We start from the raw sequence: 461,373 nt of genomic DNA, 5'->3' as shown, positions 1-461,373 counted from the left end.
GAACACCCCGTAGTTGTTCAGCGTGAACGTCCCGCCGGTCAGGTCCCCGGGGGTCAGCGTCCCGGCCCGGGCGGCCTCGGTGAGCCGCGCGAACTCCTTGCTGAGCGAGGCCGCGTTACGGGCGTGCGCGTCCCGCACCACCGGCACGACCAGGCCCCGCTCGGTCTGCGCGGCGAAGCCCAGATGCACCGAGGGCAGCCGTACGATCTCCCGCGCCGCCGTGTCCACCGTCGAGTTCAGCTCGGGGTAGCGGTCCAGCGCGGCCGTGCAGATCCGGGCCAGCAGCGCCAGTACGGAGATCTTCGGGCCGCCCACCGCGTTCATCGCGGCCCGCGCCGCCATGAGCTCGGTGGCGTCCGCGTCGACCCAGCATGTGGCGTCCGGGATCTCGGTCCGGCTGCGTGCCAGCTTGTCGGCGACCGCGCCCCGTATCCCGCGCAGGGGTATGCGCGTCCCGGCAGCGGCGGGCTCGGCCGCGACCGGTACCGGCTCGGGCTCGGCCCGCAGCGCCGACTCCACGTCGGACCGCAGGATCAGCCCGTCCGGCCCGGACCCGGTCAACTCCCGCAGATCCAGCCCGTTCTCCCGGGCCAGCTTCCGTACGAGCGGCGAGATGACCGCCACCGGCCCGCCCTCCACCGGCGCACCGGCGGCCCGGGAAGCAGACGCGGACACCGGCGGCCCGGCGGGCACAACCGGCACAGCGGCAGGCGCGCCCACCGGTACCGGACGCACCCGGCGCCGCCGCCGCACGGCCTCCCCCGTCCCGTACCCCACCAGCACGTTCCCGGAGTACTCCGACGACTCGGCCTCTGCCGCGGCCGCGCTCGGCTCCCCGACCGCCACCGTCAACAGCGGCGCGCCGACGGGCAGTTCCGTGCCCTCCTCGCCGAACCGCGCGGTCACCACACCGCCGTACGGGCAGGGCACCTCGACCATCGCCTTGGCGGTCTCGACCTCGACGACCGGCTGGTCGATGGCGACGACGTCGCCCACCGCCACCAGCCAGCGAACGATCTCCGCCTCGGTGAGGCCCTCGCCGAGGTCCGGCAGCTTGAATTCCAGGACCTGGGCCATCAGCTCTCCGCCTCCCACTGCAGCCGCGCCACCGCGTCGAGCACCCGGTCGACGCCCGGCAGATGGTGCTTCTCCAGCATCGGCGGCGGGTACGGGATGTCGAACCCGGCGACCCGCAGCACGGGCGCCTCCAGGTGGTGGAAGCAGCGCTCGGTGATCCGGGCCGCTATCTCGCCGCCGGGGCCGCCGAAGCCGGTCGCCTCATGGACGACGACCGCCCGGCCGGTGCGCCGCACCGACGCGCAGACCGTCTCGTCGTCGAAGGGCACCAGCGAGCGCAGGTCGACGACTTCGAGGTCCCAGCCCTCGGCTGTCGCCGCCTCGGCCGCCTCCAGGCAGACCGGCAGCGACGGGCCGTACGTGATGAGCGTGGCGCTGCGGCCCGGGCGGCGCACGACCGCCTTGCCTATGGAGGCGACGTGCGCGGGCGCTTCCGGCAACCAGTCGGCCTTCGACCAGTAGAGCCGCTTGGGCTCCAGGAAGATCACCGGGTCGTCGGAGGCGATGGCGGCCCGCAGCAGCCCGTACGCGTCCTCGACGGTGGCGGGCGTGACCACATGGAGCCCGGGGGTCGCCATGTAGTACGCCTCGGAGGAGTCGCTGTGGTGCTCGACGCCGCCGATGCCGCCGCCGTAGGGCACCCGCACCACCAGCGGCATCGCCATGGCGCCGCGCGTGCGGTTGCGCATCCGCGAGACATGGCTGATCAGCTGCTCGAACGCGGGATAGGCGAACGCGTCGAACTGCATCTCCACCACGGGCCGCAGCCCGTACATCGCCATGCCGACCGCCGTGCCGAGGATGCCGGCCTCGGCGAGCGGGGTGTCGGTGCAGCGGTCCTCGCCGAACTCCTTGGCGAGCCCGTCGGTGATCCGGAAGACTCCGCCGAGCGTGCCCACGTCCTCTCCGAGGACATGGACCGAGGGGTCCTCGGCCATCGCGTCGCGCATGGCGCGCTGCAGCGCCTGCGCCATGGTGGCGGGCTTCGCCGCGACCGTGGTCATCGCTCCCCCTCCTCGTGCGCCGCCAGCTCCGCCCGCAACTGGGCTTCCTGTTCGCGCAGTTGGGCCGTCTTCTCGGCGTACACATGGGCGAAGAGGTCCATGGGGTCGAGCTCGGCGTCGGCGTTCATCCGCTCGCGCAGGGCGGCGGCCATCGTCTCGGCGGCCTCGGCCGCAGCCCGTTTCTCGCTGTCGTCGAGGAATCCGCGGCTGGTCAGCTCGGCCTCCAGGAGCCGGATCGGGTCGTGGTCGCGCCACGCCTCCACCTCGGCGTCGACGCGATAGCGGGTGGCGTCGTCGGCGTTGGTGTGCGCCTCGATCCGATAGGTCACGGCCTCGATCAGGGTGGGGCCGCCGCCGCGCCGGGCGCGCGCGACCGCGTCGGCCAGCACCTCGTGGACCGCCGCCGCGTCGTTGCCGTCGACGAGCCGGCCCGGCATGCCGTACCCGACGGCCTTGTGGGCCAGGGAGGGCGCGGCGGTCTGCTTGGCCAGCGGCACGGAGATCGCGAAGCCGTTGTTCTGCACCAGGAAGACGACCGGGGCCTGCCAGACGGCCGCGAAGTTCAGCGCCTCGTGGAAGTCGCCCTCGCTGGTGCCGCCGTCGCCGACCATGGCGAGCGCCACCACGTCGTCGCCCTTGAGCCGGGCCGCGTGCGCCAGGCCCACCGCGTGCGGGAGCTGAGTGGCCAGCGGGGTGCACAGCGGGGCGATGCGGTGCTCGTGCGGGTCGTATCCGGTGTGCCAGTCGCCGCGCAGCAGGGTAAGGGCCTGTACGGGGTCGAGCCCGCGGGCGACGGCGGCGAGGGTGTCCCGGTAGCTGGGGAAGAGCCAGTCCTGCTCCTGGAGGACCAGCGCGGCCGCGACCTCGCAGGCCTCCTGGCCGGTCGAGGAGGGGTAGACGGCGAGGCGGCCCTGCTTGGTGAGGGCGGTGGCCTGCGCGTTGTACCGCCTGCCGCGGACCAGCTCCGCGTAGAGCCGCAGCATCAGGGCGCGGTCGAGCGGGGCGTCCGTGCCGAGCACGCGGTACGGCTCGGGGTCCGGGAGCAGCGGGGCGGGGTCGGTGCGGGGCCTCCAGGCAGGGGGAGGGGTGGGCCGGTAGGCGGCGGCACCGGCACCGGGCAGCTCTTGGACCGTCATGACGAAGCACCTCCTCTTGGGAGCGGAAGGAGGCACGGCAGTGTGATGCGCCTCACCTACCGATTGTTCGGTCGTGAGGGCATTTTGGCTACAGGCACCGCGAGCCTGTGGACAAACGGTTCTGCACAGCCTGGGATAGAGACAGGTCGTCCATGCTAGGGAGGCGGGGGGACATGGCAGCTGAACAAATGGCCGACGAGGGCCAGGGTGCGGGCGCACGGCCGCTGGACGCCGTGGACCGCGACATCCTGCGCATGCTCCAGACGGACGGTCGCGCGTCGATACGCTCCGTGGCCGAGCAGGTGCACGTCTCGCGCGCCAACGCCTACGCCCGGATCAACCGGCTCCTCGACGACGGGGTGATCCGCGGATTCACCGCGCGCGTGGACCACGAAAGGGCGGGGCAGGGAGCGTCCGCGTACATCACGCTCAAGATCGTGCAGAACTCCTGGCGCACGGTGCGCGAACAGCTCCAGGCGCTGCCGGGCGCCGCCCATATCGCCCTGGTCAGCGGCGACTTCGACGTACTGCTCCTGGTGCACTCGCCGGACAACCGGGCGCTGCGCGAACTGGTCCTGACCAAGCTCCAGTCGATCCCCGAGGTGCTGTCCACGCGTACGTTGCTGGTCTTCGAGGAGACCGACCTGGACCCAGGCCCCGGCGCGCCCTAGGTGCAGTACTTCTTGAGGAAGGCGAGCACCGTCGCCCAGTTCTTGGCGTCGCCGAGCAGCGAAACCCCGTGGTCGGCAACGCCCTTGAGCTCGTAGAGCCTGTTCTCCGGCGCCTTGGTGCTCGCCTTGCTGAGCTGCACGGCCGCGTCCCCGAAGGGGCTGTCGTCCGCGCCCGCCATGTAGAGCACCGGCGAGGTGAGCTTGGGCGCGGCCGCCAGCGCGTCGTCGGCGCCGTAAGCGGTGGGGCCGGAGAGCGAAACGACCGCGTCGGGCCTCGGCTCCAGCACGGTGGCCGCCTGGATGACGGCGGTCCCGCCCTTGGAGGCGCCCATCAGGAGCAGCTTCCAGGCGCCCTTGGCGCGCAGATAGGCGGCCGCTCCACTGACCTCGGCGACGTCGTCGCCGGTGGAGTTCACGGCGAGCACCTGGAAGCCCGCCCCGCCCAGCTCGACGGCCTTGTCCTTCCACTGGCAGACGTTGCCGTCCGCCTGGTGCGCGAGCACGATCCCCGTATTGCCGTGTCCCGTGAAGAAACCGGCCGTCCCGGCCCCGTCGGTGGCCTTGAAGACGATCGAGCCCGACTTCGCCTGTTCGGGCGTCAGACAGCCGAAGTCGTCGCCCTTCTTAAGAGAAGGGGCCGCTTGCGGGGATACGGTCGCCTGCCCGCTCACCGTCTTGTTCGGCGCCGTGTGCTTGTCGCCGCCGCCGGAACAGCCGGACACCGTCAGCCCCACGAGCAGCGTCATGGCGCACACGGACACAGCGGCAGCACGACCGTCCACGGCATTCATGACCGTGGATGGTGAGCTGGATCTACCGGACAGTCAACGGTCCGCGCACGTCAGGGACGGTTGCGCAGCCCGTCGAAAGCCATATGGACGACGGCCTCGGTGACCTGGGCGCGGTCCGCCTCGCCGTCGCGCTGCGGGCGGTACCACTCCACCAGCGAGTTCACCATGCCGAACAGCAGCCGGGTGGCCAGGCGTATGTCCATGTCGGAGCGGAGGTCCCCGTCCGCGGCGGCGGCCTTGAGCAGGTCGGAGACCCGCTGGTCGAACTCCCGGCGGCGCTCCATCGCCCAGCGCTCGGTCTTGGTGTTGCCGCGTACGCGCAGCAGCAGCGTGACGTACGGAACCTCCGCCATCAGCACCTCGACCGTACGGCGGGTGACGTACTCGACCCGCTCGATCGCGCGCCCGCGCGTGGCCCCCGGCTCGTCCAGAACGGCGAACAGGCCGTCGATGGCCCGGCTGACGGCCCGCCGCAGCAGTTCCTCCTTGCCGGAGACATGGTGGTAGATCGACGACTTGGAGATCCCCGCCGCCTTCGACAGGTGCTCCATCGACGTGCCGTCGTAGCCGCGCTCGTTGAAGACCCGCACGGCGACCGTGAGCAGGGTCTCCGGGGTGTATGTGTCCCGCTTGGCGGTGGTCATGAGGCGGTCTCCTCGCCGTTGCTGTACGACTGCCGGTAGAGCGCGAGCGAGGGGGCGTAGCGCCCGCCGGGGCAGCGCTGGTGCATTGCGGTGAGCAGGTCGTACGCCCAGTCCCGGCCGAGCCTGCGGTTCCATTCCACGGGCCCCAGCGGGTAGTTGACGCCAAGGCGCATCGCGGTGTCGACGTCCTCGGCCGAGGCGACGCCCCGGGCGACCGCGTCGGCCGCGAGGTCCGCGAGCATCGCGACCGTACGGGCGACGATCATGCCCGGTACGTCGCCGATGACGCTGACCTTCTTGCCCAGCTTCTGGAAGAGCCCCACGGCTTCGGCCACCGCGCGCGTGGAGGTGTCCTCGCTGGCGGAGAGCGCGGTACGGGTGGCGCCCCGGTAGTCGAGGGCGAGGTCGAAGTAGACGACGTCCGCGTACTCCACGGAGGTGCGCCCATCGGCCGGGACGAGCTGGCCGTCGCCGGGCAGAGCGATGTAGGGGCCGCCCGACTCGACCGTCTTCACGTCGATACCGGCTTCGCGCATCATCGCGACGAGCTCGGCGGCCGGACCGAGGTCGCCCACGACGGTGACGGCCGCGGGGGCCTCGGCGGGCTCGGCGGTGTGCGGCTCGGGCCGCACGGCGCCCTCCCCGTACGCGTACCAGCCGCGACCGCTCTTGCGGCCGTGCAGCCCCGACTCGACCAGGCGGCGCTGGGCCAGCGACGGGGTGAACTTGGGGCTGTGGAAGAAGGCCTCCCACACCGAGCGGGTGACCGCCTCGTTGACGTCCTGGCCGATCAGGTCGGTGAGCTCGAAGGGCCCCATCGCGAAGCCGCCGCTCTCGCGCAGCACGGCGTCGATGGTGGCCGGCTCCGCGCCGCGCTCCTCGTAGACCGCGAAGGCCTCCGCGTAGAAGGGCCGGGCGATGCGGTTGACCAGGAATCCGGGGGTGTCGGCGCAGCGCACCGGGGTCTTGCCCCACGCCTTCGCCGTCTCGTACGCGCGCGTGGCGGCCGCCTCGTCGGTCGCGAAGCCGCTGACCACCTCGACGAGGGGGAGCAGCGGCGCCGGGTTGAAGAAGTGCAGCCCGACGAACCGGCCCGGGTGGCGCAGGACGCCCGCGACGGCCGTGACCGACAGGGACGAGGTGTTGGTGGCGAGCAGGCAGTCCTCGGCGACGATGTCCTCCAGCGCCGCGAACAGCTCCTGCTTGACCGGCAGTTGCTCCAGCACGGCCTCGACGACCAGCGCGGCGTCCGCGAGCTCGCTCAGCGCGTCGGCCGGGTGCAGCCGGTCCACGGCGGCGTCGCGGTCGGCCGATGCGATCCGGCCTTTCTCGACGAGCCGGTCGAGCCGGGCGGCGACGGCGTCGGCGGCCTCTTGCGCCCGGCCCGGGACGGCGTCGTACAGCCGCACCGGATGGCCTGCCACCAGCGCGACCTGCGCGATGCCCTGCCCCATGGTCCCGGTGCCGACGACGGCGACGGCCCTGTTCGGCCCGATGGCCCGGCTCTCTTCGATGGCGGTCATGACGCGATCCTCCCCGATGAGTTGTCCACAGGTTCGACGGACCCCCTTGTCCCGACCGATCGTTCGGTTACTCTAACCCTGTCCGCCCGTCCCTGCCCAGCTCGAAGAGGAGTTGGTCCGTATGGCCGCTCAGCTCAGCCCCCAGCAGCTCACCGAGACCCACCGGACCACGCTCGACCAGGCGCTCGAAGCGATCCGCACGCGTGCGTACTGGTCACCGCACCCCGAGCACCCCAAGGCGTACGAGAACGACGGCAAGGCCGCCTTCGACGCGCTGCTCGGCGCCCGGTTCGACCTGGACCAGCCCGGCACCGACGACTGGACGGGCGCCGAAGTCTCCCCGTACGGCATCGAGTTGGGCATCACGTATCCGCACCCGGACCTGGACGTGCTGCTGCCCGCGATGAAGGCCGGCATGGGCGCCTGGCGCGACGCCGGTCCCGAGACGCGGGCCCTGGTCTGTGTGGAGATCCTGGCGCGCATCGGCGCCCGCACGCCCGAGCTCGCGCACGCGGTCATGCACACCAGCGGGCAGGCCTTCATGATGGCCTTCCAGGCGGGCGGCCCGCACGCGCAGGACCGCGGCCTGGAGGCGGTGGCGTACGCGTACCAGGAGCAGACCCGCACCCCGTCGGGCGCGGCTCCCTGGTCCAAGCCGCAGGGCAAGCGGGACCCGCTGGAGCTGAGCAAGACGTTCGTCCCGGCCGCGCGCGGCATCGCGCTGATGATCGGCTGCAACACCTTCCCGACGTGGAACGGCTACCCGGGCCTGTTCGCCTCCCTGGCCACCGGTAACGCGGTGCTGGTCAAGCCCCACCCGCGCGCGGTGCTCCCGCTCGCGCTCACCGTCAAGATCGCCCGCACCGTCCTCACGGAAGCGGGCTTCGACCCGAACCTGGTCGCGCTGGCCGCCGAGCGTCCCGGCGAGGGCATCGCCAAGACCCTGGCCGTGCGCTCCGAGATCAAGATCATCGACTACACGGGCTCCACGGCGTTCGGCGACTGGCTGGAGGCCAACGCCCGTCAGGCTCAGGTCTACACGGAGAAGGCGGGTGTCAACACGGTCGTCGTCGACTCCACCGACGACTACAAGGGCATGCTCTCCAACCTGGCCTTCTCCCTGTCCCTGTACAGCGGCCAGATGTGCACCACCCCGCAGAACCTGCTGATCCCGCGCGAGGGCATCACCACGGACGCGGGCGACAAGTCCTACGACGAGGTGGTGGCCGACCTCGCCGCCTCCGTCGGCGGGCTGCTCGGCGACGACGCGCGCGCCAACGCGCTGCTCGGCGCGCTGGTCAACCCCGATGTGAAGCAGCGCCTGGACGCGGCCCCCGGCCTCGGTGAAGTCGCCCTGGCCTCCCGGGAGATCAGCAACCCGGACTTCCCGGACGCGGTGGTGCGTACGCCGGTCATCGTCAAGCAGGACGGCGCGCGCAAGCAGTGGGAGGGCCCCGACACGGGCGCCGCCTACCTGTCGGAGTGCTTCGGACCGGTCTCCTTCGCGGTGGCGGTCGACTCCACGGCCGACGCGCTGGAGCTGCTGCGGCGCACGGTGCGCGACAAGGGCGCGATGACGGTCGGCGCGTACACGACATCGCGGGAGGTGGAGCGCGCGGTCGAGGAGGTCTGCCTGGAGGAGTCCGCCCAGCTCTCCTTGAACCTGACGGGCGGGGTCTACGTCAACCAGACGGCGGCGTTCTCCGACTTCCACGGCTCGGGCGGCAACCCGGCGGCGAACGCGGCGCTGTGCGACGCGGCGTTCGTGGCCAACCGCTTCCGGGTGGTGGAGGTCCGCAGGCAGGCGTGAGCCGGGCCCGGGCCCTGCTTTCTCAGCCGGTCGGGCCCGGGATCTCGGCGTAGCGCTGGATCCACGCGTGCATGGCGATCGCCGCGGCCGCGCCCGCGTTGATCGACCGGGTCGAGCCGAACTGGGCGATCGAGCACACGGCGGACGCGTGCTCGCGTGCCTGCTCGGTCAGTCCCGGCCCCTCCTGCCCGAACAGCAGCACACACCGCCGGGGCAGCTCGGTGCGCTCCAGGGGCACGGCGCCGGGCAGGTTGTCGATCCCGATGATCGGCAGCCCCTGCTCCGCCGCCCACTTCGTCAGCGACTCGGTGTCGGGGTGGTGGCGCACATGCTGGTAGCGGTCGGTGACCATCGCACCGCGCCGGTTCCAGCGCCGCCGCCCCACGATGTGGATCTCCTTCGCCAGGAAGGCGTTGGCGGTCCGTACGACGGAGCCGATGTTGAAGTCGTGGCCCCAGTTCTCCACAGCGACGTGGAAGTCATGCCGCCGGGTGTCCAGGTCCGCGACGATCGCCTCGCGCGTCCAGTACCGGTAGGCGTCGACGACATTGCGCCGGTCGCCGTGCGCGAGCAGCTCCGGATCGTAGCGCTCCCCCTGAGGCCAGGGCAGCGGATGCGGGCCGACGCCGATCTCGGGCGCGAAGCCGTCGTCGTACTGCGTCGGCTCGTCCGCACGGGCCTGGTCGGAAGAGGGAAGGCTGGGGCTGTTCTCGCTGCTCACGCCACGAGCGTACGGGGCCGCGGCTCTTCCTCCGTACGCCCCGGCTGCGGCGAGCGGGCGGGCAGCTTCTCACGCAGCCGGGCGACGCGGCCGCCGAGCCAGCGCAGGAAACCGGTCGGCAGGAAGACCGCGTCGGCCGCGATCATCGCCAGCGAGAAGAACGGCAGCCCGAGCAGCAGGGCGATCCCCGCGTGCTCCATCATCATCGCCACCAGCAGGACGTTCTTGACCCGCCGGTTGAAGAGCGTGAACGGGAACGCCACCTGGACGGCGACCGTTCCGTAGGTGAGCAGCATGACGATCAATCCGCTGCCGCCGAGCACGTCGGAGAGCGCGGGCCACGGCGAGAAGTAGTCCAGGTGCAGCGGGTAGTAGAGCGCGGTGCCGTCCTGCCAGCGCGAGCCCTGGATCTTGTACCAGCCGGCGGTCGCGTAGATCAGGCAGACCTCCGCCATGATCACCACCATGGTGGCGTTGTGCGCGAGGTTCGCGACGACGTCCAGGAGGTCGCGCGGCTCGCCCTGGGCGTACCGGTTGGCCGCCCACCACAGCGCCTGGGCCGTCCACAGGCCCCAGAAGATCAGCAGCCAGCCCCAGCCCGCGTCGGCGAGGAGAGTGACCGCGGCGAGCGCGACACCGAGCACCGCCCACAGCACGGGCCCCACCCGGTCCGGCACGCTCTCGCCCGTCTCGGCGCGGCGTGCGGCGGCGCGCCGCAGGCGCCGGGCGTCCAGCGACCAGACCTGCGCACAGCGCGTCAGGACCAGATAGATCGCCATGAGGTGGATGACGTTGTCGCCGCCGTCCCCCATGAAGACGGACCGATTCTGCAGCGACAGCACGCCCACCATGAACAGCACGGACATGGTGCGGGTGCGCCAGCCCAGCATCATCAGCGCGCTGGACACGACGGCCACGGCGTACACGATCTCGAACCAGACCGTGCTGTCGGTCCACAGCAGCGCCGTGAAGGCGTGGTTGCCGGAGACGAGCTTGTGGGCCATGTCCCAGCTCCACGGCCCGTCGGGACCGTACAGCTCACGGCGGTGCGGCAGCTCGCGCAGCAGGAACAGCAGCCAGGTCGCGGAGAAGCCGATCCGCACGACCGCGCTCTGATACGGGCCGAGAGCGGCGCCGGTGACCCGCCGCAGGGCGAGGGCGGCCTTGCTCTCGGGGACGGGGGGAGCCTGCGGCGACGCGGGAGACGCGTGCGGCGGCTGCGGGGTCTGCGGCGCGGGAGACGGGTGGGGTGCACGGGGCGCGGGAGTGCTCATCGGCTCACTCATCGAGTCGTTCTTCGGCTCGCTCATCGGCTGGCTTCCGTCCGTGCGTCGCCGGCTCCGGCACCGGCCGGGAGATCGGCGGGGGTCACGGTCCACCAGGGGACGACCCGGTAGTACGGCCGGGTGTCGATCTTCTCGTCGCTCCACCGCGGAGCCTTCACGGACGTCGTCACGGACCTGACCTGTACACGCTCGACGGTGCCGCCGTCACGGTGCGCGCCGAGGCGGAGCATCACGATCCGGTGGATGTAGCGCTCGGAGAGCTCGCCGCGCAGGCCGTTGGGCTTGTTGTCGTCGGTGTGGGAGGTCACGAAGAACTCCCAGCCCCGGCGCAGTTCGTTCTGCTGGGTGTGGCTCGGGAGCGGGTTGCTCCGGATGCCGGAGCCGTCCATCGCCGACAGATCGATCCACCCGGTCGTCTTGCGCGTCCCGTCCGGCATCACGATCTCGGCGCGCGCCTGGACCGCGATGTTCTGCTGGAGCGGGTTGGGCGCGAAAAGCTTCCAGTTCTGTTCGAACTCGGGATAGATCCAGTCGTCGACGACCTTGCCGTGCTGCTTCGTGACCGTGTTGGACGGCGCGACATGCAGAAACACCATCGCGATGTGGACGACCGCGACGACCGCGACGAGAGCGAGCGCGAGAGCACCCACGATCTGGTACGGGAGGGACAGCGCGGCGATGCCACGGCCGGGGACGCCGGGCTCGGGGATCTCCGGGGTCCCGGACGGCGTCACGTTTTCGCTGGTCGGATGGGGTGCGACGGCCTCGGCACCGACGGCTGGCCCGGCGTTTTCGGCAGCGGGCTCCGGCGGGCGGGGCTGCCCCTCCTGGCCCGGCACGTCCTTCTCGTCGTACGAATCCATCCCGCCCCGATCCCGGTCGGCTCCACTGGGTTATCCACAGGGTTGACACCCTACGGGCCGTCGACTCACCATTGAAGTCAATGAACCGAACGATCGGTCGGGAGCGAGTGGCCCGGCGGACCGCCCGTAATCGACAGCTCGGCAGGGGGCTCGGATGACGGCAGTGACCGCGGAGACCGGCACGAACACGCACGGCTCACAGGCGGCGGACGACAAGGACACGGCGGTGTACGCGGCGGCGTTCGACGCGGCCGTGGCCGCCGACGAGCGCATCGAACCGCGCGACTGGATGCCCGACGCCTACCGGGCCTCGCTGGTCCGCCAGATAGCGCAGCACGCCCACTCCGAGATCATCGGCATGCAGCCCGAGTCCAACTGGATCACCCGCGCGCCTTCACTGCGCCGCAAGGCGATCCTGATGGCCAAGGTGCAGGACGAGGCGGGCCACGGGCTGTACCTGTACAGCGCGGCCGAGACGCTCGGCGTGAGCCGCGACGAGTTGCTCGACAAGCTCCACTCGGGCCGCCAGAAATACTCGTCGATCTTCAACTACCCCACCCTGACCTGGGCGGACGTCGGCGCCATCGGCTGGCTGGTGGACGGCGCCGCGATCACCAACCAGGTCCCGCTCTGCCGCTGCTCCTACGGGCCGTACGCACGGGCGATGGTCCGCGTCTGCAAGGAGGAGTCCTTCCACCAGCGCCAGGGCTACGAGCTGCTCCTCGCCCTGTCCCAGGGCACCGGGGAACAGCACGCCATGGCACAGGACGCGGTGGACCGCTGGTGGTGGCCTTCGCTGATGATGTTCGGCCCGCCGGACGACGAGTCGTCCCACTCCGCGCAGTCCATGGCCTGGAAGATCAAGCGGCACTCCAACGACGAGCTGCGCCAGCGCTTCGTCGACATCTGCGTCCCCCAGGCCGAGGCGCTGGGACTCACCCTCCCCGACCCCGACCTGCGGTGGAACGAGGAGCGGGGACACCACGACTTCGGGACGATCGACTGGACCGAGTTCTGGGACGTCCTCAAGGGCAACGGCCCCTGCAACGAGCAGCGGCTCACCCAGCGGCGCCGCGCCCACGAAGAAGGCGTCTGGGTCCGGGACGCGGCAGCCGCGTACGCAACGAAGCAGCACAGCAACGGGGAGGCAACGGCATGAGCAGCACACACGACTGGCCGCTGTGGGAGGTGTTCGTGCGCTCGCGCCGCGGACTGTCCCACACCCACGCCGGAAGCTTGCACGCCCCGGACGCCCAGATGGCCCTGCGCAACGCGCGCGACCTGTACACCCGCAGGTCCGAAGGCGTCTCGATCTGGGTGGTGCCGTCCACCGCGGTCACCGCCTCCTCCCCCGACGAGAAGGACTCCTTCTTCGAGCCGGCCGGCGACAAGCCGTACCGCCACCCGACGTTCTACGAGATCCCGGAAGGGGTGAAGCACCTGTGACGACCTCGGCGAAGCCCACGAACACGGCGTCGACGGCCACTACCGCCGCGCTGCCCCTCGGCGACGACGCCCTGGTGCTCTCGCACCGGCTGGGGGAGTGGGCCGGACACGCCCCCGTCCTCGAAGAGGAGGTGGCGCTGGCGAACATCGCGCTCGACCTGCTCGGCCAGGCCCGGGTGCTGCTCTCCCTGGTGGGCGACGAGGACGAGCTGGCGTATCTGCGCGAGGAGCGGGCGTTTCGCAACCTCCAGCTGGTCGAGCAGCCGAACGGCGACTTCGCGCACACCATCGCCCGCCAGCTCTACTTCTCGACCTACCAGAAACTGCTCTACGGACAGCTGACCGCAGGCGACAGCGACCTCGCCGGGCTCGCCGCGAAGGCGGTCAAGGAAGTCGCCTACCACCAGGACCACGCCGAACAGTGGACCCTGCGCCTGGGCGACGGCACCGACGAGAGCCACCAGCGGATGCAGCGGGCGTGCGAGGCGCTGTGGCGGTTCACCGGCGAGATGTTCCAGCCGATCGACGGCGTCGACATCGACTGGCAGGAGACCGAAGCGACCTGGCTCGCCTCCGTCACCGCGGTGCTCCAGCAGGCCACACTGACCGTCCCCGAAGGGCCGAGGACCGGCGCCTGGGCCGCCGGAGCCGGCCGCCAGGGCCTGCACACCGAGCCGTTCGGGCGGATGCTCGCCGAAATGCAGCACCTGCACCGCAGCCACCCGGGGGCGACATGGTGACCGGCACGGCCACGGCCGAGATGACACCGCTGGAACAGGAACTGGCACGGCTCGCCGGCTCGGTCCCCGATCCCGAGCTGCCCGTGCTCACCCTGGCGGAACTGGGCGTACTGCGCGGCGTCCACCTGGAAGGGCCCGGCAAGGTCACCGTCCAGCTGACCCCCACATACACCGGCTGCCCGGCCATCGAAGCGATGTCCAGCGACATCGAGCAGATCCTGCGCGAGAACGGGATACCCGACGTCTCCGTGGTCCGCGTCCTGTCCCCCGCCTGGTCGACGGACGACATCAGCGCCGAAGGCCGCCGCAAACTCGCGGAGTTCGGCATAGCGCCGCCCCGGCCCCACGCCGCCGAAGGTCCGGTCGCGCTCACCCTGAGCGTGCGCTGCCCGAACTGCGGCTCCACCGACACCGAACTGCTGAGCCGGTTCTCCTCCACCGCGTGCAAGGCACTGCGCCGCTGCGTGAGCTGCCGCGAACCGTTCGACCACTTCAAGGAGTTGTAGATGTTCCATCCACTCCGGGTGAGCGAGGTCGAACGGCTCACGGACGACTCGGTGACCGTCACCTTCGACGTGCCGCCGGAGCTGCGCGAGGCCTACCGCCACCGGCCGGGCCAGCACCTCGCCCTGCGCCGGATAGTCGAGGGCGAGGAGATCCGCCGCACCTACTCGATCTGCGCACCCGCTGTGGAGCACCCGGCTCCGCCCGTACTGCGCGTAGGCATCCGCCTGGTCGAGGGCGGCGAGTTCTCCACGTACGCCTTCAAGGAACTGGCCGTGGGCGACGTCGTCGACGTCATGGAGCCGATGGGCCGCTTCATCCTGGAGCCGCGCGCCGGGTATTTCGTGTCCGTCGTCGGCGGCAGCGGCATCACCCCGGTCCTGTCGATCGCCACAACGCTGCTGGAGCGCGAACCGCAGGCCCGGTTCTGCCTCATACGCAGCGACCGCACTGTCGCGTCCACCATGTTCCTGGAGGAGACGGCCGATCTGAAGGACCGCTTCCCCGACCGGTTCCAGCTGGTCAACGCCCTCTCCCGGGAAGAGCAGCAGTCGGGTCTGCCGTCCGGACGGCTCGACCAGGAACGGCTCACGGAGCTGCTGCCCGCGCTGCTCCCGGTGGAAGAGGTCGACGGCTGGTACCTGTGCGGACCGTTCGGCCTGGTCCAGGCCGCCGAGCGGGCCCTGCGCGGACTGGGCGTGGCACGGGGCCGGATCCACGAGGAGATCTTCCACGTGGACGAGGCGCCGGTGCAGAGCACAGCAGCGGCATCGGCCCCGGCGCACGCCACGCTGACCGCGACCCTGCACGGCCGCTCCGGCACCTGGCCGGTCCAGGAGGGCGAGAAGCTGCTGGACACGGTGCTGCGCGCCCGCGCGGACGCCCCGTACGCCTGCAAGGGCGGGGTGTGCGGGACCTGCCGGGCGTTCCTGGTCTCGGGCGAGGTGCGGATGGACCGCAACTTCGCGCTGGAGGAGGACGAGACGGAGGCGGGCTATGTGCTGGCCTGCCAGTCTCATCCGGCTACGAAGGAAGTGGAGTTGGACTTCGATAGGTGAGGGGGAGGGGTTGGGGGGAGGGGGCGGGGGGGGAGGCCCCCAGGCTCTGCTCAGCATTCAGCGGCCTCAACATTCCGTCGCCCCCGCATTCCAATCCGCTAGAACCTGTTCTATCTTGACGACCCGTCAGATCCGGTGCGCGTGCAGGATTCGGGATGCGGGAGGACAGGGCTGTGGACTTCACCTTCACCGAGGAGGAGCAGGCGGCCGTAGAGGCGGCGCGGGCGGTCTTCTCGGGCGTCGCGCCCGACACGGTGCCCAGCCCCGCGCTCACCCCCGGCGCGGTGGCCGAGGACTTCGACCGGCCGCTGTGGGCCAAGCTCGCCGAGTCCGACCTGCTGAGCCTGGTCATCGGCCCGGAGTACGGCGGCGCGGGGCTCGATCCGATCGCCCTCTGCCTGGTGCTGCGCGAGTCCGCGAAGGTGCTGGCCCGGGTGCCGCTCCTGGAGACCAGCGCTGTCGCGATGACGGTAGAGCGGTACGGGAGCGCCGAGTTGGCGCGGGAGCTGCTGCCGGCCGTCGGCCGGGGCGAGCTGGTGCTCACCGTCGGCGCCAACGGACGCACCGGTCACGATCCCGCCGAGCTCGGGGTCACCGCTCGCCGGGAAACAGGCGAAAGCGGTAGTGGGGACGGCGGCTGGGTGCTCGACGGTGTGCAGACCGCCGTGCCGTGGGCGCACAACGCGGACCGTATCGCCGTGCCCGCGCACACCGGTGAGGGCCGCGCCGTGCTCGCCCTGCTCCCCCGCGTAGACGAAGGGCTCACTCTCGCCGAGCAGTTCTCGACCAGCGGGGAACGCTTCGCCGAGGTCAGCCTCGATTCCGTACGTGTCGAGGCGCGAGCGGTCATCGACGCCGAAGGCGCATGGGAGTGGCTGCGTGATCTGCTCGCCACCGGCACCTGTGCGCTGGCGCTCGGCCTGGGGGAGGGCGTGCTGACGATGACCAGCGAATACACCGGAAAGCGCGAGCAGTTCGGGTTCCCCGTCGCCACGTTCCAGGCGGTCGCCGTCCAGGCCGCCGACCGTTATATCGACCTGCGTGCGATGGAAGCCACGCTGTGGCAGGCCGCCTGGCGCATCAGTACGGGAGCCGGGGGCGCGCTTCCGGCGAGCGGCGACGTATCGGTGGCGAAGATCTGGGCCTCCGACGGGGTGCGCAGAGTCGTACAGACCGCTCAGCATCTGCACGGCGGGTTCGGCGCCGACACCGACTATCCCCTGCACCGGTACCACGCCTGGGCCAAGCAACTGGAGCTGTCACTCGGCCCGGCCGCGGCCCACGAGGAAGCCCTCGGCGACCTGCTCGCCGCGCATCCGCTCACCTAACTGGACGAGGGGGCCAGAAGGCCGCCGGGCTTTCGCCAGAACGTGCTCGTCAGAGCACGAAAGCCGGGGTGCCGTTGTCGGTGACCATCGGGCGCCCGGCGCCGTTCCACGCCTGCATGCCGCCGTCGACGTTCACGGCGTCGATGCCCTGCTGCACCAGATACTGCGTGACCTGCGCCGAACGCCCGCCGACCCGGCACATCACATACGCCCGGCGGCCGTCCTCGACAGCCTCGGTCACCTCACCGAACCGCGACACGAAGTCGCTGATCGGCACATGCAGCGCGCCCTCGACATGCCCGGCCGCCCACTCGTCGTCCTCACGGACGTCCAGCACCAGGGCGTCGGCCGGCACGGCGGCGACATCCACCGACGGCAGCTGGGCGAAATTCATGGGTCATGCCTTCTCTCGTACGTATCGGCAGGTCGGTCGTACCCGCAGGTCAGTCGCGTCGGCCGGTCACTTGTACCGACAGGCACCCGTACCGGCTGGTCACCTGGAACGCTACTGCACCAGCTCCGCGAGTTCCGCCTCACGACCGGCCACCTCGGCCAGCAGCTGCTCGGCGATCTCGTCGAGGAGGCGGTCCGGGTCGTCCGGCGCCATCCGCAGCATCGAGCCGATCGCGCTCTCCTCCAGCTCCCTGGCCAGCACGGCGAGCAGCTCCTTGCGCTGGGCCAGCCACTCAAGGCGGGCGTAGAGCTCCTCGCTCTCGCTGGGCCGCGCCTCCTCCGGCACCGGCCCGGCCGCCCACTCCTCGGAGAGTTCCCGCAGCATGGCCTCGTCGCCGCGGCCGTAGGCCGCGTTGACGCGGGCGATGAACTCGTCGCGCCGGGCGCGTTCGCCGTCCTCCTGTGCGAGGTCGGGGTGCGCCTTGCGGGCGAGTTCGCGGTAGAGCCTGCGCGCCTCCTCGCTCGGCCGCACCCGCTTCGGCGGCCGTACCGGCTGGTCCGTGAGCATCGAGGCGGCTTCGGGCGAGAGCCCGTCGGAGTCCATCCAGTCGTGGAACAGTTCCTCGACCCCGGGCATCGGCAGCACCGCGGCCCGTGCCTCGCGTGCCTTGCGCAGATCCTCGGGGTCGCCGGTGAGTGTGGCCTTGGCCTCGGCGATCTGGGCGTCGAGCTCGTCGAGCCGGGCGTACATCGGGCCGAGCTTCTGGTGGTGCAGGCGGGAGAAGTTCTCCACCTCCACCCGGAAGGTCTCCACGGCGATCTCGAACTCGATCAGCGCCTGCTCGGCCGCCCGCACAGCCCTGTCCAGCCGGGCCTCGGGCCGCTCCGCGTTCTCCGGGGCCTCGGCGGGGGCGGTCGGGGCGGTCGTCTCTTCGGCAGGTTCGTCCGTCACCGGTCCAGCGTACGGGCGCGGAGGGTGGGGCCCCTCCCTCCCCCCTCCCCCCCACCCCTCCCCGCCCCCGTCTCACACCCCCAGCTCCGCCTCCACCCGCCCATCCCTGATCGCGGCCAGCAGGGTCGCGTGGTCGGCCTCCGTGCGGTCGGCGTAGTGGACCGCGAAGCCGGCCACGGCTTCGTCCAGCTCTTCGTTCTTGCCGCAGTACCCCGCTATCAGCCGGGGGTCGGCGCTGTGTGCGTGGGCGCGGGCTAGCAGTGCGCCCGTCATACGGCCGTAGTCGTCCAGCTGGTCCGGGGCGAGCGCGGCCGGGTCCACGCTGCCCTTGCGGTTGCGGAACTGGCGTACCTGGTAGGGCCGTTCGTCGACGGTGGTCCAGCCCAGCAGGATGTCGCTGACGACCTGCATCCGCTTCTGGCCGAGGACCACGCGGCGGCCCTCGTGGCCCGCCTCCGGCGCGTGGAATCCCGCTTTCGCCAGGTGCGGCAGCAGGGCGGAGGGGCGGGCCTCCTTCACCTGGAGCACCAGGGGCTCGCCCCGGTGGTCGAGGAGCAGCACCACGTACGACCGTGTTCCGACGCTGCCGGTACCGACGACCCGGAAGGCCACGTCGTGTATCGCGTACCGCGCGAGCAGCGGCAGGCGGTCCTCCGACAGGGTGTTCAGGTACTCGCCGAGCGAGGCGGCGACCGCGGCGGCCTCCGCGTCGGGCACCCGGCGCAGTACCGGCGGCGCGTCGACGAAGCGGTGGTGGCCGTCGGGGCTCTGCTGGGTCGCCTTGGCGGCGAAGCGCGCGCTGGTGTTGTTGCGGGCCTTGGCCGACACCCGTTCCAGGGTGCCGAGCAGGTCCCGGGCGTCGGTGTGGGAGACCAGTTCCTCGTCGGCTATCGCGTTCCACGCGTCCAGCACCGGCAGCTTCGCCAGGAGCCGCATGGTCCGGCGGTAGGCGCCGACCGCGTCGTATGCCGCGGCCCGGCAGGTGTCCTCGTCGGCGCCCGCGGCCCGACCGGCCAGGACGAGTGAGGCCGCGAGGCGCTTGAGGTCCCATTCCCAGGGGCCGGGCACGGTTTCGTCGAAGTCGTTCAGGTCGATGACGAGTCCGCCGCGTGCGTCGCCGTAGAGGCCGAAGTTCGCGGCGTGGGCGTCGCCGCAGAGCTGGGCGCCGATGCCGGTGGTCGGGGTGCCGACCAGGTCGTGGGCCATCAGTCCGGCGGCGCCGCGCAGGAACGCGAACGGGGAGGCGGCCATCCGGCCGACCCGGATCGGGGTGAGCTCGGCCACCCGGCCCCGGTTCGACTCCTCGACGGCGCGGACGGCGTCTGGCCGGTCGGCGGAGAGGGCGAGCGCGTCGTGCGAGGAGCGGGGTACGCGGTCGCGCAGTGCCTTGCCGTCGCCCTTCGGCGAGCCGGGCGTGCGGTCCGCTCCCCGGCCGTTGCGGTGCCGGAAACCCGGTACTTGCGGTATCCGGATCTGCCCGCTGTCGGGCACCGCTCGCAGCACCGGAATCACCGCCTCGACATCGCTCATCGCGCGCCGCCTCCCCCGTCCTCGTACAACATCAACAGCTCGACTGCCATGACCGTACAGGCGGTGGGTGATGGGCGTCTCCCCCTGTGGATAACTCCCGTCGGCGGCCATACGGCAGGCCACCGGCGGGAGTTGTCCCCGGATTCTCTATGGAGTTGTCCGCTCAGACAGCGACCGCTTCCTCCAGCTCTTCCTCGACTTCTTCGTCCTCCCCGGCACCTTCCCGGGCCTCGCCCCGGCCGTCGGCGACGCCATCGCTCACCGCAGCCGCTCCCGCAACCGGCACCGCCACCGCGCCCCGCCGCGCTCGCGCCTCGGCCAGCGCCGCGACACCCACCAGCGCGATGCCTGCCAACAGCCACAGGGTCAGAACCAGCACGTGGCCGCCGAGGCCGTGGCCCGCGAAGTACACGTGGCTGCGGGTGCCTTCGACGAATCCGGCGCCGTTCCAGAACGCGTGCAGCGCCCCGAAGAAGCCGGGCTGGAGTTCGGGGCGGAAGATGCCGCCGGAGCTGGTGAAGTTGAGCATCACGAAGAGCACCATCACGCCGAGCGTGGTCCACCGCTTCAGGAACGTGTGCAGCCCGACGCCGATGAGCAGGATCCCGGCCGAGTACAGCCACGACATGGCCCACACGCCGCCGAGTCTGTGGTCGACGAGGTGGAACATCGGGCCCGCGAAGACCGCGCCGATGCCGCTGACCAGGAACGACATGCCCAGTGCCAGCAGCGCCCTGATCCGCAGCGGCAGGACCGCACCGGCGCCGCCGATCACCGCGACGGACGCGTACGAGCCGATGCTGAGCGCGACCAGCAGGAAGAAGATGCCCTGCCCGGTCGGGTCGCCCTTGGCGAGGTCGGTCACGTCGGTCACCTTGAGGGGCGCGTCCTGCGCCGCCGCGACCTTGGTGAAGACCTTCTCGACGGCGGTGGCGCTGGTGTCGGAGGAGGCGGAGGCGACGAGCAGTTCGGGCCTCGCACCGGGGATGTACGCGCCGAAGACCTGCTGCTGTTCGAGTGCGTGGACCGCCGCGGCGCGGTCGGGCACGGTACGGACGTCGAGCGCGCCCGCGCCCTTGTCCTGGAGGGTCTGGGCGAGCACCTGTGCGCTGGGGCCCGACCCGACGATGTCGACCCGCAGGTCGTGCGGCTGCGGGCTGTGGAAGGCCCCCAGGTAGGCGAGGCCCATCCCGATGCACATCAGCAGGGGGGTGAGGAGATGGCCGAGCACATGACGCAGGGGGCTGGAAGCGGTACCGGCGGACACCACGACTCCAATGGTTGGCTTATACAACTCATGCACGTTGTACTCTACAACCATTTATTTGAAAGGGCGAACGCCCAGATCAGAGCCTGCGTCCGGCCGCCACTGCCGACCGTTGACCCACGGCCCGCACCGCCGCTGTCACCCCCACCAACGCCGATGTTTCACGTGAAACCACGCACCGCGCGGCCACCGGCCGGGCCCCCGGAAGACCAAAGCCCCCGCCTGCCCACCCACTAGCTAGAGGGCCGCTACAACCCCGCGTCCCGCGCCAGCAGCGCCGCCTGCACCCGGTTCTCGCACTCCAGCTTCGCCAGGATCCGGCTCACATACGTCTTCACCGTGGCCTCACTCATATGGAGCCGCTTTCCGGCGTCCGCGTTGGACAGGCCCTCGCCGAGCAGCGCCAGTACGTCCCGCTCCCGCTCGGACAGCACGCCCACCCGGCGCCGCGCCTGCTCGCCCCGCGCCGCCGCGCGCCCCGTCGCCAGCTGGTCCACGACATGCCGGGTCGCGGCAGGCGACAGATAGGCGTCCCCGGCAGCCGCAGCCCGTACCGCGCGGATCAGCTCGGCCGGGGCGGTGTCCTTCAGCAGGAAACCGGCGCCCCCGTGCTCCAGCGCACGCAGCACGTTCTCCCGCTCGCCGAACGTCGTGAGGATGATCACGTGCACCGAGGGGGCCGTCCTGCGCAGCTCGGCCAGCGCGGTCAGCCCGTCCATCACCGGCATCTGGATGTCGAGCAGCACCACGTCGGCCGCGTGGGCGCGCGCCGCCTCGACGGCCTCGCGGCCGTTCGCCGCCTCCGCCGCGACCTCGATGTCCGGGTCCGACGTGAGGATCATCCTGATTCCCGCGCGGATCAGCGGTTCGTCGTCCGCGATTACGACCTTGATACGCGGACTACGCGGCCTCTGCGGACCCTGAGGCCCGTGCGCGCCCCGCGTACCGCCCGTGTCGCCCGGACCGAGTGGACCCGTCTGTGGACCCGTCACTCCTGCTCCCGTCCTGGCGCCGCGCTACCGCTCGACGTCGTACGCCTTCTTCTCGATCAGCTTGCCGTCCTTGAAGCAGAACCGGAACACCGGCTCGGTCTTCAGGCTGTCGCCGACCTCCGAGGACATCAGCACCAGGCACGTCGACCCGGCAGGCTCGACCGGGCCCTTGCCGGGCAGGCCTCTCGTGAGGAACGTGTCGCCCTTCGGCAGCCGGTTTCGTACGTCCTGTTCGGCCGTGCCCACCTTGATCTTCTCGTACTCGGACGGGTCGATTATGGCCTTGTCCGCCGATCCGGCGAGGAAGAAGAGCGCGAAGCCCGCGGCCACCACAAGCAACACCACCGCCGCGAACGCGATCCCGCAGCCCAGTGCGATGCCGCCGCCCCTGCTCCTGCTGCTCATGGCCAACTCCCTCTCCGCGACGTTCAGGTCGACGTCCCAGCCGTCGCGCCGGCCGGCCGGGTGCCGGCCGGTCCGCGTCGTACCGGCCGGACCACCGTCGCCGAGCGGGAACTCCCGCGGCTGCTGCCGGAAGTCGTCCCCCGCGTCGACGAAGGTCGCCGCCTCCGCCGCCCCGTACGGCAGGACGCCCGCCACCCGGAAGCCGCCGTCCTGGGTGCGCCCGGTGTGGACCATGCCGCCGACCAGCCGGGCCCGCTCGTGCAGCCCGGTCAGGCCCTGACCGCCGCTGACCACCTCGTCCGCAGGCGGCCCGGCCACCGGCTGGTTGACGACCTCGACGACGAGCGAGTCGGGCTCGTAGCGCAGTTCCACCGCGATGGGGGCGCCGGGAGCGTGCTTGTACGCGTTGGTGAGCGCCTCCTGCACGATCCGGTACGCCGCGTGGTCGGAGGCGGCGGCCAGTTGCCGGGGCTCCCCCGTCTCCCGCAGTTCCACCGTGGTGCCCGCCGCCCGCGCGGCCGTCACCAGGGCCTCGACGCCCGCCGTGCCCCGGGCGGCGCGCTGCGCCTCGTCGGCGTGGTCCGGGGCTTCGACGCCGTCGCGCAGGATGCCGACGACCTCGCGCAGTTCGTGCATCGCGGCGACCGACGCCTCCCGCAGCACGCCGACGGCCTCGCGCTGGCGGCCCGTCAGCGCGGGATCGACCTCCAGCGCCCCGGTGTGCACGGAGATCAGCGCGAGCTGGTGGCCGAGGCTGTCGTGCATGTCCTGGGCGATGCGCTGGCGTTCGCGCAGCCTCGCCTGTCCGGCGACCATCGCGCGCTCGCGCAGCAGCTGCGTGTTGCGCTCGTGCATGGTCTGCAACAGGGTGCGCCGCTGGTACCAGTAACGGCTGGCGAGGCCCGGCACGACGGCCGTCATCATAAAGAAGAGCGCCGCGAACAGGCCGAGGAGGAGCGGGGGCCCGTCCCCGTGCTCGGCGATCTGAGTGACCGCCAGATACGCGGCGAAGCCGCCGCAGAACGCGAACAGCGCCCGCCCCGCCCCGATGATCCGCCGCCCCGACGAGCAGGCCACGATCAACAGCAGCAGCGTGGCCGCCGGGCTGACCCCGCAGAGCGCGGACGTGGCGACCAGCACACCGGCGGGGAAGCGGCGGCGCAGCGGCGACAGGACGAGGATGGCGGCCGCCTCCAGGCCCGGCAGCACCACTCCGCCGTGGATCGCGAAGCTCAGCCCGCCGGCAAGGGCCGCGAGGCACAGGGCGAGCGCCGACTCGCCGACGATCCTGCGGCGCGTCCAGCGCTCCGGCCCGGCCAGCTGGCGTCGGGCGTCCCTGAAGCCGTCCCGGATTCTCGATGACACATCCACGCCCGCACCCTAGGCAGCGGACCCCGGCCCGGGCGGCTCTCTTTGGTCGCGCCCCGCCGAGACGAAAGTCTCCGTAGCGATCCACCCGACCGGTCCGCCGCGCCGATCCGTACGTACGGGAACATCACCGCGTACACAGTCACGCGCCACGCGCCCGCGAAGAAGCGCACACGAAAACGCGCATGCGAAAACGCGGAAGCCCCGCCGGTCATTGACCTGCGGGGCTTCCGTTCTGTGGGCGAGGGGGGATTTGAACCCCCACGTCCCGAAGGACACTGGCACCTGAAGCCAGCGCGTCTGCCGTTCCGCCACTCGCCCGAGTGGTGTCCAGTTCTTCGAACCGTTCCGGTCCGTTTCCCTGGCGACGTCGAGAAGATTAGCACGCTGCGCAGGGTGGATTCACATCCGTTGTTTCCGGCGGCCCTGGGGGGCACAAGAGGAGGAGAGGAGACGGGCCGACGCGACGGCAGGGGGACCCACAGGAACGTCACAGGGACCGCGGGGCAACCCATACCGTCGCCACCCACTCCTCCACGGTGCACCCCGGGTGCGGGACACTGTCAGGAGGCCACCTCTACGATCCGTGTGAGAGGTGACACTCGTCCACCGGTCACAGAAGGGGAACCAGCCGATTTCCCGACGCGTGGATACGATCAGTAAGCAGTACCAGGACGACATCGACGGAGGAGGTGCCCCATGGGAGTCCTGAAGCGTTTCGAGCAGCGTCTCGAAGGCCTGGTCAACGGCACCTTCGCGAAGGTCTTCAAGTCCGAGGTCCAGCCCGTCGAGATCGCCGGCGCCCTCCAGCGCGAGTGCGACAACAACGCGACGATCTGGAACCGTGAGCGGACCGTCGTCCCCAACGACTTCATCGTCGAGCTGAGCCCGCCCGACTACGAGCGGCTCAGCCCGTACTCGGGCCAGCTGGGCGACGAGCTGTCCGGCCTGGTCCGCGACTACGCCAAGCAGCAGCGCTACACGTTCATGGGGCCGATCAAGGTCCACCTGGAGAAGGCCGAGGATCTCGACACCGGCCTGTACCGGGTGCGCAGCCGCACCCTCGCCTCCAGCACCGACCAGCAGGACCTGCACAGCCAGCAGGAGCAGTTCGGCGGCCGGCCCCAGGGCCCCGCGCGTCCCGCTCCCGCCGCACCGCCGCAGTCCCCCCAGGGCCGCGGCGGCTACGGCTATCCGCCGGCCGCCGCGCCGCCGATGCCGGCCTCCCCGCCGCCCGGCGGGAACGGCGGCCCCGCCCGTCCGGGAGTGGACCGCCGTCCGGCGGCTCCGGGCCCCATGCCGGGTTCCCCGGTGCGGCGCTGGATCGAGATCAACGGCACCCGCCACCAGATCTCCCGCCCGACGCTGGTGCTGGGTCGCAGCACCGACGCCGATGTGCGGATCGACGACCCCGGCGTCTCGCGCCGGCACTGTGAGATCCGGACCGGAACGCCCTCGACGATCCAGGATCTCGGGTCCACCAACGGCATCGTGGTGGACGGGCAGCACACCACCCGCGCTACGCTCCGCGACGGCTCGCGGATCGTCGTGGGCAGCACCACCATCGTTTACCGGCAAGCCGAAGGGTGAAGCGGGGGCAATGTCAGAGCTGACCCTCACGGTCATGCGGTTGGGTTTCCTCGCCGTACTGTGGCTGTTCGTCATCGTGGCCGTCCAGGTCATCCGCAGCGACCTGTTCGGCACGCGCGTCACCCAGCGCGGTTCGCGCCGGGGCGGCGACACTGGCCGCCAGCAGACCGGCCGGCAGGCCGCCGCCGCTGCTGCCGCGCCGCCGCAGCAGCGCGGCCAGCAGCCCGCGCCCGCCGGCCGCCAGCGCCGCGGAGCCCCCACCAAGCTGGTGGTCTCCGAGGGCACGCTGACCGGCACCACGGTGGCGCTGCAGGGCCAGACCATCACGCTGGGCCGGGCCCACGACTCGACGATCGTCCTCGACGACGACTACGCGTCGAGCCGGCATGCCAGGATCTACCCGGACCGGGACGGCAATTGGATCGTCGAGGATCTCGGGTCCACCAACGGCACCTACCTGGACCGGACCCGGCTCACCACCCCGACCCCGATTCCGCTGGGCGCGCCGATCCGCATCGGCAAGACCGTCATCGAGCTGCGGAAGTAGTACGACAATGAGCGAGCGGAGCGAGCGAGCCGCGGCGGTCCGGACGACGGACCGGGGCGGACTCCCGACCGGAGGGTGGGCAGTGTGGCTCGACAAGACCGGCTGTACCCCGAGCCGACGGGCGAGGTGCGTATGAGTCTCTCCCTGCGCTTCGCCGCCGGATCCCACAAGGGCATGATCCGCGAGGGCAACGAGGACTCCGGTTACGCGGGTCCGCGCCTCCTCGCGATCGCCGACGGCATGGGCGGCCAGGCCGCCGGCGAGGTCGCCTCGTCCGAGGTGATCTCCACCCTGGTCACGCTCGACGACGACGTGCCCGGCTCCGACATCCTCACCTCGCTCGGTACGGCGGTGCAGCGCGCCAACGACCAGCTGCGCATGATGGTCGAGGAGGACCCCCAGCTGGAGGGGATGGGCACCACGCTCACCGCTCTGCTGTGGACGGGTCAGCGCCTGGGCCTGGTGCACGTGGGCGACTCGCGCGCGTATCTGCTGCGCGACGGTGTGCTCACCCAGATCACGCAGGACCACACCTGGGTGCAGCGGCTCGTGGACGAGGGCCGCATCACCGAGGAGGAGGCGACGACGCATCCGCAGCGCTCGCTGCTGATGCGCGCACTCGGCAGCGGCGACCACGTCGAGCCGGATCTGTCGATCCGCGAGGTGCGGGCGGGCGACCGCTATCTGATCTGCTCCGACGGTCTGTCGGGGGTGGTCTCGCATCAGACGATGGAGGACACCCTCGCCAGCTACCAGGGCCCGCAGGAGACCGTGCAGGAGCTGATCCAGCTCGCGCTGCGCGGCGGCGGCCCCGACAACATCACGGTGATCGTGGCCGACGTCCTGGACGTCGACTCCGGCGACACGCTGGCCGGTCAGCTCAGCGACACCCCGGTGATCGTGGGCGCGGTCGCCGAGAACCAGCTCCAGCTCAACGACGGCGGGGCGATGCAGACCCCGGCGGGCCGCGCCTCTGGCCTGGGCCGTCCGACCCCGCCGCAGGGGGGCTTCGGCCCGCCCGGCAGCGGTGACGACTCCGGCTACGGCGCCCCGCCCGAGGGCGCCTTCGGCGCCTACACGGACGACGACTTCGTGAAGCCGCGCCGCGGCAGGTGGCTGCGGAGATCCGCCTACATCGTGCTCGCGCTCGCCGTGGTCGGCGGCGGTCTGTACGGCGGCTACCGCTGGACGCAGACCCAGTACTTCGTCGGCACCAAGGACGAGCACGTCGCGCTCTACCAGGGCATCAGCCAGGATCTGGCGTGGGTGAAGCTGTCGAAGGTGGAGACCGACCACCCCGAGATCGAACTCAAGTACCTGCCGCCGTACCAGCGTAAGCAGGTCGAGTCGACGATCGCGGAGAGCAGCCTCTCCAAGGCCCAGGCGAAGATCACCGAGCTGTCGACGCAGGCGTCGGCGTGCAAGAAGGACGAACAGCGGCGCGCCGCCGAGAGCCAGAACCCGCCGAAGACCGGCACGACGGCCTCACCGTCGCCGTCCGGCAAGCCCGGTTCAACCAAGACCACCGCCACTCCCACGCCCGGCCCCAGCCTCTCGGAGGAAGAGCAGAAGCTGGTCCCGCAGTGCGGTAAGCAGTAGGCAGCCGTAGGGGGCCTTTCCACACCATGAGCGTTGTCACCAACACGACCACCATCGGCGCGATCGACGCACCGAGCCGCCGCAACACCGAGCTCGCGCTGCTCGTCTTCGCCGTCGCCATCCCGGTGTTCGCGTACGCCAACGTGGGCCTGGCCATGACCGGCAAACTGCCGTCCGGCATGCTCGGTTACGGGCTCGGCCTCGGGCTGCTCGCGGCCGTCGGGCACCTTGTGGTGCGCAAGTTCGCCCCGTACGCGGACCCGCTGCTGCTGCCGCTGGCGACGCTGTTGAACGGGCTCGGCCTGGTGATCATCTGGCGGCTGGACCAGTCGCCGCGCCTGATCCAGCTGGCCAAGAGGCAGTTCGGCTCCTTCCATCCGGACGCGCCCAAGCAAATGCTGTACACGGCTCTCGGGGTGGCGCTGTTCATCGCGGTGCTGATGCTCCTGAAGGACCACCGGATCCTGCAGCGCTACACGTACATCTCGATGGCGGTGGCGCTGTTCCTGCTGATCCTGCCGATGTTCTTCCCGGCGGTGAACGGCGCGAAGATCTGGATCTCGATCCCGGGCCTGGGCACGATCCAGCCCGGCGAGTTCGCGAAGATCATCATCGCGGTGTTCTTCTCGGGCTACCTGATGGTCAAGCGGGACGCGCTGGCGCTGGCCAGCCGCCGGTTCATGGGCATGTATCTGCCGCGCGGGCGTGACCTCGGTCCGATCCTCGTGATCTGGGGCGTCTCGATCCTGATCCTGGTCTTCGAGACCGACCTCGGTACCTCGCTGCTCTTCTTCGGCCTGTTCGTCGTCATGCTGTACGTGGCGACCGAGCGCACCAGCTGGATCGTGTTCGGTCTGCTGATGTCGGCGGTCGGCGCGGTCGCGGTGGCGTCCTTCGAGCCGCACGTGAAGCTGCGTGTGGACGCCTGGATGGACCCCTTCGCCTGCTACAAGACCACCGGCGCCTGCGAGCAGATCGGCCAGGCGATCATGTCGTTCGGCTCCGGCGGCACCATGGGCACGGGCCTGGGCCAGGGCAACTCCGACCTGATCGGCTTCGCCGCCAACGCCGACTTCATCCTCTCCACGGTCGGCGAGGAGCTGGGCCTGGCCGGGATGATGGCGATCCTGCTGATCTACGGCTTGATCGTGGAGCGGGGCGTGCGCACCGCGCTCGCCGCCCGCGACCCGTTCGGCAAGCTGCTGGCGATCGGCCTCTCAGGCGCGTTCGCGCTCCAGGTCTTCGTGGTCGCCGGCGGTGTCATGGGCCTCATCCCGCTGACTGGTATGACCATGCCGTTCCTGGCACAGGGCGGTTCCTCCGTGATCGCCAACTGGGCGCTGATCGGCATCCTCATCCGCATCAGCGACACCGCCCGGCGCCCCGCGCCCGCCCCCGCCCCGTCCCCCGACGCCGAGATGACCCAGGTGGTCCGACCGTGAACAAGCCCCTGCGACGGATCGCGATCTTCTGCGGGCTCCTGATCATGGCCCTGATGCTGCGCGACAACTGGCTCCAGTACGTCCGGGCCGACGAGCTGAACGCGCACAAGTACAACCGCCGCGTCCAGATCGAGCGGTTCGCCCATGAGCGCGGCAACATCATCACGGCCGACGGCCAGCCGATGACCTCCTCCAAGGAGACCCAGGGCAGCGACTTCAAGTTCAAGCGCGCCTGGAACAACGGCACCATCTGGTCGCCGGTCACCGGCTACAACTCGCAGGCCTTCGACTCCTCGCAGCTGGAGAACATCGAGGACAAGATCCTCTCGGGCAACGACGACCGGCTCTTCTTCGACCGGACGCTGTCGATGTTCACCGGCGAGAAGAAGCAGGGCGGCAACGTCGTCACCACCCTCAACAGCGCCGCCCAGAAGGCCGCCTTCGACGGCCTGGGCGACAAGAAGGGCGCGGTCGCGGCCCTGGACCCGCGCACCGGCGCGATCCTGGCCCTGGCCTCGACCCCGTCGTACGACCCGTCGGTGTTCGCAGGCAACGCCAAGGCCGACTCGGACGCCCGCCAGAAGCTGCTCGACGACAAAGACAAGCCCATGCTGAACCGGGCGCTGCGCGAGACCTACCCGCCCGGCTCCACGTTCAAGGTGGTCACCGCCTCGGCGGCGCTGGAGAACGGCCTGTACTCCAGCATCGACGAGGCGACCCGCTCGCCGCTGCCCTTCAAGCTGCCGCAGTCGACGAGCGAGCTGAAGAACGAGGGCAACATCCCCTGCGAGAACGCCACCCTCAAGGTCGCTCTGCAGTACTCGTGCAACACGGTCTTCGGCAAGATCAGCGATGACCTGGGCAACAAGAAGATGGTCGACGAGGCCAACAAGTTCGGCTTCAACGACCAGATCTTCACCCCGGTGCGGGCCGACGCCAGCATCTACCCCAAGGACAACCGCCCGCAGAACGCGATGGCGGGCATCGGCCAGGCCTCCAACCGCGCCACGCCGCTGCAGATGGCCATGGTCGCCGCCGCCGTCGCCAACGACGGCAAGCTGATGAAGCCGTACATGGTGGACCAGCTCCAGGCGCCGAACCTGGACGTCCTGACCAAGACCCAGCCGGAGAAGCTGAGCCAGCCGCTGACCGCGGCCAACGCCCAGAAGATCCAGCAGATGATGGAGTTCGTCGTCACGGACGGCACCGGCAAGAAGGGCGCCATCGACGGGGTCACCGTCGGCGGCAAGACCGGTACCGCCCAGCACGGCCTCAACAACAGCGAGAAGCCGTACGCCTGGTTCATCTCCTACGCCAAGACCGACCAGGGCTCCCCGGTCGCGGTCGCCGTGGTGGTCGAGGACGGCGACGCCAACCGCGACGACATCTCCGGCGGCGGCCTGGCGGCCCCGATCGCCAAGGCCGTCATGAAGGCGGTGCTCAAGAAGTGACGTGCGGGATGTTTCACGTGAAACGGTCGACGTTTCACGTGAAACGTCGCTCACGCCCTGTACCGGTCCGGTATCAGCTGACGGTCAGGGACGGATCCGCCACCGCTGCCCGGTAGCGTATGCGCGAACAGCACACCGCCGGACCACACACACGGGTGCGGTCGGGACTGACGGAGAGGGCTGGAACGTTATGGAAGAGCCGCGTCGCCTCGGCGGCCGGTACGAGCTGGGCCAGGTGCTCGGCCGTGGTGGCATGGCGGAGGTCTACCTCGCGCACGACACCCGGCTCGGCCGCACTGTCGCCGTGAAGACGCTGCGGGCCGACCTCGCCCGCGACCCGTCCTTCCAGGCCCGGTTCCGCCGTGAGGCCCAGTCCGCCGCCTCGCTCAACCACCCGGCGATCGTCGCTGTCTACGACACCGGCGAGGACTACGTCGACAACATCTCCATCCCGTACATCGTGATGGAGTACGTCGACGGGTCCACCCTGCGTGAGCTGCTGCACTCCGGGCGCAAGCTGCTGCCCGAGCGCACGCTGGAGATGACCGTCGGCATCCTCCAGGCGCTGGAGTACTCCCACCGCGCCGGCATCGTCCACCGCGACATCAAGCCGGCGAACGTCATGCTGACGCGCACCGGCCAGGTCAAGGTCATGGACTTCGGCATCGCGCGGGCCATGGGCGACTCCGGCATGACGATGACGCAGACCGCCGCCGTCATCGGCACCGCCCAGTACCTCTCCCCGGAGCAGGCCAAGGGCGAGCAGGTCGACGCCCGCTCCGACCTGTACTCGACGGGCTGCCTCCTGTACGAGCTGCTGACCGTGCGGCCGCCGTTCGTCGGCGACTCGCCGGTCGCGGTCGCCTACCAGCACGTACGGGAAGAGCCGCAGCCGCCGAGCAACTTCGACCCCGAGATCACGCCCGAGATGGACGCCATCGTCCTGAAGGCGCTGGTCAAGGACCCCGACTACCGCTATCAGTCGGCGGACGAGATGCGCGCCGACATCGAGGCGTGCCTGGACGGCCAGCCGGTCGCCGCGACCGCCGCCATGGGCTCGGTCGGCTACGGCGGCTACGACGCGTACACCTCGGGCCCCCAGGACCAGCCGACCACCGCGCTGCGCCCGGCGGACGCGGCGGGCCAGACCTCCATGCTGCCGCCGGTCAACCCGGACGACGGCGGCTACGGCTACGACGACCGCCCGGACCGCCGCCGCCAGAAGAAGTCGCACACCTCGACGATCCTGCTGGTGCTCGCGGGCGTCCTGGTGCTGGTCGGCGCGATCCTGATCGGCAAGTCGGTCTTCGGCGGAGGCGGCGACAGCGGCCAGGTGCCGGTGCCGCAGCTCGTCGGCGAGACCCAGAAGTCCGCGGAGACCCTGACGACGAACGTCGGCCTGAAGCTGACCGTCTCCAAGACGGAGCCCTGCGCGGACCAGCCCAAGGGCAACGTCTGCAGCCAGACCCCGACCAGCGGCAAGCTGAAGAAGGGCGAGGCCGTCTCGGTCGTCGTCTCGGCCGGCGCGCCCAAAGTCGAGGTGCCGGACGTCACGGAGAAGAAGCAGGACAACGCCAAGGAGATCCTCACCGGCAAGGGCTTCGACGTGAAGACCACCACGGTCGAGTCCGACCAGGAAGAGGGCACGGTCGTCTCCCAGGACCCCCAGGGCGGCCAGCAGGTCGAGAAGGGCTCCGCCGTGACCCTCTCGATCGCCAAGAAGAAGACGACGAAGCTTCCCGACGTCGTGGGCACCGACTACAACGCGGCGGTGGCGCAGCTCAACGGCCTCGGGTTCACGAGCGTGTCCCGCCAGGACGTCGACTCGGACAAGCCGGCGGGCCAGGTCGTCGACGAGAGCCCCAAGGGCAACACCAACCAGACGAAGGACGTCCAGGTCGTCCTGAAGGTCTCCAAGGGCCCGCAGACGCCCGCGCAGACCCCCGTGCCGAACGTGTTCGGCAAGACGGTCAAGCAGGCCACCGAGATGCTCAACGCGGCCGGGTTCAGCAACATCCAGTTCGCACCGGGCAGTTCGAACGACGAGAAGGCCAGGGTCACCTCGCAGACCCCGGCGGCCAACACCCCGTCCGACCCGGCCACCACCGCGATCGTCCTGACGACGCTCGGCGGTCAGAACCAGAACGGTGGCGGCGGCTTCCCGTTCGGCGGCCCGTCCGGCGGCTGACGGACGAGCGCGAGTCGGCAGCGAGAAGCCCCGGTCCCCTTTCGAGAGGGCCGGGGCTTTCCCATACGTACGACCGGGGCCGGGGCCTTCCCGTGCGGACAACCGGGAAGGCGAGGCGCTAGCTCAGCTCCGCCGGCTTGGTGCGCTTGTCGTCGACCTTCTGGGTGCGGACCAGCTCGCCCCACACGATGTAGCGGTAGTCGGAGGTGTAGACGGGCGTGCAGGTCGTCAGCGTGATGTAGCGGCCCGGCTTCTTCACACCGGACTCCTTGGGGACCGGCTGGAGGACGTCGACGTTGTACTTCGACGTCTCCTTCAGCTCGGAGAACGTCTTGTAGATGTACCAGGTGTCCTTCGTCTCGAAGACGATCGGATCGCCGGTCTTTATCTTGTCGATGTTGTGGAACTTGGCCCCGTGGCCGTCCCGGTGCGCGGCCAGCGTGAAGTTGCCGTTGCCGCCCGCCTGCGGCAGGACCGCCTTCAGCGGGTCGGTGTAGTAGCCCGCGACACCGCCGTTGAGGACGTCGGTGCCGGTGCCCTTCTTCACGAGCACTTCGCCGTTGTGCATCGAGGGGACGTGCAGGAAGCCGATGCCGCCCTTGGTGTCGAGGGCACCGGGGCCGCTGTTGGCCCAGTCGCGGCGCACGTCCTTGCTCTGCTTGGCGGCCTCGCGGTCCGCTATCACGTTGGTCCACCACAGCGAGTAGACGACGAAGAGGCCGAGCACCAGCCCGGCCGTGATCAGCAGCTCGCCGATGACGCTGACGACCCCGGCGACCGCGCTGCGGCGGCGCGCCTGCGGCGGGGCGGGAGCTTCGGTCTGCTGCTCGTCGTGCTCGGTCCTCACTGCCACCGCACCTGTCTGTCGTCTAGTCAGCCGGCGAGCGCGTCGGGCAAGCCCTTGCTGCGCGGTCGTTCGTCGACCATCTTGCCCCACACGATCATTCGGTACGTACTCGTGAATTCGGGGGTGCAGGTCGTCAGGGTGATGTAGCGCCCCGGCGCCGTGAACCCGGAGCCGACCGGGATCGGCTTGAGCACCGAGACGTTCTTGGGGCTCGTGGACGGGAGCGAGCTGGTGATGGCGTACGTGTAGTACGCCTGCTGCGTCTCGACCACCACGAGGTCGCCCCGCTTGAGGTGGTTGATGTAGCGGAACGGCTCGCCGTGGGTGTTGCGGTGCCCGGCGAGCGCGAAGTTGCCCGTCCTGTCGCCCGGCATCGCGGTCTTGAGGCTGCCCTGGCCGTAGTGGCCGACCATGCCCTTGTCGAGGACCTTGGTCTTGCTGGTGCCCTCGGCGATCGGCACGACCACGTCCAGGGTGGGGATGTGCATGATGGCGAAGCCCTTGCCGGGCTCGAACGCGCCGGGCGCCTTGCCGCTCGCCCAGTCGTGCGCGATCTTCTTCGCCTCGCTGCCCGCCTGCTGATGGGCGCGTATGTTCGTCCACCACAGCTGGTACGTGACGAACAGGAGCATCACCACGCCGAGCGTGATGAAGAGTTCGCCGATGACCCGGCTGGCGACGACGGCCGCGCTGTCCTTGCGCGCCTTGGCGGCGCGGCGGGCCTCGGCACGGGTCAGCGGCCGGTCCGGGGCGGCGGGCTTGGCGGCCGCGGCATGGGCCCGGTGTCCCCGGCCCTTGGCGGCCCTGCGTCTCTCCGCTCGTCCCCCGGTGGGCGGCGCCGGCGGCTCGGCTATTCGCTTCAGCGCCATGGTCGAGTCGTCGAGCGGGATGGGAACGGAAGCCTCGTCGAGCACCGGCTCGGCGTCCGGCACGCGCGCGTAGGTGTCGGCTTCCGGTGCCACTTCCGGCACGCGCGCGTAGACGTCGGATTCCGCTGCCTGCGACGCATAGCCGTACGCGTACGGCTCCGGCTCGGCCTCGGGCAGGTTGTCGGCCCGGAACCACGGCGACCCGTGCCGACCCGCCGGATGATCCGTCAGCGGGTCGTACTCGTGCTCGGGCCGGACCGCCGTCACGCCGCGGCCTTGCCCACCACCGGTGCCAGGCCTGCCGACCGCTCGACGGCTCCCATGTCCCCGCACCGCACCAGCCAGTTGGCGAGCATCAGATGGCCGTGCTCGGTCAGGACGGACTCGGGGTGGAACTGGACTCCCTCCACCGGCAGTTCACGGTGGCGCAGCCCCATCACGATCCCGTCGGCCGTCCACGCGGTGACCTCCAGCTCCGCGGGGAGCGTGGCGGGCTCGGCGGCCAGCGAGTGGTACCGGGTCGCGGTGAACGGCGAGGGAAGGCCCTGGAAGACGCCGGAGCCCTCGTGCAGGACCGGCGAGGTCTTGCCGTGCAGCAGCTCGGGAGCGCGGCCGACCACACCCCCGTACGCGACCATCATCGACTGCATGCCGAGGCAGACGCCGAAGACCGGCACCCCGGTGTCGGCGCAGTGGCGCACCATGTCGACGCAGACGCCGGCCTGCTCGGGCGCGCCGGGGCCGGGGGAGAGCAGGACGCCGTCGAAGCCGTCCTGGGCGTGCGCCAGGGACACCTCGTCGTTGCGTACCACCTCGCACTCGGCGCCCAGCTGGTACAGGTACTGGACCAGGTTGAAGACAAAGCTGTCGTAGTTGTCCACGACGAGAACGCGTGCGCTCACCGGGCTGCTCCCAACCCCTGGTCGACGGTGACATCGTTGAACGGCAGCAGCGGCTCCGCCCACGGGAAGATGTACTGGAAGAGCACATAGACAATCGCGAGTACGAGTACGAGCGAAGTGAACGCCCGTACCCACGCGTTGCCCGGCAGATGCCGCCAGATCCAGCCGTACATGCGGTCCGCTGTCCCTTCCGACGATCGTTACCGCACCAGACTAAGGGGCACGGCTGTGGGCGCGGGGTCAGCTGGCCAAAGCTTGGGGCTTGCCCTGGGCGACGGGCCGGGTGGAGTCGAGGTGCCCCCAGGCGATCAGCCGGTGGCTGCTTCCCCACTCGGGATCGCAGGTGGTGAGCGTCAGATAGCTGCCGGGCGAGCGGAACGGCGACTCGGCGGGCACCGGGTCGATGACGCCGACATCGCTCGGCAGGGTCCGGAACGGCTTGTTGTCGATGCGGTACGTGAACCAGGTCGTCCCGTCGGTGAGCACCACCGCGTCGCCGGGCCGCAGCTCCGGGAAGTCCTTGAACGGGTCGCCGTAGGTGCGGCGGTGCCCGGCGACCGAGAAGTTGCCCGGCTGCCCCAGGCGCGCGGTGGAGGCGTAGTGCCCGAGGCCCTTCTGGAGGTCCTTCACCCCGGTGCCCTCCAGGACGGGCTTGTGCCAGTCCTCGCCGAGCCGGGGGATGTACATGACGGCGAAGGACTTTCCGCCGGTGTACGGGGCGGGGGCGGGCGGCGAGGGGTGCTGGGGCGCGCCGGCGGCGGGCGTGCGCGCCCACTGGTGGTGCAGGGCGGATATCTGGCTGTTGGCGGCGCTGTCCGCCTTCACCCCGGTCCAGTACAGGACGTACACGACGAAGAGGACGATCAGGGCGCCGACCGTGATGCACAGCTCGCTGAACGTCCTGACGACCAGCCGCACCGAGACAACGGACACCGGCCCGCCCCCTCCCCGCGCTATCCCACCGGCTTCGCGTAGTGGAGATCCACTGTGCCCGAGTAGCCGGGCAGAGTCATCGCCTTGTGCTCGTCGACTTTCCAGCCGAGCCCGTACGCCTTCACATACAGCTGGTAGTTCTGGATCGCCGGGGAGGCGGTGAGCGCCTGGCGCAGCCTCCCGGTGTCGCCGACGGCGGTCACCTTGTACGGGGGCGAGTAGACGCGGCCCTGGAGGATCAGCGTGTTGCCGACGCAGCGCACGGCGCTGGTCGAGATGAGGCGCTGGTCCATGACCTGGATGCCCTTGGCGCCGCCCTGCCACAGGGCGTTCACCACGGCCTGGAGGTCCTGCTGGTGGATGACCAGGTCGTTGGGCTGCGGGGCGGGGTAGCCGGGGGCGGCCGTGGCGTTGGGCGGGGCGTCGTTGAGGGTGACGGTGAGCGCCTTGCCGGCGATCTTCTCGGTGCCCGCCGCGTCCTTGAGGGCGGCCAGCTGCTGGTCCTGCGCCTTGGTGGAGCCGTTGTCGCGCCGGGCGAGGGCGTCGACGTCGTCGCGGACGGTGGCGGTGGACTGGTCGAGCTCGGCGTTCTTGTGGCTGCGCTGCTGGATCAGGTCGGAGAGCTTCAGCAGTGAGGCGTCGGTGCGGATGTTGGTGCCCTTGGCCGTGTTGAAGCTGGTGACGAAGATCAGTCCGGCCAGCGCGAAGACGGCGGCGGAGAGCAGCCGGACGGGGCGGGCGCGGAAGCGGCGGCCAGGCCCGGCGGGCTCATCAGGGAGCCCTTGTGGGGTGTCGGCGGAATTGCTCAACGTACCCTTACTCCTTCGGCGCCACGGAAGCACTACGCTAACGGACGCCTGGGGGCAGCAATGATCCCCCGTTGCCCCTCCGCCGCCGCCCAGCCATCAGTTCCTGCGCGGTCACGCAGCGCATCGACAGGAGTGTTCCTCGTGCCGAAGTCACGTATCCGCAAGAAGGCCGACTTCACGCCGCCGCCGGCGGCCAAGCAGGCCACCGCCATCAAGCTGGGCAGCCGGGGCTGGGTGGCCCCGGTGATGCTGGCGTTCTTCCTGATCGGGCTCGCCTGGATCGTCCTCTTCTACGTGACCGAGGGCGACCTGCCGCTGAAGGCCTTCGGGAACTGGAACATCGTGGTCGGCTTCGGCTTCATCGCCGGCGGCTTCGGTGTCTCCACGCAGTGGAAGTAGCCCTTCCGCAGCCTCCTCGTCAAGCCTTGCCCACGGGTTATCCACAGCGCTATCCACACTGGGGAAAAGGTCAGACGATCTGTGGATAACCTCTGCCGTGTTGACGCCGGTGTGACTGCCACTGTTCCACACCGGCCCACGGCCCGCCCCTTGTCCCTGCTGGGAAAACCCAGGTCAGCGACAAGGGGCACAGTTGTTCCCCACCGGATGCACAAGATCCGGCACACACTGTGGACAACCTTGGGGGAAAGCCCGACTCCGTGTGCCCGCCCTGGCGGTCGCACAGGGCGGGGGCGGGCGGCGCGGCTCAGGTGAGCTCGGCGGTCCTGGCTATGACCGTGACCACCGCGGCAAGCAGCACCAGTCCACAGGTCCCCCACTGGACGAGCGCGCGGCGCTCGCGGGGCGCGTGGACCATGGCGTACGCGATCACCGTGCCCCCGACGAGGCCGCCGATGTGCGCCTGCCAGGCGATGCCGCCCCAGGGGTTGAAGGTGATCACCAGGTTGATCACCAGCAGCGCGACCAGCGGGCGCATGTCGTACTTCAGCTTGCGCATCAGCACGGCGGTGGCGCCGAACAGCCCGAAGATCGCGCCGGAGGCGCCGAGTGAGGGCTGGTTCGCGGCGGCCAGCCAGTACGTCAGCGCGCTGCCCGCCAGCCCGGAGACGAAGTACAGCGCCAGATAGCGCACCCGCCCCAGCGCCGCCTCCAGCGGGCCGCCGATCCACCACAGGCTGAGCATGTTGAAGGCGATGTGCGTGATGCCGCCGTGCAGGAACATCGCGGTGACCAGGCGGTACCACTGCCCCTCGGCGACGCCTTCCGGCGGCCCGCCGATCTCCATGGAGGCGTATCCGATCAGGCTGTACGCGTTGGTGAAACTGTCCCCGATCGCCTGCTGGAGCAGATACACGGCGATGTTGATCCCGATAAGGATCTTGGTGAGCAGATGCGGGTCGCCGGGCGCGAGCGCCGCGCCGGACATGGTGCGTGGCTGGTTCGCCGTCGGCGCGTGCCCCGTGCCGGAGCCGCCGCGCACGCATTCCGGGCACTGGAAGCCGACCGAGGCGCTGACCATGCACTCCGGGCAGATCGGGCGCTCGCAGCGGGTGCAGGTGATCCCCGTCTGCACGCCCGGGTGCCGGTAGCAGCTCGGCAGGCTGGCCTGGTCCATCGGGCTCCTTGTGCTCAGGTGCGGGTACGGCGTACTCGGGTGCGGGCTCCACGGCACCGCGCCGCCCCGCTCGTCACGTCATACGGACGGGCGGGGCGGTTGGTTCCCCTCGAACGGGTCGTTTCGGGCGTCAGCCCTCGCGGGACTCGACGACGACCGACTCGATGATCACGTCGTTGACCGGACGGTCGGTGCGCGGGTTGGTCGCGGTGCCCGCGATGGCGTCCACGACCTTGCGGCCGGCGTCGGTGGAGACCTCGCCGAAGATCGTGTGCTTACGGGTCAGCCACGCGGTGGGGGACACCGTGATGAAGAACTGCGAGCCGTTGGTGGCCGGCCCGGCGTTCGCCATGGCCAGCAGGTACGGCTTGTCGAACGCCAGCTCCGGGTGGAACTCGTCGGCGAACTCGTAGCCCGGGCCGCCGGTGCCGTTGCCCAGCGGGTCGCCGCCCTGGATCATGAAGCCGCCGATCACCCGGTGGAAGACCGTGCCGTCGTAGAGGCGGTCCGTGGACTTCTTGCCGGTCGCCGGGTGCGTCCACTCGCGCTCGCCTTTGGCGAGCTCGACGAAGTTCCTGACCGTCTTCGGGGCGTGGTTCGGCAGGAGCCGGATCTCGATGTCCCCTTGGTTGGTCTTCAGGGTGGCGTAAAGCTGCTCGGCCACGGTCTGCCTTCCTTTGGACTGCGCTGACGTCCCACGATCCTCGCACGGAGTGGCCCACTGCAAGGAAAAGCCGCGAGTGCCCGTCGATCCCCGTAGAACGGGCGCGCCCGTGGGCGAACCGTGGCATTGTCGAGCGCGAGCTCCCCTCGCACCGCCGTTGCGCCTTATCGCCCGCGCGTCACCCGAAGCCGCCCCGTTTGACCCGGATGCCTTTCCTCGCATGCCGGGTACTCGTCCGACAGGCATGATTTCGAGATGGGTGGAAAGGCGACACAGTGCTCATTCCGGGGCCATCTCCCTGGAGCGCCCCGCACCGCCCTGAACCCCGCCACCAAGGAGGAGGATCACGTGACCCGCATGGAGAGCGTGCGCGCCGCGACCGGCTCGGCGAAGGACAGCATCGTGCACGCCGCGGAAGTGGTGGCGCCCTACACCGACTCGGCCAGGAACCAGGCCGCCCACTACGCCCACGAGGCGCGCGTACGGATCGCGCCCAAGGTGTCCAAGGCCGCCCAGCAGGCGCGCGGCCAGGCCCACCTCCAGTACGACGCCTACCTCGCGCCGCACGTGCCGCCGAAGGTCGACGAGGTCGCCCGGCAGGCCGCCGCCCGCTCCCGCCGGGCCGCCCGCCAGGCCGCCGACTACACGGGCCCCCGCGTCAGCCAGGCGGTCGCCGCCGCCCAGCCGGTGCGCGAGGAGGCGATCGCGCGCTCCACGGCCGCCCTGGCGGCGCTGCGCGGCCAGGTGTCGCCGCGCCAGATCCAGAAGCTGGCGAAGAAGCAGCAGCGCCGGGCCCGGGCCGGACGCCTGGTCAAGGGCCTCGCGGTGCTCGGCGTCCTGGCGGGCGGCGCCGTCGCCGCCTGGAAGTGGTGGGACAAGCAGGCCAACCCGGACTGGCTGGTCGAGCCCCCCGCCCCCACCGAGGTCGCCGACCGCCCCCCGCTCTCCTCGGTGGACGGCGCCGACCGCGCGGTCCTGGACCCCGAGGTCGAGGCCAAGCAGGCCGAGGAGGAGGCCGAGTACGGCTCCGAGGACCGCGACGGCAGGCACTGACCCCTGCGGCTTCTTGTGGCCGTACCTACGACGACGGCGGGTGGCGTAGACCAGGGTCTACGCCACCCGCCGTCGTCGTGCTGTGGAGCCTAGGGGAGTCGAACCCCTGACATCTGCCATGCAAAGACAGCGCTCTACCAACTGAGCTAAGGCCCCGGAACGGTGATGCGCAGACCAGAGTACCGGGTGGAACGGGGTATCCCGCAAAAGGATTGGGACTCCCGGTCGGCGACCACTCTCCGTAAGATGCTCGTCGGGGTTCGCGACAGCGAAGCGCCTCAAGGGGAAGCGATGGGGAGACGCGCAATGGACGCAGCACAACAGGAAGCGACCGCAAGAGCCAGGGAGCTCCAGCGGAGCTGGTACGGGGAGCCGCTGGGGGCGCTCTTCCGTCGGCTGATAGACGATCTCGGCCTGAACCAGGCCAGGCTCGCCGCCGTCCTCGGCCTGTCGGCGCCCATGCTGTCCCAGCTGATGAGCGGTCAGCGCGCCAAGATCGGCAACCCGGCCGTCGTCCAGCGGGTCCAGGCCCTCCAGGACCTGGCGGGGCAGGTCGCGGACGGCAGCGTCAGCGCCGCCGAGGCCACCGACCGGATGGACGAGATCAAGAAGTCGCAGGGCGGCTCCGTGCTCACCAACACCGGTCAGACCACGACCAGTTCGGGCGCGCCGACGGTGCGCCGGGTGGTGCGCGAGATCCAGTCGCTGCTCCGCTCGGTCGCGGCCGCCGGAGACATCATCGACGCGGCCGACACCCTCGCCCCCGCCCACCCCGAACTGGCAGAGTTCCTCCGGGTGTACGGCGCCGGACGCACCGCCGAGGCGGTCGCCCACTACGAGGCGCACCAGAGCTGACGGCCGATGCGGGCGGGGGTGCCAGGTGGGTGAGGTCTTCGCCGGTCGGTATGAGCTCATCGACCCGATCGGGCGCGGCGGAGTCGGCGCCGTCTGGCGCGCCTGGGACCACCGCCGCCGGCGCTGTGTGGCGGCGAAGGTCCTCCAGCAGAGCGACGCGCACACGCTGCTGCGCTTCGTCCGCGAGCAGGCACTGAGGATCGACCACCCTCATGTGCTCGCCCCCGCGAGCTGGGCCGCCGACGACGACAAGGTCCTGTTCACCATGGACCTGGTGACCGGCGGCTCGCTCGCCCATCTGATCGGGGACTACGGCCCGCTGCCACCGCGCTTCGTCTGCGTGCTGCTCGACCAGCTGCTCGCCGGCCTCGGCGCGGTGCACGCCGAGGGGGTCGTCCACCGCGACATCAAGCCGGCCAACATCCTCCTGGAGGCCACCGGGACCGGACGGCCGCATCTGCGGCTGTCCGACTTCGGCATCGCCCTGCGCAAGGGCGAGCCGCGCCTGACCGAGACCAACTTCGTGATGGGGACGCCGGGGTACTTCGCGCCCGAGCAGGTCATGGGCGCGGAGCCGGACTTCCCGGCCGACCTGTTCGCCGTCGGGCTCGTCGCGCTGTATCTGCTGGAGGGTCAGAAACCCGACGCCCGGGCCCTGGTGGAGTACTTCTCGGCGTACGGGACACCGGGGGCGCCCAAGGGGATCCCGGAGCCGCTGTGGCAGGTCCTGGCGGGCCTGCTGCAGCCGGACCCGCACGCGAGGTTCCGGACGGCCACGGGGGCGCGCAAGGCGCTCGCCACGGCCGTGGAGCTGCTGCCGGACCCCGCGTCCGACGAGGAGCCGGTCGAGGTCTTCGACCAGATCGGGCCGCTCCCGGAGGGGTTCGTTCCGCGCCAGGTCCCGCGGGGTGCGCACCGTGCGCCGGACCCGCAGGGCTCGTGGGACGCGCAGGCCACGCCGTCCTCCGCACAGCTCCCGCAGGAACAGGCACCACAGCAGTGGGAGCAGCAACAAGCGCTGCCCGTACAGCAGTTGCCCACCCCGCCGACGGCCGACGTCCATGTCACCCCACCCCCGTATCCGCCCTCCTACGCACCAACGCCTGTCACCAAGAGCTACGTCTGGGAGAGCCCGCAAGTTCCCACTCCGACCCCGCCCGTTTCCGGCCCCGTTCAGCCCGTGGGGCCGATGGTGCCGGTGGAACCGGTGGGTCCCATGGGGCCGGCACCCCAGCCGCATGCCGGGCATTCCGGGCGCCCCGCCCCCACCGGCCCGCCCCGGAAAATCGCCGTCCCGGTCCTCCTGCTCGCGCTGCTCTGCTTCGCCGTCGGGTTCTGGGCGCTCAGCCAGGTCTGACCGGCAGCGCGCGGCGCCGGGCGAGCAGGGTCCACACGCCGAGCCCCAGCACCAGCAGCGTGCCCGTGCCGATCCCGGCGGCCGCGAGCAGCCGCATCCTGGTCGAGCCACTGTCGTGACGGGCGGAGGTGGAGGCGGCCGTCCCCGACGCGGGCCCGGTGCCGGTGGTCCCGAAGCCGGGCCCGCTCTCCTCGTACGCGGGCCCCGGCTTCGCCTTGCCGCCTACGTCCACCCGCAGCGTCACCCCGTACGGCCCGTTGCCGAGAGCGTCGGCGAGGGCGGGGCTGAGGCTCACCGCCAGGTAGTAGTCACCCTTGATGCGCATGGCGCCGGCCGGGCCCAGGTTGGAGTACCGGTTGCGGTAATCCACCGGCGCGAGCGGCTGGAAGCCGGTGGAGGCCGGGCTGCTGCCGTCGTAGCCGATGAACGCGTCGACGACCGGTCCGAGCGCCGGGTTGTAGAGCTGGAGGTCGAGCGCCTCCGGCACGTACTTGTTGCCGCCGTAGCGGGCCAGTACGGCGGTGGCGGACAGCTGCTGGCCCCAGTCGACCGGCACGCGGTAGAAGAGCGTGTCGCCGGGCTTCAGCCTGTCCCGCCACTCGCCCTGGGGCATGGAGCGCGCGTCGGCGAAGCCCGTACCGCCGTGGATGTCGCGCCCGCCGCCGGTGGGCGCGGGCGGCGACGCGGTGGACCACTGCGTCGGCGCGGTGCTCGGCCCGCCGGAAGCGACCCTCGACTCCCGGACGTGCCGCAGCTCAAGCCCCCAGGGGGCCGCCTGGTCGCCGATCCGTTCGATCAACACCGAGTACGTGCCCGCTGCCTGACAGGGTGTCTGCTGCCGGTTGAGGCCCCGGGAGACGTACGCGGCGATCGGCCTCGGGTACTGGGGAGTGCCGAAGAGGGCGCTGTTGGACTCGCAGGTGTTGCCGTCGCGGTCCCGCAGGGTCAGCTGGATGCCGTCGTGGAAGGAGACCTTCACGTCCGGCTTCGGCACGGCAACGGCTGACACATAGGCGTCGCCGCTGCCGTCGAGGTCGACCTGGAAGGAGATCTTGGCGCCCGGCCCGATCGTGGACCGGTAGACCGAACCGGCCTTGAGGCGGGGGCCGTCCTGGCCTCTCGTGACGCCGGTGACCGGCTGGGCGCCCGGGTCATAGCCGTACGAGCTGCTCCGCCCCTGCGCATCCGCTTCGACCTGCCCGTTCGCGGCCTGCGCCCGCCCCTGGCCCGGTAACGCGGTCAGCGCGCACAACGCGGCCACGGCGGCTGCGGCCAGGGCCTTCCCCCGCTGGTTCGTCATGCCGCCGCGCCCCCTTCAATTTTGCTTGTGCAAGCCATTGATTTGCGTAGGTAAACACGGGGGGCGCTGCCCCGGGCACATGACAGCACAGAGCCCCGGCCGCGTCGGCGGCCGGGGCTCTGCAACTGGACTCTGTGGGGCTCACACACCCGAACCTGCGGGCACGGAGTCGGTCGCCTCCGTCCACAGGTCCTGCTCGGCGCGATCCGCCTGGATCTGGCGGTACACGAGGAGCCCGCCGATGGCGGCCAGTGCGACCAGGAGGAGCTTCTTCACCGCGCGACCTCGTCTTTCCTTGACGTAAGGGACCTCTGCCGCCCGACTATACACACCGATCGATATCAATCGGTGATGGTCCATCCGAGTGCAGTTCATCGGAACATCCGCCCATAACGGTGCGTCGCACCCTCGCTCCGCCCCGCCCGTACACATCATGAGGTACATCGCAAATCGGGCAACCAAGAAGCGCACAGAAGCGAGGAAGTCATGGCAACCAGCAAGCTCACGACGTGGTGGACCGCACTCATCGGCGTGCTCGCCGCCCTCCTCGCCTCCCTCGGCTTCGCCTCCCAGGCCTCGGCCGCCGCTTCTGTACCGCAGCAGGCCGTAGCGCACAACCGGAGCGAAATCCCCACGGCCCGTACGCCGATCGCGCCCTGGGCCCTGCCCGGCCTCTCGGCGCTGCCGCCCACCATGAAGCAGCGCATCCGCGCCGAGGCCCATGGCTCCTCGCCCTCGACCCGGCACCTGCCGACCGCCAACGAGGACAGCGAGAGCGGCAACGGCGCGGACGGCAGTGAAGCCGACGACAGCACAGACGCCGCCGCCCCCGGCGCAGGCGCCCTGTCCCCCTGAGCCCCTCGAACCTCCCCGCGCCCGCCCGAGCGCACGAGCCCGGCAACTCCCCGAGTTGCCGGGCTTCTTCATGTCCGTACGAACTGCGCTTCTTCATGTCCGTACGAACCGCGTTGTCCCGTCGGTACGGCGTCGCCTTGTACGTACGTAGTACGTAGGGGGCGCCTGCCCCGGATCTGCCACCTGGACCTGCGAGGACCGCGAACACCCGCCCGCCGACAACGCGAAGACCCCCGGACGTGATGTCCGGGGGTCTTCGTCACTGTGGGGCTAACAGGATTTGAACCTGTGGCCTCATCCTTATCAGGGATGCGCTCTAACCAACTGAGCTATAGCCCCGCCGCGCTCTTCGGGGGTGTCCCCCGCGCGCTGACCTCTGAAGATTAGCGCACGTGGGGGCCAGTCCCAAAATCGATGACCGGCCCCCGTCCGACGTGCGGGAAACGCGCCTACTCGTCCTCGGCCAGCGTGAGCTCGATGCCGCCCACGAAACCGGCCGAGAGGTTGTAGATGAACGCGCCGAGCGTCGCCAGCGCGGTGGCGAGCACCACGTCGATGACCGCGATCACCGAGGTGAAGATCAGCACGCGCGGCAGCGACAGGAACGACTGCAGGTCGAAGCCGTTGGACTCGTTGGAGCCGGTGGCCTCGCTGATGGTGCCGCCGACGGAGGAGAAGACGCCCATGGCGTCCATGACCATCCACAGCACCGCGGACGCCACCACCGTGCACACGCCGAGCGCGATGGAGAGCAGGAAGCTGACCTTCATCACCGACCACGGGTCGGCCTTGGCCACCCGCAGCCGCGCCTTGCGGGTACGCGGCGTCGTGCGCGCCCCGGTGCGGGGCTGCCGGCGTGCGGTGGCGGACGCCTGCCCGCCGATGCGCTGCTGACCGCCCTGCGACCCGTTCTGGGGCGTCGGGTAGGCCTGCGGCGGATGGTACGGCTGCGAGGTGCCCGAAGCGGGCTTCTCGCGCTCGCCGGGCAGCGGACCGGCCGCGTACCCCTCCTGGTCGGACCGGGCCTGCGGCCCTCGGGTGTCGGTCACCGTTACCCCCTGGGAGTCCGCGGCAGGGCCACGGGCACCGTTCGCTCCGGAACTGGCCGATCCGGCGCCCGTGGCTCCACTCACGCTTTACTCCTCGTGCTCCCCGGCCGAGGGCTCGATGCCCTCGACTGCGGCCTCGGCAGACTCGCCCTCAGCCGCGTCGATCTCGGCCCCTTCGGGACCGTCGACCTCTTCAGCCTCGCGACCGGCCTCGGCGTTACGAGCGATACCGACCACGGCATCGCGCTTGCCCAGGTTGATCAGTTGGACGCCCATGGTGTCACGGCCCGTCTCCCTGACCTCGTTGACTCGCGTACGAATCACACCACCGCCGAGCGTGATGGCGAGGATTTCGTCCGTTTCCTCGACCACCAGCGCGCCGACGAGCGAGCCCCGGTCCTCGACGATCTTGGCGGCCTTGATGCCGAGGCCACCGCGACCCTGGACGCGGTACTCGTCGACGGGGGTCCGCTTCGCGTACCCGCCGTCGGTGGCGGTGAACACGAAAGTACCGGGCCGGACGACATTCATCGAGAGCAGCTCGTCGCCCTCGCGGAAACTCATCCCCTTGACACCGGAAGTGGCGCGTCCCATCGGGCGCAGCGCGTCGTCCGTCGCCGTGAAGCGGATGGACTGCGCCTTCTTGCTGATGAGCAGCAGATCGTCCTCGGCGGAGACCAGCTCGGCGCCGATCAGCTCGTCCTCGCCACCGGCCTCCGTCTCACGGAGGTTGATGGCGATGACACCACCCGAACGGGGCGAGTCGTAGTCCTTGAGCGAGGTCTTCTTCACCAGGCCGGACTTGGTGGCGAGGACCAGATAGGGCGCCGCCTCGTAGTCGCGGATGGCGAGGATCTGGGCGATCTTCTCGTCCGGCTGGAAGGCCAGCAGGTTCGCCACGTGCTGGCCGCGCGCGTCCCGGCCGGCGTCCGGCAGCTCGTACGCCTTGGCCCGGTAGACGCGGCCCTTGTTGGTGAAGAACAGCAGCCAGTGGTGCGTGGTCGAGACGAAGAAGTGGTCGACGATGTCGTCCTGCTTCAGCTTCGTGCCGCGCACGCCCTTGCCGCCGCGCTTCTGCGAGCGGTAGTCCTCGGTCTTGGTGCGCTTGACGTAGCCACCGTTGGTGATGGTGACGACGATGTCCTCTTCGGCGATCAGGTCCTCGATGGACATGTCACCGTCGAAGGGCACCAGCTTGGAGCGCCGGTCGTCGCCGAACTTCTCGACGATGGCCGCCAGCTCCTCGCTGATGATCTGGCGCTGGCGCTCCGGCGAGGCGAGGATCGCGTTGTACTCGTTGATCTTCGCCTGGAGCTCGTCGTGCTCGGCGACGATCTTCTGGCGCTCCAGGGCGGCGAGCCGGCGGAGCTGCATCTCCAGGATCGCGTTGGCCTGGATCTCGTCGATCCGGAGCAGGCCCATCAGGCCCTCGCGCGCGACCTCGACGGTCTCGCTGCGCCGGATCAGCGCGATGACCTCGTCGATCGCGTCGAGCGCCTTGAGCAGACCACGCAGGATGTGGGCCCGCTCCTCGGCCTTGCGCAGCCGGAACTTCGTACGCCGGACGATGACCTCGATCTGGTGCGTCACCCAGTGGCGGATGAACGCGTCCAGCGAGAGGGTGCGCGGCACGCCGTCGACGAGCGCCAGCATGTTGGCGCCGAAGTTCGTCTGCAGGTCGGTGTGCTTGTACAGGTTGTTCAGGACGACCTTGGCGACCGCGTCCCGCTTCAGCACGATGACCAGGCGCTGGCCGGTGCGCGAGCTTGTCTCGTCGCGGACGTCGGCGATGCCTCCGACCTTGCCGTCCTTGACCAGGTCGGCGATCTTCTGCGCCAGGTTGTCGGGGTTCACCTGGTACGGAAGCTCGGTGACCACCAGGCACTGACGGTTCTGGATCTCCTCGACCGCGACCACCGCGCGCATCGTGATGGAGCCGCGCCCGGTGCGGTACGCCTCCTCGATGCCCTTGCGGCCGACGACCAGGGCGCCGGTCGGGAAGTCGGGGCCCTTGATGCGCTCGATCAGCGCGTCCAGGAGCTCCTCGTGCGAGGCCTCCGGGTGCGCCAGGAACCACTGGGCACCGTCCGCGACCTCGCGCAGGTTGTGCGGCGGGATGTTGGTGGCCATACCGACGGCGATACCGGCGGAGCCGTTGACCAGCAGGTTCGGGAACCTGGCCGGCAGAACGGTCGGCTCCTGGTTACGGCCGTCGTAGTTGTCCTGGAAGTCGACGGTCTCCTCGTCGATGTCGCGGACCATCTCCATGGACAGCGGCATCATCTTGCACTCGGTGTACCGCATGGCGGCGGCCGGGTCGTTGCCCGGGGAACCGAAGTTGCCGTTGGAGTCCACCAGCGGCATCCGCATCGACCAGGGCTGGGCGAGGCGGACGAGCGCGTCGTAGATCGAGGAGTCGCCGTGCGGGTGGTACGTGCCCATGACGTCGCCGACGACGCGGGCGCACTTGTAGAAGCCCTTCTCGGGCCGGTACCCGCCGTCGTACATCGCGTACAGCACCCGGCGGTGGACGGGCTTCAGGCCGTCCCGTACGTCGGGCAGCGCACGCGAGACGATGACGGACATCGCGTAGTCGAGGTAGGAGCGCTGCATCTCCGTTTCGAGCCCGACGGGCTCGATGCGCAGTACAGGTTCTTCCTCGGTGGGTTCAGTGGTCGCGGGAGTGTTCTCGTCGGCCATTGCTGGTACTCAAGTCCTTTCGAAGCGGTCAGCGACAGACCGACTCAGATGTCGAGGAAGCGGACGTCCTTGGCGTTGCGCTGGATGAACGAGCGCCGCGCCTCGACGTCCTCGCCCATCAGCACCGAGAACAGGTCGTCGGCCTGGGCCGCGTCGTCCAGGGTGACCTGGCCGAGCACACGGTGGTCGACGTCCATGGTGGTGACGCGCAGTTCCTCGGCGTTCATCTCGCCCAGACCCTTGAAGCGCTGGATCGAGTCCTCACGGATCCGCTTGCCCGACTGCTTGCCGAGCTCCACGAGCGCGTCGCGCTCACGGTCCGAGTACGCGTACTCGAAGTCGTCCCGGCCCCACTTGATCTTGTAGAGCGGCGGACGCGACAGGTACACGTGCCCGGCCTCGACCAGCGGCCGCATGAAGCGGAAGAGGAAGGTCAGCAGCAGGGTGTTGATGTGCTGGCCGTCGACATCGGCGTCCGCCATCAGGATGATCTTGTGATAGCGGAGCTTCTCGATGTCGAAGTCCTCGTGGACTCCGGTGCCGAAGGCCGAGATCAGCGCCTGGACCTCGGTGTTCTGCAGGATCTTGTCGATGCGGGCCTTCTCGACGTTCAGGATCTTGCCGCGGATCGGCAGGATGGCCTGGTACATCGGGTTGCGGCCGGACTTCGCCGAGCCACCGGCGGAGTCACCCTCGACGATGAAGATCTCGCACTTCGTCGGGTCGTTGGACTGGCAGTCGGAGAGCTTGCCGGGGAGAGAGGCGCTTTCCAGCAGACCCTTGCGGCGGGTCAGGTCGCGCGCCTTGCGGGCGGCGACACGTGCCGTCTGCGCCTGGATGGCCTTGCGGATGATGTCCGCGGCCTCGTTGGGGTTCCGGTCGAACCAGTCGGTCAGGTGCTCGTGCACCACCTTCTGGACGAACGTCTTCGCCTCGGTGTTGCCCAGCTTGGTCTTGGTCTGGCCCTCGAACTGCGGCTCGCCCAGCTTGACGGAGATGATCGCCGTCAGACCCTCGCGGATATCCTCGCCGGAGAGGTTGTCGTCCTTCTCGCGCAGCAGCTTCTTGTCGCGGGCGTACCGGTTGACCAGGCCCGTGAGCGCGGCGCGGAATCCCTCCTCATGCGTACCCCCCTCGTGCGTGTGGATGGTGTTCGCAAAGGAGTAAACGCCCTCGCTGTACTGAGAGTTCCACTGCATCGCGATCTCGGCCGAGAGCATGCGCTCCTTGTCCTCGGCCTCGACGTCGATGACGGTCGGGTGGATCAGGTCGCCCTTGCGCGAGTTGAGGTACTTCACGAAGTCGACGATGCCGCCCTCGTAGTAGTACTTGACCGTACGGGCCTGCTCGTCCTCCGACTCCTCGGCGTTGTCCGCGCCCGCGGTGGCCTTCGCCGACTCGCGCTCGTCGGTCAGCTGGATCGTCAGGCCCTTGTTGAGGAAGGCCATCTCCTGAAAGCGCCGCGACAGGGTCTCGAAGGAGTACTCGGTCGTCTCGAAGATGTCGCCGTCGGCCCAGAAGGTGACCGTGGTGCCCGTCTCGTCCGTGGCCTCGTGCCGCTCCAGCGGCGCGGTCGGGGCGCCCCCCTTGTACTCCTGCGTCCAGCGGTAGCCGTCCGTCTTGATCTCGACGGCCAACTTGGTCGACAGCGCGTTCACGACGGACACACCGACACCGTGCAGACCGCCGGACACGGCGTAGCCACCGCCGCCGAACTTGCCGCCCGCGTGCAGGACCGTGAGCACGACCTCCACGGCCGGCTTCTTCTCCACCGGGTGGATGCCCACGGGGATGCCACGGCCGTTGTCGATCACGCGGACGCCGCCATCGGCCAGGATCGTCACGTCGATCGTGTCCGCGTGCCCGGCCAGGGCCTCGTCGACGGAGTTGTCGACGACTTCCTGCACCATGTGGTGCAGACCACGCTCACCGGTCGAGCCGATGTACATGCCGGGTCGCTTACGGACCGCGTCCAGGCCTTCGAGGACGGTGATCGCGCTGGCGTCGTACGAGGAGGTGACCTCGCCGTTCGCGCCGACGACAGTGGACGGGGTGTTCTCGTTGGGGTTGCCGGAATCGGCCACGAAGCGCCCTTTCTGGCACAGCACAGCCTTCCCCTGGGCAGGCAGGAGCAGCTGCGTCGTTCAGCGATGGTCAGCGTCGGGCGGTGCCGTGGTGGCAACATCCGACCGCGTCATTCGGTGGTTCCCGCGAGGAGGGCGGGATTATTGACCAGTCTACCGGTAGCGCCGACATGAATGGGGGTTTGCCGGTACCTGAGTCCGCATGTGCCGCCCTGAGCGGGCGGCTACCGACTCCCCATATCCAGGCAGGGGCTCTAAGAGCCTCACACGGGCGTTCAGCGCTTCGGCCTGTCAACCTCCGGCTACCGTGAGGGACGCCTCACCCGTACCGCCCGGTTTCCTGGCGCGCGGGGGCCGCCAACAGACGCCCCGGGCCGGTGTTTTTCGCGCCCGCGCCACGCCACGCGCGCACGCGCGCGCGTAAGGCCCGCGTGCGGCCATGGCCGGACCGGCGCGCAGGGCGACCGGCTTGTGACGGCGCGGCCGGGGGGCGGGCGCCGCCGCCTCACCCGTACGTGTCGCCCGGCCCCGTGCTCCCCGGGGCCCGCAGGCGCCCGTACCGCGTGGGCGGGCCTCCCGGCCCCAGGACCTTGATCATCCGGACCGTGCCATGGCCCAGGTCCGCGTTCAGCCGCGCCACCAGCTGGGGCGCGAGCAGGCGCAGCTGGGTCGCCCACGCCGTGGAGTCGCACTGCACGGTGAGGACGCGCTCGTCGGGGTCCTCGTCGTAGCGCAGCGGTACGCAGTGCTTGGCGAGGTCCTCGCCGACGATCTGGGGCCAGCGGCCCATCACGCCGCCCACCGCCGCCGGGGTCTCCCAGCCGCGCTCGGTGATGAGCCGGTTGATGGCGGCGCCCAGCGGCTGCGGGTCGCGGCCGTCCGCGCGCGCGCCCGAGCGCAGGCCGCCGCCGCGCCTCGCCTGCTTCTTCTGCTGCGCGGCGGCGCCCCGCGCCTTGGCCTGCTCCTTGGCGGCGCGCAGCGCCACGCGCGCGAGGTCGATGCCGGAGGACTCGGGAACCTTCGGCTGCGGTGTCTCGTTACCGGAGTGCTCGCTCATACCCGCCTCACCTCGCCCCCGGCGACCTCGTACCGCACCCCTGCGAGGATGCCCGGCACGTCGTCGTCCACGGCCGCCGTCACCAGCACCTGCTCGCCCGGAGCCACCAGCTCCGCCAGCCGTTCGCGGCGCCGGGCGTCCAGCTCCGCGAAGACGTCGTCGAGGACCAGGACCGGCTCGTTGCCCTCGGCCCGCAGCAGGTCGTAGGACGCGAGCCGCAGGGCCAGCGCGTACGACCAGGACTCGCCGTGGCTGGCGTAGCCCTTGGCCGGGAGCTGGCCGAGCTTGAGCAGCAGGTCGTCGCGGTGCGGCCCGACCAGGGTCACACCGCGCTCGATCTCCTGCTTGCGTACGTCGGCGAGCGCGGCCATCAGCTGCCCGTACAGGTCCTCGCGGGTGGTCGCCTCGCCCTGCGCCGACGGCTTGTACTCCAGGGCCACCGGGCCGCCGCCGGGTGCCAGTTGCTCGTACGCCTTGTCCGCGAGCGGCTGGAGGGTCGCGATGAGGTCGAGCCGCTGCGCGAGGAGTTCCGCGCCGGCCCGCGCCAGATGCTGGTCCCACACGTCCAGGGTCGACAGGTCCATGCCGCGGCCGCCGTGGCGCCGGGCCATCGCCGCCGACTTCAGCAGGGTGTTGCGCTGCTTGAGGACGCGGTCGTAGTCGGAGCGGACGGCCGCCATGCGCGGGGACCGCGCGGTGACCAGTTCGTCCAGGAAGCGCCGCCGCTCGCCGGGGTCGCCCTTGACCAGCGCCAGGTCCTCGGGCGCGAAGAGCACGGTGCGTACTATCCCCAGCACGTCACGCGGTCTGACCTGCGAGGATCGATTGATGCGGGCCCGGTTCGCCCGGCCCGGGTTGAGCTCGAGCTCGATCAGCTGGGAGCGCTCGCCCTGGGTCACCGCGGCGCGGATGACCGCCCGTTCGGCGCCCATGCGTACCAGCGGTGCGTCCGAGGAGACGCGGTGGCTGCCGAGGGTCGCGAGGTAGCCGACCGCCTCGACCAGATTGGTCTTGCCCTGGCCGTTGGCGCCCACGAAAGCGGTGACGCCCGGGTCGAGCGGGACCTCGACCCGGGCGTAGGAGCGGAAGTCGGCCAGCGAGAGATGCGTGACGTGCATGGTGGTGCGCCGACCTCCCCCGGCCCTGCCAACAGCCTGTGGATTACTTCTTGGACTCGACCGCGTGGCCGCCGAACTGGTTGCGCAGCGCCGCGATCATCTTCATCTGCGGGGAGTCGTCCTGCCGGGACGCGAACCGCGCGAAGAGCGACGCGGTGATCGCGGGCAGCGGCACGGCGTTGTCGATGGCGGCCTCCACGGTCCACCGGCCCTCGCCGGAGTCCTGGGCGAAGCCGCGCAGCTGGTCCAGGTGCTCGTCCTCGTCCAGGGCGTTGACCGCGAGGTCGAGCAGCCAGGAACGGATGACCGTGCCCTCCTGCCAGCTGCGGAAGACCTCGCGGACGTCGGTGACGGAGTCGACCTTCTCCAGGAGCTCCCAGCCCTCGGCGTACGCCTGCATCATCGCGTACTCGATGCCGTTGTGGACCATCTTGGCGAAGTGGCCGGCGCCGACCTTGCCCGCGTGGACCGAGCCGAACTCGCCCTCGGGCTTGAGCGCGTCGAAGATCGGCTTGACCTTCTCGACGTTCTCGGCGTCGCCGCCGTACATCAGCGCGTAGCCGTTCTCCAGGCCCCAGACGCCGCCGGAGACACCGCAGTCGACGAAGCCGATGCCCTTGCGGCCCAGCTCCTCGGCGTGCTTCTCGTCGTCGGTCCAGCGAGAGTTGCCGCCGTCGACGACCACGTCGCCGGGGGAGAGCAGCTCGGCGAGCTCGTCGACGGTGGACTGGGTCGCGGCACCGGCCGGAACCATCACCCAGACCACGCGCGGGCCCTTGAGCTTGCCCACCAGCTCTTCGAGGCTGTGGACATCGGCGACGTCCGGGTTGCGGTCGTAACCGATGACGGTGTGGCCTGCGCGGCGGATCCGCTCGCGCATGTTGCCGCCCATCTTGCCGAGGCCGACGAGACCGAGCTCCATCACATGATCCTTTGACGTTGTGGCTTTCGTACCCGCGTCCGAGACTACGCCCGGACACGGGCACACACCTGTGGGGTCGGCCGCTCAGACGTACGCCCCGCGCAGGTCAGCCGGACAAGCTCAGCCGGACAGGCGCACCGGCATGATCAGGTACTTGTACGCGTCGTCCGCCTCGGCATCCAGCGCGGGCTTGCCGCTCAGGAGGGCCGGCTTGGTCGAGGTGGTGAAGGAGAGCTGGGCGACCGGGGAGTCGATGGCGCTCAGGCCGTCGAGCAGGAAGGTCGGGTTGAAGGCGATCGAGATGTCGTCGCCCTCCAGGTTGGCGTCGACCCTTTCCACAGCCTGTGCGTCGTCGCTGGAACCGGCTTCCAGGATCAGCACGCCCTGCTCGAAGCTGAGGCGGACCGGGGTGTTCCGCTCGGCCACCAGGGAGACACGCTTGACGGCCTCGACGAACGGGGCGGTCTCGATCACCGCGACCGAGTTGAACTCGGTCGGGAACAGCGTGCGGTACTTCGGCAGGTCGCCTTCGAGCAGCCGCGTGGTGGTACGCCGACCGGCGCCCTCGAAGCCGATCAGGCCCTCACCGGCACCCGAGCCCGACAGGGCCAGGGTGACCGTGTCACCGCTGGTCAGGGCCTTGGCGGTGTCCAGGAGCGTCTTGGCGGGTACCAGGGCGACCGCGGAGGCGTCCGGGTTCTCCGGCTTCCACAGGAACTCGCGGACCGCGAAGCGGTAGCGGTCGGTGGAGGCCAGGGTGACCGTGTCGCCCTCGATCTCGATCCGTACGCCGGTCAGGACGGGCAGCGTGTCGTCGCGTCCGGCGGCGATGGCGACCTGGGCGGCGGCGGAGGCGAAGACCTCACCGGGAACGGTGCCGGTCGCGGTCGGCATCTGCGGCAGCGCCGGGTACTCCTCCACAGGCATGGTGTGGAGGGTGAAGCGGGAGGAGCCGCAGACCACCGTGGCCCGTACACCGTCTGTGGAAATCTCCACCGGGCGGTTGGGCAGGGCGCGGCAGATGTCGGCGAGCAGGCGGCCGGAGACGAGCACCGTGCCGTCCTCGTCGACCTCGGCCTCGACGGAGACCCGCGCCGAGACCTCGTAGTCGAAGCTGGAGAAGCTGAGGGCGCCGTCCTCCGCCTTCAGAAGAAGGCCCGCGAGCACGGGCGCGGGCGGACGGGCCGGGAGGCTGCGGGCCACCCACGCCACCGCCTCCGCGAGAACATCGCGCTCCACCCGGATCTTCACCGGAACCGCCTCCTGCTGTTGCTGGCTCGCCCTGCTGGCATTCGTCGTCGGCTGTATCGCCGGGGAACAGTCTGACGTACGCCGCTGACACTCGGTGCGAGTCGGGGTCAAGTCGCGCCGACGGGTCACGGAGCCGCCGGGCTCAAGTTGTGCACAGGCCCCACTTCGAAGCGAAATCCGAGCTAACTCTAAGTGGGAGTAGTAGTAGGGCCTGTGGAAACCGTGGATAACCCCGTTTTCCCAGGTCAGGCCCGTTTTTTTGTCCACTGCGCCTGTGGGTGGAGCCGGTGGACAACTCACCGCTTCTGTGGACACCCGAAAGTTCTGCACACCCGATGCACAGGCAGGGGCCACTTCTCCCCAGAGCTGTCCCCAGCTTTACCCACGTTCCCCACAGCCCAACCGACCACGTTGGTGTGACGCCTTTCACTCGACACGGTGATCGGGGGTGTTTCGTTGCCGAACAGTGGACAGGGGTGTGGAGAAGCTGTGGGCAACGGGGCCCAGCCTGTGGGTCGCCGGTGGACAACTTTGATCACAGGCTGTGGACGAAGATTCTGTCCACAGCCTGTGGAGGCTGCTCGCACACAAATCCACAGGTGGCTGACCTGGGGTGATGGAGTATCAGGGTGTCGGCCTGTGGATGCAATCTGGACAACTCGACAGTCCCCAGGGTGTGGACGGGGAAAAGTCCCCCGATCTGTGGAGAACCCCCACCGACCAGCGGGTATTCGAACACCGGTGGCCCGGGCGGACCGTACGAACCGGTGGCGGGAGGCGTCCACGGCACGCGGCGAGAGGGCTCACAGGGCTCGACGGGACGCCCTCACGACTCGCAGCGAGCGGCTCCCACAGCAGCGGCGAGACGTCCTCATGGCAGCCGGCAGACGCCCTCACGGCACGAAAAAGGCGCCCGGGACGGTTGTCCCGGGCACCCTAGGAGGCTCTGCTCAGCGGCGCGTTCAGCCGTTCTTGATGCGGTTGGTGAGCTCGGTGACCTGGTTGTAGATCGAGCGGCGCTCCGCCATCAGCGCGCGGATCTTGCGGTCGGCGTGCATCACCGTCGTATGGTCGCGGCCGCCGAACTGGGCCCCGATCTTCGGCAGCGAGAGGTCGGTCAGCTCACGGCAGAGGTACATCGCGATCTGGCGGGCCGTCACCAGGACGCGGCTGCGCGAGGATCCGCACAGGTCCTCCACCGTCAGCCCGAAGTAGTCGGCGGTCGCCGCCATGATGGCGCCCGCGGTGATCTCCGGCGCCGAGTCCTCGCCGCCGGGGATCAGGTCCTTCAGCACGATCTCGGTGAGACCGAGGTCCACCGGCTGGCGGTTGAGCGACGCGAACGCCGTCACCCGGATCAGCGCGCCCTCCAGCTCACGGATGTTCCGCGAGATCCGGGACGCGATGAACTCCAGTACCTCCGGCGGGGCGTTGAGCTGCTCCTGCACCGCCTTCTTACGGAGGATCGCGATCCGCGTCTCCAGCTCGGGCGGCTGGACGTCGGTGGTCAGGCCCCACTCGAAACGGTTCCTCAGCCGGTCCTCAAGCGTCATCAGCTGCTTGGGCGGCCGGTCCGAGGAGAGCACGATCTGCTTGTTGGCGTTGTGGAGCGTGTTGAACGTGTGGAAGAACTCCTCCTGTGTCGACTCCTTGCTCGCCAGGAACTGGATGTCGTCGACGAGCAGGATGTCCACATCGCGGTACCGCTTGCGGAAGGTGTCGCCCTTGCCGTCGCGGATCGAGTTGATGAACTCGTTGGTGAACTCCTCGGAGCTCACGTACCGCACGCGCGTGCCGGGGTACAGGCTGCGGGCGTAGTGCCCGATCGCGTGCAGCAGATGCGTTTTGCCCAGGCCCGACTCCCCGTAGATGAAGAGCGGGTTGTACGCCTTGGCCGGCGCCTCGGCGACGGCGACCGCGGCCGCGTGCGCGAACCGGTTCGACGAGCCGATGACGAAGGTGTCGAAGAGGTACTTGGGGTTCAGGCGCGCGTGCGGCTCGCCCGGACCGCCGGGCTGGGCCGAGGAGGACGACGGCGCGCCCATCGGACGCGGGGCGCCGCCGCCCGGCTGCGGGCCGCCGGGGTGCTGCGGGGCCTGCGGCTCGGGCAGCTCGTGCCGCTCAGGGCGCTGCTGCTCGTACGGCTGGGGCTGCTGCTCGTACTGCGGCCGCTCGGGCATCTGCGGCTGGCGGTAGTCGTGCTGCGGCTGGGGGCGTGCGGTCGCGTACGGGTCGCGCTCCTGGAAGCCGCCGAGGCGCTGCTGCTGCCAGGAGAGGTCCTCCTGGGCGCGCGGCCAGGAGCCGGGTTCGGGGCGCTGCTGCTGGTAGTCCGGGTAGGCGGGCCGCACGCTGGGCAGGCCGTCGTCGGCCGGGCGCCCGTAGGCGTCGTCCTGGTAGCGCGGGGGCTGCTGCGGGGCCGGCGGCGCGGGCTGCGGGCCGGGCTCGCCCACGGAGTCGTCGACGGTGATCGCGATCCGGATCTGGCGGCCGCACTCACGGCTGAGGGTGTCGCTGATCAGCGGGGCCAGGCGGCCCTCAAGGACGCGCTTGCCCCACTCGTTGGGGACGGCGAGCAGCGCCGTGTCGGCGACCAGGGCGAGCGGCTGGCAGCGCTCGATCCACTGCTTGTCCTTGGGCTCGATGCCCTGCTGGCCTTCTCCGAGGAGCTGCTCCAGCACTCGTGGCCACACTGCGGCAAGATCGGCAGGTACGTCAGCCACAAGGCACGCTCTCTCGCAGGTCCCACGAATGTGTGGTTCTCGGGACGGGATGGAAGGGCTGGGAAAGGACAGAAGGGAAAAGAGTCAGGGTTGAGCCACGGTAGTCGGGGCGGCTGACGTGGTTCAAGTTGTTGTCCACAGCCTGTGCACAGTGGGGCCCGTCGAGCTGCTGGTTTGACCGGATGGCGTAGTCGCGCGTACCGTAACCAGGTCGAGTTGTCGATGGCTGCTGCCGCCTGCCTCCGATGGGCAAAGATCACGGTCTGTGATCGTGAAGCGGTGCACTCGGGCGTATTGCGAGCTACTCGTGGGCGCACGGTGACAGCCAGGCGATGTCCCGCCACCACCGAAACACTTCTGGAGCCCCCGAGTGAGCAAGCGCACCTTCCAGCCGAACAACCGTCGTCGCGCCAAGACCCACGGCTTCCGCCTGCGGATGCGCACCCGTGCCGGCCGCGCGATTCTCGCGAGCCGTCGTGGCAAGGGTCGCGCCAGCCTGTCCGCGTAATCGCGTAATCAGGTCATGACGTGCTGCCTACCGAGAATCGGCTGAGGCGGCGCGAAGACTTCGCGACCGCGGTACGCCGAGGACGCCGGGCCGGTCGCCCGCTTCTCGTCGTCCATCTACGCAGCGGTGCAACGGACCCGCACGCGCCTGGGGAGAGCGCTCCCCCGACGCGTGCGGGTTTCGTCGTCAGCAAGGCCGTGGGAGTCGCGGTCGTGCGCAACGTGGTGAAGCGCAGGCTTCGCCATCTGATGCGCGATCGGCTGCCCCAGCTGCCCCCCGGTAGCCTGGTTGTCGTACGAGCATTGCCCGGCGCGGGCGATGCCGATCAAGCACAGCTGGCCCGAGACCTGGACGCCGCCCTACAGCGGCTGCTGGGAGGGGGTGCGCGATGAAGTACCCGCTGCTGGCCCTGATCAAGCTGTACCAGTGGACGATCAGCCCGCTGCTCGGGCCCGTCTGCAGGTACTACCCGTCGTGCTCCCACTACGGGTACACGGCCATTGACCGGCATGGCGCGGTGAAGGGCACGGCACTGACCGCCTGGCGCATTCTGCGGTGCAATCCGTGGTCGCCGGGCGGCGTGGACTACGTCCCCGAACGCAAGCGCCCTCGTTGGCACGAGGCGCTGCGCAACGCCTGGCGCGGCAGCAAGGGCGGGCACTCCGCCGCTGAGACCGAGCCCAGCCCGGCCGCAGAGACCTCGCCCAATGCTCAAGGAGCCTGATTAGTGGACACGATTGCCAGTCTGTTCAGCTTTATCACCTGGCCTGTTTCCTGGGTCATCGTCCAGTTCCACAAGTTGTACGGCGCGATCTTCGGGCCGGACACGGGCTGGGCCTGGGGACTGTCCATCGTGTCCCTGGTGGTGCTGATCCGGATCTGTCTGATCCCGCTCTTCGTGAAGCAGATCAAGTCGACCCGGAACATGCAGGCGCTCCAGCCGAAGATGAAGGCGATCCAGGAGCGCTACAAGAGCGACAAGCAGCGTCAGTCCGAAGAGATGATGAAGCTGTACAAGGAGACGGGCACCAACCCGCTCTCCTCGTGCCTTCCCATCCTGGCGCAGTCGCCCTTCTTCTTCGCGCTGTACCACGTGCTGTCGGGCATCGCGAGCGGCAAGACCATCGGCGTCATCAACCAGCCTCTGCTGGAGAGCGCCCAGAAGGCCCACATCTTCGGCGCACCGCTGGCGGCGAAGTTCACGGACAGCGCGCACAAGGTCGAGAGCCTGGGCGCCACCCTCACCGACGTCCGCGTGATCACCGCGATCATGATCGTGATGATGTCCGCGTCGCAGTTCTTCACCCAGCGCCAGCTGATGACGAAGAACGTGGACCTGTCGGTGAAGACGCCGTTCATGCAGCAGCAGAAGATGCTGATGTACGTCTTCCCGGTCATGTTCGCCGTGATGGGTATCAACTTCCCCGTCGGTGTCCTCGTCTACTGGCTGACCACCAACGTGTGGACCATGGGCCAGCAGATGTTCGTGATCAACCAGAACCCGACGCCGGGCTCCAAGGCGCAGGCCAGCTACCTGGAGCGACTGAGCAAGAGCGTCGCCGCCCACAGTGATGTGCGGGGCAAGCGCCGTCGCGCCGTGGTCCAGGCGATCGTGGCCAAGGGCCCGGACCGCAACGACAACGAGCGCAAGTTCATCACCGGCCTGGCCAAGCAGGGCTTCGCGGCCCAGGCCGACGGCTCCGTGATCAAGAGCGATGTCGCCGTGGCCGAGGCGGAGGGCGCGGCCCCCAAGCGCCAGCAGCCCAAGCGCCAGACCAAGGCCCAGCGCCAGTCGGGTGCCCAGCAGGGCGCGGCCGACGCCGAGGACGAGGCGAAGACCTCGCTGGACAAGGGCACGTCGGACGAGGAGTCCGAGGCGAAGCAGGACGCGCCGCAGAACGCCAAGGCCAAGCAGGCGGCCAAGCCCGCCTCCGGTACCGCACGCAGCAAGGCCCAGTCCGGACAGCGCAAGGGTCAGCAGCGGCCCAAGCACCCGTCCAAGAAGTAAGAAGGAGTCCATCCGTGACGGAAGGCACCACCCCGGCCGCCGAGGGTGTCGACACCCTGTCCCGCCTGGAGCAGGAGGGGGAGATCGCCGCCGACTACCTTGAGGGTCTGCTCGACATCGCCGATCTCGACGGCGACATCGACATGGACGTCGAGGCGGACCGTGCCGCGGTTTCGATCATCAGCGACGCCGGCAGCCGTGATCTCCAGAAGCTCGTCGGCCGTGACGGTGAGGTGCTGGAGGCGCTCCAGGAGCTGACGCGACTCGCCGTGCACCGGGAGACCGGGGACCGCAGCCGCCTGATGCTGGATATCGCGGGCTTCCGGGCCAAGAAGCGTACGGAACTCGCCGAGCTGGGTGCCAAGACCGCGGACGAGGTCAAGAACTCCGGCGAGCCGGTGAAGCTCCGGCCCATGACGCCGTTCGAGCGCAAGGTCGTGCACGACGCGGTCGCGGCCGCCGGTCTGCGCAGTGAGTCCGAGGGCGAGGAGCCGCAGCGCTTCGTCGTCGTGCTCCCCGCCTGAGCGGTTCATCGCTTTCTCGGCCCCGTCTGTTCGCAGGCGGGGCCGATCTTTGTCAGCCTGATAGTCAGCCACCCCAGCGCGGGAAGCGCGGTACGGAAGGACGGTCCCCGTGACGGAGGCAGCAGCAGAGCTTCCCCAGGCGCCCGAAGAGGCGCGCGCGGTATTCGGCGAGTACTTCCCGGAAGCCGTCCGGTACGCCGAGCTGCTCGCGGACGCGGGAGTCAAGCGCGGCCTGATCGGGCCCCGCGAGGTACCCCGTCTCTGGGAGCGGCATCTGCTCAATTGCGCGGTGCTCTCCGAGGTCGTCCCCGAGGGCGTCACGGTCTGCGACGTCGGCTCCGGCGCCGGGCTGCCCGGTATCCCGCTGGCACTGGTGCGCCCGGATCTGAAGATCACGCTTCTTGAGCCGCTGCTGCGCCGCACCAATTTCCTCCAGGAAGTGGTGGAACTGCTGGGCCTGGACCATGTGACCGTGGTCCGCGGCCGGGCGGAGGAGGTGCTGGGCACGCTCCAGCCCGTGCATGTGGTGACGGCGCGTGCCGTGGCCCCGCTGGACCGGCTGGCCGGCTGGGGTGTCCCGCTGCTGCGCCCGTACGGCGAGATGCTGGCCCTCAAGGGCGACACCGCCGAGGAGGAGATCCAGGGGGCGCGGGCCGCGCTGAGCAAGCTCGGTGTGGTGAACACCTCAGTGGTTCAGGTCGGCGAGGGCGTCGTGGACCCGCTCTCGACGGTCGTACGGGTCGAGGTCGGCGAGAGCCCGGGCGGTGTGCGCTTCGCCGCCAAGCGTGCCAAGGCGGCCAGGACCGGCCGCACCAGGCGCCGTCGCTGAGCCGTCGGACCCGCACTGTCGGACCCGCCGAGGGGTGGATGCTCCATAGAAGGTGCGATACGTACGCATTTCGGAGTGTCGTAACCATCTGACCGCAGGGCGCGTGCATCGTGTTTCACGTGAAACGTCGCTCTCTGCTGCATGGAATCATCAGCCGCGGCCGTTCCGCCGCGCCACGCGACCGCAAGCCCTTCGGCGGGGCCCTGGAGTCCCCCTTGGGGGCTACGGAGTTGTCCACATCGGTGGATTCATCCACAGAAGACCGGGCCTCGCTGGTTCACCACCCCGAAGGCATGGCAGGCTCTGTGCATTGCGAGCCTGAAGTCGAGGAGAGTGAATCCTTGCGGTCCGACGCCAACATCGCGGGACCGATGACCGATCCGGTCCCCGGTCCCCGTACCGAGTCAGCGGGGGAGGATGTTTCACGTGAAACACCGCCCCCGATGGACGACACCCCCATCGGTCGTGCTGCCCAGCTGGCGGTGGAAGCTCTCGGCCGTGCCGGCGAGGGGCTGCCCCGGCCGGAGCAGACACGCATCATGGTGGTCGCCAACCAGAAGGGCGGCGTCGGCAAGACCACGACGACGGTCAATCTCGCCGCCTCGCTGGCCCTGCATGGTGCCCGGGTCCTGGTGGTCGACCTCGACCCGCAGGGCAACGCCTCCACCGCTCTGGGGATAGACCACCACGCCGAAGTCCCCTCGATCTACGACGTCCTGGTGGAGAGCAAGCCACTCTCCGACGTCGTACAGCCGGTCCATGACGTCGAGGGCCTTTTCTGCGCCCCCGCCACGATCGACCTGGCCGGCGCGGAGATCGAGCTGGTGTCCCTGGTGGCGCGGGAGAGCAGGCTGCAGCGTGCCATCCAGGCGTACGAGCAGCCGCTGGACTACATCCTGATCGACTGCCCGCCGTCCCTGGGGCTGCTGACGGTCAACGCGCTGGTCGCCGGAGCCGAGGTCCTGATCCCGATCCAGTGCGAGTACTACGCGCTGGAGGGTCTGGGCCAGCTGCTGCGGAACGTCGATCTGGTGCGTGCCCATCTCAACCCCACGCTGCATGTGTCGACGATCCTGCTCACCATGTACGACGGCAGGACCAGGCTCGCCTCCCAGGTGGCGGACGAAGTACGCAGCCACTTCGGGCAGGAAGTCCTGCGGACGAGCATCCCGCGGTCGGTCCGTATCTCGGAGGCTCCGAGTTACGGCCAGACGGTGCTCACCTATGACCCGGGCTCCAGCGGCTCGCTCTCGTATCTCGAAGCCGCCCGTGAGATCGCACTGCGCGGGGTCGGCATCAACTACGACCCGACGCCGCACATCCCCGTGGGCAGTCAGAACAACCAGCACAGCATGTCGGAGGGGATCCAGTGAGTGAGCGACGTAGAGGTCTGGGGCGCGGGCTCGGTGCGCTGATCCCCGCCGCCCCGCAGGAGAAGTCCGCGCCCTCGCTGGGGACGGCTTCCACGTCCCCGGCGTCGGTGCCGGTACTGACCGCGGAGCGGGGGGTGGCGGCAGCCAAGGTGGCCACACTGGCCGCGCCTCCTGTTTCACGTGAAACATCGCTGCCGGTCCAGGCGCCCGAGCCGGAGGCCGTACCGGAGCTGGAGGCGCCCGCCGGGGCGTACTTCGCCGAGGTGCCGCTGGACTCGATCACGCCCAACCGGAAGCAGCCGCGTGAGGTGTTCGACGAGGACGCGCTCGCCGAACTCATCACATCCATCAAGGAAGTCGGGCTTCTCCAGCCCGTCGTCGTACGCCAGCTGGCACCCGAGCGCTATGAGCTCATCATGGGTGAGCGGCGCTGGCGGGCCTGCCGTGAGGCGGGCCTGGAGCGGATTCCCGCGATCGTCCGGGACACGGACGACGAGAAGCTGCTCCTGGACGCCCTCCTGGAGAACCTGCACCGCGCCCAGCTGAACCCGCTGGAAGAGGCAGCCGCCTACGACCAGTTGCTGAAGGACTTCAGCTGCACGCACGACCAGCTGGCGGACCGCATCGGCCGGTCTCGCCCGCAGGTCTCCAACACGCTGCGTCTGCTGCGCCTTTCGCCACCCGTTCAGCGCAGGGTGGCGGCCGGAGTTCTCTCGGCGGGCCATGCCCGGGCACTGCTCTCGGTGGACGACTCGGACGAGCAGGACCGGCTGGCGCACCGCATTGTGGCCGAGGGGTTGTCGGTGCGCGCGGTCGAGGAGATCGTGACCCTGCTGAACTCGGAGCCCAAGAGCGCCACCAAGGCCAAGGGCCCGCGTGCCGGGACCCGGCTGGCGCCCGCGCTCACCGATCTGGCCACTCGCCTCTCGGACCGCTTCGAGACTCGGGTGAAGGTCGATCTGGGTCAGAAGAAGGGAAAGATCGTCGTCGAGTTCGCGTCGATGGACGATCTGGAGCGGATCCTCGGCACCCTCGCCCCGGGTGAGGGACGGGTCCTCAACAAGGGCCTGGCCGAGGACTCGGAAGAGGGCGACGAAGTCTGACCCGATGATGTTCTCGTCGTCGCGGCCAGGGTAGTTGTCGTAGCGGGCGGGCTGTGTTCCGATGCATAACGGAACACAGCCCGCCCTTTGCTTTCACGCGGTATGCGCGTCGGCGTTGGGTGGATACGATGCGTTCTGGTATGGCACATCCACCTTGAGCCACTTCAAAGGGAGGGCGGGGAGCCATGCGTACGGTGAGCCGTACCCAACTGGTGACAGCGGGGCTTGGCCTCGGGGCGGTCGGCGGCTTCGTCGGCAGTCTCCTCCGGGAACGGAGTGCGCTGTCGGCCGCCCAGGGAGCGGCAGGCGAGGGAAGCGAGGAACAGCCTTCATGGGGCGTCGGCTTGTACCGCTCACGCTGGACAACCTTCCGGACCTTCCCAAACGCTGTCGCTCCTGTGTCTTCTGGGAGCTTGACCCGGTCAGCGGAGAAGCCGCGATAAAGGCCGGGACGCCGGAGCTCGAAAAGGAAGCCTGGATATCGGCTGTGCTCCTGGAGTGGGGCTCCTGCGGCCGGGTCGTCTATGTCGACGACGTGCCGGTGGGCTACGTCCTGTACGCCCCGCCCGCCTATGTGCCGCGCTCCACGGCCTTTCCCACGAGCCCCGTGTCGCCCGACGCCGTGCAGCTGATGACGGCATGGATCATGCCCGGCTACCAGGGGCAGGGGCTGGGCAGAGTGATGGTGCAGACCGTCGCGAAGGATCTGCTGCGGCGCGGGTTCAAGGCCATCGAGGCGTTCGGGGACGCCCGTTGGCGGGAGCCGGCCTGTGTGCTGCCAGCCGATCATCTCCTCGCGGTGGGCTTCAAGACGGTCCGGCCGCATCCCCGCTATCCCCGGCTGCGGCTGGAGCTGAGGACGACGCTCTCCTGGAAGGAAGACGTCGAGCTGGCTCTGGACCGGCTGCTGGGAGCCGTTCAGAAGGAACCGGCCCTGCGGCCGCTGTAGCGAGCCGCCGCATCCACCGTCGTACGCGAACGGGCCCGGCCCCATGAGGGAACCGGGCCCGTATCGCTGTTTCACGTGAAACAGCGCGGCTGAGACTTACTCGCCGAGGAAACCGTCGAGGTCGCGCAGGAGCGCGGCCTTCGGCTTGGCGCCGACGATGGTCTTGGCGACCTCGCCGCCCTGGTAGACGTTCAGGGTCGGGATCGACATGACGCCATACTTCGCAGCAGTGGCCGGGTTCTCGTCGATGTTGAGCTTGACGATCTCGATCTGGTCGCCGTGCTCCGCCGCGATGGCCTCCAGGGACGGGGCGATCTGGCGGCACGGGCCGCACCACTCGGCCCAGAAGTCCACCAGGACGGGCTTGTTGCTCTTGAGGACGACCTCGTCGAAGTCGGCGTCGGTCACGGTCTTCAGGGTGCCGGCCACGGCATCCTCCTTGCGGGGTGTGGGTGAGGGGGGTGGGGGAAAGGGGTCAGACGGCGGCCGCGGCGGCCTTCTCGTCGTCGGCGAGCGCGGCCAGGAAGCGCTCGGCGTCGAGGGCGGCGGAGCAGCCGGTACCGGCGGCGGTGATGGCCTGCCGGTAGGTGTGGTCCACCACGTCGCCGGCGCCGAAGACACCGGTCAGGTTGGTGCGGGTCGACGGCGCGGCGACCTTCAGGTAGCCCTCGTCGTCCAGGTCCAGCTGGCCCTTGAACAGCTCGGTGCGCGGGTCGTGGCCCACGGCGATGAACAGGCCGGTGACCGCCAGCTCGGAGGTCTCCCCGGTCTTGGTGTTGCGCAGGGTCAGACCGGAGAGCTTCTGGTCGCCGTGGATCTCGGCGACCTCGCTGTCCCAGGCGAACTTGATCTTCGGGTCGGCGAACGCGCGCTCCTGCATCGCCTTGGAGGCGCGCAGGCTGTCCCGGCGGTGGACGATGGTGACCGACTTGGCGAAGCGGGAGAGGAAGGTCGCCTCCTCCATCGCGGTGTCACCGCCGCCGACCACGGCGATGTCCTGGTCCTTGAAGAAGAACCCGTCGCAGGTGGCGCACCAGGAGACACCGCGCCCGGACAGCTTGTCCTCGTTGGGCAGGCCGAGCTTGCGGTGCTGGGAGCCGGTGGTGACGATGACGGCCTTGGCGCGGTGGACGGTGCCCGCGGTGTCCGTGACGGTCTTGATGTCACCGGAGAGGTCGACGGCGACGACGTCGTCCGGGACCAGCTCGGCGCCGAAGCGTTCCGCCTGCGCGCGCATGTTGTCCATGAGGTCCGGACCCATGATGCCGTCGCGGAAGCCGGGGAAGTTCTCCACCTCGGTGGTGTTCATCAGCGCGCCACCGGCGGTGACGGCGCCTTCGAACACCAGCGGCTGAAGCGACGCACGCGCGGTGTAGAGCGCGGCCGTGTATCCGGCCGGCCCGGAGCCAATGATGATCACGTTACGGACGTCGCTCACGGGTTTCTTCCTCGTCTCTGCGGACTGCCTACTGCCTACCGGGGTCCGGTCCAGGACTCTCACCCCACCCAACGGATCCTACGGGGCGAGCATTCCCGAGGCGTCTCACCGATGGGGATAGGCGTGGGTCAGCAGCAGCTTGCCCTTGGCGTTGGGCGCTGTACTCGCGCAGGACGCGTCGACGACGTACGCCTGGACCTGGGAGTTGTCCGTGGCGTGCGGAAGGACGAGGAGGTACGCCCGGGTTCCCTGGTACTCGCCGATCTCCGTCGCCAAGGGACTCGCGTCCGTACGCCCGGTGCCCGCCTGGACACACGGCGGCACGTTGACGCCGCCTCCGTTCGGGGAGTCGGAGGTGACGCCGAGGTGCTTCTCGCCCGACGGGGAGTTCGGGGCGCTCTCCAGGGACGGGTGGGGGGAGGAGAGCAGGGTCTCTACCTGTGCCGGGAGGGAGGAAGCGGAGAACTGGGCTTCCTGCGCCTTGGGCGCGGCCGTGTCGGTTGCCTGGGTGGTGTGGTTGTCGGACGGCTGGACCAGCAGGACGCCGAAGCCGATCGCGGCCGCACCGAAGACGGCGCCGAGCACGGCCGTACGACGGCGCCTGGTCATCCGGGGACGGCCGGGTCCGGTGGCGGCCCTGGGGCGCCCGGCCGGACGGTCCGCCGTGGGCGCCTCCGTCGTGACGGCTTGGGGCGATGTTTCACGTGAAACATGCTCGGCTTCAGCGCTCGCCGCGACGCTGACGGGTGCTTCCGCACCGGCGGGCGCCGTCGCGTCGAGCAGAGCCTCGGCGGCGAGCGCGGCGTCGATGCGGCCCGCGACATCGGCAGGCATACGCGGAGGCCCGGGCAGGGTCCCCAGCAGCTCGCGGATCTCCGTCAGGGAGGCGTGTACGTCGGCACAGAGGTCGCAGGAGTCCAGATGCCGCCGGACATCGGCCGTGCGGGAGGGCGGAAGGATGCCCTCGTGGAGGTCGGAGATCTCCGAGACGTCCGGGTGCTGAGTCGTGTCGGCTGTGGATGTCACGCGCGCCCACCTCCGCCCTTCACAGCAGCAGGATCATTCGGTCCTGCGTCCCTTGGTTCCGACGCAGGTGGGACGGATGTCCCGGGCGTCCGGTTCCTTCCCCCACCGTGCTCGTCGCTATCCCCACCATCCCGGGTATCGCCCGCATCTCTGCGCAGGTGACCGAGCAGGGGAAGCAGCCGGGCCCGGCCCCGGGCGCAGCGGCTCTTCACGGTGCCCACCGGCACTTCGAGGATCTGCGCCGCCTCCGCCACCGGATAGCCCTGCATGTCCACCAGGACCAGGGCGGCGCGCTGCTCGGCCGGGAGCGTCCCCAGGGCCTTCACCAGCTGCCTGTGGAGGTCCGAGCGCTCCGCGGGGGCCTCGGCGGACTCATGGGGCTCCAGAAGCTGCTCCAGGCGCTCCGCGTCGTCGACGGGCGACGTCTTGCGGGAAGCGGCCTTGCGGGCCCGGTCGAGGCAGGCGTTCACGGTGATGCGGTGCAGCCACGTCGTGACGGCCGACTGGCCGCGGAAGGTGTGGGCGGCCCGGTAGGCGGACACCAGGGCGTCCTGGACCGCGTCGGCGGCCTCCTCACGGTCGCCGAGCGTCCGCAGGGCGACCGCCCAGAGTCTGTCGCGGTGGCGCCGCACGAGCTCACCGAAGGCGTCGGGGTCACCGTCGACATGGCGGGCCAGAAGATCCTGGTCGCTCGCGCCGCGTGTGGCGTCGTCCAACGGTGAACCCCCTCCCCCTGCTGTCGGATCTCTGATCAGCCGGTGAACTTGACGTCTGTTATGGCCTGCTTGTAACCGGCTTGGCTGTACTGGTCGGCCTCAGCCTTGGGCATGGCGGTGATCCAGACCAGGACATACTGGGTCTTGACCGGCTTGTTGGCCTTCAGCTCCGCCTTGGTGCCGTTGGTCGTGACGGCCGCGATCTTCTTCATCGACTCGATGGCGGTCGAGGGCGACAAGGAGTCGGTCGCGTACAGCGTGATCTTGGTGTGGTTGCCGCCATAGCGCAGCATTATCGACGCGGCCGAGACGTCCTTGGAGGAGCCCAGGTCGTAGACGATGCCGACGCCCCGCTTCACCGTCGGTTCCATCTCGGGGCCGTCGTAGAAGCTCTTGGAGCGCCAGTACGTGGAGGCGTCGCCGTCGTACGTCTTGTCCACGTCCCCGGCGTCCTGCGGCTTGCCGTCCGGGGCGTACTCCTGGGCGCCCTGGATTCGTAGTGGCACCAGAGCCTTGGGCTTTTCGCCGTCGGTCTTGGTCGTCTGCTGGGATGTCCCGGACTCGCCGGAGCCCTTGTCGTGGCCCAGGAGCGTGTCGGCGAGCTGCCAGCTTCCGAGGCCCAGTGCGGCGATCAGGAGCGCCGAGACGCCCCACTTGATCACCTTGCCGGTGCGGCCCTGGAGCGTCGGCGGAGGGACGGGCACGGCCTGGGCGACCTGCGGGCGCGGCCCGGCGGGCGGGCGGCCGTAGGTGCCCTGCTGGTACGTGGTGCGCTGGTACTCCGGCGGCGCCGTGAAGGCGGGCTCCGGCGGACGGATGCGCGGCATCGACGAGATGGCCTTGACCAGCTCGTCCGGGGTGGTGCAGGCCGGCTCCTGACGCGACGCGGTGGCGCCGTCGTTGGCCAGCGCCCGCATAGCGAGCTCAGAGAGGCCCCGGTGGACGCCCGCACGTACCTGGTCGGGGGCGATCAGGCCGACCCCCTTGGGCAGGCCGTGCAGGCCGTACGCGTCGCTGGCGTACGGCCAGCGCTGGGTGAGCGCGGCGTACAGGAGCGCGCCGATCGCCTCCGTGTCGGTCCGCTGCGGGGTGTCGGAGGCGATGCCGCGCAGGGCGGCGTTCACCGCGAGCCCGCGGATGCGGTACTGCCCGGAGGACGTGCGAAGAATCGCGCCAGGGGTCAGCCGCAGGTGCGCGAGGCCCTCGCGGTGGGCCGCCGCCATGGCCTGGGAGACCTGGGTGACCATCTGGTAGGCGTCGTGCGCCTCCAGCGGGCCCAGGGCCAGCAGCGCGGTCAGCTCGGTGGCGTCCGGCAGCCACTCGTGGACCACGTAGACCAGGTCGTTCTCCTCCACCGCGTCCAGGACCTGGACGAAGCGGGGGTCCCCGAGGAGCGCGGACGAGCGGGCCGCGGCCAGCACCGAGCGCGCCCGCGGATGGTCCGCGGGGAGCAGATGGACCCCGACGGCGCGACGGAGCTTCTCGTCGACCGCCCGCCAGCTGCTGAAACCGTCCAGACGGGTGACGCACTCTTCGAGTCGGTAGCGTCTGGCGAGCTTGTGGCCGCTGTGCAGCTCCGGTGTGGCGATAGAGGGTTCGGCGGTCTTCCGCTCACCACCCGTGTCGCCGGCGCCCTGCTCCGCCGTGTCTGCCGTATCGATGGATTCCGCCACCCCGTCGGTCGTGGTCCCGTCCGCCTTGGCGGTCAGCGGGTTGTCGCCGCTGTTGTCGGCCACGTCGACGGCAGCCGTGCTACGTTCCGCCACCGTCGTTCCTGCCTCCCCATCCGTTGCGTGCTGTCGGCCAGCCATGCAAAGTCATGCCAATTGTGCCCACAGTCCGGCGCTATGCACGACACACGGCGGCGGACGATGGTTGTGCTCGGGCAGCGGGCTCAGCGCCCGAGCCGTCCCCGCACCATTCCGACCATGGAGTTCAGCTCCTCGATCCGCATCTTCTTCGCCGAGACGAAGAAGACTCCGAGCAGCACGGCCCCGCCGACGACCAGCGCCACCAGCGAGCCGAACACGCCCTGGCCGAGGCCCTTGAGCGCCGCGTAGCCCACCGCGCCGCCGATCGCGGCCGCCGGTACGGACGCCAGACACAGCCTCGCGTAGGTACGCAGGACGTGCGCGCCGTCCAGGTCGCCGCCCAGCCGGTTGCGCAGCCGGCGCCAGGCCACCCCGACGCCCACGGCATACGCCAGACCGTATGCGCCGGCCATGCCCACGACCGCCCACTGGGCGGGCAGCAGCATGTAGCAGGCGGCCGAGGCGGCGGCGTTCACCGCGGCCACGATCACGGTGTTGTAGAACGGCGTGCGGGTGTCCTCGTACGCGTAGAAGCCGCGCAGGACGACGTACTGGACCGAGTACGGGATCAGGCCCAGCGCGAACGCCATCAGGATGAAGCCCATGGAGCGGGCGGCCTCGGTGCTGGTGTTGGCGTACAGCAGGCTGCACATCGGGACGCCGAGCGCGAGGAACGCGAAGGCGATCGGGACGATCGCGACGGCCGAGTTGCGCAGGCCCTGCGAGATGTCGTCGCGCACGGCGCCCGGGTCGTTGTCGTGCGCGGCCCGGGAGATGCGCGGCAGCAGCGCGGCCATCACCGAGACGGTGATGATGGCCTGCGGCATGCCCCAGATCAGCTGGGCGTTGGAGTAGGCCAGGAAGCCCGCTCCATGTGCGCCCGACGCCTTTCCGGCGGCCGTGGCGAGCTGGGTGACGACGAGGACACCGGCCTGGTTGGCGAGCACGAACAGCACGGTCCACTTGGCGAGCTTGACCGTCTTGCCGAGACCGTGGCCCTTCCAGTCGAAGCGCGGCCGGAACCGGAAGCCGGTCTCCCGCAGGTACGGGATCATCGCCAGCGCCTGGACGACCAGGCCGAGCAGCGTGCCGATGCCCAGCAGGCGGATGCCGTCCGCCGGGATGGTCTGCACGCCCATGTGGGACTCGCCCGAGGTGCCGTACACCCAGATGAACAGGCCAAACGTGCCGATCATGACGATGTTGTTGAGGACCGGCGTCCACATCATCGCGCCGAACTTGCCGCGCGCGTTGAGGATCTGCCCCAGCACCACGTGCACACCCATGAAGAAGATCGTGGGCAGGCAGTAGCGGGCGAAGGTGACGGCGACGCTGTTGGCGGCCGTGTCGTCGGAGATGGTGCTCGACATCAGCTTGATCAGCAGCGGGGCCGTGAGGACCACGAGCGTGACGATCGCGCCGAGCGCCACCATGACGAGGGTCAGCAGCCGGTTGGCGTACGCCTCGCCGCCGTCCTCGTCGTCCTTCATGGACCGCACCAGCTGCGGCACGAACACCGAGTTCAGGCCGCCGCCGACAGTGAGGATGTAGATCATCGTCGGCAGGGTGTACGCGACGGTGTAGGTGTCGCCGAGCAGCGACGTGCCAAGCGCGACGGTGATCACCAGGCTGCGGACGAAGCCGGTGAGCCGCGACACGAGGGTGCCCGCGGCCATCACGGCGCTCGACTTGAGCAGGTTGGAGGCGCGGCCGCCCGACTCCTTCTGCGGCACGGGAGGCAGCGGCTCGGGCTCCGGACCGGCCGGTGCCGGGCCCGACGCCTGCTGGTCCCGGTAGAGGTACGCGAAGGCGTCCTGCTCGGGCAGCTCCTCGCCCGAATGGGTGACCAGGTCGTCGACGCCCACGAACTGCGTGGTGCCCGCGGTGTCGCCGTACGGCAGATGACGCGACGGCCCGTCCGGCTCGGGGGGCGGGGTCTGGGCCCAGATCCGGGGGTCCGGCGCGTACTGCTGCGCGGGCGGCTGCTGGTAGAGCGGCTGCGGCTCGGCGTAGGTGCCCGGGGGCGGCGGCGGGTGCGCGGCACGGTCGTACAGCGCCTCGCCCACCGGGTCCTGGGCGGACAGGTCCTGCGCCCGGTACGGGTCGTAGCCGTAGGCGTCCTGGAGGTACGGGTCCGCCGCGGGCTGCTGCTGGTACGGGTCGGGCACGGGCTGCTGCTGATACGGGTCCGGTGCGGGCTGCTGCGGCGGAGGCACCTGCCCGGCGTAGGGAGGCACCGGGGGCGTGCCCCCGGAAGACGCGGAGCCGCCGCCCGCGCCCTGCCCGCGGTCACCGTCGTACGGCGCGTTCATGGATACCCCACCTCATCGTCCCCGGCCTGGCCGGCCACGGCATAGCGATAGCTCAATGCTCCACTTTCTCACCCGGGCCGGGCGAGGCCCCGCTTTCCGGACCGGTGTCCGGTGTCGGGTCACTCGGCTGCTCGGGATCGTCACCGTGTCCGGGCTCGGCGCCGTCGCCGTCCCCGTTCTCCTCGCCGTTCTCCTTCCGGGCCGTCGAGCGCTTGCGCTGGGTGTACATCCTGATGCCCGCGAGGACGAGCAGCAGGACACCGCCGGCGATCACCAGCATCACCGTCGGGGTGATCTCGGAGACCTGGACCGTGAACTCCATGGGGTCGCCGTACGGCGTGCCGTCCTGGGTGTACAGCCGCGCGGTCACCTGAACGGGGCCGTTGGCGTTCGCCGTGGCGGTGAACTTCACCGACTGGGTGTGCCCGCCGTCGACCTTGACCTGCTGGCCGCCGTTCGCGTCGTCGTTGGTGGTCACCTTGAGACGGGTGGGGCTGCTCGGCTCCAGCCGCAGCACCAGGTTGTCGACGGGCTGGACCAGCTGGTTCTGCACCGTGACAGCGAGTGTGGCGCTGCGGCCCGACATGGTGGCCGTGGACTTCTGGATGAGCCGGACCTTGTCGGTGAGACTGTCCAGATAGCTCTGGACGCCGGCCCGGTAGACCACGGCGCCCTCGCGGTTGGTGCGCCAGGACGTCGACATCTCGCGGTTGATGGCGTTGCCGAACGGGGTGACCACCCGGTCGGGGGCGGTCAGGATGACCTTGAACTTGTCCAGGGTGCCCTGGGTGCTGCGCATGTCCTGGAACGCCTGCGGCGGCAGCTCGTCCTTGCGCAGCGCTCCCGGGTACGAGGAGGCGCTGGGGACCCGGGTGGCGGCGTGGGCGTCCGGCTTGGCCGCGGCGGCCGCGTCGAGGCCGAGCGGCTGGGTCCAGCGCTGTCCGCTCAGGGCGCGGATGGCGCTCGCCATCGTCTGGGCCTGGCTGGCGGAGGGCATCCGCTGCGGAGCGACGACGATGCTGCGCTGGGTGTCGGTGTTCTGGAGCGCGGTGGCCAGCGTCTGGGCCAGGAACTCCTGCACCGCCAGGGTGGAGCTGCCCGCTCTCGACATGTCGCCCTCGAACGCCGTGGAGAGCCGGGCGTCGGCGACCACGGCGGTGGTGCCGCCGCCGATCGGCCGGGCGGCCGTCGGCGAGTACGACAGGCCCCCCGTCTCACGGAGGCTGTCGCTGCGGGCGATCACGTTGTGAGCGCCGGCCGAGGTGGCCACGTCCACGATCGACGGGTCGACCGCGCCGTCCACGGGCCAGGCGAAGTCGACCGACGGGGTCACGTGCAGGATCGTGTCGACGGTCTTCTCGGCGACCTCGGTGGCGCCCTGTAGATGGCTCAGCGAGCCCGAGACGTCCTTGCCCCGGTGGGCGAGCGAGGCCAGGTCCGGGTCGGCGAAGGGCAGCGCGACGACCTTGTCGCCCTGCACCGCCTCCTCAAGCGAGCTCAGCCACTGCTTGGCCACTTCCTGATTGGTGCCCGGCACATTGGTGTCGCCGGAGTTGACCTTGTAGTTGCGGGTCATCGCGTCGACGGCGGCCAGCAGGTCGGGGTCTATCACCCAGGTCACCGGCAGCTGGCTGCCGAGCGAGACCATCCGCTCCAGGCGGCCGCCCGGGGCGAGCTCGGCGGCCAGCGAGTCGTCGGCGAAGACCGGCGTCTGCTGTTCGTCCGAGCCCGTCTGCGCGGTGAGGTGGGTCGAGGAGATCAGCGGCCACATGTAGGTGAGCTGCGACTTCTTGCCGTCGACGGCCTCCGGCTGCCACGGCAGGAAGGTCCGCTGGATGCCCAGGACCTGGTCGTACTGCTGGTTCGGTGTCTGGCCCGAGAGGGACACGCCGAGCTGGTACACGCCGTCCCCGTCCAGGCCCAGCTTGCTCACCGGTACGGAGAGGGTGAAGTCCCGGCTGATCCCCGGAGCCAGCTTCGGGAACTTGACCGTGGGCCCGTCACCGAGCTCGGAGGCGTCGACGCCGGGGGTGAAGCCGGTGCGCTCGGAGGCGTCGTCGATCGTGGTGCGGCCCTGGAGCCGCCCGCCGACCCGCAGTCCCACATGGGCGCTCGTGACGGCCTGCCTGCCCGTGTTGGTGACTGTCCCCGAGATGGTCAGCGTGTCGCTCTTGACGGGGGCGCTGGGCGTCATCGAGTCGAGCGTCACCTGGACGGTGCGCGACCCGGTCCCGGCCTGGCCCACGGCGGCCTTCTCGGCGGCGTGGGCCACCGGCGCGGGGGCCGTCCCGGAGAGCAGTCCGGCGAGCAGGGGTGCGCCGACCAGCAGCGCCGCAGTGCGGCGCAGCCACCGGCGGGCAGGAGAGTGGCCCGTCCCCTGAGAATCTGCCGCCTCGGCCACGCGTTCGCCCGTCCCTCGTCGTCGTCAGCTGTGTCGGTGGTTGTCGGTTTCTGCGTCCACGCATGGTAACGAGGTGGACTGTGGCGAAGTGCCGTGGACTGCTCCACATGATCGGAAGAGTGTGACAGGGCGGCGCGCGAGGCGCCTTTTCAAGCCGCCGGGGACGCCCGCGGAGCCGGTCCGCGCGGGGCGGGCGGAAACGGGGACGCTCCGGTCGGCCGGGGCACGTACCCTTTTCTGTTGTGCCGAACGCCAATGAAGACAATCCCAGCGCACTGAGCCAGGTGCAGCGCCGCGCGGTCAGTGAACTGCTGCGGGTGTCCCCTGTCGCCGACGACCTCGCCCGCCGCTTCCAGGAGGCCGGGTTCTCTCTCGCCCTGGTCGGCGGCTCGGTGCGGGACGCGCTCCTTGGCCGGCTCGGGAACGACCTGGACTTCACCACGGACGCCCGCCCCGAGGACGTGCTGAAGATCGTGCGCCCGTGGTCGGACGCGGTCTGGGAGGTCGGGATCGCCTTCGGGACCGTCGGCTGCCAGAAGGACGGCTACCTCATCGAGGTGACGACGTACCGCTCCGAGGCGTACGACCGGACCTCGCGCAAGCCCGAGGTGTCCTACGGCGACTCCATCGAGCAGGACCTGGTCCGCCGCGACTTCACTGTCAACGCGATGGCCGTGGCGCTCCCCGAGAAGGAGTTCATCGACCCGCACGGCGGCCTGGAGGACCTGGCGGAGCGCGTGCTGCGCACCCCCGGCACCCCCGAGGAGTCGTTCTCGGACGATCCGCTGCGCATGATGCGGGCCGCGCGCTTCGCCGCGCAGCTCGACTTCGAGGTGGCCCCCGAGGTCGTCGCCGCGATGAAGGCGATGGCCGACCGGATCGAGATCGTCTCTGCCGAGCGGGTGCGCGACGAGCTGAACAAGCTCCTTGTCTCCACTCACCCGCGCAAGGGGCTGCGGCTGCTCGTCGACACCGGGCTCGCCGACCACGTCCTGCCCGAGCTGCCCGCACTGCGGCTGGAGAGCGACGAGCACCACCGGCACAAGGACGTCTACGAGCACTCGCTGACGGTCCTGGACCAGGCCATCGCGCTGGAGAAGGACGGGCCCGACCTGGTGCTGCGGCTCGCAGCGCTGCTGCACGACATCGGCAAGCCGAGGACGCGCCGGTTCGAGCAGGACGGCCGGGTCTCCTTCCACCACCACGAGGTGGTCGGCGCGAAGATGACCAAGAAGCGCATGACCGCGCTGAAGTACTCCAACGACATGGTCAAGGACGTCTCGCGGCTGGTTGAGCTGCATCTGCGCTTCCACGGCTACGGCACGGGCGAGTGGACCGACTCGGCGGTGCGCCGCTACGTACGCGACGGCGGGCCGCTCCTGGACCGGCTGCACAAGCTGACCCGCTCGGACTGCACCACGCGGAACAAGCGCAAGGCCAGTGCCCTGTCCAACGCGTATGACGGTCTTGAGGAGCGGATCGCGCAGCTCCAGGAGCAGGAGGAGCTCGACTCGATCCGCCCGGACCTGGACGGCAACCAGATCATGGAGATCCTGGGGATCAGCCCCGGTCCGGCGATCGGCCAGGCGTACAAGCACCTGCTGGAGCTGCGGCTGGAGCACGGGCCGATGGAGCACGACGCGGCGGTCGCGGCGCTCAAGGAGTGGTGGGCCGCGCAGGGCTGAGGCCATGTTTCACGTGAAACACGACTCGTTTCACGTGAAACATCACGGCACGGCGGTACGACGAGGGGCGATGTTTCACGTGAAACATCGCCCCTCGCGTCTGCCTCGGACTACTTCTTGTAGTCCTCCAGGCAGAGGGTGAAGTCCTTGCTGCCGCCCGTCTGCGTGTACTCCGAGTACTTGGTGCGGTCGCAGCCGCTGTTGTCGTCCTTCTTCTCGACGACCTTGTACTTCGCCTTGGAGTCGTCGCAGCTCACGACCTTCAGGTCCGGGTGGGTCGTGCTGGCCGGGTTGCCGATGCTCATGCAGTCGCCCACCTTGGCGGTGTCGGCGTCATGGCGGCTGGTGTACCAGCCCACGGCCGCGGCGAAGAGGACGCTCACCGCGATGACGATCCGCACGATCTTCTTGACGTTGCGGCGCGGCGGGGCGGGCGCCGGCGCGTGCGGTATCGGGGCGCCCTGGTGCATGTAGGGCGACGGCTGCTGCGGGACTCCGGGCTGGCCCGGCTGCTGGCCGTACGGAGCGCCTCCCTGCGGCGGTCCGTACGGGCCTGCGCCCTGCGGCTGGCCGTAGGGAGCGTTGGGCTGCGGCGCGTACGGGTTCTGGCCCTGGGGCGGCGGAGTGGACACTTCGGGGTTCCCCCTTGGTGAAAAACAGGCGATGTATGACGCCCGTAAGGTAGCGGTCCGCTAGGACAACCCCGATACCGGAGGGGACTCTGTGGCCCTCATGTGACACTCGCCGCGCTGAAAGCGGGTCATAAACACTGCTACTGCCGCGTAGATGACGGAGACCGTGACAACCAGAGGAGCCGACTTGCCGTCAGGCGGCAGCATCAGCGCGGCAACCGCTGCGGCGCCGACGAAGGCCACGTTGAAGAGCACGTCGTAGAGCGAGAAGACCCGGCCCCGGAACCCGTCGTCCACCGAGGACTGCACCACCGTGTCCGTGGAGATCTTCGCGCCCTGGGTGACCAGACCCAGGACGAAGGCGGCGATCAGGATGGGCACGGGAGCGAACGACAGCCCCAGAGCGGGCTCCAGGACCGCCGCCGTCGCCGCGCACACCGCCATCCACCCATAGGGACCCAGCCGCGCCACCGCACCGGGTGTCACGACGGCCGCAGCGAAGAACCCCGCCCCCGAGACGGCCACCGCGAGCCCCAGCAGGGCCAGTCCGTCGGAGGTGCCGTCGGCCCAGGCGTACCGGCAGAGCATCAGCACCATGACGGTCAGGGCCCCGTAACAGAAGCGCAGGAGCGTCATCGCGGCCAGGACCCGGGCGGCCGACGGGCGCCGCCTCAGATGCCGCAGCCCGTCGACCAGGCCGCGTGCCGTCGTACGGATCGCCGTGCCCACACCGGGCTGTGCCGACTCCGGGTCGGGTCCGAGCAGCGCGGGCGCCAGGCGTAGCGACCACAGGGCCGCGCAGAGATAGAGGAGGGATCCGAGCAGGACGGTCGCGGCGTCGACGGGGACCAGCAGGCGCACCCCGAAGGCGAGGCCGCCGCCCGCGGTCGCGGCCAGTGTTCCGGCCGTCGGGGAGAGGGAGTTGGCCATGATGAGCCGGTCCTGGTCCACGACCCTGGGCAGCGCGGCCGACAGTCCGGCCAGGACGAAGCGGTTGACGGCGGTGACACAGAGCGCGGAGGCGTAGAAGAGCGGGTCGGGCGCGGCGGCGACGAGGAGCAGCGCGGTGCAGCCTGCCAGCAGGGCCCGCAGCAGATTGCCGTACAGAAAGACCTGGCGCCGCTGCCAGCGGTCGAGCAGGACGCCCGCGAAGGGGCCGACCACGGAGTAGGGCAGCAGCAGGACGGCCATGGCCGAGGCGATCGCGGTGGGCGAGGTCTGTTTCTCGGGGGAGAAGACGACATGTGTGGCGAGCGCGACCTGGTAGACGCCGTCCGCCGCCTGGGACAGCAGCCGTACGGCCAGCAGATGCCGGAAATTCCTCAGGCGCAGGAGTACGCGCAGATCACGCACGACGGGCATGTGTGCAAGCGTCACATACGAAGAGGGTCCCCGGGCCGGTGCGGCACAGGGACCCTCAACAGTCGGACGGAAGCCGAGACTTAGCGCTCGACCTCGCCCTTGATGAACTTTTCGACGTTCTCGCGGGCCTCGTCGTCGAAGTACTGGACCGGCGGGGACTTCATGAAGTACGAGGACGCGGAGAGGATCGGGCCGCCGATGCCGCGGTCCTTGGCGATCTTCGCGGCGCGCACGGCGTCGATGATGACACCCGCGGAGTTCGGGGAGTCCCACACCTCGAGCTTGTACTCAAGGTTCAGCGGGACGTCGCCGAAGGCGCGGCCCTCGAGGCGCACGTACGCCCACTTGCGGTCGTCGAGCCACGCGACGTAGTCGGACGGGCCGATGTGGACGTTGTCCTCGCCCAGCTCGCGGTCGCGGATCTGAGAGGTGACGGCCTGCGTCTTGGAGATCTTCTTGGACTCCAGGCGCTCGCGCTCCAGCATGTTCTTGAAGTCCATGTTGCCGCCGACGTTCAGCTGCATCGTGCGGTCCAGGATGACACCCCGGTCCTCGAACAGCTTCGCCATGACGCGGTGCGTGATGGTGGCGCCGACCTGCGACTTGATGTCGTCACCGACGATCGGCACACCGGCCTCGGTGAACTTGTCCGCCCACTCCTTGGTGCCGGCGATGAAGACCGGGAGGGCGTTGACGAACGCGACCTTGGCGTCGATGGCGCACTGCGCGTAGAACTTCGCGGCGACCTCGGAACCGACGGGGAGGTAGCAGACCAGAACGTCGACCTGCTTGTCCTTGAGGATCTGGACGACGTCGACCGGGGCCTCGGTGGACTCCTCGATGGTCTGGCGGTAGTACTTGCCCAGACCGTCGTGGGTGTGACCGCGCTGAACGGTGACGCCCGTGGTGGGCACGTCCGCGATCTTGATGGTGTTGTTCTCGCTCGCACCGATGGCGTCCGCGAGGTCGAGGCCGACCTTCTTGGCGTCCACGTCGAACGCGGCCACGAACTCCACGTCCTTGACGTGGTAGTCGCCGAACTGGACGTGCATCAGACCCGGCACCTTGCCGGCCGGGTCGGCGTCCTTGTAGTACTCGACGCCCTGCACCAGCGAGGCGGCGCAGTTGCCCACGCCGACGATGGCTACGCGAACCGAACCCATTCCGGTTGCTCCCTGTGTGTTCTCGACGAAGTCCTGCGGACGCAGGGCCTTCAGTTGGCGGTGTCCTCGGACGGATCCGGCCGGGTACTGTCCCGATGCCGGGGCAGGCCGCCCGTCTCTCCTGATGTGTGGTCCTGCTGAGCGGAGCCGGTGGCCGGGCCGGATCGCTGATCCCGCCCCGCCCGCTCGCTCTCGATGAGCTCGTTCAGCCAGCGCACCTCGCGCTCCACGGACTCCATGCCGTGGCGCTGCAGCTCAAGCGTGTAGTCGTCCAGGCGCTCGCGCGTACGGGCCAGGGAGGCGCGCATCTTCTCCAGGCGCTCCTCCAGCCGGCTGCGACGACCTTCCAGCACGCGCATCCGCACCTCGCGCTCCGTCTGCCCGAAGAAGGCGAAACGGGCGGCGAAGTGCTCGTCCTCCCAGGTGTCGGGGCCGGTGTGGGAGAGCAGTTCTTCGAAATGCTCCTTCCCCTCGGCCGTCAACCGGTAGACGATCTTGGCCCGGCGCCCTGCGAGTGAAGCGGCCAGAGCGTCCTCGGGAGCGCTGCCCGGTTCCTCGATCAACCAGCCGCTCGCGACCAGCGTCTTGAGGCAGGGGTAGAGGGTCCCGTAACTGAAGGCCCGGAAGATCCCCAGTGAGGTGTTGAGCCGCTTGCGCAGCTCGTACCCGTGCATCGGGGCCTCGCGAAGCAGACCGAGTACGGCGAATTCGAGGATGCCGGAGCGTCTGCTCACCCTTCGCCTCCTCTGCCGCCGCGGACCTTTATGCCGTGCTGATGTATCGACTCGATACATCCTGACGATAGAACGGTGGCGCCCCTGCGACAAGAGGGGCCATGGTGAACGGCGTCACATCGTCAATTCATGGGAAGCAACTTGCCTGATTTGGGGTGAACTTCGGCCCTAGGCGGGTTTTGACCGTGCGTAGTCTGTGCGGCATGCAGACCACCGGTGGCCGAATGACGTCAGGGGGCGTCGGCGCGTACAGCGCCATCGGCATACCGGGTGCGCAGCGGACGAGCTCCTCGCAGCGCTGGTCCGTGTATCGGGGGGACCGGAACTCACCAGTCGTTTTCAGGCGCTCTCGCCTGCCCGAGGAGTAGTCGTTCGATGAGCGAGCACCGTCGCAAACCGCCGGAATCGCAAGGCGGCGGCCGGGCCGCCGCCCGGCGAGCCGCGCAGCAGCCGTCCGGCCGCCGCGCGGCCCCCGCCCGGGACGCCGTCACCGGGTCGCCCTCCGCTCCCTACGGGGAGCAGCGCCCGGCCGGTGGGCGCGCCGAGGCGCGGCGAGCCGCCCAGCGGGGCGGTCGCAGACGCGGGGCCGAGCCCGGTGGCGGCGGTCCGGGGGGCCCCGGCGGCCGGCGCGGCGGTGCGGGTCCCGGCAACCGGCGGCCCGGCAAGAAGCGCTTCATCGACTACCCGCGCTTCAACAAGCGCGGGTGGCGGCGCTGGATGCCGTCCTGGAAGCTTGTGAGCGGGCTGTGCGTGGGCTTCCTCGGCACGCTGGTGGTGGTGATCGGCGTCGCGTACTGGATGGTGAGCGTCCCCAACGTCGCCCAGGCGGCCCAGGCCCAGAACAACGTCTACTTCTGGGCCGACGGCTCCCAGATGGTCGCCACCGGCGGTGAGGTCAACCGCCAGATCATTCCGTACGAGAAGATCCCCGCGGCCATGCGGTACGCGGTGATCTCGGCGGAGAACAAGACCTTCGAGACCGACTCCGGCGTGGACCCGCAGGGCATCGCGCGCGCCCTGCTGAACATGGCCAAGGGCGGGCACACGCAGGGTGGCTCCACGATCACCCAGCAGTATGTGAAGAACGCCCGGCTGGATGACCAGTCGCAGACGCTGACCCGTAAGTTCAAAGAGCTCTTCATCTCGATCAAGGTCGGTGCGACCAAGAAGAAGAGCGAGATCATGGCGGGCTATCTGAACACCGCCTACTACGGGCGCGGCGCCTACGGTCTGCAGGCCGCCGCCCGCACGTACTACAGCAAGGACGCCCAGGACCTCGACCCCAGTCAGTGCGCCTTCCTGGCCTCGCTGCTCAAGGGCGCGACGTACTTCGACCCGGCCGGCGCCACCGAGATCGACCCGGCGGCCACGCCGGAGCAGAACACCAAGAACGCCATGAACCGCTGGGCCTGGATCCTCGACGAGGAAGTCAAGGACAAGCATCTCTCCGCAGCGGACCGCGCGAAGTACAAGCTGTTCCCGATGCCGGACAAGCCCAAGAAGAACGCGCAGCTCAGCGGCCAGATCGGCTATCTGGTCAGCCTGGCCAAGGCGTACTTCGTGAACAACAACACCCAGGGCATCACCGCCGCCGACCTGGACCAGGGCGGCTACGAGATCCACACGACCTTCGACAAGAAGAAGGTCCAGGCGCTCGAAGACGTGGTGAAGAAGGTCCGCAAGGAGAACATCGACCCGAAGAAGCGGCCCCAGTACGACACCTTCGTACAGTTCGGCGCCGCGTCGGTGGACACCAAGAGCGGCGCCATCAAGGCGCTGTACGGCGGCGAGGACGCCACCAAGCACTTCACCAACAACGCCGACCAGACGGGTGCGCAGGTCGGCTCGACCTTCAAGCCCTTCGTGCTGGCCGCCGCCATGGAGTACGGCAAGCGCGATCCGAAGGGGCCCGCCGACCAGGGCGACTCGGAGCGGACGCCGGTCTCGCCGAAGAGCATCTACAGCGGTATGAACAAGCTGAAGATCAAGAACTACGACGGGACCGTGTGGACCGACAAGGACGGCGGGCAGTGGCTGCAGACCAATGACGGCGGTGAGTCCTACAACCCGCCCAGCTACGGTATAGACCTGCGGTACGCGATGCAGGAGTCCGCGAACACGCCCTATGTCCAGCTCGGCATGGACGTCGGCACCGACAAGGTGAAGGACGTCGCCCTGGCGGCGGGCCTGCGCAAGGACAGCCTGGCCTCCTCCAGCGTGCCCTCGTTCTCCATCGGTACCTCCTCCCCCAGCGCGATCCGGATGGCCGGCGCCTACGCCACCTTCGCCACCAGCGGCATGCACCGCGACCCGTACTCGGTCGACAAGGTCAACAAGCAGGGCCGGGTCGTCTACCAGCACGAGGACAAGGCGACCCGCGCCTTCTCCGCCGCGATCGCGGACAACGTCACCGACGTCCTGAAGAACGTGGTGGAGAAGGGCACCGGTACCAACGCCCAGCTCAGCGGGCGTGACGTGGCCGGCAAGACGGGTACGACCGACGGCAACCGGTCGGCGTGGTTCGTCGGCTACACGCCCCAGCTGTCGACCGCGGTCAGCATGTACCGGCTCGACGACAACGAGACCAACAAGAAGCGCGAGTTCCTGAAGATGTTCGGGACCGGCGGCCAGGAGAAGATCCACGGTGCGTCGTTCCCGGCCACCATCTGGCACGACTACATGGAGCAGGCGCTGAACGGCGTCCCGGCCGTCGACTTCCCGACGCCCGAGGCGATCGGCGACAAGGTGTACGGCGGCGGCATGTCGCCCAGCCCGAGCATGGCCCCGTCCCCCTCGTCCTCCCCGCAGCCGTCCGACAGTCCGTCGCCCACTCCGTCGATGACCCCGTCGAAGTCCCCGAAGCCCAGCAAGTCCTGCGGCAAGTGGGACTGGAACTGCAGCGGCGGACCCGGCGGCGCCGGCGGCACCAACGCCGGAGCCGACCAGGGCACCACGACCGGCAACGTCGGCGGTCCCACCGGCAACCCGTCACCCAGCAGCTCCAAACCGGGTAACGGCAATCAAGGAAATATCTTCGGCGGACCGGGCGGCGGTTAGCCGGTCCGGCGCACACGGTGGAAAGTCAGGGGCGATGTTTCACGTGAAACACCGCCCCTCGGCTTTTCCACAGAGGTGTACGGCAGGATGTGCGGCATGACGAGCGAGACCAGTGCCCGCGTGGATGAGGACCGGCGGGACGAGCCCGCCGAACCCGTCGTACGGCCCACGGAGCAGGACGAGGTCGCCGCGGCGGGCAGTGAGGTGCTGGGCGGTCCGGTGGGCCGCTGGGCCTGGGGGGCGAGCCACTGGCTCACGCCGGTGCGGGTGATCGCCCTCGTCGCGATCGGCATGTTCGCCCTGGGGATGGCGCAGAAGGCGCCGTGCTACGACTGGGCCTGGTTCCGGGGGGCGAACTCCCAGTACACCCACGCCTGCTACTCCGACGTCCCGCACCTGTATGTCGGGCGGGGCTTCGCCGACAACCTCGTCCCGTACTTCGACCGTCTCAACGGCGACATGGACTACCTCGAATACCCCGTCTTGACGGGGCTGTTCATGGAGGTGGCGGCCTGGATCACCGGGCCCGTCGGCGGGTCCATGCAGCACCGCGAGCAGATGTACTGGATGGTCAACGCGGGGATGCTGATGGCCTGCACGGCCGTCATCGCCGTCTGTGTCGCGCGCACCCACCGCCGTCGCCCCTGGGACGCCCTGCTGGTCGCCCTGGCGCCCGCCTTCGCGCTCACCGCGACGATCAACTGGGACCTCTTCGCCGTCGCTCTGACGGCCGCCGCGATGCTGATGTGGTCGCGCGGCCGCTCGCTCGCCTTCGGCATCCTCATCGGGCTGGCGACCGCCGCCAAGCTCTATCCCTTCCTGCTGCTTGGCCCGCTGCTGTTCCTGTGCTGGCGGGCCGGGAAATGGCGGGAGTACGGGGCTGCCGTGCTCGGCGCGGCGGGGGCCTGGCTGGTGGTGAACCTGCCGGTGATGCTGCTCGCGCCCGAGGGATGGAAGAAGTTCTACACCTTCAGCCAGGAGCGCTCAGTCGACTTCGGCTCCTTCTGGCTGATCATCTCGCAGCGTACGGGCAAGTCCCTGGACGTCGACATGGTGAACAACCTGGCGACGCTGCTGATGCTCGTGCTGTGTGCGGGGATCGCGGCGCTCACCCTCACCGCGCCGCGGCGGCCGCGGTTCGCACAGCTCGCCTTCCTGGTCGTCGCCGCGTTCATCCTCACCAACAAGGTCTACTCGCCGCAGTACGTGCTGTGGCTGATCCCGCTCGCCGCGCTGGCCCGGCCGCGCTGGCGGGACTTCCTGATCTGGCAGGCCGGCGAGGTGGTCTACTTCCTCGGGATCTGGATGTACCTGGCGTACACGATGAGCGGCGAGAAGCACCAGGGGCTGCCGCCCGAGGGCTATCAACTGGCCATCGCCGCCCATCTGCTGGCGACGCTGTATCTGTGCGCGGTGATCGTGCGGGACATCCTGATGCCCGAGCGGGACGCCGTACGGCGCGACGGCGCGGACGATCCGTCCGGCGGGGTGCTCGACGGCGCACCGGACGTCTTCGTCCTGGGACAGGCGGCGCATCCGCCCCGGCACGCGGCCCAGTTGACTGAAGGGCCCCGGGTGGAGTGGGGCACGCGCCAGCCGGGCGTATAGGTGAACGACGAAGGGGCCCCTGCCGCCGGCAGGGGCCCCTTCGCGTCGGCTAGCGGTCGACCAGGCGGTCGAACTGCGTGGTGGTGTGCCGCAGATGGGCCACCAGCTCGTCGCCCACCCTCGGCTCCTGGGAGTCGGAGGGGACGAACAGGATCGACACCTGCATGTGCGGCGGCTCGGCGAACCAGCGCTGCTTGCCGTCCCAGACGAACGGCGACAGGTTGCGGTTGACCGTCGCGAGACCGGCCCGGGCGACGCCCTTGGCGCGCGGCATCACACCGTGCACCGCCTTCGGAGCCTCAAGGCCCACGCCGTGGGAGGTGCCGCCCGCGACCACGACCAGCCAGCCGTCGGAGGCGGCCTTCTGCTGGCGGTAGCCGAAACGATCCCCCTTCGCGACCCGGGTGACGTCCAGGACGGCACCCCGGTACTCGGTCGCCTTGTGGTCGCCGAGCCACAGCCGCGTACCGATGCGGGCGCGGAAGCGGGTCTGCGGGAACTGCTGCTGGAGCCTTGCCTGTTCCTCGGCCCGCAGATGGCTGACGAACATGGTGTGCAGCGGCAGCCGGGCCGCGCGCAGCCGGTCCATCCAGGCGATGACCTCCTCGACCGCGTCCGAGCCGTCGGTGCGGTCGAGCGGGAGGTGCAGGGCAAAGCCCTCCAGGCGCACGTCGTCGATGGCGGAGTGGAGCATGCCGAGCTCCTCCTCCTTGATGCCGTGGCGCTTCATCGAGCTCATGCACTCGATGACCACGCGCGCGCCGACCAGGGCGTGCACCCCGTCGACGGACGACACGGAGCGGATGACGCGGTCCGGCAGCGGCACCGGCTCCTCGCCCCGGCGGAACGGCGTGAGCACCAGCAGGTCCCCGCCGAACCAGTCCTTGATGCGGGCCGCCTCGTACGTGGTGCCGACGGCCAGGACGTCCGAGCCGAACCGGCTCACCTCCTCGGCCAGCCGCTCATGGCCGAAGCCGTACCCGTTGCCCTTGCAGACCGGGACGATGCCCGGGAACTGATCGACCACGGACTTCTGGTGCGCCCGCCAGCGAGCGGTGTCGACGTACAGGGAGAGCGCCATGGACGATCCGGAACCTTTCTGGTGGCTGCGGTGAAGGGGAGGTACGAGACGAGGTTACGCAACCATCAGCGACGCGACATGTAGATGTCGAGAGCCTTGTGCAGCAGCTTGTTGAGCGGGAAGTCCCACTCGCCGAGGTACTCGGCGGCCTCGCCGCCGGTGCCCACCTTGAACTGGATGAGGCCGAAGAGGTGGTCGGTCTCGTCCAGCGAGTCGGAGATGCCGCGCAGGTCGTAGACGGTCGCGCCCATGGCGTACGCGTCGCGCAGCATCCGCCACTGCATCGCGTTCGAGGGCCGGACCTCACGGCCGATGTTGTCGGAGGCGCCGTAGGAGTACCAGACGTGCCCGCCGACGACGAGCATCGTCGCCGCGGACAGGTTCACACCGTTGTGCCGCGCGAAGTAGAGCCGCATGCGGTTGGGGTCCTCGTTGTTGAGGACCGTCCACATGCGCTGGAAGTACGAGAGCGGGCGCGGCCGGAAGTGGTCGCGCACGGCGGTGATCTCGTACAGCCGCTGCCACTCCTCAAGGTCGTGGTAGCCGCCCTGGACGACCTCGACGCCGGCCTTCTCGGCCTTCTTGATGTTGCGGCGCCACAGTTGGTTGAAGCCCTTGAGGACGTCGTCGAGCGAGCGGTTGGCGAGCGGCACCTGGAAGACGTAGCGCGGCTGCACGTCGCCGAAGCCGGCGCCGCCGTCCTCGCCCTGCTGCCAGCCCATCTTCCGCAGCCGGTCGGCGACTTCGAAGGCGCGCGGCTCGATGTGGGAGGCCTCGACGTCCCGCAGGCGCTTGACGTCCGGGTCCTGGATGCCCGACTTGATGGCGGTCGAGTCCCAGCGGCGGATGACGACCGGCGGGCCCATCTTCACCGAGAAGGCGCCCTGGTGCTTCAGGTGCGCCAGCATCGGCTGGAGCCAGTCGTCGAGGTTCGGGGCGTACCAGTTGATGACCGGGCCCTCGGGCAGGTACGCGAGGTACCGCTTGATCTTCGGGAGCTGCCGGTAGAGCACCAGACCGGCGCCGACCATCTGGCCGTTCGCATCGAACCAACCCAGGTTCTCCGAGCGCCACTCGGTCTTCACATCGGCCCATGCCGGGACCTGGCAGTGGCTAGCCGCGGGCAGGCTCTGGATGTAAGCCAGATGCTGCTCTCGGCTGATGGTCCTCAGGGTCAGGCTCATGCGGGGCGCTCCTCGGCAGGTGTGTCCCCATGGGTACAGGGGCTCCGGCTCTCGCGCCGAAGCCTACTGCGCCCGGGGAGCACCCCGACTGGCCGTACGGGCCCTGGGGGTGCGAGGAGGTCTCAGCCGCCGATCACACCGCCGAACAGGCCGCCGTGTGCCATGCCCAGGAAGAAGCCCACGGCGGAGGCGCCGAGGCCGAGGATCAGCAGGAAACGCTCCCGGGTCGTCGCCGAGATGAACTGTCCGTACGCACCGGTGAGGATGCCGACGAGGCCCGCCCACGAGCTGATCAGATGCAGGTTGTGGAAGAAGGCCGTGGTGAACGCCACTGCGCCGAGCAGCACGGTCACCGCCATGAAGGCGTCCTGAAGGGGATGGGCCTTGCCGTCGGTGGCGAAGAGGGAGACGACGGACGAGTTCGATCGCATTGCCTGTGCCATGGGGCACCTCCTGGCGGAAGCGGAACGCGGCGAAGGGTAGCGCCGCGCACACCCGATGTGTACAGATTCTGCCCCCTGACCGCCGGATTTCAACCGGAAGCGGATGTGCGGGTACTCTGTACGGTCTGCACCGGTGTCTGCCCTGGCCAGTACGCGGTCCCCCTCTTGAGAGCGGGATTGTCAGTGGTCGCGGATACCGTTGCGTACGCATCACGACCCTCCTGCCACGGAACGACCGTGGCCGCTGAGTCCAAAGGAGGTGGGTTCCACATGCGTCACTACGAGGTGATGGTCATCCTCGACCCCGATCTGGAGGAGCGCGCTGTCTCCCCCCTGATCGAGAACTTCCTCTCCGTCGTCCGTGAGGGCAACGGAAAGGTCGAGAAGGTCGACACCTGGGGCCGTCGTCGTCTCTCCTACGAGATCAAGAAGAAGCCCGAGGGCATCTACACGGTCATCGACCTCCAGGCCGAGCCTGCGGTCGTCAAGGAGCTCGACCGTCAGATGAACCTGAACGAGTCGGTCCTCCGGACCAAGGTCCTCCGTCCCGAGACCCACTGAGCTTCCGCTCAGAAGTCATCGGGTTCCGAGTAGCAACACAGCAGCCAGCAGCAATCCCCGCCGAGAGGTTCACCCATGGCAGGCGAGACCGTCATCACGGTCGTCGGCAATCTCGTCGACGACCCCGAGCTGCGCTTCACCCCGTCCGGTGCGGCCGTCGCGAAGTTCCGTGTCGCGTCGACTCCCCGCACCTTCGACCGTCAGACCAATGAGTGGAAGGACGGCGAGAGCCTGTTCCTGACCTGCTCGGTCTGGCGTCAGGCGGCGGAGAACGTCGCCGAGTCGCTTCAGCGAGGCATGCGCGTCATCGTGCAGGGCCGGCTGAGGCAGCGGTCCTACGAGGACCGCGAGGGCGTCAAGCGCACGGTCTACGAGCTGGACGTCGAGGAAGTCGGCCCCAGCCTCAAGAACGCCACGGCCAAGGTCACCAAGACCACCGGTCGAGGCGGCCAGGGTGGCTACGGCGGCGGTCAGCAGCAGGGCGGCGGCAACTGGGGCGGAGCCCCCAGCGGTGGCCCGCAGGGCGGCGGCGCTCCCGCCGACGACCCCTGGGCCTCCAGCGCGCCGGCCGGCGGCGGCCAGCAGCAGGGTGGCGGCGGTGGCGGCTGGGGCGGAAGCTCCGGCGGCTCCGGCGGCGGCTACTCGGACGAGCCGCCCTTCTAGGGCAGCCCGTACCCCCACTTCTTGATCACACAGGAGAAACACCATGGCGAAGCCGCCTGTGCGCAAGCCTAAGAAGAAGGTCTGCGCTTTCTGCAAGGACAAGACCGCTTACGTGGACTACAAGGACACGAACATGCTGCGGAAGTTCATTTCCGACCGTGGCAAGATCCGTGCCCGCCGCGTTACCGGCAACTGCACGCAGCACCAGCGTGACGTCGCCACGGCCGTGAAGAACAGCCGTGAGATGGCGCTGCTGCCCTACACGTCCACCGCGCGATAAGGAAAGGGTGACCGACTAATGAAGATCATCCTGACCCACGAGGTCTCTGGCCTCGGCACCGCCGGCGATGTCGTCGACGTCAAGGACGGTTACGCTCGCAACTACCTGGTCCCGCGTGGTTTCGCGATCCGCTGGACCAAGGGCGGCGAGAAGGACGTCGAGCAGATCCGTCGTGCTCGCAAGATCCACGAGATCGCCACCATCGAGCAGGCCAACGAGATCAAGGCCCGCCTCGAAGGCACGAAGGTCCGTCTGGCTGTTCGCTCCGGCGACGCCGGCCGTCTCTTCGGCTCCGTCACCCAGGCCGACGTCGCTGCGGCGATCAAGGCTGCCGGTGGCCCGGACGTGGACAAGCGTCGCGTCGAGCTCGGCTCGCCGATCAAGACCCTGGGCGCGCACCAGGTGTCCGTGCGTCTGCACGCCGAGGTCTCCGCGAAGGTCGGCGTCGAGGTCGTCTCCGCCTAAGCGTTGCGCTCGGTAGAGCATGAGAAGGGCCGCACCCCCTGGGGTGCGGCCCTTCTTGCTGTGGGTACGACGGTCGATGTTTCACGTGAAACACGACGCCTTGAAGCTTCGGACGGCTTCGAAGACCTTGCGACGCTTTTGGGCGCCATGTTTCACGTGAAACATCGGTGGCCGTGCGGGTGCCCTGAGGCCATCTTTGTACGTACGCGGTTCAGCGCGTCGCACCCGTCACCAGCCAGCGTCCCGAGCGGGCACGGAGCCACAGCGTCAGCATCCGGACGGCCATCATCAGGGTCATCGCCCACCACAGGGCGGTGAGTCCGCCGCCGAGCGTCGGGACCAGCAGTGCCACCGGGGCGAAGACGGCGAGCGTCAGCAGCATGGCCCGGGCGAGATACGGGCCGTCGCCCGCGCCCATCAGGACGCCGTCGAGCACGAAGACGACGCCCGAGAGCGGCTGGGAGAGGGCCACCACCAGCAGGGCGGGCACGAGCGCGTCCTGGACGGTGTGGTCGCTGGTGAACAGCGGCATGAACAGGGGTCGGGTGACGGCGATCAGCACACCGAGCCCCACTCCGGCGGCGATACCCCACTCCACCATGCGGCGACACGCCTGCCGTGCGCCTTCGGTGTCCTCCGCCCCGAGATAGCGGCCGATGATGGCCTGCCCGGCTATGGCGATCGCGTCGAGGGCGAAGGCCATCAGGCTCCACAGGGACAGGATGATCTGATGGGCGGCGATGTCGGCGTCGCCGAGCCGGGCGGCCACGGCGGTCGCGATCATCAGGACGGCGCGCAGCGAGAGCGTACGGATGAGCAGCGGCACTCCGGCCTGGGCACTGGCGCGTATGCCCGCCGCGTCCGGGCGCAGCGAGGCGCCGTGGCGCCGGGCTCCTCGGACGACCACCGAGAGGTAGACGGCGGCCATGGCGAACTGGGCGATCACGGTGCCCCATGCCGAGCCGGCGATGCCGAGTCCGGCACCGTAGACGAGTCCCACATTGAGCGCGGCGTTCATGGCGAATCCGCCGATGGCCACATACAGCGGGGTTCTGGTGTCCTGGAGGCCGCGCAGGACGCCGGTGGCCGCGAGCACGACGAGCATGGCGGGGATGCCGAGCGCCGAGATGCGCAGATAGGTGATGGCGTACGGGGCAGCCGTGTCCGAGGCGCCGAAGACGTCGACGAACCAAGGAGCGGCGGGCAGGACGACGGCGATGACGGCGGCGCCGAGGAGCAGGGCGAGCCAGATGCCGTCCATGCCCTGGCGGATGGCGGCCGGGAGATCTCCCGCGCCGACACGGCGTGCGACGGCGGCGGTGGTGGCGTAGGCGAGGAAGACGAAGACGCTCACGGCGGTGGTGAGGAGCGCCGCCGCGATACCGAGACCGGCCAGTTGCGGGGTGCCGAGGTGGCCGACGATCGCGCTGTCGGCCATGACGAAGAGCGGTTCGGCGACGAGCGCGCCGAAGGCGGGCACGGCGAGGGAGACGATCTCGCGGTCGTGTCGGCGCCGGGTGTCCTTCGGTGCCACTGGGGCCTGTGTCATGGACTCAATCTAATCTTCCACAGGTAAGAGATGCAATGGACTTTGGATCCTTACCTGAAGGGTGGGGCGCGGCTCGGCCGTGCGCCGTTTGTCGTGATCTTGGGCCAGCCGGGAAAGTTTTTCTCCCCCACAGCCGGTGGATGGAAAAACCGCAGGTCAGGGTGGTGTCTTCGGGGGTGCTATGACTTTGTCCACAGTGCTGTCCCCCGGTCCGTGCACAGGTTCTGCGGGGTTCTCCACAGCATCTGGTCGGTCGTCCACATGGCCTGTGGATAACCAGATTGGCTGACGGTGCCGACGGGCCTAACGTGGACCGGCGCCCGACGCGCCGGAAGCGGAGTCGGGCCGCTCGTTTTGTCAGTGTCGTGCCGTACAAAGAGTGGCACGGCTAGGTCCGCGGAGCGGACGGGAGGAGGTGGCCCGGTGAGCATTCCCGAGCCCTTGGACGACCCCTGGGCCGACAGCGGTCCGGGTGACCGTCTGCCCGTCTCCCGCCCCCGCCGCGCCGACGGACGGGGCCGCGGCCGCGACGACCAGCACGACCGGGGCAGCGAGAGCGAGTCCTGGGACGGCGGTGGCTCGTCCGGCTTCGAGCGGGTTCCCCCGCAGGACATCGACGCGGAGCAGTCCGTCCTCGGCGGCATGCTGCTGTCCAAGGACGCCATCGCCGACGTCGTCGAGATCATCAAGGGCCATGACTTCTACCGGCCCGCCCACGAGACCGTCTACACGGCGATCCTCGACCTCTACGCCAAGGGCGAGCCGGCCGACCCGATCACCGTCGCGGCCGAACTGGTCAAGCGGGGCGAGATCACCCGCGTCGGTGGCGCCTCGTATCTGCACACGCTGGTCCAGTCGGTGCCGACCGCGGCCAACGCCTCGTACTACGCGGAGATCGTCCACGAGCGGGCCGTGCTCCGCCGGCTCGTCGAGGCGGGTACCAAGATCACGCAGATGGGATACGCGGCGGACGGCGACGTCGACGAGATCGTCAACTCCGCCCAGGCCGAGATCTACGCCGTCACCGAGCAGCGCACCAGCGAGGACTATCTGCCGCTCGGCGACATCATGGAGGGAGCGCTCGACGAGATCGAGGCGATCGGCTCCCGCAGCGGCGAGATGACCGGTGTCCCCACCGGCTTCACGGACCTCGACTCGCTGACCAACGGTCTGCACCCGGGCCAGATGATCGTCATCGCGGCTCGTCCCGCCATGGGTAAGTCCACGCTCGCGCTGGACTTCGCGCGTGCCGCGTCGATCAAGCACAACCTGGCCAGCGTCATCTTCTCCCTCGAAATGGGGCGCAACGAGATCGCGATGCGTCTGCTGTCGGCCGAGGCGCGCGTGGCCCTGCACCACATGCGTTCGGGCACCATGACGGACGAGGACTGGACCCGTCTCGCGCGCCGGATGCCCGAGGTCTCGCAGGCGCCGCTCTACATCGACGACTCCCCGAACCTGTCGATGATGGAGATCCGTGCGAAGTGCCGTCGGCTCAAGCAGCGCAACGACATCAAGCTCGTGATCATCGACTATCTGCAGCTGATGCAGTCCGGTGGTTCCAAGCGCTCCGAGAGCCGTCAGCAGGAGGTCTCGGACATGTCCCGTAACCTCAAGCTGCTGGCCAAGGAGCTGGAGGTCCCGGTGATCGCGCTCTCGCAGCTGAACCGTGGTCCCGAGCAGCGCACGGACAAGAAGCCGATGGTGTCCGACCTGCGTGAGTCCGGCTCCATCGAGCAGGACGCCGACATGGTCATCCTGCTGCACCGCGAGGACGCCTACGAGAAGGAGTCACCGCGGGCGGGCGAGGCGGACATCATTGTGGGCAAGCACCGTAACGGCCCCACGGCGACGATCACGGTCGCCTTCCAGGGCCACTACTCGCGCTTCGTGGACATGGCGCAGACCTGATCGGGCCCCAACCGAGGCTCCCGACGCGCCTCATGCGTGTAGGGAGAAAACCGGTCGACGCCGCCCTGGTGCGGGGAGAGACCATGGGCCATGACCTCATCACCGCACTCGCGGGTCGTCCCGCTCATGACCACGGCCCCCGATGAACTGCTGCCCAGCACGCAGCGTGCCCTGATCCACCGCATCGCCGCCGCCCAGTCCGAGGGCAGGGCTCCTTCGGTCGTCGCCGCCGTGGTGCGGGACGGCCGGATCGTCTGGACGGGCTCGCGCACCTCGGTCGAGGGGCACGGGCCGGACGCCGACGTCCAGTACCGCATCGGCTCGATCACCAAGACCTTCACGGCCGTTCTGGTGATGAGGCTGCGCGACGAGGGGCTGCTCGACCTCAACGACCCGCTGGAGAAGCATCTGCCCGGCACCGGGGTGGGTGAGGTGACCATCGCCCAACTCCTGGGCCACAGTGCGGGGTTGGCGGCCGAGACGCCCGCCCCCTGGTGGGAACGGAGTCCGGCGTCGCTGCGGCCTGAGCTCTCGGACGTACTGGGGGACAAGCCGCTGCTGCATCCGGTCGGTAGGCTGCACCACTACTCCAACCCCGGTTACACGCTGCTCGGTTCGCTGGTCGAGGCGGTCCGTGGGGTGTCCTGGGAAGAGGCGCTGCGCACCGAGGTGCTTGGGCCCCTGGGGCTGAACCGGACGAGCGTGCAGCCTGTCGCCCCGCATGCGGGTGGCTGGGCCGTGCACCCCTGGGCCGATGTGCTGCTCCCCGAGCCGTCCGAGGACCTGGGCATCATGGCGCCCGCCGGTCAGCTGTGGTCGACGGCGGCCGACCTCTCCCGCTTCGCGGTCTTCCTCTCCGAGGGCGACGACCGGGTGCTGAGCGCCGCGGGCGTACGGGAGATGCGCACGCCGTCCGCGCCGCCCGAGCCGGGGGACTGGCAGGGCGGTTACGGGCTCGGCGTGCAGCTGGCCCGGCAGGACGGCGGCCGCACCCTTGCCGGGCACACCGGCTCGCTGCCCGGGTTCGTCGCCGGGCTCTGGATCAGCGTGGAGGACGGCGTCGGCGCGGTCACGCTCGTCAACGCCACCTCGGGCACGCCCGCCGCCACGGTCGCCGCCGATCTCGTACGGATCGTCGTCGAGGCCGAGCCGAAGCTCCCCGAGCCCTGGAGTCCCCTGCCCGAGGTCGACCACACGCTGCTGGAGCTCACCGGCCCCTGGTACTGGGGCACTTACGCCTATGGCCTGCGCCTGACCAAGGACCGCGGAGTGGCGCTGGAGCCGCTGCGCGGAAGCGGTCGCGCGGCGCGGTTCGAAGCGCTGGCCGATGGCACCTGGGTGGGGCTCAACGGCTACTACCAGGGGGAGATCCTTCGGGCGATGCGCCGCCCTGATGGCACGGTGAGCCATCTCGACCTCGGCTCGTTCGCCTTCACCCGCGAGCCGTACGGGCCGGGGGACGCGGTACCGGGAGGTGTGGACCCGGAGGGCTGGCGCGGGGTGTGATGTTTCACGTGAAACATGGGTCCTCCGCCGCGTGAAACGGCTTCCGTCGCGCGCCAGGCACCGAGCCCTCAGAGGGATTTCTTGAAGCCCAGATGGGACGCCTCGAACCCCAGCCGCTCATAGAAGCGATGGGCGTCGGTCCGGGTGGCGTCCGATGTCAGCTGGACCAACTGGCAGCCCTGGCGCCCGGATTCATCGACCGCCCACTCGATGAGCCGGGTGCCGAGGCCGCTGCCGCGCTCGTCGGCGTGGATCCGTACGCCCTCGATGATCGAGCGGGTGGCGCCCCGCCGGGACAGGCCCGGGACGACCGTCAACTGGAGCGTGCCGACGACCCGTTCGCCCCGTACGGCGACAACCACGTGCTGGTTGGGGTCTTTGGCCAGCCGCTCGAAGGCGGAGAGATACGGGGTGAGGTCGTCCGGCGACTCGCGTCGGGCACCCAGTGGGTCGTCCGCGAGCATCGCCACGATCGTCGGGATGTCCTGCTGCTGCGCCGGCCGTATCGCAAGATCGCTCATGACCCGGAGACTACGCCGGGACGCGGAGTTCCTCGACGGCTCGGACCAGCGGGGCGAGCTCCGGGTTCCGCGCGGCCTCGTCCAGTGCCTCGCGCAACGCGCTGTCGTTGGTGGGCCGGGCCGCGGAGAGCAGTTCCTGACCGGACTCCGTGACATCGGTGTAGATGCCGCGCCGGTCGGTGTCGCAGAGGTACCGCGTGAGCAGACCGCGGTCCTCCAGGCGGGTGACCAGGCGGGTCGTGGCGGACTGGCTCAGGACGACCGCGTCCGCGACCTGCTTCATCTGCAGATGGCCGCCCGGGCCGCTGTGCTGGCGGCTGAGGACGTCGAGGAGCGAGTACTCGCGCACGCTCAGCCGGTGCCCGGACTGCAGGGCCCGCTCGATATGGGCCTCGATCCTCCCGTGCAGCAGGGAGAGGGCGCACCAGCCCTGGGAGAGGGCGGTGAGCGCGGGGTCCGTCGCTGTCATGCGTCTGTCCTCCGTCCGGAGCGGCTTGAGACCAGGATAGGCCACGAGTGCAATAGCCCGCGCTTGCGATTAACCCGCGTCTGCAATTATTGTGAACGCTCGTAAGGCGCTCGTGCAATCTCCTGGAAAGGTGAGTCCATGCCACTCGCGCTCCTAGCCCTCGCCATCGGGGCGTTCGGGATCGGCACCACCGAATTCGTGATCATGGGGTTGCTCCCCGAGGTTGCCGACACCTTCGGTGTCACCATCCCCACCGCGGGTTACCTGGTCACCGGATACGCGCTGGGTGTCGTGCTCGGCGCCCCGCTGATGACCGTGCTCGGCACCAAGATCTCCCGCAAGCGCATGCTGATGCTGCTGATGGGCTTCTTCATCGTCGGCAATGTGCTCTCCGCCGTCGCCCCCGTCTTCGGGCTCATGCTGGCCGGACGGATCGTCGCCTCCCTCGCGCACGGTGCGTTCTTCGGTATCGGCTCGGTCGTCGCGGCCGACCTCGTCGCCCCGCAGAAGAAGGCCGGAGCCATCGCGATGATGTTCACCGGTCTGACCGTCGCCAATGTGATCGGCGTTCCCCTGGGCACCCTCGTCGGCCAGCAGATCGGCTGGCGTACGACGTTCTTCATCGTGGCCGCGCTGGGTGTGCTCGGGCTGCTCGGCGTCGCCAAGCTCGTCCCCGACATGCCGAAGGCCGAGGGCGTCCGGCTGCGCCACGAGATCGCCGCGTTCCGCAATGTGCAGGTGCTGCTCGCGATGGCGATGACCGTGCTCGGCTTCGGCGGGGTCTTCGCCGCGATCACCTACGTGACGCCGATGATGACCCACGTCACCGGCTACGCCGACTCCTCCGTCACCTGGCTGCTCGTCCTGTTCGGACTCGGCATGGTCGCCGGGAACCTGATCGGCGGCCGGTTCGCGGACCGGGCCCTGATGCCGATGCTCTATGTCTCGCTCAGCGGACTCGCCGTCGTACTGGCGCTGTTCACCCTCACCGCGCATGACAAGACGGCCTCAGCCGTCACCGTCTTCTTGATCGGCGCGCTCGGTTTCGCCACCGTGCCGCCGCTGCAGAAGCGGGTTCTCGACCAGGCCGCGGGTGCCCCCACTCTCGCCTCCGCCATGAACATCGGCGCCTTCAACCTCGGCAACGCACTTTCCGCCTGGCTGGGCGGACTCGTGATCTCGGCCGGTCTCGGCTACACCGCCCCGAACTGGGTCGGCGCCGCGCTCGCCGCCTCGGCGGTCGTCCTCGCGGTCATCTCCAGCGGCTTGGAACGGCGTACGGCGAAGGAGGGCGGCCGGGTCGTCGCAAGCGCCGCCGTTCCTGAACCGGTGCCTGTCCCCGCCGGTCGTCGCTGACCGCCTGCCGACACCCCCACCGGCCGACAACCCGACCCGCCCTACTGCCTTAACTGCACCACCGCATCAAGGAGTTACCTCTCATGACCGTCACCCCCATCGCCGTCGCCCCGCTTACCACCCAGGACGCCGAAGCGCTCATCGAGGCGGCACGGGCCGCTGCCGAGGACGCCGGAGTCACGGTCGCTGTCACCGTGCTGGACGCGGGCGGCCATCTGCTCGCCTTTCGCCGGGACGACCGTGCCGTCCTGATCGCGGGCGAGACCAGCACCCGCAAGGCGTACACCGCACTTCAGCTGAACGCCGCGACCGCCGATCTCGTCGACGCGGTGCAGCCGGGCGGGCTGTTCCACACCCTGCCGACCGCGCTCGACAGGCCGCTGCTCTTCATCGCGGGCGGTGTCCCCGTCCACCGCGACGGCCGGCTCATCGGGGCCGTCGGCGTGGGCGGCGGAGCCCCGGACCAGGACCACGGCTTCGCCACGGAGGCCGTGCGCCGACTCGGCTGAGGACCGGCCTCCGTAGCGGCGCGATGCCCTCAGCCAAGGCGCCGATTAGCCCGCCGCGACCGTCAGGGGAGCGAAGCGGCGGGTCCAGTCGCCGGGCAGACCCGGGATGTTGCGCGTCATTACCGCGTTGAAGGCGAGCGGCTCCAGGCCGTTTGCCTTCAGCCAGTCGAGCAGTTCCTCGTGACGTACGTCGATGTCGGTACGCAGCGGGCGGTCCGTGCCCGCCGCGAGCGAGGCGACCAGGGCCTTCGCGGTCTCCGTGTCCCGGGCGACCAGCGGGCCCACGACATGGGTCTCCATGTTCGGCCAGGCCGCCGCGTAACCAATGAGGCCCCCCGAGTCCTCGGCGACCCGCAGCTGGTCGGCGAAGGCGGGCAGCCGGGTGAGCACATGGGTGCGGTCGCGGCCGAAGACCTCGGCGTCCAGCCGCAGCATGGCGCTCAGATCGTCGGCGGTCGCGGGGCGGGTGGCCACGGTGGGGGCCGGACCGGAGGGGCGGAAGTGGCCACGGACCATCTCCACGCGGCCGGTGACCTCGAAGCCCAGCTGTTCATAGAGCGGCTGCCCGAACGGCGTGGCGTGCAGGGTGACCGGCTGGTCCCCGAGCTCCGCCAGGACGTGCTGCATCAGCCGTCGCCCCACGCCCTGCCGGGCGAATTTCTCGGCCACCAGGACCATGCCGATGGCGGCCAGATCCGGCGTGTAGGACGTGACCACGCAGACCGTGACCAGCCCCTTGCCTTCCGGGTCGTCGATTCCGTAACCGGTTCCCGCAGTGAGCAGCAGGCCCCACTTGTGCTCCTCGCGCGGCCAGCCGCGGTTCTCGGAGAGGTCGGCGCAGGAAACGAGGTCGTCAATGGTCAGACGGCGGATCGGAAGCTCGGCGAGCGGTGAGGGCATGGAGATCAGGCTGTCCGATAAACCCTTACCGCGTCCACCGTTTTGCGTATACGGGACGTTGCTTTCGGCCACGCTCTGTCAGTCCGTGCTGCGGATGTTTCACGTGAAACAGGGACCGAGAGCGTTGTTTCACGTGAAACATGGAGCGGGTGTACGTCTCCGGGCACTGCCCGGGGTGCCCGGCGGTGGGCCGTAACCACGGGTACTAGCCTCGGCGTACATGGCGAGACTTCATCTCTTCGACCTCGACGGCACCCTCATCAAGGGGTCCGCCGCACCTGTCGAGATATCCCGGCAGCTCGGGCTGCTGGACGAGATCGGCGAGCTGGAGCGGGACCTGGCCCAGGGCAGGATCGGCCCGCCCGAGTACGCGGTGCGGGTGCACGGCCTGTGGTCCGGGCTGACCCAAGCCCATGTGGCGGCGGCCTTCGCGTCGGCGCCCTGGCTCATCGGGATCCAGGACGTATGGCGCGACATCCGGGAGCGCGGCGACTACTGCGCCGTCATCTCGCTCTCACCGTCGTTCTTCGTGGAGCGGCTGCTGGGCTGGGGAGCCCATGCGGCACATGGCTCTGTCTTCCCCGAGGTGCCGTTCACCCGGCCCGTGGACCCGGCCGGGATCCTCAACGCGTCCGCGAAGGTGGGTGTCGCGGAGCGGCTGCGTGCCGAGTTCGGCGTCGGCCGTGCGGACTGCGTCGCGTACGGGGACTCCATGTCGGACGTGGAACTCTTCGCTGCGGTGCCGGTATCCGTCGCCGTGAACGCGGACCACCATCTCGCCGGGCGCGCCACCCACACGTACACGGGCGGCGACCTCCGAGAGGCCTACGCGCTCGCACAAGTCAAACGAGCCTAACGGGAAAGCGGGTTCGGATACCCGGGATTCCTGCTATTTGTCCCCGCCCGGCTCGTCCACCTGACATGCTCCGTTACGGGAGGGACGGGACTCCCGGACGTCGGTTCCTACGGCCAGAGGTTCGAGGCGAGACAAGGAATGAACGCTCCGACCACCACGTCGACCGACGCTGTGCTGATACGCCGCACACTCGCGGAGATCGCACCGTTAGCGGACAAGGTCACGTCGTACTTCTACGCTCTGCTGTTCATAGGCGATCCGGAGCTGCGCACGCTTTTCCCCGCAGCCATGGACGCCCAGCGCGACCGGTTGCTCAAGGCGCTGCTCACGGCCGCCGAGCATCTGGAGAACACCGCCACACTCACCGAATATCTGAGACAACTGGGCCGGGGCCACCGCAAGTACGGGACCCGGCCCGAGCATTACCCGGCCGTCGGCGAGGCGCTGATCGGCGCGCTGGTCCGGTATGCCGAGAAGACCTGGGACGACGCGACCCAGCAGGCCTGGATCCGCGCGTACACGACGATGTCCCAGATCATGATCGACGCGGCCGACGAGGACGAGCGGCGCGCACCGGCCTGGTGGTACGCGGAGGTCGTCTCGCACGATCTGCGGACCCCGGACATCGCGGTGGTCACGCTCCGCCCGGACCAGCCGTACCCCTTTCTGGCGGGCCAGTACACCACCCTTGAGACGCCCTGGTGGCCGCGCATATGGCGGCACTACTCACTGGCCTCGGCGCCGCGTGCCGACGGGCTGCTGTCGCTGCACGTCAAGGCGGTTCCGGCCGGCTGGGTCTCCGGCGCCCTGGTCCATCGCGCGCGGCCCGGAGACACCCTGCGCCTGGGGCCGCCCGCCGGGTCGATGGTCGTCGACCACAGCACCGACAACGGCATGCTCTGCCTGGGCGGTGGCACCGGCATAGCGCCCATCAAGGCGCTGGTCGAGGACGTCGCCCGGTACGGCGAGCGCAGGCCGGTCGAGGTCTTCTACGGCGCCCGCAGCAACCACGACCTGTACGACATCGACACTCTGCTGCGGCTCCAGCAGGCGCACTCCTGGCTGTCGGTGCGGCCGGTGATCTCCGACAGCCCCAGCCGGGGACTGACCGGACGGCTGCCCGACGCGGTGCGCGAGTACGGGCCGTGGAATTCGTACGACGCTTTCGTGTCGGGGCCGCCCGGCCTGATCCGCAGCGGGGTGACCACCCTGCGGGACATCGGGATCCCGTCGAACCGCATCCGGCACGACTCGGTCGAGGAGCTCGTCGCGGCCAACGACTGAGGCCGCGCGGTCCCGGATCAGCCCAGGTCGGGCGCGTGCATCGCCCGTACGCCCTCGATGTTGCCGTCGAGGTAGTGCCGCAGCGACAGCGGTACGAGGTGGACGGAGGCGATCCCGACGCGGGTGAACGGGATCCGTACGATCTCGTACTCGCCGCACGGCTCGTCCACTTCGGGGCCGTGCCGCAGGGAGGTGTCCATGGAGTCGAGCCGGCAGACGAAGAAGTGCTGCACCTTCACCCCGGTGGCCCCGCCGTCGGCGCCGATGTGCTCGACGGTGTCGACGAAACAGGGCACCACATCGGTGATCTTCGCGCCGAGTTCCTCGTGCACCTCGCGGTGCAGGGCCTCGACGACGGTGGAGTCCTCCGGCTCGACGCCGCCACCGGGGGTGAGCCAGTACGGATCCATGCCGGGCTTGGTGCGCTTGATCAGGATCAGGTCGTCGCCGTCCAGGAGGACGGCTCGTGCGGTGCGCTTGACCACGGGTCGGACGGTCATGGGAGGAATGTGGCCCGTGACGACGGCCGCGAAACTTGCTCGGCTCCGGTCGATGCTTCGCTCAGCTCCAGTCGACCGCCGCGCGCAGCAGCCACTCCTGCGCCCGGGCGATGTGCGGCCGGGCCAGCGTGCCCGCCCGCACCGCCAGGAAGTACGTCCGCAGCGGCGGCACCGGCGGGTCGAGCAGCGCCACGAGCTCGCCCCTTTCCAGCGCCCCCTCGCACAGATAGCGCGGCAGTACGGCCAGCCCCGCGCCCGCGATCACCGTCTCCAGGACCGCCCGCAGATCGGGCGCGACGACCGTGCCCGCGGTGGTCGGCTTGGTGTCGAAGACGGCGGCCCAGTAGCGCGACACCAACGGCAGCGACTCGTGCACCTCCACCACGGGGATGTGCTCCAGTACGCCGGGGCCCCCGCGCCGCAGCGCACTCGGCGCGAGCCGTCCGGCCCAGCGCACACCCGCGACCAGCACATGCTCCTCGTCGCACAACGGGGTCGAGCTGAGCAGCCGGCCGCGCGGGCGGGCGGTGGCGATGGCCAGGTCGTGGTGGCCCGCGGCCAGGCCCTCCAGGGTCTCCTCGGCGTTCCCGAAGGAGGCGCGCAGCGCCAGACCCTGCGGGACGAGCGCGGTCAGCGCGGGCAGTGCGCGCAGCGAGGTGAACTCGGGCGGCCCCGCGAGATGCAGGGTGCGTATCCCCGAGTCCTCGTACAGCCCCGACTCGGCGATCTCGACCAGCGCGTCCAGATGCGGGGCGGCCCGCTGCGCCAGCTCGTCGCCGATGGTCGTGGGGGTCACGCCCCGGGCCTGGCGCAGGAAGAGCGGGCGGCCCAACTGCCGTTCCAGCGTGCGGATCTGGCTGGTCACGGCGGGCTGCGAGAGGCCGAGCAGAGCGGCGGCCCGGGTGAAGGAACCGGCCCGGTGCACCGTCACGAACGTACGCAGCAGGGCGAGGTCCATGGGTGCCCTCCCGTCCCGAAACTGCCTCACACCGTCCCCGGCCGGACACAACTATAAATATGTCGATAGGTCTCTGTCGCTACTGTGATTGGACACTGACACAGAGTCAACTAGCCTTGGTGGCGCGGTTCTTCGCGCGTGGAACCGGGGCGGTCCGAGCCAGGAGGGGGGAGGCTCGGACCGCCCGCCGCTCCGGCGCGCAGCCCATTACGAGGCAGCCGCTTCGTCCAGTGCACGGCGTACGTCCGCGACCAGGTCGGCGGTGTCCTCGGCCCCGGCGGAGAAGCGGATGAAGCCCTCCGCGACCTTGTCGCCGCCCCAGCGGCCGCGCCGCTCGGCGGTGGAGCGCACCCCGCCGAAGCTCGTGGCGTCGTCCACCAGACGCAGTGCCGTAAGGAACCGCTCCGCGTGCGCGCGGTCGGGCAGGTCGAAGGAGACGACGCAGCCGAAGCGGCGCATCTGCGCGGCGGCCTGGCGGTGCGAGGGGTCGGACGGCAGCCCGGGATGGCGCACCCCCGAGACCTCGGCCCGCTCGGACAGCGCCTGGGCGACGGCCAGCGCGTTCGCCGACTGGCGGTCGGCGCGCAACTGGAGCGTGGACAGCGAGCGATGGGCCAGCCAGGCCTCCATCGGCCCGGGGATCGCGCCGACGACCTTGCGCCATTTCCGTACGCGCGCGGCGAGTTCGGGATCGCGGCACACCACATAGCCGAGCAGCAGATCGCCGTGGCCGGTCAGGCCCTTGGTGCCGCTGGCCACCGCGAAGTCCGCGCCCAGTTCCAGCGGGCGCTGGCCGAGCGGGGTGGCCAGGGTGTTGTCGACCGCGACCAGCGCGCCCGTCTCGTGCGCGGCCCGGGCGAGCCGTCGGATGTCGCAGACGTCCAGGCCCGGGTTGGACGGCGTCTCGATCCACAGCAGCGCGGCGCCGTCCAGGACGGCCAGCTGGGCGTCACCGGCGGTCGGCGCGGTGCGCACCTCGACGCCGTACGCCGCCAGCTGCTCGCGCACCAGCGGCAGCGCCTGATAGCCGTCGTCCGGCAGCACCACGGCGTCGCCCACGCGCGCGTGGGAGAGCAGTACCGCCGAGACGGCCGCCATCCCGGAGGCGAAGACGATCGCCTCGGCGGGCTCGTCCGGAGACTCCAGCTCGGCGAGGGCCCGCTCCAGATGGGTCCAGGTCGGGTTGGTGTCGCGGCCGTAGGTGTAGGGGCCCACCGCCTCGCCCGGGAGGTGGAAGTGGGCGGCGAACACCGGCCCGGGCAGCGAGGGTTCGTACGCCACCGGATCGGGAAGACCGGCCCGTACTGCTCTGGTGCCGTCGCCCGGTGCGTCCGCAGGGTTCACACCCGCGCTCACGGATCAGTCCTTGTCGTCGGGCAGGACCATGTGCATGGCCCACGACACGATCGAGATGATCAGGCCACCAAGGACCGCCGTCCAGAACCCGTGGACGTGGAAGTTCAGGTTGAGCTTTCCGGCCAGCCACGAGGTGAGCAGCAGCATCAGGGCGTTGATCACGAAGGTGATCAGGCCGAGCGTGAGGATGAACAGCGGGAACGACAGGAACTTCACGATCGGCTTGACGACGAAGTTCACCACGCCGAAGACCAGCGCGACCAGGACCAGCGTCAGGGCCTTCTTGCCCGTGTTGTCGCCGGTCAGGGTGATGTCCTTGACCAGCCAGATGGCGACGGCCAGGGCCGCCGCGTTGGCGATCGTCTTGACTACGAAATTCTTCATGTGTCTGATCGTGGCAGACGTGATCGGTACCAGGCAGGGGCGGACGGCGATGAAGGAATTCCGGCTTGACGAACTGGAGGCGGAGCGCGCCGCCAACGACGGCGCGTATCTGCAGTTTCTGCGCGAGCGGAACATGTCGGCGGGGCTGTACGCGCTGGACGCGGGGGCCCAAGACCCGCAGACACCGCACGCCCAGGACGAGATCTACTTCGTGGTGAGCGGCCGCGCGTCGATCACCGTGGGCCTGGAGACCACGCAGGTGGCGCGCGGCAGCGTCGTCTACGTACCGGCCGGCGTGGTGCACCGTTTCCACCATGTCGTCGAGGACCTGAGGGTTCTCGTCGTCTTCTCTCCCCCTGAGAGCTGAGGGTCGACCCCGGTTTTCCCTAGGGGGCCGGTCAGGGGAGTCCAAGGGCTGCGAGGCCCCCGTTCGGTATCCCCTCGCCCCTAGCATCGGATGTGTCGAAGGCAGCAGCCCAAGACTCCAGGAGCTTCAGAGAGCGAAAGAGGTAAGGACGATGGCCACACGGGAGATATTCGCGGGGATGCCCTGGTGGGTGAAGTGGGTCGCCGTGCCCGTCATCGCCCTCGCGGTGTTCGGCGGTCTGATCGCCAGCGTGGTCGGCTTCCTGTTCGGACTGCTCTTCAAGGCGCTGATCTTCGTGGCCCTGGTCGGCGGTCTGATCTACGTCGTACGGAGGTTCATGTCCTCCTCCTCGTCCTCGCGCGGCGACTGGTAGACAGCGGGCCGAGTGCGTACGGGCCCGGGTCCATCGGGCACCGCGCTCGTACAACAAGCACAGGGATTAGCCCGGCTGAGGGAACGGATCCGTCCGGACCCCCGTGGCGCCGGAGGCGGCCGTTAAGGTGAAAAACCTCTGCTGCCTCGGGCGGGCCTCTTGCCCGTCAGCACGCCTGGGGGTGACCCGTGGCCACGGCTGCGAACGCCGCTGTCCCTACCCTGATCGGCTCGGTCCAGCGGGCGTTGCGCCTGCTGGAGGCCGTGGGCGCCCATATGGACGGCGCGCCCGCCAAACAGCTGGCGCGCGAGGCGGGGCTGCCGCTCCCGACCGCGTACCACCTGCTGCGCACGCTCACCCATGAGGGTTATCTGCGCCGGGAGAACGGGGTGTTCGTCTTCGGCGAGGCGGCTGAGCGGTTGGCGCATGGCGGAGCTCTGCAGAATCGTCGCAGCAAGATCAGCCGGTCGCTCGCCCAGTGGCGCGACGCCATCGGTGTTCCCGTCTACTTCGCCGTCTACCGCGAGGGCGAGATCGAGCTCGTCGCGGTGGCCGACACGCCGTCGGCGCCCGCCGTCGAGGAGTGGGCCGACTTCCGCGAGACGGGCCATGCGCACGCGATCGGGCAGTGCCTGCTGAGCCAGCTCGACGAGAAGTCCCGCGAGGACCATCTGGACCGGCATCCGGTCCGCAGGATCACCCCCTATTCGGTACAGGACCGCCGCGCTCTGCTTGACCGTCTGGCGGCTACGGAGCGTATGCGTCCGGTGGTCGAACGACAGGAGTACGCGGTGGGCACGGTGTGTGCGGCGATCCCCATCACGGCTGGTTCCGGCGCCGCCACCATGGCCATCTCCCTCCCCCTTCACCAGCAAGAACGCCTGCTTCCGGCGATCGAGCAGCTGCGCGGCGAAGTGGGGAGACTGCTCGGTTCCCTCGCGTTCTCTATCAGTATCTGAAATCTCACTCCTTGTGATCTGCTAGCCCTTACAGCACGATTGCGTCAAGAGGGCCAGAGGGGATCATTCCTGGCCGGATCCGGATACAGCGGGGTAGATGATGCGTGAGTCGGTCGAGGCAGAGGTCATGATGAAGTTCCTCGTCTCCGAGGAGCTCTCGTTCAGGATCCCGGTGGAGCTGACCTACCGCGCGGTTGATCCGTACGCGATCCGGATGACATTCCATCTGGCCGGCGACGCGCCTGTGACCTGGGCGTTCGGGCGGGAGTTGCTGCTGGACGGCATCAACGCGCCGAGCGGCGACGGGGATGTGCACATCGCGCCGACCCGCCCCGAGGAGCTCTCCGACGTCCACATCCGGCTCCAGGTCGGCGGCGAGCGGGCACTGTTCCGGGCCGGAGCGGCATCCCTGGTGGCCTTCCTCGACCGCACCGACAAGCTCGTACCGCTCGGGCAGGAGCGCGCGCTCGGCGACTTCGACGGGAATCTGGACGAGGCGCTGGGCCGGATCCTGGCCGAGGAGCAGAACGCGGGCTGAGCACCTGCCTCTTGCGCTACTTCTTGCGGCGGCGCCCGCGTCCGCCGCGCATCGGCCCGGCCGAGGCCGCCGGGCGGTCCGCCGAGACGACCAGGGCGGCCAGCAACGTGGTCACCGGGACCGAGGCCACCAGACCGATCGAGCCCACCAGCGTGCGGACGATCTCCTCCGCGACGAGCTCGCTGTTGGCGACCGTCCCCACGCTGCTCTGCGCGATCGAGAAGAGCAGCAGCAGCGGCAGCGCCGCGCCCGCGTACGCCAGGACCAGGGTGTTGACCACGGACGCGATGTGGTCGCGGCCGATCCGGATGCCCGCCCGGTACAGGCCGCGCGGCCCCATCGTCGGGTTCGCGTCGTGGAGTTCCCACACCGCCGAGGTCTGGGTGACCGTCACATCGTCGAGCACACCCAGCGAACCGATGATCACCCCGGCGAGAAGCAGGCCGGACATGTCGATGTGCGGGTAGAGGCCGTGGATCAGCCCGGTGTTGTCGTCGGTGTTGCCGGTCAGCGACGCCCAGCCGATGAAGAGCGAGCCGAGCAGTCCGATCAAGACAAGCGAGACCAGGGTGCCTAGGACAGCGACCGACGTACGGGCCGAGAGGCCGTGGCACATATAGAGCGCGATCAGCATGATGGCGCTCGCTCCGACCACCGCCACGAGCAGCGGGTTCGAGCCTTGGAGGATCGCCGGGAGGATGAAGAGCGTCAGCACCGCGAACGAGACGACCAGCGCGACCAGCGCCATCACCCCGCGCAGCCGGCCCACGACCACGACCGCGAGGGCGAAGATCCCCGCGAGCAGCGCCATCGGGAACCGGCGGTTCACATCGGTCACCGAGTACTGGAGATCGTGCGGCGCGTCGGGGGCGTAGGCCACGATCACGCCCTCTCCCTTGTGGAGTTGGCGCGGGGCGTCGGGCTGGACGATCTCGGTGAAGGTGCGCCCCTTCTCCTTGCCGGACGTGACCTCGATGGTGGCCTTCGCGCACTGGCCCTGCTGGGCGCGCTTGGCCTCCTGGCCCTCGGCGGTCGAGGTGTCGCCGTTGGACGGGGTCTGACCGGCGTTGACCGTCTTGCAGTCGACCTTCTGGATGCCGACGACCTTGGCCTGCTGGGTCTGGCGGTCGAATCCGACGCCGGTGCGCTGGTGCGGCGGGGTGCCGCCGGGCCACAGGACGGCCAGGCCCACCACGACGGCCACCGAGAACGGGATCAGCACAGCGGCGATCACCTTGCGGAGGTGCTTCGAGACAGGGGCCGCCGGGCCATGGCTGTGGGAGTGCCCATGGGCCTGGCCGTGCGGGTGTCCGTGGGCGTCTTCGGGTGGGTGCTGTGTTGACGTCACCGCCAGATCATCGCAAGAACAGGGGGTCCCCTCTGTTCAGCGCGCTCGATATGACGCTAGCGTGGTGACACCTTTGCACACGCGGGAGCTCGGAGCACCGGGCTGAGAGGGCGCTGAAATCCGTACGAACGGTACGGAAACGGCTGCGCCGACCGCCGAACCTGTTACCGGGTAATGCCGGCGTAGGGAGTAGGTCTCATGACCATTCAGGACGCACGCACGCCTGCCTCGAACCAGAACGAGGCCGGGAAGTCCATCGGCTGGCACAAGGGGTACGTCGAGGGTTCGCGCCCCGACCTCCGGGTGCCGGTCCGCCAGGTGCACCTCACCAACGGCAAGGACGTCACGCTGTACGACACGTCCGGGCCGTACACCGACCCGAACGTCGAGACGGACGTCCGCCGCGGTCTCGCCCCGCTCCGCGAGAACTGGATCATCGCGCGCGGTGACACCGAGGAGTACGCGGGCCGTCCGGTCCGCCCCGAGGACGACGGCATCAAGCACACCTCGCCGCGCGGCGGCCTGAAGAACCTCGACGCGGTCTTCCCGGGCCGCCCGCGCCAGCCGCGCCGGGGCCGGGCCGGCCAGGCCGTCACCCAGCTCGCGTACGCCCGCCGGGGCGAGATCACCCCGGAGATGGAGTACGTGGCGATCCGCGAGAACGTCTCGCCCGAGGTCGTCCGCGAGGAGATCGCGGCCGGGCGCGCGGTGCTGCCCGCGAACGTCAACCACCCGGAGATCGAGCCGATGATCATCGGCAAGCGGTTCCTGGTGAAGGTCAACGCCAACATCGGCAACTCCGCCGTCACCTCCTCCATCGAGGAGGAGGTCGACAAGATGACCTGGGCGACCCGCTGGGGCGCGGACACGGTCATGGACCTCTCCACCGGCCGCAACATCCACACCACCCGCGAGTGGGTGCTGCGCAACTCCCCCGTCCCGATCGGCACGGTGCCGCTCTACCAGGCCCTGGAGAAGGTCGACGGCAGGGCCGAGGAGCTGACCTGGGAGGTCTACAAGGACACGGTCATCGAGCAGGCCGAGCAGGGCGTCGACTACATGACCGTCCACGCCGGTGTGCTGCTGCGGTACGTGCCCCTGACCGCCCGCCGCAAGACGGGCATCGTCTCGCGCGGCGGCTCGATCATGGCCGCGTGGTGCCTGGCGCACCACAAGGAGTCGTTCCTGTACGAGAACTTCGAGGAGCTCTGCGAGATCCTCGCGGCGTACGACGTCACGTACTCCCTCGGTGACGGCCTGCGGCCCGGCTCCATCGCGGACGCCAACGACGAGGCGCAGTTCGCGGAGCTGCGCACGCTCGGCGAGCTCAACACGATCGCCAAGCGCCACAACGTGCAGACGATGATCGAGGGCCCGGGACACGTCCCGATGCACAAGATCAAGGAGAACATCGACCTCCAGCAGGAGATCTGCGAGGAGGCCCCGTTCTACACGCTCGGGCCGCTGACCACCGATGTGGCGCCCGCCTACGACCACATCACCTCCGGTATCGGCGCCGCGATGATCGCCTGGTGGGGCACCGCGATGCTCTGCTACGTCACGCCCAAGGAGCACCTGGGGCTGCCCAACCGGGACGACGTGAAGACCGGTGTCATCACGTACAAGATCGCGGCGCACGCCGCCGACCTCGCCAAGGGGCACCCGGGCGCACAGGAGTGGGACGACGCGCTGTCGGACGCCCGCTTCGAGTTCCGCTGGGAGGACCAGTTCAACCTGGCCCTCGACCCGGACACCGCCCGGGAGTTCCACGACGAGACGTTGCCCGCCGAGCCGGCGAAGACCGCGCACTTCTGCTCGATGTGCGGTCCGAAGTTCTGCTCGATGAAGATTAGCCAAAGCATCACAGAGCGGTTCGGCGGTGACGCGGCTCTGACCTCGACGGATGAGGAGGTCGCTGCCGGGATGCTCCAGAAGTCCAAGGAGTTCGCGGAGAGCGGCAACCGTGTGTACCTGCCGCTGGCGGACTGATCCGACTGACGAGCGCTGTCCCGGGATGGCTTTTCCCGGGCGGCGCCCCGGCGTACCCGTTCGGCGCAGCACCCGCGAGTCGGCTGTGTGTGAGTGTCCCGGCGCGGTTCGCTGAGGAGGCAACGCCTTCGTAGGGAGCCGGGTCGATGACTGAACAGCAGCCGCCGGACCAGGAACCCAACGGAGGCACGCCAGCGGGCGGAAAAGGGGGTCCTGCCCAGGGATGGGGGCAGCAACCGCCACTCGGACAGCCGCCGCACGGCCCGCCGCCTCCAGGTTGGGGCCAACAGCCGCCCGCTCCTCCCAGACGCCGTTTCGGTCGCGGTGTTCTCGTCGGTTGCCTCAGCGCCGTCGTCCTGCTCATCGTGATTATCGTCGTCATGGTCCTGGCCGTCGGTGGGAGCAGCAAGAAGACCCCGACGAACCCCACCTCCACCAGCAGCGGCGTGCAGTCGACCGGAGGGGCACATCCGCCGGAAGCGGATGTGTTGATTACTTCCTGCGATGTGGACCCGGCCACGTCCATTCCCAGCGCCAAGCTGGAGATCATCAATCACAGTTCGAAGTCTTCGGACTACAGCATTGCTGTGGAGTTCGTCGATGTGAACGGCACACGCGTGGCTGAGGGCGCGGCGCTTGAGGCTCATGTCGCGCCGGGGGAGAAGGTCGAGGACGCAGCCGGAGGCACAGCCCAGGTGAGCGGCAAGATCACCTGCAAGGTGACCTCTGTGAACCGAATTTCAGCAGTCGGGTGACATGGACTGGTTCCCGCGCGATGACCGTGCTGGTTCCGGGTTGAAGTTGACCTCGATGAAGATCTCGCAGGACATCCGGCGCGAGCACGGCGGCGATCTGGCGACCGACGACATCGAGGCCGGGATGGCGGAGAAGTCCAAGGAGTTCGCAGCGTCCGGCAACCGGGTCTATCTGCCGATCGCGGAGTGACGTACGGACCGCCTGTTTCACGTGAAACGTACGGATGTTTCACGTGAAACAGGCGGCCGCGATGCCTTGATGCCTTGTCACTCCGGCTGGTGCTCGGGGCCCCCGAAGTCGGGACTGGTGAAGTCCGGGCTGGTGAAACTCGGGCGGGTGTCCGAGGACGGGTCGCCGGGGCTGTCGAAGTCGGGCCGGTCATAGCCGAGCGTGGGGATCCTGCGCGCCGGACGCCGGGCCGGCGCACCCGGGTCGGTGCTCGGGTCGGCCAGCGCCTCCCGCAGGAACGGGTAGATACCCCGCTCCATCAGGGCATGGCGCCATGCCTCGCGGGCCCGGGAGACCTCCTGGGCCTTCTCGTCGCCCTCTTCGCCTTCCTCGGGCTCGGCGACGACCTGGGTGGCGCCGTTGCGCAGCGCGGTGAGCAGCAGGCCGATCGCGGCGGCGAGTATCGCGGCAGCGGTCAGCGCGCCGAAGAACCAGCCCGCGGTGAGCATGGTGTCGGCGAAGGCCGGCTCCGGGTTGAGCATCTTCAGGATGTAGCCCACCAGCAGGAAGATGGCGGCGGCGGTCCCCGCGAGGACCGGTGCCAGCACCGCGACGACCGCGCCGATGCCCGCACCCGAGGTGGAGTCCGGGCTGTCGACGACGGGCGGCGCGAGAACCGAGCCGCGGTCGGATGCGAGCGCGGTGGTGGAGGGCGCGCGCATCTCCTCGCGCGCCTTGACGTAGTGGTCGTACTCGGCCGCCGCGGCCGCCGAGACGAGGGCACCGGCGTTGAGCACCATGGTGCGCAGCTGCTCGGTGTTGAGCCGTACTCCTACGCCGGCCAGCTCCGGCCGGTCGGGCGCGGTGCGCAGTGCGTCGTCGAGGATCCGCTCGAACTCCGGGCGGTCCTCGGTCAGCAGGTGCGGAGCGCTGTTCATGTGCATCCCCCGATGCTCCGTAGCCGCGAAGCCCGACTGTCGAACGGGCAATTGGGCGGAAACGGAGGAGAGCCTGCTACGGATAAGCCGATGGTAGAGCGGTTACGGCACGGGGTGACAGGGTGTTTCCGAAATCACCTTGCTACCGCCCGTGCCGACGCTTTCCCGATTACGCGTCAGTCATGCAGAGGCAACTGCACGACCAGCAGTTTTCCGGCCATGGTCACCCCACCGTCCATCGCGATGGCCAGGCCGTCCGCGTACACGTGCGGACCCTCCACGACCGGACGTGAGTCCTCCTCGCCGTCCTCGGTGCCGACTTCGCCCAGCAGGTACGGGATCGGGCTGTGGCCATGGACCACCCGTTGTCCGCCGTACGTCGAGAGCAGCTCACGCGCGGCCTGCGGGCCGCCCTCGTCCCGGAAGACGAAGCGCTTGGTGAACTTGCGGAACAGGTCCCAGCACTCGTCGGCGTCGTTGCGGGTGAGCAGCGCGTGGACGGTGTCGTTCACGGCCTCGATGGAGTCGCCGTACTCCAGATAGGCGGTGGTGTCGGAGTGCATCAGCAGATGGTCGTCCTCCTGCTCGATCGCGTCGAGGCGGGACATCCACTGGAGGTGGACGTCCTGGAGGCGGTCCATGTCGGCCTTCTGGCCGCCGTTGAGCAGCCAGGCGGCCTGGAAGGTGGCGGTGCCCGCGCCGGAGTTGACCGGGGTGTCGCCGAACCGCTTGGCGCCGATCAGCAGCAGCTCGTGGTTGCCCATGAGCGCCTTGCAGTAGCCGCCGGCGGCCGCTGCCTCGGCGGACAGCCGCATCACCAGGTCGATGACGCCGATGCCGTCGGGGCCGCGGTCGGTGAAGTCGCCGAGGAACCAGAGGCGGGCGTTGCCCGCGGCCCAGTTCCCGTCGATGTCGATCAGCCCCTGCTCGCGCAGGGCGGCCAGGAGTTCGTCGAGGTAGCCGTGGACGTCGCCCACGACGAACAGCGGCCCGAGGCCGTCGGCGACGGGCGCCGGGGCCGGGTCCGTCTCGATCCGCACCTGCACGGTGTCCCCCCGGTTGATCACCGGGAGGTCGCGCGCGGTCGGGGTGTAGCCCTCCGGCGGCTCGTCGTCCGGAAAGGCGTTCCCCGGGTGGATGTCCGCGGGGTACGCCTCGGCCGGGTGCGTGGCCACGACGGGGTGCGCGTCCACCGTCGGGTGGATGCCGTCGGGCGATGGCATGTCGACAGGCGGGGGCGGCGCGGGAACCTGCGCGGGATGCGCGGGATTCTGCGCGTACGGAGGCACCCGGAAGTCACGCAACGTCTCCGTCCGCACGGGTCCCTGACCGGCCCCCTGAGTCATCGACCCCTCCACCACCGTCGCGCCGCCGTACACCGGAGGACCCCCCTGGTCGGGCAGGGATCCGTGGTGTCGTGCGCCCATCATAGGAATGCGGCTCGTGCTGTGTGACGCACCAGGGGTGGTGAATCGGGGCGCGGCCGGGGTTCACCGGTTGTTATGTCCCCAATGTGTTGGTCTAGTCCTTGTCCGCATCGCTCTCAGTGCTCCTGTCCGGCACGTTCGGGTCCTGGCCATGACCCCTTCGGGGCTCCGCGACGGGTGAACGCGGCGGGCTGACCGTCGTACGCGGCGGACGGCGCTGCGACGACGTACGGATGATGAGTTCGGTCGGTATCACCTGCTCGATCGGGTGACCGTGGTCGATGCCTTCGATGGCGTCGATGAGCAGTTGGACCACGGCGGTGCCGATACGGCGGGGTTTGAGCGAGAGGGTGGTGATGGGCGGCTCGGTCGTCGCGTACACGGTGGACTCGCTGCAGCAGACGAGCAGCAGGTCCTCGGGCACGCGCAGCCCGTACCGCCGGGCGGCCGCGAGCAGATCGGTGCCGTTGGGGTCGAACAGGCCGTACACGGCGTCGGGGCGGTCGGGGCGGGCGAGCAGCCGGTCGGCCGCGACGGCGCCCGCGCACGGGTCGTGGGCGGGATAGGACTCGTAGACCGGATCCTGCCCGACCCGCTCGCACCAGCTGAGGTACGCCTCGGTGGAGAGCCGGGTATAGGTGTCGGTGGTGGTGCCGGTGAGCAGACCGATGCGGCGGGCGCCGGCGGCGGCCAGATGGTCGAGCAGTTCCAGTACGGCGGCCTCGTGGTCGTTGTCGACCCAGGCGGTCACCGGCAGCGAGCCCGCCGGTCGGCCGTCGGAGACCACCGGCAGCCCTTGGCGGACGAGCTCGGTGACCACGGGGTCCTGGTCGGAGGGGTCGATCACGACGGTTCCGTCGAGGGCGACGTTCGACCAGACGTCCGCGGGGCTGCGGCGTGAGGTGGCGGGCAGAATGACCAGGGCGTAGCCCCGGGCGAGCGCCGCGGACGTCGCGGCCCTCGCCATCTCGGCGAAATAGGCGAATTCGGTGAAGGTGAAAGGTTCATCCCCGTACGTCGTCACGGTCAGCCCGATCAAGCCGGACTTCCCGGTACGGAGCGTGCGGGCCGCTGCGGATGGGCGGTAGCCCAGCCGGTCTGCGACCTCGCGGACGTGGCGGCGGGTGGCGTCGGGGAGCCGGCCCTTGCCGTTGAGCGCGTCTGAGACGGTCGTGATGGAGACACCGGCGGCGGCGGCCACGTCCCGAATGCCCGCCCGCCCCAGCCGGCGACCGGTCGACCGGCTCACCTGGTGCTTCCCTGCTGCTGTCATGGCGAGCCGATAGTAGGGCGAGGGGAGACAGTTGGCCCGGGTGCATATGCACGCGTTGACAGGTACGTTTCTGCATGATCGTAAATCGTTAATGCCCTTGGTTTGCAAGGGAGTTGGTGGTCATCGCGTTGTGGTGACGGTTGTCGATTGGCGGGCGGCTGCCGAATGCCCGAAGTTTCGAAGAGGTCTCAACTCACCTGCACGAGGGATGCGCGCCACGGCGCGAGCCACCGGCGCGCGGCCTTCCAGGGAGCGCTCCCCCTCCGCGTGCGCCCGTGGGTCGCCGGATCCGCGCAGGTGCGGCGGGCTGTGCCGGGCGGATGCCCACGGCTCTTCGCAGGGACGCCGAATCCTCATAAGGTGAGCAGTATTCGGATGGACGGAACGGTCGAGGAGGACCTGCGGTGAGCGAGACGAGCCCCAAGCTGCGCGCCGAGCTGGACGGCATCCCCACCTACAAGCCCGGCAAGCCCGCGGCCGCCGGCGGCCCGGTCGCGTACAAGCTGTCCTCCAACGAGAACCCGTACCCGCCGCTGCCGGGTGTGATGGAGAGCGCGATCGCCGCCGCCGGGAGCTTTAACCGCTACCCGGACATGGCATGCACCGGACTGATGAACGAGCTGGCCGACCGGTTCGGCGTGCCGGTCTCCCACCTCGCCACCGGCACCGGCTCGGTCGGCGTCGCCCAGTCGCTGCTCCAGTCCACCTCGGGCCCCGGCGACGAGGTCATCTACGCCTGGCGCTCCTTCGAGGCGTACCCGATCATCACCCAGATCAGTGGAGCCACGTCCGTCCGGGTGCCGCTGACCTCCGGCGAGGTGCACGACCTCGACGCGATGGCCGACGCGATCACCGACAGGACCCGGCTGATCTTCGTCTGCAACCCCAACAACCCGACCGGCACGGTGGTGCGCCGGGCCGAGCTGGAACGATTCCTCGACCGGGTGCCGTCCGATGTGCTGGTGGTCCTGGACGAGGCGTACCGCGAGTTCATCCGCGACGCCGACGTGCCGGACGGCATCGAGATCTACCGGGACCGCCCGAACGTGGCGGTGCTGCGCACCTTCTCCAAGGCGTACGGGCTCGCCGGGCTGCGGGTCGGCTTCGCCGTCGCCCATGAGCCGGTCGCGGCGGCGCTGCGCAAGACCGCCGTCCCGTTCGGCGTGAGCCAGCTCGCCCAGGACGCGGCGGTCGCCTCGCTGCGGGCCGAGGACGAACTGCTCGGCCGCGTCGGCGCGTTGGTGGGCGAGCGCGCCCGGGTGTACGAGGGCCTTCTCGGCCAGGGCTGGACCGTGCCCGAGACGCAGGCGAACTTCGTCTGGCTGCGCCTGGGCGAGCGTACGGTCGACTTCGCGGCGGCGTGCGAGGCGGCCGGTGTGGTGGTCCGGCCGTTCGCGGGCGAGGGCGTGCGCGTCACGATCGGCGAGACCGAGGCCAACGACCTGTTCCTGAAGGTCGCCGAGGGCTTCCACAAGGCGAACTAGCAGGTCGCAGAAGGTCCTAGACCCGGTCCACCCGGATCGGGTCGCCGGGGCGGACCGTGGCGAGCATCCGCGGATCGCCGTCGATCCGGCCGACGACATTGCACGGGCTCGCCAGGCGGCACTCCTCGCCGCGCGAGATGGGCGTCGGGCCGAAGGGCAGCGCGAGCGCGTCGCCCTCGGTCCAGAACGCGACCGTGCCCGCCTCGACCACCTGCCGCGCGTCCGCCTCAAGGGCGGGGGAGACCGGGGTGTCGAAGTAGACCTCTTCGCCCCAGGTGCGGGCGGTGGAGACGATCGGGAGTGCCCCCGCGAGCGCCGAGCTCGTGGGGGTTTCGTCGAGGGTGGCGGTCAGCCTGCCGCCCGGCCATGAGATCCGTATCCGCATGGCCCAGGATTCAACAATATGTTGAAGGTGCTGGGAAGAGGCGTCTCACAGGGCGTCGGGCGGCCTGGTCCGCGACCGTGGGCCCTGTGGAGTCAAAAGGGGTACCCCCGCTTCAAGGTCGCGAAAGCGCGTGCGACATAATGCTTGTGAATGTGAACGCGTTCACAAGCGCGCCCTGATTGATCCCGTAATCGGTGGGATTGGAGGGCAGGCTGCCGCTGTGATCACGGCGATGTAAGGAGAAGCGACGTGGATCTGGCTCTGGCGCCGGAAACCCTGGCGCGATGGCAGTTCGGCATCACCACCGTCTATCACTTCCTCTTCGTCCCCCTGACGATCTCGCTCGCCGCGCTCACCGCGGGCCTGCAGACCGCCTGGGTGCGCACGGAGAACGAGAAGTACCTCAGAGCGACGAAGTTCTGGGGCAAGCTCTTCCTGATCAACATCGCGATGGGTGTCGTCACCGGCATCGTCCAGGAGTTCCAGTTCGGCATGAACTGGTCCGACTACTCGCGGTTCGTCGGCGACGTCTTCGGCGCGCCACTCGCCTTCGAGGCGCTGATCGCGTTCTTCTTCGAGTCCACGTTCATCGGGCTGTGGATCTTCGGCTGGGACAAGCTCCCCAAGAAGATCCATCTCGCCTGCATCTGGATGGTCTCGATCGGCACCATCCTCTCCGCGTACTTCATCCTGGCCGCCAACTCCTGGATGCAGCACCCGGTCGGCTACAAGCTCAACAAGGCCACCGGGCGCGCGGAGCTCACCGACTTCTGGCACGTCCTGACCCAGGACACCACCCTGGTCGTCGTCTTCCACACCCTCACGGCGGCCTTCCTCACCGGTGGCGCGTTCATGGTCGGCGTCTCCGCCATCCATCTGCGCCGCAAGAAGCACATCCCGGTGATGCGTACTTCGCTCCGGCTCGGCCTGGTCACCCTGGTGATCGGCGGGATGCTCACGGCCGTCAGCGGCGACCAGCTCGGCAAGGTGATGTTCAAGCAGCAGCCCATGAAGATGGCCGCGGCCGAGGCACTGTGGGACGGCGACAAGTCGGCGCCCTTCTCGATATTCGCCTACGGAGACGTGGCCAAGGGCCACAACAGCGTCGAGATCTCGGTCCCCGGCCTGCTCTCCTTCCTCGCCGACAACAACTTCTCCTCGTACGTTCCCGGCATCAACGACGTGAACAAGCAGGAGCAGCAGAAGTACGGGCCTGGCGACTACCGGCCCAACATCCCGGTCACCTTCTGGGGCTTCCGCTGGATGATCGGCTTCGGCATGGCGTCCTTCGCGATCGGCGTCGTGGGCCTCTGGCTCACCCGCAAGAAGTTCATGCTGGCGCCCGGGCTGAGGACCGGTGACGACGAAGTGCCGCATCTGGTCCTCTTCAGGAACAAGGTGCTCGGCTCACGGCTGACCCGGTGGTACTGGTTCGCCGCCGTCTGGACGCTCGGCTTCCCGCTGATCGCCAACTCCTGGGGCTGGATCTTCACCGAGATGGGCCGTCAGCCCTGGGTCGTGTACGGCGTCCTGCGCACCAAGGACGCGGTCTCCCCCGGTGTCTCGCAGGGCGAGGTCCTCACCTCGATGATCGTCTTCACGCTGCTCTACGCCGTCCTCGCGGTGATCGAGGTCCGGCTGCTCGCGAAGTACGTCAAGGCCGGACCGCCCGAGCTCACCGAGTCCGACCTGAACCCGCCCACCAAGATCGGCGGGGACGACCGCGACCCCGACCGGCCGATGGCCTTCTCGTACTGAGGCTGAGGAGATCGAGGCATGGAACTCCACGACGTCTGGTTCGTACTCATCGCCGTCCTGTGGACCGGCTACTTCTTCCTGGAGGGCTTCGACTTCGGGATCGGGATCCTGACGAAGCTGCTGGCCCGCGACCGCAAGGAGAAGCGGGTCCTGATCAACACGATCGGGCCCGTCTGGGACGGCAACGAGGTGTGGCTGCTCACGGCCGGCGGCGCCACCTTCGCCGCCTTCCCTGACTGGTACGCCACGCTCTTCTCCGGCTTCTATCTGCCGCTGCTGATCATCCTGGTCTGTCTGATCGTGCGCGGAGTCGCCTTCGAGTACCGGGCGAAGCGGCCGGAGGACAAGTGGCAGCGCAACTGGGAAGAGGCCATCTTCTGGACCTCATTGATCCCGGCGTTCCTCTGGGGCGTGGCCTTCGGCAACATCGTGCACGGGGTCAAGATCGACGCGCACAAGGAGTACGTGGGCACCTTCTGGGACCTGCTGAATCCGTACGCGATCCTCGGCGGACTGGTGACGCTGTTCCTGTTCACCTTCCACGGCGCGGTCTTCGCCTCGCTGAAGACCATCGGTGACATCCGGCAGCGGTCGCGGGCGCTGGCGCTCAAGCTCGGTCTGGCCACTGCTGTGCTGGCGCTCGGGTTCCTGATCTGGACGCAGGTCTCGCGCGGGGACACCAAGAGCCTGGTCGCGATGATCGTGGCGGTTCTCGCCCTGGTCGGGGCGATCGGGACGATCAAGGCGGGCCGCGAAGGCTGGTCGTTCGCGCTGTCGGGCATCACGATTGCCGCCGCCGTGGCGATGCTGTTCCTGACGCTCTTCCCGAACGTCATGCCGTCCTCGCTGAACGACGGATGGAACCTCACGGTCTCCAACGCCTCGTCCACTCCGTACACCCTGAAGATCATGACCTGGTGCGCGGGCATCGCGACGCCGGTCGTGCTGCTCTACCAGGGCTGGACGTACTGGGTGTTCCGCAAGCGGATCGGTACCCAGCACATCGCCGACGCGCACTGAGTCTGAAAGGGGGGCATGTTTCACGTGAAACATGCCCCCTGGCCCTTCGAGGGGATGTTTCACGTGAAACCGATCGACCCGCGACTGCTCCGATACGCCCGTGCCACCCGGCTCTTCCTCGCGGCCGTCGTCGGCCTCGGCCTGGTCGGGGCGGGGCTGGTCGTCGCGCAGGCCATGCTCATCGCCGAAGTGGTGGTGGGGGCGTTCCAGCGCGACCTCGACGCGGCCGGGCTGCGGACTCCCCTGCTGCTGCTCGCGGCGGTCGCGGTTGGACGCGGGCTGGTGTCCTGGCTGACCGAACTCGCCGCGCACCGGGCGAGCGCGGCGGTCAAGTCGGAGCTGCGTGGGCGACTGCTTGAGAAGGCTGCGCAGTTGGGGCCGGAGTGGCTGAGCGGGCAGCGGACCGGTTCGCTGGTCGCGCTGGCCACCCGGGGAGTGGACGCGCTCGACGACTACTTCGCCCGCTATCTGCCGCAGTTGGGCCTCGCGGTGGTGGTACCCGTGGCGGTGCTGGCGAGGATCGTCACCGAGGACTGGGTGTCGGCCGCGACCATCGTGGTCACTCTCCCGCTGATCCCCCTGTTCATGGCCCTCATCGGCTGGGCGACCCAGGCACAGACGGATCGCCAGTGGCGGCTGCTCTCCCGGCTGTCGGGCCACTTCCTGGATGTGGTCGCCGGGCTGCCGACGCTGAAGGTGTTCGGCCGCGCCAAGGCGCAGGCCGAGTCGATCCGGACAATCACCTCGCAGTACCGCCGGGCCACGCTGAAGACCCTGCGGATCGCGTTCCTGTCGTCCTTCGCCCTTGAGCTCCTTGCGACCCTGTCGGTGGCGCTGGTCGCCGTCGGTATCGGGATGCGGCTGGTCCACGGGGATCTCGACCTCTACACGGGCCTGGTGATCCTGGTCCTCGCCCCCGAGGCGTATCTGCCGCTGCGGCAGGTCGGGGCGCAGTACCACGCGGCGGCGGAGGGCCTTGCGGCCGCCGAGGAGATCTTCGAGGTACTGGAGACCCCGCTGCCCGAGGGCGGTACGGGAGCGGTCCCGGCCGGTCCCGTACTGATCGAGGTCGACGGGGTGACGGTTCGTCATCCGGGGCGTACACAGCCGTCGTTGGACGCTGCCACGCTGGTGGTGGAGCCGGGCGAGACGGTTGCCCTGACCGGGCCGAGCGGGGTCGGGAAGTCGACGCTGCTCGGTGCGGTGCTGGGGTTCGTGGCACCGGACGAGGGCCGGGTGCGGATCTCCGGTACCGACCTCGCAGCGCTCTCGCTGGAGCAATGGCGGGAGAGGGTGGCCTGGGTCCCCCAGCGGCCGCATCTGTTCGCGGGCACCATCGCGGAGAACGTACGGCTTGCACGGCCCGACGCGGACGACGCGGCGGTCCGGGACGCCCTGCGGGAGGCCGGGGCGCTGGAGTTCGTCACCGCGCTGCCCGACGGCGCCGGGACGGAGCTCGGGGAAGGCGGCGCGGGACTGTCGGCCGGGCAGCGCCAACGGCTCGCGCTGGCACGGGCGTTCCTCGCGGACCGGCCGGTCCTGCTGCTCGACGAGCCGACGGCCGCGCTGGACGGCGAGACCGAGGCGGGCATCGTCGAGGCGGTACGGAGGCTGTCGGCGGGCCGCACGGTACTGCTCGTGGTGCACCGGCCCGCGCTGCTCGCGGTCGCGGACCGGGTGGTCGAGCTGCGGCCCACATCGGCGGTCTCGTCGGCGGCACGGGCTGCGGTGCCGAGTCCGGCCGGTGTACGGGCCGCTGTGGCCGTCCCTGTGGCCTCGGGCGATGGTCCGCTGCCGGACCCGAATGGGGAAGGTGCCTCCCGGGATGTGCTCGCCCGGGTGCGCGAAGCCGCCCGTGGTCTGCGCGGGAGGCTCGCCCTCGCTCTGCTGCTCGGGGCGCTTGCGCTCGGGTCGGCGGTGGGGCTGATGGCCGTGTCCGGGTGGCTCATCTCGCGGGCCTCCGAACAGCCGCCGGTGCTCTATCTGATGGTGGCTGTGACGGCGACGAGGGCGTTCGGCATCGGGCGGGCCGTGTTCCGGTACGCCGAGCGGCTGGTGTCGCACGACGCGGTGCTGCGGATGCTCGCCGAGGTACGGGTCGCGGTCTACCGCAGGCTGGAGCGGATCGCCCCGGCCGGACTGCGCACCACTCGGCGCGGCGACTTGCTGTCCCGCCTGGTCGCGGATGTCGACGAGTTGCAGGACTACTGGCTTCGCTGGGCACTGCCCGCCGCCGTGGCGGTCGTCGTGTCGGTGGCCGCCTCGGGCTTCACCGCCTGGCTGCTGCCGGAGGCGGGGGCCGTGCTGGCGGCCGGGCTGCTGGTCGCCGGGGTCGCGGTGCCGATGGTCAGCGGTGCGTGCGCGCGCCGGGCCGAGCGCCAACTGGCGCCCGCACGCGGCCTGCTGGCCACCCGGGTGGCCGATCTGCTTACCGGAACAGGTGAGTTGGCGGTGGCGGGCGCGCTCGGCCGCCGTGCCCGGGAGGTCAAGGACGCCGACTCGGCGCTGACCCGGATCGCGTCGCGCGGCGCCGCCGCCACCGCGCTCGGCAGCGGGCTGTCCGCGCTGGTCTGCGGGCTGACCGTGGCGTGCGCCGCCCTGGTCGGTGTGCAGGCGGTCGGCGCGGGACGGCTGGACGGGGTGCGGCTCGCCGTCGTCGTGCTGGTGCCGCTCGCCGCGTTCGAGGCCGTCAGCGGCCTGCCCCTCGCCGTACAGGCACGGCAGCGTGTCCGGCGGAGCGCTGAACGTGTCTACGAAGTGCTCGACGCTCCCGTACCCGTACGGGAGCCGGAGGCGCCGGCCGCCGCGCCGACATCGCCGTTCCCGCTGGAGGTGCGCGGGCTCAGCGCCCGGTACGAAGGGCAGAACCGGGATGCGCTGAACGACTTCGCGCTGACGCTCACCCCGGGCAAGCGCGTCGCCGTCGTCGGGCCGTCGGGCTCCGGCAAGACCACCCTCGCCCAGGTGCTGCTGCGCTTCCTGGACGTGCGGGAGGGCGACTACCGGATCGGTGGCGCGGATGCGACAACGCTGGCGGGCGACGACGTACGCCGTGTCGTCGGGCTGTGCGCCCAGGACGCCCACATCTTCGACAGCTCCGTACGGGAGAACCTGCGGCTCGCCCGTACCGGGGCCGGGGAGGAGGAGATGCGGGACGCGCTGGCGGCGGCCCGGCTGCTCGACTGGGTGGACGGCCTGCCCGACGGCCTCGACACGCTCGTCGGCGAACACGGTGCCCGTCTCTCCGGGGGCCAGCGCCAGCGGCTCGCGCTGGCCCGCGCGCTGCTCGCCGACTTCCCCGTGCTCGTCCTGGACGAACCCGCCGAGCATCTGGACCTGGCGACGGCCGACGCACTCAGCGCGGACCTGCTGCGGGCAACGGAGGGCCGCACGACCGTGCTGGTCACCCACCGGCTGCGCGGCCTGGACGCCGTCGACGAGGTCGTCGTGCTCGATGCGGGCCGGATCGTGCAGCGCGGGGCGTACGACGAGCTCGCCTTGGTCGACGGGGAGCTGCGGCGGATGCTGGAGCGGGAACGCGACAGCGACCTCCTGCAGGCGGCCAGGACGTCCTGAGCGCCGTCTCCCCGTACGGGCATGGGCTTTTGGGGTACGAGCCCTCCGTTCGGCGCGTCTGCCGCGTGGCCCGACTTTCCCCGCCAAATGGGACTTACTAGGCTCAAGGGCATGTCAGTGCCGGATCCGAAGGACCCCCAGGACATCGAGGACCATGACGCGCTCGAAGCGGCGACCCGGGCCACCCGAAGTCTGCAGGGCCTGTCCACCGAGCTCACCGCGCGCGTGCCGCAGCTTCTGGAGGCGATGCGGTCCGTCGGCACCGGCCTGGAACTGCACTCCACGCTCGACCGGATCTGCGGGACGGCCGCCGAGCTGGCGGACGCCCGGTACGCCGCCATCGGGGTCGTCGACGAGGCGAGGCAGGGCCTGTCGGACTTCGTGACATTTGGCATCGCGCCTGAGGACGCCGCCGCGATCGGTCGCCGCCCGGACGGTCACCGGGGGCTGCTCGGCTGGCTGATCCACCACCCCGAGCCGCTGCGCCTCGCCGAGATCTCCGCCGATCCGCGCTCGGCGGGCTTCCCCCCGAACCATCCGCCGATGCGGACCTTCCTGGGCGTCCCCATCCGGGTGCAGGGCGAGATCTTCGGCAACCTGTATCTGACCGAGAAGAACAACGGCGCCGAATTCAACGACTACGACCTCCACATGGTCCGGGTGCTTGCCACCGAGGCGGGCATCGCGATCGGCAATGCCCGGCTGTACGAGGCGGCGCGCCAGCGCGAGCGGTGGATCGACGGGTCGGTCGCCGTCACCACCGCGCTGCTCTCCGGCGGGGACGCGGACGACGCCCTGGAGGTCGTCGCCGAGCAGGCCCGCCACCTCGCCGACTCAGCTGCCGGGATCGTCCTGCTGCCTGCCGAGGACGGCGGTCTGGAGATCGTCGCGGTCTCCTCGGACGATCCCGGCGCGTCGCTGGGCGTCGTGATCCCCCCGGAGAGCCCCGTCGTGGCGACGCTGCTCGACGGCGAGGCGGTCTTCGTGGACGACGCGGCCACCGACCCCCGGATGATCACCAAACTGGCCCAGCGGTACGGGCCGAGCATGATGCTGCCGCTGCACAGCGGGGGCCGGGTGCTGGGTGCGCTGGCCACGCCCCGCGCGCGTGGCGGCCGCCCGTTCACCGAGGCCGAGCGGACGCTGGCCACCCAGTTCGCCTCGCAGGCGGCGCTCGCGCTGATGATGGCGGAGGCACAGCGCGACCGGGAGCGGCTCGCGGTCTACGAGGACCGCGACCGGATCGCCCGCGACCTCCACGACCTCGTCATCCAGCGGCTGTTCGCCACCGGGATGATGCTGGAGGGAGCCCAGCGCAAGTCGGTCGTGCCCGAGGTACAGGTCGGCGTCGGCAAGGCCGTCGACGAACTGGACGTCACCATCCAGGAGATCCGCACGGCGATCTTCGCGCTCCAGCAGGGGCCCGCCGAGGCGCCGTCCGGCCTGCGCACCCGGGTGCTGCGCGAGATCAACATGGCGGCCGTGCCGCTCGGCTTCAAACCCGCGCACCGTTTTGTCGGGCCGGTCGACGCCCTCGTGGGCGAGCTCACCGGGAAGAACCTCATCGCGGCCCTGCGCGAGGCACTGTCCAACGCGTTCCGGCATGCCGAGGCCTCCCGTATCGAGGTCGTCGTGGACGCCACCGCCGAGCTGCCGGACGGCACTCCGGGCGTACGTCTGACGGTCGCCGACGACGGGGTCGGCATCCCGGAGGGCGGCCGCCGCAGCGGACTGCGCAACCTCGGGCGGCGCGCCGAGGCACTGGGGGGATCGAGCACCTACGGACCCGGCACCGGGGAGGACGGCCGGGGCACGACGGTGGTGTGGGAGGCCCCGCTCTAGGGCCTGGCCGATGGATCCCGCCGCCGTCGGTGCGGGCTGCGGCTTCGCCGTAAGCCCGGTGTTTGTACGCCACTTGGGGGCGGAGCAAAGGCCGAGAGGTGTGTTTCACGTGAAACATGTCCCGGCCGCGCGACGATCCGGGCATGCGTCTCGGACACCGGTGCAGGACCCTCGCGCTGGTCCTGTGTGTCCTCGGCGGCCCGCTCACCCCCGCCGCCACGGCCGACGACGGACCCGATGTGTCGAGTACGACCGCTGCCGCGGATGTGCCCAGTACGAGCGTGGCTGTCGCACGGCTGTACATGGATGCTGCCAAGGCGACCACCGCGTACGAACAGGGCAGACGAGCGGCCGAGGCGCAGCGGGTGAAGGCAGAGCACTTCGAGCGGCTCCTTGCGGACCGGCGCCGCGATCTGGACCGGCTGCACGCCGACATGGGGCGGGTGGCCCGCGCCCAGTACCGGACCGGCGGCAGCATCGCGTACACCGCGCAGCTGCTGCTCGCCGACGACCCGGAGGAGCTGATGCGGGGTCAGCGGCTGGCCTGGCGGGCCGAACTGGCCGTGACGCGGCTCTACGGGAAGGCGCGTCGAGCGGAAGGCCGTCTCACCTCGGCGGAGCGGCGGGCGCAGGCCGCCTGGCACGATCTCGCGGACCGCAGGGACCAGCTCGAACGCATCAAGAGGTCGGTCGCCGCCCGCCTGGAGGAGGCGCGCTGGGAGCTCCAGGGCGAGGCCGACCGGAGCGTCGCGGCAGGTCAGTGCGGTGGCGCGGTACGCCTTGAGAATCAACCGGAGGCCCGTCCAACTGGTGCGTGGGTGGCCCCTGTTGAGACGTACCAGCTCTCGGCCGGATTCGACAGCGCGGGCGACCACTGGGCGCAGCGCCATACCGGCCAGGACTTCGCGGTGGACATCGGGACGCCGGTGCGGGCGGTCGGCGCGGGCCGGGTCGTCTCGGTCTCCTGCGGCGGCGGCTTCGGGATCGAGGTGATCATCGCCCACCCCGGCGGCTACTACTCGCAGTACGCGCATCTGGCGGCGGTGACCGTGGACCAGGGGGACCGTGTGAGCACCGGCCAGTGCATCGGCCAGGCCGGCACCACCGGCAACTCGACCGGCCCGCACCTCCACTTCGAGATCCGGCTCACCCCCGAGATGGGCTCGGCGGTCGATCCGGTCCCATGGCTGAGCGAGCGCGGGGTGACGCTGCGGAGCACCCCGGTCGAGGGGGAACCGGACGGATCGTGAGGCCCAGAGCGGCTTGCACTTCAGGAGGCCGGGGGCGGCTCAGAGCGAGTCGAGGATCCGCTCGATGACGACCGCCACGCCGTCGTCGTTGTTGGCGACGGTGTGGCCGGAGGCGGCGGCGAGCACGTCCGGGTGGGCGTTGCCCATGGCGTACGACGTGCCCGCCCAGGTCAGCATCTCGACGTCGTTGGGCATGTCGCCGAAGGCGACGACCTCGGAGGGTGTGATGCCACGCTCGGCGCAGCACAGTTCGAGCGTGGACGCCTTGGAGACGCCCGGGCCGCTGATCTCCAGGAGCGCGGTCGGGCTGGACCGGGTGATCTCGGCGCGGGGGCCCACGGCCGTACGGGCCAGGGTGAGGAAGTCGTCGGGCGCCAGCTCGGGGTGGTGGGCGAGGACCTTGAGGATGTGGTCGTCGGCGGCGTAGGCGTCCTCGGCCAGCAGCTTCTCGGCGGGCCCGATGCTGGTGGCCGTGTCCATGAACATCGGCGGATAGGCGGGCTCATGGTGTATCCCGCCGGTCTGCTCGACGGCGAAAGAGGTGCCGGGGGCGGCGGCGCGCAGAATCTCGACGACCTCCCGGGCGGCGGTGCGCTCCAGCGGTCGGACCTTGACGAACCGGTGCTCGCCCGGCCCGCCGTGCAGATCGACGACGGCCGCGCCGTTGCCGCAGATGGCGAGGCCGTGGCCGTGCACATGGGCACTGACGACGTCCATCCACCGGGCGGGCCGGCCGGTGACGAAGAAGACCTCGATACCCGCCTTCTCGGCGGCCGCGAGCGCGGCGATCGTACGGTCCGAGACGGTCTTGTCGTCGCGCAGCAGGGTGCCGTCGAGATCGGTCGCGATGAGGCGGGGGACGGCGGGGGCGGGGCGCTCGGCAGGGGCAGGCTCGGTAGCTGAGGTCACGGGTTCATTGTCCCGTACACCAGCGCACGGGCGTGCGACGGAGCGCACATCTGAGAGCATGCGCCGGGTCGGATGAGGCGTGGGGGGCGCATGAGGCGTACGGGTGGGCGCTCGAGCCCTATGCCGCCGATGCTGGGCGCACTCTGGCTCGACCTCGCCGGTTCTGGCCGCGCTCCGGGGCGACGACGCCGCCCCCGGCCGTCAGCGGCCGCATGAGCCTCGTGACGGCTCCGTGAGTGTCAGAGCGAGACGTTAGTGTCGTACGTATGCGTCTGAGCACTGTGATTCTTCCGGTACGCCGCTGGCACGACGGCGGTCGCGACGAGTGGCTGCGAGCCGAGGAGCTGGGCTTCCACACCGCGTACACCTACGACCATCTGTCCTGGCGGACGTTCCGCGAGGGGCCGTGGTTCGGCGCGGTGCCGACGCTGACCGCCGCTGCCGCCGCCACCTCCCGGGTGCGGCTCGGCACGCTGGTCACCTCGCCGAACTTCCGGCACCCCGTGACCCTCGCCAAGGACCTGATCACCCTCGACGACGTGTCGAACGGCCGGATCACGCTCGGCATCGGCGCGGGCGGCAACGGCTTCGACGCCACCGCGCTCGGGCAGGAGGCGTGGACGCCGCGCGAGCGGGCCGACCGCTTCGCCGAGTTCGTGCCGCTGCTCGACCGGCTGCTGACCGAGGACGCGGTGACGCACGAGGGCGCCCTGTATTCGGCGGTCGAGGCGCGCAACATCCCGGGCTGTGTGCAGCGGCCCCGGCTGCCGTTCGCGGTGGCGGCGACCGGTCCGCGCGGGCTGAAGCTGGCGGCGCGGCACGGCCAGGCGTGGGTGACGACGGGCGACCCGAAGCTCTTCGAGTCGGGCACGCCCGAGCAGTCGGTCGAGGCCATCCGCGGCCAGATCAAGAAGCTCGGCGAGGCCTGCGACAACATCGGCCGCGACGTGGACGAACTGGACAAGATCCTGCTCACCGGCTTCACGCCGGAGCCCGGCCGGGTCCTGGAGTCGCTCGACTCCTTCGTGGACTTCGCGGGCCGGCACTTCGAGCTCGGCATCACGGAGATCGTCCTGCACGCGCCGATCCCGGACTCGGACTTCGCCGCCGACCGGAAGGTGTTCGAGCAGATCGCCCTGGAGGGGTTGGCCCAGTTGCGCTGACGCCTCCCGGGCCGCCGCTCAGCCCTTCGCGCGCACGCGTCCGCTCAGCCAGGGCGTGAGCGTGCCGCCGAGGACGATCTCTTTGTACGTCTCGTCGCCGGGCAGCGGCACGACCAGCCACCAGCCCGGCGGGAAGAAACGGCCCTTCACATACGCGAGGCCGCCGTAGACCGAGCGGAGGAAGGCGGGGGCGGCGTCGCGCGGTACGTCGTTGAACTCCACACCGTCGACGGTGATCTTCGCGTCGTCCTCGGCGAAGACCTGCACGGTGACGACGGGCGAACCGCCCAGCTCCACGAACGCCTCGTGCGGCAGCGAGCCGTCCGGGTCCAGTACGGCGAAGGCGCCGGACGAGGTGCGGCGCGAGGAGCGGTCGGCGCCGATGTCGTCGGTGACCTCGACTTCGAGGTTGTACGTACGTGCGACCTCGCGGATCGAGGTGACCACGCTCTCGGTGCTGGGCAGATGCGGATGGGCCATGCCGTCGATCATGTCAGCCCAGTAAGTCGACCAGCGTCAGCCGGGAAAGCGGAGATACCTCGGCGGTACGGAGTCGGTGAGCCAGACGCCGTTGGCGCTGACCCGGAAGACATGGCCGTCCCGGCGCATCGCCGCGGCGTCCACGCTCAGCACGACCGGACGGCCGCGCCGCGCACCCACCCGGGTCGCGGTCTCGCGGTCGGCCGAGAGATGGACATGGTGGCGGGCCATGGGCCGCAGCCCCTCGGCCCGGATCGCGTCCAGGCTGCGGGCCACCGTGCCGTGGTAGAGGTACGCGGGCGGCTCGGCCTCCGGGAGAGCCAGGTCGACCTCGACGGTGTGCCCCTGGCTGGCCCGGATCCGGTCGCCCTCGACCGCGAACCGGCGCTTGTCGTTGACGGCCACGACGTGGTCGAGCTCGGCCCGGCTGATGGGGAAGTGGTGCGCCGCCGCGGCGCGCAGCAGGGTGTCGATGTCCACCCAGCCCTGCGGATCGAGGGCGATGCCGATCCGCTCGGGCCGATGGCGCAGGTGTTTCGACAGGTACTTGGACACCTTCACGGTGCGTCTGTCGTCAGGTGTTCGGTCCGGTGCTCCGCCCGGCTTTTCGGTCATGCGGACAGGGTGCCGGGACGGCCGGTCCCCGGCACTCCAATTTCCCGCGTGGTCCGGGTGCTCCGCCCCGTGTCCGGGAGCGCCGCCAAGTACCCGGAGCGCGCCCGCGCCGCCGCGCGGCTCGCGAAGTGACGCCAATCACGCTTCGATGACGGTCAGTTAGGTTTGATCCACAGACAAGTGCGGTTATCCACAGGGCTTGTGGCTAATCTGTGGACAAGTGGTGGGCCGTGAGAGCATCCAACGTACGGGCCTGGACCTCGCGTTGGGCTGCGGCGGAGATGAACGCCGTGACGTTTTCCGGGCCGACCAAGGACTCGACCGCGCTGACCGTGTCTGCGGGAAGGGTGACCGGCCGGGGGTCGGGGCCGCTCGGGGAGACCGGGTCCGCGGCGCCGAGATGGCGCTGGAGATGGCGTGTGGCGAACAGGCGCATGGCGCGGGCGAGTTCGGCGTCCACGGTCTGCTGCGCCAGGGGCCGCAGTCGGCGTACGAGCCCGGCGGCCTCGGCGGCGTCGGCGTCGGTCGGCGGACGGTGGCCCAGATAGCGGGCGAAGACGTGTTCCGTGGTGAAGTCGAGGAAGCGGGCCGCTATGTGCTCGACCTGGCCGCGCAGTTCGCGCAGATGCCCGGAGATGGCGTCCAGGGGGACACCGGCGGCATACAGCTCGGCGGCCACCGCGAGCTCCTGGGGGCTCGGGACCAGGAACTCGCTGTCGTTGCCGGGGATGCGTTCCAGGATGCCGAGTTCGACCGCGTCGCGGACGGCCTGCTCGTCGGGCACGCCGCCGAAGGTGGCGTCGAGATCGGCCCGGGAGATCCGGGCGGCCTCCTCGTCGGTCCAGGGGCCGCTGACCTCGGCGACCAGACCGAGGACACCGCCGAGCCCGCGTCCCGCGTCCCAGGCCTCCAGGAGTTCCTTGATGGAGGCGAGGGTGTAGCCCCGGTCCAGCAGATCGGCGATCTGGCGCAGTCGGGCCAGATGCGTGTCGCCGTACACATTGGACCGGCCGCGCCGCTCGGGCCGGGGCAGCAGGCCCCGGTCCTGGTAGGCCCGGATCGTACGGACCGTGGCGCCGCTCGCATGGGCCAGATCCTCGATCCGGTACTCGGAGGAGGAGTGCACGGACGAGGGAACGGAGGACGGAACCGAAAGTTGGACAGGCGACCGGTCCGTCACCTCGACCCGCATGGGGACCGCCGACGCGGACGACTGTGCTGCTGGCTGCCCGGACAAACCGTCTCCCTCACCCCAGGGCGGCGCGGCCCACCGCACCCGCCGCCGCGCGGGCCGCCGGCGAGGTCGCGAGATATTCGACGGCCTTGCGCAGCGAGCCCTCCTGCGAGGGATGGTACGACCGCCGGAAGTAGCGGGGTATGGCCGTGCCGAGGTCCTTCCAGGTGGGCAGGAGACCCTTGCGGACGGCCCGGTTGTGCTCACGCAGCGAGTAGCGCAGCCGACCGGCGAGTTGGGGGTCGTGGCGGATGAGGTAGTGGGCGCCCCAGACCCACAGCCAGAGCAGCACCGGGGCGGCCCAGGCCATGCCGTAGACGCGGCGGGCGTACAGGGTCAGGCCCTCGCCGCCGCAGTGCTGATACATGTCGAAGGCGACGGCGCGGTGTTCGACCTCCTCAGCGCCGTGCCAGCGCAGCAGGTCGAGCATGACGGGGTCGCAGTCGGCCCGGTCGAGGGATTCGGCGTGCAGGACCCAGTCCCCCAGGACCGCCGTGAATTGCTCGATCGCGGCGATCAGCGAGAGGCGGAAGCGCAGCCACTCCTGGGTCGGTATCGGCGCCCCGAACGGGGGCCGCTCGCCGAGGAGTTTGTCGAAGAGGAAGTCGACGTGCCGGGTATAGGAAGTGGTGTCGAGCTGCTGCTCGGCGAGGTGGTCGAGGACGTAGGTGTGCTGGACGCTGTGGGTGGCCTCCTGGCCCATGAAGCCCTTGACGTCCTTGAGCAGCACCGGGTCGGTGACCAGGGGAAGGGCTTCCTTGAAGACCTTCACGAACCAGCGCTCGCCCGCCGGGAGCAGCAAGTGGAGCACATTGATCACATGGGTGGCGGTGGGCTCGTCGGGTATCCAGTGCAGCGGGGTCTCGTGCCAGTCGAACGAGACCCGGCGCGGAGAGATCCGGTAGTGGTCCGGGCCCGCGCCGTCGAGGCGCTCGGTGCTCACAGCGGCGGCTCCAATCGGGCTATCGCGCGCAGGGTGCGGGGGGTGAAGCGGGACATCAGGTGGGCGCCGCGGGCCTCGGGCGTCACCGGCACCACGGCCTGGTTCTTCACCACCGCGCGCAGGATCGCCGAAGCGACCTTCTCCGGCGGATAGTTGCGCAGGCCGTACAGGCGGGCGGACTTCTTCTGGCGGCGCTTCTCCTCCGCCTCGTCGGTCCCGGCGAAGCGTGCGGTGGAGGTGATGTTGGTGTTGACGAAGCCGGGGCAGATCGCGCTGACGCCGATGCCCTGCCCGGCCAGCTCGGCGCGCAGGCACTCGCTGAGCATCAGCACGGCGGCCTTGGTGGTCGAGTAGGCGGGGAGCGCCTTGGAGGGCTGGTAGGCGGCCGCCGAGGCGGTGTTGACGATGTGGCCGCCCTGGCCGCGCTCGGCCATCTGCTTGCCGAAGATCCGGCAGCCGTGGATGACGCCCCACAGATTGACGTCGAGGACCTTCTTCCAGTCCTCGGTGGTGGTGTCGAAGAACGAGCCGGACAGGCCGATCCCGGCGTTGTTCACCAGGACGTCGACGATGCCGTACTCGGCGGCGACCTTCTCGGCGAGCTTCTCCATCGCCTGCTCGTCGGCGACGTCGACCATCTCGGCCCAGGCCTGGGGGGCGCCGATAAGCCGCGACATCTCGGCGGTGCGGGCCGCGCCCTCGGCGTCCCGGTCCACGGCCACGACGCGCGCGCCGGCCTCGGCGAACGCGAAGGCCGTGGCCCGGCCGATGCCGCTGGCCGCGCCGGTCACCAGGACCAGCTGGCCGCCGAAGCGGTCGGCGTACGGGCCGGTGGCGACGGCGTCCTTGGCGCTGACGCCGTCCTCGTTGGCGGTGATGAACTCGGTGATCCAGGCGGCCAGCCGGTCGGGCCGGGTACGGGGGACCCAGTGCTTGGCGGGCAGGGAGCGGCGCACCAACTGGGGTGCCCAGAGCTCCAGTTCGTCGTAGAGCCGCTCGGAGAGGAACGCGTCGCCGGTCGGGGTGATCAGCTGGACCGGCACATGGGCGTACGCGTCGGTGCGCGGACGGCGCAGCCGGGCACGGACGTTGTCCCGGTAGAGCCAGGCGCCGTGCGCCGCGTCCTGGGGCAGGGACGCGGTGGGGTAGTCGCCGGAGGGGACCTTCTCGACGCGCTCCAGGATCTTCGGCCACCGCTTGCCGAGCGGGCCGCGCCAGGCGAGCTCCGGGAGCACCGGGGTGTGCAGCATGTACACGTACCAGGACTTGGCGCCCTGGCCGAGCAGTTGGCCCACCCGGCGGGGCGTCGGGCGGGTCATCCGGGTCTTGATCCAGTGCCCGAAGTGGTCCAGGGACGGTCCGGACATCGAGGTGAAGGAGGCGATCCGGCCCTCGGTGCGCTTGACCGTCACGAACTCCCAGGACTGCACCGAGCCCCAGTCGTGGCCCACCAGGTGCACCGGCTTGTCCGGGCTCACCGCGTCGACGACCGCCAGGAAGTCGTCGGTCAGCTTCTCCAGGGTGAAGCCGCCGCGCAGCGGGGAGGGGGCGGTGGATCTGCCGTGTCCGCGGACGTCGTACAGCACCACATGGAAGCGCTCGGAGAGCCGGACGGCGACCTCCGACCACACCTCCTTGCTGTCCGGGTAGCCGTGCACCAGCACGACGGTCGGCTGCCGCGTGTCGCCGAGCTCGGCGACACACAGCTCGATCCCTCCTGTGCGCACCCAGCGCTCGCGCGCGCCCTCGATGCCGCTGCCCGCCCGGTCTCCCACGCTCACGCCGCCTTCTCCTCGGCCCAGCGCCGCACATGCGGCAGGTCGTCGTCCAGCCAGAACGCGCTCTGTTCGGGGTCCTTGGAGTCGGTGACGACCAGGATCTCCTCGAACTTCGCGCCCGTACCCCGGAATCCGAGGTGCGGCTCGACCGCCCACAGCCCCGGCCGGGGCGGGTGGTCGGAGAACTTGTAGGGGCTCCACAGCGGGGACCAGCCGTCCCGGTGGCCGTGCAGCGCGTCGCTCGCGAGGCCCTTCAGGGCCTGGGTGCCGAAGCCGAAGACGGTCGGCGACCAGCGGCGCTCCCGGACCTCGTCGATCTTGTGCGCGATCACGCCGAACGGATACGCGCGATGCCGGTTGGCGTAGCCCTGGCGGACCATGAGGCGGTCCACGTCCTCGTAGATCTCGCGCAGCGGGCGTTTCTCGCGGACCTCGCGCAGGATCAGTTCGCGGTGCGCCTCCAGATCGGCGAGGAGCCGGTCGTGCACGGGGTTCAGGCCCAGGCAGCCCGAGTAACCGATGTCGGCCGTGAAGCCCTTGTAGACCGGGGCCATGTCGAGGATGAACGGCATCCCCGCCTCAAGGCGCCGGCCGGTCGGGAAGAACTGGAGCGGGATCTTGAAGTCCACGAACGCGGTGCGGTCCCCGAACCAGGCGAACGGCAGGTGGAACCAGTCGCGCACCCCGCGCTCGTGCAGCCACCTGCGCTGCATCCGCGCCGCCTCGCGCTCCGTCACACCCGGCTTGAGCTGGGCCGCGACGGCTTCCGCGCACTCGTACGCGAGACGCTGCACTTCCCTGAACCCGCCGAGCCGCCTGTCGAGTTCAGCATTGACCGCCGTTGGCATCGCGCCCACACCCCTGTCGTCGTACGCGTGCGTAACTTGACACTGATGAATGTGACAATGCCCGGCGGCTACGTCAAGGGCTGTGCGCCTGGCTGTGGACAAGTAGTCGGATGTGAACAACTCCGTGCCCCGTTCGAGGTGCTTCTCAGGGGCCTGTCACTCTTCCGTATGGCTTCCCCTACGGGTCCGTACCTCTCTGGTCGGACATGGATCCAGCCGCCTGGTCTGACGATCGATGTGGTCTGCGCCACTACCGTCGAAGTGTGAATGTGATCGCGACCGAAAGCCTGAGCAAGCGGTTCCCCCGGGTGACCGCGCTTGACCGGCTCTCCTTGGACATCGGGCCCGGTGTGACCGGCCTGGTGGGTGCCAACGGGGCCGGCAAGTCGACGTTGATCAAGATCCTTCTCGGCCTCTCGCCCGCCACGGAGGGCAAGGCCGCGGTGCTGGGTCTCGACGTCGCCACCAGCGGCAGTGCGATCCGCGAGCGGGTCGGCTACATGCCGGAGCACGACTGCCTGCCGCCCGACGTCTCGGCCACCGAGTTCGTCGTGCACATGGCGCGCATGTCGGGTCTTCCGGTGACCGCCGCCCGGGAGCGCACCGCCGACACCCTGCGCCACGTCGGGCTCTACGAGGAGCGGTACCGCCCGATCGGCGGCTACTCGACCGGTATGAAGCAGCGGGTCAAGCTCGCCCAGGCGCTCGTCCACGACCCCCAGCTGGTCCTGCTCGACGAGCCGACCAACGGGCTCGACCCGGTCGGCCGCGACGAGATGCTCGGGCTGATCCGGCGCATCCACACCGACTTCGGCATCTCGGTCCTGGTCACCTCGCATCTGCTCGGCGAGCTGGAGCGCACCTGTGACCACGTAGTGGTCATCGACGGCGGCAAGCTGCTGCGGTCCAGCTCCACGAGCGACTTCACCCAGATGACCACGACCCTCGCGGTCGAGGTCACCGACTCCGACGCGTACCCGGATGGCGCGCAGGCCCTGCGCGGCGCGCTCGCCGAGGCCGGACTCACGCTCCACGCGGGCGTGGAGGACGGTCTGCCGGGCGCCGGGCACATCCTGCTGATCGAGGCGGCGGGCGAGGAGACGTACGACGTGGTGCGCGACACCGTCGCGGGGCTCGGCCTCGGGCTCGTACGGATGGAGCAGCGCCGCCACCACATCGCGGAGGTCTTCAAGACCCCGGCCCAGGCACCGGAGCCCGTCTCCGAGCGCGCCGCCGCCTGGGCCGCGACGGCCGCACGGCAGAACGGAGGCGGCAGCCATGGCTGAGGCCACACAGACCCAGATCCACAACATCGGCTACCGCAACTACGACGGGGCGCGCCTGGGGCGGGCGTACGCACGGCGCTCGCTCTTCTCGCAGTCGCTGCGCGGCGCCTACGGACTGGGCCGCAGCGCCAAGTCCAAGGTGCTGCCGATGCTGCTCTTCGCGGTGATGTGCGTGCCGGCCACCATCATGGTCGCGGTCGCCATCGCCACCAAGGCCCACGACCTGCCGGTGGACTACACGCGCAACGCGGTCCTCATGCAGGCCGTCATCGGCCTCTACATCGCGGCCCAGGCCCCCCAGACCGTCTCGCGCGACCTGCGCTTCCGTACGGTGCCGCTGTACTTCTCGCGGCCCATCGAGCGCGTGGACTACGTCCTCGCCAAGTACGCGGCGATGGCCTCGGCGCTGTTCATCCTGACGGCGGCGCCCCTCGTGGTCCTCTACGTGGGCGCGCTGCTCGCCAAACTCGACTTCGCGGACCAGACCAAGGGGTTCGCACAGGGACTGGTCTCCGTGGCGCTGCTCTCGCTGCTCTTCGCCGGCATCGGCCTGGTGGTCTCGGCGCTCACCCCGCGCCGCGGCTTCGGTGTCGCCGCCGTCATCGCCGTGCTGACCATCTCCTACGGAGCGGTCTCCGCGGTCCAGGGCGTCGCCTTCGACCAGCAGTCCACCGGCGTCATCAAGTGGCTCGGGCTCTTCTCCCCCATCACGCTCATCGACGGGGTGCAGACCGCCTTCCTCGGCGCCACCTCCGCCTTCCCGGGCCGTGCGGGGCCGGACGCGGGCGTGGGCATGGTGTACCTGCTCGTCGTCCTCGCGCTGATCCTCGGCTCGTACGCCGTCCTGATGCGCCGCTACCGGAAGGTCGGGCTGTGACCACCATCGACATCGACCACACCTCACGCTGGTTCGGCAACGTGGTGGCCGTCAACGACGTCACCATGTCGATCGGCCCCGGAGTGACCGGACTGCTCGGACCCAACGGCGCCGGAAAGTCCACGCTCATCAACATGATGGGTGGTTTCCTCGCCCCCTCGACGGGAAGCGTGACGCTCGACGGGCGCCCCATCTGGCGCAACGAGGACGTCTACCGCCAGATCGGCATCGTCCCCGAGCGCGAGGCGATGTACGACTTCCTCACCGGGCGCGAGTTCGTCGTCGCCAACGCCGAACTGCATGGTCTCGGGGCCAAGGAGGCCCAACGGGCGCTGGCCACGGTCGAGATGGAGTACGCGCAGGACCGCAAGATCCAGACGTACAGCAAGGGCATGCGCCAGCGCGTGAAGATGGCGTCCGCGCTGGTCCACGACCCGTCCGTGCTGCTGCTCGACGAGCCGTTCAACGGGATGGACCCGCGCCAGCGCATGCAGCTGATGGATCTGCTGCGGCGGATGGGCGCGGAGGGCCGTACGGTCCTGTTCTCGTCCCACATCCTCGAAGAGGTCGAGCAGCTCGCCGCGCACATCGAGGTGATCGTGGCCGGGCGGCACGCGGCGAGCGGTGACTTCCGCAAGATCCGCCGGCTGATGACGGACCGCCCGCACCGCTATCTGATCCGCTCCAGCGACGACCGCGCGCTCGCCGCCGCGCTGATCGCCGACCCGTCCACGGCCGGGATCGAGGTGGACCTCAAGGAGGGCGCGCTGCGCATCCAGGCGGTCGACTTCGGGCGGTTCACGACCCTGCTCCCGCAGGTCGCGAAGGCGCACGGGATCCGGCTGCTGACGGTCTCGCCGTCCGACGAGTCGCTGGAATCCGTCTTCTCCTACCTCGTAGCGGCCTGAAAGGAGCTGTGAGCGTCATGTACAACCCCACAGTCGCCCGGCTCACCTACCGGGCCCTGCTCGGCCGGCGCCGGGCCGCGATCCTCTGTGTGCTGCCGGTGCTCCTGATCGTCATCGCGGCGGCCGTACGGTCGTTCAGCGGCGCCGACGACCAGGTCGCGGCCAATCTGCTCGGCGGGTTCGCGCTTGCCACGATGGTGCCGCTGATCGGCGTCATCGCGGGCACGGGCGCGATCGGGCCCGAGATCGACGACGGCTCGATCGTCTATCTGCTGGCCAAGCCGGTGAAACGGCCGACGATCATCTTCACCAAGCTGATCGTGGCGATCGCGGTGACCATGGCCTTCTCGGCCGTTCCCACCTTCGTCGCCGGAATGATCCTCAACGGCAACGGCCAGCAGATCGCGATCGCCTACACGGTCGCCGCCCTGGTCGCCTCCATCGCGTACGCGGCGGTCTTCCTGCTCCTGGGCACGGTCACCCGGCACGCGGTGGTCTTCGGCCTGGTCTACGCGCTGGTGTGGGAGAGCCTGTTCGGCAATCTGGTGCCGGGCGCGCGGACCCTGAGCGTCCAGCAGTGGTCGCTGGCGCTGGCGGAGCGGATCGGCGAGAACGGCATCATCACCTCGGACGTCGGCCTCCCGGCCGCCGTGGTCCTGCTGGCAGCGGTGACGGCCCTGGCGACCTGGTACGCGGGGCAGAAGCTGCGGACGCTGAAGCTGGCCGGCGAGGAGTGACGCGCGCGGTGGCGTGACGCGCGTGATGACCCGAACCCCGTCCGGCGGTGCCGGCGGGGTCCGGGTCATCATCGAGAGATGACGACGCTGCACAGTCCCGGTACACGCCGGGCGCCCGAGCCGGCCCGGCCGGTGCGGGCCTGGGTGCTCTCCTCGCCGGGGACGCACATCTGGCTGCTGATCATCGCGATCACCAGCATCGTCATCGAGCTCTCCACCGAGGGTCTTGAGCACTATCTGCTGCACCGCAACAGCAGCAACATCCACGAGCTCACCAAGCACCCCCTGCAGTCGCTGTTCACCAGCGCCTTCTGGATCGAGAACCCGTCCTCGTTCCTGCTCTACTTCGTGCTCTTCGAGATCGTCCACGCGCCCCTTGAGCGCTGGATCGGCACCCTGCGCTGGCTCTTCACCGTGGCCGTCGCCCATGTCTCGGCCACCCTGGTCAGCCAGGAGTTCGTGCTCTGGAGCATCCAGAACCACCAGGCGCACAAGCGGATGGCGCATGTCGTCGACATCGGCGTCAGCTACGGGCTGGCCGCGTCGGCCGGGCTGCTCGTGTACCGGCTGCCCCGGCCGTGGCGATGGCTCTACCTCGCGGGCGTGGTGTCGTTCTTCGGGATTCCGCTGCTGACCGGTGGCACGTTCACCGACATCGGACACGCGGTCGCGCTCACGATCGGGATCGCCTGCTGGCCGCTGACCAGGGGAAAATCGCTGGCCGTGAAGAGGCGCTCCGGGCACAGTGGTTGAGGAGGGCGGCCGCTTCGAGCACGCGAGAGCGTGGGCCGTCCGGGCGCACAAGTAAGGGGCGTCCGCCATAGCGGACGCCCCTTACTTCGCACCTTCCAGGCGCTGGATTTCGTGCCCGGCACCCGAGCCGAAGCCCTTACGGCATCAGCTGTTCCAGCACCACGGCGATCCCGTCGTCCTCGTTCGAGGCCGTGATCTCGTGGGCGACGGCCTTCAGCTCGTCGTGGGCGTTGGCCATGGCCACGCCGTGCTGGGCCCAGCCGAACATCGGGATGTCGTTGGGCATGTCGCCGAAGGCGATCGTGTCGGTGGAGCGGCAGCCGAGACGGCGCGCGGCCAGGGACAGGCCCGTCGCCTTGCTCAGACCCAGCGGCAGCAGCTCCACCACGCCCGCGCCCGCCATCACCACGTCGACCAGACTGCCGACCACCTGGCGCGCGATCCCCGCCAGCGCGTCGTCGTCGAGCTCGGGGTGCTGGATGTAGACCTTGTTCAGCGGAGCCGACCACAGCTCGGCGATGTCCTCGAACGCGACGACCGGCAGCGGGCCCTCCTGGACCGTGTAGCCGGGGCCGACCAGCACCTCGCCGTCGAGCCCGTCACGGCTCGCGGCCAGCGCCAGCGGGCCGACCTCCGCCTCTATCTTGGACAGCGCCAGACCCGCCAGCTGCCGGTCCAGGGTCACCGACGTCAGCAGTCTGTGCTCGCCCGCGTGATAAACCTGCGCGCCCTGCCCGCACACCGCGAGTCCCTGGTAGCCCAGGTCGTCCAGGATGTGCCGGGTCCAGGGCACCGCCCGGCCGGTCACGACGATGTGCGCCGCGCCCGCCTCCGTGGCGGCGGTGAGCGCGGCACGGGTGCGCTCCGAGACGGTCTCGTCGGAGCGCAGCAGCGTCCCGTCCAGATCGGTCGCGATCAGCTTGTACGGGAACGGACTCCGCTGGGTGGTGCTCACTTGGCGATGGGCTCCAGGACCTCGCGTCCGCCCAGGTACGGGCGGAGCACGGCCGGGACCCGCACGGAGCCGTCGGCCTGCTGGTGGTTCTCCAGGATCGCCACGATCGTGCGCGGCACCGCGCAGAGCGTGCCGTTCAGCGTCGCCAGCGGGGTGACCTTGCTCTTGCCGTCGGCGGTGTCGCGCATGCGCACCGACAGGCGGCGGGCCTGGAAGCTGTCGCAGTTGGAGGCCGAGGTCAGCTCGCGGTACTTGCCCTGCGTCGGGATCCACGCCTCGCAGTCGTACTTGCGCGAGGCCGAGGCGCCCAGGTCGCCGGTGGCCACGTCGATCACCTGGAAGGGCAGCTCAAGACCGGTCAGCCACTGCTTCTCCCAGTCCAGGAGGCGCTTGTGCTCGGCCTCGGCGTCGTCCGGGTGGACGTACGAGAACATCTCGACCTTGTCGAACTGGTGGACCCGGAAGATGCCCCGGGTGTCCTTCCCGTACGTACCGGCCTCGCGGCGGAAGCACGGGGAGAAGCCCGCGTAGCGCAGCGGCAGCTTCTCCGCGTCCAGGATCTCGTCCATGTGGTACGCCGCGAGCGGGACCTCGGAGGTGCCGACCAGGTAGAAGTCGTCCTTCTCCAGGTGGTACACGTTCTCGGCGGCCTGGCCGAGGAAGCCGGTGCCCTCCATGGCGCGCGGGCGGACCAGCGCGGGGGTGAGCATCGGGATGAAGCCGGCCTCGGTGGCCTGCGCGATCGCCGCGTTGACCAGGGCGAGCTCCAGGAGCGCGCCGACGCCGGTCAGGTAGTAGAAGCGCGAGCCGGAGACCTTGGCGCCGCGCTCGACGTCGATGGCGCCCAGCGCCTCGCCGAGCTCCAGGTGGTCCCTGGGCTCGAAGCCCTCGGCCGCGAAGTCGCGGATGGTGCCGTGCGTCTCCAGGACGACGAAGTCCTCCTCGCCGCCGACCGGCACGTCCTCGTGGACGATGTTGCCGAGCTGGAGCAGGAGCTGCTTGGCCGCCTCGTCCGCCTCGTTCTGCTCGGCCTCGGCGCTCTTCACGTCGGCCTTGAGCTGCTCGGCCTTCTTCAGGAGCTCGGCGCGCTCCTCGGGCGAGGCCTTGGGGATGAGCTTGCCGAGCGACTTCTGCTCGGAGCGCAGCTCGTCGAAGCGGACGCCGGACGACCTGCGCCGCTCATCGGCGGAGAGCAGGGCGTCGACGAGGCCGACGTCCTCTCCACGGGCGCGCTGGGAGGCGCGAACACGGTCGGGGTCCTCACGGAGCAGGCGAAGGTCAATCACCCCTCCAGGCTACCGGTGCGGATCCCTGGCACCCCACCGGATATCCCCGCCACGCCTGTTCCGCGTGTCGGTTTGCCCGAATTGACCGTATTGAGAAATGTGGTGGAGAAATTCCAGGACGGACATCGGGGTGGGCGTCAATAAAGGCCGTGCTTTTTCCTTAAAAGGGGTGTTTTCCGGACTTTCGTTGACCGGAATCCCTTGTGGCTCAAGGGACTTGTCCACAGAGGTGTGCGGGTCGGGAAAGTTATCCACAGGGTGTGGGGAGTGCCTGTGGACCACCCGGAAGATCCATGCCATAGCCGGGTGCGCGGCCGAGGATTCCCCGTTCGAAGCTCTTCCACGCACTCATTCGGGTGGGAATTGCTCGCTCTAAAGAGTTGATCGAGGGAATTGGGCTGACATCGCCCCTCCCGGTCTTCTGTGGACGGATGCGTCGTCACTAGAGGTATTTGTCGACTCTGTCCGGTTGCGTTGTCGACTTACCCACAGGTCGAGAAGCGCGCCTGTGGATAACTTTGTGGACAACGAAAATCAGCAGGTAGGACCAGCCAGGTTTGAGCTCAGGCCCGGCCGTCCTGGCTGCGTGCCAGCCACTCCGCCGCCGCGACGAACTCGGTGTCCGAGGTCCCGGGGCGCAGCTCCCGTACGTCCGCAGGCGTCACGCCCGCGCGCGGATACGAACCGAGGAAGCGCACCTTCGGGCAGATCCGCTTCAGGCCCATCAGCGCCTCGCCGACGCGCCGGTCCGAGATGTGGCCCTCGGCGTCCACCGCGAAGCAGTAGTTGCCGATGCCCGCTCCGGTCGGCCGCGACTGGATGAGCATCAGGTTGACCCCGCGTACGGCGAACTCCTGGAGCAGTTCGAGCAGCGCGCCCGGGTGGTCGTCGCCCAGCCAGATCACCACGGACGTCTTGTCCGCCCCGGTCGGCGCGGCGGGCCGGGCCGGGCGGCCCACCAGCACGAACCGCGTCTCCGCGTTCTCCGCGTCGTGGATCTCGGTGACCAGCGCTTCGAGGCCGTACGTCGCCGCCGCGAACTCGCCCGCGAACGCCGCGTCGAAGCGGCCCTCCTGGACCAGGCGTGCGCCGTCCGCGTTGGACGCGGCCGACTCCCACAGCGCTTCGGGCAGATGCGTGCGCAGCCAGTTGCGCACCTGCGGCTGGGCCACCGGGTGCCCGGTCACCGTCTTGATGTCCGACAGCTTGGTCCCGGGCCGCACCAGGAGCGCGAACGCGATCGGCAGCAGCACCTCGCGGTAGATCATCAGCGGCTCGCCGCCGGCCAGCTCGTCCAGGGTCGCGGTGACCCCGCCCTCCACCGAGTTCTCGATGGGCACGAGCGCGGCCGCCGCGTCCCCGTTGCGTACCGCGTCCAGGGCGGCGGGAACGGACACCATCGGGACCAGCTCGCGGGTCGCTGCCTCGGGGAGCGTACGCAGGGCGGCCTCGGTGAAGGTGCCTTCGGGACCCAGATAGGTGTATCGCGTGGCGGACATACTCGTCACCCTAATGCGCCGCCGTCACGCACGAAGGCCGTTGCTGCGGCTCATGACTCCAGCAGCAGCTGGCCCACGTACTCCCCGGCGCGCGGCCCGCCCGGCACCGCGAACAGGCCGCTCGACTCGTGCCGGATGAACGCCGACAGCGCGTCCCCCCGGTCGAGCTTGCGCTGGACGGGCACGAAGCCGCGCAGCGGATCGGCCTGCCAGGCGACGAAGAGCAGGCCCGCGTCCGGCGCCCCGTCCTCGGCGAATCCGTCGTGGTACGAGAAGGCGCGCCGCAGCATCGCCGCACCGCCGTTCTGCTCGGGCGCCGAGATACGCGCGTGCGCGTTGTCGGGGATGACCACCTTGCCGTCCGGGCCGAACTTGTCGAGCTGCATCGGGGTCGTCTCCGTACCCCCCGAAAGGGGTGCGCCGTTCGCCTTCCTGCGGCCGATCACCTGCTCCTGCTGGGTGAGCGAGACCTTCTCCCAGTCGTCCAGCAGCATCCGGATCCGGCGCACGACCGCGTACGAGCCGTTCGCCATCCACGCCGGCTTGCCGGTGTCGGGGACGAAGATCCGCTTGTCGAAGTCGCGGTCGGAGGACTTCGGGTTGCCGGTGCCGTCGATCTGGCCCATCAGATTGCGGGCCGTCATCGGCTTCTTGGTGGCGCCCGGCGTGCGGTTGAAGCCGTTCATCTGCCAGCGCACCCGGGCGGCGGAGCCCGCGTCCTTCTGGACCGCGCGCAGCGCGTGGAAGGCGACCAGGGCGTCGTCCGCGCCGATCTGCACCCACAGATCGCCGTTGGAGCGCTTGGGGTCGAGCCCGTCGGAGGAGAAGTCCGGCAGCGGGTCCAGCTCCGCCGGGCGCTGCGCCACCAGGCCCGTACGGTCGAAGAAGGTGCGCCCGAAGCCGAAGGTGACGGTCAGCGAGGAGGGGCCCGCGTCCAGCGCGACTCCGGTGTCGTTGCCCGCCGGCTCGCCCGCCATCAGCGCCTTCGCGGTCGCCGACCAGCGCCGCAGCAGCGCCGCCGCCTCCTTGCGCCCGGCGCCCGGCGCCAGGTCGAAGGCGATCAGATGGCCGCAGGCCTGAAGCGGAGTGGAGATCCCCGCCTGATGTTTCACGTGAAACGGGACCTCGGTGGAGCCGACGGAGCTCAGTTCGTCGGTATCCGAGGGGGACTCGACGGCGGCGTGGACGAGCGCGCCGCCCGTCGCGCCCAGCGCGACACCGGCCGCGCCCGCCGCGCCGACCGTGCCGAGGAGCCGCCGCCGGGAGATGTCCAGGGTCTCGGGGGCTTCGGGAGTGGAGCTGGTGGTCTTGCTCATGTCGTCCGTACTCAGCCGATCTTGATCTTCTTGTCGACGGTGGTCTGGTCGATGTCGGAGGTCCGCACGGTCACGGAGACCTGCCAGTCGCCTGCCATCGGGAGCTGGACGCCGCTCGCGCTCCAGTGTCCCTTGGTGATGCGCTCGGGCGTGACGGGCAGCGGTCCGACCGCCTTGGCGGGCAGCGTGAAGGACACCTTCACCTCGGGCGCGTCCAGCGGCTTGGCCTCGGCGTCGTCCGTCCAGACGTGCATGTCGTTGGCGCCGGTGCGGCCCGGGTCGAGGGTGAGGCGGACCGTGCCCTTGCCGTTCTTGCCACCGGTGTCGAAGGGGATGCGGATGCTGATCGGCCGGTCCGGCACGGCCACCTGCGTGGTCGCCTGAGCGGCGGCCGCCGCCTCCTGCGTACGCCCCGGCTCGGTCGACGACAGGATCGTCGCCACGGCGAGCACCGCCACCGCGACCCCGGCCTCGGTGAGCACCGAGCGCCGCAGCCCGGAGCGCTCCGGGTCGGCGTTACGGATGCGCTTCTCGCGGGCGACCGTCATCGCGGCCTGCTGCCGGGCCAGTTGACGGGCGCGCTTGGGGTCGGCGGAGTCGTCCGGCACGGTGACCGGCTCGGGCTCCTCCTCCAGCTCCGGCTCGGCCGCGAGCTCCTCGACGACCGAGGCCGCCTCGGCCTCCGGGGCGGCGTGCTCCGAGAGCCGGCCGGTCCAGCGGCGCGAGATGTAGGCGGCCGAGAGCAGCACCGCGATCAGGCCGAGCTTGACGAGCAGCAGCTGCCCGTAGCCGGTGCCGGTGAGCGCGGACCAGGAGCCGAGCTGGCGCCAGGCCTGGTAGACGCCGGTCGACACCAGGACGACCACGCACCAGAACGCGATCCGTGAGAACCGCCGCACCGCCGTCCGTTCGACGGCGGGGGTGAGATGGAGCGCCATGAGCAGCGTCGCGAGGCCGCCCAGCCAGGTCGCCATGGACAGCAGGTGCACCACCGCGACGGGCATCGCGAGCGCGGTCTGGATACCGGTCGAGGCGTGCTCGGCGAGCGCCCAGGTCGCGGCGATTCCGGCCGCCACCACGAATCCGCCGATGGCGAGCCCGTACGTGAGGTCCTTCTTCTCCTCGTCCTCGCGCTTGGCGTACGCGCCGAACAGGACCGAGATGAACAGGGCGGCGGCGCTGAGCAGCAGCAGCCGGGAGCTCAGCGCGGCACCCGACTTGGTCTGCAGGACCGCCTTGAGGCCGTCCAGGTCGAAGGCGTCGGAGAGCTGGCCCGAGGTGGTGTAGGGGGTGCGCAGGAGCAGCAGCGCGATGGTGGCCGCGGTCATCGCCAGCCAGCCGCCGACGACGAGGCGCTGCACCGGACGCACGGTGGCGCCGCGCTGCCAGCAGCCCAGGATGAAGACGCCGCCGCCGGTGAACAGGATGAAACCGGCGTACGAGGCGTAGCGCATGGTGTCGTACAGGGTCCCGACGAGACCGCCGCCGACGTCCGGCGACGACAGCGAGACGGTGGTCTTGGAGGGGGCGCCGATGGAGAAGGTGAAGGCGCCCGCGACCGGGTGGCTGTCCGCCGAGACGGCCTGCCAGGCCACGGTGTAGGTGCCCTTGGGCAGCCCGTCGCGCAGGCCGACGCCGTACTTGACGACGGAGCCGGCGCACAGGTTGAGCAGTTCGCCGGTGTCGGCGCGCTTGCCGGTCGGGTCCAGGACGCGGATGGACTTGTTGTCCATCGCGACCTGCTCGGAGAAGGTGAGGTCGACGTCCTTGGGGGCGGTGGCGACCACCGCCCCGTCCTTCGGGTTGGTCGCGGTGACCGCGGCGTGCGCCGAGGCGGGGGCCGCGGTCGCGAACAGCGCGCCGAACAGGGCGGCCGCGATCAGCAGCAGCCGGGTCGGCGCGGTTCCGAAGCGTGGGGCGGTGGCCGTCATCGTCTGTCAGTCCCTCATCCCTCAGTGGTGCTTCGGGTTGTAGGTGGTTTCCTTCACCGGGAGCTCGACCTTGACCGGGTCGGCCTTCTCGAAGTGCAGCTCGATGGAGACCTTCTCGCCCTGCTTCGGCTTCTTCTTCAGAGCCATGAACATGATGTGGCTGCCACCGCGTTCGAGGTTCAGCTGGCCGTTGGCGGGGATGTCGAAGGACTTCACCTCCTGCATCTTCTGGTTCTTGGTCTCGTGGATCGTGACGTCGTCGGAGATGTCACTGGTGACCTTGGTGAGCTTGTCGGCGGTCTTGCTGTCGTTCTTCACGACCAGGAAGCCACCGGCCATGTCGGCGCTCACCGGCTCCGGCATGAAGGCCTGGCTGACCTTCAGGCTCGGCTTGCTGTCGGAGCTGTCGGACGAGCAGCCCGTCAGCGCGAGCCCGACGGTCAGGGCTATCGCGGCGACGAGGGTGGTGCGGCGGTTCACGGGTTTTCTCCAGTAATGATCTTCGGAAGGTCTTTGGTGTAGTCCTCGGCGGTGGCGGTGTCGCCGTACAGGACGTATCCCTGGTCGGTCTTGGGCGAGAAGGCGATGACCTGGGCGCCGTGCATCGACACGACCTTGCCGTCCTTCTTCGTCGCCGGGTCGATCCCGATGCCGATCGAGCGGGCCCCGGCCTGGATGGTCGGGAAGTCGCCGGTCAGACCGATGAACGACGGGTCCTGCGCCTTGAGCCACTTGCCGAGCGAATCGGGGGTGTCCCGCTCGGGGTCGGTGGTGACGAAGACGACCTGGAGCTTGTCCTGGTCGGCCTTGGGCAGCCGCTTCTTGGCGATGGCGATGTTGCTCATCGTGAGCGGGCACACGTCGGGGCAGTTGGTGTAGCCGAAGTAGATGAGGGTCGGCTTGCCCTTGGTCCGCTCACGGAAGTCGAACTTCTTGCCCTGGGTGTCGGTCAGGACGAAGTCCGGCTTGGTGAACGGCCGGTCGAGCACGGTGCCGGCCTTGTTGCTGTCGGCGTCGGTGGAGACGTCGGCGACAGGGCTCTTGGCCTTGTCGTCGCCTCCGCCGCACGCGGTCAGGGTGAGCGCCGCCGCCACCGCGAATGCGATGGCAGCCGGCGCGTACTTGGTGCGCATGGGGGAATTTTTCCGTTCGAGGACGGGTCTTGGGCGGGATTACGCGGCCCGGCGGCGTCCCGCGAGGACACCGAAGGCCACACCGGCGACACCCACGACGATGCCCACGATGCCGAGCACCCGGGCCGTGTTGTCGCTGCTCTTGGAGTCGGACGAGGCCTCGGTCTTCTTGTCGTGACCGGCCATGTCGTCCGTCTTCTTGTCGTCGGACGCGCTGGCCGCGCCGCCGTGGTGGTCGCCGGTCGCGGCGGAGAGCGCGAGCACCGGGGCCGGGTTCTGCGGCTCCTCGGCGCCCGGCTTCTGCTCCTCGATCCAGCGGACGGTCTCACCGTTGCTGTACGTCTGGACGGCCTTGAAGACCAGCTGGTCGGTGTCGGTGGGCAGCGCGCCGATGGAGAGCGGGAACTTCTGGAAGTAGCCGGACTCGATCTTGCCGCCGCTCCAGGTCACCTTGGTGACGGCCTCGTTGATCTGCTTGCCGTGCATGGTCAGCGGCTTGTCGAGCTTGGACTTGGTGACCTCGACGGTCCAGCCGGGCAGCGCCTCGGGCTGCACGGAGGCCAGCGGGTGGTCGGCCGGGAAGTTGACCTCCAGCTTCACGGTCTGGGCGCCCTCGCGCTCGTTGGGGACCTTGAAGTTGACGACGGCGTAGCCGCCCTTCGCGGCCGCGCCCTCGGGCTGGACGCTGACGTGCGCGAAGGCCGGGCCCGCGAGGACCAGGACGGACGAGGCGGCGACGGCACCGGCGACGGCGAGACGACGGGAAACGTTCATGTCGGAAGACACTCCAGTGAGCAGGAAGGTGTGTGGGGACGGCCCACGCGCGCGATGCGCTGGGCTCCACGGCACCACTCCTGCGACAGGTGTCGTCGGATGTACGGGACGTGAGTCGTCCGGTCGTACGGGAGTGGGCCGCGTCAGGCTGCGAGGGCGAACGCCGAGGGCGGCCCGCGCCTGATCACCGAGTGCTGGAGTGCGTCCCCGGCCGACGGCAGGGGGACGGCGAGCTGCGCCAGCGGTACGCGCGGGCCGTGCCCGGGAGCGCCGGGCAGACCGGCGCGCAGCGCCCGTACGAGCGCGAGAGCGGCGCGCAGGGAACGTACGCACGCCCCGTGTGCGGCGGCGGTGGCCGCTTCGGCGGAGAGCCGCGCCAGGCGGAAGAGCGCGGCCTCGCCGCGCCGCATCAGCCAGCCCGTGAGCAGCGCGGCCAGCAGGTGGCCGAGCAGCATGGGCAGCGACGGCAGCAGTCCGGCGACGACGGTGTGGGCCGAGGCCTGGCCGGTCATCCCCGGCATGGAGGCCATGCCCGCCATCGACTCGTGCGCGGGCGCGGCGGCACCGGGCGGCGGGCGCAGACCCGCGTCGGTGACGATCCGCCGGGCGTCCGACGCCGTCAGCTGGGCGGCGGCCGTGGGGCCGCAGACGAGCTTGGCGGCGAGCCTCAGCAGCGACATGTCGCCGGTGGACCCGTCGCCGGAGACGGCCGCGGTGTGCTGGCCGATGCCGAAGAGGCTGTGCAGGCCGAGCTGTCCGGCGGCCAGCGCGCCCGCGATGGACGCGAGCGAGCGCTCCCGCCCGGCGAGCGGCGCGGCGACCGCGAACACCCCGAGGAACCCGGCGAGCAGCGTCCACCACGGGACGGTCGCGCAGGCGGCCAGGACGTGCCCGAGCGCGGACAGCACGACGCAGACCGCGGCGAACAGCGCGGCCCTCAGCAGCCGGAGACCGGCGCCTGCGTGTGTGTGTCGGGCGTGTCGGGCAGACATGGCGGGGCCATCATCGCACTGGGCTTACCGCCTCCATACGGCAGGTCCACAAGGTTCCGTATTCCTGTGATGATCACATCCGTGCCGAGTGTCCCGGTCTCGGCGGGCGCCCGACGGCGCCCTGGTGGGGCGGCCGCTACTGCCCCTCACCCGGCGCCCATACACCGGCGCATTGGGTGTTCGCATCCGCCGAATGAGCGCTATCACGTCAAGTTCGCGCTTACGACCCACGGGTTGCGGCAATACGTAGGGGTATGTCGAGCCGCAGCCAGGAGGCTGGAGCATGAGCATCTGGTGGTCACTCCATTTGCGGCGCGAGGCCGCGAGCGTTCCGCTCGCACGTCGCCTTCTGCTCGGCACCATGGAGACCGCTGGGGTCGATCCGGACATCTCCTACGACCTGTCGGTCGCACTCGGTGAAGCGTGCGCCAACGCGGTCGAGCACGGCGGGGACGACGGATCCGGCACCTCGGCGGCCTACCGGGTGACCGCGTATCTGGACGGCGAGAAATGCCGTATCGAGGTCGCAGACTCGGGGCCGGGCTTTCCCGTACGACGAGGCCGTCGCACCGCAGCGCGGATGAACAGCACATTGGGCAGCAGCATGGCCGAGAACGGCAGAGGGCTCTGTCTGATCGAACAGCTCGCCGACCACGTCCACTTCGGCAACCGCCCGGGCAGAGGCGCGGTGGTGAGCTTCGACAAGATCCTGAAATGGCGGGAAGGGGCGCTGCTCAAGGTGTCCTGAGCGGCGCCCCTTCCGGCGGGACCAACTAGGTGATCAGGCTGGTCAGCCCTGCTTGACCTGGGCCATCCACGCCTCGATCTCGTCGGCCTGACGCGGCAGGGAGGCCGACAGGTTCTCGTTGCCGTCCTCGGTGACGAGGATGTCGTCCTCGATCCGGACGCCGATGCCCCGGTACTCCTCGGGCACGGTCAGGTCGTCGGCCTGGAAGTACAGACCGGGCTCGACGGTCAGGCACATGCCCGGCTCCAGGTCGCCCGCGACGTACGTCTCGGTGCGCGCGGCGGCGCAGTCGTGGACGTCCATGCCGAGCATGTGGCCGGTGCCGTGCAGGGTCCAGCGGCGCTGCAGGCCGAGCTCCAGGACCTTCTCGACGTCCAGGTCACCGCACAGGCCCCACTCGACGAGCTTCTCGGCGAGCACGCGCTGGGCGGCGTCGTGGAAGGCGCGGTAGGGGGCGCCCGGCTTGACCGCCGCGATGCCCGCCTCCTGGGCCTCGTACACCGCGTCGTAGATCTTGCGCTGGAGCGGTGAGAACGTGCCGTTGATCGGCAGCGTGCGGGTCACGTCGGCGGTGTACAGCTCGGTGGTCTCGACGCCGGCGTCGAGCAGCAGCAGCTCGCCGGAGCGCACGGCGCCGTCGTTGCGCACCCAGTGCAGGGTGGTGGCGTGCGGGCCGGCGGCGCAGATCGAGCCGTAGCCGATGTCGTTGCCCTCGACGCGGGCGCGCAGGAAGAACGTTCCTTCGATGTAGCGCTCGCTGGTCGCCTCGGCCCGGTCCAGGACCTTGACGACGTCCTCGAAGCCGCGCGCGGTCGAGTCGCACGCCTTGCGCAGCTCGGCGATCTCGAACGCGTCCTTCACCAGGCGCGCCTCGGAGAGGAAGACCCGCAGCTCCTCGTCGCGCTCGGCGGTGACCTTGTCGGTCAGCGCCGCCTCGATCGACGCGTCGTGGCCGCGCACGGCGCGCACCGGGCCGGTGGCCTCGGTGAGCGCGGGGGCCAGCTCGCGGACGTCCTTCGCGGGCAGCCCGAGCAGCTGCTCGGCCTCGGCCAGGGAGTGGCGCCGGCCCACCCACAGCTCGCCGGTGCCCGACAGCCAGAACTCACCGTTCTCGCGGTTGGAGCGCGGCAGCAGGTAAATGGTCGCCTCGTGGCTGCTCGTCCCATCCGGGGAGGTCTTGGGCTCCAGGACGAGCACGCCGTCCTCGGACTGGTCGCCGGTCAGGTACGCGTACTCGGTCGAGGCGCGGAAGTGGTACTCGGTGTCGTTCGAGCGGGTCTTCAGGTTGCCCGCGGGGATCACCAGGCGCTCGCCGGGGAAGCGCGCGGAGAGCGCGGCACGCCGGTCGGCGGTGTGGGCGGCCTGGGCGATCGGCGCGAGCCCGCGCAGCTCGGTGTCGGCCCAGCCGGACTTCATGTTCTCGGCCAGCTCGTCGGACACGCCCGGGTACAGGCCGTTCTTGCGCTGCTGGATCGGCTGCTCTTCCGACTCTTCCGGGGTCTCCGGCGTGAGCTGCTCGGCCACGGGTCTGCCTCCACTTAGTACGACATTGGACCTCCGTCCATCGTACGGGCGGGCCGAAAGCCGTCCAGGGCCCTAGGGCCCGTTACACCGTGTACGCGCGCGTTACTCGAATCGCGCCGCGAGGAGGACCACGTCGTGGTCGCCGTCGGCCGTGTCCAGGCCGTCCGGGAGCACGGTTCGCAGTACGTGGTCGGCGATCGCGCCCGGGTCCTCGCGGGCCGCTTTCGGGACGCTCGCGGCGGCCGCGTGAAGGCGGGCGAAGGCGCGGTCCATCGGTTCGCCGGTGCGGTGGAGCAGCCCGTCGGTGTACAGCAGCACCGTTTCTCCGGACGCGGGCTGGAGCTCCACGCTGGGCGCCTCCCAGCACGCCAGCATTCCCAGGGGCGCGGAGAGCGAGGTCTCCACGTACTCGGTGCGGCGCTCGCCGACGATCAGCGGTGGCGCGTGCCCGGCCCCGGCCAGCACGATCTTGCCGCGCGCGGGCTCGCAGTAGGCGAAGAGCGCGGTCGCCGAGCGGGCCGGTTCGGTCAGCCGCAGCAGCAGTTCGAGGTCGGAGAGGACGGCGACCGGGTCCTCGCCCTCCATCACCGCGTACGCCCGCAGGCTTGCCCGCAGCCGGCCCATCGCGGCGACGGCGCTCGGCCCGGACCCGGTGACGGACCCGACCGCGAGGCCGAGCGCGCCCTCGGGCAGCGGCAGCGCGTCGTACCAGTCGCCGCCGCCGCGCGGCCCGGTGCGATGGCGCGCGGCCAGCTGTACGCGGGCCACGCGCGGGAGCCGGCTCGGCAGCAGTTCCTCGGCGACGGTCGCGAGCCGCGTCCGCGCGCGCTCCAGCTCGACAAGGCGGGCCAGATGCTCGGAGGCCTGGCGCAGATAGAGACCGACGAGGTGGCGGCGGCGCTCGTCGGGCTCGGCGGGCTCGTCGTAGAGCCAGACCGCCGCGCCGAGGCGGCCCGCCGTGTCGGTGGCGAGCGGCAGCGCGTAGCTGGCGGCGTAGCCGAGCCGGGCGGCGACCTCGCGATGGCGCGGATCGAGCCCGTCCGCTTCCACGTCGCCGACCAGGTCGCAGCCGCCGTCGGCGTCCGGGAGTCCGTCGAGGATCCTGCCGTACGGGGTGGCGCTGCGCGGGACGGTCTCGATGTGGCCGAGGTCGGCGTGGGCGAGGCCGAGGCCGGTGGTGACGGCGGGGCCGAGCCCGTCGGCGGGTTCGAGTGCGACCAGGCCGCGGCGGGCGCCGACCAGCGCGGCACCGGCCCGCAGCAACTCGTCCAGGGCCTCGTCGAGAACGTTGGTGCGGGAGAGGCGTTCGGTGAGTTCGTGCAGCGTGGTGAGGTCGGAGACCCAGGCGGCGAGCCGGTCCTGGATCACCGCGCCGGGGGCGGCGGGGGCGACGGAGGCGGATGAGGGCAGAGGCGCGGCAGTGTGCGCGGGGGGCGGAACGGCTGGATCGATTCCAGCCACTTTCGGCAGGTGCGGGGCGCTCATGGCAGCCGGCTTTCCGACCGGCTGATTTCGCTCAATAGCATCGCAAACCCCCATGTCAATCTGCGCCGCCATCAATGCATCCAGATGTACACGCACAAGTGAGGGGATGTCCAGCATTGTCATAGCGGGATTGTTGGTGTCCATGGGGTGTTCAACTTGGCGGAAAATTGCCCCCTATGGCCCATCTCTGGGGTCGACTGAGGGCGTTCAAGAGCGCGTCATATCGAGCGTGCGGGGTACGTACTCGGTGATGGCCAGGGGCAGTTGACGGTGTCCCGGAACCCGGCGGCGGGCCAGGGCGTCTCAACAGTCGACGGTCGCGCCCCATCCCCGAGTGGCGGGGTTTTTGCACAAGGGCCGGCAAGCGCCAGGCGCACGCCACCCCTCGCCATGCGTTTAATGGTCACAGCCCACGCTCGATCCTGACGGGTTACCCGTACCGCAGGCTCGCAGAGCTCATAGAGCATGTACGCGCAGTGAAGTGATGCACACATGGTGTGATGTGGACCTCGGCGTTCAACGGAAAGGAACGAGCGCTCATGCGCGAGATCCTCGGAAGGCGACGCAGGCTCCGGTTCCGGCGCAGTGAAAGGGCTGCTCAGCTTGGCGCCGCGCTGACCTGCGCGACCGAGTGGAAATGGCCCGTACTCCCAGGTGTGGGACTGAAAGCGGCCGGTGGCCGCGGTGACCGGGGCCGTGGCTGTGCCTGTCCCGACCCCGAGTGCGCCGTTCCGGGGGCGCACCCCTTCGACCCGGGACTGCTCGCGGCGTCGACGGATGAGCGCCTGGTGCGCTGGTGGTGGACCAACCGCCCCGGCGCGCCCGTACTCCTCGCGACCGGCGGCAGGGCGCCGTGCGCGCTGAGCCTCCCAGCCGTCGCCGGGGCGCGGGCGCTGGTCGCGCTCGACGAGATGCGCGTCCGGCTCGGCCCGGTGGTGGCGACCCCCACCCGGTGGTCGCTGCTGGTGGCTCCGTACTCGATGGAACGTCTGGGTGACCTCCTCTACTCCAAGGACTGGGTGCCGAGTTCGCTCCGCTTTCACGGAGAGGGCGGATATCTGGTGCTGCCCCCGTCCGAGACGGGCAAGGGGCAGGTGCGCTGGGAACGGGCTCCTCAGCCGGGCGCCCGGCCTCGTACGAACGGGACGAACCCCCGGCCCGGAACCGCCGCGCCCTGGCTGCCGGACGTGGAGGCGGTGGTGGACGCGCTGGTCGCGGCCTCGACCAGCGCGCCGGACGGTGGGTCACGGCTCGCGTACTGAGCCTGCTGATGGACCGGTCGTGGACCGGTCGGTATTCGGCGAGCGGGGAGGCGGAGGCCCTGCTCGCGTACTGAGTTCAGCGAATGGGGCGGGCGCCGGGTTCCCGAGGGAGCCCGGTGTCACTCGTTCGGGTGTGAGAGCGCCCGACTTGCAGGGGAAATGGGCGCGCGGAGAACCGGGCGCCCGGTTCCCGTCGATATCTTCGGCCGACCGCAGGAATTCCACGTGAGGGGCCGGCAGCCATGAACCTCCGCATGATCGGTATCGGCGCCGTGGTGGTGTGTTCGGTGCTGCTGCCACTGGTGGCCTCGGCCGGTCCCGCCGACGGGCCCGAGCCCGAGCCCGCGCGGTCCAAGGGGCCCGGTGACCCGGAAGCCGCACCCGGTGGCGCCGGAGCCGTGCGAAATGGCGGGGCCGTTCGGGGTGACGCGAAGCCGTCGCCACGCGCGCGTGGGGGTGGCCTGGCGGGGGCGGCTCTGCGCGAGGGCGGGCGTGACGCCGGGTCGGCCGTGCGTGAGGCCGCCGCGCGGTGCGGGCCCGAACTCGTCTCGCCCGAGGGCGTCGAGGCGCAGACCTGTGTGCTCACCGAGGGCCGGGACGCCTGGGCGCGCACGTACTACCGCAACGCCACGGGCGGGCGGTTGCGCTCGGTGCTCACCCTGATGGGGCCGCGCGGCCACACCGTACAGACGAACTGTGCCGTGTCGGCGGGGGACCAGCCGGGGACATGCGAGACGCCGAGGGAACCGGCGCGGGGAAAACCTGGCGCGTACTCGGCGGTCGCGGAGTTCGCCGAAGAGGGCGACGACGCGCCTCTGCTGCTGAGGTCCGGCTCCAATGCACCCGACGGGGCGGCCAACTCTGCGGCGGCCTCGGCTCGTTGAGCGGGCGGCCCGCACGTGGACGCGGCGGGGAACCGGCAGAAGAAATGGAAGGGCCCGATCGCTGGCGACGGGGGATGCACCAGCGACCGGGCTCTTAGAACGGTAACAAGAGATCTGCCATTCGCAAATTCGATCTCGGTAATTCGGACACCGATTTATCTGCGACTACCGGGAGTTGTGACGCGGGTCACCCATCCCGTGACAGGACTGGTCACTCTCAGCTGAGGGTCACCTGGCGGTTGGTGAGACCGCCGCGCGCCCTGCGCTCCTCCGGCGTGAGCGGCGCGTCGACCGCCAGCGCACCCGCCAGACGCTCCGCGAACGCGGCGGCCGGCTTCTCGCAGTCCTCGGCGGTCATCGCGCTCGGCAGGTCCCAGACGGGCACGGTCAGGCCGTGCGCCCGGAAGGAGCCGACGAGGCGGGTGCCCTCGCCGAGCGAGGAGGTGCCCGCCGCGTGCAGCCGGGCGAGCGCGTCCAGAAGCCGCTCCTCGGGGTGCGGCATGACCCACCGGAGGTGGTTCTTGTCGGGCGTCTCGCACCAGTAGGACGAGTCGACCGACGTGAGTCGTACGGTCGGGATCGCGGCCGCGTTGGCGCGCTCCAGGGACGCGGTCACCTCGGGGGTGGCGTTCTCGGAGTCCGGCACCCAGAACTCGAAGCCGCTGTGCACGGCGGGTTCGAACGGGGCGGACGCGTCCAGCAGGTCCTGGAGGCGGGGGCCCTGCGGGTCGACGCGCTGGGCGGCCACCGGCGTACCCGGCTCCGCCGCCAACGCGCGCGTGAGCGTGTCCGCGAGGTCGCGGCTGATGTCGCCGGACGGCGTGTCGTTCTGCAGTCCGAGCAGCACCGAGCCGTCGTCGCGGCGCAGCGCGGGCCACGCCATCGGCAGGACGGTCGCGAGCGCCACGGACGGCACGCCCTCGGGCAGCCCGTCCTTCAGGGTCAGCTCGACGGTCGCGGCCGGGACGAGCTCGCGCAGCGCGACCCAGTCGCACTCGCCCGCCAGGCCCTCGAACGGGCGCTGGACCAGCTCGGTCACGGCGTGCGCGGCCTCGCGGCCGTGGCAGGCCTTGTAGCGGCGGCCGGAGCCGCAGGGGCAGGGCTCCCGGGCGCCGACGACCGGAATCTCACCATCGATGAGCTGGGCCCGCCCCGGAGGGGCTGACTGACGCTGAGCGGCCTTGGTCTGGGGGCGCTTCTTGGCCATGGTGTGGCTCTCTCCCGACTGCGGTGGTGCGGTGTCGCTGTGTCGGGCGCGAGCCTAGCCGTACGGGATGGCCCACGGCGTACGGCACAGTCGGAGACGGGTGGCGCGGGGCTCGGTCGCGGGCGCCCCCGTTGCGCGGTGCGGGGCCCGGTCGCCGTCGCGTACCCCGGCGCGCGGCTCAGTCGCGGTCGTCGAACACGTCCGCGAAGTCGAAGCCGAGTGGTGCCACGCGCGCGACGAGGCCGTCCGCGGTCGGCGCGTGTCCGTTGTCGCGGCCGTGGCCGTGTCCCGGCCCGGCGGTGATGATCACCCAGACCGTGACCTCTCCGGACGCGCTGTCCCGTACGCCCCAGTCCTGGGCGAGCGCGCTGATGATGTTGAGACCCCGGCCGCCACGTGCGGTCACCGAAGGCGTGGCCGGAATGGGTCGGGTCGGGCCCCCGCCGTCCGTCACCTCGACGGTGAGGCGACCCGCCTTGTCGATACGCCAGGCCGCCCGCACGTCGCCGTCGCCGACGTCGGCTCGGCCCAGTGGCCTGCCGTGCCGGCAGGCGTTGCTGAGCAGTTCGGACAGGACCAGTACGGCATCGTCCACGACGGGCTCCGACACGCCGCTGCCGAGCAGTTGCTCACGCATCCGGTGTCTCGCCTTGCCCACGCCCGCAGGGCCGTGGGGCACGGCCATGCTCGACGACGTGGGCACCTCCTGTGCCACCACCAACGCCACCCCCGAGACCTCCTTCACCCCACGCCACGGTGTGGATGCCCCAATGGACTGGACCGGAAACCGGCCAACCGGCGTCTGGTGACGCACTCGTAACGATCGAATACGGACCGAACGCGCCGGTGCACTCCCTGTCACCAGTATTACTGGTGACGCGGGTGAGGAAGCGGGCAGCTACAGGGGCGCTTTCAGAGGCGTCCGAGCTGCTGGAGCACCTGCTTCGGGCGGTTGGTGATGATCGCCTCCACCCCCAGGCGTACGCACAGCTCGACGTCCTCCGGCTCGTTCACCGTCCAGACGTGCACCTTGTGGCCCGCCGCGTGCAGCCGTGCGATGTAGCCGGGGTGATTGCGCACGATCCGCATCCCCGGACCCGCGATCCCGGCGCCCGCGGGCAGCCGTCCGTCGCGCAGCCGGGGCGAGAGGAACTGCATCAGGTAGACGGTCGGAATGTCCGGCGCGGCCGCCGCGACCCGGTGCAACGATCGCGCCGAGAAGCTCATGATGCGTACGGGCGAGCTCTCCCCGGCGGGCGGCGGATCGGTGAGGCCGAACCGCTTCAGCAGATGCAGCAGCCGCTCCTCGACCTGCCCGGCCCAGCGGGTGGGGTGCTTGGTCTCGATGGCCAGCTCGATGCGGCGGCCCGCGTCGGCGGCGAGTTCGAGGAGCCGCTCCAGGGTGAGGACCGAGGTGAAGGACGGGTCGCCCCAGTCCGGGCTCTCCTCGCTGTCCTTCCAGGAGCCGAAGTCCAGGGCCGAGAGTTCGGAGAGCTCCAGGGCGGAGACGGCGCCGCGGCCGTTGGAGGTGCGGTTGACGCGCCGGTCGTGGACGCAGACCAGATGGCCGTCGGCGGTGAGCCGGACGTCGCATTCGAGGGCGTCGGCGCCGTCCTCGATGGCCTTCATGTACGCGGCCAGGGTGTGCTCGGGCGCGTCCTCGGACGCGCCCCGGTGGGCCACCACCTGGATGGAGGCCCGGTGGGAGGAATGCCTGTCGTGCTGCCGTGCTTGGGTCACCGCGTCATCGTGCCACTGCGCGGGTGCGTACGGGCGACTGGTGACGTGGGCACGGACACGGCGCAGGGCATGGATACACAGGTCCTGCTTACAGTGGCCCGACAGGTTGTGGGAAAAGCTGAGCCCTGACATGTGCACATGTCCGCACAGTCGAACTACGCGATTGTCGGACCCCTGGCGCACCATGGTCGGTGGCGCCGTCCCCACGCCGCGATGTAGCGACCGTACCGAGCGACGCAGCGACCGTACGAGCAACGGAGCGACCGTACCGATCGTGCCGACCCCGAGACCGAGTGGAACCGAGGAGAGAGAGCTGTGAGCACCGAGAACGAGGGCACCGCGGTCCCGGCCGTCCCGCCTGCCCCGTCGTCAGCACCGCCCGCGCCTCCCGTCCCCGCCGTGACGTCCGAGGAGTCGGTACGGGCCGAGGGCCGGCCCGCTGCTCAGCCTGCCGCCCAGGCCGGGAGCGAGGCCGAGACCGCGGTCCAGGCCGCGGTGGGCCCGGAGCAGACCGCGGTGCAGCCCGCGCAGGAGGCGCCGCCGGAGACGGCCGCCACGCACGCGATGTCGGAGACGACCGCCACGCACGCGCAGGAGCCCGTCACCGCGCAGCTGCCCGGACCGGTGCCCGGCGCCGAAGGACATGACGGGGCGCACGCCCAGGCGGCCGGTGGCTGGCCGCCGCCCCCGCCCGCGCTGCCCGCGTACGGCGGCGGGACCGGTGGCGGTCAGGGCGGCGGGCCCGTCTGGGGCGCTCCCCTGCCCGAGCCGCAGGCGCCGCGCAGGCGTGGCGGCGGTCTGGTCGCGGCCGTCCTGGTGGCCGCGCTGGTCGCGGGCGGCGTCGGCGGGGCCATCGGCTACTGGGCGGCGGACCGCGAGGACAGCTCGTCGGGCTCGACCACCGTCTCGGCCTCCGACACCCCGAAGGACTTCAAGCGCGACCCGGGCACGGTCGCGGCGGTCGCCGCCAAGTCGCTGCCGAGCGTCGTGACGATCGAGGCACAGGGCGGCGACGGCGAGGGCGGCACCGGCACCGGCTTCGTCTACGACAAGCAGGGCCACATCCTCACCAACAACCACGTGGTGGCGTCCGCCGCGAGCAGCGGCAAGCTGACGGCGACGTTCTCCAACGGCAAGAAGTACGACGCCGAGGTGGTCGGCCGGGCGCAGGGCTACGACGTGGCCGTCATCAAGCTCAAGAACGCCCCGGCCAACCTGGTGCCGCTCTCCCTGGGCAACTCCGACCAGGTCGCCGTCGGCGACTCCGCGATCGCGATCGGCGCACCGTTCGGCCTCTCCAACACGGTCACCACAGGCATCATCAGCGCCAAGAACCGCCCGGTGTCCTCCAGTGACGGCGGCAACTCGAAGTCGTCGTACATGAGCGCCCTGCAGACCGACGCCTCCATCAACCCGGGCAACTCGGGCGGTCCGCTGCTCGACTCGCGCGGTGCGGTCATCGGCATCAACTCGGCGATCCAGTCGGCCGGCAGCGGCGGCTTCGGCCAGTCGCAGGCGGGCTCGATCGGCCTCGGCTTCGCGATCCCGGTCAACGAGGCGAAGAACGTCGCCGAGCAGCTGATCAAGACCGGTCAGCCGGTCTACCCGGTGATCGGCGCGACGGTCGCCATGGACGAGAAGGGCCAGGGCGCCAAGATCTCCCCGCAGGCGGCCGGCGGCTCGGCGGCGGTCGTGGCGGGCGGCCCGGCCGACAAGGCGGGCCTCAAGCCCGGTGACGTCATCACCAAGTTCGGCGACACGGTGATCGACGGCGGTCCGACCCTGATCAGCGAGATCTGGACGCACAAGCCCGGCGACCAGGTGCAGCTGACGTACCAGAGGGACGGCAAGGAGACGACGGTCACGGTCACGCTGGGGGAGCGCAAGGGCGACAGCTGACGGCGGCAACTGGCGGCGTCAACTGACGTCGGCGAGCCGATGGGCGCGGTGCGCCGATAAGCCGGAGGGCTCCACGAACCGCTCATCGTGGAGCCCTTTCGGCTTTCGACGGCCTCTACGTAGAGGCCTGTCGAGCTCTACGTAGAGGCCGACAGAGGTACTACGCGCGCGTGGCCGGTGCCAGCCGCTATGCGCGCGTGGCCGGTGCCGGAAGCAGGTTGTCCACCGGGGACCAGTCGGCGAGGCTGCCGGGCACCTGGGTCGGGGTGAGCCCGGTCATGGCCTTGAACACATGGTTGTAGTGGGCCTGGTCGTGGAACCCGGCGAGGTGCGCGACCTCTGCCAGCGGCCGCCCGGCCTCCCGTAGCCGCATCGCCCGGCCGAAGCGCAGGATGCGGGCGATGACAGCCGGGGGGCGCCCGACCTGTTCCTGGAAGCGGCGCTCCAGATGCCGGATGCTCCAGTGCGTACGGGCGGACAGCTCGGCCACCCGTACCCGCCCGTGGGTACGGTTCAACTCCCGCCAGGCCCACTCGACTTCGGGAGCGACGGCCGGGCCGCGTTCGAGCAGCGGCAGCAGGACCCGGTCCAGCGTCCGGAACCGCTCGCCCCAGTCGGCCTCCTCCTCCAACTGCTCGGGGAGATACCGAAGTACGCGCGGCAGCAGATGGACCGGATCGAGATGGGGCAGATCCCATTCGCACATGGGCACGCCGAAGAGCCGGTACGCGCCCATGGGCGTCATCCGCACCACGACACCCCGGACCCCGCCCTCGTGGTGGCCGATCATCGCGTTCATGACCGGCAGGGCCGCCCGGGACAGCGCGCTGACGGAGTCGGCCGGATCCACCATGCTGTCCGTCCGCACGATGCCGCCGCCGAGGCCGAGGCTGATGGTGGCGAGGGTGTCCGGCAGGACCATCCGCCGCTGCGGGGAGTCCCGGTCGTAGGCGTACCCGGCGTACGAGCGGACGGTGTCCCGCAGGCCGGGAGCGGCGAGTACGCGGGTGAGCACCGGCCGGCCGTGCGCGGAGTCCTGTGGCATGGACACGCTCGTACCCCCTGTCCGAGACAGGGAGATGCTGCACCGGCGCGCGCACGGCGACAATGCGGCGGCGGGTCAAATCTGGGTCGTGCTGCGGCGGGAGCGCGACGCGGGAGCCGGACGCCGGCCGTCCGAATCAGGTCGCATTCGAACAATCCGGGCGGTGCGGCGCGGGACGACGCTGGTGCTTCCACCTTGGCCGGTGCGGTGCGAGCACCCGAAGCGAGCACCGCACCGGCCCCCTAGTTCCACGGACGGCGCCGCCGGAGCCAACTCCTGGGCGTACGGCCCCACGCAGAGCGGCGGCTACTGCGGCTGGTACTGGGACGGCCGGGCACGAGTCTGATCGTGGGCGTGTACTCCACCGCGACCGGCTACGGGAACTGGGGCCCGTTGAACTGGCCCCTCCCCGCCGCCGCCCCGCCCTCCGCTAGTCTGTAGTCGCTCCGCCGCCGGTCGGCCCGGAGCGAGGGTGGGTTGCCCGAGCGGCCTAAGGGAACGGTCTTGAAAACCGTCGTGGCAGCGATGTCACCGTGGGTTCAAATCCCACACCCACCGCAGCAGATCAGCGTGTGTGCTGGTCAGAAGGGGTGTCCCGTTTCCGGGGCGCCCCTTTCGCATGGCGCCTGTCTCACTTTGATCCGCCTCTGTTGCGCTTTGGATCATGGTGTGTGGACCCGGTGTGGACCGATTCGGGTGCCCATTGGGGTAATGGCGGAAGACGCGTCGTTGTCGAGCCGCTGATGAAGCGAAGGTCCCTAGCTCTGTCCACGCACCCAGTGCGGATGCAGCTCAGTGACCCGGTCAAACGCTCTGCGGACGCGGTCGGGATCCGAGTCGGGTTCGATCAGTGAAGCAAGCAGTTCCTTGCGTGCCAATGAGGCGACCCGCACCTTGCGTGCGTTCATGAGAGCGAAGTCCTTAAGGCTCATTCCTGCCTCGTAAGCCCCCTTGATGGCGACCTTCACGGACTCGAAGAGGTAGTCCTCACCGCCGCAGAGCTCCAGCTGACCGCGTCGATCGAGCTCGGCGGCGACCTGGGGAACGCCCACGGGCTTTCCTGCCTTGTGTAGGTCGGTGATCGCATCCCAGATCAGCCTGTTCGGGTTGACCTCAATCCCTGCCCGGAAGGTAGGGGGCACCCTGCCAGGAGTGGGTGTGCGTGCTGTCGCTGCGCTATCAGTACATGGCGACACATTGGCGCCCTCGGCGTGTGCTCTGTCCCACAGGCGTTTGAAGCGGTTGATCTCGACTTCAGCAACGAGGCGCGGACGGGCCTGGAGGGCCAACTGCTCGACAACCACATCGACCACGCCCCACGAAGGCAGGAAGGGCTTCGTGAAGGCGTGATGGATCTTGGTGTGACTCACTATCTTGCCCACGGCTAGATAGAGCTTGCGAGCCGAGGGATATCCCGCCTTGCGGTGCAGGTCATGGAGCTCGCGGTTGAAGGTTCGGAGAGGTCCTTCAGGTAGATCCGGCATCAGCCACTGTGCCACCCGCTACCCCCTAGCCGTCCTGCCTGGTGTCATCCATGGTGTCACCTAGCGTCATGGCCTGTCAGGGACTGTAAGGGATCGCAGAGCGATTGTCAGAAGGCGTCAACTCGGCCAGAGACCCACTGAGTCTGGATCTAAGTCACCTACATGGAAGGCGAAATGGACCAGATCAGCACACGCACTCTTCTGCTCATGCTTGTCGGGACCATCACGGTCTACTTGGTGCTGCACAACCCAGCTTTGGGCGCGGCACTTGGAGTGGCTGTTGTGGTCGTCGCCCTGCTCCACGATCTACTGGGAAAGTAGGTCTGGGGCCAATCGTGAACCGCGAAGGCGCCGCCGTGCCTGATGTGGGCAAGGCGGCGCCATGGTCGCTGTGGTGGCAGGGCTTGCCTACGTCTCGTCAGCAGCTTCAAGAGCTCGGCCGATCTGATCGTTCGACTGCTGCTGATTGCGATGAATGGCTTTGGCATAGAAGCGGAAGAGGACCGCGATGCTGTGGCCCGCTCGCCGGGCGACTTCCGCAGGGGAGACGCCGGACTCAAGCCAGAGGGAGACGCCAGCGTGCCGCAGGGAGTACGGCACGTCGGCCAAGGGGGACTCGGCTTCGGACTCGGTGAGCGCTGCGAGTCGGGCTGCCTTCCACACCTCCCCGTACTCCTTGGACAGCAGGTGGCCGCCCTGGACCGCGCGGAACAGTCGTCCGTCCTCGGCGGCCCCGAACTCTTTGATGTGCTCGCGAATCATGCCGACCAGGACGGGCGGGATCGGTACGGAGCGCGTTGCCTTCCGGGCCCGCTTCTTGAGGCCGCGCGTGTCGAAGGACTCGCCGGTGTCCGTCCAGGCTGAGCCGACGCGCGGCGTGCTGGTAGACAGCACCACTTCCCCCAGCCCTCTTCGGGAAGGGTGAAGTCCTCCTCACGGAGGCTGGTCGCCTCACCAGGGCGATTGGCCGCGTAGTAGAGGCAGCCGAAGAACGCTCTGAGATGCCGACCACGGGCACCTTGACTGGCCGTAGCGTCGATCAGCTTCCGTGCGAGCTTGGGGCCAGGGACGTACCGGAAGTCGATTTCGTCGTCAGTCTCCGGGGCCGTCCAGTCCACCTTGGAGAGGGGGAACGTCGCCAGGACCTCACGCTCTACGGCGTACCGCAGACAGTTGCTGAACACGGTCAGCTTGCGTTTCACCGTGTTGTCAGCGGCCGGTTTGCCGTCGAGCTTCAACGTGAGCGCGTCGAGCGCCGAACGGGTCACGGCAGGGGTGTTCAGGTTGGTGATGTCCATGGACTTCCGCCCGATCCAGGCGAGGGCCGCCGCGATGTCCTCAGGAGGAGTCGCCACGTCCAGGCGCCGACGCCATGCCCCTTCGTCGTCCAGGACGAAGCGGAAGGCCCAGGAATACAGCGCCGCCCGGAGCACCTTCGGGGCCGGGGCACCCCGGCTGTCCTTGACGAGCCGGGGCGTCACTGTCGAGAGGGCGTCAGCGATGCTCGCGCGGTGCTTGGCCGAGGCGCCAGGCCACTTCATCTCGGTGTATGCCAAGGTGTGCGCGAACCAACTGGGCGACTTGAGCGCCTGCGTCTCGGATGCGGGAAGACCGGTCTCCGTATCGAACTGCTCACGGTTGCGCAGCGCGGTGAGGAGTTCGGACCGGCGGCCGTCCGCCTGTGCCTTGATCTTGAAGCTCTTGGAGAATGGCCGGATGCCGACGCGCCAGCGGAGTTGGTAGGGCGTGGCCTTGTCGCGCTTGCGGATGCTCCAGATCTTCACGTCGTATGTCAGCATGCGGGCACCTCACAGGTTGCCCACCAGGCGTCCAGGTCCGAACGGCGCACGCGTATCTGCCCGTTGGGCATTTTGAGGCACTGGGGGGCCTTGCCACGGGCGCGCATCCGGTAGAACGCGGCCCTGGACATGCCGATCTCGTCGAGGGCTTCGGCCAGGGTGAGCTTGTGGTCACTCCTGGAGGATGTGGTAGTCACTGCCAGTCCTCCCCTTCGGTCTTGATCCGTTCGGCGTGGTCGAGGGCAAGCGCGATTTCGTGGCGTGTCTGGGCGGCGAGAAACTGTTCGCCGGGGCGGTAGCCGGTGCCCATGTAGGTCCAGTGGGAGACGACGAAGGTGGTTTCCTCATTGGGGGTGGGGTGTCCGGCGCGGGCGCGGTCGGCCTGAGCGATGCGCCAGGCGCGGCGGATGTCGCGGAGGGCACCGAGGGTGGTGGAGTAGGCCCGGGACTTGGTGGAGAAGTGCCCCCGGAAGCCGAGCATGTGGGCCCACTTCCAGAGCTTGAGGTGGGCGAACTCGGGCAAGTGGCCGAGGTTCCAGGCGGTGCGGATCATCTGCCGTACGTGGTGCTTGACGGCCAGGTTCTTGATGGGTTCGGCCTGTCCGGTCCCCTCGCAGTACTCGCACACGTCCCAGAAGCCGTCAGGAGCCTTGACGTGGCCGCGCCCGTTGCAGAGGCGGCACATCAGGGTGCGGTCTACGGTGCCGGTGCCTTCCGCGCTCTTGGTCGCGTACTTGGCGACGTAGGCGGCCACCTTGTGGTCAGTGAGTTCGCCGTCGCCCAGGGCCTTGATCTCGCGTACGTCGATCCGGTTACCCCAGCGGATGATGCGATCTCCGGTGGCGTCGGAGGCGAGGGTGAACCAGGCCCGGCGGGCCGCGTGGGGAACCGCAGATTTGAACGCGTCCACGGTGGCCCAGGGGGGCGGGGCGGTGGTGTGTCCGTCGGGGCCGTCGAAACGGACGACGGCGTGGAAGTGGACCAGGCCGCGCTTCTGGTACTCGGCGACCTTGGCGAAGGAGAGCCGTACGGCGGCGTTGAACGCCTTCTGCGTCATGCGGAAGTGGGCGGCGAGTTCACGGCGGAGGTAGGTGGTGAAGCGGCCCCAGAGGTCCCCTGCGTGGGCGTTCCACAGCACTGCGCCCGCGTAGTCGTAGGAGGCCGGGCGCAGAGGGGTGCCGAGTTCGGGCGCGTCCTCCTGGTGGCGGGTGCCGCAGGCGCAGCGGCGCGGGGTGCCGGTGGTGGTGCGGCGATTGTGGACCGGGCCAAAGGAGGCGGCGGTGAGGGTGACGAAGACGCGCGGGTGGGAGCGAATCGTTTCTTCGACGTTCTTTCCGCCGCACAGTCCTGCACGGATGAGGTGGAACGTGTCGGCCGCGTACAGGCGCGAGCAGGCCGGGCAGCGCGAGGAGCGGCGGTTGCCGCAGGCGGTGAGCAGGCGGCCGGTGGGTTCCTGGCTGGAGGAGTAGAACCGCACCCGTTCCTTGGTGTCGGCATGCTGGTGCTCAGTGAAGCCGGTGAGGTTGACCGGACTGGCGCAGCCCCCCAGATTGCGGATCTGCTCGGTAACGGCGTCGAAGGTGTCGGTACTGGCCAGCTCGATGAGGTCCCGCACGGCGAGGCTGGACACGTGCGGCAGGCGCAGGGCGCGGGGGCGGGCGGCGGGGGCCATGAGACGGGTACTCCTTTCGCTGGGGTGGACCCCGAGCAGCAGCCAGCCCGGCTTTCGGGCGTGTTGGGGCTGCTCGGGGCATGACGGACTAGGCCCAGGGACGGGCGCGGGGTGAGGCGCCGGAATGCCGGCGGGAGGGTCAGGCCGTCAGGGCCGCGTGTGCGGCGGTGGCCAGAGGGAGCGGGACACCGAGCCGGGCTTTGAGCTGAACGGCCGTGATGGGCTCGCCGTGCTCTTCCTGGTGGGACTCCGCGATGGAGCGGGCTGTGTCCAGCAGGGGCGCCGGGACCTTGGGCGCCGGAGCCACGACCCGAGCCGGGGCCGGGGGCAGTGGTGCCACCGGGCGGGGGGTCTCCACGGCCGGAGTCTCCGGGGTGGCGATCGTTTCCGAGGTTGGGACGGATGCCGTGTCGACAGGAAGAATCGTTTCTGCGACATCGGGTTCCGCGACGGGCGCCGGGGCCGGTTCCGGGGTGTCGGGCACTGCCGAGGCCGGGGTGGGGTGGGTGGTGGCGTGGAAGTGGCGCAGGAGGGCCGGGCCGACACTGCCCCAGCCGAGCAGGAGCAGAGGGGCGACCGTATCCACGGCGGCGCGTCCGTAGTGCCGGGCAACGAGGGGTTCGGCGATGTTCAGTGCGAGGGTGAGCAGCCCGGACAGGTGCATCAGACGGGTTGCCGCCTTGAGTTCCGTGGCCGGGACGCCGCGCAGGGACAGGTAGCGCAGGGCGACCAGGAGGCCGACCACGGACAGGTCCACCATCGGGGCGATGAGCGGCGCGACCGAGCCGGGGACGCCGAGGCGCAGGGCCAGGGCCCAGACGTTGCCGAAGGAGAAGACGAACGCCAGAACAGCGATGACGCCCATGACCACGGTCACCGTGCGCTGTGTGATCCGGTCCTCAGACATAAGGGGTTCACCTCCCTTCGAGGTGTCGAAGTCGATTGGCAGGGACGGGAGTTAGGCCGCTTCCGGAAAGTCGAGGTCGGTGGTGTCGTCCCAGTTGTCCCAGCCGCGCGAGGCAGCCAGCTGCTTGAGGAGGGCGGACGGGTCGCGGGTCAAGTGCGCGGTTTCGGCGCCGATGCGGGCGGCGTCGGCGTCGCAGACTTCCGGGGTGCGGATGCGGGTGAAGCCGACGCGGCCGGGGCTCGACATCGAGGCGACGCCGACATAGGCCGGGTCCTGAAGGTTGATGGGGTTGGCGTCCGGCCAGTTGCGGACGTCGTCGCCGAGTGCGGCCACCGCGGCTTCTGCCGTCTTCTGTGCGAAGGACAGGCCCACCGGGCACACGTCGCGGATGAACGTGGGGATCGCGTCGCCCGTGGACTTCTGCGTGGCCAGGAGGACGAAGATGCCGACGCTGCGGCCCATCTTCACGAGCGCTTCCACGAGCCGGGCGTTCTCCGCTGCCAGCGCGGCGAGCCTTTTCGTCTTCGCGTCCGAGCCCTTGTGGTCGCGGAAGTAGGTGTGGGCTTCATCGATGACCAGCACGACCAGCGGCCACGCTTCGGACGGGCCGACGTGCCACATGTTCTTGACGCCGAGGAGATCCTTAATTGCCGCTGAGCGATCACGGCGGAGCTGTACGAGCCGCTTGAACAGGGCATTGGCTTCGGCCAGGTCGTCACCGACGAACGCGAAGAACCGGCCTGCCAGGTCGGCGTAGTCGCCCTCATGGGCCTTGGAGACTTTGCCGTCGGCCATGGCGATCTGCACCAGCGGGGAGGGGGCGCGGTCGCAGATGAAGCACACGATGCAGGAGGTCTTGCCGTAGCCGGGAAGTCCGGCCACGGTCGCCCCCGGCACATCGCGCAGCGACACGCTCACGGGCATGGCGTACTCGTCCACGCCCAGGTCCCACACCGTGATGTCGCACGGAGGCTTGCCCGTGGGGACGTGCGTGGTGGGGGTGATCAGCGGGTCGACCCGCACGCCCCGGATGATGACCGAGCCCGGCTTGTCCGGCAGGACCGACACCCGGGTACAGCGCCAGGCGTCCGCGAGGAACGGGGCCGCTTTCTGGAACTGTTCCAAGCCCACCTTGGGCAGGCAGTTGGCATGCGCGATAACGCCGAACCGGTCCGGCTTCACCTTCAGACGCGGGGTCAGAACCCGGGGCTTGATCTCCTTATTGCCGTCCGTGTTCATCACCGAGGCAAGCGCGGTCGGCATCTTGTCCGTGACCGACAGCCCGGCCATCTGCGCGAGCCGCTTCCAGCCCCAACTGATCCGTACGGCCTGACGGATGCTGCGGCGCTCCATCTTGTCGGCCCGCACGTAGCGCACCGACCAGACCACCGCCCATACGGCGAAGGCCAGCAGGCCCACGATCACCGCGATACGGGCATAGCCCATCGCTTCGTTTACTGCGTTCACCAGCAGATTCCTTCGATTGTTCAGGCTTGGTGTCCCGCCCGGAACGGCGGGGAGAGGGGCCGGAGCCGGGCGGGGAAGCGGGGAACGCCGCCCCGCCCAGGGCCACCGGTCACGGGAACCTGCTAGGCGGCGTTGTCCGTGGCGGTCGCCGCCATCGCGGGCATGGCGACCAGTTCCAGGCCAGCGGCCCGGTAGGCGACACCTTCGGAGAGGTTGCCGTTGAAGATCCGCGCCCACGGCGTGGCGAACAGCTCGACCGGCCGCACGAACGTGCCGGGCTTGAGACCGTCCGGCAGACCGTTCTTCGCCACGGTGATCTTCATTGCCTCCGCGCGGTCGTCCTCCATCAGGAAGAGCGTCACGGTGTAGAGCGGCTGACCGCTCTCACGGTCGGTCGCGATGATCCCGTTCTCCACGTCGGTGTACTTCGGCACCGACAGCGTGCCGCACATGAAGTTGGTCGAGTCGAGCAGTCCCACACGAATACGCGTCATGGCCATGGCTGTTGAGCCCCTTCGATCAGGTTCGGCCGCTTGTTCGGCCGTGGAACAACCAAACCACAACAACCACTACAAGCGCAACACTCGCTACAAGCGCACGCATGGCGCGAGCCCGGACGTTGGGCGTTCGTGTATCGCTCGTAGCGCTGCGCGCCGTATCCTGCGGGCATGACACTGCCCCTCCAGGACGACGACCGGCCCCCCTACGTGCAGGTGGCCGATGCCTTGCGCCGGGAGATCAACGGCGGGGTTCTGCGCCCCGGAGACAAGCTCCCCACGGCGCGCGAGCTGCAAGAGCGCTTCGGCGTCGCCAGCTCCACCGTCCAGAACGCGCTACGGCTGCTCAAGAAGCAGAACCTCATCTACTCGGTGCAGAGCCGGGGCAGCTTCGTGCGCACCGACCCCGGGACCGAGCGGGAGCAAGTATCGGCGGAGGGGACCGACGAGCCGTTCGATCCCACTCCCGGCAAACTCCACAGCGACGAATTCAACGTTCTTTCCGTCGGAATCGTGGGACTCACCCACACGCTTTCTGAGCTGCAAAAGAAAATCGTCGCGATGGAAGACGAGATCACTCGGCTCCGCAACGAGCTTCAGGAACGCGGATAGCGGCAAGCGCCGATCCCATCTTCGCCACAGACTCAGCAAGCTGCGCGACGGCGACGCAGAAGTCCGCCAACTGCTCTTCCAGGTAAGCCGATTCCGTCTCGGTCAGCATGTCCCCGCCCTTGCTGTAACTCGTACCGTTCATCACTGCCGCACCCACTCAACCCCGCACATGACCCCTGCGGGGCTTGCCCGGGGCTTGCCCATCTCCCAACAGGCCTTGCCCATTTCAGCGGGCAAGCCGGACAGCAGCCGGGCAAGCCGCCCCGCACCGCCTGAGCAGCGCCGCACCGTGGACCCTGCCGCACCTTCGGAGACAAGTCGAACCAGGAATGGGCGAACTCCCGCCCCACGGGAAGGTCGTTCCCGGTTTCCCGTCCTGCGGTGAAATGAGCCGCTCACTCGTCCCGTCCCGCGCACAGCACACCCCCGCTCAAGCCCCCAGCCCAGTCGCCTGACCCGGCACGCTCAAGGGCCCGGCGAACCGCCGACATAAGGAATCGGCACTTCGCCGCTACAAACCGGTCCTCGCGCACCATCCGGCCCACCTCCACTCGTTCACCCACGGGACTCCCCCAAGGGTCCGGAGAATCCCCGGTTTTGCTAACCGGGACTTCCGTGGTACACACCCGGCTCCCATCCCGCCGGATGCCTATAGAGGTCGAAATCCCGGACCCCGTGTGACATCCCGCAGGCAGAAATCTCAGTTCGGGTCTTGCACCGCATGCCCCGTCCCCCTTCCGGCCGGGCCTTCCCCCGCCACTCACCTGCTACTGGTGTGCGAAGACCCCACGGGTGTGACACTTCGCCCCTCGAAGTGGCTTGAGTCACAGCGCATTGCAGGCGCCACCTCCTTTCCGCCCCTAGTTAACCGATGCACGTTTTCCCACTTTTGCAGCTTTTGGATTCGCCGCAAACGCATTGAAGGCGCACTAAAAGGGACCCCTCCCTGTGGATAACGCTTCCGCGTTTCGCCTGGTCAGTGACGTATAGGCATCCTGGGGCGGATGTCCTGTGGACAGATTTCTGCAATCCCGAGCACAGAGCATGACGAACGCTGGCGAAACGGGGCCAACAGGCAAGGTTGTGCAGTGCAGGAGCCGAAAGTTGTTGGTTGCGCCGCGCGCAGAGACGAGACCGGACTCACCACCGGAGCAGGCAAGCGGCAAGGCCGAAGCAGCGCGGCGAGCAGGGCTGTTCAGAGTTTCTTTACTGGATCAAGGGCGGCCCGCTGACGCGGCCCGCGCGGCGCGGCGGCCGTGCCGCCGCTCTGCTCCATGTCTCCGCCACCGCCGCGCGACGGCCCCACCGCTCGCGCCGCAATTGCCGAAGTAGCGGGCCATCCAGCCCCGCAACGAACCCCACCAGCAGGCGACCATGCGCACGGCCAGGAGCACGACGCCACCAAGCCGCGCCTGCCGGCCGAATCCGCGATCGACCTGAGTCGTCGGCCGTGGCCCAGTGGCTGGGGCGGGGGGCCGGAGCGCCTTTACCCACCTGTTCGGGCCGGGGCCCGCGTCGGGCAAGGCCAGGGGGCCACTCGTTCAAATTCCGGGCAGGGGCAAAGCCTGCCCGAGTTGCCGGGCCAGCGTACGGCCCCCTGACCATGCCCGACCCCAACCCGAACAGGACACCGGCCAAAGGCACTCCGGCCCCCCGCGTGACCACCTGCACCACCCACACCGCCCCTGACAGAACCAGCACGTCCGCCCTCTCGTTCCTCAACTACGCCGCATATAGGCGACGTTGGGGGCGGTCGAGCGTGAGCACGACGACGACCCCGGTACCATCGGGCACCAGGGTCCTGAACAGGGACTCTCCGACCGGACCACCCTGTGTGCTGCCAGGCCAAGGGGTGGTCCGGTCTTCAGTTGTCGGGGGCCGGGATCACCGACCGGGCGGGTTCAGCCTGTTGAGGGCACCGGCTGGTCCGGCGAGTCGAGCCACGGCGTGTGCTGTCCGTGAGGAGCCACGGTCAGGCCGAAGCGATCCGGACCGGGGCTGCCGACCTGCCGCCACCACGCATACGCCGCCTCCACCTCGGCCCACAGCCGCCGGGGCCCGTACTCCCACACGGTGAAGCGCTCATCGGTCCGGCCGTCCCAGTCGACCGCTGCCCACGACGTCGCGTCGGTGGCGGCGAGCCAGAGGCGGGAGGCCACGCCGTCCACGCCGGGATTGTCGTGCCAGGTGTGCCACACGGTGCGGGTCTGGAGCCCAACGGCGAACTGGGCGGCCCAGTCGTCCCCCGTCACCGCCCAGGGCGACAGGAGCGTGACGGACTGGGCGGGTACATGCTCGTCCCGCACCACGTCGCGGTAGATCCGCAGGTCGGTGCGCTGGTTGCGCATGAGCATGAACGACGCGTGGGGTGAGAACCAGCCGGACGCCACCCCCGTGCCGTCGACCGTCAGGCGCAGCAGCCCGTAGCAGAGCCACGGCGTTTCCCAGGGAGTGAGGATCACCCCGGCCGGGGCCGTCTGCTCCAGCCAGGCGCGGGGCACCTGCCGTACCGAGCAGGTGGCGATGATCCGGTCGTACGGCACCCCAGCGGGGAAGCCAGCGGCACCATCCCCACTGATCACCCTCGGCTCCAGCCCCGCGTGCTTCAGGGCAAGCGCGGCATGGATCGCCAAGGACGGGTCCACCTCGATCGTGGTCACGTTCTCCGCGCCCAGCCGGTGAGCGAGCAGCCCCGCGTTCCAGCCGGTCCCCGTGCCGATCTCCAGCACTCGGTGTCCGGCGTGGACGCGGAGCAGGTCCAGCATGCGGAAGACGATCGACGGGGCCGAGGCGGATGAGGACGGCCAACGCTCGCCGTCGCCTGGGTCTTTGCCGTCGTTGATCTGCGTCACCAGGGGGGCATCCGCGTACACCGTGGACAGCCACGTCTGCGGGGCTGTGCCACGGGCGTAGGTCGTCAGGTCGTCGCCCAGCCAGACCGTCTCGGGCAGGAACGCATGCCGGGGCACGGCCCAAAACGCGCGCTCCCACTCCGGCGCGAGCGGCGAGCCCAGTTCGTCGTTGAGCGTGCCGAGCAGACCGCGCATGGCGATCTGCTCAGCCGCTCCGGTGCGGTGGTTCGTCATCACGGTTCGCGCTCTACTTCCCGTGCTTCGGCGGCTGCTTGGGCTGCGGGGTGTCGGGCGACGGCTTGGAAGTCCCCGGGTCCTTGCCGCCCGCGTGCTTCCCGTCGCCACCGCCGCCGCCCTTGCCGGTTCCCCATCCCATGACTGCTCCCTTGTGTTGTGGCTGTCAACGAAGGTGGTGCAACCCGCCCCCCGGGTTCCCCGCCACGACCCACTTGCGGTCGGGAGACCGGGGGCGGGAGATCATCGAGAAGTGGCCGCCACGGCCAGGACCAGGCCGACACCGGCCGCGATCACCAGGACGAACAGCGGCCCGGCAAACCGGCCCACCAAGCGCCATAAGCGCCTCACGCCCGGCCCTCCCTCACCAGCACGGGCTTCAAAGACCAGACCCCCACCGTGCGCCGCCGGACACAGCGGGCACACTCGCACGCCGGGTAGCGCGTCGGCTCGGCCACGATGTACACCGGGTCGCCCTCACGGACAGCGGACGCCTGCCCCCACGTCCGCCCCGAGTCATGCGACACACGAATCGTCATCAACGGGCGCCGCTCCGCGCCTAGGTCGCCGGTTCTCATACTGCGTCCCCTCGACATGCGCTTGGCTTCGCTCGATTGCTGGCGATATCAAGGGAACCGCTACGAGGGTCGGCGCTCCACGGCATCCATGCGGCAGTCTTGATGCACATCCGATGCTCAGGGTGACTGCCCGCCTACGGCGTGCGTCACGGAGGAAGGGGCCGTGCGTGGGTCTTGCAGAGCGGCGAAAGGTCCTGGGCTACAGTCAGGAAACGTTCGCCCATGCACTCGGTGTTGACCGCACAACGGTCGGCCGATGGGAGAGCGGTAAGACCGAACCTCAGCCACCGTTACGCCCAAAGATCGCTGAGGTGCTGCAAGTCGACTTTGCCGAACTAGATGCCCTGGTGGCGCAATCGCGAAGCTCAGGCCAGGAGTCTGATCCGCCGCCGCTCAGCGGCGGCTACGCCCCGAGGGACACCGAGGACATGATCCGGCGCGAATTCCTGCGTGCGATAGCCATAGTCGGAGCTCTCAGTGCTGCCCGGCCCACCGACCAGGCCGCAGCGCTCGACGACGAGGCTCGCCGAGGGAGCTCATCGGGCTTTCTACGCATGAACGACCACCTATGGCAGGTGTTCCAACTAGCACGTTCCAAGGGAGTGGTGCTCCCGGTCGTTCAGGAACAGCTGTCCGCCCTGAACCACAGGCTCCACGAGCGTCCAGACGCCGAAGTACCGATGCTGTGCAGCGCAGCAGGTGACCTCTTTCAGCTCGCGGGGGAGCTCGCCTTCGACCGCAACCGCTACACGGACGCCGCCGCTTCCTACGCCGTCGCGGCTTCAGCCAGCAAAGAGGCAGGGGCGTTTGACCTGTGGGCCTGCGCACTCGTCCGGCACGCGTACGTTGACCTGTACGACCACCGCTTCAAAGAAGCCTCCGATCTTCTCTCTGCCGCCGAGGAGATCGCCAGGCGAGGAGACAGCTCGCTGTCCACCCGGCATTGGGTCGCGTCCGTGCAGGCAGAAGCGTATGCGGGCCTAGGCAATCTGACAGCGTGTGAGCGTGCGCTGGACGCGGCGGAGGAAGTCACGGACCTAGCCGGGCCCAGCCACAACAACGGGTGGCTTCGATTCGACGGCTCACGTCTGGCCGAGGAGCGCGGGGCGCGCTACGTACGGCTTGGTCGTCTCGATCTGGCCGAGCAGACCCTCAACGCAGCCTTGAGACAAGGCGCATTGGCCCACGGTCAGTCATACCGTCGACGAGGAGTTGTCCTAGCCGACCTAGCCGCCATCGGTGCGAAGCGTCGCGATCCCGACCAAGTACTTGCCTTCGGTCGGGAGGCGCTGGACTTGGCACGGGAGTCTTCCTCCGGGTACGTCGCCCGTAGACTCCAAGCGCTACGAACTGAGCTCGGTCCCTTGGCTCGTGACAGCCGCGTAGCTGAGCTGGGGGCAGAGATCCGCGCACTGAGCAGGACGTGATGAGAGGGGTAGGCATGTCGCAGATTGAGGGCGCACGGGTGTTCCGGGAAGCGTGGATCGCCGGTGTGAAGGAGCATTTCCCTGGCGAGCCGAAGCCCAGCTACATCACCCCGTGGGAGGACACGCCCGAGTGGGAACGCCAGGCCGCCGGAGCCACGTACGAGCAGGCGCGCCAGTTCCTCAACTTGAGCGGTGGCCATGCTTCACGGCTCACACGAGAGCAGAAGGGCCGGTTCATCGCGACGTGCTGGATCGCGCAGATGTTCAAGCACTTCGAGGACCCCAAGCCCGGATACGTGGCCGACTGGTCTGAGCTGCCGGAGTGGCAGAAGGAGACGGACGCCGACATCTTCGAGGCGATCGAGAAGTCGCTGAACTGAGCTGGGACTCAGTGGACCAGGTGTGGACCACTGCCCCCTAAGCAGACACCTGCACGGGCCAAACGGCCAGGTCAGAGCCGGGATGGCGACGATAGCGCGCACCCTCTTGAAAACCGTCGTGGCAGCGATGTCACCGTGGGTTCAAATCCCACACCCACCGCGTGCGTGGCCTGCGAGGCCAGCTGAGAAGGGGTGCCCCCGATTCGGGGGCACCCCTTCTCTGTCGCCGTCCGGCAGCGGCCAGGCGGCGACTCTCTTCACGTAATCACGCGGTCTCGCGCAACCCCCGCACCATCAGACGCGGTTCATCCGGCGCCGACGCAGCAGCGTGAAGCCCGCGGCGCCGAGGGCGGTGGCGGCCGTGCCGCCCGCGTACAGGGCCGTCCTGTCGCTCGTGCCCTGCTCCTTGATCTCCGCGCCCGCCGCCACCGCGCCCTTGGGGACGATCGTGGTCTGGCCCGCGCTGTCGGCGGAGGGGGCCGAGGTGGGCGTCTTGTCCGTCGAGGACGTGGTCGACGTGGTGGACGTGGTCGGCTTCGCGGTGGTGGCGCAGCCCTTGGGCATCGTCGGGAACGAGCTCCACATGTACGGGGTGTCGCCGCCCTGCGTGCGCTGGCCGAGCTTCGGCGTCGCGGTGTCGCCGCCCGTGATCTTGAGGCCCATGCCGAGGCCGGCGTTCGGGTGGGTGCGGTCGGCGGAGGCCATCACCTTGAGGTTGGCGTCCCGTTGCTCGGCCTTCCAACCGGACGGGCCGTTGGTCAGCTTCACCGAGAAGCCCCAGCCGAAGGCGCTGCGGGCGACCTCGGTGACGGTGCAGCCGGAGCGGGTGTGGATGAACTCCGAGCGCAGCTTGCCGGTGGTGGCGCTGAGGGCCACGTGCATCCCGTGTACGTAACCGTCGACGCCCTCCTCGCCCTCGTTCTCGGTTCCGAGGATCAGGACCACGTGCCCATTGGTCACGAACTCGGCGCGGTAGTGCCCGGGCGAGAACTTGGCCACGGTGACGGTCTCGCCGTTGACCAGCTTGTACGCGGTCTCGCCGCCCAGGTCCTTGCCGCAGTCGCCCGGCATCTTGGGGAACGGGGTGTTCTTGGTCGCATGCCCGCCGCCCTTGAGCCACTGGTTGAACGTCGGCACCGCGAGGCTCGTGCCGGTGATCGCGATCCCGGCCTCCATGTCCTTCACGTGGGTCTTGTCGACCGTCGCGACGACCTTGCCCTTGCCGTCCTTCAGAGCCGCCTTCGGGCCCTGCTTGAGGCTGTTGGTCAGCGTGACGGTCATCCCCGCGTGGACGGACGGGATGGTCGTCACAGCCGTGCACTTGTCGGTGCCGGTGGCGGCGGAGGCGCCCGCCGGGGTGGCGGCGAGGGCGGCCGACGGGGTGAGGAACGTACCGGCGAGGGCGGCGGTGGCGATCGCGGCACGGACGGCGACGCGGCGGCGGGCGGTGTAGGTCGACATGAACGACTCCGTGAAGCTGGGGCGGCCATCTGGGCCGGCGATGAGTGAGGAGGTGGAGAGTCGCAATGCCGCCTCCTCTATCGGGTGGGGCCGCTGAGGCTGGGCGGTGGCTGCAGAAAGAAATCTATGCAGTGGCTGTACGCGAACCGTCTGCTCCATGTCACGGACGTGTGACAGACGATCAAGGTGAGTCAAGGCGCTGACCAGCGGCGATGGTTGCCGGGCGCGCCTGGTGACACCCCGCGTCCTCCCGTACGCAATCGTCAGCCGTATCGGTACGTGGTCGCCGCCTGTGCCGGTACATCGGCTGTGTTTTGTGTCAGTACGTCGACCGTGTCAGTACGCCGACCATGTCAGTACATCCACCGTGTCAGTACGCCGTCGTCAGCCGCGCCGCCGAGGCGATCGTTGCACGTGCCTCGCGTTCCGTGAGCCCGGTGAGGACGGCGGCCGCGGTGAGCCGGTCGGCCAGGACGTCGCCGATCCCGTGCTCGTACGCACGGCACGCGGCCCAGAACAGACGGGTGTTGCGCTGCCCTTCGTGGGCGGCGAGTACGAACTGGACGAGCCCGTTCCCCCGATCCGTGCCGTATGCGTGGGGATGGTGGGCGCGCGCCGGGGGCGTGAGCAGATCGAGGAGTGCGCGGGGGCACGGGGCCGGGGCCAGATGGGCGGTGCCGGGGGCGAGCCGGTAGACGCCATGGCTGGTCAGCGAGCCGGGACCGACCAGATAGCCGCCCGCGCCCCGCACGTCGATCCCGGGGGCGAGTCGGCTCGCCGAGTTGGGTACGACCCGGTCGGGCGGCCCCGTCAGCCAGATGTGGCGGCCCCCGCTGGGCGTGATCACGACGACGGTCTCCGGAATCGTGAACAGGTGCCGCAACGCCAGGTGTTGCAGGGCCGCCACGGACTCCGGCGGCGGGTCGGCGGCGAGCGGCGTGCCGGACGAGGACGACGGTGGTACGGGCGATGACGGCGCCGCGTCCGGCTCCCCCGAAGCCCCCGCCTTCATCGTGTCCAGATCGATCCCGATCAGATGATGCGGCGGCCGACCGCAGGCGATGCCGTACCCGGTGGCCCACGGCGCGGCCGCGAACAACGCGCGTACGGCCCTGGGGTCCGTGGTCGCGTCGTGCACCCCGTGCCCGGGCAGCCCGCACTCGCCCCGGCACAGGGCCGGCTGCGGCTCGTCCCGGTGCGGCGAGCGCAGCGCGGGCAGCTTCGAGCGGGACAGCGGAATGACGGGGAGCCCCCGCTCGGCGACGGAGAGAGCGTGCGCGAGGGCCAGCGTGGAGGCATGCCGGTCGATGGTGGCCATGCATCCATGTTCGTACGAGTGTTCGAAAAAGGGAAGTCGTGACGCGGAGGTGCGAGCGGAGCGGTGGTCGCAGGCGGGCGGCCCGATGGCCGGGGGTGTACGGGGAGGAGGCGGAAAAGATTGGCCGAAAACACGCTGAAACGTTTCTCCCCTTATGGGACTCAGGGTGCGCCCGCACGCTCCTGGGTGGGCAGGAGCCACCTGGGGTTTTGGAGACGCCCAGGGGGTTTATCGACATGTCATCACGCTTGCGAGCGAAACGTGCCGCATTGACTGGTTCGCCGGGGATTCGGTGGGCAACTCTGATCTCGCGACGTCGTCACAGCGTCCGGGGTGGTCGGCCAACTGCCTTGGAACAAGCCGTACTTCTGGTTCCTGGAGGAATAGACATGGCAAGCATCCGTACCGCCCGCGTCATCGCCGCCGTCGCCGCCCTGCCCATCGCGGTGGCGCTCTTCTCAGGGGTGGCAGCAGCGGACAACGGTTCCTTCGCGGACCATGGATCGAACGCTGCGGTGGCGACCGTCGGCGGAAGTGGCGTCGGGCACGACAACAACGGGAACTCGTCGACCAGCCAGCAGCAGGCGGTCGGCTCCGGTGCTTCGAACCAGGCGAACACCGCCCAGGTCAACGGCTCCGGCTTCACGGCGATCCGCCAGGACAATGTTTCGGTGACCTTCACGCACCTCTGGTGAGCCGGGGCCCGTCGGGGCCGGGGTCAGTGGGGTGAAATCCGCCCGGGTGGCAGCGCTACGGCGCCGCTGCCCGGGCGGTTTCGTGTGCGTGAGGGGTTTCGTGTGCGCGGGCGCCGCGTACGCGCGCGTGGCGGGAGGGCGGCTCGGGCGTACGACCCGGCGGGCGGCACGCGCGCGTAGAGGCCGGTTCGGTTGCCGAGGGCATTGACACGGACCGTAAATCTGACGGACAGTCAGAAATCTCGATCCGCCGCCTGCCCCCGCTCGACCCCGACCTCGAACCTCGGAGGGCCGTCGCCGTGCACCTCGCCCCCACCGAACGCCAACAGCGCCTGCGCGCCGAACTGCGGGCGTACTTCCGTGCATTGATGTCGGACGGATCGAGTGACAAGGCTGTCGGCGTCGATCCGGCCGACGCCGACGCCCAGCGCGCCGTCCTCCGCCGCATCGGCGCCGACGGCATGCTCGGCCTCGGCTGGCCCGTCGAGTACGGCGGCCAGGGGCGCGGCCCCGACGAGCAGTTCGTCTTCTTCGACGAGGCGTACCGCGCGGGCGCGCCCGTCTCGATGGTCACGCTGAACACGGTCGGTCCGACGTTGATGAAGTACGGGACCGAGGAGCAGAAGGCGTACTTCCTGCCCCGGATCCTCGGCGGTGAGCTCGTCTTCGCCATCGGCTACAGCGAGCCGGAGGCCGGGACCGATCTCGCCTCGCTGCGTACGAAAGCCGTGCGGGACGGTGGCGACTGGCTGATCGACGGCCAGAAGATCTTCACCTCCAACGCCCAGAACGCCGACTGGATCTGGCTCGCCTGCCGCACGGATCCGGCGGCGCCCAAGCACCGGGGCATCTCGATCGTCCTCGTACCGACGGACGCGCCCGGATTCTCGTGGACGCCGATCCACACGGTCGGCGGGCTGACCACGACGGCCACGTACTACGACGGGATCCGTGTCCCGGCCACGAACCTCATCGGCGAGGAGAACGCCGGCTGGGGGCTGATCACCAACCAGCTGAACCACGAACGGGTCGCGCTCGCCGCGATCGGCATGCAGGCCGAGGAATTCTTCGAGGCGGTGCTGACCCGGGCCCGTACACCTGATCCGGTGAATGGTCGGCGCCGGGTTGACTCGACTTGGGTGCGTTCCAGGATCGCCGAAACGCATGCCCGGCTCGCGGCGAATCGCCTGCTCAACTGGCGTTTGGTGGGGGATGTGGGAGCCGGTTCGCTGGCCCCGGGGGACGCCAGCGGGGTGAAGTTCATGGGAACGGAATCCGCGGTCGAGTCGTATCGCATGTGCCAGGAGATCGCGGGGGACGAGGCGCTGGTGCGGGGTGGTTCGCCGGGGGCGTTCGGGGACGGCGAGCTGGAGCGGATGAACAGGGCGGCACAGATCAACACGTTCGGGGGCGGGGTGAGCGAGGTGCAGCGGGAGATCGTCGCGACGATGCGGCTCGGGATGAAGAGGGGGCGGAGGTAGGTGGACGAGGGACTGGGTTCAGGGCTGAGCGGACGGCCGGGCGAGGGGCTGTACGGGCGGCTGAAGACGTACGAGGGGAAGGCGACCGGGAGCGTCGGCGTCGGCAGGGACCTCGTCAACGAGCCGATGATCAGGCACTGGTGCGAGGCGATGGGCGACACCAATCCGGCGTACCGGGGGCCGGACGCGATCGCGCCCCCGACCATGCTCCAGGCCTGGACGATGGGCGGCCTGTCCGCGCAGACGGACCGCGCGGACCGCTCGGGCGCGTTCGACGAGCTGTTCAGGCTGCTCGACGGGGCAGGGTTCACCTCGGTGGTCGCGACCGATTGCGAGCAGGAGTACGTACGTGAGCTGCGCCCGGGCGACCGGATCACCTATGACGCGGTGATCGAGACGGTCTCCGACCGCAAGACCACAAAGCTGGGGACCGGGCACTTCGTCACCACGCGGATGGACATCCACGCGAACGGAGAGCTCGCGGGCACGCATCGCTTCCGGATGCTGAAGTACACACCAGTCGAGCGGAATGCGGGGCGCGACAAAGGTGCTCGGCGTCCCAGGCCCGTCGTCAACCGCGACAACGCCGGGTTCTGGGACGGGGTCGCCGGCCACAAGCTGCTGATCCAGCAGTGCGACGGCTGCGGAGAGCTACGTTTCCCCTGGCTGCCGGGGTGCAACGCGTGCGGCGGAGCCGAGTGGCACACCGTCGAGGCGAGCGGCACCGGGACCGTCTTCTCGTACGTCGTCATGCATCACCCGCCCTTCCCCGCCTTCGGGCCGGGGCCGTACGCGGTGGGGCTGATCGAGCTGGCCGAGGGCGTGCGGATGATCAGCAACGTGGTGGGCGTGCCGTACGACAAAGTGCGGATCGGGATGCCGGTGCGGCTCGAATTCCTGCGGGTGGACGACGAGTTGGACCTTCCCGTGTTCCGGGGAGGTGACGACTGATGGACTTCACCCCCACCGAGGAGCAGTCGGCCCTCCGTGAACTGGCCGCGGAGATCTTCGGGGACCTGTCGACCCATGAACGGCTGAGTGCCGTCGGGACGCGTACGGACCCCGACCTGTGGAAGGCGCTCTGCGCTGCCGGGCTGCCTGCGGCCGTCGAGGAGACGGGCCTGCTCGGCCTTGTCCTCGCCCTGGAGGAGCAGGGCCGGACCACGGCCCAGGCACCGTTCGCGGCGAGCTGTGTGTACGGGGTGCTGGCGCTCTCGGCCCATGGCTCGGCCGAACAGCGCGACCGGCTGCTCCCCGCTCTGCGGGACGGCACGGCGATCGCGACCGGCGCGTTCCCCGAACGGGGCGGTGTACGGGCCACGGCGGACGGGCAGTTGAGCGGCGTCGTGCCGGTGGTGCCCTGGCTGCGCGACGCCACGCATGTACTGGTCCCGGACGAGGACCGGGTGCTCTGGCTGATACGACCCGGAGCACCCGGGATCGAGGTGGCGCCGGTCGAGACCACCGCGCCCTGGTCGGCCGGGCGGCTCACGCTCTCGGGGGCGCGGGGCGAACGGGTCGGCGGGCACGGGCCTGATGCCGGTGCCGATGCGTACGAGGACGTGCTGGCCACCGCCCGTACCGCGTTCGCCGGGTTGCAGGCAGGGGTGTGCGCGGGGTCGTTGGCGCGCGCGGTGGAGCACACGACGACCCGGGAGCAGTTCGGGCGGCCGCTCTCCACCAACCAGGGCGTACTGCTGCGGGCGGCCGACGCGTACATGGACATCGAGGCGATACGGGTCACGTCGTACGAGGCGGCCTGGCGGCGGGACGAGGGTCTGCCCTTTCGCGCGCACGCGCTGACGGCGGCGTGGTGGGCGTCCGAGGCGGGCCGACGGGTCGTCCACACGGGCCAGCATCTGCACGGCGGCCTCGGGGCGGACCTGGAGCACCCGGTGCACCGGCACTTCCTGTGGGGACGGCAGCTCGACGCGTATCTGGGGTGCGGGGCCGAACTGCTCGATGAATTGGGCGAGTTGATCGCTTGCGGGCGACACGACGAGGAGGGCGTGGCATGAAGGTCGGTGACGAGTTGCCGCCGCTGGAGATCCCGGTCACCCGGACGTTGATCGTCGCCGGGGCCGTGGCCTCCCGCGACTACCAGGACGTGCATCACGACGCGGTGCTCGCACGGGAGAAGGGCGCCCCGGACATCTTCATGAACATCCTGACCACCAACGGGCTGGTCGGCCGCTACATCACCGACCACTTCGGTCCCGGCGCCCGGCTGCGGACGGTCCGGATACGGCTCGGGGCGCCCAACTACCCGGGCGACACCATGACGTTGACCGGGACGGTCACGGCGGTGACCCCAGCTCCGGATGCGGACCCGGGCGGGGGCGCGGACACCGTGGAGGTGCGGGTCGTCGGGGCCAACAGGCTCGGCCACCACGTCACCGGGACCGTAACCCTCACGCTGGCCCGGGCCGGAGCTGTCCCCACTGCTGGGGAGGTGGGCGTATGAGCGTGCGGCGGGCGGACTCGCTCGGGGGGAAGGCGGCCATCGTCGGGATCGGGGCGACCGAGTTCTCCAAGGACTCGGGGCGCAGTGAGCTCAAGCTGGCCGTGGAGGCGGTGCGGGCCGCGCTCGACGACGCCGGGCTCACCCCCGACGACGTCGACGGCATGGTCACGTTCACCATGGACACCAGCCCCGAGATCACGGTGGCGCAGGCGGTCGGGATAGGCGAGCTGTCGTTCTTCTCGCGCGTGCACTACGGCGGTGGCGCGGCGTGTGCCACCGTGCAGCAGGCGGCGCTGGCGGTGGCGTCCGGGGTGGCCGAAGTGGTCGTCTGCTACCGGGCGTTCAACGAGCGGTCGGGCCGTAGATTCGGGTCGGGGGTGCAGCAGCGGGAGCCGTCGGCGGAGGGCGCGGCGCTCGGCTGGTCACTGCCGTTCGGGCTGCTCACCCCGGCCTCCTGGGTCGCCATGGCCGCCCAGCGCTACCTCCATGCGTACGGTCTGACGCCCGAGGCGTTCGGGCAGGTGGCCGTCGTCGGCCGGCGCCATGCGGCGACCAACCCGGCGGCGTACTTCTACGGCAGGCCGATCACGCTCGACGACCATGCCGCGTCGCGCTGGATCGTGGAGCCGCTGCGGTTGCTCGACTGCTGCCAGGAGACCGACGGTGGACAGGCGATCGTCGTCACGACGGCCGAGCGGGCTCGGGATCTGCGCCGTCCGCCCGCAGTGATCACCGCGGCCGCGCAGGGGGCGGGCCGCAGACAGGAGGGGATGACGAGTTTCTACCGGGACGATCTGACCGGGCTGCCCGAGATGGGGGTGGTCGCGCGGCAGCTGTGGCGGACGTCGGGGCTCACGCCGGCGGAAATAGATGTGGCGATCCTGTACGACCACTTCACGCCGTTCGCGCTGATGCAACTGGAGGAGTTCGGGTTCTGCGGACCGGGTGAGGCGGCGGACTTCGTGGCGGCGGACGCGCTGCCGCTGAACACGCATGGGGGACAGCTCGGGGAGGCGTATCTGCACGGGATGAACGGGATCGCGGAGGCGGTGCGGCAGGTGCGGGGTCTGGCGGTCAATCAGATACCCGGCGCGGAGCGGGTCCTGGTGACGGCGGGGACGGGTGTGCCGACCTCCGGGCTGATCCTGGGCGCGGATGGGTGATGCGCGGACGGGCTGATGCGGAGTCAGGGGTCCGGGTGGGCTCAGGGGCAGGGGCCACGGGTTCAAAGGGTCCGGGATCCCGGACCCCCGGACCCCCGCCCCGCACCGGCGGCCCAGGGTTCGGTGCGCGCGTACGGATGATCTTGTGCGCGAACGGCTGAGGCACAGGGCTGAGCGCTGGCCGAGGTGGGCTGACGGCCTTTCACTCGCCTTATGCGCAGCCTCACATCGATCCGGGCCCGCTACCTGGGCATCGTCACGCCACCGCTCGCCGTGGCCACCACCGTCACCGCTCTGCTCATGTCCGGCCCACCCGCTGCGGCGGCCGCACCACCTCGCCCAGCACCCGGAACCGCCGCCGCACCGGCGTCCGTCGCGTCCGTCGTATCCACGGCACTCGGCGCTGCCGCCACCGCACCGGCCCGTCTCGCGCCCCGTACCTTCGACGACGAGGCTGTCGACGGGTTCGTCGACGCGCCGGTCGACGGGCTGGACAGGCCCGACGTGCTCGCGCGGGCCGTGCAGTTCAAGGGGGCCGCGTTCGACACCTGCCAGGCGCCGGCGCTGGCGACGATGAAGGCCTGGCGGTCCTCGTCGTACAAGGGTGTCGGGGTGTACTTCGGCGGGCGCGGGCGGGCCTGCCCCAACCAGCACAACCTCAGCCGGAGCTGGCTGGCGAACGTGGACGGGATGGGCTGGCGGGTGCTGCCGATCTTCGTCGGCTCGCAGTCGCCGTGCGTCCGGTCCGAGGCCAAGCAGAAGGTGCGGATGAGCAGTCGCTCGGCGACGCAGGGCCGGGCGGAGGGGAAGCAGGCAGCCGGTCAGGCCGAGCTGCTCGGCATCCAGCCGGGCAGCGCGCTCTATCTGGACATGGAGGCGTATGACGCGGACGACGCGGGGTGTGCCCGCACCACGCTCGACTTCGTGCGCGCGTGGAACCGCGAGGTGCGCGGGCAGGGCTATCTGCCCGGCTTCTACAGCAGCGCGGGCTCCGGCGTACGGCATATGGAGCGGGCGCGGCGGGCCGGGCAGAGCGATCTGCCGTCGGTGATGTGGTTCGCGCGGTGGGGATCGTCGTCCTCGGTGTACGGGGAGCCGTCGCTGCACGCGGACGCGTGGCGGCCGCACCGGCGTGTGCACCAGTACGCGGGCAACGTGACCGAGTCCCACGGCGGGCGTCGGATGACGGTCGACCGGAACACGGTGGACGCGCCGGTCGCGCGGTTCGAGCCGTGACGTACGGGCCGGTCGGGCGTGTGAACCCTGACGGGCGCGGAGGCGTCCTCCACCTTCAGGAGGTGGGGCCACCCCCACCCGTACAACCTGAGGCGGACCCCGCTTCGCGACCTGGGGCCGATCCGTTGCGTAGTGGGCGCTCCTAGCGTGGAGGTATGACCACGCCTGTCTGCAACAGCGTCTCCCGGGTAGCGACGCCGTACCCGTCGTTCGCCTCGTACATGCGGGCCAGAGGGCCCGTGCTGCTGCGCACCGCACGCTCGCTGACCGCCAACCCGAGCGACGCCGAGGACCTGCTGCAGACGGCCCTCACCAAGACGTACGTCGCCTGGGAGCGGATCGAGGACCACCGGGCCCTCGACGGCTATGTGCGCCGCGCGCTCCTCAACACCAGGACGTCGCAGTGGCGCAAGCGCAAGGTGGACGAGTTCGCCTGCGACGAGCTGCCCGAGCCGGAGACGGTGCCGGAGCCGGACCCGGCCGACCAGCAGGTGCTGCACGACGCGATGTGGCGCGCCGTGATGAAGCTGCCGGACCGGCAGCGGGCCATGGTCGTGCTGCGCTACTACGAGGACCTGAGCGAGGCGCAGACCGCCGAGGTGCTCGGGGTCTCGGTCGGCACGGTCAAGAGCGCGGTCTCGCGCGCGCTCGGCAAGCTCCGCGAGGACCCGGAGCTCGCCCCGGTCCGCTGACCCCACGGGCGTCGCCGCGGGTCGCGGAGGTCCGGGCCCGGTCCCGCCCGCACCTCCCGGATCCGGGCTACCGCCAGTAGCCTCCGCTTTCGGCCAGGTTCATGGCGTGACCTTGGTCTCCTGGGTGATTCATTACCTCCGGGTAGTGACATACCGCGCGGTACGTGAGCAGAATCGGGGGCACCCCTACTGCCACGTGGCGCACCGTAGCGCCCACCGGGAGGCCGCCGTGCTGAGCACCATGCAGGACGTTCCGCTGCTGATCTCGCGGATCCTGACCCACGGGTCCACGATCCACGGAAAGTCGCAGATCACCACCTGGACCGGGGAGGCGGAGCCACAGCGCCGCAGCTTCGCCGAAGTCGGTGGCCGCGCGGCGCAGCTCGCACACGCCCTGCGCGGACTCGGCGTCGAGGACGGCCAGGCGACCGCCACCCTGATGTGGAACAACGCCGAGCACGTCGAGGCGTATTTCGCCATCCCCTCCATGGGCGCCGTGCTGCACACGCTCAATCTGCGGCTCCCCGCCGACCAGTTGATCTGGATCGTCAACCACGCCGCCGACCGCGTGATCATCGCCAACGGCTCGCTGCTGCCGCTGCTCGCCCCGCTGCTGCCGCATCTGCCGACGGTCGAGCACATCGTGGTCTCCGGGCCGGGCGACCGCTCGCTGCTCGACGACATCGACGGCGCCGGTCCGCAGGTGCACGAGTACGAGGAGCTCATCGCCGGGCAGCCCACCTCGTACGACTGGCCGCAGCTGGACGAACGCACCGCGGCAGCCATGTGCTACACCTCCGGCACGACCGGCGACCCGAAGGGCGTCGTCTACTCGCACCGGTCGGTCTATCTGCACTCGATGCAGGTCAACATGTCCGAGTCGATGGCGCTCACGGACAAGGACACCAGCCTGGTCGTGGTGCCGCAGTTCCACGTCAACGCCTGGGGTCTGCCGCACGCGACCTTCATGAGCGGCGTGAGCCTGCTGATGCCGGACCGGTTCCTCCAGCCCGCGCCGCTCGCCGACATGATCGAGCGCGAGAGGCCGACGCACGCCGCCGCCGTTCCCACCATCTGGCAGGGCCTGCTCGCCGAGGTCATCGCGCGCCCGCGCGACCTCTCGTCGATGGCGCGGGTCACCATCGGCGGCGCGGCCTGTCCGCCCTCGCTGATGGAGGCGTACGACAAGCTGGGCGTACGGCTCTGTCACGCCTGGGGGATGACGGAGACGTCGCCGCTGGGCACCATGGCCAACCCTCCGGCCGGTCTCACGGCCGAGGAGGAGTGGCCGTACCGGATCACCCAGGGCCGCTTCCCGGCGGGCGTGGAGGCCCGGCTCACGGGGCCGGGCGGGGAACTCCTGCCCTGGGACAACGAGTCGGCCGGTGAGCTGGAGGTCCGGGGCACCTGGATCGCGGGCGCGTACTACGGCGGCGCGGGCGGCGAGGACTTCCGCCCGGCCGACAAGTTCAGCGCGGACGGCTGGCTGAAGACCGGCGACGTCGGCGTCATCAGCCCCGACGGCTTTCTGACGCTCACCGACCGCGCCAAAGACGTCATCAAGTCCGGCGGCGAGTGGATCTCCTCGGTCGAGCTGGAGAACGCGCTGATGGCCCACCCCGACGTCGCCGAGGCCGCGGTCGTCGCCGTACCCGACGAGAAGTGGGGCGAACGGCCGCTCGCCACGGTCGTACTGAAGCCGGGCGCGAACGTCGACTACGCCGCGCTGAAGGCCTTCCTCGGCGAGTCGATCGCGAAGTGGCAGCTGCCGGAGCGGTGGACGATCGTGGCGGCGGTGCCGAAGACGAGCGTGGGGAAGTTCGACAAGAAGGTCATCCGGAAGCAGTTCGCGGACGGGGAGCTGGACGTCACCGAACTGCGATGACAAGGCGACCGCGGTGACCGGTCACGGCGTAACTGAGCGCGGGCGGTGGGTGTTTCACGTGAAACCATGGGCGTTTCACGTGAAACATCCACCGCCCGCCGCTAGTTGGTGCCGATCTTCGCCAGCAGGTCCACGATCCGGCCCTGGACCTCGGCGCTGGTGGAGCGCTCGGCCAGGAACAGGACGGTCTCGCCTGCCGACAGCTTCGGGAGTTCCGGCTGGTTGAGGCCGGCCGAGGTGTAGACGACGAGCGGGGTGTGGTTCAACTGCCCGTTCGCGCGCAGCCAGTCGACGATTCCGGCGCGGCGGCGGCGTACCTGCATCAGATCCATGACGACCAGGTTCGGCCGCATCTGGCCCGCGAGCGTGACCGCCTCGGTGTCGGTGGATGCGCGTGCGACCTGCATGCCGCGCCGCTCCAGGGTCGCCGTCAGGGCGACGGCGATCTCCTCGTGCTCCTCGATCAACAGCACGCGCGGCGGATGCTGTTCGCTGTCGCGGGGGGCGAGGGCCTTGAGCAGTACGGCGGGGTCGGCGCCGTACGCGGCCTCGCGCGTCGCCTGGCCGAGCCCGGCCGTCACCAGCACCGGCACCTCGGCGGCGACGGCCGCCTGGCGCAGCGACTGGAGCGCGGTCCGGGTGATCGGCCCGGTCAGCGGGTCGACGAAGAGCGCGGCGGGGAACGCCGCGATCTGGGCGTCCACTTCCTCGCGGGAGTGCACGACCACGGGCCGGTAGCCACGGTCGCTCAGCGCCTGCTGGGTGGAGACGTCGGGCGCGGGCCAGACGAGCAGCCGGCGCGGGTTGTCGAGCGGCTCGGGGGGCAACTCGTCGTCGACGGGCCGCGGATGCGGCCGGTTGGCGACCTCGACGGCGCCACCGGGCCCGTCCAGCGGCTCCGGCCCCTCGGCGCCCTCGTCGGGCGCCCCTATGGCGTACGCGCGTCCCTGGCCCTCGGACGGGGGTGAGAGGAGCGACGCGGGGGGCGTGGCGGTGGCCTGCGGGCGCTCGCCGCCCTCGGCGGGCTGGGCCGCACGCTCGCCCTCGGGGGGCGTACCGAGCTTGCGGCGCCGCCCGGAGCCCGAGCTGGTGCCGGAGCCGGTGCTCTGCTGGGCGAACGGCATGCCCTGGCCGAGCGTGCGCACGCTGATGGAGCGGCCCTGCGAGTCGTCGGGCGCGGGTGCGGGCGCCGCCTCGGCGGGCAGCGGGCGGCGGACGGGCGCGGGCTGCGGCGTCGCGGCGCCGCCGGTGCCCGGCGCCGCAGGACCGCTCGCCGGAACCGCGCCGCCCACGGCCCACATGGGCTGCTGCTCGACGGGATGCGGCTGCGGCGGGGTGTGCTCGTCGGGCTCGGGGCGTACGGCGTCGTGGCGTCCGCGACCGGCTGCCGAGGGCAGCGCGGTGCGCTCGGCTTCAGGGGTTACGGGTACGGGTGCGGCGGGGCCGTTCGCGAGGGGGCGGTGGGCCGGGGCGGTCGCGGGGACGCCGGTGGCCGGGACCGGGCCGGTGCCCAGGGGGCGATGGGCCTCGGCGGGGCCGGTCGCCGGGACGCGGGCATCGGGGGCGGCCGGGAGCGGGCTCGTCGGCTGGGGCGTGCGGTCGGCCTCGGCGGGGGGCAGGGCGAACGCCGTGCGTACCGCGCCCTCGTTCTCGGGCTGGGCGGGTGCGGCGGCGAGAGCGCGTCGGGCCCGGCGGCCGCTCGGCTCCTGCTCCCCGGAGGCGGTTCCGTTGCCGGTTCCAGCGCCCGTTCCGGCGGGCAGGACGCGTCGGGCGCGGCGGCCCGAGGGCGTGTCCGCGTCGGCGGCCATGCCCTGCGGCGGGACGGTCTCGCTCAGCGCGGCCGGGCGTCCGGCGGCGGGCCGGCGCTCGCTCTCGGCGGCGGTGACGACCGAGCCCTCGGCGGGCGTGGAGGCGTCCTCGGCGGGGCTGGGCCGCCCGCGCCGCCGCCCCGTACCGGAGGCGTCCTCGGAGGGCGTCGGGGCCTCGCCCGCCTGCTGCGAGGGGATGTGGTCAGCGGCAGAACCAGAGGCGGAGGCAGCGGCAGGCGCGGTCACGGCCTCGCCCTCCTGGGCCTCGGCCTGGGCACGGGCCCGCCGTCGGCCCGTCGGGGTCTTCTCCTCCTCGACCGGGCTCTCCAGGAACGCGTCCGTGGAGGCCCGCCGCGCGCGCCGACGGCCGCTGCCCGCAGCCGGGGCGCCCTGCTGCGCGGGAAGTTGAGCGGGAAGTTGGGCAGGGAGTTGAGGGCTCGGCCGGACGTCCTCCTGGGCGCCCATCACCGCGATCTCGGCCCCGGTCGCCGCAGGCTCGGGCACCGACCCGGCGCCCTTCCCCAGCGGCACTTCGAGGACGTACGCGCTGCCGCTCATGCCCGGCACCTCGACCGTCTGGAGCACGCCGTCGTGCGCGGCCACGATGCCCCGGACGATGGGCTCGTGCACCGGGTCGCCCCCGGCGTACGGCCCGCGCACCTCGATCCGTACGACCTCGCCGCGCACCGCCGCCGCGACCACGACCGTCGAGTCCATGTAGCCGCCCGCGGCGACCGGGGCGTTGCCCGTGGCGTCGACGCCCGCGACGTCCGCCACCAGGTGCGCCAGCGCGGTCGCGAGGCGCGCCGGGTCGATCTCGGCCTCGATCGGGGGCGCGTGGACGGCGAACTGGGCCCGCCCGGGGCCGATCAGCTCGATCGCGCCCTCGACACCGGCCGTCACGACCGTCCCGACCAGCACCTTCGCCTTCTTCAGCTGCTCCGTACCGGAGTCGAGCCGCTGGTAGGCGAGGACGTTGTCGACGAGCGTCGTCATCCGGGCATATCCGGCGGCCAGATGGTGAAGTACCTGGTTGGCCTCGGGCCACAGCTGGCCCGCGTCGTCCGCCGCCAGCGTGGACAGTTCGCGCCGCAGTTCGTCCAGCGGCCCGCGCAGAGAGCCGCCGAGCACGGAAAGCAGCTGCTGGTGCCGGGCGAACAGCGCGTCGTAGCGCGAGGTCTCCCGCTCCAGGACCTCGGCGTGCCGCGAGGTCTCGCGCTCCAGGATCTCCGCGTGCTTGGCGGCCTGGTCCTCGTACGGGCGGCGGTCGGTGAACGTCATCACCGCGCCGACCAGCAGGTCCCCGTCCCGTACCGGCGCGGTCGTCAGGTCGACCGGCACGCTCGCGCCGCTCTTCGCCCACAGGACCTGACCGCGTACGCGGTGCTTGCGGCCGGACTTCAGCGTGTCGGCGAGCGGGCTCTCCTCGTACGGGAACGGCTCGCCGTCGCCGCGCGAGTGCAGCACCAGCGGGTGCAGCTCCTGGCCGCCGAGATCGCTGGCCCGGTAGCCGAGGATCTGCGCGGCGGCGGGGTTCACGAGGACGACCCGGCCCTCGGTGTCCGTACCGACGACACCCTCGGCGGCAGCGCGCAGGATCATCTCGGTCTGCCGCTGCGAACGGGCCAGTTCGGCCTCGGTGTCGACGGTTCCGGAGAGGTCGCGTACGACGATCATCAGGAGCTCGTCGCCGGAGAAGTGTCCGCTCGCGCCGCCGTACGTGGAGGTCGGCGAGGCGTACGCGTCGCGCCCGTCCTCCAGGTTGGCGCTGGTCACCTCGACGGGGAACTCGCTGCCGTCGGTGCGCCGGGCCACCATCCGGGTCGGCTTGGTGCGGCCCTGCTCGTCCTCGGAGTCGGGGCGGCGCATCGAGCCGGGGATGAGCTTGGAGTCGAAGGTGGGCAGCAGATCGAGCACGCCCCGCCCCACGAGCCCGGTGCCCGGGGACTCGAACATCTCCAGGGCGATGGTGTTGGCGTTGACGACCGTGCCGTTGCAGTTGACGAGTACGAGCCCGTCCGGAAGGGCGTCAAGTATGGCTGCGAGGCGAGCAGCGCCTCGGGATGGCCTGCTGCTCACGACGACGCTTCCTCCCTGAACCACTGCACCTTGCGGCCTGTCACTGGGAGGGAGTCTAAAGGCAGGGGATGTCCGCGCGACGGCGGATGAGGGGGAGCTCTCACCAAGGTTCTGTGACCATGGCGTATGCCGGGAGATCGAACCGAACGGTCGGACCGCCCCCACCTGCCCGCCCGCCGGTCCGGCCGGGGCGGCGTGTCGCGGGTGCCGCGCGGGCGTGCTCACCGCTTAGCCGGACGCGTCGGAGTGCACCTCGCACTACGCGTCGGGGTACCCGTACTCACCGTGCGCCGGGCAGCACCGGCACGAGCGCGTCCCACCGCGCGATCTCGCATCCGTCGGTCCTGCGGTACGTGGCGTCCACGGGCCGTCCGGCCCAGCTGCCGGTGATGTGGGCGGTGGCGCGCCCGCCGTAGATCATCGTGCACTCCGCCCTGGGGGCGACGGGCGCGAACGGGTCCCGGCCCCAGGTGGTGACCCGGTCGAGCCGGTCGCACGCCTGATTGATCTGCGGATGGTTCCCGCCCGCCGGGTGACACGTCAGCTCGTACGTCCCGTCGGTCTCCCCGTTGTGCGTGACGGTGAGCGTGAGGTGGTCGGGGCTGCCGCCGTCGAGGAGGGGGAGCGTGGGCAGCGGCAGTGGTGCGGCTAAAGCGACGGCTGAGCCGGACGCGGACAGGGCGGCGGTGGTGAGGGCGGTGAGGGCGATGCGGCGCAACATGGGCGTGTGACTCCAGGGGCCGGGTACTTGGTCGGCGGGGGCCGGGGGGTCTCCTGCTTCCCCCTGACTAACGCGCCGCGCGCCCTCGCGTTGCGCGCCCGGCTAACGCTTTGCCCTGGCGGCCGACTGCCTAGTACCGTGGGGTGCGATTGGTGACGCGGAGCAAGGCTGTGTCATCATCTGCACGCACCACTTCGCGCACGCGAGACGGTGTGCTGGAGGCGTCGCCTAGTCCGGTCTATGGCGCCGCACTGCTAATGCGGTTTGGGTCTTAAAGCCCATCGAGGGTTCAAATCCCTCCGCCTCCGCCAGCAAGACCCGGAGCCCCGGCCCTCACGGCCGGGGCTTCGGTCGTTTCCGGGGGCGGATGCGGACCGAGTGAGGCTCGGGCGCCGACTGGTGAGGCTGCCCCCGACGAGGCCGGTTACGCCCGTACGAGACCCGCAGATCCGGTGACCCCGGTCACATTTCCCCTCTTACGGGCACATCGCCGCCCCGGGGCCGCTCCTCCCGCCCTCGCTCACGCAGAGACGTTTTCGCAGGTCAGAGGGTGTTTGGGGAATGGATTTCGCGTCCCGGCGCGGTTCATGTAATGTTGTTCCCGCAACGCCGACCGGGAAGAAAAAAACCGGGAAGCAAACGCAACAAGCACTCGTAGCTTAACGGATAGAGCATCTGACTACGGATCAGAAGGTTGCAGGTTCGAATCCTGCCGAGTGCACAGCCGAAAGGCCCCCCGGAGAGATTCGGGGGGCCTTTCTCGTATGTCCGCGCTCCGGCGTCCCGTCCCGTTGTCAGTGGTCCCCGCTACCGTCGAAGACATGGCTGGGGTGTGGCGCAGTGGTGGGGTGCGATGGGGGGAGGACGGGCCTGGGCTGGTGTGGGAGCGGGGTGCCGGGGAGCGGCGGGTCAGTGCGATCGCGTACGGGGGTGAGATCGGCTTTCGGGTGGTGGGGGAGCGTACGTGTGTGGGGGCGCGGGGGAACGCGTGTCCGGGAGGCGCTCTCGTGGCGCGGGGCAGTGGGCAGGCCCGGTGTGCGGAGTGCGCGCGGCTCGACCGGATGCATTCCGTCGCCGCCGACGGGGTGCCCGATGATCCTCGGGTCTACCGGGTCTACCTGGCCTGGTTCGGGCCCGGGCTCGTCAAGGTCGGCATCACCGCCGAGGAGCGCGGCAGCGCCCGGCTGCGGGAGCAGGGTGCGGTGGCCTTCTCGTGGCTCGGACGCGGGCCGCTGATGGCCGCGCGGCGCTGCGAGGAGCTGCTGCGGGCCGCGTTGGGGGTGCCGGACCGGATCTCGTACGAGCAGAAGCGGGCGATACGGGCCGCTCTGCCCGGTGCCGGGGAGCGGGCCGGTGAGGTGGCGGGGAGCGGGCCGGTGAGGTGGCGGGGCTGCACGCGCGGGCCGTCGCGCTCGCCGGGTGGCCGGAGTCGCTGGAGGCGCTGGGCTGCGACGTCGTCGACCACGCCCGGGTGTTCGGGCTGTCCGGGCTGCGGCCCGCCGGCGGGGTGGTCGCGGAGCTGGTGCCCGAGGGGGCCGTCGCCGGGCGCGTTCTGGCCGCCGCCGGGCCCGATCTGCATCTCGGTACGGGGGACGGGCGTGTGGTCGTCCTGGACACGCGGCTCATGAGCGGGTGGGGGCTGGTGGGGGCCGCCGGGTCCGGGTCGGGTGGGGTGACCGTGCCCGTACGGGCGCTTCGGGGGCGGCGGGCCGACCCGCAGGACCAGCTGTTCTGAACCTGCTCCGGACCAGCCCTTCTGGAAGCCGGGCTCGTCCTCGTACCCCGTTGGTCAAGAGTTGGATCCCCTTTGGATCCCTTCCGGTAAGGGGTATGGACACGTTGACCACTGACAGCTGAAGGTTGCCGCATGAGCGATCACCTTGTGGCCGGTCTTGTCGCCGGTATCGAACCGCCTTACTACACCGTCGTGTTCACCTCCCTGCGTACGGAAGGGGACCGGGGGTACGGAGAGACCGCCGAGCTCATGAAGGAGCTGGTGGCGGAGATACCCGGGTATCTGGGGTACGAGTCCGCGCGTACGCCCGGCGGGCTCGGGATCACCGTGGGGTACTTCCGTGACGAGGACGCGATTGCCGCGTGGCGGTCGCGGTTGGAGCATCAGCGTGCGCAGCGGCGCGGGCGCGCCGAGTGGTACGAGAGCTACAGCCTGCACGTCGCCAAGGTTGAGCGGGCGTACCACTTCGTGAGGGACGGCGGGGGCGGCGCGGCCTCTTAGGAGCGTTGTCGGGTGCGGGCCGGTGGGGGCTTGTCGCGCAGTTCCCCGCGCCCCTTAGAGGCACCCGGCGCCGCCCGGTCACGGCACCCCGCGCCCCCCCGCCGCGCAACTTCTCAGGTAATTCACAGAAACGCCCAAGGGTGTTCTCACGGGCCGCTCACAGGGTGGGGGCATGACCACCATCTCCCCGCAGGGGCGTACGGAATTGCTGAGGGCGGACGGGACCGCCGTCCGGGTGCTCGTCGTGGACGACGAGGCGGCGCTCAGCGAGCTGCTGTCGATGGCGCTGCGCTACGAAGGGTGGGAGGTGCGCAGCGCCGGGGACGGGGCCGGTGCGGTGCGGGCCGCCCGGGACTTCCGGCCCGACGTCGTCATCCTCGACATCATGCTGCCCGACATGGACGGCCTCGCCGTCCTCGGGCGACTGCGGCGCGAACTCCCGGACGTGCCCGTGCTGTTCCTTACCGCGAAGGACGCGGTCGAGGACCGGATCGCGGGGCTCACGGCCGGGGGCGACGACTACGTCACCAAGCCGTTCTCGCTCGAAGAGGTCGTGGCCCGGCTGCGCGGGCTGATCCGGCGCTCCGGCACGGCGGCCGTACGGAGCGAGTCGCTGCTGGTCGTGGGCGACCTCACGCTCGACGAGGACAGCCACGACGTGACCCGGGGCGGGGTCAACATCCATCTCACCGCCACCGAGTTCGAACTGCTGCGGTTCCTGATGCGCAACCCGCGCCGCGTGCTGAGCAAGGCGCAGATCCTCGACCGGGTCTGGTCGTACGACTTCGGTGGCCAGGCCAACGTCGTGGAGCTGTACATCTCGTATCTGCGCCGGAAGATCGACGCGGGGCGCTCGCCGATGATCCACACCCGGCGCGGGGCGGGGTATCTGATCAAGCCGGGTGAGTGAACCGGTGCCCGGGCCTCCGCGCCGCCGCCCCGGCGGCTCACGGCCCGGGCAGCCGCGTCCCCGGCCGGGCCGTCCGCGCCGGCCGTGGACGCTGCGTACGCGCCTGGTCGTCTCCGCCGTCGCGCTGATCGCGGTCGTCGCGGCCGTGATCGGTACGGTCACGGTCATCGGGATGCGGTCCAATCTGACGCGCCAGCTCGACGACTCGCTGCGGCCTGCCGTGGGGTTCGCGCAGCACAGCCTGGAGTCCCGGGCCGAGGGCGACGGGCTCAGGTTCGTGGCCGGGCCCGGGCAGCCGATCGGTACCGTCGGGGCGCGCACCGGGCCCGACGGGCAGCCCGCGACCGGCGCCCGGAGCTTCCGGGGCGAGCGCGAGCCCCGCCCACTGTCGGACCCCGCGCAGCTCCGCGCGCTCGGCGCGGTGCCCAAGGACGGGCAAGTGCACACCGTCTCCGTGCCGGACCTCGGCCACTACCGGGTCCTGTGGTCGAGCGACGGCTCCCTCGTGCTCGGCTTCCCGCTCAAGGACGTCGAGTCCACCGTCGACACCCTGATCGTCGTGGTCGTCTCCGTCACCGCCGCCGGGCTCGTCGCCGCCGGGATCGCGGGCGCCGCCATCGTCGGGGTCGCGCTGCGCCCGCTCCGGCGCGTGGCCGCGACCGCCACCCGGGTCTCAGAACTTCCGCTCCACAGCGGCGAGGTGGCCCTGCACGAGCGCGTCCCGGACGCCGAGGCCGATCCCCGTACCGAGGTCGGGCAGGTCGGTGCGGCGCTCAACCGGATGCTGGGGCACGTCGGTTCCGCGCTCGCCGCGCGGCAGGAGAGCGAGACGCGCGTACGGCAGTTCGTCGCCGACGCGAGTCATGAACTGCGCACGCCGCTCGCGTCCATTCGCGGGTACGCCGAGCTCACCCGGCGCGGTACGGAGGAGGTCGGGCCCGCGACCCGGCACGCGCTCGGGCGCGTCGAGGCGGAGGCCGAGCGGATGACCGGCCTGGTGGAGGACCTGCTGCTGCTCGCGCGGCTCGATGCCGGACGCCCGCTCTCGTATGAGAGCACCGATCTCTCACCGTTGGTCGTGGACGCGGTGAGCGATGCGCGCGCGGCCGGGCAGGGGCATGTCTGGCGCCTCGAACTCCCCGACGCGCCGGCCGACTCCGACCCGCACACCGACTCCGACCCGCACCCCGTCAACGACCCCGTCAACGACTCCATCACCGTCCACGGCGACCCCTCCCGCCTCCACCAGGTGCTCGTCAACCTCCTGGGCAACGCCCGTACCCACACGCCCCCCGGCACCACCGTCACCGCGCGCGTGGCGCGCCAGGGCCCGTGGGCCGTGCTCGAAGTCGAGGACGACGGGCCCGGCATCCCGCCCGCGCTGCTCCCGCACGTATTCGAGCGGTTCGCGCGCGGCGACGCCTCCCGGTCCCGGGCGCACGGCTCGACCGGGCTCGGGCTCGCCATCGTGCACGCGGTCGTCTCCGCGCACGGCGGCCGCGTCACGGTCAGCTCGGCCCCCGGCCGTACGGTCTTCGCCGTCCATCTGCCGTGCCCGACCGGCCAGTTCCCGCACCCCGCACAGCCCGAGCACGTAAAACCGGAGCAGCACTCACAGCCTGAGCACAGTCGCGCCACACAGGTGTGACAGCGGCCCTCGCGAGGGTCGGTGGCATGCGAACCGACATCTGCGTGGGCACTCTGCCGGCCCGGGAGCATCTGCCCGTCGGCGCGGCGGGCGGGCCCGTACTCGACGTGGTGGTCCCCGTATACAACGAGGAGCGGGACCTGGAGCCGTGCGTGCGCCGGCTCCACGACCATCTCGCGCGCACCTTCCCGTACGGACCGTACGGATTCCGGATCACCGTCGCCGACAACGCCTCCACCGACCGTACGCCCGAGGTCGCCGCGCGCCTCGCCCGAGAGATCACGGGCGTACGCCATGTCCGCCTCGACCAGAAAGGGCGGGGGCGGGCGCTGCGGACGGTGTGGTCGGCCTCGGACGCGCCCGTGCTCGCGTACATGGACGTCGACCTCTCCACCGACCTCAACGCGCTGCTCCCGCTGGTCGCGCCGCTGATCTCCGGCCACTCGGACCTGGCGATCGGCTCGCGGCTGAGCCGCACCTCGCGCGTGGTGCGCGGGCCGAAGCGGGAGTTCATCTCGCGCGCGTACAACCTGATCCTCAAGTCGTCGCTCGCCGCGCGCTTCTCGGACGCGCAGTGCGGGTTCAAGGCGATACGGCGGGACGTGGCCGAGCGGCTGCTGCCGATGGTCGAGGACACCGGGTGGTTCTTCGACACCGAGATGCTGGTCCTCGCCGAGCGGGCCGGGCTGCGGATCCACGAGGTGCCGGTGGACTGGGTCGACGACCCGGACTCGACCGTCCACATCGTGCGGACCGCGACCGACGACCTGAAGGGCGTGTGGCGCGTCGGGCGCGCCCTCGCGGTCGGCGCGCTCCCCCTCGACCGGCTCGCGCGCCCGTTCGGCGACGACCCGCGCGACCGTCGGCTCAGCGGGGTGCCGGGGGGCCTGGCCCGTCAGCTCGTCGGCTTCTGCGCGATCGGCGCGCTGTCCACCCTCTTCTACCTCGCGCTCTACTCCCTCTTCCGTACGGGATCAGGCCCTCAACTCGCCAATGCGGCAGCCCTGTTGGTGTCGGCCGTCGCCAACACGGCGGCCAACCGGAGGCTCACCTTCGGCGTACGCGGACGGGACCGCGCGATGCGCCACCAGGCCCAGGGGCTCGTCGTGTTCGCCATCGGCCTCGCCCTGACCAGCGGCTCGCTCGCCGCCCTCGGCGCCGCGAACGGCACGCCCGCGCACTCCACCGAGGTCGCGGTCCTGGTCGCGGCGAACCTCGCGGCGACCGTGCTGCGGTTCCTGCTCTTCCGCGCCTGGGTCTTCCCGGACCGCCCCACGTCTCTCCCCGACCAGAAGGACACCGCACGATGACCACGACCTCCTGCCCGGCCGGTGCGCATGAGGGGGTCGCGGCGGCCCGGCACCGGGCCACCGCGAAGGGCCTCGCGCATCGCCTCTGGCGCGGCCGCCCCGCCGACCCGGCCTGGACGCGCCCGGCGCTGCTCGCCCTGCTTCTCGTCACCTTCCTCGCGTACACCTGGAACCTGAGCGCGTCCGGATACGCCAACTCCTTCTACTCCGCCGCCGTCCAGGCGGGCAGCCGGAGCTGGAAGGCGATGTTCTTCGGCTCGCTCGACGCCGGGAACGCGATCACCGTCGACAAGCCCCCGGCGTCGCTGTGGCCGATGGCCCTGTCCGTACGCCTCTTCGGCCTCGGCTCCTGGCAGATCCTATTGCCGCAGGTGCTGATGGGGGTGGCGACAACTGGTGTGCTGTACGCGGCCGTACGGCGCCGGTTCAGCCCGGCGGCGGGGCTGATCGCGGGCGCGGTGTTCGCGCTGACGCCCGTGGCCGCGCTGATGTTCCGCTTCAACAACCCGGACGCGCTGCTCGCGCTCCTGATGACCGTCACGGTGTACTGCGTGCTGCGCGCGCTGGAGGGCGCGCGGACGAAGTGGCTGGTGTGGGCGGGGGTCGCGGTCGGTCTCGCGTTCCTGACGAAGACCCTCCAGGCGTTCCTGATCCTGCCGCCGCTGGCCCTGCTGTACGCGGTGTGCGCGCCGACGTCCGTACGCCGTCGGCTCCGCCAACTCGCCCTGTCCGGGCTCGCGATGGTGGTCTCCGGCGGCTGGTGGGTCGCGATCGTGGAGCTGTGGCCCGCGTCCTCGCGCCCGTACATCGGCGGGTCGCAGAAGAACTCGTTCCTGGAGCTGACCTTCGGCTACAACGGGCTCGGCCGGATCAACGGCGACGAGACGGGCAGTGTGGGCGGGGGCGGGCGCGGTCCCGGCGGTCGGGGAGGCGGTGGCTGGGGTTCGACCGGTCTCGGCCGGATGTTCGGCTCCGAGGTCGGCGGCCAGATCTCCTGGCTGCTGCCGGCCGCGCTTCTCCTGCTGGTGGCGGGTCTGGTGGTCACCTGGCGGGGACGGCGTACGGACACGGCCCGGGCGGCGTTCCTCGCGTGGGGCGGGGCGCTGCTGATGACCGCCGCGATCTTCAGTTTCATGGCGGGGATCTTCCACCAGTACTACACGGTCGCCCTCGCGCCCTACGTCGCCGCGCTGATCGGCATGGGTGCCACGGTCCTGTGGGAGGAGCGCAGCCGACTCGCTGCGGCGGGGACGCTGGGGGCGGTGGTCGCTGTTACGTCCTGGTGGTCGTACGTGCTGCTCGGGCGTACGTCCGGGTATGTGCCGTGGTTGCGGTGGGCGCTGCTGGTGGTGGGGCTGGTGTCGGCGCTGGGGCTGCTGGTGTCGGGCCGCCTGGACCGGCGGTTGGCGCTGGGGGTCGCGGGGGTGGGGCTTGTGGCGTCGCTGGCGGGGCCGTTCGCGTACACGGTCAGCACGCTGCGGACGGGGCATACGGGGTCGATTGTCACGGCGGGGCCGGTGGGGGCGGGTCGTCCTGGGGGCGGTCGGTTTGGCCCCGGGCCGGGTGGGGAGTTCATGCGGCCGGGTGGGCAACCGGGCGGCCAGGTCGGTCAGGGCCAGCCCGGTGGTCAAGGTGGCCCCCGGGGTGGGCCGTTCACGCCGCCTGTCGGCGGGGCGAACGGTCGGATGCCCGGTGGTGGTGGCATGGGTGGGCTGCTCAATGGTGCGCGGGTCAGCGCTGGGGCGAGGTCTCTGCTGGAGGCGGATGCGAGTCGGTACACCTGGGCGGCGGCCGCGATCGGGTCGCAGAACGCGGCGAGTTACCAACTTGCCACCGGGCGGCCGGTGATGGCGATCGGGGGATTCAACGGTAGCGACCCGTCGCCGACGCTGGCCCAGTTCAAGTCGTACGTGGCCTCGGGCCGCATCCACTACTTCATCGCCGGGGGCGGGATGGGCGGCGGTGACAGCGCGCTGTCCAACTGGGTGTCGTCCAGCTTCCGCAAGGTGACGGTCGGGAGTGCGACGTTCTACGACCTGACGTCGCCGGTGAAGTAGCCCCCACCCCACCCCTTCCCGAAACTCTCCGAGGGATCTCTTCGGCTGCGGACCGTGCTGGGCTTGTCGCGCGGTTCCCCGCGCCCCTGGGCAGTCAGGGGCGCGGGGAACCGCGCGATCAGCCCGAGACGGCCCGCAGCCGAAGAACCAGGCCGCCCGCCAAGGGCTTTCGGGAAGGGGCGGGGTGGGGGACCAGACCACGAACCAACCACCGCTCCCACCCAGTTGCCAGCGTCCCGAGGGAAATCGCTTTACACCGTACAAGGGATTCCCTTACGGTGTACGGCACGTCCCCATACGCTGTACAACTCCATGAGGAGCCCGCATGACGGCCACGGCCGCTGAGAACACTTCCGCCCCCTCGCGGCACCCGCAGCGGTGGCTGATTCTGGGTGTCATCTGCCTCGCCCAGCTCACCGTGCTGCTGGACAACACCGTCCTGAACGTCGCGATCCCCTCCCTCACCACCTCCGTGGGCGCGTCCACCGCCGACATCCAGTGGATGATCAACGCGTACTCGCTCGTCCAGTCCGGCCTCCTGCTCACCGCGGGCAGCGCATCCGACCGGTACGGCCGCAAGAAGATGCTGGCCGCCGGGCTCGCGCTGTTCGGCATCGGCTCGCTCGCGGCCGGACTCTCGCAGAACGCCGGGCAGTTGATAGCCGCCCGGGCCGGAATGGGCGTCGGCGGCGCGCTGCTGATGACCACCACCCTCGCCGTCGTCGTGCAGATCTTCGACAACGAGGAGCGGGTCAAGGCGATCGGCCTGTGGGCCACCGTCAACTCGCTCGGCTTCGCCGCCGGACCGCTGATCGGCGGGCTCATGCTCGACCACTTCTGGTGGGGCGCGATCTTCCTCATCAACATCCCGGTCGCCGCCATTGGGCTCGTGGCTGTGCTCGTCATGGTGCCCGAGTCGAAGAACCCCCTCGGTGACCGGCCCGACCTGCTCGGCGCGCTGCTCTCCACCATCGGCATGGGCGGCGTCGTCTACGCGATCATCTCCGGCCCCGGCCACGGCTGGACCTCGACGCACGTCCTCGTCTCGGCGGCGGTCGGACTGGCCGCGCTCGCGGCCTTCGCGCGCTGGGAGCTGTCCATCCCGTATCCGATGCTGGACATGAACTTCTTCCGGAACCAGAAGTTCACCGGCGCGGTCGCGGGCTCGATCCTGGTCGCGTTCGGCATGGGCGGCTCGCTCTTCCTGCTCACCCAGCACCTCCAGTTCGTGCTCGGGTACAGCCCGTTGGAGGCCGGTCTGCGTACGGCGCCGCTGGCGCTCGCCGTGGTCGCGCTGAACATGGCGGGGGTCGGCGCGCGGCTGCTGCCCAAGCTCGGCACGCCCAAGACCATCGCGGTCGGCATGTCGGCCAACGCCCTGGGCCTCGCGTCCATAGCGCTGCTCGGCCGCGACCACTACGCGGGCATGCTGCTCGGCCTGGTCGTGATGGGCTCGGGCATCGCGGTCGCCATGCCCGCCATGGCCAACACGCTGATGAGCGCGATCCCGCCGGAGAAGGCGGGCGTCGGCGCGGGCGTCAACGGCACGCTCGCGGAGTTCGGCAACGGCCTCGGCGTCGCGGTCCTCGGCGCGGTCCTCAACTCCCGCTTCGCGGCGCTGATCCCGTCCGTGGTGGGCGCCGCCTCCCTGCCGGCCGCGCTCGCGGCGGCGGGCAGCGACGGCGAGCGCGAGAAGATCGCGGACGCGTTCGCCGACGGCCTCCAGACCAGCCAGCTGGTCGGCGCGGTCGCGGTCCTCGCGGGCGGCCTGCTCGCGGCGGCCCTCCTCGCCCGCGCCGAGCGATCCGACGGCGACAGGGAGCAGACCCCGGCGCCGCAGGCCGCCCCCGCGGCCTAGATAGCATCGGAGCGGTGATCGGCGGAGGGCACTATTCCGCCGGTCGCCGCGGCCGCTGACCGCCGTGAACCCATGGCTGATGACGGCTGTGGCGTACTGCCGCACGAACGGCGTACGACAGTCGTACGTACAGAAGTCCGACGACCAGTCCGACGACGACCTACGAGGAGGGCACGCCATGGTGTCGGCAGCCGACCGCGCGAAGCATCCGATGCGTACCAGCGTGTGGCTGGAGGCCGGGAAGACCGGGGGCCGGGCCAAGCGGTCCGGCCAGCCCGCCGCCGCTCTCGACCGCGACCGGATCATCGCCGAGTCCGTCCGGCTCCTCGACGCCGAGGGCGCGGCGAAGTTCTCCATGCGCCGCCTCGCGGGCGAGCTCGGGGTCACCGCGATGTCCCTGTACTGGTACGTGGACACCAAGGACGACCTGCTCGAACTCGCCCTGGACGCGGTCGCGGCCGAGGTGCCGGTGCCGGACGTCGAGGACGAGGACGCCGACTGGCGCGAGCAGACCCGCGCGCTCGCCGTCGGCTACCGGTCCATCCTGGTGCGCCACCCGTGGGTGTCCCCGCTGATGGGCCGGTATCTCAACATCGGCCCGAACTTCATGGCCTTCTCGGTCGCCGCCCAGAAGATCATGGCCCGCAGCGGGCTGCCGCCGCACGGCGTGACCGGCGGGCTCTCGGCGGTCTTCCAGTTCGTGTACGGGTTCGGCACGATCGAGGGGCAGTTCGTCGCGCGCTGCGCGGAGGCCGGGGTCACCGAGGACGAGTACTTCGCCCAGGCGATGGGCACCGTACGCGAACGCCCGGAGATCCACGAGCAGTTCGCGATCGCGGAGGAGCTCATGGAGGCACGCGGCGGCGACACGGTGGCCGAGATGCGCGAACGCGACTTCGTCTTCGCGCTGGATCTGCTGATCGCAGGGATCGAAGCCAAGCGCCAGGGGTAGCACGAAGGGGTCCACGGGCGGTGCGCGTGGACCCCTTCGCGGGGGAGTGGGGCAGCAGGCCGTCCCCTGCCCGCCGCCCCGTTATCGGGTGCCTCCGCTCGGGACACCCGAGCTTTTACGAGGCCGAGGCCTTCTGCTCTTCCTCGGCCTTCGCCGGGGCGGCCGCGCGGGACTTCAGCGCGACCTCCTTGATGAACATCGTCACGAAGAAGGCGATGAGCGTGCACGGCGCGGCGTACATGAAGACGTCCGCGACACCGTGCCCGTACGCGCTCTCCATGACCGTCCGCAGCGGCGCGGGCATCTTGTGCAGGTCGGGGATGCCGCCACCGCCGCCGCCCTGGGCCATCCCGGCGGCCTTGGGGCCGAGTTCGGTGAGGCCGTCCTTGACGTAGTGGGTGACCCGGTTGGCCATGACCGCGCCGAGCGCGGAGACGCCCACCGCACCGCCGAGCGACCGGAAGAAGGTCACCACGGACGACGCCGAGCCGAGGTCGGCCGGGGAGACCTGGTTCTGCGTGCACAGCACCAGGTTCTGCATCATCATGCCGATGCCGAGGCCCATCAGCGCCATGTAGATGGCGAGCTGCCAGTACGCGGTGTCGTACCGCATCGTGCCGAGCAGCGCGAGGCCCGCCGTGACGAACGCGCCACCGCTGACCAGCCATGCCTTCCAGCGCCCGGTCTTGGTGATGACCTGGCCGGAGACGGTCGAGGCGATGAACAGGCCGCCGATCATCGGGATGGTCAGCACGCCCGACATCGTCGGGGACTCACCGCGCGCCAGCTGGAAGTACTGGCTGAAGAACACCGTGCCGGAGAACATCGCCACGCCCACGAAGAGCGACGCGAGCGAGGCCAGCGTGATCGTGCGGTTGCGGAACAGCCGCAGCGGGATGATCGGTTCGGCCGCCTTCGACTCCACGTACACGAAGACCGCGCCGAGCAGCACCGAGCCGCCGACCATCGCGGCGGTCTGCCAGGACAGCCAGTCGTACTTGTCGCCCGCGAAGGTGACCCACACGAGCAGCAGCGAGACCGCCGCGCTGATGAAGAACGCGCCCGCCCAGTCGACCTTGACCTCGCGCTTGACCACCGGGAGCTTCAGGGTCTTCTGGAGCACGATCAGCGCGATGACCGCGAACGGCACGCCGACGTAGAAGCACCAGCGCCAGCCGAGCCAGTCGGTGTCGGTGATGACGCCGCCGAGCAGCGGTCCGCCGACGGTCGCGACCGCGAACGTGGCACCCAGGTAGCCGCTGTACCGCCCGCGCTCACGCGGCGCGATCATGGCGGCCATGATGATCTGGGCCAGCGCGGAGAGACCGCCGACGCCGACGCCCTGCACGACGCGGCAGGCGATCAGCATGCCCGCGTTCACCGAGAGCCCCGCGACGATCGAGCCGCTGACGTAGATGATCAGGGCTATCTGGACGAGCAGCTTCTTGCTGAACAGGTCCGAGAGCTTGCCCCAGAGCGGCGTGGTCGCCGTCATCGCGAGCAGCGAGGCCGTGACGACCCAGGTGTACGCGGACTGGCCGCCGCCGAGGTCGCCGATGATGTGCGGCAGCGCGTTGGAGACGATCGTCGAGGACAGGATGGCGACGAACATGCCGAGCAGCAGCCCGGACAGCGCCTCCATGATCTGCCGGTGAGTCATCGGCGCGCCGCCTTCGGAGGGGTGCCCCCCGTGCGCGGCGCTGCCGTCCCGCACACCGGCCGGTGTGGTGGTGGCCATGAACTTCCTTGTCTGTTACGTGAGTTGTGCGGCGGGTGTACGGGTAAGGGGCGCTGCCGTCGGTGTCGTACGGCAGTCGAAGCTCTCGCGCAGGCGGGCGAGCATGGCGTTGAGCTGCCCGACCTCGTCGTCGGTCCAGTCCCGCAGGGTGTGGGCGAACATGTCCGCGGTGCGGCGCCCGAGTTCGTCGAGCATGTCGTGCCCGGCGGGGGTCAGCCGCAGGATGCGGGAGCGCTTGTCCAGGGGGTCGGGGTCGCGCTCGATCCAGCCGCGGGCTGCGACGTGCGCGACATGGCGGCTGGTCACCGACATGTCGACGTCGAGCAGCTCGGCGAGCCGGCTCATCCGCATCTCGCCGTGCCGCCCGAGGAGGGTGAGCACGGCGGCGGACCCGGCCGGGCACTCGGCGGGCAGGATCCGCCCGAGCCCGCGCTTCACGGCCCCGATGGCACTGAGCTGCCGGGCCAGTTCCTCGTAGTGGCTCTGCGCGGCCATCGGGCTCCTCCGGTCCGGGTCGGTGGTGATCTCGTTGCTTAGGGCAACCATAAGCAGGGTAGGGGTGATTGGTTGCTGAAGGCAAGTGAATGGCAAGGAGGGTGGGTAAAGTAGACGCAAAGAATTTGCATGCGGGAAGTCAACCCGCAGGTGGGGGTGGGTGGGGGTCGGTCGACCGACGGCTCGCGTCCGGTGTGCGGGTGGCGTGTGCGTCCGGGGGCGGGGGTTGGGCGGAACCCCGGACTTCGCTAGGGTCCCGTGCATGGCACACAACACCCCGGGCCCCGAGGGCAACTACGACCCCGCGGGCAGCACCCAGATGTTCCGCGCCTTCGTCGACGAGGGCGCGCCGCAGGGCCGCCAGGCGGCGACCCCGGCGGCGGCGCCGGCCGGTCCGCGCGTCGGCCTGATCGCGGGCGTCATCATCGTCCTGGCCGTCCTCGCGGGCGTCGCCTGGCTGGCGCTCGGCTGACGCCCCCGGTCACCGCCAGTCGGCGGTGACCGCCCGGGTCTCCACGTGCATCCCCATGGGGACCCGCCACCAGTCCACGCACACGGTGTACGTGGGTGACGCGGCCGCCCCGGCGCCGATCGGTGTCGGCAGCGGCTGTTCGGACGTGACGGTCGCCCAGTCGACCCCGAGCAGCCCGATGACGTGCGTCGCGAAGGTGAGCGTGCCGGTCCGGACGGGCGTGCCGCCGGTGTTGCGCAGCGGGACGGTTACGCGGTCGCACCAGCGGGGGGTGGTGGGGGTGTGGGTGATCGCGCCTACCTTCAGGGCGGCGGGCGCGGGGGGTTCCGTCGGCGAGCCACTGCTGCCGCCGCCGCCAGTACCGCCGCCGCTGCCACTGGTGCCTCCGCCACTCTGACCGGCGCCCCCGGCCCCGCCGCTGCCACCGGTTGCCTGTTCGGTCCCGCCGCTCCCACTCTCCCCGCCGCTGTGGGCATGCGTGCCGCTAGGGGCGTGGGGGTCCCCCCTGCTCATTGAGAGCTTGGGGGAGGGTGGGCGCGCGGCGCCCCCGTCCCGCCGGGCTGCGCCTGTTGCCTGAGCCGAGTCCGACGCCCCCGGACGGGGTGTGCTGCCCGCAGTCGCAGACGGCGTACCCGCGCTTCCGTCCAGCGGAACCAGCTCCACCTTGCCGCGCGGCGGCACCGCCCCCGTAACGGCAGGCGTAGGCCCGGCCGCGCCCAGCGCAACGTACGGCTTGCCACCCTCCCCGCCGCAGGCGACCACCGCCCCGCCCATACCGAACGTGGCCACCGCCGCAACACCGATCAACGCAGCACGTCGCATCCGGGCAGTGTCGCTGACGTACCGTCAAATGGGAACCCGGGAACGGGGTTGCGCACGCGGAGTGCCGCGCGCCCACCCTCCCCCAAGCTCTTGAGGACCAGGGGGGACCCCCAGCCCCAGCGGCACAGCTGCCCGCAGCCAGGGGGAGGGGAAAGGGGGGCGCTAGTCCGCGATCAACCCCTCCCGCAGCTGCGCCAGCGTCCTCGTCAGCAGCCGGGAGACATGCATCTGCGAGATGCCGACCTCCTCGCCGATCTGCGACTGCGTCATGTTCGCGAAGAAACGCAGCATGATGATCTGGCGTTCGCGCGGGGGGAGTTTGGCCAGGAGGGGCTTGAGGGACTCGCGGTACTCCACGCCTTCCAGCGCCGCGTCCTCGTAGCCGAGGCGGTCCGCGAGGGAGCCCTCGCCGCCGTCGTCCTCCGGGGAGGGGGAGTCGAGCGAGGAGGCCGTGTACGCGTTGCCGACCGCGAGGCCGTCGACCACGTCCTCCTCGGAGACGCCGAGGACCGCAGCCAGCTCCGGCACCGTCGGGGACCGGTCCAGCTTCTGGGCCAGCTCGTCGCTCGCCTTCGTCAGAGCCAGCCGCAGCTCCTGGAGGCGGCGCGGGACCCGTACCGACCACGACGTGTCGCGGAAGAAGCGCTTGATCTCGCCGACCACCGTCGGCATCGCGAACGTCGGGAATTCGACTCCGCGCTCGCAGTCGAAGCGGTCGATCGCCTTGATCAGGCCGATCGTGCCGACCTGGACGATGTCCTCCATCGGCTCGTTGCGCGAGCGGAAGCGGGCCGCCGCGTACCGCACGAGCGGCAGGTTCAGCTCGATCAGCGTGTCGCGTACGTACGTACGCTCCGGGCTGTCGCCGCCGCCCAGCGCGGCCAGCCGCAGGAACAGGGAGCGGGACAGGGTCCGGGTGTCGATGGGGTCCCGGGAGCCGGTCGACGGGCGAACGGCCGTCTCGCGCCGGGGAGCGGTCGGCTCCGGGAAGCCGAGCGTCGCCGCGGCCTCGACGGAGTCGATGGCGGCTTCCGAGCTCTGGCACACATCGGGCGCGGGCGCGCTCTTCGTGAGCGTGAGCGTGAGCACCTGCACCTTCGAGCTGCCCTGTTCTGCGGACATGCCACCCCCTTGAGGTCGCGGACGGTCGCGGTGGCCACGACCATCGGAGGAACGCAGCCTCCACCTGAATACCGGAGGCGGAGCTGCGGCAAACGCGGTTCCAGCAGAATGTCACATGTCGGCAACACGCTGTAGTGACATGTCGACAAGTCAGGTGCGGATCCGCGCAGTTAGAGGGGGGTGTGCCGGTTTTCCGGCCCAGAAGTTCGGCCGAAGGTGGATCACTCGATCCGGTTATGCCTCGATTCGATTTGCGGATCGAAGCCGGGCGAAGCTCCTGGCCAGCAGCCTGGACACATGCATCTGGGATACGCCCAATTCCTGGCTGATCTGGGACTGCGTCAGATTGCTGTAGTAGCGCAGCATCAGGATCCGCTGTTCGCGTTCGGGCAGTTGTACGAGGAGGTGGCGGACCAGGTCGCGGTGTTCCACGCCCGCGAGCGCCGGGTCCTCGTAACCGAGGCGGTCGAGCAGGCCCGGCAGCCCGTCGCCCTCCTGGGCCGCCTCCAGGGAGGTCGCGTGGTACGAGCGGCCCGCCTCGATGCAGGCGAGCACCTCGTCCTCGCCGATCTTCAGCCGGTCGGCGATCTCGGCGGTCGTGGGCGAGCGGCCGTGAGCGGTCGTCAGGTCCTCGGTGGCGCCGTTCACTTGGACCCACAGCTCGTGCAGCCGGCGCGGCACGTGGACCGTGCGCACGTTGTCCCGGAAGTACCGCTTGATCTCGCCCACCACCGTCGGCATCGCGAACGTCGGGAACTGCACCCCGCGCTCCGGGTCGAAGCGGTCGATCGCGTTGATGAGCCCGATCGTGCCGACCTGGACGACGTCCTCCATCGGCTCGTTGCGGGACCGGAAGCGGGCGGCCGCGTACCGCACCAGCGGCAGGTTCGCCTCGATGAGCGCCCCGCGCACCCGGTCGTGCTCCGGTGTGCCCGGCCGAAGGGCCTTCAGCTGCCCGAAGAGCACCTGGGTGAGCGCCCGGGTGTCGGCTCCCCGACTGTTGGGCCTCAGGGGGGCCCGGTGCGCCTCGGGGGCCTCCTGGGGCTCGTTCTGGGGCGGCACTTGAGGTGCGGTACTGGCCGGCACGGTCAACGCCACCCCTTAGTGGTCCTGTGGTCCGGTTCACCATCGACGCATCGTCGACTCATCCGTCAAAAGCGGTCATAGCATCACAAGACATGTCCACTGTGTGCAAGCACCGTATATCCACGTGTTGAGGGCAAGTTGGGCACAAAGCCAGACGAAAGGCCCCGCACCACGGGGTGCGGGGCCTTCGCGCGTACCGGCTCGAAATCCGTGCGTACCGGCTCGGAATTCGTGCGTACCGGCTCAGAACTCGTAGTCGGCGATCACCCACGTGGCGAACTCGCGCCACTGCGCGGCGGCCGCCTGGTGGGCCGGGTGTTCGAGGTAGCGCTTCAGCGCGGCCGCGTCCTCGACCGCCGAGTTGATGGCGAAGTCGTACGCGATGGGCCGCTCGGTGATGTTCCAGGCGCACTCCCAGAACCGCAGCTCGGGCACGAGCCCGTCCAGCTCCTGGAACGCCTTCACGCCGGCGGCCACGCGCGGCTCGTCGCGCGCGACGCCCTCGTTGAGCTTGAAGAGGACCAGATGGCGGATCATGTGTGCTCCTTGCCGTCGTACGTTCGAGTCAGCGCCCTCGAAGATCGTACGAGCAGGAGCGGCGAAGCCGGCGGACCGGCGCCAGGCGGGTCGGAACTCAGCGCACCAGCTCTGTCATGAACTTGCCTATGCCCTTCGCCGCCGACGAGATCCCCTCGAAGCCGGTCTGGACCATGCCCGCGGCCTGCACCGGCGAGGTGATGATCGTGTACAGCACGAAGACGACCGCGCAATAGAGCAGGACCTTCTTCACGTCCACGTGCGTGCACCCTCCCCGATCCCCTGTGCGATTCCCCTGCGTGATCGCGTGAGTCTAACCAACACCGCTCGCGTCCTCACCCCGTCTTTAAGGACCAAGGACCCCCGGTTCGGGGCCCTTCGCCGCACGTTACGGACGTGACGGGAGAGCAGGATGGTTCCAGAGCCCGAGGGATCTGGCAGGAATCCACGGGCCCGGAACAGGACCTCACTGCGGGGTCAGCGCCGCGAGCTTCCCCCTGGACGCGGCGAGGACTTGCAGGTCCTGTTCTCGCCGGGGGGAGCGGCTTTGTCCCCCCGACGCCGCTCCCCCCGTCCCGAGAAGCCAAAGCCCCGGCCACCGTCCATGGCCGGGGCTTTTCGGCGTACCCGTACAGGACATGCACGAAGGGCCCCGACGATGTCGGGGCCCTTCACAAGCGGTAGCGGAGGGATTTGAACCCTCGGTGACTTGCGCCACACTCGCTTTCGAGGCGAGCTCCTTCGGCCGCTCGGACACGCTACCGAGAGAGAGCTTAGCCCAAGGTGGGCCGTGGTTTGAAATCCGTATGCGGCGAGCGGGGTGAGACGTGGGTCACGGCCCCCGTCAGCACCCCCTCACCACCCCGTCAGCGGTCGCGGAAGAAGGCCGTCAGCTGGCGGGCGCACTCGTCCTCCAGGACGCCCTGGATCACCTCGGGGCGGTGGTTGAGGCGCCGGTCCCGTACGAGGTCCCAGAGCGAGCCGGCCGCGCCCGCCTTCTCGTCGCGCGCCCCGTAGACCACCCTCTCCACCCGGGACTGCACCAGCGCGCCCGCGCACATCACGCACGGCTCCAGGGTCACGACCAGCGTGCAGCCCACAAGGCGCCACTCGCCGGTCTTCTCCGCCGCGCGCCGCAGCGCGACGATCTCCGCGTGGCCGGTGGGGTCGCCGGTGGCCTCGCGTTCGTTGTGGCCCGTCGCCAGCAGGGTGCCGTCCGCGGACAGCACGACGGCGCCGACCGGCACATCGCCGGCCAGCGCGGCCCGCCCGGCCTCCCCCAGGGCGGTGCGCATCGGCTCCGCCCAGGGGTCGCGTACGGGATCGTGCGCCACGGCCACTAGCGGACGGCCTCCAGGACCTCGGCCGCTCCCAGCGCGTCCGCGATCTCCACCAGCGCGTCCGAGTCCAGGGTGAGCAGCTGTCCCTCGCTCACGCCCAGGTCGGCGAGGATGGCGGTGTCCCCGAGCGGGCCCGCGGGCACCGGGTCCAGACCGCCGACGGCTTCGTCGTCGACTTCCTCCTGTTCTTCGAGGTCGCCGTCCTCCGTACCGTCGAGGTCCAGCGCGTCCAGGTCGTCGGCGCTGTCGTCGGAGGCCGGATCGCGGCCGAGCAGTTCGTCGGTGAGGAGGATCTCCCCGTACGAGGAACGAGCGGCTGCTGCGGCGTTCGAGACGTAGATGCGCGGGTCCTCCTCGCCGTCCAAACGGACGACACCGAACCAGACATCCTCCTGCTCGATGAAGACGAGCACCGTGTCGTCGGCCCCCTCGGCCGTGGCCTCCCGGGCCAGGTCCGCGAGGTCGGACAGGGTCTCCACATCGTCGAGCTCTGTGTCGCTCGCTTCCCACCCGTCTTCGGTGCGCGCGAGCAGTGCGGCGAAGTACACCGTGACTCTCCCACTGGTCTTAGGCGTGCCGGTTGGGGGTCCCCCCGGCCGTGGCTTCACTGGAATCGTTGCAGAAACAACGCCGTTGCGAGAGTTCTTCCGCGGTTGCGTTTCTCCGGTCGTTTCTCCCGGTCGTCGTGGAGCCCGGTTCTCAGGTCACCAGCGGAAGGTTCGCATGCGCATGGCCTGACGCATACGGGCCGCGCGGGCGCGGCGCGGCTGGACCCGGTCGCGCAGCGCCTTCGCCTCGTGCAGCTCGCGCAGGAACTGGGCGCGCCGGCGGCGCCGCTCGGCGACCGTCTCGGCGGGCTCGCCGTACGCGTCGGTGTCGGCGTCGGATGCGGCCGGCTCTTCGTCCCGCCGGTCCTGCTGCTTGGCCATGTGGGCACCGCCCCGGGTGTGTCAGTCCCTCCCACCTTCCCCCGGGTGGGTGGTTTGATGCCAGCGCGGACGGCGCGAAGGGCCCTCTGCCCCGGTTACTGTGGGGTTATGCGTCTCCACGTCGTCGACCATCCCCTGGTCGCCCACAAGCTCACCACCCTGCGCGACAAGCGCACCGACTCGCCGACCTTCCGGCGCCTCGCCGACGAGCTGGTCACCCTGCTCGCGTACGAGGCCACGCGCGACGTGCGCACCGAGCAGGTCGACATCGAGACCCCGGTGACCCCGACGACGGGCGTGAAGCTGTCGTACCCGCGTCCGCTGGTGGTCCCGATCCTGCGCGCGGGCCTCGGCATGCTGGACGGCATGGTCCGCCTGCTGCCGACCGCCGAGGTGGGCTTCCTCGGCATGATCCGCAACGAGGAGACGCTGGAGGCGTCCACGTACGCGACGCGCATGCCGGAGGACCTCTCCGGGCGCCAGGTGTACGTCCTGGACCCGATGCTGGCCACCGGCGGCACGCTGGTCGCGGCGATCAAGGAGCTCATCAAGCGCGGCGCGGACGATGTGACCGCGGTGGTGCTCCTCGCTGCTCCCGAGGGCGTTGAGGTCATGGAGCGTGAGCTCGCGGGTACGCCGGTGACGGTCGTTACGGCGTCTGTGGACGAGCGGCTGAACGAGCACGGGTACATCGTCCCGGGCCTGGGCGATGCCGGTGACCGGATGTACGGCTCGGCCGAGTAGGACATCGCTGAAGCACTGATTATTCGGCTGCGGACCGTCTTGGGCTGGTCGCGCCCACGCGGCGGAGCCGCACAATGTCACAGCCCCGCGCCCCTGACGGGGTGCGGCTCAGCAGCTCCCGGAGGACGCGGGGACGGGCTTGGCCAGCGCGGCCAGGGCGGTCGCCGCGTCCTTCTCCGGGTCCAGGGCCTGGAACGTCGTACCCAGGATGAGGTCGACGTCCCCAGTGGCCCGGGTGTCCGTCTTCGTCGCCGCGCCCTTCAGCTGGGTGCCCAGCACCGCGAACGACCCCCGCGTGGCGGCGGGCGCGCCGAGCAGTATCCCGTTGCCGGTGACCTTCTTGTCGTACGCCTCCGGCGCGTTGCCGACCTTGCCGATGGCGAAGCCGCGCTTCTTCAGCTCGTCGGCCGTCTCCTTGGCGAGTCCGCCGCGCGGCGTCGCGTTGTAGACGTTGACGGTGATCTGCGCGGGCTTGGGCAGCGCGGCGGCCGCGGCCGTGGCGGTCGAGGCGGACGGCTTCGGGGTCGCCGGGCAGTCGTGGCCGGAGCCCGCCGCGGAGTCCTTCTTGGCGTCGTCCGACCCGCCGAAGATGTCGATGAGCTGGATCGTCCCCCAGCCGATCAGACCGAGGACCACGACGGCGGCGACCGCCGCGAGCAGGATTCGGCCGCGGCGGCGAGGGCGGCGCATCCGCGGGTACTTGTCACCCGTGATGCGGTACTTTCCGCCCATGCCGGGGGGAGTGAGCATGCTCATGTGGGCAGCGTAGTGCCGCCCGGTGACGATGCCTACTAAATGATCAATGGATGGCGCCGTATGCGCCGTAAAGAGCCCGAAAGGGTCAGTCCATCTCCAGTACGCGCGCGTGCAGCACCTGGCGCTGTTGAAGCGCCGCGCGCACCGCGCGGTGCAGCCCGTCCTCCAGGTAGAGGTCGCCCTGCCACTTCACGACATGGGCGAAGAGGTCGCCGTAGAACGTGGAGTCCTCCGCGAGGAGGGTCTCCAGGTCGAGCTGCCCCTTCGTGGTGACGAGCTGATCGAGCCGGACCGGGCGCGGCGCGACGTCCGCCCACTGCCGGGTGCTTTCCCGGCCGTGGTCGGGGTACGGCCGCCCGCTTCCGATGCGCTTGAAGATCACACGGAAAGCCTACCGGGCAAGCGGCTCATGGCGCAGCCATGGTGCGTCAGTGCGATCCTGGGGCAAGTGCCGCGAATGCGACATAGTGTGCGCGTCAGTGTTCGGCTGCGGACCGTGCCGGGTTGCTCGCGCAGTTCCCCTCGCCCCTGAAGGGGCGCGGCCACAGAGCCGGGTCACGCGCCCTTTGTCTTCGCCTTTGCCTTCATCTCCTGCTTGTACGCCCTTACCTTCGCCAGGGTTTCCGGGCCCGTGATGTCGGCTACCGAGCGGTGGCAGTCGGACTCGCCGTAGGGGCCCGCGGCTTCGGCCCAGCCCGGCGGGCGGACGCCCAGCTGCTTGCCCAACAGGGCCAGGAAGATGCGGGCCTTCTGGTCGCCGAAGCCGGGGAGGACCTTGAGGCGGGTGAGGAGTTCCGCGCCGGTGGCGGCGTCCCGCCACACCGCCTCGGGGTCGCCGCCGTACTCCTCCACCAGGAAGCGGCACAGCTGCTGCACCCGCTGCGCCATCGACCCGGGGTAGCGGTGCACCGCGGGCTTCGCCTTGAGGAGTTCCGCGAACGCCTCCGGGTCGTACGCCGCGATCGTCGCCGCGTCGAGATCGTCCGCGCCCATCCGCGTCGCGATCGTGTACGGGCCCGCGAAGGCCCACTCCATCGGGATCTGCTGGTCGAGCAGCATGCCGACCAGCGCGGCCAGCGGACTGCGGCCGAGCAGCTCGTCCGCCTCGGGCTGCTGGGCCAGGTGCAGTGTCGTGGGCTGCTTCTTCGGTGCCATGGCATCGATCATCGGCGCGCGCACCCGCTCCCGCACGCGGACGCGCGTGCCCCCGCCTGTTTGCGGGCAGAAGCAGGGGAACGTTCCATCCGTCCCGAATCGGTTGTGGAGGTGGCCCACGTCTTGAGCGGTTCCCTGTCCGACGACCTGGACTCCGTCGACATGACGGGCGTCCTCCAGGGCCTCGCGGGGCGCTGCGCGGACGTGCTCGGCCTCGCCTCCGGCGCCGTCGTGGCCGCCGACGGCAACGACGAGCTCACACTCGTCGCGGCCTCCGACGAACCCACCCGGCTCCTGGAGGCGTTCGCCGTCGAACGCGGTCAGGGGCCGTGCGTGGACTGCCACCGCACCGGCGCCGCCCGCACCGGCATCAACCTCGGCCACCCCGCGGCCGCCGCCCGCTGGCCGCACTTCACGGCCCGGGCCCGCCGCACCGGCTTCGCCGTCGCCCACACCCTGCCGCTGCGGCCGCCCGGCCGGGGCGGGGCGGTCGGCGCGCTGACCCTCTTCCAGCGCGGCCCCGGCCCCCTCCCGCCCGACGGCATCGCCCTCGCCCAGGCCCTGGCCGCCCTCGCGGCCGTCGCCATCGTCCAGGAGCGCGCCCTGGAGCAGGGCCGCATCGAGCGCGACCAGCTCAGAGCCGCGCTGACCAGCCGTATCGTCATCGAACAGGCCAAGGGAATTCTCGCCGAACGCTGGCGCACGAACGTCGACGAGGCGTTCGCGGTCTTCCGCGATTACGCCCGTACGCATGGACTGCGGATCGCGGTGCTGGCGCGGGGGGTCATCGCGGGCGAGGTGGACACGACGGCGATGTGGAGCGCCGGGCGGGCGCGGCGACCGTAACCCCCTCGTACGCACGTTCTCGTGAACTCACGCTTTCGTATGACCGGCGCGCCCATCCCGAATGCCCCCGGGCGCCCTGGGTAGTGCTGGGCGGACCAACTGGTGCCATCAGGAGGGGAAGCCCAGTGAGCCAGCCGTTCGTCCTGCCGGATTTCTATATGCCGTATCCGGCCCGGCTCAATCCCCATCTCGAAGCGGCCCGTACGCAATCGCGCGCGTGGGCCCGCGAGATGGGCATGCTGGAGGGGTCGGGGATCTGGGACCAGAGCGACCTCGACGCGCACGACTACGCGCTGCTGTGCTCGTACACCCACCCCGACTGCGACGCCGACGCGCTGTCGCTGGTCACCGACTGGTACGTGTGGGTGTTCTTCTTCGACGACCACTTCCTGGAGGCGTTCAAGCGCACGCTCGACCGCGAGGGCGGCCGGAAGTATCTGGAGCGGCTGGCCGCGTTCATGCCGATGGACCTCGCCGACGGGTTCCCCGAGCCGGTCAACCAGGTCGAGAAGGGCCTCGCGGACCTGTGGGCGCGGACCGTGCCGAGCATGTCGTACGGCTGGCGGGAACGGTTCGCCGAGTCCACCCGCAATCTGCTGAACGAGTCGATGTGGGAGCTCGTCAACATCAACGAGGGGCGGATCGCCAACCCCGTCGAGTACATCGAGATGCGCCGCAAAGTGGGCGGCGCTCCCTGGTCGGCGGGGCTCGTCGAGTACGCGGCGAACGCCGAGATCCCGCACGCCCTCGCGGGCTCCCGGCCACTGCGCGTACTCACCGACGCCTTCGCGGACAGCGTCCATCTGCGCAACGACCTCTTCTCGTATCAGCGGGAGGTCGAGGACGAAGGCGAACTGAGCAATGGAATCCTGGTACTTGAGACCTTTCTCGGGTGTACGACGCAGGAAGCCGCCGAGACCGTCAACGATCTGCTCACCTCGCGGCTCCAGCAGTTCGAGAACACCGCGCTCACCGAACTCCCGCCGCTCTGCCTGGAGAAGGGGCTCGGCCCCGAGGAGTGCGCGCGGGCCGCCGCGTACGTGAAGGGCCTCCAGGACTGGCAGTCCGGCGGCCACGAGTGGCACATGCGCTCCAGCCGGTACATGAACCAGGAGGCGCGGGCGCGTACGCCGGTGGCCGCCGGAGTGCTCGGCACCTCCGCGCTCGACATCAAGACCCTCTTCGGCCGCCCGGCCGCGGCCCGGCTGCGCAGCCACGCCCATGTGCCGATGCAGCACGTCGGGCCGTCCCTGCTGCCGGACTTCGACATGCCGTTCCCGCTGACCCTCAGCCCGCATCTGGCCGAGGCGCGCGAGTTGTCCGTCGCCTGGGCGGACCGGATGGGTCTGCTCGACGACATCTGGGACGAACGTAAGCTCATCGGCTACGACATCGCGCTCTGCGCGGCCGCACTCGACCCGGACGCCACCCTGGAGGAGCTGGAGCTCAGCGCTCGGTGGCTGGTCTGGGGGACGTACGCGGACGACTACTTCCCGGTGGTGTACGGGCGTTCACACGATCTCGTCGGGGCGCGGCTGTGCGTCGAGCGGCTGCTGGACTGCCTGGACGTGGACGATCCGGCGGCCGGGGCGGCGCTCGCCGCGACCCCGTTGGAGCGCGCCCTCGCGGACGTCTGGGTGCGCTCGGCCGTCCCGATGTCCCCGCGCGGGCGCAGGCAGTTGCGCCGAGGGCCCGAGGTGATGCTGAGGAGCTGGCTGTGGGAGCTCCACAACCAGGCCCAGCACCGCATCCCCGACCCGGTCGACTACATCGAGATGCGCCGGGAGACCTTCGGATCCGAAGCGACCCTGGCCCTGAGTCGCCTGCGGCACTTCGACGCGCTCCCGGAGGAGCTGTTCCGGACGGGCACCATGGAGGCGCTTGAGCACGCGGCCGTTGACTACGGGATGCTGATCAACGACCTCTTCTCCTATCAGAAGGAGATCGAGTTCGAGGGCGAGACGCACAATCTGGTCCTCGTCGTGGAGCGCTTCTTCGGCTGCGACTACCCGACCGCGCTCGGGATCGTCGACGACCTCATGCGCTCGCGGATGCGCCAGTACCTCCATGTGAAGGAGCATGAACTCCCGCTGCTGGCCGAGGAGTTCGGGCTCGACCGGGACGGCCGGGCGGCGCTGGACGCGTACGCACGCGAGCTGGAGGACTGGGTCGCGGCCATGCTGCACTGGCACCGGAACGCCCGCCGCTACTCCGAGGTGGACCTGCGCAGCGGCTCGCTGCCGAACGTCGTCCCGTCCGTCCTCGCCTCCTCCGGCCCGGGCACGGCCGCGCTGCGGCTGGCCCACCAGATGCTGTCGTCCGCGCCGGTGGACCGTCCGGTCGCGGGGCTCAGCGGGGCGTGATCGACTTGCCGCATGGGCCATGACCACGGGTCCGCTGCGGCCTCGGGCACGCTGAGCGGCACGTTCCGCATCCGGCTGCTGTGGACCATCGGCATCAGCGCGTCGATCACCGTCATCCAGGTGGTCGGCGCGCTGATCTCCGGCTCGCTCGCGCTGCTCGCCGACGCCGCGCACAGCCTCACCGACGCGGTCGGCGTCTCCCTCGCGCTTGGCGCGATCACGCTCGCCCAGCGCGCCCCGACCCCGCGCCGCACCTTCGGCTTCTACCGGGTCGAGATCTTCTCGGCGGTCCTGAACGCGCTGCTGCTCGTCGGGATCTTCGTGTGGGTGCTGTGGTCGGCGATCGGCCGGTTCAACGAGCCGGTCGAGGTCAAGGGCGGGCTGATGTTCGCGGTCGCGGTGGGCGGGCTCGCGGCGAACATGGTCGGGCTGTGGCTGCTGCGGGACGCCAAGGACCAGAGCCTCAATCTGCGCGGCGCGTATCTGGAGGTACTCGGAGACGCGCTCGGCTCGGTCGCGGTGATCGTCGGCGGCCTGGTCATCCTGCTGACGGGCTGGCAGGCGGCCGACCCGATCGCCTCCATCGTGATCGGGCTGCTGATCGTGCCGCGGGCGTATGGGTTGCTGCGGGATTCCGCGCGGGTGCTGCTGGAAGCGACTCCGGAGGATGTGGACCTTGCGGTGGTCCGCGCGCATTTGTTGGAGGAGCGCGGTGTGGTCGACGTTCACGATCTGCATGGCTGGACCGTGACGTCCGGGATGCCTGTGCTTACCGTGCACGTGGTGGTCAAGGAGGCGGCCCTCGTTGACGGGTACGGGGATCTGCTGCGTCGCTTGCAGCGGTGCGTGGGGGAGCACTTCGATATTGCCCATTCCACTGTTCAGCTGGAGCCTGAAGGGCATGCGGAGGCCGCTGACGCCCTGCATGGTTGAACGTTCGGCTGCGGACCGTGCCTGGTTGCTCGCGCAGTTCCCCGCGCCCCTGAAGGGGCACGTCACCGCGTCCACTCAGTCAGGTATTCGCCAACCAACCGGGGGCGCGGTTCTGGCTTGTCACATCCCGGCCCGGCGCGTCGTCCTAGGGACATGGACATCGCCATTGCGGGAGGGACGGGGACGCTGGGTAGCCGCGTCGCCGAGGAGTTGCGTACGCGGGGGCACCGGGTACGGGTTTTGAGTCGTCGGTCCCCGGATTACAAGGTCGATCTGACCACCGGTGAAGGGCTGATCGACGCCCTGTCGGGGTGCGAGGTCGTGGTGGACGCGTCCAACGCGCACGGGTCCGCGAAGGGGGCCGCGCGGACGCTCGTCGACGGGTCGCGGCGGCTGCTCGCCGCCGCCCGCGCGGTGGGCGTGCAGCACCATGTGTGCGTCTCGATCGTGGGCTGCGACATGGTGCCGATGGGATATCTGCAGACCAAGGCCGAGCAGGAGTGGGTGGTACGCGAGGGACGCGTGCCGTGGACGATTGTGCGGGCCACCCAGTTCCATGAACTGCTCGCCTCGGCGCTCGCGTCGGCCGCCAAATGGGGGGTGGTGCCGGTGCCCAGGGCGCGGCTGCGGACCGTTGCCTGTATGGAGGCCGCCTGGGTGGTCGCCGATGTGGCGGAGGGGGTGCCGCACCGGGGGCGTATCGAGATCTGCGGGCCCGAGGACACCGACGTACGGGAGATGGCCCGCACCTGGCGTACGGTGACCGGCCGCAAGGCGGTCCTGATGCCGGTGCCGCTGCCCGGTCCGGTGGGGCAGGCGCTGCGGTCGGGCGCGCTCACCGTGGAGAAGCCGGACGTACGCGGCACCATGTCGTTCGGGGAGTGGCTGCGCACCGAACAGGTGTGGGCGAGCGTCGCGGGGCTGCGGTGAGCACGGCCGGCGGGCGCGGCCCGCTCTCCAGCGAGGACGGTCTGGCCCGCGCCTTCGAGCGGGAGCGGCCCCGGCTGCTGCGGGTCGCCTACACGACGACCGGGTGCCTCGCCGAGGCGGAGGACTGCGTCCAGGAGGCGTGGCTGCGGCTGCGCGGCCTCAAGGACCCCGGGGCCGTACGCGATCTGCGGGCCTGGCTGACGACGACCGTGGGGCGCCTGGCCCTGGACGCGCTGGGGAGCGCGCGCGTACGGCGTGAGCGGTACGTCGGTACGTGGCTGCCCGAGCCGCTGGTCGAGCACGCGCCGGACGAGCAGGACCCCGCCGACCGGGTCACGCTGGACGAGTCGGTGTCGATGGCGCTGATGATTGTGCTTGACGAGCTGTCGCCCGCGCAGCGCACCGCGTTCCTGCTGCACGACGTGTTCGGGCTGCCCTTCGAGGAGGTCGCTGGCGTCGTGGGCCGAACCCCCGCCGCCGTACGGCAGTTGGCGTCCCGGGCCCGCCGCCATGTCGACAGCAGCCGTCCGCACCACCCCGCCGGGTACGCCCGCCAGCGGGAGCTGGTCAGCGCGTTCGGCAAGGCGTGCCAGGAGGGCGATCTGGAGCGGCTGGTCGCGCTGCTCGACCCCGGTGTGGTCTGGCGCGGCGACGGTGGCGGCAAGGTGACGGCGCTGCGGGGGATCGTGCGGGGTGCGGAGAGTGTGGCGCGCGGTCTGATCGCGCTCACCCGGGTCCATGTCCCGCCGGACGGGCTGCGACTCGCGCACGTCAACGGCGCGCCCGGTCTCGCCCTGTGGCACTGGGACGGTGCCCGTACGATCGTGGCGATCACCGTGGACGGTGGCCGGATCACCTCCGTGGACGCGATCCGCAACCCTGACAAGCTGACCCACGTACCCGATGCGTAAACGCGCACCGGACCCGAGCCACGCCGACCGGCCCGGGGTCCCCTGAGCGCCCGCTCCGGCTGGTCACGATCTACGAGGTGACCAGCCGGAGCGCGGCCAGTGCGCCGATGCCGAAGGCGATCGTGAGGTAGAAGTTCCGGGTGCGCCAGGCCAGGAACAGGGTGGGAACGGCCAGCCAGAGGCCGTAGTTGGCCGGGCCGATGTCCAGGTGGCCCGACGGTACGAACAGCGAAGGCGCGAGCAGCGCGGCGATGACCGCCGGGGGGACCTGGCGCAGCCACACCACCACCGGGCGGGGCAGTTGCGCCGCCGCCAGGAAGAGGGTGGGCAGCAGCCGGGGGCCGAAGGTCACGGCCGCCATTCCGGCGATGGTGAGGGCGAGGGTGAGCTGGCTCATCGGGATGCTCCTTCTGGATCGGCCTGGGCCGGGTCCGCCGGCGGTTCGCTCGGTGCGATCGCCAGGCCGAACGTCGCCGCCAGCGCCGCCGCGACCAGCACCGCCCAGTACTGGAGGCCCAGCAGTGTCAGGACGACCGCGCCGCCGCCCGCCACCGCCGCGACCGCCAGGCCCCGTCGGTCCGTGACGATCCCGGCCGCGAGCAGGGCCATGAACATGGCGGGCAGTGCGTAGTCGAGGCCGAGTGCGCGTACGTCGGTGACCAGGTCTCCGGCCAGTACGCCCGCGACTGTGCCTGCCACCCAGGAGGCGTGTACGGCGAGGTTGAAGCTCAGTACCTCGGCCTTGGGGCGGTCCGGGCGGTCGCCGTACTGGGCCGAGTGCACGGCGAATGCCTCGTCCGTCAACTCGTAGGCGAACAGGGCCTGTTCGCGTCGGCGCCAGCTTTTCAGTCGGGGGGCGACGGCTGCCGAGAGCAGTAGGTGGCGGAGGTTTACCACGAAGGTGGTGAGGACTATGGCGTACGGGGCGGCGCCTACGCCGATCAGTTGGAGTGCGGCGAACTGGGATGAACCGCCGTACACGAACAGGGACATGGCGATCAGGGCCCAGCCCGGGAGCCCGGCGGTGTGGCCCAGGACGCCGAAGGCGAACGCGACTGGGACGTAGCCGAGCATGACGGGGACGGCCTGGGCCAGCCCAGCGGGAACGGGGCGGAGGGGGTGCACGGCCGGGCGGGACCGGGGTGCCGCTGTGCCCACCCGTGCCGCCCCAGCGGCACGATTGCCCACAGCGGCGGGGGGAGGGGCCGCGGCGGCGGCGCCCGTGGGCGCCGCCTCGCGGGTGTTTACAGGTCGCACTCGTACGTCCTCTCCCCCGCTGCCGGGTGGAAGCCCACGGCTGTCCACAGGGCGGACGCCGCCGGGTTGCCGTCCAGGACTGCCAGGTGGACTCGGCGTACGCCTCGGGCTCGGAAGGCCGAGAGGGCGTCGCGGGCCATCAGGCGGGCCAGGCCCGCCTGGCGGTGGGTCGGGGTGACCACGGCGTGGCTGATGCTGCCGCGTACCCCGAAGCTGCCCGCGAGCAGCGCCCCGACGACCCGGCCCGCCGGGTCGCGGACGACCCGGCAGAGCTCGGCGGAGTGGGCGAGGTGGGCCCGCAGGAGCGCCTCGTTCTCCCACTCGCAGTACGCGGTCTGCGGTGCCGCCCGCAGCAGCGCGATCACCTGGGGGACGTCCGCCGCCGACATCGGCGCGGAGACCGCCTGCGGCGCGAGCGCCAGTACCGCCGCGCTCATCAGACCAGCGTCTCGTACGGCGAGCCCGGCAGCGAGAACGAGATCGCCAGGACATCGCGGTAGCCGCCCTTGTCCTCGGCCGCGCTCAGGCCGGTGACGTGGTGCTTCATCGCCCGGTCCTCGAAGATCAGCGAGTCGAGCGGGGTCAGGAAGGTCGCCTTCGCGAGCGGCTCCTCCTCCCAGGTGAACACCGTGCTGTGGCCGCCCTCGACGTCCACGCGCGAGATCAGGTGCAGGCCCGCCCACGGGTAGCCGTCGGAGTGGATGCCCTCGGGCACCAGCTCGTTGTACTGGCCCGCGTTGATCTCGATCCGGATCTGGTGGATCTGGCACTGCCAGGCGCGGTCGCGGTACTCGTCCTCGATCGGCAGGTTGTCGAAGTCGTACCGTACGAGCGCCTGGAAGAGCGGGTTGCGGTACGTCGACTCCTCGACGTCGCCGAAGTGGCGCACCACGCCGCCGACGAACGAGTTCATCTCCTCGCTCTGGAAGTACGCGACATGGTCGAGCGGCGCGAGCTCGCCGGTGGCGGGGACGTACGTGAAGTCGCTGTAGCGGCGGGTGCGCACGGCGCGGTCGCCGCCGCCGAAGTGCTCGTCCGGCGTGAGCCGGCCCCAGGACTCCTGGAGGCCGTCGAACGCGGCCGCGAGCTCCGGGCTCAGCGTGAGGTCCTCGGCCGACACCAGCGCGTAACGCTTCTCGCTCAGCTCCTCGCGCAGGTCGGGGCCGACGGAGGTGATGGTCTCGGGGGCCGGTATCAGGGCAGCAGTCGTCATCTTCTGTTCCTTGTCAGTGAGTTGAGGTGATGCGAAATGGGTCAGCGCAGGCCCAGCGACTCGTACGTGGCGTCCAGCTCGGCCACGTCCAGTCCGGCCGCCTGGCGCACCAGGCGGATCGCCCGGTAGATCTGGTTGATGTGCGCGATGTCGTGGCCGATGACCTTGCGGATCATGACCTCCATCGTTTCGCCGCCCTGCTCGCCGTGGCGGCCGGTGCGCTGCCAGTCGGCGGCGGGCAGCGCAGCGAGCAGCGCCACGTTGGAGGCGCGCAGCCCGGTCCAGGCGTCGAGCATCTGGCGGAACGGCAGCCGGGGCAGCGGGGCCCACAGCGCCTCGTCGTAGCCGGGGTAGACCGGGTTGTCCTCGGTGGCCACCAGACGCCAGCGGAAGCCGTAGACGATGTCGACGTCGAAGAGGTGCCCGACGATGAACGCGGCCGGCCACTCGCCCTCCTCCGGAACCGTCTCGGCGAGCTCGGTCGGCAGATCGGCGAAGAGCTGCCGCGCCCACACGGGCGTCTTGGCCAGCACGTCGAACGGGTCGCGCTCGCCCGCGACTTCGAGCAGCGCGGTGACGTACGCGGCGGGGTCCTCGGTGGCCGAGGGGATGTCGATGCGGTGGACGGACTGGGACTCGGGGGTGATCCCGGTCCCGGGGGCGATCTCGGTGGTCATGATCTTTGCTCTCCGGTGAGTGAAGTGGATTGCTGGATACGTCAGTTGGTGGCGGCGGTCGTCAGCGGCTCCGGCGTCGTCGACACCTCCTCCCGCACGCGCGGCTTCGCGCCCAGGATCAGCAGCGCCCCCACGCAGGCCACGGCTCCGCAGACCGTCCAGTGCAGCGGCGGCGAGACGCTGTAGAGCAGACCGCCCACGGCCGGGCCGAGTGCGCCGGCCAGGGTGTGGGCGATGCCCTCGGCGCCCTGGTAGCGGCCGCGCAGATGCGCGGGCGAGAACTCGGCGGGGTAGGCGTTGGCGATCGGGGTGTAGACCGTCTCGGCGACCGTCCAGACCGCCACGGTCAGCGCGAGCAGCCACACCGTGCTCATCGCCCCGGTCAGCGCCATGCCGACACCGAGCAGCACGAGTCCGGCGGCGATCACCCGGCGCGGGTCGCGGCGCTCGGTGTACTTGGTCAGCGGCAGCTCGATGACCACGCACAGCAGTGCGTTGAGCCCGAGCAGCAGACCGTAGACCCCGTTGCCGAAGCCCGCGTCCGTGACGTGCAGCGGCAGCGTGGCCGTCGACTGCCCGTACACGAAGGTCGCCGCGACCATCGAGCCGAGGAAGAGAAGGTACGGCCGGTCGGCGAAGACCTCGCGGTAACCGCCCTTGCCCGAGGCCGACTTGGCGTCCGCCGGGACCTCCTGCGCGACCGGCCGCCCGGCCGGGAGCGTGAGCAGCGCCAGGGTGCCGAAGGCGAAGGAGAAGAGCGCGTCGCCGAGGAAGACGTAGGTGTACGAGTAGCCGCTCAGCAGGCCGCCGACCAGCGGGCCGACCGCCATGCCGACGTTGATGGCGAGCCGGAGCACCGCGAACGCCGTCACCCGGCGCTCCTCCGCCACCGTGTCGATCAGCAGCGCGCCCGCCGCCGGGCGGTAGAGCTGCGCGAAGACGCCGACCAGGCCGACAAGCGCGGTCGTGGTGTACAGGCCGCCGGTCAGCGGTACCGCCACCGTCGCCGCGCTGGAGCCGAACATCGAGACCGCGATCGCGGTGCGCCGCCCGAAGCGGTCGGCGACCGTGCCGCCCACCGCGTTGCCGACGAAGGCGCCGAGCCCGACCGTGCCGAGGGCGACGCCCGCCTGGAAGGCGGAGAAACCCTTCGAGACGAGGAAAAGCACCAGGAATACATTGAGGAAATTGCCGAATTTGATGAGGAACATTCCGGCGAAGATCACCCAGGCGCTTCTGGGCAGTTCGCGCAATCGTCGGCGCAGGGGCTCGTCGCTCGCCGCCATGGCGGGGCTCCTTCCGGGGGACACCGGGGTCGGGGGGAGGCTTTCGGGGAGGTGACGGCCACCATGAAACCCACCGGTCGGGGCCCTGCCCAGGGCTCTGAGCTGGCACGAAACGGCTTGGCACATTCGTGCCAGCGCCCCATTTCGCAGGCCCTCGCGCGTCATTCGTGCCGTGCACGCTTGTGCCAGCCGGAAAGCATTTCCCCGCCGCAATTCCTGCCGCAGAGTTCTGGCCATGACCGATCACATGCTTCTCGTCGTCGGCGGCCGGATACAGACGCTGCGCAAGGCGGCGGCGCTGGGAATCCGCTTCGTACTGATCCAGCACAAGGACCAGTTCGTGCCGGAGGCCGCGCGGCTCGCCGAGGCCGTCCTCATCGCCGACTACACCGACTGGACCACCACCCGCCCGCTCGTCGAGGCGGCCCACCAGGCGTACGGGTTCACCCGGGTCGTCTCGATCACCGAGCCGGGGCTGGTCCCGGCCGGCCGGATCAGCGACCACCTAGGGCTCGGCGGCACCTCCGAGGAGGTCGCCGAACTCCTGCGGGACAAGCACGCGATGCGCCGCCACCTGGCTGCATCCGACAACCCCGAGGTCCGCGCGCTCTCCGTCGCCGCCGCCGAAGTGGCCTCCGCCCAGGATCTGGTGGACTTCGGCGCCGCGCACGGCTACCCCTTCGTCCTCAAGCCCGTCGACGCGACCGCCAGCCTCGGGGTCGTACGGATCGACGGACCGGAGGAGGCCGAGGCGGCCTGGGCGGATGTCGAGGCGCTGCGGGCGCGGACCGATCTGCAGTGGGGCGCGTTCTTCACCATCGGCCGGTTCCTCGCCGAGCAGTACATCTCCGGGCCCGAGTACAGCGTGGAGACGTTCTCCTTCGCCGGGCGCCACATCGTGCTCGCCGTCACCGAGAAGCTGACCGGCGGCGAGGGGTTCATCGAGCTGGGGCACGCGCTGCCGGCCCGGCTCGACCCCGCCGACGAGCGCCGCATCGAGCAGGCCGTGAGCCGCTTCCTGGACGCGGTCGGGCTGAAGGACGGCGCCGCCCACACCGAGCTGCGGCTCTCGCCGTCGGGCCCGCAGATCATCGAGAGCCACAACCGGATGGGCGGTGACCGGATCTTCGACCTGCTGGACGCGGCGTTCGGCATCGACCTCGAAGAGTGGATCGTGGCCTGGCAGTTCGCGCTGATCCCGGCCCTCACCGGGCGCCCGGTCCCGCGTACGTCGGCGGCCACCCGCTTCCTGTCGGCGCGGCCCGGCACGGTCGTGGAGATCCAGGGCGCCGAGGAGGCGAAGGCGCTCGACGACGTCATCGACGTGGAGACCACCGTCCGCCCCGGCGACACCGTCGGCGAGCTGCGCGGCAACTGGGACCGCGTCGGCCAGGTCCTCACCACCGGCGCCGACACCGCGTCCGCGATCGCCACCGCCGAGCGGCTGACCGAGAAGGTCACCGTCGTCACCCGGGGGGCGACGGCGTGAAGATCCTGCTGATCATGCGGAACACGTACGCGTGGCACCGCGAGCACATCGAGACGCTTGAGCGGATGGGTCTGGAGATCCATCTCGCCACCCAGGTCGCCGAGGCCGAGGACGACGGCCGGTTCGCCTCCGTCGTACGGCTGGAAAAGGGCCTGGAATCGCAGGAGTTGGCGGAGGTATGCGCCAAGGCCGCCGTCGATCTCGGGATCGCCAGCGCGCTCACCTTCTACGACAGCGACATCGTGGTGACCTCGCGGGTCAACCAGCTGCTCGGCCACTCCTGGCCGCGCCCGGAGGCCGACGAGATCTCCCGCGACAAGCGGCTCCAGCGCGCGTTCCTTGAGCGGCACGGGCTTCCGGGGCCGCGTGCGGTCGCGGTGACGGGGGTCGAGTCGGGGCTCGCCGCCGCCGAGTCGTTCACGTACCCCTTCATCGTGAAGCCCAGCGCGCTCGCCGCCTCCATGGGCGTCAGCCTGGTCCACGACCGGGACGGCCTGGAGCGGGCGCTCGACGACATCATGAAGCTCGTCGAGCAGTGGAGCGGCTACTTCCCCATGGACGGCCCCGACATCGCGCTCCTGGAGGACTTCCTGCCGGGCAAGGAGGTCACCCTCGACGGGGTGGTCGTCGCCGGGCGGTTCCACCTGGTGGGCGTCACCAACAAGATGCAGATGCCGGGCCCGTACTTCGAGGAGGACTTCTACACGCTGCCGTTCCGCACGCCCGAGGAGGAGCCGGGTCTGGTCGCGGTCGCGGAGGCGATCGTCGCGGGGCTCGGTGTCGAACACGCCCTGTTCAACGCGGAGTTCCGGCAGGACGCCGAGGGCCGCTACCGGGTCGTGGAGTTCGCCACCCGGATGAGCGGCGGCCAGAACTACCGCAATCTGCGCGAGGTCCACGGCATCGACGCGGTCCGCCTCTACGCCAAGGCCGTACTGGCCGGGGACGACCCCGCAGAGCGTGCCGACATCCTCACCGGCGAGGTCCCGAGGGCGGCCGTCCCGCGCGCCGCCACCTGCATCAAGTTCGCCTACCGGACCGGCACTCTGGTCCGCAACAACCCCGGCGACGCCTTCCACTCCCCGTACTTCCGCTCGTACATCCCGGCCTCCAAGCCAGGCGCCCGGCTGCGGCGCGCCCCCGAGGGCTGGTACGAGATCGCCGGCTCGCTCGCGGTGGCCGCGCCCTACCGCGGGGCCGCCGACATCGACCGGGTCGAGCGCATCGCCGCCGACCTCGACGAACGCCTCGATGTCGTGGTCGTACCGGCCGCATCAACCGTCTGACCTGCGAGAACAAGCGGAAAGAGTTGTACGTGCACGCCACCGACCCCGTGTTCCGCATGGGCATCACGGAACCCACCGCCATCGACCCCTACAAGGCCCAGGAAGGGGAGGGGATCCTGGTCTGCAAGGCCCTGTTCACCGGGCTGCTCGCCCTCGACGAGGCCGGGCGCCTCGCCCCGGCCACCGCCTCCTCCTGGCACAGCGACGACACGGCGACCGTCTGGACGTTCACCCTGTGCACCGACACGGTGTTCAGCGACGGCGAGCCGGTCACCGCGCACAGCTTCGTGCGGGGCTTGACCCGGGCCCTGGACCCGGCGGCCAACACCGAGACCGCCTACCACCTGGCGGGCGTGCGCTCCTTCCGCGCCGACAGCGACGACACGCTGATCTTCGAACTGGCCGAGCCGGACGTCGAGTTCGACCTGAAGACCCTCCAGCCGATCTTCAGCCCGGTGCCGAGCGGCACGGGCCCGGCGCTCGACCCCGCGTACAACGACATGCCGGTCGGGAACGGGCCGTTCGTGATGGCCGAGCCGTGGCGGCACGGCGAGTCGATCCGGCTGCTGCGCAACGACCGCTGGTTCGGTCCCGCACCCGAGATCGCAGAGGTCCGGATCGACATCCTCGACCCGGTCACGGCCCTGGACGACGAGTACGAGCGGTTCGTCGACGGCACGTACGACTACGCCAGGATTCCGCCCGCCCGTACCGCCGAGGCCGCCGCATCCGACGGGTTCCTGGAGCAGGAGGGCGCGGGGCTCTTCTACCTCATCCCGTTCTGCCACCAGGCGCCGATGGACTCGCTGGACGCCCGCCGGGCCCTGTCGGCGGCCATCGACCGTCAGGGCCTGATCGACACGTACTTCCACGGCAGCCGCACCCCCGCGCACTCGCTGCTCTCGCCCTGGTTCGGCGAGGCGCACACCCCGCGCGGGGAGTTCGCGGACGACTGGACGGCGTACGACCCCGAGCGGGCCAGGACCGCGGCCCTCAGCGCCGGGCTTCCGCCGGGCAGCCGCGTCGACTTCGCGTACAACACGGGCGCGGGCCACGACGACTGGGTGCACGCGCTCGCAGCAGGACTGCACGACGTCCTCGGCTGGGAGGTCGAGCTGATCCGCACCGACGCGCGCGGCCTCGTCGACCACCGCACCTCCCTCGCAGCCGCCGGGTTCTGCCGGGCGGGCTGGGCGTGCGACTACCCGACGCCCGACAACATGCTCTTCCCGCTGCTGCACTCCTCGTGCACCGCGCCCGACGCCGACGGCACCGCGCACGGCGACAACGAAGGCCGGTATGCGAACCCGGAGTTCGACGCCCTGGTCGCCAAGGCGCGGGCCGCCACCGACCCGGCCGAGCGCGCGGACGCCTGGCGGCGCGCCGACCGCACGGCCGTCGCCGACCTCGCCCTGATCCCGCTCTGGTACCGCACCGACCAGCGCGTCCACGCCGCCGGCCGGATCGCCGGGCTGCGCATCGACTTCGACGGCAATCCCACTCTCACCACTGTCACTTCAAGGAGCACCACACGATGAGCGCCGCGATCACGACGAGCCCGGTGTACGACATCCTCGGCGTCGGCTTCGGGCCGGCCAACCTCGCCCTCGCCATCGCCCTGGAGGAGCGCGACTCGCCGCTCACGGCCCGCTTCCTGGAGGCCCGCCCGTCCCCGGAGTGGCAGCCCGGCATGCTGCTCGACGGCTCCGACATCCAGAACCACCCCAGCCGCGACCTGGTGACCCTGCGCAACCCGCGCAGCCGCTACAGCTTCCTCAACTACCTGCACGAGCAGGGCCGTCTGCTGCGCCACCTGAACCTTCCGTCGGAGTTCCCGCTGCGCAAGGAGTACGCCGGGTATCTGCGCTGGGCGTCCTCGTTCTTCTCGCACCTGGTCGACTGCAACCAGCGGGCCGCGTCCGTCGAGGTCGTCGAGGCGGGCGGGGAGCGCCTGTACGAGGTGACCACCATGGCGGGCGACCGCTATCTGGGCCGCACCCTGGTCCTCGGCCCCGGCCGCACCCCGTACATCCCCAGCCCGTACGACACGGTCCGCACCCCGCGCGTCTTCCACCTCACCCAGTACCTGCCCCGGCTCGCCGAGCTGGCCGGTCAGGGCCGCGAGCCCGAGTCGGTCGCGGTCATCGGGGGCAGTCAGAGCGCGGTGGAGCTGGCGCTCGACCTGGGCCGACGCTTCCCGCGCACCAAGGTCACCACGTACACCCGCTCGCACTCGCTGCGGCTCAAGGACACCAGCCCGTTCAGCGAGGAGGGGTACTTCCCCGAGTTCACCGACTACTACTTCCAGGCCTCCCGCGAGGGCAAGAAGGCGCTGGACGCCTATATGCACGGCACCAACTACTCCTCCGCCGACGGCGACGTGCTGCGCGAGCTCTACCTCACCATCTACGAGCAGGAACTCGACGGCGAGCAGCGGGTGTTCGTGCGCGGCAACCACGAGGCCGTTGCGGTGCGCGAGGCGGGCGAGCGGGTCGCGCTCGACTTCGTGGAGCGGCACACCGGCGAGCGGATCACCGACACCGTCGACTTCGCGGTGCTGGCCACCGGCTTCCGCAACATGGGCCCGGCCCCGCACGAGGAGCTGTGCCCGCCGCTGATGGCCGGACTCGCGGACCGGTTCACCGCCGAGCCGGACGGCCGTCTGCTGGTCGGCGCCGACTACGCGCTCCAGCCGGTCGCCGACGGCGTCCCGCCGCTCTTCCTCAACGGGCTGTGCGAGTCCAGCCACGGCATCGGCGACGCGGGCTCCTTCAGCCTGCTCTCGCTGCGCGCCGCGACCCTGGCCGACGCGCTGACCAGCCGCCTCACCGCATCCCTCGACCCGAGCACCGACCGCGCCGCCGCCCTCGCCGCCGCCTGACCGGAAAGACACGATCCCCATGACCGCCACCGTCGACCACGCGGCCCCCGGCTTCACCGGCCCGCGCGTCACCGGCTCCCTGCCGGGCCCCCGCAGCGCTGAGCTCCTGGGCCGCCAGGCCGCCCGCGAGTCCAACTCCCGCTCCTACCCCCGCAAACTCCCCATCGCGATCCGCCGCGGCCGGGGCAGTTACGTGGAGGACCTGGACGGCAACGTCTTCCTCGACTTCCTCAGCGGCGCGGGCGTCCTCTCGCTCGGCCACAACCACCCCGAGCCGCTGGCCGCCGCCCACCGCCAGCTCGACGAGTTCGTCCACGGGCTCGACTTCCCGACCCCGGTCAAGGACGAGTTCACCGACCTGACCATCGGCATGCTGCCCGAGCCGATGCGCGAGCGCACCCGGATCCACTTCTGCGGCCCGACCGGCGCCAACGCCGTGGACGCGGCCCTCAAGCTCTGCAAGACCGCCACCGGCCGCGAAGAGGTCATCACCTTCCAGGGCGGCTTCCACGGCGCCACCATGGCCGCGATGAGCGTCACCGGTCTCGTCGAGCAGAAGGAGCCGGTACGCGGCCGAATGCCCGGGGTGCACTTCTTCCCGTACTCCAACTGCCACAACTGCCCCCTCGGCCTCAAGCGCGACAGCTGCCAGGTCAACTGCGCGGCCTTCCTGGAGCGCGCGCTCACCGACGTCAACGGCGGCATCACGCTGCCCGCCGCCGTCATCATGGAGCTCGTCCAGGGCGAGGGCGGGGTGATCCCGGCCGACGTGGAGTTCGTCCAGCGGGTGCGCGAGGTGACCCGGCGGCTCGGGATCCCGCTGATCGTCGACGAGGTGCAGTCCGGCTGCGGCCGCACCGGCACCTGGTTCGCCTTCGAGCAGTACGGCATCGAGCCGGACGTGGTCTGCGCCTCCAAGGCGCTCAGCGGCATGGGCCTGCCCGCCGCCGTGATCCTCTACGACAAGAAGCTCGACACCTGGGCGCCCGGCGCCCACTCCGGCACCTTCCGCGGCAACCAGCCCGCGTTCGCCGCCGGGGTCGCCACCATGAAGGTGGTGCGGCGCGAGCGCATCCTGGAGAACGTCCGGGCCCGCGCCGACCAGCTGATGGTCCACCTCCAGGACCTGCGCGCGCTCAGCGAGTACGTGGCCGACGTGCGCGGGCTCGGCCTGATGACCGGCGTCGAGCTCACCGACCCGGCCACCGGGAAGCCCGCCACGGCGCTGGCCAAGCGGGTGCAGTGGGAGGCGGTGAGCCGGGGACTGATCGTCGAGCTCGGCGGGCGCGACGACTGCGTCGTACGGATGCTGCCGCCGCTCAACTGCACGGCGTACGAGATCGACGCGGCGGGCCGCATCCTGAGCGAGTCGCTGACGGCGGCGCTGGCCGCGCTGTCCCTCGGGGGTGCGCGATGAGTGGCGTCCAGGACCTGGTCGTCGCGGGCTTCGGGCCCTCCGGGATCGCGCTCGCGGCCGCCGTCGAGGACCACGACGACGCGGTGGGCGGCGCCCCGCTCGCCGCCCGCTATCTGGAGAAGGCCGCGGACTCGGCCTGGCAGCCCAACCTCGTGCTGCCCGGCACCGACATCCAGCACCACTTCCTGCGCGACTTCGCCACCCCGCGCGACGCGCGCTCCCGCTTCACCTTCCCGCACTACCTCCGACAGAGCGGCCGCTTCTACCCGTTCACGCTGATGGGCGGCTATGTCAGCCGCCTTGAGTGGTCGGACTACGTGCAGTGGGCGGCCCGGCAGGTGCGCGGGCCGGTGGACTACCACCGCGAGGTGGTCGCGGTGAAGCCGGTTGTCGTGGAGGGGCGGGTGCGGTCCGCGAGGGTGGTCTCGCGCGACACCCGGGACGGCTCGCTGCACACTGTCGAGGGCCGCAATGTGGCGCTGGCGACCGGCCACGAGGCGTATGTGCCGGATACGTTCCGCCCGTACCTGGGCGAGCGCGTCTTCCACGCCTCGCGGCTCCTGCCGTCCCTGGCCGCGCTCGGCCCGCTGCGCCGGGTCGCGGTGATCGGCGCGGGCCAGACGGCGGGCGAGATCGTGCTGCACCTGGCCGCACAGCACCCCGACGCCGAGATCCACTCGGTGGTACGCCACGCGGGCTTCCGGATGTACGAGCTCGGCCACTTCAGCAACGAGGTCTACTTCCCCGACGAGACCGACTACTTCTACGGCCTGGAGGGCGAGCAGCGCGAGCGAGCACTCGGCCAGGCCCGCGCCACCAACTACGCGGCCGTCGACCCGGACGTTTCCACCGCGCTCTACCAGGCGGTCTACCAGGACGGTTTCACCGGGCGGCAGCGCATGCACATGCACAAGCGCACCGAGATCACCGGCCTGGACGCCGACGGGGAGCGGGTGCTCCTGGAGACCGAGGAGGTCTTCACAGGCGAGCGCGGCCGTATCGAGGTGGACGCGGTGGTGGTCTGCACGGGCTACCGCGAGGCGGCCATGCCGTCCCAACTGGCCGCGTTCACCCCGTACTTGAGGCTCGATGACCACGGCCGTCCCGAGGTCACCCGCGCCTACCGCGCCGAGACCACCGACGACTGCGAGGTCGGGATCTATCTCGACGGTCTCACCGAGTGGCGGCACGGCATCGGCAGCGCCACCTCCTTCAGCCAGATGGCCGCCAAGGCCGACACCATCCACCGCGACCTGCGCAGCCGCCTGCGGCAGCCCGTCGCCGTCTGACCCATCCTCCTGATTGGACCTGTACGTATGCACATCTTCAGCGCTCACGACGACGACATGGTCTTCGAGGAGCCGTACAACGTCAGCGGGCGGCGGATCTTCCCCTGGCCCGACGCGGTGGCCGAGCCCGGCTGGGGCGGCGCCTGGGTCGATGTCGCGCCCGGCGCCACCTCCACACCGCACCACCACGACGAGAACGAGATGTTCTTCATCGTCGAGGGCAGCGGGGTGATGCGGATCGGCGAGGAGCGGCAGCGGGTGCGGGCCGGGGAGACCGTCTTCATCACCCCGTTCCAGGACCACGACCTCACCAACGACGGGGACACCAAGCTGCGGTTCGTCACCATCTGGTGGGGCGGCGCCGACGCGGTGGCGCGCGAACGCGCCAAGTGGGCCGCCGAGTTCGGGATCGACGAGAGCGCCGGGGTGGCCGGAGCATGAGCCCCATCGTCCACGCGCACGCCGACGCGGTCGTCGTCGGCGGCGGGGTGATCGGCGCGGCCATCGCCCATCAGCTGGCGCTCGCCGGGATCGGCCGGATCGTCCTGTGCGACCAGGGCCGGGTCAACGCCCAGGGCGCCACCTCCCGCTCCGGCGGCCTGCTGCGGCTGCACCACACCGCACGCGCCGACACCCGTCTCGCCGCCCGCAGCCTGCCCGTCTTCGAGCAGTGGTCCGACGTCATCGGCGGGGACTGCGGCTACCGCCGTACCGGCTTCGTGATGATCGTCGGCGAGGAGCACGCGGCGGACCTGCGCTTGAACGCGGCCGCCGCGACCGAGGCCGCGGGCTACCGCCGGGTCGAGGTCATCGAACCCGCCGAGCTGAAGGAGCTGTACCCGGGGCTGCGGACCGAGGGCGTGGCGCTCGCCGCGTACGAACCGGAGGGCGGCTACGCCGACCCGATGGCCGCCTCCGCCTCGCTGCTCACCGCCGCCTACCGGCTCGGCGTCTCGCCCTCCGAGGGCATCCGGGCGCTGAAGGTCCTGGAGCACGCGGGCACGGTGACCGGGGTGCTCACCTCCATCGGCCGCATCGACGCGCCCCTGGTGGTGCTCGCCGGGGGCGCCTGGGGCTCGGCGCCCGCCGAGTACCTCGGCATCCACATCCCCGTCACCGCCCGCCGTATCGGCCTGGCCCAGGCCGAACTGCCCGGCGCCGGGCGGCGCGGCGCGGCCGCCTCCGTACCGACCTGCATCGACGACACCACCGGCAGCTACTTCCGGCCGGACGGCCTGGACCGCTTCTACTTCGGCGTCCCCAGCAAGCCGGACACCGAACTCGGCCGCGATGTCGAGCCGTTGACCGAGGCCGAGCTGGAGTCCGCTCTGCATGCCATCGCGGACCGGGTCCCGGCGGCGGCCACCGCGCCGCTCGCGGGCACCCGCTCCGGCCTCGACGGCTACACCCCCGACAAGCGCCCGGTGGTCGGCGCGGCCGGCCCCGACGGCCTCTACCTGGCACTCGGCTTCAGCGGCGGCGGCTTCAAGCTCGCGCCCGCCGTCGCCGAACTCGCCGCCAAGGAGATCGTCGAGGGCGGGGCCGTCCCCGGCAAGGCGGTCCAGGAGCTCCTGGAGCCCTACCGCCCGCAGCGGTTCCTCGCGGGCCGCCCGATCCGCCCGGAGGCGCCGTATGACCACATGTGACAAGCGCCGGATACGGGCGGTGCTCGCCGAGGACGTGGCGACCGTCCTCGCCAAGGACCCGGCGGCCCGCTCGCGCGCCGAGGTGCTGCTCTACCCGCACATCCACGCCCTGTGGACGTACCGGATCGCGCACCGGCTGTGGAACCGGGGCCACCGCGTCTCCGCCCGCGCCCTGTCGCTGCTGGCCCGCGCGGTCTCCGGGATCGAGATCCACCCGGGCGCGCGGATCGGCCGCCGGTTCTTCGTCGACCACGGTACGGCCGTGGTCATCGGTGAGACCGTGCGCATCGGCGACGACGTGATGCTCTACCACCAGGTCACGCTCGGCTCGGTCGGCTGGTGGAAGGACCTGCGCCGCCCGTCCGGGGCGCGCCGCCACCCGGTGATCGGCGACCGCGTGGTCATCGGCACCGGCGCCAGCGTCCTCGGCCCGGTCACCGTCGGCGCCGACTCCCGCATCGGCGCGCACTCGGTCGTCCTCGACGACCTGCCGCCGCGCAGCCGCGTGGTCGCGGCGACCTCGTACGCGCTCCCGCCCCTGGAAACCACCCTCTTCTCCGACTTCTCCGAAGGAACCCCCACCTCATGACCTCGTACGTAGTCACCAGCGCCCCGCCGAATCCCAACGGCGACCTCCACCTCGGCCATCTGTCCGGCCCCTTCCTCGGCGCCGACGTCCTCACCCGCCATCTGCGCCAGGCCGGCCACGACGTCCACTACGTCGGCTACTCCGACGAGCACTCCTGCTATGTCCCGCGCCGCGCCGCCGAGATCGACTCGACCGCGTACCGCACGGCGAAACTCTTCGGCGACCGCATGGAGGAGACGCTGTCGCTGGGCGCGATGCACCACGACTGGTTCACCCGCCCGCTCACCGACGAGACCCACACGGCCTTCGTGCAGCGCTTCTTCCTCGAACTGTGGGAGTCGGGCGCCCTTGAGGTCCAGGAGCTCCCGGTCTTCCACTGCGAGGACTGCTCGCGCTACTTGTACGAGGCGGAGGTGCGGGGCGAGTGCCAGTTCTGCGCCGAGCCGTCGGACGGCGTGTACTGCGAGGCGTGCGGCCTGCCGCAGGACCCGGCGGGGTTGGCGGCCCCGAAGTGCACGGCGTGCTGGACCACTCCGCGTACGACCACGCTCCGCCGGATCGTCTTCCCCCTGGAGAACTACCGCGAGCGGCTGGAGGGCTATTACGCCTCGGCGCAGGCGAAGGCGGAGTGGCGGCCGAGGCTGCGGGCGTATCTGGACGGCCTGTTCGAGCGCGAGCTGCCCGCGACCCCGATCAGCCGCGAGGCGACGTACGGCGTCCCGGTGCCGCTGCCGGGTTGGGAGGGGCACATCCTCGACACCTGGTTCAGCGGGATCTGGGGGTACGCGGCGGCGACGGCGAGGCTGACGGCGTCGGGGGGCGACGAGGGGCAGTGGGAGCGCCTGTGGACCGACCCGTCCACCCAGCTGATCAACTTCATCGGCTTCGACTGCTCGTTCTCGCACGCGGTGCTGTGGCCGGCGCTGCTGCTGGCGCAGGGTGAACTGACGCTGCCGTCCCAGGTGGTGATCAACGAGTTCTACCGCCTGGAGGGCGACAAGTTCTCCACCAGCCGGGGCCACGCGATCTGGGGCGGCGAGTTCCTGCGCCGCGTCAACGCGGACGCGCTCCGCTTCCACCTGTGCCTGACCGGTCCCGAGCGGGAGCAGAACAACTTCTCCATGAAGGAGTTCGCGGACACGGTGAGCACGGTCCTTGCGGGCGGCATCGAGCGCTGGACGGATACGGTGCTCGACCTGCTGGCGCAGGACTTCGGCTCGACGGTTCCGGCCGGGGGCGCCGACGCGCTCAGGGCCGAACGCGACGCCCTCCCGGTCGAGATCGCGGCCGCCCTGGGCGCGGAGGCGTTCTCGCCGCAGCGGGCGGCGGCGGCGATCGCCACGGTCGTGGACCGGGCGACGGACGACCTGCGGGAGCTGGCGCTGCTGCGCGCCTCGGCCCCGCGCGAGCAGTACGCGTCCCGGCTCGCCGCACACGCGGAGCTCTTGGCGGCGGTCGCGGTTTCGGCGGCGCCGCTGATGCCGGGCTGGTCGGCGTTCCTGGCGGGCCACCTGAGCCTGCCGGTGAACCAGGCGACCCGGATGCCCGAATGGGCGCTGCTGGAGGGCGAATTGCTGCCTGAGGGTACGGAGGTGCCGGGGTCGGTGCCGCTGTTCTTCCACGAGCTGTCGTGACGGTGGTCGGTCCGGCGCGGGCCGCGGTGACGGGTTCTCCGGCTGCGACGCGGACGCTGGGGGCGGTGCTCGGGCTCGGCGTGCTGCTGCTGCCCGAGGCGCTGGGGCGGGTGCCGCCGGTGACCGGGCTGGTGCTCGCGGTGGTACTGGCCGGGTGGTGCGTGCTGGTGGCGCGGGCGGGCGGTACGTCTGCGGGTGGTCCGGTCGCGTTCGTACGGACCCGGCTCGGCGCCGGTCCAGCGCGTGCGATGAACGCCCTGTACTTCGCGGGGATCGCGACCGGCCAGGCGGCGGTAGCGCTTGGCGCGGGGCGGTTCGTGGGGCGTGAGCCGTATGTGGTGGCGGTGGCGGTGCTGGCGGTGGGGGCGGTGTGGACGCCGCCGGGGGTGGTGGGCCGGGTGCGGTTGTGGCTGGTGCTGGGGGTGGCGGGGGTGTGGTGCCTCTCGGGCGGGCCCGCCAACTCATCGTCTGCGACGGCTGGTTGGTCTGCTGCGGTGGTGGCGGTGCCGTTGTTGTTCGGGTGGGTGGGGTTGGAGGGGGTGGTGGGTACGCGGCTGGGGGGCGCGCTGGGTGCGGTCGCCGTCGCGGCGGTGTTGTACGCCGTCGTGTTGCATCCGCCCGGGCGTCTCCTGCCCGTACCCCCCGGGCTCGGTGCCATGTCTGCCGTTCTGTGTCTGCTCTATTGCTGCACCAATCTGCGGGCGACTGGGGCTCGTTGGGCTGAGCTCAGCGGGCGGCGGGCCAGCCGGGTGCCGGGTGCGGTGGTCGCCCTGGGTGCGCTCGCCACGGGGCTCCCTTTGCCGGTTCTGCTGCTGGGCCCTGGCTTGGCCACGGCGGCCATTTTCCTTCTCGTAGCTTTCTCAACTCTCGTTAGGAGTTCACGCTCATGACCGTTTCCAAGGTGCTGCGCATCCCGCCCGCCGACCCGGCCGTCGCCGCCGCCCACTTCCATCGTCGCTTCACGTTCGAGGCCGACGTCGCCGATGTCCACGCGGACGTCGAGAGCGGTGCGGGCGGGTTCGTCCTCGTCGACAGCCGGAGTGCCGAGGCGTGGGCGCAGGGGCACATTCCGGGGGCCGTGCATGTGCCCACCGATGACGTCGTGGCCGGGGTCTTGCCGGCGGGGAGTGTGGTTGTCACGTACTGCTGGGGGCCGGGGTGCAATGGGGCTACCCGGGCCGCGTACGCCTTCGCTTCTCTCGGGTATCAGGTGAAGGAGATGCTGGGCGGGTTCGAGTACTGGTCGCGGGAGGGGTTCGCGGTCGAGGACGTCGACGGGGTGCGGCGCGGGGCCCCGGATCCGCTGACTGCGCCTGTGGCGGCCGGTGCGGTCTGCGGCTGCTGAGGGTTCTTTCCCCACCCCGCCCCTTCCCGAAAGCCCTGGGCGGGCGGCCGGGGTCTTCGGCTGCGGACCATGCTGGGTTGCTCGCGCAGTTCCCCGCGCCCCTAGGTAGTTAGGGGCGCGGGGAACTGCGCGGCAAGCCCCCGCCGGCCCGCAGACGAACACGAGCCCGGCCGGTTACAACAGGCCGTGTTCCGCTGCTCGTTGGCCCAGTTGGAAACGGCTCTGCGCGTTCAGTTTCTCCATCAGCTCGGAGATCAGGCGGCGCTCGCTGCGCAGGGAGATGCCCAGGCGGCGGGCCGCGGCCTCGTCCGTGTAGCCCTGGGCCAGGAGACGAAGTAGCTCGCGTGGCTGCGAGCCGGGGTCGTCCAGGCTACGGCGGGGCGGCTCCCCGAACGGCGTCGCCGTCTCCCACACCGCGTCGAACAGCGCGCAGAATGCGGCCACGGCACCCGGCTCCCGCAGCAACACCGCCCCCTGCGTGGAGTCGGCCGGATCGATCGGCACCATCGCCGACTCCCGGTCGCTGATGTACATCCGCATCGGCAGCGCGGGCACCGTACGTACGCCACCGCCCCGTTCCGTGAGCCACCGCGCGTGCTCGAAGCTCGCGGGGTCGTTGCGGATGGAGTCGAGGTAGAGCGTACGGATGCGGACCCCCCGGTCGAGCAGCTCCTGCGACAGCGGCTCGCTCGCCTTGTACGAGGCGGGACTCTGCGCGCCGCCCGGCATGAACGCGACGGACTCGCGCCGGGTGCGCGAACTCAGCTCCGTGAGTTTGGCCCGGACCGCGTCGAGGCCCTGGAAACGTTCGGCCTCGTGCGTCTCACGGGCCGGATGGAGTTCGGCGTACTGCGAGAGCAGCGCGCTCGCGGCCGCCTGGCTCTCGGCGAGTGCGCGGTGGCGCTGGGCGATCTCGGCCTGCTGATGCGCGAGGAGCGAGTCGAGCGCGGCCTTCGGATGCACCGCCCGCAACTGCCCGTCGGCCCGCCAGGACGGGGCGAGGAGTGAGAGGCGGGTCAACTCCTCCAGATCGCCGCGGACTTCGTCCTCGGGCCTACCGAGGGTGTCCACCACCCCCGGAACCCCCAGTTCCGGCTGTCTGAGAATCAGCCGGTACAGCGTGTCGGAACGTTCGGTCAGCCCAAGTGGGACGAGCACGGTTTTCCCCCCGGTCGCGAGTTGGAGCGGCTCGCACGTGGAGCGGACCGACAACGCTGGCGGCGGGGAAGAGGCGCCGTGAAGACATGGCGCCCGTGCGGCCTCCCCAAAGGGCGATCTTGTGTCGAGTGGATTGTGTAGACCACTCGCCGCCTGCGCAAACACCGTCCATTACGCGGACAGGCATGGTCATGACCATGCGTCACCGTCGCCGCTGACGAGGCTGTGGGGTGGCTGTGCGGAGGGTGCGGAAGCCCTGGTCGTACGCCCTGGCACGGTCGTGTCAGAGCGTTTTGTGCCAGCCGAATTCGACGACACGGGGGGTGCGGGCTCGGCACGATGGTGCTCGCCGGAAGGGAAAGAAACCGGCCAACTGCCAGTCATCCCGACGAAAGCGATATGAGGCCCCGAATGCGCCGCAAGGTCGTCACCCAGCTCGTCACGGTCACCGCCGCCGCCCTGCTCGCCCTGTGCGGCGGCGCCGCGTTCGCGGCCACCCCGGCCTCCGCCGCCGTCGCGGCCCCGGCCGCTCCGAGCGAGCCCGGCTGGGACGCGACGGTCGCCTGACCCCGTGGTCCGTCCGCGGACCGTGCGGGGCTGATCGCGCAGTTCCCCGCGCCCCTTGGCCCCCACCCCGCCCCTTCCCGAAACTCTCCGAGGGATCTGGTCGGGTGCGGACCGTGCTGGGTTGCTCGCGCCCACGCGGCGGAGCCGCACATGTCACAGCCCCGCGCCCCTCAATGCGCCCGAAGGGCGCTCCTAGGGGCGCGGGGAACTGCGCGACCAGCCCCCGCCGGCCCGCAGCCGACCGACAACCGCCGGAGGCTTTCGGGAAGGGGTGGGGTGGGGGAAGCTGCGCGATCAGCCCAGCACGGTCCGCAGCCGAACCGCCTCCGCCAGAGTCCGCACTACTACGGGCACCGCATCCCGCCGATGCTCGCGATGCACAACGAACCGCACCCACCCGTCATCCAACGGCAACACCCGAACACCCCCCTCCCCGAGCCGCCGCATCAACTCGACGGCCGAGACACCCCGCACCCGCACAGTCACGATGTTCGTGCGACACGAAGGCTCCGCGACCTCCACCCCGGGCACCGACGCGAGCCCCCGGGCCAAGGCGGCGGCCAAAGCATGGTCCTCGGCCAGCCGGGACACCCCCGACAACCCCGAAAGCGCGGCAGCCGCCAGCACCCCCGACTGATGCATGGTCCCGCCGAGTTGGAGCCGCAACGACCTCGCCTGGTCCACGAACGACGCCGACGCGCCAAGGAGCGACCCCGCCGGCGCACCCAGCCCCTTGGCCAGGCAGAACGTGACGCTGTCCGCAGGCGCCGCCAGCTTCTCGACCGGCAGGCCGAGCGCGACGGCGGCGTTCGCGAGCCGGGCGCCGTCCAGATGGACATGCGCGCCGTACGACCGGGCGAGCCCGGCCAGCCGGTCCAGGACCGCGAGCTCCAGCGCGTTGCCCGTATGCAGCATGCAGGTGTTCTCCAGGGACACGACCTGCGGCCGACCGGCGCGAGCGCCCGACCTCAGCGCCGCCTCCAGCGCGTCCGCGTCGGGCGCACCGTCGTCGCCCTGCACCAGCGGGACCAGGTCGACGCGCGCGAACCGCCGCATCCCCACGTCCTCCATGCGCGCCACATGCGTATGCGCACCGGTGAGCAGCCGCGTGCCGGGGTCCGGCGCCGCCGCCAGCACCGCGACCAGATTCGTCATCGTGCTGCTCGGCAGGAACAGCGCCGCCTCCTTCCCGAGCAGCCGCGCCCCCGCCTCCTCAAGCCGCAGCACGCAAGGGTCGTCCCCGTACGCGTCGTCCCCCACCTCGGCCCCGGCCATCGCGGCCCGCATCGCCGCGTCGGGGACGGTCCGGGTGTCGCTGCGGAAGTCCAAAAGGACAGTCACCCCGGACCCCCCGACCCCACCCCGTGCGCGATCCACACCGCCCGCGTATGCGTGTACTGCTCCACCGCGTGCACCCCCAGCTCCCGCCCGTACCCGCTCTGCCCCAGGCCCCCCACGCTGATGTGCTCGTCCGTGTCGCCCCAGGTGTTGAACCAGAGCATCCCGGCCCGCAGCCGGTGCGCGAACCGTTCGACCCGGCCCGCGTCCGCCGTCCACAGCGACGCCGACAGGCCGTACTCGGTGTCGTGCGCGAGGCTCAGTGCCTGTTCCTCCGTACGGAACGAGCGCACCGCGAGCACCGGGCCGAACAGTTCCTCGCGCCAGGCCCGCAGCGAGTCCGGCACCTCGTCGAGGACGACCGGGTTGACGTAGTTGCCGCCGCTCAGCGGGGCGTCGAGGTCCGGGCGCACGTCCTTCTCGCCGGGCGGGAACAGGGCCTGCACGCCCTCGGTCACCGCCTCCAGGACCGCCGAGGTGATCCGCTCCACGGCCTCCCGGGTGATCAGCGGGCCCAGTTCGGTGCGCGGGTCGTCGGTCGGGCCGAGGGGGCGCGCGGCCGCCCGCGCGGCGACGGCTCGTACGAAGTCGTCGTGCACGCTCTCGTGGACGATCAGACGGGACGCGCCGACGCACATCTGGCCCGAGTTGCCGGTGAACGCCTCGACCGCCGAGGCCGCGGCGGCATCGAGGTCGGCGTCCGGGAAGACGACCAGGGGGTTCTTGCCGCCGAGTTCGAGCGAGACGCGTTTGACCGTGCGCCCGCAGTTGGCGGCCACGACGCGGCCCGCCTCCGTGGAGCCGGTGAAGGAGACGGCCGCGACCTCGGGGAGCTGGCACAGCATCCGGCCCACCTCGGCGCCGCCGTACACCGCGCTCAGCACATGCGCGGGCAGCGCCTCGCGGCCGAGCTCGACGAGCAGCCGTACGCTCAGAGGGGTCTGCGGGGCCGGTTTGACGACGACCGTGTTGCCGTACGCGAGCGCGCCGCCCACCTTCCAAGCCGCCATCAGCAACGGGTAGTTGGACGGCACGATCGCCGCGCACACCCCGAGCGGCACCCGGTCGGTGTACGCGCGTGTGCCGGGGCCCGACGGATGGATCTCGCCCGCCGGCCGCAGCGCCTGCTCGGCGAACCAGCGCAGCGCGCGGACCGCGAAGTCCACCTCGCCGCCGATCCGCCCGACCGGCTTGCCCGCACCGCGCCGCTCCAGCTCGACGAAGTCGGCGCGCCGCCCGCGTACGAGATCGGCCAGCGCGTGCAGCCGCTGCGCGCGATCGCGGGGCCCGGCCCCCTGCCAGCCGTCGAAGGCCCCGGCCGCCAGGCGTACGGTCCGGGCGCACTCCACGGCCGAGCTGTCGGGAAGGTGTGCGTACACCTCACCGGTCGCCGGGTCGGTCAACTCCCGTCCTTTGCCGATCATATGACCGCCCCCTCACCCGTCAGCGGCGCGGCGGCGAGCACCGCCCGTACGCACGCGAGCGCGAACTCCTTGTCCAGGCCCGTCCGCGCGCTGGTGAGCAGCCTGCCCTCGACCCCGGCGGCCTCGTCGTGCCACATCGCGTCGAACGGGCCGACCTCGTCGTCCACGTACGCGAGATACAGCGTGCGGCCGTCGAAGGAGATCTCCTTGGCCCGGCCCGGGTGTTTCTCGCGCTGCGGCGGGAACGGCATCCGGCCGCCGCCCGGGCGCTGGAGTACGAGCCGCAGCTCGTCGCCGTCGCCGGAGGTGTAGATCACCTCCAGTTCACGGGAGCCGTCGGCGTCCGCGAAGACGGCCGCGCTGTCGCACGCGAAGCCGCCGAGGGAGGCCGGAAGGCGCTGCGCCGCGAGGAAGGCCGCGAGCTCCGCCGTGGGCACCCAGTCGCCCTCGTGCGGCCGGGTGCGGCGGTGGAAGGTGAACAGGCCGGTCGGGACCGACACCATCTCCACGTCCCGGTGCCGCGCCCAGTAGCTGAGCCCGCTGAACGGCGTACGCACCACCCGCGCGGGCACCTCCGCGACGGCGGGCCGCAGCGCCCGGTACAGCCCGACCAGCTCCTCGCCGCTGAACTCGCCCTCCAATACGGACAGTTCGACGGTCGTCCGCAGCATCCGCGCCGACGCCGCCGCATGCCCCAGGTAGTCCGTGCCGAGCCACACCACCCGGCCCGAGCCGATCGGGAAGTGCCGGGTCTCGCTGCCCCACAGGGCCGGGTGGTCGGCCGCCGGGAACGCCCAGTCGTACAGGAACTGCTTGAGCCGCAGGCTGCGGCCCGGGCCGCTGATCTCGGTGCGGAACGCGGCCGGATTGGCGGCCGACCAGGGAGAGCGGCCCGCCTCCGGGCCGGTGCGCCCGGGCGGCGCCTCCTTGCGCAGGGTGCCGACGGCCGTGTCGCACCCCTCGGGCAGCGCGGAGGGGTGCCACAGCGTGAAGTTGCACCACTCCTGGGCCCCTTGGGGCGTGAGGTGCGGCGGCACGTCCTCCAGGGCGGCCGCGTCGGGCGCGGTGCGCCAGTGCCAGAGTTCGGTGGAGGCCATGGGGTTCTGTCCTACTTCCCTGTGAGCGTGGTTCGGGTGAGCCAGGCTGCGCTGGACGCGAGGTACATGAGCTCGCCGGTGCCGAGCGCCGCGCGCAGCGCCTGAGGCGGCTGCGGCAGCCCGAAGGGCATGCCCTGCTCGTCCGCGAGACTCCGCAGCGCCTCGCGGTACGACGGGTCGGACGGGGCCGGGAACCCCTGTTTGCGGCGCCGCACGACGGACGGCGGCAGCAGCCCGCTCAGCGCCTCCTTCAGGAGGTCCTTGTGGTCGCCGGGCCGCCCCGTGCTCTTCAGATGCTCCGGGCAGCGGAAGGCGAGCTCGGCGAGCGTCACGTCCTGGAAGACGGGCCGGTCCTCCAGCGTGTACGTGGACGACGTCAGGTCGACCATGTCGTTCACGTACACCAGGAAGCGGCGCATCAGATGGTGGCGGCCGCGTTTGACCGGGTCGAGGGTGTCGAGCGCCCGGTACTCGCGCAGCACCCGTTCCCACACCCGCTCCCTGATCTCGGCCATGTCCACGTCGAGCCCGGCCGCCATCCACTCCACCAGTTCGCCCCACACCGGCCGCTCGTCCGGGTAGAGGCGGTGGGTGAGGTAGTGGCGGCCGTGCAGATGCGTGGGGGCGTCGGGGGCGACCACGGGGAAGTAACCGCCGTCCTGGTAGCCCCACATCTCGTCGGCCCCGTGGCCCGAGTAGACGACGACCTGCCCCTCGGCGGCGATCCGCTCGTACAGCTGGTACATCGCGAGCTCGGCGCCGTGCAGCATTGGCCGCGTCAGCCGCCCGGCGACCTCGGGGATCAGTTTCACCGCGTCGCGCCGGGACAACTCGACGACGGTGAGCGGCACTTGATGCTCGTGAGCCACCGTCCGCGCGTGCTCGACATCGCTGCCCGACCCGCCGACGCCGTCCTCGTACTGGAGGACGTACGGGCGTAACTCCACGCCCTGCGTATGCAGCGCCGCGAAGATCGCCGAGCTGTCGACGCCGCCGCTGAGCACGGCCGCCCGGGGGACATCGGCGGCGGTCCGCAGCGCGGCGGCGCGGTCGAAGGCGGCGCGGATCTCCTCGGCGCCGACCGGCTCGTCGGACGGAGTGGGCTGCCAGTAGCGCCCGGTCCGCACCCGCCCGCCCTCGGCGGTCAGGTATTCGGCGGGCTGGAGCGCGTCGATGCCGGTCAGCCAGGTCCGTTCGTCCGCCGCGTCCATCCGCACCCAGGAGCGCAGTACGAACTCGGTACGGTCCACCTCCGGCGCGATCAGCCCGGTGGCCAGCAGCGCCTGCGGCTCGGAGGCGAAGAGCAGTCCGCCCGCCACCCGGCAGTACACCAGCGGCTTGACCCCGAAGTGGTCGCGGGCCAGCGTGGTGCGGCCGGTGCGCGCGTCGTACCAGGCCAGCGCGAACATCCCGTCCAGCGACGCGAGTACGGGCCCGGCGTCCTCGGCCCCGCTCACCTGCTGCAACACGAACTCCGTGTCGCAGTGCGTGCGCCGGGGCCACGGCTCGGGCAGCGGGGCGCGGGACGCGTACACCTCGCCGTTGGAGACCAGCGTGACCCGGCCGTCAGGCGAAGACATCGGCTGGTCCCCGGCGGCCGACCGGTCCCGCACGGCGAGCCGCACACACGCGAGCATCACCGTGGCGTCCGGCGAGATCCACGGCTCGGCCGCCGACTCGCCCCGGTGGTGCAGCGCGTCCGTCATGGCCGCGCCGAGCGCCCCGAGCCAGGGCCGCTCGCGCGGGCCGTCCAGGCTGATGAAGCCCGCGATCCCGCACATTCAGTCCCCCTGTCCCGCGCTGCCCCACACCCGGCCGAGCAGGGCGAGCGAGGTCAGGAAGCGGTGCTCGATGCCGTGGTGGCCGCCGTCGTGCTCCTGGTACTCGTGCGCGATGCCGCGCTCCTGCCAGACCGCGTGCAGCGCCCGGGCGCCCCAGTGCATGTGGTAGTCGTCGCGCAATCCGGTGTCGAGGTAGAGCAGCCGCAGCGCCTTCAACCGACCGATGTGCGCTGCTGAAGTGCGTACGGGGTCGTGGCGCAGCCAGCGGTCCCACACCTCCGGGCGGAACACTCCCGTGCGCGGGTCGCAGGGCAGGGCCTCGGCGGGCGTGGTGCCGGGCTTGTCGGCGTAACACATGCCCATGGCGAGGATGCTCATGGCGACCATGAACGGGGTGTCGTGCGGCCCCGGCTCCCTTTGTCCCAGCAGCCGTTCGATGCTGCCCGCCGCCTCCACCGTGTCCAGTACGCCCGGAAGCAGCGGCAGATAGCTGTGCTCGAACCCGGCGTCCGGGGTGTGCGCGAGCACCGCCCCGAACAGCCCGGTCTCCATCGCCGCCACCACGGCCCCGTATCCCCCGCTCGACTTCCCGCCCACCGCACGCCACTGCGGCTCGGCCAGGGTCGGGAACCGCCGGTCGACCTCGTCCACCACCTCGCCCAGATACGTGAGGTAGCGGCCGCAGGCGGGCGAATCCAGGTACTGCGAGCCGCCGTACGCCGTGGTCGCGTCCGGGACCGCGATCAGCGCGGCCGGGATCTCGCCGCGCGCCATCGCCCGGTGGATGCGGTCCGCCGGCGCCTCGCCGAACGCCAGTGGACGCCCGGTCAGCGTCGGGTTGGCGCCGAAGCCGGGCAGCCAGTGGACGACGGGATAGCGCCGCGACTCGTCGTATCCGGGCGGCAGCAGCACTTCGATGCGCCGCTCGTACGGATCCCCGAGCGGGTTGCCGCGCAGCGCGGCACTGGTGTGCTCGACCAGGACGCGCGTCCCGAGCTGTTCCGTCATGCGCGACCGGCCTGTTGGCTCAGTGCGCGGTCGACCTGGCGCGTGTAGTACGCCGGGTGGTGGAAGACGGCGGAGAGCAGATTGCTGTTGCTCGCCCACAGCCCGTACGAGCTGCCGAAGAGCAACTCGGCGTCCAGGAGCGCCTGGAGGGTGCTCGCGGCGATCTCGGTGTAGCCGTTGTCCTGGCTGAGGTGGTCGCGGGCCGGGCCCGCGCCGAGGTGGCTGATGCGGCCGCTGACGGGTTCGAGGAGGTACGCGTGGGTGGAGCCGTTGTCGTCGTGGAGCGAGATGGTGTGGGTGGCGCCGCTGTCGAGCGCCCGGTACCAGAAGTCGGTGCCGACGATCCGCTCCATGACCTCGGTGAGCAGGCGATGCGAGGGGCGGGTCTGGCGGCCGGTGCGGTCGCGCTCGGGGTCGAAGGCGGGGACCTCGGCGTCCGGGTCGAGGGTGACCTCGGCGTACACGGCCTCGAAGTCGTAACCACCGGGGATCTGCGGCCCGTTGCGCAGTTCGGCCTTGCCGCCGGCGACCTCCAGGATCTGGCCGGGCCCCCACAGCAGCCCCTCACGGCCGAGCTCGTCCAGCCGGGACAGGGCTTCCCACGGGGTGAACGGGAAGATCGTGCGGTTGCACCAGTCGTAGTCCTGCTCGCCGTCGCCGCTGACCTTCCAGCCGAAGGAGGAGGGGACGGTGACGGCCGCGTTCAGGGTGGACACGTACCGGTCGAAGTTGGCGACGGCTCGGGCCCGTACCGCGTCCGGGTCGGTCAGCGGCCTGCGCTCGGTGAGGACGCCGGGCGGCGAGACGCTGTGCGCGGGCACGAAGGCCACGTCGATGGGGCGCACATCGGGCTGCTCGAAGTAGCGGACGGTCGACTCGTGCAGGATCGAGTCGCCGCAGAGCATCACCACCGCCTCCTCGGTCTCGATCAGGACGCTCATCTCGGGGAACGGCACATTGGAGACGAAGGTCCGCACGACGACATCGCCGAGGTGGAGGGTGTCGCCCGGGGTGACCGGCGTGAGCCGCTCGAAGCCCAGCCTGCGAAGGGTCCAGGGAATGGCCTGATGGCCCAGGCCCGACGCGGTGAAGCGGGGCGGGACCTGCCCGACGGGGAAGACGCACTCGGTCTCGGCGGCCCGGTGCGGGCTGTCGTCGAAGTCGACCTCGCCGTCCTCCGACAGCCTTGTCAGGGACGGGAAATGGTGGTGGTCGAAGTGGTGGTGGCTGAAGACGATGTGGTCGACGCCGCCGTCCAGGACCTTCTCAAGACCGTCGGGCAGGGCCGGGTGGTGCTCCCAGAACCGGTCGAGGCGCTGGGTGAGCCAGGGGTCCACGAGGATGCGCCGCTCATCGGTCTCGATGAGCACGGCGGCGTGGCCGAGGGAGGTGAGCCGCATGGTTCCGCCTTTCACTCCGCCTCGTACACACAGCGGAAGCCGACCTCGTTGTGCAGATCGGTGATCAGGTCCTTGCCCCGGTAGAACGTGGTCAGACAGGCGACGGGCGAGGTCCAGGTGCCGCCGCGCAGCACATGGAAGGCGTCCTTGCGGTTCATGAACTCCATCGGGTGGCGGCCCTTGAAGAAGGGGTCCATGTCGTCGCCGGTGTAGAAGTTGGTCCTGGTCAACTCCCATACGTTGCCCGACATCTGAAGCACTCCGTACGGGCTCGCGCCGCCGGGGAGGCTGTCGGAGGGGAGGACGGGGTGTGCGGGGTTGTCGTCATGGGTAGTGGTGACCAACAGCGCTTCCAACTCGTCCAGGTCGGCCACCTGCCGCCCGTAGGAGCGCTCGACATAATTCACCCGCTCCGGATCCCAGGTGTTCCCCCAGGGGTAGGTCCGGCCGTCCGTTCCGCGCGCCGCCTTCTCCCATTGCAGCTCGCTCGGCAGCGAGCCGCCCGCCCAATTGGCGAACGCCCAGGCGTCGTACCAGTCGATGCCCACCTGCGGCATTTCCGGTGCGTTGAACCGGGGGTCGTGGCCGTGTGCCGGACGGTGATTTCTGCCGTCCTCGGGCTGGTCCGGGTGGTCGAACACCCCGCTTTCCCCGGCCTCTTCGAGGAACTCGGCGTAGCGGGCGTTGGTGACGGTGGTCCGGTCTATGAGGTAGGCGGGGAGGTCGACGGCCCGTAACGGATTGTCGTCCTGTGTCATACGGAAAGGTCCGCTCTGCGCGGAGGCGGTTCCGGCGAGAAAAGGACCGGCGGGGACGAGAATCGCGTCCTCGGTCCGGCGAGGGCGCTCTCCATGTGCCTTGATACGGGCCCGCATATCCGTGAAGTACTCGTCCTCAAGACGCCGCAGCTCCGCCGGGTCCCGGGTGCCGAAAATGGTGAGCAGCGCCCGCTTGGTGAACGCGGCTCCGCAGCCCACCGGTTTACGGGAGAAGTCCTCGCGGGCGAAATTGCTGGGCCAGCCGGATATCCGTATGAGGTCGGGCACGGCGGCCCGTATCCGGTGGTCGGTGATCACCTTGAGGGAGGTGAAGGCGACCCAGTCGACCGGGTCGTGGGTGCCGCCGGCGACCGCGGCGGCCGCCGCCGGATCCTCCCGGTGGTGCACCGCGAGCAGCCTGATCGCCGCGGCCCTGACCGGCCACTCCGGATGCTGGACAGCCAGGCCGACCAGCAGCGGAACGCCCTTGGGGTCCCGGCCGCGACGGTCGGCGAGGTCCACCACGGACTGGACGGACTCCCAGTACCGGGTGTCGTCGGACCCGTCCACCTTCAAGAACTCGGGCGGCAGTTCCACGGTCGTGGCGGGCAGATTGCCGACCATCGGATCGTTCCCTCCTCGGCTGAGAGGGCCGCCCGCGCTGGAAGGGCGCGGGCGGCCTTTTATCGTCTTGATCGCGTCGCTAAGAGGGAACTACCACTTCGTGGTGTCCTGCTCGTTGTCGCGCGTTCCCATGAAGTCCTTTTCCGACATCAGAATCAGCCTCCTTCCACATAGGAAATGACAAGACTGCCGACCGCGGCCGGACAGCAACCGCTTGCCGACCCAAATCATGTTCCGTCGCTCGTGGTGGTCCGTCAACAGCTCGATCTTCAATTGAGCGCGGACGGGGCCGATTTGGTCGCCTTGACAGTGCCGGACATCGGGGGTCGATCAAGGGTCCTGCTGTTCGCGACGGTTTTGGATTGACTCCGTCCGGGGAATTGACAAGCCAAGACCTGGCCAGAAACCACCTGTTGCACAGATCACAGATAAAAAGTTCAATCATCCCTGTCGAAAATGCCGGAACCTGGGTTACCGTTCGGCGCGTGGATTCCTTGCGGTTCGCAGTGTTACGCCAGGAGATTGCCTTCTCGCTTCCCTACACGTACGCCCGAGGTCATGACCTCACGTGTACGGTCGTACGCGTCGAGTTGCGCGACGGCGAGCATGTCGGGCGCGGTGAAGGGGCGCCCTTCGAGAGCTTCTTCGAGGTTTCGGCGGAGGAAACCGTCGCCGAACTCGAAGCGGTGGGGCCGCTGGTCGAGAGCGGCGCGAGTGACCGTGGTGAGCTGCTGTCGAGACTGGGCCGGGGTGCCGCGCGCAACGCGCTCGACGCGGCCCTGTGGGACCTGGCGGCCAAGAAGGCCGACGCGCCCGTGTGGCGGCTGCTCGGCATCCCGGCGCCCCAGCCGCTCCAGATCATGACGACCATCTCCCTTGCAGATCCGGCCCAGTTGGATCAGGAGATCGCCGAGAGCCGTTCCGCGCACGTCCTCAAGCTCAAGCTCGGCTCCCCGGACGCCGACGACGACGTACACCGTCTGGAGAAGCTGCGCGCCGCCCGGCCGGACGCGCGCGTGGTCGTCGACGTCAACGGCGGCTGGGACTTGGACACTCTGCGCACGATGCTTCCGCTGCTGGTCAAGCACCGCGTCCGCATGATCGAGCAGCCGGTCGGCGACGCGGATGAACCCGGCCTGCGCGGCCTGCGCCGCACCATCCCGGTCGTCGCGGACGAGTCCTTCGAGACCGAGGACGACCTGGAGCGGGTGCGCGGCCTGTACGACGGGGTCAATGTGAAGCTCGACAAATGCGGCGGCCTCACGGCGGCCCTGCGCATCATCGGCCGCGCCCGCCAGGAGGGCCTGCGCATCATGGTCGGCTGCCTGCCCGGCAGTTCGCTCTCCGCCGCCGTCGGCTTCCACGCGGCCCAACTGGCCGAGTTCGTCGACCTGGACGGCCATCTGCGGCTGGTCGACGACATCGAGCCGAGGATGAGGGCGAAGGACGGCTGGTTGCAGCCGCCGGCACGGGAGTTGTGGGGGTGAGATCCGGTGCTTCGGGGGTAGCTTCGCGACCATGACTATCGCAGCGGCGCGCACGCTTGAAGAGCGGATCCGGGACACGCGGAAGCGGTTGGAGGACGACGTCGATACGTGGGTGTCGACGGCATCCTTGACGGGGACCCCGTACCTGGTCCCGCTCTCCTTCCTCTGGGACGGCACGAGTGTCGTCATCTCGACGGTACGCACATCGCCGACCAGCAAGAACCTGCTGGCGGGCGGCCATGTGCGGCTGGCGTTCGGTGCGACGCGGGACGTGATCCTGGTCGAGGGCGCGGCCGAACCGATCGAAGAGGGCTCGCTTGACGAGAAGTTGGCGGACGCCTTCGCCGCGAAGACGGGGTTCGATCCGCGCGAGGAGAACGAGCCGTATCAGTACTTCCGCATCCGCCCCCGCCGCGTCCAGGCGTGGCGGGAGGTCAATGAACTGGCGGGCCGGACGCTGATGAAGGACGGCGAGTGGTTGGCGGCGGAGCCGCGGTAGCAGTCCCGACAGAGGGAGATCCGATGCCGGTTCAGACGATGAACGAGCGGGTGGCGGTCGTGGTGGACGGCCACTCCACCGGCGCGCTGCTGGCCCCGGCCTTCACGGCGTACGGGATCGGCTCGGTGCATGTGGAGAACAGGGCCGAGCGCTCCGAGGCGCATCTGCGGACGTTCGCGCCGGAGACGTACCGGGCGCGTTACGCGTACGAGGGTGACTGGGCGGCGCTGCTTTCGGAGTTGCGCCGCCACCAGGTGGGTTGGGTGATCGCGGGCACGGACTCGGGTGTGGCCCTGGCCGACCGCCTCGCCGCCGCGCTGGGCGTCACGCGGCACAACGACCCCGCGACCGCGGCGGCCCGCCGCGACAAACTGGAGATGCAGCGCGCGCTGGCGGCGGCCGGGGTGCCCACGGCGTGGCACGCGGCGGTGACGTCGGCGGCCGAGGCCCGGGAGGCGGCGCGGCGGCACGGTTCGGGCCCGGTGATCGTCAAGCCGCTGCGCAGCGGGGGTACGGACGGGGTGATGTTCTGCGCGGATCCGGACGAGACGGCCGGGGCGGCGGGGAAGCTGCTGGGCAGCGAGTCGATCTACGGCGAGCGGAACGATTCCGTACTGGTCCAGGAGTATCTCCAGGGTGACGAGTACATGGTCAACTGCGTGAGCGCGGGCGGCTGCCACACCGTCCTTGAGGTGTGGCGGTCGGTGAAGACGGTGGTGGGGTCGTCACCGGTGTACGACTACACGGAGCTGGTGGATCCGGGGTCGGTGGAGGACATCACCGCGTACGTGGGCGCGTCCCTGACCGCCGTAGGCATCGAGTGGGGCCCGTCCCACACGGAGGTGATCGGCACCCCCGCCGGCCCCCGCCTGGTGGAGACGGCCGCGCGCCCGCAGGGCACCGCCGACCTCTCCGCGATCACCCGGGCGACCGGGCGCAACCCGGTGGCGGAGGCGGTGCACGCGTTGATCGACCCGGACCTGTACGCGAGGGGCGGCCCGCCCGCGCCGCCGCTCCAGCGGGTGGCTCGCGGTGTCAGCTTCATCTGCCCGAGGGGTGGGCGTCTCCGTCGCGACCTGGACTGGAGCCCGCTGCACACCCTCCCGTCCTTCCACAGCCTGCTGGCTCCGGCCCCGAAGGCGGGCGAGTACATCCCCCGCACCACGGACCTCTTCACACGCCCGGGCGCGGTGTATCTGATCCACACGGACGCGGCGGTGGTGGCGAGGGACCACGAGACGATCCGGCGGTGGGAGAGGGAGGGTTTCTACGACATAGAGGAGGACGCGGACAAGGCGTAAGGAGCGGTTCCCGAACGCCGTGCGACTGTTGCGAACACTGTGCGGACTCCGTACAGTGTTCGCCAGTGAGGCGCATGGACGCCTCGCACGCGCCGCGATGCGATCGGGGAGACCGTCATGACTTTCGACACCGCTCACTGGCAGGCCCGCTTCGAGGAGCTGCGCGCCGCCCACCGCGTCCCGGGCGCGACGCTCGCCGTCCTGGTCGACGGGGAGATCCACGAGCTGGCGAGCGGGGTGCTGCACCGGGGGACCGGCGTGGAGGCCACGACCGACTCGGTGTTCCAGCTCGGCTCGATCGCCAAGGTCTACACCGCGACGCTGGTGATGCAGTTGGCCGAGACCGGCGAACTGGACCTGGACGCGCCGGTGGTGGACGTACTGCCGGAGTTCGCGGTAGCGGACGAGGCCGCCACGAAGACGATCACAACTCGCCAACTCCTGTCTCACACCGGCGGTTTGACCTGCGACTTCACGCATGACACCGGGCGGGGTGACGACTGCCTGGCCAAGTACGTCGAGGCCGCCCGGGGTGTGGCGCTCGACTGCGCGCCGGGTACGGGGGTCTCGTACAGCAGCGTCGGCTACAACGTCCTCGGCCGCATCGTCGAGGTCCTGACCGGCCGGACCTGGGACGAGGCCCTGAAGGAACGCCTCCTCGCACCGCTCGGCGCGGAGCACACCATGACCCTGCCCGAGGAGGCGCTGCGCTTCCGCGCGGCGATGGGCCACCTCGGCGAGCCGGGCCAGGACCCGTCACCGGCTCCGGCCTGGGACCTGATGCCGCGCTCGGCGGGCCCGTACGGCCGAGTGATAGCGAGCGCGGCGGACGTGGTACGCCTGGCGAAGATGCACTTGGACGACGGCGTGGCGCAGGACGGTACGCGAGTGCTGTCCGCTGTGGCGGCCGCCTCGATGAGGCGCCGAGTGGTGGACGTCCCCGACAAGTGGACGGTGAGCGCGGACGGTTGGGGCCTGGGCTGGACCCTGTACGACTGGTCCGGCGACCCCGGCTACGGCCACGACGGCGCGTCCATCGGCCAGTACGCCTACCTCCGCGTGGTCCCCCACGCGAACGTGGCCGTGGCCCTCCTCACGAACGGCGGCGGAGCGCGTCCCCTCTACGCGACCCTGATGCGCGAACTTCTGGCGGAACTGGCGGACGTGGAGATGCCCGCCCCCTTCGAGCCCGCAGCCGAGCCTCCGGCGATCGACTTCACTCCGCTGGTCGGCACATACGCGCGCGAGGGCGTGGTCATCACGGTCACCTCACAGAACGGCAGGGGCCACCTGCGCTACGAGTTCGTCGGCGGCATGAAGGACTTCTCCCCGCCGCTTGAGATCGACCTCTCCCCGGTGACGTCAACGGTCTTCGCGGGCTCGGGCGTCGGCGCGGCCTTCAGCGAGGATTGGATGCCGGTCGTCTTCGCGACGCTGTCGGATGGGACGGCGTGCTGTTACGTGGGGATGCGGGCTGCGCCGAAGGCGGGGTGACGGGTGTCGGGCGCGGGCGGTCCCTGCCGCCCGTCATATGCCCGGCAAACAAGCCTCAGATGAGAGCTTTGGCGCCAATCCTTGGTTGCTGGGCTGCCGCATCGTTCGGGTTCGGACTATTGAGGACAGGAGAGCGACGCTGTCCGATGTCTTGCCTGGCGGGAGGACCGGCCAAGTGATTCTGTCGATCAATGTGGCGGTGCTGCTGGCCGTCATCATCTACGTACGCGTACGGCGGCGCGTGCAGGCGCGCAGTCGGTCCGATCAGTGGCTGACCGTGGCCATTGTGATGGCGTTCGGCGTGCTGGTCGCGCCGACCGGGTTCGGGCAGGGGGTCGAGCACTTCATGGGCCAGCTCGCCGACAGCGTCTCGCGGTCCGGCAGCCCGTGAGGCTCCCCGGCTGTCTTCTCCCACCGGATGGGAACGCTTGATAGAACTGTGCCGGGCCCGGGCGAACGCCGAAGGGCGTTGGGGGATGTGCGGTGCGGATAGTTCTGCTCGGTTCGGTTCAGGCGTACGGCGACGACGCGGCGCCCATTCCCATCGGCGGCGTCCGGCTGCGCATGCTTCTCGCCCGGCTCGCCCTCGACGCGGGGCGCGCGGTGTCCGTGGACGCCCTGGTCGACGGGCTGTGGGGGGAGGAGCCGCCCGCCGATGCGGCCAATGCTCTTCAGGCCCTGGTGTCCCGGCTGCGCAAGGCGCTGCGAGGGACCGGGACCGTTGAATCCGGCGCCGGGGGCTACCGGCTCGCCGTACGCGCCGAGGACGTCGACGCCCACCGCTTCGAGGAGTCGGCCGCGCGGGGCCGAAGGGAACTCGCGGCCGGCCGCTTCGACGCGGCCGCCTCGGCGCTCGCCGTCGCCCTGGGGCTGTGGCAGGGCGCGGCGCTGGCGGACGTCCTGGAGGCCCCGTTCGCCGGGGCCGCCGCCGCGCGGCTCGACGAGATGAAGGCCACCGCCGCCGAGGACCGTTTCGACGTGGAACTGCGGCTCGGCCGGCACGCCGAGGTCCTGGCCGACCTCGGCGCGGCCGCCGCCGCACACCCCCTCAGCGAACGCCTCGCCGAGCTGCGGATGCGCGCCCTGTGGGCGGCGGGACGGCAGTCGGATGCCCTCGCCACGTATGAGGAGATACGGGAGCGGCTGGGAGACGAGCTGGGCGTCGACCCTTCCCCTGAACTCCAGGAAATTCATCTCACCTTGCTCCGGGGGGAGTTGGAGCGGCCCGCCGCCCGGACCAAGGGCTCGGCCAACCGGCTTCCCGCGCGGCTGACCAGCTTCGTCGGGCGCAAGGCCGAGCTCGACCAGCTCGCCGGGCTGCTCACCGCCTCCCGGCTCGTCACCATCGTCGGCCCCGGTGGCGCGGGCAAGACCCGGCTGTCCCTGGAGGCGGTCACCCAGGACCCGGCCCATGCGCGCGGCCGGGTGTGGTTCGTGCCGCTGGGCGCGGTGGGGGCGGCCGATCAGCTGGCCGACGCCGTACTCGGCGCGATCGGCTCCACCGACGGCGGCCTGTACGACGCGGGGCAGGCGGGTCAGAAGACCGACCCCGTCGACCGCATGGCCGAGCTGCTCGACATCGGCGACGCCGTCCTCGTACTCGACAACTGCGAGCACCTGGTCGAGGCGGCGGCGGAGTTGGCCGATCAACTCCTCGAACGCCTCCCTCAGTTGAGGATTCTGGCCAGCAGCCGGGAACCCCTCGCCATCACCGGGGAAGTGCTCTGTCATCTCGGTCCGCTCGACGTGCCCACCGGGACGCCCGAGCCCGCCGTGGCGGCGGAGGCGGACGCCGTACGGCTCTTCGTCGACCGGGCCGCCAGTGTCCGGCCCGGCTTCGCGGTCGACGACTCGACGGTCGGCGCCGTCGTCGAGATCTGCCGCCGCCTGGACGGGTTGCCGCTCGCTCTGGAGCTGGCCGCGGCCAAGTTGCGCTCGATGAGCGTGGACCAGATCGCGCGCCGCCTGGACGACCGTTTCCGGCTGCTCACCTCGGGCAGCCGGACCGCACTGCCGCGCCAGCGCACGCTGCTCGCGGTGGTCGAGTGGAGCTGGGACCTGCTCGACGAGCCCGAACGCGTCCTCGCCCGCCGCCTGTCGGCCTTCCCCGGCGGCGCGACGCTCGCCGCGCTGGAGGCGGTGTGCGCGGACGGTGGCGCGCTTTCGAGCGACGACGTCCTGTACGTACTCGACGCACTGATCGAGAAGTCCCTGGTCACCGCGTCCGACGCGGAAGGATCGGGTGAACCCCGGTACCGGATGCTGGAGACCGTACGCGCGTACGCGGCCACCCGGCTCACCTCGTCCGGCGACGACATCACCGGCCCCTTCGCCGCGTACTTCCTCGCCCTGGCCGAAGAGCATGAACCCCGGCTGCGTACGGGAGAACAGCTCGACGCGATCGCGGTCTTCGACGCCGAACACGCCAACCTCGTCCACGCCCTGCGGACGGCCGTGGCCGCCGGGGACGGGGCTCTGGCCTCGCGTTTCGTCGAGGCGATGTTCTGGTACTGGGGGGTGCGGGGGATGAACACCCAGCTGGAGACGGCCCTCGCCGAGGTGCGGGGGCTCGGGGTCGCGCACGCCCTGATGAGCGGGGTCGACTCGGTGGATTCCGCCGGTGCGCGGGAGTTCCATCCGGCGGGAATGCTCCTCCGGGTCTCCCAACTCGCCTTCGCCGACGAGGAGTCCGTGGACGCGCGGGAGAGCCTGCGGCGGTCGCTGGACTCGCCGGATCCGTGGGTGCGGGCCAGCGCCCACCTCGCGTACGACTTCGTCCTGACCGAGCAGGGCGATCTGCGGACGGGCGAGCCGTCCCGGCTTGAGGCGCTGCGCGGTTTCGAGGCGGTGGGCGACCGCTGGGGGCTGGTGCTGAGCCTGATGCCGGTCGGCCGGGACCACTCGCTGCGGGGTGAACACGCGGCGGCGGTCGCCACGTTCGAGCGGGCCGTGGCGCTCAGCTCCGAGCTCGGCACCGAGGACTTCCTCTATCTCAGCAAGGCGAGGCTGGCGCGGGAGCGGCGGCGCAGCGGCGATCTGGACGGCGCCCGGCGCGACCTGGAGTCCGCGCTGCGGCAGGCGAAGGAGCGCAGCCATCGTCGTCTTGAGGCCAACATCCTGGTGGGCCTCGCCAATCTGCACCGCCGCGCGGGCGACCTCGTACAGGCCAACGGGGTCCTCGACCAGCTGGAGGCGCTGGTACGGCGCCGGGCGATCGCGGTCGAGGTCGCCGAGGACCTGATCGTGAGCACCCGGATGGAGAACCGGCTGGCCGAGGGCGCGGCGGCCCAGGCCCGCGAGCTGCTGCCCCGGGCCGCCGCCGCGCTGTTCGCGCAGGGCGCCGGGGCGGGCCTGGCGTGGGTCGCGGAGCTGCTGGGCGGGCTGCTCGCCCTGGAGGACGACCCGGTCGGCGCGGCCACCGCGCTCGGCATGAGCCAGGTCATCCGGGGCGCTTTCGACGAGGGCGAGCCGGAGCTGCGCGAACTGGTGGACCGGCTGGTGGGGCGGCTCGGCGAGGAGGGCTACCGGGCGGCGTACCGGGTGGGCGCGGGGATGGCGCGGCAGGACGCGCTGAACCGGCTGGCCGAGGAGGTCGGCCAGCCGGTCGCTTGATACTTCGTACGTGGTTCAGCCCGCGTTCTTGCGGTAGGCGCGCATCGCCAGCGGGAAGAAGACCGCGATCAGACCGGCCATCCAGCCGAGGCTGCCGAACAGCGGGCCCGCGACGTCGCCGCCGTTGAGCAGGGCGCGGGTCGTGTCGGCCATCAGGCTGACCGGGTTGACGTCCGACCAGGCCCGCAGCCACCCCGACATGGTCGCGGGCTTCACGAAGACGTTGCTGGCGAAGGTCAGCGGCAGGATCAGGACGGTCATCAGGCCGTACACCGAGCCGGGGGTCTTGGCCAGCATCCCGACGTACACCGACAGCCACGAGAAGCTGAGCCCGAAGCCGATCAGCAGGGCGAACGCGGCCAGGGTCGAGAGCGGGTCGGTGGTGATCCGGTAGCCCATGACCAGGGCGACCGCGAGCAGGGTGACGAGGCACACCACGTAACGGATGACATCGGCCAGTACGGCGCCGATCAGCGGGCTGGAGCGGGCGATCGGCATGGAGCGGAACCGGTCGAACATGCCCGTGCTCGCGTCGGCGTTCAGCGAGGTGCCGATGCCGATGCTGGCCTGGAAGACGGTCATCACCATGACGCCCGGGGCGATCAGCTGGACGTACGCGTGGGTGTCGCCGCCGCCGATGGCGCCACCGAAGAGGTAGACGAACATCAGCATCGAGATGACCGGAGTGAGGACCACATCGGTGAGCTGGGCCGGGGACTTGGCGAACTTGGTGATGCTGCGCCCGGCGAGCGCGAGGCTGTGCCGGACGGTACGGGCGAACCCGAGGCGGAGCGGGGGCGCGGCGGCGTGGCCGCCTGCGGCGGGGGCGTGCGTGGGGGCGGGGGTGATGGTGGGGGCGCTCATGCCGCGTTCCTCTCGGGGGTGGTGTTGCCGGTGTTGTCGTCGGTGGAGCTGGTGCGGCCGGTGAGGGCGAGGAAGACCTCGTCCAGGCTGGGGAGCCGCAGGCCCATCTCGTCGGCGCCGATTCCGGCCGCGTCGAGGCGGCGGGCCAGGGCGGACACGAGGAGCGGGTTGTCGGCGGGGACGGTGAGCAGGCTGGTGTGCTGCTCGTGGGCGGGGGCGGCGCCGGTGAGCTCGGTCAGGATCCCGGCGACCGCGGCCACATCGGTGGACAGCGTCGGCCGCACCTGCATGATCTGCCCGCCGACGCGCCGCTTCAGCTCGCCCGGGGAGCCCTCGGCGACGACCCGGCCCCGGTCGAACACGGTGATGGAATCGGCGAGTTGGTCGGCCTCCTCCAGATACTGCGTGGTGAGCAGCACGGTCGAGCCGTCGGCCACCAGCGCCCGGACGACGTCCCACACCTCGTTACGGGCATGCGGGTCGAGGCCGGTGGTCGGCTCGTCCAGGTAGATCACCTGCGGCCGTCCGACCAGGCTCGCGGCCAGGTCGAGGCGGCGGCGCATACCGCCCGAGAAGGTGCTGATCGGCCGGCTGGCGGCCTCGGTGAGCGAGAACTGCTCAAGGAGTTCGGTGGCCCGTGCCTTGGCGGCCCGCTTCGGCATGTCGAGCAGGCGCCCGATGAGCACCAGGTTCTCGGTGCCGGACAGGGCCTCGTCGACCGAGGCGTACTGCCCGGTGAGCCCGATGAGCTGCCGCACCCGCACCGGGTCGCGCACCACATCGTGCCCCCCGACGGTGGCCCGCCCCGCGTCGGGCCGGATCAGCGTCGACAGAATCCGTACGGTGGTGGTCTTCCCGGCCCCGTTCGGCCCGAGCACCCCGATCACCTTCCCGGCCGGCACCTCCAGGTCGACCCCGTCCAGCGCGACAAAGTCCCCATACCGCTTGACCAGACCCTCGGCCCGGATGGCGTACGACATCTGCTCTCCCCTTTGGATCCCCTCGTGTGGACCCGCTCGCCGTTCTCGATGGGCAAGACGATGCCGGGGGGCGCTGACAGGGGGTTGGCAGGTGGCTGACAGGGGCTGGCGGGGGTGCTGACAGGTGGGGCGGGGCGGCTGTCAGTACGTGACCCGGCCCGGTCGGCGCATGGCCGACAACGTTGCCGAGCTCCTCGACCACGGCACCGCCGTTTACATGCGCCGTTTACATGGATATGCGGCGGGATTAGCGTAAAAGTACAGATGTTGCCAACCACCCTTCGAAGAAGGGAGCAGCCATGTCGTGGACAATCTCCGGCACCTACGTCGCCGGTTGCTCGTGCGCCGTGTTGTGCAGCTGCCCCTACGACGGCCGGCCCCGGGACAACGCGGGCGGCACCGAATGCCTGGGCACGGCCGTCTTCCACGTCGAGAACGGGAATCTCGACGACCTGGACCTCTCCGGTGTGGACTTCGCGTTCTACAACCACTTCCCGTCCAACCTGTCCTCCGGCAACTGGAAGGTCGGCCTGGTCGTGGACAGCTCGGCCGCCGACGAACAGGCGGATGCGCTGGAGAGCATCCTGTCCGGCCGTGAAGGCGGACCGTTCGGCCAGCTCTCGCAGTTCTACGGCGAGTACCTGGGCATGGAACGCGCGAAGGTGTCGCTCACGGACGAGGGCAAGCCCGGCCTCACGGTCGAGGGCAGGACCGAACTCTCCTACGAGCCGCTGATCGGTCCCGACGGCAGCGCCACGAAGATCAAGAACGCCATGTTCGGCTTCGCTCCCGAATTCGAGGTCGGCAGGACGACGGGGCGTTCCGACGCCTTCGGGCTGAGTTACGAGGCGTCGTACGGCGAGACGGCCGACTACGTCTTCACCAGCGAGGAGACCGAGGGAGCGGTCCAGGGGCGCGCCTGAGCGGCCATGAGCCACGGGCGCGTGCCCGCGGGGCCGTGGGCGCGCGCCTGAGGACCATGAACACCGCCTGAGCGGCCGCGACTCACATGCCGCCCATCGACGGCATGGCGCCCTGCAACCCCGGCAGCAACCAGCCCTGGAACGGGGCGAGTACGGCCAGGACGAGGAAGGCGACGCCCACGGCGCGGGCGAGCAGCGGGCCCCGGGACCACAGTTTCTCCACGAAGATCACCACGGCCAGCGCGGCCATGGCCGCCACGTTCATCACGCCGAGCGGAACGAGGACGACCATCAGGCCCGCGCAGCAGCCGACGCAGTAGGCACCGTGGTGGACGCCCACCCGCAGGTCGCGGACCGGCGGCCGGAAGCCCGCGTAGTGCATCAGATGGCTCAGGGGGTCGCGGCAGTGCCGCAGGCAGACGTACTTGAGGGGGCCGAGCTGATACAGACCCGCGAGCAGGAAGGCGACCGAGCCGATCCAGCGTCCGGCGGTGGGGTGGTCGCCCACCAGATCGCCGGTGAAGGCCAGGGCCGCGTACGCGAGGAGCCCGAAGGCGGTCCACACCAGCAGATATCCGCCCACGAACTCCGTCGTACGGGCGACCCGTGTCCAGCCGGACGACTGCCGGCCGATGCCCCGCGCCCAGGTGATGGCGACCGGCGCCATGGACGGCAGCATCATGGCCGCCATCATCGTCACCCAGAGCAGCAGGAACAGGGGCAGCGCCATCCCCATCGTGCCGGGCCCGACCCCCATGTCCCGGGCCTGCCCGACGGTGAGCACCCACGCGGGCACCGCGATCAGAACGACGAGCAACCAGGCCGCCGCGAGATCCCGCTTCGGCAGCAACCCTCCCCCGGGCCCGGTCGGCGAGGGCGACCGGGCGGGTATGAGGACGGAGGTCCGGCTGAAGCGCATCGGGGAGTCCTTCTGCGGATAACTCCAGGAGACCACCCCCGCGTGCGTGCCGCGAGCTCGACCCGGAACGACGAAGGCCCCGACCGGTTTCCCGGTCGGGGCCTTCGTTTATTGCCCGGTGAGAGCAACAGCGGAGGATACGAGATTCGAACTCGTGAGGGGTTGCCCCCAACACGCTTTCCAACTGTTCGTCTGGAGGTCCGAGGGAGACCGGGAACGTTCCGACCTGCGGCGGAGCGGTTGGTGTGCCGCCTTCCGGACGGTCCCGGACGTGGGTGAATGAGACCAGAACTGAGACTGCGTGATCGCGACCGGCAGGCCGGCGAGGTGATCCCGCGATTGCCTCGCTAGATTCCTACTCCTTTGATAATCTCGATGCATGAGTGAGACGCCGTACAGCATCGGCGAGGGGCCGGCGACCAGGGTCAGCCTCTCGCTCCCGGAAGGAACGGCCGAGGCGATCCGGCAGCGGGTGGGCAAGCGCGAGTTCTCTGCGTTCATCGCGGCGGCGGTCGAGCGCGAGCTGCGAGGCCAGGTCCTGGACGAGTATCTGGCTGACTACGAACGCCGTCAGGGGCCTATCTCGGAGCGGGAACAGGTGCGCGCGCGTCAGATCTTCGACGAGGTGTTCGCCGAGGAGGGCGAGTGGCCCGCCGCAAGCTGAGCCATGAGGGCACCCTCGTTCTCGACTGCGAGGGACTGTCCAAGTTCGTCGACGATCACGAGCCGGTCGTCGCGCTGGTTGCCGAGGCCCGCAAGCGCGGCATGGAAGTGGTGATCAGCGCGCTCACCATCATCGAGGCCACCCACCGTCGGACGGACAAAGCGAGACTCGCGTGGGTGCTGTCCGGGGTACGTATCGTCCCCATCGGTGACGAGGACGCCAAAGCTGCCTCCGCGCTCCTGCTGAACACCGGCCTGCACGGCCATAAATACGCCATCGACGCGGTCGTCGCCGAGATGGCGCTGCGGCAGCAGCGGCCGGTCGTGATGCTCACCTCCGACATCGACGACATGGCGAAGTTGTGCGGAGATCGGGTGCGTCTCGTCGCGGTCTGACTCCGCCGCTGACGGGGATTCGGGTTCCGAACCATCCAGTGAATGGTCGCGGAGCAGCTCGACGGGTAAAGCGCTGAACGCTCCGGTGCGTACGCCGGTGCATGGATGCACGTGTACTGAATCCGCGTCGAGAGGGCTGCCCCAGGCATTAGAACTCTCCCTGCACGGCGATTCCGCCGTGGATCAAAGGGAGGGAGTCCGTGTGTATTCGTTCGACGAACAATGGCTGGGGCTGGTTTCCCAGGGGCGGAAGCACCACTTCTTCGAAGGGGAGGTGCTGATCCCGTGGGCGGTGGAGCTGGATGAAGTCCTGGCGCTGACGAACGGGCTGGTGAACGCTGTCATCGACCTGAAGAGCGGCGGCGAGCAGGTGCTGGCATGCCGGAAGCCGCCGTGGGTGCTCGGTGACCTGTCCGCGGTCGAGGGTGGGGTCACCAGTGCGCGAGTGGTGGCTGTGACGCGCGGTACGGCCGTCCGCATCTCTGTGCGAGAGTTCAACGCCTCCCTGGTCCGCAACGGGATCCCTCCTCAGGCCCATGCCCGGGCGCTGCGTTGGGGCTACGACCTCGACCTCAGACATCTCAAGGACCGGATCCTGCCACTGCACACCAGAGTCGCTGTCTTCCTGTCGCAGGTTGCTGGGGAGACCAACCCCCCGGCGCTGAGGGAGTGTCCGCGGGATGTGCTGGCTGGTTTCTTCCACGTCGACCGCCGAACGCTCCAGAAGGCCCTGAAGCGACTGAAGGAAACCGGCGCCATCGCGCTGGGAAGGGAGCAGGTCCTCATCAAGGACAAGCGGGCATTGCACGTGGCCGCCGCGGAGCCGGATGAGTTCTGAGTGGCAAACACGGATGGGGATGAGCCTGTGGGAAACCTTTCCCACAGGCGGAGTTGGCGGTCCCGCACTCTCGGAGCGGCCGCCGCAGTCGCGGGGGGTTCCCGCTTTCCGTCCGTGAGGAGACCGCCCATGGTCGAATCTTCATGCCCTCCCTGGAGCTCAGCCCGTCCATTGCCCTCGTATGTGGGGCTTCTCGGCATCGACGCGGAGGGTTTCACTCGGCTTCCCTCCGTCTCGCACGCCGCAATCAGTCGCCGCATCCCCACACTCGTCGACCGTGCTCTGGTCGCGGCCGGAGCCGGAGAACTGACTCGGAACAAGCGCTTCCCCACCAATTCGGGCGACGGTCTCGTGTTCGGCTTCGACCCCGACTACCTCCCGCTCGTGGTCTGGCCTTTCCTTGACTGCCTTGATGTGGTTCTCGCCGAGCACAACGCGGGGGCCAACGCGCCCCGGCTTCGACTCCGGGCTTGTGTCCACGTGGGGCCCCTCTCCGACTCGGGTGCCCCGGAAGACGGCAACGGCGCTGCCCGCAACGACACGCACAGGTTGCTGGACTCAGTGGCGGTGAAGGATGCTCTCGCACGGTCGAGCGAGGCGGTCACGCATCTGGTCGCGATCCTTTCCGAGCGGGTCTACGAGGAGTGGATCGTCGGCGGATACACCGGTCTCCACCCCGACCGCTGCACACGGGTTGAGGCCACTGTGGCGGGCAAGGAGTTTCGCCGGCCCGCGTGGATCTACGTCCCCGTGCCTTCCGGCAGACCGCTCGCGGACAAGTCGGGGCCCGTGAGTGACTGGCTGCCGGACGTCGAGGGAGCGCGTTCTGCGGGCGGCCGGGGAACGCAGCACGTGGGCAACGGAATCGCGTTCATGGGCTCTGTGTCGGGAGGGCTGCGCTACCTGGCACCGGGGAGCTGTTCGCCCGATGCGCGAGACCGGTGAGCGGGCCAAATCCTCCGGGCGACTTGGCGCCCGGAGGACCACCCGAGGCCACGCAACAGATCGTCGGTGAAGGCGTCGCGGTGTACGGCCTGGTCAATGGCGGCATCAACCATCACACCCACCACCATCACCACGGCGGGGTGCGACCGAGTCCGGCCGTGCCTCAGCCGTCCAAGCCCCTCGAAGCCTGGCTGAACCGGGTTGCCGACGTGGTGGCGGCTGCTGCCGAACTCGCCGATCACCTTCTGCATGTCCACCTCATGAACGGAGGAGATTCATGGCAATGAGCGGATTACGGCAAACCGTCAGCTTCCTTGAGCGCGGGATCGAACGGGAGCTTGCCGACGATCCCCTGCTCACGGTCGACATGGCCGGAGAACCAGTTCGCCTCACGCTGGGAGCAGCACGCCGTGCCCTGTACGAAGGGGCCAGGGACAGCCAGGTGGCTGAGTCGATATGGCTCCAGGTGCTCCGCGCCGCACAGAAGGACGAGGCGACCGGAGGACGCTGGCACCTGTTTGCACTGGGACTGGCCCTGCCCCGGATGCGGGGTGCTGTCCGGTTCGCTGTGGATCGCTTGCGGGTGGACTGGCCCGATGCCGAGTCCGAGGCGGCCACGGGCTTCCTGGAAGCGCTCGCCGACACCGCCGGAGGAGAGTCGGCAGAGCCGGACGCCCTGATGACGGCAGCGTGCCGTCGGCTGTGGCGGTTCGGTAACCGCACGGCCAGGGAGGTACCCGTCGTCGATATCGCGGCGGTCGCCGCAGCACGTACTGCCGGACTCCCGGCTGAAGACGAACTGCCGCCCGAGGACGGCTGGGCACTGGAGGTCACGCCTCCCGACCGGGACGACGGGCTGTCGGCACCGATCCACTTCACGCTGTCACCCGCCACCGTCGAACTCGTCCGTCTCGACGCACTGGCTGACCGGATGGGGCTGAAGGACGTCGTCTACCGGGCACGGCGGCCTGGTGAGGGAACGCCGATTGGCATCTTGTCTCTCCGCCCGGCCGGAGCACCCCGGTGAGCGCCCGGCGGCGCCGGTCCCTGTCCTTCGCCGAGGCGTTCGACCTCCCTCTGACCGTCGATCTTCCGACGGCCGCGCGGGCTCTCGGCATCTGCTCGGCCACCGGCTACAAGCTCATCCGCCTCGGCAGCTTTCCGTGCCCGGTCCTGCGGGTCGGCGGCCAGTACCGCATCCCCACGGCCTTTCTCCTGAGGGCGCTAGGCATCGAGGAAAGGCCTGTGTACACCGTCCCTCTCGACAACGAAGAGGACGAGGTGCCCCGCACACACCACTCTGGAACGGAGGTTCACGCATGACCGTCATGACCTCGACCGCCGCCGAGATCGAACCCTCTGCAGAGCAGCCCCGCACCTGGTCGTGTTTCGTGATCGGTCCCATCGGAGACCGGCACGCGAAGCACGGCAGCGACGAGCGGAACACGTACGAGCGCGCGGTGGAGATCTTCGAGAAGGTCGTTCTGCCGGCGTGCTCCCAACACGGCCTTGTGCCGGTTCGCGCCGACGGGATCGCCGAGGCGGGTGACATCACTGAGCAGATCTGCCGGCACGTGGTCCAGGCCGACATCGTGATCGCCGACGTCAGTGGCGGCAATCCGAACGTCATGTACGAACTGGGCGTCCGGCACGCCACGGGGAAGCCGACGATCTCCATCGGAGAACACGGGCGACTGCCGTTCGACATCTTCTCGGTCAGGACTATCCACTTCTCAAGCAGCAGGAGTGGTCTGATCGAAGCCCGGAAGGAGCTTGAGACAGCCCTTGAATCGGCCCTGAGCGGCTCGTTCCAACCACTCGCACCGGCCAGGATCATGCTCGGGCTGGGCGGCGGGCCACAGGCCGGGGAAGACGCACCAGGTGAGGAACTGGAGGACGAGAATGCGCCGGGCCTGGTGGAGCGCATGACCGTGGTCGAGGAACAGATGGAGGAGATGTCCGAGGACTTGGACGGGACGCTCGTGGCGCTGCAGCGGATTGCCGAATCCGGTGAGGAGTTCCTGCCGACGCTGGGGCAGCCCGGATCCCCGGCCAGCGCTCAGAAGGCGGTACTGCTCAGGTACGCAAGGGAGATCAATGGTCCCGCAGCCGACCTCCGGGCGTACGCCGAGCGCTTCGCGGTCAAGATGACGTCACTGGACGAAACCGTCAAGGCCGTCATCGCCTTCATGCAGGAAGTCTCCACGACGGAGGGCGCGCCCGGAGGGGATTCGTCGGGCTTCCGGACCCAACTCATGGGGATGTCAGCCTCCATCCGGGAGGGGCTGCAGAGCATCGTCCTCCTAGAAGCGGTCTTCAAGATCTTCATGAGCCTCAGCCGAGATCTGCGCACACCCGGCAGGGACATCGCGATGGCGCTCAAGCTCTTCCGGCAGGCTGCCACCCTGATCACGGAGTGGGAGCGCCAGGCCGCCACGCTCTCCTGATCGCACTCGTCCAGGGGCGGGTGACCCCTGGACCCTGGAATGCGCCGAAAGCCCGGACCGCCAAAACGGCCACAGATGCACGACGGAACGCAGAAGGCCCCGCCTGCCGAAGCAGGCGGGGCCTTCTGTAGTGCCCGGTGAGGCACTGGCGGAGGATACGAGATTCGAACTCGTGAGGGGTTGCCCCCAACACGCTTTCCAAGCGTGCGCCCTAGGCCACTAGGCGAATCCTCCGCCGCAAACAATACAAGACGCTGAGGGGTGCTCGCGAACTCGTTCCCCCCGCCGGGATCGGGTACCCTGTGCGGAGCCCCTCACGTGGCGCTATCTGACTGAACTCCCCCAGGGCCGGAAGGCAGCAAGGGTAGGTCGGCTCTGGCGGGTGCGTGGGGGGCGCTTGCGTTTACGGGGTGGAACCGGAGTGCGGGCCGGGTGGCTGGGCGGGGCCGGTTGTCGGTGGGTCCCGATAACCTCGTAGGTGTGTCGTCCCTTGCGCTGTACCGCCGCTACCGCCCGGAGTCCTTCGCCGAGGTCATCGGGCAGGAGCATGTCACCGACCCGCTGCAGCAGGCGCTGCGGAACAACCGGGTCAATCACGCGTACCTGTTCAGTGGGCCGCGCGGATGTGGAAAGACGACCAGCGCGCGCATCCTCGCCCGGTGCCTGAACTGTGAGCAGGGGCCGACGCCGACTCCGTGCGGGGAGTGCCAGTCCTGCCGGGACCTCGCGCGCAACGGGCCGGGGTCCATCGATGTCATCGAGATCGACGCCGCCTCGCACGGTGGCGTGGACGACGCCCGTGAGCTGCGCGAGAAGGCCTTCTTCGGGCCTGCCAGCAGCCGCTACAAGATCTACATCATCGACGAGGCCCACATGGTCACCTCGGCGGGGTTCAACGCCCTGCTGAAGGTCGTCGAGGAGCCGCCGGAGCATCTGAAGTTCATCTTCGCCACCACCGAGCCCGAGAAGGTCATCGGGACCATTCGGTCCAGGACCCATCACTACCCCTTCCGGCTTGTGCCGCCCGGGACACTGCGCGAGTACCTGGGGGATGTTTGTGGGCGGGAGGGCATTCCTGTCGAGGATGGCGTGCTGCCCTTGGTCGTGCGCGCCGGTGCCGGGTCCGTGCGTGACTCCATGTCCGTCATGGACCAGCTCCTCGCCGGTGCCGCCGACGACGGTGTGACGTACGCCATGGCCACTTCTCTTCTCGGCTACACGGACGGGTCACTTCTCGACTCCGTGGTTGACGCCTTCGCCTCCGGGGACGGCGCCGCCGCCTTCGAGGTCGTGGACCGGGTCATCGAGGGCGGGAACGACCCCCGGCGGTTCGTCGCCGACCTGCTGGAACGGCTGCGGGATCTCGTGATCCTCGCCGCCGTCCCGGACGCGGGCGAGAAGGGCCTGATCGACGCGCCCGCCGACGTCGTCGAGCGCATGCAGGCGCAGGCCTCGGTGTTCGGCGCCGCCGAGCTCAGCCGGGCCGCCGACCTCGTCAATACGGGGCTGACCGAGATGCGCGGGGCCACCTCGCCCCGGCTCCAGCTGGAGCTGATCTGCGCGCGCGTGCTGCTTCCGGCCGCGTACGACGACGAGCGCTCGGTCCAGTCCCGGCTCGACCGGCTGGAGCGCGGGGCCAACTTCCAGGTGCCTGCTGCTTCCGGACCCGCGATGGGGTACGTGCCCGGGGCGGACGCCCATCCGCCCATGCCGCCCGCGCCTGTCGCGCAGGGTCCGGGCGGGGGTGCCGAGGCTGCTCGGGCCGCTGCTCGCGGCGGCGCCCCGGCCCCGGCCCCGGCCCCGGCCCCGGTCGCGCAGGCGGCCCCCGTTGCCCCGGTCGCGCCGCCCCAGGCGCCCGCTCCCGTCGCCCCGGAGGCGCCCGCCCCCGGCGCGTGGCCCGGTGCCGCCGCGCCCGGTCAGGGTGGCGGTCAGCGCCCGGGCGCCTGGCCCGGCTCCTCCGCCCAAGCCGCTCCTGCCGCCGGTGCCTGGCCCTCCGCGTCGGCCCCGGGGCAGCCGTCGGCCCCCGAGCAGCCGGCTCCCGCCGCCGCGACCGCCCCGGCCGCCGGTGCCCCCGGCAGCGCCGTCCACGTACGCAATATGTGGCCGGACATCCTGGAGGCCGTGAAGAACAAGCGGCGCTTCACCTGGATCCTGCTGAGTCAGAACGCGCAGGTGGCCGGATTCGACGGCACCACCCTGCAGCTCGGGTTCATCAACGCGGGCGCCCGCGACAACTTCGCGAGCAGCGGCAGCGAGGAAGTGCTGCGCGGGGTGCTCGGCGAGCGGTTCGGCGTGCAGTGGAAGGTCGAGGCGATCATCGACCCGTCGGGCGGCTCCCAGCCCCCGGCCGCCGCGGGCAACTTCGGCGGTGGATCCGGTGGCGCCGGTGGATTCGGCGGCTCCCCGAGCCCGAGCGGCCCCGGCAACTTCGGTGGAGGCGGCAACAGCGCCCCCGGCGGCTTCAACAGTCCCGGAGCCCCCAGCCCCCAGGCCCAGGCCCCCGCTCCGCCCCAGCCCTCCACCCCGGCCGCCCCCGCCCCCGTACAGCAGCAGCCGCAGGCATCCGCACCCGCGCCCGTACGGACCCAGCCCGCCCCCGTCACCCACGAAGCGCCCCCCGTGCGGCCGGAGGACGACATTCCGGAGGATGACGATCCGGATCTCGTCGACAACGCGCTCTCCGGCCACGACCTGATCGTGCGCGAGCTCGGTGCGACGGTGGTGGAGGAATATACGAACGAGTAGCGGTACGGGGTTCGGTGACCCGTACGAGGGAGAATCCGCCACGGAGGCTAGGCTGGCTGCCGTGAAGGTCCTTGTCATCGGCGGCGGCGCCCGCGAGCACGCCCTGTGCCGTTCCCTGTCCCTCGACCCCGACGTGACGGCGCTGCACTGCGCCCCCGGCAACGCCGGGATCGCGGAGGTCGCCGAACTCCACCCCGTGGACCAGCTGGACGGCGAGGCCGTCGCCCGGCTCGCGGTCTCGCTCCACAGCGACCTCGTCGTCGTCGGGCCCGAGGCGCCGCTGGTCGCCGGGGTCGCCGACGCCGTACGGGCCGCGGGCATCCCGTGCTTCGGCCCCTCCGGCGAAGCCGCGCAGCTGGAGGGCTCCAAGGCGTTCGCGAAGGACGTCATGGCTGCCGCCGGCGTGCCGACCGCCCGCAGCTACGTCTGTACGACCCCCGCCGAGATCGACGAGGCGCTGGACGCGTTCGGCGCGCCGTACGTCGTCAAGGACGACGGTCTCGCGGCCGGCAAGGGCGTCGTCGTCACCGAGGACGTCGAGGTGGCGCGCGCGCACGCGCTCGCCTGCGACCGGGTGGTCATCGAGGAGTTTCTCGACGGCCCCGAGGTCTCGCTCTTCGCGATCACGGACGGCGTGACCGTGCTGCCGCTCCAGCCCGCACAGGACTTCAAGCGTGCGCTCGACGGCGACGAGGGCCCCAACACCGGTGGCATGGGCGCGTATTCGCCGCTGCCGTGGGCCGACCCCAAGCTCGTCGACGAGGTCATGGCGAGCGTGCTCCAGCCGACCGTCGACGAACTGCGCCACCGGGGTACGCCGTTCTCCGGTCTGCTGTACGCGGGGCTCGCGATCACCTCGCGCGGGGTGCGGGTCATCGAGTTCAACGCGCGCTTCGGCGACCCCGAGACGCAGGTCGTCCTCGCCCGGCTGAAGACACCCCTCGCGCGCGTGCTGCTCAACTCGGCGAACGGAACGCTGGATTCCGAGCCGCCGCTTGCGTGGCGGGACGATGCGGCGGTCACCGTCGTCGTGGCGTCGCACAACTACCCCGGTACGCCCCGGACCGGCGACCCGATCTCCGGTCTGGACGAGGTCGCGGCTCTGGATGCGCCGCATGCGTACGTGTTGCACGCGGGTACTCGGCGGGATGGGGACGCGGTCGTCAGCGCGGGGGGACGGGTTCTTTCGGTCACTGCGACCGGGGTGGACTTGGCGCAGGCCCGCGAGCGGGCGTATGCGGCGGTTGCTCGCGTGCGGCTGGATGGGTCGCAGTACCGCACTGACATCGCGCTGAAGGCGGCGGACTTGCAGGCGTGACGGCCTGATTCCTCGTGCCCTGGTCCGGGGCGCGGCCCATGTCGGGGCTGCGCCCCGGACCCGTTTTCGTCTGCGGATCGCAGGGCCGGAACCCCACCCCAAAGCCATTCCATCGGGTGACGGGTGGGCCATCCGGATGACGGGTGGCGGGGGCGCAACTAGGGTGCGGCGGGAGCGGTCCGGCACTTGGGTCACCGGCATTGCGATGTCAGTGGGGGGTGCCACAGTGGGGGAGTGAGCAACGCCGACGCAGTGCAGAGGGGGTGACGTCCGGCCGTGTCCGGTTCCGGGATGGGTGGTGAGGCGGGCGCGCGGTCGGCGCGCTCGCGGGCGCTGGCCGTGCTGCGGGTGCGCAGCCGGGCGCTGGCCGTCGCTCTGCTGCCGGCGGCGGTCGCCGTCGTGCTGCTCGTCGCGGGCGCGCAGGGCCGGATCGACGGCCGGGGCTGGGACACGGCGCGCTGGGCGGTGACGGGTGCGGCGGTCGCCGTGCTGCTGGCCGCCGCCGCGGTCGCGGCCGTGATCGTACGGGCGAGACCCGCGCTCTCCCCGACGGTCGACCTCGCCGAATCGTCCGCGCCGGATCTGTACCGGCTGGTGCGGGACCTGGCCGACCGGCTCGACGTGCCCGCCCCCTCGGCGATAGCCCTCACGCCGGACTGCGACAGCTGGCTTGAGGACCGTACGCATCCGGCGCATTCCGTACGAAGCGGTCGCGGCATGCCGGGAGGTTTCGGCGCGCGGGGCATACGTCGCCGCAGCGACGACGCGCCCGTTCTCGTCATCGGGTCGCCGTTCCTGTGGTGGATGCGGGTCGGTGAACTGCGGGCCATCCTGGCGCCCGTCGTGGCCGGTACGGGGCCGTCCGCGCACCCCGACATAGCCTCGGCCCGCCGGTTCGTACGGGGCCTGGACGCCGCCGTCGCGGTGACCAGCGGGTCCGGCGTCGGGCGGGTGCGGCGGGTGCTGCTCGGGTTCGTCGGGCCCGTCGCCCGGCTACTGCTGCGCGGCTGTCGTACGCATGCCGCCGAGATGGAGCGCGGGGTCGCGGCCGCCGCGTCCGAGCGGGCGCAGACCGTCGACTACGGGCTGCGGATCGTCGCCCAGGAGCAGGTCGGGCTCGCCTACGCGGGCTGGGACCGGCTGCTCACACGGGTGGCGCTGCCCGCCTGGCGGATGGGGCGGTGGCCGTCCCGGCTCGACGCCGGTGTGGTGTCGGCGCTGACCGAGCTGTCCCGGCGGGACCGGCTGGCGGAGGGGTTCGCGTCCCGGCTCGGGGAGCGGCCCGCGTGCGATCTGCTTGAGGAGCCGGGCGCCGCCGACGAGGCGGCCTCGCTGCTCGCCGCCCGGCTGTTCCACGGCGGTCCGGCCGAGCCCGGGCCCGACTGGTCGCCGGTGGACTGGCAGCACTACCCGGAGGAAGTCGTCGACCGGAAGTGGCGTGCGGAGGCGGCCCGGCTGCACCGCGTGCTCGACGGGATGGACGAGCTGGACGGGGCCGGGGCGGGGCCGGGCGGTGAGCCGGTCGCGCCGACGCTTGCGCGGGTTCTGGAGCATCTGGCCGGGCAGGACGGGGAGGCGCTGGCGGCGGGGATCGAGGCGGCGGTGGCCGTCGAGGAGGCCTCTTCGCCGCCTCGGCTCATAGCCGAGGTGTGGGGCGACTGCGTCCCGCTGTTTCCTCTGCAGCCGCCGCGCACCGGGCGCGATCTCCTTGCCGACCACGTCACGGCGATGGTGTGCTGCGCGGCGGTCGACACGGCGGGGGCGTCGCCGGGGCTCGACTGGCTGGACGGGCCCGCGCTGCTCGTGGACGGGGAGCGCCGGGGCGACCTGTCGTCGCGGGTCCTGACGCTTCTGGAGGAGAGCGACGCGGAGCCGCTTCGGCGGTGGCTGGCGGGGGTGGGGGTACGGGCGGAGAAGCCGGTCCGGCTGGTGTGAGTTGCCCCCACCTCGCCGGGGGCTCCGCCCCTGCACCCGTTTTGTCTGCGGATCGTGCTGGGTTCTCGCGTAGTTCCCCGCGCCCCTTGGATGGGCCCCTCGGGCCCTCCTTTAGGGGCGCGGGGAACTGCGCGACCAGCCACCGACGGCCCGCAGTCGAACCACTGCACGCGGAAGCCCCCCGCCCCAAACCGGAACTACCCCTTCCGTTCACGTCAATTCGCGACGAACGGTGACGGAGTGCGTGCGTTATGTGATGTGCTGGAGACCGGTCGCTGAACGGCCGGGCGTCATATGACGTATTCGTGTGGTCGATGTGGTGTCGGGGGAGAGGGAGGGGAGTGGCATGGGGGCGGAGCAGATTCGGCGGTGGGAGTCGGGGGCCCTCGCGCACGCCGTCTCGGATCCCTTTGGTCAGGGCCCCCTGCCGTGGCTGCGCGGCGGGGAGCACTACTTCGACGACACCGGGCACGTGGTGCCCTGGTACGTCGAAGCCCGGCCCGGCGCCTCCGGGCCCCGTACCGCCGACGACGTACGGCAGCAGATCAAGGGGTTCGCCTCCACCGGCGCCGTCGCCCCCGGCGAGGCCATCGACTTCCACATCACCGTCGATCCGCCTCAGCAGTTCTCCGTCGATATTTATCGAATCGGGCACTACGGGGGAGATGGGGCGGCCAAGATTGCCACCAGCCCCCGGCTCGCCGGGATCGTGCAGCCCGCCCCCCTCGCCGCCGACCGCACCGTCTCCTGCCACCACTGGTGGCTCTCCTGGCGGTACCAAGTGCCCTCGTACGCCTCCATCGGCGCGTACGTAGCCGTCCTGACCACCCTCGACGGATACCGCTCGCACATCCCCTTCACCGTGCGCGACAGCCATCCGGCCGATCTGCTGCTCCTGCTCCCCGACATCACCTGGCAGGCCTACAACCTCTTCCCGGAGGACGGGCGGACCGGGGCCTCGCTCTACCACGCGTGGGACGCGCACGGGCGGCTGCTCGGTGAGGAGGACGCGGCCATCACCGTCTCCTTCGACCGGCCGTACGCGGGCGCGGGACTCCCCCTGCACGTGGGGCACGCGTACGACTTCATCCGCTGGGCCGAGCGGTACGGATACGACCTCGCGTACGCCGACACCCGCGACCTGCACGCCGGGCGCATCGATCCGACCCGCTACCGGGGCCTTGTCTTCCCCGGCCACGACGAGTACTGGTCGGCCCCCATGCGCCGCACCGTCGAGCTCGCCCGCGAGAGCGGCACGTCGCTCGTCTTCCTGTCGGCCAACACCCTGTACTGGCAGGTCGATCTCGCGCCCTCGCCCTCCGGCGTCCCCGACCGGCTGCTGACCTGCCGCAAGCGGCGCGGCCCCGGAAAGCCCGCACTGTGGCGTGAAGTCGCCCGTCCCGAGCAGCAGTTGCTCGGCATCCAGTACGCGGGCCGCGTCCCCGAACCGTCGCCGCTCGTCGTGCGCAACGCCAAGCACTGGCTCTGGGAGGCCACCGGCGCCAACGAGGGCGACGAGATCGACGGGCTCGTCGCGGGCGAGGCCGACCGGTACTACCCGCGCACCGCGCTCCCCGAGCACCAGGACCGCATCCTGCTCGCCCACTCCCCGTACCGCGACAGCGAGGGCGCGACCCGGCACCAGGAGACCTCGCTCTACCGCGCCCCCTCCGGCGCCCTCGTCTTCGCCTCCGGCACCTTCGCCTGGTCCCCGGCCCTCGACCGCCCCGGCCACACCGACGCCCGCATCCAGCGCGCCACCGCCAATCTCCTCGACCGGATCTGCAAGAGGGACTAGCGGGCCGCGACCAGGGGCGTGTCCGGGGTACTCGTCGCGTGCGAGAGAATCGGAAGCGCTCCTGGATCAATCTACGCGGAGGAACCGTGTCCGGATTTGTAGAAAAGCCCGAGCCGATTCAGGTCCCGGGCCTGACCCACCTCCACACGGGCAAGGTGCGGGACCTCTATCAGAACGAGGCCGGTGACCTGATCATGGTCGCCAGCGACCGTATGTCCGCGTACGACTGGGTGCTGCCCACCGAGATCCCCGACAAGGGCCGGGTGCTCACCCAGCTCTCGCTCTGGTGGTTCGATCTGCTCGCGGACATCGTTCCGCACCACGTCATCTCCAGCGAGCTGCCCGAGGGCGCCCCCGCCGACTGGGCCGGGCGCACCCTGGTCTGCAAGTCGCTGCGGATGGTCCCGGTGGAGTGCGTGGCGCGCGGCTACCTCACCGGCTCCGGGCTCCTGGAGTACGACGAGTCGCGTACGGTCTGCGGGCTCGCGCTGCCCGAGGGGCTGAGCAACGGCTCCGAGCTGCCCGCGCCGATCTTCACGCCCGCCACCAAGGCCGCCGTCGGCGACCACGACGAGAACGTCTCGTACGAGGAAGTCGCCCGCCAGGTCGGCGCCGAGACCGCCGCGCTGCTGCGCCAGACGACGCTCGCCGTCTACGGCCGCGCCCGCGACATCGCCCGCGACCGGGGGATCATCCTCGCGGACACCAAGTTCGAGTTCGGCTTCGAGACCGTCGACGGCGAGGACCGCCTGGTGCTGGCCGACGAGGTCCTCACCCCCGACTCCTCGCGCTTCTGGCCCGCGGAGACCTGGGAGCCGGGCCGCGCGCAGCCGTCCTACGACAAGCAGTTCGTCCGCGACTGGCTCACCTCCGCCGAGTCCGGCTGGGACCGCCACTCCGAGCAGCCGCCGCCCCCGCTCCCGCAGCAGGTCGTCGACGCCACCCGCGCCAAGTACATCGAGGCGTACGAGCAGCTGACCGGCACCAGCTGGAGCTGAGCGCACGAAGAAGCCCCCGGTCGGAGAACCGACCGGGGGCTTCTTTCGCTGAGCGGACGACGAGATTCGAACTCGCGACCCTCACCTTGGCAAGGTGATGCTCTACCAACTGAGCCACGTCCGCATGCGCCGTAGCGCGCAGCTAACTATACCCAACCCCGGAGGCGGGCGAGACGCACCGCCGTGTGACGGTTCTCGGCGCCCAGCTTCGAGGCCGCCGAGGAGAGGTAGTTCCGGACCGTCCCCTGGGAGAGTCCGGCCCGCTCGGCGATCTCCGAGACCGGCGCCCCGTCGGCCGCGAGCTCAAGGACTTCCGCCTCGCGGACGGTCAGCGGGGAGTCCCCGGCGGAGATCGCGTCGGCCGCCAATTCCGGGTCCACATAACGGTTTCCGGCGTGCACGGAACGGATGATCTCCGCGAGTTTCCGCGCGCTCACCGTCTTCGGTACGAACCCGCGCACCCCGGCCGCGAGCGCCCGCTTGAGGTGGCCGGGACGGCCGTGGCTCGTCACGATCATGGTGCGGCAGCCGGGCAGTTCGGCCCGCAGGGATGTGGCGACACTCACACCGTCGGCGCCCGGCATCTGCAGATCGAGGACCGCGACATCGGGGCGGTGCGCCCGCGCCATCGCCAGCGCCTCGGGCCCGGACGCGGCCTCGGCGACGACGGTGAGATCGTCCTCAAGCCCGAGCAGCGCGGCGAGGGCGCCCCGGATCAGGTGCTCGTCGTCGGCGAGCAGGACACGTACAGGCCGCGTAGGCGCACCCGCGGACTCGGGCAAAGGCGCGGCCCCGACCCCATCCCCAGCCTCGGACCCGGTCATACGGACACCTCCTCGCCCAGCTCCGCCACACTCCGCAGCGGTACGGTCACCGTCAGCCGGAAGCTGTCGCCCGGGCGGGCCGTCTCCAGCGTGCCGCCCATCGGGGCGAGCCGTTCGCGCAGGCCCGCGAGGCCCGAGCCGGGGGCGGCGGGGGCGCGGTCGGGGACGCCGTCGTTCTCGACGACGAGCGTGACCACCGCGTCGGCGGCCGTGAGCCGGATCGCGCAGGAGCGGGCGTTGCCGTGCCGCAGCACGTTGGTGGTCGCCTCGCGCACCGCCCAGCCGAGCGCCGACTGCACCCCGGCGGGCAGGCCGTCGGCCGGGCCCGAGACCGTGCAGTCGATCCCGGCGGCCTCCAACACGCCTTGGGCGCCGTCGAGTTCGACCGCGAGGTCCGCCTCGCGGTAGCCGCGCACCAACTCCCGTACCTCCCGTTGCGATTCGCGCGCGATGCGCTGCACCTCGACCATCTGGGCCACCGCCTCCGGACGCCCGCGCTCGGCCAGCTCCACGGCCAGCTCGCTCTTGAGGGCGATGACCGCGAGGTTGCGGCCGAGTACGTCGTGCATGTCCCGGCCGAAGCGCAGCCGTTCCTCGGCGACGGCGAGCCGCGCCTGTACGTCCTTGGCCTCCTCGGCCTGCCACATGTTGCGCAGCCCCCACGCGCCCGGCCGCACCGTCGGCAGCATCAGGGCGCCCATCGCCATCACGATCGGCGCGGGCGCGAGGAGTTGGCCGCCCCGCGCTCCCGCCGCCGCGAAGACGCAGGTCGTGAGCGCCGCGTACGCCAGACAGTGCAGCAGGAACGTGCGGATCGGCACGATCAGCGTGTACGGGATCATCACCGCGATCGGCAGGTTCATCAGCAGCAGTGGGAACACGCTCTTGGCGTCCAGGGCGGCGAGCGCCGCGACCAGCGCGGTGGTGACGGCGAGCAGCACGACCGGGGCCACGAGCAGGCGCCGGGGGAAGACAGCGTGGCCGAGGTAGTGGTCGTAGGCCGGGTCGATCCGGCGGGCGCCGAGGACGCACTGCGCGATGTTCACCGCGAGCAGCGCCAGGCTCAGGGCGCTGACGCCCGGGTCCCGGGTCCCGGCCGCGAGCGTCGGCAGCACGCCCCAGGTGAGCAGGAAGAACCAGAGCATCACCTTCAGCGTGCCGCGCGAGTAGAGGTCCATCTTCTGGAGCCTGCTGCGCTCCCGCCAGCGCCGCCGCCAGCCGCGCACGCGACGTATCCGACCGAGCACCCCGTCATCTCCCCTGTTCAGCGCCGTGGCTCCCAGCGGAACCACTTCCGTACAGCAAACACGCCCAGGAGCATCCAGGCCACCGACGTCGCAAGGAGGCCGAGCACCTTGTACGCGCTCAGGTCGCCGGTCCAGCCGCCCCTGATGAGCTCGATCACCGGCGTGAGCGGCAGCAGTTCGCAGACCGAGGCCACCGTGTCCGGCATGACGTCCAGCGGAACCACCATGCCGGACCCGGCCATCGAGGCGAGCAGCATCGGCATCACCGAGATCTGCGCGCCCTCCGCACTGCGGGTGATGGCAGCCGTGGCCGCCGCGAGCACGACCATCAGCGCCATCCCGAGCCCGAGCCCGACAACCGCCAGCCACACCGCACGCGGCGCCCCGACGTCCATCACCGCACTGCACCCCGCCGCGAGCAGCACGCACTGAGCAAGGGCGAGCAGCACGGCGGGCAGCGAAGCCCCGGCCAGAATCTCCTGATCCCGCAGCTCACCGGTGCGCAGCCGCTTCAGGACCAGCTCCTCACGCCGTACGACGAAGACGCCGACCAGCGCCGAATAGACCGCGAACAGCAGCACATAGCCGAGCGACCCGGGCAGCAGCACCGTGCCGACCTTCAGTCCGGTGTCCTTGAGGTCCATCCCGCGTACGGCCGAGCTCATCGAGAAGGTGAGCATGGCGGGCAGCACGAGCGCGGTGAACAGGGCGGATTTGTTGCGGCCGAGAAGGGTGAGCTCGGCGCGGGCGAGCGCCTTCATGCGGGATGCGGGCGTGGCGGCAGCAGCTGAGGGCGCCTCAATATCCGTACGGGAAACGTCCATTGTCGTCATCGGCTCGACTCCTGTTCCCGGGCGATGTGCAGGAAGGCTTCCTCCAGGGAGGCCGAGCGGACGTCGAGGCCGCGCAGCTCGACCCGGCTGTCCCGGGCCCACAGCAGCAGCCCGGTGGCGGCGTGCTGGAGCTCGGTGGTCTTCAGCCGTACGGTCCGGCCCTCGCACTCGTGGCTGCTCACCCCGAGCCGGGCGAGCGGCGGGAGGTCGCCGAGGTGGTAGCCGTCGGGCAGCTCGAAGGAGATGTGGGACGGCTGGGCGGCGACCACCTCGTCGACGCGCCCGGCGGCCGCGATGCGTCCCTCGTGGAGGATCGCGAGCCGCTCGGCCAGCGCCTCGGCCTCTTCCAGATAGTGGGTGGTCAGCAGGACCGTGGTGCCCGAGTCCCGTAGGTCGCGGACGAGTTCCCAGGTGTCGTGCCGCCCCTCCGCGTCCAGGCCGGTGGTCGGCTCGTCCAGGAACAGCACCTCGGGCCGGGCCAGCAGGGCGAGCGCGAGATCGAGCCGCCGCTTCTCGCCGCCGGACAGCTGCTTCACGCGTACGTCGGCACGCCGGGTCAGCCCGACGAGCTCCAGCGCTTCCCCGACCGTCCCGCCCGCCACCCGACCGCCACCCCTCAACGAGCGGCTTCGCCGCGCACCTTTTTCTGCGCCGGTGGTGCAGCCCGCCCACATCCGTACGGTCTCGGCCACCGTCAGCTCCGACGGGAAGCCGCCCTCCTGGAGCATGACGCCGGTGCGGGGGCGCACCCGGGCGCGCTCGGTGTACGGGTCGTGGCCGAGCACCCGTACGGTGCCGGCGCTCGGGGCGGCGAGCCCTTCGAGGAGTTCGACGGTGGAGGTCTTGCCCGCGCCGTTCGTGCCGAGCAGCGCGAAGAGCTCGCCGGGCGCCACCGAGAAGGAGATTCCGCAAACGGCCTCGAAGCCCCCGGCGTAGGTACGCCGCAGCTCCTCGACCTCGATCACATCTGCCATGCGTCCAGCGTTCCGGCGGATCGGGGCGGCGGGCAGTGCGGGCTGTCACCGCTCCTCATGACAAATGTCAGAAGGGGTTCCATGCCGTGGACACGAAGAAGCCCCTGGTCACAAGACCAGGGGCTTCTTTCACTGAGCGGACGACGAGATTCGAACTCGCGACCCTCACCTTGGCAAGGTGATGCTCTACCAACTGAGCCACGTCCGCATTGCAACCGTTCGGCTCTCACCGGCGGTGCGAACACCACTGTACCTGATCCACAACAGTGGTCGGTAAGCGATGCAGAGCGGGTGACAGGAATTGCACACTGCGCCTTCCCCCTGGAAGGGGGATGTTCTGCTACTGAACTACACCCGCACGCTCCGGTGGACCGGGCCTTTCGGCCTTGCCCCTCGGCGTGCTCCAGACTCTAGCTGATCACCCCGGGTGCAATGCAACTCGGCTGCCGGGGCCACCAGTCCGGGGCCCGGCCCCGCTCGCCGTCCGGGGGCCCGGCCGGTCGTGCCGGACCCCCGGACGGCCTCAGCTCGCCGCGCTGAACGCCTCGTAGACCTTCTTGGGGATGCGTCCCCGGGCCGGCACCTCCATGTTGTTCGACCGGGCCCAGGCGCGGACCGCCGCCGGGTCGGGGGCGACGAAGGTGTGCTTGAACGCCCTGCCGGACCTCGACTGCTTGCGCCCGGCCTTCACGTACGGCGCAAGTTCCTTACGCAGTTTCTTCGCATTGGCGAGATTGAGATCGATCTCGTAGGCCTTCCCGTCCAGGCCGAACGTGACTGTTTCCGCCGCTTCTCCGCCGTCGATGTCGTCGGAGAGCGTGACCACTACGCGCTGAGCCACGGATATCGGTTCCTTCCTACGGTTCGCCGTTCCCCACGTGTCTGACGTGCGGCGATCCCGGCCTTCCGGCGGTTTTGGAGCAACGCTGTTTCTCTCGGGTTTCCCCCGAGAAACCTTTGTACAGCCGCAGGCATTGCATTGTGAAGCCCAGCCAATTGCATCAGCGTGTCCGATCGCAATGTGCGTGGACCGGTTTTCCCGGGATTTTTCCCACGTGTTGTCGGGGCCGAAACCGGAACGTGATCGGACGCACTTGATATCTACTCGCGTAGATTTTTTGGCCGGGTACTCTGAGGGAACCGCCTTCGCACCACACCACCACGGGAGTGCCAGTGGCACGCGTCGTAGTCGACGTCATGCTCAAGCCGGAGATCCTCGACCCGCAGGGACAGGCGGTGCAGCGTGCACTGCCCCGTCTCGGCTTCGAGGGGATCGCGGACGTCCGCCAGGGGAAGCGTTTCGAGCTCGATGTGGAAGGGCCCCTCGACGAGGCCGCCCTCGCCCGCATCCACGAGATGGCTGAAACGTTCCTCGCCAACACCGTCATCGAGGACTTCACCGTGAAGGTCGAGGAGTCCAAGTGACTGCTCGTATCGGCGTTGTCACCTTCCCCGGGACGCTGGACGACCGGGACAGCCTGCGCGCCGTGCGGATCGCCGGCGCCGAGCCCGTCTCGCTCTGGCACCGCGACAAGGACCTCAAGCAGGTCGACGCGGTGGTCCTGGCCGGGGGCTTCTCCTACGGCGACTATCTGCGGGCCGGAGCCATCTCCCGCTTCTCGCCGGTGATGGAGACGATCATCGAGCAGGCGAAGGCCGGCATGCCGGTCCTCGGCATCTGCAACGGCTTCCAGATCCTCACCGAGTCGCACCTGCTGCCGGGCGCCATGCTCCGCAACAACCATCTGCACTTCATCTGCCGCGAGCAGAAGCTGCGGGTGGAGACGAGCGAGACCGCCTGGACGGCCGACTACACGGCCGGGCAGGAGATCGAGATCCCGCTCAAGAACATGGACGGCCGTTACGTGGCCGACGAGCGCACGCTCGACGAGCTGGAGGCGGAGGGCCGAGTCGCCTTCCGTTACATGGACTTCAATCCGAACGGCTCGCTCCGCGACATCGCGGGCATCACCAACGCCGCCGGCAACGTCGTCGGCCTGATGCCGCACCCCGAGCACGCCGTGGAGCCGCTGATCGGTACGGGCCGTACCGACGGCCTCGGATTCTTCACCTCGATCCTGAAGAAGCTGGTCAACGCATGAGCCTCGACACCGTCAAGCACGCCGCCGAGTCGCCCGACGTCGAGCAGCCCTGGAAGGAGCTCGGCCTCAAGGAGGACGAGTACGCCCGGATCCGCGAGATCCTGGGCCGCCGCCCCACCGGCGCCGAGCTCGCCATGTACTCCGTGATGTGGTCCGAGCACTGCTCGTACAAGAGCAGCAAGGTCCATCTGCGGCAGTTCGGCGAGAAGGTCCCCGAGAACGACGCGATGCTCGTCGGGATCGGCGAGAACGCGGGCGTCGTGGACGTCGGCCAGGGCTACGCGGTCACCTTCAAGGTCGAGTCGCACAACCACCCCTCGTACATCGAGCCCTACCAGGGCGCGGCCACCGGTGTCGGCGGCATCGTCCGCGACATCCTGGCGATGGGCGCCCGCCCGGTCGCGGTCGTCGACCCGCTGCGCTTCGGCGCGGCCGAGCACCCCGACACCAAGCGCGTCCTGCCGGGCGTGGTCGCGGGCATCGGCGGCTACGGCAACTGCCTCGGTCTGCCGAACATCGGCGGCGAGGTCGTCTTCGACGAGTGCTACCAGGGCAACCCGCTGGTCAACGCGGGCTGCATCGGCGTGATGAAGCACGAGGACATCCACCTCGCGAAGGCGTCGGGCCCCGGCAACAAGGTGATCCTGTACGGCGCCCGCACGGGCGGCGACGGCATCGGCGGCGTCTCGGTGCTGGCCTCGGAGACCTTCGAGTCGACGGGCCCGGCCAAGCGGCCCGCCGTCCAGGTCGGCGACCCCTTCCAGGAGAAGCTCCTCATCGAGTGCACCCTGGAGATCTTCAAGGAGAAGCTGGTCGCGGGCATCCAGGACCTGGGTGGCGCGGGCCTGTCGTGCGCGACGTCGGAGCTGGCCAGCGCCGGTTCCGGCGGCATGCGCGTGGAGCTGGACACCGTTCCCCTGCGCGACGCGACCCTGTCTCCTGAGGAAATCCTCATGAGCGAGTCGCAGGAGCGGATGTGCGCGGTCGTCGAGCCGCAGCACGTCGAGCGGTTCATGGAGATCTGCGAGAAGTGGGACGTCATCGCCACCGTCATCGGTGAGGTGACCGACGGCGAGCGCCTGGAGATCTTCTGGCACGGCGAGCAGATCGTGGACGTACCGCCGCGGACCGTGGCCCACGAGGGTCCGGTGTACGAGCGTCCGTACGCCCGGCCGTCCTGGCAGGACGCGCTCCAGGCGGACGACGCGGGCAAGCTGCCGCGGCCGTCGACGCCGGAGGAGCTCCGTGCCCAGGTCCTGCGCCTGGTCAGCTCCCCCAACCAGGCGTCCAAGTCCTGGATCACGGACCAGTACGACCGGTTCGTGCAGGGCAACACGGTCCTTGCGCAGCCCGAGGACGCGGGCATGGTCCGCATCGACGAGGAGTCGAACCTCGGTGTCGCGATGGCGACGGACGGCAACGGCCGCTACGCGAAGCTCGACCCGTACGCGGGGGCGCAGTTGGCGCTGGCGGAGGCGTACCGGAACGTGGCCGCGTCGGGCGCGAAGCCCTTGGCGATCTCGGACTGCCTGAACTTCGGTTCGCCCGAGGACCCGGATGTGATGTGGCAGTTCGCGGAGGCCACGCGTGGTCTGGCGGACGGGTGTTTGCAGCTCGGCACCCCGGTGACCGGCGGAAACGTCTCGCTCTACAACCAGACCGGTGACACCGCCATCCACCCGACGCCGGTCGTCGCGGTCCTCGGCGTGATCGACGACGTCACGCGTCGTACGCCGATCGCGTTCGCGGAGGAGGGGCAGCTGCTGTACCTCCTGGGCGACACGCGTGAGGAGTTCGGCGGCTCGGCGTGGTCCCAGGTGATCCACGACCACCTCGGCGGTCTGCCGCCCCGGGTCGACCTGGACCGGGAGAAGCTGCTCGGCGAGATCCTGATCTCGGCGTCGCGGGACGGGATGATCGACGCGGCGCACGACTTGTCGGACGGTGGGTTGGTGCAGGCGGTGGTCGAGTCCTGCCTGCGCGGCGGTCACGGCGCGCGTCTTGTCGTTCCCGACGGTGTCTCCGCCTTCACATTCCTGTTCTCCGAGTCGGCGGGTCGGGCGGTTGTCGCGGTCCCGCGCAGCGAGGAGCTCCGCTTTACGGATATGTGCGGTGCGCGGGGCCTGCCGGCGACTCGGATCGGCGTGGTCGACGGTTCCTCGGTGGAGGTCCAGGGCGAGTTCAGCGTGCCGCTGGACGAGCTGCGGTCCGCGCACGAGGCCACGATCCCGTCGCTGCTGGCGTAGTCGCCCCCACCCCGCCCCTTCCCTAAACCCTGCCGGGGGCTGGACGTTCGTCTGGCCGCCGGTGGGGGCTGACCGCGCAGTTCCCCGCGCCCCTAGGTATTTAGGGGCGCGGGGAACTGCGCGAGCAACACAGCACGATCCGCAGACAAAACGGGGTCCGGGGGCGTAGCCCCCGGGAAGCCCATCTCAACCCGCCACCCGGCCGCCCGCCCAGGGCTTTCGGGAAGGGGCGGGGTGGGGGTCAAAGCCCCGGTGTCCGGGACGGCAGCCTCGTGGACAGGATCGCCGCCACCACCATCACCCCCGCCGCCCCGACGAACACCACATCCATCCCCGTCGTCAGGGCATGCAGACCCGACGAGTGGGCCGCGCCGGTCAGCGTGCGGATCGTCGACGTCGAGCCGCCGGGACCTTCCGACGCGTACACCCGGCTCAGCACCGTCCCGAACACCGCCGCCCCCAACGCGTTCCCCAGCGTCTGGAAGAAGCGGACACCGGTCGTCGCGACGCCCAGCTGACGAGCGGGCGCAGCCGACTGCACGATCTGGATCAGCTGGCCGATGAGCAGGCCGAACCCCGCGCCCATGAGCAGGAGTTCACCCCGTACGGCCCACAGCGAGGTGGACACACCCGTCGTGGCGAGCAGGGCCAGCGCGACAGCCGACAGCACCGTTCCCGTCTGCACGAACGTCTTCTGGGACCAACCCCGCCCCGCCAGCCGCTCCGATCCGAAGCCGACCGCGGTCATGCCGAGCGCCATGGGGATCAGATACAGCCCGGCCGACGTGGCCTCGATGCCCCGGACGACCTGGAGGTAGATCATCACGTACACCAGCGTGCCCATCATCGCCGCGCCCACGAGCCCCTGGATCACGAAGCCGAGCCGGAGCGCCGGGACCTTGAACATCGAGAGCGGCAGGATCGGTTCGGCCGCGGTGGCCTGGCGGCGCAGGAACAGCGCCAGCGTCGCCATGCTCGCCACCGCAAGCCCGATAATCACGGGCGAGGTCCACGCGTAGTCCTTGCCGCCCCACTCCGTGACCAGCAGCAACGACGTCGAGAAGGCCGCCGCGAGCACCGCGCCGAGGAAGTCGATCCGGTGGCGTACGGGTGCGACGGGGAGGCGGAGCACCACCACCGCCCCGGCCAGCACCGCGAGCCCGACCGGCAGGTTCACGTAGAAGATCCAGCGCCAGCTCGCCTGGTCGGCGAGCGTGCCGCCCAGCCACGGCCCGAGCGCCATGCCCGCGCCGGCCACGATCCCGCCGATGCTGCCGCCCTTGCCCCGCCCGGACCCGTCGCCCGGGCCCTTGAGCTGGGCGAGTACGACCATGGTCACGCTCATCAGGCCACCGCCGCCGACGCCTTGCAGTGCCCGCGCCGCGATCAGTTCGCCCATGGACTGGGCGGCCCCGCACAGCGCCGAGCCGAGCAGGAACGCGCTCAGCGCACCCACGAAGACCTTCTTCGCGCCGATGGTGTCGCACAGCTTCCCGTACAGCGGCAGTACGGCCGCCGAGGCGAGCGCGAACGAGCTGATCAGCCACGGGATCTTGTCCATGCCGTGGACCGGGTCGAGGTCGCGGACGATCGGGACGGTCGCCGCCGACACGATGTTCATGTCGAGCACGGCCAGCAGGATCGTCACCAGGCAGAGGGCGAAGCCGAGCCGCGTCCGCCCCTCCGACATGGGAGGAGAAGCGGGACCGATTACGGGCGGTTCAGCCACTTTTGGCATGGGTGTGCTCAAGGTTCTGGACATGGTGATTCCCCCTCCGGGGCAGCGGGTCTTGCCCTCGTCGTGGCTCCACGATGACCCATCTAGCTATACCGAGTCAACTTTTATGTCTGGCCAAATATTCATCCTGGTACATTGGTCTCATGGTGGAGACTGGCGAGCGGACCGGCGGCAGAAACGGCACTGGCAGTGGCATGGGGCTGCGTGAGCGCAAGAAGCTCCAGACCCAGCTGCGGCTGACGAACGTCGCCATCGAGCTCTTCACGGAACGCGGCTACGACAAGGTCTCTGTCGCCGAGATCGCCGAGGCGGCCGAGGTGTCGAAGATGACCGTCTTCAACCACTTTGGAAATAAAGAGGACTTGGCGCTTCGGCCGGTCGAGGATCACATCCATGACGCCGCCCGTACCGTTCGCGACCGCACCCCCGGCGAGTCCGCCGTCCAGGCCATGCGCCGCCACTATCTGCGGTCCGTGGACGAGCGCGACCCCTCCATCGGGATGAGCGACGCACCGATCGTGCTCCAGCTGCTGCGGCTGATCATGGAGACGCCCGTCCTGCTCACCCGCGCCCACGCCGCCCTCGTCCGCAGCTCCGACCTGGTGGCCGAAGTGCTGGCCGAGGAGACCGGCGACCAGGTCATGGCCCGGGTCGCGGCCGCCCAGCTGATGGGCGTACGTGCGACATTGATCAGCGAGAACCACCGGCGGCTGCTCCTCGGAGACTCTGCCGACGCGATCGCCCCCGACGCCGTCCGCCTCGCCGTCGAGGCCTTCGACCTCGTCGAGCACGGCCTCGGCGACTACGCGACCAAGGCCGAGGCGCCCGCTTAAGCTCTCGATCATGCCTCCGGCCAAGAAGCGCACCCGCAGCTACGACCCGGCGAAGACCCGTGCGGCGGTGCTCGCCCAGTTCGCCCACGTACGGGACGCGGTCCGCACCCTCACCCCCGATCAGCTGGCCCGGCCCACCCGCCTCCCCGGCCGGACGGTCCACGACCTCGCCGCGCACGCCGCCCTGACCCTGGACGCCATCGCCCGCGCCCTCGACGAGGACGAGCCGGCCAAGCGCGAACTCGCCCTGCTGGACTGGCCGTTCGCGGGCCGCACAGACCCCGGGGAGTACGCCGCCGAGCTGCCGGATCTGGACGCGCTGTACGCCGAGGTGGCCGAGCGGATCGGGGCTCGGCTGCCGGACGCGCCGGAGAGTCGGCTGGTCCCGGTCCTCCCCCGGCCGGGTGCCGTCATGACCCTCGGCGACGCCATGGTCACCCGGACCGTGGAACTCTGCCTCCGCACCGACGACTTGAACGACGCCGTCCCCGGGCTCGGTATCCCGTACGACCGCCAGGCGCTCGCCGCCTGCACCCGGCTCCTCGCCGACGCCCTCGCGGCGACGGCCCCGGGCGGCTCGGTCGAGGTCAGGGTGCCGCCGTACGCGGTGGTCCAGTGCGTCGAGGGGCCGAAGCACACCCGGGGCACGCCGCCGAACGTCGTCGAGACCGACCCGCTCACCTGGCTCCGGCTCGCCACCGGCCGTACGGAATGGGCGGTGGCGCTGGACGCCGCCCAGGTGTCGGCGAGCGGCGAGCGCGCGGACCTTTCCGGACTGCTTCCGCTGATGTCCTGAGTACGCGGCTCACCACGCGCGTCACCCCCGTAACCCCGAATTCATCCGACTACGGCAAGTGACCCCGCCCCAGCCGCCCCCATGGTCGAATTCGCACCCCCGAGCGAGCTCCGTCACATTCCGCGGGGGGTCAAAATCCGGCCCCGACCGGAAACCGGCAGGAAAATGCCAGGAAAACGGCCCTCCGGCCGGTTGGGCAGAAGCCACAAACCACCCGTCATCGCCTTCTCGTCCGTATCCCCAATTCGGACCAGCGATCGATCTCGCCTACACTCGGTGGCGTGCCACGTGGTGACGGACGACTCAACCACGACCTGCTCCCCGGCGAGAAGGGCCCCCAGGACGCTTGCGGCGTCTTCGGCGTCTGGGCTCCGGGTGAAGAGGTCGCCAAGCTCACTTACTTCGGGCTTTACGCCCTCCAGCATCGGGGCCAGGAATCCGCGGGAATCGCGGTCAGCAACGGCTCCCAGATCCTCGTCTTCAAGGACATGGGGCTTGTTTCCCAGGTCTTCGACGAGACCTCTCTCGGTTCCCTCCAAGGTCATATCGCGGTCGGTCACGCCCGCTACTCGACCACCGGTGCCTCCGTGTGGGAGAACGCGCAGCCGACGTTCCGGGCGACCGCCCACGGCTCGATCGCGCTCGGCCACAACGGCAACCTGGTGAACACGGCGCAGCTGGCCGAGATGGTCGCCGAGCTGCCCAAGGAGAACGGTCGCGCGACCCAGGTCGCCGCCACCAACGACACCGACCTCGTCACCGCCCTGCTCGCGGGGCAGACCGACGACGACGGCAAGCCGCTGACCGTGGAGGAGGCGGCCGCCAAGGTCCTTCCCCAGGTCAAGGGCGCCTTCTCGCTGGTCTTCATGGACGAGCAGACGCTCTACTGCGCCCGTGACCCGCAGGGCATCCGCCCGCTGGTCATCGGCCGCCTGGAGCGCGGCTGGGTGGTGGCCTCCGAGACCGCCGCCCTCGACATCTGCGGCGCCAGCTTCGTCCGCGAGATCGAGCCGGGCGAGCTCGTCGCCATCGACGAGAACGGCCTGCGGACCTCCCGATTTGCTGAAGCGAAGCCCAAGGGCTGTGTCTTCGAGTACGTCTACCTGGCCCGCCCCGACACCGACATCGCCGGGCGGAACGTCTACCTCTCGCGCGTCGAGATGGGCCGGAAACTCGCGAAGGAAGCGCCGGTCGACGCCGACCTGGTGATAGCGACTCCGGAGTCCGGCACCCCCGCCGCGATCGGCTACGCGGAGGCCAGCGGCATTCCGTACGGGTCCGGTCTGGTGAAGAACGCCTATGTCGGGCGCACCTTCATCCAGCCCTCGCAGACCATCCGTCAGCTCGGTATCCGGCTCAAGCTGAACCCGCTGAAGGAAGTCATCCGGGGCAAGCGCCTGGTGGTCGTGGACGACTCGATCGTGCGCGGCAACACCCAGCGCGCGCTGGTGAAGATGCTCCGCGAGGCGGGCGCCGCCGAGGTCCACATCCGGATCTCCTCGCCGCCGGTCAAGTGGCCCTGCTTCTTCGGCATCGACTTCGCGACCCGCGCGGAGCTGATCGCCAACGGCATGACGATCGAGGAGATCGGCACGTCGCTGGGGGCCGACTCGCTCTCGTACATCTCGACGGACGCGATGATCGAGGCGACCACCATCCCCAAGGACAACCTCTGCCGCGCCTGCTTCGACGGGGTCTACCCGATGGAGCTGCCGGACCCGGAGCTGCTCGGCAAGCAGCTTCTGGAGACCGAGCTCGCGGCGGGCCCCGCCGCGACGGCGGCGGCCGACGCCCTGCGTCGCCCGTAGCGCCCGCACGAACCCTGCAGTACGACACGAAAGTTCTTCAGAGCCATGCCTGAGACCACTGGTGCCAGCTACGCAGCCGCGGGCGTCGACATCGAAGCGGGCGACCGCGCCGTCGAGCTGATGAAGGAGTGGGTGAAGAAGACGAGGCGGCCCGAGGTCCTGGGCGGCCTCGGCGGCTTCGCCGGCCTCTTCGACGCCTCCGCCCTCAAGCGCTACGAGCGCCCGCTGCTCGCCTCCGCCACCGACGGCGTCGGCACGAAGGTCGACCTCGCCCGCAAGATGGGCGTGTACGACACCATCGGCCACGACCTCGTCGGCATGGTCGTCGACGACCTGGTCGTGTGCGGTGCCGAGCCGCTGTTCATGACCGACTACATCTGCGTCGGCAAGGTGCACCCCGAGCGGGTCGCCGCCGTCGTCAAGGGCATCGCCGAGGGCTGTGTCCTCGCGGGCTGCGCCCTCATCGGCGGCGAGACCGCCGAACACCCGGGCCTGCTGGGCCCGGACGACTTCGACGTGGCCGGCGCCGGTACGGGCGTGGTCGAGGCCGACCGTCTGCTCGGGGCGGATCGTATCCGCACGGGTGACGTCGTCATCGCCATGGCGTCGTCCGGACTTCACTCGAACGGGTACTCACTCGTGCGGCACGTGGTCTTCGACCGGGCGAAGATGTCGCTTGACCAGCAGGTCGAGGAGTTCGGCCGGACCCTGGGCGAGGAGCTCCTGGAGCCGACCAAGATCTACTCGCTGGACTGTCTGGCCCTGACGCGCACCGCCGAGGTGCACGCCTTCAGCCACGTCACCGGCGGCGGCCTCGCCAACAACCTGGCCCGGGTCATCCCGGACCACCTGCACGCCACCGTCGACCGCTCGACCTGGACGCCGGGTGCGGTGTTCGACCTGGTGGGCACGGCCGGGCAGGTCGAGCGCCTGGAGCTGGAGAAGACGCTGAACATGGGCGTCGGCATGATCGCGATCGTGCCCGAGCACTCGGTGGACGTGGCCCTGACGACGCTGGCGGACCGGGGCGTGGACGCCTGGGTCGCCGGTGCGATCACGGAGCGGGGCGCGCACACCACGGGCGCCGCGCTGACCGGCGACTACGCGAAGTAAAAAGCGAAAGGGGAGGGGCCGCGAGGCTCCTCCCCTTGCAGCACAGAACGGGGCCCTTCCCGGGCAGCACAGAACCCGGTCCGAGGCGAAGGCCCCGAACCGGGTTGATGTGTTCTCGGAGCAGCCACAACGAGAGCTGCTGCCAAAGAGGGATTCAGCGAAGTCAAGCGCCGCGGCGCTGCGACGACGGACCGGACTCCTCGTCCTCGTCCTCGTCGTCGTTCCCGTACATGTCCGCATAGCGGGCATACGGGTCGTCCTCGTCGTCCTCCAGCGGCTCCGCGTTAGGCGGTTGGCTCACTGTCGGATTCGAAGTCGATGCGCCCAGCTCGTTGGCCAGACGCGACAGGTCAGTCCCGCCGCTGCTGTACTTCAGCTGGCGGGCGACCTTGGTCTGCTTGGCCTTTGCCCGGCCGCGCCCCATGGCTCGACCCCCTCGGTGACGGGGCTCAACGGCCCCAGAGTCTTGACACGCGTTCATGAGTCGGAACGGGCTCTCCGTGGAGAGACCGTGTCCGTAGGGCTTCAACGGTACCTGCTTCCGCGGCCATACGGTACGCCGCCCGCATGACGTGCCACTTCGCAGGACCCGCAAGGAGCCCTTTCCTAGCTGGTCAACCGCGATTTTAACCTCTTCTTGGCGTCCGACCCGCCGACCGGCGTGAGTCTTGTCTCGCCGGTCGGCGGATCGGCTGCCTCAAGGGGTCAGAGACCGCGCGCCTCGGCGATGCGCTGCTCGGCGATCCGGTCGGCCGCGGCGGCCGGCGGAATACCGTCTTCCTTCGCACGTGCGAATATGGCCAGCGTGGTGTCGAAGATCTTCGCGGCCTTCGCCTTGCAGCGGTCGAAATCGAAGCCGTGCAGCTCGTCCGCGACCTGGATCACGCCGCCGGCGTTCACCACGTAGTCGGGCGCGTAGAGGATCGCGCGGTCCGCGAGGTCCTTCTCGACGCCCGGGTGGGCGAGCTGGTTGTTGGCCGCGCCGCACACGATCTTCGCGGTGAGCACGGGGACGCTCTCGTCGTTCAGGGCGCCGCCGAGCGCGCAGGGGGCGTAGATGTCCAGGCCCTCCACACGGATCAGCGCGTTCGTGTCGGCGACCGAGGTGACCTTGCCCGGGTGCTTGTCGAGGATGCGGCGTACCGATTCCTCACGTACATCGGTGATCACGACCTCGGCGCCGTCCGCCACCAGGTGCTCCACCAGGTAGTGGCCCACCTTGCCGACGCCCGCGACGCCGACCTTGCGGCCGCGCAGCGTCGGGTCGCCCCACAGGTGCTGGGCGCTGGCCCGCATGCCCTGGAAGACACCGAAGGCGGTGAGCACGGAGGAGTCGCCCGCGCCGCCGTTCTCGGGGGAGCGGCCGGTCACCCACTGGCACTCGCGCGCCACGACGTCCATGTCCGCCACATAGGTGCCGACGTCGCACGCCGTCACATAACGCCCGCCGAGCGAGGCCACGAAACGCCCGTAGGCGAGCAGCAGCTCCTCGGTCTTGATGGTGTCCGGGTCGCCGATGATGACGGCCTTGCCGCCACCGTGGTCGAGTCCGGCCATGGCGTTCTTGTACGACATGCCGCGCGAGAGGTTGAGCGCGTCGGCGACGGCCTCTTCCTCGCTCGCGTACGGGTAGAAGCGCGTACCGCCGAGGGCCGGGCCCAGAGCGGTGGAGTGGATGGCGATGACGGCCTTGAGGCCCGAGGCGCGGTCCTGGCACAGCACGACTTGTTCGTGGCCACCCTGGTCCGAGCGGAACAGGGTGTGCAGGACGCCGTCGGTCACATCGGTCACGGTGGTGACTCCCAAGTACGAAGCGGCGGTTGGCGGCCCGCGTGCGGGTGGGGCGGGCCGTCGTCGCGGCCCGCCCGGGGCCGCGCTGGGAGCAGAGTAAGTCCTACGCGCGCGTAGATCAGGCGCAGTGCCGAGGATCACCCTCCCGTCCGCTCTGCGCGTGGGACGATTCGACCCATGGCGGTGGTGTCCTCGGTGATCGTCCCGTACGCGTCCTATCTGCGGGTGTACGAGCCGCTGGCGGCCTTCCCCGAACCCGAGCGCGGCCACTGGGCCCGGTACGCCGAGAGCGGGCGTACCCCCAGTGCCCAGGACGAACTCCGGCGCGCGCTGGCGGATTTGGTGCCGACGCCGCCGGTCGCGGTCCCGGTCCACGAGAGCGCGGACGCGTTCGTGGCCGAGGTGGACGGGGTGGTGTGCGTCTGCCCGTGGCGGACCCGGCTGCGCGGGTGGCGGGCCCTGGAGGAGCTGCCGGGCCAGTACCCGGCGCCGGTCCTGGACGCGTTGCTGCCGCCGGTGGTGCGCCGGCAGGCCGCGGCGGACTACGAGCGTTGGCGCGAGCGGAACCCGGACGCCCGGCCGTGGATCCTGACGTCGGTCTGGCATGTGCCTGTGAGCTGGTTCACAGTGTTTTCGGACGAAGAGCGGGAGTATGTCCGGGCGGAGAGCGGGGCGCCCCCGGTGCTGCGCTACCGCACCCCGATGGTCCAGGCCCGCCGCCGCCTCGCGCGGGCGCTCCGCACGCTGCGCGACCACATCGACGAGGGGCCGCTGATCGAGGGCCTGGTCGAGGTGGGCCGCTGGCTGGAGGAGTTCCATCCGCGCTCGCTGGTCGAGCTCGACTACGGCGGCCTGGTGCACGCGCTGTCCGAGGACCGGCTCGCGGCGGACCGCTCGGCGGCCGACGTGGCCGAGGGGATCGCCGCGCTGCGGGCCGGGGACGGCGCGGGGGCGGCCGAGGCGTACGAGCGCTTCACGGAGCGCTGGCGGGCCGTCAGGGACCGCCGGCTCGCGAACTGAGGGCGAACGTGCGCCGTGCGCGGCGGGTGTTGTCCCCGTCCGGGTGAGTCTTTCGTACGTATGCGCCGGGACGTAGGTCCTGATACGGGCCTTTGCCCCAAGCGTGACGGACCGCACTTACTGGGCCCTTGCGTCCATCCCCCACCCTCGTGCCAAAATAGGACAAGGAGTCCGGGGAGGGCTCCTTCCGTCCAACTACGGGCGGATTGCTTGGTATTGCACGCTATGGGGGGTCTGATGACTCCTGATCGCTCTGTGACTGATCGTCACTGTGGCGTGACTGTCCGCTATGGCATGGTCCATCGGCTTCCGTCGCTGATGAACACCTGGGAGGGCAATTCCATCGGTTTGGCCGACGTGGCTGGACAGATGGTGTAGTTGTAGTGCCGAGGACAAGCCGTTCGTCCTATAACCGACTCGGCTCGCGTCCGCCATTTCGGGCAACGCGGGTCAAGGTGCAGAATTTAGAGGAAAGAACCGAGAAGGTTCGGTTCTCCCGAGGAGGCCGCTCATGACCGCTCGCACCCCTGATGCCGAGCCGCTGCTGACCCCGGCTGAGGTTGCCACGATGTTCCGCGTGGACCCGAAGACGGTCACCCGCTGGGCGAAGGCGGGCAAGCTCACGTCCATCCGCACGCTGGGTGGACACCGCCGGTACCGCGAAGCAGAGGTCCGTGCGCTGCTCGCGGGCATTCCGCAGCAGCGTAGCGAGGCCTGAACAACACCCCGATAACGGGCATTCCGGGGCCCCCACCCCGGCAGCCCACCTTTAGCTCCACTGACGCAGGCCCGCCCCAACGGGCTCACCGTCATTGATCGCGCTGGACTCCGCCGGGTCCAGCGCGATCTTTTTTTATGCCCTGATCCGGCCCGATCCGGGTGGTACGCGGGGTCTTGCGGGGGTACTCGCCGGGGTCCCCGGCGCACCTCTGAATGGGTGGTGCAATTGCACATATTAAATTGGGGGGTTGTAGGTGCGGCGTAAGTTCCCCGGTTCCCAAAACTTGTTCGGTGACTCCCGTCACACTGCCGGAGCGCCGCTGGAACCTCGCCGGAGCCGCCGCCCGGGACTCCGCCGCCGCACCGCGAGCCCCATCCGTCCCGCCGTACGTCTCCCTCGTAGAGAGCCTGCCACCGCCGGGGGCGCCGCCGACCCGCCAATGGTCACCGCTCGGCGGGACTTTCGTCCTCGGGGCGCACAGGTGCGGGATCCGGCGCGGGGGGCGCCGGCGCGGACTCCAGGGCCGCCTCCAAGGCGTTCTCCAGCGCGGAGGGCTCCATCGCGAGCCGCAGCAGCTTGCGGCAGACCGGGCAGCGGCCCGTGTGGTGCCGGTAGCCGCTCGCGGCCGACAGATGGGCGCGCAGCAGCGCCCTGGTCTCGTGCCTCGCGGACGACGCCGTCATGCGCCACCTCCGGACTGGGCCCGCAGCTTCTTCTCTGGGTACCGGTGGCAGGTGACGCCGTCAAGACGGCGGGATGCGATGCGGGAAACGAAGTAGGCCCGGATCCAGGGGATCCGGCCCTACTTCCTACTGCGGTCCTGACGGGATTTGAACCCGCGGCCTCCACCTTGACAGGGTGGCGAGCACTCCAAACTGCTCCACAGGACCAGGTTTCGCGGCCGTTTTTCTTCGTTGGCTGCGAGAGAGACTGTACAGCAGGTCAGAGGGTCCGGTCGAACTCACTCACAGCGATACGGACATCACGGCGCCGCCGCGTCGATCGCCTTCACGATCCGCTTGTCGGAGACCGGGAACGCGGTGCCGAGCGCGTGCGCGAAGTAGCTCACCCGCAGCTCCTCGATCATCCAGCGGATGTCCAGGACCTCCTGCGGAACGGGCCGCCCCTGCGGCATCTGCTCAAGGAGCCACGCGTACTCGTCCTGCATCTCGTGGACCTTCTCCATGCGCGTGGTGTCGCGCTGCACGGAGGTCGGCATCTGCTGGAGGCGCCGGTCCACCGCGACCAGATAGCGCATCAGGTCCGGCAGCCGGCGCATGCCGGTCGCGGTGACGAAGCCGGCCGGCATCAGGGCCGCCAGCTGCTCCCGTACGTCCTGGAGGTTGTTGATCAGGACCAGGCTGTTCGTGGCCTTCAGGCGGCGCTCACAGGCCTGCCAGGCGGCCAGGATCTGCTGCACCTGCCCGACCGTGCGCACGGTCGTGTCGACGAGGTCGGCGCGCACCTTGTCGAAGAGCTTGCGGAACGACTCCTCGTCCCACACCGGCCCGCCGTGCTCGGCGATCAGCCGGTCGGCCGCGGCCATGGCGCAGTCGTCGAAGAGCGCCTGGATCGAGCCGTGCGGATTGCGGGACAGGGCGAGCTTCTGCTGGTTGGTCAGCTTGTCCGAGGCGAACTTCGCCGGGTTCACCGGGATGTTCAGCAGGATCAGCTTCCGGGTGCCGCGCCACATCGCCTGGCGCTGCTCGGCCTCGGTGTCGAAGAGGCGTACGGAAACGGTCTCGCCGGAGTCGACGAGCGCCGGGTACGCCTTCACCGGCTGCCCCGCGCGCTTGGTCTCGAAGACCTTCGTCAGGGTGCCGATCGTCCAGTCCGTGAGGCCCGTGCGCTCGATGGAGACCCCGCCGGACGGGGCGGCGGCCGCGGCGGCCTTGGAGAGGGCCTGACGGGCCTTGGGGCGCAGCTGGAGCTTGAGCGCCTCCAGGTCCTTGTCCTCGGCCAGCTTGCGGCGGCGCTCGTCGACGATCCGGAAGGTGATCTTCAAGTGGTCGGGGACGCGCGTCAGATCGAAGTCGTCGGGCGTGACCGGGACGCCGACCATGCGCTGGAGCTCGCGCGCCAGCGTCGTCGGCAGCGGCTCCTGCAACGGCACGGCCCGCTCCAGGAACTTCGTCGCGAAGTTCGGCGCGGGGACGTAGTGGCGGCGGATCGGCTTCGGCAGCGAGCGGATCAGCTCGGTCACCACTTCCTGGCGCAGGCCGGGGATCTGCCAGTCGAAGCCCTCGTCGGTGACCTGGTTGAGCACCTGGAGCGGGATGTGGACGGTCACACCGTCCGCGTCCGCGCCCGGCTCGAACTGGTACGTCACCCGGAACTTGAGCCGGTCCTGGCGCCAGGAGTCGGGATAGTCGTCCTTGGTGACGGCGAGCGCCGACTCCCGGATGAGCATCTCCCGCTCGAAGTCGAGGAGTTCGGGCTCCTCGTGGCGCTTGTGCTTCCACCAGGAGTCGAAATGGGCGCCGGACACGACGTGTTCGGGCACCCGCTGGTCGTAGAAGTCGAACAGCGTCTCGTCGTCGACCAGGATGTCGCGGCGGCGCGCCCGGTGCTCCAACTCCTCGACCTCGGTGAGGAGTTTGCGGTTGTCGGCGAAGAACTTGTGGTGCGTACGCCAGTCGCCCTCGACCAGCGCGTTGCGGATGAACAGCTCGCGCGAGGCCTCCGGGTCGATACGGCCGTAGTTGACCTTGCGGTTGGCGACGATCGGCACGCCGTAGAGCGTGACCCTCTCGTACGCCATCACCGCGGCCTGGTCCTTCTCCCAGTGCGGCTCGCTGTAGGTGCGCTTGAGCAGATGCTGCGCGATGGGCTCGATCCACTCGGGCTCGATCTTCGCGTTGACCCGCGCCCAGAGCCGGGACGTCTCCACCAGCTCGGCCGACATGACGACCTTGGGCTGCTTCTTGAAGAGCGCCGAGCCCGGGAAGATCGCGAACTTGGCGCTGCGGGCGCCCAGGTACTCGTTCTTGTCGGTGTCCTTCAGGCCGATGTGCGAGAGCAGACCGGCGAGCAGGGAGACATGGACGTGCTGCTCGGGGGCGTCGTCCTCGTTGAGGTGGATGCCCATCGTCTTGGCGACCGTGCGCAGCTGGGAGTAGATGTCCTGCCACTCGCGGATGCGCAGGAAGTTCAGGTACTCCTGCTTGCACATCCGGCGGAAGCTGGAGGAGCCCCGCTCCTTCTGCTGCTCGCGCACATAGCGCCACAGGTTGAGGAAGGCGAGGAAGTCGCTGGTCTCGTCCTTGAAGCGGGCGTGCTGCTGGTCGGCCTGCGTCTGCTTGTCGGAGGGCCGCTCGCGCGGGTCCTGGATGGAGAGCGCGGCCGCGATCACCATGACCTCGCGTACGCAGCCGTTCTTGTCGGCCTCGATGACCATCCGGGCCAGGCGCGGGTCGACGGGCAGCTGGGCGAGCTTGCGCCCCATCTGCGTGAGCCGCTTCTTGGGGTCCTTCTCCGCCGGGTCGAGCGCGCCGAGCTCTTGCAGCAGCTGCACGCCGTCGCGGATGTTGCGGTGGTCCGGCGGGTCGATGAAGGGGAACTTCTCGATGTCGCCGAGCCCGGCCGCGGTCATCTGGAGGATGACGGAGGCCAGGTTCGTCCTCAGGATCTCCGCGTCCGTGAACTCCGGCCGCATGGCGAAGTCGTCCTCGGAGTACAGCCGGATGCAGACACCGTCGCTGGTACGGCCGCAGCGGCCCTTGCGCTGGTTGGCGCTGGCCTGCGAGATCGCCTCGATCGGCAGGCGCTGGACCTTGGTGCGATGGCTGTAGCGGGAGATACGGGCGGTGCCCGGGTCGATCACGTACTTGATGCCCGGCACGGTCAGGGAGGTCTCGGCGACGTTGGTCGCGAGAACGATCCTGCGGCCCGTGTGCTGCTGGAACACGCGGTGCTGCTCGGCGTGCGACAGGCGCGCGTAGAGGGGGAGCACCTCGGTGAACCGGAGGTTCTTCTTGTTGAGCGCGTCCGCCGTGTCGCGGATCTCGCGCTCACCGGAGAGGAAGACCAGGATGTCGCCGGGGCCCTCGGACTGGAGCTCGTCGACGGCGTCGCAGATCGCGGTGATCTGGTCGCGGTCCCCTTCTTCACCTTCGGCGGACTGGCTGTCCTCTTCGAGGAGCGGGCGGTAGCGGACCTCGACCGGATACGTACGCCCGCTGACCTCGACGATCGGCGCGTCCCCGAAGTGGCGCGAGAAGCGCTCGGGGTCGATGGTCGCCGAGGTGATGACGACCTTCAGGTCCGGGCGCCTGGGCAGCAGCTGGGCCAGATAGCCGAGCAGGAAGTCGATGTTGAGGGACCGCTCGTGGGCCTCGTCGATGATGATCGTGTCGTACGCGCGCAGCTCGCGGTCCGTCTGGATCTCGGCGAGCAGGATGCCGTCCGTCATCAGCTTCACGAAGGTCGCGTCCTGGTCGACCTGGTCGGTGAACCGGACCTTCCAGCCGACCGCCTCGCCCAGCGGCGTCTTCAGCTCCTCCGCGATCCGGTCGGCGACCGTGCGGGCCGCGATCCGGCGGGGCTGGGTGTGCCCGATCATGCCGCGCACGCCCCGGCCCAGCTCCATGCAGATCTTGGGGATCTGGGTGGTCTTGCCGGAGCCGGTCTCGCCCGCGACGATCACGACCTGGTTCTCCCGTATCGCCTGAAGGATGTCGTCCTTCTTCTGGCTGACCGGGAGCTGTTCCGGGTACGTGACCTCGGGCATGCGGGAGGCCCGCCGGGCGACGCGCTCGGCGGACTTGGCGGCCTCGGCCCCGATCTCGTCGAGGACTGCCTGCCGGGCCTCGGGCTTCTTGATACGGCGGGCGCCGTCCAGACGGCGGCCGAGCCGGTGGGCGTCGCGCAGCGAGATCTCGGCCAGCAGGGTCTGGAGATCGGCGAAGGAAGTAGACATACCTGATTCAGGATCTCACCCGGCGCGGACGAGTGGCGAACGCATTTCGGGTGCCGTTCCCGGCTTCGGGCGCCCGTCCCCGTCCACCCCGTACCATTTCGGGCATGCCCCGCACCCACGCCCCGCGCCGCCGCCTCGCGGCCGTGCTGCTGATGGTGCTCGGGGTGGTGGCGGTGCTGCTGTGCGGGCCGTCCCCGGCGGCGGTCGCCGACGCGCCGCGCACGCACGCGCCGATGGCGCAGGCCCAGCCCGCCGACAGCTCGCCCGGCTGCAAGCAGAGCGGCAAGCACGACGGCGGCGAGCCCGCCGCCCCGGTGCGGGCCCGGACCGCGTACGACCAGGCCCCGGCGCTGGGGGAGCGGTTCGCCCCGGCGGCCTTCGCCGCGCAGGCCGCGGAGCACCGGATTCCGCCGGTGCGCGGGCCCACGCTCGCCGCGCCCACACCCGTCGAGCTCTCCGTACTGAGGGTCTAGGCGGCCGGTCACCACGACCGGCCGTCCTTTTCCGCTTCCCTCTCGCAGTACGTACACGGAGACCCGTATGTCCAAGTCCCAGGGCACCCCTGCGCCCAAGTCCAAGTCCAAGCCGTCGCAGAAGTCCAGGAAGCCGTCGCGCAAGCCGTTCGTGATCGGCGCGGTCGTGGTGGCGGCCGCCGCCGTCCTCGGCGTCGCGTCCTACCGGGCGTCGGACTCCGGCTCGCAGAAGAAGAACGACGCCTCGGCCACCGCCGCCGAGGCCCCCGAGGGCACCTTCCCCGAGCTGGAGAAGCTGGCCCGCCGGGACGCCAAGGACCCGCTCGCGCAGGGCCGGGCCGACGCCCCGGTCGTGATGATCGAGTACGCCGACTTCAAGTGCTCGTACTGCGGGAAGTTCGCCCGTGACACCGAGCCGGAGCTGGTGAAGAAGTACGTCCAGGACGGCACCCTGCGCGTCGAGTGGCGCAACATGCCGATCTTCGGCGCCCAGTCGGAGGCGGCGGCGCGCGCGGCCTGGGCGGCCGGGCAGCAGGGCCGGTTCTGGCAGTTCCACGCGGCGGCGTACGCCAAGGGCTCCAAGGAGAAGGGCTTCGGCGCCGACCGGCTGCGCGAGCTGGCGAAGGAGGCGGGCGTCGCCGACCTGGACCGTTTCGCACGGGACGCGGACAGCGACGCGGCGAAGGCGTCGGTGAAGAAGGACCAGGACGAGGCGTACGCGCTCGGCGCGAGCTCGACCCCGTCGTTCGTGATCAACGGCCGCCCGCTGGCGGGCGCGCAGCCGATGGACACCTTCGCGCAGGCCATCGACGAGGCGGCCAAGTACAAGGCCGCGCAGACCGCCGGGCCGAAGGCGGCCGGGAAGTGACCCCGGACATCGGCTATCTGGCGGCGTTCCTGGGCGGGCTGCTCGCCCTGCTCAGCCCGTGCAGCGCCCTGCTGCTCCCGGCGTTCTTCGCGTACTCGATCAACTCGACGACCCGCCTTCTCGCCCGCACCGGCATCTTCTACGCGGGCCTGGCGACCACCCTGGTCCCGCTGGGTGCGGCGGGTTCGTATGCCGGTCGGCTCTTCTACGGCCACCGCGACCAGCTGGTCCTCTTCGGCGGCTGGCTGATCATCGCGCTCGGTGCCGCCCAGATCCTCGGCATGGGCTTCGCCAGCCGCAAGATGACGGAGCTGTCCGGCCGGATCCGCCCGACGACGGCCGTCTCGGTGTACGCGCTCGGCGCGGTCTACGGCCTGGCCGGCTTCTGCGCCGGGCCCATCCTGGGCAGCGTCCTGACGGTGGCGGCGGTGAGCGGCAGCCCGGCGTACGGCGGTCTGCTGCTCGCGGTGTACGCGCTCGGCATGGCGGCCCCGCTGTTCCTGCTCGCGCTGCTCTGGGAGCGCTTCGGGCTCGGCCGGCGCCGCTGGCTGCGCGGGAAGGTGATCAAGCTCGGCCGCTTCGAGCTGCACACCACCTCGCTGCTCTCGGGCCTGTTCTTCATCGCCCTGGGCGGCCTGTTCCTCGCGTACGACGGGGCGACGGCGCTGCCCGGGCTGCTGAACGTGGACGACTCGTACGCGGCCGAGAAGTGGGCCCGCTCGTTCGGCGACGCGGTCCCGGACTGGGCGCTGCTGGTGGCCGTGGTGGCGGTGGTCGCGCTGGTCCTCGGCGTACGCGGCTGGCGTGCGCGGGAGCAGGAGACGGAGACCGAGTGAGAACGAGGAAGGCCCCGTCCGATGGACGGGGCCTTCCGGTTGTGGCTGGGGCCGGGGTCGAACCGGCGACCTATCGCTTTTCAGGCGATCGCTCGTACCAACTGAGCTACCCAGCCACGCAGTTCACAAGTGAACTGCAGCGGTCCTGACGGGATTTGAACCCGCGGCCTCCACCTTGACAGGGTGGCGAGCACTCCAAACTGCTCCACAGGACCAAGCAATGTGCGAGCACTAGTCTCGCACACGGTATTGCGTGCCCCCAACGGGATTCGAACCCGTGCTACCGCCTTGAAAGGGCGGCGTCCTGGGCCACTAGACGATGAGGGCTAAGGGCCCACCTGCGCGCTTCGCAGCGCGTCGGGGACGTGAGAAGCATATGGGATGGGAGGCGCCATCGCCAAAACGGTTTCCCGGGGGCTCGCGGCGGGCCCCGCCGGGTCGGGTTCGGGGCCGCTGTCCGCGCGGCCCCGCGCGTTCCGTCCCTGCCCATCCGCGCCCCATGCGTGACAATGGCGGCGTGCTGGAGATGACGCGCGAGGAGTTCGAGGAACTGGTCGCCGAGGCCCTGGACCGCATCCCGTCGGAGCTGACGCGGCTGATGGACAACGTCGCCGTGTTCGTCGAGGACGAGCCCGCCGCCGACCAGCCCGACCTCCTCGGGCTCTACGAGGGGACCCCGCTCACCGACCGGGGCGAGTGGTACGCGGGTGTGCTCCCGGACCGGATCACCATCTACCGGGGCCCCACCCTGCGGATGTGCGAGTCGCGGGAGGACGTGGTCGCGGAGACCGAGGTGACCGTGGTCCACGAGATCGCCCACCACTTCGGCATCGACGACGAGCGGCTGCACGCGCTGGGGTACGGCTGAGTCCTCTGGCGTGCGGCTGAGACCTCCGGCGTACGGCTGAGCGAGCCGGTCCTCTTTACGGGGCCTGACGGGCTGTCGGGTGAACGTGTGTTCGGCCGGTGAGGTGCGCGGCCGGTCAGCGCCGTGGCGGGTGCTACCCGTCGGAATCCCGTTCGTACGGGCAGGGTCCCGGGCGTGTCCCCGGCGGGGAAAAGGGAGTTGGGCAGGGCGACCCTGCCCCGCCCGCGCCTGTGGAGGCCACCCGTGCGCCAGTTGTCCGCCCCCGTCCGTTTGGCCGTGACCGCGCTGGTGGTCGCGGCGTCGGCGGGCTGCATGAGTGTGAGCGACGACGGGAAGGCGCCGAAGCCCTCGGCCTCGGCCGGGCGCGAGGAGGCGGGCGCCGGGACGCGCGGGGTCGCGGGAGTGGCCGGCGGGGCCGGTCGCGGGCGGCCCGGCAAGCGCGGCGAGAAGCCGTCCAGCGGGTCGTCGGCGGCCCCGCGTCCGAGCGGGTCGGCGTCCGGGGCCGCCGAGACCTCCCCGGGCGGGCGGCCGGGCAAGCCGCAGAACCCGGTGCCCCCGGGCGCCCCGGCGGGCGCCCACTCCGCGCCCCCGCAGCAGCCCTCGCAACCGCCGGTGCCGCCGGCCCAGCCGACCCCGCCGGCCAGCCCCACGCCCCCCGATCCGCCGGCCAGCCCGAAGCCCACGAGCGACAGCTCGCCGTCCGCCTCCCCGGCGGCGGACACCCGGAACACCGCGCTCCGGGACATGGGCGCAAGCCCCGCCACCAAGACCGAACCGGCGGCATCGCCGCAGGTGGGACCGGCTTAAGAGGGTTACGGGCGGGTTGGTGTGAGGTGGATCGCACAGGAGTGGTTTGCGCTCCTGTGGGGTGAGTGCGTATGGTGGTAGATCGTTTGATCCCATTGCCCGGCGCCGACACAGAAGCGCGCCGTGTGGCGCGTACTCTCCCTAGCCGTGGCTGACCGCATTGAGGCGGTCGAATTGCGAATCACGGAGTTGACGGGCGCGTGCCGAGACTCCGGAAGGTTTCGCATTTCGCATGTCCATTTCCAGTACTGATCACACCGTCATGCCCGAGAACGACGAGATCGTCGTCGCCGAGGCTGTCGAGACCGTAATCACCGAGACCCCCGAGATCTCCGACGCGGCCGAGGCCGTCGTCGAGGTCGAGGAAGCCGACGCCGAGCCGACCGTCACCTTCGCGGACCTCGGTCTGCCCGAGGGCGTCGTGCGCAAGCTCGCGCAGAACGGTGTGACCACCCCCTTCCCGATCCAGGCCGCGACCATCCCGGACGCCCTGGCCGGCAAGGACATCCTCGGCCGTGGCCGCACCGGCTCCGGCAAGACCCTCTCCTTCGGTCTGCCGACCCTGGCGCAGCTCGCCGGCGGCCACACCGAGAAGAAGAAGCCCCGCGCGGTCATCCTGACCCCGACCCGCGAGCTCGCTATGCAGGTCGCGGACGCCCTCCAGCCGTACGGCGACGTGCTCGGCCTGAAGATCAAGGTCGTCTGCGGCGGTACGTCGATGGGCAACCAGATCTACGCCCTGGAGCGCGGCGTCGACATCCTCGTCGCCACCCCGGGCCGTCTGCGCGACATCATCAACCGCGGCGCCTGCTCGCTGGAGAACACCCAGATCGCCGTCCTCGACGAGGCCGACCAGATGTCCGACCTGGGCTTCCTGCCCGAGGTCACCGAGCTGCTCGACCAGGTGCCGGCCGGCGGCCAGCGCATGCTCTTCTCCGCCACGATGGAGAACGAGATCGGCACGCTCGTCAAGCGCTACCTGGTCGACCCGGTCAGCCACGAGGTCGACAGCGCCCAGGGCAACGTCACGACCATGACGCACCACGTGCTCGTCGTGAAGCCGAAGGACAAGGCGCCGGTCACGGCCGCCATCGCCGCCCGCAAGGGCCGCACGATCATCTTCGTCCGCACCCAGCTGGGCGCCGACCGCATCGCCGAGCAGCTCGTCGAGGCCGGTGTGAAGGCCGACGCGCTGCACGGCGGTATGACGCAGGGCGCCCGTACCCGCGTGCTGGCGGACTTCAAGGACGGTTACGTCAACGCGCTGGTCGCCACCGACGTCGCCGCCCGAGGCATCCACGTCGACGGCATCGACCTGGTCCTGAACGTGGACCCGGCCGGTGACCACAAGGACTACCTGCACCGCTCGGGCCGTACCGCCCGTGCCGGCCGCTCCGGTGTCGTGGTCTCGCTGGCGCTCCCGCACCAGCGCCGCCAGATCTTCCGTCTGATGGAGGACGCGGGCGTCGACGCCTCGCGCCACATCGTCGGCGGTGCCGGCGCCTTCGACCCCGAGGTCGCCGAGATCACCGGTGCCCGTTCGCTGACCGAGGTCCAGGCCGACTCCGCGAACAACGCCGCCAAGCAGGCCGAGCGCGAGGTCGCCGAGCTCACCAAGCAGCTGGAGCGTCTGACGCGCCGCGCCGGTGAGCTGCGCGAGGAGGCCGACCGTCTGGTCGCCCGCTCCGCCCGTGAGCGCGGCGAGGACCCGGAGGCCGCTGTCGCCGAGGTGGCCGAGGCCGCCGAGGCCGAGGTCGCGGCCGCCGTCGTCGCCGCCGAGCCCGTCGCCCAGGAGCGTCCGGCGTACGAGCGCCGTGACGACCGGGGCAACTACGCCCGTCGCGACGACCGTGGTGACCGCGGCGGCGACCGTGGTGGCTTCCGCCGCGACGACCGTCGTGACGACAACCGTGGCGGCTTCCGCCGTGACGACCGTCCGTCGGGTGGCTTCAACCGCGACCGCAACGACCGTGGCTTCGAGCGCCGTGACGACAACCGTGGTGGCGGCTTCCGTCGCGACGACCGTCCGTCGGGCGGTTTCAACCGCGACAACCGCGACCGTAACGACCGTGGTTTCGAGCGCCGTGACGACAACCGTGGCGGTGGCTTCCGCCGCGACGACCGTCGTGACGACAACCGTGGCGGCTTCCGCCGTGACGACCGTCCGTCGGGCGGTTTCAACCGCGACAACCGCGACCGTAACGACCGTGGTTTCGAGCGCCGTGACGACAACCGTGGTGGCGGCTTCAACCGCGACCGGGGCGACCGTCCCTCCGGTGGCTTCCGCTCCGGTGGCGGCGACCGCCCGTTCAACCGTGACCGCAACGACCGTCCGTCGAGCGGCTTCCGCTCCGGTGGCGGCGACCGTCCGTACGGCCGTCGTGACGACCACCGTGGCACCGGCTCCAACACCGGCTCCTTCGGCGGCCGCCGTGACGACAAGCCGCGCTGGAAGCGCAACGGCTGACGCACGCTGAACTGAACGGCGGAAGGGCCCGTACGGCACCCACTGGGTGCGGTACGGGCCCTTCCGCTTTGTCCGTGTACGGGAAGAGGAATCTCCCCGGCGTTACCTGTGTGGTTCCTGTTAGGGTCAAATCACTCGTATGGGGGGTTTGCGGAAGCCGGGGGGCTTTTCGTGCGCGCACCGCGCGGCTTGTCGCGCGTCGTGCCCCTCCCATGCCCAAAAGGCTTTCGGGAGCAGCAACTTGAGACGTCACACCCTCGTACGCAGCGCGGTCGCCACCGTCACGGCGATCGGGATCGCGGCCGGTATCGCCCCGCTGACCACGGGAGCGGCCTTCGCGGCGGACGCGCCCGCCGAACTGGTCATCCCCGCCGACCGCCAGGCCGACCCCAACGCGACCGTGATCAACGCGGCCGGGGAGAGCGGCTATCTCTCCGGCTGGACCAAGTCCGGCTTTAACTGGACGACGTACGCGGACGGCGCCACGAAGCCCGTCACCATGCCCAAGGGCATGACCACCGCGTGGGCCACCGGCACGGACACCCTCGTCCTCACCGGCTCCGCCGACGCGGGTCACGTGGTCCAGCGCCATATGAAGGACGGCTCGGAGCGCACGCTTCCGCTGCCCGCAGGCCAGCTCTTCGCCGGGGCCTTCGGCGACTATGTGGTCACCGACGGGCAGCTCGGCATGTCCCTGCTGTTCTGGGAGGACGGCAAGGTCCAGGAGAAGCGGGTCTCCGGCGCCGGGGTGATCCGCTCGCTCTACTCGGGCAACAAGGACGGCATCTTCGTCGAGCAGAAGTACTCCGGGATGACCATGGTGAGCTGGCTCGACAAGCGGGCCATCGCCGACTCCACCCACCTTGAGGCCAGTCAGTACGACAACGGCAAGATCGTCGTCAGCGGCGGCCGAGCGGTCCAGTGGACCAAGAACGGCAAGGCCACGGTCTGGAAGACCTCGGACTACTGGCAGGCCGACCAGTACCTGACGCTCCCGGGGTACGACAGCTCGCAACTGCTCGGCGTGGTCGGCGACTACGTCATGGTGGCCCGGCCGCTCGGCAAGGAGAGCCAGTACTCCGACCTCAACTACCGAGTGGTGGCACTGCCGTTCAACGGCGGGCGCGAGCGCGTCGTCTTCGAGAAGGCGACCGCCATGGCGCGGTCCAAGCCGGACGGCACGATGGTGATCGGCGCCGAGGTCGAGGGCCGCCGTGCGGTGTACGCGGTGGGCGCCTCCCTGGACGCCACCAAGATCGCCGACGCGTCCACCCAGCCGACCCGGGTCGCGGGGATCTCCCTGGCCCAGGGCCGCCTGAACACGGTCGACCTCGTACCGGGCGACGAGGGCCCGGAGGCGCGGCTGCGCGGCATGGACCTCTCGGTCAACGGCCCGCTGACGGCCGGTCCGCGCACCGACCGGGGCGCGGACCCGAAGGACTTCCCGGCCTCTGGCGCCCCCGACCTCCAGGCCACCGGCGACGGCCGCCTGGTCTACCGCGCGGCCGACGGCGGCGTACGCGTCCTCGACGAGGGCGCGAAGCTCCCGGGGCGGAAGCTGGACGTACAGGCCGACGTTCTTCGGGCCTCGGGCCACTTCGTCGCGACCAAGTCCAACGGCATCCGCGTCACCGACCTCGACACGGGCAAGCCGGTCTACACGGGCCCGTCGGGGAACGACTTCGCTCTGTCGGGCAGCACGCTGTGGAACATGGGCGAGCCCGCGACGGTGGACGCGGTCGACGTACGCACCGGCAAGCGCCTTGACCGGGCCGTGGTCGGCGACTGCATGGCCCCGGCCCTCCAGGCCCAGGGCACCAGCGTGTACTGGGAGTGCGCCCCGGACAACTCCGGTGTGTACGACACGGTCACCAAGAAGTCGGTGAAGCTCCCCGCCCACGAGAGCGCGCTCCTCGGCGAGGGCTATGTCGCCTGGGAGCAGGACGGCGTGCTGAGCGTGACGGACGTACGCGGCGCGACCGGTACCCACACCGTCGGCAAGCCCGCCGACGCCCGCCCCGGGCGCGGCTGGACGGTCGACCGGTTCGGCGGCGCGGTGGCGTATGTGGACGCGGCGGGCGACACGCATGTCGTGCCGTCCGGCGTCGACACGTCCAAGTCCGGCCGGAAGGTACTGGACGAGGACGTTCCGGCGACGATGAACGCCAAGTCGGGTGCGACGACGTTCCGTTGGTGGCTTCCGAGGCCCGCGACTCGTTGGATCCTGATCCTGCGCAAGGGCAGCGACGACGCCGGAGTGGTCCGCGACTTCGAGGGCATGGGGGCGCGCGGTCCGATCAGTGTCGAGTGGGACGGCAAGGACAGGAAGGGCCGCCTCGCGACCAACGGGCGGTACACCTGGGAGCTGTACTCCGACTCCGCCGACAAGAAGAGCCCGATGGTGCTCGCCAAGTCCTCCTTCACCCTGACCGGCGCGGCTCCGGCCCCGCGCGACTATGTGGGCGACGACGGTCTCGGCGACCTGCTCGCCTTCACCCCGGCGGGCGTGGCCGACTTCCGTGGCGGCAAGGACGGCAGGGTCGACGCGAAGGTGTCGGGAAGTGGCTGGACCGGCGCGAACACGGTCACGGCGGCGGTCCCGTTCGGGGACGTTGACGGCGACGGTTCGAACGACGTCCTGGTCCGCCTGTCGAGCGGCGAACTGCGCGCGTACAAGCCGATGGGCAAGGCCCTGACGCCCTCCACCCCGTACGCGAGGATCGGCGGCGGCTGGAACATCTACGACTCCCTGACGTCGACGGGCGACTTCACCGGCGACGGCCGCGCGGACCTCATCGCCCGCGAGGCATCGACGGGCGACCTGTACCTGTACGAGGCCAACGGCTCCGGGAACTTCAAGTCCCGAGTGAAGATCGGCCGGGGCTGGAAGAACTACACGATCACGGGCGCGGGCGACCTGAACGGCGACGGGTTCACGGACCTTCTGGCCCGTGACGCGTCGGGTGTCCTGTGGCTGTACCCGGGCACGGGCAAGGGCGAGTTGGCGGCGCGTACGAAGGTCGGCGATGGCTGGCAGGCGTACAACTCCCTTGTAGGAGCAGGGGACTTGAACGGCGACGGCCGTCCGGACCTCCTGGCCCGCGACACCGCCGGTGTCCTGTGGTCCTACGCGGGCGACGGCAAGGGCAACTTCGCGGGCCGCGTGCGGATCGGTGGCGGGTGGCAGATGTACAAGTACATCGCCTGACGCTCCCGAGGCGCCTGGGAACGGTTTCGGCCAACAATTGGCGCATGGCATGCCCCCGGCGAGGGAATCGCTGGGGGCATGACAAGTGACGCGAGTACGAATCCGGATGCCCACGGGGCTCCGGACGGTCTCGGTCCGGCGGACGGCGTCGCGGTGAGCGTGCGCGGCGCGACGTCCGACGAAGAGCGGCTGGCGCAGCTCGGCTACACCCAGGTGCTGGCCCGCCGGATGTCCGGCTTCGCCAACTACGCCGTCTCGTTCACCATCATCTCGGTCCTCTCCGGCTGCCTGACGATGTACGCGTTCGGCATGAGCACCGGCGGCCCGGCCCTGATCACCTGGGGCTGGGTCGGGGTGGGCCTGATGACGCTGCTGGTCGGTCTGTCGATGGCCGAGATCTGCTCGGCGTACCCGACGTCGGCGGGCCTGTACTTCTGGGCGCACCGGCTGGCCCCGCCGCGCAGCGCGGCGGCCTGGGCGTGGTTCACGGGCTGGTTCAACGTCCTGGGCCAGGTCGCGGTGACCGCCGGGATCGACTTCGGCGCGGCGTCGTTCCTGGGCGCGTACCTGAACCTCCAGTGGGACTTCAAGGTGACGCCGGGCCGCACGATCCTGCTCTTCGCCGCGATCCTGGTCCTGCACGGCCTCCTGAACACCTTCGGCGTAAGGATCGTGGCGATCCTGAACGGCGTGAGCGTGTGGTGGCATGTGCTGGGCGTGGGAGTGATCGTGGGCGCGCTGGCATTCGTACCGGACCACCACCGCTCCACGAAGTTCGTCTTCACCCACTACGTGAACAACACGGGCTGGAGCAGCGGGTTCTATGTGGTCCTGATCGGCCTGCTGATGGCCCAGTACACGTTCACGGGCTATGACGCCTCCGCGCACATGACGGAGGAGACCCATGACGCGTCGACGGCGGGCCCGAAGGGGATCGTGCGCTCGATCTGGACATCGTGGATAGCGGGTTTCGTCCTGCTCCTGGGCTTCACGTACGCCATCCAGTCGTACGACGGCGAACTGTCCTCGCCGACCGGCGCGCCGCCCGCGCAGATCCTCCTGGACGCGCTCGGCGCGACGACGGGCAAGCTGCTGCTGCTCGTGGTGATCGGGGCGCAGCTGTTCTGCGGGATGGCGTCGGTGACGGCCAACTCCCGTATGATCTACGCCTTTTCCCGGGATGGGGCTCTCCCGTTCTCGCGCGTCTGGCACACGGTGAGCCCCCGCACCCGCACCCCGGTGGCGGCGGTGTGGCTGGCGACGGTGGGCGCGCTGGCCCTCGGCCTGCCGTATCTGATCAATGTGACGGCGTACGCGGCGGTGACCTCGATCGCGGTGATCGGCCTGTACATCGCGTACGTGATCCCCACGCTGCTGCGCCTGCTCAAGGGCGACGCCTTCGAACGCGGCCCCTGGCACCTGGGCCGCTGGTCCCGCCCCGTCGGCGTGGCGTCGGTCGCCTGGGTGGCCCTGATCACGGTCCTGTTCATGCTGCCCCAGGTGTCCCCGGTGACATCGAAGAACTTCAACTACGCCCCGGTCGCGGTCCTGGCGGTCCTGGGCTTCGCGACGGTGTGGTGGGTGGCGTCGGCCCGCCGCTGGTTCCTGCGGGACGCGACGCGGGGTGTGCCGGCGTCGGACGCGGCCGCGCCTCCGTTCGGCGCGACGCCGTGACGCCCGGCTGAGCCCCCGCCGGGCCCGGAGGCCGATACCCGATCGGCCTCCGGGCCCTGTCGGGCTATGCTGCGGGGGTGCGGTATGCCAAGGGCCATTAGCTCAATTGGCAGAGCAGTGGACTTTTAATCCATTGGTTGTCGGTTCGAGTCCGACATGGCCTACCGAACGCGGGTGCGGGGAAACTCCCGCTGACCTGCGCTTGAGCGCCCCGCCCGGCTTGCCTGGGCGGGGCGCTTCGCTGTGTCCGGCCTTGTCACTGGCCCCACGTGAGCCCGAGGTGAGCCCGAGGGTGCGGGCGGCGCGTCGAGGGATGAGCCGGGCGGCCTTCTCTGCGATCTCCCGGTCGAGCTCCGGGAGGAGGCTCGTATACGTGTCCGACGTGAGCGCGATGGTCGAGTGCCGCAGGGTCTCCTTCACCGCGTGGATGTCGCCGCCTCCGCCATGGGTGAGGGTCGCGGCCACGTGCCGCAGGTCCCGCAGCGTGATGGGCGGGAGGTCGGTCGTCGCGAGGATGCGGCGGAAGGTCTCGGAGACCGTCTCGGGGTGCAGCCAGGAACCGTCTTCCTGCGTGAAGACCTTGCCCGTGTCGTGCCACGTCTCGCCCCGCGCGAACCGGGCCCGCTTCATCTCCTCCTGACGCTGCCGATGCGCCGTCAGGACAGTGACGTTCAGGCTGTCGAGCGCGATCGTGCTCGCGCTGCCGTCGGTCTTGGGCTCGGACTCGTACACGTCCCACCCGTCGACCACGAGCTCCTTGGCCGGTGTGATGCTGCCGCCGACGAGGTCGACCTCGGTCCAGTCCTGGCCGACCCCTTCTCCTCGACGCAGGCCGCGCGTGCCGACGAGGTGGAAGAAGGCGTACAGCGGGTCGTCCTCGGCGGCGTCGAGGAAGGTGCCGAACTGCTCCGGTGTCCACACCATCACCGCGCTCGGGATCTCACCCGTCTCGCGCCACCGCCGTACCCGCTCGGTGGTCCACAGGAGAGGCTTGGGGCGCTTACCGGATTCGAGTTCGACGTGAGTGGCGGCGTTGAAGATGATCAGCTGCTCGGAGATCGCGGAGTTGAGCGCGGCGCGCAGGGTGCGCCGGATGCTCTGGCGGGTCGCAGGCCCGGTGATCCTCCGGAACGGCTTCATCTCGGCGAGCTTGGCCCGCTCGGCGGCGAGCCGTTCCCGCTCGGCCGCGACGGGCCGCCCCGGCTTGCTCGGCTTGCAGCGCGCGACCTGTTCGCGTCGCTCCTGGTTCTCCGCCGCGATCACCTCGTTCTCGTCGGCGATGGCGTCGAACATGCGGACCAGGTGACGGACGCTGAGCCGGTCGAGTCGGATGTGCCCGATACGGGGCTTCAAGTGCACCTTGATGTGCGAGGCGTACCCGCTGGTCGTCGTGCGGCGGGTCTTCTTGCCCGCGAGCCACTCGTCGAGCCACTCCCCGACGGTGGTGCGCACGGTGAGGTCCGAGCCGGTCTGGAAACGGCCAACCGTGCGTTGGCCCTCGGCCGGACGAACGGATACTTCATGGCCAAGACCGGCACTTACCCCGTACGAGTCCTCCAGCACGGCCGCGCCTACCGCGTCACCCGCTACGACCTGCTGCGCTACCTCGGACTTGAACCCGCCCCGGCCGACCGCGCGCCCCGAATCCGGCTCTGAGCTCCTTGAAACCCGTACGAGCAGACAGAACGGCGGCACGGGGTGCGAACGACCAAGTCAGCCCCGCACCGCCGCACGGAGATTTCCTCATGAACAAGCGTACTCAGTCGTATCGCGCCGGGGCGGTGACCGCGTGAGCCTCGACGCCATGGACTGGGTATGGACCCGGTCCGCCGCCAAGGGAATCGCCCGCCTCGTCCTGGTGGCCATCGCAGACAAGTGCCCCCGCCCTGACTGCACCGCCTACGCCGGTACGACGATGCTCATGCGGTGCACCAACGCCTCCCGTACGGGCGTGAGGACGGCCGTGGACACGTTGATCGCCTTGGGCGAGCTGGAGATCGTGGAGGGCGCCAGGGGGCCGCGCGGCGAGACCGTGTACCGCCTTCCACACGCTGTCGGCCACTTCCGCTCCGCAATAGATGGATCGGGCAGACGGGGGGCCGGAATCCGTCCCGGACCGGATCGTGTCCCCGATCGGGAACCGACCCCGAGGGGAGCGGAATCCAGCCCCGCCCAGGGCCAGAAGCCGACCCGGGCGGGATCGGATATCTGCCCCCAGAACACAAGGAACCAAGAGCAACACAAAGAACAGCAGTCGCGCGCGACGCAGTCGTCTTCTGCCGTACCGGATGGGGTGGCTGAACTCGTCTCCGCGCTTCAGGAGGCCGGAGTGGCGACCCGCTGGCGTCTCGGCGGTGATGAGCAACGGGCTGTGCTGGACCTGGTCGACCGGCACGGCGTGGAGGCTCTCGTCGCCCGTGCCCTGAGCCGCACCGGACCGGCTGATGGCCCGAAACCTCCCCGGTACTGGCTGAAGGTCTGGGGCGACCTCGATCGCACGCCACCGCCGGACAGCGGGGCAACGGTCATCCCGCTGCGCGCAGCCGCACTCCGCCCCCATCGCGACGTACTTGCCGCAGGACTTGCACTCATCAACGCGCAGGAAGGATTCGCCCGATGAACCACGAGCACGTCGCCGCGCTCCTGCACCACGCGGCTGCGCTCGACAGCCGTCTCCATCGCACGATGGCCACCGACCAGCAGGCCGCCACGCTGATACGCACGTGGACCGACGTGCTGAGAGATATCCCCGCGGTCGTCGAATGCGTGCGCTGGGATGCCGCTGTTGCCGTGAGCCGCTTCTACGACCAGTCGGGGGGCGATCGTTCAGCGAAGTTCCACGCGATCCAGCCGAGCGACATCCGCGCTGCCTGGAGCCCGCACCGAGCGGAGCTGATGAACCGGCACGTGGACCCCACGCCTGCGGCTGACCCTGATGATGTGGGCGCCTACCTGAGCGAGTTGAGAGCCGACCGTGCGGCGGTCGCCAGTGGCCGGGTGGCACCCAGCGGCCAGCGTCGGCTGGGTCCCGCGCCTACAGGCTCACCGAAGGCGTGCACTGCCGCCGGTGGCGCGATTCCCGCCCAGATCCGCCGCGAGCTCGCAGGGGTCCGGGAAGGCGCGCTTAAGACAACTGCCTGACATTCAGGTCGTGCGGCCCGGTATGAGTGCCGTTGATGGCCACAACGGGCACATCGGTGGAAGGGAGCGGCGCCTGATACCCGGAAAGGGCAGAGGAAGAAACGTGCATCCCGTGAGGTGGACGGCCCGAAATCCGCCCTACTTCCGCCCCACCGCCGGTTGGCCGGTAGGCCAGACCGACACGTCGCCCTCGCCCATGGACGGGGGCGACGTGTCGGTGGTGGTCGGATGGCCAGCAGTTACGGCGAAGTCAAATGCTGATCCTTCTCGACGTCCGGGCCACTCTCGGCCAAGGCGAACAGCAAAGAATGTGCGTGCTGCCAGTGGGCCTTCGGCGCCGTCAACGACGCGATCGGCACACCCCCGGGCTGACGTGCGGAGGCTGCGGTCACGCATCGCCAGGAACTCTCGGAGGACCCGGCAACGCAACAGTATTTAGTCCAGGGCCTATTCGCGGCATTCGGCAGCTTGTCTCAAGGGCATCGGATAATTGCAAGGGCGCGGCACTCACCGGGCCATGCTCAGTGCCGCGTTTCTGCCACCCCATTCTCACCGGCGGTCTTCACCAGCCTCACGCGGCGTGGCCGAGACGCACCGTGCGACTGGTGGGACGTGCCGTAGGCACAATCCACCCGGCCCGGCTCGAAAGCATGGCCAGGCCACCCCTCGCGCTGATGAATTACGGACACTCCCCACTACGGCTGAATTCAGAACTGGGCAGGAAACCCCAGCCCCTGGGACGGTTGGGGCCGCCACAAAAAGCATGGCGACGGTCCGAGAAGAGAAAGGGGCGTGCCCGGGATGCCTTTGCCTGAGTCCGTCAGGGACATCGATCTGAACAAGGTCTCCTTCCAGGTGTACAGCGACGACACCAACCTCGACGCGTACAGCCCGAACGAGATGTGGACGCGGGACCCGAGCGACACGAACCAGGTGTGGAAGATCACGAAGGTGGGTGAGGCAGGAGGGGAGGACGTCTACACGATCACGAACGTCGATCCCACCAACCCAGCATTCAGGAACAAGAACATCGAGGCCATAGGCGGCGATGGCTCGAAGCTGAAGCTGGCGGAGCCCAATTCCCAAAAGCTTTCACAGCAGTGGCTGCTGCATGGAGCGGAGGACCGCTCCACCATCGTGAGCCGTAAGAACCAGAGGCTCGTCTTCACGGCGAACGGCATCGACAGTTCGCTGACCCTCACGGAACTCAAGCCCAACGCCGAAAACCAGGAATGGACCCTCTACAACAAGCAGCTGTAAGGTCTCTGGCCCGCGCCGTTGTTCGCGGCGCGGGCCGCATTCGGATTCCGGGACTGTCAGGAGTCATTGGCTCCTGACAGTCCCGGTCGCTATATGGCAGGGAGTCAGCGGGCCTCGGGCGGAGCAAGAGGACTACCCAAAGGCTGGCCGGTGGGCTGCATCCGGCTGCTGAACCGGGGCCTGACCGTGCCGCAGGCGGGCGACCCGATCGAAGGCAACCCCGCCACGGCGTGCGGGGCGGTGTGTCCTTTCACCTGAGGTTCCGACTTGTATGGCGGTAGCTCCCGATGTCCGCGAGACCTGGGTAGAGACCGCTGCCCGAATCGCTCATTACCGCATCGCGGCAAGTCGTGCCCTCAACGATGACGAATCCCCAAACTGGCTGGGCAACGAAGGGCCGGAAGACCGGGAGACGATTCAGCGTATTGCCGCGTCGTACAGGCAGCGCATCGCAGAAGGGGAGGCTCGGCGAACCGAGTGGCTGCTATTGGCTGAAGGCGACTCGGTTGCTGGTGGCGTGGGCTGCCAAGGCGCGCGTCGGTCACGGTCGGGCGAGGAGGACAGCGGCTTTCTGCGCGAGTTCAGGAACTCCGGAGACGTTCTGGTAGCGGGCCAGCCGGACGCGCATGTCTTCAGCCGCGTCGCGGACACGGATGGACTGGACGCCTTCGGCGCAGTCCAGGAATTCGGTCCAGGCGGTGAGGGCACCGTCGAGGTCGCCCTCCTGGAGGTGGATCTCCCCGAGGTGCCCGAGCACGGCCGCGCGAGAGCGGCGGCGGTCGAGGCCGTGGATCTCCAGGGCTGTGTGGAGTTGTTCACGGGCACCGGCCAGGTCGCCCATCCTGGCGAGGATCGTCCCGGATGCGTAGGCCCAGCGTCCGATCGTGAAGTGGGAGGCCCAGGAGTCGCCGGTCGGCGTGGTGGCGGTGCGCTCGATCTGGGTCTGGGACGCGGCGAGCGATGTCGTGGCGAGCCCGTGGTCGCCGTTCAAAGCGGCGGCCTCGGCCAGGGTCGACTGGTAGTAGGCGATCGCCCGGGGGTCGTCGAGGTGCTGGGCGTGGTCCATGCACTTCTCCGACAGGGCCAGCGTCTCCGCCCGGTGCTTGGGGCCGAGACCGATGGCCTGCACGGTCAGCCCCCGCAGGGCGGTGGCCGCGAGTTCCTGCTCGCCTGATTCGTCGGCGAGGCGGTAGGCGTGGGCGTAGTAGTGCCGGGCGAGGGCCTGATGCTTGGTGTCGTCGCCTTCGTCCTGGGCCATCCAGCCGATGAGGTGGGCGAGTTGGGATGTGGCGGCGTACAGCTTCTGCCCGGTGGTCTCGGTGTAGCGGCCGTCCAGCCAGGGGCCCGCGCTGCCGGTGAGATAGTCGATGGCGATCTTCTTGACGTGGCCACCGCCGTATTCGGCCGCGCTGTCGCCCAGCGTCTTGACCATGCGGAGGATCGCGGACACCTCCCCCTGGCCGACCCGGACGGCCGTGGGGGAGGAGTTGCGCACTCGACGCGTGATCGCGTCGGGGTCCGGCACGCCGAGCAGGGACAAGGCTGCGCCGCTGGAAGTGGCAAGAAAACCCCTACGGTCCACGTCGCTCCTCCCAAGAGCCAGAACTGAAGCCACGGTATCGACGACGGGGCCGATCGGCTCTGCGGTATCTGCCACCTGCTCCGATTCCAGGTCCAAGACCTGGATCACGTAGGGGAGCCACCAGTCCGGGTTGCGCTCCCCGATCATCAGCTTCCGGGCGTACTGGCGGGACATGCCGTCAGGACCCCGCTGGGCGGCGAGCCCGAGCGCACGGGCCAGCTTGGAAGGCCCCCAGCCGCGTTCCGCGCATGCCTGCCGGATGAGACGCGCGATGCCGTTCCCTGACTGGTCCATCGCCGTCAGGTCCCTTCTGGACTGGGTTACGTGGGATGACGCGGGGTTACATCTTGGGTCCTATTCGCCTTGCGGGGCTGGCAGTTGACTCGAATACGCCACCGGGTGTTACGGCGCGAATGCCGCGGCTCCCCTTACCCGGTGGTGACGAGGCGGCGGCCCGCACGGGGATCTGCACCGTTTGAGCGGGTCGCCGCTGTCCTCCTCACCTTCCGTAATGGAGACAGCCGTGACTCGGATGTGCCTGCCCCGACCCAGTGCCCCACCCCACCACGCCTCGGAGGGCGTGGCCTGGATGACGACCTTCCTGCTCGTGGTCGGCCTCGCCGGACCGGTGTGGGCCCTGCGTGACCATCTGTCGGCGCCCTTCGCCGACCAGCCCACCACCGTCTTATCGGCACCGGACACGACGCCGAGCTAGGCCGCTCCGGCATCCGGGCCCCACCGGCTCAGTACCGGATGCCGGAGCTCTCAGCGCCGTCCCCGACTCCACCAGCTCGCGGGACGGCAGGGCGTGGCCCGAGCTACGGCGGGCGCGCCCGGTGGTCCCGTTTCCAGCGCCCATCGGCTCGGGCGCTGGAAACGGGATGACGCCACCCATCCCATCCCGACGTGAACCCCATGCCGCAGGAGGCGCCGTGCACAACCGTCGTACCCACCTCGCCCAGCTCGCGGGCCGCACCGTCCTGGTCACCGGCGGGGCCGGACTCATCGGCTCCCGCATCACCGCGCGCCTGCGCGAACTCGGCGCCCGCCCCATCGCCCTGTGCACCCTGGACGCCTATCCGCACCACGTCTACCGCGATCTGTTCGGCATCGACACAAGCGGCCCCGACGTGATCGCCGGAGACGTCCGGGACACGGCCGTCGTCGGCCGCCTCGTGCCCGAGTGCGACTACGTGATCCACGCGGCCGCCCTCGCGGATGTCGCCGCCTGCACCCGCCAGCCCCGTACGGCCATCGACACCAACATCACCGGCACCCAGGTCCTCCTGGACGCCGTCGCCGCCAGCGAACGCGTCCGACGCTTCGTATATGTCTCCTCCGCGAGCGTGTACGGCGACGGGAACCCCGAGGACACCCAGAATCCGGAGCTGCTGACCATGCGCCAGCTCCTGGAGTCCGTGTACGGGCGCATCGCGCCCCAGTTCCATGAGCGGACCACCGCCGTGCGACCAATGTCGGTGTACGCGAACACCAAAGCGTGGGGCGAGGCGCAGACGGCTCTCACGCTCGGCGCGGTCGGCACGTCGTACACGGTCGTGCGCTACTTCTCCGTCTACGGAGAGCCACAGACCGTCAAGCCCGGCAGCCACTCCTGGGTGGTGGCCTGGTTCGCCGCACGCGCCGCACTCGGCCTGCCGCTACACCTCAACGGCGGCGGCCACCAGGTCCGCGACCTGATCCACGTCGACGACGTGGCCGAGGCGACCATCCGGGCGCTGGTGTCGCCGCAGACCCACACGGAGACAGTCAACGTCGGTACGGGCGTGCCGACCAGCATCCGCAAGGTCGCGGAGCTGATCCGCGAGCACCACCCGAACGCCCAGTTCATGGAAACGCCCATGCCACCCGGTGACCCGCTGGGCGGCTACGCGGCCACTCGCCGCATGGAGGCCATGCTCGGCTGGACCCCGAAGGTGACCGTCGCCGACGGCGTCCGCCGGTACGTGGAGTGGCTACGCAAGACCCCCGAGGCGATCCCGGAATGGCTGGACGAACGGGTCGCCTAGATGACCGGCGGACGGCCGAGCCGGGTCATCCGCCACACCGTCGACCACCGCATGGGCCGCCGCTCGCCGCACGGCTGGCGCACCCCTTCGGCGAAACCGCCCGCCCAGGCCCGCAGACCCCCGAGCGATCGCGTACGGGCCAGGGTGAGGGCGGTCCAGGTGCCGAGGTAGACGGGGACGAGAGGAGCGGGCAGGTGGCGCTTGGCCAGCCAGACTCGGTTGCGGGCGGTCATCCGGTAGTAGACGGCGTGCCGGGCTGGACTGGTCTTGGGGTGCTGCAGCAGCAGGGCGGGCTCGTAGAGGACCTTCCATCCGTCGTCCAGGGCCCGCCAGGCCAGGTCGGTCTCCTCGTGGGTGAAGAAGAACTCCTCCGGCCAGCCGCCGATCCGCTCCAGCATCGCCATGGACAGCGCGTGGCCGCCGCCGAGGAACGTGGTCACTTCCCCCCGGCGCATCGGATCGGACGACCGCAGCCGCGGTACGTGCCGCCGCTGCGTCTCCCCGCCCTCGTCCGCGATCCGGAACGACACGATGCCCAGGCGCGGGTCCTGCTCGTACAGGTCGGCGATCCGCCGGACGACGTCCGCGTCCACGAGCAGCCCGTCGTCGTCCAGGTCGACCAGGACGTCCACGTCTCCGTACGCGCGGAGCCGGTCCGTGGCCACGTTGCGGCCGCCGGACACGCCCAGGTTCTCATCCAGTTCGACAGCCGTGACCCAGCCGGGCAGGTCGGGCAGGGGCGATCCGTTACCGACGACCACGACGCGGACCGCCGCCTCGTCCTGCTTTGCCACCGAGTCCAGCAGGGTGGCCAGTTCGGCGGGCCGGTTGCCCATGGTCAATACGGCCACACCCACACGCGGTCGCGTCACGACGACCCACTCCCGTCCTCGGCGGCACCCCCGAAGCCCGTGATGCTAGCGGCTGCGCCAGAGGCTGCCGTCCACCCGGAAGGAACCCCAGCCATGCCCTCCGTCCACATGGCCGACTATGCCCGAGGAAGCAGCAAAGGTGCCCTGGCCATCACTCCGTACGGCGACCTCGCCGCGTACGACCTGGCCAACTTCCTCGCCCAATGGCCCGCCCTGCACGCGGCGGCCCTGGCCCACCTCGGCGATCAGCGCGTCCACCCCACCGCGTACATCCACCCCACAGCGATCATTGGTGACGACGTGATCGTCGGCCCCCACGTCCAGGTCCACGAGTTCACCACCGTCCGCAAGGGCTCCGTCCTGGCGGAAGGGGCTCTGATCGGCTTCAACTGCGAGGTCACCCGGGCCTTCGTCGGTGAGGGCTCAGTCCTGGGCCATCGCATCGGCATCAATCACACGATCACCGGCGCCGGCGCCCACCTGTCGGCCTCCGTCACCGTCGCCGCGATCAACATGTGCGAGAACATGCGCCGCCCCGACCGTGAAGTCATCATGCGAGCTGACTGGGGCCTCTACCGATGCGGCACCGCGCAGTTCGGAGCCCTGATCGGCGACGGCACCCAGACCGGCAACAACATCTCCCTCGGACCCGGCGTCGCCGTCGGCCGTAACTGCCGTATCGACAGCGGCGTAACGCTCGCTGCCCGCGTCGTCCCCGAGTGCAGCGTGATCAGCGCGCCGCATACCGCCGATACGCATGTGCGCGGGCGACGGAAGGTGCGACCGCCGTTGTGAGTCGTTTGGTGGGGCCATCACTCCGGTGGTACGAGATGTCACCGGCGATCACTGGCCCGCGCTTGAAGCGGCTCAGCTGGAGCAGGAGTAGCAGTTCGCTACCAGCTGCTCGGGCGGCCCGCTGCCCCGTAATCCGATCAGCCCGCTGCGGGGGCTGAGGCCGGGATGAAGGGCAGCCAACCAGCCGTGACAAGGTGCGGCTCAAGATCCGGATCAAGCCCGTCCTCAAGGGCGACCTCGGCAAGCTCGCACCCGCCGCTGAATTCAGATGTCTGTCACTGCTCGGCAGCCAGAGCGCGCCCGCGCTCCGCTGTGGGCAGAGGCACAGTGGCGTCCGGCCGCAGCAGTCGCGAGGAGGCGAGCAGTGTGGCGAGCGCCGAGCCCGCCACCATGGCCCCGCCCGCGACGAAGGCGCCGCGTGGCGAGGCGTCGACGAGGAACGGCAGAAGCAGCATTCCGGCCGTGCCCCCGGTGCGGATCACGGTCTGGTCCACGGACATGAGCCGCAGCCGCTCGGCCGGGGCGAACGCCCCGAGGTGCGCCCGCAGGGTGACACTCGTCGCGGGGGTGACCAGGCCGGTCACCAGGGCAAGCAGCATCAAAGCGGGAGGCTGCAACATCAGTCCCATGCACGCCGTCGCGGCACCCTGCACCATCCATGCGCCGCAGTACACGGCCAGCCAGCCACCCGAACGCCGGTTACTGGCCAAGGGATTGCCCAGGAGCGCCCCGACGCCGACAGCAGCCGTCACCAGCCCGTAGACGGCTGCCCCGGCTCCGTACCGGGTGGCGAGCAGCGCGGGCATGCCCACCGCGGTCACGGCCGAGCAGAACAGCGCGACGCCGTGTAGCCCGACCGCCAGCCCGACGCGGGGGTGCGCACGCAGCACCGGCCACGCGCGGACCGCCGACCGTGCCTTGCCGGGCCGCTGCTCGGCCGCCCCGACGTCGGCCGCCGTGGCGTACCGGCGAGCCAGCCAGCCGAGCGCCATCGCAGACACCGCGAATGTGACCCCGTTGAGCGCAAAGAGCTGCACCTCGGAGACGACGAGCAGCAGCAGTCCGATACTTGCCGGGCCCGCGATCCGGGCAATGCGCCCCGTCAGGTCGAGTAGCCCCGTGATCTCCTGCACCTTCTCCGGCTCAACCAGATCGGGCACCAGGGCGCCGAGGTTCGGGTCGAACAGCGCACCGAGCGTGCCGAGCAGCAGCACCCCGCCGAGCAGGAGGGCGAACCCGTGCGAGTCCGGCGACCACAGGAACGGCAATGCGACCGCCACCGCCGCGCGTGCCCCGTCCACCCACGCGAGCGAGGCGAACGAGGAGAACCGGGTGACCAGCCGCCGGCCTACGGTCCCCAGCACGATGTACGGGACGGATTCCGCGACGGCGACCAGGCCCATGAGGGACGCCGAGCCGGTCGACGCATACACCACCCACATGACCGCGAGCGCGTACAGCCGATCTCCGAGGACGGACAAGCTCTGCGCGAGCCAGAGCACCAGTACGGGCCGCCGTCGCAACAGCAGCAGGTAGTTCATGCGTCCTCCGGGGCGGGGCCACGCCAGACCAGGAGCCGAGGCCCCGGTCGAATCGCGGCTCACCCTAGGCCCGTTGGGAGCACGGGTAACGGCGTTCCCTCAGACCTCACACGAACGCGGCACGCCGCCTACAGAGCTTGGCGTGCGGCGTCCGGTCGGGTGCGGCTCGGGGCGCTAACTGCCCCATAAGGAAACTGCCCATACGCACAGGCCCGCGGCTGGCACGAGGCGTCGATCACCGTCACTCATCCTCCCTGTCTCGGGGTAGACCCGGTCCTCTTCCGAGAGCAATGCCCGCAAGCCTGGTGGCAGCGGCGCGGGCCCGGTCGGCTGGCATCGCTTTACGGAAGGTGATGATCTGTATCCATTTGCGGCTGTGCACGTCACCCGTGCGGCGGTAGGCTGGGGACGTCAGCCTGGGGCTCGGTGAACCTGCCTCGATCCAAGTTGGCGCCTTATACGGCGATCCGGATCGAGGGGCACCATGCCCGCTTCCGACGATGTTCCCCTGCTGACCTCATATGCGCACGGAGCGGCCACTCTGGCCACCTTGCGCGGCGAGATCGACATCCTCACGACCCCTGAACTCACCAGCAGCTTGCTGCTGTTGCTCGATGGGCCTTCACCAGACCTCCTCATTGATCTCCGCTCGTTGGCCTTCATCGACGGGACCGGCGTCGCTGCCCTGGCCGACGTGCGCTCCCATGCCGACGACCGCAACGGCCGTCTGCGCCTGATCTGCGTCCACAGGATCACTCTGTGGATGCTGCGCCACCCGTGCCTTGGAGCCGACTTCGACATCCTCGATCACGTTCCGGCCGCCTGACCAGCAGACCTCCACTGGAGGGGCCGGGGCCGCGCCCGTCAACGGACACGGCTCCGGCCCGGCGTCAGCTCCGGGCGCGGGCACATCTCCCGCGGCGCGCGACCCGGCGGACGCCACCGCGAGGAAGCGCGACGGAAGGGGAGCCGCGCGCACCTCGCCCCGGGGGGCACCACCGATGAGATGGTGCCCCCCGGCATGCCGTGGTTCCGGTTGACCGGCGTGTGCGCCCCGCAGTTCGTCCCCCGGCTTCCCGCAGGGCGCACGCCCTGGCCCAGCACCTTGAGGGCTGCGGGAGTTTCTCCCTCGTCGGTGTGCGTGAGGGTCTCGCGGCAGCCCTGTTGATGGGCACGTGCCCCCGCCGTGGGGCCGTAACCCTGTGCGGGTGAGATGGGCGGAGAGCGCGGTGCCGAGAGTGGGCGTCCCGGCCGGACACCACGCTTGCTTCCCGGGCCGTCTTGCCATATGAGCAGGTCAACGCCGCTGGAATGTGAGCCCGATGTGAGCCCGGATGTCTTTGGATCAAGCGTCATGGGGCGGCCTTGGTGGTCAGGCCGTGCGCCCCTTGACCAGCCACAACGGCATAAGCTGGCACGGGCCGTTGATCACCATCACTCGTCCTCCCCGTCTTTTAATCCATTGGTTGTCGGTTCGAGTCCGACATGGCCTACCGGGACCCTTCGGGGTCAGGACCCCCGTCGACACAGGTCGGCGGGGGTTCCGCCGTTCTTGGCCCGTCGGCCCCCCACGAAGACGGCCGGTGCCGTGGTGTCGCCCGAGGGGGCGCGCTCCACGGCACCGGCCGTTTCAGGAACCCCGGCCCGCATGCCGGGGTTGGCCGGAGACGGGGGAATAGTGCTCTCCGGCGCGCCGCGGGCGGCCGGTGTCGAGGACGCAACGTGTTGGCGATTGTCGACACCGGCCGCTGTCTGGGGTGTGTACGCCGACCGGCCCGCGGCACAGGGGACAGTCGCCGTATCCCGGGGGCGGCGGGCGTCGGCGTCCGTTCGGTCGGACGCCCGGCAACCACTGCCACCTGGGTTGATGCGTACGAGACCCGTGAGGGCTTCGTGCGGACCAGTGTGGAGGGATACCCCGCCCCCTTTCCAGGGGGCTGAATTGCAGATAATGATCCAGCCATCAACATTCAGCCCTCGGAGGCCCCAGCTCCTGAGCGAAAGTCCGATCTCCCCGCCCAAGGCCCGCCCCGGCCCACCCACCCGTCCCGCCGAACGAAGGTCCCGCTTTGCCGCTCGCCGCTCGTGACCGTATGTCCCTGAAGACGCTTCTCCAGGAGCGGCGTGCCGCCATTCATCCGGAGTCGGCCGGGTTTCCGCCCAGGCAGGCGGGGCCGGGGCGGCGCGTTGCCGGGCTGAGCCAGGAGCAGATGGATGTCCTTCTGGAGCGCACACCGGGCACGTACAACCGGTTCGAGAACGGGCAACTCAATCCCACCGCCGAGTTCCTGACGAATGTGGCGCGAACATTGCGGCTCAACGAGCAGGAGTGGACGTTCCTGTGGCGGCTCACGCGGCGCGAGTACCCGCCGTACACGCTGAACCGGGATTCGGGGATGTCGGTGCCCGGCGTGTGGCAGCGGGTCGTCGAGCAGATCGAGGGGGCGATGGCCTACATCACCGACGCCGCCTGGAACCTGCTCGCGTACAACGAGGAGTTCGCGGACCTCTTCCCGCGCCGTGAGGTGCCGGACAACACCATGCGCTGGATGGCGCTGGACGCCGAGGCCCGCGAGGAGGTGCTGACCGACTGGGAGTACCGGTGGGCGCCCATGGTGCTGCCGCAGTTGCAGCACGGGGTGGAGATGCGGCCCAACGACGCCCAGCTGCGCCGCCTGGAGGCCGAGGTGCAGGCCGACCCGGTGGCCGGGCCGCTGTACCGGGAGACCGGGGCGAGCGCGATCCCGTACCCGGACGGGTCCGAACGCCCCATCCGGCACAGCCTGTACGGGCCCGGCTGGGTCACCACCTGCGTCGCCGAGCCGGTCACCTCGCCCGGTGCCCGCGTGATGCTGCTGCTCTACACACCGGGTGCCTCGCTCGTGAGCCGCCACCCGATGCTCAGCGCGCCCCTGACGAGCTGAACTTCCCGTACGCGCCGTCCGTACCACCGCACGACCCCGAAACCTGGGCTCTGTTCGAATTCAGAGGAACGAAATCCAGCCGTCTCAACTAGGTTGATATTTCGCCCGTTGGCCTCTCGAAGGGGAGCCCCGTCGTGCCCGTACACATAGCCCTTCCCTCCGTCGTCCTGCCGGAGCACATAGTCGCCACGGATGAGATCTGTGCGGACATACGGCGGGCCCACCCCGACCGGCCGCGGCTTGAGGCGCATCTGCGGATCGCCCGCGCGACCACCGTCCGGACCCGCCGTTTCACCCGCCCGCTGCACGCTCCGACCGTGGCCGGAAACGCCACCATCGAGGAGCGGAACCGGGCCGCGTACGAGGACGCGCTGCGGCTTGCGGCGCAGGCGGGGCGGGAGGCACTCGCGCACGCCGGACTGGAACCGGACGACATCGACTGCGTCATCACCAGCCACACCACCTCGTGGACCGTGCCGTCCCTCGATGTCGCGCTCGTACGGGAGCTGGGCCTGCGACCCGACGTACGGCGGATCCCGATGGCCACCGTCGGCTGCGCGGGCGGCGCGCACGGTCTGGTCCGGGCGCACCAGGACATCGCCGCGCACCCCGGCTCCCACGTCCTCGTCGTCGTCGCGGAGTGCCTGTCCACGGCCACGTACAACCACACGGACACCAGCCGCGAGTCGATGATCTACAAGGTGCTCTTCGGGGACGGCTCGGGCGCGGTCGTCGTCTCCGACACCCCCGCCTGGGCCGGGCCGAGCTTCGTCATCGAGGACACCTTCGAGTACGTGCTGCCCGACAGCATCGACCGCTACCAGGGGCGCCTGTCGGGCGCAGGGTTGCACTTCGACTCCACCTCCGCCGCCACCGCCGCCCTCAACGACAGCCTGCCGGCGGTACGCAAGTGGCTCGGCGGCAGCGGCCGGGCGCTGGAGTTCGCGGTCGTCCACCCCGGCGGGCCCCGGGTCCTGGAGGACGCCGCCGTCGGCTTCGGGCTCAACGGCGACCGCGACCACGGCGACCTGCGGCACGCCTGGGCGAGCCTGGCCGCCAACGGGAACCTCGGCGGCTCGGCCGTCCTCGACGTGCTCGCCCGCACCTTCGCGCAGGCCCCCGCCGACCGCCAGTACGGCCTGATCATCGGCTTCGGCCCGGGGTTCGTGCTCGCCGCGTCCCGGGGGCACTGGTCGGCCTGAACCGGCCCGATGGGGTGGCTCACGCCAATCCGGTACGGAGCACCTCCCCGCATGCCGTACAGTTGTGTTTACCGACGCGGGGTGGAGCAGCTCGGTAGCTCGCTGGGCTCATAACCCAGAGGTCGCAGGTTCAAATCCTGTCCCCGCTACTGAAGTCCACAGGGCCCGGCACATATGTGCCGGGCCCTGTGGCGTTTCACAGAAACTCGTCACTTACGTAAAGTACTGTCCCCATTACCATGCGCGAGCACGCGGCGGGGCTGCTGGAATCGATGGCCCGGATCGGGGCGGCGACGCGGCGGAGAGTGCCCGTCGTGCCGCTGTTCCTCGCCGCGTGCGCGCTGCTGATGTGCGTCTCGTTCCCGCTGCCGCCGGTCGCCGTGCCCTGGCTGTCCGCGCCGGGGCACACCAAGGGCGGCGTCCCGGCCGTGCACGGGCCCCCTGCGACCCGTCGGCACGCCAGAGGGACGTGCGTACGGGGGCTCGCCGGGCCCCGACGGTGCCGGGCGAGGCTCATCGCGACCGGGGCCGACCGCCACTGACCCGGTAGCCCGGTTGGCCGAGGTGCGGTCGCCGTGGCGCACGCCGCCCGACAGCCTGGGTGGGGCACGGAATGTCGGCAGCCCGGCGGACGCGCAGGGAGACGACAGGTGCGGCAGCGAGGAGAGGACGAGGGGCCCGGGCGCCTCGACCAGGTGGCGGGTGCCGCCCGACTGCGGCGGCTCGGCCTCGTCCGCGTCCTGCCCGCGCTGCTCCTCGTCGTCGGTGTCGTCTTCGACGTCTCGACGCCGCCCGATCTCACCGCCGCCGCCCTCTACTCGGCCGCGCCCCTGATCGCCGCCTCGTTCTTCGGCCGGGTCGGCACCGCCGTCATCGGCGCGGCCGCCGTCGGGGCGGTGGTGCTCACCGACGCCTTCCACGACATCCCCAGCACCGCCGAGGCGGTCAGCGAGCTGTTCACCGTGTTCACCGTCGCGATCCTGGCCCTGGTCATCAACCGCACCCTGCGCCGCAGCGGCGAGCGCCTGGCCTCCGCGCGCGTGATCGCGGAGACCGCCCAGCGCGCGGTGCTGCCCAAGCCGTCCGGCCGTATCGGCGGACTCCAGGTCGCCGCGCGCTACGAGGCGGCGCAGGCGGGCGCGTTCATCGGGGGCGACCTCTTCGCCGTCCAGGACACGCCGTACGGGGTGCGGCTCGTCGTCGGGGACGTGCGGGGCAAGGGGCTCGGGGCGGTGGAGGCGGTGGCCGTGGTCATCGGGGCGTTCCGGGAGGCCGCCGAGCAGGAGCCGTCACTGGAGGACGTGGCCGGGCGGCTGGAGCGGGCGCTCGCCCGCGAGGGCACCCGGCGCGACGGCCTTGACGCCTTCGAGGGCTTCACCACCGCCGTGCTCGCCGAGATCCCGCCCGGCCGCGAGTGCGTACGCCTGGTGAACCGGGGGCACCCCGAGCCGCTGCTCCTCCACGCGGACGGCAGGCTCGACGCGCTCACCCCGGCCGACCCCGCGCTGCCGCTGGGGATGGCGGAGCTCGGGGTGTGGCCGGACCGGGCGGACGCGTACCCGTTCCCGCCCGGCGCGACGCTGCTGCTCTACACCGACGGCCTCTCCGAGGCCCGCGCGGCCGAGGCCCCGGGCGACTTCTACGATCCGCACGAGCGGCTGCGCGGCCGCATCTTCCCGGGTCCGGAGGAGCTGCTGGACGCGCTCGTCGACGACGTGCGCAGACATACGGGCGGGGGCGCGAGCGACGACATGGCGCTGCTCGCGGTGAGCCGCCCGGGGGTGCGCCAGCCTGAGCGGCGCCGGACGATGCCGGTGGTGCCATGACCCCGGTCGAGCCGCCTCGTAACCCTTCGTAGCCGAACGGCCCCGCAGTGCACGCCATTTGACGCACTGTCATTAAGGATCAACGGGAACAGCTTGGAAACAGGTCCCGGTGTCTATTAACGTTCGATAACGCAGCGCGGTCGTCCCAGCCGTCGCCTAGGCGGCACCGTGCGCACGCGCCGAATCCCGCAAGGGAACCGGGGAACCACCAACTTGGGGTGAATCGGGCACCTTCGCACTTCTCTGAGGTGCCCGTAGGAGACCTTCCTGCTCCGAACCCGTCAGCTAACCCGGTAGGCGAGAAGGAAGGAAAGGAGTGCGCCCCCGTGGCGTCCAACGAGCCTGCCCTCGGCACCCCGCCGGTTCCCCCCGTCTCCCTGTACGGGGCCCCGCCCAGTGACACCGAGGTGTGGGAGCCGTGGGACCCCACCGAGGAGTCCCTGCGTGCCGTACGCGGCCGGCACCGCGTCGCCAAGCAGCGCGGCGGGCTCGCCCGCAGCTCCACCGTCCTCGGCGTCGGCGTCATCGCGGCCGTCGGCGCGGGCGGCATGGCCAGCGCGCAGACCAAGCCGCCGGTCTCCATATCCCTGCCCGACTCGGTCGCCGACAAGCTCCCGGACGTCAAGTCCCTGCCGGGCGTGGGCACGTTGATATCGGACATCGCGGGCGACGACACCCCGGATACGTCCCCGACCGCCAAGGCCGACCGGGCCGTGGCGAGCGCCCCGCTCACCATGGCGGGCGTCTCAAGGGCCGAGGCCGAGCAGGGCGCCACCGACGCGGGCGAGGCCCTGCGCGCCCGCATCCTCCAGCAGGCCGAACAGCAGCAGAACAACGCCGAGGCCGAGGCCAAGGCGAGTGCCGAGAAGGCAGCGGCCGACAAGGCCGCGGCCGAGGCGAAGGCCGCGCAGACCGCGGCGCAGCAGAAGGCGGCGGCCGAGAAGAAGGCCGCCGAGGAGGCCGCCGCGAAGAAGGCCGAGGAGGAACGCCTCGCCGAGCTCGCCAAGAGCTACTCGCTGCCGGTCGCTTCGTACACGATCACCTCGACGTTCGGCGAGGCCGGTTCGATGTGGGCCTCCGGCCACCACACGGGCCTCGACTTCGCCGCCCCGACCGGTACGCCGCTGAAGGCGATCCACAGCGGCACGGTCAAGTCGGCGGGCTGGTCCGGCTCGTACGGCTACCGCACGGTCATCGAGCTGGACGACGGCTCCGAGCTCTGGTTCTGCCACCAGTCGTCGATCGCGGTCAGCGCGGGCCAGCAGGTCAGCACGGGCGACACGATCGGCCGCGTCGGCGCCACCGGCAACGTCACGGGCCCGCATCTGCACCTGGAGGTGCACACGCCGGACGGCACGGGCATCGACCCGATGGCGTGGCTGCAGTCGAAGGGGCTCAACCCGTAGGTCGGGTGGGGCTCCACCCCGGGTCGGGTGCGGTCCGGGGTTCCCGTCCGGGTTCCGGATCGGGCCGCGTATCCGGAATACCCGTGCCCCACAACGCCGTTGCCCCCTCATGACCTCTCTGCGCCCGCTCGGTGCCTCGGACCTTTCCGTCTTCCCGCTCGCCCTCGGCGGCAACGTCTTCGGCTGGACCGCCGACGAGGCGGCGTCGTTCGCCGTGCTCGACGCGTATACCGCCGCCGGCGGCAACTTCGTGGACACGGCCGACGTGTACTCGCAGTGGGCCCCGGGCAACGAGGGCGGTGAGTCCGAGCGGATCATCGGCCGGTGGCTCGCCGCGCGCGGCAACCGCGAGGACGTCGTCGTCGCCACCAAGGTCGGCGCCCACCTCACGTACAAGGGCCTCGCGCCCACCACGATCAAGGCCGCCGTCGAGGAGTCCCTGCGCCGCCTCGGCACCGACTACATCGACCTCTACTACACGCACTTCGACGACGAGTCCGTCCCCGTCGAGGAGATCGTCACCGCCCTCGACCAGCTGGTGCGGGACGGCAAGGTCCGCGCGGTCGCCGCCTCCAACATCTCCCCGGCGCGGCTCCAGGACTCGCTGGACTTCGCGGACCGCGAGGGCCTGGCCAAGTACGTCGCCCTCCAGCCGCACTACAACCTGGTCTCCCGCGACACGTACGAGGGCGGCCTCCAGGACACCGCCGCCCGCTCGGGCCTGGCCGCCGTCCCGTACTTCTCGCTCGCCGCCGGGTTCCTCACCGGCAAGTACCGCCCGGGCGTGGCGGTCGACAGCGAGCGGGCCGGCAAGGCGGGCCAGTACCTTGAGAGCGACCGGGGCATAAAGGTGCTGGCCGCGCTCGACCGGATCGCGCGCGAGCGCGAGGTCGCGCACGCCACCGTCGCGCTCGCCTGGCTCGCCGCCCAGCCGACCGTCGTCGCCCCGATCGCCTCGGCCCGTACGGTCGAGCAGCTGCCCGCCCTCGTCGCGGTCGCCGACTTGGAGCTCACGGACGCGGAGCTGAGCGAGCTGAAGACCGCGTCGGCGTAAGGCGCAGCAACTGTACGGGGGTCAGCGCAGGTAGGGGTTGTACGGCGCGGACTGCTCGGGGGAGGGAGCGGGGGCGTGGCCTGGGCCGTGCGGTGCCTGTGTGCCGTACGGGGTCTCGTAGCCGTACGGGGCGTAGGACGCCGGGGGGTTGTACGGGGCGCGGGGGCCGTACGGGTGCGGCTGGGGCGGGATCCAGATGCGGCCCGCCGCGCCCGCCGCGTACAGCAGCGCGGGACCGGCGACGGCCTTGCGCTCCCACAGATGGTGCAGCAGCTCCTGCTCGCGGGCCGTGAAGTCCGCTCCCGCCGAGCCCTGGTGGGCGCGGTGGCGCAGGAACGCCAGGGCCGTCGCGAACGCCTCGTACTCCGCGACCGTGCGCGCCGCCCGGCGGCCGCCGTAGGTGCGGTGCGCGAAGTCGCGGGCCATCGAGCGGGCCCGCATCGAGGAGAGCGCCAGCGGTTCGGCGGGGCCGAGCCAGCCCGCCGCCGCGTACGCGGGCAGCTCGGCGGCGACCGTGCGCAGCTCGCGCTGGCGGCTCCATATCGCGAGCCAGGTGAGCAGCCCGAACACGGGGACCATGAACGCCGCGTACACCAGGTAGAAGCCGTACGTCCCGAACGTCGACGAGCCGTTCCACAGCGCGTGCATGCCCATCGCCATCAGCAGACCGAGCACCGGCAGCCCGATCCGGCGCCAGCGGCAGCGGGCCGAGGCGAGGGCCGCGGCGCCGAAGCCTATGCCCGTGCACACCGTGAACAGCGGATGCGCGAACGGCGACATCACGATCCGTACGAAGAAGGTCGCGGCCGTCGTCGAGGCGAGCCCGGCGGTGTGGCTGGCCTGGTCCTCGCCGAAGGCGTTGCCCAGATAGAGGATGTTCTCGGTGAAGGCGAAGCCGGTCGCGGTGAAGCCCGCGAAGACGACGCCGTCGACTATCCCCTTGAAATCCCGTCTTCGGAACAGGAAGAGCAGCAGCACGGCGGCCGCTTTGGCGCTCTCCTCCACGATGGGTGCGATGACGGTCGCGCCCAGGTGGTCGGCGGAGGACGGGTCGGCGGTCGCGGTGGCTATCCACTTGGTCGCGAACGAGTTCGCGATGATCGCCACGAGCGCCGCGGCGCACGCGCCCCAGGCGAAGGCGAACAGCAGATTGCGCCACGGGCCCGGGTCGACCCGGTCGAGCCAGCGGAACGCGGTGCCGAGCAGCGGCACCGGCAGCACGGCGAGGCCGAGCCCCACCAGGAACCCCTCCGTGCCCGTCTGGTCCCGCACGATGGCGAGGATGACCAGGCCGCAGAGGGCGAGCAGGGTGATCAGCGCGCCGGCCCGCAGGGCCTTGGAGCGCCAGAAGTCGCGCCGGGGCCGGTAGCGCCACTTCGCGCGCTCCGGGACGGCGTCGAACCGCGGCTGCGCGCGACAGTCCGGGACCGGCTGGACCGGGCCCGGCGGAGAGCGGTGCGGAAGCGATTCGGACGACACCAGACGACCCTAACGACCCGCACCGACAATCCGCGACGGTGCCTGTGGACAGTGCGGCCCGCGCATGGGGTCGCGGTCAGGCGGAGGGCAGCTCGGCCACGCGCCGGAAGAGCAGGTCGTGGACGACGTGGCCCTTGTCCAGGCCCTGGCCCTCGAAGCGGGTCAGCGGGCGGAACGCGGGGCGGGGCGCGTAGCCGCCGTCTTCCTGGGTGTTCTCGAACGCCGGGTGCGCGCTCAGCACCTCCAGCATCTGCTCGGCGTACGGCTCCCAGTCGGTGGCGCAGTGCAGTACGGCGCCGGGCTTGAGCCGGGGTGCGACGAGGGTGAGGAAGTCGGGCTGGATGATGCGGCGCTTGTGGTGGCGCTTCTTGGGCCAGGGGTCCGGGAAGTAGACGCGCAGCCCGTCCAGGGACTCCGGCTCCAGCATCTCGCGCAGCAGGATGATCGCGTCGCCGTTGCCCACGCGGATGTTGCTGAGGCCGTTGCGCTCCGCGAGCCCGAGGAGGTTGCCCTGGCCGGGGGTGTGCACGTCGACGGCGAGGATTCCGGTGCCGGGGTCCTCGGCGGCCATCTCGGCCGTCGCCTCGCCCATCCCGAACCCGATCTCCAGGACGACGGGCAGCCCGTCGAACATCTCCTTGAGGTCGAGCTTGCGCAGCCCGTCGATGTCGAGCCCCCACAGCGGCCACAGCCGCTCCAGGTACTCGCCCTGGCCGGTGGTCACCCGGCTGCGGCGCGGCTGGAAACTCCGGATCCGGCGCTCGTGGTGCGACCCGGCGGGATCGGCGACGGGACCCCCGGGAAACCGGGGCTCGCCCTTGGGGCGACGGGCGGCGGAGGCGTGGGGCTGCTCAGACACAATGAACCGATTCTACGTGCCCGGGCCCGTGCACCCCAGAGGCCGCAGCTACACCCGCGTCGCCCCCAGTACCCCCAGTGCCCGCCTGGCCACCTCGCGGCCGATGGGGAGCGAGGCCGTCGCGGCGGGGGACGGGGCGTTCAGGACGTGGATCGTGCGGGGGGCCTCGCGGATGAGGAAGTCGTCTACCAGGGTGCCGTCGCGCAGGACCGCCTGGGCGCGGACTCCGGCGGGTGCCGGGTGCAGGTCGGACTCGTTCACCGCGGGCAGCAGCCTCCGCACCGCCTCCGTGAAGGCGTGGCGGGACAGGGAGCGGTGGATCTCGCCCGCCCCGTACCGCCAGTGCCGGGCCGCCATCCGCCAGGCGCCGGGCCAGGTCAGCGTGGTGGCGAGCTCGGCGGGGCGGATCGTGCGCCAGTCGTAGCCCTCGCGGGCCGCCGCCGGCACCGCGTTCGGCCCGACGTGGACCCCGCCGTCCACGCCCCGGGTCAGATGCACCCCGAGGAAGGGGAACGCCGGGTCCGGCACCGGGTAGACGAGACCTTTCACCAGCCCGGGCCGCGCCAGCTCGTAGTACTCGCCCCGGAACGGCACGATCCGCACCCCGGGCTCGTCCCCGGCGAGCCGCGCCACGCTGTCGCAGTGCAGCCCCGCGCAGTTCACCAGCGCCCGCGCCCGCAGTACGGCGCCGGTCGAGGTGCGCACCGCGACGCCCGCGTCGGGGCGGCGGGATATCCGCACCGCCTGCGTCCCGTACATGATCCGCGCGCCGGACAGCTCGGCCAGGCGGGCCGCGACCGCGCCGTAGTCGCACACCCCGGTCGTGCCGACGTGGATCGCGGCGAGGCCCCGGACCTCCGGTTCGTACTCGGCTATCTGCGCGGGGCCGAGCTCGCGCACCGGGATGTCGTTGGCCCGGCCGCGCTGGGCGAGCGCGTGCAGTCTCGGGAGCTCGGCGCGCTCGGTCGCCACGATGAGTTTTCCGGTCACCTCGTGCGTGATGCCCTGCTCGGCGCAGAAACGGACCATCTCGGCCGCGCCCCGCACCGCGTACCGCGCCTTGAGGGAGCCGGGGCGGTAGTAGATCCCGCTGTGGATCACCCCGCTGTTGCGGCCGGTCTGGTGGCGGGCCGGGCCGTCCTCCTTCTCCAGGACCGTCACCCGCGTCCCGGGCGAGGCCTGCGTCAGGGCGTACGCCGTCGACAGGCCGACGATCCCGCCGCCGATCACCAGTACGTCACAGTCGTACCCGCTCACCCCAGCACCTCCCACCCGGCCGCATCTCCACAGGACACCGGGTCCGACGGCGGCCGCGCCGCCCGCCGGAACCCCTGGCAATTCACATACTGCACTGGCCCACTGACAACGCCCGTAAACCCGTGACGCAAGTGATCTACGCCGGGGCCACCAGGAGCGGCCTCGCGCGTTCGCGCAGCTCGACGACGCGGGGCTCGTCCCCGTACGGCTCCAGGCGGTGCAGCAGATCCCGTACGTACTCGGTGGTCCGGGCCGACGAGATGCGCCCGGCGACCTCCACCGCGCGCGTGCCCGCCGCGCACGCCGCGTCCAGATTGCCGGACTCCAGCTCGGCCACCGCGCTCACCACGAGCCGCAGGCCGTGGGAGCGCACGAACTCCTCGGTGGGCCTGGACAGCGCCTGCTCGGTGAAGCGGCGCACCTGGCGCGGGGCCTTCAGATCGCGGTAGCACTCGGCCGCGTCCGCAGCGAAGCGGTCGTAGGAGTAGAAGCCCAGCCAGGACGGGTCCGCGTCGCCGTCGCGGGAGCGCTCCAGCCAGGACTCGGCCGCCTTCAGGGCGGCGCCGGCCGCGAGTGCGTCGCCCGCCTTCGCGTGCGCGCGTGCCTCCACGAGCCGGAAGAAGCTCATGGTGCGGGCGGTCGCCAGGCCCCGGTTGCGCTCGACGGCGGCCTGCGCGAGGTCGACGCCCTCGTCGGCGAAGCCGCGGTAGGTGGCCTGGAGCGACATGGAGGCGAGTACGTAGCCGCCGAGCGGCACGTCGGCCGCGGCGCGCGCGAGGCGCAGCGCCTGGATGTAGTAGCGCTGGGCGGCCTCCTGCTGACCGGTGTCGAAGGCCATCCACCCGGCCAGCCTGGTCAGTTCGGCGCTCGCCCCGAACAGTCCCCGGCCGACCTCGTCGGAGTACGAGCCCAGCAGCAGCGGCGCCGCGTCCACCCGTAAGCACTCGGGAACCATCGACGAACGCCAGTCCCCGCCCCCGTACTTGGAGTCCCAGCGGCGCGCGTCCTCCGCCGCCTCGCGCAGTTTGGCCACATCGCTGTGGCCGACCTTCAGCGGTGTCCCGGCCGCCCCGTCGTGCTCACGCGCCACCGACGAGTCGGCGGGGGTTATGAGCCAGCGGGACGCGGGTGTCGCGTACGCGGTGACCGCGAAGGATCCGGCCAGCGACTGCCAGATACCGCCACCGCCCGCCCGCCGCCCGGCCAGATCCAGCCGGTAGAGCTCGGTCGCCGAGCGCACCGCCTCGCCCACGTCGCGCGGGAAGGCCAGACCGACCTCGGGCGCCGGGTCGGCGTCGGCGAGCCCGATCTCGTGCAGCGGCACCGGGCGGCCGAGCTTGGCGCCGATGGCCGCCGCGATCAAGTGGGGCGCGGCCCCTTGCGGGACCATGCCCTTGGACACCCACCTGGCCACCGACGTCTTGTCGTAACGAAGCGTCAGGCCGCGCTGTGCGCCGAGGTCGTTGACCCTTCGTGCCAGTCCGGCGTTGCTTATTCCCGCGAGGGCGAGAACGGTGCCGAGCTTCTCGTTCGGCCCGCGTTGCTCCCTGGACATGCGCCACCCCTCGACACAGACGGCGTCCCCCGGGGCCGCGCCCCGAGGTCCCGTCCGGCCGCACAATCATGTGGCCGAGCCCCCAGGAATATGCCGCCCGCGGAGAACAGCAGTACACCCAGCGTAGTTCGCCGCATCCCAAGCGTTAAGAGGCGGTGTTCCGGATGGCGAGATTGTTTACCGACCGGACGACTTGGGACGCCTCCTGTGTGCTCCGGGTGTGTGGCCGTGCGCGGTGCGTGCGCTCTGGCCGCTTACGCGTGGGGAGCGCTTCCATGTGAGGTGCGTGGGTCGGCCCGCTGCACTGGATCCAGTGGGCTGGGGGACACCGCCGCCTCAATCCCCGCGGGCGGCGGACCGGTCCGGGAGGCGGACAGCGCCTCCCGGACTGTGCTTGTTCCGCCTCCGCTTTCCTCTCGGTTTCATGCCCCCTCCAGGGCGTGCGCCACGCGCGCGTGGGCCGAAGTTGGCCGAAAACCGATGGTCCGTTACCGACCGGGAAGACCGTTTCTTCTCGTGCCGGGGGCGCACTCGGGGCCGTCAATCGGCCATCCCAGGGGGCGCGTTCACTTTTTGCTCGCGCTACCCCGAGGTCCCTCCCGCGCGCCATTGTCATGGCAGCATGGTCCCGAGCGACCTCGGAACCACACGCAAGTGCGCGGAAGTACGGCTCCCGCTGGGTTCTGCGGCGCGTGCGACGAGTTGTCCACAGGCTGTGGAGGCGGCGATGCGGTGGCTGGTGGGCTGGAGCAGTGTCGCCGCGAGTTTCGGTGGAGCGGGGACGGCCGGTGCCGTGGGTGCGCCCGAGGAGGGGCGCACCGTGCACCCCGTCGGCTCCCAGCTGCTGTGGGGCGACCCCGACCCGCTCTGGGCGGTCGGCGACTGGCGGCCCGACGAGATCCGGGTGGTCAGCGTGGGGGCGGACACCCGGCTCGCGATCCTGGGCTGCTGCGCCGCCAGTGACGAGGAGCTGCGGGTCGGCCTTTTCGCGGCACGCGGGGGCGCACTGCGGCACCTTTCGGCGTGGCCCGGCAGCTATACGGCGGTTGCGCAGGTCGGCCGCCGGGTCACTGTCGTCGGCGACCTGGCCGGCGCACGCCCCGTGTTCTACACGCCCTGGGCGACCGGCACCGCCTACGCCACGGCCGCCCTGCCGCTCGCCGACCTCATCGAAGCCCAGCTGGACATCGGCCACTTGGCGGCCCTGCTGGCCTGCCCGGACGTACCGGAGGCGCTCGGCGACTCGACCCCGTACGCGGGGGTGCGGCGCATTCCGCCCGGCCACGCGCTGGTGCTGCGGGAGGGCTCGCGGGAGATCACCGGCTACGAGCCGGTCGCCTCGCTCGCCGTGGCCGCGGCCCAGGTCGACGAGGAGAGCGCGGTCAACGGCGTACGGGAGGCCCTGGTCGGGGCCGTACGCGCGAGACTCACCGCGCCGCGCCACGCCCCCGAGACGCTGCCGCCGGACCCCGGGCCCGTCCCCGGCATGGGCCCCGCCGAGCGGCGTGCCGCGCGCGGGGGTCCGGCGCCCGGCATCGGCGCGGACCTCTCCGGCGGCCCGGCCTCGGCCACCCTCGCCCTGCTCGCCGCCGGGCTGCCCGGCGTGCCCGGCACGGTGCTGGGCCACGGCACGGGCGCGGGTGAACGCCTGCTCGCGGTGACCTTCAACGACCTTGCCGTGCCCGGCCGTCGGGCCGAGGCCGAGCTGGAGCGGGCCGGGGCGATCGCGGCCAATCCCCGGCTGCACCATGTGGTGGTCGCGGGCGGCGAGGAGACCCTGCCGTACGCGGAGCTGGCGGGTCCGCTCACCGACGAGCCGGGGCCGTCGCTGGTCACCGCCGAACGCCACCGCCGCAGGCTGGCGGCGGGCAGCGCGGACCACTTCACGGGCAGCGGGGCGCGCCAGGTCCTGGACGCGCATCCGGCGCGCCTGGCCGATCTGTTGATGGACCGTCAGCGCCGCCATCTGCTCCGCCCGGCGGCGGCGCTCGCCAAGGCGGGCGGCCCGTCGGCCCACTCGCTCTTCGTCCCGTTGACCGTCTACCGGGCCGCGCGCAAGCTGGCCCGTACGCCGTACCGGACGGGCATCGAGTCGGCGGCCGAGCGGCTGCGGCGCGACGCGGACCTCCAAGTGGCGGACGCGGAAAGCCCGTTGGACGCCTCCCTTGCCTCCCTCGCGTGGACGCGTCCGGGTCCGGCGGCGCGGTGGCTCACCGGTGAGGCGCTCGCAGAAGTATCGATCCGGCTGATGGCGTCGGCGACCCGTCCGGCCACGGTCCTGCGCCCCGGCGAGGCCCGGGCCCGCGCGGCCCTCGCCCGCTACGCGGCCGACCACCGCGTGCTGGAGCAGGCCGCCGAGATCCGCAGCCAGCGCCTGCACGCCCCGTTCCTGGACAACCAGGTCGTACGGGCCTGCCGCGCCCTTCCCGAGGCCCTGCGGGTCCAGCCGGGCGCGCGGGCGGCGATCCTGCGGTCGGTGCTGGCGGGCTCGGGCGTACGGGAGTTGCCGCCCGGGTGGGGTGCCACGTCCCACGCGTCGTCCACGGCGGCGGCCCGCACGGGCCTGCGGCTCGCTCTGGACCCCCTGATCGCGCTCTTCGAAGCCCCGCTGCTGGCGGACGCGGGTCTGATCGAGGCCCGCACTGTCCGCACGGCGCTGCACGCGGCGGCCACGGGCACCCCCGTCCCCCTGGACGGCCTGGCCGACCTGATCTCCACCGAACTCTGGCTCCGCCGCCTGCTGTCCCGCCGGGGTACGTGCTGGACGGGCACGGCTGCGCCGAAGCAGCGGGCGGTGGCGAGCGGGGTGGGCCCGGGTCGGCCGACGCTACGGGCGTGAGCCGCCTGCGGCGGGCGGATTCCCCACCCCGCCCCTTCCCGAAAGCCTCCGGCGGTGGGGGCTGGTCGCGCAGTTCCCCGCGCCCCTAAAGGAGGGCCCGAAGGGCCCATCTAAGGGGCGCGGGGAACTGCGCGAGCAACCACGCACGATCCGCAGACGAAGCGCCCGGCCGCCCGCCCAGGGCTTTCGGGAAGGGGCGGGGTGGGGAGAACTCACGCGACAATGACCCCGTGCCGCACACCTACAACATCCTCGGCCCCGCCGAAGCCCACGACAACGGCACAGCCATCCCCCTCGGCGGCCAACGCCTCCGCGCCCTGCTCACCGCCCTCGCCGCCAGGGCCGACCAGCCCACCCCCGTCCCCCAGACCGCACTCATCGACGACATCTGGTCCGACGACCCGCCCCAAGACGCCCCCGCCGCCCTCCAGGCCCTCGTAGGCCGACTGCGGCGAACGATCGGGCACGGCACCATCGAATCCACCCCCGGCGGCTACCGCCTCGTCGTGGACAGCCCCCACGACGTGGACCTGTTCGCGTTCGAGCACCTGGCCCGCACCGGCGCGAGCCAGCTCGCCGACGGCGACCCCGACACCGCCGCCCGCACCCTGCGCACCGCCCTCGACCTGTGGCGCGGCCCCGCCCTCGCCGACCTCCCCGACCGCACCGGTGCCGTACGCGCCGAGGCCCGCCACTTCGCCGCCCTCCGCGACCGCGTCGAAGCGGATCTGCGAAGAGGCGCCACCACGCGGCTGCCCGCCGAGCTCACCGCCCTGCTCGCGGCGCACCCGTACGACGAACCCCTCCACGCCCAGCTCATCCGCGCCCTGCGCGCCGAGGGCCGTACCGCCGACGCCCTCCTCGCGTACGAGAGCGCCCGCCGCACCCTCGCCGACGCCCTCGGCGCCGACCCGGGCCCGGAACTCACCAAGCTGCACCAGGAGTTGCTGAACCCACCGGAGGCCGCGCCCGTCGGCAACCTCCGCCCCCGCCTCACCTCCTTCGTCGGCCGCGAGCCCGAACTCACCGCCATCCGCGAGGACGTGAGGGAGCACCGGCTCGTCACCCTCACCGGACCCGGCGGCTCCGGCAAGACCCGGCTCGCCGAGGAGTCCGCCGCCCACACCCCCGCCTGGCTCGCCGAACTCGCCCCGCTGGAGCACCCCGACGCCGTCCCCGGCGCCGTCGTCTCCGCGCTCGGGCTGCGCGAGACCACGCTGCTGGGACGCGAGGGACAGCCGCACGCCGACGACCCGGTCGCGCGCCTCGTCGACCACCTGTCCGCCGCCCCCGCCACCCTGATCGTGCTCGACAACTGCGAGCACGTCATCGGCGCCGCCGCCCGCCTCGCGGAGACGCTGCTGACGCGCTGCCCGGGCCTGCGGATCCTCGCCACCAGCCGCGAACCCCTCGGTGTGCCCGGCGAACGCGTCCGCCCGGTCGAGCCGCTGCCGCCCGACCCCGCGCACCGCCTCTTCGCCGAGCGCGCCCGTACCGTACGACCGGACTTCGATCCGCACGACGACCCCGAGGCCATCGCCGAGATCTGCCGACGGCTCGACGGTCTGCCGCTGGCGATCGAACTGGCCGCCGCCCGGCTGCGGTTGCTGACTCCGCGCCAGATCGCGGACCGCCTCGACGACCGGTTCCGGCTGCTGACCAGTGGCAGCAGGACCGTACTGCCGAGGCAGCAGACGCTGCGCGCGGTCGTCGACTGGTCGTGGGACCTGCTCGACGAGCGCGAGCGCGCGGTGCTGTGCCGCGCCTCCGTCTTCGCGGGCGGCTGGGACCTGTCCGCGGCCCAAGCCGTCTGCGGATCGACAAGCGACTGCACCGACGACCTCGCCGCCCTCGTCGACAAGTCCCTGGTCGTGGCATCGCCGGACCCCGACGCGGGCGGTATGCGCTACCGGATGCTGGAGACCATCCACGAGTACGCCGCCGAGCGCGCGGCCCAGGTGCCGGACACGCTGGCCGAGGCCGCCCGCGCCCACACCGCGTACTACCGCGACCTCGTCCTCACCGCCGACCCGCTGCTTCGCTCGCACGGGCAGCTGCCCTGGATCCGGCGCCTGGAGAGCGAGCTCGACAACATCCGGGCCGTGCTCCACCGGGTCACCGTCACCGCCCCCGACCCGGTCGGCGGCGCCGAACTCGCCCTCGCCATGGGCTGGTTCTGGTGGCTGCGCAACTACCGCACCGAGGGCACCGCCTGGGCGGAACGCGTCCTCGCGCTCGACGCGAAGGCGCCGGGCGCGAAGGCGCCGGACGACCCCGACGAGCCCGGCTACTGGCCGCGCATGCGGCTCTCGCTGCTGCGGACCTTCCTGCTCGGCGAGTCCACCCCCGCCGACGCCCTGCGTACGCCGGCGGGCCTGGCGGAGATGGCCCGTCTGAAGGCCGTCTTCGGACAGGGCGGGCCGCAGGCGGCGACCTTCCCCGGCCTGCTCTGGCCGTTCGCCGCGTTCCTCTTCGACACCCCCGCCGAGGTGCGCGCCTGCGTCGACGCGGTGGTCGCCAACTGCCGTGCGTACGGCGGCGAATGGGAGATCGGCGTCAGCCTCATGTTCCGTACGCACATGGTCATCGACATGCCCGGCGGCGTCTGGGACGTGGACGGCGACCTCGCCGAGCTGCGCGAGATCGGCCGCCGCGTCGGCGACCGCTGGATGCGCGCGCAGGTGGCCAGCGCCGTCGGCGAGGCGGCGATGATGCGCGGCCGTCCGGCGGACGCCCGACCCGCGTACGAGGAGGCGCTCGGCCTGGCCCGCGAGGTCGGCGCTTACGCCGAGTCCCCCTTCCTGCTGGCCCGCATCGCCGAACTCACCTATCGCTCGGGTGACTTGGACGGAGCCGAGGTGATTCTCGACGAGGCGGCGGCGGACGCCGTCCGCTACAGCGTCTTCGAGACCGCCTCCTATGTGCACTATCTGCGCGCCTGCATGGCCCTGGACCGGGGCGACGTGGCGGGCGCGCGGGCCGAGTACGACCGTGCCGTCGCCGAGTGCGCCCGCACCATCCCGCCGCCGCACTTCGCCGCGATCCTGGACGGCCTGGGCGCCCGGGTCGCGGGCGCCGAGTCGGGTCCCGCCGCCGGAGTACGGGGGCTCGCGGCCGCCCTGCGCGCCGCCGTGGCGAGCGACTGCGCCGAGATCCTGCTCGCGCACTGCGCGGAGGGCGCCGTCCGCCTCCTGCCAGACCTCGGCGAACTCCGCCTGGCCGCCCGCGTCCTGGCCGCCTCCACCACCTGGCGCGCCGGAATCCCCCTCTGGGTCCCGGACCGCACCGCCCTCGACGCCCTGCGCGCCCGGCTGAGCGAGGAGCTGGGACCGAAGGTGTACGAGGAGGAGAGCGCCGCCGGGGCCGCCCTCTCCACGACGGAGGTCGTGGCGCTGCTGGAAGCGGCGGCCAGCGATTCATAGCTCGGCGCTCAGCGGCAGTTGATGACCGACTTCGCCCAGTCCGCGAGCGCCACCGAGCCGAACGGCGTGTGCGGCTCGACCTCCAGGCGCAGCGTCTTGTGGCCCGAGAGGTCGGCGTGCACCGGCACCGCCGGGTCGCCGCCGTGCATCACCGGCGAGCGCCACAGCAGCGTCTGGTCCCCGTACACCGAGAACCGCACCGCGCCCAGGCCCATCGTCAGATCGTCCACCCCCGCGAACGCGTCGTAGGCCGAGCACTGCCGGTTGAGGTCGATCGTCACCGACGACCTCGCGTGCACGGTCACACCATGGCTGTACGGCTGGTCGTCGATCGACAGGCCCCAGCGCTGCCAGAGCCAGCTGGACTCGCCGAGCCGCACCTCGGGCTTGGTGTGGTCGCCGAACACGCCGTACTGGAGCCGGTTGACCTGGTAGACCGTCTGCACCGGGGGTGGCGGCGGGGGAGGAGGCGTCGGCTTGGGCGGCGTGGGCTTCGGTGCCGGGGCGGGCGGCTTCGGCTTGGGCTTCGGGGGGACGGGCTTGGGCGTCGGCCGGGGGGACGGCTTCTTCGGCGGCACCGGTGGGGGCGGCACGGGCGCGGGCGGCGCCGGGGGCTCCGGTGTGGGGGAGGGCGGCGGCTTCTGCGGCACGACCGGGACCACGGCCGGGGGCTTGGCCTCGGGCTTCGGGGGCTGCTTGGTGTCGTTGCCGCTGAGCGCGAAGACCACACCCGCGGCCACCGCGACGGCGACCGCCGCCGCGATGCCCGCCTTCGCCGGGGCGCCGAGCCCCTCCGAGGCGACGGCACCCCCGGCCGCGCTGCCCGACGAACTCCCGCCGCCCGCGGCCGCGGCGGCACCCGCGCCCGCCGCACCGGCGGCACCGCCCGCCACGATCCCGGCGGCCTTGAGCGAGTACCCGGCGGCGAACCAGCCGACCACCGCGACCGGCAGCAGCGCGGGGATCCCGGCGTTGACGTCCTTGAGCTCGACGACCGCGAGCCGGCACTTGGCGCACTCCTCCAGGTGCTTGCTCAGGCCCCGCTCGGCCCGCATCCGCAGGCCGCCGCGCGCGTACGCCCCGAGCCGGTCCGCGTAACGGGCGCAGTCGCCGCCCTCGGTGAGCGCGGTGGAGACATGCGCCTGGAGGTACGCCTGCTTCAGGCCCTCCCGGGCCCGGGAGGCGAGCACGGCCGTGGCGTTGGCGCTCAGCCCGAACAGCGGGGCGATCTCGCTGGGCGACTCCTCCTCGACCGTGGTGTGCCAGAGCACCGCCTGCCACCGCTCCGGCAGCGAGCGGAACGCCTGGAGGGCGAGCGACTGCTCCGCCTCGTGCATCGCCCGTACGTCCGCGCCCAGGTCGACGGTGTCGCCGTCCCGGCCGTCCGAGGTACGGGCGGCCTGGTCGGCGAAGAGGGCGAAGTCCTCGACCAGTTGCTCGCGCTTGGCGGTCTTGGTCCAGGACGCGGCGACGCGGCGCACGGTCGTCATCAGGTACGCCCGCACGGCCTGCTCGGGCCCCGCCCCGCCGCGCACCGCCTGGAGCGTGCGCGCGAACACCTCGGCCGTCAGGTCGTCGGCGGTGTGCGCGTCCCGGCAGCAGGTGCGCGCGTAGCGGCGCACCGCGTCCGAGTGCCGCCGGAACAGCTCCTCGTACGCGCTGTCGTCGCCCGCCCGCATCCGCTGGATCAGCTCGGCGTCGGCGGTGGCGAGCTCGGGCGCGGTCGGCTTGGTGGTGCCGGTGCCGGTGCCGCGCTCGCGCTGCTGCGGAACGCTGGCTTCCGCGCCGGACCCGGACGCGCCAGGCCCGGATGCCGGGGCGTCGGACTCGTGGCCGGAGCCCCACGGGCCGGGCAGCACGGTCCCGCCGGGCTCGCCGTCGCCGTCCGGGCGCCCGCCGGGGCCGCCTTGGCTCGGCACGTGCCGGGCGGGCAGCCCGCCCGGCTCCGTCCCGCTGCCGCCTCCGAGCGACTCGTCCCGCCCGTCAACGTTCATTTGCGGAAGCCCCCGTAAGCGCGCTCAGACCCGACCACCGGGCAAGCGTCCCACAGAGTCCACGGCCCGACGGAGCCCCCGGAGCGTCAACCACTCATCCGGGGAGACTTCCCGCACCGCGGTACTACCGCCTCCCCGTACGGGGAAGGATCGACGAACGCGAGCACGGAAGGCCGGAGTCCGATCGCCCCGAACCGATGGCGCCGGAGCCCGCTCGCCCCGAACCGGCGGCGGACCGCCGAAGCCGTCGGCCGGCGGTCAGCGCCTCACGCCGGCCGCGACCGCAGCCCCTCAAGGAGGATGTCGAGCAGCCGGGCGGACGCCGCCGCCTGCTGGTGCGCGTCCGGCAGCGAGGGCGCCGCCGTCGCTATCACCAGCAGGACGTCGGCCACCGTCACGTCACGTCGCAGCTCGCCCGCCTCGCGCGCGCGGTCCACCAGCTGGCCCACGACCGCGAGCAGTTCGGCCGCCCCCGCGTCGTCGAGCTCCTCGGCGGACGTCGTGCGCGGCTCGACGACCCGCAGGTCGGGCGTGCCCGGCAGACCCGCCTGGCGCTGCTGCGGCACCCGCGCCTCGGCGGGCAGCGACGCCATCGCCTCCAGCGGCTCGACCGGCTCCAGCGTCGGCGCCCCGCCGACCACCGTCGACTCGTCGACGTCCACGCCGACCCGCAGCACCTGCGGCGGCAGCAGCCGGCCCGCGCCCGAGGCGACGGAGGTCCGCAGGAAGCGGGAGAGGGCCGACCACGGCTCCTCCTCCTGGCCGAGGGCGGTGCGCGCCTGGTCGGTCAGGCGCGCGGTCTCCTCCTCGGCTATCCGCCGGACCAGCACGTCCTTGCTCGGGAACCGCCGGTACACGGTGCCGACGCCGACGCGGGCGCGGCGCGCCACGTCCTCCATCGGTGCCCCGTACCCCAGTTCACCGAAGACCTCGCGCGCGGCGCGGAGCACATGCTCCAGATTCCGCTGTGCGTCCACGCGCAGCGGTGCGGAGCGGGAAGCGCTCCCACCACCGCCCGTACGTCCCATGCCGTCCGCCGACGCTACGACGGCAGCCTGCCAATGAGAGTCCTGAATATGCATAACCGTTCCCCCGGTAATGACGTCTCCCCCCGGAGACTCCCCGCCCTGACAGTCGGGTGGCCGGACCCGACACCCCGACGAGGTACGAACATAGTTGAGCCGGAGTCAATTCAGAAGAGGGTTGTTCCGCACGGTGTGCACCCCGATCGGAGCAAGGACCGGAACCTTCCCGATTCGGACCGGTGCGATGAGCCAGCTACCCCGCTCTGACCTGCATGTTTGTCCCAACCTTCGGGAAAACGCGGCACTGCTTCCGGCCACATCCTCCAGTCACACAATTTGCCGGGCCTGTGGACAAACCCTGGAACGGGATGCCTCATGGGATGGTGAAGGCTGCGATCAATCGGGGGACGAGCCCCGAACCACCGCCCGGCACGCACATTCTCGTGGTCGGCGGCGGCTACGTCGGGATGTACACGGCGCTGCGCCTCCAGCGGAAGCTGAAGGCCCGGCTGCGGGACGACGCCGTCCGGATCACGGTGATCACCCCGGATCCGTATATGACGTACCAGCCGTTCCTGCCGGAGGCGGCGGCCGGATCCATCTCGCCGCGCCATGTGGTGGTGCCGCTGCGCCGTGTCCTGGACCGGTGCCATGTCGTCATCGGCGAGGTGCAGAAGATCGACCACGCCGGGCGGACCGCGACCGTAACCACCCTCGCGACCGAGGAGGAGGGCACCGGAGCGGTCGAGATCGCGTACGACGAACTCGTCCTGGCGCCCGGCTCGATCTCGCGCACGCTGCCCGTCCCGGGCCTCGCCGACTACGCCATCGGCTTCAAGACGGTCGAGGAGGCCATCGGCCTGCGCAACCACGTCATCGAGCAGATGGACATCGCCTCCTCCACGCGTGACGTGGCGATCCGCGACGCGGCCCTCACCTTCGTGTTCGTCGGCGGCGGCTACGCGGGCGTGGAGGCGCTCGGCGAGCTGGAGGACATGGCCCGCTACACCGCGCGGTACTACCACAACATCAAGCCCGAGGACCTGAAGTGGATCCTCGTGGAGGCAAGCAACCGCATCCTGCCCGAGGTCGGCGAGGAGATGGGCCAGTACGCCATCCGCGAGCTGCGCGGCCGCAACATCGACGTACGCCTGGAGACCCGCCTCGACTCCTGCGAGAACCGGGTCGCGGTGCTCAGCGACGGCTCCCGCTTCCCCACCCGTACGGTCGTGTGGACGGCCGGGGTCAAGCCGGCGCCCGTCCTCGCCCGCACCGATCTGCCGCTGACCGAACGCGGCCGCCTCAAGTGCACCGCAGAGCTGCGGATCGAGGGCGTCGAGCACGCCTGGGCGGCCGGGGACGCGGCCGCCGTCCCGGACATCACGTCTGGGGGCACCTCCCAGGCTTTCGGCTCTGGGGGAGAGAAGGGCAAGGAGTGCGCACCCAACGCGCAGCACGCGGTGCGCCAGGCCAAGACGCTCGCCGAGAACATCGCCGCCTCCGTCAACGGCGGGCCGCTCAAGGAGTACGAGCACAAGTACGTCGGCTCGGTCGCCTCCCTCGGCCTCCACAAGGGCGTGGCCCATGTCTACGGCCGCAAACTCAAGGGCTACCCGGCCTGGTTCATGCACCGCGCCTACCACCTCAGCCGCGTGCCGACCTTCAACCGCAAGGCGCGCGTGCTCGCCGAATGGACGCTCGCCGGCCTGTTCAAGCGGGAGATCGTCTCGCTGGGCTCGCTGGAGCACCCGCGCGCGGAATTCGAGAGCGCGGCGGGCGGGCGGCCCGTCGGACCCGGCCACGGATCCGGCCCCAAGCCGTCCGGTCCCCAGGGGAACTGACGGTTGTCAGTGCGGTCCGTCACACTGGACGTGTGACCATAGGTGGGCCCACATCTGCACAGAGTGACCCAGCAGCCAGCGACACACGAGGCCAAGAGATCCGTGAACTTCACGCGTTGGAGCGCCCGGCTCCCCGGTACGCAGCGCCGCGCCGCCGCACGGACCGACCGGGGCTCCGTGCCCGCCGCGCGCGGTGAGTACGGCCCGGAGGCCGAGACCTGGCCCGACGGCGACGGCACGGACGGCCCCGAGGCGCCCGCCCTGGAGGAGCTGTCGGTCCGCCGCCTCCTCGGCGAGCTCCCGGCCCTCGTGGCGCTGGTGTACGGCCCGGAGCACCGCGTGGCGTACGTCAACGACGCGTACGCGACGGTCTTCGGCCCCCGCACCGCCGGCGCCCCCGCCGCCAAGGCGCTGCCCGAGCTGGAGGAGCTGGGCCTGCTGCCGCTGATGGACCAGGTGCTGCGCAGCGGCAAGCCCCGTACGGTCAAGTCCCGCAAGGCCCAGGGCGGCGGCTCGTACACGGTCACCTGCACGCCTGTGGACATCCCCGCGCGCGGGGAGGGCGGCGGAGGCGTCCTCGTCCACGCGGCCGACGTCACCGACCACGCCGAGGCCGCCGAGCGGCTGCGCGCCAGCGAGCGCCGCCACCGCGAGACCGCCGTGACGCTCCAGCGCTCCCTGCTCCCGCAGGAGCTGGAGCAGCCCGACGACCTGCGCGTCGCCGCCACCTACCAGCCGGGCGGCACGGACGCGGCGGTCGGCGGCGACTGGTACGACGTGATCACGCTCGGCGCCGGGCGCACGGCGCTGGTCATCGGGGACGTGATGGGGCGCGGGGTGCGGGCGGCCGCCGTGATGGGCCAGCTGCGCACTGCGGTGCGGGCGTACGCACGCCTGGACCTGCCGCCGCACGAGGTGCTCCAGCTCCTGGACGGCCTGGCCGCCGAGATCGACGCCAGCCAGATCGCCACCTGCGTCTACGCGGTGCACGACCCCAACGAGGGCCGTCTGGTGTACGCGTCCGCCGGCCACCTGCCCGTTCTCGTACGCCACGAGGACGGCAGCGTGCACCGGGCGGAGGACCCGAACGGCCCGCCGCTGGGCACCGGCGGCTGGCTGCACACCTCCGGCACCATCGCCCTGCCGCCCGGCGCGACCGCCGTCCTCTATACGGACGGTCTCGTCGAGCGCAGGGGCGAGGACATCGACGAGGGCGTCGCCGCCCTGGAGCGCGCGCTGTCCGGCGCGGTCGGCACCCCGCAGGTCGTCTGCGACCGCCTGATCCGCTCGCTGGGGGTGACCGCCGAGCACGACGACGACGTGGCGGTCCTGGTCCTCCAGCACCCGGCCCGTACGGGACCGAACGCGGAGCTCTTCCACAACGCGGCGCTCGACCTGCTCGGCGGCGTCGAAGCCGCGCCACGCGCGCGTGCCTTCGCGTCCGGGGTCCTCGCCTCCTGGCGCTTCCCGGTCGAGCTGCGCGACCTGGGCGTCCTGGCAGCGAGCGAGCTGGTGGCCAACTCGCTCCAGCACGGCACCCCGCCGATGCGGCTCCGGCTGCGCCGCACCGACCGCCGACTGATCATCGAGGTGACGGACGGCGACGACCATCTGCCGCGCCGCCGCCGCGCCGACCCCGGGGACGAGTCAGGACGAGGCATCTCGATCGTCGCGACGATCGCCTCGTCCTGGGGTTCGCGCCGCACACCGGGCGGCGGCAAAGCGGTGTGGTGCGAGTTCGCACTGCCTACGTAGACGCTGACAGCGACTACGTAGACGGCGCCTGCCGCTTTTCGGCCTAGGCCGGGACTTCGGCGGGCTCGGCCTTGTGGACCGCGACCACCCGCGACTTCGCCGCGAGCATCGGGTGGTCCTGCGCGAGGGTGAGCCGCTTGCCGAGCCGCAGCGCGAGGACGGTGATCCCGAGCGAGAACAGAATGAACGTCACGATGTACGGGCCGTGCAGCGTGGCACCCATGGGCCCGCCCACGAACGGCCCGAGCGCCAGCGCCATCTGCTTGACCAGCGCGAACGCCGAGTTGTACTGGCCGATCATCGACTCCGGCGCCAGGTCCGCGACCAGCGGCGCCACGGTCGGCGACAGCATCGCCTCACCGAGCCCGAAGAGCGCGTACGTGGAGATGAACGCGGCGGTCGCCATCGTCTGGCTGCCGTGCCCGAGCCCCGCGTACCCGGCGAAGACCCAGGCCACGGTCCAGATCAGGCCGACGGCGGCGATGACGCGGCTGCGGCGGCGGCGCTCGACGAACTTCAGCACCAGGAACTGGGCGACGACGATGGCCCCGGTGTTGGCGGCCAGCGCGATCCCCAGCGTCGCGGGGTCGATCCCGGCGGCCTCGGTGCCGTACGCCGCCAGGCCCGACTCGAACTGCCCGTAGCAGGCGAAGAAGAGCACGAAGCCGAGGACGCACAGGCGCACCATCGCGCCGTGCCCGAGCACCGCGCGGAAGCCCCCGCCCTGCTCGCCCTTGGGCCGCGCGTCCCCGATGGCCGCGTTGTGCGGCAGCTTCACGGACAGCGCGATCCCGGCGAGGACCAGGAACATCACGGACTCGATGGCGAAGAGCAGCGTGAAGGAGGACGGACGGCTCTCGTCGACGATCTGACCGCCGACGAGCCCGCCGATGCCGAGCCCGAGGTTCGCCAGGAAGAACTGCATGGCGAAGGCACGCGTACGGGACTCCGGACCCGAGCACCACACGATCATGGTGGCGAGCGCGGGCTGCATGACCGCGGTGCCCGCGCCGAGCAGCGCGGCGGACGCGAGGACCGCGACCAGGTTCGAGGCGATGCCGAGGAAGAGCGCGCCCACGGCGGCCGTCACGGCGGCGCCGACCAGGACGGGCAGCGGCCCGCGCCGGTCGATGACCCGGCCGGTGAAGAGCAGCGCGACGAGCGCGGCCAGGGCGAAGACGCCGAGGACGATCCCGGCCCAGAAGGAGCCGAGCCCTCGCACCGTCGCCACATAGATGTACAGATACGGAACGGTGAACCCGAGCCCGAACGCACTCAGCGCGTTCCCCGCCTGGATCTTGCGCATCGCGGCGCCCATCACCTTGGTCACACTCACCACCTTGAGGTCCAGAAGCAGAGGCCCTGAAGCAGAAGCCTTGAAGCGGAGGTCTTGAACCTGAAGCTCTCAGGCCCGAAGACTTCAACACTAAAGTTAGGACCTCAACAATACACACTCAAGGACTTAGACGCCAACGCGTACCGTGCGATACTCGCGGCATGGCTGAGACCACCGAGCCCGGCGGGCCCACCGGCCCCGAGGAGCCGACCCTCGACGAGCAGATCGCCGCGTACCAGCGCGAGTTCCGCGACCTCGACCCCCAGGTGGAGAAGGTCGTCTCGGCCCTGGGCCGGCTGAACCGCCGCATGAACGTGGCGTACGGACGCCAGGTCGCGGCCCTCGGCATCAGCAACGCCGAGTGGGAGGTCCTGAAGACCCTCGTGCTCGCGGGCAAGCCGTACCGGCTCGGCCCCGGCGAACTGGCCAAGCGCCTCGGCCTCACCCCCGCCGCCATGACCCACCGCATCGACCGCATGGCGGGCGAGGGCCTGGTCACGCGCGACCGCGACGAGAACAACCGGGTGCGGGTCATCGTCGAGCTGACCGACGAGGGGCGTACGAAGTGGCTGGAGGCCATGGAGATGGCCACCGACTTCGAGGAGGACCTGCTCCAGGACCTCACCTCCGAGGAGCGCGGCCTCCTGGGCGAGATGCTGATCCGCCTGCTGCGCCGGGTGGAGCACGCCCAGCCGGACGCCGGCGGGCGCCTGACGGACCTGGACTGACCGACCCCGACTGACCTGGGGAGGTCCGGAGGTTGGGGGGTCCGGGGCCCGTCCGTAAACCGGTTGACGGGGGTTGACATCCCCCTCCCGGATCCGTAAAGTTCTTCGAGTTGTCGCGGGGCCGGAAGGTTTCTGCGACAGCCGTCCGCCGCAGATTTGCGGCAACCCAACTCAGCACGATCTCCCGTCCGGGATGAATTTCGGCATGCCGAATTTCAATTCGACGAGAGCGGGATCGACTGAGCGGCCCGATTAGGAGCCGCCCAGGAAATCCGCTAGAGTCTGGGACGTCGGAACGGCCCAACAGCCGGGAAGACAAGCCGACTTGGCTCCGGGAGACCGGAAATCAGGCCCGAAGGGATCTGATAGAGTCGGAACCGCCGGAAAGGGAAAACGCGAGAGCGAAGAACCTGGAAAGCGCCGAGGAAATCGGAACGGAAACGGTCTGATAGAGTCGGAAACGAAGGAAGCGCCCGGAGGGCCCGGAAACGGGAACAAAGGAAGCGTCCGTACCTTGAGAACTCAACAGCGTGCCAAAAGTCAACGCCAGATTGACAACCCCGGCCCACCGCTTGTCGGTTGGGTTGGAGGTTCCTTTGAAAAGTCCATCCGCTTGCGGGTGGCAACAACACAGCGAGGACGCTGAGGACAACTGGTCATATTCCGACCGGGTTGTTCCGCTCTTTCGTGTGTGTGCACCGGATTACCGGTAAACATTCATGGAGAGTTTGATCCTGGCTCAGGACGAACGCTGGCGGCGTGCTTAACACATGCAAGTCGAACGATGAAGCCCTTCGGGGTGGATTAGTGGCGAACGGGTGAGTAACACGTGGGCAATCTGCCCTTCACTCTGGGACAAGCCCTGGAAACGGGGTCTAATACCGGATACGACCTGGAAGCGCATGCTTCCGGGTGGAAAGCTCCGGCGGTGAAGGATGAGCCCGCGGCCTATCAGCTTGTTGGTGGGGTAATGGCCTACCAAGGCGACGACGGGTAGCCGGCCTGAGAGGGCGACCGGCCACACTGGGACTGAGACACGGCCCAGACTCCTACGGGAGGCAGCAGTGGGGAATATTGCACAATGGGCGAAAGCCTGATGCAGCGACGCCGCGTGAGGGATGACGGCCTTCGGGTTGTAAACCTCTTTCAGCAGGGAAGAAGCGCAAGTGACGGTACCTGCAGAAGAAGCGCCGGCTAACTACGTGCCAGCAGCCGCGGTAATACGTAGGGCGCAAGCGTTGTCCGGAATTATTGGGCGTAAAGAGCTCGTAGGCGGCTTGTCACGTCGGATGTGAAAGCCCGGGGCTTAACCCCGGGTCTGCATTCGATACGGGCTAGCTAGAGTGTGGTAGGGGAGATCGGAATTCCTGGTGTAGCGGTGAAATGCGCAGATATCAGGAGGAACACCGGTGGCGAAGGCGGATCTCTGGGCCATTACTGACGCTGAGGAGCGAAAGCGTGGGGAGCGAACAGGATTAGATACCCTGGTAGTCCACGCCGTAAACGTTGGGAACTAGGTGTTGGCGACATTCCACGTCGTCGGTGCCGCAGCTAACGCATTAAGTTCCCCGCCTGGGGAGTACGGCCGCAAGGCTAAAACTCAAAGGAATTGACGGGGGCCCGCACAAGCAGCGGAGCATGTGGCTTAATTCGACGCAACGCGAAGAACCTTACCAAGGCTTGACATATACCGGAAAGCATTAGAGATAGTGCCCCCCTTGTGGTCGGTATACAGGTGGTGCATGGCTGTCGTCAGCTCGTGTCGTGAGATGTTGGGTTAAGTCCCGCAACGAGCGCAACCCTTGTTCTGTGTTGCCAGCATGCCCTTCGGGGTGATGGGGACTCACAGGAGACTGCCGGGGTCAACTCGGAGGAAGGTGGGGACGACGTCAAGTCATCATGCCCCTTATGTCTTGGGCTGCACACGTGCTACAATGGCCGGTACAATGAGCTGCGATGCCGTGAGGCGGAGCGAATCTCAAAAAGCCGGTCTCAGTTCGGATTGGGGTCTGCAACTCGACCCCATGAAGTCGGAGTTGCTAGTAATCGCAGATCAGCATTGCTGCGGTGAATACGTTCCCGGGCCTTGTACACACCGCCCGTCACGTCACGAAAGTCGGTAACACCCGAAGCCGGTGGCCCAACCCCTTGTGGGAGGGAGCTGTCGAAGGTGGGACTGGCGATTGGGACGAAGTCGTAACAAGGTAGCCGTACCGGAAGGTGCGGCTGGATCACCTCCTTTCTAAGGAGCACAGTACCGATTGCAGGCAAATGTTCTGCACGGTCAGCTCATGGGTGGAACGTTGACTATTCGGCACTTCCGGAAAGATTTCACTAGTACTGCTTCGGCGTGGAACGTGAGAGACGATCTGGGAGGGCCGGGCACGCTGTTGGGTGTCTGAAGGTGCGGCCGGTAAGGCCAAAGTCTTCAGTTGCCGGCCCCAGTGCACTCACTACTTGTTGGTGGGGTGATGGGTGGCTGGTCGTTGTTTGAGAACTGCACAGTGGACGCGAGCATCTGTGGCCAAGTTTTTAAGGGCGCACGGTGGATGCCTTGGCACCAGGAACCGATGAAGGACGTGGGAGGCCACGATAGTCCCCGGGGAGCCGTCAACCAGGCTTTGATCCGGGGGTTTCCGAATGGGGAAACCCGGCAGTCGTCATGGGCTGTCACCCATGCCTGAACACATAGGGCATGTGGAGGGAACGAGGGGAAGTGAAACATCTCAGTACCCTCAGGAAGAGAAAACAACCGTGATTCCGGGAGTAGTGGCGAGCGAAACCGGATGAGGCCAAACCTATGACGTGTGAGACCCGGCAGGGGTTGCGTCGTGGGGGTTGTGGGATCTCTCTTTCACAGTCTGCCGGCTGTGAGACGAGTCAGAAACCGTTGATGTAGGCGAAGGACATGCGAAAGGTCCGGCGTAGAGGGTAAGACCCCCGTAGCTGAAACATTGACGGCTCGTTTGAGAGACACCCAAGTAGCACGGGGCCCGAGAAATCCCGTGTGAATCTGGCGGGACCACCCGCTAAGCCTAAATATTCCCTGGTGACCGATAGCGGATAGTACCGTGAGGGAATGGTGAAAAGTACCGCGGGAGCGGAGTGAAATAGTACCTGAAACCGTGTGCCTACAAGCCGTGGGAGCGTCGCATACGTGCTTGCACGTATGTCGTGACTGCGTGCCTTTTGAAGAATGAGCCTGCGAGTTAGCGGTGTGTAGCGAGGTTAACCCGTGTGGGGAAGCCGTAGCGAAAGCGAGTCCGAACAGGGCGTTTGAGTTGCACGCTCTAGACCCGAAGCGGAGTGATCTAGCCATGGGCAGGTTGAAGCGGAGGTAAGACTTCGTGGAGGACCGAACCCACCAGGGTTGAAAACCTGGGGGATGACCTGTGGTTAGGGGTGAAAGGCCAATCAAACTCCGTGATAGCTGGTTCTCCCCGAAATGCATTTAGGTGCAGCGTCGTGTGTTTCTTGCCGGAGGTAGAGCACTGGATAGGCGATGGGCCCTACCGGGTTACTGACCTTAGCCAAACTCCGAATGCCGGTAAGTGAGAGCGCGGCAGTGAGACTGTGGGGGATAAGCTCCATGGTCGAGAGGGAAACAGCCCAGAGCATCGACTAAGGCCCCTAAGCGTACGCTAAGTGGGAAAGGATGTGGAGTCGCAGAGACAACCAGGAGGTTGGCTTAGAAGCAGCCACCCTTGAAAGAGTGCGTAATAGCTCACTGGTCAAGTGATTCCGCGCCGACAATGTAGCGGGGCTCAAGCGTACCGCCGAAGTCGTGTCATTGCAGTACATACCCCCAACGGGGACTGTGATGGGTAGGGGAGCGTCGTGTGCCGGGTGAAGCAGCAGCGGAAGCTAGTTGTGGACGGTTCACGAGTGAGAATGCAGGCATGAGTAGCGATACACACGTGAGAAACGTGTGCGCCGATTGACTAAGGGTTCCTGGGTCAAGCTGATCTGCCCAGGGTAAGTCGGGACCTAAGGCGAGGCCGACAGGCGTAGTCGATGGACAACCGGTTGATATTCCGGTACCCGCTTTGAAACGCCCAATATCGAATCAGGCGATGCTAAGTCCGTGAAGCCGTTCCGGACCCTTCGGGGAAAGGAAAGTGGTGGAGCCGACGAACCAGACTTGTAGTAGGTAAGCGATGGGGTGACGCAGGAAGGTAGTCCAGCCCGGGCGGTGGTAGTCCCGGGGTAAGGGTGTAGGGCGCTGTCTAGGCAAATCCGGACAGCATGAAGCCTGAGACCTGATGCCGAGCCGATTGTGGTGAAGTGGATGATCCTATGCTGTCGAGAAAAGCCTCTAGCGAGTTTCATGGCGGCCCGTACCCTAAACCGACTCAGGTGGTCAGGTAGAGAATACCGAGGCGTTCGGGTGAACTATGGTTAAGGAACTCGGCAAAATGCCCCCGTAACTTCGGGAGAAGGGGGGCCATCACCGGTGATGAGTCTTGCACTCTGAGCTGGGGGTGGCCGCAGAGACCAGCGAGAAGCGACTGTTTACTAAAAACACAGGTCCGTGCGAAGCCGTAAGGCGATGTATACGGACTGACGCCTGCCCGGTGCTGGAACGTTAAGGGGACCGGTTAGTCACATTTCGGTGTGGCGAAGCTGAGAACTTAAGCGCCAGTAAACGGCGGTGGTAACTATAACCATCCTAAGGTAGCGAAATTCCTTGTCGGGTAAGTTCCGACCTGCACGAATGGCGTAACGACTTCTCGACTGTCTCAACCATAGGCCCGGTGAAATTGCACTACGAGTAAAGATGCTCGTTTCGCGCAGCAGGACGGAAAGACCCCGGGACCTTTACTACAGTTTGATATTGGTGTTCGGTTCGGCTTGTGTAGGATAGGTGGGAGACTGTGAAGCAGCCACGCCAGTGGTTGTGGAGTCGTCGTTGAAATACCACTCTGGTCGTGCTGGATGTCTAACCTGGGTCCGTGATCCGGATCAGGGACAGTGTCTGATGGGTAGTTTAACTGGGGCGGTTGCCTCCTAAAGAGTAACGGAGGCGCCCAAAGGTTCCCTCAGCCTGGTTGGCAATCAGGTGTTGAGTGTAAGTGCACAAGGGAGCTTGACTGTGAGACCGACGGGTCGAGCAGGGACGAAAGTCGGGACTAGTGATCCGGCGGTGGCTTGTGGAAGCGCCGTCGCTCAACGGATAAAAGGTACCCCGGGGATAACAGGCTGATCTTCCCCAAGAGTCCATATCGACGGGATGGTTTGGCACCTCGATGTCGGCTCGTCGCATCCTGGGGCTGGAGTCGGTCCCAAGGGTTGGGCTGTTCGCCCATTAAAGCGGTACGCGAGCTGGGTTTAGAACGTCGTGAGACAGTTCGGTCCCTATCCGCTGTGCGCGTAGGAATATTGAGAAGGGCTGTCCCTAGTACGAGAGGACCGGGACGGACGAACCTCTGGTGTGCCAGTTGTCCTGCCAAGGGCATGGCTGGTTGGCTACGTTCGGGAGGGATAACCGCTGAAAGCATCTAAGCGGGAAGCCTGCTTCGAGATGAGTATTCCCACCTCCTTGAGAGGGTAAGGCTCCCAGTAGACGACTGGGTTGATAGGCCAGATGTGGAAGCCTCGTAAGGGGTGGAGCTGACTGGTACTAATAGGCCGAGGGCTTGTCCTCAGTTGCTCGCGTCCACTGTGTTTGTTCTGAAATAACGAACAGCTGTGTCAGTGCCAGCGTTCAAATTTCATAGTGTTTCGGTGGTCATAGCGTTAGGGAAACGCCCGGTTACATTCCGAACCCGGAAGCTAAGCCTTTCAGCGCCGATGGTACTGCAGGGGGGACCCTGTGGGAGAGTAGGACGCCGCCGAACAATCATTGCGGGAAGCCCCGCACCATGATCCGCAAGGATTAATGGTGCGGGGCTTTTCTGCGTTCCATGGCACTATCTCGCCATGGAACAAGTGATACGCCCCGTACGGGCCGACGAATGGCGCAAGGCCAAGGAGCTGAGGCTCGCCTCGCTCGCCGATCCCGCCGCACCCGTGGCCTTCCTGGAGACCACCGAGCAGGCGGTCGCCCAGCCCGATTCCTTCTGGGAAGCGCGCACCGCCCGGGCGACCGGCGACGGCGCCTGCCAGTTCGTGGCCGAGGCCTCCGACGGCACCTGGGTCGGCACGGTCGTCGCGCTGATCGAGCGGGCCGGCGGCGAGGACTTCTTCGGGGACGCGATCGAGGCCGACCAGGCGCATCTGGTCGGCGTCTTCGTACGGCCCGAGCACCGCGGCATCGGGCTCACCGAGCGGCTCTTCGAGGCCGCCGTGGAGTGGGTCTGGTCCCTGGAGCAGCCGCGGATCGGGCGCGTACGACTGTACGTACACACGGAGAACCCGCGGGCCGAGGGCTTCTACACGAAGTTCGGGTTCGTACGGACGGGCAAGAGCGCGCCCGTGGCGCCCGGCGAGCCGGCGTCGCACGACGTCGAGATGGAGATCGTCCGGCCGTAGCGAACGTAAGGATTACGGCGTCAGCGTTTCCGTCCAGCGGGCCTTGGCCTGTTCGGCCGAGCGGAGCAGGACCAGGGTCGGGAGGCCCTGGTTCTCGCCGGTCGACAGGAGTTCGGGCAGACGGGGGAGCGGCGCCACGGCGGCGACGTCGTCCAGGACAAGCGTCATTGGTGGGTCGAGCCGACCGTCGGATGACCGTTCGGCCATGCGGCGGCCGCGCTCGACCACGTCTGAGGCGAGGGCGGTCAAGAGGGGCATCGCGGCGGGACGCGACCGGGGGTCCTCAATGGCTTCACCCACCACGTAAAGCGTGCCCCCTTCGGCCGTGAATGATTCCAGGGCCAGCGAATCGGCTCGATTCGGTGTGCAGGCCTCTCGGATGTGGATGGACGAGAGCGCGTCCAGCGCGCGGGAGGTCAACTGCTGGGCGATCTCCCGGCGTTCCGGGTGCGCGGTCAGCGCCGACTCCAACAGGCCCGCGCTGCCGCTCATGGCCTTGGGATGCGTACGGAGTATGCGTACGGCCTCGTGGGCGCCCGTGCCCTGGGCCCAGCGGTGGACCTGCTTGACCGCCTTGCCGTCCCGGCTGTCCAGCGCGGCGGCGTGCAGCCAGCAGCGCAGCAGCGTCTCGGCGGTGTCGGCCATGGCGGTGTCGATACGGGCCTGCGGGCGTACGGGCGCCAGCAGGGCGGTCGCGCGGGCGAGCGCCACCTCCGCGTCCTCGCAGCCGCTCGTGGGGGACCAGTGCAGGCGGGCCGGGGTGTCGCAGAGGTGCCCCGGGTCGTACACATGCACCGGCCCGAGTTTCGCCCGCGCGTCCTTCGTCTCCGCCCACAGCGTGGGGTCGGAGGTGATGACGAGCGCGGGGCCCTCGGCGTCCTGGATGGCCTGAACCGCCGTGGGGCGGCGGGTGTCGGGGCCGCCGTAGACGACTCTGGGCGGGCGGGCCTCGCGGGGTGAGGGCAGGAGGCCGGGCTGGGGCGCGACCTCCACCACCTCCGTGGGAGCCGTGTCGGCAGTACGCGCCTGTCTCGCCGCGTCCGGCACGCTCGGCCCCTGCGGTACGGGCTTCGGCTCGGGTTGCCACGCCTGGGCGGCGACCGGAGCGGCCTCCACCGGCCCCGCAGCCTGCCCACCGCGTCCGGCCTTCCCCACCGGCCCGGCCCACTCCCCCACCGCATCCCCCGACAGCCGCGCCGCCGTCTTGGCCCGGGCCCGTACCGTCCGCCAGCGCGACCACGTACCCAGGGCGAAGATGAACAGGACGAACAGCACCAGGAGTTGGCCGATGAGCAGGCCCCAGAAGAGGCCGTAGCCGGAGAGCTGGGCCTTGGGGGTGTCCGGCCAGGCGGCCGGGAGGTCGTGCGGGGCCTGGACCAGCTGGCGCACGGCCGTCGGGGTGCGCGTGAACGTTACGCCGTCCGGCCAGGCGCCATGGCTGAACAGGCCCGCGAGGCCCGTCGACGACCAGACGAGGACGGTGAGGCCGAGCAGGAACGCGAGCAGCCCGACGAGGAGGGAATCGGGGATTCCGCGCTCCTCGCCGCGGGAACGGGGCTCCGGCATGTCAGGCAACCTCCGGCAGGGCAGGGCAACGTGCGCAGGTCGGGCGAGTCAAATGAAACCGCGGTCGGGCCACTTCAGTACATCAGGCCGTCTCCGCATGTCAGGCCACCGTCGACTCCGACGGCGGTGACGTGCCGGACATCTGCTGCTCCCGCAGCGCCGCCCGGCGCTCGGTCTCTGTCTCCAGCCGGCTCTCCAGCTCATGGGCCAGGACGTCGTCGGTCGACGCCGACTCCGTCATCGCCCGGTCGGTGAAGACGAGTGGTCGTTCGCGCTCGGTGATCAGGTGTTTGACCACTTGGACATTTCCGTTGACGTCCCAGACGGCGATGCCGGGTGTGAGCGTGGGGATGATCTCGACGGCCCAGCGCGGCAGGCCGAGGACCAGGCCCGTGGACCGTGCCTCGTCCGCCTTCTGGGCGTAGATCGTCCTGGTGGAGGCCATCTTGAGGATCGCCGCCGCTTCCCGTGCCGCCGCGCCGTCCACGACGTCCGAGAGATGGTGGACGACGGCGACGAAGGACAGGCCGAGGCGTCGGCCGAACTTGAGCAGGCGCTGGAACAGCTGGGCCACGAACGGCGAGTTGATGATGTGCCACGCCTCCTCCACCAGGAAGATGCGCTTCTTGCGGTCCGGACGGATCCAGGTGTGCTCCAGCCAGACGCCCACGATCGCCATCAGGATCGGCATCGCGATCGAGTTGCGGTCGATGTGCGAAAGATCGAACACGATCAGCGGCGCGTCCAGGTCGATCCCGATCGACGTCGGGCCGTCGAACATGCCCCGCAGGTCGCCGTCGACAAGGCGGTCGAGGACGAGGGCCACGTCCAGGCCCCAGGCCCGGACATCGTCTATGTCGACGTTCATGGCCTCGGCCGACTCGGCCTCCGGGTGGCGCAGCTGCTCCACGATGTCGGTGAGGACGGGCTGGCGTTCGGTGATGGTCTCGTTGACGTACGCGTGTGCCACCTTCAGCGCGAAGCCCGATCGTTCGTCCAGGCCGTGACCCATCGCCACTTCGATGATCGTACGAAGAAGCGCCAGCTGGCCGGTGGTGGTGATCGCCGGGTCCAGCGGGTTGAGTTTGATGCCGCCGTCGAGGGCGGCCATCGGGTCGAGCCGGATGGGCGTTATCCCCAGCTCGCGGGCGATGAGGTTCCACTCGCCGACGCCGTCCTCGCCCTGTGCGTCGAGCACGACGACCTGGCGGTCGCGGAACCGCAGCTGGCGCAGGACGTACGTCTTCTCAAGCGCCGACTTGCCGTTGCCGGACTCGCCCAGGACCAGCCAGTGCGGGGCCGGCAGCTGCTGTCCGTACAGCTGGAAGGGGTCGTAGATGTATCCCTTGCCGCTGTAGACCTCGCGGCCGATGATCACGCCCGAGTCGCCGAGGCCCGGGGCGGCCGTCGGCAGATAGACGGCCTGCGCCTGGCCGGTGGAGGTGCGGACGGGCAGCCGGGTCGTCTCCACCTTCCCGAAGAGGAAGGAGGTGAACGCGTTGGTGAGCGCGGAGAGCGGATCTCGCATGAGCAGGGCCCCAATCAGCTCTCGGCTAGCGGCGGATGCCGGTCGCGAACGGCAAGGTGTTGACGAAGGCCCGGTGGTGCTCGCGGTCGCACCACTCCAGCTTCAGATACGACTTGCCGGCCGAGGCGCGGATGGTGCGCTTGTCCCGCGCCAGCGCCTCGGGGGAGCGCGCCGACACCGTGATGTACCCGACCAGGTTGACGCCCGCCGCGCCGCTGGCGAGATCTTCACCCCGTTGGTCGAGGCGGCCGTGGGCGGCGATGTCGCGGGGGTCGACCGTCCGGTTCATCTTCGCCGCACGGGAGGCCTCGGCCTCGTCGTTGGTCTTCTCGGTGAGCATGCGCTCAATCGCCACTTCCGTCGGCTCCAGGTCCATGCAGACCGCCACCGTACGGATCACGTCCGGGGTGTGGACGAGCAGCGGGGCGAGGAAGTTGACGCCGACGGGGGTCATCGGCCACTCCTTCACCCAGGCCGTGGCGTGGCACCAGGGCGCGCGCGTGGAGGACTCGCGGGTCTTGGCCTGGAGGTAGGTCGGCTCGACCGCGTCCAGCTCGGCGGGCCAGGCGTTGCGCTTGGTCATCGCCTGGATGTGGTCGATGGGGTGGTCCGGGTCGTACATGGAATGGACGAGTGAGGCGAGGCGGCCCTGGCCGAGCGGCTGGCGTACCCGGATGTCGGCCTCGGCGAGGCGGGCGCAGATGTCGGTGAGCTCGCGGGCCATGACGACGGCGAGCCCGGCGTCCTTGTCGAGCTTGCGGCCGGGCTGCGGGCGGGCGGCGCGGGCCATGGCGTGCGCCTCGGCGGCCAGTTCGCGCGAGTACTGCATACAGGCCACCAGATACGCGCGGTGCTGCTCGCTCGATGTCGACACCATCGACTGCAACTGCTCGTACGACTCCTGGAGCCAGTCGGGGGAGCCGTGGTCGCCGCGCTGGGCGACGTCCTTGGCGTGCGCGTCCGGGTCGGCGGGCAGGGTACGGGCCAGCATCTGAAGGCGCGTCACAAAGCCGTCGCCGTTGGCGACATGCTTGAGCAGCGTGCCGAACCGGTCGACCAGCGCCTCCTGGTCCTCGCTGTCGCGCAGCCCGACGCCCGGGCCCTCGATCTCGATGGCGGCGGTCACCGTACGGCGGTCGGCGTGCAGCAGTACGGCGATCTCGTCGGGTCCGAAGGGCGCCGCGAGCCAGCTGATCCGCCCGATCCCGGGCGGCGGCCCGACCTCGACCTCGCGCCCGTCGATCCCGACGCCCGCCTCCATGGCGCCGGAGCGGTATGTGGTCCCCCGCCGCAGCGACCGCTTATAACTGCGGTTGATTTCAAACCACTTGTAGAACGTACGGTGTTTGTACGGGAGGTAGACCGCGGCGAGCGCCAGCATGGGGAAGCCCATGAGCAGCATGATCCGCAGGGACAGGACGGGGACCAGCAGTCCGCACATCATGCCGAGGAACGCGCCGCCGATGATCAGCGCGATCTCGCCGGTCTCGCGGTTCTTGCCGACGATCGCCGACGGCCTGGCCCGGCCGATCAGATATGTGCGGCGGGGCGAGACCGGATGGGACTGGGTCGTCAACGCCCTCCACCTCCTGTGCTGTTGTTGCCTTTGTTGCCGGTGTTGCGGCTGCTGTGCGGAGTGCCGCTGGTAGGACCGGAGCCGTTACGGGGCGAGGGTGCGGCGGAGGGGACAGATCCGCCGCCGCCACCGCCGCCGGAGGAACTCCGGCTGCTGTGGGCGGCCACACCGCCGGACATCGGGTTGGCGGGCCGGGCCTGGGCGTTGCTCTGGTTGCCCCGGCTGCTGTGCGTCTTGATGCCCTGCGAGACGAGGGCCGCCGGGGAGGAGATCACGGCGGCGGCCGAGGCGCCGCTGGTGGCCTGCTTGCGGTTGCTGCGGGCGGCGGCGATCTCGTCGCCGAAGCCGGGGACGAAGCGGTAGATCACCGCGGAGGCGAAGATGGCGAGCAGGATGATGGCGAGCCCGGAGACGACGGCCTGGAACGAATCCGGCCCCTTCCCCGCCGAGAGCGCCCCCGCAAGGCTCAGCACGATCACGATGACGGGTTTCACCATGATGATCGCGATCATGATCCCGGCCCAGCGGCGGACGTGGCCCCACATGTTCTTGTCGACGAGCCCCGAGTACACGACGACGCCGAGCAGCGCGCCCACGTACAGCAGGAGTGCGCGGATGTAGAGCTCCAGGAAGAGCACGCCGGCCGCGACGATGGTCACCAGCGAGACCACGATCAGCATGATCGGTCCGCCGCCGATGTCCGTGCCCTTCTTGAGCGCGGCCGAGAACGACCCGAAGAACACGTCGGTCTGATCGCCGGTGCCGGACGCGATGACGTCGGTGACGGCGTCGGTGGCGTTGACCACGGTGTACAGGATCAGCGGGGTGAACGCGGACGCCAGCACCGTCAGCCACAGGAACCCCACGGCCTCGGAGATCGCGGTCGTCAGCGGCACCCCCCGGATCGCCCGCTTGGCCACGGCCAGCAGCCACAGGACGAGGGTCAGGATGGTCGCGGCGGCGAACACGACGGCGTAGCGGCCGAGGAAGGCGGGGTTGGTGAAGTCCACCTTCGCGGCGGTCTTCACGAACTTGGAGAGCGTGTCGACGACCCAGACGGCGGCGTCGGCGCAGCCCTTGGAGAGGGAGGTGAGGGGGTCTGCGGGGTCGCCGGGGCCGACGGTGTTGGGCGCGACCCCGTGCGACGGCGAGCCGCTGTCGCAGTAGTCCCGCGCCGGGCCGGAGATGAGCGAGCACGGGTTGCCGCTCTTGTCCGGCGACGGCGACTGGCCCGACGGCGTGGGCGTCGGGGTCGGGGCCGCCGCCGCGCGGGCGGCGAACAGGAACACCGCCGTGTGCAGAACCGTCACCGCAGTGACGACAGACCGCGCACGGCCGCGAGGGCTACCGGGCATACGTGAACCCTCCGTATTCCTTGACCGCGTTCGCGATCTCCTCGGAACCGGACACCGCGTTGTCACCGGCGACCGGTGTCGGGCCCTTCTTCTGGGTGGTCTCCAGGACCTTCCAGTCCGACCCGCTCCACGTCAGCTTCAGCGTCATCGTGAACCAGCTGCTCGTCACCGGCTTGGTGGACTTCTCGCCGGTCAGCCCGAACATGCCGATGCACCACACATCGACGCTCGTGGTCTGCGGCGCGTAGCTCTGCACCTTGGTGCCCGCGGGGATCGTGCGGTTGACGAACGTCGTCCCGGCGGGCGCGGCGCCGTCGGCAGTCAGGCCGATCTGCTGGTTGAGGCCCGGCGAGTAGTTGGTGTCGAACCCGGACTGGAGCTTGTCCTTGCTGGCGGCGTCGGCCAGGGACTCGACGATGCCGTGCCGGCGTACGGGGCTGAACATGCCGTCGGAACCCAGCGCCACCGCGTAGTTGGCCGCCGCCGACTGCGCCCCCTGTTCCGTCTGGGGGAAACCGGAGGCGATGCCGCCGGTCTTGCCCTCGACCGGCTTCGTGCCGGTCGCCGACGTCGGCTGGGCGCCCGCCTGCTTGGGGTCGTCGGAGGAGCCGCCGGAGCCGCCGTCGCCTCTGTTGGCGAAGGCGATCGCGGCGACCAGGAGGACCACCACGCCGACCACCGCGATCAGCGAGCGCGAGGTGCGCACGGGGCGCCGCGCGCCGCCGTAGACGTCGCCGCCCTCGCCCTCGGGCAGCCGGGTGCGCGTCTGGCGCGTACCGCCGACGGTGCTGTACGGATCGCTGTACGGGTCCTCGGTACGCCTGGAGTCGTGCTCGTCGCCGACGCTCATGCCGCGTACTCCCCCTCGCCCCTTCGCTGTGCCGCTCGCTGCCCCGTCGTGCTGTACGACTTCGTGTAGTACGACGGTAGCCGTGCTGGTTCCCGCGCGGGCGCGGTGTGGTGACTCGACATCAGGGAGACGCAACCTCTGCCGGTGGGCACGACGGACGGATGGTGGTTGAGGGGGGGCCTGGGCGGGCCCGTGGGGACGAACGCGGCGGGGTGGGCGGTGACCTGACGCCAGGTCAGGCCGATACGGGATCAGACGGCCATCCCGTACACGATGGTGAAGAGTGTGCCGAGCGAGCCGATGATGAAGACCCCGGTCAGTCCGGCGACGATCAGGCCCTTGCCCTGCTCCGCGCTGAACGTGTCGCGCAGCGCCGTCGCGCCGATCCGCTGTTTGGCCGCGCCCCAGACGGCGATGCCGAGGCACAGCAGAATGGCCACCGCCATCACGACCTCGACCATCACGCGGGCCTCTTGGCCCAGGCTCCCGAACGGCCCCCAGTTGGGAGCGATTCCGCCGATGATGGTGTTGATGTCGCCCTTTTCGGCTGCCAGGTACACGTAACTCACCGCCCCTGTCGGGTAGTTCGATGCCCCTGCCCCACGGCATGGGTCAGGCTCTATCTTCGCTGATGAAACCGCCCGGGTATGTCGACTTGGCGGCGGTCTTTACTCGAAACCGCACAGCTGTGCCGGTCGCACCGCCCTGACCTGCGGTGGACCGGTTCTCTACGGATTCGCGTATGGTCACTCTGTGTATCACGCAGGGTGACTCCGGGCAATGACTGTCGTTGGTGCACTCTGGGGCTGTTGGTTCGAGAGCGGGTGGAGCGGGGGGTGTGGCGTGCCCTGTGGGGCCCAGGGGGCGGGCCGGGGCGGGCCACTTCACAGAGACTTCTCAGAAAAGTTCCATGGATGTTCTCAGCTCCGCGCGAGAGTGTCTGACCCATGAGACACGTCTCCCAGCTGCGCGCTCTGTCCGCGGTGGCCGTGCTTCTGGTCATCCCGACGTACGGGTACCGGGCCGCGGCCGCGACCGGCGGCACGACGGTGCTCGCGCCCGCGACGGCCGCCACCGCGCGCGTGGGCGCGCTCTTCGACGGCGGGCTGGACGGGGACCACTTCTGTACGGCGTCGGTGGTGCACAGCGAGGGCCGCGACCTCATCGTCACGGCCGCGCACTGCCTGGACGACCAGGACGACGCGGTGTTCGTGCCCGGCTACCGGGACGGGCAGGCGCCGTACGGGACCTGGCCGGTCAAGGCGAAGTTCATGGACGACGCGTGGCAGGAGGACGGCGACGAGGACGACGACGTGGCCTTCGCGGTCCTGGGCGCGGGGTCCCTGACGGGCGCTCAGGTGGAGGACGTGGTGGGCGGGGCGCCGCTGACCACGGACACCCCGGTCGGCGCCAAGGTGACGGTCACCGGCTACCCCAGCGACGCGGACAGCCCCCAGGCGTGCACCAACCGCGCCACGGCGTACGGCGACACCCAGCAGCGCATCGAGTGCCCCGACTACTCCGGCGGCACCAGCGGCAGCCCCTGGGTGACGGCGGCCGGCGCGGTGGAGGGCGTCATAGGCGGCTACGAACAGGGCGGCGACGACCCCGACGTGTCGTACAGCGTGGTCTTCGGCAGGACGACGGCGGCGCTCTACCGGTTGGCGGAGGGGATGGTCCCCTGAGGGGTGGGGGCGCCGGGGGTGGGGGTTGACCAGAAGTCGTCGTGGATGTCGGGGCGCTGGGGGTACGCGCCCTCGCGGTGATGAGTGTTCGGCTTGCTGGTGGGTTCGGAGACCTGGGATTCGGGGAAGCAGGGCGTGGTGATCGAGAAGAAGAACTGGCCTTCTCCTCCGACGGCGACGCTCATACGGAAGTTCTCCGGGGTCACCGCGTAGATGGCCGGCAGGTCCTCGTCGGCATCGACACTCGTGATCCTGAATCCCCGGGACTTCCAGTCACGCTCGACGAGACCCAGCAGGTTTCCGCGACGTTCCTTGGAGACGATGGTCATGACAGCGATGCGGCGATTCACGGAACCTGTGCCCAGGGAGCTGTTCGTGGCGTCGGTGCAGCTGCTGTCGCTCGACGGTCCGTGATTCCAGCGCAGTTCCGGCGTGATATCGGCCAGAGTCTGCTGGGTGATCGCGTCAGCGTGCTCGGCGGCTTGTTGCATGTCCATGTTGGATCGCTTCTTCTCGGGCGTGGTCTTGTCGGAGAGGGGACTGCATCCGGTCGTGACCGCCAGCACGAGCAGCCCGGCAAAGACACGGCGAGGGATCTTCATCGGGGCTCCTGGGTGCTGATTTTGTTCCCTCGGTTGGCGACGATCTTGGCGATGTTGCGGGCGGACTGCTCGTCCTCGTCGGGGTCGAAATAGTGTGAGTGTGCGCTGACGTCGAAGGGATTCTCGAAGTCTCCGTCCTTGAGCTTGTTGAGCTTGTCGGGGTCGAGGATGAACGGTCCGTCCCCCGTCGCGAAGCGCTTGGCGCCGAACTCGTGGCTCGCCGGGTCGGTGCCGAAGTAGAGCTCGTCGGATCCGCCGCCACCGCCCAGACTCTCCCCGACCTTGTGGCCCACGTACGCGCCGGCGGGGCCCGCGAAGTAGCCACCGAGCGCACCGCCCAATTCGGCCTTGCTCGGCAACTGGGTCACGACGTCGTTCTTGGCGGCGCCCACGTACACATGGTCGCGCCCGACGCCCAAGGCGTCGGCGTTCTTCGCCTCGGTGCCGGGGCTGCCCACGAGGATGATGTCGTCGGCGCCGGGAATGCCGCCGTGTGCCTGGGCGGCGAGGCCGACCGTGAGGGAGCCGTAGGAGTGGCCGATGGCGGTGATGTGCGGATCGCCCGCCTCGTGTGTGGCGGAGATTCCCGCCATGAACTGGTTGTACGCGGACGCGCCGACCTTGGCGTCGTGGTCGCCCATGACCTCAAAGTTCTTGGCGAGCTTGGTGGGGTCGAGGTAATTGCTGGCATCAAGGAATTTCGCGCCGTCGAACTGCGGGGCGTCGTAGCCGAGCCAGACGATCGACGCGCTGGACGTGTCGTACTCCCGAGCACCTATGGCGGTTTTGCGGGCACGCTTGATGTCGCCTTCGGCGAAGCCCTTGTCGAGAGAGGTGCCCAGCCCCGGGACGTAGGCGGAGACGTTGCGGGAGGTGTCGGGATTGCCGAAGGCGACGATCGCACGACCATTGCCCTGGTCGCCGATGCCCAGCAGATACATCGGCGGGGCGCCGTCCTGCGGGGGGCCGTGCAACTGCCAGTCGATCGACCGCAACCCGTCGAGCTTCGCCCGTGCCGCCGCGTCGTCCACCCCCGACAGCTTCCCGATCAGCAGCCGCAGGTTGTCCCGGTTGGCCTCGTCCCGGGCGACGGCCGGAATGCCGTCCAGGTTGCCGATGATGTCCGGGCACGAGGCCAGGTACTCGTCGCGCTGGGACTGGGAGAGGTGGGTCCACCAGTCGTGGCGGTCGGACGGGGTGCCGCCGGTGGGGATGGTCTTCTTCAGGTAGTCGCCGGAGACCTTGCGTACCGCCGCCAGGTCCGCCGCCGCGTCCTTCCACATGGCGTCGGTGACGTCGAGTCCCGGCTCGGCCTTCAGCTTGCTCAGGGTCGTGCTGAAGTGTTCGTCGGCTTGGCGGGCCGCCGTGAGCACCCGACGGATGCGGTCGGCGATGTCCTGGGCCTTGGCGCGGTTGGGGTTGGGGTCGACCAGGCCGGGGTGGGGGGTGCTCAGGGTCGGCGGGCGGGACAGGACCGGGGTGTCGGCCGTGACGCTGCCGCCGGGGTTCGGCTGGTTCGTGACCACGTTCTGGCCACCCGCCGGGTAGCTCACCGAGCCGTCCGCCGCGACCGTGAAGCCGAGGCTCGCCGCGTCGTCGAGGGCGTCCTTCAACTGGCCCTGGAAGCCGACAAGTTCGTATACGAGTGAGCTCAGGGTCGTACGGACCAGACCACATTCCGTACGGATGTAGTCGTAGTTGCGGTCCAGGCGCTGCAGGCGTGTGGCGGCGGATGTGGCTGCCTCGCCCTTCTGGGTGGTCTCAAGGCTGCGGACCATGTCGTCGCTGATCCGGTCCCGGGCCGCGTCGGCCTGGGTGCTGACGGCGCCCCAGCCGTCGGCGGCATCGAGGAGTTCCGAGCACTTGAGGTCGTGCAACTGCTGCCAGGTGAGCACCCCCGTCACCGGCCCTTGCCGGAAGGCGCGGAGTACTGCGCCAGTGCCGACTTCACGCCCGCGTCCACCTCGCCCTGCGCCCGCGCCACTTCGCGCAGCTTCGGCTCCAGCGAGCCGCACTCGGTCTGGACGGCCGTCAGCCGCTTTTCCCAGGACGTCAGTACGGACTTGAGCGCGGCCATGCTGGCCAGCCCGGCCGTGCCGGCCTCGGCGCCCGCGTGGGCGGTGGTCAGGCCAGTCGTCACCTTGACGGTGTCCGTGCGGAGGGCGTGCGCCGTGCCCGCCGCGTCGGACCACGGCTTGGCGCTGTGCTTCAGTTCCCCGGCGGGGCCGGAGCGCGCCGGTCCGGCCGACGCCAGTGACATGACCTTGGGCTGCCCCGCCTGGTCCAGCAGCCGCTGCCAGCTCTCCGCGTACACGTACTCCCCCGCCCGTCTCGTGCGGCCCACCCGCCGCCCCCGTGACGACGCTAGGCGAGGACCCAGGGGCGTACGCAAGCGCAAACCGGCGGTTGGCAGGAAAAAGGGCGGCAGCACATAACACCTGTGCTGCCGCCCGCGCAAGAGTGGCCGGGCTCAGCCCGCTGAGCTCGCGCAGCCTACTTCCGTGAATTCGCCGTAGCGGTCGAACTCACCTGCCCGGCCGCCGAGCACGAAGGCGTCCCACTTCTCCCGGGTCGTCGTGACGACGGTTTCCGGGGCGGCGGTCTCGTACAGGCGGACCTGCTCCTCGGGGCCGAACACGACCTCGATCCCGGGCCCTGGAGCGGTGTTCTGCTTGAGGGCGTAGATCAGTTCGGCGAAGGCGGCGGGGGTGGTGGTGAGTACGACCTCGGCGGGGTCGCTGCTCTCGGTCAGGAGAATCGTTCCTGTGCCTGCGGTGACGTGCACGCAGGCTTCGCCTTCCTGGCAGCGGGATGACTTCTGCCATGCGTACGTGACGTGCACGCAGGCGTCGCCTTCCTGACAGTGGGACGACTTCTGCCATGTGGACGTGACGTGCAGGCAGGACTCTCCCTGTCCGCAGTACGACGACTTCTGCCAGTCATGGGAGGACATGAGTGCTCCATTACAGGTCTTGGGCGATGGCGTGAATCAGGTCTCGTGACTTCTCGGGACTGAGAGCGACAGCTTCCACGGAGGCCAGCAGGAGCCGGTACTTGTCCAAGTGTGCTTCGGCATCCAGCAGTACGGGACCGTGGAACTGGTCGAGCTGCACGGTGTCCAGTTGTGGCACCGGCCCGGCCAGGTAGTTGATGGACTGGCCGGACCCGGGGAAGGCGCCGACGTCGAACGGAAGCACGCGGAGGGTGATGTGGTCCCGCTCGCTTGTGCCGAGCAGGCGCTCCAACTGGGTGCGAGCCACGCCACGGCCGCCGACGTTCATGTGTAGAGCGGCCTCGTGGATGACCGTCCGGTACGGCGTCGGGCCCTCGCGGTAGATGACGTCCTGCCGCTTGATCCGGTACGAGACGCGGTGCTCCACCTCGGGCGGCGTGGGGGCGGGGATTACGTGGCGGAAGATCTCGCGGGCGTGATCGGCGGTCTGGAGCATCCCCGGGATATGCGAGGTGAAGGCCGTGCGCAGGGAGGTGGCGTGGTGCTCCAACTCGGCGAGGTTGAGCAGTCCTGACCGCCCCCGGCGGGCCGGTCGAGAGAGGGCGCGGGCTGCAACTCGTACGGCTCTGCGCGGACAGCTGGGGCGCGTACCACCCCCGTACGCGCGTCGAGGGCGCGGGGAGCTGCTCTGGGTGGAGTGCGTGCGGAAGGCGGATTGTCAGTGGGGTGATCTGTCGTGACTGCGCTGCCGCCGCTCCGCCCGCGCCCGGGTCATCTGCGTGAAGTCGCCGAGAAGATCGAGGAAGCGACGGGTCTGCACGTGCAGATCGTGGGGGGAAGCATCGTGATGTCCCCTCCTCGACCGGGAAAGCATGTGGGAGCGGTCTACCGGCTCCGGCAGCAGATCGACCAGGCACTGCCGGAGCGCCTGGGCTCGTACGAAGTCTCCTCCATCCCCATGCCGGGTGACGCCGACGACTACGTGACGCCCGACCTCGTCGTCCTGCCGGTGGAATGGGACGAGGACGAGGACTGGCTCGCGGACCCCGGGGACGTCGAGCTCGCCGTAGAAGTCATCTCCAAGTCCGAGAAGGCCAGGGGCATCACGCAGAAGAGCGACTGGTATGCCGTCGCCAGGGTGAAGGTCCTCCTGGTCGTCGACCCCCGGCACGGGACCTGGGCGCTGCACACCCGTCCGGAGAACGGGTGCTATCGGGACACCTTGCCCGGCAAGTACGGGGAGGACATCCCGCTGCCCCCACCGCTCCCCCTCGTCCTGACCACCGACAGGCTCCCGTTGTACGGGGAATCGACACGGCGGTGACCGGGGCGCCGGTCGGTGGCGGGGGCGACGGCCGGGTCTAGTGGTCGCCCGCGTTGCACTCCGGATCGACGTGACACGGCGAGTGCAGGGCCACGAGCAGGCCGTCGCGGCCCTCCTTTTCCCACCTGTTCTGCTCGTCACGGGATCGCCAAACGCCGCAAGTGATCACAAGGCGGTCAACGGATGTGAGGGAAGCGGCAGTTGCGTGGCAGAGTCGTCCGGTGGACGCGCTCAAGGCCCAGGACCCGGCACACATAGGTACGTACGCCCTGCTCGCCCGGCTCGGCGCGGGCGGAATGGGCATGGTCTACCTCGGGCGCTCGCCCGGCGGGCGGCTCGTGGCGCTCAAGGTGATCAAGGACGAGATCGTCGACCACCCGGAGGCGCTGGCGCGATTTCGCCGGGAGGCGGAGACGGTCCGGGCGGTGCGCAGCGCGTACACCGCGAACCTGATCGACGCGTCGCTGGCGGCGCCGCCGTACTGGCTCGCCACCGAGTACGTCTCCGGTCCGACGCTGAGCCGCGCCGTCGCCGACCGGGGCCCGTTCCCGCCGGACACCTGCCGTCGCCTGTTCGCGGCGCTCGCGGAAGGACTCGCGAGCGTGCACGCGTACGGGGTGACGCATCGCGACCTCAAGCCGCAGAACGTCATCCTGGCCCCGCAGGGCCCCCAGCTCATCGACTTCGGCATCGCGCGCGGCGCCGCCGACACGGCCCTGACCCAGACTGGCGTCGCCCCCGGCACCCCCGGCTTCACGGCCCCCGAGGTCCTGATCCGCAACGAGGTCGGCGACCCGGCGGACGTCTTCGCCCTGGGTGCGACGATCGCGTACGCGGCGACGGGGCGGGCGCCGTTCGGCGCCGGGTCGGTGGAGGGCGTGTCGTACCGGGCCGTCCACGAGCCCATCGACGTGAGCGGCGTCGAGCCGGAGCTGGCCGCGCTGATCCTGGCCTGCGCGGCCAAGGACCCGGCCGAGCGGCCGACTCCGGCGGAGGTCATCGTGCGCTGCGCGGTGACGTCGGCGCTGGCCGAGGACCCGTACTACCAGGCGCTCACGACGGGCCTGGCCGAGGCGGCGCCGCACGACCTGCCCACCGCGATGGCCGCGGGCCTGGTCCCGGCGGGCCACGGCACCCCCACGATGCCCCCCGGCTACACCCCCACCCTGGCCCCCCAACTCCCCACCCACCCCCTGCCGACCCGCTCCCGCCGCACCCCGTGGATCGTGACGATCGCGGTGGCGGCGGTGCTTGGGGTGGTGGCGGCGCTGTCGTTGCGGATGCTGCCGGGTGGGAAGGGGGACGGCGGCGGTGGCCAGGCCCAGGGGGCGTCGAAGTCGCCTGCGGCGGGTGGTGCGCAGTCGCCGGGGCCGACGGGGCACGCCACACCGGCCGGCACGGACACCAAGCCGGTGGGGCCGCCGCAGTACATCGAGCAGACGGCGCCCTCGCTCGACGGCTATTCGGCGCTGTCCGAGCGCTGCCGCCTGCCCATGCAGGAAGAGGTGGACACGCAGTTCCAGTTCTCGGTCACCACCGGCGACATGTATCCCACGGACGACGTGCCGCCCGGGAAGGTGAAGATCGGCTACCGGCTCAAGTACGAGGAGCCGGGCGCGCCCCCGTACTACATCGCGATGACCGTGAAGCCGCCCCACGAGGTCGACGCCGACGGGAACCCCACGTCCCGGACGCCCAACCGCCAGCTCGGCTTCGTGAGCAAGGCGGCCGACCTCTACGCGGGCAACCAGACGGAGTGGAAGTACCTGACGTACCCCGACGACTTCAGCTACCGGGTCGGCGGGAAGGTGCTGCCCGCCCTGCCGATCTCCCGGGACACGGAGACCGAATGGACCGTCGTCTACCAGCATGTGAAGGGGCCGAAGGACTACAAGAGCGTCGTCTGCAGCGGTTTCAACGCCAAATGAGACGCCACCGACATGGCTGACGGGAAACAGGCGGTGAACCGGGCCCCGATGGGGGAGGGTTGACGGGTGCGCAAATACTGGGTGGCAGGCGGGATCGGGGTCGGGCTGAGCCTGGCCTTCCTCGCGCTGCTCGTCGTCGGCACCTACTCGGCTGCGGCCGGTCTGGCCGGTGGCCTCGGCGGTGGCGGGCGGTCGGTCGGGCTCGCCAAGGGGGCCGTCCCGGCCAAGTACCAGTCGATCGTGCAGAAGTGGGGCAACCTCTGCCCGGCGGTCAACCCGGCGCTGCTCGCCGCCCAGCTGTACTCGGAGAGCGGCTGGAACCCGACGATCGTCAGCCCCGCCAATGCCCAGGGCATCGCCCAGTTCATCCCCGGCACCTGGGAAGCGCACGGAATCGACGGCAACGGGGACGGCAAGAAGGACGTGTGGGACCCGGAGGACGCCATTCCGTCGGCCGCCTCGTACGACTGCGAACTCGCCAAGTACGTCAAGAACGTGCCGGGTGATCAGAGCAGCAACATGCTGGCCGCCTACAACGCGGGCGCGTACGCGGTGATCAAGTACAACGGGGTGCCGCCGTATCCCGAGACCCAGGGCTACGTGAAATCCATCCGCACCCTGGAAAAAAGCTTCGCCGCCCCCATCTCCCGAGTCGCCCCCTCCCAGAAGGCCGCAGGTGCCATCTACTACGCGCAGCAGAAGCTCGGCACGCCCTACCTCTGGGGCGGGGAGGGGACCCCGGAGCAGGGGGGACGGTTCGACTGTTCGGGGCTGATGCAGGCCGCCTACCAGAGCGTCGGGATCGAGCTGCCGCGCGTGGCCAACGACCAGTACAACGCCGGGCCGCACCCCTCCCGTAACGAACTCCTCCCCGGCGACCTCGTCTTCTTCTCCACCGATCTGTCCAACTCCCGCGCCATCCACCACGTCGGGCTGTACGTCGGTGGCGGGTACATGATCAACGCCCCGTACACCGGCGCAGTCATCCGCTTCGACAAGATCGACGCGCCCGACTACTTCGGCGCGACCCGGGTGACCAAGGACGGCGCGGCGGCGCTGCCGACGTTCAAGCCGGCCGCGTGACCGGCGGTACGCGATGGCCGGAAAGTGTCGCAACACTCCGTCAGGCCATGGCCCTGAGCTGCGACGATGAGTCACTCTTCGATAACGTCGTAGTGATCATTCCGTGGAGAGTGGAACGCGCGGGCCCCGGAGGCCGTTCAGTGGACAGTGACCGCAGGAGTACTGACCACGGGGGTTGGTAGCGACACGCACAGGCAAGGGGCCGTGGCATGGCTGAACTCGCGATGGACGGGGCGAACCCGGACGTCAGCCTGCTCTACGACATCAACGGACTGGCCAAGTCCGCGCCGACGTGGTTCGACCGCGTCATGGAGTTCGTCGGCGAGTACGGAATCCTGCTCGCCCTCGTCCTCGTCGTGCTGTGGTGCTGGTGGAGCCTGCGGCGCCGGGAGGACCGGGACAGCGCGATGAGCGCGGTCGCCGCCCTCGTCTGGGCGCCGCTCGCCGCCGGGATCGCGCTGCTCGTCAACATCCCCATCAGGGGATTCGTGGAACGGCCGAGGCCCTTCGTCGACCACAAGGGGCTCGACGTCCTGGTGGACGGCAAGACCGACTACTCGTTCGTGAGCGACCACGCCACGCTGGCGATGGCGATCGGGGCCGGACTCTTCGTCGCACACCGCAAGTTCGGCGCCGTCGCGATCGCACTCGCGATCGCCGAGGGCTTCTGCCGGGTCTACATGGGCGTGCACTATCCGACCGACGTGGTCGGCGGCTTCGCGCTCGGCACCGCCGTCGCCCTGCTCCTCGCGCCGCTCGCCTTGCTGCTGCTCACCCCGTTGGTGTCGCGGATCGCGCGCTCGCCCCGCCTCGGCCGTCTCGTACGGTCGCGGCGCGCGGGCACGGCGTCGCTGCGGCTCGCCGTGGACCTTCCCGAGTCCCGCGCGGGCAAGGGAAGCGGCCCCGGGAAAGGCGCCGGTACCGGTCCCGGCGAGAACGACCTGGCGGCGTAAGGGAGTTCCGAGGGCCCTCCGTCGCCTCACAGCGCCTGCGGGAAGTCGAAGAGACGGCCCGGGTCGTACTGGTGCTTGAGGCGTACGAGCCGGGGTGCGGCCGCTCCGTAGTACGCGGTGCGCCAGTCCGTCAGCTGCGGGTCGGTGTAGTTCTGGTAGGCGGCCCCGGAGGCGTACCGGCTCAGCGCGTCATGGGTGGAATCCAGCCACGCTCGCTGGGCCGTTCCGGGGGTGCCCGGGCGCCAGGACGCGGTGTACTGCGCGAGCACGCGCGAGCGGCGGTGCACGAACGCCGTCGCGTCCGGTGCCACCCGGTTGAGCGCGCCGCCGAGCGCGGTGAGATCGATGTTCCCGCCCCCGCCGCCCTGCGCCGCCGTGACGCCGGCGAACGCCTCGGCCCGGGCGAGCAGCGCCCGTACGCCGTCGGCCGGGAGCGCGCGGTCGAAGAAGGCGGACCGGGCGGCGTACGTCTCGCGCTGGAGCGCGCCCTGCGGGGTGCGGCCGGGGACGGCGCCGGCCAGGTGGCACTGGGCCTCGGAGAGCGTGCTGCACCCGGCGTACCCGAGCATCGCGTCGGTGTAGCTGTGCCGACGCAGCGAGAGACTGGGGGCCGGGGCGCCCGCGCGGTCGGCGAGCTGGTCGACGGCGTTCTGGAGGTCGCCGTACGAGCCCAGCGAGAACCCGGCGACGTTGACGGTCGGGGCGGCACGGGAGCCCGGCGTGCTCGCGCCCGCCGCGAGATGGCAGGCGGACCAGATCTCGTCGGGCTGGTCCGGCCCCCACTCCTGCCACGCCTCGACTACCGCCTGCGCCTTCGACCAGGGCCAGGTCAGATACGCGGTGACGGACTGCGGGGCGTCGTGCGTACGGAAGGTGAGCTCGGTGACCACCCCGAAGTTGCCGTTGCCCGCGCCGCGCAGGGCCCAGAAGAGGTCGGGGTCGTGGTCCGCGTCGGCCGTGACCTTCTTGCCGTCGGCGGTGATGAGGGTGGCGGCGCTGAGGCTGTCGCAGGTCGCCCCGTACGCGCGCGTGGCGACCCCGTGCCCGCCGCCGAGGGTGAGCCCGGAGATCCCGACGGTGGGGCAGGAACCACCGGGAATGGTGCGTCCCGCCTTCCCCAGCCCGAGATAGACATCGAGCAGCCGGGCCCCCGAGCCGATGGTGGCGGTGGACGAGTCCGTACGAATCTCATCGAGCTTGGACACATCGATGACGAGGCGTCCGTTGCCGGACGACCAACCGGCGTACGAATGGCCGCCGTTGCGGATGGCGACGGGGACGCGGTGCACGCGGGCGAACGCGAGGCACTCCTGGATGTCCCCGTCACCCGCCACGTACGCGACGGCGGCGGGGGCCAGGCTGTCGAACCGGGTGTTGTAGAGCTGCCGCGCGACGGGATACGAGGCGTCCCCGGGCCGCACGAACAGCCCGCTCAGCCCGCGCCCGAGGGCGGCCCAGTCGACGGTGGCCGAACTGGTCCTGCCGGTGGGGGTGGGCGCAGTACGGCCGGCGGCGGGGCCGCACCCGGCCACGGCGGCCCCGACCCCGGCGACGAGCAAAGAACGCCGATGCATGGGCCACGCCTTCCCCAATGGCCCGCACCTCAAAAGTGTGGCCGAGCATTTAGGGGCGCGGGGAACTGCGCGAGCAACCCAGCATGGTCCGCACTTGACCTACGGCCGGTTTCCATAGGGGCGCGGGGAACTGCGCGACAAGCCCCCACCGGCCCGCGGCCAGACGACAGCGCAAAGGGGTCGGGGTCTACCCCGATGACTCGTGGTCGGACGCGTCGACGCGCGCCTTGTCGCGCGAGCGACGAGCGGGGCCGACCCACCCACAAGAACACCGCGCATGCGCGAAGCTGCCGCGCTCGGTCGTCGTGGTCCGGTGCTCGGAGTCCGAGGCTTGCTGGGGCACAGAGCAACGGTACCCAGGGCGACCCGCGCCCGGACCCCCGGGCCGGGCCCGAGCGTGACCGCCGCAGGGACGCGGTCGTTATGCGAGACGGGTGGTGCGTCGGTTGAGGATGGCGGTTGGGGGTCGAGCGACGATGACGGTACGGCGGCACAAACGCGGGGCGGGGTTCGCCGGTGCCGTCGTGGCCGGGGTGACGGCCGCCGGAATGCTGGTGACCGGGTGTGGCGAGGGCGGATCCGGCGGCGCCGGGGGCTCCGACGGGCGGACCGCCGACCCGGGGCAGGTGGTGGCGGGCGCGGTCGACGGGCTGGTGGCCGCCCGTAGCTCCAAGGCCAGCACCTCCATGGAGATGGCGTCGGGCGGTACGAGGGTGACCATCCGGGGCGAGGGGGTGTACGACTTCACGCACCGCATGGGCCAGTTGAAGGTGGTGCTGCCCAAGGACGCGGCGGGCGCCGAGGAGCATCTGCCGATCACCGAACTGCTCGCGCCGGGCGAGCTGTACATGAAGAACCGGGGCGCGGGGGTGCCCGCCGACAAATGGGTCCGGGTCGACACGGCGTCGCTGCCGGACGGCAATCTGGTCACCGGCGGCGTCACGGATCCGATGGTCGCCGCCGAACTCCTGCGCGGCGCCGGGGGCGTGACGTATGTGGGCGAGGAGAACCTGGCGGGCGTCCGGGTGCGGCACTACCGGGGCACCGCCGACATCCCGAAGGCGGCGAGCGCGGCCGGTCCGCACGCGCGCGACTCGCTGGCCGCCGCGGCGAAAGGGTTCGGCAGACAGAAGGGCGCGGTGCCGTTCGACGCGTACTTCGACGCGCAGGGGCTGCTGCGCAAGCTGCGGCAGCAGTTCAGTTACGTCAACCAGGGGCGTACGGTCGCGGTCGCCTCGACGACGCTGCTGTACGGGTTCGGGGTGCCCGCGGCCGTACGGCTGCCGGCGGACCGGGACATCTACGCGGGGAAGATCGAGTAGTGATCGGGTCGTAGGGGGCCGGGTGCGGGGGAGTCGGCGGTGGCGTCCCGGAATCCGGTCATGGACGGTGGCGTAAATGGTCCGTCCGTGCCATGCGCGGGCTGTGTCCCTCTTCCTACTCTAGGAAGTCGACGACGGCAGAAAGAGGGGTAGAGGGGTGAGGTGCGTGGCCGGGCTCCGCAGCGCAACCGTCCAGGACCACGTGGCCCTCGTCGAGATCGAGCTGTGCGGCGAGTTGATGATCGCGGCGGCGGGGGCGGACGAGGATCGGCTCAGTCCCGACCGGATCGACGAGGTGCTCAACGTCGAGCCGGAGCGGCGTGCAGTGCCGGGGGACTGATTCCGGCCAACCCCGTACGGCCGGATGCCCTCCCCCGGGCCCGCCCGACGGGATTCGGCCATGTGGCCGGGGTGCACGCACTGAGCGGCGCCCCCCGGCGTTACGTGCGCAGCAGGCGGGCGATTGCCTTTGTGGCTTCTTCCACCTTTGCGTCGATCTCGCCGCCGCCCTTCACCGCCGCGTCCGCGACGCAGTGGCGGAGGTGTTCTTCCAGGAGTTGGAGGGCGAAGGACTGGAGGGCCTTCGTGGAGGCGGAGACCTGGGTGAGTATGTCGATGCAGTAGACGTCCTCGTCCACCAGGCGCTGGAGCCCGCGGATCTGGCCCTCGATGCGGCGCAGCCGCTTGAGGTGCTCGTCCTTCTGCTTGTGGTAGCCGTGAACCGCGTGCGGCTGGTCCGTGAGGACGGTGTCCGGCTCGGCGGGCTCGGTGGTCGTCATCGCGTCCTCCCGTGGTGCGAAGAGGGGGTGGATACCCCTCGTGGGTATAGGGTAACGAATCCCGCGGAAGCGGGCCCGGTGGTGGCCCGGGGAACGGGCCTGGGGGCGGGCCGGGGGCCCGTGCTGATCACTCTGCCTGATGGGCGACACTGAAGTACGCCGGTTAGCCGTGGCCGGATGATGCGCCTAGCATCAGCCTGACCGAATCCAGAGCACCCCGAGGACCCCACGTGCGCTTTCGTCTGACCCCCAGGGAGACGAGCTTCTATGACATGTTCGCCGCATCCGCGGACAACATCGTCACGGGCTCCAAGCTCCTGATGGAACTGCTCGGAGCGGACTCCGCATCCCGGGCCGAGATCGCGGAGCGGATGCGGGCAGCGGAGCACGCGGGCGACGACGCTACCCACGCGATCTTCCACCAGCTGAACTCCTCCTTCATCACGCCGTTCGACCGCGAGGACATCTACACCCTCGCGTCGTCGCTCGACGACATCATGGACTTCATGGAGGAGGCCGTCGACCTCGTCGTCCTCTACAACGTCGAGGAACTGCCCAAGGGTGTCGAGCAGCAGATCGAGGTCCTGGCCCGGGCGGCCGAGCTGACCGCCGAGGCCATGCCGAACCTGCGGACGATGGCCAACCTCACCGAGTACTGGATCGAGGTCAACCGGCTGGAGAACCAGGCCGACCAGATCCACCGCAAGCTGCTCGCCCATCTCTTCAACGGCAAGTACGACGCCATTGAGGTGCTCAAGCTCAAGCAGATCGTGGACGTACTCGAAGAGGCCGCCGACGCCTTCGAGCACGTGGCGAACACGGTGGAGACCATCGCCGTCAAGGAGTCCTGACCTCCGTGGACACCTTTGCACTGGTCGTGACCATCGCGGTCGCGCTCGGATTCACGTACACGAACGGGTTCCACGACTCGGCGAACGCCATCGCGACCTCCGTCTCGACGCGGGCGCTGACCCCGCGCGCGGCGCTGGCGATGGCGGCGGTGATGAACCTCGCCGGCGCCTTCCTCGGGCAGGGCGTCGCGCACACCGTCAGCAAGGGCCTGATCGAGACGCCGACCGGCGACAAGGGGATGGGCATCCTCTTCGCCGCGCTGCTCGGCGCGATCGTCTGGAACCTCGTCACCTGGTACTTCGGTCTTCCCTCGTCCTCCTCGCACGCGCTGTTCGGCGGCATGGTGGGCGCGGCGCTCGCGGGTGGCACGCATGTCATCTGGTCGGGTGTGCTGGAGAAGATCGTCATCCCGATGTTCCTGTCGCCGATCGTCGGTCTCATCGCCGGTTATCTGGTGATGTGCGCGATCATGTGGATGTTCCGCAAGGCCAACCCGCACAAGGCCAAGCGCGGCTTCCGTATCGCGCAGACCGTGTCGGCGGCGGGTATGGCGCTCGGTCACGGCCTCCAGGACGCCCAGAAGACGATGGGCATCGTGGTGATGGCCCTGGTCATCGGCGATGTGCAGAGCGCTGACGCGCCGATTCCGGTGTGGGTGAAGATCTCCTGTGCGGTGATGCTCTCGCTGGGTACGTACGCGGGTGGCTGGCGGATCATGCGGACGCTCGGGCGCAAGATCATTGAGCTGGATCCGCCGCAGGGGTTTGCGGCGGAGACCACTGGGGCGTCGATCATGTTCCTCACGGCGTTCCTGTTCAAGGCGCCGATCTCCACGACGCATGTGATCACGTCGGCGATCATGGGTGTGGGCGCGACGAAGCGGGTCAACGCCGTTCGTTGGGGCGTTGCGAAGAACATCATTCTCGGGTGGTTCATCACGATGCCGGCGGCGGCGCTGGTGGCTGCCGGTAGCTATTACGTGGTGCGGCTCTTCTTCGGCTGAGCCGCCGTGGCGTGATCTGGGGCTCGGGGCTTCGCCCCGGGCCCCTTTGTTTTCGCCTGCGCGACAAGCCCCCACCGGTCCGTGGACGCAAAACGGGCCCGCCCCCTGACACCAGGGGGCGGGCCCTTCGTCTTGCGGTGGCACCGCCATGCAGCACCGCAGACGTCGGGGGGTCTATCCGAAGCGGCCGGAGATGTAGTCCTCGGTCGCCTGGACGGACGGGTTGGAGAAGATCCGCGCGGTCTCGTCGATCTCGACCAGGCGGCCCGGCTGGCCGACGGCCGCCAGGTTGAAGAAGGCCGTACGGTCCGAGACGCGCGCCGCCTGCTGCATGTTGTGCGTCACGATGACGATCGTGAAGCGCTCCTTCAGCTCGCCGATCAGGTCCTCGATCGCGAGGGTCGAGATCGGGTCGAGCGCCGAGCACGGTTCGTCCATCAGCAGGACGTCGGGCTCCACCGCGATCGCCCGCGCTATGCACAGGCGCTGCTGCTGGCCGCCCGACAGGCCCGAGCCGGGCTTGTTGAGGCGGTCCTTGACCTCGTTCCAGAGGTTCGCGCCCTTGAGGGACTTCTCGACGACGTCCGCCAGCTGGTTCTTCTTGTACGAGCCGTTCAGGCGCAGGCCCGCCGCCACGTTGTCGAAGATCGACATCGTCGGGAACGGGTTCGGGCGCTGGAAGACCATGCCGACCGTACGGCGCACGGCGACCGGGTCGACGTCCCTCCCGTACAGGTTCTCGTCGTCCAGGAGCACCTTGCCCTCGACGCGGCCACCGGGGGTGACCTCGTGCATCCGGTTCAGGGTGCGCAGGAACGTGGACTTGCCGCAGCCGGACGGGCCGATGAAGGCGGTCACGGAGCGGGGCTCCACGGTCATCGAGATGTCCTCGATCGCCTTGTGGGCGCCGTAGTACGCGGTCAGGCCGCTGACGTCGATTCGCTTGGCCATCTGAATCACTGCTTCTTTCGGGCGTGCGAGAAAGGGTCGCTGGTGTGGCCCCGCCCGGCGGAGCCGGAAATCGTCGCTTCAGCGACCGGTCTTGGGGGCCTTCCAGCGGGCGATGCCGCGGGCCACCAGGTTGAGGATCATGACGAAGGCGATCAGGACCAGGGCGGCGGCCCACGCGCGGTCGTACGACGCGTCGCTGCCCACCCGGTACTGCTCCCAGATGTAGAACGGGAGCGAGGACTGAGCGCCGTCGAACGGGTTGGTGTTGATCAGCTGGCTGCCGAAGACGAGCAGCATGATCGGGGCGGTCTCACCGGCGATACGGGCGATGGCGAGCATGACGCCCGTGGTGATGCCGCCGATCGCGGTCGGCAGGACCACCTTCAGGATCGTGCGCCACTTCGGCACGCCGAGCGCCAGCGAGGCCTCGCGCAGCTCGTTCGGGACGAGCTTGAGCATCTCCTCGGTGGAGCGGACCACGACCGGCATCATCAGGATCGCCAGTGCCAGCGAGCCCATGAAGCCGGACGGCTTGAGCTCGAACATCAGCATCAGGGTCAGGATGAACAGACCCGCCACGATGGAGGGGATGCCGGTCATGACGTCCACGAAGAACGTCACGGCCTTGGCGAGCGCGCCCTTGCCGTACTCCACGAGGTAGACCGCGGTCAGCAGGCCGAGCGGGGCGGAGATCAGGGTGGCGATGCCGACCTGCTCCAGGGTGCCGATCAGTGCGTGGTAGACACCGCCGCCGGGCTGGAAGCCGGGCACGCCCGCCATCGAGTGGCTGAGGAAGTTCCCGTTGAGGACCTTCGTGCCACGGCTGATCGTCGTCCACAGCAGGGACAGCAGCGGGATCAGGGCGAGGATGAAGCAGACCCACACCAGCGAGGTGGCGACGCGGTCCTTGGCCTGGCGCTTGTTCTCGACGGCCGAGGTGACCACGTACGAGATGAGCACGAACAGGATCGCGGAGATCAGGCCCCACTGGACCTTGCTGGAGAGACCGAAGACGAGGCCGATGCCGCAGCCGAGCGCGATGCCGGCGGCGCCGAAGGCGGCCGTGGCCCAGCGGGGCAGGCCCCGGCGGCTCAGGCTGCCCTTGCGGGGGGCCGGGGCGGCCGGGCGGGCGTCCTGGACAACTGCGTTGGACATCAGGCGTTCGCCCCCGAGTACTCCTTGCGGCGCGCGATGATCAGGCGGGCCGCGCCGTTGACCAGCAGGGTGAGGACGAAGAGGACCAGGCCGGAGGCGATCAGGGCGTCCCGGCCGAGCTGGTTGGCCTCGTCGAACTTCGCCGCGATGTTCTGGGCGAAGGTGCCGCCACCCGGGTTGAGCAGGTGCAGCGAGATGAGATAGCTCGGGGAGAGGACCGTGGCGACGGCCATCGTCTCGCCGAGCGCGCGTCCGAGGCCCAGCATCGAGGCGGAGATGACGCCGGAGCGGCCGAAGGGCAGCACCGAAAGGCGGATGACCTCCCAGCGGGTGGCGCCGAGGGCCAGCGCGGCCTCCTCGTTCATCCGCGGGACCTGGAGGAAGACTTCGCGGCTCACGCTGGTCACGATCGGCAGGATCATGATCGCGAGCAGGATGCCGACGGTGAACAGCGAGCGCGCGACGCCGACCTCGGTCTTGTGGAAGACGAAGGTCCAGCCCAGGTAGGTGTCGAGCCAGGAGTTCATGCCGTCGAGGTAGGGCACGAGGAAGAGGGCGCCCCAGATGCCGTAGATGATCGACGGCACGGCGGCCAGCAGGTCGACCACGTACGCGAGGGGCGCGGCCAGCTTGCGCGGCGCGTAGTGCGAGATGAACAGGGCGATGCCGACGGCGACCGGGACCGCGATGACCATCGCGATCAGCGAGCTGGCGACGGTGCCGAAGAGCAGCACCGCGATGCCGAAGACCGGCTTGTCGGCGGCCGGGTTCCAGTCGAACGTGGTGAAGAAGTTGCCCTCGTCCTTGGAGATGGCGATCCCGGCCCGGACGCTGAGGAAGGCGGCGATCGACGCCATCAGGACGAGCAGCAGGATGCCGGAGCCCCGGGAGAGCCCGAGGAAGATCTTGTCGCCCGCGCGTCCGGTGGACTTGGCGCGCAGGACCGGTGCCGGGGGCGCCGGTGGTGAGGTGTCGGTGGTTATGGAAGCCATGATCTTTCCGGTCTGTGGGCGGGGACTGGATGGGTCCCCTGGCGGCGGTGCACCGGATGGAGGGGGCGGGGGCCGGACGGGGCCCCCGCCCCGGGGGCGTCGAGCCGGCGGATCAGTCGCCGGCTGTCGGCCAGGAGATCCTTAGGAGAGGGAGGCGACCGTCTCGCGGACCTTGGCGTTGATCTCGGCCGGGATCGGCGCGTAGCCGGCGTCCGAGAGGATCTTCTGGCCCTCGTCGCCCGAGGTGTAGCTCAGGAAGGACTTGACCGTGCCGAGGGTGTCGGCCTTGTTGCCCTTGTCGCAGGCGATCTCGTACGTGACGAGGACGATCGGGTAGGCGTTGTCGGCCTTGGTGGCGTAGTCCAGGCCCAGGGCCAGGTCCTTGCCGGTGCCCTTGATCTTGGCGGCGGCGATCGCCTTGGAGGCGTTCTCCGGGGTGGCCTTGACCGGGGCCGCGGCACCCGTGTTGATGTCCACGGTCTTGATCGACTGGGCGGTGGCGTACGAGAGCTCGAAGTAGCCGATCGCGCCGTCCGTCTGCTTGACCTGCGCGGCGACACCGGCGGAGCCGGACGCGGCCTGGCCGCCCGGGGCCGGCCACTTCTTCTCGGCGGTGTACGGCCAGTCGGCCTTGGCGGTGGCGCCGAGGTACTTGCCGAGGTTCTGCGTGGTGCCGGAGTCCTCGGAGCGGTGGAAGGCCTGGATCGCCTTGTCCGGGAGCTTGGCGCCCGGGTTCAGCTTGGCGATGGCCTCGTCGTTCCAGTTCTTGATCTTGCCGTTGAAGATCTTGGCGATCGTCGGGGCGTCCAGGACCAGGCTGTTGACGTTCTCCAGGTGGAAGCCGATCGCGATCGGGCCGCCGACCATCGGGAGGTTGATGCCCTGGCCGCCGGCGGCGCAGACCTTCTTGGAGCTGGCGACCTCCTCCGGCTTCAGCGCGGAGTCGGAACCGGCGAAGCCGACCGTCGACTGGTTGAAGGCGATGATGCCCTCACCGGACGAGGAGGACTTGTAGTTGATCTCGACGCCCTTGCAGGCCGCCATGTAGTTCTTGACCCACAGGTCCATGGCGTTCTTCTGGGCGGAGGAGCCGGAGGCCAGGAGCTGGCCCTTGGCGCCGTCGCACTTGATGTTGGAGGCGGCGCTGGTCTTGCCGGTGCCACCGGTGGAGCTGGAGGTGTCGTTGTTGTTGTCGCTGCCGCACGCCGTGAGGGCCAGGGCGCTGGACACGGCGATGACGCCGAGAGCGGTGGCGCGGAGCCGGTTCTTGCGCTGAAGCTTCACTTTCGGGTGTTCCTTCCAGGAGCCGCCGGTGTCCGTTCGTTGTACGGCGGCGTGCGAAGAGGTGTCCGGTGGGGCGGGTCGCCGCACACCGTGTAAGGCCGAAATTAGGCAGAACAGGTGAAGCCGCCAACGGAGGAGAGTGAACGGAAGGTGAACCGTGTCGGTCAGTGCGGTGCCGGCCGTTACCGGTTTGTGTTCAACTGATCGGGGGGAGCGCGCCGGTGCCGGTCAGGGGCTTGGGGGGCGCTTGGAAATACCGATTGCGCCCCCGCTGCGCTCCCGTCACGACCGGTGCAGGGCGTCCAGGAGCGCGTCCACCAGATGGCGGTCGCGGGGCTGGGTGAGCCGGAGGCGGGCCGCAGCCGGGGGCAGCCAGAGCAGCCGGTCGACCTCGTCGCACGGCACGAAACTCCCCGCACTCGCCTCGGCGGCCCAGTAGTCGACCACCTTGGGGCGGCCCTGCCCGTCGATGTAGTGGACGGAGGGCAGCCGGGCACCTGGCGCACAGATGTGCCCAGTCTCCTCCAGAACCTCCCGCAGCGCCCCCGCGAGCGGGTCCTCACCCCGCTTGAGCTTGCCTTTCGGCAGCGACCAGTCGTCGTATTTCGGCCGGTGCACGAGGCAGATCTCCAGCCCGCCGTCGCCCCACGGCGAGCGGCGCCACAGCACGCAGCCCGCCGCGAGGACCGTGCGCGCCGGGTTCATTGGGCGCTCACCCCCGTGGTCACCGCCGCCATCGGCTGCCAGATCCGCTGGAAGGCGAACCGGGCGGCCTCCACGTCATGGCGCTGGTCGGCGTGGAGCACCCCGAGCGCGTACGCGGTCGCCGGGGCGATGCGCGGGGTGCGGGCTGCGGCAGCGGCGGCAGCGGCCGCCTCGGCCGCGTCCCGGTGCCGGTCGAGCGCGGCCCCCGCCCGCACGAGCCGGTCGTCGCCCTCGTGCGGCAGGCGCCCGGTGCCCAGCACGTCCTGCGCGTACCGGTGCAGCCGCAGCAGCAGCCGTACCTGGTGCCAGGGGGCGTCCTGCGCCTCGCCGGACTGGACGAGCGCCTCCGCGTTGTACGGATGGGCCGCGCGGGCCAGCGGCAGCCCGGCCACCGCCTCGTCGAGCCGCTTGCCCGCGAACTCGGCCGCCGGCGGCAGCACCTCCACCGCGTACGCGGCCGCCGAGCTGGACAGCGGCACCTCGCTGGCCAGCAGCGCCACCGCGTCGGCCACGGCATGGAACCGGGACGAGCCCAGCGCCTGCAATGCCGCCGAGTGCGCCCGGGTCCGGGCAAGGGTCAGCTGCCGTTCGAGCAGCGCCCCGGCCCGGGCGGCGCCCACGGCCAGTGCCGCCGCCTCGCCGCGCGGCGGCGGCACCTGCGGGGTGCCGGAGAGCCGCTGCAGCCCGTCGAGCAGCCGGGCGAGGCGCGCCGCGCAGGCGTGCTCGCCGCCCAGCGTCACACCGAGCCAGGCCAGTTCCGTACGCAAAGTGTCGGCCCAGGACGGGTCGAGCAGCGGACGGAACGTGTGCAGGGTGGCGCCGATGCGGCGGCCGGCGCGGCGCAGTGCCCGCGCGGCCTCCTCGGTGCCGTCGTTGTCGGGTCCCGCCTCGCGGTGGAGGCGGAGACTGCGCAGGAATTCCCCCGCCTGCGCGTGGAGATAGGGGGCGAGCACATCCCCGGCGGTCTCCGGTCCCGGGGATTTCTCAGGGCGTAGCACGCCGGCGCCTCCGGGCGTCTATCAGCATCTCCTGTACGTGCCGCAGCGGCACCCCGTCGGCGTCGGTCGCGTGCCGGGTCCACTCCCCGTCCGGGCCCAGGTGCCAGGACGAGGTGGTGTCCGCCATGCCGGTCTCAAGGAGCCGGGTGAGAGCCGCGCGATGGGCCGGGTCGGTGACCCGGACCAGTGCCTCGATACGGCGGTCGAGGTTGCGGTGCATCATGTCGGCGCTGCCCAGCCAGACCTCGGGCTCGCCGCCGTTCCCGAAGGCGAAGACCCGGGAGTGCTCCAGGAAGCGCCCCAGTATCGACCGCACCCGGATGTTCTCGGAAAGACCGGTCACCCCGGGCCGCGCCGCGCAGATCCCGCGCACCCAGATGTCGACCGGCACCCCGGCCTGCGAGGCCCGGTAGCAGGCGTCGATCACGGCCTCGTCGACCATCGAGTTGACCTTGATGCGTACGTAGGCGGGGCGTCCGGCGCGGTGGTGCGCGGTCTCCTTGTTGATCCGCGAAACCAGGCCGTCCCGAAGGGACTTGGGGGCGACCAGGAGACGGCGGTAGGTCTCGCGGCGCGAGTAGCCGGAGAGCCGGTTGAACAGGTCGGACAGGTCCGCCCCGACCTGCGGGTCGGCGGTCAGCAGGCCCAGGTCCTCGTAGAGGCGGGCCGTCTTGGGGTGGTAGTTGCCGGTGCCCACGTGCGAGTAGCGCCGCAGCGTGTCGCCCTCCTGACGCACCACCAGGGACAGCTTGCAGTGCGTCTTCAGACCGACCAGGCCGTACACCACATGGCAGCCCGACTCCTCCAGCTTGCGGGCCCACTTGATGTTGGCCTGCTCGTCGAAGCGCGCCTTGATCTCGACCAGGACGAGCACCTGCTTGCCGGACTCGGCGGCGTCTATCAGCGCGTCGACGATCGGCGAGTCGCCCGAAGTCCGGTACAGCGTCTGCTTGATGGCGAGTACGTCGGGGTCGGCGGCCGCCTGCTCAAGGAACGCCTGGACCGAGGTGGAGAACGAGTCGTACGGGTGGTGGAGCAGTACGTCCCGCTCGCGCAGCGCGGCGAAGATGTCGGGTGCGGAGGCCGATTCGACCTCGGCGAGGTCCCGATGGGTTCCGGCCACGAACTTGGGGAACTTCAGCTCGGGACGGTCGAGGGCCGCGATACCGAAGAGACCGGTGAGGTCCAGGGGACCGGGCAGCGGATAGACCTCGGCGTCGCTTATCTTCAGCTCGCGCACCAGCAGATCGAGCACGTACGGGTCGATGGACTCCTCGACCTCAAGGCGCACCGGCGGTCCGAAGCGGCGCCGCATGAGCTCCTTCTCCAGCGCCTGGAGCAGGTTCTCGGCGTCGTCCTCCTCGACCTCCAGGTCCTCGTTCCGCGTCACCCGGAACATGTGGTGCGCCAGCACCTCCATCCCCGGGAAGAGCTCTTCCAGATGCGCCGCGATGACGTCCTCAAGCGGCACGTACCGCTGCGGCGACGCCTCCAGGAACCGCGAGAGCAGCGGCGGCACCTTGACCCGCGCGAAGTGGCGATGCCCGCTGACCGGGTTGCGCACGACGACGGCGAGGTTGAGCGAGAGCCCCGAGATGTACGGGAAGGGGTGCGCGGGGTCCACGGCCAGCGGGGTGAGCACCGGGAAGATCTGCTGGCGGAAGAGCGTGAAGAGCCGCGCCTGCTCCTTCTCGGTGAGGTCGGGCCAGCGGATCAGATGGATGTTCTCGTCGGCGAGCGCCGGGGCCACGTCCTGCTGGAAACAGGCGGCGTGCCGGGCCATGAGCTCGCGCGAGCGGTTCCAGATCAGATCCAGGACCTCGCGCGGCTGGAGCCCGGAGGCGGACCGGGTGGCGACACCGGTCGCGATACGGCGCTTCAGACCGGCCACCCGGACCATGAAGAACTCGTCCAGGTTCGACGCGAAGATCGCCAGGAAATTGGCGCGTTCCAGAAGCGGCGTCGCCGGGTCCTCGGCCAGCTCCAGGACGCGCGCGTTGAAGGCGAGCCAGCTGCGCTCCCGGTCCAGGAACCGCCCCGACGGCAGCTCCTCGCCGTCCACCGGCTGCCCGTCCCGCTCGTAGCCCTCGTACGCGTCCAGATCCGCGTCGATGTCCGGCTCCAGGTCGGATACGGCGGCCGCGAGGGTGTGCGGCCGGTGCGCGGCTATGGAACCGACCGACGGCTGGGAGGAGGGCTGGAGGTGGACCTCGGCGCTGGGCTGCTGGCTCATGAACCCATTCTTCCGCGCCCGGGCGCGGTCAGGCGCGTCGGAGAGGACGTCGGAGCGGGCAGGAGCCAGCGTCTTGGGGCGGGCGGCGGTCCCGTTCCGGGAGGGGGGCACCTCGGGCTGCATTGGCTGAGCGTCGCAAGCGTGTCTGAATGCCCGGTAACGAGGACATGACGTGCAGGAATATGAGCCCTGACGCGGATGTCAGGCCTGCCGCGCTGGACGTTCCCGGGCACTTGTAGGGGCGCGGGGCTGTGACATCTGCGGCTCCGCCGCGTGGGCGCGACAAGCCCAGCACGGTCCGCAGACGAAGAATCCACCCCCGGAAGGGGCCAGGGTCAGGACTCGGTCCGGTACATCAGATCCACCTCATGGGTGGTGAACCCAAGACGTTCATACACGGTCACGGCCGCCGTGTTGTCGGCATCCACGTACAACATGGCCACAGGCACACCCTCCCCCGCAAGATGGCGCAAGCCAGTCGCGGTGAGGGCCTTGCCGAGGCCGCCGCCCTGGGCATCCGGCCGGATGCCCACGACGTACACCTCCCCGATCCTCTCCGCCGCGTGCACCTTCGTCCAGTGGAAGCCCACGATGCGGTCGTCGCGCTCGGCGAGGAAGAAGCCCTTCGGGTCGAACCACGGCTCGGCCTTGCGGTCGTCGAGGTCGCGCTGGGTCAGCGAGCCCTGCTCGGGGTGGTGCGCGAAGGCCGCCGCGTTCACCGCGAGCCACGCCGTGTCGTCCTCGCCGGGCACGAAGGTCCGTACGGTGACACCCGGCGGGTAGACCGGCTCGGGGATGTCGAGCGGGGTCAACGGCCGCCGCATCTGGCGCAGTTCGCGGAACAGGGTGAGCCCGAGGACCTGCGCGAGATGGCGGGCGGCGGAGTGCCCGCCGTGCGCCCACACCCGCAGCCGCTTGCCGGACGCGCCGAGCAGCGCCGAGCCGAGCGCCCGCCCGTGGCCGCGGCCGCGGTGCGCGGGGTGGATGACGAGTTCGGCGGCCGGTGCCTCGATCGGGTCGGTGTCCTCCAGCTGCGCGTAGCCGATGAGCTCGGTGCCCTCGGAGGAGGTGACGGTGAGGAGGAAGTGGCGGATCCCGGGCCGCCGCCCGCCCCGCAGCTGGAGCCGCCCCTGCTCGGAGACGGCCTGCTGCCCGTCGGCCCGGGCGGCCTCGGCGAGCAGCGCGAGCACCTCCTGGGCCTGGGGGTGGGTCAGCTCGTCGAGGGTCTGGATCTCACGTCCGGAGGGGCCGGGGCCGGCGGGGTCAGTCGTCATGTGTACGAGCGTACGGCGGCCGGGGGCAAAACCTGACGTACCGCCAAACGGCAACCATCCCGTAACCCCATCCCCCTGTCGCGCTACGCGCGTTGACCCTAGGCTTCCGCTGGCGGCGGACCTCATCCGTCACGCTGGACGACCACTGAACCACCTAGGGGAGAGATGTCAGCGACACCCCGGAAGAACCGCGGCGGCCGCGCCGGCCGCCGGGTCCTGGCGGCCGCCGCGGGACTCACCACGCTCGGCGCGCTCGTCGCCGCGATGCCCGCGGCCGACGCCCACGACAAGGGGCACGGCCACCCGAAGCCCGCGCGGACGGTGGACGTCCAGCTGCTCTCCTTCAACGATCTGCACGGCAACCTGGAGCCGCCGGCCGGCTCGGCGGGCACGGTGGCCGAGAAGCAGGCCGACGGCACGGTGAAGTCCATACCGGCCGGCGGCGTCGAGTACCTGGCGACCTCGCTGCGCAACGCGCGCAAGGGCCACCCGTACTCGATCACCGCCGCCGCCGGTGACATGGTCGGCGCCAGCCCGCTGCTCTCGGGGCTCTTCCACGACGAGCCGACCATCGAGGCGCTGAACGACATCAAGCTCGATGTCACCTCGGTCGGCAACCACGAGTTCGACGAGGGCGCGGTCGAGCTCGCCCGGATGCAGAACGGCGGCTGCCACCCGGTCGAGGGCTGCTACGAGAAGGGCAAGAAGTTCCCGGGCGCGGACTTCCCGTATCTCGCGGCCAATGTGACCAGCGAGAAGACCGGCAAGCCGATCCTCAAGCCGTACACGGTCTGGAAGAAGAACGGCATCAGGATCGGCTTCATCGGTGTGACCCTCAAGGGCACACCGGACGTCGTGACCGCCGAGGGCGTCAAGGGCCTGAAGTTCCACGACGAGATCGAGACGATCAACAAGTACGCCAAGGAGCTCGACCGGCAGGGCGTGAAGTCCATCGTCGCCCTGATCCACGAGGGCGGGCTGCCGACCAGCAACGCGTACAACTACGACTGCGACTCGGCGGGCCCCGGCAGCGGTCTGTCCGGCCCGATCGTCGACATCGCCAAGGGCGTCACGCCCAAGGTGGACGCGCTGATCACCGGCCACACCCACACCGCGTACGCCTGCACCATCCCGGACCCGGCGGGCAACCCGCGCATGGTCACCTCGGCGGCCTCCTACGGCAAGCTGTTCACCGAGACGACGCTGACGTACGACAAGCGGACCAAGGACATCGTCCGCACCGCCGTGAAGTCGCCGAAGTCGGTGAACCACATCGTCAGCCGCGACCAGGCCAAGGCGCCGGACATCAGCGCGCTGATCGCCCGCTGGAACAAGCTGGCCGCGCCGGTCGCCAATCGGCCGCAGGGCTACATCTCGGCCGACATCAACGGCCGCGGCTCCGACGCGCCCGAGAAGCCGCTCGGCGACCTGATCGCGGACGCGCAGCTCGCGGGCCTCGCCCCGAACGACAAGGGCGGCGCCCAGATCGCGTTCATGAACCCCGGAGGCATCCGCTCCGACCTCGTCTACAAGGCGAGCGGCAGTGAGGGCGACGGGGTGGTGACCTACGGCGAGGCGTTCACCGTCCAGCCGTTCACCAACATGATGAACGTCGTCAGCCTGTCCGGCGCCCAGCTGATCCAGGGCCTCCAGCAGCAGGTCAGCGGCGGCAACCAGGCCGAGCCGAAGATCCTCCAGGTCTCGAAGGGCTTCACCTACACGCTGGACATGACGAAGACGGGCGCGGCCCGGGTCCTCGTCGACACGGTGAAGCTGAACGGTGTCGCCATCGACCCGGCGAAGTCGTACCGCGTCGCGATGAACGCGTTCCTCGCGGGCGGCGGCGACGGCTTCACGGCGCTCGGCCAGGGCACCAACAAGCTGGTCGGCGCGTCCGACCTGGACGTCTTCAACGCCTACCTGGCGGCGAACTCCTCGGCGTCCGCGCCGATCGCCCCGCCGGCCCAGAACCGGATCACGGTCGTGAAGTAGTCACGTATTAGCTGTGGTGAGGGGCGGCGGGCCGGTTGGCCCGCCGCCCCTCCTGCTTTGTCACGTGTACTCGGGCGGCGGGGTCGGGGCGCCCGGGAGGCGGATGGTGGCGACCGTGCCGGGGCCGTCCGGGGCCGGGCCGAGCGCGATGGTGCCGCCCGCGTGCTCGACCGTACGGGCCACGATCGAGAGCCCGAGGCCCGAGCCGGGCAGCGAACGGGCCGACTGCGAGCGCCAGAACCGCTCGAAGACGTGCGGGAGTTCATCGGCCGGAATGCCGGGACCCTGGTCGCGTACGGAGAGCACCCCCCGGTCGAGGACGACGGTGATCGTGCCGCCGGGCGGGCTGAACTTCACCGCGTTGTCCAGGACGTTGACGACCGCGCGCTCCAGCTTCGCCGGTTCGGCCCGTACGTACCAGGGCGCGAGCTCGGCCGTGATGGTGAGCTCGGGCCCGCGCAGCCGGGCGCGGTCGAGGGCGATCCGGGTGATGTCGTGGAAGCCGACCACTTCGAGCGGCCCCTCGCGTACGGCGTCCGGCCGGGACAGCTCCTGCAAGTCGCCGATCAGGGAGGCGAGTTCGGACATCTGCGCCTTGACCGAGACCATCAGCGCCTTGCGGTCGGCGGGCGGGATCACCCGCCCCGTCTCGTCACTGCGCGCGAGCAGCTCGATGTTGGTCCGCAGCGAGGTCAGCGGGGTGCGCAGCTCGTGGCCCGCGTCGGCGATGAGCTGCGCCTGGCGGTCGCGGGAGGAGGCGAGGGCGGCGGTCATCGCGTTGAACGACCGCGAGAGCCGGGCGATCTCGTCCTCGCCCTCGGCGGGGATACGGACGGTCAGGTCCTCGGTACGGGCCACGTGCTCGACCGTGTCGGTCAGCTGGTCCACCGGGCGGAGCCCCGCGCGGGCGACCCAGAGACCGGCGGCGCCGGCGCCGATGACCCCTATGCCGGAGACGAGCAGCAGGACGATCGCCAGCTTGTTGAGCGGCGTCGTCACGTCGGACATCGGCACCGCGATGGAGACGGCCACCCGGCCCTGCGCGCCGAGGCCGCTGATGTGGGCCGCCCGGGTGTAGACGCGGCGCTCCACCCCGGCGCCGTCCGTCGTGGTGTGCAGGGCGTCCTCGCGCGGACCGGTGGCGACGGCGATGTCCGCCTGGCGCACCGGCAGATGCGCGGACCTGGGGTTGGAGCACACCGTGCCGTCCGGGAAGACGACCTGGGTCAGCGGGGTGTTGCCCGGCAGCCGGATCCGCTCGGGGTTGGGGCTGCGGCAGGTCTGGACGAGGACCGTGGCGTAGTCCGCGCTGGCGGAGCTGGCCGCCTGGTTGCGCAGCCGGTTGTCGAGCTGGCTGGTCAGCACGCCTTGGGTGATGAACCAGCAGGCGGCGGCCACCGCGGCCACCGCCACCGTGACCGCTGTCGCCACCAGCAGCGCGAGCCGCGATCTGAGCGGCAGCTCGCGGAACCACCGCACCGGTCTCCTCACTCCGTGCCGCCCGCACGCAGCGCGTACCCCACACCGCGCACGGTGTGCACGACGCGCGGCTCGCCGCCCGCCTCGGTCTTGCGGCGCAGATACATGACGTACACGTCGAGGGAGTTGGACGACGGCTCGAAGTCGAAGCCCCAGACCGCCTTGAGGATCTGCTCGCGGGTCAGCACCTGGCGCGGATGGGCCAGGAACATCTCCAGGAGCGTGAACTCGGTACGGGTCAGCTCCACGACCCGCTCGCCCCGGGTGACCTCGCGGGTCGCGAGGTCCATACGGAGGTCGGCGAAGGTCAGGACGTTGTCGTCGGGCTGTTCGGTGGCAGATGCGGGCGCGTACGAGCTGCGGCGCAGCAGCGCGCGGATGCGGGCGAACAGCTCGTCCAGCTCGAACGGCTTGACCAGGTAGTCGTCGGCGCCCGCGTCGAGCCCGGTGACGCGGTCGCCGACCGTGTCGCGGGCGGTCAGCATCAGGACGGGCGTGGTGGACCCCGAGCCGCGCAGCCGCCGGGCGGCCGTGAGCCCGTCCATCCGGGGCATCTGGATGTCGAGGACGATCAGGTCGGGCTGGTACGCCTCCGCCTTGGCCAGCGCGTCCAGACCGTCGACGGCGACCTCCGTCCCGTACCCCTCGAAGGCGAGACTGCGCTGCAGCGCCTCGCGGACGGCGGGCTCGTCGTCGACGATCAGGATGCGCTGGGTGTCGTCCTCGGCGGGTGCGGGGCTCATCGGTGTGGGGTCTTCCTCGGAGGCGGGTGTCGGGGCGGTACGGGTTCGCGCTGTCCAGCGTCGCATGCCGGACGTCCGCCGGGCGTCAGCTGTTGGCGCCGCTGCCGCCGCCGGAACCGCTGCCCGACCGCAGACTGTCGAGGTCGGCCTTGACGGTGTTGATCGGGATGGCGAACCCGAGCCCGACACTACCGGCCGACGAGCTGGAGGCACTGGCGGAACTCGGGCTGTACATGGCCGAGTTGATGCCGATGATGTTGCCGTTCATGTCGATGAGCGCGCCGCCGGAGTTGCCCGGGTTGAGGGAGGCGTCGGTCTGGATGGCCTTGTACGTGGTCTTCGAGGACCCGGTGTCGCCGTTGAACTGCTGCCCACCGAACTCGAACGGCCAGCCACCGCGACCGCGTCCCTGACCCTGGGTGTCTCCCTGTCCCTGACCCTGCCCCTGCTCCTTGGCGACGGTGACGTCGCGGTTGAGGGCGGAGACGATGCCGCTGGTGACGGTGCCGGTCAGGCCCTCGGGGGAGCCGATGGCTACGACCTGGTCGCCGACGCGCAGGTTGTCGGAGTTGCCGAGGCTTGCGGGCTTCAGACCGCTGGCGCCTTGCACCTTGATGAGCGCGAGGTCCTTGTCGGGGTCGGTGCCGACGACGCTCGCGGTGTACGTCTTGCCGTCGCTGGTACGCACCTTGACCTGGTCGGACCCGGCGACGACGTGGTTGTTGGTGACGATCTCCCCGCCCGAGGTGACGATCACCCCGGAGCCGGTGGACTCGCCGGAGGACGAGGTCGCGCTGATCTCCACGATGCTGGGCGAGACGGCCTGGGCGACCCCGGCGACGGTGCCGTTGGTGCTCCTGGAGGCGTTGGTGCCGCTGACGCCGGGGGCGCTGGCGGTGGTGCCGTTGCCGGTCCACCGCTCTATGAGCGTGGCGGTCCCGCCGCCGACGGCCGCCGCGGCGATGGCGACGGCGGCGATGAGCCCGACGGAGCGGCGGGCGCGGCGTGGGCGGGGGCTGTCGGGGTTGCCGGGGGGCGTGCCCCCGTCCCCGTTCCCGGGCCAGATGGTGGTCCCGGGCCCGGCGTGCATGGGCGCGGCGGGCTCGTACGGCGGCGGGGGCGGGTAGGCCCCGGACGCCTGCGGATACGGCTGCGGCTGCTGCGGCTCGTGCTCGGGGAGGCTCATGTCCTTCACCTTCGCGGCGCTTGATGAGAGCCGTCTGAGGACGGGGTGAGAAGCCCGGCAGAACCATGTTTGCCCGAAATAAAGACCCCCACCCCGCCCCTTCACCTAGACCCTCCGGGGGATCTTGTCGGGTGCGGATCGTGCTGGGTTGCTCGCGCAGTTCCCCGCGCCCCTAGGTGGTTAGGGGCGCGGGGAACTGCGCGAGCAACCCCCACCGGCGGCCAGCCGAACCAAGGGGGTCCGGGGGCGTAGCCCCAGGCAGCCCACCCCAACCCCCACCCGGCCGCCCGCCCAGGGCTTTCGGGAAGGGGCGGGGTGGGGAATCGCCCGCCGCAGGCGGGGCGCGCGGGGTTCGGGGCGTAGCCCCGGCAGGGGGACCGGGGGCGTAGCCCCAGGCACGGGCAGGTGGGGCCTCGAACATGCGCGCGTCAGCGGATAGCCTCCCGCCATGCCCAATGGTCAGTGGTACCCGCCGGAATGGCCCGACCGGATCCGCGCCCTCGCCCACGGCGACCTGGTCCCCGTACAACCCCGCCGCGCCGCAACAGTCCTCCTCCTCAAAAACGCACGGCAGGACACCCTCGCCGTACACATGCTCCGCCGCCGCACCTCCATGGCCTTCGCCGCAGGCGCGTACGCGTACCCCGGCGGCGGCGTGGACCCCCGCGACGACGCACGCCGCATCGGCTGGGCCGGCCCGACCAGAGAGACCTGGGCGGAAAGCCTGGGCGTGGACCCCGACGACGCCCAGGCCATCGTCTGCGCCGCAGTCCGCGAGACGTACGAGGAGTCCGGCGTCCTCCTCGCCGGCCCCGACGCCGAGAGCGTCGTCGGCGACACCACCGGCGACGACTGGGAGGCCGACCGCCTCGCCCTCGTAGCCCGCGACCTCTCCTTCGCCGAGTTCCTGGACCGCCGAGGCCTCGTCCTGCGCTCGGACCTGCTGGGCGCGTGGGCGCGCTGGATCACCCCCGAGTTCGAGCCGAAGCGGTACGACACCTGGTTCTTCGTCGCCGCGCTCCCCGAGGGCCAGCGCACCCGCAACGCCTCCACCGAGGCCGACCGCACCGTGTGGATCGGCCCCGCCGAGGCCACCGCCGGGTACGACCGGGGCGAGCTCCTGATGATGCCGCCGACCGTTTCGACCCTGCGCGCCCTCCTCCCGTACGCCACCCCCGCCCAGGCCCTGGCGGCGGCGGTCACCCGCGACCTCACCCCCGTACTGGCCCGGGCGAGCCTCGGCGACGACGGCGAGATCGTGCTGAGCTGGCCCGGCCACGACGAGTTCACCAAGCGCATCCACACGGCCGAAGGAACGACCACATGACGGAAGCAGCCACCCCCCACGGCTCGATGGAAGGCACCACGGCGTGACCGAAGCAGCCGCCCTCCCCGGCCAGCCGCGCGGCGGGGTGCTCTCCGGCCCCGCCACCGACCGTGCCGTCAACGTCCTCGCGCCCAACGCGTCCGCGATGACCCTCGACGGCACCAACACCTGGATCGTGGCCGAGCCCGACTCGGACCTCGCGGTCGTCATCGACCCCGGGCCGCTCGACGACGCCCATCTGCGGAGCGTTGTAGCGACCGCCGAGCAGATGGGCAAGCGGGTCGCGCTCACCCTGCTCACCCATGGCCACCCCGACCACGCCGAGGGCGCGGCCCGCTTCGCCGAGCTGACGCGTACGCACGTACGCGCCCTCGACCCGGCGTTGCGCCTCGGCGACGAGGGCCTCGCAGCCGGTGACGTGATCACCACCGGCGGCCTGGAGATGTGGGTGGTGCCCACCCCCGGCCACACCGCCGACTCGCTCTGCTTCCATCTCCCCGCCGACCGGGCCGTGTTGACGGGTGACACGGTCCTCGGGCGCGGCACGACCGTCGTCGCCCACCCCGACGGCCGCCTCGGCGACTACCTCGACTCACTGCGGCGGCTGCGCTCGCTGACGGTCGACGACGGCGTGCGCACCGTACTGCCAGGGCACGGCCCGGTCCTCGACGACGCCCAGGGCGCCATCGAGTTCTACCTGGCCCACCGAGCCCACCGGCTGGCCCAGGTGGAGACGGCCGTGGAGGACGGCCACACCACGGCGGCGGACGTGGTGGCCCGTGTCTACGCGGACGTCGACCGTTCCCTGTGGCCGGCCGCCGAACTCTCCGTACGCGCCCAGCTGGAATACCTGCGCGAGCACGGCCTGATCTAGCACCCAGCCACATTCCCAAGCTAGACCCGACCACTGACAACGCAACGGGCCCGCCTCCCCACCAGGGGAAACGGGCCCGTACGTACAAGCAAAAGCCGCCGCGTCAGCGCGACCGCTTGGCCAGCCGCTCGACGTCCAGCAGGATCACCGCGCGGGCCTCCAGCCGCAGCCACCCACGCTGCGCGAAGTCCGCCAGCGCCTTGTTGACCGTCTCGCGGGACGCGCCGACCAGCTGGGCCAGCTCTTCCTGCGTCAGGTCGTGCACCACGTGGATGCCCTCCTCCGACTGCACGCCGAAGCGGCGCGACAGGTCGAGGAGCGCACGGGCGACGCGGCCCGGGACGTCCGAGAAGACCAGGTCGGACATCTGGTCGTTGGTCTTGCGCAGCCGGCGGGCGACGGCGCGCAGCAGCGCCGTGGCCACCTCCGGGCGCGCGTTCAGCCAGGGCTGGAGGTCGCCGTGGCCCAGGCCCAGCAGCTTGACCTCGGTCAGCGCGGTCGCCGTGGCGGTACGCGGACCCGGGTCGAACAGCGACAGCTCGCCGATCAGCTCGCCGGGGCCGAGGACGGCCAGCATGTTCTCGCGGCCGTCGGGCGAGGTGCGGTGGAGCTTGACCTTGCCCTCGGTGACCACGTACAGGCGGTCGCCGGGGTCGCCCTCGTGGAAGAGGGCGTCGCCGCGGGCGAGCGTCACCTCACTCATCGAGGCGCGGAGCTCCGCGGCCTGCTCATCATCGAGCGCCGCGAAGAGCGGGGCGCGCCGCAGAACGTCGTCCACGAGTTCTCTCCTTGTCGACCGGTACAGGGGACCGTGCTCCCCATTTTGCCGGACGGGGTAAACAGTGCGATCAATCACAAGGATGACGCACCCGGGCGCCGGACTGTGCGGCAGGGGGCCGATTGGGGTGCTGATTCGCTGTGGCCGGGGCGGATGTCAGTGCGTGGCTTTAGGCTGGCCGGGTGTCCAATTCGCCGGTGAGAGCGCAGGCCAGGGGGGCCGTACGAGTGTCCGCAGGCAGTGATTCCGCTGTGGGCGAACAGCCCGCTGCTAAACCGAAAAAAGCCGCGAAAGAATCAAAATCAGCCAATCGGGCCGCGTCGACGGCGTCCACGCCGCCGTCCGCCCCGGGCGCGTCGCCCACCCCGGCCACGCGCGCGAAGGCCCCGGCGAAGAAGGCAGCAGTGGCAAAGAAGGCCCCGGTAGCCAAGAAGGCTTCGGCGGCGAAGACGGCCCCGGCCGCGAAGAAGGCCTCGTCGGCGAGCCAGGCCGCCACCAAGAAGGCCGCCACCAAGGAGCAGGCTGCCAAGAGCGCCGCCGCCACGAAGCCCACCACCGCCCAAAAGACGGTCACCGCCAAGCAGACGGCCGCCAAACCCGAGTCCCACCTCGCCATGGTCCGCCGCGCCCGCCGGATCAACCGCGAGCTCGCCGACGTGTACCCGTACGCCCACCCCGAGCTCGACTTCCGCAACCCCTTCGAGCTGCTGGTCGCCACCGTCCTGTCGGCCCAGACCACCGACCTGCGGGTCAACCAGACGACGCCCGCGCTGTTCGCCGCGTATCCGACTCCGGAGGAGCTGGCGGCGGCGAATCCGGAGGACGTCGAGGAGCTGATCCGGCCGACCGGGTTCTTCCGGGCCAAGACCAAGTCGATCATGGGCCTCGCGGCCGCCCTCCGCGACGACTTCGGCGGGAACGTGCCGGGCCGCCTCGACGACCTGGTGAAGCTCCCGGGAGTGGGCCGCAAGACGGCGAACGTGGTGCTCGGCAACGCCTTCGGCGTTCCCGGCATCACCGTCGACACGCACTTCGGCCGTCTCGTACGCCGCTGGAAGTGGACGGACGAGGAGGACCCGGTCAAGGTCGAGGCCGTGGTCGCCGAGATCTTCCCGAAGAGCGAGTGGACGATGCTCTCGCACCGCGTCGTCTTCCACGGCCGCCGCATCTGCCACGCCCGCAAGCCCGCCTGCGGCGCCTGCCCGATCGCCCCGCTCTGCCCGGCGTACGGGGAGGGCGAGACGGACCCGGAGAAGGCGAAGAAGCTCCTGAAGTACGAGAAGGGCGGCCTCCCGGGCCAGCGCCTGTCCCCGCCACCGGACTACCCGGGCCTGCCCGCGCCCCCGCTGGGAGCCGGATGACAGGTGCCCCGGCGAAGGCCCGATGACGGCGACGGAACGAATGCGACCGGCCCGCACGTTGAGACCGGTGGAACGACGGGGGTGCCCATGACGCACGCGAGTGACACCAGCAGGACGTACGACAGGTTCAAAGGCGACGGCCGCAAGGGCGGCGACAGCGGCCCCGCCGTCAGCCGCGACGGCCTGCCCGCCTGGCTGGACCCCGTCGCGCGCGCGGCCGACGGCATCGAGCCGCTCCAGCTGAGCCGGTTCCTGCCGCCGGAGAGCGGGGACGGGCGGCAGTCCGCCGTCCTCATCCTCTTCGGCGAGGGCCCGCGCGGACCCGAGCTGCTGCTCATGGAGCGCGCCAGCCAGCTGCGCTCGCACGGCGGCCAGCCCTCCTTCCCCGGCGGCGCCCTCGACCCCGAGGACGGCGACCCGGGGACCACCGGCCCGCTGCGCGCCGCCCTGCGCGAGGCCGAGGAGGAGACGGGCCTCGACCCCGAAGGGGTCCAGATCTTCGGCGTGCTGCCCCGGCTCTACATCCCGGTGAGCGCCTTCGTGGTCACGCCCGTCCTCGGCTGGTGGCGCGAGCCGAGCGCGGTGCGCGCGGTGGACGCGGCGGAGACCGCGCGGGTCTTCACCGTCCCCGTGGCGGATCTCACTGACCCGGCCAACCGTGCGACCGCCGTGCACCCGCGCGGCCACGCAGGACCGGCCTTTCTGGTCGAATCCGCCCTCGTCTGGGGCTTCACGGCCGGGGTGATCGACCGGTTGCTGCACTTCTCGGGCTGGGAGCGGCCCTGGGATCGCACCAGGCGGGTCCCGCTCGACTGGCACGCGTGACAGGCTGACCCCGTGAACGTGCTGGACATCCTGTTGCTGGTCGCCGCCGTGTGGTTCGCGATCGTCGGCTACCGCCAGGGCTTCGTCGTCGGCATCCTGTCGGTGATCGGCTTCCTCGGCGGTGGTCTCATCGCCGTGTATCTGCTGCCGGTCATCTGGGACCAGCTCACCGACAAGCGGGAAGTGTCGACCACCGCGGCGATCGTCGCTGTCGTGGTCGTGATCGTCTGCGCCTCCGTGGGCCAGGCCTTCACCACCCATCTGGGCAACAAACTGCGCCAGCACATCACCTGGTCGCCCGCCCGCGCCCTGGACGCCACGGGCGGCGCGCTCGTCAACGTCCTCGCGATGCTCCTGGTCGCCTGGCTGATCGGCACCGCGCTCTCCCCGCTGGCCGACCCCCAGCAGGGTCCCCAGCGGCCCGGCAACGCCCTGGGCAGGGCCGTCGACGACTCGCGCATCCTGCACGGCGTCGACAAGGCGATGCCCAAGCAGGCGCACACCTGGTTCTCGGACTTCTCCTCGATGCTCGCGAAGAACGGGCTGCCGCAGGTCTTCGCCCCGTTCACACACGAGTCGATCACGCAGGTCCCGGCCCCCGACCCGGCGCTGGCGGGCAGCCCGGTCGCGGCCCGCGCCAAGAGCTCCATCGTCAAGATCACCGGCACCGCCCCGAGCTGCGGCAAGCGCCTGGAAGGCACCGGCTTCGTCTTCGCCGACCGCCGCGTGATGACCAACGCCCACGTAGTGGGCGGTGTGGACGACCCCAAGATCCAGATAGGCGGTCAGGGCCGGACGTACGACGCGACGGTCGTGCTCTACGACTGGCGCCGCGACATCGCCGTCCTGGACGTCCCCGACCTGCGCGCCCCGGCGCTGCACTTCTCCTCCGGGGCCGCCCACAGCGGCAGCGGCGCCATCGTGGCGGGCTTCCCCGAGGACCAGCCGTACGACGTGCGCGCCGCGCGCGTGCGCGGCCGGATCACCCCGCCCGGCCCCGACATCTACCACCGCGGCACCGTCACCCGCGAGGTCTACTCGCTGTTCACCACGGTCCGCCCCGGCAACTCCGGCGGCCCGCTGCTCAGCCCCGACGGCAAGGTCTACGGCGTCGTCTTCGCCAAGTCCCTCGACGACCCGAACACGGGCTACGCGCTGACGGCCGCCGAGATCCGCGAGGATGTCCAGCTGGGCCGCACCGCCAACCAGCAGGTCGACAGCCAGCAGTGCGCCCTCTGACCCGCCGCACGGCCGCCCCCTGACGGCCCCGCCCGACCCTGGACCCTGGAGAGGCCGGAAATGCGACTGACGATCCTCGGCGGCGGCGGTTTCCGCGTCCCGCTGGTGTACGGCGCCCTGCTGCGCGACCACGAGCCCGGCCGGATCACCGAGGTCACGCTGCACGACGTGGACGCGGCCCGCCTCTCCGCCATCGCCAGGGTCCTCGCCGACCAGGCGCGCGACATCCCGGACGCGCCCCTCGTGCGCGCCACCACCGACCTCGACGAGGCGCTGACCGGCACCGACTTCGTCTTCTCCGCGATCCGCGTCGGGGGCCTCGCGGGCCGGGCCGCCGATGAGCGCGTGGCGCTGGCCGAGGGGGTCCTGGGCCAGGAGACGGTCGGCGCGGGCGGCATCGCGTACGGACTGCGGACCGTGCCCGTGGCGGACGCCGTCGCCCAGCGGATCAAGGCGCTCGCCCCCGACGCCTGGGTCATCAACTTCACCAACCCGGCCGGTCTCGTCACCGAGGCCATGGCCCGCCACCTGGGCGAACGCGTCATCGGCATCTGCGACTCGCCGGTGGGCCTGGCCCGCCGCGTGGCCCGCACGGTCGGCGCCGACCCCGAGGCCGTACGCCTGGACTACGCGGGTCTGAACCACCTGGGCTGGCTGCACGGGCTGTACGAGGGCGAACAGGACGTACTGCCGCGCCTGTTCGCCGACGACAGGCTGCTGACCTCGTTCGAGGAGGGCCGCCTCTTCGGCGCCGAGTGGCTGCGCTCGCTCGGCTCGGTGCCCAACGAGTATCTGCACTACTACTACTTCAACCGCGAGGCCGTGGCCGCGTACCAGCAGGCCGAGCGCACGCGCGGCGCGTTCCTCCTCGACCAGCAGGCGCGCTTCTACACGACCGTCGCCGACGGCGCGCACGCGTGGGACGCCTGGGACCGTACGCGGGCCGAGCGCGAGGCCACGTACATGAACGAGAACCGCGAGGTCTCGGGCGCGGGCGAGCGCGCCGCCGACGACATGCAGTCCGGCGGATACGAGAAGGTCGCCCTCGCGCTGATGCGTGCCATCGCGCGCGACGAGGCGGCCACGCTGATCCTCAACGTGCGCAACGGCGCCTCGCTCGACGCCCTCGACACCGAGGCCGTCATCGAGATCCCGTGCCGCATCGACGCCTCAGGCCCGCGCCCGCTGCCCGTCACCCAGCTGACCGGCCATGAGGCGGGCCTGGTCAGCGCGGTGAAGGCGGTCGAGCGGTGCGTCCTGGAAGCGGCCGAGAGCGGGTCCGCGCGGACGGCGGTCAAGGCGTTCGCCCTGCACCCGCTGGTCGACTCCGTCCAGGTCGCCAGACGGCTCCTGGACGGCTACCGCGCGGCCCACCCGGGCCTCGCCTATCTGCGCCCGTAAGTTCTGTCGCGTACGTTCGCTTACGTACGTGTATGGCGCAGCCGGGCCGAGACCCAGCGGGCCCGGCGGCGGAGGATACGCGGAATCCCGAGTTGGGGATCATGGCCCTGACCTTGCGGGCCGCCCCTCTCGTACGAAATCGGCGCGGTGGCCGAGCGGCGGTTGCGTGCTGCGTCACCGTAGTCGTGCGTCCAGCCCATACCCCGACGTCTGCCCGTGCCCCAAGGTCGGTAACCGCCTCTCGGGGGGCCAATTGGCCTATGCGCCGGGCATTTGGCTGTTCGTCAGACAACTGTTCCTGTCCGCTCACGGGAGCGTTTGGCCGGATCAGCGGTCGGGTTCGGGGTCCTTCAGCCAGTTGACCAGTTCGGTCGAGAACGCGGCCGGGTCCTCCTCATGGGGGAAGTGCCCCAGGCCGTCGAACAGCCGCCAGCGGTACGGCGCTTCGACGTACTCGCCGGAGCCCGCCGCGCTGCGGGTGCGCATCACCGGGTCGAGTGAACCGTGCAGATGCAGCGTCGGCACCCGCACCAGGCGCTTCATCCGGCGGTTGAACTGGATGCCGTCGGGCCGCGCCATCGACCGCACCATCCAGCGGTACGGCTCGATCGAGCAGTGCGCGGTCGAGGGAATCGTCATCGCGCGCCGGTAGACCTCCACGGCGTCGTCGTCCGGCGCCACCGGACCCGACCACTCCCGCATCAGCCGCCCCACCAGCGCCGCGTCGTCCGCGACGAGCTGACGCTCCGGCACCCACGGCCGCTGGAAGCCCCACACGTACGAGCCCGCCCGCGACTGCGAGACGTCGGAGAGCATCGCCGAGCGCCAGCGCCTGGGGTGCGGCATCGACGACACGGCGAGGCGGCGCACCAGCTTGGGCCGCATCACGGCCGCCGTCCAGGCGAGATAGCCGCCCAGGTCGTGCCCGACGAGCGCCGCGTCGGGCTCGCCGAGCGACCGTACGACCCCGGTGATGTCCAGCGCGAGGTTGGCCGGGTCGTAGCCCCGGGGGGTGCGGTCGCTGCCGCCGACGCCCCGCAGATCCATCGCGACCGCCCGGAAACCGGCGTCGGCGAGCGCGGTCAGCTGGTGGCGCCAGGTCCACCAGAACTGCGGGAAGCCGTGCAGCAGCAGCACCAGCGGCCCGTCGCCCAGCTCCGCGATGTGGAAGCGCGCACCGTTGGCGGCCACGTCCCGGTGGGTCCAGGGGCCGTCGATGCGGACGGGGCTGCCGTTGCCGCCGGGACTGCCCGTGGCGCCGTTACCGGTATCGGTTGCGGTCATGCAGACGAGCGTGCCACAGCGGGGGCCGCTTCCGTGACCGGGCGGGGATGCGGCTTGACGCTCCCGAGCACCGAGGCCGTCTGCTTGGCCGAGGCGATCGACTTCTCCGGCGGCTTGACCTTCTTGAACTTGGTCACCGCGAGCAGCCCGAGCAGCGCCGCGAGCAGCAGATACGCCCCGCCCACGATCAGGAACGACCAGGCGAGCCCCAGCCCCAGGTTGTGGATCCCGTACGCCGCCGCGAAGCTCAGCACCGGCAGCGAGAACAGGACGAACACGCCCGCGGTGCTGATGGCGAGGCCGCCGATCGCGCCGCGCTTGACGTCCTGGCGCAGCTCCGCCTTGGCGAGGGCGATCTCGTCGTGCACCAGCGCGGACATCTCGGCGGTCGCCGAGGCGACCAGCTGGCCGAGGCTGCGCTCGGCGCCGCCGGCGGTGTTGCTGGGGTCGCTCATTCGCTGACTCCCTCTCCTCTTCTGCGGTCCCGTCTTCCCGGGCCCGGATGTTCGTACTCCGGCCCAGATGTCAGATCATGCCGGACGGCCGCCCTCGTCGCTCCCCGCCCCCGCCAGTTGCGCCAGGCGGCGGTGCTCGGCGGCCTTCTCCTCGTGGATCGCGGCCATCCGCAGGTGGTAGGCCGGATTGTCCTGTTCATAACAGTCCGGGATGCCGTCGTGGTCCTCGTCGCGCTCCTCCTCCGCCACGAGCACCTGATACCGCTTGACGCGCAACTTGAGCAGTACGGTCGCGAGGGCGGCCGCGATCAACGACCCCATGAGAACGGCGGCCTTGATCTCGTCGGTGAGCGCCCCGGCGCCGTCGAAGGCCAGCTCGCCGATGAGCAGGGAGACGGTGAAGCCGATCCCGGCGAGGGTGGCCACGGCGAACACATCGGGCCAGGCGAGGTCCTCGTTGAGCTCGGCCTTGGTGAACCGCGCGGCGCACCACGTACCGCCGAAGATGCCCACCGCCTTGCCGACCACCAGGCCGAGCACCACGCCGAGTGTCTCCGGCCGGGTGAAGACGTCGGCGAGCGCCCCGCCGGTGACCCCGACCCCGGCCGACATCAGCGCGAACAGCGGCACGGCGAGCCCGGCGGACAGCGGCCGCACCAGGTGCTCGATGTGCTCGCCGGGGGAGTGCTCCTCGCCCTCGCGCCGGGTGCAGCGCAGCATCAGCCCCATGGCGACGCCCGCGATGGTGGCGTGGACGCCGCTGTTGTACATCAGCCCCCAGATGACCAGGGCCAGCGGTACGTACACGTACCAGCCCCGTACGCCCTTGCGCAGCAGCAGCCAGAACACGGCGAGCCCGACCACGGACCCGCCGAGCGCGGCGAAGTCGATCTCCTTGGTGAAGAAGACGGCGATGATCAGAATGGCGAAAAGATCATCAACAACGGCGAGCGTGAGCAGGAACGCGCGCAGGGCGCTCGGCAGCGAGGTCCCGATGACGGCGAGCACGGCGAGCGCGAACGCGATATCGGTCGCGGTCGGCACCGCCCACCCGTCCATCGACCCGCCGCCCACGGTGTTGACCAGCGCGTATACGAGCGCGGGCACGGCCATACCGCAGATCGCGGCGATCACGGGCAGCGCGGCGGCCTTGGGATCACGCAACTCCCCGGCGACCAGCTCACGCTTGAGCTCGATCCCGGCGACGAAGAAGAAGACGGCGAGAAGTCCGTCAGCGGCCCAGTGCTGAAGGGAAAGATCCAGCCCGAGGGAGCCGATGCCGATGTGGAAGTCCCGAACGCTGGCGTAACTCCCCCCAAGGGTGTTGGCCCAGATCAGCGCAACGATGGCGGCCACAAGGAGCAACACACCACCGACGGTCTCGGCCCGCAGCGCATCGGCGACAAAGTTCCGCTCGGGCAGCGAAAGCCGCCCGAGAAACTTCCGGCGGCTGGTGTCATTACGGGATACGGGCGCGGCCACGGGGGACGACCTCCGGTCGGTTCGGCGGGCATGACAAAGCACATTGCCGACCAGACTTCCCGGCACACCTGGGTCTCGCTTGCAGATCCCTCTCGCGGATCGCTCCGACGCGGCCCCCGTTCGAGGGACCCCTCTTGTCGCGCCATTGACGCGATCCTTACTTTACCTAACTCTTTACGCGGCCGCAGGGATGAATCCGGCGATCTTCACTTTATGGGGTGGGAGCGGGTGCGGCGCGGGGGCGCGGGTGGGGGGCCGGGGTCCGGGGCGGAGCCCCGAGGGGGGCGCAGGGGCGGAGCCCCGCGTACCCACCCATCCGGGCGGGGTGCAGGGGCGCAGCCCAGTTCACCCACCCACCCGCAGCCGGGGTCCGGGGGCGGAGCCCGCTGCCCACCCACCCCAGCGGGGTCCGGGGCGGAGCCCCGAAGCGGGGTGCAGGGGTCGCAGGCCCCGCGAAGGGGGTCTGGGGGCGCAGCCCCCGGGGAACACCCCTCCCACCTCAACCCCCACCCACCCCCGGAGGGTTAAGGGAACGGGCGGGGTGGGGAAAAACGCCGGAGGCCCAGCCACGCACCACGCGCAGCTGGGCCTCCACGAACCCCCCCCAGGGGGGCGGCGTCAGTCCTCGCTCGACGCGCTAGGCAGCTTCGTCTGGATCAGATCCATCACCGACGAGTCGGTGAGCGTCGTGACATCCCCCAGCTCCCGATTCTCGGCAACATCCCGCAGCAACCGCCGCATGATCTTCCCCGACCGGGTCTTCGGCAGCTCCGCCACCGGCAGCACCCGCTTCGGCTTGGCGATCGGCCCCAACGTGGCCCCGACGTGCGCCCGCAGCTCCTCCACAAGCCCGTCCGACTCCGCAGCCGACCCCCGAAGGATCACGAACGCCACGATCGCCTGCCCGGTCGTCTCGTCGGCCGCACCGACCACCGCCGCCTCGGCGACCGACGGGTGCGAGACGAGCGCCGACTCGACCTCGGTCGTCGAGATGTTGTGCCCGGACACCAGCATCACGTCGTCGACGCGCCCGAGCAGCCAGACGTCCCCGTCGTCGTCCTTCTTCGCCCCGTCACCGGCGAAGTACTTGCCCTCGAACCGCGACCAGTACGTGTCGATGAACCGCTGGTCGTCGCCCCAGATCGTGCGCAGCATCGACGGCCAGGGCTCGGTGAGGACCAGGTATCCGCCGCCCCCGTTCGGCACCTCGCGCGCCTCGTCGTCGACGACGGTCGCCGAGATACCCGGCAGCGCGCGCTGCGCGGAACCCGGCTTCGTCTCGGTCACCCCCGGCAGCGGCGAGATCATCATCGCCCCGGTCTCGGTCTGCCACCAGGTGTCCACGATCGGGCACTTGTCGGCCCCGATGTGCTTGCGGTACCAGATCCACGCCTCGGGGTTGATGGGCTCGCCCACCGACCCCAGCACCCGCAGCGACGACAGGTCGAACTTCGCGGGGATGTCGTCGCCCCACTTCATGAACGTACGGATCGCCGTCGGCGCCGTGTACAGGATCGTCACCCCGTACTTCTGCACGATCTCCCAGAACCGCCCCTGGTGCGGGGTGTCCGGCGTGCCCTCGTACATGACCTGCGTCGCGCCGTTCGCCAGCGGCCCGTAGACGATGTACGAGTGGCCGGTCACCCAGCCGATGTCGGCGGTGCACCAGTACACATCGGTCTCGGGCTTGAGGTCGAAGACCGCGTGGTGGGTGTACGCGGCCTGCGTCAGATAGCCGCCGGACGTGTGCAGGATGCCCTTCGGCTTCCCCGTCGTCCCGGACGTGTACAGGATGAACAGCGGGTGCTCGGCGTCGAACGCCTGCGGGGCGTGCTCGGCGGACTGCCGCCCGACGATGTCGTCCCACCACACATCGCGGCCCTCGGTGAACGCGGTCTCCTGCCCCGTACGCCGCACCACCAGCACATGCTCGACCTGCGGGCACTTCGCCACGGCCTCGTCGATCGCGGGCTTCAGCGCCGACGGCTTGCCCCGGCGGTAGCCGCCGTCGGCCGTGATGACCAGCTTGGCGTCGGCGTCCTGGATACGGGAGGCGACGGCGTCGGCCGAGAAGCCGCCGAAGACGACGGAGTGCGCCGCACCGATCCGCGCGCAGGCGAGCATCGCGACGGCCGCCTCGGGGATCATCGGCAGATACACCGCGACCCGGTCACCCGCCTGGACGCCCAGCTCGGTAAGGGCGTTGGCGGCCCGCGAGACCTCGTCCTTCAGCTCCGCGTAGGTGATGGCCCGGCTGTCGCCCGGCTCGCCCTCGAAGTGGATGGCGACCCGGTCACCGTTCCCGGCCTCGACGTGCCGGTCCACGCAGTTGTACGCGACGTTGAGCTTGCCGTCGGCGAACCACTTCGCGAAGGGCGGGTTCGACCAGTCCAGCGTCTCGGTCGGCTCGGTGGCCCAGGTCAGGCGCCGGGCCTGCTCGGCCCAGAAGCCCAGCCTGTCCGCCTCGGCCCGCTCGTACGCCTCCGCCGTCACGTTGGCGTTCGCGGCCAGCTCGGCCGGCGGTGCGAACCGCCGGTCCTCCTTGAGCAGGTTGGCCAGGCTTTCGTTGCTCACGACATCTCCCTTTCCCAGGGCGTCCTATGTGCCTATGTGTCCCGGGCCATAGCTCATCAGGCCAATCGCCGGGTGACAAGAGTCTCCTGAAAATTGGTTTAGACCTGTAAGCGTTGCGGCTCGTCGGCGCGTCGTCAGACGTTCTCATGAACGTGCTCACGCACGCACACAGGCACATTCTTTCGGACGTTTCCTCGGATGCTCTCAGAGCGGGGGATACGGGAGATGTCGTGAGCTCAGGCGCACGACTGCGCCGGTGTCGTCGGCCCTACCCCCTCGAAGACCTCCTGGACGTCGTCGTACGCCAGCAAGTACGCCTGGGCCTCGCCCACATGGAAGTACATCCCGTGCAGCGCCAGCGTGCCCTCGGCGAGCCGCCGCGCCACCGACTCATGGCGGCGCAGATGCTCCAACTGCTGCACCACATTGGTGAGGCAGAGCTGTTCGACCGCGTCGGCGGGCAGCCGCCCGGCGATCCGCGCCCAGGCGTGCCGACGGCTGGCCATCCGCTCCAGGCTCGGCAGCCCGTGCCGCAGCCAGCGGCCCAGCGGCGTCTGCGGGGCGCCCGGCCGGGTGTTGAGGAGTGCCTGCATCGCCCCGCAGCCGGAGTGTCCGCACACCGTGATGGACTCGACCCGCAGCACCTCCACCGCGTACTCGATAGCCGCCGCCACCGAGTCGTCCGCACTCTCGGCGCCGGGCGGCGGCACCAGGTTGCCCACATTGCGCACGGTGAACAGATCACCCGGGCCGCTCGACGTGATCATGCTGGTGACCAGCCGGGAGTCCGCGCAGGTGAGGAAGAGCTGGGACGGCTTCTGCCCCTCCCGCGCCAGCCTCGCCAACTCGTCCCGCACCAGCGGCGCGGTGTTCCGCTGGAACGCGCTGAGCCCGCTGGCCAGTTGATGCCCATGCGCCCGCTGAGCGGGAGCCTTGTCGTGGCAGTAGTGGTTGCGCCACGGCGTCCACGGCCGACAGCACCCATGCCCGCCCGACGCGGCCTCGGCGGCCTTTCCTCGGACGTGGGCCTGAACCCTGGCCTTCTCCCCGGCCCTCGGCTCGGCCCGGTCGGCCGGGCCCGCCTGGGTGGGAGCTTCCTGGCGGGCGGGAGAGGCCCCGATCCCGGAGCGCCCGGTGATCCGTACCCCACCGCCCCGCGCGATATGGGCGTCCTGCCAGCCCTGGAGTGCTTCGTACGCCGCGTGGTCCATGAAGGACCCGTTCAACTCCACCACGGCGCTGGCCCCTTGGGGCACCTGGTTCAGTGCCCGGGTCAGCCTCGGTACGGCCAGGAACGTCAACTGGCCCCGGGCGCACACCAGATACGTCCCGTCGTCCAGTGGCCGCACCGTGATCCGGGTCCGCGTCAGCCGGTGCAGCGCGACCGCGACGGCCACCGCGACCCCGATGGCCACGCCCTGGAGCACCCCGAACAGGAGCACCCCGGCCACTGTCGCCACGTACACCAGGAACTCGCGGTGCTTGTGGACGTTGCGGATGTGCGCGAAGGACACCATCTGGATGCCGACCACCATCACCAGTGCGGCGAGCGCGGCCAGCGGGATCCATTCCAGGACGGCCACCAGCAGCCCGGCGGCGAGCAGCACCCAGACCCCGTGCAGCACGGTGGAGGCCCGGCCGACCGCTCCGGCCCGTACGTTCGCACTGCCCCGCACCGCGCCTCCGGAGACCGGCATTCCGCCGAGCAGGCCGGAAACGGCGTTGGCGATGCCCTGCCCGCGCAGCTCCCGGTCGAGGTCGGCCCGGGGCGGCGCGGCGACCGTTCGCTCGGCGGCGAGTTTGTCCACGGCGACGGCGGAGAGCAGCGACTCCAGGCTGGCCACGAGCGTCACCGTCAGTACGGCGGCGGCCAGCCCGGCCACCGTCCCCTGCGGCAGCTCGGGCAGTACATGCGCGTCCCAGGAGGGCAGTTGGACGCGCGCGACGCTCGGTGCGGCGAAGGCGGCCACCCCGGTGGCGACCACCACGCAGGCGAGCGCGGCCGGGACGCGTCGCACCACCTTGCCGATCCGCCCCGGAAGGCGCGGCCAGGTGATGAGCACGGCGATGGTGAGCGCCCCGACGAGGGGTGCGGCAGGGCCGACCTTGGCCAGTTGGCCGGGCAGGGCAAGGGCGTTGTCGACGGCCGAGCTCTGCGGGGAGCCGCCCAGGACGATGTGCAGTTGGGCGAGCGCGATGGCGGCACCGATGCCGGCGAGGGTGCCGTGCACGATGGCGGGGCTCACCGCGAGCGCGGAGCGCGCGGTTCTCAGTGAGCCGAGTGCGATCTGGAGCAGACCCGCGAGAACGGTGATGGCGCAGGTCGTGCGCCAGCCGTAGTTCTGGATCAACTCGGCCGTCACCACCGTGAGTCCGGCGGATGGGCCACTGACAAGGAGCGGTGAGCCGCCGAGCAGCCCGGCGACGATTCCGCCGACACCGGCGGCGATCAGAGAGGCTTCCAGCGGGGCGTCGATGGCGACGGCGAGACCGAGCGACATCGGCACGGCGAGCAGGAAGACAGTGACGGATGCGGACAGGTCACGGCCCGCGATCCGGAAGCGGCGGCGGCCTCCGTGGGGTGGCGGGCTGTGCGGGCGGTGCGTGTGATCGGGGTGAGTGAGGGGCTGGGTGCGAGTGGGGACGCAGGCAGACATGGTTCCCGTCTCCTCCGGGGCAGCGCGGTCGCGGATGTGGGGTCGCGGCCGTGGGTCACGGCGTGCAGCGGCGGGATTCTCAACTCTCGGTAAATGAATCGTAATGCAGAGTAAAGGTCGGTGCCTCGCATTCCTGGCAAATAGGGCAACGATTCACTCGTAACGGTGAATAAGCAGCTTTTCGTTCGGCACGTCGCGGCCTCTTCCCTCACGCTGCATGTCACTTTTGCGGCGATTTGATGGCATTCAGCGCGAGAGATCTGCGGGTCTACGGGTCTACGGATCAGCTGATCTGCGAGGAAGAGGGTGGGCGGATGATGGCCGCCACGAAGAGGATCACCACCGGGGTCGTCGCCGCCGCGCTGGTCGCGGGGGTCGCCGGGTGTTCGGTGGGCAACCCCAACAAGGCGGGCTCCCACGGTGCGGGTCAGCCCGGTGCCGCCGCCCCGAAGAGCGCCGTGCGCCTGATCGGGGACGGCTCCACCGCGTTCACCGGACTCCAGCCCCATCTGCTCAAGCCCCGCAAGCTGGCGGCCGGTCAGCAGCCGCCGCAGTTCGTGGTGTTCTCCTGGGACGGCGCGGGCGAGGACAGCCAGCGGCTCTTCTCCCACTTCCGCGAGGTCGGCAAGAAGTACAACGCGACCATGACGTACTTCCTCAGCGGCGTGTACATGCTCCCGGAGGAGAGGCGCGAGCTCTACACCGCGCCCAAGCACTCCCCGGGCAGCAGCGACATCGGCTTCAACGACCTCAAGGGGATCAAGGACACCGTCACCCAGCTGCGCGACGCGTGGCAGGAGGGCAACGAGGTCGGCACCCACTTCAACGGCCACTTCTGCGGGAACGACGGCGGCGTCGGCACCTGGTCGGTGGAGGAGTGGAAGAGCGAGATCGCGCAGGCCAAGTCCTTTGTGAAGAACTGGAAGTCGAACTCCGGCCTCAAGTCGGAGGCGCCGCTTCCGTTCGACTACGACAAGGAGCTCATCGGCGGCCGCACGCCCTGCCTGGAGGGCCGCAAGAACTTCGTGACGGCCGCCGGCGAGCTCGGCTGGCGCTATGACACCAGCGCCGTCGACGACCAGGTGTGGCCCAAGAAGAACGACAACGGCGTCTGGGACCTGTCGATGCAGCTGGTCCCCGTCCCGGGCCGGGGCTTCCAGACGCTGTCGATGGACTACAACTTCTACATGAACCAGTCGAACGCGATGACCGGCGATGCCGACCAGTTCGAGTACTGGGGCAACCAGATGCGCGACGGCCTGCTCCAGGCCTTCGACCGCTCGTACAACGGAAACCGCGCGCCGCTGATCATCGGCAACCACTTCGAGTCCTGGAACGGCGGCACCTATATGCGGGCCGTCGAGGACACGATCAAGACGGTCTGCGTCAAGCGTGACGTCCACTGTGTGTCGTTCCGTCAGCTCGCCGACTGGCTGGACGCCCAGGACCCGTCGACACTCGACAAGTTCCGTCAGCTGAAGGTCGGTGAGGCGCCGAAGGGCGGCTGGACGGCTTTCCTGGCCGCCCAGCCCGCCGTACCGGCGCCGATCCAGCCGGCCAAGCCGCTCCACCAGCCGGGCCTCAAGCAGGCCGCGGCGCACTGACCGGTCGGGAGCCGGGCCCGCGCCGAGGAGCCGTCAGCTCGGCTGTGGAACCGCCAGTTCCTCATTGAGTACGAAGACGGGGTCGACCTGCGCCGCCAGGTCGGCGCCCGTCTTCGCGTTCCCCCAGCTCTCCGCGTTCTTGAGATGGAAGTGCACCATCTGACGCGTGTACCGCTCCCAGTCGCGGTGTTCGTACGAGTCGTCCGCCGCGTCCTGGAGGGCTTGCAGGGCGAGGCGGTTGTCCGCCTCCAGGAGCTCGAAGCGCGGCGGGCGCCCCTTCTCCATCGCGCGCACCCAGTCGGAGTGGCCGACCGCGACCAGCAGGTCGTCGCCGACCTCGGCGCGCAGGAAGTCCAGGTCGTCCTGGCCCTGCACCTTGTTGCCCACGACCTTCAGCGCGACCCCGAAGTCGCGCGCGTAGTCCTTGTACTGGCGGTAGACGGACACGCCCTTGCGGGTCGGCTCGGCGACCAGGAAGGTCATGTCGAACCGGGTGAACATCCCCGAGGCGAACGAGTCGGATCCTGCCGTCATGTCGACGACGACGTACTCGTCGGGCCCGTCCACCAGGTGGTTCAGGCACAGCTCGACCGCCCCGACCTTCGAGTGGTAGCAGGCCACCCCCAGGTCGGAGTCGGTGAACGGGCCGGTCGCCATCAGCCGGATGTCCCCGTCGTCCAGGACGACCCGCCGCGCGCACGCCTCGTACACCGGGTTGGACTCGCGGATCCGCAGCAGCCGCGAACCCCGGCCGGGGGGAGTGGTCTTGATCATCGTCTCGGCGGAGGCGATCCGGGGGTTGGTGCCGCGCAGGTAGTCCTTGATCAGGGGCAGGTGTGCGCCCAGCGCGGGCAGCGCGGCGGCCTCCGCCTCGTCGAGCCCGAGCGCGGCTCCCAGGTGCTGGTTGATGTCGGCGTCGACGGCGAGGACGGCGGCCTCGTTGGCGGTGAGGTGACGGATGAAGAGCGAGGACAGCGTGGTCTTTCCGCTGCCGCCCTTGCCCACGAAAGCGATCTTCATGTTCACCAACGGTAATCGCATCGCTGCGGAAAGTAGGGGTGTCGAGTGAAGAAGACCACTCGAAGGTGGGGTGTGGGCCCGGGGCGCGTAGCCTCCCTACTTATGAGTACGAACGCCTCGTCGGCCGCCGATCCGCTTGTCGCCCTGGGCTCGCTGCCGGGGGTACCGGACGCCGTGGACTCCGTACGCAAAGCCGTCGACCGGGTCTACGGCCACCGCGTGATGCGGCGCCGCAGCAACGAGATCACCTCGGAGGCGGCGCTGCGCGGGGCGCGCGCGAGCGCCGCGCTCTCCGGCGCCGACTGGGCGCTGGAGGAGGTGCGCCGGCGCACCGACTTCGGCTCGGAGTCCGAGGCGCGCACGGTCGGCGCGGCCCTGCGGCTGAGCGCCGAGGCCGGCCAGCTGCTCTCCATCTGGCGCCAGTCGCCCCTGCGGGTGCTGGCCCGGCTGCACCTGGTGGCGGCCGCCGACTCCGCCGACACGGTGGGCCGGCCCCGGCTGCACGGCGAGCCGGTGGACGAGCCGCTGATCGAACTGCCGGTGCCGGACGCGGACGAGGTGGCGGGCCGGCTTGAGGGCCTGTCGCAGCTGATCATCGCCGGGTCCTCGGCTCCGGCGCTGGTCACGGCCGCCGTGGTGCACGGTGAACTGCTCGCCCTGCGCCCCTTCGGCTCCTTCAACGGCCTGGTGGCGCGGGCCGCCGAGCGGATCGTGCTGATCGGCAGCGGCCTCGACCCGAAGTCGATCTGCCCGGCCGAGGTCGGCCATGCGGAGCAGGGGCGTGCGGCGTACGCGGCGGCGCTCGACGGCTATGTGTCGGGGACCCCGGAGGGCATGGCCGCCTGGATCGCGTTCTGCGGCCGCTCGGTCGAGCTCGGTGTGCGGGAGTCGACGGCGGTCTGCGAGGCGCTGCAGCGCGGAGCGGCTTAGGAGCCGGGGCGGGGACCTGCGGTGCAAGGCCCGCAAAGGGCGGCGCTCAAAAAAGCAGGGCCCGCAAAGGGTTGCGGCGGTACCGGATCGGTACCGCCGCTGGCATGTTCACCGTGTTACCAAGCGTCCTCGATAGTTGCCCATCAGGTCGGGAACTTCTGCCCGTCACCTGGTGCGGCTGGCCCGTAATCGACGGGTCGACGTCGCGTGGGTGCTCGATGTTCATGCTCGGTCCGTGGGGCCGTGTTGCGTAGAAGGTGATCCTCTCGGATGTCCCAGGTCTCGCGGGCCGTTGCCTTATTTGTACTCCTGACCGCGGTGAAGCGGAACCCCTGGCTGCACTTCTTTACTTTTACGTTCAAACAGGACCAAACGGTCACGGCTGGTCGAGCGCCGGTATCCGCCGGTGTTCAGCGGCATCCGTGGGCCGGCGTGCCGGTGTACGCGAGTCAGCTCGCGGCGCCCGCACGGCGACGGCTCGCGTACCAGACGAGCCCCGCGGTGGCCGCCGCCGCACCGACGGCCGCCGCCGCGACCAGTGCCGGGCGGGGCGGCATGGAGATCGCGGGGAGCCGCTGCTTGAGCCGAACGGGTCGGTTGAAGACGAGAACCGGCCAATCTCGAATGGCCGCTTCGCGCCTTAGCGCCCGGTCCGGGTTGACCGCGAAGGGGTGGCCCACCGACTCCAGCATCGGCACATCGGTCGCCGAGTCGCTGTAGGCGTAGCAGCGCGCCAGGTCGTACCCCTCGGACGCGGCGAGCTCCTTGACCGCCTCCGCCTTGGTGGGGCCGTAGGCGTAGTACTCGACGTCTCCGGTGAAGCAGCCGTCCGGGCCGACGACCATGCGGGTGGCCACCACGCGGTCGGCCCCCAGCAGTTCGCCGATCGGCTCGACGACCTCGGCGCCGGAGGTCGAGACGATCACGACGTCGCGGCCGGCGGTGTGGTGCTCCTCGATCAAGGAGGCGGCCTCGTCGTAGATGATCGGATCGATCAGGTCGTGGAGGGTCTCGGCGACGATCTCCTTGACCTGCTGGACGTTCCAGCCCTTGCAGAGCGCCGACAGGTACTCGCGCATCCGCTCGATCTGATCATGGTCCGCGCCACCGGCGAGGAACACGAACTGTGCGTACGCCGTGCGCAGCACGGCCCGGCGGTTGATGAGTCCTCCTTGATAGAAGGACTTGCTGAACGTGAGAGTCGACGACTTGGCAATGACTGTCTTGTCCAAGTCGAAGAAGGCGGCGGTCCGCGGCAAGGAGTGGTTTTCCACGAAGGCGAGCATAGGCGCCCACCATTCGGCGTACGCTGGGGCGTGTGGGTTTGCCTGAGAAGGCTCTCGGGTACACCATGGAAGTCACGGATCGTTCGCGACCGTGCTAACCCGGTCCGGCTCCTCCCCCCCCGAGTCGGCCGGAGAGACGACCCCCGCTCTCCCCCCCGGCGGGGGTCGTCGCATGTCCGGATACATTTTCGGGTCCCGCGCACGATCCTTCCCCCCTCCCTCGGGCCGCGATGGCTCCTCCCTCTGCACGGTCTGACTCGTCACTGAGCGTAATGGTTCCGGTGCGCTCTGGAAGTCACCGGTATAGGTGAACGGAATATTCACAACCGCCGAGTTGTCCACAGCTTTTGACCAAGATCCACTTTATTTCCGGAACGCCTCCACCGTGATTCCAGTTCGCGAAGTCCGCGGACGCCAGGAATCGCAGTGAGAGGAGGCGGACATCATGGACGGACCCATGACGTCCGACCGGTCGGCGGGTGCGGAGGGGCGCCGCGCGAGGCCCCTGATCGTCACCGAGGACGAGGCGCTGCTCGACGATCTGCTGCGGCTGTGCGCCGCCGCGGGGGCCGAGCCGGAGGTGCGCCACGCGGTGCCCGAGCGCAGCGCCGGATGGGAGAGCGCACCCCTGATTCTGGTCGGGGACGACGCGGCGCCCCGGGTGCGCGGCGCGGCCCGAAGGCGCGGCGTACTGCTCGTCGGGCGGGACCAGGACGACCCCGGGGTGTGGCGGCTCGCGGTGGAGATCGGCGCCGACCATGTCTTGCGGCTGCCCGACGCGGAGCAGTGGCTCGTCGACCGGATCGCGGACGCGGCCGAGGGCGTGGGCCGCCAGGCGCTGACCGTCGGAGTGATCGGCGGGCGGGGCGGCGCCGGCGCGTCCACGCTGGCCTGCGCCCTCGCGGTGACGGCGGCCAAGGCCGGCCGGCGCACCATGCTCGTCGACGGGGACCCGCTGGGCGGCGGGTTGGACGTGCTGCTCGGGGGCGAACAGGCCGAGGGCAGACGATGGCCGGATTTCGCCGCTTCCCGGGGCCGGGTCGCCGGGGGCGCCCTTGAGGAGTCCCTGCCGTGGCTTCACTCGCTGCGGGTGCTCAGTTGGGACCGGGGCGACTCGGTGGTGATCCCGGCCGAGGCGATGCGGGCGGTCCTCGCGGCCGCGCGCAGACGCGGCGGTGTGGTGGTCGTCGACCTGCCCAGACGGGTGGACGACGCGGTGGCCGAGGCGCTCGCCCAGCTCGACCTCGGCCTGCTGGTCGTCCCCGGCGAACTGCGCGCGGTCGCCGCCGCCAACCGCGTCGCGTCCTCGGTCGGCATGGTCCTGCGGGACCTGCGCGCGGTGGTGCGCGGCCCGTACGCGGCGGGCCTCGACGAACAGTGGGTGGCGGCCGCCCTCGGGCTGCCCCTGGCAGGTGAACTGCCCATGGAATACGGCCTCTTGGAAGCCCAGGAGAACGGGGCGCCACCGGGCAGCCAGACACGCGGGTCCCTGTCCCGCTTCTGCACGGCCTTCTGGGAGCAGGCGCTGACGGGAGGTGCGGTCTCATGAGTACGGATGTGTCTCCGGGGGGCACGGCGGGCGGGCTCGGAGGCTCGCCCGGGCCGCTGCTCGACGCGGTGCGCCGACGGCTCGCGGAGAGCGGCGCAGAACCGACCCCCGCGCGCGTGGCGGCCGCGCTTCGGGCCCAGGGCCGTCTCCTCGGCGACGCGGAAGTCCTGGGCGGCGCCGAGCGGTTGCGCTCCGAGCTGGTCGGGACGGGGCCGCTGGAGCCCCTGCTCGCCGATCCGGCCGTCACCGACGTCCTGGTGTCCGCGCCGGACCGGGTGTGGGTGGACCGGGGTTCCGGTCTGGAGCTCACGGAGGTCCGTTTCAGCGACACCGCCGCGGTGCGCAGACTGGCCCAGCGTCTCGCGGCGGTCGCGGGGCGGCGCCTCGACGACGCCCGGCCATGGGTGGACGCGCGCCTGCCGGACGGGACGCGGATGCACGCGGTGCTCGCGCCGGTCGCGGTCGGGGCGGACTGTCTGTCGCTGCGGGTGATGCGGCCCAGGGCGTTCTCGCTGGGCGAACTGGTCGCCGCCGGGACGGTCCCGCCGGGCGGGGACGGGGTGCTGCGGGCACTCATCCAGGCCCGGGTCTCGTTCCTCGTGAGCGGGGGCACGGGCACGGGCAAGACGACCCTGCTGTCCACCCTGCTCGGCTTGGTGGGCGAGCGCGAACGGATCGTACTGGCGGAGGACTCGGCCGAGTTGAGGCCCGACCATCCGCACGTAGTGCGGCTGGAGTCGCGGCCCGCCAACCAGGAGGGCGCGGGTCTGGTGACCCTGCGGGACCTGGTGCGCCAGGCGCTGCGGATGCGCCCCGACCGGCTCGTCGTGGGCGAGGTGCGCGGCGCCGAGGTCACCGATCTGCTGGCCGCGCTCAACACCGGACACGACGGCGGCTGCGGCACTGTGCACGCCAACACGGCGGCGGATGTGCCCGCCCGCCTGGAGGCGCTGGGCACGGCGGCCGGGCTCGACCGGGCGGCCCTGCACAGCCAGTTGGCGGCGGCGCTTTCGGTGGTCCTCCATCTCGTACGGGACAGGGCCGGGCGGCGCCGGGTCGCCGAGGTGCGGGTGCTGGAGCGCGACGAGGCGGGGCTGGTGGTGGCCGTCCCGGCGCTGCGCTGGGCCAAGGGCGGCTTCGCCCAGGAGCGCGGCTGGGAACGGCTGCGGGTGCTGCTCGGAGGTGCGTGGTGACGAACTGGACGGCGGCGGACCCGGCCGCGCTGGTCACCCCGGCCTCGGCGGCTGCCGTGTGCGCGTTCGCGGCGGCCTGGCTCTCGGTGGGGCGGGACCAGGGGCTGCGCAGGGCACGGCTGGTGCTCGTGGGGGCGGCGGTCGAGCCGGAGGAGCCGCCGTGGGGGCGGCTCTGGGAGCGGCTGCGCGGCCGGGCACGGCCGGAGTGGCTGTGCCTGCCGGTCGCGGTGGTCGTGGCGGTGCTGGCGGACTCGGTACTGCCGCTGGCCGCCGGGGTGGTGGCGGTGCCGCTGGTGGGGCGGTGGCTGCGGGCCCGGGAGCGCGAGCGGGCGAAGTGGCGGCGCGGCGACGAGGTGGTCGCGTGGTGCGGCGTGGTGGCCGGGGAACTGCGGGCGGGACGCCAGCCCGGCCAGGCGCTGGCGGTGGCAGCCCGGGACACACAAGCGCTGGGCGAGGCCGAGGCGCAGGTGCTGGCGGCCGCGAGGTTCGGCGGCGACGTGGCGTTGGAGCTGCGGGTGGCCGCCCGGGAGCCGGGTGCGGAAGGACTCGCCGGGGTGGCCGCGTGCTGGCAGGTGGCGGTCGACGGCGGCACGGGCCTCGCCGCCGGACTGGAGCGCCTGGAGGCCGCGTTACGGGCCGACCGGGAGCAACAGGAGGAGTTGCGCGCTCAGTTGACGGGCCCGCGCACCACGGCCGTACTGCTGGCCCTGCTCCCGGTCCTCGGCCTGCTGCTCGGTACGGCGATGGGCGCGAGCCCGCTGCGCGTACTGCTGCACACCCCGGCCGGCTTCGGTTGCCTGGTGGTGGCCGGAGCGCTGGAGTTCGCGGGGCTGTGCTGGACTGCGCGGATCGTCAGGACGGGGGAGAAGGGGTGAGCGGGGTTCGGGTGGCCGCCGCCGGGCTCGGGGACGCCGGACTCGCGGGCTCGGTCTCGGGCTCGGCCGGCGAAGTGCTGCGGGATGTTTTCCACAGGCTGGGGGTGGTGACGGCGATGGTGTCCCTCCTCCTGTGGACAGGGCTGGAGGCGGCGCGCCGTAAACGTGAACGGACGGTCCGGCGACGGGGTGCGGCCCTGCTGGCGGCGACCGGGGACGCGGCGGTGCTGTTCACGGGGCGCGGCCGGGTGTGGGACCGGATGCGGGCGTGGCTGCCGGGCCAGGCGTCGGGGCGATCGATGCCGTTGCGGGACTGGGTCGGGCCACTGGGGGTCCTGGCCGGCGCGTACGTACTGATCGGCGGGGTGCCGGGCGCTGTGGCCGGGCTGGCGGGGGCGTACGGGGTGAGGCGCTGGGGGCGGCGCCGCAAGCCGGAGGGGGCGCGTGGCGAATCCGGGGCGGCGGACCCCGAACTTCCGCTCGCCGCCGACCTACTGGCCGCCTGTCTCTCCGCCGGGGCCGGACCCCGCGAGGCGGCGGGCGCGGTCGGGGAGTCGCTGGACGGCCCGGTGGGACGGCGACTGGTGCAGATCGCCGCGGAGTTGCGGCTGGGCGGCGACCCGGCCGAGGCGTGGGGGAGGTTGGGGGAGATATCGGGCGCGGCGGGGCTGGCCCGCTGTCTGGAGCGGGCCGGTTCGTCGGGGGCGCCCGCGGCGGGGCCGGTCGGGCGGGTGGCCGAGCGCTGTCGGGCCGAACGGGCCCGTACGACGGCGGCCCGGGCCAGACGGGCGGGCGTACTGATCACCGGCCCACTGGGCCTCTGTTTCCTGCCCGCGTTTCTCGCGGCCGGGGTGGCGCCGGTGGTCATCGGCCTGGCGAGCGGGCTGCTCAAGCACTGAGCCCGGCGACGCGAGCGGCCACCCACACGGGATCCACCACGGGCAGTTCACAGCGGGCGATTCACCACACACGAGCAACATCAGGCAACCAACAAGGGGTTGAGATGAAGGCGATGAAGGCATGGATGCGGCGTGCCGCGCACGGGCTGCGCGGGGACGTCGGGATGACGACCAGTGAATACGCGGTCGGAACGATCGCCGCGTGCGGCTTCGCGGCCGTGCTCTACAAGGTGGTGACGAGCGGAGCCGTCTCCTCGGCGCTTCAGTCGGTGGTGGAGAGGGCACTCAATGTCCAGTTCTGAAGGTGGGTGCGCCCGTTCGGCCGAACCGGCCCCAGGCGCTGACCGGGGCTTTGTGACGGCCGAGGCGGCCGTGGCGATACCTGCGCTGGCGTTGTTCGCGCTGGCCCTGCTCTGGGCGGTGATGGCGGCCGCCGCGCAGATCGAGTGCGTGGACGCGGCCAGGGCGGGGGCGCGGGCGGCCGCGCGGTCCGAGGCCGAGGGCGCGGTGCTGGCGGCCGCGCGCTCGGCGGCGCCGGACGGGGCGCGGGTCACGCTCGGCCGGAGCGGCGACCTGTGGCGCGTCCGGGTGGAGGCTCCGACGCCCGGTCCCGGCGCGCTGGCCCTCACGCTGACGGCCGACGCCGCCGCCCTCGCCGAGGACACGGTCGGGGAGGAGCAATGAGGGCGGGGATGCGCCGGGTACTGAGCGGGTTCCGGGACGGCGGCCAGGGCCGTGATGTGAGGCGATGGCGGCGTCGGCACCGGCCCTGGCGCCGGGACCGCCACCACCCTCGCCCCCGCCACAACGACCAGGGATTCGCGACCGTCTGGGTGGCTGTCGCCGTCTCCGCGCTCTGTGTGGTGTTCGCGGGCGTCCTCGCGCTGGGGCAGGCCGTCGCGGCCCGGCATCGGGCGGGCGGTGCCGCGGACCTGGCCGCGCTGGCGGCGGCCGACCGGGCGCTGTGGGGCACGGCCGACGCCTGCGGCGCGGCGGCCCGGGTCGCCGGTGCGCAGGGCGGCCAGGTGGTGCGGTGCGCGGTGACCGGGGAGATCGCCGATGTGACCGTACGGGCGAGGTTCGGCCCGTACGGCCCGGCGGTCAGGTCCCGGGCGGGCCCGGCGGCTCCGCCTCCGTACCGGCTTCCGGAACGGGCTCCGGGGCCGGGGCCTCCCGGAGCAGTTCGGTGAGCAGGCGCACCGCGCCCCGCTTGTGCAGGGGGTCGTTGCCGTTGCCGCACTTGGGGGACTGCACGCACGAGGGGCAGCCGGCCTCGCACTCGCAGGAGGCGATGGCCTCGCGCGTCGCGGTCAGCCACTCCCGCGCGGTGTGGAAGGCGCGTTCAGCGAACCCGGCGCCGCCAGGGTGGCCGTCGTACACGAAGACCGTCGGCAGCAGGGTGTCCGGGTGGAGCGGCACCGAGACGCCGCCGATGTCCCAGCGGTCGCACGTGGCGAAGAGCGGCAGCATCCCGATGGAGGCGTGCTCGGCGGCGTGCAGGGCGCCGCCCAGGATCTCCGGGTTGATCCGGGCGGCATCGAGCTGGTCCTCGGTGACCGTCCACCACACGGCCCGGGTGCGCAGGGTGCGGGGCGGCAGGTCCAGCTTGGACTCGCCCAGCACCTCGCCGGTGATGAGTCTGCGGCGCAGGAAGGAGACGACCTGGTTGGTGACCTCGACGGAGCCGTAACAGAGGCGGCCGGCTCCCCATGGGATCTCGGTGTCGGTTTCGAGGACGGAGATGGAGGTGGTGTCCCTGGCAACAGTCGAATAGGGCGGATTGGCCTCCTCGACGAGGGCGGCGGAATCCTCCAGGTCCAGATGCTTCACCAGGTACGTACGGCCCTGGTGGAGGTGGACGGCGCCGTCGTGGACGGTGGTGTGGGCGGCGGACGCGTCGACCGTGCCGAGCAGCCGTCCCGTCGAGGCCTCGACGATCTGGACCGGGCGGCCCCCCTCGCCCCGGATGTCGGCGAGGTCGGCGGCCCGCTCGCGGCGGGTCCAGTGCCAGCCCGACGCCCGTCGCCGGAGCAGTTTCGCGGCCTCCAGCTGCGGCATCAGCCCCGGGCTCGCCGGGCCGAAGAGCTCCAGGTCGGCCTCGGTGAGCGGGAGTTCGGCGGCGGCCGCGCACAGGTGCGGGGCGAGGACGTAGGGGTTGTCCGGGTCGAGCACGGTCGACTCGACGGGCTGCTGGAACAAAGCCTCGGGGTGGTGGACGAGGTAGGTGTCCAGCGGGTCGTCGCGGGCGACCAGGACGGCCAGTGCGCCCTCGCCCGACCGCCCGGCCCGGCCCGCCTGCTGCCACAGGGAGGCCCGGGTGCCGGGGTAGCCGGAGATGATCACGGCGTCGAGGCCGGACACGTCGATGCCGAGTTCCAGGGCAGAGGTGGCGGCCAGGCCCAGGAGTTCCCCGGAGTGCAGGGCCTGCTCCAGGGCCCGGCGCTCCTCGGGGAGGTAGCCGCCCCGGTAGGCGGCGACCCGGCGGGCGAGGGCGCGGTCCACCTCGTACAGCCGTTCCTGGGCGATGACGGAGATCAGTTCGGCGCCGCGCCGGGAGCGTACGAAGGCGACCGTGCGTACGCCCTGGACGGCCAGGTCGGTGAGGAGGTCGGCGGTCTCGGCGGTGGCGGTGCGGCGTACGGGCGCGCCCTTCTCGCCGTGGAGTTCGGTGAGCGGCGGCTCCCACAGGGCGAAGACCAGTTCGCCGCGCGGGGAGGCGTCGTCGGCGACCTCGACGACGGGCAGGCCGGTGAGGCGGTGGGCGGCCACGGAGGGCTGGGCCGCCGTGGCGGAGGCGAGCAGGAAGACGGGATCGGCGCCGTAGCGGGCGCACAGACGGCGCAGACGGCGCAGGACCTGGGCGACATGGGAGCCGAAGACGCCCCGGTAGGTGTGGCACTCGTCGATGACGACGTAGCGCAGTGAGCGCAGGAAGGAGGACCACTTGGGGTGGGAGGGGAGTATGGCCCGGTGCAGCATGTCCGGGTTGGTGAGGACGTAGTTGGCGTACTGGCGTACCCATTCGCGTTCCTCGACCGGGGTGTCGCCGTCGTAGACGGCGGGCCGGATCGCGTTGCCCAGGGGCGCCGCGAGGGCCTTCACCGAGCGGCGCTGGTCGGCGGCCAGGGCCTTGGTGGGGGCGAGGTAGAGGGCAGTAGCGCCGCGTCCGTTGGGGGCCTCGGAGCCGTCGAGCAGGGTGGTGAGGACGGGGGCGAGGTACGCCAGGGACTTGCCGGAGGCGGTGCCGGTGGCGATGACCACGGACTCGCCGTCCAGGGCGTGCTCGGCGGCGGCCGCCTGGTGGGCCCAGGGGTGCTCGACGCCCGCCAGCTGAATGGCGTTGATCACTTCTGGGCGGATGCGGTGGGGCCAGACGGCATGGCGGCCCTCGCGCGGGGGCAAGTGCTCCGTATGAGTGATGCGCGCAGCCCGGTCCGCACCCGCGGCGAGCCGGTGCAGGACCGTGCCCGGGTCGGGTCGTTCACCCGTGCCCGTGGCGGGTGTTCTGGGGTGCTGATTCCTGGCCATCGGCACCGAGTGTGTCACTGGCGTGACGGACAATGGTCCGAAGGCGTCGTGCATGGCTGCTGGTAAGTGATTGAATGCCATCGCGGCTGGCGATCCGTTCTCTGGCTCCGCCGGGGAGACTCAGGGGGCGGCCGCTCGATAGCAAGGTGCTGGAGGATCCGTGGACCTGTCCCTGTCGACTCGCAATGTGTCCGGCCCTGGTGGCGACCGTACGGTCGTCGAGGTCGGTGGCGAGATTGATGTGTATACCGCGCCCAAGCTGCGCGAGCAGTTGGTCGAGTTGGTGAACGACGGCAGCTACCACCTGGTTGTCGACATGGAGGGCGTGGACTTCCTCGACTCCACCGGTCTCGGCGTGCTCGTGGGCGGACTCAAGCGTGTCCGCGCCCATGAGGGCTCGCTGCGGCTCGTCTGCAACCAGGAGCGCATTCTGAAGATCTTCCGGATCACCGGGCTCACCAAGGTGTTCCCGATCCACAGCTCGGTCGATGAGGCCGTCAACGCGACCGACTGACGGCGGCCGTCCCTGGACGGCTCCGGAGGAAGGACAGGGGCACCGGGCCCCACCAAGGCCCGGGGCCTCTGAGACGCACGCCCGTATGCCCGAGGGGGATCGCATGGCCACCGTTGAACTCCGCTTCAGCGCCCAGCCCGAACATGTCCGGACGGCCCGCCTGGTGGCGGCCGCGGTGGCGCGCCGGGCCGGAGTGGACGAGGCGGTCCTCGACGAGGTGAGGCTGGCCGTCGGCGAGGCGTGCAGCCGCGCCGTCGGGCTGCACCGGGCATACGGGGTGGCCGCGCCGGTGCGGGTCGTGCTGACCGAGGAGGAGAAGGCGTTCTCCATCGAGGTCGGCGACGAGGTGCCCGGTACGGGTTCCCAGGGCGCCGCACCGGGCGCCCGGGACGCCGCGTCCCAGGACGAGCTGGACGACGCCGGCGAGGACGAGATGGGCCTCGCGGTCATCAGCGGCCTCGTCGACGACGTGGAGGTCACTTCGGACGAGTCCGGCGGCGTCATCCGCATGACCTGGCCGACGACCGAGGCCCCGGCCATGCCCTGAGCATGCCCTGACCGTTTTCTTGATCCCCGCTGTGAAGGCCCTGCTGAGCAGGGCCTTTTTCTGTTGTAAAGATTATTTTCGCGATCCCGGATGAGGCGTCAATGCTTTTGCCCCATTACCGCTTTCGGGGGCCTTTGTGTGGCGCGATCATTTGCTGAGTAGCAACTGAAGGTCAATTCCGCTGGCCGCGCCCTGTTTTGATCGTGTTCCGCTCCCTACAATCCGTCCACATCTTGAGCTCTGAGCGTCAAGGAGGACGAATGGCGGGGCTCTTCAACCCACAAGAACTCGATCACCCCACTTCACTCGCGGCCGCGGTTCTGACCGACGACAACCGGTTGATCGTGATCGTCATCGCGGCCGTGGCCCTCGCGGCCCTGGTCGTGGCCCAACTGCTGGTCCGTCAGGTGCTGGCGGCAGGCGAGGGCACCGAATCGATGAAGAAGATCGCGGCGGCCGTACAGGAAGGCGCGAATGCCTATCTGGCCCGGCAGTTGCGCACCCTCGGCATGTTCGCCGTCGTGGTGTTCTTCCTGCTGTTCCTGCTGCCGGCCGACAACTGGTCGCAGCGCGCGGGCCGATCGGCCTTCTTCCTGATCGGCGCGCTCTTCTCGGCGACGACCGGATACGTCGGCATGCGTCTTGCCGTTCGCGCGAATGTGCGCGTGGCGGCCGCCGCCCGCGAGGCGACCCCCGGAGAAGGCGAACCAGAAAAGGATCTCACGGCCGTCTCGCACAAAGCCATGAAGATCGCTTTCCGTACGGGCGGCGTGGTCGGCATGTTCACGGTGGGCCTCGGCCTGCTGGGTGCCTCCTGCGTCGTCCTGGTCTACGCGGCCGACGCCCCGAAGGTGCTGGAGGGCTTCGGCCTCGGCGCGGCGCTGATCGCCATGTTCATGCGTGTCGGCGGCGGCATCTTCACCAAGGCCGCCGACGTCGGCGCCGACCTCGTCGGCAAGGTGGAACAGGGCATTCCGGAGGACGACCCGAGGAACGCCGCCACCATCGCCGACAACGTGGGCGACAACGTCGGCGACTGCGCCGGCATGGCGGCCGACCTCTTCGAGTCGTACGCCGTGACGCTGGTCGCGGCCCTCATCCTCGGCAAGGCGGCCTTCGGCGACTCGGGCCTGGCCTTCCCGCTGATCGTTCCGGCGATCGGCGTGGTCACCGCGATGATCGGCATCTTCGCGGTCGCCCCGCGGCGCGCCGACCGCAGCGGGATGTCGGCCATCAACCGCGGCTTCTTCATCTCCGCGGTGATCTCGCTCACCCTGGTGGCCGTTGCGGTCTTCGTCTATCTCCCGTCGTCGTACGCCAAGTTGGACGGGGTCTCCGACGCCGCCATCAAGAACCACGGCGGCGACCCGCGCGTCCTCGCACTGGTCGCGGTGGCCATCGGCATCGTGCTCGCCGCGGTGATCCAGCAGCTGACCGGGTACTTCACCGAGACCACTCGGCGCCCCGTCCGCGACATCGGCAAGTCGTCGCTCACGGGCCCCGCGACGGTCGTCCTGGCCGGTATCTCCATCGGCCTGGAGTCCGCCGTCTACACGGCCCTGCTGATCGGTCTGAGCGTCTACGGCGCCTTCCTGCTCGGCGGTACGTCGATCATGCTCGCGCTGTTCGCGGTGGCGCTGGCCGGCACCGGCCTGCTCACCACGGTCGGCGTGATCGTCGCCATGGACACGTTCGGGCCGGTCTCCGACAACGCGCAGGGCATCGCCGAGATGTCCGGCGACGTGGAGGGCGCCGGCGCCCGGGTCCTCACCGACCTGGACGCCGTCGGCAACACCACCAAGGCCATCACCAAGGGCATCGCGATCGCCACCGCGGTCCTCGCGGCGGCCGCGCTGTACGGCTCGTACCGCGACGCCATCGCCACGGCGGTGGGCGACGTGGGCGCCAAGACCAGCGCGATGACGCTCAGCATGGACATCTCACAGCCCAACAACCTGGTGGGCCTGATGCTGGGCGCCGCCGTCGTGTTCCTCTTCTCGGGCCTCGCGATCAACGCGGTCTCCCGGTCGGCGGGCGCGGTCGTCTTCGAGGTGCGGCGCCAGTTCCGCGAGCACCCCGGGATCATGGACTACAGCGAGCAGCCGGAGTACGGGCGAGTCGTCGACATCTGTACGAAGGACGCGCTTCGCGAGCTGGCCACGCCCGGTCTGCTCGCGGTGCTCGCGCCCATCGCGGTCGGCTTCACCTTCGGTGTGGGCGCGCTCGGCTCGTATCTCGCGGGCGCGATCGGCACCGGCACGCTGATGGCCGTCTTCCTCGCCAACTCCGGTGGCGCGTGGGACAACGCCAAGAAGATGGTCGAGGACGGCAACTTCGGCGGCAAGGGCAGTGAGGCCCATGCCGCGACCGTGATCGGCGACACCGTCGGCGACCCGTTCAAGGACACCGCGGGCCCGGCCATCAACCCGCTGCTGAAGGTGATGAACCTGGTGGCGCTGCTCATCGCGCCCGCCGTGGTCAAGTTCAGCTACGGAGCGGACGCCAGCCCCGGTGTGCGCGCGGTTGTCGCGGTGCTCGCGACGGCCGTCATCATCGGCGCGGTGTACGTGTCCAAGCGGCGCGGAGTGGCCGTGGGCGACGAGGGCAACCATGAGATGACCGCCAAGTCACCTGACCCTGCGGTCGTTTCCTAGCGACACCTCGACAAGAGCGGGCGGGCAGTGCGAATTGACGCACTGTCCGCCCGTCGCGTTGTCCGGGAAGCCCCGCCGCACGGTCGCCGTGAGCCTTGTCTCCCTTGGTGCAAATGGCTGCAAAAGCCAGCAGATCCGGCGTACGACACGCGGTTGTCGCCCACTTGGCGTGTATGTTCCGGGGCCGAGAGCCTTGGAAGGGACCGATCCGGTGAACAAGAAGCTTGCGGCCGCACTGTCCGGCGGTGCGGTACTGGTGCTCGCGTTGTCGGCGTGCAGCAGCGACGACTCGGGCAAGAAGGTGAATGACTGGGCCAAGACCTTCTGTGACCAGGCCCAGCCGCAGATCAAGAAGATCACTGACGCCAACGCCGCCATCGAGAAGCAGACGGCGGACGAGAGCAAGCCGGCCGATGTCCAGAAGACGGACTCGGCGGCCTTCCAGCAGATCTCGGACGCGTACAAGGCGCTGGCCGACAGCATCAACAAGGCCGGTGCCCCGCCCGTCAAGGACGGCGACAAGACGCAGCAGGAGGCCGCCAAGGAGCTGAGCGCCTCCTCCGCCTCGTACGCCGACCTCAAGAAGAAGGTCGACGCGCTCGACACCGGCGACCAGGCGAAGTTCGCGGACGGCCTCAAGGGCGTCGCCGACCAGCTGAACACCATCAGCAAGAGCAGCGACGACGCCCTCAAGAAGCTGGAGTCGGGCGACCTAGGCAAGGCGATGCAGAAGCAGCCCGGCTGCCAGAAGCAGACGCCCTCCACGACCTCCTCGCCCGCGGCCGGTGGCGGCGCCTCCAAGGACGCGTCCCCGGCGGCCTCCGCCTCCAAGGGCGCCAAGCCGTCGGATTCCGCAAAGCCGTCGGAGTCGGCCAAGCCGTCCGACTCGGCCAAGCCCTCGGCGTCGTCGAGCGGCCAGTAGCGCCGGCGGAGACCAATCTCCACGCGCGCGTCCGTCGCGCGGGGCCTCGTGCCTCGTGCGGCGGACGCCACGCGCGCGTGGAGCGGCTCGACGCCCCGCACACACCCCTTTCGGACGGCCCGGACCCATGTGGGTGCCGGGCCGTGGGTGTTTGTCAGTGCCAGCCGCCACAATGGCCGGGTGAGTACGACCAGTGATTCCGCCAGTTCGCCCGCCGGCCTGCCCGTGCCCGACCGCGCCGCGCGGCTCCGCGACGCCCTGATCGCGGCCGACTTCACCGCCGACGGGCTGCTCGACCTGCTCGGCGCGCCCGCCTACGCCGCGCTGGCCCGGAGCGAGACGGTGCCCGCCCTGCGCGCCACGCGCGGCGGATCGCCGCTCGACACGCTGGTGCGGCTCTTCCTGCTCCAGCAGCCCGTCGCGTACGAGGCCGCCCGCGCGGCCCTGCCGGGCGACGAGGCACTGGAGGACGGCTGGATCACCCGTACCGGTGATGAAGTGCGGGCCGCGGTTGACGTGCGCCCGTACGGCGGACCGGAGGGCGAGGACTGGTTCATCGTCTCCGACCTCGGCTGCGCCGTCGGCGGCGCCGGGGGCGCGAGCGGCCGCGACGAGGGCATGGTGCTCGGCGTCGGCGGCGCGTCCACCACGCTCGCCGGGCTCACCGTGCGCACGCCGGTGGCGTCCGCCCTGGACGTCGGCACCGGCTCCGGCATCCAGGCCCTGCACGCCGCACAGCACGCGACCCGGGTCACCGCCACCGACCTCAACCCGCGCGCGCTGGCCTTCACCCGGCTCACCCTCGCCCTGTCCGGCGCGCCCGAGGCGGAGCTGATCGAGGGCTCGCTGTACGAGCCGGTGGGCTCCGCCACGTACGACCTGATCGTCTCCAACCCGCCGTTCGTCATCTCGCCGGGCGCGCGCCTGACGTACCGGGACGGCGGGATGGGCGGGGACGATCTGTGCCGCTCGATCGTTCAGCAGGCGGGGGCACGGCTCAACGACGGGGGGTACGCGCAGTTCCTCGCCAACTGGCAGCACGTCGAGGGCGAGGAGTGGCAGGAGCGGCTGCGCTCCTGGGTGCCGCGCGGCTGCGACGCCTGGATCGTGCAGCGCGAGGTCCAGGACATCACGCAGTACGCGGAGCTGTGGCTGCGGGACGCCGGGGACCACCGCACCGACCCGGAGCAGTACGCGGCGCGCTACGAGGCGTGGCTCGACGAGTTCGACGCGCGCAAGACCAAGGCGGTCGGCTTCGGCTGGATCACCCTGCACAAGTCGGGCTCCGAGCAGCCCTCGATCACCGTCGAGGAGTGGCCGCACCCGGTCGAGCAGCCGCTCGGCGACACCGTGCGCACCCACTTCGCCCGCCAGGAGTACCTGCGCACCCACGACGACGCGGCGCTGCTCGCCTCCCGTTTCCGCCTCGCCGACGAGGTGGTGCAGGAACAGGTGGGGCTGCCGGGCGCCGAGGACCCCGAGCACGTGGTGCTCCGGCAGAACCGGGGCATGCGCCGGGCCACCACGGTGGACACGGTCGGCGCGGGCTTCGCGGGCGTCTGCGACGGCCAGCTGGACGCCGGGCGGATCCTGGACGCCATCGCCCAGCTGCTCGGCGAGGACGCGGTGCTGCTGCGCGACCGCACTCCGGAGGCGATCCGGATGCTGGTCGGACAGGGCTTCCTGGAGCCGATGGACGACTGACGGGAGCCGCGCGGGGGAGCGGCGGGCCGGGGCGGCCGTGAAGTGGCAGAGGCAGTGACGGGATGACGGACTGACGGGGGTGGGAAACGCATGATCCGGATCGAGCTGGACGAAGCGGCGCTCGGGGCCACCCGCATAGCCGTCAGCCCGCTGTGGGAGGCGTTCTGCAGCCTGCACCTCCTGCGGCCGCAACGCCGGCCCTCCTGGCCGTACCAGGAGTGGGCGGTACGCGCGCGCGAGGTGGTCCGCGAGGACGAGCGCGTGCGCCCGCTGCGCCAACTGCTCGACGGGCCGCTGAACTTCCCCGACTTCATCCTGCCGCAGCCGACCGGCACCCACTCGGTCTACGAGGAGACCGCCCAGGTCCGCGCCACCCCGTCCGAGGTCGTGCGTACGCAGCTCGCCGAGCACTACCCGGACCTGGACGAGCACCCGCTGGTGCGGCCCTACCGCGAGGATCCGGAGGCGGCCTGCGCGGCGCTGGCCGACGCGTACGAGGCGTACTGGGAGGGGGCGCTGGCCGACCTGTGGCCGACCATGCGGCGCCTCGTCGAAGACGAAGTCCTCGTCCGGGCACGGACGTTCGCGACCGAGGGCGTCGACGCGCTGTTCGCCGGGCTTGAGTCACGGGCCCGGTGGGAGCCGCCGGTCCTGGAGCTGACCAAGCACATAGACGCCGAGTACCGGGCCGGGGAGCGGCGGCTGCTCCTGGTGCCGCTGGTCTTCGCCGAGGGCTGTCGGCTCTACTCGACGGACGACCCCGAGGTGCTGGCGGTCTCCTTCCAGGCGCGCGGCGCGGGCGCGCTGCGGGAGTCGCCCGAGCCCCTGGCGCTCGCCGAGGACCGGCTCGGGATGCTCCTTGGGCGCGGACGGGCGGCGGTGCTGCGGCAGTTGGGCGGCCCGCTGACCACGGCCGGGCTCGCGGACCGGCTCTCGCTGGCCCCGAGCACCGTCTCGGAGCATCTGTCGGGGCTCGCCGAGGCCGGGGTGGTCACCCGGCACCGGGTCGGCCGCAGCGTCTACTACCAGCTGACGGACACGGGCCGCTCGCTGCTCGCCCTGCTGTCGGGCGAGGACGTGCTGCGGGCGGTCGGCTAAGGGCGGCCAGGGCCACCGGGGCCCTCGGGCCTGGGGCTCTGGCTCGCCTCCCGGCGCCCGGCGAGCGCGCGGAGGCGACGATTCGGGGCGCGCCGAATCAATGGCCGGGGGCGAAACCCGCCCCTAGCGTCGTGGACATGACAGCGATTGAAGTACGTGAACTGCGCCGCACGTACACCTCCCGTACGGGTTGGCTGCGGCCCCGCCGGGTGGAGACCGAGGCGGTGCGCGGAGTCAGCTTCGACGTCGGAGAGGGGGAGCTGTTCGGGCTGCTCGGGCCCAACGGCGCGGGCAAGACCACCACCATCAAAATGCTCAACACCCTGCTGCTGCCGACCTCCGGCACGGCCCGGGTGCTCGGCCACGACGTGGCGCGCGACCCCGTCACCGTCCGCAGACGCATCGGATACGTCTTCGGCGGCGACCGCGGGCTGTACGAGCGGCTGTCCGCTCTCGACAACCTGCGCTACTTCGCCGAGCTGTACGGCGTCGAGCCGCGCGAACAGAAGGCGCGGATCGCCGAACTCCTCGATCTCGTTGGGCTCGACGGGCGCGAGCGCGAGCGCGTCGAGGGGTACTCGCGCGGCATGCGGCAGCGGCTGCACATCGCGCGCGGGCTGCTGCACCACCCCGACGTGCTCTTCCTCGACGAGCCGTCCATCGGCGTCGACCCGGTCGCCGCGCGCGACCTGCGCCGCACCGTCGCCGACCTGAAGGCGGCCGGCACCACGGTCCTGCTCACCACGCACTACATGGCCGAGGCCGACGAACTCTGCGACCGGATCGCCGTCATCGCGGGCGGCACCATCCGGGCACTCGGCACCCCCGACGAGCTCAAGTCCCGTATCCAGGAACGGGACGTCGTCGAGCTGGAGGCGTACGGCGCGGACGAGGCGGCCCTCGAACGGCTGCGGCGGCTGCCCGGAGTGCGCGGCGTCGCCGCCGAGGACCGGGGCGCCGCACAGGCCGTCACCGTACAGACCGACCGGGGCGCCGACGTGCACGGACAGGTACTTGCCGCGCTCGACGGCATCCGCATCGGCCGGGTCGTCACCCGCGAACCGACCCTGGAGGACGCCTACATCGCGATCGTCGAGGACGCCGGCACCCCCGCGCGGCCGACCGTACGCGAGGTGACCGCGTGAAGCGGCTGCTGCGGATCGGCCGGCTCGTACGCGTCGGCGTGCGCACCCATGTCACCTATATGTCGCGCTCGCCGATCGAGATCACCTTCGCCGTCCTGGTCCCGCTCGTCTACGCCACCCTCGCCGTCTACCTCTTCCGCGCCGCCGGCGACCCCGACCGGCTGCTCACCGCCTCCGTCGGCGCCGGCCTCATGGGCATCTGGTCGTCCGTGCTCTTCGGCTCCGGCGGGGCCGTGCAGAACCAGCGCTGGCTCGGCACCCTGGAGACCCTGGTCGTCTCCCCGACCCGGCTGCCGCTGATCCTGCTGCCCATCACCCTCGCCACCGCCGTCATCGGCACCTACGCCATGGTGGCCACCGTCGGCTGGGGATGGCTGCTGTTCGGTGTACCGCTCGACTTCGCCCACCCCGTCCTCTTCCTCCTCGCCGTCCCGGTGTGCGTGCTCGCGCTCGGCATGATGGGGCTGCTCCTCGCGGCCACCTTCGTCCTCCTGCGCAACGCCAACGCGCTCGCCAACCCGCTGGACGCACCCGTGTGGATGCTGTCCGGAATGCTCGTCCCGATCGGCTCGCTGCCCGGCTGGACCCGGCCCATCTCCTGGTTCCTGCCCACCACTTGGGGCTCCCGCGCGGTCCACGCGGCGACCTCCGGCGGCGACGTGCTCCGGCCGATGGGACTCGCCCTCGCCCTCGGCGCCGCCTACGCGCTGCTCGCCGTCGCCGTCCTCGGCCGGGTCGAGCGCCGGGCCCGCGCCGCCGCCACCCTCGCCCTCGCCTAGGAGCACCGATGCTGCGTCAACTCATCCGCACCGGACGCCTCGTGGTCGTCGGCGGCGCCATCTCCTACCGGGCGCTCTTCAACTGGACCACCCCGCCCATGTTCATCGGAACCCTGCTGGTCGGCCCCGTCCTGCAACTTCTCTTCTTCGTCTTCCTCGGCCGGGAACTCGGCGTCGCCGACGACCGTTTCTACCTCATAGGAAACGCCGTACTCGCCTCCTCCACCGCGTGCGTGTACGGCGGCACGATGGCCGTCTCGAACGAGCGGCGGTACGGCACGCTGGGCGCCGTCCTGCTCTCGCCGAGGCGCCGCGCGCCCCTGTGGTTCGGCCGCGCCCTCCCGTACGTCCTCAACGGGCTGGTGGTCAGCGCCTTCACGCTCGCCGCCGCGTGTCTGGTGCTGGGGCTGAGCCTGCCCGCCGGGGCGGTGCCCGGGCTCGCCCTGGTCCTGGTCGCGGCAGCCGTCGCGTGCTCGGCGTTCGGGCTCGCGCTCGGCGCGCTGGGGCTGCGTTTCCGGGACGTGTTCCTGGTGTCGAATGTGGCCAGTTCGGCACTACTGCTGCTCACCGGTGCCAATGTGCCGCGTGCGTCCCTGCCGGGATGGATGCGTACGACAGGTGAGGTACTGCCGCTCACCCATGCGGCGGGTGCGGCCCGGCGGATCGCGTCGGGCGGCGCTACCGCATGGCGCCAGGTCGGGGCGGAACTGGCGGTGGGCGTGGGCTGGGCTGTGCTCGCGGTGCTGCTGCTGACCGTCTTCGAACACGGCAGCCGCCGCCGGGCCACGCTCGACGTGATGTGACGTGGGGCGGGGAGGGGGAAGTGGGGTGGGTGGGGGGAGGGGATCCCCCCCAGGGTCCGATTTCAGCCAACAAATGCCCCCACCCCAACCCCTTTCCCGCACCGCTCCCCGCGACCCTCCCCACCGCCCCCGACACACGCTCGACACACTCCCGCCCCCGCTGGGCCGGATGGAGGTGTGCCGAGGTGTGCCCGTTCACCTGGAGTTCGCCGGGACTCCGCCCGGGGGTGCCAGGATCCGCGCCATGGACGGGATGGGTGGGGCGGAGGCGGCTCCGGCCGTGTTCGCGGGGGCGGTCTTCGTACTGTTCGGTGGCGCGCTGCTCGCGTGGACGGGAGCGCGTGTGCGGCATCGCGAGCCGGTGGCGGACGGGGGCAGTCCTGCCGTGTCGGCGGCGCTGGCGACCGTCTTCGGCGTGGCGTTCCTCGTCGCCGGGGTGTGGTGCTTCACACGCATATGACGCCTCGGCGACGCGTCGGGCGGGCCGACGGCGATCATGCCGGGCACTCGCGCCGACGCGCCGGGCCGGTCGGCGCTCTCCCCGGGACGGTGCCCAGGTCGGCGACCGGGTGGACGCCCGGGCCGATGGCCGGCTCCGCGCTGGGACGAAACGCTTTTCACAACGTTGTCGGGCGGTCCGGGCGGCAGACTCGCCGTAAGTCGGGTTACCGTTCGAGTGGCCGCTGCGGGCTTTTGCTGTTTGACACGGGGGCGGGTTGTACCGTCACACTCCGCAGCGACCGTACAGCTCGTACGTGCCACCCGAGTGCCGACCGGAGAGAAGAGCGAAGTTGTCCCCGACCAGCGAGACCGCAAAGGGCGGCCGCCGACTCGTCATCGTCGAGTCTCCTGCCAAGGCGAAGACGATCAAGGGCTACCTGGGCCCCGGTTATGTCGTCGAGGCGAGTGTCGGGCACATCCGCGACCTGCCGAACGGCGCCGCCGAGGTGCCGGACAAGTACACCGGCGAGGTGCGCCGTCTCGGCGTCGACGTCGAGCATGACTTCCAGCCCATCTATGTCGTCAACGCCGACAAGAAGGCGCAGGTCAGAAAGCTCAAGGAGCTGCTGGCCGAGTCCGATGAACTCTTCCTCGCCACCGATGAGGACCGCGAGGGCGAAGCCATCGCGTGGCACCTCCAGGAAGTCCTGAAGCCCAAGGTCCCGGTCCACCGGATGGTCTTCCACGAGATCACCAAGGACGCGATCCGGGACGCCGTCGCCAACCCGCGCGAGCTCAACCAGCGCATGGTCGACGCCCAGGAGACCCGCCGTATCCTCGACCGCCTCTACGGCTACGAGGTCTCGCCGGTGCTGTGGAAGAAGGTCATGCCGAGGCTGTCGGCGGGCCGTGTCCAGTCGGTGGCGACCCGACTCGTGGTGGAGCGGGAACGCGAGCGCATCGCTTTTCGTTCTGCTGAGTACTGGGACCTGACCGGGACGTTCTCCACCGGCCGGGCGGGCGACGCCTCCGACCCGTCCTCGCTGGTGGCACGGCTCGCGACGGTCGACGGCCGCCGCGTTGCGCAGGGCCGCGACTTCGGTCCCGACGGACAACTGAAGAGCGATGTCCTCCACCTCGACGAAGCGAACGCCCGAGCCCTGGCGGCCGCTCTCGCCGACACGGCCTTCGCCGTGCGCTCGGTGGAGTCCAAGCCGTACCGCCGCTCGCCGTACGCACCGTTCCGTACGACGACGCTCCAGCAGGAGGCCTCCCGCAAGCTCGGCTTCGGGGCCAAGGCCACCATGCAGGTCGCCCAGAAGCTGTATGAGAACGGCTTCATCACCTATATGCGTACGGACTCCACCACGCTGTCCGACACGGCGGTGTCGGCGGCCCGTGCGCAGGTGACGCAGCTGTACGGCGCGGACTATCTGCCGGAGAAGCCGCGTACGTACGCCGGGAAGGTCAAGAACGCGCAGGAGGCGCACGAGGCGATCCGCCCGTCGGGTGATCGTTTCCGCACTCCGGCCGAGACGGGTCTGACCGGCGACCAGTTCCGGCTCTACGAGCTGATCTGGAAGCGGACGGTCGCGTCCCAGATGAAGGACGCGGTCGGCAACTCCGTGACCGTGAAGATCGCGGGCCGGGCGAGCGACGGGCGGGACGCGGAGTTCACCGCGTCCGGCAAGACGATCACCTTCCACGGCTTCATGAAGGCGTACGTCGAGGGCGCGGACGACCCGAACGCGGAGCTGGACGACCGCGAGCGGCGCCTTCCGCAGGTCGCCGAGGGCGACGCGCTGTCGGCCGAGGAGATCACCGCGGACGGCCACGCGACCAAGCCGCCGGCGCGCTACACCGAGGCGTCGCTGGTCAAGGAGCTGGAAGAGCGCGAGATCGGGCGGCCGTCGACGTACGCCTCGATCATCGGCACGATCCTCGACCGTGGCTATGTCTTCAAGAAGGGCACGGCGCTGGTCCCGTCGTTCCTGAGCTTCGCCGTGGTCAACCTGCTGGAGAAGCACTTCGGCCGACTGGTGGACTACGACTTCACCGCGCGGATGGAGGACGACCTCGACCGCATCGCGCGCGGCGAGGCGCAGGCGGTGCCGTGGCTGAAGCGTTTCTACTTCGGTGAGGGCGAGGGTGGCGCGGCTTCCGACGCCGGTAACGGCGACGGGGACCACCTGGGTGGTCTCAAGGAGCTGGTCACGGACCTCGGTGCGATCGACGCGCGCGAGATCTCCTCGTTCCCGGTGGGGAACCAGATCGTGCTGCGGGTCGGCCGCTACGGGCCGTACATCGAGCGCGGTGAGAAGGACGCCGAGGGCCACCAGCGCGCGGACGTGCCGGAGGACCTGGCGCCGGACGAGCTGACGGTGGAGCTGGCGGAGGAGCTGCTGGCCAAGCCGAGCGGCGACTTCGAGCTGGGCGCGGACCCGGTGAGCGGCAACCAGATCGTGGCTAAGGACGGCCGGTACGGGCCGTATGTCACCGAGATCCTGCCCGAGGGCACGCCGAAGACGGGCAAGAACGCGGTGAAGCCGCGCACGGCTTCGCTGTTCAAGTCGATGGCGCTGGACACGGTCACGCTCGACGACGCGCTGAAGCTGATGTCGCTGCCGCGTGTGGTGGGCGCCGACGCCGAGGGTGTGGAGATCACCGCGCAGAACGGGCGCTACGGGCCGTACCTGAAGAAGGGCACGGACTCGCGGTCGCTGGAGTCGGAGGACCAGCTCTTCTCCATCACCCTGGAGGAGGCGCTGGCGATCTACGCCCAGCCGAAGGCGCGTGGGCGCGCGGCCGCCAAGCCGCCGCTCAAGGAGCTGGGCACGGACCCGGTGAGCGAGCGTCCGGTGGTCGTGAAGGACGGGCGCTTCGGTCCGTACGTCACGGACGGCGAGACCAACGCGACGCTGCGGACCGGCGACAGCGTGGAGGACATCACTCCGGAGCGCGGCTACGAGCTGCTGGCGGAGAAGCGGGCGAAGGGTCCGGCCAAGAAGGCGGCGAAGAAGGCGCCCGCCAAGAAGGCTCCGGCGAAGAAGACCGCGGCCAAGAAGACGGCCGCGAAGAAGACGGCGGCCACCGCCAAGAAGGCGCCTGCCAAGAAGACGGCGGCGGCCGCGAAGAAGGCGGCCGCGGCCGAGTAAGGGCTTCGTCGGGCTCCGCCTGTCCATCGTCCCGGTCGGGGCCATGGGCAGGCGGAGCCCGCCCGTATGTTCGGGCGGGCCCGCAAGGACCCGGGGGGTCCGGATAGGCTGGGCGGATGACGCGAGCCGAGCAGCCCCACAGCTCTGAAGGCGCAGGGGGGACCCCCACGGGCGTGAGCCCCACCTCCGACGCCCTAGCCGCAGACTCACGCGAGCGCGCCGTACGCGCGCTGTTGCGCATCCCGTCGCTGAGGCGGCTGTGGAGCGCCCAGTTCGTCGGCGGGGTCGGTGACGCGCTCGCCGTACTCGTCCTGCTGCTGCTCGCGCTCCAGGCTGCGGTCTCCGAGGACGCTCTCGGCGGCGGCTACCGGGGTGCGGCCTTCGCCGTGGCCGCGGTGTTCGGCGCCCGGCTCGTCGCGACGGTGCTGTTCGGGGCGGTGCTGCTCGGCCCCGTCTCCGCGCTGACCGTGCCCACTGGTCCGCTGGACCGGCGCTGGACCATGATCGGGGCGGACGGCGTACGTGCCGCGCTGTTGATCGTCGCGCCGCTGTGGATCGACTGGACCCCTGACAACGCGCTGGTGTTCATCCTGGTCACGGCCTTTGTGGCCGGAGTCGCCGAGCGGTTCTGGACGGTTGCCAAGGAGAGCGCGGCACCGGCGCTGTTGCCCGCGCCCCCGCTGGAGGGTGCTTCGGTGCGCCCCCTGCCGGACCATGTGGACGCGCTGCGGCGCCTGTCGCTGCGTACGACGTTCGCGGCGATGCCCGCGGCGGCCGTCGCGCTGCTCGTCGCGGCTCTCGTGAGCAAGGGCCTGGGCAAGGGCATCGACTGGTTCGACCTGCACCAAGCGGCCCTCGGCTCCTATGTGGCGGCGGGTCTGTTCGCCGCGTCCGTCTCGGTCCTGGCGATGCTCCAGCTCCCCGGCACACAGACGCCACGCGCGCGTAGCCCGCTGGAGGGGCTGCGCAGGCCGTCGACCGGCGCCGGGCCCGACAAGGGGCGTACGGGCGCGGTTCCGCTGCTCGTGCTGGCCTGCGGCGCGGTCGCCGGGGCGATCGCCGCGGCGGCTGCCGTCGCCGTGCTGCACGCCGCCGACCTGGGCGGCGGCCCGGCCGCGTTCGCCCTGCTGATCCTCGCGCTGGTGGGCGGCACGGGCGTCGGCGTCCGCGTGGCGCCGAAGGTGCTGCCGGTGCTTTCGCGGCGGCGGCTGCTCGCGCTCGCGATCGCTCTGACGGGTGTCGCGCTGCTCGCGATGGGCCTGGTGCCGGACACGGCGACCGTCCTGTTCATCGCGCTGGGCGCCGGTGTAGCGGCCGGTATCGCCGCCAACAGCGGGCACACGCTGATCGACCAGGAGACCGAGGAGTACCGGCGGGCCCGCACCACCGATCACCTCCAGGCGGTCGTACGGGTCGCGATCGGCCTCGGCGCGATCCTCGCCCCGCTGGTCGCCGCCGCCATCGGCCCGCACCGCCTGGCCGGCGACGGCTTCGTCTTCGCGCACGGCGGCGCGGGCTTCACGCTGATGCTGGCCGGCGCGCTGCTGCTGCCGGTCGCCGCAGTGGTCCTGGCCAAGACCGACGACCGGCAGGGCGTGCCGCTGCGGCGCGATCTGCGGGACGCGGTGCTCGGCGCCGACCCGGCGCAGGCCCCGGCCGCCACCGGCTTCTTCATCGCGCTTGAGGGCGGCGACGGAGCGGGCAAGTCCACGCAGGCGCAGGCGCTGGCCGAGTGGATCCGGGCCAAGGGCCACGAGGTCGTGGTGACCCGCGAGCCGGGCGCGACGCCCGTCGGCAAGCGGCTGCGGTCCATCCTGCTCGACGTCTCCAGCGCCGGTCTCTCCAACCGCGCGGAGGCCCTGCTGTACGCGGCGGACCGCGCCGAGCACATCGACTCGCTGGTGCGCCCCGCCCTGGAGCGCGGCGCGATCGTCATCTCGGACCGCTACATCGATTCCTCGGTCGCCTACCAGGGTGCCGGGCGCGATCTGTCCCCGACCGAGATCGCCCGGATCAACCGCTGGGCGACCGGTGGTCTCGTACCGCATCTGACGGTGCTCCTGGACGTCGCGCCGGAGACCGCGCGCGAGCGGTTCACGGAGGCGCCGGACCGGCTGGAGTCGGAGCCGCCCGAGTTCCACGCGCGCGTACGTGCCGGGTTCCTGACCCTCGCGGCCGCCGACCCGTCCCGCTACCTGGTGGTGGACGCGAGCCAGGAGCCGGAGGCGGTCACCACGGTCGTACGCCATCGGCTCGACCAGATGCTGCCGCTCTCCGAGGCCGAGGTGAAGGCCCAGGAGGAGGCGCGCAAGGCCGCCGAGGAGGAGGCCCGCCGCAAGGCGGAGGAGGAGGCCGCGCGCAAGGCCGAGGAGGAGCGGCTGGAGCGCGAGCGCCAGGAGCAGCTCGCCAAGCTGCGCGCCGAGGAGGAGGAGCGCAAGCGGCGCGAGCTGGAGGACGCGCGCCGCCGCGAGGAGGAGCGCCAGGCCGAGGAGGCCCGCCGCAAGGCCGAGGAGGCCAGGCGGCTCGCCGAGGAGGAGCGCGTACGGCGCGAGGCGGAGGCCAAGGCCGCCGCGGCCGAGCAGGAGCGGCTGCGCAAGCTGGCGGAGGAGCAGGCCCGGCTGCGCGCCGAGGCGGAGGAGCGCCGCCTGGAGAAGCAGCGCAAGGCCGAGGAGGCGCTGGTGCGGGCCGAGGAGGCCCGGCGGCTCGCGGAGGCGGCCGCCGCGGCCGCCGCTGCGACGGCTGCCACGGTGACCGAGTCGGCTCCGGCGTCGGCCACGCGCGCGAGGGCGAAGGCCGCGCCGGAGTCGGACTCCGAGATCACGGTCCCGACGCCGGTGGTGAGCCCCGAGCCTGCGAGCGACAGCGAGGTCACCCAGGAGGTGCGGGTGCCGGGTGCCGGTTCCGGACCGGCCGCCGGGGACGCCAAGGCGGACGCCGACGCGACCACCGTCCTGCCGCAGATCCCGGCCGACGCTGCCGAGACGACGGTGCTGCCGCCGGTGCGGGACGCCGACGAGACGGCTGTGCTGCCGTCCGTACGCGAGCAGGCCGCGGGTCGCGGTGCGCGGCAGCCCGTACGGGGCACGGACGCGGACCGCTTCCCGCCCGGCATCTTCCGCGACGAGCAGGCCGCGCGCGGCGAGCAGGGCGACGGCCGGGAGAACGACCGGACGCGGGAGCTGCCGCAGGTCGACCCGGAGCAGCTGCGGGCGGAGCCGGATCAGAAGCGTCCGTCGCGGCCCCGGCGGCGTTCGGACTGGGCCGAGGAGACCCCGCTGGACGATCTGCCGACGCTCGCCGACGAACTGCTCGGGCCGCACGCCGACGACGATGACGACCGGCGGGGCCGCCGCCGCTGACCTGCGGGTGAGCCGCGCGGGACGGGATTGTCAGACCCCTGCCCCACAATGGGGTGCGTAACGGGGAGTACTGGTCACGACGCGGAATGCGGAACACGCGGAGCGGGAGGCGGTGAGCCATGACGGTGTGGGACGACCTGGTCGGGCAGGACCGGGTGCAGGAGCAGCTGGCCGCCGCAGCGCGCGACGCCGACGCGCTGGTCACCGCCACGTCGGCGGGTGAGGCGCTGCCCGACGCGTCGAGGATGACGCACGCGTGGCTGTTCACCGGGCCGCCGGGTTCGGGCCGCTCCACGGCGGCGCGCGCGTTCGCCGCCGCGCTGCAGTGCGTCAGCCCGGACCGGGCGCTGGGCGGCGCGCCGGGGTGCGGGTTCTGCGACGGCTGCCACACCAGCCTGGTCGGCACGCACGCGGACGTGGAGATCGTCCGTACGGATCTGCTCTCCATCGGCGTCAAGGAGACCCGCGATCTCGTCCGCAGGGCTCAGCTGTCCCCGGCCGTGGGCCGCTGGCAGGTGATCGTCCTGGAGGACGCCGACCGCCTCACCGAGGGCGCCGGCAACGTGCTCCTGAAGGCGGTGGAGGAGCCCGCCCCGCGCACGGTGTGGCTGCTGTGCGCGCCGTCGCTGGAGGACGTGCTGCCGACGATCCGCTCGCGCTGCCGCCATCTGACGCTGCGGACGCCGCCCGTGGAGGCCGTGGCCGACGTGCTGGTCCGCCGTGACGGCATCGCGCCGGAGATCGCGGCGGCCGCCGCCCGCGCCACGCAGGGGCACATCGGCCGGGCCCGCCGCCTTGCCACCGACGAGGGCGCGCGCGCCCGCCGCGCCGCCGTCCTGAAGGTGCCGCTGCGGGTCGAGGACATCGGCGGCTGTCTGAAGGCCGCGCAGGAGCTGGTGGACACCGCCGCCGAGGACGCCAAGCAGCTCGCCGAGGAGGTCGACGTCAAGGAGACGGAGGACCTGAAGCAGGCCCTTGGCGCGCAGGCGGGCGGCCGGATGCCGCGCGGCACCGCCGGGGCGATGAAGGAGCTGGAGGACCGCCAGAAGCGCCGCAAGACGCGTACGCAGCGCGACAGCCTGGATCTCGCGCTCACCGACCTGACCGGCTTCTACCGCGACGTGCTGGCGATACAGCTCGGCGCCCGCACGGAGCTCGCGAACGCCGACGTGCGGGACGCGGTGGACCGGATCGCCCGGGGCTCCGGCCCCGAGGCGACCCTGCGCCGCATCGAGGCGGTCCTGGCCTGCCGCGAGGCCCTGGACCGCAACGTGGCACCGCTGCTCGCGGTGGAGGCGATGACGGTGGCGCTGCGGGCGGGGTGACGGGCACGCGTGGTGCGCGTCCGGGGACGGACGGTGCCCGCGCACCGGGTTGACCGCCTCACTCGTACGAGCCGTCGTCCGTCGACGGGCAGGGCACTTGGTGTCACTCGGCGGTTACGCTCCCGGGATGGACTCCAGGCGTCTGCTCCGTTCCTCCGCCATCGCCGCCGTGACCGCCGGACTGCTCGTCTCCGGATGCTCGTCCTCAAGCTCGTCCACCACCGCGACCGCGTCCACCTCCTCGGCGGGCGGCGCGCAGACGTCGGCCGCACTACGCACGTACTACCAGCAGAAACTCAGCTGGCGGGCGTGCGGTGTGCCCGGCTTCGAGTGCTCCACGATGAAGGCCCCGCTCGACTACGCGAAGCCCGCGGGCGGGTCGGTGAACCTCGCGGTCGCCCGCAAGAAGGCCACCGGCCCGGGCAAGCGGATCGGCTCGCTCCTGGTGAACCCGGGCGGCCCCGGCGGCACGGCGGTCGGCTATCTGCAGCAGTACGCGGGGCTCGGCTACCCCGCTCCCGTACGGGCCCGGTACGACATGGTGGCCGTCGACCCGCGCGGGGTCGCCCGCAGCGAGCCCGTCGAGTGCCTGACGAGCCAGGAGATGGACGCGTTCACGCAGGTCGACCAGACTCCGGACGACGCCGCCGAGAAGATCGCGCTGGAGAACTCGTTCAAGAACTTCGCGGCGGGCTGCGAGAAGCACTCCGGGAGGATCCTGCCGCATGTCTCCACGGTGGAGGCGGCCCGCGACATGGACATCCTGCGGGCGCTGCTCGGCGACGAGAAGCTGCACTACGTAGGCGCTTCCTACGGCACGTTCCTGGGCGCGACCTACGCCGAGCTGTTCCCGGACCGCACCGGGCGCCTGGTCCTGGACGGCGCGATGGACCCGTCCCTGCCGGCGCTGGAGATGAACCGGGACCAGACGGCGGGCTTCGAAACGGCGTTCCAGTCGTTCGCCGCGGACTGCGTCCAGCGCAAGGACTGCCCCCTGGGCACGAAGTCGGTGGCGGACGCGTCGACGCGGCTGAAGGCGTTCTTCGCCGAGCTCGACGCGAAGCCGATCGAGACGGGCGAGAGCCGCACGCTCGGCGAGGCGCTGGCCACGACCGGGGTGATCGCGGCGATGTACGACGAGACGACCTGGCCCGAGCTGCGCACCAGCCTCACCCGCGCCCTGCACGGCGACGGCGGCGGCCTGCTGACCCTCGCCGACTCGTACTACGAGCGGGACGCGGACGGGAAGTACGCCAACCTCATGTACGCCAACGCGGCCGTGAACTGCCTGGACCTGCCCCCGGCCTTCTCCGGCCCGGACGCGGTCGCCGCCGCGCTCCCCTCCTTCCGCAAGGCGTCCCCGGTCTTCGGCGAGGGCTTCGCGTGGGCGGCCCTGAACTGCACGTACTGGCCCCTGAAGGCGACCGGCGCCCCGCACCGGATCGAGGCGAAGGGCGCGGCCCCGATCGTGGTGGTCGGCACCACCCGCGACCCGGCCACCCCCTACAAGTGGGCCCAGTCCCTCGCCTCCCAGCTCTCCTCCGGCCGCCTCCTCACGTACGAGGGCGACGGCCACACCGCGTACGGCCGGGGCAGCGACTGCATCGACACCGCGATCAACACCTACCTCCTGGAGGGCACGCCCCCGCCCACCGGCAAGAAGTGCACCTGAGCTGCGGGAGTCCCTCGAACAGGGGTGGTCAGGAGCACCCCCGGAAACTGTGTAGACTTGGCCGCGTTGCTGATCGCACCATGGTGCGGACGGCGCGCCGCCTTAGCTCAGTTGGCCAGAGCAACGCACTCGTAATGCGTAGGTCTCGGGTTCGAATCCCGAAGGCGGCTCCATTGAACCCCAGCTCAGGCGTCTGAGCTGGGGTTTCTTTTTCTGTTGGCCTTGAAATCTCGGCAAATCGGGCACCCTCTATCTGTGCATCGTAATGCGTAGGTCGAAGGTTCGATTCTGTGACGAGATCGACGGGCCAAGGCCCTGAACTGGTCTTTTGCTTGCCGGTAGGGGACAGGCCAGGTTGGCACAACGGATCCTGGTGGACAACCGGTGGACAGCCGTGCGTGAAACTCCGTCAGAAACCTTCGTCACCCCCTGGCCAATGGGTGAAATTCACCGGTCTTCGAGGGGCCGTCGGGACTGTTTGGTTCTGACATGGATCGATGGCGAGAAGGTCGAATCACGGACGCGCGTGTGCGAAGGAGGTCGTTGAGGATGCACACCGGCGAGCCGAGTGCACTGCCAGCCGGGCGTCGAGCGCTGTCTCCCACTGCTCAGTCAGCCCAATCATGAGGCGCTTGTGTATGCCAGGGGTGACGCGGGCATTGGGTGCTGAGACAGAGCCGTCGATGTGGCCCCTTCGGTTGTCCACGAGGACCCTCCCGGTGCCCGGGTCTTCCATCTAGGTTCGGTGGGTGTGACACAGCCTGTGAGGTGTGAGGCCTTTGGCGGTTGAGAGCCAGCAGGCGTTGGCCCGGTTGCTGGCGCCGCGTCCTCGGGCTGGAACGTCGGGCCAAGGCTTGCCGAGCAGGCGTACGGGGCGGGCTTCTTGCAGTGCCTTCTTTGGATACCAGCCGCAAGACTGCCAGGGTGAACGGCAAACTCGCGAAGATCCGGCTCCACGCCGTTCGCGTCGCCATCAGGGCAGGGCCCCTGCCGTGCTCAGGACGGACAACCCGCTATACCGGGTGTCTCGCCACAGACTGGCAGGAAAGGCAGTGGATACTCGAGACGGCAGCTGACCGCCTTGGCGCACACGGCTTGTCTCTTCAGTCATGATGCTCACATGGCCACCATCCAGTCAGCAGCCGAGATCTCATCCCTCCTGGAGCGACTCAATGGGAAGAAGATCGCCGCGCTCCAGGTGCTCGGCGTCAACTCTCTCAAGTCCATTTCACCTCTTCCAGACGCGCTCGTGGGGGAGGCAGTGGCAGAGGTGGACGTCGCAGAGCGCATCATCACCATGCACACGGCCGGCCACCGCATCTCGTTCGATCTGCAACGTACGGGCCGGGTCGTGATGCTCGAATCTGCCGAGCCCTACCAGCATGTTGCTGGGGTTAGCCGCCCTACGGTCCGCCTTCTCACGGCTGACGGATCAGGCGTGGACCTGACCGAGCCAGCTAAGACGAAGCGGATCACAGTCACGATCGTGACCAGGTCTGAGTGACGTTGCCGCACCGTATGACTGGCTTTCCAGGCGGCCTCGATGCAGCTACTCTCGACGCAGGTATCTGAGCAAGTCATCGGGAGAAGCGATGGGCCGGCAGACGCAACGTAAGGACGACCTCCTGGTCTCCTCCAACTTCATCCGCGCAGTCCGGGAGTCGGGCTACGTCAGCCTCTCGACCGCCCTCGCAGAACTCATCGACAACTCGCTCCAGGCGGCAGCGACGAAGGTCGCGGTCACGGTCACGAGGCCCAAACCAGGTGGCCTTCCGGAGATCCGTGTGGAGGACGACGGCGAAGGCATGTCGCGCTCCCGGCTCGAGGCATGCCTCCGCTTCGGCGGCTCGTCACGCTTCGACGAAAGGCAGTCGTTCGGCCGGTTCGGCATGGGGCTGCCTGCCGCGTCCCTCAGCCAGGCGCGGCGAGTAGAGGTGACCTCATGGCAGAACGGTCAGGTGGCCAACCGGGTCTGCTTGGACGTTGACGCCATCGCGGCCGGGACCTCGGTTGATCTTCGGGCTCGCCGTCAGCCCGGCGTCACGACGGGGTCGGGCTGCCTGGTGACCTGGCAGCACTGTGACCGTATCGAGTACCAGCGCCTCGCCTGGCTCGAGCGTGCGCTGCGGCGGGACCTTGGACGCATCTACCGCCGCTTCCTCAGCAACGGGGACCTCACGTTGACCCTCAATGGGAAGCGGGTCGACCCGGTCGATCCCATGCTTCTCACGGCGAAGATCGAGGGGTACAGCGCAGGCTTGGCGTTCGAGCCGCTTCGCTACGAACTGGCAGCGTCGTCGGGCAGGACGGCCTTCGTTACTGTCCGGTTCGCGATGCTGCCGGTGCAGCACTGGCATCACCTGGATAATGCGACCAAGCGGCGCAGTGGCATCGTAGGCGGAGCTGGCGTCTCCATCCTCCGCGCCGGTCGCGAGATCGCGACCGGCTGGCACCTTATGGGGGCGAAGCGCAAAGAGAACTACGACGACTGGTGGCGCTGCGAGATCGAGTTTGGTCCCGTCCTCGACGAGCACTTTGGTATCACCATCAACAAGCAGGGAATCCGGCCTTCCCAGGTACTCCAGGAGGCCCTCGGGTCGGAGTTGGAGGCGATCGCCCGGCTTTTGAACTCACGTGTCCGCCAGGCTTTCGAGGAGGTCAAGTTTCAAGCGGCCACGGAGGCGTCATGCCGGGTAGCGGCGGCCGCGGATGTCGATCTACCTGTCATCCCTACGGTGGGTAGGGGATCAGGCGCCCTGAGTTACCGGATTGGATCCGAGCAACTCTCGATCGATAAGATGTTCGCCTCTTCTCTGAAGCGGCGCACGCTCGATGTCACGCTGAACGTTGACCACCCTGCCTTCGCAGCGTTGTACCGCCCGCTCCAGAAGTTGGGTGATGAGGCGGCAGGAGAACTCCGGACTGCCCTCGAACTGTTCCTCCTGTCCTTCGCCCGCACCACAACACTCCTCAGCCGCGACGGCCACAACTGCGACGATCTCCTGCGCATGTGGAGCAGGACCTACGGACGGATGCTCCAAAAGTCATGAAAGAAGAGGCCAAGCTCGTCCCTCTCAGCCTTCCGGCCGATGCCTCCCACGGGGAACGGCAAGGGTTCGCCCGGCTCTGCACCCAGCTTGCGAGCACGCCGGTGGGGGCTGAAGCCGTAGGCGACCACGAGCGGTGGATGAAGGCAGCCAAGATCAACAACCTGTACGACCAGCCTCTGCTCGCGGCAGCTGCTCACGTCGCCATCGATCTTGTGGATCAAGGCTGGACGGTCCGAGTGGACAGGTCTAAGACCGTCTTTACTCCCCCTTCGGTCCACGGCGACCGCAAGGTGGAGAAGGCCCGGATCCGACGTCAGGAGCACCTCCGCCGTGACGAACAGCTCAGAAAGAGCAGCGTTCGACGGTTCGTTGAGGGAATGGAGCGCACGCACCAGCATGGCGACCGATTGGTCTCCGTCTTCAACCTGATGCGTGACGGCCGCGAGCTGGCTGACGCGTTTCAGCGCGCCGGCGCGTCTGCGGATGTCATTAAGCCCTACGTTCAGATCGTCGACTCATCGACTTGTGGGCTGACCGGATTCAAACTTCACGACATCTGGCGTTACTTCCGCCACACATGGTCCAACGCCTACGCGACCGTGCCTGGCCGTTCGATGCCGATCCTGGTCCGGGACGCAGCCACCGAGTTTCACGCGGTGATCGGGTTGGCGGCCATCTCCAGCCCCGTCGTCCAGATTGCCGAGCGTGACCACTGGATGGGCTGGGAGACGGATCAGTTCCTCGAGCAGGTGCAAGCTGAGCCCACTGCTGATATCGCTGGCTGGCTGGCTCAGCGGATCGAGGGCCAGCAGCGCGAGATCTACGTTGACGATCTCCTTCGTGACGGGATTCTCCAACCGACCGACCTGGCAGCGCCCACGCCTGAGGTCATCGCTCGGTTGCGGGCCGATGCCGATCGGCATCGGCAGAGGCACCACCAGGCAAGCACGATCCGTGCGGTCCGCAACATCGACCGCGAAGCGTGGGTGGAGCGCGCCGAAACTGATCTATTTCGGAGCAAGCGTTCGTCAGCGCTCGCAGAAGCCCTAGAGATCGCCAGCCTGCTTGGAGGCTATCTCTCCCCGCCCACGATGGAAGGACTCACCAAGGCCTTCTCGGATCCTAAGGCCCGTTCGCAGATGCGCCGAGTGGTGCGTCGCGCACGTGGAGAGAGGGTCGGTACTGTCATCGCCGACCTCACCGTCTGCGGCGCCGTGGCGCCCTACAGCGCGCTAGCGGCGGGGAAGCTAGTGGGGGCTCTTGCCGTCTCGCCCCAGGTTCTGTCCGCTTACCGCGAGAAGTATGCACGCCCGAGCGAGATCGCGTCGGCGATGGCCGGCCGCCCGATCCTGCGTGAGCCCCGGCTCTCCTTCGTCGGAACCACGTCGCTCTACGGCACCGGTTCAAGTCAGTACAACCGACTGTTTTGGCCTGCTGACGTCATGGGCGGTGAGAGCGACATCCGTATGGGCTTTCACGAGCTTGGACGGTCACGGTCCTTCGGGACCTCTCACTTCTCCGATGAGACAGTCGACGCCCTGGTTCGAGCCTCGACGTTGAGCGGCTCGCTCGTCCGGGTCAACAGTCTCTTCGGCGAGGGTGTCAGCCCCCGACTACGTAAGGTCCGAGTGGGGCTGGCAGCTCTTGGCTGGCCCGCCAACGAGCTTCTCAAGCACGGACGGGAGCGCATCCTCTACGGGGTTCCTTTGGTCGAGAACCTGCGGGACTACTCGCTCGGCGTCGACCAGGAGCCGAGGTACCTGTTGAATCCCGAACTGACCGAGGCGGACGCCAAGGTCTCAGAGTGGTGGCTTGAGCGCTGGTGCCGACGGCGGGCCACACAGGAGCATGTTCTTGAGTCCATGCGCTCGCATCGGTTGGTCCGTCCAGTGGAGCACGGTGCCCGCGTACCGCTGCCTGTAGGAGAGGGAATGCCGGCGCCCGGCGAGGAAATGTTCCCTATCTCCGATTAAGAGACCGTTACCACTACTCCAGACGTCGGCGCCGGCCAGCGCGCTGCTTGGGAGGCCCTCCGGCACGATGACTACCGACGGGCGTGACCCGTCTCGTACTCAAGCGCGGATGCTTGAGCACAGAAGTCGTCATGCGATCGCTTGTGCCCGCGGGCTGTGCTACCCCGGGTTCCGGGAGCACAGCCCGCGGAGGACGGACGCTGGTGCTTGGAATGCTCTTGTTCATGCCTCGCCCAAGTCGGGTTTTGACGATCCTGAGACGTGCTGCAGGAAGCTCGAGTCGACTTCGATATCGCCCGTCAGACGCCATGCGCGACGTTCGTATGAGAGGTCTCCGGTCACCGTAAAGGGCAGTTGGCGCTTGTATGCCATTATTGCCCAGCCGTGATTCTCGCCAGCTAGCGGGACCTGGACTCGCAGAGTTTTGCCACTTACCTCCGCCGCTACGGTGATGATTGCTGATTCGTCGTTGCTGGATGCCGCATCATCCCGCGTGAGTGATTTGACGAGTCCAACCAACGTCTCCCGTCGTGTGGGCTCTTCCCTTCGTACGAGCCGCTCCCGGACTCGCGGGAGCCCATCAATCACATCGCGGTCCAGCACAATGGTTGCTAGTCCCACATCTGGCCTACGTTCAGCTGCTGCCCATTGGAATGACAAGTCCAGCGAACGAAGGTGTTCGGGCTGCGACATATCTTCGAGTGACTCGACCAGCCCTGCACTTAGCCCTAGATCGCTTGGCAATTCGAGGGCCTCCTGGTCCCAGGATTGCGTCAGGCGCTTTGTGGTCTCAAGTCCTCTGGCTAGGGTTTCCATGACCCGCCGAGGGAAGGTAATAGTTGGCCGCTCGGGGCTGGCGATAGCCTGAGCGCTAGGGTCTCCCAGGCGTGTTACGACAGTGAACACAAAACTGCCACGCTTCGTGTGCCCGAGGCGTACGTCTTCATCCAGGAATTCGCCTACTGCCGCTGGCCGGCGTCCCTTATGCGAGTGATGAGGGTCAGCGGTTGTGGTTGCTGCTGCCCTCATCATCTTGTAGATGGCTTGCAGCGTCCTTTCGGCTTGCTGGAAGGGGATTGTGCCGTCAATCATGCCTTGATCGATACGAACGAAAAAGAGGTCCGCACGTGTGGCAATGACGTGTTCCAGTAGCTGACCTGCATCCCAGTCATGAATGTGCCCGAGTGACTCGAGCGCGTCCACGAAGCGTGGCATGAAATCTGCGAAGTCCGTAGCAAGCGGGATCATGACACGTGGCGCGGTGGACAAGTGACCCGAGCCATAGCGCCAGACCTGACGAACATCGGGCTGTTGATGTTCCAGTTCCCAATCATGAGAAGCCAGGAACTGGGAGACAGCAAGAGGAGTCAACGCAGATGCAATATCGCGGTAACTGTCGAGTATGGATCGGTTCACCGCGAACCCTCCTCTGCATCGCCGATCGTCTTCATTATGCCCAAAAGCTGCTCGCCCGTGAACAGGTTGCGACGTGGCAAATGTACCGTGTGGTACTCCTTGATCGGGGCGTCGTATCTCAGGTTCTCGGCAGATTCCCAGAACATGCGGCTTCGCGTGAACAAGCCCCATTCATCGGTTCGTAGCCATGGCTCTGGTTCGCGTGGGATAAGGAGTACACCGAGATAGGCGGGGATGTACCGTTTCCTGCGTGTCAATTTCCGAAACGGCTTTGCCTTCATGCGCCAAGTCATGCTGTCATCTTTGAGCAGACTTTCTTGGTAGGTGCACTTCAGCTGGAGCTCGAACTGCGGACCGTAGTAACCGCGGTACTCCGTCGATGAAACGATCGTAATGTCAACGCCCTCATAGTCGGTCTCATGAGGTTTTATCGAGCATCCGGCGGCGTAGGCGATCATTCGCGTAAACGACACGCTGAAATGTTCCTGTAGTGCCGTGATCGGCACTTGCCCCTCTGCGAGGTCATCCTCACCCATGGCCTCTTCGAGGTCATCTGCCGGCATACATCCCCCTCCTGGTATCGCAGCCAGCGGTCAAAGTCACCCTGAAGTCTATTCTTTTCCGTTCATGGGCTATGTCACACGAACGACGGTTGCGGCTGGCGACGACAGGACCGCCACCAACGCCTCGGCGCCGATGGCGGTCCAGATCAGCTCAGCGCCTGCAGTACCTGCTGGCTGGCGAACGGGAGATTGCGAGAGATCACCATGTCGTCGATCAGGCGGACCAGTACGTTACCGGACTGCATTGCCGTACGTAGACCGTCAGTTGGCGCCAGATCAGGGCTTAGCGGGCCGTGCACGCCCAGGATCCACTGTTGGTCGCCATGCCTTGCCAGGATCGGCGCGGTGATCGTTCCAACTCCCTCAACGTCGATCTTGGCCCCTCGAGCGAAGGAAATGTCGTCGAGCGCTCGGCTGTTGAGGTCCTCGTAGAGCTTGTCAGCCGATCGTTCGAGTCGCTCCTCGTCCAGACTCGGCGGGGTTCCGTGGATCAGGTAGCGCAGCAGACTGGCACCGACGTGCCGGTCAAGGAGGTTGTGCTCGAATCGGTTACGGAAGCTGCGTAGACAGCGGTAACAGGACTCGTCGCAGTTCGCCGGGCATTCTTCGAGTCGCTCCAGCGTCAGTTCAAGGATTTCCACTCCGTAGTCGTTGACCCGTCGAGCGAAGCCAGCACCACCTGCGAGCGTGTCATACACATAGATCTCGGCCTCAAGGCCTTCTTTACCGAGGGGAGTCAGCGCAGGACGGAACTCTGCCTGTAGTTCCGTCGCCTCGATATCGAGCTTTTGGGTCGCGGCGATCGTCAGCGCCTCAGCGACCGTACGGAGCGCAACGTGTGTCGATAGCAGAGCTGGCCTCAACGTGATCGGCGAGGCCACCTTCAAGCGAACCAGAAGCACATCCGAAATGAAGTCAGTTCCCAGCACCAGACCCCGTGTTGAGCCTGTGCCGGGACAGTCAGGAGCCTTTTCGTCGGGGTAAGGCTTCTTGTGCGTACCGACGACTACCCCAGTCGCAGTCGCAGTCGGCTCGATAAGCCCGCAGCGCGTGCAGTAGGTGTATCCCTCGTTGCGTGGGCCGGTGTTGGTGACGAGCAGGGTTTCGCGGCGGTAGGTCTGTGCCATGCGATCGGTGACACGCTGCCAGGCAGTCTCCTCGGTCGGACCGGGCGCCATGAGTTTGGCGCGCGTGGCGTAACTGCGGGCCGGCGCGTCGTCTGGGCTTGTGCCCGGCGCCTTATCGGCCGGGTGCGCAAAGCCTGGCGGCCGCATCCAGTTCTTCGCCTTGCCGAACTTGCCCTCGGCACCGCAGGCTGGACAGTCACGCTCTTTCCCACGCTCTGCCGGGTCGTGAGGGAAGTGCTTGGCGTAATGGCATACCTGGCACTCGAAGTACAGCAGCTTGTCCCGCCAGGCCTGGAAGCGTTCCTCTTGGACCGGCGCGTAGATGGCACCGGAGGTCCACTCCTTGTTATCAACCCACACCACTTTGCCAGGTGCGTACTGGCTGAGGGCCACCGGGAGCCCTTGACTGGGCGCATAGTGGAACTCGGCCTTGAACGGTGTTGACCGATCAAGATCGAAGACGTGGAAGGCCACGACATCCGTCGGGAACGCGTAGCGCGGCAGCACCCCCTTGTACAGCAGCCGATCAAGCAGGTTCGTTTGGCTCCGCCGGGCGCTCGGCTCCTCGGCGCCGTCTTCAGCGGGACCCTCTGCCTCCACCTCATCGGGCTCCGGTGAGGCATCTCCCTCGGAAGTGGCTGGCAGACTCCCGTCGAGGTCCAGGTCAAGGGCCTTATCGATCTCACGGAGTGTGTTCGTGACGACACCGCTCAGAACGGCCTCGCGGTCCGCCTCACTCAGTTCATAAGGAAGCCACGACGCAATCTCCTCACGCAGCGCATGCTCCTCGGACCTCAGCCACTCTTCCAAGTCGGTCCGATTCAGGGGGGATGCTGTCCCTACGAATGCCTCCACAGTGCCGAGGACTTCGAAGAGCTGCGGCTGCTCGTCGGGCTCGATTGCTGGCAGCCGATCCTGGTGATAGCGCTGTAGCAGGTAGGCGATGACATGGCGACGCGCGATTTCGTCATTATTCATCGTCAGTACTGGGTCGTCGACTTCGCCGCGGATCATGAGCGCTGGCTGACGGAAGTAGTGGTCGTCATGTGTGTCGGCGCTTCCGAAGGCCAGTACGGTGGCGACAGCGTTGCCCCTACGCCCCGCCCGCCCTGCACGCTGCTGGTAGTTGGCGCGTGATGGGGGCATGTTGCGCAGCGCGACGCCGGTCAGGCTGCCGATGTCGATGCCGACTTCCATCGTGGTCGTGCAGGACAGAACGTCGATGGCGGCGCGTGACTGCTCGCCTGGGCGGGTCAAGCCGAGGTCGACGTCCTGGAACAGCAACTCGTGTTCTTCCGCCTTGGAGAAAACGGCGTCGGACTGGGCGGCATTGAGCTGTGCCGTGTGCTCGGCGGCGATGATGCTCAAGGGTGGCTCGGGCGGGTCACTCAAAGCCCTGGCCGCACTGGCCCGGTAGTAGCCTTTCCGTGCTTGGAAGATCGGATCCTTGTCGGGATCTAGCGTGCGAACGCGATCGTGCCCGCAGTTGACGCACCGGGTTGTTCCGGGAAAGGGCCGCTGCGTGAAGCGGCAGCGCTCACAATATCCCCACATGCCGCCGAGTTCCAGGGCAACGTGCTGGGCCAGCAACCGAAACTTGCCGGCCACGGGTTCGCAGAAGTTTGTGAGGAGTTTCTGCAGCCAGTCGTCCGCGAACTTCTTCTTTGCTGTCTTTGAACCGAGCCAACGCTCGATCGCTTGGAACTTACCCGTGTGCGGCTTGACGCCGCCCTTTGTCCTCCACCAGTCACCTTCGGTCATCGACGGGAACCAGATGCCTCGGGTTGGAGTGTTCCATTGCGCCAGCCACAACCGAACGAGCGCGAGTTTGGTGTCGGCGTTGCTTGCGACCCCGTCGATGTCTGGCAGTTCCGTCAACAACGTATCGGTGAGGTTCACCCGTTCACGGAGGGATGCAAGGCCCAGGGACGACAACCCGTAGTACTTGTCCGTTAGCGTCGCGTACATCGCCCTCAGCAGCGACTGTGGCGGATTGGCGGTGGTGAGCAGTGGGAACAACTCCGGTACATTGCCTGAGAGCGCACCCTTGTCGATTGCCTTCGCGACCGTGTCCAAGACCTGGAGGGTCTCCATGGGGCGAAGTTCCGGCCGCAGCCGCACCGACAGCACTCGCGCTCCGACCATGACGGCCACGTACAGGCGTTCCAAGCTGAGCGACGGCGCCAGGAATGGTTGATTCGCCAGTTCCTGCCATCCGCGCAAGATCAGCGGCCGAATGGCATCGCGCATCGAGTAGCTCTGAAGGTTGGGCGCAAGCCGCGCAGCAACCTGCCGGGAGTCGGAGAACGCGAGCACCTTGCGACCGCGTAGCGGCGCAAATTCGGTGTACGGCTGGGCACCCGGCGGTTGGACCTCGAGCTGACGTGTCACCAAGGCTTGGAACGGCTGGTCACCCTTCGTCTGGTGATCCTGCACCGAGGAACGACCGAATCCGGCGAGTTGCCCGCAGACACCGCATGGTTTGAACTCTCCGTTCGCCTCCGCCTCGCCATCACTGCCCTCGTCGTCACCCTTGACGACCTCTCCCCTTCGAAGCCGAGGAATGAAGACACTGCGGATGCGGGCACCGAGTTCTTCTGGATTGAGCCGGCCGGTAACGAGATCGATGTCGGCGGGCTCGACATCGCCATCGGAGGGGTCCTCAAGTAGAAGATCGAGTGCCTCGAGTTCGGGGATGGAACCCGATGCAGACTCGAACGATCCCCCCGGCTCATGCCATAGGTACGACGGCTCGATTACGTCGTCGGTATAGGTCCGTGCATAGGCGGAGCCGCAGTGCCTGCAGGTGTACAGTTCGAAGACTCGGGCACCACAGCCACAGGTTGCCCGCGGCTGGGCGTAAAGCTTGCCAACCGGCCCCGGGTCCGGGTGCACTTCCCGGTCAACCTCTGGACAATCGGGGTCGAGGCACGCCCACAGGCCGGGCAGCCCACGAAAGAATGCATGTACACGACATGGCAGCAGACCCGCGTCATCGGCCGACCGTCGTGCCGCACTACCGAGTGCTACTAGGGAAGATACAGCCCTATCGGCAAGCTCCGTCTCAACAGTCGGAAAAATGAGCGCGCTCAACTCACTCACCGGTTGTGCCCGCTGCATCGTCTCGTTGACGAGCAGATTCATCGGGTCGAATCCGCTGAGAGCATTGTGCAGCAGTTCACCGACCGCGACGCCCTCTTTTACGGCGACTTTTCGATAGTCCAGGAGCCCCTGAACAGCGGCGATGCGGGCCTCGTCGTCTTCACCCTCGTAGAAGTCGTGCATCGGTACGGCAGCGAGAGTTTGAGCGTCCTGGAGGCTCCCCGGCCCAGCGAGTTCTCGGAGAGCGAGACGACCTTCTACCGTCCTAAAGTCGGACTCGGACTTGCCGCTCAACTGCGCAGCGAACTGACGCGCGTACTCAGGGCTCGCGAAGCTCGCGCTCGTACAGATCACCTGCAGCCGTTCGGGCGTGATCCCAAGCCTTGCGCGAAGCCGGCGCAGCAGGAGAGCAACCTCGGCGCCGGCCGCGCCGCGGTAGAGGTGGGCCTCATCGATGACCAGGAGGAACTTCTCGTCAGGGTTGTTCGCCAACCAGGCCCGCGTCGCATCGAACACCGGCCGCTCAAGCGGGCGCATCAACATGTACTCAAGCATTGAGTAGTTCGTGATCAAGACATCCGGAGGTGCGTCGAGCACCTCGTGGCGCGTCAGGAGTTCGGGGTCGTTGGGCTGAAGCACGGCACGGACGAATTCCCCATCCTTGTTCTTCCAACGGGAGCCACTTTCGCCGTACCAGGCCTTCAGATTTGGCTTGGCTGGCCACTTGCCACGTGATCGCAGCTTGTCGATGAGAGCTGCCGCCTCGCCGTGCCCCTGCGACGAAGGGTCGTCTGCCCGGTTGATGAGGTGAACGTAGAAATCCTCGATCGAGCGAAGCCGTGCCTGGTCCTTCTCGACCTTCCGTACGCCCGGGTACAGGGTTCGGCTGGTGTAACGGGCGAAGCGTGCTGGGCGATCGGCCCACGCGCTGAACTGGGCCGTGACGCGCGGATCGCCGAGCAGGAGCCGAAGACGACCCAACTGGTCATTCACCAGCGCGTTCATCGGATAGAGGATCAAGGACCGCACAGCCGGAGCGGCGAAGGAGTCGGGCCTGTTCGCCGCCTCTGCTGCGAGCTTCGCCAGCATCGGCAGGAGGAACGACTCGGTCTTTCCGGAGCCGGTACCTGTGGTGACCGCAAGGCTAAGGCCGTCACGAGTCGTCCACTCAAGTGCCTCGGCCTGGTGGGTATAGGGCGGGTCGTACAGCAGTGGCTTCAGGTCACCAACGTGTGTTGTCAAGCTGCCGAAGAGCGCATGGACAGGTGCAGCGAGTTCGAGATCACCAAAACTTCGGTTCGTCTGATAGCGGGGGGTGCTCTCGATGAAGGGGGCTCGGAACAGCACGCCCTCTTGTTCGAGCAGCACACGACGCTGATCGATCACGGTGGGATGCCCCACGTGATAGGTCGCCTCGATGTAGTCCCGAAGGGCCGCCTGAATCTTGGTGACCGTCTCCGCGATCGTTGGCGCTTCCACTGTCACGCCACCCCTCCTTCTTCTCTGACGTCCATCCACAGCATGTCAGTGACGAACGCCGACATCTCGCCAATCACCGAGATCGGCACGCGATACGACATCAATGCGCCTCTCGTCCGTGAGGCAGGGGTTCCCATGAGCTCGAGGTAGCGCTGAGCCCAGCCGGGCACGGGCCCGAACAGGTCCAACACTCGGCTCCCGGGCGCCCCTGCAGTGGGCCGGACGTGCATCACCTGCGGGTTTCCGATCACGGCATCGATGGCTGCCTGGAAGCGCCACGCTTCGTCGTGCGCCGGCGCGTCAGAGGCCTCAACCGGCAGATCCACAAGTGCTCTAGGCGCGCCACGCTCGATCCGTACTATGCACCACAGGTCTGCACCGTAGGCCTGGGGCCGGCGAGCAACGAAGTCGCCGGAGTCGACGTCCGAGGGCGGTCGCCAGCGGCCGCGGTAGTAGCGAACTGACGCCCCAGGATCGATGATTGTTAGACCGCTGACATGGCCAGATTCTGCAGCCTGGTCCAGGCGCTGACGCATCGCAACGACGACAGCGGCTGCGCGATCCGCGCTCGGGTGTTTGAGCCAGTGCTCACGCCGGATCTCACGCAGGCTGGCGGCACGCAATCGGATAGGACCCACCTCGGGGTCCAGCTCGACGGACCGTGTATGGCCCTCGTACAGCACCTCCGCGTCCACAGACTCATCCACGAGCGGGGAGGCGTTCGGGCGTACGCCTAGCAAGAGGTACTGCCCGGGAGCCTTCGCCACGTACGAGGGAGGAGCCAGGTAGAGCTGGCGACTGCCACGATCCTCCTGGCAAGGTAGTTCGACCAGGTCACCAATCGACACCAAGAGATCCAGTTGTTCCGCCACCTGGCCGCGAGTAACCAAGCAGGACTCGTCGAGCGGGCTAATGGCTTCAAGGACGGCTTCCACGAGTCGACGTGGCGTCGCCGGACACAGGAACGAGGCCGCTCGGCGAAGCGAGGCGCATATCGCTTCCGTCGAGAACAGGTCAGTAGCCGTCTCATCCAGCCCCAGCGCACGGACCGCCCGTTCCGCAGCATGCGTACCACTGACCGGAGTTATGTTCATCGGCTACCTCCGATAACCGGCAGGTTTGACGCCTCTCGCAGGTCTTCAGTCCCGAGCACAGCGAATCGAGCTGCCCGAATGAGCGCAGGAGAGTGCAGCACACAGTCCAGGAGCTGGTCTCTTTCGGTCTCGTCCCAACTCGCGAGAGAGCCCGGTCTGGTCACAAGAGGAAGCAAGAAGTTTGCTGCGGTGTGCGGATCGTCGATGCCGCTAGCTGTAGCGATGATGCGGATCGCACTGGCGAATCCCCCGCTCAGCGCTGCCGGTGAGTCCGCCCATTGCCAGAGGTGGCTGGCAATCTGCTGAGCCGCAGCACGCTGCTTCGGATTCTGACCCACGAGTTCCCGCATTTCGTCCAACACATCCGGCGGCTTGCGATCACCGACAGGAATGCGTTTGCGTTCCAAATGAGCCCACCTGTTCCCTGCGGCAAGGGATACGAGGGCCGTCGTGATTGTATTGAGAACTTGTTCCCGCTGATGACGGGTGAACGGATCTGCCGGCGCATCGGCGTGAAGCCATCGGTGGTGACTGAAGACGAGTCGCTTCATCTCGGAGAGCGACTTGTCTGAGTATCGGATGATCGGACGGTCGTTTATTCTCTGGCGCATCCGGTTTGGCTCAGGTGGCAAGACGATGGCCGCGGTCACATTGCCAGACGTCGCCTGCAGCAGCCCTCCATTCGCCGGGACGGCAATTGGTCGACGGGCATCGCGGCGCTCGCCGGTCAGAGGTGTCTCCACCGGAAACAGGAGCACCTGAGTGTCATCCCTGCCCGTCCGATCGATCAGACGTGCCTCGTGCCCGCCATTGTGCCGCTTGGCAAGCACCCAGCGGAGCGGATGGAAGCCACGTTCGCAGACCAGGGACGCGAAACCTACTCCGCTCCGGGACACCGATACTTCGCACGACTCGGCCACGTCGTAGACGGCGAGTAGCTTTCTCTTGTGCAGTTCCTGATCTGCCAACCGTTCCCACGCGCTGTCGCTGAAGGGAAGCGAGATACTGTGATGCGCCTGTGCCAGCGTATTGCCAGCATCGTCACGCAGCGCAATCATGAGTTCCGCCTTCGTATCTAGCGGACCGTCGATCGAGAGGCTCGCCCCACCATCCCAGAGCTCGGTCAGTTTCGGACGAGCTGGCGTGGCGAACAGCCGGATGCCTGCTCCCTCCGTAGAGTCATCCAGGTTCGTGTGTGGGTCGCAGATCGTGATTGCGAGCGAACCGCTTGCAACAGTCGCACCCGCGCCTGCGTTCAGGAGCGCAACGTCCACCTCATGAGGGCCCACAGCGAGGTCCTCAAGGGCAAAGATCAACTCGGGCTTGGTGGCAGGCCACTTGAGCACGATGGGGAGGCTGCCGTCGATCGTCACGGCGCACATTTCCGTCGCCTGACTAGATCGCACCGCGAGCAGCGCCGGCTCCCCAGCGAGCCACTCGACAGCGCCCTCGCCGTCCCAAGCCCCAGGGACGAGCCCCACGGGCCGAATCGACACATCCGTCACCACTGACAACCCGGCCGCCGCAAGCTTGGCGATTTCCACTTCGCTAATAACTTCTGGAATCTTCACCTCGAAGGCGTGCACTCCTTCAGCCAGAACCGTTGCTTCAACGACGGACGGTAGCGCGGGCGGTTCACTATCGAGTCGTCCAACTAAACAATATTCGTGGCCGGGTCGCACGAATTTTCCCTTGACCTCAACGGCTAGCCCACCCGGTTGCTTCCGGAACACCCACCACGGGCCCTGGGTGATGGAGCAATGATCCGCGATCAGACTGTTAACCGCCGATGACCCTCGCTCCAGTTGGATAATGGGACTCTCGGGCCGAGGCCATGTGGACAGAGCGACTTCGCCTGGGTACAGCAGTTTTCCGCGGGGAAGCGGTTGGCGGCGACCCTCAATTTTCGGGCGACAATTCCGAAGTTCCTGACCAACTTGATCGTTCCGTGCCTGCAGCGGCGTGAGATCCGGCAGCTCCAATGAGGGACGCCAACCGCCGTCTATCAGTCGCAGGACTAGCTTCGGGTTAGTGGCGGCCGCAAGTGGCCGCCCCCGCTTCGCGGGCCCCGTGCTCGACTTCATAGGGAGGAATCCGCTTGAACGGACCAAGTTGGCGGAGTGCTTGGCACGGGTCAACCAGGTTCGTGACTGCCCTTCGTTGGTCAGGTCGTCGACCAGGCGAGTGAGTGTCGATCGCACCAGGTACGGGGAGTCCTCATCGTCGCCTGAGAGCATTGCGGCGGCCACCTGGCCGAGGAGGCTCTGGTTGTTGCAGAAAATCTGGAAACGCTCGCTGTATCCACCCGTGCGCGAAGCCAAGCATGCGCCAAGAGCGTTGGGATCGCTAAGGAGCTCCGCGGTCAATACCGCGCTTGACTCAAACAGAAGCTGCGCGAACTGCCGTTGGAGATCAGCCGGCATGATTGCGTGCGTGATTGGCCAAGCAATGATGTTGAAGTTGGCTGCAAAGCCTCCCTTCGGCTCGGCCCCGCCGTAGTCGGTTGCGAACCGCTTGAACCATTGTTTAATGCGCTGGCGATTGGTGGGCACACTCCAACCCGGACTGCTTTCCCAGCCTGGTGTCTTCTGAGCAAAGAGAGGCCAATACTCATCTCCAACGTACTCATAGCCGATCTCTGCTGCGTAAACTACAAAGGGTAGCCACCAGGTGCGGGAGAGAGCATCGAGTCCCTGTCCGACGGCCCCACGCACGGCTGTCAGAAGCAGCTCGAAGTCGCCACTGCTGAGGCTGTGCTCCAGCGCAAAGACGGGAGCCGCCGGCTGGAGGGCCTGGCGATGTTCGTGAAGGCTCCGGAAGTGGTTATGCAGTCGCTTGTGCAAGTACTTGAGGAGTTCTACCGAACCGTCGCGCGCCATCCCATCCATGCCTGGTGTCACCTCTCTTGGGTCTTGCATTGCCGCATAGATAGTCTCCGACAGAGCACCGACACCTGGGGGGTGTCACGCAAGATCGACACCTGTGGGTGGGAACTGACGTTCTTGTGCCGCCAGCAAGGGTCTAATGTGACAGGGTGTTGTTCCTGACGGGGGTACGTTGTATGCGGCCGAGCACCCACACTCACCTCGCGGCTTGATGGCACCCCCGGGCCAGGAGGGGTCGTGTCCCTTGCTGTGGTGTAGGGGATCAACGTGCGGGCGTGTTCGGGGTGTTGGGTAGCGCGGGGGCGCTTTCGGGGAGTTCGCGGTAGATCTCGCCCATGCTGCCTTCGGGGAGGTAGCGGCGGGGGAAGGCGATCCATTCGTCATGCATCTCGAAGAGCACGGCGGTGACCAGCCGGACCAGCGCGTCGTCGTTGGGGAAGACCTGGACGACGTCGATCCTGCGCTTGATCTCCCGGTTCACCCGTTCCAACGGGTTTGTCGACTGGATCTTCTTCCAGTGCCGCGGCGGGAAGTCCGCGAACGCGGTCAGATCCTCCTTCGCCTCCAACAACATGGCCCTGACCTTGGGGAACTGGGTGCCGAGCATGTCCGCGACGGTGTCCAGCTGAGTGCGCACGAGGCCGGCGGTGGGCTGGGTGAAGATCGTGCGGATCGTCGCGGCGACCATCTCACCGGAATCCCGGTCGATCACGCCGAAGGCGTTCCGCAGGAAATGAACCCTGCACCGCTGCCAGGCGGCGCCGAGCATGACCTTGCGGACCGCGGCGACCAGGCCGGAGTGCTGGTCGGTGATGACCAGGCGGACCCCGGACAGGCCGCGCTCCCGCAGGGAGCGCAGGAACTCCTTCCAGAACGCCTCGCTCTCGCTGTCCCCGACCATGAGGCCCAGCACCTCGCGGTTGCCGTCCTCGGTGATGCCGGTGGCGACCACCACGGCCCGGGAGACGATCTGGTGGTTCACCCGCGCCTTGCAGTAGGTCGCGTCCAGATAGACGTAGGGGAAGCGGACGTGGTCGAGCGGGCGTGTACGGAACGCGATCAATGGCTCGTCCAGCGTCTGGCAGATCCGCGAGACCTCGGACTTGGAGATCCCGCTGTCCCCGCCCAACGCTTTGACCAGGTCATCGACGCTGCGGGTGGAGACACCGTGCACGTATGCCTCCATGATGACGGCGTAGAGGGCCTGGTCGATGCGGCGCCGTCGCTCCAGCAGGCTGGGGAAGAAGCTGCCGGTGCGGACCTTGGGGATCTCCAGGTCCAGATCTCCGGCCAGCGTGGTCAGCACCTTCTCGCGGTGCCCGTTGCGGACGGTGGTCCGCGTCGGCGTGTGCTCGTTCCACTCCGCGCCGATATGTGAACTTGCCTCGGCCTCGATCAGCTCCTGCACCATCCGCTCGGCGATGGCGCGGATGAGCTCGATTCCGTCGGTCGAGCGTAGTGACTCAAGGAGCCGTATCAGTTCAGACTGGGACAGGGCCATCGTGTACTCCTCGTGGTTGAACTGGCCGTTCACCAAGGAGAGTTACGCGATGGCCCGCACCGTGTTCAGGGAGCGGCACTCACCCGTTGAAGTGCGCCCCGGGCAGACGCCCGCGCACTCCCGGCCACTGATCCCGTACACCACGACGAGGGACACCATCCCAGGAGGTCAACGGCGTACGCCTGGAGCGATTTGCTAGCCCACGCGGCGTGGACCTTCAGGGCGTTGACTGGATCGTCCTGGATCTCGGATCGTGATCGTCGGCTTCCCTCATGTTGGCGGCGGTGGAGGCGATGTGCAGTCGCCAGAGGCTGCTCTTACAACTGGCCGCTGAAGACTGGTGCTGCCCAACCGTGCGGGATGCAGCACAGTCGAACGCTAGCCCTCGTCGACCTCGCCTTCGACCTCGCGGTCCGCGTTCCAGCCCTGGCTCCCGTCGGGGATGCAAGCCGTGGCGTATCTCGATGGCGCCACGTTGCGGAGGCTGTGGGGTCGGCTCGTGCTGCCTGTCCCGACGAGGGCTCTGTGGGAGCGCCGGTTCCCTGAGCTGGTGGCACGACGGTCGTCTGCCGCGTAGTGGACGAGCTGCACCTGCGGCTGATCCGTCTCGGCCTGGAAGCGCTGGGTGGCGACTTTGGGTTCGCTCTGACCGGCGGGTATGCCGTTCAGGCCCATCACATTGTTCAGCGGCTCAGTGACGATGTGGACCCGTTCGCTCCGATCGAGTGCCGAGGCGAGATGCCCGCAGCCACGGAGCGGATCGTGGCCGTTCTGGGCGACAGCGGATACCGCGTAGAGATCCTCCAGCAGGCGGGAACCTATGTGCGACTCGTGGTCTCGGACCCGGTCAGCGGGCAGGAGACCAAGGTCGAGTTGGTTGCGGAGATCCTCCAGCGGCCGCCAGTGGGGGCCGGTGCTGCATCGGGACGATGTGGCGGCCGGCAGGATGGAAGCCCTGTTCTCCCGGGTCGAGGTCCGTGACTTCATCGACGTCGACGCCCTCATCCAGGCCGGGTACTCGCGGGAGCGGTTGATCGAACTCGCAGCCCAGCGGGATGCAGGCTTCGACAGGACCGTCCTGGCTCAGATGCTGGCCGGTGTCGGTCGATTCAGCGATCGGCAGTTCCTGGTGTACGGGGTTGATCAGGCCCGGGTCGACGGCATCCGCGCACAGTTCAAGGACTGGCGGCAAGAACTTCACAGCCCGGGCGCGGACGGTGCGCGTGCGGCAGCAGCCCGTTCTTCTTCCCCTGCTGCGAGCAGGGTCCGCGCGGATTCGGCCGTACCTTCCGGCCCAGTACCCCCGGCGGCCGGTGAACTCCACCGGTAACCTCCGAGCAACGGCCCCCGGCGTCACTGAGTCTGCTTTGCAGCAGGTGATCACAACCGGTTGTGATCACTCGTACGGGTGAATCTCTTGTTCTGGGAGGCTCTTTCCGCGTGCGTATGGATGACGCTGATGATCGGCCAGGGGCGTAAGACGCTGCGGCGTCGACCCGGGACATGGGGAGGGCGTGGTGACAGAGCAACTCGGGGCGGCCGGCGGTGCGGCCCTCACTCGTGAGGATCTGATGGCCTTGCCGCCCACGGTGGACCTACAGACGGCGAACAGGGTCCTCTCGATAGGGAGGTCTACTGGCTACGGTCTGGCGAAGCGGGGTGAGTACCCGTGCAAGGTCCTGAAACTCGGCAACGCCTACCGGGTAGTGACCGCCGACCTCCAGCGTCTGGTGGCGGTCGACGACACGGTGGAGGAATCAGTGCGCGTGATGCCGCCGCAGGATCTCAGGAACGCTGCCGCCCCGCATGAAGAAGTGACGCGACGTTGCTGCTGTCACTGCCGGTGTTGTTCCCAGCAGAGTTCGCGAGGACTCGACGACTTGTAGGTTCACAACAGGTGGCGTGGCGGGCTGCCCGAGCGTGTACTGCCTGCAACGCAGTCTCCTCGGTGGGGCCGTCTGGCGGTCCAAGAGCGTATGGACCGGTGGACAGCCGGTGGACAGACGCCTTTGGACGGGGCGGCGTGAGGTACTATGGGGCAGCCCGGAGCACGTGCTCTGATCAGGCGAAACGCCACGAGAGGGCATCGTGCGGCATCCCGTGGCATGAATGTCTTCGACCTCGTAATGCGTAGGTCTCGGGTTCGAATCCCGAAGGCGGCTCGGATTAACCCCAGGACTCACTCGCCGTGACCTGGGGTTTTTTCATGCCGTGACCCGGCGGGGGCGAAACTCCATGATCTTTGCGCCGTCATGTGTGGCCGTTGTGCGGCCATTGGTGTCTGCGACTGCCCTGGCTCCCTGGGCGACGTGGGCGGGGGCTGTCTGAAAGACGGTGCGGCTGGTACGGCGGGTGGACCGACTCGGATTCA

389 protein-coding genes, 18 tRNA genes, 3 rRNA genes, 1 other RNA gene, 5 pseudogenes and 1 riboswitch (1 of these 417 cut by a window edge) are annotated in these 461,373 nt (G+C 70.1%); of the genes and pseudogenes, 216 read left to right on the top strand and 200 right to left on the bottom strand.

All coding sequences use genetic code 11. The features are described from left to right. The 3 genes in view from ACT1U9_RS15895 to pdhA are tightly spaced (each overlapping or abutting the next) and all read right to left on the bottom strand, a layout consistent with a single transcriptional unit that may run on beyond the window. Positions 1-1,077, bottom strand: the 5' portion of a protein-coding gene (locus ACT1U9_RS15895; RefSeq protein WP_444538924.1) for a dihydrolipoamide acetyltransferase family protein. The gene continues 231 nt to the left of window position 1, outside the view; 1,077 of the gene's 1,308 nt are visible here — the first part of the coding sequence; the start codon lies at positions 1,075-1,077; its stop codon lies off the left edge, out of view. Further along, the gene (locus ACT1U9_RS15890) at positions 1,077-2,081 is read right to left on the bottom strand and encodes an alpha-ketoacid dehydrogenase subunit beta (protein ID WP_444538923.1); all 1,005 of its coding nucleotides are present in this window, start codon (positions 2,079-2,081) and stop codon (positions 1,077-1,079) included. Before ACT1U9_RS15890 ends, ACT1U9_RS15895 begins: the two co-directional genes overlap by 1 nt. Continuing rightward, positions 2,078-3,217 (bottom strand): pyruvate dehydrogenase (acetyl-transferring) E1 component subunit alpha, encoded by a 1,140-nt coding sequence (pdhA, locus tag ACT1U9_RS15885; RefSeq protein WP_444538922.1) that lies wholly within the window; start codon positions 3,215-3,217, stop codon positions 2,078-2,080. Before pdhA ends, ACT1U9_RS15890 begins: the two co-directional genes overlap by 4 nt. A 173-nt stretch (positions 3,218-3,390) precedes the next feature. Here pdhA and ACT1U9_RS15880 point away from each other — a divergent pair, with 173 nt between their 5' ends. Beyond that, positions 3,391-3,888 (top strand): Lrp/AsnC family transcriptional regulator, encoded by a 498-nt coding sequence (locus tag ACT1U9_RS15880; protein ID WP_444538921.1) that lies wholly within the window; start codon positions 3,391-3,393, stop codon positions 3,886-3,888. On the opposite strand, the gene ACT1U9_RS15875 is transcribed toward ACT1U9_RS15880, so the two are convergent. From ACT1U9_RS15875 to ACT1U9_RS15865, 3 genes are all read right to left on the bottom strand, one after another. Further along, positions 3,885-4,634, bottom strand: a complete 750-nt coding sequence (locus ACT1U9_RS15875; protein WP_444538920.1) for an alpha/beta hydrolase family protein — start codon at positions 4,632-4,634, stop codon at positions 3,885-3,887. The two genes, ACT1U9_RS15880 and ACT1U9_RS15875, sit on opposite strands and share 4 nt — an antisense overlap. A 95-nt stretch (positions 4,635-4,729) precedes the next feature. Continuing rightward, a complete protein-coding gene (locus tag ACT1U9_RS15870; RefSeq protein ID WP_444538919.1) occupies positions 4,730-5,323 on the bottom strand; it encodes a TetR/AcrR family transcriptional regulator in 594 nt (197 codons plus the stop codon). Beyond that, positions 5,320-6,846, bottom strand: coding sequence for a 3-hydroxyacyl-CoA dehydrogenase (locus ACT1U9_RS15865; protein ID WP_444538918.1), 1,527 nt, complete (start codon positions 6,844-6,846; stop codon positions 5,320-5,322). The genes ACT1U9_RS15870 and ACT1U9_RS15865 overlap by 4 nt, the downstream gene beginning before the upstream one ends. Before the next feature lie 121 nt (positions 6,847-6,967). On the opposite strand from ACT1U9_RS15865, the gene paaN reads away from it, so the two are divergent. Beyond that, complete coding sequence (paaN, locus tag ACT1U9_RS15860) at positions 6,968-8,656, top strand: phenylacetic acid degradation protein PaaN (RefSeq protein WP_444538917.1); 1,689 nt, start codon at positions 6,968-6,970, stop codon at positions 8,654-8,656. A gap of 22 nt (positions 8,657-8,678) precedes the next feature. On the opposite strand, the gene ACT1U9_RS15855 is transcribed toward paaN, so the two are convergent. Genes ACT1U9_RS15855 through ACT1U9_RS15845 form a run of 3 tightly spaced genes read right to left on the bottom strand, consistent with a single transcriptional unit; the run spans position 8,679 to position 11,526 of the window. Further along, on the bottom strand, positions 8,679-9,377 hold the full coding sequence (locus ACT1U9_RS15855) for a TrmH family RNA methyltransferase (RefSeq protein ID WP_444538916.1): 699 nt from the start codon (positions 9,375-9,377) through the stop codon (positions 8,679-8,681). Then, positions 9,374-10,651 carry an HTTM domain-containing protein gene (locus ACT1U9_RS15850; protein WP_444539126.1) on the bottom strand — a complete coding sequence of 426 codons (1,278 nt, stop codon included), beginning with the start codon at positions 10,649-10,651 and terminating at the stop codon, positions 9,374-9,376. The genes ACT1U9_RS15855 and ACT1U9_RS15850 overlap by 4 nt, the downstream gene beginning before the upstream one ends. Before the next feature lie 32 nt (positions 10,652-10,683). Then, the gene (locus tag ACT1U9_RS15845; RefSeq protein WP_444538915.1) at positions 10,684-11,526 is read right to left on the bottom strand and encodes a DUF5819 family protein; all 843 of its coding nucleotides are present in this window, start codon (positions 11,524-11,526) and stop codon (positions 10,684-10,686) included. Between the two features lie 154 nt (positions 11,527-11,680). Here ACT1U9_RS15845 and paaA point away from each other — a divergent pair, with 154 nt between their 5' ends. From paaA to ACT1U9_RS15815, 6 genes are all read left to right on the top strand, one after another. Further along, positions 11,681-12,685, top strand: a complete 1,005-nt coding sequence (gene paaA, locus ACT1U9_RS15840; RefSeq protein ID WP_444538914.1) for a 1,2-phenylacetyl-CoA epoxidase subunit PaaA — start codon at positions 11,681-11,683, stop codon at positions 12,683-12,685. Continuing rightward, entirely contained in the window at positions 12,682-12,972 is a 291-nt protein-coding gene (gene paaB / locus ACT1U9_RS15835; RefSeq protein WP_188276738.1) for a 1,2-phenylacetyl-CoA epoxidase subunit PaaB, read from the top strand. The genes paaA and paaB overlap by 4 nt, the downstream gene beginning before the upstream one ends. Then, positions 12,969-13,712 carry a 1,2-phenylacetyl-CoA epoxidase subunit PaaC gene (paaC, locus tag ACT1U9_RS15830; RefSeq protein ID WP_444538913.1) on the top strand — a complete coding sequence of 248 codons (744 nt, stop codon included), beginning with the start codon at positions 12,969-12,971 and terminating at the stop codon, positions 13,710-13,712. The genes paaB and paaC overlap by 4 nt, the downstream gene beginning before the upstream one ends. Next, positions 13,706-14,218, top strand: coding sequence for a 1,2-phenylacetyl-CoA epoxidase subunit PaaD (paaD, locus tag ACT1U9_RS15825; RefSeq protein WP_444538912.1), 513 nt, complete (start codon positions 13,706-13,708; stop codon positions 14,216-14,218). The genes paaC and paaD overlap by 7 nt, the downstream gene beginning before the upstream one ends. Beyond that, entirely contained in the window at positions 14,219-15,274 is a 1,056-nt protein-coding gene (locus ACT1U9_RS15820; protein ID WP_444538911.1) for a 2Fe-2S iron-sulfur cluster-binding protein, read from the top strand. Positions 15,275-15,447: 173 nt separating this feature from the next. Beyond that, positions 15,448-16,602 carry an acyl-CoA dehydrogenase family protein gene (locus ACT1U9_RS15815; protein ID WP_444539125.1) on the top strand — a complete coding sequence of 385 codons (1,155 nt, stop codon included), beginning with the start codon at positions 15,448-15,450 and terminating at the stop codon, positions 16,600-16,602. Between the two features lie 49 nt (positions 16,603-16,651). On the opposite strand, the gene ACT1U9_RS15810 is transcribed toward ACT1U9_RS15815, so the two are convergent. The 7 genes from ACT1U9_RS15810 to ACT1U9_RS15780 all read right to left on the bottom strand — a co-directional run bounded on the left by ACT1U9_RS15810 (position 16,652) and on the right by ACT1U9_RS15780 (position 23,830). Then, positions 16,652-16,996 (bottom strand): rhodanese-like domain-containing protein, encoded by a 345-nt coding sequence (locus ACT1U9_RS15810; protein WP_444538910.1) that lies wholly within the window; start codon positions 16,994-16,996, stop codon positions 16,652-16,654. A gap of 111 nt (positions 16,997-17,107) precedes the next feature. Next, a complete protein-coding gene (locus tag ACT1U9_RS15805; RefSeq protein ID WP_444538909.1) occupies positions 17,108-17,947 on the bottom strand; it encodes a hypothetical protein in 840 nt (279 codons plus the stop codon). A 72-nt stretch (positions 17,948-18,019) separates the two neighbouring features. After that, complete coding sequence (locus ACT1U9_RS15800; protein ID WP_444538908.1) at positions 18,020-19,477, bottom strand: DUF2252 domain-containing protein; 1,458 nt, start codon at positions 19,475-19,477, stop codon at positions 18,020-18,022. Between the two features lie 163 nt (positions 19,478-19,640). Next, positions 19,641-20,744, bottom strand: coding sequence for a hypothetical protein (locus ACT1U9_RS15795; RefSeq protein WP_444539124.1), 1,104 nt, complete (start codon positions 20,742-20,744; stop codon positions 19,641-19,643). 248 nt (positions 20,745-20,992) lie between these two features. Then, complete coding sequence (locus ACT1U9_RS15790; protein ID WP_444539123.1) at positions 20,993-21,637, bottom strand: response regulator transcription factor; 645 nt, start codon at positions 21,635-21,637, stop codon at positions 20,993-20,995. A 123-nt stretch (positions 21,638-21,760) separates the two neighbouring features. Beyond that, entirely contained in the window at positions 21,761-23,512 is a 1,752-nt protein-coding gene (locus ACT1U9_RS15785) for a sensor histidine kinase (protein ID WP_444538907.1), read from the bottom strand. A 235-nt stretch (positions 23,513-23,747) separates the two neighbouring features. Next, a tRNA-Leu gene (locus ACT1U9_RS15780) sits at positions 23,748-23,830 on the bottom strand. A gap of 378 nt (positions 23,831-24,208) precedes the next feature. Here ACT1U9_RS15780 and ACT1U9_RS15775 point away from each other — a divergent pair. From ACT1U9_RS15775 to pknB, 6 genes are all read left to right on the top strand, one after another. Then, positions 24,209-25,099, top strand: coding sequence for an FhaA domain-containing protein (locus tag ACT1U9_RS15775; RefSeq protein WP_444538906.1), 891 nt, complete (start codon positions 24,209-24,211; stop codon positions 25,097-25,099). Positions 25,100-25,109: 10 nt separating this feature from the next. Next, complete coding sequence (locus tag ACT1U9_RS15770; protein WP_188276730.1) at positions 25,110-25,646, top strand: FHA domain-containing protein FhaB/FipA; 537 nt, start codon at positions 25,110-25,112, stop codon at positions 25,644-25,646. Between the two features lie 132 nt (positions 25,647-25,778). Then, positions 25,779-27,245 carry a Stp1/IreP family PP2C-type Ser/Thr phosphatase gene (locus ACT1U9_RS15765; RefSeq protein WP_444539122.1) on the top strand — a complete coding sequence of 489 codons (1,467 nt, stop codon included), beginning with the start codon at positions 25,779-25,781 and terminating at the stop codon, positions 27,243-27,245. A gap of 26 nt (positions 27,246-27,271) precedes the next feature. Continuing rightward, the gene (locus tag ACT1U9_RS15760) at positions 27,272-28,687 is read left to right on the top strand and encodes an FtsW/RodA/SpoVE family cell cycle protein (protein WP_444538905.1); all 1,416 of its coding nucleotides are present in this window, start codon (positions 27,272-27,274) and stop codon (positions 28,685-28,687) included. Continuing rightward, positions 28,684-30,138 carry a penicillin-binding transpeptidase domain-containing protein gene (locus ACT1U9_RS15755; RefSeq protein WP_444538904.1) on the top strand — a complete coding sequence of 485 codons (1,455 nt, stop codon included), beginning with the start codon at positions 28,684-28,686 and terminating at the stop codon, positions 30,136-30,138. The genes ACT1U9_RS15760 and ACT1U9_RS15755 overlap by 4 nt, the downstream gene beginning before the upstream one ends. A gap of 190 nt (positions 30,139-30,328) precedes the next feature. Then, positions 30,329-32,326 carry a Stk1 family PASTA domain-containing Ser/Thr kinase gene (pknB, locus tag ACT1U9_RS15750; protein ID WP_444538903.1) on the top strand — a complete coding sequence of 666 codons (1,998 nt, stop codon included), beginning with the start codon at positions 30,329-30,331 and terminating at the stop codon, positions 32,324-32,326. A 118-nt stretch (positions 32,327-32,444) separates the two neighbouring features. Here the strand turns inward: pknB and ACT1U9_RS15745 are convergent, their stop codons facing one another. The 6 genes from ACT1U9_RS15745 to ACT1U9_RS15720 form a co-directional block, all read right to left on the bottom strand. After that, positions 32,445-33,179, bottom strand: coding sequence for a class E sortase (locus tag ACT1U9_RS15745; protein ID WP_444538902.1), 735 nt, complete (start codon positions 33,177-33,179; stop codon positions 32,445-32,447). A gap of 20 nt (positions 33,180-33,199) precedes the next feature. Beyond that, on the bottom strand, positions 33,200-34,309 hold the full coding sequence (locus ACT1U9_RS15740) for a class E sortase (protein ID WP_444538901.1): 1,110 nt from the start codon (positions 34,307-34,309) through the stop codon (positions 33,200-33,202). Continuing rightward, the gene (locus tag ACT1U9_RS15735) at positions 34,306-34,944 is read right to left on the bottom strand and encodes an aminodeoxychorismate/anthranilate synthase component II (RefSeq protein WP_444538900.1); all 639 of its coding nucleotides are present in this window, start codon (positions 34,942-34,944) and stop codon (positions 34,306-34,308) included. Before ACT1U9_RS15735 ends, ACT1U9_RS15740 begins: the two co-directional genes overlap by 4 nt. After that, positions 34,941-35,117: a hypothetical protein gene (locus ACT1U9_RS15730; protein ID WP_444538899.1), complete on the bottom strand. Its 177-nt coding sequence runs from the start codon at positions 35,115-35,117 to the stop codon at positions 34,941-34,943. Before ACT1U9_RS15730 ends, ACT1U9_RS15735 begins: the two co-directional genes overlap by 4 nt. 67 nt (positions 35,118-35,184) lie before the next feature. Beyond that, complete coding sequence (locus ACT1U9_RS15725; RefSeq protein WP_444538898.1) at positions 35,185-35,877, bottom strand: class E sortase; 693 nt, start codon at positions 35,875-35,877, stop codon at positions 35,185-35,187. A gap of 20 nt (positions 35,878-35,897) precedes the next feature. Then, complete coding sequence (locus tag ACT1U9_RS15720; protein ID WP_444538897.1) at positions 35,898-36,686, bottom strand: DUF881 domain-containing protein; 789 nt, start codon at positions 36,684-36,686, stop codon at positions 35,898-35,900. Between the two features lie 141 nt (positions 36,687-36,827). Here ACT1U9_RS15720 and crgA point away from each other — a divergent pair, with 141 nt between their 5' ends. Next, positions 36,828-37,085, top strand: coding sequence for a cell division protein CrgA (gene crgA, locus ACT1U9_RS15715; protein ID WP_444538896.1), 258 nt, complete (start codon positions 36,828-36,830; stop codon positions 37,083-37,085). A 307-nt stretch (positions 37,086-37,392) separates the two neighbouring features. Here crgA and ACT1U9_RS15710 read toward each other — a convergent pair whose 3' ends face one another. Both ACT1U9_RS15710 and ACT1U9_RS15705 read right to left on the bottom strand, forming a co-directional pair. After that, positions 37,393-38,262 (bottom strand): rhomboid family intramembrane serine protease, encoded by an 870-nt coding sequence (locus tag ACT1U9_RS15710; RefSeq protein ID WP_444538895.1) that lies wholly within the window; start codon positions 38,260-38,262, stop codon positions 37,393-37,395. A 130-nt stretch (positions 38,263-38,392) separates the two neighbouring features. Next, the gene (locus tag ACT1U9_RS15705) at positions 38,393-38,926 is read right to left on the bottom strand and encodes a peptidylprolyl isomerase (protein ID WP_444538894.1); all 534 of its coding nucleotides are present in this window, start codon (positions 38,924-38,926) and stop codon (positions 38,393-38,395) included. A gap of 348 nt (positions 38,927-39,274) precedes the next feature. Here ACT1U9_RS15705 and ACT1U9_RS15700 point away from each other — a divergent pair, with 348 nt between their 5' ends. After that, positions 39,275-39,979 carry a DUF5324 family protein gene (locus tag ACT1U9_RS15700; protein WP_444538893.1) on the top strand — a complete coding sequence of 235 codons (705 nt, stop codon included), beginning with the start codon at positions 39,275-39,277 and terminating at the stop codon, positions 39,977-39,979. 83 nt (positions 39,980-40,062) lie between these two features. Here ACT1U9_RS15700 and ACT1U9_RS15695 read toward each other — a convergent pair. After that, positions 40,063-40,135 (bottom strand) — tRNA-Ala (locus ACT1U9_RS15695). Positions 40,136-40,285: 150 nt separating this feature from the next. Between ACT1U9_RS15695 and ACT1U9_RS15690 the strand changes: the two genes are divergently transcribed. Next, on the top strand, positions 40,286-40,834 hold the full coding sequence (locus ACT1U9_RS15690; RefSeq protein WP_188276699.1) for a helix-turn-helix domain-containing protein: 549 nt from the start codon (positions 40,286-40,288) through the stop codon (positions 40,832-40,834). Positions 40,835-40,859: 25 nt separating this feature from the next. Continuing rightward, on the top strand, positions 40,860-42,191 hold the full coding sequence (locus tag ACT1U9_RS15685; protein WP_444538892.1) for a serine/threonine-protein kinase: 1,332 nt from the start codon (positions 40,860-40,862) through the stop codon (positions 42,189-42,191). On the opposite strand, the gene ACT1U9_RS15680 is transcribed toward ACT1U9_RS15685, so the two are convergent. After that, entirely contained in the window at positions 42,178-43,491 is a 1,314-nt protein-coding gene (locus ACT1U9_RS15680; protein ID WP_444538891.1) for a hypothetical protein, read from the bottom strand. The genes ACT1U9_RS15685 and ACT1U9_RS15680 overlap by 14 nt on opposite strands. 141 nt (positions 43,492-43,632) lie before the next feature. Beyond that, positions 43,633-43,767, bottom strand: a complete 135-nt coding sequence (locus tag ACT1U9_RS15675; protein ID WP_003958712.1) for a DLW-39 family protein — start codon at positions 43,765-43,767, stop codon at positions 43,633-43,635. Between the two features lie 210 nt (positions 43,768-43,977). On the opposite strand from ACT1U9_RS15675, the gene ACT1U9_RS15670 reads away from it, so the two are divergent. Beyond that, a complete protein-coding gene (locus ACT1U9_RS15670; protein WP_444538890.1) occupies positions 43,978-44,346 on the top strand; it encodes a DUF6344 domain-containing protein in 369 nt (122 codons plus the stop codon). Between the two features lie 265 nt (positions 44,347-44,611). Here the strand turns inward: ACT1U9_RS15670 and ACT1U9_RS15665 are convergent. The 9 genes from ACT1U9_RS15665 to dnaA all read right to left on the bottom strand — a co-directional run bounded on the left by ACT1U9_RS15665 (position 44,612) and on the right by dnaA (position 57,247). Further along, positions 44,612-44,685 (bottom strand) — tRNA-Ile (locus ACT1U9_RS15665). A 110-nt stretch (positions 44,686-44,795) separates the two neighbouring features. Then, a complete protein-coding gene (locus tag ACT1U9_RS15660; protein WP_444538889.1) occupies positions 44,796-45,395 on the bottom strand; it encodes a DUF3566 domain-containing protein in 600 nt (199 codons plus the stop codon). Positions 45,396-45,482: 87 nt separating this feature from the next. Further along, the gene (gene gyrA / locus ACT1U9_RS15655; RefSeq protein ID WP_444538888.1) at positions 45,483-48,095 is read right to left on the bottom strand and encodes a DNA gyrase subunit A; all 2,613 of its coding nucleotides are present in this window, start codon (positions 48,093-48,095) and stop codon (positions 45,483-45,485) included. Between the two features lie 44 nt (positions 48,096-48,139). Then, entirely contained in the window at positions 48,140-50,203 is a 2,064-nt protein-coding gene (gene gyrB, locus ACT1U9_RS15650; RefSeq protein WP_444538887.1) for a DNA topoisomerase (ATP-hydrolyzing) subunit B, read from the bottom strand. A 481-nt stretch (positions 50,204-50,684) separates the two neighbouring features. Continuing rightward, positions 50,685-51,236: a DUF721 domain-containing protein gene (locus ACT1U9_RS15645; RefSeq protein ID WP_188276692.1), complete on the bottom strand. Its 552-nt coding sequence runs from the start codon at positions 51,234-51,236 to the stop codon at positions 50,685-50,687. Next, positions 51,233-52,354, bottom strand: a complete 1,122-nt coding sequence (gene recF / locus ACT1U9_RS15640) for a DNA replication/repair protein RecF (protein ID WP_444538886.1) — start codon at positions 52,352-52,354, stop codon at positions 51,233-51,235. The genes ACT1U9_RS15645 and recF overlap by 4 nt, the downstream gene beginning before the upstream one ends. Positions 52,355-52,397: 43 nt before the next feature. Then, positions 52,398-53,276 carry a phosphogluconate dehydrogenase (NAD(+)-dependent, decarboxylating) gene (gene gnd, locus ACT1U9_RS15635; protein WP_444538885.1) on the bottom strand — a complete coding sequence of 293 codons (879 nt, stop codon included), beginning with the start codon at positions 53,274-53,276 and terminating at the stop codon, positions 52,398-52,400. A 120-nt stretch (positions 53,277-53,396) separates the two neighbouring features. Continuing rightward, positions 53,397-54,527 carry a DNA polymerase III subunit beta gene (gene dnaN / locus ACT1U9_RS15630; protein WP_444538884.1) on the bottom strand — a complete coding sequence of 377 codons (1,131 nt, stop codon included), beginning with the start codon at positions 54,525-54,527 and terminating at the stop codon, positions 53,397-53,399. 962 nt (positions 54,528-55,489) lie between these two features. Then, positions 55,490-57,247 (bottom strand): chromosomal replication initiator protein DnaA, encoded by a 1,758-nt coding sequence (dnaA, locus tag ACT1U9_RS15625; RefSeq protein WP_444538883.1) that lies wholly within the window; start codon positions 57,245-57,247, stop codon positions 55,490-55,492. 370 nt (positions 57,248-57,617) lie between these two features. Here dnaA and rpmH point away from each other — a divergent pair, with 370 nt between their 5' ends. The 9 genes from rpmH to ACT1U9_RS15580 all read left to right on the top strand — a co-directional run bounded on the left by rpmH (position 57,618) and on the right by ACT1U9_RS15580 (position 64,541). Beyond that, entirely contained in the window at positions 57,618-57,755 is a 138-nt protein-coding gene (gene rpmH / locus ACT1U9_RS15620; protein ID WP_010985740.1) for a 50S ribosomal protein L34, read from the top strand. Positions 57,756-57,775: 20 nt separating this feature from the next. Then, positions 57,776-58,147, top strand: coding sequence for a ribonuclease P protein component (gene rnpA, locus ACT1U9_RS15615; protein ID WP_444538882.1), 372 nt, complete (start codon positions 57,776-57,778; stop codon positions 58,145-58,147). After that, positions 58,144-58,479: a membrane protein insertion efficiency factor YidD gene (gene yidD, locus ACT1U9_RS15610; protein WP_188276686.1), complete on the top strand. Its 336-nt coding sequence runs from the start codon at positions 58,144-58,146 to the stop codon at positions 58,477-58,479. Before rnpA ends, yidD begins: the two co-directional genes overlap by 4 nt. A 3-nt stretch (positions 58,480-58,482) precedes the next feature. Beyond that, on the top strand, positions 58,483-59,763 hold the full coding sequence (gene yidC, locus ACT1U9_RS15605; RefSeq protein ID WP_444538881.1) for a membrane protein insertase YidC: 1,281 nt from the start codon (positions 58,483-58,485) through the stop codon (positions 59,761-59,763). 14 nt (positions 59,764-59,777) lie between these two features. Next, the gene (locus ACT1U9_RS15600) at positions 59,778-60,287 is read left to right on the top strand and encodes a Jag family protein (protein WP_444538880.1); all 510 of its coding nucleotides are present in this window, start codon (positions 59,778-59,780) and stop codon (positions 60,285-60,287) included. A 109-nt stretch (positions 60,288-60,396) separates the two neighbouring features. After that, positions 60,397-61,116 carry a 16S rRNA (guanine(527)-N(7))-methyltransferase RsmG gene (gene rsmG / locus ACT1U9_RS15595; protein WP_188276683.1) on the top strand — a complete coding sequence of 240 codons (720 nt, stop codon included), beginning with the start codon at positions 60,397-60,399 and terminating at the stop codon, positions 61,114-61,116. 293 nt (positions 61,117-61,409) lie between these two features. Continuing rightward, the gene (locus ACT1U9_RS15590) at positions 61,410-62,489 is read left to right on the top strand and encodes a ParA family protein (RefSeq protein ID WP_444538879.1); all 1,080 of its coding nucleotides are present in this window, start codon (positions 61,410-61,412) and stop codon (positions 62,487-62,489) included. After that, a complete protein-coding gene (locus ACT1U9_RS15585; protein ID WP_444538878.1) occupies positions 62,486-63,592 on the top strand; it encodes a ParB/RepB/Spo0J family partition protein in 1,107 nt (368 codons plus the stop codon). The genes ACT1U9_RS15590 and ACT1U9_RS15585 overlap by 4 nt, the downstream gene beginning before the upstream one ends. Before the next feature lie 331 nt (positions 63,593-63,923). Beyond that, the gene (locus ACT1U9_RS15580; protein WP_188276680.1) at positions 63,924-64,541 is read left to right on the top strand and encodes a GNAT family N-acetyltransferase; all 618 of its coding nucleotides are present in this window, start codon (positions 63,924-63,926) and stop codon (positions 64,539-64,541) included. Between the two features lie 96 nt (positions 64,542-64,637). Here the strand turns inward: ACT1U9_RS15580 and trxA are convergent, their stop codons facing one another. From trxA to ACT1U9_RS15545, 7 genes are all read right to left on the bottom strand, one after another. Next, positions 64,638-64,970, bottom strand: a complete 333-nt coding sequence (gene trxA, locus ACT1U9_RS15575) for a thioredoxin (protein ID WP_444538877.1) — start codon at positions 64,968-64,970, stop codon at positions 64,638-64,640. Positions 64,971-65,016: 46 nt separating this feature from the next. Beyond that, positions 65,017-65,979 carry a thioredoxin-disulfide reductase gene (trxB, locus tag ACT1U9_RS15570; protein WP_444538876.1) on the bottom strand — a complete coding sequence of 321 codons (963 nt, stop codon included), beginning with the start codon at positions 65,977-65,979 and terminating at the stop codon, positions 65,017-65,019. 105 nt (positions 65,980-66,084) lie between these two features. Further along, positions 66,085-67,005 carry an anti-sigma factor family protein gene (locus ACT1U9_RS15565; protein ID WP_444538875.1) on the bottom strand — a complete coding sequence of 307 codons (921 nt, stop codon included), beginning with the start codon at positions 67,003-67,005 and terminating at the stop codon, positions 66,085-66,087. Next, positions 67,002-67,721, bottom strand: coding sequence for an RNA polymerase sigma factor SigM (gene sigM / locus ACT1U9_RS15560; RefSeq protein WP_444538874.1), 720 nt, complete (start codon positions 67,719-67,721; stop codon positions 67,002-67,004). Before sigM ends, ACT1U9_RS15565 begins: the two co-directional genes overlap by 4 nt. A gap of 35 nt (positions 67,722-67,756) precedes the next feature. Further along, complete coding sequence (locus ACT1U9_RS15555) at positions 67,757-69,487, bottom strand: protein kinase family protein (protein WP_444538873.1); 1,731 nt, start codon at positions 69,485-69,487, stop codon at positions 67,757-67,759. Positions 69,488-69,615: 128 nt separating this feature from the next. Continuing rightward, positions 69,616-71,844, bottom strand: a complete 2,229-nt coding sequence (murJ, locus tag ACT1U9_RS15550; protein ID WP_444538872.1) for a murein biosynthesis integral membrane protein MurJ — start codon at positions 71,842-71,844, stop codon at positions 69,616-69,618. Positions 71,845-71,896: 52 nt separating this feature from the next. After that, a complete protein-coding gene (locus tag ACT1U9_RS15545) occupies positions 71,897-74,245 on the bottom strand; it encodes a DUF6049 family protein (protein WP_444538871.1) in 2,349 nt (782 codons plus the stop codon). A 242-nt stretch (positions 74,246-74,487) separates the two neighbouring features. Between ACT1U9_RS15545 and ACT1U9_RS15540 the strand changes: the two genes are divergently transcribed. Beyond that, positions 74,488-75,930: a CCA tRNA nucleotidyltransferase gene (locus ACT1U9_RS15540; protein WP_444538870.1), complete on the top strand. Its 1,443-nt coding sequence runs from the start codon at positions 74,488-74,490 to the stop codon at positions 75,928-75,930. Positions 75,931-76,040: 110 nt separating this feature from the next. On the opposite strand, the gene ACT1U9_RS15535 is transcribed toward ACT1U9_RS15540, so the two are convergent. The 4 genes from ACT1U9_RS15535 to ACT1U9_RS15520 form a co-directional block, all read right to left on the bottom strand. Further along, a complete protein-coding gene (locus ACT1U9_RS15535; protein WP_444538869.1) occupies positions 76,041-76,562 on the bottom strand; it encodes an LppU/SCO3897 family protein in 522 nt (173 codons plus the stop codon). A 60-nt stretch (positions 76,563-76,622) separates the two neighbouring features. Next, the gene (locus ACT1U9_RS15530; protein WP_444538868.1) at positions 76,623-77,924 is read right to left on the bottom strand and encodes an MFS transporter; all 1,302 of its coding nucleotides are present in this window, start codon (positions 77,922-77,924) and stop codon (positions 76,623-76,625) included. 80 nt (positions 77,925-78,004) lie between these two features. After that, positions 78,005-79,087 carry an inositol-3-phosphate synthase gene (locus tag ACT1U9_RS15525; RefSeq protein ID WP_444538867.1) on the bottom strand — a complete coding sequence of 361 codons (1,083 nt, stop codon included), beginning with the start codon at positions 79,085-79,087 and terminating at the stop codon, positions 78,005-78,007. A gap of 50 nt (positions 79,088-79,137) precedes the next feature. Then, positions 79,138-79,821 (bottom strand): PadR family transcriptional regulator, encoded by a 684-nt coding sequence (locus ACT1U9_RS15520; RefSeq protein WP_188276669.1) that lies wholly within the window; start codon positions 79,819-79,821, stop codon positions 79,138-79,140. A 375-nt stretch (positions 79,822-80,196) separates the two neighbouring features. Between ACT1U9_RS15520 and ACT1U9_RS15515 the strand changes: the two genes are divergently transcribed. Both ACT1U9_RS15515 and ACT1U9_RS15510 read left to right on the top strand, forming a co-directional pair. After that, positions 80,197-82,878 (top strand): transglycosylase domain-containing protein, encoded by a 2,682-nt coding sequence (locus tag ACT1U9_RS15515; protein ID WP_444538866.1) that lies wholly within the window; start codon positions 80,197-80,199, stop codon positions 82,876-82,878. Positions 82,879-82,974: 96 nt separating this feature from the next. Continuing rightward, positions 82,975-84,486 carry a glycosyltransferase family 87 protein gene (locus ACT1U9_RS15510; protein ID WP_444538865.1) on the top strand — a complete coding sequence of 504 codons (1,512 nt, stop codon included), beginning with the start codon at positions 82,975-82,977 and terminating at the stop codon, positions 84,484-84,486. A 49-nt stretch (positions 84,487-84,535) separates the two neighbouring features. Here ACT1U9_RS15510 and ACT1U9_RS15505 read toward each other — a convergent pair whose 3' ends face one another. The 3 genes from ACT1U9_RS15505 to ACT1U9_RS15495 all read right to left on the bottom strand — a co-directional run bounded on the left by ACT1U9_RS15505 (position 84,536) and on the right by ACT1U9_RS15495 (position 87,194). Next, positions 84,536-85,567: an alanine racemase gene (locus ACT1U9_RS15505; protein WP_444538864.1), complete on the bottom strand. Its 1,032-nt coding sequence runs from the start codon at positions 85,565-85,567 to the stop codon at positions 84,536-84,538. A gap of 65 nt (positions 85,568-85,632) precedes the next feature. Then, the gene (locus ACT1U9_RS15500) at positions 85,633-86,751 is read right to left on the bottom strand and encodes a lipid II:glycine glycyltransferase FemX (RefSeq protein ID WP_188276665.1); all 1,119 of its coding nucleotides are present in this window, start codon (positions 86,749-86,751) and stop codon (positions 85,633-85,635) included. Positions 86,752-86,873: 122 nt separating this feature from the next. Next, on the bottom strand, positions 86,874-87,194 hold the full coding sequence (locus ACT1U9_RS15495; protein ID WP_188276664.1) for a hypothetical protein: 321 nt from the start codon (positions 87,192-87,194) through the stop codon (positions 86,874-86,876). 270 nt (positions 87,195-87,464) lie between these two features. Between ACT1U9_RS15495 and rpsF the strand changes: the two genes are divergently transcribed. The 4 genes from rpsF (at position 87,465) to rplI (ending at position 89,163) form a co-directional block, all read left to right on the top strand. Further along, on the top strand, positions 87,465-87,755 hold the full coding sequence (rpsF, locus tag ACT1U9_RS15490) for a 30S ribosomal protein S6 (protein WP_067162183.1): 291 nt from the start codon (positions 87,465-87,467) through the stop codon (positions 87,753-87,755). Positions 87,756-87,830: 75 nt separating this feature from the next. Beyond that, complete coding sequence (locus tag ACT1U9_RS15485; RefSeq protein ID WP_444538863.1) at positions 87,831-88,418, top strand: single-stranded DNA-binding protein; 588 nt, start codon at positions 87,831-87,833, stop codon at positions 88,416-88,418. Between the two features lie 43 nt (positions 88,419-88,461). After that, positions 88,462-88,698 (top strand): 30S ribosomal protein S18, encoded by a 237-nt coding sequence (gene rpsR, locus ACT1U9_RS15480; RefSeq protein WP_005315025.1) that lies wholly within the window; start codon positions 88,462-88,464, stop codon positions 88,696-88,698. 18 nt (positions 88,699-88,716) lie between these two features. Next, the gene (rplI, locus tag ACT1U9_RS15475) at positions 88,717-89,163 is read left to right on the top strand and encodes a 50S ribosomal protein L9 (RefSeq protein ID WP_444538862.1); all 447 of its coding nucleotides are present in this window, start codon (positions 88,717-88,719) and stop codon (positions 89,161-89,163) included. A 211-nt stretch (positions 89,164-89,374) separates the two neighbouring features. On the opposite strand, the gene ACT1U9_RS15470 is transcribed toward rplI, so the two are convergent. Continuing rightward, positions 89,375-90,712: an MATE family efflux transporter gene (locus ACT1U9_RS15470; RefSeq protein ID WP_444538861.1), complete on the bottom strand. Its 1,338-nt coding sequence runs from the start codon at positions 90,710-90,712 to the stop codon at positions 89,375-89,377. A 423-nt stretch (positions 90,713-91,135) separates the two neighbouring features. On the opposite strand from ACT1U9_RS15470, the gene dnaB reads away from it, so the two are divergent. Next, entirely contained in the window at positions 91,136-92,623 is a 1,488-nt protein-coding gene (gene dnaB, locus ACT1U9_RS15465) for a replicative DNA helicase (protein WP_444538860.1), read from the top strand. 126 nt (positions 92,624-92,749) lie between these two features. After that, positions 92,750-94,129: a serine hydrolase domain-containing protein gene (locus tag ACT1U9_RS15460; protein WP_444539121.1), complete on the top strand. Its 1,380-nt coding sequence runs from the start codon at positions 92,750-92,752 to the stop codon at positions 94,127-94,129. A 68-nt stretch (positions 94,130-94,197) separates the two neighbouring features. Here ACT1U9_RS15460 and ACT1U9_RS15455 read toward each other — a convergent pair whose 3' ends face one another. Then, positions 94,198-94,650 carry a GNAT family N-acetyltransferase gene (locus ACT1U9_RS15455; RefSeq protein WP_444538859.1) on the bottom strand — a complete coding sequence of 151 codons (453 nt, stop codon included), beginning with the start codon at positions 94,648-94,650 and terminating at the stop codon, positions 94,198-94,200. A 10-nt stretch (positions 94,651-94,660) separates the two neighbouring features. Continuing rightward, positions 94,661-95,119: a MarR family winged helix-turn-helix transcriptional regulator gene (locus ACT1U9_RS15450; protein WP_444538858.1), complete on the bottom strand. Its 459-nt coding sequence runs from the start codon at positions 95,117-95,119 to the stop codon at positions 94,661-94,663. 138 nt (positions 95,120-95,257) lie between these two features. On the opposite strand from ACT1U9_RS15450, the gene ACT1U9_RS15445 reads away from it, so the two are divergent. Together ACT1U9_RS15445 and ACT1U9_RS15440 are read left to right on the top strand one after the other, a co-directional pair. Then, positions 95,258-96,475 (top strand): MFS transporter, encoded by a 1,218-nt coding sequence (locus ACT1U9_RS15445; RefSeq protein ID WP_444538857.1) that lies wholly within the window; start codon positions 95,258-95,260, stop codon positions 96,473-96,475. 83 nt (positions 96,476-96,558) lie between these two features. Further along, on the top strand, positions 96,559-96,984 hold the full coding sequence (locus ACT1U9_RS15440; RefSeq protein WP_444538856.1) for a GlcG/HbpS family heme-binding protein: 426 nt from the start codon (positions 96,559-96,561) through the stop codon (positions 96,982-96,984). A gap of 45 nt (positions 96,985-97,029) precedes the next feature. Here ACT1U9_RS15440 and ACT1U9_RS15435 read toward each other — a convergent pair whose 3' ends face one another. Further along, complete coding sequence (locus ACT1U9_RS15435; protein WP_444538855.1) at positions 97,030-97,884, bottom strand: GNAT family N-acetyltransferase; 855 nt, start codon at positions 97,882-97,884, stop codon at positions 97,030-97,032. Positions 97,885-98,104: 220 nt separating this feature from the next. Between ACT1U9_RS15435 and ACT1U9_RS15430 the strand changes: the two genes are divergently transcribed. Continuing rightward, positions 98,105-98,740, top strand: a complete 636-nt coding sequence (locus ACT1U9_RS15430; RefSeq protein ID WP_444538854.1) for an HAD family hydrolase — start codon at positions 98,105-98,107, stop codon at positions 98,738-98,740. A gap of 30 nt (positions 98,741-98,770) precedes the next feature. Continuing rightward, positions 98,771-100,024, top strand: a complete 1,254-nt coding sequence (locus ACT1U9_RS15425; protein WP_444539120.1) for a globin domain-containing protein — start codon at positions 98,771-98,773, stop codon at positions 100,022-100,024. Between the two features lie 17 nt (positions 100,025-100,041). Here the strand turns inward: ACT1U9_RS15425 and ACT1U9_RS15420 are convergent, their stop codons facing one another. The 4 genes from ACT1U9_RS15420 to ACT1U9_RS15405 form a co-directional block, all read right to left on the bottom strand. Then, positions 100,042-100,524 carry an NUDIX domain-containing protein gene (locus ACT1U9_RS15420; RefSeq protein ID WP_444538853.1) on the bottom strand — a complete coding sequence of 161 codons (483 nt, stop codon included), beginning with the start codon at positions 100,522-100,524 and terminating at the stop codon, positions 100,042-100,044. A 61-nt stretch (positions 100,525-100,585) separates the two neighbouring features. Continuing rightward, positions 100,586-101,482, bottom strand: coding sequence for a LysR family transcriptional regulator (locus ACT1U9_RS15415; protein WP_444538852.1), 897 nt, complete (start codon positions 101,480-101,482; stop codon positions 100,586-100,588). A 207-nt stretch (positions 101,483-101,689) separates the two neighbouring features. Then, complete coding sequence (locus ACT1U9_RS15410) at positions 101,690-102,838, bottom strand: cystathionine gamma-lyase (protein ID WP_444538851.1); 1,149 nt, start codon at positions 102,836-102,838, stop codon at positions 101,690-101,692. A gap of 3 nt (positions 102,839-102,841) precedes the next feature. After that, a complete protein-coding gene (locus ACT1U9_RS15405) occupies positions 102,842-103,222 on the bottom strand; it encodes a phage holin family protein (protein WP_444538850.1) in 381 nt (126 codons plus the stop codon). 49 nt (positions 103,223-103,271) lie between these two features. On the opposite strand from ACT1U9_RS15405, the gene ACT1U9_RS15400 reads away from it, so the two are divergent. The 4 genes from ACT1U9_RS15400 (at position 103,272) to ACT1U9_RS15385 (ending at position 105,459) form a co-directional block, all read left to right on the top strand. Beyond that, entirely contained in the window at positions 103,272-103,589 is a 318-nt protein-coding gene (locus tag ACT1U9_RS15400) for a cupin domain-containing protein (RefSeq protein WP_444539119.1), read from the top strand. A 151-nt stretch (positions 103,590-103,740) separates the two neighbouring features. Further along, positions 103,741-103,962, top strand: coding sequence for a DUF5326 family protein (locus ACT1U9_RS15395; RefSeq protein WP_444538849.1), 222 nt, complete (start codon positions 103,741-103,743; stop codon positions 103,960-103,962). A 188-nt stretch (positions 103,963-104,150) separates the two neighbouring features. Next, complete coding sequence (locus ACT1U9_RS15390; RefSeq protein ID WP_444538848.1) at positions 104,151-104,921, top strand: IclR family transcriptional regulator; 771 nt, start codon at positions 104,151-104,153, stop codon at positions 104,919-104,921. A gap of 100 nt (positions 104,922-105,021) precedes the next feature. Then, positions 105,022-105,459 carry an SsgA family sporulation/cell division regulator gene (locus tag ACT1U9_RS15385; RefSeq protein WP_444539118.1) on the top strand — a complete coding sequence of 146 codons (438 nt, stop codon included), beginning with the start codon at positions 105,022-105,024 and terminating at the stop codon, positions 105,457-105,459. A gap of 16 nt (positions 105,460-105,475) precedes the next feature. On the opposite strand, the gene ACT1U9_RS15380 is transcribed toward ACT1U9_RS15385, so the two are convergent. After that, on the bottom strand, positions 105,476-106,807 hold the full coding sequence (locus ACT1U9_RS15380; RefSeq protein WP_444538847.1) for a YibE/F family protein: 1,332 nt from the start codon (positions 106,805-106,807) through the stop codon (positions 105,476-105,478). A gap of 198 nt (positions 106,808-107,005) precedes the next feature. On the opposite strand from ACT1U9_RS15380, the gene thiC reads away from it, so the two are divergent. From thiC to ACT1U9_RS15365, 3 genes are all read left to right on the top strand, one after another. After that, positions 107,006-108,796, top strand: coding sequence for a phosphomethylpyrimidine synthase ThiC (gene thiC / locus ACT1U9_RS15375; protein WP_444538846.1), 1,791 nt, complete (start codon positions 107,006-107,008; stop codon positions 108,794-108,796). 365 nt (positions 108,797-109,161) lie between these two features. Then, positions 109,162-109,551, top strand: a complete 390-nt coding sequence (locus ACT1U9_RS15370) for a hypothetical protein (protein WP_444538845.1) — start codon at positions 109,162-109,164, stop codon at positions 109,549-109,551. Positions 109,552-109,606: 55 nt separating this feature from the next. After that, a complete protein-coding gene (locus ACT1U9_RS15365) occupies positions 109,607-109,741 on the top strand; it encodes a thiamine biosynthesis protein ThiC (protein ID WP_444539326.1) in 135 nt (44 codons plus the stop codon). A gap of 77 nt (positions 109,742-109,818) precedes the next feature. Here ACT1U9_RS15365 and ACT1U9_RS15360 read toward each other — a convergent pair whose 3' ends face one another. From ACT1U9_RS15360 to ACT1U9_RS15350, 3 genes are all read right to left on the bottom strand, one after another. Next, positions 109,819-110,664 carry a hypothetical protein gene (locus tag ACT1U9_RS15360; protein ID WP_444538844.1) on the bottom strand — a complete coding sequence of 282 codons (846 nt, stop codon included), beginning with the start codon at positions 110,662-110,664 and terminating at the stop codon, positions 109,819-109,821. A gap of 170 nt (positions 110,665-110,834) precedes the next feature. After that, positions 110,835-112,019 carry a metallophosphoesterase gene (locus ACT1U9_RS15355; RefSeq protein WP_444539117.1) on the bottom strand — a complete coding sequence of 395 codons (1,185 nt, stop codon included), beginning with the start codon at positions 112,017-112,019 and terminating at the stop codon, positions 110,835-110,837. A gap of 160 nt (positions 112,020-112,179) precedes the next feature. Next, positions 112,180-113,358 (bottom strand): LacI family DNA-binding transcriptional regulator, encoded by a 1,179-nt coding sequence (locus tag ACT1U9_RS15350; protein ID WP_223185514.1) that lies wholly within the window; start codon positions 113,356-113,358, stop codon positions 112,180-112,182. A 404-nt stretch (positions 113,359-113,762) separates the two neighbouring features. Between ACT1U9_RS15350 and hisC the strand changes: the two genes are divergently transcribed. Next, positions 113,763-114,842: a histidinol-phosphate transaminase gene (hisC, locus tag ACT1U9_RS15345; RefSeq protein ID WP_444538843.1), complete on the top strand. Its 1,080-nt coding sequence runs from the start codon at positions 113,763-113,765 to the stop codon at positions 114,840-114,842. Between the two features lie 16 nt (positions 114,843-114,858). On the opposite strand, the gene ACT1U9_RS15340 is transcribed toward hisC, so the two are convergent. Then, on the bottom strand, positions 114,859-115,227 hold the full coding sequence (locus ACT1U9_RS15340; protein WP_444538842.1) for a cyclophilin-like fold protein: 369 nt from the start codon (positions 115,225-115,227) through the stop codon (positions 114,859-114,861). A gap of 249 nt (positions 115,228-115,476) precedes the next feature. Here ACT1U9_RS15340 and ACT1U9_RS15335 point away from each other — a divergent pair, with 249 nt between their 5' ends. The 5 genes from ACT1U9_RS15335 to ACT1U9_RS15315 all read left to right on the top strand — a co-directional run bounded on the left by ACT1U9_RS15335 (position 115,477) and on the right by ACT1U9_RS15315 (position 124,673). Further along, positions 115,477-116,985 (top strand): cytochrome ubiquinol oxidase subunit I, encoded by a 1,509-nt coding sequence (locus ACT1U9_RS15335; RefSeq protein WP_444538841.1) that lies wholly within the window; start codon positions 115,477-115,479, stop codon positions 116,983-116,985. Between the two features lie 18 nt (positions 116,986-117,003). Further along, a complete protein-coding gene (gene cydB / locus ACT1U9_RS15330) occupies positions 117,004-118,005 on the top strand; it encodes a cytochrome d ubiquinol oxidase subunit II (protein WP_444538840.1) in 1,002 nt (333 codons plus the stop codon). A 63-nt stretch (positions 118,006-118,068) separates the two neighbouring features. Beyond that, positions 118,069-121,581: a thiol reductant ABC exporter subunit CydD gene (cydD, locus tag ACT1U9_RS15325; protein WP_444538839.1), complete on the top strand. Its 3,513-nt coding sequence runs from the start codon at positions 118,069-118,071 to the stop codon at positions 121,579-121,581. Between the two features lie 111 nt (positions 121,582-121,692). Next, positions 121,693-123,423 carry a GAF domain-containing sensor histidine kinase gene (locus tag ACT1U9_RS15320; protein ID WP_444538838.1) on the top strand — a complete coding sequence of 577 codons (1,731 nt, stop codon included), beginning with the start codon at positions 121,693-121,695 and terminating at the stop codon, positions 123,421-123,423. A gap of 143 nt (positions 123,424-123,566) precedes the next feature. Further along, a complete protein-coding gene (locus ACT1U9_RS15315; protein WP_444538837.1) occupies positions 123,567-124,673 on the top strand; it encodes a peptidoglycan DD-metalloendopeptidase family protein in 1,107 nt (368 codons plus the stop codon). A gap of 39 nt (positions 124,674-124,712) precedes the next feature. On the opposite strand, the gene ACT1U9_RS15310 is transcribed toward ACT1U9_RS15315, so the two are convergent. Next, on the bottom strand, positions 124,713-125,642 hold the full coding sequence (locus ACT1U9_RS15310; RefSeq protein ID WP_444538836.1) for a Cof-type HAD-IIB family hydrolase: 930 nt from the start codon (positions 125,640-125,642) through the stop codon (positions 124,713-124,715). A 206-nt stretch (positions 125,643-125,848) separates the two neighbouring features. Between ACT1U9_RS15310 and ACT1U9_RS15305 the strand changes: the two genes are divergently transcribed. Next, entirely contained in the window at positions 125,849-126,745 is an 897-nt protein-coding gene (locus ACT1U9_RS15305; protein ID WP_444538835.1) for an LLM class flavin-dependent oxidoreductase, read from the top strand. 18 nt (positions 126,746-126,763) lie between these two features. Here ACT1U9_RS15305 and ACT1U9_RS15300 read toward each other — a convergent pair whose 3' ends face one another. The 6 genes from ACT1U9_RS15300 to ACT1U9_RS15275 form a co-directional block, all read right to left on the bottom strand. Continuing rightward, complete coding sequence (locus ACT1U9_RS15300; protein ID WP_444539116.1) at positions 126,764-127,225, bottom strand: hypothetical protein; 462 nt, start codon at positions 127,223-127,225, stop codon at positions 126,764-126,766. Positions 127,226-127,261: 36 nt separating this feature from the next. After that, positions 127,262-127,840 (bottom strand): RNA 2'-phosphotransferase, encoded by a 579-nt coding sequence (locus ACT1U9_RS15295; protein ID WP_444538834.1) that lies wholly within the window; start codon positions 127,838-127,840, stop codon positions 127,262-127,264. Between the two features lie 205 nt (positions 127,841-128,045). Beyond that, positions 128,046-128,966 (bottom strand): MerR family transcriptional regulator, encoded by a 921-nt coding sequence (locus tag ACT1U9_RS15290; protein ID WP_444538833.1) that lies wholly within the window; start codon positions 128,964-128,966, stop codon positions 128,046-128,048. A 121-nt stretch (positions 128,967-129,087) separates the two neighbouring features. Beyond that, entirely contained in the window at positions 129,088-130,017 is a 930-nt protein-coding gene (locus ACT1U9_RS15285; RefSeq protein ID WP_444538832.1) for a metal-dependent hydrolase, read from the bottom strand. After that, on the bottom strand, positions 130,014-131,798 hold the full coding sequence (locus ACT1U9_RS15280; RefSeq protein ID WP_444538831.1) for an SDR family oxidoreductase: 1,785 nt from the start codon (positions 131,796-131,798) through the stop codon (positions 130,014-130,016). Before ACT1U9_RS15280 ends, ACT1U9_RS15285 begins: the two co-directional genes overlap by 4 nt. After that, positions 131,795-132,643 carry a M24 family metallopeptidase gene (locus ACT1U9_RS15275; protein ID WP_444538830.1) on the bottom strand — a complete coding sequence of 283 codons (849 nt, stop codon included), beginning with the start codon at positions 132,641-132,643 and terminating at the stop codon, positions 131,795-131,797. Before ACT1U9_RS15275 ends, ACT1U9_RS15280 begins: the two co-directional genes overlap by 4 nt. A gap of 269 nt (positions 132,644-132,912) precedes the next feature. On the opposite strand from ACT1U9_RS15275, the gene ACT1U9_RS15270 reads away from it, so the two are divergent. The 5 genes from ACT1U9_RS15270 (at position 132,913) to ACT1U9_RS15250 (ending at position 137,204) form a co-directional block, all read left to right on the top strand. After that, positions 132,913-133,929, top strand: a complete 1,017-nt coding sequence (locus ACT1U9_RS15270) for an ABC transporter ATP-binding protein (protein WP_444539115.1) — start codon at positions 132,913-132,915, stop codon at positions 133,927-133,929. Continuing rightward, positions 133,922-134,806 carry an ABC transporter permease gene (locus tag ACT1U9_RS15265; RefSeq protein WP_444538829.1) on the top strand — a complete coding sequence of 295 codons (885 nt, stop codon included), beginning with the start codon at positions 133,922-133,924 and terminating at the stop codon, positions 134,804-134,806. The genes ACT1U9_RS15270 and ACT1U9_RS15265 overlap by 8 nt, the downstream gene beginning before the upstream one ends. Continuing rightward, positions 134,803-135,714, top strand: a complete 912-nt coding sequence (locus ACT1U9_RS15260; protein WP_101389208.1) for an ABC transporter ATP-binding protein — start codon at positions 134,803-134,805, stop codon at positions 135,712-135,714. The genes ACT1U9_RS15265 and ACT1U9_RS15260 overlap by 4 nt, the downstream gene beginning before the upstream one ends. Positions 135,715-135,731: 17 nt before the next feature. Further along, on the top strand, positions 135,732-136,451 hold the full coding sequence (locus ACT1U9_RS15255) for an ABC transporter permease (protein ID WP_444538828.1): 720 nt from the start codon (positions 135,732-135,734) through the stop codon (positions 136,449-136,451). Positions 136,452-136,529: 78 nt separating this feature from the next. Next, positions 136,530-137,204, top strand: a complete 675-nt coding sequence (locus tag ACT1U9_RS15250; protein ID WP_444538827.1) for a rhomboid-like protein — start codon at positions 136,530-136,532, stop codon at positions 137,202-137,204. A gap of 136 nt (positions 137,205-137,340) precedes the next feature. On the opposite strand, the gene ACT1U9_RS15245 is transcribed toward ACT1U9_RS15250, so the two are convergent. The 9 genes from ACT1U9_RS15245 to ACT1U9_RS15205 form a co-directional block, all read right to left on the bottom strand. Beyond that, complete coding sequence (locus ACT1U9_RS15245) at positions 137,341-138,159, bottom strand: HAD family hydrolase (protein ID WP_444538826.1); 819 nt, start codon at positions 138,157-138,159, stop codon at positions 137,341-137,343. Next, positions 138,156-139,445 carry a serine--tRNA ligase gene (gene serS, locus ACT1U9_RS15240; protein ID WP_444538825.1) on the bottom strand — a complete coding sequence of 430 codons (1,290 nt, stop codon included), beginning with the start codon at positions 139,443-139,445 and terminating at the stop codon, positions 138,156-138,158. The genes ACT1U9_RS15245 and serS overlap by 4 nt, the downstream gene beginning before the upstream one ends. 563 nt (positions 139,446-140,008) lie before the next feature. Continuing rightward, a complete protein-coding gene (pheA, locus tag ACT1U9_RS15235) occupies positions 140,009-140,944 on the bottom strand; it encodes a prephenate dehydratase (RefSeq protein WP_444538824.1) in 936 nt (311 codons plus the stop codon). A 50-nt stretch (positions 140,945-140,994) separates the two neighbouring features. Then, positions 140,995-142,260, bottom strand: coding sequence for an iron uptake transporter deferrochelatase/peroxidase subunit (gene efeB, locus ACT1U9_RS15230; protein WP_444538823.1), 1,266 nt, complete (start codon positions 142,258-142,260; stop codon positions 140,995-140,997). Positions 142,261-142,271: 11 nt separating this feature from the next. Beyond that, the gene (locus tag ACT1U9_RS15225; protein ID WP_444538822.1) at positions 142,272-144,191 is read right to left on the bottom strand and encodes a copper resistance protein CopC; all 1,920 of its coding nucleotides are present in this window, start codon (positions 144,189-144,191) and stop codon (positions 142,272-142,274) included. 21 nt (positions 144,192-144,212) lie between these two features. Next, a complete protein-coding gene (locus ACT1U9_RS15220) occupies positions 144,213-144,671 on the bottom strand; it encodes a copper chaperone PCu(A)C (RefSeq protein WP_444538821.1) in 459 nt (152 codons plus the stop codon). After that, on the bottom strand, positions 144,668-145,324 hold the full coding sequence (locus tag ACT1U9_RS15215) for an SCO family protein (protein WP_444538820.1): 657 nt from the start codon (positions 145,322-145,324) through the stop codon (positions 144,668-144,670). Before ACT1U9_RS15215 ends, ACT1U9_RS15220 begins: the two co-directional genes overlap by 4 nt. Before the next feature lie 39 nt (positions 145,325-145,363). Beyond that, the gene (locus ACT1U9_RS15210; RefSeq protein WP_444538819.1) at positions 145,364-146,098 is read right to left on the bottom strand and encodes a YcnI family copper-binding membrane protein; all 735 of its coding nucleotides are present in this window, start codon (positions 146,096-146,098) and stop codon (positions 145,364-145,366) included. Positions 146,099-146,241: 143 nt separating this feature from the next. Then, positions 146,242-147,090 (bottom strand): hypothetical protein, encoded by an 849-nt coding sequence (locus tag ACT1U9_RS15205; protein WP_444538818.1) that lies wholly within the window; start codon positions 147,088-147,090, stop codon positions 146,242-146,244. Between the two features lie 283 nt (positions 147,091-147,373). Between ACT1U9_RS15205 and ACT1U9_RS15200 the strand changes: the two genes are divergently transcribed. Beyond that, the gene (locus ACT1U9_RS15200) at positions 147,374-147,838 is read left to right on the top strand and encodes an ATP-binding protein (protein ID WP_188276616.1); all 465 of its coding nucleotides are present in this window, start codon (positions 147,374-147,376) and stop codon (positions 147,836-147,838) included. Positions 147,839-147,880: 42 nt separating this feature from the next. Here the strand turns inward: ACT1U9_RS15200 and ACT1U9_RS15195 are convergent, their stop codons facing one another. Both ACT1U9_RS15195 and ACT1U9_RS15190 read right to left on the bottom strand, forming a co-directional pair. Continuing rightward, positions 147,881-149,362, bottom strand: coding sequence for an aminopeptidase P family protein (locus ACT1U9_RS15195; protein WP_444538817.1), 1,482 nt, complete (start codon positions 149,360-149,362; stop codon positions 147,881-147,883). 102 nt (positions 149,363-149,464) lie between these two features. Next, on the bottom strand, positions 149,465-150,964 hold the full coding sequence (locus ACT1U9_RS15190; RefSeq protein ID WP_444539114.1) for a PP2C family protein-serine/threonine phosphatase: 1,500 nt from the start codon (positions 150,962-150,964) through the stop codon (positions 149,465-149,467). Between the two features lie 422 nt (positions 150,965-151,386). Here ACT1U9_RS15190 and ACT1U9_RS15185 point away from each other — a divergent pair, with 422 nt between their 5' ends. Together ACT1U9_RS15185 and ACT1U9_RS15180 are read left to right on the top strand one after the other, a co-directional pair. Next, positions 151,387-152,109: a bifunctional DNA primase/polymerase gene (locus ACT1U9_RS15185; RefSeq protein WP_444538816.1), complete on the top strand. Its 723-nt coding sequence runs from the start codon at positions 151,387-151,389 to the stop codon at positions 152,107-152,109. 242 nt (positions 152,110-152,351) lie between these two features. Next, on the top strand, positions 152,352-152,993 hold the full coding sequence (locus ACT1U9_RS15180) for a hypothetical protein (protein WP_444538815.1): 642 nt from the start codon (positions 152,352-152,354) through the stop codon (positions 152,991-152,993). Positions 152,994-153,210: 217 nt separating this feature from the next. Here ACT1U9_RS15180 and ACT1U9_RS15175 read toward each other — a convergent pair whose 3' ends face one another. The 3 genes from ACT1U9_RS15175 to ACT1U9_RS15165 form a co-directional block, all read right to left on the bottom strand. Continuing rightward, on the bottom strand, positions 153,211-154,200 hold the full coding sequence (locus ACT1U9_RS15175) for a DUF5926 family protein (protein ID WP_444538814.1): 990 nt from the start codon (positions 154,198-154,200) through the stop codon (positions 153,211-153,213). Positions 154,201-154,378: 178 nt separating this feature from the next. Continuing rightward, complete coding sequence (locus tag ACT1U9_RS15170; RefSeq protein WP_444538813.1) at positions 154,379-155,014, bottom strand: ATP-binding protein; 636 nt, start codon at positions 155,012-155,014, stop codon at positions 154,379-154,381. A 98-nt stretch (positions 155,015-155,112) separates the two neighbouring features. After that, the gene (locus tag ACT1U9_RS15165) at positions 155,113-155,940 is read right to left on the bottom strand and encodes a glycerophosphodiester phosphodiesterase (RefSeq protein WP_444538812.1); all 828 of its coding nucleotides are present in this window, start codon (positions 155,938-155,940) and stop codon (positions 155,113-155,115) included. Positions 155,941-156,255: 315 nt separating this feature from the next. Between ACT1U9_RS15165 and ACT1U9_RS15160 the strand changes: the two genes are divergently transcribed. Beyond that, complete coding sequence (locus ACT1U9_RS15160; RefSeq protein WP_444538811.1) at positions 156,256-157,839, top strand: S1C family serine protease; 1,584 nt, start codon at positions 156,256-156,258, stop codon at positions 157,837-157,839. Positions 157,840-158,026: 187 nt separating this feature from the next. On the opposite strand, the gene ACT1U9_RS15155 is transcribed toward ACT1U9_RS15160, so the two are convergent. Continuing rightward, positions 158,027-158,884, bottom strand: a complete 858-nt coding sequence (locus ACT1U9_RS15155; protein ID WP_444538810.1) for a helix-turn-helix domain-containing protein — start codon at positions 158,882-158,884, stop codon at positions 158,027-158,029. 471 nt (positions 158,885-159,355) lie between these two features. Between ACT1U9_RS15155 and ACT1U9_RS15150 the strand changes: the two genes are divergently transcribed. After that, positions 159,356-159,442: transfer RNA gene (locus tag ACT1U9_RS15150), tRNA-Ser, on the top strand. 200 nt (positions 159,443-159,642) lie between these two features. On the opposite strand, the gene ACT1U9_RS15145 is transcribed toward ACT1U9_RS15150, so the two are convergent. The 8 genes from ACT1U9_RS15145 to ACT1U9_RS15110 all read right to left on the bottom strand — a co-directional run bounded on the left by ACT1U9_RS15145 (position 159,643) and on the right by ACT1U9_RS15110 (position 166,707). After that, positions 159,643-160,383, bottom strand: a complete 741-nt coding sequence (locus ACT1U9_RS15145) for a DnaB-like helicase N-terminal domain-containing protein (protein ID WP_444538809.1) — start codon at positions 160,381-160,383, stop codon at positions 159,643-159,645. 393 nt (positions 160,384-160,776) lie between these two features. Then, positions 160,777-161,130 carry a hypothetical protein gene (locus ACT1U9_RS15140; protein WP_444538808.1) on the bottom strand — a complete coding sequence of 118 codons (354 nt, stop codon included), beginning with the start codon at positions 161,128-161,130 and terminating at the stop codon, positions 160,777-160,779. After that, entirely contained in the window at positions 161,127-162,167 is a 1,041-nt protein-coding gene (locus tag ACT1U9_RS15135) for a site-specific integrase (RefSeq protein ID WP_444538807.1), read from the bottom strand. Before ACT1U9_RS15135 ends, ACT1U9_RS15140 begins: the two co-directional genes overlap by 4 nt. Continuing rightward, complete coding sequence (locus ACT1U9_RS15130; protein ID WP_444538806.1) at positions 162,161-162,364, bottom strand: helix-turn-helix transcriptional regulator; 204 nt, start codon at positions 162,362-162,364, stop codon at positions 162,161-162,163. The genes ACT1U9_RS15135 and ACT1U9_RS15130 overlap by 7 nt, the downstream gene beginning before the upstream one ends. Continuing rightward, positions 162,361-163,839 (bottom strand): replication initiator, encoded by a 1,479-nt coding sequence (locus ACT1U9_RS15125; protein ID WP_444538805.1) that lies wholly within the window; start codon positions 163,837-163,839, stop codon positions 162,361-162,363. The genes ACT1U9_RS15130 and ACT1U9_RS15125 overlap by 4 nt, the downstream gene beginning before the upstream one ends. A gap of 139 nt (positions 163,840-163,978) precedes the next feature. Then, positions 163,979-164,746, bottom strand: a complete 768-nt coding sequence (locus ACT1U9_RS15120; protein ID WP_444538804.1) for a DUF2637 domain-containing protein — start codon at positions 164,744-164,746, stop codon at positions 163,979-163,981. 51 nt (positions 164,747-164,797) lie between these two features. Then, positions 164,798-166,192, bottom strand: a complete 1,395-nt coding sequence (locus ACT1U9_RS15115; protein ID WP_444539113.1) for an FtsK/SpoIIIE domain-containing protein — start codon at positions 166,190-166,192, stop codon at positions 164,798-164,800. 143 nt (positions 166,193-166,335) lie between these two features. Next, on the bottom strand, positions 166,336-166,707 hold the full coding sequence (locus tag ACT1U9_RS15110) for a hypothetical protein (protein WP_444538803.1): 372 nt from the start codon (positions 166,705-166,707) through the stop codon (positions 166,336-166,338). Between the two features lie 174 nt (positions 166,708-166,881). Here ACT1U9_RS15110 and ACT1U9_RS15105 point away from each other — a divergent pair, with 174 nt between their 5' ends. After that, positions 166,882-167,322, top strand: a complete 441-nt coding sequence (locus ACT1U9_RS15105) for a GntR family transcriptional regulator (protein ID WP_444538802.1) — start codon at positions 166,882-166,884, stop codon at positions 167,320-167,322. A gap of 1,901 nt (positions 167,323-169,223) precedes the next feature. On the opposite strand, the gene ACT1U9_RS15100 is transcribed toward ACT1U9_RS15105, so the two are convergent. After that, positions 169,224-170,408 carry a methyltransferase domain-containing protein gene (locus ACT1U9_RS15100; RefSeq protein WP_444538801.1) on the bottom strand — a complete coding sequence of 395 codons (1,185 nt, stop codon included), beginning with the start codon at positions 170,406-170,408 and terminating at the stop codon, positions 169,224-169,226. A gap of 13 nt (positions 170,409-170,421) precedes the next feature. Then, positions 170,422-170,550: a hypothetical protein gene (locus ACT1U9_RS15095; protein WP_444538800.1), complete on the bottom strand. Its 129-nt coding sequence runs from the start codon at positions 170,548-170,550 to the stop codon at positions 170,422-170,424. 603 nt (positions 170,551-171,153) lie between these two features. On the opposite strand from ACT1U9_RS15095, the gene ACT1U9_RS15090 reads away from it, so the two are divergent. Then, entirely contained in the window at positions 171,154-172,413 is a 1,260-nt protein-coding gene (locus tag ACT1U9_RS15090; protein WP_444538799.1) for a helix-turn-helix transcriptional regulator, read from the top strand. Between the two features lie 14 nt (positions 172,414-172,427). Next, positions 172,428-172,793, top strand: coding sequence for a hypothetical protein (locus ACT1U9_RS15085; protein WP_444538798.1), 366 nt, complete (start codon positions 172,428-172,430; stop codon positions 172,791-172,793). Positions 172,794-173,087: 294 nt separating this feature from the next. On the opposite strand, the gene ACT1U9_RS15080 is transcribed toward ACT1U9_RS15085, so the two are convergent. After that, complete coding sequence (locus ACT1U9_RS15080; protein ID WP_444538797.1) at positions 173,088-174,254, bottom strand: hypothetical protein; 1,167 nt, start codon at positions 174,252-174,254, stop codon at positions 173,088-173,090. Positions 174,255-174,624: 370 nt separating this feature from the next. Continuing rightward, positions 174,625-175,572: a bifunctional DNA primase/polymerase gene (locus tag ACT1U9_RS15075; protein ID WP_444538796.1), complete on the bottom strand. Its 948-nt coding sequence runs from the start codon at positions 175,570-175,572 to the stop codon at positions 174,625-174,627. Between the two features lie 389 nt (positions 175,573-175,961). Here ACT1U9_RS15075 and ACT1U9_RS15070 point away from each other — a divergent pair, with 389 nt between their 5' ends. The 9 genes from ACT1U9_RS15070 (at position 175,962) to ACT1U9_RS15030 (ending at position 185,188) form a co-directional block, all read left to right on the top strand. Next, positions 175,962-176,267 (top strand): hypothetical protein, encoded by a 306-nt coding sequence (locus tag ACT1U9_RS15070; RefSeq protein WP_444538795.1) that lies wholly within the window; start codon positions 175,962-175,964, stop codon positions 176,265-176,267. 299 nt (positions 176,268-176,566) lie between these two features. Beyond that, positions 176,567-177,748: an acyl-CoA dehydrogenase family protein gene (locus tag ACT1U9_RS15065; protein ID WP_444538794.1), complete on the top strand. Its 1,182-nt coding sequence runs from the start codon at positions 176,567-176,569 to the stop codon at positions 177,746-177,748. Next, the gene (locus ACT1U9_RS15060) at positions 177,749-178,699 is read left to right on the top strand and encodes a bifunctional MaoC family dehydratase N-terminal/OB-fold nucleic acid binding domain-containing protein (protein WP_444538793.1); all 951 of its coding nucleotides are present in this window, start codon (positions 177,749-177,751) and stop codon (positions 178,697-178,699) included. Then, a complete protein-coding gene (locus tag ACT1U9_RS15055; protein WP_444538792.1) occupies positions 178,699-179,766 on the top strand; it encodes an acyl-CoA dehydrogenase family protein in 1,068 nt (355 codons plus the stop codon). Before ACT1U9_RS15060 ends, ACT1U9_RS15055 begins: the two co-directional genes overlap by 1 nt. Beyond that, positions 179,763-180,212, top strand: coding sequence for a MaoC family dehydratase (locus ACT1U9_RS15050; protein WP_444538791.1), 450 nt, complete (start codon positions 179,763-179,765; stop codon positions 180,210-180,212). Before ACT1U9_RS15055 ends, ACT1U9_RS15050 begins: the two co-directional genes overlap by 4 nt. Beyond that, a complete protein-coding gene (locus ACT1U9_RS15045) occupies positions 180,209-181,375 on the top strand; it encodes a lipid-transfer protein (RefSeq protein WP_444538790.1) in 1,167 nt (388 codons plus the stop codon). The genes ACT1U9_RS15050 and ACT1U9_RS15045 overlap by 4 nt, the downstream gene beginning before the upstream one ends. Positions 181,376-181,588: 213 nt before the next feature. Continuing rightward, entirely contained in the window at positions 181,589-182,611 is a 1,023-nt protein-coding gene (locus ACT1U9_RS15040) for a DUF1906 domain-containing protein (RefSeq protein ID WP_444538789.1), read from the top strand. Between the two features lie 155 nt (positions 182,612-182,766). Then, the gene (locus ACT1U9_RS15035; protein ID WP_444538788.1) at positions 182,767-183,303 is read left to right on the top strand and encodes a SigE family RNA polymerase sigma factor; all 537 of its coding nucleotides are present in this window, start codon (positions 182,767-182,769) and stop codon (positions 183,301-183,303) included. 229 nt (positions 183,304-183,532) lie between these two features. Next, a complete protein-coding gene (locus ACT1U9_RS15030) occupies positions 183,533-185,188 on the top strand; it encodes a long-chain fatty acid--CoA ligase (RefSeq protein ID WP_444539112.1) in 1,656 nt (551 codons plus the stop codon). A gap of 101 nt (positions 185,189-185,289) precedes the next feature. Here ACT1U9_RS15030 and ACT1U9_RS15025 read toward each other — a convergent pair whose 3' ends face one another. Both ACT1U9_RS15025 and ACT1U9_RS15020 read right to left on the bottom strand, forming a co-directional pair. Beyond that, positions 185,290-189,075, bottom strand: coding sequence for a PAS domain-containing protein (locus ACT1U9_RS15025; RefSeq protein ID WP_444538787.1), 3,786 nt, complete (start codon positions 189,073-189,075; stop codon positions 185,290-185,292). Positions 189,076-189,355: 280 nt separating this feature from the next. Continuing rightward, positions 189,356-189,796, bottom strand: coding sequence for an SSI family serine proteinase inhibitor (locus ACT1U9_RS15020; protein WP_444538786.1), 441 nt, complete (start codon positions 189,794-189,796; stop codon positions 189,356-189,358). Positions 189,797-190,013: 217 nt separating this feature from the next. Between ACT1U9_RS15020 and ACT1U9_RS15015 the strand changes: the two genes are divergently transcribed. The 11 genes and pseudogenes from ACT1U9_RS15015 (at position 190,014) to ACT1U9_RS14965 (ending at position 200,767) form a co-directional block, all read left to right on the top strand. After that, positions 190,014-190,107, top strand: a tRNA-Ser gene (locus ACT1U9_RS15015). Positions 190,108-190,444: 337 nt separating this feature from the next. Beyond that, positions 190,445-190,517, top strand: a tRNA-Arg gene (locus ACT1U9_RS15010). Positions 190,518-190,560: 43 nt separating this feature from the next. Further along, positions 190,561-191,064: pseudogene (locus ACT1U9_RS15005) on the top strand (DUF2797 domain-containing protein); the annotation flags it as partial. Positions 191,065-191,177: 113 nt separating this feature from the next. Next, a complete protein-coding gene (locus ACT1U9_RS15000) occupies positions 191,178-191,531 on the top strand; it encodes a hypothetical protein (protein WP_444539325.1) in 354 nt (117 codons plus the stop codon). Positions 191,532-191,663: 132 nt separating this feature from the next. Continuing rightward, positions 191,664-192,032, top strand: coding sequence for an antibiotic biosynthesis monooxygenase family protein (locus tag ACT1U9_RS14995; RefSeq protein ID WP_444538785.1), 369 nt, complete (start codon positions 191,664-191,666; stop codon positions 192,030-192,032). A gap of 172 nt (positions 192,033-192,204) precedes the next feature. Next, positions 192,205-192,942 carry a response regulator transcription factor gene (locus tag ACT1U9_RS14990; RefSeq protein ID WP_444538784.1) on the top strand — a complete coding sequence of 246 codons (738 nt, stop codon included), beginning with the start codon at positions 192,205-192,207 and terminating at the stop codon, positions 192,940-192,942. Between the two features lie 91 nt (positions 192,943-193,033). Beyond that, positions 193,034-194,590 carry a HAMP domain-containing sensor histidine kinase gene (locus ACT1U9_RS14985; RefSeq protein ID WP_444539111.1) on the top strand — a complete coding sequence of 519 codons (1,557 nt, stop codon included), beginning with the start codon at positions 193,034-193,036 and terminating at the stop codon, positions 194,588-194,590. A gap of 26 nt (positions 194,591-194,616) precedes the next feature. After that, positions 194,617-195,900 (top strand): glycosyltransferase, encoded by a 1,284-nt coding sequence (locus tag ACT1U9_RS14980; RefSeq protein WP_444538783.1) that lies wholly within the window; start codon positions 194,617-194,619, stop codon positions 195,898-195,900. Continuing rightward, a complete protein-coding gene (locus tag ACT1U9_RS14975; RefSeq protein WP_444538782.1) occupies positions 195,897-197,957 on the top strand; it encodes an ArnT family glycosyltransferase in 2,061 nt (686 codons plus the stop codon). The genes ACT1U9_RS14980 and ACT1U9_RS14975 overlap by 4 nt, the downstream gene beginning before the upstream one ends. 325 nt (positions 197,958-198,282) lie before the next feature. Then, positions 198,283-199,815, top strand: a complete 1,533-nt coding sequence (locus tag ACT1U9_RS14970; protein WP_444538781.1) for an MFS transporter — start codon at positions 198,283-198,285, stop codon at positions 199,813-199,815. 178 nt (positions 199,816-199,993) lie between these two features. Then, positions 199,994-200,767 carry a TetR/AcrR family transcriptional regulator gene (locus ACT1U9_RS14965; protein WP_444539110.1) on the top strand — a complete coding sequence of 258 codons (774 nt, stop codon included), beginning with the start codon at positions 199,994-199,996 and terminating at the stop codon, positions 200,765-200,767. 115 nt (positions 200,768-200,882) lie between these two features. Here the strand turns inward: ACT1U9_RS14965 and ACT1U9_RS14960 are convergent, their stop codons facing one another. Both ACT1U9_RS14960 and ACT1U9_RS14955 read right to left on the bottom strand, forming a co-directional pair. Then, positions 200,883-202,505, bottom strand: a complete 1,623-nt coding sequence (locus ACT1U9_RS14960) for an MDR family MFS transporter (RefSeq protein ID WP_444538780.1) — start codon at positions 202,503-202,505, stop codon at positions 200,883-200,885. Positions 202,506-202,520: 15 nt separating this feature from the next. Then, positions 202,521-203,000: a MarR family winged helix-turn-helix transcriptional regulator gene (locus ACT1U9_RS14955; RefSeq protein ID WP_444539109.1), complete on the bottom strand. Its 480-nt coding sequence runs from the start codon at positions 202,998-203,000 to the stop codon at positions 202,521-202,523. 262 nt (positions 203,001-203,262) lie between these two features. On the opposite strand from ACT1U9_RS14955, the gene ACT1U9_RS14950 reads away from it, so the two are divergent. Further along, entirely contained in the window at positions 203,263-203,472 is a 210-nt protein-coding gene (locus ACT1U9_RS14950; protein ID WP_188274995.1) for a hypothetical protein, read from the top strand. A gap of 9 nt (positions 203,473-203,481) precedes the next feature. On the opposite strand, the gene ACT1U9_RS14945 is transcribed toward ACT1U9_RS14950, so the two are convergent. The 9 genes from ACT1U9_RS14945 to ACT1U9_RS14905 all read right to left on the bottom strand — a co-directional run bounded on the left by ACT1U9_RS14945 (position 203,482) and on the right by ACT1U9_RS14905 (position 209,308). Next, positions 203,482-203,985 carry a hypothetical protein gene (locus ACT1U9_RS14945; RefSeq protein WP_444538779.1) on the bottom strand — a complete coding sequence of 168 codons (504 nt, stop codon included), beginning with the start codon at positions 203,983-203,985 and terminating at the stop codon, positions 203,482-203,484. 471 nt (positions 203,986-204,456) lie between these two features. Beyond that, entirely contained in the window at positions 204,457-205,416 is a 960-nt protein-coding gene (locus ACT1U9_RS14940) for an RNA polymerase sigma factor SigF (RefSeq protein ID WP_444538778.1), read from the bottom strand. 234 nt (positions 205,417-205,650) lie between these two features. After that, positions 205,651-206,502, bottom strand: a complete 852-nt coding sequence (locus ACT1U9_RS14935; protein WP_444538777.1) for an RNA polymerase sigma factor SigF — start codon at positions 206,500-206,502, stop codon at positions 205,651-205,653. A 243-nt stretch (positions 206,503-206,745) separates the two neighbouring features. Beyond that, positions 206,746-207,039: a Dabb family protein gene (locus ACT1U9_RS14930; RefSeq protein ID WP_444538776.1), complete on the bottom strand. Its 294-nt coding sequence runs from the start codon at positions 207,037-207,039 to the stop codon at positions 206,746-206,748. Between the two features lie 97 nt (positions 207,040-207,136). Next, on the bottom strand, positions 207,137-207,298 hold the full coding sequence (locus ACT1U9_RS14925; RefSeq protein ID WP_444538775.1) for a hypothetical protein: 162 nt from the start codon (positions 207,296-207,298) through the stop codon (positions 207,137-207,139). Positions 207,299-207,717: 419 nt separating this feature from the next. Then, positions 207,718-207,802, bottom strand: a tRNA-Ser gene (locus tag ACT1U9_RS14920). Positions 207,803-207,905: 103 nt separating this feature from the next. Then, positions 207,906-208,334 carry a tRNA adenosine(34) deaminase TadA gene (gene tadA, locus ACT1U9_RS14915; protein ID WP_444539108.1) on the bottom strand — a complete coding sequence of 143 codons (429 nt, stop codon included), beginning with the start codon at positions 208,332-208,334 and terminating at the stop codon, positions 207,906-207,908. Positions 208,335-208,378: 44 nt separating this feature from the next. Continuing rightward, complete coding sequence (locus tag ACT1U9_RS14910) at positions 208,379-208,927, bottom strand: tRNA adenosine deaminase-associated protein (protein ID WP_444538774.1); 549 nt, start codon at positions 208,925-208,927, stop codon at positions 208,379-208,381. 156 nt (positions 208,928-209,083) lie between these two features. After that, the gene (locus ACT1U9_RS14905; protein ID WP_444538773.1) at positions 209,084-209,308 is read right to left on the bottom strand and encodes a hypothetical protein; all 225 of its coding nucleotides are present in this window, start codon (positions 209,306-209,308) and stop codon (positions 209,084-209,086) included. Positions 209,309-209,416: 108 nt separating this feature from the next. Between ACT1U9_RS14905 and upp the strand changes: the two genes are divergently transcribed. Further along, positions 209,417-210,052, top strand: a complete 636-nt coding sequence (gene upp, locus ACT1U9_RS14900; protein ID WP_101389265.1) for a uracil phosphoribosyltransferase — start codon at positions 209,417-209,419, stop codon at positions 210,050-210,052. A gap of 108 nt (positions 210,053-210,160) precedes the next feature. Here upp and ACT1U9_RS14895 read toward each other — a convergent pair whose 3' ends face one another. The 3 genes from ACT1U9_RS14895 to ACT1U9_RS14885 form a co-directional block, all read right to left on the bottom strand. Further along, the gene (locus ACT1U9_RS14895; RefSeq protein WP_444538772.1) at positions 210,161-210,808 is read right to left on the bottom strand and encodes a LytR C-terminal domain-containing protein; all 648 of its coding nucleotides are present in this window, start codon (positions 210,806-210,808) and stop codon (positions 210,161-210,163) included. An 85-nt stretch (positions 210,809-210,893) separates the two neighbouring features. Beyond that, positions 210,894-211,190 (bottom strand): type II toxin-antitoxin system VapB family antitoxin, encoded by a 297-nt coding sequence (locus tag ACT1U9_RS14890; RefSeq protein ID WP_053725882.1) that lies wholly within the window; start codon positions 211,188-211,190, stop codon positions 210,894-210,896. 173 nt (positions 211,191-211,363) lie between these two features. Continuing rightward, positions 211,364-211,963: an HhH-GPD-type base excision DNA repair protein gene (locus ACT1U9_RS14885; protein ID WP_444538771.1), complete on the bottom strand. Its 600-nt coding sequence runs from the start codon at positions 211,961-211,963 to the stop codon at positions 211,364-211,366. 123 nt (positions 211,964-212,086) lie between these two features. On the opposite strand from ACT1U9_RS14885, the gene ACT1U9_RS14880 reads away from it, so the two are divergent. The 5 genes from ACT1U9_RS14880 (at position 212,087) to sigJ (ending at position 217,946) form a co-directional block, all read left to right on the top strand. Then, positions 212,087-212,809, top strand: coding sequence for an ANTAR domain-containing protein (locus ACT1U9_RS14880; protein ID WP_444538770.1), 723 nt, complete (start codon positions 212,087-212,089; stop codon positions 212,807-212,809). Between the two features lie 125 nt (positions 212,810-212,934). Beyond that, positions 212,935-215,172, top strand: coding sequence for a terpene synthase family protein (locus ACT1U9_RS14875; RefSeq protein ID WP_444538769.1), 2,238 nt, complete (start codon positions 212,935-212,937; stop codon positions 215,170-215,172). Between the two features lie 12 nt (positions 215,173-215,184). Further along, positions 215,185-216,105 carry a cation diffusion facilitator family transporter gene (locus tag ACT1U9_RS14870; RefSeq protein ID WP_444538768.1) on the top strand — a complete coding sequence of 307 codons (921 nt, stop codon included), beginning with the start codon at positions 215,185-215,187 and terminating at the stop codon, positions 216,103-216,105. A gap of 153 nt (positions 216,106-216,258) precedes the next feature. Further along, positions 216,259-217,035: an SDR family oxidoreductase gene (locus tag ACT1U9_RS14865; RefSeq protein WP_444538767.1), complete on the top strand. Its 777-nt coding sequence runs from the start codon at positions 216,259-216,261 to the stop codon at positions 217,033-217,035. Then, positions 217,032-217,946, top strand: a complete 915-nt coding sequence (gene sigJ, locus ACT1U9_RS14860) for an RNA polymerase sigma factor SigJ (protein ID WP_444538766.1) — start codon at positions 217,032-217,034, stop codon at positions 217,944-217,946. Before ACT1U9_RS14865 ends, sigJ begins: the two co-directional genes overlap by 4 nt. A 70-nt stretch (positions 217,947-218,016) precedes the next feature. Here sigJ and ACT1U9_RS14855 read toward each other — a convergent pair whose 3' ends face one another. The 6 genes from ACT1U9_RS14855 to ACT1U9_RS14830 all read right to left on the bottom strand — a co-directional run bounded on the left by ACT1U9_RS14855 (position 218,017) and on the right by ACT1U9_RS14830 (position 222,379). Beyond that, entirely contained in the window at positions 218,017-218,343 is a 327-nt protein-coding gene (locus ACT1U9_RS14855; protein ID WP_444538765.1) for an AzlD domain-containing protein, read from the bottom strand. Continuing rightward, positions 218,340-219,020, bottom strand: a complete 681-nt coding sequence (locus ACT1U9_RS14850) for an AzlC family ABC transporter permease (protein ID WP_444538764.1) — start codon at positions 219,018-219,020, stop codon at positions 218,340-218,342. Before ACT1U9_RS14850 ends, ACT1U9_RS14855 begins: the two co-directional genes overlap by 4 nt. Positions 219,021-219,190: 170 nt before the next feature. Then, positions 219,191-219,640: a GNAT family N-acetyltransferase gene (locus ACT1U9_RS14845; protein WP_444538763.1), complete on the bottom strand. Its 450-nt coding sequence runs from the start codon at positions 219,638-219,640 to the stop codon at positions 219,191-219,193. Next, positions 219,640-220,416 (bottom strand): 2OG-Fe dioxygenase family protein, encoded by a 777-nt coding sequence (locus ACT1U9_RS14840; RefSeq protein ID WP_444538762.1) that lies wholly within the window; start codon positions 220,414-220,416, stop codon positions 219,640-219,642. The genes ACT1U9_RS14845 and ACT1U9_RS14840 overlap by 1 nt, the downstream gene beginning before the upstream one ends. A 41-nt stretch (positions 220,417-220,457) precedes the next feature. Beyond that, the gene (locus ACT1U9_RS14835; RefSeq protein WP_444538761.1) at positions 220,458-221,093 is read right to left on the bottom strand and encodes a DinB family protein; all 636 of its coding nucleotides are present in this window, start codon (positions 221,091-221,093) and stop codon (positions 220,458-220,460) included. 41 nt (positions 221,094-221,134) lie between these two features. After that, a complete protein-coding gene (locus tag ACT1U9_RS14830; RefSeq protein ID WP_444538760.1) occupies positions 221,135-222,379 on the bottom strand; it encodes an MDR family MFS transporter in 1,245 nt (414 codons plus the stop codon). A gap of 235 nt (positions 222,380-222,614) precedes the next feature. Between ACT1U9_RS14830 and ACT1U9_RS14825 the strand changes: the two genes are divergently transcribed. From ACT1U9_RS14825 to ACT1U9_RS14770, 12 genes are read left to right on the top strand one after another with little or no spacing between them, the layout of a single operon-like run. Continuing rightward, positions 222,615-223,868, top strand: coding sequence for an ATP-grasp domain-containing protein (locus tag ACT1U9_RS14825; protein ID WP_444538759.1), 1,254 nt, complete (start codon positions 222,615-222,617; stop codon positions 223,866-223,868). Further along, complete coding sequence (locus ACT1U9_RS14820; protein ID WP_444538758.1) at positions 223,865-225,154, top strand: ATP-grasp domain-containing protein; 1,290 nt, start codon at positions 223,865-223,867, stop codon at positions 225,152-225,154. Before ACT1U9_RS14825 ends, ACT1U9_RS14820 begins: the two co-directional genes overlap by 4 nt. Before the next feature lie 29 nt (positions 225,155-225,183). Then, on the top strand, positions 225,184-226,692 hold the full coding sequence (locus ACT1U9_RS14815) for an ABC transporter substrate-binding protein (protein WP_444538757.1): 1,509 nt from the start codon (positions 225,184-225,186) through the stop codon (positions 226,690-226,692). Next, entirely contained in the window at positions 226,689-228,035 is a 1,347-nt protein-coding gene (locus tag ACT1U9_RS14810) for a lysine N(6)-hydroxylase/L-ornithine N(5)-oxygenase family protein (protein ID WP_444538756.1), read from the top strand. Before ACT1U9_RS14815 ends, ACT1U9_RS14810 begins: the two co-directional genes overlap by 4 nt. A 19-nt stretch (positions 228,036-228,054) precedes the next feature. Then, positions 228,055-229,452 carry a diaminobutyrate--2-oxoglutarate transaminase family protein gene (locus ACT1U9_RS14805; protein ID WP_444538755.1) on the top strand — a complete coding sequence of 466 codons (1,398 nt, stop codon included), beginning with the start codon at positions 228,055-228,057 and terminating at the stop codon, positions 229,450-229,452. Continuing rightward, entirely contained in the window at positions 229,449-230,741 is a 1,293-nt protein-coding gene (locus ACT1U9_RS14800) for a SidA/IucD/PvdA family monooxygenase (protein WP_444538754.1), read from the top strand. Before ACT1U9_RS14805 ends, ACT1U9_RS14800 begins: the two co-directional genes overlap by 4 nt. A 27-nt stretch (positions 230,742-230,768) precedes the next feature. Then, positions 230,769-231,182: a cupin domain-containing protein gene (locus ACT1U9_RS14795; RefSeq protein ID WP_444538753.1), complete on the top strand. Its 414-nt coding sequence runs from the start codon at positions 230,769-230,771 to the stop codon at positions 231,180-231,182. Beyond that, positions 231,179-232,387 (top strand): NAD(P)/FAD-dependent oxidoreductase, encoded by a 1,209-nt coding sequence (locus ACT1U9_RS14790; RefSeq protein WP_444538752.1) that lies wholly within the window; start codon positions 231,179-231,181, stop codon positions 232,385-232,387. The genes ACT1U9_RS14795 and ACT1U9_RS14790 overlap by 4 nt, the downstream gene beginning before the upstream one ends. Beyond that, entirely contained in the window at positions 232,374-232,976 is a 603-nt protein-coding gene (gene epsC / locus ACT1U9_RS14785) for a serine O-acetyltransferase EpsC (protein ID WP_188274969.1), read from the top strand. Before ACT1U9_RS14790 ends, epsC begins: the two co-directional genes overlap by 14 nt. After that, complete coding sequence (locus ACT1U9_RS14780) at positions 232,973-234,610, top strand: class I tRNA ligase family protein (RefSeq protein ID WP_444538751.1); 1,638 nt, start codon at positions 232,973-232,975, stop codon at positions 234,608-234,610. The genes epsC and ACT1U9_RS14780 overlap by 4 nt, the downstream gene beginning before the upstream one ends. Positions 234,611-234,636: 26 nt before the next feature. Then, on the top strand, positions 234,637-235,500 hold the full coding sequence (locus tag ACT1U9_RS14775) for a hypothetical protein (protein WP_444538750.1): 864 nt from the start codon (positions 234,637-234,639) through the stop codon (positions 235,498-235,500). Then, positions 235,497-235,955 (top strand): rhodanese-like domain-containing protein, encoded by a 459-nt coding sequence (locus tag ACT1U9_RS14770; RefSeq protein ID WP_444538749.1) that lies wholly within the window; start codon positions 235,497-235,499, stop codon positions 235,953-235,955. The genes ACT1U9_RS14775 and ACT1U9_RS14770 overlap by 4 nt, the downstream gene beginning before the upstream one ends. Positions 235,956-236,129: 174 nt before the next feature. Here ACT1U9_RS14770 and ACT1U9_RS14765 read toward each other — a convergent pair whose 3' ends face one another. Beyond that, positions 236,130-237,113 carry a helix-turn-helix transcriptional regulator gene (locus ACT1U9_RS14765; RefSeq protein WP_444538748.1) on the bottom strand — a complete coding sequence of 328 codons (984 nt, stop codon included), beginning with the start codon at positions 237,111-237,113 and terminating at the stop codon, positions 236,130-236,132. Positions 237,114-237,524: 411 nt separating this feature from the next. Here ACT1U9_RS14765 and ACT1U9_RS14760 point away from each other — a divergent pair, with 411 nt between their 5' ends. Further along, a complete protein-coding gene (locus ACT1U9_RS14760) occupies positions 237,525-237,680 on the top strand; it encodes a hypothetical protein (RefSeq protein WP_444538747.1) in 156 nt (51 codons plus the stop codon). A 294-nt stretch (positions 237,681-237,974) separates the two neighbouring features. On the opposite strand, the gene ACT1U9_RS14755 is transcribed toward ACT1U9_RS14760, so the two are convergent. The 7 genes from ACT1U9_RS14755 to ACT1U9_RS14725 are packed head-to-tail and all read right to left on the bottom strand — an operon-like array spanning position 237,975 to position 247,110. Then, on the bottom strand, positions 237,975-239,021 hold the full coding sequence (locus tag ACT1U9_RS14755; RefSeq protein WP_444538746.1) for a threonine aldolase family protein: 1,047 nt from the start codon (positions 239,019-239,021) through the stop codon (positions 237,975-237,977). Continuing rightward, positions 239,018-240,442 (bottom strand): aldehyde dehydrogenase family protein, encoded by a 1,425-nt coding sequence (locus ACT1U9_RS14750; protein WP_444538745.1) that lies wholly within the window; start codon positions 240,440-240,442, stop codon positions 239,018-239,020. The genes ACT1U9_RS14755 and ACT1U9_RS14750 overlap by 4 nt, the downstream gene beginning before the upstream one ends. Next, positions 240,439-241,539 carry a hypothetical protein gene (locus ACT1U9_RS14745; RefSeq protein WP_444538744.1) on the bottom strand — a complete coding sequence of 367 codons (1,101 nt, stop codon included), beginning with the start codon at positions 241,537-241,539 and terminating at the stop codon, positions 240,439-240,441. The genes ACT1U9_RS14750 and ACT1U9_RS14745 overlap by 4 nt, the downstream gene beginning before the upstream one ends. A gap of 11 nt (positions 241,540-241,550) precedes the next feature. Continuing rightward, entirely contained in the window at positions 241,551-243,320 is a 1,770-nt protein-coding gene (locus tag ACT1U9_RS14740; RefSeq protein ID WP_444538743.1) for an asparagine synthetase B family protein, read from the bottom strand. Further along, positions 243,321-244,328: an alpha/beta hydrolase-fold protein gene (locus ACT1U9_RS14735; protein WP_444538742.1), complete on the bottom strand. Its 1,008-nt coding sequence runs from the start codon at positions 244,326-244,328 to the stop codon at positions 243,321-243,323. Next, positions 244,325-245,728, bottom strand: a complete 1,404-nt coding sequence (locus tag ACT1U9_RS14730; protein WP_444538741.1) for an MBL fold metallo-hydrolase — start codon at positions 245,726-245,728, stop codon at positions 244,325-244,327. The genes ACT1U9_RS14735 and ACT1U9_RS14730 overlap by 4 nt, the downstream gene beginning before the upstream one ends. Positions 245,729-245,739: 11 nt before the next feature. Beyond that, positions 245,740-247,110, bottom strand: a complete 1,371-nt coding sequence (locus ACT1U9_RS14725) for a formylglycine-generating enzyme family protein (protein ID WP_444538740.1) — start codon at positions 247,108-247,110, stop codon at positions 245,740-245,742. Between the two features lie 485 nt (positions 247,111-247,595). On the opposite strand from ACT1U9_RS14725, the gene ACT1U9_RS14720 reads away from it, so the two are divergent. The 6 genes from ACT1U9_RS14720 (at position 247,596) to ACT1U9_RS14695 (ending at position 255,503) form a co-directional block, all read left to right on the top strand. Continuing rightward, on the top strand, positions 247,596-248,597 hold the full coding sequence (locus ACT1U9_RS14720; protein WP_444538739.1) for a dipeptide epimerase: 1,002 nt from the start codon (positions 247,596-247,598) through the stop codon (positions 248,595-248,597). A 31-nt stretch (positions 248,598-248,628) separates the two neighbouring features. Next, positions 248,629-249,096 carry a pyridoxamine 5'-phosphate oxidase family protein gene (locus tag ACT1U9_RS14715; RefSeq protein WP_444538738.1) on the top strand — a complete coding sequence of 156 codons (468 nt, stop codon included), beginning with the start codon at positions 248,629-248,631 and terminating at the stop codon, positions 249,094-249,096. 23 nt (positions 249,097-249,119) lie between these two features. Continuing rightward, on the top strand, positions 249,120-250,397 hold the full coding sequence (locus ACT1U9_RS14710; protein WP_444538737.1) for an ATP-grasp domain-containing protein: 1,278 nt from the start codon (positions 249,120-249,122) through the stop codon (positions 250,395-250,397). A 117-nt stretch (positions 250,398-250,514) separates the two neighbouring features. Then, a complete protein-coding gene (locus ACT1U9_RS14705; RefSeq protein WP_444538736.1) occupies positions 250,515-251,891 on the top strand; it encodes a serine hydrolase domain-containing protein in 1,377 nt (458 codons plus the stop codon). Between the two features lie 175 nt (positions 251,892-252,066). Further along, complete coding sequence (locus tag ACT1U9_RS14700; protein ID WP_444538735.1) at positions 252,067-252,282, top strand: hypothetical protein; 216 nt, start codon at positions 252,067-252,069, stop codon at positions 252,280-252,282. Positions 252,283-252,374: 92 nt separating this feature from the next. Beyond that, a complete protein-coding gene (locus ACT1U9_RS14695) occupies positions 252,375-255,503 on the top strand; it encodes a BTAD domain-containing putative transcriptional regulator (RefSeq protein WP_444538734.1) in 3,129 nt (1,042 codons plus the stop codon). Between the two features lie 15 nt (positions 255,504-255,518). Here the strand turns inward: ACT1U9_RS14695 and ACT1U9_RS14690 are convergent, their stop codons facing one another. Both ACT1U9_RS14690 and ACT1U9_RS14685 read right to left on the bottom strand, forming a co-directional pair. Next, positions 255,519-256,367 carry an ABC transporter permease gene (locus tag ACT1U9_RS14690; RefSeq protein ID WP_444538733.1) on the bottom strand — a complete coding sequence of 283 codons (849 nt, stop codon included), beginning with the start codon at positions 256,365-256,367 and terminating at the stop codon, positions 255,519-255,521. After that, on the bottom strand, positions 256,364-257,347 hold the full coding sequence (locus ACT1U9_RS14685; RefSeq protein ID WP_444538732.1) for an ATP-binding cassette domain-containing protein: 984 nt from the start codon (positions 257,345-257,347) through the stop codon (positions 256,364-256,366). The genes ACT1U9_RS14690 and ACT1U9_RS14685 overlap by 4 nt, the downstream gene beginning before the upstream one ends. Positions 257,348-257,646: 299 nt before the next feature. Here ACT1U9_RS14685 and ACT1U9_RS14680 point away from each other — a divergent pair, with 299 nt between their 5' ends. Next, positions 257,647-258,270, top strand: a complete 624-nt coding sequence (locus ACT1U9_RS14680) for a DUF1326 domain-containing protein (RefSeq protein ID WP_444538731.1) — start codon at positions 257,647-257,649, stop codon at positions 258,268-258,270. A gap of 82 nt (positions 258,271-258,352) precedes the next feature. Here the strand turns inward: ACT1U9_RS14680 and ACT1U9_RS14675 are convergent, their stop codons facing one another. After that, the gene (locus ACT1U9_RS14675) at positions 258,353-259,189 is read right to left on the bottom strand and encodes a DUF2182 domain-containing protein (protein WP_444538730.1); all 837 of its coding nucleotides are present in this window, start codon (positions 259,187-259,189) and stop codon (positions 258,353-258,355) included. A gap of 379 nt (positions 259,190-259,568) precedes the next feature. Between ACT1U9_RS14675 and ACT1U9_RS14670 the strand changes: the two genes are divergently transcribed. From ACT1U9_RS14670 to ACT1U9_RS14635, 8 genes are all read left to right on the top strand, one after another. After that, positions 259,569-259,853 carry a hypothetical protein gene (locus ACT1U9_RS14670; protein WP_444538729.1) on the top strand — a complete coding sequence of 95 codons (285 nt, stop codon included), beginning with the start codon at positions 259,569-259,571 and terminating at the stop codon, positions 259,851-259,853. Further along, a complete protein-coding gene (locus ACT1U9_RS14665; protein WP_444538728.1) occupies positions 259,835-260,248 on the top strand; it encodes a PIN domain-containing protein in 414 nt (137 codons plus the stop codon). Before ACT1U9_RS14670 ends, ACT1U9_RS14665 begins: the two co-directional genes overlap by 19 nt. A gap of 202 nt (positions 260,249-260,450) precedes the next feature. After that, positions 260,451-261,086 (top strand): Crp/Fnr family transcriptional regulator, encoded by a 636-nt coding sequence (locus ACT1U9_RS14660; protein WP_444538727.1) that lies wholly within the window; start codon positions 260,451-260,453, stop codon positions 261,084-261,086. Between the two features lie 183 nt (positions 261,087-261,269). After that, entirely contained in the window at positions 261,270-262,031 is a 762-nt protein-coding gene (locus ACT1U9_RS14655) for a hypothetical protein (protein WP_444538726.1), read from the top strand. 80 nt (positions 262,032-262,111) lie between these two features. Continuing rightward, the gene (locus tag ACT1U9_RS14650; protein WP_444538725.1) at positions 262,112-262,318 is read left to right on the top strand and encodes a hypothetical protein; all 207 of its coding nucleotides are present in this window, start codon (positions 262,112-262,114) and stop codon (positions 262,316-262,318) included. Beyond that, positions 262,309-263,058, top strand: coding sequence for a hypothetical protein (locus ACT1U9_RS14645; protein WP_444538724.1), 750 nt, complete (start codon positions 262,309-262,311; stop codon positions 263,056-263,058). The genes ACT1U9_RS14650 and ACT1U9_RS14645 overlap by 10 nt, the downstream gene beginning before the upstream one ends. Continuing rightward, positions 263,055-263,354: a DNA-binding protein gene (locus tag ACT1U9_RS14640; protein WP_444538723.1), complete on the top strand. Its 300-nt coding sequence runs from the start codon at positions 263,055-263,057 to the stop codon at positions 263,352-263,354. The genes ACT1U9_RS14645 and ACT1U9_RS14640 overlap by 4 nt, the downstream gene beginning before the upstream one ends. Continuing rightward, positions 263,351-264,478: a hypothetical protein gene (locus ACT1U9_RS14635; protein ID WP_444538722.1), complete on the top strand. Its 1,128-nt coding sequence runs from the start codon at positions 263,351-263,353 to the stop codon at positions 264,476-264,478. Before ACT1U9_RS14640 ends, ACT1U9_RS14635 begins: the two co-directional genes overlap by 4 nt. A 146-nt stretch (positions 264,479-264,624) precedes the next feature. Here the strand turns inward: ACT1U9_RS14635 and ACT1U9_RS14630 are convergent. Beyond that, positions 264,625-264,712: transfer RNA gene (locus tag ACT1U9_RS14630), tRNA-Ser, on the bottom strand. Between the two features lie 71 nt (positions 264,713-264,783). Here ACT1U9_RS14630 and ffs point away from each other — a divergent pair. The 6 genes from ffs (at position 264,784) to ACT1U9_RS14600 (ending at position 273,272) form a co-directional block, all read left to right on the top strand. Next, positions 264,784-264,882: signal recognition particle sRNA small type (gene ffs, locus ACT1U9_RS14625), an RNA gene on the top strand. Positions 264,883-264,958: 76 nt separating this feature from the next. Beyond that, on the top strand, positions 264,959-267,223 hold the full coding sequence (locus ACT1U9_RS14620; protein WP_444538721.1) for a DNA polymerase III subunit gamma and tau: 2,265 nt from the start codon (positions 264,959-264,961) through the stop codon (positions 267,221-267,223). 61 nt (positions 267,224-267,284) lie between these two features. Next, the gene (purD, locus tag ACT1U9_RS14615) at positions 267,285-268,541 is read left to right on the top strand and encodes a phosphoribosylamine--glycine ligase (protein ID WP_444538720.1); all 1,257 of its coding nucleotides are present in this window, start codon (positions 267,285-267,287) and stop codon (positions 268,539-268,541) included. 276 nt (positions 268,542-268,817) lie between these two features. Further along, positions 268,818-270,476 (top strand): hypothetical protein, encoded by a 1,659-nt coding sequence (locus ACT1U9_RS14610; RefSeq protein WP_444538719.1) that lies wholly within the window; start codon positions 268,818-268,820, stop codon positions 270,474-270,476. A 346-nt stretch (positions 270,477-270,822) separates the two neighbouring features. Next, positions 270,823-272,274 carry a N,N-dimethylformamidase beta subunit family domain-containing protein gene (locus ACT1U9_RS14605; protein WP_444538718.1) on the top strand — a complete coding sequence of 484 codons (1,452 nt, stop codon included), beginning with the start codon at positions 270,823-270,825 and terminating at the stop codon, positions 272,272-272,274. Positions 272,275-272,360: 86 nt separating this feature from the next. Next, positions 272,361-273,272, top strand: coding sequence for a phosphoribosylaminoimidazolesuccinocarboxamide synthase (locus ACT1U9_RS14600; protein ID WP_188274936.1), 912 nt, complete (start codon positions 272,361-272,363; stop codon positions 273,270-273,272). Between the two features lie 51 nt (positions 273,273-273,323). Here the strand turns inward: ACT1U9_RS14600 and ACT1U9_RS14595 are convergent. The 8 genes from ACT1U9_RS14595 to ACT1U9_RS14560 all read right to left on the bottom strand — a co-directional run bounded on the left by ACT1U9_RS14595 (position 273,324) and on the right by ACT1U9_RS14560 (position 277,991). Further along, positions 273,324-273,396: transfer RNA gene (locus ACT1U9_RS14595), tRNA-Gly, on the bottom strand. Positions 273,397-273,418: 22 nt separating this feature from the next. Further along, on the bottom strand, positions 273,419-274,096 hold the full coding sequence (locus tag ACT1U9_RS14590) for a response regulator transcription factor (protein ID WP_444538717.1): 678 nt from the start codon (positions 274,094-274,096) through the stop codon (positions 273,419-273,421). Continuing rightward, the gene (locus tag ACT1U9_RS14585) at positions 274,093-275,343 is read right to left on the bottom strand and encodes a sensor histidine kinase (RefSeq protein ID WP_444538716.1); all 1,251 of its coding nucleotides are present in this window, start codon (positions 275,341-275,343) and stop codon (positions 274,093-274,095) included. Before ACT1U9_RS14585 ends, ACT1U9_RS14590 begins: the two co-directional genes overlap by 4 nt. Before the next feature lie 17 nt (positions 275,344-275,360). Continuing rightward, positions 275,361-276,167 carry an ABC transporter permease gene (locus tag ACT1U9_RS14580; protein WP_444539107.1) on the bottom strand — a complete coding sequence of 269 codons (807 nt, stop codon included), beginning with the start codon at positions 276,165-276,167 and terminating at the stop codon, positions 275,361-275,363. 5 nt (positions 276,168-276,172) lie between these two features. Next, positions 276,173-277,150 carry an ABC transporter ATP-binding protein gene (locus ACT1U9_RS14575; protein ID WP_444538715.1) on the bottom strand — a complete coding sequence of 326 codons (978 nt, stop codon included), beginning with the start codon at positions 277,148-277,150 and terminating at the stop codon, positions 276,173-276,175. A 135-nt stretch (positions 277,151-277,285) separates the two neighbouring features. Further along, positions 277,286-277,358: transfer RNA gene (locus tag ACT1U9_RS14570), tRNA-Gly, on the bottom strand. A gap of 78 nt (positions 277,359-277,436) precedes the next feature. After that, positions 277,437-277,508 (bottom strand) — tRNA-Gly (locus ACT1U9_RS14565). A 165-nt stretch (positions 277,509-277,673) separates the two neighbouring features. After that, the gene (locus ACT1U9_RS14560; RefSeq protein ID WP_444538714.1) at positions 277,674-277,991 is read right to left on the bottom strand and encodes a histone-like nucleoid-structuring protein Lsr2; all 318 of its coding nucleotides are present in this window, start codon (positions 277,989-277,991) and stop codon (positions 277,674-277,676) included. Positions 277,992-278,323: 332 nt separating this feature from the next. Between ACT1U9_RS14560 and purS the strand changes: the two genes are divergently transcribed. From purS to purL, 3 genes are read left to right on the top strand one after another with little or no spacing between them, the layout of a single operon-like run. After that, a complete protein-coding gene (purS, locus tag ACT1U9_RS14555; RefSeq protein ID WP_067162360.1) occupies positions 278,324-278,575 on the top strand; it encodes a phosphoribosylformylglycinamidine synthase subunit PurS in 252 nt (83 codons plus the stop codon). Beyond that, positions 278,572-279,252, top strand: a complete 681-nt coding sequence (purQ, locus tag ACT1U9_RS14550) for a phosphoribosylformylglycinamidine synthase subunit PurQ (RefSeq protein WP_444538713.1) — start codon at positions 278,572-278,574, stop codon at positions 279,250-279,252. The genes purS and purQ overlap by 4 nt, the downstream gene beginning before the upstream one ends. Next, complete coding sequence (purL, locus tag ACT1U9_RS14545) at positions 279,249-281,498, top strand: phosphoribosylformylglycinamidine synthase subunit PurL (RefSeq protein WP_444538712.1); 2,250 nt, start codon at positions 279,249-279,251, stop codon at positions 281,496-281,498. The genes purQ and purL overlap by 4 nt, the downstream gene beginning before the upstream one ends. A gap of 241 nt (positions 281,499-281,739) precedes the next feature. On the opposite strand, the gene ACT1U9_RS14540 is transcribed toward purL, so the two are convergent. Further along, on the bottom strand, positions 281,740-283,188 hold the full coding sequence (locus ACT1U9_RS14540; RefSeq protein ID WP_444538711.1) for an MFS transporter: 1,449 nt from the start codon (positions 283,186-283,188) through the stop codon (positions 281,740-281,742). A gap of 191 nt (positions 283,189-283,379) precedes the next feature. On the opposite strand from ACT1U9_RS14540, the gene ACT1U9_RS14535 reads away from it, so the two are divergent. The 4 genes from ACT1U9_RS14535 to purM all read left to right on the top strand — a co-directional run bounded on the left by ACT1U9_RS14535 (position 283,380) and on the right by purM (position 287,786). Next, positions 283,380-284,069 carry a TetR/AcrR family transcriptional regulator gene (locus ACT1U9_RS14535; protein WP_444538710.1) on the top strand — a complete coding sequence of 230 codons (690 nt, stop codon included), beginning with the start codon at positions 283,380-283,382 and terminating at the stop codon, positions 284,067-284,069. Between the two features lie 10 nt (positions 284,070-284,079). Then, positions 284,080-284,865 (top strand): sterol carrier family protein, encoded by a 786-nt coding sequence (locus ACT1U9_RS14530; protein WP_444538709.1) that lies wholly within the window; start codon positions 284,080-284,082, stop codon positions 284,863-284,865. Between the two features lie 281 nt (positions 284,866-285,146). Next, complete coding sequence (gene purF, locus ACT1U9_RS14525) at positions 285,147-286,673, top strand: amidophosphoribosyltransferase (protein WP_444538708.1); 1,527 nt, start codon at positions 285,147-285,149, stop codon at positions 286,671-286,673. A gap of 45 nt (positions 286,674-286,718) precedes the next feature. Beyond that, positions 286,719-287,786, top strand: a complete 1,068-nt coding sequence (gene purM, locus ACT1U9_RS14520) for a phosphoribosylformylglycinamidine cyclo-ligase (protein ID WP_444538707.1) — start codon at positions 286,719-286,721, stop codon at positions 287,784-287,786. Positions 287,787-287,949: 163 nt separating this feature from the next. Here purM and ACT1U9_RS14515 read toward each other — a convergent pair whose 3' ends face one another. After that, entirely contained in the window at positions 287,950-288,210 is a 261-nt protein-coding gene (locus tag ACT1U9_RS14515) for a DUF3073 domain-containing protein (protein WP_188274923.1), read from the bottom strand. Positions 288,211-288,491: 281 nt separating this feature from the next. Then, entirely contained in the window at positions 288,492-289,577 is a 1,086-nt protein-coding gene (locus tag ACT1U9_RS14510; protein ID WP_444538706.1) for a Leu/Phe/Val dehydrogenase, read from the bottom strand. A 177-nt stretch (positions 289,578-289,754) separates the two neighbouring features. Between ACT1U9_RS14510 and ACT1U9_RS14505 the strand changes: the two genes are divergently transcribed. Together ACT1U9_RS14505 and bldC are read left to right on the top strand one after the other, a co-directional pair. Continuing rightward, positions 289,755-290,597, top strand: a complete 843-nt coding sequence (locus ACT1U9_RS14505; protein WP_444538705.1) for a hypothetical protein — start codon at positions 289,755-289,757, stop codon at positions 290,595-290,597. A gap of 511 nt (positions 290,598-291,108) precedes the next feature. After that, positions 291,109-291,315, top strand: a complete 207-nt coding sequence (bldC, locus tag ACT1U9_RS14500; RefSeq protein ID WP_003949541.1) for a developmental transcriptional regulator BldC — start codon at positions 291,109-291,111, stop codon at positions 291,313-291,315. Between the two features lie 446 nt (positions 291,316-291,761). Here bldC and ACT1U9_RS14495 read toward each other — a convergent pair whose 3' ends face one another. From ACT1U9_RS14495 to hrpA, 3 genes are all read right to left on the bottom strand, one after another. Beyond that, on the bottom strand, positions 291,762-292,001 hold the full coding sequence (locus ACT1U9_RS14495) for a DUF6274 family protein (RefSeq protein ID WP_444538704.1): 240 nt from the start codon (positions 291,999-292,001) through the stop codon (positions 291,762-291,764). A 132-nt stretch (positions 292,002-292,133) separates the two neighbouring features. After that, positions 292,134-292,208: transfer RNA gene (locus ACT1U9_RS14490), tRNA-Asp, on the bottom strand. A 92-nt stretch (positions 292,209-292,300) separates the two neighbouring features. Continuing rightward, positions 292,301-296,236, bottom strand: coding sequence for an ATP-dependent RNA helicase HrpA (hrpA, locus tag ACT1U9_RS14485; protein ID WP_444538703.1), 3,936 nt, complete (start codon positions 296,234-296,236; stop codon positions 292,301-292,303). 104 nt (positions 296,237-296,340) lie between these two features. Between hrpA and ACT1U9_RS14480 the strand changes: the two genes are divergently transcribed. The 3 genes from ACT1U9_RS14480 (at position 296,341) to ACT1U9_RS14470 (ending at position 298,413) form a co-directional block, all read left to right on the top strand. Further along, complete coding sequence (locus ACT1U9_RS14480) at positions 296,341-296,709, top strand: hypothetical protein (protein ID WP_444538702.1); 369 nt, start codon at positions 296,341-296,343, stop codon at positions 296,707-296,709. 67 nt (positions 296,710-296,776) lie between these two features. Next, positions 296,777-297,577, top strand: coding sequence for a DsbA family protein (locus ACT1U9_RS14475; protein WP_444538701.1), 801 nt, complete (start codon positions 296,777-296,779; stop codon positions 297,575-297,577). Next, positions 297,574-298,413, top strand: a complete 840-nt coding sequence (locus tag ACT1U9_RS14470; RefSeq protein ID WP_444538700.1) for a cytochrome c biogenesis CcdA family protein — start codon at positions 297,574-297,576, stop codon at positions 298,411-298,413. Before ACT1U9_RS14475 ends, ACT1U9_RS14470 begins: the two co-directional genes overlap by 4 nt. 42 nt (positions 298,414-298,455) lie before the next feature. Here ACT1U9_RS14470 and ACT1U9_RS14465 read toward each other — a convergent pair. From ACT1U9_RS14465 to ACT1U9_RS14455, 3 genes are all read right to left on the bottom strand, one after another. After that, positions 298,456-298,529, bottom strand: a tRNA-Phe gene (locus tag ACT1U9_RS14465). Positions 298,530-298,553: 24 nt separating this feature from the next. Beyond that, positions 298,554-298,628, bottom strand: a tRNA-Asp gene (locus tag ACT1U9_RS14460). Between the two features lie 39 nt (positions 298,629-298,667). After that, positions 298,668-298,740: transfer RNA gene (locus ACT1U9_RS14455), tRNA-Glu, on the bottom strand. 190 nt (positions 298,741-298,930) lie between these two features. Here ACT1U9_RS14455 and ACT1U9_RS14450 point away from each other — a divergent pair. The 6 genes from ACT1U9_RS14450 (at position 298,931) to ACT1U9_RS14425 (ending at position 307,601) form a co-directional block, all read left to right on the top strand. Continuing rightward, positions 298,931-299,281 (top strand): metallopeptidase family protein, encoded by a 351-nt coding sequence (locus ACT1U9_RS14450; RefSeq protein ID WP_444538699.1) that lies wholly within the window; start codon positions 298,931-298,933, stop codon positions 299,279-299,281. A gap of 243 nt (positions 299,282-299,524) precedes the next feature. After that, the gene (locus tag ACT1U9_RS14445) at positions 299,525-300,088 is read left to right on the top strand and encodes a hypothetical protein (RefSeq protein WP_444538698.1); all 564 of its coding nucleotides are present in this window, start codon (positions 299,525-299,527) and stop codon (positions 300,086-300,088) included. 232 nt (positions 300,089-300,320) lie between these two features. Then, on the top strand, positions 300,321-302,555 hold the full coding sequence (locus ACT1U9_RS14440) for a DEAD/DEAH box helicase (protein WP_444538697.1): 2,235 nt from the start codon (positions 300,321-300,323) through the stop codon (positions 302,553-302,555). A gap of 241 nt (positions 302,556-302,796) precedes the next feature. Then, positions 302,797-305,763 carry an FG-GAP-like repeat-containing protein gene (locus tag ACT1U9_RS14435; RefSeq protein WP_444538696.1) on the top strand — a complete coding sequence of 989 codons (2,967 nt, stop codon included), beginning with the start codon at positions 302,797-302,799 and terminating at the stop codon, positions 305,761-305,763. Positions 305,764-305,841: 78 nt separating this feature from the next. After that, positions 305,842-307,437: an amino acid permease gene (locus ACT1U9_RS14430; RefSeq protein WP_444538695.1), complete on the top strand. Its 1,596-nt coding sequence runs from the start codon at positions 305,842-305,844 to the stop codon at positions 307,435-307,437. A 91-nt stretch (positions 307,438-307,528) separates the two neighbouring features. Beyond that, positions 307,529-307,601: transfer RNA gene (locus tag ACT1U9_RS14425), tRNA-Lys, on the top strand. Positions 307,602-307,743: 142 nt separating this feature from the next. On the opposite strand, the pseudogene ACT1U9_RS14420 reads toward ACT1U9_RS14425, so the two are convergent. Beyond that, positions 307,744-308,886: pseudogene (locus ACT1U9_RS14420) on the bottom strand (site-specific integrase); the annotation flags it as partial. A 340-nt stretch (positions 308,887-309,226) separates the two neighbouring features. On the opposite strand from ACT1U9_RS14420, the gene ACT1U9_RS14415 reads away from it, so the two are divergent. From ACT1U9_RS14415 to ACT1U9_RS14405, 3 genes are all read left to right on the top strand, one after another. After that, a complete protein-coding gene (locus tag ACT1U9_RS14415; protein ID WP_444538694.1) occupies positions 309,227-310,057 on the top strand; it encodes a hypothetical protein in 831 nt (276 codons plus the stop codon). Further along, positions 310,054-310,578: a zinc finger domain-containing protein gene (locus tag ACT1U9_RS14410; RefSeq protein ID WP_444538693.1), complete on the top strand. Its 525-nt coding sequence runs from the start codon at positions 310,054-310,056 to the stop codon at positions 310,576-310,578. The genes ACT1U9_RS14415 and ACT1U9_RS14410 overlap by 4 nt, the downstream gene beginning before the upstream one ends. Before the next feature lie 792 nt (positions 310,579-311,370). Continuing rightward, positions 311,371-311,838 carry a hypothetical protein gene (locus ACT1U9_RS14405; RefSeq protein ID WP_444538692.1) on the top strand — a complete coding sequence of 156 codons (468 nt, stop codon included), beginning with the start codon at positions 311,371-311,373 and terminating at the stop codon, positions 311,836-311,838. Positions 311,839-312,379: 541 nt separating this feature from the next. Here the strand turns inward: ACT1U9_RS14405 and ACT1U9_RS14400 are convergent. Continuing rightward, the gene (locus ACT1U9_RS14400) at positions 312,380-313,714 is read right to left on the bottom strand and encodes a tetratricopeptide repeat protein (RefSeq protein ID WP_444538691.1); all 1,335 of its coding nucleotides are present in this window, start codon (positions 313,712-313,714) and stop codon (positions 312,380-312,382) included. Between the two features lie 295 nt (positions 313,715-314,009). Between ACT1U9_RS14400 and ACT1U9_RS14395 the strand changes: the two genes are divergently transcribed. Next, entirely contained in the window at positions 314,010-314,135 is a 126-nt protein-coding gene (locus ACT1U9_RS14395; RefSeq protein WP_444538690.1) for a hypothetical protein, read from the top strand. 217 nt (positions 314,136-314,352) lie between these two features. Next, a complete protein-coding gene (locus ACT1U9_RS14390) occupies positions 314,353-315,447 on the top strand; it encodes an NAD-dependent epimerase/dehydratase family protein (protein WP_444538689.1) in 1,095 nt (364 codons plus the stop codon). Here ACT1U9_RS14390 and ACT1U9_RS14385 read toward each other — a convergent pair. Beyond that, positions 315,444-316,319, bottom strand: a complete 876-nt coding sequence (locus tag ACT1U9_RS14385) for a glycosyltransferase family 2 protein (protein WP_444538688.1) — start codon at positions 316,317-316,319, stop codon at positions 315,444-315,446. The two genes, ACT1U9_RS14390 and ACT1U9_RS14385, sit on opposite strands and share 4 nt — an antisense overlap. A 93-nt stretch (positions 316,320-316,412) precedes the next feature. On the opposite strand from ACT1U9_RS14385, the gene ACT1U9_RS14380 reads away from it, so the two are divergent. Beyond that, positions 316,413-317,114: a transferase gene (locus tag ACT1U9_RS14380; protein ID WP_444538687.1), complete on the top strand. Its 702-nt coding sequence runs from the start codon at positions 316,413-316,415 to the stop codon at positions 317,112-317,114. A gap of 275 nt (positions 317,115-317,389) precedes the next feature. Here ACT1U9_RS14380 and ACT1U9_RS14375 read toward each other — a convergent pair whose 3' ends face one another. After that, entirely contained in the window at positions 317,390-318,655 is a 1,266-nt protein-coding gene (locus ACT1U9_RS14375; protein ID WP_444538686.1) for an MFS transporter, read from the bottom strand. Positions 318,656-319,139: 484 nt separating this feature from the next. On the opposite strand from ACT1U9_RS14375, the gene ACT1U9_RS14370 reads away from it, so the two are divergent. From ACT1U9_RS14370 to ACT1U9_RS14335, 8 genes are all read left to right on the top strand, one after another. Continuing rightward, positions 319,140-319,481 carry an STAS domain-containing protein gene (locus tag ACT1U9_RS14370; RefSeq protein ID WP_444538685.1) on the top strand — a complete coding sequence of 114 codons (342 nt, stop codon included), beginning with the start codon at positions 319,140-319,142 and terminating at the stop codon, positions 319,479-319,481. Between the two features lie 1,267 nt (positions 319,482-320,748). Next, positions 320,749-321,579, top strand: coding sequence for an MmyB family transcriptional regulator (locus ACT1U9_RS14365; protein ID WP_188274911.1), 831 nt, complete (start codon positions 320,749-320,751; stop codon positions 321,577-321,579). 134 nt (positions 321,580-321,713) lie between these two features. Next, positions 321,714-322,781, top strand: coding sequence for a PhlD (locus ACT1U9_RS14360; RefSeq protein ID WP_444538684.1), 1,068 nt, complete (start codon positions 321,714-321,716; stop codon positions 322,779-322,781). Positions 322,782-322,856: 75 nt separating this feature from the next. Continuing rightward, a tRNA-Met gene (locus ACT1U9_RS14355) sits at positions 322,857-322,930 on the top strand. Between the two features lie 90 nt (positions 322,931-323,020). Further along, positions 323,021-323,323: a hypothetical protein gene (locus tag ACT1U9_RS14350; protein WP_444538683.1), complete on the top strand. Its 303-nt coding sequence runs from the start codon at positions 323,021-323,023 to the stop codon at positions 323,321-323,323. Between the two features lie 108 nt (positions 323,324-323,431). Continuing rightward, entirely contained in the window at positions 323,432-324,607 is a 1,176-nt protein-coding gene (locus tag ACT1U9_RS14345; RefSeq protein ID WP_444538682.1) for a PP2C family protein-serine/threonine phosphatase, read from the top strand. Positions 324,608-324,774: 167 nt separating this feature from the next. Beyond that, positions 324,775-324,922: riboswitch (cyclic di-AMP (ydaO/yuaA leader) on the top strand. A gap of 11 nt (positions 324,923-324,933) precedes the next feature. Continuing rightward, positions 324,934-326,013 carry a M23 family metallopeptidase gene (locus tag ACT1U9_RS14340; RefSeq protein ID WP_444538681.1) on the top strand — a complete coding sequence of 360 codons (1,080 nt, stop codon included), beginning with the start codon at positions 324,934-324,936 and terminating at the stop codon, positions 326,011-326,013. Positions 326,014-326,122: 109 nt separating this feature from the next. Then, the gene (locus ACT1U9_RS14335; protein WP_444538680.1) at positions 326,123-327,067 is read left to right on the top strand and encodes an aldo/keto reductase; all 945 of its coding nucleotides are present in this window, start codon (positions 326,123-326,125) and stop codon (positions 327,065-327,067) included. A 21-nt stretch (positions 327,068-327,088) separates the two neighbouring features. Here the strand turns inward: ACT1U9_RS14335 and ACT1U9_RS14330 are convergent, their stop codons facing one another. The 4 genes from ACT1U9_RS14330 to ACT1U9_RS14315 form a co-directional block, all read right to left on the bottom strand. Further along, entirely contained in the window at positions 327,089-328,546 is a 1,458-nt protein-coding gene (locus ACT1U9_RS14330; RefSeq protein ID WP_444538679.1) for a PrsW family glutamic-type intramembrane protease, read from the bottom strand. Between the two features lie 76 nt (positions 328,547-328,622). After that, on the bottom strand, positions 328,623-329,405 hold the full coding sequence (gene trmB, locus ACT1U9_RS14325; RefSeq protein ID WP_444538678.1) for a tRNA (guanosine(46)-N7)-methyltransferase TrmB: 783 nt from the start codon (positions 329,403-329,405) through the stop codon (positions 328,623-328,625). Between the two features lie 48 nt (positions 329,406-329,453). Then, positions 329,454-330,662: an L-2-hydroxyglutarate oxidase gene (gene lhgO / locus ACT1U9_RS14320; RefSeq protein ID WP_444538677.1), complete on the bottom strand. Its 1,209-nt coding sequence runs from the start codon at positions 330,660-330,662 to the stop codon at positions 329,454-329,456. A gap of 136 nt (positions 330,663-330,798) precedes the next feature. Next, complete coding sequence (locus tag ACT1U9_RS14315; protein WP_444538676.1) at positions 330,799-332,217, bottom strand: MFS transporter; 1,419 nt, start codon at positions 332,215-332,217, stop codon at positions 330,799-330,801. Between the two features lie 727 nt (positions 332,218-332,944). Here ACT1U9_RS14315 and ACT1U9_RS14310 point away from each other — a divergent pair. Together ACT1U9_RS14310 and ACT1U9_RS14305 are read left to right on the top strand one after the other, a co-directional pair. Continuing rightward, on the top strand, positions 332,945-335,056 hold the full coding sequence (locus ACT1U9_RS14310) for an asparagine synthase-related protein (RefSeq protein WP_444538675.1): 2,112 nt from the start codon (positions 332,945-332,947) through the stop codon (positions 335,054-335,056). A gap of 230 nt (positions 335,057-335,286) precedes the next feature. Further along, a complete protein-coding gene (locus ACT1U9_RS14305) occupies positions 335,287-338,478 on the top strand; it encodes an ATP-binding protein (RefSeq protein ID WP_444538674.1) in 3,192 nt (1,063 codons plus the stop codon). 8 nt (positions 338,479-338,486) lie between these two features. On the opposite strand, the gene ACT1U9_RS14300 is transcribed toward ACT1U9_RS14305, so the two are convergent. Then, positions 338,487-340,472, bottom strand: coding sequence for a sigma-70 family RNA polymerase sigma factor (locus ACT1U9_RS14300; protein WP_444538673.1), 1,986 nt, complete (start codon positions 340,470-340,472; stop codon positions 338,487-338,489). Positions 340,473-340,738: 266 nt separating this feature from the next. Beyond that, complete coding sequence (locus ACT1U9_RS14295; protein ID WP_444538672.1) at positions 340,739-341,554, bottom strand: TetR/AcrR family transcriptional regulator; 816 nt, start codon at positions 341,552-341,554, stop codon at positions 340,739-340,741. Positions 341,555-341,877: 323 nt separating this feature from the next. Between ACT1U9_RS14295 and ACT1U9_RS14290 the strand changes: the two genes are divergently transcribed. Both ACT1U9_RS14290 and ACT1U9_RS14285 read left to right on the top strand, forming a co-directional pair. Further along, the gene (locus tag ACT1U9_RS14290) at positions 341,878-343,338 is read left to right on the top strand and encodes an NAD(P)/FAD-dependent oxidoreductase (RefSeq protein WP_444538671.1); all 1,461 of its coding nucleotides are present in this window, start codon (positions 341,878-341,880) and stop codon (positions 343,336-343,338) included. 102 nt (positions 343,339-343,440) lie between these two features. Continuing rightward, entirely contained in the window at positions 343,441-345,093 is a 1,653-nt protein-coding gene (locus ACT1U9_RS14285; RefSeq protein ID WP_444538670.1) for an ATP-binding SpoIIE family protein phosphatase, read from the top strand. Positions 345,094-345,136: 43 nt separating this feature from the next. On the opposite strand, the gene ACT1U9_RS14280 is transcribed toward ACT1U9_RS14285, so the two are convergent. Then, a complete protein-coding gene (locus tag ACT1U9_RS14280; RefSeq protein ID WP_444539106.1) occupies positions 345,137-346,399 on the bottom strand; it encodes an MFS transporter in 1,263 nt (420 codons plus the stop codon). Between the two features lie 191 nt (positions 346,400-346,590). On the opposite strand from ACT1U9_RS14280, the gene ACT1U9_RS14275 reads away from it, so the two are divergent. The 5 genes from ACT1U9_RS14275 to ACT1U9_RS14255 all read left to right on the top strand — a co-directional run bounded on the left by ACT1U9_RS14275 (position 346,591) and on the right by ACT1U9_RS14255 (position 353,628). Next, entirely contained in the window at positions 346,591-347,157 is a 567-nt protein-coding gene (locus tag ACT1U9_RS14275; protein ID WP_444538669.1) for a MarR family winged helix-turn-helix transcriptional regulator, read from the top strand. A gap of 716 nt (positions 347,158-347,873) precedes the next feature. Then, positions 347,874-349,399: ribosomal RNA gene (locus tag ACT1U9_RS14270) — 16S ribosomal RNA — on the top strand. Between the two features lie 280 nt (positions 349,400-349,679). Next, positions 349,680-352,801, top strand: a 23S ribosomal RNA gene (locus ACT1U9_RS14265). Positions 352,802-352,877: 76 nt separating this feature from the next. Then, a 5S ribosomal RNA gene (rrf, locus tag ACT1U9_RS14260) occupies positions 352,878-352,994 on the top strand. The 16S, 23S and 5S rRNA genes sit together here, the layout of an rRNA operon. An 82-nt stretch (positions 352,995-353,076) precedes the next feature. Further along, positions 353,077-353,628 (top strand): GNAT family N-acetyltransferase, encoded by a 552-nt coding sequence (locus ACT1U9_RS14255; protein WP_444538668.1) that lies wholly within the window; start codon positions 353,077-353,079, stop codon positions 353,626-353,628. A gap of 12 nt (positions 353,629-353,640) precedes the next feature. On the opposite strand, the gene ACT1U9_RS14250 is transcribed toward ACT1U9_RS14255, so the two are convergent. The 6 genes from ACT1U9_RS14250 to ACT1U9_RS14225 all read right to left on the bottom strand — a co-directional run bounded on the left by ACT1U9_RS14250 (position 353,641) and on the right by ACT1U9_RS14225 (position 361,063). Beyond that, the gene (locus ACT1U9_RS14250) at positions 353,641-355,194 is read right to left on the bottom strand and encodes a type VI secretion protein (RefSeq protein WP_444538667.1); all 1,554 of its coding nucleotides are present in this window, start codon (positions 355,192-355,194) and stop codon (positions 353,641-353,643) included. A gap of 100 nt (positions 355,195-355,294) precedes the next feature. Further along, positions 355,295-356,722 (bottom strand): ATP-binding protein, encoded by a 1,428-nt coding sequence (locus tag ACT1U9_RS14245; protein WP_444538666.1) that lies wholly within the window; start codon positions 356,720-356,722, stop codon positions 355,295-355,297. Positions 356,723-356,747: 25 nt separating this feature from the next. After that, positions 356,748-358,298, bottom strand: a complete 1,551-nt coding sequence (locus tag ACT1U9_RS14240; RefSeq protein WP_444538665.1) for an SCO6880 family protein — start codon at positions 358,296-358,298, stop codon at positions 356,748-356,750. Beyond that, positions 358,295-359,653, bottom strand: coding sequence for a hypothetical protein (locus ACT1U9_RS14235; protein WP_444538664.1), 1,359 nt, complete (start codon positions 359,651-359,653; stop codon positions 358,295-358,297). Before ACT1U9_RS14235 ends, ACT1U9_RS14240 begins: the two co-directional genes overlap by 4 nt. Beyond that, positions 359,643-360,503 carry a hypothetical protein gene (locus tag ACT1U9_RS14230; protein ID WP_444538663.1) on the bottom strand — a complete coding sequence of 287 codons (861 nt, stop codon included), beginning with the start codon at positions 360,501-360,503 and terminating at the stop codon, positions 359,643-359,645. The genes ACT1U9_RS14235 and ACT1U9_RS14230 overlap by 11 nt, the downstream gene beginning before the upstream one ends. A gap of 251 nt (positions 360,504-360,754) precedes the next feature. Next, a complete protein-coding gene (locus tag ACT1U9_RS14225; protein WP_188272968.1) occupies positions 360,755-361,063 on the bottom strand; it encodes a hypothetical protein in 309 nt (102 codons plus the stop codon). Positions 361,064-361,450: 387 nt separating this feature from the next. Between ACT1U9_RS14225 and ACT1U9_RS14220 the strand changes: the two genes are divergently transcribed. Next, positions 361,451-362,188 (top strand): trypsin-like serine peptidase, encoded by a 738-nt coding sequence (locus ACT1U9_RS14220; RefSeq protein WP_444538662.1) that lies wholly within the window; start codon positions 361,451-361,453, stop codon positions 362,186-362,188. Here ACT1U9_RS14220 and ACT1U9_RS14215 read toward each other — a convergent pair. From ACT1U9_RS14215 to ACT1U9_RS14195, 5 genes and pseudogenes are all read right to left on the bottom strand, one after another. Further along, positions 362,158-362,790 carry a hypothetical protein gene (locus ACT1U9_RS14215; protein WP_444538661.1) on the bottom strand — a complete coding sequence of 211 codons (633 nt, stop codon included), beginning with the start codon at positions 362,788-362,790 and terminating at the stop codon, positions 362,158-362,160. The genes ACT1U9_RS14220 and ACT1U9_RS14215 overlap by 31 nt on opposite strands. After that, the gene (locus ACT1U9_RS14210) at positions 362,787-364,694 is read right to left on the bottom strand and encodes an alpha/beta hydrolase (RefSeq protein ID WP_444538660.1); all 1,908 of its coding nucleotides are present in this window, start codon (positions 364,692-364,694) and stop codon (positions 362,787-362,789) included. Before ACT1U9_RS14210 ends, ACT1U9_RS14215 begins: the two co-directional genes overlap by 4 nt. Then, positions 364,691-365,134 carry a hypothetical protein gene (locus tag ACT1U9_RS14205; protein WP_444538659.1) on the bottom strand — a complete coding sequence of 148 codons (444 nt, stop codon included), beginning with the start codon at positions 365,132-365,134 and terminating at the stop codon, positions 364,691-364,693. The genes ACT1U9_RS14210 and ACT1U9_RS14205 overlap by 4 nt, the downstream gene beginning before the upstream one ends. Positions 365,135-365,260: 126 nt before the next feature. Continuing rightward, complete coding sequence (locus tag ACT1U9_RS14200) at positions 365,261-365,743, bottom strand: DUF397 domain-containing protein (protein WP_444538658.1); 483 nt, start codon at positions 365,741-365,743, stop codon at positions 365,261-365,263. Positions 365,744-365,753: 10 nt separating this feature from the next. Beyond that, positions 365,754-366,317 (bottom strand): annotated as a pseudogene (locus ACT1U9_RS14195) (DUF5753 domain-containing protein); the annotation flags it as partial. A 162-nt stretch (positions 366,318-366,479) separates the two neighbouring features. Between ACT1U9_RS14195 and ACT1U9_RS14190 the strand changes: the two are divergent. The 4 genes from ACT1U9_RS14190 (at position 366,480) to ACT1U9_RS14175 (ending at position 371,031) form a co-directional block, all read left to right on the top strand. Next, positions 366,480-367,067 carry a Uma2 family endonuclease gene (locus ACT1U9_RS14190; RefSeq protein WP_444538657.1) on the top strand — a complete coding sequence of 196 codons (588 nt, stop codon included), beginning with the start codon at positions 366,480-366,482 and terminating at the stop codon, positions 367,065-367,067. A gap of 221 nt (positions 367,068-367,288) precedes the next feature. Beyond that, positions 367,289-368,995, top strand: a complete 1,707-nt coding sequence (locus ACT1U9_RS14185; protein ID WP_444538656.1) for a serine/threonine-protein kinase — start codon at positions 367,289-367,291, stop codon at positions 368,993-368,995. Positions 368,996-369,076: 81 nt separating this feature from the next. Then, positions 369,077-370,078: a bifunctional lytic transglycosylase/C40 family peptidase gene (locus ACT1U9_RS14180; protein WP_444539105.1), complete on the top strand. Its 1,002-nt coding sequence runs from the start codon at positions 369,077-369,079 to the stop codon at positions 370,076-370,078. A gap of 209 nt (positions 370,079-370,287) precedes the next feature. Further along, positions 370,288-371,031 (top strand): phosphatase PAP2 family protein, encoded by a 744-nt coding sequence (locus ACT1U9_RS14175; RefSeq protein ID WP_444538655.1) that lies wholly within the window; start codon positions 370,288-370,290, stop codon positions 371,029-371,031. A gap of 26 nt (positions 371,032-371,057) precedes the next feature. Here ACT1U9_RS14175 and ACT1U9_RS14170 read toward each other — a convergent pair whose 3' ends face one another. After that, positions 371,058-372,605, bottom strand: a complete 1,548-nt coding sequence (locus ACT1U9_RS14170; protein WP_444538654.1) for an FAD-binding oxidoreductase — start codon at positions 372,603-372,605, stop codon at positions 371,058-371,060. Between the two features lie 476 nt (positions 372,606-373,081). Between ACT1U9_RS14170 and ACT1U9_RS14165 the strand changes: the two genes are divergently transcribed. Both ACT1U9_RS14165 and ACT1U9_RS14160 read left to right on the top strand, forming a co-directional pair. Beyond that, positions 373,082-373,927: a hypothetical protein gene (locus ACT1U9_RS14165; protein ID WP_444538653.1), complete on the top strand. Its 846-nt coding sequence runs from the start codon at positions 373,082-373,084 to the stop codon at positions 373,925-373,927. A gap of 157 nt (positions 373,928-374,084) precedes the next feature. Beyond that, positions 374,085-374,267 carry a hypothetical protein gene (locus ACT1U9_RS14160; protein ID WP_444538652.1) on the top strand — a complete coding sequence of 61 codons (183 nt, stop codon included), beginning with the start codon at positions 374,085-374,087 and terminating at the stop codon, positions 374,265-374,267. 100 nt (positions 374,268-374,367) lie between these two features. On the opposite strand, the gene ACT1U9_RS14155 is transcribed toward ACT1U9_RS14160, so the two are convergent. Then, on the bottom strand, positions 374,368-374,706 hold the full coding sequence (locus ACT1U9_RS14155; RefSeq protein ID WP_188272847.1) for a metal-sensitive transcriptional regulator: 339 nt from the start codon (positions 374,704-374,706) through the stop codon (positions 374,368-374,370). A 230-nt stretch (positions 374,707-374,936) separates the two neighbouring features. Between ACT1U9_RS14155 and ACT1U9_RS14150 the strand changes: the two genes are divergently transcribed. Together ACT1U9_RS14150 and ACT1U9_RS14145 are read left to right on the top strand one after the other, a co-directional pair. Then, on the top strand, positions 374,937-375,557 hold the full coding sequence (locus ACT1U9_RS14150; protein WP_444538651.1) for a DUF47 domain-containing protein: 621 nt from the start codon (positions 374,937-374,939) through the stop codon (positions 375,555-375,557). A gap of 5 nt (positions 375,558-375,562) precedes the next feature. Further along, positions 375,563-376,561 (top strand): inorganic phosphate transporter, encoded by a 999-nt coding sequence (locus ACT1U9_RS14145; RefSeq protein WP_444538650.1) that lies wholly within the window; start codon positions 375,563-375,565, stop codon positions 376,559-376,561. A gap of 174 nt (positions 376,562-376,735) precedes the next feature. Here the strand turns inward: ACT1U9_RS14145 and pstB are convergent, their stop codons facing one another. From pstB to mshD, 8 genes are all read right to left on the bottom strand, one after another. After that, complete coding sequence (gene pstB / locus ACT1U9_RS14140; protein ID WP_444538649.1) at positions 376,736-377,512, bottom strand: phosphate ABC transporter ATP-binding protein PstB; 777 nt, start codon at positions 377,510-377,512, stop codon at positions 376,736-376,738. 78 nt (positions 377,513-377,590) lie between these two features. Then, entirely contained in the window at positions 377,591-378,667 is a 1,077-nt protein-coding gene (pstA, locus tag ACT1U9_RS14135; protein ID WP_444538648.1) for a phosphate ABC transporter permease PstA, read from the bottom strand. Continuing rightward, the gene (gene pstC / locus ACT1U9_RS14130) at positions 378,667-379,659 is read right to left on the bottom strand and encodes a phosphate ABC transporter permease subunit PstC (protein WP_444538647.1); all 993 of its coding nucleotides are present in this window, start codon (positions 379,657-379,659) and stop codon (positions 378,667-378,669) included. Before pstC ends, pstA begins: the two co-directional genes overlap by 1 nt. A gap of 141 nt (positions 379,660-379,800) precedes the next feature. Continuing rightward, complete coding sequence (pstS, locus tag ACT1U9_RS14125) at positions 379,801-380,943, bottom strand: phosphate ABC transporter substrate-binding protein PstS (protein WP_444538646.1); 1,143 nt, start codon at positions 380,941-380,943, stop codon at positions 379,801-379,803. Between the two features lie 282 nt (positions 380,944-381,225). Next, a complete protein-coding gene (locus ACT1U9_RS14120; RefSeq protein ID WP_444538645.1) occupies positions 381,226-381,648 on the bottom strand; it encodes an NUDIX hydrolase in 423 nt (140 codons plus the stop codon). Further along, positions 381,645-382,646 carry a CHAD domain-containing protein gene (locus tag ACT1U9_RS14115; RefSeq protein WP_444538644.1) on the bottom strand — a complete coding sequence of 334 codons (1,002 nt, stop codon included), beginning with the start codon at positions 382,644-382,646 and terminating at the stop codon, positions 381,645-381,647. The genes ACT1U9_RS14120 and ACT1U9_RS14115 overlap by 4 nt, the downstream gene beginning before the upstream one ends. Beyond that, entirely contained in the window at positions 382,633-384,879 is a 2,247-nt protein-coding gene (locus ACT1U9_RS14110; RefSeq protein ID WP_444538643.1) for an RNA degradosome polyphosphate kinase, read from the bottom strand. The genes ACT1U9_RS14115 and ACT1U9_RS14110 overlap by 14 nt, the downstream gene beginning before the upstream one ends. A gap of 335 nt (positions 384,880-385,214) precedes the next feature. Then, complete coding sequence (gene mshD / locus ACT1U9_RS14105; RefSeq protein WP_444538642.1) at positions 385,215-386,153, bottom strand: mycothiol synthase; 939 nt, start codon at positions 386,151-386,153, stop codon at positions 385,215-385,217. A gap of 165 nt (positions 386,154-386,318) precedes the next feature. Between mshD and ACT1U9_RS14100 the strand changes: the two genes are divergently transcribed. Continuing rightward, on the top strand, positions 386,319-388,145 hold the full coding sequence (locus ACT1U9_RS14100) for a bifunctional metallophosphatase/5'-nucleotidase (protein ID WP_444538641.1): 1,827 nt from the start codon (positions 386,319-386,321) through the stop codon (positions 388,143-388,145). 60 nt (positions 388,146-388,205) lie between these two features. Here the strand turns inward: ACT1U9_RS14100 and ACT1U9_RS14095 are convergent, their stop codons facing one another. The 3 genes from ACT1U9_RS14095 to ACT1U9_RS14085 all read right to left on the bottom strand — a co-directional run bounded on the left by ACT1U9_RS14095 (position 388,206) and on the right by ACT1U9_RS14085 (position 391,553). After that, a complete protein-coding gene (locus ACT1U9_RS14095) occupies positions 388,206-389,624 on the bottom strand; it encodes a sensor histidine kinase (protein WP_444538640.1) in 1,419 nt (472 codons plus the stop codon). Between the two features lie 8 nt (positions 389,625-389,632). Continuing rightward, the gene (locus ACT1U9_RS14090; protein WP_444538639.1) at positions 389,633-390,367 is read right to left on the bottom strand and encodes a response regulator transcription factor; all 735 of its coding nucleotides are present in this window, start codon (positions 390,365-390,367) and stop codon (positions 389,633-389,635) included. Between the two features lie 85 nt (positions 390,368-390,452). Next, positions 390,453-391,553, bottom strand: coding sequence for a S1C family serine protease (locus tag ACT1U9_RS14085; RefSeq protein WP_444538638.1), 1,101 nt, complete (start codon positions 391,551-391,553; stop codon positions 390,453-390,455). A gap of 448 nt (positions 391,554-392,001) precedes the next feature. Between ACT1U9_RS14085 and ACT1U9_RS14080 the strand changes: the two genes are divergently transcribed. Both ACT1U9_RS14080 and ACT1U9_RS14075 read left to right on the top strand, forming a co-directional pair. Next, positions 392,002-392,880 (top strand): NUDIX hydrolase, encoded by an 879-nt coding sequence (locus tag ACT1U9_RS14080; protein ID WP_444538637.1) that lies wholly within the window; start codon positions 392,002-392,004, stop codon positions 392,878-392,880. Positions 392,881-392,923: 43 nt separating this feature from the next. Beyond that, positions 392,924-393,754: an MBL fold metallo-hydrolase gene (locus tag ACT1U9_RS14075; protein ID WP_444538636.1), complete on the top strand. Its 831-nt coding sequence runs from the start codon at positions 392,924-392,926 to the stop codon at positions 393,752-393,754. 103 nt (positions 393,755-393,857) lie between these two features. Here ACT1U9_RS14075 and ACT1U9_RS14070 read toward each other — a convergent pair whose 3' ends face one another. Next, complete coding sequence (locus tag ACT1U9_RS14070; RefSeq protein WP_017947815.1) at positions 393,858-394,532, bottom strand: Crp/Fnr family transcriptional regulator; 675 nt, start codon at positions 394,530-394,532, stop codon at positions 393,858-393,860. Between the two features lie 251 nt (positions 394,533-394,783). Between ACT1U9_RS14070 and nth the strand changes: the two genes are divergently transcribed. The 4 genes from nth (at position 394,784) to ACT1U9_RS14050 (ending at position 399,358) form a co-directional block, all read left to right on the top strand. Continuing rightward, the gene (gene nth / locus ACT1U9_RS14065; RefSeq protein ID WP_444538635.1) at positions 394,784-395,893 is read left to right on the top strand and encodes an endonuclease III; all 1,110 of its coding nucleotides are present in this window, start codon (positions 394,784-394,786) and stop codon (positions 395,891-395,893) included. Between the two features lie 87 nt (positions 395,894-395,980). Beyond that, positions 395,981-396,718 carry an NUDIX hydrolase gene (locus ACT1U9_RS14060; protein ID WP_444538634.1) on the top strand — a complete coding sequence of 246 codons (738 nt, stop codon included), beginning with the start codon at positions 395,981-395,983 and terminating at the stop codon, positions 396,716-396,718. Positions 396,719-396,730: 12 nt separating this feature from the next. Continuing rightward, complete coding sequence (locus ACT1U9_RS14055; RefSeq protein WP_444538633.1) at positions 396,731-397,957, top strand: MarP family serine protease; 1,227 nt, start codon at positions 396,731-396,733, stop codon at positions 397,955-397,957. Between the two features lie 60 nt (positions 397,958-398,017). Further along, a complete protein-coding gene (locus tag ACT1U9_RS14050) occupies positions 398,018-399,358 on the top strand; it encodes a 6-phospho-beta-glucosidase (RefSeq protein ID WP_444538632.1) in 1,341 nt (446 codons plus the stop codon). Between the two features lie 20 nt (positions 399,359-399,378). On the opposite strand, the gene ACT1U9_RS14045 is transcribed toward ACT1U9_RS14050, so the two are convergent. From ACT1U9_RS14045 to ACT1U9_RS14020, 6 genes are all read right to left on the bottom strand, one after another. Further along, positions 399,379-399,558, bottom strand: coding sequence for a hypothetical protein (locus ACT1U9_RS14045; protein WP_361429496.1), 180 nt, complete (start codon positions 399,556-399,558; stop codon positions 399,379-399,381). A 127-nt stretch (positions 399,559-399,685) separates the two neighbouring features. Beyond that, positions 399,686-400,642 (bottom strand): alpha/beta fold hydrolase, encoded by a 957-nt coding sequence (locus ACT1U9_RS14040; protein WP_444538631.1) that lies wholly within the window; start codon positions 400,640-400,642, stop codon positions 399,686-399,688. Continuing rightward, on the bottom strand, positions 400,639-401,097 hold the full coding sequence (locus ACT1U9_RS14035; RefSeq protein WP_444538630.1) for a phage holin family protein: 459 nt from the start codon (positions 401,095-401,097) through the stop codon (positions 400,639-400,641). Before ACT1U9_RS14035 ends, ACT1U9_RS14040 begins: the two co-directional genes overlap by 4 nt. A 75-nt stretch (positions 401,098-401,172) precedes the next feature. Next, complete coding sequence (gene nhaA / locus ACT1U9_RS14030) at positions 401,173-402,579, bottom strand: Na+/H+ antiporter NhaA (RefSeq protein ID WP_444538629.1); 1,407 nt, start codon at positions 402,577-402,579, stop codon at positions 401,173-401,175. 618 nt (positions 402,580-403,197) lie between these two features. Further along, positions 403,198-405,153 carry an acetate--CoA ligase gene (gene acs, locus ACT1U9_RS14025; protein WP_444538628.1) on the bottom strand — a complete coding sequence of 652 codons (1,956 nt, stop codon included), beginning with the start codon at positions 405,151-405,153 and terminating at the stop codon, positions 403,198-403,200. 236 nt (positions 405,154-405,389) lie between these two features. Continuing rightward, a complete protein-coding gene (locus tag ACT1U9_RS14020) occupies positions 405,390-407,810 on the bottom strand; it encodes a bifunctional SulP family inorganic anion transporter/carbonic anhydrase (protein WP_444538627.1) in 2,421 nt (806 codons plus the stop codon). 314 nt (positions 407,811-408,124) lie between these two features. Between ACT1U9_RS14020 and ACT1U9_RS14015 the strand changes: the two genes are divergently transcribed. Next, the gene (locus ACT1U9_RS14015) at positions 408,125-409,414 is read left to right on the top strand and encodes a hypothetical protein (protein ID WP_444539104.1); all 1,290 of its coding nucleotides are present in this window, start codon (positions 408,125-408,127) and stop codon (positions 409,412-409,414) included. A 33-nt stretch (positions 409,415-409,447) separates the two neighbouring features. On the opposite strand, the gene ACT1U9_RS14010 is transcribed toward ACT1U9_RS14015, so the two are convergent. Next, positions 409,448-410,434 carry a nucleotide-binding protein gene (locus tag ACT1U9_RS14010; protein ID WP_444538626.1) on the bottom strand — a complete coding sequence of 329 codons (987 nt, stop codon included), beginning with the start codon at positions 410,432-410,434 and terminating at the stop codon, positions 409,448-409,450. A 102-nt stretch (positions 410,435-410,536) separates the two neighbouring features. Between ACT1U9_RS14010 and ACT1U9_RS14005 the strand changes: the two genes are divergently transcribed. After that, the gene (locus ACT1U9_RS14005) at positions 410,537-411,364 is read left to right on the top strand and encodes an oxidoreductase (RefSeq protein ID WP_444538625.1); all 828 of its coding nucleotides are present in this window, start codon (positions 410,537-410,539) and stop codon (positions 411,362-411,364) included. A 449-nt stretch (positions 411,365-411,813) separates the two neighbouring features. Here ACT1U9_RS14005 and ACT1U9_RS14000 read toward each other — a convergent pair whose 3' ends face one another. Then, positions 411,814-412,650: an HAD family hydrolase gene (locus ACT1U9_RS14000; RefSeq protein ID WP_444538624.1), complete on the bottom strand. Its 837-nt coding sequence runs from the start codon at positions 412,648-412,650 to the stop codon at positions 411,814-411,816. Between the two features lie 445 nt (positions 412,651-413,095). Here ACT1U9_RS14000 and ssd point away from each other — a divergent pair, with 445 nt between their 5' ends. From ssd to ACT1U9_RS13965, 7 genes are all read left to right on the top strand, one after another. Beyond that, positions 413,096-414,199 (top strand): septum site-determining protein Ssd, encoded by a 1,104-nt coding sequence (ssd, locus tag ACT1U9_RS13995; RefSeq protein ID WP_444538623.1) that lies wholly within the window; start codon positions 413,096-413,098, stop codon positions 414,197-414,199. Next, positions 414,196-415,392, top strand: coding sequence for a TadA family conjugal transfer-associated ATPase (locus ACT1U9_RS13990; RefSeq protein ID WP_444538622.1), 1,197 nt, complete (start codon positions 414,196-414,198; stop codon positions 415,390-415,392). The genes ssd and ACT1U9_RS13990 overlap by 4 nt, the downstream gene beginning before the upstream one ends. Then, entirely contained in the window at positions 415,389-416,267 is an 879-nt protein-coding gene (locus tag ACT1U9_RS13985; RefSeq protein WP_444538621.1) for a type II secretion system F family protein, read from the top strand. Before ACT1U9_RS13990 ends, ACT1U9_RS13985 begins: the two co-directional genes overlap by 4 nt. Before the next feature lie 116 nt (positions 416,268-416,383). Then, positions 416,384-417,166, top strand: a complete 783-nt coding sequence (locus ACT1U9_RS13980; RefSeq protein WP_444539103.1) for a type II secretion system F family protein — start codon at positions 416,384-416,386, stop codon at positions 417,164-417,166. 104 nt (positions 417,167-417,270) lie between these two features. Then, positions 417,271-417,468 carry a DUF4244 domain-containing protein gene (locus tag ACT1U9_RS13975; protein WP_444538620.1) on the top strand — a complete coding sequence of 66 codons (198 nt, stop codon included), beginning with the start codon at positions 417,271-417,273 and terminating at the stop codon, positions 417,466-417,468. A gap of 52 nt (positions 417,469-417,520) precedes the next feature. Then, positions 417,521-417,850: a TadE family type IV pilus minor pilin gene (locus ACT1U9_RS13970; protein ID WP_444538619.1), complete on the top strand. Its 330-nt coding sequence runs from the start codon at positions 417,521-417,523 to the stop codon at positions 417,848-417,850. An 8-nt stretch (positions 417,851-417,858) separates the two neighbouring features. Further along, complete coding sequence (locus ACT1U9_RS13965; protein ID WP_444538618.1) at positions 417,859-418,356, top strand: Rv3654c family TadE-like protein; 498 nt, start codon at positions 417,859-417,861, stop codon at positions 418,354-418,356. Here ACT1U9_RS13965 and ACT1U9_RS13960 read toward each other — a convergent pair. Then, on the bottom strand, positions 418,268-420,775 hold the full coding sequence (locus tag ACT1U9_RS13960; protein WP_444538617.1) for a DEAD/DEAH box helicase: 2,508 nt from the start codon (positions 420,773-420,775) through the stop codon (positions 418,268-418,270). The genes ACT1U9_RS13965 and ACT1U9_RS13960 overlap by 89 nt on opposite strands. Positions 420,776-420,854: 79 nt before the next feature. Here ACT1U9_RS13960 and ACT1U9_RS13955 point away from each other — a divergent pair, with 79 nt between their 5' ends. The 15 genes from ACT1U9_RS13955 to ACT1U9_RS13885 all read left to right on the top strand — a co-directional run bounded on the left by ACT1U9_RS13955 (position 420,855) and on the right by ACT1U9_RS13885 (position 440,985). Continuing rightward, on the top strand, positions 420,855-421,208 hold the full coding sequence (locus ACT1U9_RS13955) for an STAS domain-containing protein (protein WP_188272881.1): 354 nt from the start codon (positions 420,855-420,857) through the stop codon (positions 421,206-421,208). A gap of 103 nt (positions 421,209-421,311) precedes the next feature. After that, complete coding sequence (locus tag ACT1U9_RS13950) at positions 421,312-421,755, top strand: ATP-binding protein (RefSeq protein ID WP_444538616.1); 444 nt, start codon at positions 421,312-421,314, stop codon at positions 421,753-421,755. 260 nt (positions 421,756-422,015) lie between these two features. After that, positions 422,016-424,409, top strand: coding sequence for a sodium-translocating pyrophosphatase (locus ACT1U9_RS13945; RefSeq protein ID WP_444538615.1), 2,394 nt, complete (start codon positions 422,016-422,018; stop codon positions 424,407-424,409). A gap of 211 nt (positions 424,410-424,620) precedes the next feature. Continuing rightward, the gene (locus ACT1U9_RS13940) at positions 424,621-425,331 is read left to right on the top strand and encodes a small secreted protein (protein ID WP_444538614.1); all 711 of its coding nucleotides are present in this window, start codon (positions 424,621-424,623) and stop codon (positions 425,329-425,331) included. A gap of 180 nt (positions 425,332-425,511) precedes the next feature. Then, entirely contained in the window at positions 425,512-427,035 is a 1,524-nt protein-coding gene (locus tag ACT1U9_RS13935; RefSeq protein ID WP_444538613.1) for a DUF7059 domain-containing protein, read from the top strand. Positions 427,036-427,125: 90 nt separating this feature from the next. Further along, positions 427,126-428,133 (top strand): ArsR/SmtB family transcription factor, encoded by a 1,008-nt coding sequence (locus tag ACT1U9_RS13930; protein WP_444538612.1) that lies wholly within the window; start codon positions 427,126-427,128, stop codon positions 428,131-428,133. A gap of 137 nt (positions 428,134-428,270) precedes the next feature. Then, the gene (locus ACT1U9_RS13925) at positions 428,271-429,278 is read left to right on the top strand and encodes an ABC transporter ATP-binding protein (RefSeq protein WP_444538611.1); all 1,008 of its coding nucleotides are present in this window, start codon (positions 428,271-428,273) and stop codon (positions 429,276-429,278) included. Beyond that, the gene (locus ACT1U9_RS13920) at positions 429,275-430,057 is read left to right on the top strand and encodes an ABC transporter permease (RefSeq protein WP_444538610.1); all 783 of its coding nucleotides are present in this window, start codon (positions 429,275-429,277) and stop codon (positions 430,055-430,057) included. Before ACT1U9_RS13925 ends, ACT1U9_RS13920 begins: the two co-directional genes overlap by 4 nt. An 8-nt stretch (positions 430,058-430,065) precedes the next feature. Next, a complete protein-coding gene (locus ACT1U9_RS13915) occupies positions 430,066-430,860 on the top strand; it encodes an ABC transporter permease (RefSeq protein ID WP_444538609.1) in 795 nt (264 codons plus the stop codon). A 187-nt stretch (positions 430,861-431,047) separates the two neighbouring features. Continuing rightward, complete coding sequence (locus ACT1U9_RS13910) at positions 431,048-431,320, top strand: hypothetical protein (protein ID WP_444538608.1); 273 nt, start codon at positions 431,048-431,050, stop codon at positions 431,318-431,320. Positions 431,321-431,651: 331 nt separating this feature from the next. Further along, positions 431,652-434,456 (top strand): type I DNA topoisomerase, encoded by a 2,805-nt coding sequence (gene topA / locus ACT1U9_RS13905; protein WP_444538607.1) that lies wholly within the window; start codon positions 431,652-431,654, stop codon positions 434,454-434,456. Positions 434,457-434,572: 116 nt separating this feature from the next. Continuing rightward, entirely contained in the window at positions 434,573-437,815 is a 3,243-nt protein-coding gene (tmk, locus tag ACT1U9_RS13900) for a dTMP kinase (RefSeq protein WP_444538606.1), read from the top strand. A 119-nt stretch (positions 437,816-437,934) separates the two neighbouring features. After that, complete coding sequence (locus ACT1U9_RS13895) at positions 437,935-439,140, top strand: DNA polymerase III subunit delta' (protein ID WP_444538605.1); 1,206 nt, start codon at positions 437,935-437,937, stop codon at positions 439,138-439,140. A gap of 127 nt (positions 439,141-439,267) precedes the next feature. Next, positions 439,268-440,812: an alpha/beta hydrolase gene (locus ACT1U9_RS13890; protein ID WP_444538604.1), complete on the top strand. Its 1,545-nt coding sequence runs from the start codon at positions 439,268-439,270 to the stop codon at positions 440,810-440,812. A 96-nt stretch (positions 440,813-440,908) separates the two neighbouring features. Then, positions 440,909-440,985, top strand: a tRNA-Thr gene (locus ACT1U9_RS13885). 249 nt (positions 440,986-441,234) lie between these two features. On the opposite strand, the pseudogene ACT1U9_RS13880 reads toward ACT1U9_RS13885, so the two are convergent. Next, positions 441,235-441,722 (bottom strand): annotated as a pseudogene (locus tag ACT1U9_RS13880) (LacI family transcriptional regulator); the annotation flags it as partial. Positions 441,723-441,932: 210 nt separating this feature from the next. Between ACT1U9_RS13880 and ACT1U9_RS13875 the strand changes: the two are divergent. The 3 genes from ACT1U9_RS13875 (at position 441,933) to ACT1U9_RS13865 (ending at position 445,835) form a co-directional block, all read left to right on the top strand. Continuing rightward, positions 441,933-442,316: a hypothetical protein gene (locus ACT1U9_RS13875; RefSeq protein ID WP_444538603.1), complete on the top strand. Its 384-nt coding sequence runs from the start codon at positions 441,933-441,935 to the stop codon at positions 442,314-442,316. 88 nt (positions 442,317-442,404) lie between these two features. Next, positions 442,405-443,862 (top strand): ATP-binding protein, encoded by a 1,458-nt coding sequence (locus ACT1U9_RS13870; protein WP_444538602.1) that lies wholly within the window; start codon positions 442,405-442,407, stop codon positions 443,860-443,862. Next, positions 443,859-445,835 (top strand): Druantia anti-phage system protein DruA, encoded by a 1,977-nt coding sequence (locus tag ACT1U9_RS13865; protein ID WP_444538601.1) that lies wholly within the window; start codon positions 443,859-443,861, stop codon positions 445,833-445,835. The genes ACT1U9_RS13870 and ACT1U9_RS13865 overlap by 4 nt, the downstream gene beginning before the upstream one ends. A gap of 222 nt (positions 445,836-446,057) precedes the next feature. Here the strand turns inward: ACT1U9_RS13865 and ACT1U9_RS13860 are convergent, their stop codons facing one another. The 6 genes from ACT1U9_RS13860 to ACT1U9_RS13835 all read right to left on the bottom strand — a co-directional run bounded on the left by ACT1U9_RS13860 (position 446,058) and on the right by ACT1U9_RS13835 (position 459,002). Then, the gene (locus ACT1U9_RS13860; RefSeq protein WP_444538600.1) at positions 446,058-447,251 is read right to left on the bottom strand and encodes a hypothetical protein; all 1,194 of its coding nucleotides are present in this window, start codon (positions 447,249-447,251) and stop codon (positions 446,058-446,060) included. After that, entirely contained in the window at positions 447,248-447,814 is a 567-nt protein-coding gene (locus tag ACT1U9_RS13855) for a DUF4365 domain-containing protein (protein WP_444538599.1), read from the bottom strand. Before ACT1U9_RS13855 ends, ACT1U9_RS13860 begins: the two co-directional genes overlap by 4 nt. A gap of 146 nt (positions 447,815-447,960) precedes the next feature. Next, positions 447,961-453,528: a DEAD/DEAH box helicase gene (locus ACT1U9_RS13850; protein WP_444538598.1), complete on the bottom strand. Its 5,568-nt coding sequence runs from the start codon at positions 453,526-453,528 to the stop codon at positions 447,961-447,963. Further along, a complete protein-coding gene (locus ACT1U9_RS13845; protein ID WP_444538597.1) occupies positions 453,525-454,457 on the bottom strand; it encodes a hypothetical protein in 933 nt (310 codons plus the stop codon). Before ACT1U9_RS13845 ends, ACT1U9_RS13850 begins: the two co-directional genes overlap by 4 nt. A gap of 155 nt (positions 454,458-454,612) precedes the next feature. After that, the gene (locus tag ACT1U9_RS13840) at positions 454,613-457,504 is read right to left on the bottom strand and encodes a hypothetical protein (RefSeq protein ID WP_444538596.1); all 2,892 of its coding nucleotides are present in this window, start codon (positions 457,502-457,504) and stop codon (positions 454,613-454,615) included. Between the two features lie 259 nt (positions 457,505-457,763). Beyond that, on the bottom strand, positions 457,764-459,002 hold the full coding sequence (locus tag ACT1U9_RS13835; protein WP_444538595.1) for an IS256 family transposase: 1,239 nt from the start codon (positions 459,000-459,002) through the stop codon (positions 457,764-457,766). 576 nt (positions 459,003-459,578) lie between these two features. Here ACT1U9_RS13835 and ACT1U9_RS13830 point away from each other — a divergent pair. The 3 genes and pseudogenes from ACT1U9_RS13830 to ACT1U9_RS13820 all read left to right on the top strand — a co-directional run. After that, a complete protein-coding gene (locus tag ACT1U9_RS13830; protein ID WP_444538594.1) occupies positions 459,579-459,983 on the top strand; it encodes a hypothetical protein in 405 nt (134 codons plus the stop codon). Beyond that, positions 459,949-460,332 carry a hypothetical protein gene (locus tag ACT1U9_RS13825; RefSeq protein WP_444538593.1) on the top strand — a complete coding sequence of 128 codons (384 nt, stop codon included), beginning with the start codon at positions 459,949-459,951 and terminating at the stop codon, positions 460,330-460,332. The genes ACT1U9_RS13830 and ACT1U9_RS13825 overlap by 35 nt, the downstream gene beginning before the upstream one ends. A gap of 241 nt (positions 460,333-460,573) precedes the next feature. Then, positions 460,574-460,741, top strand: a pseudogene (locus tag ACT1U9_RS13820) (integrase); the annotation flags it as partial. Positions 460,742-461,373 lie beyond the last annotated feature (632 nt).

The sequence above is a fragment of the Streptomyces sp. BR1 genome, from assembly GCF_052373795.1.
GTDB lineage: Bacteria > Actinomycetota > Actinomycetes > Streptomycetales > Streptomycetaceae > Streptomyces.
This window is presented reverse-complemented; position numbering and strand designations above follow the sequence as displayed.

Coding starts and splice junctions, on each gene's coding strand:
- ACT1U9_RS14530 (WP_444538709.1), top strand. CDS start 284,080: ATGCCTCCGGCCAAGAAGCGCACCCGCAGCTACGACCCGGCGAAGACC.
- ACT1U9_RS14245 (WP_444538666.1), bottom strand. CDS start 356,722: ATGCGAGATCCGCTCTCCGCGCTCACCAACGCGTTCACCTCCTTCCTC.
- hrpA (WP_444538703.1), bottom strand. CDS start 296,236: ATGTCTACTTCCTTCGCCGATCTCCAGACCCTGCTGGCCGAGATCTCG.
- ACT1U9_RS14885 (WP_444538771.1), bottom strand. CDS start 211,963: ATGGCACCGAAGAAGCAGCCCACGACACTGCACCTGGCCCAGCAGCCC.
- ACT1U9_RS14675 (WP_444538730.1), bottom strand. CDS start 259,189: ATGCGCTTCAGCCGGACCTCCGTCCTCATACCCGCCCGGTCGCCCTCG.
- ACT1U9_RS14825 (WP_444538759.1), top strand. CDS start 222,615: ATGACCGATCACATGCTTCTCGTCGTCGGCGGCCGGATACAGACGCTG.
- ACT1U9_RS15340 (WP_444538842.1), bottom strand. CDS start 115,227: ATGCGGATACGGATCTCATGGCCGGGCGGCAGGCTGACCGCCACCCTC.
- ACT1U9_RS14535 (WP_444538710.1), top strand. CDS start 283,380: ATGGTGGAGACTGGCGAGCGGACCGGCGGCAGAAACGGCACTGGCAGT.
- ACT1U9_RS14930 (WP_444538776.1), bottom strand. CDS start 207,039: ATGATCCGCCATCTGGTCCTCTTCAAGCTCAACGAGGGCGTCGCGCGC.
- rpsR (WP_005315025.1), top strand. CDS start 88,462: ATGGCGAAGCCGCCTGTGCGCAAGCCTAAGAAGAAGGTCTGCGCTTTC.
- ACT1U9_RS14870 (WP_444538768.1), top strand. CDS start 215,185: ATGGGCCATGACCACGGGTCCGCTGCGGCCTCGGGCACGCTGAGCGGC.
- ACT1U9_RS15590 (WP_444538879.1), top strand. CDS start 61,410: ATGGCAGGCTCTGTGCATTGCGAGCCTGAAGTCGAGGAGAGTGAATCC.
- pknB (WP_444538903.1), top strand. CDS start 30,329: ATGGAAGAGCCGCGTCGCCTCGGCGGCCGGTACGAGCTGGGCCAGGTG.
- ACT1U9_RS15105 (WP_444538802.1), top strand. CDS start 166,882: ATGACACTGCCCCTCCAGGACGACGACCGGCCCCCCTACGTGCAGGTG.
- ACT1U9_RS14725 (WP_444538740.1), bottom strand. CDS start 247,110: ATGGTCGGCAATCTGCCCGCCACGACCGTGGAACTGCCGCCCGAGTTC.
- ACT1U9_RS15775 (WP_444538906.1), top strand. CDS start 24,209: ATGGGAGTCCTGAAGCGTTTCGAGCAGCGTCTCGAAGGCCTGGTCAAC.
- ACT1U9_RS15040 (WP_444538789.1), top strand. CDS start 181,589: ATGCGCAGCCTCACATCGATCCGGGCCCGCTACCTGGGCATCGTCACG.
- ACT1U9_RS15225 (WP_444538822.1), bottom strand. CDS start 144,191: ATGACGGCCACCGCCCCACGCTTCGGAACCGCGCCGACCCGGCTGCTG.
- ACT1U9_RS15690 (WP_188276699.1), top strand. CDS start 40,286: ATGGACGCAGCACAACAGGAAGCGACCGCAAGAGCCAGGGAGCTCCAG.
- ACT1U9_RS14220 (WP_444538662.1), top strand. CDS start 361,451: ATGAGACACGTCTCCCAGCTGCGCGCTCTGTCCGCGGTGGCCGTGCTT.
- ACT1U9_RS15530 (WP_444538868.1), bottom strand. CDS start 77,924: ATGCCCGTCGTGCGTGATCTGCGCGTACTCCTGCGCCTGAGGAATTTC.
- ACT1U9_RS15440 (WP_444538856.1), top strand. CDS start 96,559: ATGACCGTCACCCCCATCGCCGTCGCCCCGCTTACCACCCAGGACGCC.
- ACT1U9_RS14410 (WP_444538693.1), top strand. CDS start 310,054: ATGAACCACGAGCACGTCGCCGCGCTCCTGCACCACGCGGCTGCGCTC.
- rplI (WP_444538862.1), top strand. CDS start 88,717: ATGAAGATCATCCTGACCCACGAGGTCTCTGGCCTCGGCACCGCCGGC.
- ACT1U9_RS15305 (WP_444538835.1), top strand. CDS start 125,849: ATGCGTCTGAGCACTGTGATTCTTCCGGTACGCCGCTGGCACGACGGC.
- ACT1U9_RS14440 (WP_444538697.1), top strand. CDS start 300,321: ATGTCCATTTCCAGTACTGATCACACCGTCATGCCCGAGAACGACGAG.
- ACT1U9_RS14830 (WP_444538760.1), bottom strand. CDS start 222,379: ATGGCGGCGAGCGACGAGCCCCTGCGCCGACGATTGCGCGAACTGCCC.
- ACT1U9_RS15455 (WP_444538859.1), bottom strand. CDS start 94,650: ATGAGCGATCTTGCGATACGGCCGGCGCAGCAGCAGGACATCCCGACG.
- ACT1U9_RS14370 (WP_444538685.1), top strand. CDS start 319,140: ATGCCCGCTTCCGACGATGTTCCCCTGCTGACCTCATATGCGCACGGA.
- ACT1U9_RS14215 (WP_444538661.1), bottom strand. CDS start 362,790: ATGAAGATCCCTCGCCGTGTCTTTGCCGGGCTGCTCGTGCTGGCGGTC.
- purM (WP_444538707.1), top strand. CDS start 286,719: ATGCCTGAGACCACTGGTGCCAGCTACGCAGCCGCGGGCGTCGACATC.
- ACT1U9_RS14960 (WP_444538780.1), bottom strand. CDS start 202,505: ATGGCCACCACCACACCGGCCGGTGTGCGGGACGGCAGCGCCGCGCAC.
- ACT1U9_RS15445 (WP_444538857.1), top strand. CDS start 95,258: ATGCCACTCGCGCTCCTAGCCCTCGCCATCGGGGCGTTCGGGATCGGC.
- ACT1U9_RS13875 (WP_444538603.1), top strand. CDS start 441,933: ATGGCCACCATCCAGTCAGCAGCCGAGATCTCATCCCTCCTGGAGCGA.
- ACT1U9_RS13865 (WP_444538601.1), top strand. CDS start 443,859: ATGAAAGAAGAGGCCAAGCTCGTCCCTCTCAGCCTTCCGGCCGATGCC.
- ACT1U9_RS15880 (WP_444538921.1), top strand. CDS start 3,391: ATGGCAGCTGAACAAATGGCCGACGAGGGCCAGGGTGCGGGCGCACGG.
- ACT1U9_RS14010 (WP_444538626.1), bottom strand. CDS start 410,434: ATGAAGATCGCTTTCGTGGGCAAGGGCGGCAGCGGAAAGACCACGCTG.
- ACT1U9_RS14965 (WP_444539110.1), top strand. CDS start 199,994: ATGGTGTCGGCAGCCGACCGCGCGAAGCATCCGATGCGTACCAGCGTG.
- ACT1U9_RS15140 (WP_444538808.1), bottom strand. CDS start 161,130: ATGATTCGCGAGCACATCAAAGAGTTCGGGGCCGCCGAGGACGGACGA.
- ACT1U9_RS14905 (WP_444538773.1), bottom strand. CDS start 209,308: ATGGCCAAGCAGCAGGACCGGCGGGACGAAGAGCCGGCCGCATCCGAC.
- ACT1U9_RS14800 (WP_444538754.1), top strand. CDS start 229,449: ATGAGTGGCGTCCAGGACCTGGTCGTCGCGGGCTTCGGGCCCTCCGGG.
- ACT1U9_RS14235 (WP_444538664.1), bottom strand. CDS start 359,653: ATGCCCGGTAGCCCTCGCGGCCGTGCGCGGTCTGTCGTCACTGCGGTG.
- ACT1U9_RS14100 (WP_444538641.1), top strand. CDS start 386,319: ATGTCAGCGACACCCCGGAAGAACCGCGGCGGCCGCGCCGGCCGCCGG.
- ACT1U9_RS14845 (WP_444538763.1), bottom strand. CDS start 219,640: ATGAGCGCGGCGGTACTGGCGCTCGCGCCGCAGGCGGTCTCCGCGCCG.
- ACT1U9_RS14950 (WP_188274995.1), top strand. CDS start 203,263: ATGGCACACAACACCCCGGGCCCCGAGGGCAACTACGACCCCGCGGGC.
- ACT1U9_RS15765 (WP_444539122.1), top strand. CDS start 25,779: ATGAGTCTCTCCCTGCGCTTCGCCGCCGGATCCCACAAGGGCATGATC.
- ACT1U9_RS15810 (WP_444538910.1), bottom strand. CDS start 16,996: ATGAATTTCGCCCAGCTGCCGTCGGTGGATGTCGCCGCCGTGCCGGCC.
- ACT1U9_RS14770 (WP_444538749.1), top strand. CDS start 235,497: ATGACCGTTTCCAAGGTGCTGCGCATCCCGCCCGCCGACCCGGCCGTC.
- ACT1U9_RS14255 (WP_444538668.1), top strand. CDS start 353,077: ATGGAACAAGTGATACGCCCCGTACGGGCCGACGAATGGCGCAAGGCC.
- ACT1U9_RS15155 (WP_444538810.1), bottom strand. CDS start 158,884: ATGCCACAGGACTCCGCGCACGGCCGGCCGGTGCTCACCCGCGTACTC.
- ACT1U9_RS15770 (WP_188276730.1), top strand. CDS start 25,110: ATGTCAGAGCTGACCCTCACGGTCATGCGGTTGGGTTTCCTCGCCGTA.
- ACT1U9_RS14730 (WP_444538741.1), bottom strand. CDS start 245,728: ATGCGGCTCACCTCCCTCGGCCACGCCGCCGTGCTCATCGAGACCGAT.
- ACT1U9_RS15430 (WP_444538854.1), top strand. CDS start 98,105: ATGGCGAGACTTCATCTCTTCGACCTCGACGGCACCCTCATCAAGGGG.
- ACT1U9_RS14505 (WP_444538705.1), top strand. CDS start 289,755: ATGGCGGTGGTGTCCTCGGTGATCGTCCCGTACGCGTCCTATCTGCGG.
- thiC (WP_444538846.1), top strand. CDS start 107,006: ATGACCATTCAGGACGCACGCACGCCTGCCTCGAACCAGAACGAGGCC.
- ACT1U9_RS15250 (WP_444538827.1), top strand. CDS start 136,530: ATGACGACGCTGCACAGTCCCGGTACACGCCGGGCGCCCGAGCCGGCC.
- ACT1U9_RS14230 (WP_444538663.1), bottom strand. CDS start 360,503: ATGAGCGTCGGCGACGAGCACGACTCCAGGCGTACCGAGGACCCGTAC.
- ACT1U9_RS14275 (WP_444538669.1), top strand. CDS start 346,591: ATGGCTGAGACCACCGAGCCCGGCGGGCCCACCGGCCCCGAGGAGCCG.
- ACT1U9_RS14850 (WP_444538764.1), bottom strand. CDS start 219,020: ATGCTCGGCTACGTCCCAGTCGCGTTCGCCTTCGGCGTCCTGGGCCAC.
- ACT1U9_RS13825 (WP_444538593.1), top strand. CDS start 459,949: ATGGAAGCCCTGTTCTCCCGGGTCGAGGTCCGTGACTTCATCGACGTC.
- paaB (WP_188276738.1), top strand. CDS start 12,682: ATGAGCAGCACACACGACTGGCCGCTGTGGGAGGTGTTCGTGCGCTCG.
- ACT1U9_RS14085 (WP_444538638.1), bottom strand. CDS start 391,553: ATGAGCCTCCCCGAGCACGAGCCGCAGCAGCCGCAGCCGTATCCGCAG.
- ACT1U9_RS14945 (WP_444538779.1), bottom strand. CDS start 203,985: ATGAGCAGGGGGGACCCCCACGCCCCTAGCGGCACGCATGCCCACAGC.
- ACT1U9_RS15515 (WP_444538866.1), top strand. CDS start 80,197: ATGAGCGAGCACCGTCGCAAACCGCCGGAATCGCAAGGCGGCGGCCGG.
- ACT1U9_RS15670 (WP_444538890.1), top strand. CDS start 43,978: ATGGCAACCAGCAAGCTCACGACGTGGTGGACCGCACTCATCGGCGTG.
- ACT1U9_RS14855 (WP_444538765.1), bottom strand. CDS start 218,343: ATGAGCCAGCTCACCCTCGCCCTCACCATCGCCGGAATGGCGGCCGTG.
- ACT1U9_RS14835 (WP_444538761.1), bottom strand. CDS start 221,093: ATGACCACCGAGATCGCCCCCGGGACCGGGATCACCCCCGAGTCCCAG.
- ACT1U9_RS15420 (WP_444538853.1), bottom strand. CDS start 100,524: ATGACCGTCCGACCCGTGGTCAAGCGCACCGCACGAGCCGTCCTCCTG.
- ACT1U9_RS13840 (WP_444538596.1), bottom strand. CDS start 457,504: ATGGATGGGATGGCGCGCGACGGTTCGGTAGAACTCCTCAAGTACTTG.
- ACT1U9_RS14780 (WP_444538751.1), top strand. CDS start 232,973: ATGACCTCGTACGTAGTCACCAGCGCCCCGCCGAATCCCAACGGCGAC.
- ACT1U9_RS15385 (WP_444539118.1), top strand. CDS start 105,022: ATGCGTGAGTCGGTCGAGGCAGAGGTCATGATGAAGTTCCTCGTCTCC.
- ACT1U9_RS14295 (WP_444538672.1), bottom strand. CDS start 341,554: ATGCATATTCAGGACTCTCATTGGCAGGCTGCCGTCGTAGCGTCGGCG.
- ACT1U9_RS14005 (WP_444538625.1), top strand. CDS start 410,537: ATGAGTACGAACGCCTCGTCGGCCGCCGATCCGCTTGTCGCCCTGGGC.
- ACT1U9_RS14750 (WP_444538745.1), bottom strand. CDS start 240,442: ATGATCGGCAAAGGACGGGAGTTGACCGACCCGGCGACCGGTGAGGTG.
- ACT1U9_RS15055 (WP_444538792.1), top strand. CDS start 178,699: ATGGACTTCACCCCCACCGAGGAGCAGTCGGCCCTCCGTGAACTGGCC.
- ACT1U9_RS14710 (WP_444538737.1), top strand. CDS start 249,120: ATGCCGGTTCAGACGATGAACGAGCGGGTGGCGGTCGTGGTGGACGGC.
- ACT1U9_RS14400 (WP_444538691.1), bottom strand. CDS start 313,714: ATGGACCAGTCAGGGAACGGCATCGCGCGTCTCATCCGGCAGGCATGC.
- ACT1U9_RS15710 (WP_444538895.1), bottom strand. CDS start 38,262: ATGGACCAGGCCAGCCTGCCGAGCTGCTACCGGCACCCGGGCGTGCAG.
- ACT1U9_RS15275 (WP_444538830.1), bottom strand. CDS start 132,643: ATGCCAACGGCGGTCAATGCTGAACTCGACAGGCGGCTCGGCGGGTTC.
- ACT1U9_RS14495 (WP_444538704.1), bottom strand. CDS start 292,001: ATGACGGCGTCGTCCGCGAGGCACGAGACCAGGGCGCTGCTGCGCGCC.
- ACT1U9_RS14035 (WP_444538630.1), bottom strand. CDS start 401,097: ATGAGCGACCCCAGCAACACCGCCGGCGGCGCCGAGCGCAGCCTCGGC.
- ACT1U9_RS14120 (WP_444538645.1), bottom strand. CDS start 381,648: ATGAACCCGGCGCGCACGGTCCTCGCGGCGGGCTGCGTGCTGTGGCGC.
- ACT1U9_RS15450 (WP_444538858.1), bottom strand. CDS start 95,119: ATGACAGCGACGGACCCCGCGCTCACCGCCCTCTCCCAGGGCTGGTGC.
- ACT1U9_RS15205 (WP_444538818.1), bottom strand. CDS start 147,090: ATGTCTGCCCGACACGCCCGACACACACACGCAGGCGCCGGTCTCCGG.
- ACT1U9_RS14735 (WP_444538742.1), bottom strand. CDS start 244,328: ATGACGGAACAGCTCGGGACGCGCGTCCTGGTCGAGCACACCAGTGCC.
- ACT1U9_RS13870 (WP_444538602.1), top strand. CDS start 442,405: ATGGGCCGGCAGACGCAACGTAAGGACGACCTCCTGGTCTCCTCCAAC.
- ACT1U9_RS15495 (WP_188276664.1), bottom strand. CDS start 87,194: ATGGCACAGGCAATGCGATCGAACTCGTCCGTCGTCTCCCTCTTCGCC.
- ACT1U9_RS14575 (WP_444538715.1), bottom strand. CDS start 277,150: ATGGCAGATGTGATCGAGGTCGAGGAGCTGCGGCGTACCTACGCCGGG.
- gnd (WP_444538885.1), bottom strand. CDS start 53,276: ATGGAGCTCGGTCTCGTCGGCCTCGGCAAGATGGGCGGCAACATGCGC.
- ACT1U9_RS13855 (WP_444538599.1), bottom strand. CDS start 447,814: ATGCCGGCAGATGACCTCGAAGAGGCCATGGGTGAGGATGACCTCGCA.
- yidD (WP_188276686.1), top strand. CDS start 58,144: ATGAAGTACCCGCTGCTGGCCCTGATCAAGCTGTACCAGTGGACGATC.
- ACT1U9_RS15875 (WP_444538920.1), bottom strand. CDS start 4,634: ATGACGCTGCTCGTGGGGCTGACGGTGTCCGGCTGTTCCGGCGGCGGC.
- ACT1U9_RS14335 (WP_444538680.1), top strand. CDS start 326,123: ATGACCTCTCTGCGCCCGCTCGGTGCCTCGGACCTTTCCGTCTTCCCG.
- ACT1U9_RS14995 (WP_444538785.1), top strand. CDS start 191,664: ATGAGCGATCACCTTGTGGCCGGTCTTGTCGCCGGTATCGAACCGCCT.
- ACT1U9_RS14795 (WP_444538753.1), top strand. CDS start 230,769: ATGCACATCTTCAGCGCTCACGACGACGACATGGTCTTCGAGGAGCCG.
- ACT1U9_RS15500 (WP_188276665.1), bottom strand. CDS start 86,751: ATGAGCCTGACCCTGAGGACCATCAGCCGAGAGCAGCATCTGGCTTAC.
- ACT1U9_RS15095 (WP_444538800.1), bottom strand. CDS start 170,550: ATGGGATGGGGAACCGGCAAGGGCGGCGGCGGTGGCGACGGGAAGCAC.
- ACT1U9_RS15470 (WP_444538861.1), bottom strand. CDS start 90,712: ATGACACAGGCCCCAGTGGCACCGAAGGACACCCGGCGCCGACACGAC.
- ACT1U9_RS14280 (WP_444539106.1), bottom strand. CDS start 346,399: ATGCGCAAGATCCAGGCGGGGAACGCGCTGAGTGCGTTCGGGCTCGGG.
- ACT1U9_RS15680 (WP_444538891.1), bottom strand. CDS start 43,491: ATGACGAACCAGCGGGGGAAGGCCCTGGCCGCAGCCGCCGTGGCCGCG.
- ACT1U9_RS14840 (WP_444538762.1), bottom strand. CDS start 220,416: ATGACGACTGCTGCCCTGATACCGGCCCCCGAGACCATCACCTCCGTC.
- ACT1U9_RS15845 (WP_444538915.1), bottom strand. CDS start 11,526: ATGGATTCGTACGACGAGAAGGACGTGCCGGGCCAGGAGGGGCAGCCC.
- tadA (WP_444539108.1), bottom strand. CDS start 208,334: ATGCGCACCGCCCTGGGGGAGGCCGGGCGGGCCGCGCTGGCCGGCGAT.
- recF (WP_444538886.1), bottom strand. CDS start 52,354: ATGCACGTCACGCATCTCTCGCTGGCCGACTTCCGCTCCTACGCCCGG.
- purL (WP_444538712.1), top strand. CDS start 279,249: ATGAGCCTCGACACCGTCAAGCACGCCGCCGAGTCGCCCGACGTCGAG.
- ACT1U9_RS15070 (WP_444538795.1), top strand. CDS start 175,962: ATGGCAAGCATCCGTACCGCCCGCGTCATCGCCGCCGTCGCCGCCCTG.
- ACT1U9_RS15645 (WP_188276692.1), bottom strand. CDS start 51,236: ATGAGCGAGCACTCCGGTAACGAGACACCGCAGCCGAAGGTTCCCGAG.
- ACT1U9_RS14580 (WP_444539107.1), bottom strand. CDS start 276,167: ATGGACGTTTCCCGTACGGATATTGAGGCGCCCTCAGCTGCTGCCGCC.
- rpsF (WP_067162183.1), top strand. CDS start 87,465: ATGCGTCACTACGAGGTGATGGTCATCCTCGACCCCGATCTGGAGGAG.
- ACT1U9_RS14740 (WP_444538743.1), bottom strand. CDS start 243,320: ATGTGCGGGATCGCGGGCTTCATCAGCCTGGACGGCCCGCGCGAGCGG.
- ACT1U9_RS14645 (WP_444538724.1), top strand. CDS start 262,309: ATGGCAATGAGCGGATTACGGCAAACCGTCAGCTTCCTTGAGCGCGGG.
- ACT1U9_RS14045 (WP_361429496.1), bottom strand. CDS start 399,558: ATGGGCTGGACGCACGACTACGGTGACGCAGCACGCAACCGCCGCTCG.
- ACT1U9_RS13945 (WP_444538615.1), top strand. CDS start 422,016: ATGGCGGGGCTCTTCAACCCACAAGAACTCGATCACCCCACTTCACTC.
- ACT1U9_RS13890 (WP_444538604.1), top strand. CDS start 439,268: ATGGACTCCAGGCGTCTGCTCCGTTCCTCCGCCATCGCCGCCGTGACC.
- ACT1U9_RS14705 (WP_444538736.1), top strand. CDS start 250,515: ATGACTTTCGACACCGCTCACTGGCAGGCCCGCTTCGAGGAGCTGCGC.
- ACT1U9_RS14110 (WP_444538643.1), bottom strand. CDS start 384,879: ATGAGCCAGCAGCCCAGCGCCGAGGTCCACCTCCAGCCCTCCTCCCAG.
- ACT1U9_RS15510 (WP_444538865.1), top strand. CDS start 82,975: ATGACGAGCGAGACCAGTGCCCGCGTGGATGAGGACCGGCGGGACGAG.
- ACT1U9_RS14020 (WP_444538627.1), bottom strand. CDS start 407,810: ATGTCTGCCTGCGTCCCCACTCGCACCCAGCCCCTCACTCACCCCGAT.
- epsC (WP_188274969.1), top strand. CDS start 232,374: ATGACCACATGTGACAAGCGCCGGATACGGGCGGTGCTCGCCGAGGAC.
- ACT1U9_RS15215 (WP_444538820.1), bottom strand. CDS start 145,324: ATGCGCACCAAGTACGCGCCGGCTGCCATCGCATTCGCGGTGGCGGCG.
- ACT1U9_RS14430 (WP_444538695.1), top strand. CDS start 305,842: ATGACAAGTGACGCGAGTACGAATCCGGATGCCCACGGGGCTCCGGAC.
- ACT1U9_RS14805 (WP_444538755.1), top strand. CDS start 228,055: ATGACCGCCACCGTCGACCACGCGGCCCCCGGCTTCACCGGCCCGCGC.
- ACT1U9_RS14375 (WP_444538686.1), bottom strand. CDS start 318,655: ATGAACTACCTGCTGCTGTTGCGACGGCGGCCCGTACTGGTGCTCTGG.
- upp (WP_101389265.1), top strand. CDS start 209,417: ATGCGTCTCCACGTCGTCGACCATCCCCTGGTCGCCCACAAGCTCACC.
- ACT1U9_RS15525 (WP_444538867.1), bottom strand. CDS start 79,087: ATGGGTTCGGTTCGCGTAGCCATCGTCGGCGTGGGCAACTGCGCCGCC.
- murJ (WP_444538872.1), bottom strand. CDS start 71,844: ATGAACGCGCCGTACGACGGTGACCGCGGGCAGGGCGCGGGCGGCGGC.
- ACT1U9_RS15265 (WP_444538829.1), top strand. CDS start 133,922: ATGGCTGAGGCCACACAGACCCAGATCCACAACATCGGCTACCGCAAC.
- ACT1U9_RS15200 (WP_188276616.1), top strand. CDS start 147,374: ATGAGCATCTGGTGGTCACTCCATTTGCGGCGCGAGGCCGCGAGCGTT.
- ACT1U9_RS14895 (WP_444538772.1), bottom strand. CDS start 210,808: ATGAGCATGCTCACTCCCCCCGGCATGGGCGGAAAGTACCGCATCACG.
- ACT1U9_RS15350 (WP_223185514.1), bottom strand. CDS start 113,358: ATGACAGCAGCAGGGAAGCACCAGGTGAGCCGGTCGACCGGTCGCCGG.
- ACT1U9_RS14670 (WP_444538729.1), top strand. CDS start 259,569: ATGAGTGAGACGCCGTACAGCATCGGCGAGGGGCCGGCGACCAGGGTC.
- ACT1U9_RS14350 (WP_444538683.1), top strand. CDS start 323,021: ATGCGCGAGCACGCGGCGGGGCTGCTGGAATCGATGGCCCGGATCGGG.
- ACT1U9_RS15870 (WP_444538919.1), bottom strand. CDS start 5,323: ATGACCACCGCCAAGCGGGACACATACACCCCGGAGACCCTGCTCACG.
- ACT1U9_RS13980 (WP_444539103.1), top strand. CDS start 416,384: ATGGTGTCCCTCCTCCTGTGGACAGGGCTGGAGGCGGCGCGCCGTAAA.
- ACT1U9_RS14955 (WP_444539109.1), bottom strand. CDS start 203,000: ATGGCCGCGCAGAGCCACTACGAGGAACTGGCCCGGCAGCTCAGTGCC.
- ACT1U9_RS15310 (WP_444538836.1), bottom strand. CDS start 125,642: ATGCTCTCAGATGTGCGCTCCGTCGCACGCCCGTGCGCTGGTGTACGG.
- ACT1U9_RS13990 (WP_444538622.1), top strand. CDS start 414,196: ATGAGTACGGATGTGTCTCCGGGGGGCACGGCGGGCGGGCTCGGAGGC.
- ACT1U9_RS15435 (WP_444538855.1), bottom strand. CDS start 97,884: ATGCCCTCACCGCTCGCCGAGCTTCCGATCCGCCGTCTGACCATTGAC.
- ACT1U9_RS15180 (WP_444538815.1), top strand. CDS start 152,352: ATGAACCTCCGCATGATCGGTATCGGCGCCGTGGTGGTGTGTTCGGTG.
- ACT1U9_RS15185 (WP_444538816.1), top strand. CDS start 151,387: ATGCGCGAGATCCTCGGAAGGCGACGCAGGCTCCGGTTCCGGCGCAGT.
- ACT1U9_RS13835 (WP_444538595.1), bottom strand. CDS start 459,002: ATGGCCCTGTCCCAGTCTGAACTGATACGGCTCCTTGAGTCACTACGC.
- ACT1U9_RS14475 (WP_444538701.1), top strand. CDS start 296,777: ATGTCCAAGTCCCAGGGCACCCCTGCGCCCAAGTCCAAGTCCAAGCCG.
- ACT1U9_RS15395 (WP_444538849.1), top strand. CDS start 103,741: ATGGCCACACGGGAGATATTCGCGGGGATGCCCTGGTGGGTGAAGTGG.
- ACT1U9_RS15020 (WP_444538786.1), bottom strand. CDS start 189,796: ATGTTGCGCCGCATCGCCCTCACCGCCCTCACCACCGCCGCCCTGTCC.
- ACT1U9_RS14540 (WP_444538711.1), bottom strand. CDS start 283,188: ATGTCGGAGGGGCGGACGCGGCTCGGCTTCGCCCTCTGCCTGGTGACG.
- ACT1U9_RS14690 (WP_444538733.1), bottom strand. CDS start 256,367: ATGAGCGCCCCCACCATCACCCCCGCCCCCACGCACGCCCCCGCCGCA.
- bldC (WP_003949541.1), top strand. CDS start 291,109: ATGACCGCTCGCACCCCTGATGCCGAGCCGCTGCTGACCCCGGCTGAG.
- ACT1U9_RS14155 (WP_188272847.1), bottom strand. CDS start 374,706: ATGACGACCACCGAGCCCGCCGAGCCGGACACCGTCCTCACGGACCAG.
- ACT1U9_RS14365 (WP_188274911.1), top strand. CDS start 320,749: ATGTCCCTGAAGACGCTTCTCCAGGAGCGGCGTGCCGCCATTCATCCG.
- ACT1U9_RS14170 (WP_444538654.1), bottom strand. CDS start 372,605: ATGCATCGGCGTTCTTTGCTCGTCGCCGGGGTCGGGGCCGCCGTGGCC.
- ACT1U9_RS15365 (WP_444539326.1), top strand. CDS start 109,607: ATGAAGATCTCGCAGGACATCCGGCGCGAGCACGGCGGCGATCTGGCG.
- ACT1U9_RS15210 (WP_444538819.1), bottom strand. CDS start 146,098: ATGAACGTTTCCCGTCGTCTCGCCGTCGCCGGTGCCGTCGCCGCCTCG.
- ACT1U9_RS14970 (WP_444538781.1), top strand. CDS start 198,283: ATGACGGCCACGGCCGCTGAGAACACTTCCGCCCCCTCGCGGCACCCG.
- ACT1U9_RS15485 (WP_444538863.1), top strand. CDS start 87,831: ATGGCAGGCGAGACCGTCATCACGGTCGTCGGCAATCTCGTCGACGAC.
- ACT1U9_RS15400 (WP_444539119.1), top strand. CDS start 103,272: ATGAAGGAATTCCGGCTTGACGAACTGGAGGCGGAGCGCGCCGCCAAC.
- ACT1U9_RS15035 (WP_444538788.1), top strand. CDS start 182,767: ATGACCACGCCTGTCTGCAACAGCGTCTCCCGGGTAGCGACGCCGTAC.
- ACT1U9_RS14940 (WP_444538778.1), bottom strand. CDS start 205,416: ATGTCCGCAGAACAGGGCAGCTCGAAGGTGCAGGTGCTCACGCTCACG.
- paaD (WP_444538912.1), top strand. CDS start 13,706: ATGGTGACCGGCACGGCCACGGCCGAGATGACACCGCTGGAACAGGAA.
- ACT1U9_RS13895 (WP_444538605.1), top strand. CDS start 437,935: ATGACGGTGTGGGACGACCTGGTCGGGCAGGACCGGGTGCAGGAGCAG.
- ACT1U9_RS15050 (WP_444538791.1), top strand. CDS start 179,763: ATGAAGGTCGGTGACGAGTTGCCGCCGCTGGAGATCCCGGTCACCCGG.
- ACT1U9_RS13960 (WP_444538617.1), bottom strand. CDS start 420,775: ATGGCATTCAATCACTTACCAGCAGCCATGCACGACGCCTTCGGACCA.
- ACT1U9_RS14515 (WP_188274923.1), bottom strand. CDS start 288,210: ATGGGGCGCGGCCGGGCAAAGGCCAAGCAGACCAAGGTCGCCCGCCAG.
- ACT1U9_RS13925 (WP_444538611.1), top strand. CDS start 428,271: ATGACAGCGATTGAAGTACGTGAACTGCGCCGCACGTACACCTCCCGT.
- ACT1U9_RS14980 (WP_444538783.1), top strand. CDS start 194,617: ATGCGAACCGACATCTGCGTGGGCACTCTGCCGGCCCGGGAGCATCTG.
- ACT1U9_RS15075 (WP_444538796.1), bottom strand. CDS start 175,572: ATGGCCACCATCGACCGGCATGCCTCCACGCTGGCCCTCGCGCACGCT.
- efeB (WP_444538823.1), bottom strand. CDS start 142,260: ATGAGCAAGACCACCAGCTCCACTCCCGAAGCCCCCGAGACCCTGGAC.
- ACT1U9_RS14380 (WP_444538687.1), top strand. CDS start 316,413: ATGCCCTCCGTCCACATGGCCGACTATGCCCGAGGAAGCAGCAAAGGT.
- ACT1U9_RS15110 (WP_444538803.1), bottom strand. CDS start 166,707: ATGACGCGTATTCGTGTGGGACTGCTCGACTCGACCAACTTCATGTGC.
- ACT1U9_RS14015 (WP_444539104.1), top strand. CDS start 408,125: ATGATGGCCGCCACGAAGAGGATCACCACCGGGGTCGTCGCCGCCGCG.
- ACT1U9_RS13975 (WP_444538620.1), top strand. CDS start 417,271: ATGAAGGCGATGAAGGCATGGATGCGGCGTGCCGCGCACGGGCTGCGC.
- ACT1U9_RS14810 (WP_444538756.1), top strand. CDS start 226,689: ATGAGCGCCGCGATCACGACGAGCCCGGTGTACGACATCCTCGGCGTC.
- ACT1U9_RS13950 (WP_444538616.1), top strand. CDS start 421,312: ATGGCCACCGTTGAACTCCGCTTCAGCGCCCAGCCCGAACATGTCCGG.
- ACT1U9_RS14745 (WP_444538744.1), bottom strand. CDS start 241,539: ATGGCCTCCACCGAACTCTGGCACTGGCGCACCGCGCCCGACGCGGCC.
- ACT1U9_RS14000 (WP_444538624.1), bottom strand. CDS start 412,650: ATGCTCGCCTTCGTGGAAAACCACTCCTTGCCGCGGACCGCCGCCTTC.
- ACT1U9_RS13930 (WP_444538612.1), top strand. CDS start 427,126: ATGATCCGGATCGAGCTGGACGAAGCGGCGCTCGGGGCCACCCGCATA.
- ACT1U9_RS14480 (WP_444538702.1), top strand. CDS start 296,341: ATGCCCCGCACCCACGCCCCGCGCCGCCGCCTCGCGGCCGTGCTGCTG.
- ACT1U9_RS14760 (WP_444538747.1), top strand. CDS start 237,525: ATGCGCCGCAAGGTCGTCACCCAGCTCGTCACGGTCACCGCCGCCGCC.
- ACT1U9_RS14590 (WP_444538717.1), bottom strand. CDS start 274,096: ATGACCGGGTCCGAGGCTGGGGATGGGGTCGGGGCCGCGCCTTTGCCC.
- paaA (WP_444538914.1), top strand. CDS start 11,681: ATGACGGCAGTGACCGCGGAGACCGGCACGAACACGCACGGCTCACAG.
- ACT1U9_RS15125 (WP_444538805.1), bottom strand. CDS start 163,839: ATGGCCCCCGCCGCCCGCCCCCGCGCCCTGCGCCTGCCGCACGTGTCC.
- ACT1U9_RS14790 (WP_444538752.1), top strand. CDS start 231,179: ATGAGCCCCATCGTCCACGCGCACGCCGACGCGGTCGTCGTCGGCGGC.
- ACT1U9_RS14865 (WP_444538767.1), top strand. CDS start 216,259: ATGGACATCGCCATTGCGGGAGGGACGGGGACGCTGGGTAGCCGCGTC.
- tmk (WP_444538606.1), top strand. CDS start 434,573: ATGACGCGAGCCGAGCAGCCCCACAGCTCTGAAGGCGCAGGGGGGACC.
- cydB (WP_444538840.1), top strand. CDS start 117,004: ATGGAACTCCACGACGTCTGGTTCGTACTCATCGCCGTCCTGTGGACC.
- ACT1U9_RS15865 (WP_444538918.1), bottom strand. CDS start 6,846: ATGACCGCCATCGAAGAGAGCCGGGCCATCGGGCCGAACAGGGCCGTC.
- ACT1U9_RS14605 (WP_444538718.1), top strand. CDS start 270,823: ATGGGGGCGGAGCAGATTCGGCGGTGGGAGTCGGGGGCCCTCGCGCAC.
- ACT1U9_RS15890 (WP_444538923.1), bottom strand. CDS start 2,081: ATGACCACGGTCGCGGCGAAGCCCGCCACCATGGCGCAGGCGCTGCAG.
- ACT1U9_RS13965 (WP_444538618.1), top strand. CDS start 417,859: ATGCGCCGGGTACTGAGCGGGTTCCGGGACGGCGGCCAGGGCCGTGAT.
- ACT1U9_RS14300 (WP_444538673.1), bottom strand. CDS start 340,472: ATGAACGTTGACGGGCGGGACGAGTCGCTCGGAGGCGGCAGCGGGACG.
- ACT1U9_RS15850 (WP_444539126.1), bottom strand. CDS start 10,651: ATGAGCACTCCCGCGCCCCGTGCACCCCACCCGTCTCCCGCGCCGCAG.
- pstB (WP_444538649.1), bottom strand. CDS start 377,512: ATGGCCAAGCGAATCGACGTCAGCGGCCTGACCGCGTACTACGGCGCC.
- ACT1U9_RS15315 (WP_444538837.1), top strand. CDS start 123,567: ATGCGTCTCGGACACCGGTGCAGGACCCTCGCGCTGGTCCTGTGTGTC.
- ACT1U9_RS14200 (WP_444538658.1), bottom strand. CDS start 365,743: ATGTCCTCCCATGACTGGCAGAAGTCGTCGTACTGCGGACAGGGAGAG.
- ACT1U9_RS15820 (WP_444538911.1), top strand. CDS start 14,219: ATGTTCCATCCACTCCGGGTGAGCGAGGTCGAACGGCTCACGGACGAC.
- ACT1U9_RS14315 (WP_444538676.1), bottom strand. CDS start 332,217: ATGTCCAGGGAGCAACGCGGGCCGAACGAGAAGCTCGGCACCGTTCTC.
- ACT1U9_RS15115 (WP_444539113.1), bottom strand. CDS start 166,192: ATGGGCTATGCCCGTATCGCGGTGATCGTGGGCCTGCTGGCCTTCGCC.
- pstA (WP_444538648.1), bottom strand. CDS start 378,667: ATGTCCAACGCAGTTGTCCAGGACGCCCGCCCGGCCGCCCCGGCCCCC.
- pheA (WP_444538824.1), bottom strand. CDS start 140,944: ATGTCCGCCACGCGATACACCTATCTGGGTCCCGAAGGCACCTTCACC.
- ACT1U9_RS15760 (WP_444538905.1), top strand. CDS start 27,272: ATGAGCGTTGTCACCAACACGACCACCATCGGCGCGATCGACGCACCG.
- ACT1U9_RS15360 (WP_444538844.1), bottom strand. CDS start 110,664: ATGCACATGAACAGCGCTCCGCACCTGCTGACCGAGGACCGCCCGGAG.
- ACT1U9_RS14165 (WP_444538653.1), top strand. CDS start 373,082: ATGACGGTACGGCGGCACAAACGCGGGGCGGGGTTCGCCGGTGCCGTC.
- ACT1U9_RS15295 (WP_444538834.1), bottom strand. CDS start 127,840: ATGACCGAAAAGCCGGGCGGAGCACCGGACCGAACACCTGACGACAGA.
- ACT1U9_RS15100 (WP_444538801.1), bottom strand. CDS start 170,408: ATGACGAACCACCGCACCGGAGCGGCTGAGCAGATCGCCATGCGCGGT.
- ACT1U9_RS14310 (WP_444538675.1), top strand. CDS start 332,945: ATGCGGTGGCTGGTGGGCTGGAGCAGTGTCGCCGCGAGTTTCGGTGGA.
- ACT1U9_RS14080 (WP_444538637.1), top strand. CDS start 392,002: ATGCCCAATGGTCAGTGGTACCCGCCGGAATGGCCCGACCGGATCCGC.
- ACT1U9_RS15730 (WP_444538899.1), bottom strand. CDS start 35,117: ATGTACGGCTGGATCTGGCGGCATCTGCCGGGCAACGCGTGGGTACGG.
- ACT1U9_RS14290 (WP_444538671.1), top strand. CDS start 341,878: ATGGTGAAGGCTGCGATCAATCGGGGGACGAGCCCCGAACCACCGCCC.
- ACT1U9_RS15255 (WP_444538828.1), top strand. CDS start 135,732: ATGTACAACCCCACAGTCGCCCGGCTCACCTACCGGGCCCTGCTCGGC.
- ACT1U9_RS15800 (WP_444538908.1), bottom strand. CDS start 19,477: ATGAGCGATGTCGAGGCGGTGATTCCGGTGCTGCGAGCGGTGCCCGAC.
- ACT1U9_RS15320 (WP_444538838.1), top strand. CDS start 121,693: ATGTCAGTGCCGGATCCGAAGGACCCCCAGGACATCGAGGACCATGAC.
- ACT1U9_RS15135 (WP_444538807.1), bottom strand. CDS start 162,167: ATGCTGACATACGACGTGAAGATCTGGAGCATCCGCAAGCGCGACAAG.
- ssd (WP_444538623.1), top strand. CDS start 413,096: ATGGACGGACCCATGACGTCCGACCGGTCGGCGGGTGCGGAGGGGCGC.
- ACT1U9_RS15415 (WP_444538852.1), bottom strand. CDS start 101,482: ATGGACCTCGCCCTGCTGCGTACGTTCGTGACGGTGCACCGGGCCGGT.
- ACT1U9_RS14395 (WP_444538690.1), top strand. CDS start 314,010: ATGACGACCTTCCTGCTCGTGGTCGGCCTCGCCGGACCGGTGTGGGCC.
- ACT1U9_RS15120 (WP_444538804.1), bottom strand. CDS start 164,746: ATGTCTGAGGACCGGATCACACAGCGCACGGTGACCGTGGTCATGGGC.
- ACT1U9_RS15405 (WP_444538850.1), bottom strand. CDS start 103,222: ATGAAGAATTTCGTAGTCAAGACGATCGCCAACGCGGCGGCCCTGGCC.
- ACT1U9_RS15080 (WP_444538797.1), bottom strand. CDS start 174,254: ATGTCGACCTACACCGCCCGCCGCCGCGTCGCCGTCCGTGCCGCGATC.
- ACT1U9_RS14175 (WP_444538655.1), top strand. CDS start 370,288: ATGGCTGAACTCGCGATGGACGGGGCGAACCCGGACGTCAGCCTGCTC.
- ACT1U9_RS15460 (WP_444539121.1), top strand. CDS start 92,750: ATGACCACGGCCCCCGATGAACTGCTGCCCAGCACGCAGCGTGCCCTG.
- ACT1U9_RS14060 (WP_444538634.1), top strand. CDS start 395,981: ATGACGCACGCGAGTGACACCAGCAGGACGTACGACAGGTTCAAAGGC.
- ACT1U9_RS14680 (WP_444538731.1), top strand. CDS start 257,647: ATGTCGTGGACAATCTCCGGCACCTACGTCGCCGGTTGCTCGTGCGCC.
- pdhA (WP_444538922.1), bottom strand. CDS start 3,217: ATGACGGTCCAAGAGCTGCCCGGTGCCGGTGCCGCCGCCTACCGGCCC.
- ACT1U9_RS13915 (WP_444538609.1), top strand. CDS start 430,066: ATGCTGCGTCAACTCATCCGCACCGGACGCCTCGTGGTCGTCGGCGGC.
- ACT1U9_RS14635 (WP_444538722.1), top strand. CDS start 263,351: ATGACCGTCATGACCTCGACCGCCGCCGAGATCGAACCCTCTGCAGAG.
- ACT1U9_RS14250 (WP_444538667.1), bottom strand. CDS start 355,194: ATGCCGGAGCCCCGTTCCCGCGGCGAGGAGCGCGGAATCCCCGATTCC.
- ACT1U9_RS14990 (WP_444538784.1), top strand. CDS start 192,205: ATGACCACCATCTCCCCGCAGGGGCGTACGGAATTGCTGAGGGCGGAC.
- ACT1U9_RS15300 (WP_444539116.1), bottom strand. CDS start 127,225: ATGGCCCATCCGCATCTGCCCAGCACCGAGAGCGTGGTCACCTCGATC.
- ACT1U9_RS14050 (WP_444538632.1), top strand. CDS start 398,018: ATGCGACTGACGATCCTCGGCGGCGGCGGTTTCCGCGTCCCGCTGGTG.
- ACT1U9_RS15190 (WP_444539114.1), bottom strand. CDS start 150,964: ATGCTGGACATCCCCTCACTTGTGCGTGTACATCTGGATGCATTGATG.
- pstC (WP_444538647.1), bottom strand. CDS start 379,659: ATGGCTTCCATAACCACCGACACCTCACCACCGGCGCCCCCGGCACCG.
- ACT1U9_RS14090 (WP_444538639.1), bottom strand. CDS start 390,367: ATGAGCCCCGCACCCGCCGAGGACGACACCCAGCGCATCCTGATCGTC.
- paaN (WP_444538917.1), top strand. CDS start 6,968: ATGGCCGCTCAGCTCAGCCCCCAGCAGCTCACCGAGACCCACCGGACC.
- ACT1U9_RS15580 (WP_188276680.1), top strand. CDS start 63,924: ATGGGGCGTCGGCTTGTACCGCTCACGCTGGACAACCTTCCGGACCTT.
- ACT1U9_RS14975 (WP_444538782.1), top strand. CDS start 195,897: ATGACCACGACCTCCTGCCCGGCCGGTGCGCATGAGGGGGTCGCGGCG.
- gyrA (WP_444538888.1), bottom strand. CDS start 48,095: ATGGCCGACGAGAACACTCCCGCGACCACTGAACCCACCGAGGAAGAA.
- ACT1U9_RS15505 (WP_444538864.1), bottom strand. CDS start 85,567: ATGGCGCTCTCCCTGTACGTCGACACCGCTCGCTGGCGGGCGCACCAG.
- ACT1U9_RS14685 (WP_444538732.1), bottom strand. CDS start 257,347: ATGTCGTACGCCATCCGGGCCGAGGGTCTGGTCAAGCGGTATGGGGAC.
- mshD (WP_444538642.1), bottom strand. CDS start 386,153: ATGACGACTGACCCCGCCGGCCCCGGCCCCTCCGGACGTGAGATCCAG.
- ACT1U9_RS14040 (WP_444538631.1), bottom strand. CDS start 400,642: ATGACCGCAACCGATACCGGTAACGGCGCCACGGGCAGTCCCGGCGGC.
- ACT1U9_RS14715 (WP_444538738.1), top strand. CDS start 248,629: ATGACTATCGCAGCGGCGCGCACGCTTGAAGAGCGGATCCGGGACACG.
- ACT1U9_RS15045 (WP_444538790.1), top strand. CDS start 180,209: ATGAGCGTGCGGCGGGCGGACTCGCTCGGGGGGAAGGCGGCCATCGTC.
- ACT1U9_RS15085 (WP_444538798.1), top strand. CDS start 172,428: ATGTCGCAGATTGAGGGCGCACGGGTGTTCCGGGAAGCGTGGATCGCC.
- ACT1U9_RS15175 (WP_444538814.1), bottom strand. CDS start 154,200: ATGGCCAAGAAGCGCCCCCAGACCAAGGCCGCTCAGCGTCAGTCAGCC.